Raw genomic sequence first — 461373 nt, forward strand, 5'->3', positions numbered from 1 at the left:
GGTTGCTGAGCAACCGGTTGAACCTGCAGCCCCGGCTGAAGAGCCGGCTGCCATCGAGAGCACTGAAGTAGCAGAAGAGGTTGTAACTGAGGTTGCAGCTGAAGAGACGGAAGTGTTTGTGGCGCAGGTCGCTTCAGTTGTTAGTGCTCCAGCGGCTGAGGCAACCGAGGTATCCAAGGTTGACCCCAATATTCAGGCCATGCAGACTCAGCTCGGAAGGCTGGCGGTCAAGACTCTCAGTAGCGCAAGTCAAACCCAGGCTTCCAGCCAGCAGATTGCTCCTTCGGGCACCCTGACCCTCACCAACGACAAGGGCCTCAGTGCGAATGTGGCCTATGACCTCGGCACCGAGGCGGGCATTCAGTTCACCTGGTTCTCGATAACCGTCAGAGGGAACACCTTCGCCGCTGTGCCCAAGGTAGATTTCGCCGAGAAAAAGGTTGATGAGTCCGGCATTACGACCCTTTCATACATCTCTACTGACCTGCTGATTGGTGACACCGAAGGCAAGTTCGGCTACCTGGCAATCGAAGACTCCCAGGTCTCAAGGTCCGGAGTTCAGATTGTCATAAAGGTTGACCCGCAGGGAAACCTGATTTCCTCATCTCTTAACCTCACCCCACGCAGCTAAAAACCCTCCAAATCTTTTTTGGTGAATCTCGGACAATTGCGTAATGTCCGGACAACAAGTCCGTTAGCTTTGTCTAGAGGGTGCGTAATCTCCTGCTTGGTTGGTGGTTGCTCGCTCTCAAACCAGGCGCTCCATATGGGTTCCTGGAAACCAAGAAAGAAAGAGAACGAATGTTCAAGAACTCGACTCGTAGGGGTCTAGCTATTGGTGCAGGTCTCTCGTTGGTCCTGTCCGGTGTAGTTTCTGCACCAGCACAGGCAGCTGGCGAAGTTGTCCTAGCTCCCCTAGCCGGTACTTCCACCACGACGTTCGTGACCGAGAAGTTCGATCTGCTCGCTAGCCTCGCTCCTGGACAGGTAGCTGGAAACATTGCCCAGCTTAAGTACAAGATCGAGAAGGCAAGCGGATCTGCAGTTAGCTACTCAGCTACCGCAACCACTTCTGCAGTAACCGCAGTTGGCTCCGCAAATGCAATCGCATCTGCCACCACCAGCTTCGTTGTTGCTCCGGCCGCGACTTCCGCAACCGTGCCAAACAAGCTATCCATTGCAATTGTTGGCGCAAATTCCGTTTCTGCATCAGTTGACGTAAAGGTTTCTGCCTTCATCGACTCAAACAGCAACGACTCCCTAGACTCTGGCGAATTCGTAGCAGAGCGCACCGTTTCCTTCAAGAAGTACTCTGACGTCACCTCAACCGTGGCTGTAACTCAGGGTGCAGAGGGCGACACCGCCGTCAAGGCAACCGCGACTCTGACCGACATCAACACCGACCAGCTAACCGGTTCTGACATCACCGTCAAGTTCACCGTTAGCGGATCTGACCTAGCTACCGCAGTTGCTGCTTCGAGCGGAGTATTTACTTCGACCGACAGCCTGTCATTGGCCAAGGACGCAACCGTTTCGGCAGCTGTTAGCTACCGCTCGGTGAAGATCGGTGCTTCTTCAGCAACCATGACCGTTACCAACAAGAGCGTTCTACGCGTCACCACCTCTGGTGTTGTCGGAGACAACTTGAAGGCAAACGGCTCTGACGCTGTTATTGCTCGTCTAAACAGCGCATTTGCTGTCAAGGCAATCGTTTCCTCTTCAGCTTCTGGTGCAGTTGCAGTGGCCGGTGCTGCGGTATCTGTTCAGGTATCGACCAGCGCGACCCTGACCAGCACCAAGAGCCTGACCGTCAACGGAACCACCTACACCACAAACGCCAGCTTGCCAACTCTTTCGTTGACTTCCGACGCTAACGGTGAGGCACTGGTCAACGTAACCCCAGCTGGTTTCGTAACCTCCGAGACTGTCACCTTCATTGTGAAGAGCCAGAACAACACCACCAACAACCTCGTTGCTTCGTTCGCGACTCCAACCTGGACCGTATCTTCGACCGATCACGGCTACCTAAAGGCAGCACCTGGTGCAGCTGTAACCGTGAACTACCAGGTCAAGGACCAGTGGGGCGCGCTAACCACCAACGCTTACCGCGTTGTTGCTAGCTACGACGGAACCACCAAGTACACCAACCTGTCCGGTGGCAAGGCAGCAGTGAGCTTCACTGCTACCACCTCGAACAACGTGTCTTCAAACGTAACCAACGGTTCGATTCAGTCTCAGGACAGCAGCACGCTGAACTGGTCTGACGTAGCTGGTGTAACCACCGCTTCGGCAATCGCTCTGTTGGCTACCAGCACCGCTGACGCATTCGACGTTTCTCCTGCTGCAACTGCAAGCGCAACCATTTCGCGTGCAATCACCAGCGGTGTGAAGCTAGACAACGCAGTTGAGCTAACTGGTTCTGTAAACAACGCCGGTGCAACCGTTACCGTAACCGGAACCGGTGTTGAGTTCTCAAAGACTGGCGACACTGCAACTTCGGTTGGTTCGATCACCCTGAACACTGACGCAAGCGGACACTTTACTGTAAGTGCATACGTAAAGACCGTCGGTGCAAAGACCGTGACCTACACCGTTGGAACCGCAACCAAGACCACCGTAATCACCCCGGCTGCTGCTGCTGGAACCGCAGGTAAGACCCTGACTGTTACCGCAGACGACCGTGTTGACTCAGGTGTAACCCTGATTGCAACCATCAAGCTAGTTGACGAGTACGGCAACCCAGTTGCTGCAGACAACGCTGGCACCGAGGACTTCTCAGTAACCGCAACCGGGCTTGGCTTTGCTGTAGCAGCAATGCCAACCAAGCTAAACAGCAACGGTGAGGCAACTGTCGCAGTTCTACTCGGATCAGCTGACGCTGGCTCGGTTGTATTCACTGCAACTTACGACGCAGATGGCACTGGAACCGCTAAGGCAGCAGTAACCGCAACCAAGACCGTAACGGTCGGAGCTGCAGAGGTTAACGCTGTAATCGGTTCATTCCAGGGCCGTTGGGCAGTTCGCGTTGAGAACGCCAAGGGTCAGGTTGTAAGCGTCAAGGTCGGTGGCAAGTGGTACCGCTACACCGCGTTGAACAACAACTACGTGTTCTCTCGCAAGAGCAAGGTCGGCGCTTCCGTATTGGTCCGTGTCTGGGTCAACGGTGAGCTGCAGAACGAGCAGACCACAACCATCAAGTAATTACAGTTACTAAACCCAGTGCCCCTTGGATTGCCAAGGGGCACTGCACTTTAAATGGCAGCTTTTAGGATTAGCCCGAGGTGAATGGCGCGCTTAGCTGCTTCCGCTCTGCCGTGAACTCCGAGAGCTCGGAAGATCTTCACGGTTTCCTGGCGAATAGTTGACTCAGAGAGAATCATCTCCTGAGCGATCTGGGCGTTGGTCTTGCCATCTGCCAAGCCTTGAAGGATCAGCATCTGCCTCGATGTGAGAGTCTCAGGAGACGCCTGCTCAAAACCTCCGGATTGCGTTGAGAAGCTTCCGCTCGACTTGGCAAGGCCTAGAGAGTCAAGCCAGAGCGCTGTGATCTTCGAAAGGGTCTTGAGCGCCAGGGTCGAAACCTTTCCAAAGGGAGGCTCGCTGGCTGAAGGGTTTGAGACCACGGCCATTAGGCCGACGGGCTCTTGGCCTTTCAACAGCGGAATCGCCAAAACCTTGACTTCAGAGCCATCTGGCTCGTGGTGTGAAACATGGTTGGTTTCACCATTTCTTACTGTCTCGCTGAACGGGTGCTCGTCCCAAACTGAGAGGTTTCCAAACTGGACGGTTTTTCCGTAGCTTCCAACCAGGCCGAAACGAGCCTGGTTGTCGATGGCTAGCAGTTGTGCCCCAACCGTCTGGTTTCCCGAGAGCTTTGAGTGCACAAGCTTTTTACACATTTCGGATGCCGAAACAGATGCGGTCACCAGGTCGGTGTAGTTCTCTACTAGATCAAATTCATATTCAGTGGGCAAGGCTCCTCCAGCCGCTGGGGGGGGGTCGTAATGGCCATGTAAGAACTGTTGCACGGACAAAATGACAAGGCGAGAGCGGGTGAGTCCCCCATTTCGGTGTTGTCCAGACAACAAATAGACAAGTCCAGTTTGAGGTACTGAGCCCTTAGTAACGACTCCAACCCCCCTCTGGTTACCTAACACTGTAAGGGTGGGGTATCTCCTGCTTGGTTGGTGGTAACGCGCTCTTACAACCCTTCTAGACCCATGTTTATTAGGGAAACCAAGAAAGAAAGAGAACTAATGTTCAAGACCGATTCTCGTAAGGGAATTGCCGCTGCAGCTGCAGCAGTCCTAGCCTTCGCAGGCTTGACTGTTTCTGCTCCTGCACAGGCGGCTGTAGGCCTGAATGTAGAGCCGAACAAGGGCTCCACCTATGCGGTGCCAGTTAACGACCGCATGGACATCAGGGTTTACACCGATGGCATCTCCCAGGACCTAATTTCAAACCTGAAGTTCAAGGTCACCACTGATGGTTCAATCACCTTGAAGTACAACACTGCAACTGCCAGCCCAGCTGGCAACACCAACGCGACCGCACTGTCTGCTGGAACCACCAGCAACGTGATTTCCTCGGTCACCAAGTCTGCCGGTGTCGCCACCGTGCTGTCCTTGGCTGTCGATGGTGCAACCTACACCTCTGCTTCTGAGACAGTAACTGTTGTTGCTTGGCTTGACGCTGATGGTGACGGCGAGGTGGATGACACCTATGCGTCCTCAGCAATCTCTGTGAACTTCGTAGACGGTGACAACATCACCTGGACCACTGAGTTCGCAACTCCTGCCCTAGGTGCAACCAGCATCGATGCATTCGTTTCATCAAACGACATCAACATGCAGGCTCTGAATGGAACCATTCACTTCACCTTCAAGGAAGTTGCAACTCGATCTGACGCAGTTACCGCCTCCTACAACACCACAGCAGCCAAGTTCAAGGCAACTGCGACTTCTGCTTCGTGGGGAGTGAATGCAACTTCGTTCTCGTCCTCCGGTTCGGTTTCTGCTACCGCGAAGTACAGCTACGCAGCCTCTGCAAGCTACACGTCTGTGGTTGATTCCGCTCTGACCAACATCGGTTCTGAAATCGTTCGCCAGACTGGTGCAACTTCCGTTGCACTGATCAACGGCGTAAGCGCATCTGCAACCACCACCAACACCAAGGTATCTGGCAGCCGAATCACTGTTTCGCCAACTGCAACCACTTTGAAGTTGACCGCAGCAGCACTTACGGATTCAGGTGCCGTTGGAGTCAAGGATCAGACCATGACATTCAAGGTGACCGAAGTTGGTGCAGCCGGAATGGACGCAGGTAGCGTCTTGACCGTTGGTTCCACCAGCATCAAGTTCCCAAACACTGGAAAGATCGAGGACGGTTCCTTCACCGCTACGACTGACGCGGACGGTATCGCTACCATCGAAATCAGCCTTGCAGGAATCAAGAAGGACACTTCGTTCACCGTTGCTGCTTCCACCCCTGGTGTTGCAGCAGTAACCACCACTGTTACCTTCAAGGAAGCAGAAGCTGCATCCGTCAAGCTAACCAACGTTGCAATTGCGACTGGCGTTACCCCGGTAATCGTCGTTGCCAAGAGCACCGCCGTTGACCTGACCTTTGCAGTTCTGGACACTTACGGTGCCCTAATCTCTGGATCGGGCTACGCTGTGCGTGTTGACCAGGGTGCAATCACCGTTTCCAACGGAGTATCCGCTGGAAAGGCAACTGTTACCTTCCCAGGCTACTCGACAGCTGCCACCTACAACTTGACTGCTAATGTCACCAAAGATGGCGCCCTGGTGAGCGGCCTAACCGCTGAGAACATTACCCTGAAGGTGTCGTCCGCTGGAGTACCTGCAGCTGTTTCGCAGACCTCGACTGGTCTTGGAACTTCAGACGCAGCTACCCTGTCCCTGACCACCAAGGATTGGAAGAACGCTGACACTCGCCTAGGTGAGTCAGCTGCATCCTCTCTTGACGGGGGCAAGTTGCTGACCGGTATCGTGACTGACGCAAGTGGAAACGCTGTTGCCGGTGCAACCGTGACCCTTACTGGTTCTGACCTGTTCTTCAACGTTGCTGGTTTGGTTTACACCACTGGCACCGCGACTGTAGTAACTGACGCTGCTGGATCATACTCAGCTACCGTCTACGCTCAGAAGACCGGCAAGAAGACCGTAACCATCGCATCTGGTGCAGCTACCAAGGCTGTTGACCTGTACTACGTTGCTGCTGCAACCTCGTCGGGTACCGTCTTGGCAGTAACCACTAACGCTACCGGTGACATTGCAGCCCCAGGCACCACCATCCGCGCAACTGTGAAGCTAACTGACAAGTTCGGCAACCCAGTTGCAGCAGATGACGCCAACGGTGAGGCATTCTCCGTGACCGTAACCGGCCCTGGATTTGTCAGCGCCATTCCAACCAAGCTGAGCAAGACCGGTGAGGCTACCCTTAACGTATTGCTTGGTTCGAAGGATGAGGGCAGCGTTGTATTCACTGCTTCCTACGATGGCGATGGAGATGGAACTGCCAAGGCCGCAATCACTTCCACCAAGACCATCGTGGTCCAGGAAGTTACCGTGGAGGCCAACGCAGTCATCGGTTCCTTCCAGGGCCGTTGGGCAGTCCGTGTTGAGAACGCCAAGGGATCAACCGTTACTGTCAAGGTCGGTGGCAAGTGGTACAAGTACGTCTCACTGAACGACAACTACACCTTCTCTCGCAAGAGCAAGGTCGGCGCAACTGTGCCGGTCAAGGTGTGGGTTGACGGTCAGCTGCAGAACGACCAGACCCTAACCATCAAGTAATTGAACTAACCGAAACCGGGTGGGAGCAATCCCACCCGGTTTCCATTTAATGTTTTTCGTTGCCTTGTAGGCTTGAACCAGTTTCCAAAGGACATCGATTTGAAAAAAGCACTGATTATTGGAATTACCGGCCAAGACGGCTCTTACCTCGCCGAGCTATTGCTGGATAAGGGCTACGAGGTTCACGGTCTGATCCGCCGTGCGTCGACATTTAACACCTCTCGTATAAATCACCTTTATCAGGATCGCCATGACGGTTCTCCTCGATTGCTCCTGCACTACGGTGATCTATCTGATGGCTCAAGATTGGTGTCCTTGATTGCTGAACTACAGCCAGATGAGATCTACAACCTTGGCGCTCAGTCTCACGTGAGAGTCTCCTTTGATGAGCCGGAGTACACGGGTGACATCACCGGAGTCGGAACCACGCGAGTTCTTGAGGCTGTGAGGCTGGTTTCACCCCAGAGTCGTTTCTACCAGGCTTCGTCCTCTGAGATGTTTGGCGCTACTCCTCCGCCTCAGAACGAAGAGACGCCTTTTTACCCACGCTCTCCTTATGGTGCGGCGAAGGTTTACTCATACTGGATGACCAAGAACTACAGAGAGGCCTACGGACTCTTTGCTGTGAATGGCATTCTGTTTAATCACGAGTCACCTCGCCGTGGTGAGACATTTGTTACTCGAAAGATCACTAGGGCCGCGGCAAAGATTAAGGCTGGTCTGCAGAGCAAGCTCTACCTTGGAAATCTTGATGCTGTTCGAGACTGGGGTTACACCCCCGAATACGTTGAAGGAATGTGGCGAATGCTGCAGCACGATAAGCCAATGGACTACGTGCTGGCAACTGGTCATGCCGCCACCATCAGGGACTTCCTTGACTACACCTTTGAGCACATTGGATTGAGCTGGCAGGACTACGTGGATTTTGATTCCCGTTACCTTCGCCCAACCGAGGTTGACGCTCTAATTGGAGATGCTTCCTTGGCTGAACGAGAACTTGGATGGAAAGCTCAGACTCTAACTCCAGATTTGGCAAAGATCATGGTTGAGGCAGATGTCGAGGCTCTCAGCCATGAGGGCTCTCACTGGATTGATAAGCCTAAGTTTCTCTGATGCCACAGTTTGCTCTTGACCGCTCGGCAACCTTTTATGTTGCTGGCCACAACGGCATGGTTGGCTCGGCAATCAAACGTCACCTTGAAGCCTCAGGATTCACCTCAGTCATTGGTGAGAGCTCAAGAGATTTAGACCTCACTGACCGATTAGCAACTTTTGAGTACTTTGCTGAGCACAAGCCAGAGTATGTGGTTTTGGCTGCCGCCAAGGTTGGTGGGATTCTGGCGAACAACACCTACCCTGCAGACTTTTTGAGTGTGAACCTGCAAATTCAAGTGAATGTTATGGACGCTGCCCAGCAGCATGGTGTTGAGCGACTTTTGTTCATGGGATCAAGTTGCATCTACCCAAAGTTTGCTCCGCAGCCCATTCCCGAAGATGCTCTGCTCACTGGTCACCTCGAGAGCACAAACGACGCTTATGCGATTGCCAAGATTGCTGGAATCACCCAGGTTCAATCGGTCCGCCGCCAGCATGGCAGAGCTTGGATCTCTGCCATGCCATCAAACCTTTACGGACCGGGCGATAACTACTCGGAGCAGGGCTCTCACGTTCTTCCGGCGCTAATACGCAGATACGAGCAGGCTCGGCTTAGCGGTGCTCCAACTGTGACGAACTGGGGCAGCGGAACACCGCTGCGAGAGTTTTTGTATGTTGATGACCTTGCAGAGGCTGCGTTGTTTCTTCTGGAGAATTACGACGACGCCAGCCATGTGAATGTTGGCTCTGGCGAAGACCTGAGCATCAAAGAATTGGCCGAAATGGTAGCCGAGCTCATTGGCTACGAGGGCGAGACTCTTTGGGACACCGCTAAGCCGGATGGAACCCCCAGAAAGCTTCTCGATGTCTCCCTCATTGAGTCAATGGGCTGGAAGGCAAAGACCTCACTGCGTGAGGGAATCGCAAGATCTATCGCCGATTACCGCAGTCGGTTCTAGTCTGCTAGGCCGTAGAGGCGATCGCCTGCGTCTCCTAAGCCTGGAACGATGTAGCCAACCTCATTTAGCTTCTCGTCGAGGGCACCCAGAACGATTTTTACCTCTCGTCCCTGCCACTTGCTGGCTAGGTGCTCTTCAACCGCTCTAACGCCCTCTGGGGCCCCCAGCAGGCATACGCAGGTGACGCTCGATGCTCCGCGGTCAAAGATGTAGTCGATTGAGTCAATCAGTGTTCCACCCGTGGCGAGCATCGGATCAATAATGAACACCTGTCGGTTATCCAGCTGATCTGGAAGTCGATTCGCATAGGTGTAGGGCTGCAGGGTTTCTTCGTTGCGCTTGATCCCCAAGAACCCAACCTCGGCGGTTGGGAGCAGCTTTGTCATGCCCTCAAGCATTCCAAGCCCAGCTCTGAGCACGGGGACAATTAGCGGCCTGGGCTTGGAGAGCTTGAGGCCTTTGGTTGTGGTGAGCGGAGTTTGAACTTCAACGCTCTCTACCCTCACGTCTCTGGTCGCCTCGTAAGCCAGCAGGGTGACGAGTTCCTCAACCAGCAATCTAAAGATTGGAGATGGGGTTGCCATGTCTCGTAGGATGCTGATTTTGTGGGAGATCAGTGGGTGGTTGGCTATTAGAAGCTGCATGCCGATACTCTGCCAGCTTTTTACCTAAATCTAAAGTTGACCAACTTGCCTGCCAGCCAGGTGGCTAGGATTACCCACGGTTCCCAGATTGGCCAGAGCAGCTTCATTGCTGGTCCATAGTGCTTACGCCTGACTTTGCTTGCCTCGGTGACGCTGGTCATGCGTTTTCTCACGGAGAGGGAAGTTGGATGCCAACGGAACTGGGCGAGCACCTGGTTGGTGAAAATGATTGGCCCCACGTTGGAGAGCTTTAAGAACAAATCAAAATCAAATGCCAGATTGAACTCATCACTGAGCCCACCGGATTCCAGATAGGCGCTGGATCTCATGATTGATCCCGGTTGCGGAATCAGCTGGGGTCCAAAACTTAGAATCTTGGCGGCCCAGGGGCCGCTGGCATTGGTGAACATTTTTTTGCCTTGAGCATCTATGTAGTCGCAGCCTCCGTAAACCATTGCTGCCGTTGGGTTTTGCTCTAGAGCCGCAATTGCCGCGTGAACGCTTCCTGGGGTGAGCAGATCGTCATCACCGAGCCAGGCGACAAAGTCGCAACCGACCAGGGCCTGAAGCAAAAGTTTGTGAAGTTTTGATGCCAGACCACCGTTTGGGTCTTCTGCCACCAGATCAACACCCGCTGGCAGGACTGCCCTAACCTGCTCGAGTTTTGACTGGGGGCAACCAATCAATACTTTGATTTCGTGGCTGGTTTGCTGAGAGATTATGGAATCTATAGCGAGTGGCAAATACTCCGGCCTGGTGTAGGCGGTGGGGATGACAAAGGCTATTTTGCTCACTGGTCGATGGTATCCCAGAAGAACTAAACCTTAGGATTCATGAGTGGACCTAGAGAAATACATGCACCTTGCCCTAGAGCAGGCTTCCCTAGCGGGCAGCGAAGTGCCGGTTGGTGCCGTGCTGGTTAGCAGTGCCGGTGAGGTGCTTGCTGTTGGCCATAACCTCAGGGAGCAAAAGTCAGACCCAACCTCTCATGCCGAGATTGAGGTCATTCGGGCTGCTGCCGCTGCTGGCGGAGATTGGAGGCTCGAGGAAACCACACTGTTTGTGACGTTGGAGCCCTGCGTCATGTGTGCGGGGGCGATTGTTGCAGCCAGGATTCCGAGGGTGGTTTTTGGGGCGTGGGACGAGCGGGTTGGGGCTGCTGGCTCAATCTACGATGTGCTGCGAGATTCCAGGCTGGGAAAGCCCCTCGAGGTTATCCCCGGCGTCTTGGAGGAGCAGTGCTCCAGGGTGCTAAAAGAGTTCTTTGAGGCTAAACGCTGAGGTTTGCTAAGCTTTCCCCCGGTGACGTGTCCGAGCGGCCGAAGGTGCAACTCTCGAAAAGTTGTGTGGGTGAAAGTCCACCGTGGGTTCAAATCCCACCGTCACCGCCATCAGATTTGGAGAAAGCAAGCTGCTTTCTCCATTGGTGTTTAAGGATTGCAATTGGCAGAACTAGACCTCACCGAGGATCTTGTAGCACTCGAATCGGTGCTCACCTCGGTCTTGGCTGTGTCTAAGCCCAACGAGCTTGCGGCTGAGATTGATGCCCTGGAGGCTGAGGCAGCGGATCCCAACATTTGGAATGACCAGGAGAAAGCCCAACGCGTTACCAGTGCGCTGTCTCGGCTCAAGGCTAAGCGTCAAAAGCTAGACGGTGCGGTTTCAAGGCTTGATGATCTAAAGGTTTTGCTGGAGCTGGCCAATGCTGAAAATGACATTGAGGCTAAGGCTGAAGTTAGACATGAACTGCGCCTGCTGACACAGGCCATTGATTCGCTTGAGGTTGAGACGCTGTTGAACGGTGAGTATGACTCGCGCGGGGCGATTGTCACCATTCGCTCTGGTGCCGGGGGAGACGACGCCACTGACTTTGCAGAGATGCTGATGCGGATGTATCTGCGCTACTGCGAAAAGCAGTCCATGAAAACCACTGTTCTTGATATTTCTTATGCCGAGGGGGCTGGGATCAAGAGCGCAACCTTTGAGGTGGATGCGGCATTTGCCTTCGGCTCACTCTCTGTCGAGTCCGGCACTCACCGCCTAGTTCGCATGAGTCCGTTTAATTCTGCAGGGAAGCGACAAACCTCTTTTGCTGCCGTGGAAGTTGTTCCGCTTATTGAAACCACCGATGTGATCGATATCCCTGAGGGGGATATCCGAATTGATGTCTTTAGGTCCTCAGGGCCTGGAGGTCAGTCCGTGAACACCACTGACTCAGCGGTTCGCATCACTCACCTCCCAACCGGAATCGTGGTCTCCTGCCAAAACGAGAAGAGCCAGCTACAGAACAAGGAATCCGCTCTCAGAGTGCTGCAGTCGAGATTGCTTGCCGTCAAGAAGGCTGAAGAAGATGCCAAGAAGAAAGAGCTGGCTGGAGACGTTAAGGCCAGCTGGGGCGAGCAGATGCGCTCCTACGTTCTCGCTCCCTACCAAATGGTCAAAGACCTCAGAACCGAATACGAAGTAAATAACCCGGATGCGGTTTTTGATGGTGATCTGGATGGTTTCATTTCAGCGGGGCTGAAGTGGCGGGCGGGCATCGGCCGCTAGGCCGTGGCAACCGAGCAATAGCTTTAGCGCCGTTTAGTCTTTTCAAAGCATGATTCGCCTAGAGAACGTAACCAAGACCTATAAGGGTGCTGACGCACCTGCCCTGGGTGGGGTTTCGCTTGACATCCAGCGCGGGGAGTTTGTGTTCCTGGTTGGAACCTCGGGGAGCGGGAAGTCCTCCCTGCTGCGCCTAATGATTCGTGAGGAGCGCGTTGACTCCGGTGAGGTGTTAGTTCTCGGGGAGAACCTCAATCGGCTATCAAGCAGCAAGGTGGCTCACTTCCGCCGAAAGCTCGGAGTGGTGTTTCAGGATTTTAGGCTGCTGCCAAATAAGAGCGTCTACCAAAACGTGGCATTTGCCCTGAAGGTAATTGGCAAGCCAAGGGCGTTTATTGAGACCGCGGTTCCAGATGTTCTAGAGCTGGTTGGCCTGGCCCAAAAAGCGGACCGGCTGCCAAGTGCGCTCTCCGGTGGAGAGCAGCAGCGAGTGGCGATAGCCAGGGCGCTGGTGAATCGCCCAGATGTGCTTTTGGCTGATGAGCCAACTGGAAACCTGGACCCTGCAACCAGCAACGAAATTATGAACCTTTTGGAGCGGATTAACCTCTCCGGCACCACTGTAGTGATGGCAACTCACGACCGTGGGATTGTGGACCGCATGCAAAAGCGAGTGATTGAGATCAGAGCTGGGCAGATTGTCCGAGATGCTCAAACCGCTTCCTATCGAGAGATTCCCTCTGATGCGATTGATTTGATTCAAGACCGCCCATTTGGTTTTGGCGGTGAAGCGTGAAGCTAGGTTTCATACTCTCCGAGATGTGGGCGGGGATTCGCTCTAATCTCTCGATGATCATTTCGATCATTTTGGTTTCCTTTGTTTCATTGACTTTCTTGGCCGTGACTTTGTTGCTGCAGCTACAGATCACCCAGATGAAGACCTACTGGTATGACCGCGCTCAGGTCGCGGTCTACCTGTGCAGTGATTTCTCTCCTGAGGAGGCCTGCCCGGCAGGTGGTGTAACCGAAACCCAAAAGATTGCAATCAAGCAGCAGCTGCAGTCCGATGTCCTAAGCCCCTACATCGAAGAGTTTTACTTTGAGTCAAAGGACGATGCTTACACCAAGTTCATAGAGCAGTTTGCTGACTCCCAGGCGGCGCAGTACATAACCGCAGAGCAGCTCAATGAGGCCTACTGGGTTAATCTCAAAGACCCAACCCAATCTGAGCTAATCGTTGAGAGTTTTTCGGGTTTAGATGGCGTTGAGGAAATCAAGGATCAGCGCAGCTACCTCGATGAGATTTTTAGTTTCCTCAATGCCGGAAGCCTCCTTGCCGGAGGAGTAGCGGCCGTGATGTTGCTCAGTGCAACACTGCTGATTGCAACCACCATCCGGCTCAGCGCGCACTCCAGAAGGCGTGAGATTTCCATCATGCGCCTGGTTGGTGCATCAAAGTTTTCGATTCAGCTGCCGTTTGTGCTGGAGGGACTCTTGGCTGCGGTTATGGGCGGTGCTTTGGCATCCGCTGTCACGGTTGCCATCACCCACTACTTTGTGACCGGCTTCTTGGCTCAGCAGCTGGCGTTCACCAGCTTCTTTACTGTGGCGGATGCCCTTATGATTACTCCCTACCTGATTGGCGTTGGATCAGCCCTGGCAATTCTTTCCTCGGCCCTTTCCATCCACCGCTACCTCAGGACCTAACAGGGGAAAAACATGCCAAGGGAGCGTGGGCAAAAACTAGTTGCCCAGAACCGCAAGGCCCGACACGACTACCACATTGAGGACGTGTATGAGGCCGGCCTTGTGCTAACCGGAACCGAGGTTAAGTCCCTGAGGGCTGGCAGGGCTTCGCTGATTGATGGCTTCGCCTCAATCGAGCGCGGCGAGATCTGGTTGGAAAACGTTCACATTCCAGAGTTCTTTGAGGGGTCCTGGACCAATCACTTCACTCGCAGAAAACGCAAACTTCTACTCAACCGCCAGGAGATCTACAAGCTAGCCGGCAAGGTAAAGGAATCGGGCTACACCCTGATTCCGCTGAGTCTCTACTTCAAAGACGGCTATGCCAAGGTTGAGATTGCCCTGGCTAAGGGTAAAAAGGATTACGACAAGCGTCAGACTCTCAAGGAGAAAGACGCAAAGCGCGAGATGAATACCGCCATCAGGGCTCAGAAGACCAGAAACTTTTAGGTCACAAAAAAGTAAAGTCTTTGGAAAAAATTAAGTTGCAGACCATAATTCGCACCCCTTAGGATTGAGGTTTGCATCCCTAACCCATGCCGAACCTCATATTGTGGTTGTTTGGCGCGTAGCAAATGGTGGCACGTAAGTGTTAGGAACGCGAATTTCCCGCCTACATCACAATTCCCTAGGGGTTATTACTTTGGCTGCTGCGAAAAACGCTAAAAAGTCCACTTCCAACTCGCGCTCTGCACTGCGTCCAACCTTTGCAAAGCACCCAGACCCAATCGAGATCCCAGATCTACTCTCGCTTCAGACCGAGAGCTTTGACTGGTTGGTCGGCGCACCTGCGTGGCGAGCAATCGCTGGCGATGATGCCCGCACCGGTCTGGACGAGGTGTTTGAGGAGATCAGCCCCATTGAGGACAGCTCGAACGCTGCCCAGGATGCAAAGATGGGCTTGTCCTTCTCGGAGCCAATGCTGTTTGACCCGCCTTACACCCCTGATGAGTGCAAGGAGAAGGGTAAGAGCTACACCCAGCCGCTCTACATCAAGGCTGAGTTCACCAACTACCTAACCGGTGAGATCAAGAGCCAGACGGTCTTCATGGGTGACTTCCCGGTAATGACCGGCAAGGGAACCTTCATCATCAACGGCACCGAGCGTGTGGTTGTATCCCAGCTGGTTCGCTCCCCAGGTGTTTACTTCTCGGTGTCCACCAACACCACCGGTAACCTCGACGTCCGCAACAACAAGGCTCAGATCATTCCAAGCCGCGGCTCCTACCTGGAGTTCTTGACCGAGTGGGTCAAGGACGAGCGCAAGCCAGCGGCTCGCTTCGGCCAGCCAATTCTGCAGGTTCAGGTTGACCGCAAAACCAAGGTCTCGGCAACCATCTTCCTGAAGGCCCTCGGTATGACCAAGGACGAGATTCGCGCTGAGTTTGCGGACCTGAAGGCCTCGGTTGACGCCAACCCGCTGAACCTGCGTTTTGACGAGGACATCATTGAGCGCACCCTGGAGTATGACGAGTCCAAGGTCTTCGCATCCCCAATTTTGAGCAAGGAAGACGCGCTTCGCGAGGTCTACCGCAAGGTCCGCGGCGAGACCGCGGGTGCCGAGGTTGCTGAGGCTTGGTTGCGCTCCACATACTTCGAGCACAAGCGCTACAACCTTGCTCGCGTGGGTCGCCACAAGCTAAACCGCAAGCTAAACATTGAGCAGGGTGCTGACATCACCACCCTGACCCTGGCTGACATTGTGGCAACCCTGAAGTACCTGTTGCTGTTCGACATCACCTTGGCAAACGGCGTTCAGGCCACCGCGCAGAACGTTGAGTTCACCACCAAGATGAACGGCAAGAAGGTTAGCCTCGTTGTTCGTCCTGACGACATTGACGACTTCTCCAACCGCCGCATTCGCAGCGTCGGTGAGCTGATTCAGAACCAGGTTCGCATCGGTCTTAGCCGTATGGAGCGTGTGGTTCGTGAGCGCATGTCAACCCAGGACATTGAGGCAATAACCCCTCAGACCCTGATCAACCTGCGCCCAGTGGTTTCTGCAATCAAGGAGTTCTTCGGAGCCAGCCAGCTGTCGCAGTTCATGGACCAGAACAACCCACTGGCCGGCCTCGCTCACAAGCGTCGTCTTTCGGCACTGGGACCTGGTGGTATCGCTCGTGAGCGTGCCCAGATGGAGGTTCGTGACGTTCACCCTTCCCACTACGGTCGCATGTGTCCGGTGGAGACCCCAGAAGGTCCAAACATCGGTCTTATCGGTTCGCTAACCGCATTCAGCCGCATCAACACCTTTGGTTTCATTGAGACCCCTTACCGCATTGTCAAAAATGGCAAGGTCACCTCAAAGATCGAGTACCTGGATGCAGCCAGCGAAGACGGCAAGGTCATCGCAGCCGCTGAGACTCCGGTTACTGAAGATGGAACCCTGATTGGCCCTCGTGCATTTGCTCGCTTCCGCGGCGACATGACTGAGGTTGCCGCTGAGGATGTGGACTACCTAGACGTATCCCCTCGCCAGCTGGCTTCGGTTTCCACCTCGCTGATTCCGTTCCTTGAGCACGACGACTCTTCTCGTGCGCTGATGGGTGCAAACATGCAGCGTCAGGCAGTTCCACTGCTGCGCGCCGAGAGCCCATTTGTTGGAACCGGTATGGAGCGCATCGCTGCGATTGACTCGGGAGCCGTTGTGGTTGCCGATGCAGCCGGTGTGGTTGAGGAAATCGATGCAGACAACATCACCGTGATGAACGACGATGGTTCTCGCTCGAGCTACCTGCTGCGCAAGTTTGACCGCTCGAACCAGGGCACCGCAATCAACCAGCGCGCAATCGTGAGCGTTGGAGACCGAATTGAGGTTGGCACCGTGCTGGCCGATGGTCCTTCCACCGAGAACGGTGAACTGGCGCTCGGTAAGAACTTGCTCGTGGCATTCATGCCTTGGGAGGGTTACAACTTCGAAGACGCAATCATCCTGAGCCAGGAGATTGTGAAGCACGACGTGCTTTCCTCAATCCACATTGAGGAGTACGAGGTTGATGCTCGCGACACCAAGCTGGGACCAGAGGAAATTACTGCTGACCTGCCAAACATCTCAGTCGAGGCGCTGGCCCAGCTGGATGAGAACGGCATCATCCGCATTGGTGCCGAGGTTCGTCCGGGAGACATTCTGGTTGGAAAGGTAACCCCTAAGGGTGAGACTGAGCTTTCCGCTGAAGAGCGCCTACTGCGCGCTATCTTCAACGAGAAGAGCCGCGAGGTTCGCGACACCAGCTTGAAGGTTCCTCACGGCGAGCAGGGCACCATCATTGGCGTCAAGGTATTTGACGCCGAGCAGGGTGACGAGCTGGGTGCTGGCGTTAACAAGCGCGTTGTGGTTTACATCGCTCAGAAGCGCAAGATCACCGAGGGTGACAAGCTTGCTGGCCGCCACGGAAACAAGGGTGTTATCGCCAAGATTCTGCCAGTTGAGGACATGCCGTTCATGGAGGATGGAACTCCGGTTGACATCGTTCTGAACCCGCTGGGTATTCCTGGCCGCATGAACTTCGGACAGGTTCTGGAGTCTCACCTCGGTTGGGCTTGCCGCCAGGGTTGGGATGTCAAGGGCGTTGCCAAGTGGGCAGACAACATGGCCAAGGAGCTCTACTCGGCTGAGGCTGGCACCAAGGTTGCCACCCCGGTATTCGATGGTGCGACCAAGAACCAGGTTGCTGGGATTTTGGACCACACCCTGGTTGGCGAAAATGGCAAGCGCCTCATCGACTCCAGCGGTAAGGCACGTCTGTTCGATGGCCGCTCCGGTGAGCCATTCCCAGAGCCAATCGCTGTCGGTGTGAAGTACATGCTGAAGCTCCACCACTTGGTTGACGACAAGATTCACGCTCGTTCGACCGGTCCTTACTCCATGATTACTCAGCAGCCACTTGGTGGTAAGGCTCAGTTCGGTGGCCAGCGCTTTGGTGAGATGGAAGTTTGGGCACTGCAGGCCTACGGTGCTGCGCACACCCTCCAGGAGCTATTGACCATCAAGTCCGATGACATCGCAGGTCGCGTTCGCACCTACGAAGCCATCGTCAAGGGTGACAACATTCAGGCCCCCGGTATCCCAGAGTCCTTCCGCGTTCTAGCCAAGGAAATGCAGTCCCTCGGCCTAAACGTTGAGGTGCTGGACGGTGAGGGTCGAGTCGTGGTTCTCAAGGACGAAGAGTTCGAGACCGATCGCGCCGCCGAGGAGTTGGGCATCAACCTATCTCGCAACGAGAACCTCGCTGCCGAGACCGACTTCAACACCTACCAGTAACCCGATAAAGAATCTGAATAAGGAAAAACTAACGAAATGTCAGTAAGAGTAGAAAACTTCAGTGCCCTTCGGGTTGGTCTTGCAACTTCCGAGGACATCCGCTCCTGGTCCTCAGGCGAGGTAAAGAAGCCTGAGACCATCAACTACAGAACCCTAAAGCCCGAGAAGGACGGACTGTTCTGCGAGAAGATCTTTGGTCCCACCAAGGACTGGGAGTGCTCGTGCGGTAAGTACAAGCGCGTCCGCTTTAAGGGAATCGTCTGTGAGCGCTGTGGCGTTGAGGTAACCAAGTCCTCGGTTCGCCGTGAGCGCATGGGCCACATCGAGCTTGCCGCTCCAGTGACCCACATCTGGTACTTCAAGGGTGTTCCTTCTCGCCTGGGCTACCTGCTCAACATGGCGCCAAAGGACCTCGAGAAGATCATTTACTTCGCCGCTTACCGCGTCATGGACATTGACCACGAGCTCAAGGACGGCGAGTACGACTTAGTTCGCGAGGAGTACGTCTCCCGCATTCGCTCGCTGGTTGACGCTCGCGACGAGGAGTTCGAGGCTGCTGCAGGTGCAGAGCTAGCTGAACTTCGTGAGCTTGGCCTTGAGCTTCAGGTCTCCAACAAGTTCTGGGAGACCCCGCGCTGGGTTGAGAAGCAGTTTGCTAAGACCGTTGAGCAGCTGATCATGGCTGAGGAGAAGGATGCCGACGCATTCTGGTCCGCTCGCGCGCTAGCCCAGGAGACTGATGAGGAGCAGGACGACGCAGTTGTCCGCACCGCGGATGAGACCAAGAAGATCAAGAAGCTCATGGCGGACTTCAAGAAGAAGACCGACAAGATCGTTCGCGAGTACGCTCGTCTGGAGCGCCCATCCAACCTCCACAAGGAGCAGTTGGCATGGCGCATGTTCTTGAACGCTTCGGTTGGCCAGCTTTTGCCAAACGACGTTGTCTTTGACCACTTCGACTACTACTTCTCTGACTACATCATCACCGAGATCGGTGCTGAGGCAGTGCTGCAGGTATTGGCCGCGTTCGATCTCGAGGGTGCTGCTGCAGAGCTGCGCGCCGAGATCGCAACCACCAAGGGCTCAAAGCAGACTCAGGCCATCAAGCGTCTTAAGGTAGTGAACAGCTTCCTGTCCTCCGGGACCCCGCCAACCTCAATGGTGCTCTCGGTGCTGCCGGTGCTACCTCCTGAGATTCGCCCGATGGTTCAGCTGGACGGTGGCCGCTTTGCGACCTCTGACCTAAACGACCTCTACCGCCGCGTGATCAACCGCAACAACCGCCTAAAGCGCTTTGTTGACCTCGGAGCGGTACCAAAGACCATTTTGAACAACGAGAAGCGCATGCTTCAGGAGGCTGTGGACGCACTGTTTGACAACGGTCGCCGCGGTCGTGCCGTTACCGGAACCGGTAACCGTGCACTGAAGTCACTCTCTGACCTACTCAAGGGTAAGCAGGGTCGTTTCCGTCAGAACCTTCTGGGTAAGCGCGTTGACTACTCGGGTCGTTCGGTAATCGTGGTTGGTCCTCAGCTGAAGCTGCACCAGTGTGGTCTTCCAAAGCTGATGGCTCTTGAGCTCTTCAAGCCGTTTGTGATGAAGCGTTTGGTGGACCTGGGTCTAGCCCAGAACATCAAGAGCGCAAAGCGCATGGTTGAGCGTTCACGCCCACAGGTTTGGGGTGTCCTCGAAGAGGTCATCCGCGAGCGTCCAGTGCTACTGAACCGTGCACCAACCCTGCACCGCCTAGGTATTCAGGCCTTTGAGCCGGTACTGGTTGAGGGTAAGGCAATTCAGCTGCACCCGCTGGTCTGTACCGCGTTCAACGCTGACTTCGATGGTGACCAGATGGCTGTCCACCTGCCGCTTTCGGTTGAGGCTCAGGCTGAGGCCCGCATCTTGATGCTCGCTTCGAACAACATTCTGAAGCCTTCGGATGGTCGCCCAGTTGCCACCCCAACCCAGGACATGATCATCGGTCTGTTCCACCTGACCGCAGAAGTTCCTGGCGGCAAGGGTGAGGGTTCGGCTTTCACCTCGATGGCTGAGGCTCAGATGGCGTTTGACCTGCACCACCTAGACCTAGGTGCCAAGGTTCGCATTCGCCTGGAGGGTGAGTTGAAGGAGACTACCTTCGGTCGCGCTCTATTCAACGAGACCCTGCCAGAGGCTTACCCATACGTTGAGATGCAGGTCGGCAAGAAGCAGCTCGGTCAGATCGTTTCCGATCTGGTTGAGATGTTCAGCCGCACCGAGGTAGCTCAGGCACTGGACAAGCTGAAGGATGCAGGTTTCTACTGGGCAACCCGCTCAGGTGTTTCCATGTCCATCTCCGATGCAAACTTCGACCCCAAGGGCGAGTTTGACAAGGAGCGCGCAACCCGCATTCTCAAGGCTGAGAAGGCTCACACCAAGATTCAGGAAGCCTTCGACAATGGTTTGAAGTCTGACCTGGAGCGTCGTGACGAGCTGGGTGCGCTGTGGTTCAAGGAGACCAACGAAATTCAGAAGCTGCTACAGGAATCGATCCCACACGACAACGCCATCTACAAGATGGTTACCTCGGGTGCTCGCGGTAACTGGCTGCAGATTCGTTCCATCATGGGTATGCGTGGACCGGTTGCCACCTCCTCCGGTGACTTCGCTCCGATGCCTGTGAAGGGTAACTACCTGCTGGGCCTAACCCCGCACGAGTACTTCATCAACGCCACCGGTGCCCGTAAGGGTAACGCTGACACCGCCATGAAGACTGCGGCCGCTGGTTACCTAACTCGCCGTCTGGTTGACGTGGCTCAGGATGTCATCATCCAGATCGATGACTGTGGCACCAGCCGCGGTCTAGAGAAGGACCTGCTGGACGACGACCAGGTAGAGCTATCGATCGTGGGCCGCACCAACCTCGCTGACGTCAAGGTTGGCAAGGACGTGCTGGTCAAGGCCGGCGAGAACATCGACCACGCCACCGTGCGCAGACTGAAGGAAGCTGGCGTTGAGACCATCAACGTTCGTTCCGTTCTGACCTGTGAGGCTGAGGCTGGCATCTGTGCTCAGTGCTACGGCGTATCGCTTGCTACCAACCAGAAGGTAACCGTCGGTGAGGCCATCGGTATCATCGCCGCACAGTCGATCGGTGAGCCTGGAACTCAGCTGACCATGCGTACCTTCCACACCGGTGGTGCCGCATCCGAGGCTAAGAAGCAGACCATTTTGAAGTCCATCGGTGGTCAGAAGGTTCGTGTTGAGCGTCTGATCTCCTATGACATCACCCAGGGTCTAAACGGTGTTACCGACCTGCTTGAGGCCCGCGTTGGTTGGCGTCAAGCTGGCAAGGTTGCAGTTATGGCCTTCTGGAACGGAAAGGTCGACATCATCGAGAAGGTCTCCGCCACCGGCGCAAAGAGCTTCGATGTCTACGTCCGCCCACAGGGTGAGGCTGCGGAGAAGGAAGCTGAGTCTTTGGCTCTGCAGTACAGCTTCTCCCGCACCGCTTCCAAGACCTTCAAGAAGCTAAGCCCATACCTCCCAATCACCACCGTCACCAACATCGGTGACCTGGTTGTCGAGAAGGGTCAGGTCGTTGAGGCCGGAGACTACATCGTGGATGGAACCCCAATTCCTCACGAGGTGCTGATGATCAAGGGTGCTCGTGAAGCAGCAGCCGAGATCATTCGCGGTGTCCAGGCGATCTACGGCTCCCAGGGTGTTCCGCTGCACGACAAGCACCTCGAGGTGATTGTTCGTCAGATGCTGAACAAGGTAACCGTCATCGACTCCGGCGACACCGAAATGCTGCCGGGTGAGATCATCGACCGCCAGCGCTTCGCAGTTCAGAACCGTGCAGCTGTTGCTCAGGGCCTAAAGCCTGCGTCAGCTCGTCAAGAGGTGATGGGTATGACCCGTGCATCGCTTGCTGCTCAGTCTTGGCTGTCTGCCGCTTCGTTCCAGGAGACCACCCGAGTTCTAACTCAGGCCGCTCTGGACCGCCGCGAAGACCGCCTGGTTGGACTGAAGGAGAACGTCATCATCGGAAAGCTAATCCCAGCCGGAACCGGTCTGCTAGCTCACCGCGACTTCGAGGTGGACGGCACCGAAGAGGCCAAGGCAGAGCGCTACCCGAACCGTATCTGGTCGGATGCATCGTTCGATGACGCTGACCTGAGCTCTCAAGAGCTGTCGATGTCAATCGCAGATCCGTTCTCAATCGACGAGAACTAACGCTTCAAAAAAGGGGAACGCCTACCGGTTACGGTAGGCGTTTTTCTTTGCTAATTTTGGGTTGAAATTCATACGGGGGTAGTGATGAAGCGTTTTATTTCCATGGCACTGGCAGCACTTTTGCTCGCTGGCTTTCAGAGTCAGGGAGCAACGGCGGCAACTGTGACCAAGGTCCAGTTTGTGGCGGGGTTTTCGGGAACCAACGTAAAACTTAGTTCTAGCCAAGCAGCACTAATCAAAAAAGCTTGGAGCAAATATCCGCTGGCCGAAACCGTTCATTGCTTGGCCCTGGTTCAAAAGTCCAAGGACACTGTGTACGCCAGGGCTCGAGCAAAAAGCGCCTGCGACTATCTCAAAAAATTGGATGGCGATCTGAGAACGTTCGTCATTACCGCAGACACCAATTTAGCCAAGGACTCAGGTCAGATAGAACTGCAGTTCCGCTGGTCGACCACTACTGCTAATCAACCGGCCGTGAAAATGGTTGAGACCGAAGCCATTACTTTCAAAATCAACCCGAACTACCAGGTTGGAAAACCCTGCGGAGGCGGCTTTGGCTGGCAGGTGCTGGGCAATGATGCCCAGGGCAAGCCGGCTTACTTGAAGTGTGCGATGAAATCGGGGGGTAGCGGTCTGTTCCAATTGGACAGCTCAATGCCAAAAATCGACCCGGTTACTCGCAAACCCCTGGTACCGGAAACTGTGCCAACCAAATCCCTTTTTGGCTACTCGCCAAATCTTTACATCGTCCCCAAGGTGGTCACCACCGCTCCCAAAACAACTTTGTCCGCAGGTTCCTTCACGGACTACTCAAAGTGCAAGGTGGCCGCAGGTGACGATGGTTCGCTCGACAAAGGATTTGGTTTTCCATTGCCAGAGCTTCGTGCGGACCTAAAACCCAACTTCAAGATTCTTGTGATTCCGGTTCAATTCACCGACCACTTGACCAAAAACAAACCCGCCGATGACATGGGTGACGTGGTTTCGGCGCTCACAAACTTCTACACTCGCGCCTCCAGCGTTCCGGTTAGTTTTGACTGGACCATCCCGGACTCCTATTACCAAATGGGTAAGTCGATTGACTCCTTCAAGCTTGGGATTGAGTTCGACAAAACTTTCAACACCGACTTTTGGACCAACTACCGTAAGTACCTGCAGGCGGCCATTGATTTGGTCGATAAGGACTACGACTTTTCAAAATACGATGCTGTGATCATTGAAGAGCCAAGGACCGTCACGGATGCGGAACACGGAATGTTTATTCCGCATGCCCCGGGCAAAGCAGGCGAAAGTGACGGACTCTACTCGGATGAAGGTCAAATTCTCAATCTGTTAGTCACTGGCAATGATGAGAGTCGAGATGTTCCAAACTGGCTGCACGAATTTGGCCACCTTTTCGGACTACCTGACAGAAACTGGCAGGTTGGCTCCAAGAATGGGTTTGATCTTATGTGGGGTTGGTATGGCTCGCCCGAACTTGCAGCTTGGAACCGTTGGCTGCTGGGCGTGCTGAAGGATTCACAGGTTGATTGCAAGACTGATCAAGAATCATCGATTCACCTAGTTCAACCGGTTGCGTGGGTTGGTGATTACAAAAAGGCTGTGGTCATACCGGTTTCAGATCACGAGGTCATCGTTGTGGAATCAAGGCGTCGCCAGGGCTATGACGCCCTGTTCGGTAAGGAGTCGGAGGGCGCTTACGCCTACCGAATTGACACTTCGGCCAAGATCTATTCACCCGACACGAAAAAACCAGTAGACGTTTTGGCCCCCAAGCGAAGCAAGCCGATTATGGACTGGGCGTTGGACGCAGCGCTTGACCCAGGTGAGTCCGTGTCCTCAGATGGATGGAAGATTGAGGTCCTTGAGTCCGGGGCCTTTGGCGATGTCATTAAGGTGTCCAAAGTCAACTAAAAACTATTTGACCACCCGTCACTAATGAATGTATGCTTGGCGAGGTTCGTGTGAAGACGCGAATTAGGCCCAGAACCTCTTGTCGCTGAGGCGGGGTCAAAAATCTTCGGAAACTGTGCAGATTCCTGCGCGCCGAAGGAAGCCTAAATAAGGAGAAATAGTGCCAACAATTCAGCAGTTGGTTCGCAAGGGTAGGAGCCCGAAGGTCACTAAGACCAAGGCACCTGCACTGAAGGCAAACCCACAGCAGCGTGGCGTGTGTACCCGCGTGTACACCACCACCCCTAAGAAGCCAAACTCTGCGCTTCGTAAGGTAGCTCGTGTGAAGTTGTCCAACGGTGTGGAAGTAACCGCCTACATCCCGGGCGAGGGCCACAACCTGCAGGAGCACTCGATGGTGCTTGTCCGCGGTGGCCGTGTTAAGGACCTACCAGGTGTTCGCTACAAGATCGTTCGTGGCGCACTAGACACCCAGGCAGTAAAGAACCGTAAGCAGGCTCGCAGCCAATACGGTGCAAAGAAGGGTAAGTAATTAGATGCCACGTAAAGGCCCAGTCGCTAAGCGTCCAGTCGTATCCGACCCGGTTTACGGCTCACCAGTAGTTTCCCAGCTGGTCAACAAGATCTTGCTTCACGGCAAGAAGAGCTTGGCTGAAGCAATCGTTTACGGTGCCCTAGAGGGCACCAACCGCAAGAACGGTGACGACCCAGTGGTAACCCTCAAGAAGGCACTGGACAACATTCGTCCAACCGTTGAGGTTCGCTCCCGTCGCGTTGGTGGTTCCACCTACCAGGTTCCAGTTGAGGTTAAGAGCCACCGTGCCAACACCTTGGCTATGCGCTGGTTGGTCAGCTACGCCAAGAACCGTCGCGAGAAGACCATGACCGAGCGTCTAATGAACGAGATCCTCGATGCATCCAACGGCCTAGGTGCTGCTGTGAAGCGTCGTGAGGACACTCACAAGATGGCAGAGTCCAACAAGGCCTTCGCACACTACCGCTGGTAATCCAGCAAGCATCCGCCAGAGCTGTTTACCCAGCGTTTCACTGGCGGATGTATTCATTAACCAGATAAACAAACTCAAACTTCGGAGGACACCGTGGCACAAGACGTGCTCACCGACCTGAACAAGGTTCGCAACATCGGCATCATGGCGCACATTGACGCCGGTAAGACCACCACCACTGAGCGAATCCTGTTCTACACCGGTATCACTCACAAGATCGGTGAGGTGCACGACGGTGCCGCCACCATGGACTGGATGGAGCAGGAGCAGGAGCGCGGTATCACCATTACTTCGGCTGCTACCACCTGTTTCTGGAACAAGAACCAGATCAACATTATTGACACCCCAGGTCACGTGGACTTCACCGTTGAGGTTGAGCGTTCACTTCGCGTGCTGGACGGTGCCGTTGCAGTATTCGATGGCAAGGAAGGTGTTGAGCCTCAGTCTGAGACCGTTTGGCGCCAGGCCGACAAGTACGACGTTCCTCGCATCTGCTTTGTCAACAAGATGGACAAGATGGGTGCAGATTTCTACTTCACCGTCAAGACCATTGTTGAGCGCCTAGGTGCAAAGCCTCTGGTTATTCAGCTTCCAATCGGTGCCGAGAGCGACTTCCAGGGTGTTATCGACCTGGTCGAGATGAAGGCTCTAACCTGGCGCGGAGACGTCGAGATGGGTGCCAAGTACGAGGTTGAGGAGATCCCTGCGGACCTCAAGGCCAAGGCTGACGAGTACCGTGCCCAGCTGATCGAGGCCGTAGCTGACACCAGCGAAGAGCTGATGGAGAAGTACTTTGCCGGCGAGGAGCTAACCGTCGCCGAGATCAAAGCTGGTATCCGCCACCTAACCGTCAACTCCCTGATGTACCCAATTCTCTGTGGCTCTGCTTTCAAGAACAAGGGTGTTCAGCCGATGCTTGACGCGGTTATCGACTACCTACCTTCGCCGCTGGATGTTCCTGCCACCGAGGGTGGAGACCCTCGCGACGAGGAGAAGCGCCTAATCCGCAAGCCTGACACCAAGGAGCCTTTTGCTGCTCTGGCGTTCAAGGTTATGACCCACCCATTCTTTGGTCGCCTGACCTACATCCGCGTGTACTCCGGTCACGCTGAGTCCGGCACCCAGGTTATTAACTCCACCAAGGGCCGCAAGGAGCGCATCGGAAAGCTATTCCAGATGCACGCCAACAAGGAAAACCCAGTGGACTCGGTAACCGCAGGTCACATCTACGCTGCCATCGGTTTGAAGGACACCACCACCGGTGACACCCTGTGTGACCCGGACAACCAGATTGTCCTGGAGACCATGACCTTCCCAGAGCCAGTTATCTCGGTTGCTATTGAGCCAAAGACCAAGGGTGACCAGGAGAAGCTAGGCCTTGCAATCCAGAAGTTGGCCGAAGAGGACCCAACCTTCCGCGTTGAGCACGACCACGAGACCGGCCAGACCGTTATCTCCGGAATGGGTGAGCTTCACCTAGACATTCTGGTTGACCGTATGCGCCGTGAGTTCAAGGTTGAGGCGAACGTAGGTAAGCCTCAGGTTGCCTACCGCGAGACCATTCGTCGCGTTGTCGACAAGCACGACTACACCCACAAGAAGCAGACCGGTGGTTCTGGTCAGTTCGCCAAGGTCCAGATCAAGCTGGAGCCTATGGAGGTTGAGGGTGACAAGACCTACGAGTTCGTAGACGCCGTTACCGGTGGTCGCGTTCCTCGCGAGTACATTCCTTCGGTTGATGCCGGTATGCGTGACGCCATGCAGTCCGGTGTGCTAGCCGGCTACCCAGTTGTTGGTGTCAAGGCGACTCTGCTCGATGGTGCTTACCACGATGTTGACTCGTCTGAAATGGCATTCAAGCTTGCAGGTTCGATGGTCTTCAAGGAGGCCGCTCGTCTTGCCAACCCAGTTCTGCTCGAGCCGTTGATGGCGGTTGAGGTGCGTACCCCTGAGGAATACATGGGTGACGTTATCGGTGACCTAAACTCCAGGCGCGGGCAGATCCAGTCCATGGACGACGCCAGTGGCGTGAAGGTTGTCCGTGCACTGGTTCCACTATCCGAGATGTTCGGTTACGTTGGTGACCTTCGTTCCAAGACCTCTGGACGCGCTGTGTACTCGATGACTTTCGAGACCTACGCCGAGGTTCCAAGGAACGTCGCTGACGAGATCGTTCAGAAGGCAAAGGGCGAGTAGTCAAGCTACTGGTCTTTTGACTAAGATAGAAAGTCTGTAAACCCCAAATCAGAGTCGGCCACCTGGTCGATGATTTACTACGGATCCATCAGGAGGACCCACAATGGCTAAGGCGAAATTCGAGCGCACCAAGCCGCACGTCAACATCGGAACCATTGGTCACGTCGACCACGGTAAGACCACTCTGACTGCGGCAATCACCAAGGTACTTCACGACAAGTACCCAACCCTGAACGCTTCTTACGCGTTCGACCAGATTGACAACTCCCCAGAGGAGAAGCAGCGCGGTATCACCATCAACATCTCCCACGTTGAGTACCAGACCGAGAAGCGCCACTACGCACACGTAGACGCTCCAGGCCACGCTGACTACATCAAGAACATGATCACCGGTGCTGCACAGATGGATGGTGCCATCCTCGTAGTAGCAGCAACCGACGGCCCAATGCCTCAGACCAAGGAGCACGTGCTTCTTGCTCGCCAGGTTGGTGTTCCTTACATCGTTGTCGCACTGAACAAGTCCGACATGGTTGATGACGAGGAGATCCTAGAGCTCGTTGAGGTTGAGGTCCGCGACCTGCTAAACCAGTACGAGTTCCCAGGCGACGACGCTCCTGTAGTGCGCGTTTCCGGTCTAAAGGCTCTTGAGGGCGACGCCAAGTGGGGCGAGTCTGTACTAGCTCTAATGGACGCTGTTGACGCAAACGTTCCAGAGCCAGTTCGCGACACCGACAAGCCATTCCTAATGCCTGTTGAGGACGTTTTCACCATCACTGGTCGTGGAACCGTTATCACCGGCAAGATCGAGCGTGGCCAGATCAAGGTGAACGAAGAAGTTGAGATCGTTGGTATCCGCGACAAGCAGAAGACCACCGTTACCGGAATCGAAATGTTCCGCAAGCTACTCGACTACGCAGAGGCCGGAGAGAACGTAGGTCTACTTCTCCGCGGTACCAAGCGTGAAGAGGTTGAGCGCGGTCAGGTTGTTGTAAAGCCTGGTTCGGTTACCCCTCACACCAACTTTGACGCCAACGTCTACATCCTTTCCAAGGATGAGGGTGGCCGTCACAACCCGTTCTACGCAAACTACCGCCCACAGTTCTACATCCGTACCACTGACGTAACTGGTGTTATCACCCTGCCAGCCGGTACCGAGATGGTTATGCCTGGTGACACCACCAACATGACCGTTGAGCTAATCCAGCCGATTGCGCTGGAAGAGGGACAGCGTTTCGCTATCCGTGAGGGTGGCCGCACCGTAGGTGCCGGTACCGTCACCAAGATCAACAAGTAATTCTGTAAGGAATCAGTCAAAACCCCCTCGGGAAACCGAGGGGGTTTTGCTTTGCCAAATCATTCAAAATTCGGTCGGATTTAACTTGCACTTCACCTTTGGCTTGTGGCAGGATTGTGGGGTTCACGAGCATTCGTGCCATTTGGCATGAACCACTGCAGGCAGTGTGCACAGGAAACTGGGCCGGCCGCAGCTAAGGACCAAAAAACTTATCTGAGATCTTTCTCCGGTAACTCGCGAGTTCATTTCTTGCGACACGCCCGAGTCAAGGTGTCGGATCGAGCCCTAGAAATAGGGCGTTGACAGAAGAACAGTGCATCAGCATCACGGCGGTCAGTAGAGTTCGCATCCGCGGACGGACCTGACCCAAAACCTGTGTGTCCGAAAGGTCACCTAAAACGGAAGCGAGTCATTATGGCGGCTAACAAGATCCGCATTCGACTGAAGTCGTATGATCACGAGATCATCGACTCGTCGGCGAGCAAAATCGTCGACACGGTCACCCGCGCCGGTGCAAAGGTAGTTGGCCCAGTTCCACTGCCCACCGAGAAGAACGTTGTGACGGTCATCCGCTCGCCACACAAGTACAAGGACAGCCGCGAGCACTTTGAGATGCGCACCCACAAGCGCCTCATTGACATCATCGACCCGACTCCAAAGGCCGTTGATTCGCTGATGCGCCTGGACCTACCAGCAGACGTCAACATCGAGATCAAGCTCTAAGGATTTAGAAATGACTGCAGAGACTAAGACCGTAAAGGGTTTGCTGGGCACCAAGCTCGGCATGACTCAGGGCTGGGATGAGAACAACAAGCTTGTTCCCATCACCGTCGTTGAGGCTGGCGAGAACATCGTTACCCAAATCAAGAATTTAGAGGCCGATGGCTATGAGGCAATTCAGATTGCCTACGGCGCCATTGACCCACGCAAGGCTGACAAGCCAACCACCGGCCACTTCGCTAAGGCCGGAGCCACCCCTCGCCGCTTCCTAGCAGAGATCCGCACCGCTGACACCAACTCATACGCAGTTGGTCAGGCACTGGGCGTTGACATCTTCGAGGTCGGCACCAAGGTCGACGTCGTCGGAACCTCAAAGGGTAAGGGCTTCGCCGGTGTCATGAAGCGCCACGGCTTCGCCGGTATCCACTCCTCGCACGGTGCTCACAAGAACCACCGTAAGCCTGGATCCGTTGGTGCCGGTACCACCCCAGCCAAGGTCATCAAGGGTAAGAAGATGCCTGGCCGCATGGGATCTGACCGAGTCACCACCATGAACCTAACCCTGCACGGCGTAGACCTCGAGCGAGGCCTATTGCTGATCAAGGGTGCCGTCCCAGGTCCTAAGGGCCAGCTGGTGTTTGTTCGCAACGCCGTGAAGGAGAGCAAGTAATGCCTACCGTTGACGTTATTGACGTGAAGGGCAAGAAGTCCGGATCCGTTGAGCTGCCAGAGGCACTGTTCGACGTCCAGACCAATGTCCCGCTAATCCACCAGGTAGTGGTTGCCCAGCTGGCAGCTGCTCGCCAGGGAACCCAGTCCGCGCTTCGCCGCGGCGAGGTTTCCGGTTCGGGTAAGAAGCCTTTCAAGCAGAAGGGTACCGGCCGCGCCCGTCAGGGTTCGGTTCGTATGCCTCAGCACCGCGGTGGTGGCGTGATCCACGCACCAAAGCCTCGCGACTACTCGCAGCGCACCCCAAAGAAGATGATTGTGGCTGCTCTGCGCGGTGCACTTTCTGACCGCGCTCGTAACGGCCGCGTCTTCATCATTGACCAGTTTGCTCTGGGAGAGCAGCCATCAACCAAGGCAGCAGCAGCTTTCTTGGCTCAGGTTGCAACCAGCAAGAACATCCTGGTCGTGCTGGACCGCTCAGACGAGCTGTCTTACAAGTCGCTACGCAACCTGCAGACCGTCCACGTCCTAGCTGTTGACCAGCTGAACGCTTACGACGTGCTGCACGCCGACGACATCGTTTTCACCGCCAGCGCCATGACTCAGTACGTCGAGGCCGCTACCCGCACTGAGGAGGTCAGCGCATGAGTGCCATCAACAAAGACCCACGCGATGTAATCATCAAGCCAATCATCTCGGAGAAGAGCTACACGCTCATCGACGAGGGTAAGTACACCTTCGAGGTGGACCCTCGCTCGAACAAGACCGAGATCAAGCAGGCTGTTGAGCAGATCTTCAATGTGAAGGTTGACACCATCAACACCCTGAACCGCCAAGGCAAGACCCGCCGCACCCGCTTCGGACTAGGTAAGCGCAAGGACACCAAGCGTGCCATTGTGACCCTGAAGTCGGGCTCCATCGACATCTTTACCTACATCGGTTAAGGGAGAGACAAATGGCAATCCGTAAATACAAGCCAACGACTCCGGGCCGCCGCGGTTCATCTGTTGCAGACTTTGCAGAGATCACCCGCTCGACCCCTGAGAAGTCACTGCTGAAGCCACTGCCTAAGACCGGTGGCCGCAACGCAGCTGGTCGCATCACCACCCGCCACATCGGTGGTGGCCACAAGCGCCAGTACCGCGTGATCGATTTCCGTCGCAATGACAAGGATGGTGTACCAGCCAAGGTTGCGCACATCGAGTACGACCCAAACCGTACCGCTCGCATCGCGCTGATTCACTACATCGACGGCACCAAGCGCTACATCATCGCTCCTAACAAGCTAAAGCAGGGCGATGCAATTGAGCAGGGACCAAACGCCGACATCAAGCCGGGTAACAACCTGCCGCTGCGCAACATTCCAGTCGGTACCGTGATCCACGCTATCGAGCTAAAGCCAGGCGGTGGTGCCAAGATGGCCCGTTCCGCAGGTGCATCGGTTCGCTTGGTTGCCAAGGATGGCCCAAACGCACAGCTTCGTCTGCCTTCCGGTGAAATCCGCAACGTAGACGCAAACTGCCGCGCCACCATCGGTGAGGTTGGAAATGCTGAGCAGTCCAACATCAACTGGGGTAAGGCTGGCCGCATGCGCTGGAAGGGCGTTCGCCCAACCGTTCGTGGTGTCGTTATGAACCCGGTTGACCACCCACACGGTGGTGGTGAGGGTAAGACCTCCGGTGGTCGTCACCCAGTTACCCCTTGGGGTCAGAAGGAAGGCCGCACTCGTAAGCCAAACCTTCCATCCGACAAGCAAATCGTTCGTCGTCGTTACGTCGGCAAGAAGTAGGAGAACTCTAGATGCCACGCAGTTTGAAGAAGGGCCCCTTCGTCGACGAGCACCTGATGAAGAAGGTGCGCGTACAGAACGAGGCCAACACCAAGAACGTGATCAAGACCTGGTCTCGCCGCTCGATGATCGTCCCAGCCATGCTGGGTCACACCATCGCCGTGCACGACGGTCGCAAGCACATTCCAGTTTTCGTCACCGAGACCATGGTTGGTCACAAGCTTGGCGAATTCGCACCCACCCGCACCTTCCGTGGTCACGTGAAGGACGACAAGAAGGGTCGCCGCGGCTAAGCCGGGGCGCCTAGAGAGAAGGAACAGAACGATGGAAGCTATCGCCAAGGTGCGTAACATCCGCGTGACTCCGCAGAAGGCTCGCCGTGTCGTCAACTTGATCCGCGGCAAGCAGGCCACCGAGGCCCTGGGAATCTTGAAGTTTGCCCCACAGGCAGCATCCGAGCCGATTTACAAGCTCGTTGCCTCTGCGGTTGCCAACGCCAAGGTCAAGGGTGAGAACGTCGGAGCCATTGTGGACGAGGACGACCTAGTTATTTCTGCCGCTTTTGTGGACGAGGGTGTGACGCTGAAGCGTTTCCGCCCACGTGCTCAGGGACGCGCATTCCGTATCAACAAGCGCACCAGCCACATCACTGTGGTTGTTGCAACTCCTGACGAGCTCAAGAAGGCAGGCAAGTAATGGGTCAGAAAGTCAATCCCTACGGCTTCCGCCTAGGAATCACCACCGACCACCGTTCCCGCTGGTTCACTGACAGCGCGAAGAAGGGTCAGCGCTACGCAGACTACGTAGTTGAGGACACCAAGATTCGTGCATTCCTGCAGGAGAAGCTGGACCGCGCAGGTATCTCTCGCATTGAGCTGGAGCGCACCCGTGACCGTGTTCGCATCGACATCTTCGCTGCACGCCCAGGTCTAGTTATCGGTCGCCGCGGCGCCGAGGCTGAGACCTTGCGTTCAGACCTTGAGAAGCTAACCGGCAAGCAGGTTCTGCTGAACATCCTCGAGGTGAAGAACCCAGAGTCCGACGCCCAGCTGGTAGCCCAGGGAATCGCCGAGCAGCTTGCTGCCCGCGTTGCTTTCCGTCGCGCCATGCGCAAGGGAATCCAGGGAGCGCTTCGCAGCGGTTCCAAGGGAATCCGTGTGCAGTGCTCGGGTCGTCTCGGTGGCGCTGAAATGTCGCGCAGCGAGTTCTACCGCGAAGGCCGTGTGCCACTGCACACCCTGCGCTCGAACATTGACTACGGCTTCTACGAGGCCAAGACCACCTTCGGCCGCATCGGTGTAAAGGTTTGGATCTACAAGGGTGACCTGACCGCTAAGGAGCTTGCAGCAGTGCAGGCAACCCAGCGCGGTCCTCGCCCAGCTGGCGCTGGCCGTCGCGGCCCACGCCCTGACGCTGCACCAGTAGCAGCAGGAAGTGAAGGCTAAGAATGCTAGTTCCTCGCAGAGTAAAGCACCGTAAGCAGCACAGCCCAAAGCGTGCTGGTCACGCAACCGGTGGCACCAAGGTCTCCTTCGGTGAGTACGGTATCCAGGCACTAACCCCTGCTTACCTGACCAACCGTCAGATCGAAGCTGCCCGTATTGCAATGACTCGTCACATCAAGCGTGGTGGAAAGGTTTGGATCAACGTGTTCCCAGACCGCTCCCTCACCAAGAAGCCGGCCGAAACTCGCATGGGTTCCGGTAAGGGTTCACCGGAGTGGTGGGTAGTAAACGTCAAGCCTGGCCGAGTTCTATTTGAGCTTTCAGGCGTATCAGAGACCATCGCCCGTGAGGCCATGACTCGTGCGATCCACAAGCTCCCGCTGAAGGCTCGCATTATCAAGCGTGAAGAAGGTGACGCATAATGATCGGATCCAAGAACCTCACCCCTGAGGACCTAGACAAGATCGAGGACTCGCTACTAGTTGAGGAGCTGCGCAAGGCAAAGGAAGAGCTGTTCAACCTGCGCTTCCAGTCTGCAACCGGTCAGCTAGACAACCACGGTCGCCTAAAGGCCGTGAAGCGTGACATCGCTCGTATTTACACCGTGCTGCGCGAGCGCGAGCTCGGCATTCGTGCCGTGCCAGTGGCCGCAGCCCCGAAGACCACCAAGAAGGCAGCGGCTGAGAAGCCTGCTGAGGAGGCATAAAGATGGCTGAAGAAAAGAAGACTGCAGCTAAGGCCGCCCCAAAGGCTGCCGCAAAGACCGCGGCACCAAAGGCTGCAAAGCCAAAGGTTGCCAAGGAAGTTGTCGCTGAAGAGCGCGGTTACCGCAAGTCACGTCGTGGCTACGTGGTCTCAGACAAGATGGACAAGACCATCGTTGTCATGGTTGAGGACCGCAAGAAGCACCCGCTCTACGGCAAGGTTATGCGCCTATCTAAGAAGATCAAGGCTCACGACGAGAACAACACCGCAGGTATCGGCGACCTCGTGCTAATCAGCGAGACCCGCCCACTATCGGCCACCAAGAACTGGCGCCTAGTCGAGATCCTCGAGAAGGCCAAGTAACAAACCCCTAGGGCTAACGGTCGGAAATCGTTAGCCAAACAACAAGGAGAAAAAAGTGCTTCAGCAGGAATCCAGACTCAAGGTTGCCGATAACACCGGCGCCAAAGAGTTGCTGACCATTCGCGTGTTGGGCGGATCGCTCCGTCGCTACGCAGGTCTAGGTGACATCATCGTTGCCACAGTCAAGGACGCAATCCCAGGCGGAAACGTCAAGAAGGGTGATGTCGTCAAGGCGGTCGTCGTTCGCACCGTGAAGGAGACCCGTCGTCCAGATGGTTCCTACATCAAGTTCGACGAGAACGCAGCTGTCATCATCAAGAACGATGGCGAGCCACGCGGAACTCGTATTTTCGGGCCCATCGGCCGTGAGCTTCGCGAGAAGAAGTTCATGAAGATCATCTCGCTAGCACCGGAGGTCATTTAATCATGGCGAAAATCAAGAAGGGTGACCTGGTACAGGTCATCACCGGCAAGAAGCAGGACCGCGGCGGAGACCGCGGCAAGCAGGGTCACGTGCTATCTGTTCTAGTTGAGCAGAACCGCGTAATCGTCGAGGGTGTAAACGTTGTCACCCGCCACCTCAAGGCTGGCCAGACTGACCGCGGCAGCAAGACCGGTGGCATTGTCACCCAGGAAGCTCCAATTCACATTTCAAATGTTGCTCTGGTAGACCCAAGCACCAAGAAGCCAACCAAGGTTGGATTCAAGGTTGAGAAGGCCAAGGATGGCTCGGTCACCAAGACTCGCGTAGCTCGCAAGAGCGGGAAGGACATCTAATGGCAACCGCAACTAAGAAGGCTGCTGCCGAGGTCAAGGCCCTTCCTCGCCTCAAGGCTCAGTACCGCAAGGACGTTGTTCCAGTGCTTCAGGCAGAGTTCAACTTCGCCAACCCAATGCAGGTTCCAGGTCTCACCAAGATCGTTGTGAACATGGGTGTCGGAGCTGCAGCCAAGGAAGGCAAGCTGATCGAGGGTGCAATCCGCGATCTAACCGCCATCACCGGCCAGAAGCCGATGGTTAACGTCGCCAAGAAGTCCATCGCTCAGTTCAAGCTGCGCGAGGGTCAGCCAATTGGTGCCCACGTAACCCTGCGTGGCGACAGAATGTGGGAGTTCCTAGACCGCCTGCTCAACCTGTCACTGCCACGTATCCGTGACTTCCGCGGACTATCGCCAAAGCAGTTCGATGGCCGCGGCAACTACACCTTTGGTCTCTCAGAGCAGTCCATGTTCCACGAGATTGACCAGGACAAGATCGACAATGTCCGCGGAATGGACATCACAGTCGTAACCACCGCCCAGACCGATGATGAGGGTCGTGCGCTTTTGAAGGCGCTCGGCTTCCCGTTCAAGGCATAAACCCCCCAATTGAGAAAGGTCCCTGAGCTTGTAAAGCGCTGGGAAACCACCTCGAGAAAGAAGATAAATAAATGACAATGACAGACCCGGTAGCAGATTTTCTGACCCGGCTGCGCAACGCTAACAACGCTCACCACGAGTCGTTGAGCCTGCCTTACTCCAAGCTAAAGGGCAACATCGCTCAGATCCTGAAGTCCGAGGGTTACATCGAGGACTTCAAGGTTGAGGACGCCACGGTCGGCAAGACCCTGACGGTTGACCTGAAGTTCGGCCCAAACCGTGAGTCCAGCATCGCTGGCATCAAGCGTGTCTCCAAGCCAGGTCTTCGCGTTTACGCCAAGTCCACCGAGCTGCCAAAGGTCCTCGGCGGCCTGGGCATCGCCATCCTGTCCACCTCATCCGGTCTGCTAACCGACCGTCAGGCTGCCAAGAAGGGAGTAGGCGGAGAAGTCATCGCCTACGTCTGGTAATCACGCATGTCACGTATTGGAAAGATGCCAATCCCGCTGCCAGCGGGTGTAACCGTTGCAATCAACGGTCAGGATGTTTTGGTCAAGGGACCTAAGGGCGAACTTTCGCTCACCGTCTCCGAGCCAATCAAGGTAACCCTTGATGAGAACACCGTGATCGTTTCCCGTCCAGATGACGAGGCCAAGTCCAAGTCTCTGCACGGTCTAACCAGAACTTTGATCGCCAACAATGTCCACGGTGTTTCCACCGGATTCCGCAAGGCTCTAGACATCGTTGGAACCGGTTACCGCGCTGCCTCCAAGGGCGAGAACATTGAGCTCGCACTCGGCTTCAGCCACCCGGTAGTTGTCACCCCACCAGCAGGAATCACCCTGAGCGTTGAGGGAAACAACAAGATTGTTGTCACCGGAACCAGCAAGCAAGCCGTCGGCGAGGTTGCTGCAAACATTCGCAAGTTGCGCAAGCCAGAGCCTTACAAGGGCAAGGGTGTGCGCTACGAGGGCGAGAAGGTTCGTCGCAAGGCCGGAAAGAGTGGTAAGTAATCATGGCTACTAAGTCAAAATCAGCTGCTCGTGACAAGCGTCACGGCCGCCTACGCAAGAAGATTGAGGGCACTGCAGCTCGTCCTCGTTTGGTTGTTACCCGTTCGGCACGTCACGTGTTCGTTCAGGTAGTGGACGACGCCAAGGGTCACACCCTTGCCTCGGCCTCAACCATGGAGGTTGAGCTTCGCAAGGCCGACGGCACCAAGACCGACAAGGCAGCAGTGGTTGGCAAGCTAATCGCTGCCCGCGCCAAAGAGGCCGGTGTCACCGAAGTTGTATTCGACCGTGGCGGTAACCGCTATGCAGGCCGCGTTGCAGCAATTGCAAACGCAGCTCGCGAGGAAGGACTGGCACTGTGAGCGACGAGAAGAAGGAACTGGAAGTGGCAGAAGCTACCGTGGCAGCAGATGCCACAACCGTTGACCCTAACGAGCGCGAGCAGCGTCGTGGATCGCGTGAGCGCGGCCCTCGCACTGAGCGTCGTGACCGTGAGGAGACCAAGAGCCCATTCCTGGAGCGCGTTGTAACCATCAACCGTGTTGCCAAGGTAGTCAAGGGTGGTCGTCGCTTTGCCTTCACCGCACTTGTTGTGGTTGGCGATGGCGAAGGCTTAGTTGGTGTCGGTTACGGCAAGGCCAAGGAAGTTCCAGCTGCGATTGCCAAGGGCGTTGAGGACGCGAAGAAGAACTTCTTCCGCATCCCACGCTCCGGCTCGACCATCCCGCACCCAGTTCAGGGTGAGGCTGCTGCCGGTGTGGTTCTACTGCGCCCAGCTGCTGAGGGAACCGGTGTTATCGCCGGTGGTCCAGTTCGCGCCGTGCTGGAATGCGCTGGAGTGCACGATGTGCTTTCCAAGTCGCTCGGCTCCTCGAACACCCTAAACATTGTTCACGCCACCGTGGCAGCACTGCGTCAGCTCGAAGAGCCAAACGCTGTTGCAGCTCGCCGTGGCAAGGCCCTGGTAGAGGTAGCTCCGGCTCGCCTACTCCCAGCCAAGACTGAAAAGGCAGGTGCCTAATGGCCGCTCGTCTAAAGGTTACCCAGGTAAAAAGTTCCAACGGTGGCAAGCAGAACCAGCGCGATTCACTTCGCACCCTGGGCCTGAAGCGCATCGGTGACATCGTCGTGAAGGAAGACAACAAGTCTGTTCGCGGCCTGGTGATGACCGTTGCCCACCTAGTAAAGGTTGAGGAGATCGACTAATGGCTGAAGAAACCAAGCCAGCTGCAAAGCCTGCAGCAAAGACTGCGGCTGCAAAGCCAGCCGCCGCTAAGGCTGCCCCAAAGGCCGCTGCTGCAAAGACTGCCGCTCCTAAGGCCGCTGCCAAGCCAGCTGCTGAGAAAGCTGCTGCTAAGCCAGCCGCCGAGAAGGCAGCTCCTAAGGCCGCTGCCAAGCCTGCTGCGAAGAAGACCGAGGAGAAGGCTGAGAAGAGCCAGATTCTGAAGCTTCACCACCTTCGCCCTGCCAAGGGTGCCAAGAAGGAGAAGACTCGTAAGGGTCTTGGTGAGGGTTCCAAGGGTAAGACCGCAGGTCGTGGAACCAAGGGTACCGGTGCTCGCACCACCACCCGCCTGGGCTTTGAGGGTGGTGGCGTTAACCTCGTCATGCGCACCCCGAAGCTGCGTGGTTTCAAGAACCCATTCCGCGTTGAGTACCAGGTGGTAAACCTGGAGAAGCTAAACGACCTCTACCCAAAGGGTGGTCAGGTTACCGTAGACGACCTAGTCGCCAAGGGTGCAGTCCGCAAGGGCGAGCCAGTCAAGGTGCTGGGAAACGGCGAGGTCTCGGTTAAGCTTGAGGTCACTGTTGACAAGGTTTCCGCGTCAGCAAAGACCAAGATTGAAGCTGCCGGCGGCAGCATCAACGCCTAAGAAGATTCACTAGGAGAGGTTCACCATGTTCCAGGCTATTGCACGCGCTTTCCGCACTCCGGATTTGCGCAACAAACTTGCATTCACCCTGGGCATGGTGGCCATCTTCCGTCTCGGATCCTTCATCCCCTCCCCAAACGTTGACTACTCCAACGTTCAACAGTGTCTGGCTCAGAGCCAGTCCACCTCAGGTTTGTACGAGCTGGTTAACCTGTTCTCCGGTGGCGCGCTGCTCCAGCTTTCGATTTTTGCGCTGGGCATCATGCCCTACATCACGGCTTCGATCATCACTCAGCTGTTGCGCGTTGTGATTCCTCGCTTTGAGACCCTTTACAAAGAGGGACCTCAGGGGCAGGCGAAACTTACTCAGTACACCCGTTACCTAACCATCGCCCTGGGCTTGCTGCAGGCCACCACCCTGATTGCCGTGGCACGTCAGGGAGCGCTCTTCGGAGCTGACTGCACCCTGCCGATCCTGGTGAACACCGATCCGTTGTCCATCACCCTGATGGTGATGACAATGACTGCGGGAACCGGTCTAATCATGTGGATCGGTGAGCTCATCACCGAGCGCGGGGTTGGTAATGGAATGTCGCTTTTGATCTTCACCTCGATTGCATCGACCTTCCCTGCTTCGCTGCTTCAGATTCTTCAGACCCGCACCATCGAGATCTTCGTGATCGTCATGGCGGTCGGATTCGTTGTTGTTGGACTTGTTGTTCTGGTTGAGCAGTCGCAGCGCCGCATTCCGGTTCAGTACGCCAAGCGCATGGTAGGTCGCAAGGCCTACGGTGGGCAGTCAACCTACATTCCGGTCAAGGTCAACACCGCAGGTGTTATCCCGGTTATCTTTGCCTCATCCATGCTGTACTTGCCGGCTTTGCTTGCTCAGTTCAGCCAGCCAGACCCAACCACCGGTCAGGTAGCACCATGGGTGACTTTCATCTCTACTTACCTAACTTCAGGTTCGAACCCGCTTTACATGGCGGTCTACTTCGCTCTGATTGTTGGTTTCACCTACTTCTACGTTGCAATCACCCTCAACCCTGAGGAGATCAGCGACAACATGAAGAAGTACGGCGGATTCATTCCGGGTATTCGTGCCGGAAGACCAACCACCGAGTATCTCGAGTACGTGATTAGCCGCATCACCTTCCCTGGCGCAATCTACCTGGGTCTGATCGCTCTAGTTCCACTGGTTGCCTTCACCGCAATTGGAACCAACCAGAACTTCCCGTTTGGTGGAACTTCGATTCTGATCATCGTTGGTGTTGGTCTTGAGACCGTGAAGCAGATCAACGCTCAGATGCAGCAGCGCAACTACGAGGGTCTTCTGAAGTGAGCCGGCTCCTACTGATCGGCCCTCCGGGCGCCGGTAAGGGGACCCAGGCTGCCCTGCTTTCTCAACACCTTGGCATTCCAGCCATCTCCACCGGAGACATCTTCCGCTACAACGTAAAGAACCAAACTCCTCTTGGGGTTGAGGCCAAAGGCTTCATGGACCGCGGTGAGTACGTGCCAGATTCACTAACCAATGCTTTGGTTCGCGACCGGCTCTCCCACGAGGACGCCAAGGCAGGATTCCTGCTGGATGGTTATCCGAGAACCATCGATCAGGTGAACGAGCTTGACTCGATCCTGGCCGATGGCGGTAAGCGCCTGGATGTCGTGGTTCAGCTCACTGCCGATTATGAGGAGCTTGCTCGCCGCTTGGCTGGTAGGGCGCAAATCGAGGGCAGGGCCGATGACACCCCTGAGGTAATCCGCCGCCGACTCGATGTCTACGACGAGCAAACAGCTCCGCTAATCGACGTCTACGCGGCCCGCGGTCTCGTTGCGATGGTGGATGGCTTGGGAGAGATCTCCGAGGTAACCGCCAGAATCATCGAGGTGCTCGAGGCTCGCGGCTTGACTGCCGATGCGTAAAAAATTCGAGCTAAAAACCGAAGACCAAATCCGCAAGATGCGGGTCGCAGGTCTTTTGACGGCTAAGGCCCTGGAAAATGTTCGAGCGGCGATTGTCCCGGGAGTAACGACTCTGGAACTGGATCAAATCGCCGAGCAAACCATTCGCGATGGGGGTGGAAGGCCCAACTTCCAGCTCGTTCCCGGTTACTATCACACGATTTGCGCCAGCATCAATTCCGAAGTGGTGCACGGCATCCCCTCCAATAAAACCCTGCAGCCGGGAGACCTAATCTCGATTGACTGCGGTGCTGAGGTGGATGGTTGGAATGGCGACAGCGCCTTTTCCATGGTCGTCCCCGGTGGCGATGCTGAGCTTGCCGCCAGACGCCAACTTCAGTCTGATGTTTGCGAAGGGTCGCTCTGGGCTGGAATTGCTGCCCTAGCGAAGGCCAAGCGCCTGAACGAGGTTGGTGTGGCGATCGAGGACTACATCGCCGAACGAGGCAGCTGGGGTATTTTGGAGCAGTATGTCGGTCACGGCATCGGTAGATCCATGCACGAGGACCCGGCGGTCTTCAACTACCGAGTTCGCGATGCGGGGCCAAAGGTTGAACCCGGATTGTGCCTGGCAATTGAACCGATGATTACCTCCGGCAAGCAGAACACTTCGGTTGCTGAGGATGACTGGACCGTGGTTACCCGAGATGGGGGAGACGGAGCTCACTGGGAGCACTCCGTGGCGGTTCACTCAAAAGGCATTTGGGTGCTGACTGCACCTGATGGTGGAGTGTCCGGACTGGCTCGGTTCGGTGTTACCCCAATATCTTTGGACTAGGCACTAGCATTCGCCTGGTTTTACCCCTAGGATTGTTCCTCGGCGTTTCTAACGTGAAATCCTCTGAATCTCTGTGAAGTTTTCGCGTGTTTGTGACGCTACAAAAAGTAGTGAATAAGTGAGTGCATGGCCAACAAAGACGGCGTAATCGAGATCGAAGGTTCGGTCGTTGAGGCGCTCCCTAACGCAATGTTTAGGGTAGAGCTGACCAACGGACACCTAGTCCTAGCCCACATCTCGGGAAAGATGCGTCAGCACTACATCCGTATCCTCCCCGAGGACCGCGTGATTGTAGAGCTTTCCACCTACGACCTGACCCGCGGCCGAATCATCTACCGCTACAAGTAGAAAGTAAGAGCATGAAGGTTAACCCGAGCGTTAAGAAGATCTGCGACAAGTGCAAGGTGATTCGTCGTCACGGCAACGTGATGGTTATCTGCGAGAACCCTCGCCACAAGCAGCGCCAGGGCTAATTGCCCTAAACCACAACTAAATACCAAGGCAACATCGAGCGCAAGCTAACCCCCGGAAAGAAGGCCGGGGCCCGATCCGCCAGATCGAGATGATGATGCTGAAGACCTTCTTTCAAACAGGAGAAATTCCAAATGGCACGTATTGCTGGAGTAGATATCCCTCGCGACAAGCGCGTGGTTATCTCCCTTACCTACATCTACGGCATTGGCCGTACTCGCTCGAGCGAGATTCTAAAGACCACCAAGATTGACGAGAGCGTTCGCGTCAAGGACCTTACCGACGACCAGTTGGTTGCCCTCCGCGACGAGATCGAGAAGAACTACAAGGTTGAGGGTGACCTGCGCCGCGATGTCGCCGCAGACATCCGTCGCAAAGTTGAAATCGGTTCATACGAGGGTCTGCGCCACCGCAAGGGACTTCCAGTCCGCGGCCAGCGCACCAAGACCAACGCCCGCACTCGCAAGGGTCCGAAGCGCACCGTGGCCGGCAAGAAGAAGGCAACCCGCTAGTAGCGGCTAAGGATCTAGGAGATAGAAAATGGCAGCACCTAAGGCATCCGCAGCGGCTCGCAAACCACGCCGCAAGGATAAGAAGAACGTTCCAGCAGGTCAGGCTCACATCCGCTCGACCTTCAACAACACCATCATCACCATCACCGACCCGACCGGAGCAGTTATCTCCTGGTCGTCCTCCGGTGACGTTGGTTTCAAGGGTTCGCGTAAGTCGACCCCGTTCGCCGCACAGATGGCAGCTGAGGCTGCAGCTCGCAAGGCACAGGAGCACGGCCTAAAGAAGGTTGATGTTTTTGTTAAGGGCCCAGGTTCTGGTCGTGAGACTGCAATCCGCTCGCTGCAGGCAGCAGGTCTTGAGGTTGGCTCAATCTCCGACGTGACCCCACAGGCTCACAACGGATGCCGCCCTCCAAAGCGTCGCCGTGTCTAACCTGCGCTAAAGCGCCCAACCAAAACTAAAGATTCAAAGCATTCAGCTCACCCTCTGAGTGTAAAGACGAGTATCAAATAGCGGGTACTCAGATGAAAGGAACCAAATAGTGCTAATTGCACAGCGCCCAACCCTGCACGAAGAAGTTCTAGGTCCTAACCGTTCACGTTTCATCCTGGATCCACTGGAGCCAGGCTTCGGCTACACCCTCGGTAACTCACTGCGCCGCACCCTGCTCTCGAGCATTCCGGGTGCCGCGGTTACCAACATCCGCATCCAGGGCGTTAGCCACGAGTTCTCCACCATTCCAGGTGTCAAGGAAGACGTCGTAGAGGTCATCCTGAACATCAAGAACCTGGTGGTCTCCTCCGAGCACGACGCCCCTGTGGTTGCTCACCTGTCCAAGAGCGCGGCTGGCCCAGTCACCGCTGCCGACATTCAGGTTCCTGCTGGCGTTGAGGTTCACAACCCAGAGCTAGTGCTAGCAACTTTGAACGCCAAGGGCAAGCTAGAGGTTGAGTTCATCATTGAGCGCGGCCGTGGCTACGTCCAGGCATCCCAGAACCGCAACCCAGACGCTGAGGCCGGCGTCATTCCGGTTGACTCGATCTACAGCCCTGTGCTCAAGGTTTCTTACCGTGTTGAGGCAACTCGTGCCGGTGAGTTCACCAACTTCGACAAGCTAATTGTTGATGTTGAGACCAAGCCTTCGGTTGCTCCTCGCGATGCCGTTGCATCCGCAGGTTCCACCCTGGTTGAGCTGTTTGGTTTGGCCAAGGAGCTAAACGCAGAGGCAGAGGGTATTGAGATCGGACCAGCTCCGGTTGAGGTTGCTGCATCCAACGAGCTCTCCACACCGATTGAGGACCTGGACCTGACCGTTCGTTCCTACAACTGCCTAAAGCGCGAGGGCATCAACACCGTCTCTGAGCTAATTGCTCTTTCCGAGGACCAGTTGATGAACATCCGCAACTTCGGTTCCAAGTCCGTTGACGAGGTCCGCGAGAAGCTTGCTTCGCTCGGCCTTCGCTTCAAGGACGCCGTCCCAGGATTCGACAGCGCTTACTTCGGTGGCGGATTCGACGACGACCAGATCTAACGCTTAGAAAACTCACAAGGAGAAAGAAATGCCAACCCCAACAAAGGGCCCACGCCTCGGAGGCGGACCAGCGCACGAGCGTCTGATGCTAAACAACATGGCGACCTCGCTGTTCAAGCACAAGCGCATTGTCACCACCGAGACCAAGGCTAAGCGCCTGCGTCCAGTTGCTGAGCGCCTAGTGACCTTCGCCAAGCGCGGAGACCTAGCAGCCCGTCGTCGCGTCATGACCCAGATCCTGGACAAGGGCGTCGTTCACGAGCTTTTCACTGAGATTGCACCTCTGGTTGCAGAGCGTCAGGGCGGCTACACCCGCATCACCAAGCTCGGCTTCCGCAAGGGTGACAACGCTCCGATGGCAGTCATTGAGCTAGTGCTCGAGGCAGTCAACGCCAAGCCCAAGTCCAACAAGGTCAAGGTCACCAACAACATCGCCACCTCCGCTGCTGCAGTTGCAGTTGAGGAAGTTGTCGAGGAAGTTGTAGCCGAAGAGGTAGTTGAGACTGCCGCTGAGGAGACCACCGAGGTTGTTGCAGAGGAAACCGCAGAGGTTGCAGCTGAGGCTGTGGCCGAAGAGGCTCCTGCTGCTGAGGCCGAAGAGGCACCTGCCGCCGAAGAGCCTAAGGCTGAATAAGGAAAAGATTATGAGTGAACCCGCTGGTGTTGCCGGCGGGTTTTCTCGTTTCCGGATCGACCTCGCCTATGACGGCACTGACTTCGCCGGATGGGCCAAACAACCTGGTTTGAGGACCGTTCAGGGGGAATTACTCAGCGCTCTGGAGCAGATATTTGGGCCAGACGACTCTGACTTCGGAATGCGAGTGGCGGGGAGAACCGATGCCGGCGTCCACGCCGATCACCAGGTTTGCCACGTTGATCTGAGCCCAGCGCAGCTTTCGAGGCTCGGGCGCTCGAGTTTCAGTGCCAAAAGACTAAATGGCCTTTTGGCGGAAGACGTTCGGGTGCTGGGGGTAGCAGTTGCTCCAGCTGGTTTTGATGCCAGGTTTTCCGCTACCGGCCGGAGTTACCGATATCAAATTGCCGATGACAAGGTTGCCCCAGACCCTAAATTGTCGCGGTATGTGCTCATGCAGCAGGGTGAACTGAATCTCGTAGATATGAATAAGGCGGCCAAACTGCTGATTGGCCTTAGGGACTTCGGGGCATTTTGTCGCCCTCGAGAGGGTGCAACCACGATTCGGGAGCTTAGGAAGCTCGAGCTTGCAAGAGATAAAGATGAGGTGATCAGCGTCTTTTTGGAAGCTGATGCTTTTTGCCACAACATGGTGAGAGCTTTGGTTGGCGGGCTGATTGCGGTTGGTCTAGGGAAGCTCACCCCTGATGAGCTTTTAGAGATTCAACTTCAGGCCAAACGCGTTTCGAAATTCAAGGTGGTTGATCCCAGGGGCTTGAGTTTGAGTGGGATTAGTTACCCCAGCGATGACAAATTGTCCCTGCAAGCGGAAAAAGCGCGAAATAAGCGCGATGCGGGGGAAATTTCTGTTTGACCAATGGGTAAACAATCCCCTAAACTTGCACCTTGGTTCGGCATGGCCGAAAGGGTTTGAAACCGCAACTTTCCAGCGGAATCACACAAAAGAAACTACGAGGTAATTTAGCGTGCGTACTTATTCGCCTAAGGCTAGTGAGCTGTCCCACGAGTGGTTCGTCATCGACGCCACCGACGTGGTGTTGGGTCGTCTCGCCACTCACGCAGCAGCTCTGCTGCGCGGCAAGCACAAGCCAACCTTCACCGCTCACATGGACAACGGTGACTTCGTCATCATCATCAATGCTGACAAGGTTGCACTAACCGGTTCCAAGCTGGCTCAGAAGAAGGCCTACCGCCACTCCGGTTACCCAGGTGGTCTAACCGCCACCACCTACTCCGAGCTTCTGGAGAAGAACCCAGAGCGCGCGGTCGAGAAGGCCATTCGCGGCATGCTGCCAAAGAACACCCTCGGCGACCAGCAGCTTGGAAAGCTAAAGGTTTACAAGGGCGCTGCCCACCCACACGCTGCCCAGCAGCCAAAGCCGTTCGTAATTGACCAGATTGCCCAGTAAGGAAAACAAGTTGGCTGAGAACACAGAGCTAGTAGCAGAGGCAACTGAGACCTCCTACACCACCGAGAGCGCCCCTGCAAAGCCAGTGCGCTCACGCGGCAACCTAACCCAGAACGGTGCCGGAACCGGCCGCCGCAAGGAGGCCGTCGCTCGCGTCCGCCTGCTGCCTGGAACTGGAAAGATCACCGTCAACGACCGTGCTTTTGAGGACTACTTCCCAAACAAGCTGCACCAGCAGCTCATCACCGACCCATTCACCGTTTTGGAGCTGCAGGGCGCATACGACGTCATCGCACGCATCGACGGTGGTGGAATCGCTGGTCAGGCTGGAGCGCTTCGTCTCGGTATCTCTCGCGCACTGAACGAGATCGACACCGACAACAACCGCGCAACCTTGAAGAAGGCTGGCTTCCTGAGCCGTGACTCCCGAGTCATCGAGCGTAAGAAGGCTGGTCTGAAGAAGGCCCGCAAGGCTTCTCAGTTCTCCAAGCGCTAAAGATACGCTTGCGCCATGGGCAGGCTTTTCGGCACTGATGGCGTTCGTGGCATAGCGAACAAAGACATAACCGCAGCATTTGCGCTAGAACTAGCGCAGGCTGCGGCTTTTGTCTTAGGGGAGGATGCCCGGAAACGCGGAGATCGCCCCAGGGCTGTCATTGCTCACGATCCCAGAATCTCTTCAGATTTTATTTCTGCTGCAATTTCCGCCGGCCTTGCTTCCTCGGGCGTTGATGTTTTTGATGCGGGTGTGGTGCCGACCCCGGCCGCGGCCTACCTAACCGCTGACCTCGATGCCGATTTCGGCGTAATGATCTCAGCGAGCCACAACTCAGCTCCAGACAACGGCATCAAGTTTTTTGCCCGCGGCGGCCACAAATTGCAAGATTCAGTCGAGGACCTGATCGAGCAGGCAATTGGCCAGGCACTCAGTCCAATTGGTTCCGAGGTTGGTCGGGTGACGCGTTTTGCGGATGCCGAAGACCGCTATCTGGTTCACCTGCTCGGTACTCTGCCGAATCGACTGGATGGCCTAAAGGTGGTTATTGACTGCGCGAATGGTGCAGCGAGCGCTATTTCCCCGCAGATTTTTGCCGACGCCGGCGCGAAGGTGATTGTGATCGGCAATGACCCGGATGGCAACAACATCAACTCCGGTTGTGGCTCAACCCATCTATCAGCCCTTCAGGCGGCCGTTCTAACTAACAAGGCTGATCTTGGTATCGCTCACGATGGCGATGCTGATCGCTGCCTTGCCGTCGACCACACCGGCGCGATTGTCGATGGCGACCACATTATGACCATCCTGGCCCTGAGCCTAAGGGAATCAGGCCGGCTAGCCAGGGAAACTTTGGTCACCACGGTAATGAGCAACCTCGGGCTAAAGGTCGCGATGCGAGGTGCGGGGATCAACATTATTGAGACTGCCGTTGGCGACCGCTACGTGCTCGAGGCTATGCGCGAGGGTGGCTACTCACTCGGGGGCGAGCAGTCCGGTCACATCATCTTTGCGCAGTACGCCACCACCGGCGACGGAGTTCTCACCGGACTTCACCTGGCTGCCAAGGTGGCCAGCTCTGGTCAGACGCTCAGGGAGCTAGCGGCGGTAATGCCGAACTATCCCCAGGTACTAATCAACGTCCCAGGTGTTGATAAGTCGCGAGTGAAGCTAGACCCAGAGCTCAACGATCTGGTGGCCCAGGCCGAAGCAGAGCTTGGTGATTCTGGTCGAGTGCTGCTTCGAGCATCAGGGACTGAGGCTTTGGTTCGAGTAATGGTCGAGGCTAGCGACCTCGGCACCGCCCAGTCCTGGGCGGAGCGCATTTCGGTTGCCGTTGAGCGCCGGCTGGGGCTTTAGGTGCGAACCTTTCAGCTTCGGCGCTACGACATTGCCGAAGGAAAAATGCCCGAGTTCACAGCCTGGCTGGACCAAACATTGATTCCGGTTCGAAAGCAATTTGGTTTTCAAATTGAATTTCGGCTGATTGAAACCAAGGCCAATCGATTCATCTGGTGTGTGAGTTTGCCCGGTGACGAGGCTGAGTTTCTGAAAGTTCAGGATGCCTATGCCGCATCGGCGGAACGCGCGGCAGCATTCGAGAGTTTTCCCGAGTGCATTGAAAGCAGTGAAATCGGTTTTGTTGAGGCGCTAGATCTTTCGAAGTAGCACTCGCTCAACACGGTGCTCGTCGCCCTTGCGCATCACCAGAGTTGCTCTAGAGCGAGTCGGCTCAATGTTTTCCCTGAGGTTGGGCAGATTGATGTCGCGCCAAAAGCCCTGGGCTCTATCAACAGCCTGCTCCTGGTTGAGCTCATTGGTTAGGCGGTGGAAATAGGACCTGGGGTTGGTGAATGCACTGGTCCAGAGCTGCATAAACCGAGATAGATACCACTTCTCGATGTTTTTAGGTTCGGCATCGATGTAAATGGTGAAGTCAAAGAAGTCACTCAGTGCCAGCTCTTGGCCAATCGAAGGTGGTTGCAGGACATTCAGGCCCTCAAGAATTAGAACATCCGGGGTGGTGACCTCAGCAAACTCCCCGGGAACAATGTCGTAGGAGAGGTGTGAATAAACCGGAGCTTTGACACCGGACAGACCGGACTTAATGTCACTGACAAACTTCAAAAGCTTTTTGCGGTCGTAACTCTCGGGGAATCCCTTGCGATCTAAAATCCCGCGTCTTTCCAGTTCAGCGTTCGGATACAAAAAGCCATCGGTGGTCACCAGCTCGACCCTTGGAGTTCCGGCCCAGCGCGACATGAGTTCCTTGAGAAGTCTTGCAACAGTGGATTTGCCCACTGCCACCGATCCGGCGATCCCGATTATGAAAGGGGTTCGGTCGGATTTTTGATTGAGGAATTCTGACGAGGTCCGATGCAAGTCCTGGGTCTGGGTCGCGTAGAGGGAAAGCAGGTGTGAGACCGGGAGGTAAACCTCGGAGACCTCTTTTAGATCTAGAAAATCACCCAGTGAGCGAAGGTTGTTCAGCTCTGCCTCAGTGAGTGGAAGCTGGGTGTTTTTGCCAAGCTCTGCCCAGTCATCACGTTCAATGGCAAGGTATGGAGATAGCTCTCCAAGGCCCTGTGCTCCGCTCATAACTGGCTATTCTGCCGTAGATTAGTGGCCATGTGTGGAATCGTCGGATATGTAGGTCCGGGGTCAACACTCGATGTGCTACTCGGTGGTCTAAAGCGCCTTGAGTATCGAGGCTATGACTCCGCTGGTATTTCAGTAATCGACCCCGAAGCCGGCCTTCAAACCAGAAAGCGCGCCGGCAAACTCAACGTGCTGGTAGAGGATTTATCCGCTAGCCCTATCAAGGACGCCCACATCGGAATTGGCCACACCCGCTGGGCCACCCACGGGGCTCCAACCGATGGCAATGCCCACCCTCACCTCGGAGGCGCCCATCAAAAACTATCGCTGATTCACAACGGCATCATCGAGAATTTCTCAGAGCTCAAGGCTGAGCTACTGGCTCAGGGGACGAAATTCTCCTCTCAGACCGACAGCGAGGTTGCTGCACATCTGGTGGCCAGAGAGTTCGAAGAGACCGGGGACCTAACGGCAGCATTTAGGCGCGTGGTAAACCGCCTACACGGAGCCTTCACGCTGCTTTGCATCCACGAGGACCAACCAGATTTGATTCTTGCCGCTAGGCGCAACTCTCCGCTCGTTATCGGCTTGGGCGATGGCGAGAACTTTTTGGGCAGTGACGTTGCGGCGTTTGTAGAACATACCAAGCGTGCGGTTTCTGTGGGGCAGGACCAAATTGTTGAGCTTCGTCGAGACTCGGTTTTGGTGACTGACTTCGCAGGTCACCCGGTGGAATTTGAAGAGTTCACCGTGGACTGGGATGCCTCGAGCGCTTCAAAGGGTGGCTGGCCATCCTTCATGGCCAAGGAAATAGCCGATCAGCCTCAGGCCGTGGGAGACACCCTGATGGGCCGCATTGACTCCGAGGGTAACGTTCGACTCAGTGAGTTTGAGGGGCTTGACCAATTGGCGGATGTCACCAGAATCATCATTACTGCCTGCGGAACCGCGGCCTATGCGGGCGAGGTTGCTAAGTACGCAATTGAGAAGTGGGCCAAACTTCCCGTTTCGGTAGAACTAGCTCACGAACTTCGTTACCGCGACCCGGTGCTAGATAGCAACACTTTGGTGATAGCCATTAGCCAGTCTGGTGAAACCATGGACACCCTGATGGCCACAAGGTATGCCAAAGAGCGCGGCTCAAAAGTTCTCAGCATTTGCAACACCCAGGGCGCCACCCTGGCAAGAGAGTCAGACGCCACCATCTACACCCATGCCGGTCCCGAGGTGGCGGTGGCTTCCACCAAGGCCTTCACCGCTCAAATCACAGCGGGGCTGCTGGTCGCGCTTGCGCTAGCATCGCTTCGCCAGTCGCTTCCCAAATCCGAACTAAACGAACTTGGGCTTGAGCTTTTGAAACTCCCACGCCAGGTCAAGCAAGTTCTGGAATCGCTACCGCGCATGCGTGAACTTGGGCGCGAGTACTCCCAGGCCAAATCTGTGCTGTTTTTAGGGCGCAATGTGGGATACCCGATCGCAATGGAGGGCGCGCTTAAGCTCAAGGAGCTCGCCTACATCCATGCCGAGGGCTTTGCTGCCGGTGAGCTAAAGCACGGGCCGATTGCTTTGATTGAGAGCGGCCAGCCCGTGATTGTCATTGTGCCCTCACCTAAAGGCCCAGACTCCCTGCACCCCAAGGTCGTCTCCAATATCCAGGAGATTAAGGCTCGCGGTGCAAAGGTCATCGCAATTGCGGTTGAGGGCGACCAGGAAGTCTCGCAGTATGCCGACGAGGTGTTTTACACCCCAGACGCCCACCCCTTCACGGTTGCGGTCTTGGCGGTCATTCCGCTGCAAACATTTGCGCTTGAGCTGGCGAGTGCGAAGGGGCTGGATGTTGATCAGCCTAGAAATCTGGCCAAGAGCGTTACGGTCGAGTAGTTGATTCTCGGAGTCGGAACCGACCTGTGCTCAATCGCTCGCCTCAGTGAATCACTGGAGCGAACCCCCAACCTCGCTCAGCGTCTTTTTCACCCTTCAGAACTTGGGCTCCCGGTGAATTCTTTGGCCGCAAGGTTTGCAGCCAAGGAGGCATTGGCAAAGGCATTGGGAAACCCACGGCTGATGCAGTGGGTGGAAATTGAAATCGTCAAGGACGAGTTGGGCAAACCTGGTTTTGTGCTGCACGGGCAAACCGCCAAGAACCTGGAGTCAGTGGGTGTGCAGCGGATTCACCTCTCGCTCTCACACGAGCAAGAACTTGCGTCGGCTTTCGTAGTGGTGGAGGCTAGCTAGATGCGCGAAATCCAAGTTGACCTGGGTCGAATTCAAACTAATTACAGAACCCTGAAGCAGTTGGCCCAACCGGCAAAGGTGATGGCTGTGGTCAAGGCAAATGCCTATGGTCACGGCATGCACGTGGTTGCCCAGGCTCTAGAGGAAATTGGCGTTGACGCACTCGGCGTTGCCGATTTAAACGAAGCCATCGAGTTGCGATCGGCGGGGATCAAAACTCGCATTATGTGCTGGCTGTTGCAGCCAAGTGACGACTTCCAACTCGCTAAAGACTTGGAGATTGAACTTGGGGTATCAAGTTTTGAAGTTTTGACAAAAGTCCTCGAGGTTGGTGTCCATCACCTTCACGTCAAAGTTGACACCGGTCTGGGGAGAAATGGTTTTGTTCAGGCAGATTGGGAGCGACTGTTTTCGGCGCTCGCTGGAAAAAGCATCAGCCTGTTTTCTCACCTTGCCAACACCTCGGAAGAGGCGGACCTGAAGCAGCAGGCTGAGTTTGAGGCTGCCCTGGAGGTTGCCAGTGTGCACGGGGTAGAGGTCACTGAACGCCACTTGGCCGCCACCGCTGGAACCCTGAGCTACCCGGCAATGCGCTACGAGATGGTGCGAGTGGGAATTGGGGTGTACGGGCTAAATCCTGACGAACGCGAATTTGCAACCTTTGGGCTTAGACCTGCGATGCGAGTTGTGGCCAGGGTGGCAAACTTCAAGCGAGTCGAGGCAGGGCAGGGTGTTTCCTACGGCTATCGATATGTGACGCAGCGACCAACCAACCTGATTCTGGTCCCCTTTGGCTATGCCGAGGGCATGCCACGGATAGCCCAGGGGGCCAAGGTGCTGGTGGCTGGCAAGTCATTTGAAATTAGTGGCCGGATAGCTATGGATCAGTTTGTGGTCGACGTCGGAGACCTTGAAGTTTCTATCGGCGACGAGGTAGTGATTTTTGGTGATACAGAAAATGGCGAACCTACAGCGGAGGAATTAGGTGCAAGTTACGGCAGCATCAACTACGAAGTGGTCACCAGGATTGGTGGCAGGGCTCAGCGGGTTTACAAGAAGTAATGCAAATTCAAATAACTGATCCAGAACACATGCATCGCCTAGGTGTTGAGCTTGCCGGCCGGTTGCAAGCCGGGGACCTGGTGTTGCTCAATGGTCCGCTCGGGGCGGGAAAAACCACCCTGACGCGCGGAATCGGAGAGGGCCTGGGTGCTTTGGGGACAGTGCAATCCCCAACGTTTGTTTTGGCAAGAACGCATCGAACCGCAAAGGGCCCAAAGCTGGTTCACGTTGATGCCTACCGCCTAGGTTCCGCACTGGAGCTGGATGACTTGGACATTGATTTTGAGCGCTCAATAGTTGTGGTTGAGTGGGCAAGGGATTACGTCGATGGCATTGCCGATAGCTGGCTGAGCGTGAACATAGACAGAAGTGCTTCAGATGAGCAGCGCCTAGTTGAGGTTACTGGTCACGGGGAACGCTGGAGAGGTGTGCAGCTTGCTTTTGGCGATTGACACCTCAGCCGGTACCTCGGCAGCTGTTTATGAGGGTGGAGCACTAAAGTCATTTGTGCTCTTCGAGGATCCCTTTGGCCATGCCGAAAACATTGGTCTCGCGATCGCTCAGGCTCTAGACCAGGCTGGAATATCACCGGGGGAACTCACGTCAGTTGCCATCGGCCGCGGACCTGCCCCCTACACCGGACTGCGGGTGGGCATGGCCGCTGGAACCTCTCTAGCAGAGGCATTGAACCTTCCCCTGCACGGAGTCATCACCTTGGATGCTGTTGCATTTGCGTCGGGGCTTGAGCGATGCGTCGTGGTGGCGGATGCCAAGCGCAAAGAATTCTTTGTCGCCGCCTACGAGCGCGGAGAGCGAGTTTTTGGACCCGAGGTTGTGGGGCCTGAAGGTCTAACTAGGTTCTCCGATTACCAGGAGATTACTCAGGTTTGCGATGCGCAAATGATTGGACGATTCGCCGCAGATGCCATCGCTAGAGGTGAAAAGCTGGATGAAATTTCTGCTCTTTACTTGAGATCCCCCGATGTCGCACCCTCTCCGGGAAAGAAGGTGAGCGGTGGAAATTAGAGAAATTGACGAGTCTGCGCTCGCTCAGGTGATGGACCTTGAGCACAAACTCTTCCCCACGGATGCGTGGTCAGGGGCCAGCATGGCTGCCGAGCTCAGATCTTCAAACACCTACTACCTTGGTCTTTTTGATGTTGGCTTAGTTGGCTACGCCGGCCTCAGCTCAATTCCGGGGTCATTCAGCTCTGACATTCAGACCATCGGTGTTGAAAAGGCTTATCGAGGCCAGGGGCTAGGGCGCAAACTGGCCGAGTCGCTAATCGCCAAAGCTAAGTCCCTGGGCAGTGAGCAGGTCATGCTTGAGGTGAGGGCCGACAACCCTGCAGCAATAAAGCTCTATGAATCTCTTGGTTTTGAACACATCGATACGCGAAAGCGCTACTACCAACCCGATGATATTGATGCCTTGATCATGCGCCTTGAGATTCACCAGCCGGTGGTGCTAGGCATCGAATCCACCTGTGATGAGACCGGCGTTGGCATAGTCAGGGGCAATCGCCTGCTGGCTAACGCCCTGCACAGCTCCATGGATGAGCACTCAAAATACGGGGGAGTTGTTCCGGAGGTTGCGGCGCGTGCTCACCTCGAGGCCATTGGCCCGACGCTTTCCAAAGCCCTGAGTGAAGCGGGTTTGACCATGCAGGATATTGACGCTGTGGCGGTTGCCAATGGTCCCGGCCTAGCGGGAGCGCTCATGGTTGGGATTGGTGCAGCCAAGGGCCTGGCGATTGCCAACCGCAAACCGATTTACGCGGTGAACCACCTGGTGGCACACGTTGGTGCGGATGTGCTCGAGCGGGGATCGGTTCAGCTGCCAACCATCGCGCTGCTGGTCTCCGGTGGTCACACCTCCCTGGTGCTGGCCAGAGACTTGCTTGGAGACGCCGAGCTACTTGGTGAAACCATTGATGATGCCGCCGGTGAAGCCTTTGACAAGGTTGCCAGGGTGCTTGGTTTGCCCTATCCCGGTGGCCCACAAATCGACCAGCTTGCCAAAGACGGTGACCCAAAAGCTATTCGCTTTCCTCGAGGCCTATCGCTTCCCAAAGACCTGGAAAAACATCGCTACGACTTTTCGTTCAGCGGCTTAAAAACTGCGGTAGCCCGTCACGTTGAAAAGCAAGAAGCCGAGGGAGTTGAATATTCAAAGCCGGATGTGGCGGCAAGTTTCCGCGAGGCAGTCGTTGATGTCCTTCTCACCAAGGCGCTAAATGCCTGCCGCGATTATGGGATCCCTAGGTTGTTGCTCGGTGGTGGCGTGGTGGCGAATGCCCGGTTGCGTGAGGAGGCTAAGCGCCGATGCGATGCCGAAGGCATCGAGCTGAGAATCCCGCGATTTGCCCTCTGCACAGATAACGGTGCGATGATTGCGGCGCTGGGAGCTCAGCTGGTGATGGCGGGTAGGCAGCCAAGTTCCCTGGGATTCGGCGCTGAATCCACCCTCGATATTCGAGAAGTTCAGACTCCCTAGTAACTCCCAGCTTTCATCCAGCAGACTCCGAGCCTTATCTGCCAGATTACTTCTCGCCCCCGAAATAAAGGATTCAAATGGCAGACAAGAAAGTGGAGCCCACTGAGGGTTCCGAGGAAAACACCCCGGCAGAGGAAGCTCCATCGACCTCAACCACCGTCGCACCGAAGGCCAAGTTCGACTGGTCTTCCCTGAACACTCTCGCGGTCGTCTCTCTGGCTAGCGCCATCAGCGGTTTTGCCGCTTTGGTTGCGGTGATCACCGGACACATTTCGCTGGCGCAAATCAAGCGCACCGGTGAGAACGGTAAGGCCATGGCGGTCACCGGCCTGGTCTTGGGCTACGTCAACATTGCGCTTTGGATTATTTTTGGAGTCTTTGGTGTTATTGCTCAGGCACTGATGTTTTCAGGGGGAATGGGACTCCAGCCCATGGGACCTGAATTCATGGAATTCCATCGCGGGTTCGACGGCATGCACATGTGGCAGGACCGTTAGGTCACTTCGCTAGGAGAGCCACCTAGCGAATTGGCTCAGCAAGCAGTGCTTTGCGGGCGCCGCTTACTCTGGTGAGAATCAGGGTGGCGGCGCCCTCACCTTTTAACTTCAACTTTGGCCGCAGCTCTTCGGGCGTTACGTCTACGCCCCGCTTCTTGATTTCCAATATGCCGATGTTTCTTGCCGCAAGTTCCTTTCGAATTTCACGCTCATCGAGCGGCAACACTTTGATGACCCGATAGGTCTTTAGCCAAGGGCTTCGGAACTCGGAGCTTGAGCTGAGGTATGCGATCGAGTCGCTGATGGCACTCAGGGAGTGCTTGAGTGCAAATTCCCCCATCAAGCCGGAGCGAATTAGGCTTGAGTCGGGTTCGTGAATGAATTCACCAAGTTCACCAACTGGGGCCTGTACCAATCCGGAACCGCTGAACTCATGCCTTTGTCCAGCTCTCAGCATGGTCGCCACCCGCTGACCTTCAGTGCGAAGCGCATCAAACCATAAAACCAATTCGACAAGGTCACCGGCATGTGAAACCCACTGGGCTTGGGCGTCCAAAGGGATGAGCTCCAGGGGAAATGCCGGTCCAAGTTTTATGCCTTTTGGCTTTTCGAGTGCAAAGGCCCAGTTGAGGTTTGGGCTGAAGTCCTCGGGTTTTAGGGTGATGTGACGTTCAGATTTGCGGTCCAGATTCCTTCGAGCCGGATCGAGCCACAGGCCATCAAAATCTTCAAGACCTAGTTCCTCTGCACTTTGGTTGAGCACCGTGGCATCGGAAAACATAGCAAGGTTAAATGCCAGCAGAGCTGCGGTTTGTGGGTCTTGCTCGACAGCCGTTACGGTCAGCCCCAGTGCGCTCATGGCCAAGGAGTCGGCACCTATTCCAGCCCCCAGGTCAGCAATTTTGGTCAGCCCCGCGGACTTGAAGCGCTCGGCATGCAAGGCGGCAACCTCAAGCCGAGTTGCCTGCTCAAGGGCGGCCTCGGTAAAAAGCAGCTGAGCGGCAAAGTCACCGAATTTAGCTTTCGCTCTCGACCGCAATCTTGCTTGCGTCACCACCTCGGTCACCAGCAGAGCATCATGACCTTGCTTTCTAAGGCTTGAAATCACTGAGAGCAGGTCCGTCTTCGAGTCGATTTCCCCGACCTGCGCCAGCAGGCGAATTGCCTCGGGGGTAAGGATCGGATGCATGCCCCAAGGCTATCGCGCCACTAACTAGCACTCGCCTTGACTGAGTGCTAATTTCGTTCTAAAGTTCTATTAGCACTCGAACACCGAGTTTGCTAATTCAAATCAATCTTGAGACTAAGAAGAGGTCAAAGTGTCGGTTTCCATCAAGCCACTCGAAGATCGCATTGTTGTTCGCCCAATTGAGGCTGAGCAGGTTACTGCATCCGGTCTGGTCATTCCAGACACCGCTAAGGAAAAGCCACAGGAGGCTGAGGTAGTTGCAGTTGGTCCTGGTCGCTTCAGCGACGAGGGTGACCGTATTCCTGTCGACGTAAAGGTCGGCGACCGCGTCATCTTCTCGAAGTACGGCGGCACTGAGCTGAAGTACGACGGCAAGGAGTACCTGGTGCTTTCTGCTCGCGACGTACTGGCAATCATCGAGCGCTAAACAATTCCTAAGGAAGACCCCGGGCTGGTGCCCGGGGTCTTTTGCTTTGGCCTAGGCTTTAGGCGTGAAGTCAGGTTCGAGTCAATCGGTCGGATTGTTAATGGGCCTGGGTGCCTACCTGATTTGGGGCGCTTTTCCGCTGATCATCAACCAAACGAAATTCGCCAACCCCTTTGAGGTCGTTACCTGGCGAGTAGTTTTTGGTTTCCTGTTTGCCGCCGTTTTGATAACTGCGCTGCGCCGCTGGGGTTCAATCGGCGCTCTTCTAAAAAGCCCAAAGAAATTGGGTTGGCTATTTGTCGCCAGCGTATTCATCTTCATCAACTGGGAGGTTTACGTCGTTGCGGTAGCCACCGAAAACACCATTGAAACCTCACTGGGGTATTTCATAAACCCGCTGATCACAATTCTGTTTGCAGTGCTATTTCTCAAAGAGCGGTTGCGCCCGGCGCAGTGGGTGGCGCTCACTCTTGGCTTAGTGGCGGTTCTGGTGTTGAGCTTTGACTACGGGCGACTGCCCTGGATCGCATTGGTGCTGGCTTTGAGCTTTGCTATCTACTCGTTGGCTAAAAATAAGGTGGGCGGGAAGATCAACGCCCTGGAGTCCTTCACTTTAGAATCCATGCTGATCATTCCGATTGCTATCGGTCAGTTCCTTGTTGTGGCGAGTCTGACGCCCATCATGCTCACAAGCTCCCCCCTGCACACCGCGGTCCTGATTGGCTTTGGCATCCTGACGGCAGTCCCACTCATTCTGTTTGGCGCTGCAGCCTCGCGCATTCCGCTCTCAACAATCGGCTTCATTCAGTACATGACGCCAATCCTGCAGTTTTTGACAGCTATCTTCATACTGCAAGAACCAATGCCCACGGTCCGCTGGATCGGATTCAGCATCGTTTGGCTTTCACTGATTGTGCTGACCGTTGACATGCTGAATGCCAGAAGAAGAGCGCATGTTGCCAGCGCTCAGAGTTGAAATCTAATTGTTACGCACCGCTAACAAAGGCCCGTTTTTGACCATTTGGCCAGATAGGTCCTCAATTTTCAACGAATTCAGAAGCTAAAAGCCCCTCAAATCTTCGAAAACATCATTCTTTCTCCTCACCCGCTGGTGATTGCGGAACTGAAAAGCTCGTTTTTCCGCTTGAAATCGCTAAACTTTTGGAAGCAATGCGGGCACCGACGCACGCATTCGCCATCTAATTGCTATTTCAAGGAGCAAGAATGACTGAAAACAAGAAGTCACGCTTTGCCGTCAAGTCGATCGCTGCTATGGGTGCACTTGCACTCGGTGCAGCAGTTCTGACTGGCTGCAGCGCTGCAACCACCGCTGGCGGTTGTGAGCTCGGTCCAGAGCAGGACGGAGACCTAGTTCTAAAGCTAGGAACCGCCCTACCTCTAACCGGTAACCTCGCATTCCTCGGCCCACCAGAAGAGGCCGGTGTAGCTCTAGCTATCGCCGACGTCAACTCCGCCGCAAAGGGCATCACCATCGAGGCCACCCTGGGTGACTCCGGTGACACCGACAACAAGGCTTACGACACTGAGATCCCACGTCTACTTGGCGCTGGCGTTGAGGCTGTTGTAGGTGCCGCATCGTCCGGTACCTCACTGCAGTTCATCGACCGCCTGGTTGCAGAGTGTGTAATCCAGTTCTCCCCAGCTAACACCTCAGCTGCCTTCACCACCTACGAGGACAAGGGTCTGTACTTCCGTACCGCTCCATCAGACGTCCTACAGGGTGAGGTTCTAGGTAACCTGATCGCAGAAGACGGACACCAGAAGATCTCGATGATCGTTCTGAACGACTCCTACGGAACTGGTCTAGCTGAGTTCGTTACCAAGGCCTTCGAGGCTGCTGGTGGCGAGGTTCTAGCTGCACCTACCTACAACACCGGTGACACCAACTTCTCAAGCCAGATTGCCGAAGCTTTGGCTCCTGGACCAGACGCTGTTGTACTGATCACCTTCGACGAGGCTAAGACCATCGTTCCTGAGATCACCGCTCAGTTCCCTGGCGACAAGCTGTACTTCGTTGACGGAAACCTGACTGACTACTCGGCAGACTTCCCAGCTGGCACCCTAGAGGGCGCTAAGGGAACCTACCCAGGTGTCAACGAGTCCAAGATTGGTGACTTCATCACTCGCATGGACGAGAACTGGCAGGCACAGGGCAACGCAGCACTTGAGCTAAACGCTTACGGTCCTGAGTCCTACGACGCAGTTGTACTTCTAGCTCTTGCAGCTCTTGAGGCACGCAGCACCGAGGGTGCCAACATGTCTGCAAAGCTTCAGGAAGTTTCCGGTGGATCCGGCAGCGGCCAGAAGTGCACCACTTTCGCCGAGTGTGCTGACATCATCAACGCTGGTGGAACCGCCGACTACGACGGCCCATCGGGCAACGTTACCTTCAACGAGGTTGGAGACCCAACCGACGGTAACATCCTGATTCAGCAGTTCGACGGAAACAACGTTCCTTCCACCATCCGTGGATAGTAACTAGTTCCAACAAGAATCCCCCGGCCATTGGCCGGGGGATTCTTCTTTAATCCTTATCGTTTCCGGTTCAACCAATCGATGACGGCGCCCACAAAAACACAAAACGCCATAGCAAGGGCGAGATTGCCAAACAGCAGGCCGAATGGAATTCCAACTCCGGCACCAATGGCGATGTAGGTCCCAGCGGGTGCTTTCTTAGGCACCCAGGGTTCCGAGATACAAACCAATGACCTGTGGGTCATTCAGTAGCTCTCTACCGGTTCCGGTGACCGCATCTTTACCCTGGTCTAGGACGTAACCACGGTCTGAAATCTGAAGGCAGCGGCGAGCATTCTGCTCAACCATGATGCAGGTCACACCGGCCTTGTTGATTTCAGAAACCCTTAGGAAAGCCTCATCCTGACGAACAGGTGACAGACCTGCGGATGGCTCATCCAACAGCAAGACCGCTGGATCCATCATTAGGGCACGACCCATGGCAACCATCTGTCGCTCACCGCCGGATAGAGATCCTGCGCGCTGCTTCAGACGCTTTCCTAGCTCCTCAAAGATGGACACCACGAAGTCCAGGCGCTCACTGTATTTGGCTGGCTGCTGGAAGATGCCCATCTGGAGGTTTTCCTCGATGGTTAGCGAAGGGAAAACGTTGTTGGTCTGTGGAATGAAGCCCACACCCTTGGAAACCAATTGGTTTGGCTTTAGTCCCGTGATGTCGTCACCGTTCAGGGTGATTGAACCCTCCCTGACCTTTACCAGTCCGAAGATTGACTTGAGCAGGGTGGACTTTCCAGCACCGTTGGGTCCAATGATTCCGATTAGCTCACCTTTGTCGGCGTAAAGATTGGCGCCATTGAGGATGTTTACCCCGGGAAGGTATCCGGCGACCAGGTCTTTGATTTCAACTACGCGGGTCATTTACTTATCCTCTTCGCTAATCACCTGGATGCGGCCGGTCACAACGCCCAGGTCAGTGTCCTGGTGGGCGCCGAGGTAGGCGTCAATCACGGCCTGCTCGCGCATTACGGTGTCGGGGGCGCCCTCGGCCACCACCTTGCCTTCAGCCATAACCACAACCCAGTCGGCGATGTGGCGCACCATGTGCATGTCGTGCTCCACAAACAGTACGGTCATTCCATCGTTCTTCAGGTTGAGCACGTGCTCGAGAAGCGACTGGGTGAGGGCCGGGTTGACTCCAGCCATTGGCTCATCGAGCATTACCAGCGTTGGATCGGTCATTAGGGCGCGAGCCATCTCCAAGAGCTTGCGCTGTCCGCCGGATAGCGAACCTGCGAAGTCGTCCTTCTTGGCATCGAGCTTGAAGCGCTTGAGCAGCTCCATTGCCTTGGCCTCAAATTCCTGGTCCTGCTTCTTCCAGCGGGATGGGATTAGGGCGTTGATCAGCTTCTCACCGGCCTGGTTCTTGGCACCGAGTTTCATGTTTTCAAGCACGGTCAATAGGCTCAACGCCTTGGTCAGCTGGAAGGTGCGGACCTGACCCATTTGAGCAACCTTGAACGACGGCACGCCAGCGAGCTGGTTTCCTAGGAACGACCAGGTTCCGGTGTCAGGAGTGTCAAAGCCGGTTAGCAGGTTGAACAGCGTGGTCTTGCCTGCACCATTTGGGCCAATCAGAGCAGTAATCGCACCGCGCGGAATCTCTAGGTGCTCAACATCAACCGCGGTCAGACCACCGAAGGTCTTCTTGACATTGTCGATTACCAGAATCGGATCGTTCTTCTTGCAGCCAGGCTTTGCGTCACCAACGTGGAGGTTGGTGGATTTCTGGGGGGTTGGGTTAGCGGACAAAGGTCATCTCCCTCTTGTCTCCGAAAATACCTTGCGGACGATAAATCACCAGGAGCATCAATCCGATTCCAACCAGCACATATCGCAGGGTTGCGGCCTGAATTCCAGAGACCGGAAGGATCCCTGAGGTGGCTAGTGCTGGCAGCACGTTGGTTAGGAAGGCCTGGAGCACCCAGAAGATCACCGAACCGACAATCGGCCCGAAGATTGTGGCAGCGCCACCTAGAAGCAAGGCAGTCCACAGGAAGAAAGTCAGTGAGGTCACGTAGACACCGGGTGAGACGTTGGTGCTGGTCGCTAGCACAATTCCGCCGAGAGCTCCGAAGACACCACCGATGATTAGGGCCTGCATCTTGTAAGCAAAGACGTTCTTTCCAAGTGCGCGAACCGCGTCTTCATCTTCACGAATACCCTTGATTACTCGTCCCCAAGGTGAACGCATCAGTGACCACAGCAGCAGAGCTGCAAAGGCCAAAACAATCAAACCAAAAGTCAGAGTCCAAAGGGTTTCGGAGTTGTAGGTCCATGGGCCGATGCCGTAGGTGCCGGACGGGAACGGGTTGGCCGCAGAGAAGCCACCCTTGTTGTTGTAGCCAAATAGACCATCAGCCGAACCGGTAACCGGCTCAAAAGCAGTGGTTAGGAACAGCAGGCGAAGGATCTCCGCGGCTGCGATTGTCACAATAGCAAGGTAGTCGCCGCGCAACCTCAGGGTTGGAATACCCATGATTAGAGCGAAGACAACCGATGCTGCAACTCCGGCGATCATGCCAGCCCACCAGGGCAGTCCAAAGGTCAACACGGATATGGCGTACCCGTAGGCACCGACCGCCATGAATCCGGCAATACCGAAGTTCAGCAGGCCAGCGAAACCGAAGTGCATGGCGAGCCCAAGGGCTGCCAGAGCAAAGGCCAGCGTGGTTGGCGTTAGCAAACCAGCCAGGGTGTTGTTCAGAATTGATCCCCAATCCATTTTTGCTCCTCCTAACCAATCCGTTGTTTCTTGCCCAAGATGCCCTGAGGCCTGAAGAGCAGAATTCCAATGAGAACTACCAGTGCACCCACGTACTTGAGGTCGGCTGGGATCAAGAGCGAGCTGGTCTCGACCAGGATGCCCACCACAAGAGAACCAAGCAGGGCGCCGAATGCAGTTCCGAGACCGCCCAAGGTAACCGCGGCAAAGATAAGTAGCAGAATCTGAGCACCCATGTCCCACTTGATTCCGGGGCGGAAGTAGGCCCACAGCACTCCAGCCAAACCGGCCAGTGCACCCGAGATGATCCAAACGGTCTGGATAACCTTGTCTACGTCAATTCCTGATGCTGCGGCTAAGTCTGGGTTGTCGGAAATGGCGCGAGTTGCCTTTCCGGTCTTGGTCTTTAGTAGCCACCATGCGAAGCCACCGATTACGACAATCGAGATTCCCATCGAAACCAGGTCGGTAACCGAAAGGGCAACCGAACCAAATAGTGGTACCAGGGTCGAGTCTGCGCCCGGAAGCTGCTCGGTTCCACCGCCAACGAAGTATTGGAACAGGTAGCGGACGGTTAGCGAGAGGCCGATTGAAACGATCATCAGCTGCACGAGTGCGAGACCCTTCTTACGAAGTGGTTTCCACAATCCAGCATCCAGCGCCCAACCGAGGCCACCTGAGAGAAGAACCGCAGCTGGAATGGCCAGCCAAATCGGCAGTTGGAGGCCGGTTCCCAGAACTAGGGCCATGATGGCACCGAAGGTCACCATCTCGGAGTGTGCAAAGTTTGAAAGACCTGTGGTTCCAAAGACTAAGGACAGACCAACGGCCGCAAGTCCAAGCATCAAACCGAAGTTGATGCCGTAAATCAGGCGAGCGACAACCTGGTCGAACATGGAAACAGTGACGCGAGTTCCCTCACCGATAAAGAAGTTTTGCACCACAGTGGTGCCCTTGCCGAGCACCTTTTCCTGCGTTGCGCCACCCTCGGTTACAGCAATTCCCTCCGGGAGAGTGGTCTGGTCCAGGGTGATCTTGTAGGCATCACCTTCGGTTCCAGGAACTCCGATAAACCACTTGCCGTCAGCACCGGTTACGGTTTCAGCGCTGTATCCGCCGCCGTCAACGGTGATGCGAATGCCAGAAAGCGGTTCGCCGTCAAGTTTTACGTTTCCCGTAATCCCGCGCTCGTACTCTTCTCCAACGCTGTCCGCCAGAGCTGCGGTTCCCGCGCTCATGCCGACTAATAGCAAAGAAATAAGTAATAGCAACGAGCCAAGCAACCGCTTAGGGTTGCGAGCAGAGAGGAAATGCACGTGTCCTCCAAATCGTTTGAGCTACCTTGCTCGAAGCGCACCGAGTTGGCGCGCACCCGAAAACATTACCAAAGTTCACCTTTTGGTAATACTCGAATGTAAACGATTGTTATCCCAATTCGAAAGCGCTTGCGGAATTCGCTTTAGACGCCAGATTCCAGCTTGGGTAGGATGGTGAGACGAATCCACCCGCAAGCCGAAGGATTATCAATTGGAGCTTCACGACCCTTTCTCCCTCGTCGGTCTCACCTATGACGATGTGCTCCTGCTCCCCGGCCAATCCGATGTGGTCCCTTCCGGGGTAAACACCAAGACCCAGGTTTCCAGAAACATCTCTATTTCAGTCCCGCTGATCTCCTCCGCCATGGACACCGTGACAGAGGCCAGAATGGCAATTGCCATGGCTCGCCAGGGTGGTTTGGGGATTTTGCACCGCAACCTCTCTATTGACGAGCAGGCCAACCAGGTTGATTTGGTCAAGCGCAGTGAGGCCGGGATGGTTTCTCACCCGGTCACAACAACCCCCTACGCCACCATCCAGGAGGTCGATGACCTCTGCGGCAAGTATCGAGTCTCGGGCCTTCCGGTGGTAGACGAGGACGGCAAGCTGGTCGGTATCGTAACCAACCGCGACATGCGATTCGTTTTAGAGGTGCAGCGCACCACGACTCTGGTTAAAGATGTGATGACACCTATGCCACTGATTGTTGGAAAGGTCGGCATCAACCCTGACGAGGCCATGGCCATGCTGGCCCAGCACCGCATCGAGAAGCTTCCTCTGGTTGATGACAACGGCAAGCTTCGGGGACTTATAACCGTAAAAGATTTTGACAAGAGCGAGAAGTATCCGAATGCATCCAAGGACGGCGCTGGCCGACTGTTGGTTGGAGCCGCCATTGGCGTGGGCCCAGATGCTTGGGAGCGTGCCATGGCGCTGGTGGAGACCGGCGTTGACATGCTGATAGTGGACACCGCCCACGGTCACAACACGGCAGTTCTAGACATGATTCGAAAGCTCAAAGCCGAACCATTTGCCAAAATGACCGACATCGTCGGCGGAAACATTGCCACTCGCGAGGGAGCCCAGGCGCTTGTTGATGCCGGAGCTGACGGAGTCAAGGTGGGCGTGGGTCCGGGCTCGATTTGCACGACCCGCGTGGTGGCCGGAGTCGGTGTTCCTCAAGTCACCGCCGTGCACATGGCTGCGCAGGCAGCCAGGGCTGCCGGGGTGCCAGTGATCGCTGATGGCGGACTGCAGTATTCAGGAGATATTCCAAAGGCGTTGGTTGCCGGGGCAAACTCCGTGATGCTCGGATCGCTTTTGGCCGGAACCGATGAGGCTCCAGGAGACATCACCTTTGTTGGCGGAAAGCAATACAAGACTTACCGCGGAATGGGTTCGCTCGGTGCCATGCAGTCGCGAGGCCAGGCGCGTTCCTACTCAAAGGACCGCTATTTCCAAGACGATGTTTTGCGCGAGGACAAGCTGGTCCCCGAGGGCATCGAAGGTCGAGTGCCCTACCGCGGCTCCGTTGCATCGGTTGTGCACCAGTTGGTCGGAGGCCTCAGGGCATCCATGGGATACGTGGGAGCCGGCACCATCGAGGAGCTGCAGGCCAAGGGCAAGTTTGTTCGAATTACCGCCGCTGGGCTGAGGGAGTCTCACCCGCACGATGTTCAGATGACCATCGAAGCACCTAACTACGGCACTCGCTAGGAGGCCAGCATGACTGAAATCGAAATCGGCCGGGGCAAGCGCGCCCGCCAGTCCTACGCGTTTGACGACATCGCGGTGGTTCCAACTCGACGCACCCGCGACCCCGAGGATGTCTCAACCGCCTGGGCCATTGACGCCTACAAATTTGAGCTGCCAATAGTTGCCGCCCCCATGGACTCCGCTATGAGCCCGGCCACCGCAATCGCGATTGGAAAACTTGGCGGCCTGGGAGTCTTGGACCTTGAGGGACTATGGACCAGGTATGAGGATCCAACCCAGCAGCTGGAGGAGATTGCCAGCGCCAAGGCCGAGGATGCGACGTCGGTGTTACAGCGGGTTTACGCTAAGCCGATTCAACCTGAGCTCATCACCGCTCGCCTGGCCGAGATTCGAGCCGCCGGAGTGACGGTTGCCGGAGCGCTTTCCCCGCAGCGCACCCAGGAGTTTTCCTCGGTGGTGTTAAAGGCGGGCGTCGAATTGTTTGTGATTCGCGGAAACACAGTCTCCGCGGAGCACGTTTCACAGAATCAAGAACCGCTGAACCTCAAGGACTTCATCTACAAGTTAGATGTGCCGGTCATGGTTGGTGGGGCGGCCAGCTACAAGGCAGCACTGCACCTGATGCGCACCGGTGCAGCCGGCGTCCTGGTTGGCTTTGGCGGCGGCGCGGCATCCTCAACTCGCAAGGTGCTGGGCATTCACGCCCCGATGGCGACAGCGGTTGCTGATGTTGCAGCAGCAAGGCGTGACTACATGGATGAGTCCGGCGGGCGCTATGTGCACGTAATCGCCGACGGCGGTCTTGGAACCTCTGGGGATATCGTCAAGGCAATCGCCTGCGGTGCCGATGCCGTAATGCTGGGCACAGTCCTTGCCAGGGCTGCCGAGGCTCCCGGTCGCGGTTGGCACTGGGGTCAGGAAGCAGTTAGCCAAAAACTTCCCCGGGGAAACCGGGTTTGGGTTGGCTCTCACGCTCCGCTTGAGAACATTTTGCTCGGGCCAGCGGACAATGCGGAGGGCACCAGCAACCTGATCGGTGCGCTCAAGCGATCCATGGCAACCACCGGGTATTCCGACGTCAAGGAATTCCAGCGAGTTGACGTGGTAGTCAACCCCTACGAGTAAATGCCAAGACCTAACTTTTGGGCAGTTGCTCGAAGGCCAAAGTGGATAGGTGGCCTCGCGCTGGCGATGTTGGTGGCTATCACCTTCTCGCTGTTGATGCAGTGGCAACTCAGCCGAACCTTCAACACCGTTGGCGTTTCGATTGAGCAATCTCAGCCGGTCCCCATCGACCAACTGCTGACCCCAAACCAGGTGATTCAGTCGGCGGTTTTTGACCGCAGGGTCAGCTTCCAGGCAAGACTCGATCCGTCAAACGCTCATGTGGTTTCGGATCGTTTGCAGCTGACAGAGACCGGTGAGAGTGTTCGGGGTTACTGGCTGATCAGCAACTCAGAGGTCAACGGTGCATGGCTTACCTTGGCCCTGGGTTTCACCAGGGACCTCGCAATTGCTCAGGCGGCGCTCGCAAAACTGAAACCCGTAGAGTTTGAGGCCGTTGGTTTTGTTGAACCAACTGAGGCGGTGAAAGAGGCCACCCCTGAAGCCTTGGGCTCGGTGGCGCTTTCTCAACTGATAAATCTTTACTCCGCTGAGCCGATTGACGCATTTCCGGCTTATGTGATCTTGGAGTCGGGCTTGGATACCGGACTTGAACCCATCACCATTGGCATTCGTCAGCAACAGGTTGAGATCAACTGGCTAACCGCCTTCTATGCCATTGAGTGGGCATTTTTTGCTCTGGCTGCCTTCTACCTTTGGTGGCGTTTGGTGATGGACCAGGTGCAGCGCGAGCGCGAAGCCGAGTAAATGGCGCCCGGGCCTTTGCGGACTGGGGAAAGTTGTTATTCTCATACCTGTAATTAGGGAGGTCCCCATGTCAACCATTTCCGCAACCGTCGTGATTCAGGACCCAATCGGCCTGCACGCCCGTCCAGCCGGCCAAATTGTCAAATTGGTCAAAGAATCGGGCCTCACGATTCGCATGGGTAAAGCAGGAGAAGAGTTGGTACTGGCTAACTCCCCGCTGCGCATGATGGCGTTGAAGGCTAAGACCGGCGAGGAAATGCTGGTGGAAATCGACACCGAAGACGAGGCCCTGGCGCAGTCCCTGATTTCCCAGATTCAAGACTTCCTCAAGGGATAGCGGTGGAGGTACTTTCTGGTCTCGGTGTTGGTCTAAATGCAGTTCGCGCCGAAGTCTTTCGCGTAAAGCCTCAGGCTGCACTGCCAGCGGCAGCCAAGCATGCTGGCGACGCAGCGGCAGAGAAGCTCACGCTGCGAAACGCCATTAGTGCAGTCTCGGCTCACCTCGCCGAGCTATCGGAAAAAGCAGGCGAAACCAGCGCTGAGATTTTTGAGGCACTCACCATGCTGCTAGAGGACGAAGACCTTTTTGACACCGCCGCCGCGGAGATTGAAGCTGGCTGGAATGCCGGCACGGCATTCATCGCAGCCGTAGATTCCCTAGAGGAAATTTTTGCTGGCGATGACGCATTCATGGAGCGCTTGGTTGACCTCAAGGACCTTGCAAAGCGGGTTGCCGCCCACATCGCAGGCGTATCCCTAGGGCTTGATCTGCCCTCAAGCGGAAGATTTGTAATTGTGGGTGAGGACTTCTCACCGGCAGACACCGCCCAATTCACCGATGCGGTGGTCGGGGTAATCACCATCAAGGGTGGACCCACCTCCCACACCGCGATCATTTGTCGCTCCAAGTCGATTCCCGCGGTTGTGTCCTGCGCGCAAGCCGAGGGCCTGCTGGACGGTATGGAAGTTTTGGTTGACCCGGTTGGGGACCGAGTTGTGGTTGGCGGCGATGACACCATGATCACGAAGGCAATCAGTTTTGTCGCTAAGAGCCTTGACCCGATCATTCCGGTCAGGGCCAATATCGGCTCTCTGGAGGATTCCATTCAGGCAGCCACTACCGCAGCCAATGGCGTTGGATTGTTCCGCACCGAACTTCTCTACCTTTCGGAGAACACAGTTCCCTCGAGGCAAAAGCAGACCAAGGCCTACACCGAGATTTTGAGCGCGGCCCCCGAAGGTCCAATTGTGGTGCGAACAATTGATGCCGGAAGCGATAAGCCAGTGCCCTTCCTGCACATGCCTCACGAGGAAAACCCTGCCCTGGGTATTCGCGGCTATCGGCTAATTACCGACCACAGAGATTTCCTAGTTGACCAATTGGTATCTCTCGAGGCTGCCCGAGTCGCATCCGGCAGAGAGGTCTGGGTCATGGCACCCATGATCGCAACCGCCCAGGAGGCCCTCGACTTTGCTGAGCTCGCCAGATCCTCCGGCAGCTACAAGGTCGGAATCATGGTCGAAACCCCCTCAATCGCTATGGCATTGGGTGACCTCTCGGGCAAGCTCGACTTCATCTCGGTCGGCACTAATGATCTTTCGCAGTACCTATTTGCAGCGGACCGAATGAATGCTGGCCTCGGGGCGCTATTGAATCCATGGCAGCCCGCGTTGATTCGCATGCTGGCGAAGATCGCTCAGGACTCTGAGGCAGCTGGAGTCTCATCCGGGGTTTGCGGTGAATCGGCTTCTGATCCAGCGTTCGCGGTTGTCCTCGCGGGACTGGGGTTCAAGTCCGTTTCGGCTTCAAGGTCTCAGGTTGGGGCGGTGCGCTCAGCGCTATCGTCGGTGACATTGGAGCAGGCTCAGCAGGTTGCCAAGGTGGCACTTTCATCTAACAATGCGGAGAACTGCAAGGCAGCGGTTCTAGATGCACTAGCCAAAATAGCCCAGGAGTAAAACTTGACCGGTCCCGCAAAAAGCCAAATAACCGCTGCCAGCAAGGCTGTGAAACTGTTCTCAGTTTCCAGCTACATAACCGGTATCTTCCTGCTGCTTTTGATGATTACCTGGGGCATTCGGAGACTGCCGTTTTTGGGGTATGAGCTCTGGGCAATGGGGCCGGGCGGCTTCATCACTTTCGAGCAGTATGGCCTCGAGGGTGAGGGTCTGCCGGAGGTTGGTTTTAGCCTGACTACGGCGATTTTGGTTGTGCACGGCTGGCTTTACGTGCTCTACCTGTTTGCGGATTTTCGGGTTTGGACTCTGATGCGCTGGTCGTTCTTCAGATTCCTGTTCATCGCCCTCGGTGGAGTGGTTCCGCTACTGAGTTTCTACACCGAGGCCCGCTACGCCAAGATGGCGAAAGCCGAAATCGCGCAAGCTCAGGAGAGGGCATGAAGCCGGTACTGGTTGTTGACTTTGGGGCGCAATACGCCCAGCTGATTGCTAGGCGTGTTCGCGAGGCAAACGTCTACTCCGAGATTGTTCACCACAACATCACGGCAGCTGAGGTTCAGGCTAAAAACCCGGCCGCAATCATCCTCTCGGGTGGTCCGTCCAGCGTTTACGAAACCGGATCGCCGCAGCTTGATCCGGAGCTGCTGGAGCTGGGAATTCCAGTGCTGGGTATTTGCTACGGTTTTCAGGTTTTGGCTCAGACCCTGGGTGGAAGGGTTGACCGCACCGGGAAGCGTGAGTACGGGGCCACCGAACTCAAGCTGAATGACTCAGGTGTGCTGCTTGCCGACCAGCCTTCGCTGCAGGTCTGCTGGATGAGCCACGGTGATCAGGTGATGGAAGCCCCCGAGGGGTTCAAAGTTTTGGCCTCCACGGATACCACGCCGGTAGCGGCTTTTGAATCGCAGGAAAAGCGAATCTACGGAGTGCAGTGGCACCCCGAGGTAAAGCACTCCCAGCAGGGCCAGCGGGTATTGGAGAACTTCCTTTACCGCGGAGCCGGCATTGAACCAACCTGGAATTCTGGCAACGTGATTGCCGAGCAGGTGGAGAAGATTCGGGCTCAGGTTGGCGATGCTCGAGTGATTTGCGGGCTGTCCGGAGGAGTTGACTCTGCGGTGGCTGCCGCACTGGTTCACCGTGCCGTGGGTGATCAACTCACTGCGGTGTTTGTGGATCACGGGCTGTTGCGCCAGGGTGAGCGCGAGCAGGTAGAGCGCGACTATGTGGCGGCAACCGGCATCCGGCTGACTACGGTGGACGCCGAGGAAAAATTCCTGACCGCACTGGCAGGAGTATCGGACCCGGAGACCAAGCGAAAGATTATCGGTCGTGAGTTCATCAGGACCTTCGAGCAGGCCGAGCGTGAGTTGGTGGCTGAGGCTCAGGCTGACAACCGACCAATCAAATTCTTGGTTCAGGGCACCCTTTACCCGGATGTTGTGGAGTCTGGCGGTGGTGTGACAGCCGGCATCAAATCTCACCACAACGTTGGCGGACTACCTGAGGACCTGCAGTTCGAGCTAGTCGAACCACTGCGGACACTGTTCAAGGACGAGGTTAGGGCCATTGGGGCGGAGCTTGGCCTGCCTCACGAAATCGTTCAGCGTCAGCCTTTTCCAGGTCCGGGTCTCGGGATTCGCATCGTCGGCGAGGTAACTAAAGAGCGCCTGGAGCTGCTGCGAGCGGCAGATGCAATCGTGAGGGAAGAGCTCAGCGCAGCCGGACAGGATGCCGAAATTTGGCAGTGCCCAGTGGTGCTGCTGGCAGATGTTCGATCGGTTGGAGTTCAAGGAGATGGCCGCAGTTACGGCCACCCTATTGTGCTCAGGCCGGTTTCTTCCGAGGACGCGATGACCGCTGACTGGTCAAGGCTTCCCTACGATCTGCTGGCTCGCATTTCTAACCGAATCACCAACGAGGTTTCAGATGTCAACCGAGTGGTCTTGGACATCACCTCCAAGCCACCGGGAACCATCGAGTGGGAGTAGCAGTTTTTGGGCACCGCGGTGCCTGCGGATATCTTCCGGAAAACACCATGCCCTCATTTGAGCTTGCGTTTGAACTAGGTTCGGACGCTATCGAATTCGATGTCGTTATGACCCGTGACGGTTACCCGGTGATCCTGCACGATGCAGATTTGACCAAAACCACAAATGTTCTTGAGCATCCGGATCTCCCGACTCAGGTTGCCGAGATCACCCTGGCGGACCTTGGCAACTTGAGGGTTGTCGAGCGATACCCACAGTCTCGGACCCAGTCCCACCTTCACAGCGGAAAGTACCAAATCCCCACTCTGCAGGAGGTGGTGAACAATCCAGCCTTCGACGGCAAGCACCTGATTATTGAGCTGAAATACGGGGCCGATTTCCTAGCTCGGGGTTTGGATCTAATTGCCGCAGTTCAAAAAGTGCTCACTGAATCCAACTGGCAACAGCGAGGCTTGAAGCTAACCATCGAGTGTTTTGAATTTGGCATCCTGAGAAAAGCCAAGGCTGTAATTGGAGCGGGCATCGACTACGTCTTTCTCTCCGCCCCGGACATGCTGCCAGAGGGCAGGACCCAGCTCGATGATGACCTGCTCGAGGAAATTGCGCAGGAGTTTGACGGCGTCTCGGTTGCCCTAGAAATGGTTTCTCAAAATGAACTGGTGCGCAGGGCAAAAGATTTGGGATTGACCCTCTACTGCTACACCGCTCGGGTGGAAACTGCCCAGGGCGAAGTTGCAACCTGGTTTGAAAAGCTTGCTCGCAGCGGAGTGGACGGCATCTTTGCCGACCAGCCCGATGTGCTTCGCAAAACTGTCGCGACGCTGGCCTAAGCTACCTCAGATGCAGCTCGACCTTTTCCAGGACAACAATCCAGACGCACTGGTGGCCAACCTCAACCCCCAGCAGCGTCAGGCTGTCGAATACCGAGGAAAAGCGCTGCTAATAGTCGCCGGTGCGGGTTCTGGCAAAACCAGAGTCCTGACTCACCGAATCGCACATTTTCTGGCGGCCAAAGAGCTCTGGCCCTCGCAGATTCTCGCCATCACCTTCACCAACAAGGCCGCCAGTGAGATGCGCGACCGCGTTGAATCTCTGATTGGCGCATCAAGCGAAGGCATGTGGATCAAAACCTTTCACTCCGCCTGCTTGCAAATTCTTCGCCGCGAGGCGGACCGGTTGGGTTACGACTCAAACTTCACCGTCTACGACACCTCTGATTCCAGAGCGCTTCTGAAGCGATTGCTGCGCGAGGCCGGTGCCGAAGATGCCGACATCAAGCCGCAGCAGGCTGCCGCAATCATCTCGAATGCCAAAAATGAACTAAAAGATGCAGAGGACTTTGCCCGAAATGCGGACCGCTCCAACCCCAAAGAGCGCATTGTCGCGGAGGTATTTCAAGGTTATGAGCGCGAACTGAAGCGCAATAACGCCTTTGACTTTGACGACCTGATTTCCGAGACCGTTCACCTGCTGCGCGCTCACCCTGAGGTTCGTGGTCGATATCAAAAGCGCTTTCGGCACATTTTGGTCGACGAGTATCAAGACACCAACCACGCTCAATACGCCCTGATTCGCGAATTGACCCGACCGATGCCTGACGAATACGCCATCTTCGATGACCGCACCGGTGAGCAGATACCCCCAGCCGAGCTGACCGTGGTGGGTGATTCTGACCAGTCGATTTATGCTTTCCGCGGCGCTGACATTCGCAACATCACCGAGTTTGAACGAGATTTCCCAGGGGCTCAAACCATCCTGCTGGAGCAGAACTATCGCTCGACCCAGAACATTCTTTCCGGGGCCAACGCGGTGATTTCGCAAAACCCCTATCGCAAGGCAAAGAACCTCTGGACCGATGCTGGAAGCGGAGAGCTCATCTCGGTCTTCACCGGTTATGACGAGCGCAATGAAGCGGCTTATGTGGTTGATCAAATCAAGCAGCTTCACACCCAGGGCACCAATTACCGGGATATGGCAGTGCTCTATCGCACCAACGCACTCACCCCATCATTGGAAGCCGAACTAAAAACCCAGCGCATCCCATACGCCGTGATCGGTGGCCTCAAGTTCTTTGAGCGCAAGGAAATCAAAGATGCGCTCGCTTACCTCTCGATCATTTCCAATGCCCGAAATGATGAGGCCGCCAGACGTGTGCTAAACATTCCTGCCCGCGGCGTTGGGGAAAAGACTGAGCTGAAAATTGCCCAGTTTGCCAGGGAGAATGACCTGCCGTTTCGAATGGCACTGGCTCGAGTCGGAGAGCTTGGGTTGGGACCAAAGCTGACCGCAACCATTGAAGAGTTTGCCCAGATGCTCAGTGAACTTGAGGCGCTGAGCGCAGCCGAGGGTCCGGCCGAAGTTCTGAAGTTACTGCTGACGCGCAGCGGCTACCGGGCTTCCCTGGAAGGCTCCAGAGATCCGCAGGACGAGGCTCGAATTGAGAACCTCGATGCGCTTCTGGGTCAGCTTTACCAGTGGCAGGCGGTCAACCCGGAGGGCACGCTCTCAGACTACTTAGCAGAGGTAACCCTGGCGGCTGCAGCTGATGAGATTGAGGATGAATCCGGCACGATTTCGCTCATGACCCTGCACACCGCCAAGGGGTTGGAGTATCACACCGTTTTCCTAATTGGTCTTGAGCAGGGAACCCTTCCGCACATCAGGTCCTTTGATGAACCGGGCGGACTGCAGGAGGAGCGCAGGCTGATGTATGTGGGCATGACCCGCGCCAAGCAGAAGCTCTACATAACCAACGCTCTTCAGCGCACGCTGTTTGGAAACACCTCGTCGTTTGTTCCATCGAGTTTCCTAAACGATATTCCGCAGGAGCTCTGCGAGCAGGTGGGCCAGGAGCGACGAGCGCTTAGGGAATCCAACTATCAAGCCCCGAGGACCAGCTGGCAGGGTGCGCTCAACACGGTTGCAGCGGTTAGGGACAACAAGGATCTAACCCTCGAGGTCGGCGATCGAGTGCAGCACGACACTTTTGGTACTGGAAAGGTAATTGCCGTCTCCGGTACTCCGCCCAAGCAAACTGCTGAAGTGCGCTTCGAATCTGGTCCCACCAAGCGACTGTTGGTAAAAATGGCACCAATTGTCAAGCTCTAGGCAAGGTTTAGCCCTTTCAAATCACTAGACTTTAGGGGTTGTCCGCCTCAATCTAGAAACGGAAAAAACTCCCCGTGGATCTATTTGAATATCAAGCGCGCGACCTGTTCGAGTCATACGGAGTCCCCGTTCTCGCCGGTCAAATCGCAGACACCCCAGAAGAAGCAGAAGCTGCTGCCAGAGCTATTGGTGGAACAGTTGTTGTCAAAGCCCAGGTGAAGACCGGTGGCCGAGGCAAAGCTGGTGGAGTGAAGGTTGCCCACACTCCAGAGGAGGCCCGCGAGAAGGCTGAAGCCATCCTCGGACTAGACATCAAGGGGCACGTCGTGAAGCGCGTCATGGTTGCGCAGGGCGCCCAGATTGACCGCGAATTTTACTTCTCCGTTTTGCTTGATCGCTCTAACCGCACCTTCCTATCGCTCTGCAGCGTTGAGGGTGGAATGGAGATTGAGCAGCTGGCAGTTGAGCGCCCAGAAGCACTCGCCAAGGTTCCAGTTTCTGCTGTTTCCGGCATCGACAAGGCAAAAGCTCTCGAGATTGCCAAGGCAGCAAACTTCCCTCAGGAGCTCCTTGACGAGGTCGCCGATGTTTTCGTGAAGCTCTACGAGGTCTTTAAGAAGGAAGACGCGACACTGGTTGAGGTCAACCCGCTGGTGCTGACTAAAGAGGGCAAGATCGTTGCCCTTGACGGCAAGGTTTCTCTGGATGACAACGCTGAGTTCCGCCACGAGCGCGAGGCAATGGAGCGCGATCAGCTGGACCCTCTAGAGGCCAAGGCCAAAGAAATGGACCTGAACTACGTGAAGCTTGACGGCGAGGTCGGAATCATCGGAAACGGTGCCGGACTTGTTATGAGCACTTTGGACGTTGTTGCCTATGCGGGTGAGCGTCACGGCAAGGTCAAGCCGGCAAACTTCCTGGACATCGGTGGCGGTGCATCAGCAGAGGTTATGGCAGCGGGTCTGGACGTAATCCTGAACGACCCTCAGGTTCGCAGCGTATTTGTGAACGTCTTCGGTGGAATTACCGCCTGCGACGCAGTTGCAAACGGAATCGTTGGGGCGCTGAACACCCTTGGATCCCGTGCCACCAAGCCACTTGTGGTTCGACTGGATGGAAACAATGTTGAAGAGGGTCGCCGCATCCTCTCTGAGTTCAACCACCCGCTGGTTTCGCTAGCGGAGACCATGGATGGCGGAGCCGATAAGGCCGCCGAGTTGGCAAATAAGTAAGGGCGAGACCAATGGCAATTTACCTAGACAAAAATTCAAAAATCATCGTCCAGGGCATGACCGGTGCCGAAGGCATGAAGCACACCACCCGCATGCTCACCGGAGGCTCCAACATCGTTGGTGGAGTTAACCCTCGCAAAGCTGGAGAGTCGGTTGAGGTAGCTGGTAAGTCACTTCCAGTTTTCGGAACCGTCAAGGAGGCTATGGCCGCCACCGGAGCGAATGTGTCAGTCATCTTTGTGCCACCGGCCTTTGCAAAAGCTGCAATCATCGAGGCCATTGACGCTGAGATTGAGCTTGCGGTAGCGATCACCGAGGGCATTCCGGTGCACGACTCCGCCGAGGCTTGGGCATACAACGTTGAGAAGGGCAAGAAGACCAGACTCATCGGTCCAAACTGCCCGGGCATCATCTCCCCTGAGCAGTCCAACGCCGGAATCACCCCGTGGAACATCTCTGGAAAGGGACCCATCGGACTGGTTTCAAAGTCTGGAACCCTGACCTACCAGATGATGTTTGAGTTGCGCGACATCGGTTTCTCAACCGCAATCGGTATCGGCGGAGACCCTGTAATCGGCACCACCCACATCGATGCCTTAGAGGCATTCCAAAATGACCCAGAAACCAAGGCAATTGTTTTGATTGGTGAGATCGGTGGCGACTCTGAGGAAAAGGCTGCCCACTACATTTCCCAGCACGTTACTAAGCCAGTTGTCGCCTATGTTGCCGGTTTCACCGCTCCTGAGGGTAAGACCATGGGTCACGCCGGAGCAATCGTTTCGGGATCTGCTGGAACTGCCCAGGCAAAGAAGGAAGCATTTGAAGCTGTGGGCGTGAAGGTCGGCAAGACTCCTTCCGAGACCGCCGCACTGATGCGCGATATCATCTCCAAGCTGTAGCAGTTGAACCGGGGGCTTAGCTTTGCGATAGCAGCGCTGCAAGCGCTGATTATCGCCGCTACGACCATTGGCCTGGCAATTGCGCCGCTCACGCTGGCCTGGTTTATCGAGGGCAACGGAAGTGTTGACTGGATTGTTGCATTCGCTGTTGCCAGCTTCTCCTTTTTGCTGGCCTGTGGTGTCCCGCTGCAGTTTGCCGCTGGGGAATTGGTTGGGGTTGAGTTTCCCGCGTTCACGCTCAGTGCGTTACCGCTGGGGCTAACCCTGTTGATGGGTCTACTCATAATTCGGGTTGGTCACCGCCTGTCCGCGGCCTCAACGCTCTGGCCGGCTTGGTTGGGGGGCGGTTTGGCATTTGGCGGAATCGGACTTGGAGTCTCCATGCTGGCCAAGAACGATGCCGTCACCGTCGGGGAGTGGGCACCGCTAGTTGCCCCAGCGCTATTTTTTGCAGGTCTACTTTTTATATCCTCGGTGTGGGGGGAGCGCTTTGAGCTCTTTGAAGGTGCAAATCATCCCGAGGCGAAGGAGCGCATCTGGGTGCGCAGCCAGGTAAAAGCCTTGCACTCCAAACTGCACTGGAGCATCGCCACCGTGCTCTCTCCAGCGGCCCGCGTGGGGTTGGCGGTGATTGCCGCCATGTTGACCGTGGGTGCCGCAACCATCGCGCTTGCCCTTGGATTTGGTTGGATTCAGGTGGTTGCGCTCTACGAATCGCTGCACGTAAGCATTTTGGGTGGAGTGATGCTCACTCTCGCCCAGCTGGCACTTCTGCCAAACCTGATCATCTATTCGATGAGCTGGATTGCAGGTCCTGGATTCTCGATTGGCATTGGATCTTCTGTCACCGCACTGGGGACTCAGCTCGGGCCGGTTCCAGCGCTTCCAATGTTCGTGGCAATACCAACCTCGGGTCTTGACAGGGGCATTCTCTTCGTTCTGATTCCTGTTCTTGTGGCGTTTGTCGGGACAATTCTGGTTCGTAGGTTTACGGACGAAATGCGGTGGGAGTATGCAACAAGGTTCTCCGCGGCGTTGGCTTTTGCCCTCACGGCAGCAACCATCAGCGCGCTGGTTGGATTTGCACTGGCACTGATTGCATCGGGAAGCTTTGGTCCCGGGAGGCTGGCGGAGGTCGGAATCAACGCTCCAATTTTGGCGCTAGCGCTGTTTTTAGAGGTTTCCCTGGCGAGTTTCCTGGCGGGACTGATTACCATCAAGCCTTACACCGATGCTGAACAGCGACGAAAGTAGACTTTGGCAATGCTCTCTCTGGTGGTTTTGGTTTCTGGCTCCGGCTCCAATCTAAAGGCCTTGCTGGACGCTTGCGATAACCCGCTATTTCCCGCCAAAGTCCTAGCTGTTGGCTCTGATAAGCCCGCCGAGGGCCTCGCTCACGCCGAGCAGTTCGGGGTTCCAACATTTGTGGTTGAGCCGGGAAAATTCCAGTCCAAAGAGCACTGGGCTGAGGTCTTGCTCTCCAATGTCTTGTTTCACAAACCAGACCTGGTTGTGCTAGCTGGCTTTATGAGGGTGCTGCCCGAGAAATTTGTCTCCGCCCTGAGTCCAAAAATCATTAACCTTCACCCCTCTCTCTTGCCTGAATTCCCAGGAGCACATGCGGTGCGGGATGCGTTGGCTGCAGGTGCAACCCAAACCGGCAGCACAATTCACATAGTTGATGGGGGTGTAGACACTGGACCCGTGATATCGCAGCGCACCCTGCATGTCACCCCCGGGATTACCGAGGCTGAGCTGCACGAGCAGATCAAAGAGATTGAGAGAGAGCACCTGGTATCCATCGTGCGGGAAATTGCCGAGGGCAAATTAGAGCTAGAGAGGTTTGGTCGCTGATGGCTTCCGGAAGATCCGCTAACGAATACTCCCACCGCGACACCGTTGTGGTTCGCAGGGCCCTGATTTCGGTTTCCGATAAGACTGGGCTGCTGGAGCTTGCCGGTGCACTTGCCGCGCTTGGAGTGCAGATGGTTTCGACCGGTTCGACTGCGGCTCAAATTGCGCAGGCGGGCTTTCCCGTGACAGAAGTTTCTTCGGTAACCCAGTTTCCAGAATCTTTAGATGGCAGGGTCAAGACCCTTCACCCAAAAATCCATGGCGGAATCCTGGCAGATTTGAGATTGCAGGATCACCGCAGTGAGCTTGCCGAGCTGGGCATAGAGCCATTCGAGTTGGTAGTGGTGAACCTTTACCCGTTTGTGGCTACGGTTGCTGCGGGGGCCAGGGGAGATGCTGCCGTAGAGCAGATTGATATCGGGGGCCCCGCGATGGTCCGCGCCGCTGCCAAGAATCACGCCAACGTTGCAATTGTGGTGAACCCGGCTCACTACGACAGGGTGGTTCAAGCCCTGCAGGCTGGCGGTACATCACTGGAAATGCGTCGTGAACTTGCCCAGGCCGCCTTTACCCACACCGCGCAGTACGACAGCGCTGTGGCCAGTTGGATGGCAAACGAATTCTCGGGCGGGGAGCAATTGGAAGGGCGAGCTCAGAATCTTCCGGTTGATCTGGAGCTTCACTTCAAGATGGCAAATGTGCTGCGCTATGGCGAGAATTCACACCAGGCGGCAGCTCTATACCGATCCACTGCCGCGGTTCCGGGCGTGGCTCAAGCCAAGCTCTTGAGTGGCAAGGAAATGTCCTACAACAACTATGTGGATGTGGATGCCGCGCTCAGAGCAGCCTTCGACTTCAACGACCCCGCCGTTGCAATCATCAAGCACGCCAATCCCTGCGGAGTAGCAGTGGGCAATCAGGTTAGCTCTGATGCGATTGCCGATGCCTACAATAAAGCCCACCTCACCGATCCCGTTTCGGCGTTCGGTGGAGTTATTGCCGCTAACCGCAAGGTCACCAAGGCCATGGCGGCGGCGGTCGCGAATGTCTTCACCGAGGTAATCGCAGCCCCGGGTTTTGATATTGAGGCACTTGCGATTTTGAGCCAGAAGAAAAACCTGAGAATTCTCGAGCTCTCCGGTGGGTATCAGCGCCCAGCCCAGGAGATTCGGCAGGTCTCCGGTGGATTGCTGGTTCAGGAGTCTGACGGTTTTGAGAACCTAAACCCAAAGAGCTGGCAGCTGGTAACCGGAGCTCCAGCCTCTGCAACGCAGCTGGCTGATTTGGAATTTGCCTGGAGGGCAGTCAGAGCTGTGAAATCAAATGCAATTTTGCTGGCTAAGGATTTGGCTGCGGTTGGAATTGGCATGGGTCAGGTAAATCGTTTGGATTCCTGCCACCTTGCAGTAAACCGCGCCGGAGAGCGGGTTGCTGGAAGCGTCGCAGCCTCGGATGCATTTTTCCCGTTTGCCGACGGCTTGAAAGTCTTGATTGATGCCGGCGTAAACGCAGTGGTTCAACCCGGCGGTAGCGTCCGCGATGAAGAGGTGATTGCTGCCGCCTCAGAGGCAGGCATCACCATGTACTTCACCGCGGAGCGCCACTTCTACCACTAGGCGGTTGCTACCTCGCGCAGCTTTCCGGTTGCGACGTCGAATACGAAACCGCGGACCGAATCCTTGTGAGGGATAAAGGGACTGTTCTTGATTCTTGCAACCGACTGGCGCACGTCAGCGTCCAGGTCACTGAAAGCCTCTGCGGCCCAAGCTGGCTTCACGCCAACCTCCTCGTGGATGGATTGCTTAAAGGCATCATCCGTGAAGGTCAACATGCCGCAGTCGGTGTGGTGAATCAGGATGATCTCCTTGGTTCCCAGTAGCCGCTGTGAGATTGCGAGTGATCGAATCTCATCTTCGGTCACCACACCACCGGCGTTACGGATTACGTGAGACTCGCCCTCCTGGATGCCAAGGGCTGCGTAGACATTGATGCGGGCATCCATGCAGGCCAGAACCGCGATGTGCTTTGCGGGCGGAAGAGGGAGCGGGCCCTGAAAAGTCTGAGCGTAGATTTCGTTGTTTTTTAGAAATTCATCAGTTACTGACATGGTTCTCCTTTGTTGGGTTCTGAGAACCTAACTCCCAAACCTGAACAATCAGTCGAATGTGAATTTTTGTTACTGATAGTCTGAAGGGCTGCCTTGGGGGCGGCGAAAGTGAAGCATGACAGAGCAAAAAAATACGATCCAGACCCTGTGGCGGCTGGTTCCGTTCGCTAAAAAAGCACTACCCAGAATTTTCTTAGGCATGGGTGCCGCCATCGCCGCTCACATGTTTGCCCTGAGCATTCCGCAGTATTTGCAGAACCTGGTCAACTCTTTGGTCGCCGGCGGCGTTGATGCGCTGCTGCCTGCGGTTGGCCTGATTCTTTTGCTCGGCGTCGCAGAAGCGACCTTTGTGCTGCTTCGCAGGTGGCTGGTGCTAACTCCGGGAACCCACGTTGAGGCATACATGCGCAACACTTTGTTTGCAAAACTTCAAGATCTGCCGGTGGCTTTCCATGATCGTTGGCCCTCTGGTCAGCTGCTGAGTAGAGCGGTGTCTGATCTTCACCTGATTCGCCGCTGGCTGAGTTTCGGATTGGTTTTATTTGTGGCAAACCTGCTGACCCTGGTGGTTGGTTTGGTTGTGCTATTCAGTTTCAACTTCTGGCTCGGTTTGATCTACCTGGCAATTTCGCTGCCGATTTTGATCATTGGCTTCGCATTTGAGAAAAGCTATGGCGAGGTTGCGCGGTTATCGCAGGATCAGTCGGGCGATTTGGCAACCCGAGTCGAGCAGGCGGTCCACGGCGTCAGGGTTCTGAAGGCTTTTGGTCGCGCGGGGCATGCCGCGAGACAGTTCTCGGAGCAGGCTCACGAGCTGCGGGGCACCGAACTTCGGAAGGCCAGAGCGGTAGCAAATATTTGGCTTTGGCTAATTTTGCTGCCAGAAATCGCTCTCGGCCTAGCTCTATTGGCCGGAGTGGTTTTGGTATCGCAGGGAGAAATTACCGTGGGGACCCTGGTGGCATTCGTCGCAACCGCGATGGTATTGCGCTGGCCCACCGAGTCTCTCGGTTTCTTGCTGGGCATGACTCTCGAGGCTAAGACTGCGGTTACCCGATTCTTCGAAGTGATTGACGAGCCGGCACTCATTAGCGACCCGGAGAATCCGAAAACCATCACGGATCCAAAGGGTGAGCTGGAATTTAGAAACGTTTCCTTCGCTTACCCGGATGCTCCCAAGGACCAGCCACCGCTGATTTCAGGCCTTTCCCTAAAGCTTGCCCCCGGTGAATCAGTTGCACTGATTGGGTTGACTGGATGCGGAAAATCCACCCTCACCGCAGTCACCACCAGACTCTACGAAGTTGACTCCGGTGCGGTATTGATTGACGGGGTAGACATCAGGGACCTGACCCGCGCGGAACTAAGAACCCACATCGCGATGGCGTTTGAAGACGCGACTTTGTTTTCCTCCTCGGTGAGGGATAACGTGCTGCTTGGAAATGCCCTCGGCTCAGAACAGGACCTCACTCAGGCATTGGAAATCGCCCAGGCCCAGTTTGTTTACGATCTGCCCGAGGGTCTGGACACCAAGATTGGTGAGGAGGGACTCTCACTCTCCGGCGGTCAGCGCCAGCGTCTCGCTCTGGCCAGAGCGGTTGCAGCTAAACCCAAGATTCTGGTGCTGGATGATCCGCTATCCGCGCTGGACGTTGACACCGAGGCCATGGTCGAGGATGCCCTGCGGCATGTGCTGACCACAACAACAGCCCTGATTGTTGCCCACCGTCCCTCGACCGTGATGCTGGCGGACAAGGTTGCACTGATGCAGGACGGAAAAATCGTCGCCTACGACACCCACCAGAATCTGCTTCGAGATTCCGAACACTATCGATTTGTAATCAGCTCGCTGGATGCCGCCGAGAAGGCCAGGGAGGTGAACCTGTGAGTCTGCACGGAACTAACGACGAAGAGAGAACCGACCTAAATAAAGAGGAGTCCCGATACGTTCGGGCTCGCTCCAGAAGACTGCTGGGCTCCCTGCTGCTGCCATTGCGGGCGAGGATATTGTGGGCGGTGGCACTGGTTGTTGTCTCGACCGCACTGCGCGTTTCGGGCCCCGCGCTCATTGCCTTTGGAATTGACTCGGCCCTGCCCAAAGCCCTGGTTGGGGATTATTCAACCCTTGGGCTGACAGTTTTTGTCTACCTCAGTGCAGCTATCCTGACCGCACTGCTCACCTACTACTTCCTGATGGTTACCGCGAGGGTTTCCCAGGCCATGCTGTTTGACCTGCGCAATCGAATGTTTGTGCACACCCAGAAGCTCTCCGTTGAGTTTCACGAGCGCTACACCGCAGGCCGAGTGATTGCTCGGCAGACCTCGGACCTGGAGTCAATAGGGGAGCTGCTCTCCGGTGGTTTGAGTGAACTGGTGGTCGGTGGAATGTTTATGCTCTTCACCGCTGGAGCGCTGCTGCTGATCGATCCGCAGAGCTTCCTGATTCTTTTGATTGCCCTGATTCCTCTTGGGATTTTGACGCGCTGGTTCCAGGTGAAGACCAACCGCGGTTACCGCGCTCAGCGAGTGGCGTCCTCGCGGTTGATTCAGTTCTTCGTCGAGAGCATGACCGGTATTCGCGCCGTTAAGGCTTTCCGCAAGGAGAAACCAAACGAGCAGCACTTTGGTGGTCTAGTTGAGGACTATCGGGGCTACAACGCCAAGCTGATCCAACTCTTCGGAATCTATGACCCCGGGCTGATTTTCATCGGCAACGTCACTGTGGCGGCAGTTTTGCTCTTCGGCGGGTTCCGTGTGCTGGAGGGATCCTTGGGCATTGGAGTACTTACGGCTGCAATTTTGTATGCCAGGAGATTCTTTGATCCGATGGAAGAAATTGCCATCTTCTACAACTCCTACCAGTCGGCGGCTTCAGCCCTGGAGAAGATTTCCGGGGTATTGGAGGAGGAGCCTTCAGTTCCAGATACCAGGAATCCGGTCACGCTCAAGAGCGCAGAGGGTCGGGTCAGCTTCGAGGGTGTTGAATTCAAGTACTCAACCGGCGGCACGGTGCTTCAGAAGTTTGATCTGGAGATTCCGGCCGGTCAAACCATCGCTCTTGTTGGCACGACCGGTGCTGGAAAATCCACCCTCGCCAAACTCATTTCACGTTTTTATGATCCGACTGAGGGAGTGGTCCGTCTTGATGGTCACGATCTGCAGGAGATTTCCAACCACGACCTGCGTCGCGAAGTCGTCATGGTCACCCAAGAGGCCTACCTCTTCTCTGGATCGGTAGCCGAAAACATTCAACTTGGAAAGCCCGATGCAACCGAGACTGAGGTCATAGCCGCAGCCAAGGCTGTCGGAGCCCACGAGTTCATCATGCGATTGCCAGACGGGTACCAAACCGATGTAAACAAGCGCGGTGGCAGAGTTTCCGCTGGGCAGCGCCAATTGATCTCGTTTGCCAGGGCATTTCTCGCGAATCCAGCCGTGCTGATTCTCGATGAGGCAACCTCCTCGCTAGATATCCCATCGGAGCGGCTGGTGCAGCAGGGCCTGAAGACTCTGCTCAAGGGTCGAACCGCGGTGATTATCGCCCACCGTCTTTCAACAGTCTCAATTGCCAGTCGCGTGCTGGTCATGGAGCACGGCAAGGTGATTGAGGACGGAACCCCTGATCAGCTTTCCAAGTCAGGTGGAAAGTTTGCCGCCCTCTACAAGGCTTGGCGAGATTCGCTGGTTTAGCAGCTGGGCTATTTGACCATCAGGGCCAAGGCAGTTTTTGGCTGCAGGGTCAATGTCAGCTTTCCGTCGGTGATCCGGTGGCTTGAACCGCTAATCAAATCCTCATACTCGCCGTCTGGGAGGGTGGTATTTACACTCACTTCGCTTTGGGTATCGGAGTAGAAGTTTGCGATGAAGTAACCTCGCCCCGCCCTGGCAAATCCGTAGACGCCCTCGGAGTAAAACTCTTCGGCAACTGGAGACCCAGAGACGCCATCGCGGAATTTGATCATGTTCAGGATTGCGGGTTGTCGGTGCTGACAGAGCCAATCACCGTCCTGAACATCGCTCGATTGAGCCGCATCAAATTCAGTGCAGCTAGCTGGTTTGGTTGGTCCGGCATCAAAGTCAGAGAAGGCGTAGGAGGAGAACAGCATCGGTTGGCCAAAGTCATCCGCCAGCATGAAAGCGGTGGCGAGGGAAAAATCGGCTGCCTGCGCGTAGTTCAAAGTTTCACCATTGCGCTCGGTATCGTGGTTTGAAACAAAGGCGATAGCTTGCGAGCTTGGATCAAGCTCCAGGATGCGAGTTGCAAAATCCGCCGGGGGCATTTCGAATGAAATGTAAGAGGAAAGATTTCGAGCGTAGCTAAATTCGAAGACGTTGCCCGAGTCTAGGTATTGCGATGGTTGAATTGGCTCTGAAGCACCTTTGATTACCTCGTGAAGGAATCTTGTCTCCTCAGGTAGTTGGTCTTTGATGGCCTTGAGATCGGCGGCCACCATGTGTTTGGCGGCGTCAATTCGGAAACCCACAACGCCCAGGGAGAGTAGGTCCTGCAGGTAGGCAACGATTCTCTGCTGCACCTGAGGTCTTGATTGATCAAGATCGCTAAGGCCCAAGAGCTCGCAGGTCTGGACCTGCTCGGCATTCTGATAGTCCGCAATCTGTCCATCAACAGTCAGCTGGCAGTCGTGAAAATCTGTCCGCGAGTAGAGCCCCGGGTATTCGTACTTGGAGAATTCAGTTCCCGCAAAACTAACCCCGGAATCACGACCGGTCATGTGGTTGATCACCGCATCCGCAATAATTTCAACGCCATTTTCCTTGCAGGTTTGCACCATGCTCGCAAACTCATCCCTGGTCCCAAGGCGGGATTCAAGCTGATAGCTAACGGGTTGGTAAACCGTCCACCACTGAGCTCCCGCAACATGCTCCTGAGGTGGGGAAGTCAGCACCCAATCGATTCCGCTCTCGCCAAGGAATTCGCATTCACGCTCGATGGCGTCCCAGCCCCACATAAACAGCTGGACTCCAACCTGATCTTCAAACCGGTCGGATTCGGTTTCAGTGGCTGGGCTGGCGCAGCCACCAAGCAGCAGGGCCAGTGCTGTGAGGGCCGCAGTTGGTTTGAGGGCAAATCGCATGAGGGCAATGCTAACCGATAGGCTATCCGAGGCTATTTAGCGCAAAATTCAGGAGAAAAATGAGCAAGATCAAGGTGGTTGGCAAGGTCGTCGAGCTAGACGGCGACGAGATGACTCGCATCATCTGGCAGGACATCAAGGACAACCTAATCCTTCCCTTTTTAGACGTTGACCTGGAGTACTACGACCTTTCTGTTGAAAACCGTGACGCCACCGATGACCAGGTGACTGTTGATGCAGCCCACGCAATTCGCAAGCACGGCGTCGGCGTGAAGTGCGCAACCATCACCCCAGATGAGGCCCGCGTTGAAGAATTTGGTCTGAAGAAGATGTGGAAGAGCCCAAACGGCACCATCCGTAACATCTTGGACGGTGTAGTTTTCCGCGAGCCAATCATCATCTCTAATGTGCCGAGACTGGTGCCGGGCTGGACCAAGCCGATCATCATCGGTCGTCACGCTCACGGAGACCAGTACAAGGCAACTGACTTTAAGGTTCCCGGCAAGGGAACCGTGACCATCACCTGGACCCCAGCCGATGGTGGAGAGCCACAGACGATGACGGTTGCTGAGTATCCAGAAAACGGCGGTGTCGCAATGGGTATGTACAACTTCATGGATTCGATCCGTGACTTTGCCAGAGCGTCCTTTAACTACGGACTGATGCGTAACTACCCGGTCTACCTTTCCACCAAGAACACCATCCTTAAGGCCTACGACGGCTCTTTCAAGGATGCGTTCCAGGAGGTATTCGACGCCGAGTACGCTGACAAATTCAAGGCAGCCGGCATCACCTACGAGCACCGTCTGATTGACGACATGGTCGCAGCTTCTTTGAAGTGGGAGGGCGGTTACGTCTGGGCTTGCAAGAACTACGACGGTGACGTGCAGTCCGACACAGTTGCCCAGGGCTTTGGTTCGCTGGGGCTAATGACCTCGGTGCTAACTACCCCGGACGGCAAGACCGCATTGGCAGAGGCAGCTCACGGAACCGTTACCCGTCACTACCGTCAGTGGCAAAAGGGTGAGAAGACCTCCACCAACCCAATCGCTTCGATTTTTGCTTGGACCAGGGGACTCATGCACCGCGCCAAGCTCGATGGCACCCCTGAAGTCCAGCACTTCGCAGAGGTGCTGGAGGACGTAATCATCAAGACTGTTGAGGCTGGCCACATGACCAAGGACCTGGCTGCCCTAGTGGGCAAGGAGCAGTCCTGGCAGACCACCGAGGAGTTCATGGCCACCCTGGCCCAGAACCTGAGGGCTCGCCTCGCTTAGTAACTAAGGCCTTTACCGGCCTGTGGATAACTCCCTGCAAGAAATTGCAGGGAGTTTTACTTTTGCCGGCATGATCAAAAAAGTTCTCACTTTGGCATCGGCAGCTCTGCTGGCCGGTGCAACTGTTTTTCCTCTTTCGGCCGGTGCCACTGAAACCTGCATCGGTGCCGAATGCACCGTGGAGTTTGCCTACTCTGGGGCACCAGAGCTCTGGAGCGTTCCAGCCGGGGCCACCAATATTCGCTTTGAAGTATTTGGAGCCTCGGGTGGCAGAGGTGGTGGTGGCGGCTCGGTCACTGGAAAAATCATCAGCTACTCACCCACCCTGACCATTGTGGTTGGCGGCGCAGGCGAGGTCCGCAGCGGAGCACCGGGCGGCTACAACGGTGGTGGCAATGCCGGTGGTAACCGAGGCAATGAGGGTTCCGGTGGAGGTGCGAGCGACATCCGAATCGCTTCGACGCTTGAATCCCGCATTGTTGTCGCCGGTGGCGGCGGCGGAGGTGGCGGTTATTCCGGTGCGGCCGGAGCCGCAGGTGGCGGGCTATCCGCTGACTCCGGAGGATCTGGGCAGGGTGGCGGAGGTGCCGGTGGCACGCAAACTTCTGGCGGATCGGCTGGAAGTTCAAATGGTGGTAGCCCGGGTTCCGCTGGTGTCTTCGGAGCAGGCGGTGGCGGCGGTTCGAGCTGGAATGCCGGTGGCGGTGGCGGCGGTGGCGGATGGTATGGCGGCGGTGGCGGTGGTCCCGATGACGATGACTGCTGCTCCGACGGTGGCGGTGGAGGAGGTGGCTCCAGCTATACCTCTGCAACTTTTACTTCGAATGTGACCCACGCCAAGGGCGTGCAATCGGGTCACGGTCGCGTGATTCTGCGCTACACCCTGGTTCCTTCGGTGCAGAGTTTTGCAATTGCACAGGTTGACGGTCAGAAACTTTCAGGTTCTATTACCTTCTCTCAGGTGCCAACCGGATTGGAGCTTGCAGACTTCACACCATCCGGCACCTGTCAGTTGGAGAACCTGAGCGTGATCGGACTAGCCGCTGGATTTGACCTTGTGGGATGCGAACCTGGCCCGGGTCAGGTGAGTTTGGCCGCCGGGGCTATAGGTGACTTGGTTACTGGACCCATAGAAGCCGCAGTGGCGAGTTTCGACTTCGATTCAACTGGCCCAGAGGCTAACTGGGTCACCTTGCCGATGACCACCACCCAATCCGAGCTGGTTGTCGAGATCAACCTTGGCGATAGCGTTTCTACGCTCAGCTCTCAGAGTTTCGCGGTGGTTGGCTGCTCTGCTCTGGAGTATGTATCCTCATCACCCGCGGTATCGGTTTCCGGCTGTCTTGGGTCTGTTGAGGTGGCTCTACTGCCCTTAACTCTGCAAGACAGCTGGGGGAACCTCACACCGACTTCACCCCTAACTTTTAGTTTTGTGGTTGATCAGTCGGGACCGGTGGCGCTGTTCTCACCGGTTGAGATTTCAGGCAATGGGCCTTTCACCTACTCCACCACCCTGAGATTCTCTGAGCCGATTAGTTTTTCAATTGAGGCCGTTTCCTTTACCTCGAGTGCAGTTTGCGAAACCACGGTTAGCCCAACCATTTCAGCCTGGGTCCTACAGGCAAACTGTGGTTTTGGTGATGGTAGCTGGAGTGTTCCCGCTCTGAGCGCGGAGGATCTCATGGGGAATCTTGGGCCCCTGGAAAGCACCAGGGTGAGCTTTAGTAACCTCGAGCCCATTGCGCCGCCTCCAGTTGTTGAGGTAATTGCTCCAGCTCCGGTTTCTGTTCCAGAACCCGTATCGGAACCTGTGGTTCCGGTTCAGCCTGCACCGGAAATCCCTCAGCCGCAGTCAGTAGCTCCAGTACCCGTGGTTAGTGAAGGTGATGAGGTCACTGAATCTGAAGTTGTGAGCGAGCCCACTGAAAGTCCGGAGACAGCAATTTCACCGGAGCTGGAAGCCGAACTGATTGAGGAAATTATCCAAATAGTTTCGGTTCCAAAATTGCCATCGGGCTCGCTAGCCGAAGCTGCCCCAGCAAAACGCCAAGAGCAGCAGCCAGAGCCAGAAAATGTGCCTGAATCAGATTCGGTTGTTGATGCAGGCGTTGCGACGGAGGTTTCCGAACCACAGCCCACTGAAATTGAAACGGATCTCCCGGTTCAAACCGTCGCTGGCCCAGCCATTGAACAAAACTCTCAGCCGGAGTTTCCCTGGGTTTGGATCTTTGGGATCGGAGTAGCGGGGCTGCTCGGGTTGGGCCTATGGCGCTTTAGCGGAAAATGATGGTTCTTTGACCATCCAGCAGGACGCGGTGTTCGGCAAACCACTTGACCGCTTGGGTTAGGGTTTTCGACTCCGCGTCCTGTCCGATTTCCACCAGCAGCTGCTTGGAATCGGAGTGTTCCACTCGGGTGACGTTCTGCTCAATGATTGGACCCTCATCAAGGTCCTCAGTGACGAAGTGGGCGGTTGCACCGATCAGCTTCACGCCTCTGGCGTGGGCCTGAGCGTAGGGGTTGGCGCCCTTGAAGCCGGGGAGGAAGCTGTGGTGAATGTTTATGATTCGCCCCGCATAGTCACTGCAGAACTGCGGAGAAAGAATCTGCATGTAGCGGGCCAGCACGATCAACTCAATGTTTTCCTTTTCGATGACCTGACGCAGGTGCCTCTCAAACTGAGCCTTGTCAACCCCGGAATCAATTTTTATGTGCTCGAAGTTGATGCCGTAAAACTCGGCCATTGAAGCCAGGTCAGGGTGGTTTCCAACCACGAGCGGAATCTCAATCGGCAGTAGGCCGGAGCGCTGCCTGAACAGTAGGTCATTGAGCGTGTGGCCGGCTTTGGAAACCAGGACCAGGGTTTTCATTTTTCTACCTACGTGATCCAAAACGTAGGTCATGTTGAACCGAGCGGCAATTTCCTCAAACTGCTTCCCGAAGGCTTCCTTGGTTATGTTGGCCTCAATCTGCAGTCGCATGAAAAAGCGGCCGGTGTCTAAAGAGGTGTACTGCTGGCTCTCGGTGATGTTTCCACCAATTTCGACCACAGCCCCGGAGATGGCGTGCACGATGCCCTTTTGGTCAGGACATACGAACGTGAGGACCCAGTGTTCTTTTGAGGCAGACATCCCTCAATCCTATTGACGCGCAGCGGCCAAATAGCCCCGGAGGGCTGGTAAACTCAGGCCATGTCCACTCAGTCAAGTTCTTTCAGCGCCCCGCTTTCCGAGGTCGATCCTGAAATTGCAGCCGTGCTGCAGCAGGAGCTAGACCGTCAGCGCCACACCCTAGAGATGATCGCCAGTGAGAACTTTGTCTCGCGTGGAATCCTTGAGGCTCAGGGTTCGGTGCTCACCAACAAGTATGCCGAGGGCTATCCCGGCAAGCGCTACTACGGCGGTTGCGAAGCCGTGGACATCGCAGAAGACTTGGCAAGAGACCGAGCCAAAGAGCTTTTCGGAGCTGAGCACGCCAACGTGCAGCCTCACTCTGGAGCAACCGCGAACGCCGCAGTGATGATGGCATTGGCAAACCCAGGCGATCGTATCTTGGGACTATCTCTTGCCCACGGTGGCCACCTGACCCACGGGATGAAGCTGAACTTCTCGGGCAAAATGTATGAGGCGCACGCCTACGAACTAAACCCAGAGACCTTCCTGATTGACATGGAGACAGTTCGCGCCAGAGCCCTAGAGGTTAGACCAGCGGTTCTTATTGCCGGTTGGTCCGCCTACTCTCGCCACCTAGACTTTGCAGCTTTCCGCGCGATTGCGGATGAGGTTGGTGCGAAACTCTGGGTTGACATGGCGCACTTCGCCGGGTTGGTTGCGGCCGGTTTGCACCCGAGCCCAGTTCCTTACGCCGATGTGGTTTCCACCACCGTTCACAAGACCCTGGGTGGACCGCGCTCGGGATTGATTTTGTGCAAGAGCGAGTACGCCAAGAAGATTGACTCTGCGGTTTTCCCAGGTCAGCAGGGTGGCCCTCTGATGCACGTGATTGCCGCCAAGGCAGTTGCCTTCAAGGCAGCCATGCAGCCTGAATTCATTGATCGCCAGCAGCGCACCATCGAGGGCGCAAGAATTATCGCGGAGCGTCTGGGACAGCCAGACGTGGTTGGGGCCGGCGTCTCAGTGCTAACCGGTGGAACCGATGTTCACTTGGTCCTAGTTGACCTTCGTAACTCTGAGATTGATGGCCAGACCGCGGAGAACCTGCTTCACGAGGCTGGCGTCACCGTCAATAAGAACGCGGTTCCAAACGACCCAAGGCCACCAATGGTGACCTCCGGTATCCGCATCGGAACCTCGGCCCTGGCAACTCGCGGCTTTACCGCCAAGGAGTTCAATGAGGTGGCAGACATCATTGCCCACGCCCTGATTCCCGGCTCGGATCTGGCTGCTCTGAGGGCCCGCGTCCACAACCTAACCGACAGCATTCCGCTTTACTCAAACCTCGAGAACTGGTAATTCTTTGGTCGCAATCGTGCTCGATGGCCTGGCTACCGCCAAGGCCATCAAGTCCGAGCTCAAGGTTGCAGTCGAGGACCTTCGAGCTAGGGGCATTGTTCCTGGGCTAGGCACGCTTCTAGTCGGAGATGATCCAGGCTCCCACTCCTATGTCGGGGGAAAACACCGGGACTGCGCCGAGGTTGGCATCAACTCCATCCGAATTGACCTTCCTGTCAGTGCATCGGTGAACGATGTTCGAGCCGCAATAGCCGAGCTAAATGCTGCGAAAAAAGTCACTGGTTACATCGTTCAGTTGCCGCTGCCTTCCGGCATGGATGCAAACTCGATGCTCGAGCTTATTGATCCAGCCAAGGACGCCGATGGGCTCCACCCCACCAACCTTGGCAAGCTGGTGATGAATGTGTCGGGGGAGATGAAGTCCCCGCTGCCCTGCACCCCCAGCGGAATCGTTGAGCTCTTAGAGCGCTACCAGGTTCCAACCCGGAGCGCTGAGGTTGCAATCATTGGTCGAGGTCTCACGGTCGGCAGGCCGCTGAGCCTACTGATGACCCGAAAGGGTATTGACTCAACGGTCACCATTTTGCACAGTGCTTCAAAAAACCTCTCGGAGGCAGTCAAGCGGGCCGACATTGTGGTGGCTGCCATCGGCTCCCCCCACTTCGTAAAACCAGAATGGATTAAGCCCGGGGCAGCAGTGTTGGACGTAGGGATAACTAGAACCGATGCTGGGCTGGTAGGGGACGTCGATCCGCAGGTCTCTCAAGTCGCAGGTTTTCTCTCGCCGAATCCAGGCGGTGTTGGACCCATGACCCGGGCCATGCTGCTAAAAAACGTTGTATTAGCCGCTCAGAACTGAGAGCGAATCGCCCACAGATCTGGAAAAACCGGATTGAACAGAGTGGAAGCAAGATAACCAGCCCCGGAAGAGCCACCTGACCCCATCTTTCTTCCGATGGTTCGCTCCACCATCTTGACGTGGCGATAGCGCCACTCCTGAAGGCCCTCATCCAGGTCCACCAGCGATTCACCAACCATTGAAGCCTCAGGATCGGTTCTGTGAAGTTTCACGAGCACGCTCTGCACATCAGGGTTTGGTTCCCAGGTGAACTTCACATCGCGCTCCAGCGCGCTCTTGGGCATAGGTGACCTGGTGTTGAAGTAGGCCAGGGCTGAATCCCACAGGGATGGCCGGCTCATTGCCCGCTCAACCCTTTCGCGAGCCTCAGAGCCTGGCTGCAGGTGATCTGCCATTCCCATGCCGGTATTTTTATCGGCATTTTCTCCGGCCTGATCCCGTCTTCCCAGCACTGCCTCAAGCTCGCGAAACTGAGCCGATTGAAAGCCGGAGGCACTCGAGAGCCTTGAGCGAAATGAGTTGAACTGCAGCGGGGTCATGGTCTCTAAAATGTCAAGCTGCGAGACGCAGGTCTTCATGATGGTTCTGACTCTCCCCAGTAGCGCGAGCGAGCGGTGGGTGTTTCCTGCCTCGAGTGCAACTTGGGTGGCGGAGAGTTCGTGCAGAATCTGTTTGAACCAGAGCTCATAAACCTGGTGGATTGTGATGAACAGCAGTTCATCGTGCTCAGGGCCATCACTCAGCGGTTGCTGCAGTGCTAAAAGCTCCGAAACCTTCAGGTATGAGGTGTAGCTGACGTGCTTATCGTGACTCATGTGACGCGGTTTCCATCTAGCTCAACCGACTTGTAGTCACCGGAGGCAACTAGATCTCTAAGTCTTGCGAATCCGTCGTAGACCTCGGTGTAGCTGGTGGCTAGCGGTGAGATAGCTAGCCTGACAGCAGAAGGTTCTCGGTAGTCGGGAATAACGTTCTTGAGTTTTCTCAGTGCCAGGGCAATTTGTTTGGCATCCGGGTGGATGACGATGATGTGACCACCGCGTTTTTTGGCATTGCGCGGAGTTCCAAGGGTGAAGCCCAACGGGGCCAACCAAGCATCGAAGAGTTCGATCATTAGCTCAGTGCCCTGAGCGGCTTTCGCCTCAATGTTCTGGATGCCGGCCTGTTCAATCATCTGAAAGGCGGTCTCGACCCCGCGGATACCGATGATGGATGGGCTGGCGATTTGGAATCCGCGGATGCCCTTGGCCTTTTCATAAAACGGACCCATGGCAAACTGCTGCTCATTTGAGAACCAGCCTTGAATCGGAATCTGCAACTGGTGCTGCAACTGCTCTCGAACAAAGAGCCAAGCCGGGGACCCCGGCCCGGAATTACCGTATTTATAGGTGCAGCCAATCGCGAGATCAACACCGTTCTTGTCGAATTCCAGATCAATGGCTCCAGCTGCATGGGAGCAGTCCCAAATCACCAACGCACCGTGCTTGCGCGCAACCTCAGTTATGCCCTTGATATCAGGTCTAGATCCGGAGCGATACTGGATGGCTTGCAGGGTAACGAAGGCGACATCCGCACTGAGGTGTTTCTCAAGTTCTTCAGGGGAGATCAGCTCGTGGTCGTGGTCAACCTCCACCGAACCGGGACCACCCATCCCGTCGTTGTTCAGAGTTACCAGATTCAGGCCAAACTGCTCGGCAATTCCAGCCAGGATGTAGCGATCGGTTGGGAAGTTGGCAGAGTCGATAATTACCGTTTTGCGATCTGGCCGAGCCCTAACAACCGCAACGCAGAGCTGATAAAAATTCACACTTGTTGTGTCACAAACCAGGGTCTGACCGGGCTGGGTTCCCAGCACGCTTCTAGCCAGCAGGTCACCGGCGGGTTGAGCCTGGTCAATCCAGTGGCTCCAGCCATCCACCAGTTCCGAACCCCACTCCTGCGTCAAAAAGGCATTGATTGCTTCGATGGTTTTTTTGGGTAGGCGACCCAGCGAATTGCCATCCAGATAGCACAGGTCGGGATCCGTAATGACGAATTGTTCTTTATATTTAGCCAGCGGGTCGGCAGCATCTAACGCTTCTGCAAAGCTTCTTTGCGTTGCCGAGGGCTGGGGGTTAGCCAGACTCATGGCTTCACTCTAGCGGCTAAACCAGCAGCTGATGCTTTGCTAATTCAGCGTAGAGCGGGGTGCTTCTAATTAGTTCGGAGTGGGTTCCACTGCCAACCACGTGGCCGCTTTCCAGAACGATAATTTGATCGCTGTCCACCACCGTTGACAGCCGGTGAGCAATCACAATCAGGGTTCGGTTTTTGGCAACCGCATCAATGGCCTCACGCATCCGCTGCTCATTCGGGCCATCGAGCGCGCTGGTTGATTCATCGAGCAGCAGGATCGGCGGTGCCGCAAGCAGGGCTCTTGCAATCGCCAGTCTTTGCCGCTCACCACCGGAAAGCATGATGCCGTTTTCCCCCACCTCGGCATCAAGTCCCTTGGCGTCTCGATTGAGAACATCGCTGAGGTTGACCATAGCCAATACCTCCACGAGCTGTTCCTGGGTGGCACTTGAGCGTCCGAGCAAAAGGTTCTCGCGAATGGATCCGGCCAGCACTGGAGCATCCTGCTCTACGTAGCCAATTTGACCGCGAAGGCTAGTTAGAGAAATTTCACTGACCGGCTGGCCATCGAGCTTGATCTGCCCGGAAGTTGGTTCGTAGAACCTTTCGATCAGGGAGAAAATTGTCGATTTACCCGCTCCGGAGGGTCCAACGATCGCCACTCGGCTGCCGCGCTCAATGGCGAAGGAAACACCGTTCAGGATTGGTTTTAGCTCTTCGCCTGGCTCTGGCTCATAGCCGAATTCAACACCTTCGAATTCCAAGGCTGTTTGGTTTTTCGGTTGAGGCTCACCCCTTCCAGGGTTTTCCTCGTCCAGCACCATAATCTCTTGTATTCGAGCCAAAGCACCTAGGGCCCCCATCACAGAGGTGTAGGCACCAAAGGCTCCGATTAGCGGCCCGATCATAAAGAACAGCAGAATCACGAAAGTCACCAGGTTTGCGATGGTGGTTTCCCCGGTGGCAACGCGGAGCCCACCCAGTCCGAGAACAATGATGAACGCTGCGTTGAAGGCAACCTGGGCAATTGGAGCAACAATCGCACTGAGCTTGGCAATCTTTACACCCTGGTCGAATGCGGCGGTCGCATCCTTTTCAATGGCACCGGTCTCGCGCTCCTCTGCCCGGCTGGCACGAATTGTTCTAATGGCCCCGAGAGCGCGCTCTACGGCGGCGCTCATTGCTCCAACCTTCTGCTGGCTCTTGGTGGTGGCGCTTCGGATTTGCCTTCCGGTGACAGCAATGGCGGTCACAGCAATGAACACCACTAGCAGAGTTGACCCCAGTAGTACCGGATCGATGAATGCCATCACAATGATCGCGCCAAAGAATTGCAGCAGTCCACCAACTGCATCCACCAGGCCCTGAGTGAGAACAGCCTTCAGCAGAGTGGAATCCGCTCCCACCCTCGAGACCAAGTCACCGATGCGCCTTCGGTCATACTCTTTGATGGGTAGCCGCAATAGCTTGGCAACTAATTTTCTGCGAGTGGTGAGCACCACACCCTCACCGGTTCGGTAGAGCAGGTAGTACTGAAAACCATTGATAAGCGCTGCCGAGACGAGCAAAACCACAATTCCGATTGCCAAACCGGTGAAGTCCGCTCCGTCTTCAACTGCAGAAATTACCTGACCCATAAGAAGCGGTTGGCCAAGCGCCAGCACCGAGGTGATGATTGAGAGGATTACCGCAAAAACCAGCGCCTTTTTGTGCTCGGCCAGATAGGGAAACAAGTCCTTCAGGGAGGCCCGGGGTCCTTTGTATTCTCTCGAGCGGGGGTTTTCACTCGGATCTCTGTAGTCACTCACGCGCAGCCTCAATTTCCATCATCGGATCACCAAAAATTGCCTCGTTGAGCAGGTAGTTCAACTCTGGAAGTGCTAGAGCCTGGGTGTAGGCGGTGTTGTTGATGAACCTTCCATAATCTAAACCCTCAATCACTCCCATTACTTTCGGATTCAAAACTCTCAGGAACATCAGGGTCGTATTTTTGGTCCTAGGGAAACTCTTGAGCACATTCCCGCAACCAAAGCCGAAAACTCTGATTGCCAAATCGGCATCCTCGGGATTGGTTTTCTCCACCAGGTGCTGATCTCTCACGTGAATCAGTCCGCGGTTTTCTGCTCGGCGCTCCCAGACTTGAAAGCAGCTTCTGAGTTCGTTGCTAGACCCAATCGGCTCACCAGTGTCCGATTGGTAGTTGACCTGAACATCGAGGTCGGATTTCAAATGAAAGTTTTGGTGGAGGCGATTCAGCACCGACCACTTTCGCCACGAGCGCGGGACCAAAAAGGCGATGTGAGAGCTCATGGTCGCGGCGTGATTGAAAAATGGCACGCTGAGTGCGTTGTTTCGCCCAAATGGTGGATTGGACACAGTTACAAACTCACGGCTACCAGGATGGAATTCCAGGAAGTTACCCTGCCTAACGAGCGGGTGCTTGGGATAAAGATCCACTGATTCAATGTCTTTGACTCCCAAGCCCTGCAGGGCATTGATGAAGGAGCCGTTTCCCCCGGCTGGTTCCAAAAAACTGCGATCGGTTCCAACCTGCTGAATCAGAACTTCGGTGAGCTCTCGGGCAAGCTCGGGAGGTGTGTAGTACTGCTCGGTTCCGGTGACCCTGCGATTCCCAAGCTTCTGCACCGGTTCAAGATATCAGTTATCAGTAATGAAACGTTTTGCAGTTTCGTTACGTAATGATTGCGGGGGCATTGATACCCTGAAGGGCTGCCCTAATTGGGGCATGAGACGGAGCACCATTGGCTATTCAGAATGAGCGCGAGGCTGTAATCCGCGCTCGCGGTCTAACTAAAAAATACAAAGATTTTGTTGCCGTCAACGGCATCGACTTTGAGGTCTACCGCGGGGAGTCCTTCGGACTGCTGGGACCTAACGGAGCGGGTAAATCCACCACGATGAAAATGATTACCTCGGTCTCGCAGCGAACCGGGGGAGAGCTCAGCATCTTAGGCAAAGAGCCAAACACTCACGGTCCTGAGATTCGTGCCCACCTGGGAGTGGTTCCCCAGAAGGATATGCTCGACCGCGAACTCAGGGTCTGGGAAAACCTGCTCACCTACGGACGCTACTTTGGTTTATCCAGGAAGTGGCTCAAGTCCAAGGTTGACGAATTATTGGAATTTGCTCAGCTAACTGAAAAGCGCAATGAGAAGGCAGACGACCTCTCCGGAGGCATGCAGCGCCGATTAGCCATTGCTAGGGGGCTGGTGAACGAGCCGGAGATTTTGCTGCTGGATGAACCAACCACCGGGTTGGACCCGCAGGCCCGCCACATCCTCTGGGACAGGCTATTTAGACTCAAGGAACAGGGCGTGACCCTGGTCATCACCACCCACTACATGGATGAGGCCGAGCAGCTCTGCGATCGCCTAATCGTGATGGACAAGGGCCAAATCATGGCCGAGGGGACCCCTGCTCAACTGATCAAGGACTACTCCTCCAAAGAGGTTGTGGAGCTGCGCTTTGGAACCGATAAAAACGAAGGTGTGGCCGAGCAGCTAAAGGGCAAGGGTGACCGCCTGGAGCTGCTGCCGGATCGAATTTTGATTTACACCGAGCAGGGCGAGAAGCTGCTCGGAGAGATTATCGAATCGGGTCTGCACCCAATCACCTCGCTGGTCAGAAGGTCTTCGCTTGAGGATGTCTTCCTGAGGCTAACCGGTAGGACGCTGGTCGACTGATGACTTTGGAATTCAAGCCTGGAAAGGCGGTGGACCCCAAGCGCGCGGTTCGTTGGGGTGCTCTTAGGGTTGCCGAGTACCGGTTCTACTCAATGTTCAAGTGGATCGGCTCGGTAATTGCCTACGGTTTGGGTAACCCAATCCTCTACCTGCTATCGGTTGGGCTTGGAATTGGAGCACTGGTTGATGCCAGTGCCGGTGGAAACACTTTGGGTGTGAGCTACATCCAGTTTGTTGCCCCTGCCCTGCTGGCTTCAGCTGCAATTCAGGGAGTGATGGACGAGGTGACCTTCCCGACCATGGACGGCTTTGTCTGGGACAAGCTTTTCTTTGCCATCAATGCCACCAGCGTCTCCGCGAGGCAGATCGCGGACGGAGTGATGATCGTTGCGCTCGGTCGAGGGCTTCTAACAGCCGTGATGTATTTGGGAATTCTGCTGGCTTTCGGAGCAATTCCGCTGAGTTCAGTGGTGCCGCTGCTTCTTTCTGCAATGCTGGCCGGCTGGGGCTGGGCAGCGGTAATGCTGGCGATTACCGCTCGACTCGAGCGCGATGAGGGCTACTTTGCCCTTATCAGCCGATTCGTAATTGCACCTATGTTTTTGTTCTCGGGAACCTTCTACCCGCTGGAGCAAATGCCAATTTACCTGCAGCCGATCGGCTGGGTTTCCCCGCTCTGGCACGCCACGCAGATTGGCAGAAACCTGTCCTACGGTCTTGAAATTGGCGAGGGCATGATATTCCTGCACCTCGGCTACCTGGCTCTATTGGGAGTTATTGGGATGGCTTTTGTCTATCCCAAGTTCAAGGAGAGGCTGGCTAGATGATTACCCAGACAATCCTCACCCAGGCGGTCGCGATCGCTGAGAAGCGAGCTCAACGCCCAGGGGCCGCAATTTACGCGGGCCGAGCTGCGGTTTTGATCGAGCGAGGTTTCTACGCGGCTAAGAGTTCAAACTGGTTGGTCATCCTCTCGGGCTTTGTTGAGCCGGTGCTGTACCTGCTGGCATTTGGCTTTGGCATCGGGCAGCTGATTGGAGACATTGAAGATGGCAGCGGAAACCCTGTCAGTTACGCCGCGTATATCGCCCCGGCACTTCTGGCCACCAGCGCCATGAACGGGGCAATCTACGACTCAACCTGGAATGTTTTCTTCAAGATGCACTTCGGCAAGGTCTACCAGGTGATGCTTTCAAGTTCACTTGGCCCGATGGACATTGCGCTGGGTGAGATTGCCTGGGCGCTGATGCGCGGCGCTGCCTACTCAATCGGCTTCATGGCTATCGTGGCGCCGCTGGGACTTGTGACAAACGCCTGGGGTCTGCTGGCGATACCGGCCGCAACCCTGATTGCATTTGGATTCGCTTCCCTGGGGATGGCAATCACCTCATACATGCGTAACTTCCAGCAAATGAACTGGGTCAACTTTGTTTTGCTGCCGATGTTTTTATTTTCCGGAACTTTCTTTCCGGTAAGCGTTTATCCCGAGTGGATTCAGGTCATCGTAAAAGCTCTGCCGCTCTGGCAGGGCGTGGATTTGGTGCGATCACTGATGCTGGGCATTGTGGACCTGAGCGTGCTGTGGCACATTCTCTACTTCATGGTGATGATTGGGTTGGGGCTAGCCTTCACCACTCACCGGCTGCGCGCACTGTTTATGCGCTGATTACCAGAACACTGCCAAAACGACGTTCACGATGGTCAACAGACCGATGATGCCGAACACCCTTGGAGCTACGGCGTCTTTTTTCTTGAAACGCAAAACCAAAACCAGAATGACCGTCAGCACGATCGACTTGACTGCAACCTTGATGTTGTCTAGTTCGCCTGCCCACTCCATGGCCGCCATCCACTCTCTCACTCCGACCAGGAGCAATCCGGTGATGAGCATCGTCCAGGCACCGTGAACCATGGCTGGCACGATCTTGGCGGTTCCCTTGCCCATGGCCTTCATTTGAGTCAAAAAGCCACCGAGTAGCGAAGCTAGACCTATGAAGTGAAGAACCACCAGGGAGTTTCTAAGAATTTCTGCTGTGAGTTGCATTGCGCCTCCTATGCCTGAAGCCTATCGGCCAGAAAACCAGGAAGCTGGGATTGAGCTGAGCGCTAGATTTTGGGCAGGACCATGGACAGGGCGGCTTGTACAGCTTCCTTACCCTTGTCCTCTTTGGAGCCACTGAGCCCGGCCCTGGCAAGCGCTTCAGCCTCGTTGTTAACCGTCAGCAGCCCAAATCCGATTGGGACTGAGGTGTCGAGTTGAACTCTGGTTAGGCCGTCCGTCGCAGCTGAGCAAACGTAGTCGAAGTGAGGGGTTTCACCCTGAATCACAACGCCCAGGGCAATCACAGCATCCGCAGAAGCTGCGGCTCGCTGGGCAGCAAGTGGAAGCTCAAATGCTCCTGGGACGCGAAGCAGCGAAAAGTCTTGGCAACCACTTGCTTCAAGCTCTCGCAATGCTCCCGCGATGAGGCCATCCATGATTTGGGTGTGCCAACTCGTGGCAATTACAACAACTTTTTTACCCTTGCCGTCGGAGCGCAGCTCCGGGGCTCCTAAACCACTCACCCCTACAGGTTAGCGGGAATCTGGTGTCCCATGCGCTCGCGCTTTGCCTGCAGGTAGCCCAGGTTCTCCTTGGCTAGGCCTACGACCAGCGGAACGGTTTCGGTGACTGGGATACCAGCATCGATTAGGTACTTGCTCTTGGCAGGGTTGTTGGTCATCAGTCGAACGCTGGTGATCCCCAGGTCCTTCAGGATCGCAACGGCTGCACCGTACTCGCGGGCCTCAGAGGGCAGACCCAGTGCCAAGTTGGCATCTACGGTGTCGTAACCCTTTTCCTGTAGCGCGTAAGCCTTGAGCTTGTTCAAAAGTCCAATTCCGCGACCCTCTTGGCCACGAAGATAAATAACCACGCCGCCGGCTGGGTTCTTGGCAACCTCGTCCATCGCAGCCTCTAGCTGTGGACCACATTCGCACTTCAGCGAACCGAAGGCTTCTCCGGTTATGCACTCGGAGTGCAGGCGGACCATTACCTCGGCACCGGTTGGGTTGCCAGAGATTAGAGCCACGTGGTCTGCAGTGGTCTCTACGTCGTAGTATCCGCGAAGGCGGAAGTCTCCGTGAGTGGTCGGGACGTTTGCCTCGGCCTCAAACCTGATTCTGTTTGCCGGGGCAGGGGTTTGTCCCTGTCGCTTGCCCAGATGATCTTTTAAGTGCGCGATGGTAGTCATAGGTAGTTCAAACCTCTTAGCGGTTGCTAATAATTCCCCAAACCGCATCATTGTTCCATCGTCGTTCACCATCTCGGCCATCATGGCGACCGGCTGAAGGCCGGCAAGCTTCATCAGGTCAACCGCAGCTTCGGTGTGACCGGGGCGCTCGAGCACCCCGCCATCCCTTGCCCGAAGCGGAACTACGTGCCCTGGGCGAAGCAGAGACTTGGGTTCGGAAGCTGGATCAGCTAGCACTCGGGCGGTCAAAGCGCGCTCCGATGCACTAATTCCAGTGGACTCTCTATTCGCTGCGTCAACCGTGACCGTGTAGGCAGTTTGGTGCGGATCGGTGCTGTTTACCCACATCAGAGGTAGATCGAGAGCGTTTGCCCGCTCATTGCTCATTGGGGCGCAAATGTAGCCGGAGGTGTAGCGAATCATCCAGGCCAGCCACTCGGTAGTGGCAAACTCAGCTGCGATGATGGCATCGCCCTCGTTCTCGCGATCTTCGGCATCCGAAACCAGCACCGGTTTACCGGCGCGGAGGGCTGCTAAGACCTCTTCAATGGTGGAAAGTTCGCTCATTTAGCCTGCATAAGCCTTTCGATGTGCTTGGCAAGGACATCTGCCTCGACGTTTACCTTGTCGCCGGGCTTCTTGTAGCCGAGGGTGGTGACCTCGAGGGTCTCTGGGATCAGCGACAGGGCGATGTGGTCCTCGCCCACCTCGTTGACTGTCAGCGAGATGCCATCGATGGTGATTGAGCCCTTCATCACCACGTATTTCATGAGGTCCTGCGGAATGCTGACCTTGACCCAGTCCCAGTTATCACTCTTCTCGCGAGAGAGAAATTCGCCGACACCGTCAACATGTCCCTGGACAATGTGACCTCCAAAGCGGGTGTCGTGATTCATGGCCCGCTCGAGGTTAATGACATCACCCACCTGCACTTCGCTCAGGCTGGAACGCCTCAGGGTTTCCAGCATCACGTCTGCGGTGAAGGAGGTGCCATCAATTTCAATGGCGGTGAGGCAGGTCCCAGAGCAGCTGATGGAATCGCCCCGCTTTAGGTCCGATAGCACCTTTGAGCAGGAGATGGTGAGCCTGATGGCGTCCTGCTGCTGCTCGATGCCGCTTACTTTTCCAAGTTCTTCGATGATTCCGGTGAACATTACTTTCTCCTTGCTCTAATGAATAAATCTGTGCCCAGCTGGGCGGTCTCTAAAATCTCCAGGCGGTGACCCTGGGAAATGTTTTCCACTCCGATGTCGGTCAGTGAAGTGCGCGGCCCACCAAGAAGCACCGGTGCCAGATAGATCTGGTACTCATCCACCAGACCAGCTTCCTCGAAGGCACTTGCCAGGTTGGGACCACCCTCTACCAGCAGATGCTTCACTCCGCGTGCCCAAAGCTCGGAAAGTGCTGCCTGCAAATCCCTAGTTCTCAGTTGAACAGAGTCCCCACCCTGAAGCACCCGGGCTGAAGCCGGGATGTCAGAGTTCCCGATCACAACTCGCAGGGGCTGGTTCGAGTAGTACTCGTTAGGAGACTTACGGGCTAAAAGCTCTGGATCATCTGCCAAGACGGTGGCGGTGCCGACCGCAATCGCATCGCATTGACTGCGCTGCAGATGGGTGTGGGCTCGGGACTCTTCCCCTGAAATCCACTTGCTACTGCCGTCGCTCGCAGCATTTCTGCCATCTAGAGAGCTTGCCCACTTCAGCGTGACGAAGGGACTGCGGCGGCGATTAGCAGTCAACCAAACTCGGCTTTGGAAATCGGCCTCAGTTTCAAGGACCGAGGAAATTACTTCGACTCCGGCATCCCTCAGAGTTTGGGCTCCGTTGGAAGAAGCGTCACCCGGGTCGCTTGAGGCATATACAACTCTCGAAATTCCAGCTGCGATCAGCGCCTGCGCGCAGGGACCGGTCTTGCCAGTGTGATTGCAGGGCTCCAGCGTCACAACTGCCGTTAGCCCTTTGGGAAGCGTTTCAAATTTTGCACTGAGATTTTTCAGGGCCATCACTTCGGCGTGGTCGGTACCCGAACCAAGGTGCCAGCCCTCGGCAACAATCTCACCTGAATCGTTCAGGATTACGGCCCCAACCTGCGGGTTCACGCCAGCAGCCGGGCCTCTGAGAGCAAGCTCGAGCGCGCGCTTCATCGCGCTCTCGTAATCAGTGTGATTCATGCTTGCCCTTCCGCGTGCCAACACAGCACGCCGGGGGCGCGAAAAGAAGGGACGCCAAGGCATCCCCGGTTCTTCTCCCATCCGGACTTTAACCGTCGGTATCGGAATTTCACCGATTCAACCGCCTGAGGTCACTTAGCTGGCTGCCAAGCTCCCAGTCGGGTCGCGGACTTTAACCGCCGGCTCAGATTTTCACTGACCCCGAAGAACTGTGTTACTAAGAACAATACTCTCCGGGGCTGGGAAATTCCCCTTGGATTATGGTCGAACGAATCCCAAACGGTCATAGACGTCTGAGAGGGTCCGCTCGGCAATCTCGTTGGCCTTTGCAGCGCCGCTTGCAAGCAGGCGATCCAGTTCAGCGGGATCGCCGAGAAGTTCTTGAGCACGATTGCGAATTGGATCAAGTGCCGACACAACTGCATCCGCTACCGCCGTCTTGAGTGCGCCATACCCCTGGCCCTGCAGTGAAGCGGTGAAGGAGTCGATGCTCTCGCCAGTGATAGCGCTGTAGATACCAATCAGGTTAGAAACACCAGGCTTGGCATCGCGGTCGAAGCGAATCTCACCATCGGTGTCGGTGACAGCGCTCTTAATCTTTTTAGCGATCACGCTTGGCTCATCCATCAGGTTCACTAGACCCTTGGGGTCGGCAGCGGACTTGGACATTTTGGCCGTTGGTTCCTGCAGGTCATAGATCTTCGCGGTCTCCCTGAGGATGTGAGCCTCGGGGATCTCGAAGGTTTGACCGAATCTGGAGTTGAAGCGAGTCGCCAGGTCTCTGGTGAGCTCAAGGTGCTGGCGCTGATCCTCTCCAACAGGGACGGCTTTTGGCTGATAAAGCAAAATATCTGCGGCCTGCAAGATCGGGTAGGTAAAAAGCCCGACGGAGGAGTTGTCCGCCCCACCCTTTTGGCTCTTGTCCTTGAATTGAGTCATTCGCGACGCTTCACCAAAACCCGTGATGCAGTTCAGCACCCAGGCCAATTGGGCGTGGGCGGGGACATGGGACTGGACAAACAGCGCCGATTTTTCCGGATCAATCCCTGCGGCAATGTATTGAGCCGCGGTTCTTCTGGTGTTCTCCCTCAGCTGCGCAGGTTCCTGGGGGACAGTAATGGCGTGGAGGTCGACGATGACGTAGTAGGCGTTGAAGTCTTCCTGCATCTTCACCCACTGGGTTAGCGCCCCCAGGTAGTTTCCAAGGTGCAGGCTTGAGGCGCTCGGCTGCATTCCAGAGAGCAGATTGGGTTTGGACATCATTTCCTAAAGTTGAAAGTCAACCGTTACGGGGGCATGATCGCTCCAGCGAGCGTCATAGCTCTCGGCCCGATCAATCCGATAATTCTGCCCTAGCTGGGCAAGCTTTGGCGAGGCTAGTTGGTAATCGATTCTCCAACCGGCATCCGTGTCAAACGCCTGACCCCTGAAAGACCACCAGGTGTAGGGGCCGGGGGTTTCAGGGTGCGCACTGCGACCAAGGTCCACCCAGCCCTGGGCTGCGAAGTTATCAAAATAGGCGCGTTCCTGAGGCAAGAACCCGGCGTTTTTGAGGTTACCCTTCCAGTTCTTGATGTCTAGTTCGGTGTGGCCAACGTTCAAATCACCGACAATCAGAGCGAGCTCACGATTCTCAATCAACCACGCCATCCGCTCCTGCATAGCTTCCAAAAACTTGTATTTTTCAACCTGCTTGGGGGTTTCAACCTCGCCCGAGTGAACGTAAACGCTCACCACCGTAAGGAGCCCGGCAGCAGTTTCAAAGTCGGCCTCGAGCCAGCGACCGGCTGAGTCAAATTCTTCTGGTCCTAACTCGGTGCGGGTTTCTATCGCCTCAAACTTAGAGAGGATCGCTACGCCAGCTCGCCCCTTGGCGGTTGCCTCGTGGTTGTAGATGTGCCAGGCGGGCGCTACAGATAAAGGCCCATCGACCGCTAGCGCATCAAGCTCAGATCGCGGAGCACGCACTTCCTGCAGGCAAAGAATGTCGGGTTTTGCCTGACTGAGCCATGCCCCCATGCCGTTTTTTGCGGCAGCCCTGACACCGTTCACGTTTACCGTGGTGATGGTTTTCATCAGAGGGTGATCCAGATTTCCTCACCGCGGATCTCAACGGGGATTCTCCCGAGCGCAGTTTTGGCCGGCCCGGCTAGCACCATTCCAGATTCAGAGTCAAACCGGGCGCCGTGACAACCGCAGACAATTTCCGTCTCCTCAACCCCGTTTACGATGCAGCCGGAGTGAGTGCAGGTGGCACTGAAAGCCTTGAAGTTACCTTCGGTTGGCTGAGTCACCAAAACCGTGAGCATCTCATCCACCGGGAACTTGGTTCCCGAGCCAACCGGGACCTCATTGACCATCGCCAGCATGATTGCGCCGGAGGTGGCGGCCTGAGTCTCAGAGGCGACCGGAGTGGCGGTTTCCTCGGCCGCTGCGCAGCCTGCCAGGACCACGGTGCTGGCAGCTATTCCCCCGAGAGCCGCACGGCGAGTTAGGCTCATGGCTTTCCGCGCAGGATGGCCTGCTTGACCTCTGCGATGGCCTTCGTTACCTCAATACCTCTGGGGCAAGCCTCGGTGCAGTTGAAGGTGGTGCGGCAGCGCCAGACACCCTCTTTGTCGTTCAGGATGTCGATGCGAACCTGGGCGGCCTCATCACGTGAGTCAAAAATGAAGCGGTGAGCATTCACAATGGCGGCCGGGCCAAAGTACTGGCCATCAGTCCAGAAAACTGGGCAGCTGGTGGTGCAGGCCGCACAGAGAATGCACTTGGTGGTGTCGTCGTAGCGGGCGCGGTCCTCAGGGGACTGCAGGCGCTCCTTCTCGGGCTTGTCCGAGGCAATTAGGAATGGGTTGACATCCTTATAGGCCTGGTAGAAGGGGTTCATGTCCACGATCAAGTCTTTTTCAACCGGAAGGCCCTTGATTGGCTCAACGTAGATCGGCTGAGAGATGTCTAGATCCTTGATCAAGGTCTTGCAGGCTAGTCGGTTGCGACCGTTGATGCGCATGGCGTCCGATCCGCAGACGCCGTGGGCACAGGAGCGGCGGAAGGTTAGGGAACCGTCCTGCTCCCACTTGATCTTGTGCAGGGCGTCCAGCACGCGGTCGGTGCCGAACATCTCGACGTCGTAGTCCACCCACTTCGGCTCGGAGTCAGTCTCCGGGTCAAATCGGCGAATCATCAGGGTTACCTGGAAAGAGGCAACCTCAGCTATCTTCTGCTCTGCCATTAGTACTTACGCTCCATTGGCTGGTAGTTGGTGATAACCACAGGCTTCCAGCCCAACTTAATGTTGGTGCCGGTTGCCTTGTCGGTGTTTTCGGTCTTGTAGGCCATGGAGTGAACCATGAATTTCTGGTCGTCACGAGTTGGGAAGTCCTCGCGCAGGTGAGCTCCGCGAGACTCGCGGCGCTCGCGACAGGTGATTACCGTGACCTCTGCAAGATCCAGCAGGAATCCAAGCTCAATGGCCTCCAGGAGGTCGGTGTTGAAGCGCTTGCCCTGGTCCTGGATTGAGATGTTCTCGTAGCGCTTGCGCAGCTCCTGAATCTTGTCGAAGGCTTCGTTCAAGGTCTCCTCGGTGCGGAAAACCTGGGCGTTTTTGTCCATGGTTTCCTGCAGCTCCTTGCGCAGCTGGGCCACCTTCTCTTTACCCTTTGCCTTGCGAACCTTCTCCAGCATTGCCAGCACTTCGTCGGCAGCGTTCTCTGGAACCGGAACCTGCTTGGCGGTCTTCGCGTACTCCACCGCGTAGCGGCCGGCACGCTTACCGAAGACGTTAATGTCCAGCAGTGAGTTGGTTCCTAGTCGGTTGGCGCCGTGAACCGAGACACAGGCGCACTCGCCGGCGGCGTATAGCCCTGGGACCACGGTGTCGTTGTCGCTGAGCACCTCTGCCTTGATGTTGGTTGGGATACCACCCATGGCGTAGTGAGCGGTTGGGAAAACCGGAACCGGTTCGGTGTAAGGCTCAACACCCAGGTAGGTTCTGGCAAACTCGGTGATGTCGGGGAGCTTTGCGTCAATTACGGCGGGCTCCAGGTGAGTCAGGTCAAGGAATACATAGTCCTTGTTGGGTCCGCCACCGCGACCCTCCCGGACCTCATTAGCCATCGCTCTGGCAACCATGTCACGCGGAGCTAGGTCTTTGATGGTCGGGGCATAGCGCTCCATGAAACGCTCACCGGAGGCATTGCGCAAAATGCCACCCTCGCCTCGGGCTGCTTCGGAGAGCAAAATTCCCAGTCCGGCAAGACCGGTCGGGTGGAACTGGTAGAACTCCATGTCCTCCAAAGGAAGGCCCTTGCGGAAGATGATTCCAACGCCGTCGCCGGTCAAGGTGTGAGCGTTGGAGGTGGTTTTGTAGATCTTTCCGAATCCACCGGTTGCAAACACGATGCTCTTGGCCGCGAACACGTGAATGTCTCCGGTCGCTAGCTCGTAGGCGACAACCGCCGAAGGCTTGCCGTCGTTCATGGCCAGGTCAAGAACGTAAAACTCGTTGTAGAACTCGATGCCCAGCTTCACGCAGTTTTGGTAGAGGGTCTGCAGGATCATGTGACCGGTGCGGTCTGCCGCGTAGCAGGAACGGCGAACCGGCGCCTTCCCGTGATCGCGAGTGTGACCACCGAAACGGCGCTGGTCGATCTTGCCGTCCGGGGTGCGGTTGAACGGCAATCCCATGTTCTCCAGGTCGATAACCGCCTGGACCGATTCCTTGGCCAGAATTTCTGCGGCGTCCTGGTCAACCAGGTAGTCGCCACCCTTGACGGTGTCGAAAGTGTGCCACTCCCAGCTGTCTTCCTCAACGTTGGCAAGAGCAGCAGCCATACCACCCTGGGCGGCTCCGGTGTGAGAGCGGGTTGGGAAAAGTTTTGAAACCACAGCCACCTTGGCGTGTGGGCCAGCCTCAATCGCGGCGCGCATACCGGCTCCGCCAGCACCCACGATAACTACGTCGTAAGAGTGATAGGTCACGTTGTCGTTGGCCATGATTTCCTAACTAGTTTGCTGGGCAGAACGAAGGCAACAGCTCTGCAGCTGCACCAGCGGGGCAAGGGTCGAAGGTGAAGATCACCAGGGTTCCTAGAACAATCAGAAGGGCACAAACAATCCACAGGGTGTAGTTCAATCCCACGCGGACCCTCTCCTTCTCGGTGTAGTCGTTGACGATGGTGCGCATTCCGTTGGTTCCGTGAATCATGGCTAGCCACAGCATGGCCATATCCCAAACCTGCCAGAACGGATCTGCCCACTTTCCAGCTACGAATGCGAAGTCGATTGCCTTGATGCCATCACCCAAAACCAGGTTGACAATCAGGTGGGTAAAAATAAGGACGACCAGCAGCGGTCCGGAGACACGCATAAAGAGCCAGCCGTACTTCTCCCAGTTGGCAGCCTTGCGGCTTCTGGGCTGAACTGGAGTCTCGATAACTACCACTTAGTGACCTCCGAACACTCGAGCTAGGTGCAGGGGCGCAAAGCCAGCTACTGCGATAACGGTGATCGCCATTACTGCCCAGAACATTAGGTTTTGGTACTTGGTTCCCTTGGACCAGAAGTCCACGGCGATTACTCGTAGGCCATTTAGACCGTGGAAGAGGATGCCTCCGACCAGGCCAAGCTCTGCGAGTCCAATGATCGGCGTCTTGTAGGACTCGATGACCACGTTGTAGGCCTCGGGGCTAACCCTGACCAGGGCGGTGTCCAACACGTGGACCAGAAGGAAAAAGAAAATTGCGACACCGGTGATGCGGTGCAAAACCCAGGACCACATGCCCACCTTGCCGCGGTACAGGGTTCCTGCTGGCCGAGTTGCCAAGCTAGCCTCCATGGATAGTTTCGGGATAGCTAAAGTCTAACCAACTTGACCCCGCGCACTTCCCCAAAAACCAGATAAACATCTAGGGTTTGAAGGGTGAAATCTGAAATTTCCGCTCTGGAGCGCTTTTACGCTGTTATCCCTGCCGGAGGCGTGGGCTCCAGGCTTTGGCCTCTTTCAAGAGCGAGCGCCCCAAAGTTTTTGCACGATCTGACCGGCAGTGGTCAGACTCTGCTCCAGGACACCTGGGATCGGTTGCAGCCGATCTCCGCAGGTCGAACCATGGTTGTGACGGGAAACGTTCACGCCCATGCCGTGGAGCAGCAGCTTCCCGAACTCGATGATGCCAACATCATTCTCGAACCCTCACCCCGGGATTCCACGGCAGCGATTGCTTTGGCGGCAGCGGTCTTGATGCGCCGGGAGCCCGAGGTAATCATCGGATCCTTTGCGGCCGACCACGTGATATTGGACACCGACCAGTTCTTGGCCACCGTCAAAGAGGCTGTCTCGGTGGCGGCATCCGGAAAAATCGTCACCATTGGACTTCGACCAACCGAACCTTCGGTCGGATTCGGCTACATCCAAAAGGGTGATCCGCTGGATTACCCAAACGCCTGCGAAGTCTTGAAGTTTGTCGAGAAGCCAAACATCAAATTGGCCAGGCAATACGTCGAGTCCGGAGACTATTTCTGGAATGCCGGAATGTTCATAGCCCCGGCCAAGCTGCTGCTTGAGGTGTTGCAAAGAACCGAACCCGAGCTACACGCTGCAATCGACAAAATTGCGCAGGCTTGGGACACGCCAAGCCGGGAGGCAGTCCTCAAAGCCAACTGGCCAAAACTCAAGCGCATTGCAATTGACTACTCAATTGCCGAACCTGCTGCCGAGCAGGGACTGGTTGCAGTTGTCCCGGCCGAGTTTGAGTGGCACGACGTTGGAGACTTTGCATCAATCGCCGAACTTCAATCCCAGGGACGCAAGGGAAACCTTGCAGTGCTGGGTTCTGCCAGAGTGCTCTCCGATTCATCCTCTGGCATTTTGATCTCAGATACCGACCGACTTGTTGCGTTGATTGGCCTCGAGGATGTAATCGTGGTTGATACTCCAGACGCCCTTCTCATCACGACCAAAGAGCATGCTCAAAAAGTAAAGTCACTCGTCGATGTCTTGAAACAGAGCGGTCACTCAGAGCTTTTATAACAGTTGTTTCAAACCCGTAAATCTTGGCGTTTACCTCGCGTTTGCGCGCAAATAGCGGAGTAGAGTGATGGGCGAACCGGTGCCTGAGAGCACCAAATTCCAAATCAGGAGGAAACCTTGAAACTAAAGAATGCATCAGCCGCATTCGCCCTGCTAGGCGCCTCGGCTCTAGTGCTATCTGGTTGCGCCGCTGCACCAGAGGCAGAGCCAACCGCGACCGAGTCTGAGACCGCAACCGAGGAAGCAGCGCCAAGCGTTGACTACCTAGCCTGTGCAGTTTCCGACGAGGGTAGCTGGAACGACAAGTCATTCAACGAGTCTGTTTACGACGGTCTGCTAAAGGCCGAGGCAGAGCTCGGTGTTCAGATTGCCGAAGCAGAGTCCAACTCTGCCGAGGACTTCGCACCAAACCTTCAGGCCATGGTTGACCAGGCCTGTGACATCACCTTCGCAGTTGGCTTCAACTTGGTTGCCGATGTCAACGCTGCAGCGGCAGCTAACCCAGAGACCCAGTTCGTAACCATTGACGGTTGGAGCGAGGGTAACGCCAACCTAAAGCCAGTTGGTTACGCAATGAACCAGTCCAGCTACCTTGCTGGCTACCTGGCAGCTGCCTACTCCACCACCAAGGTCGTTGGTACCTACGGTGGAATGCAGATCGACGCAGTTACTGACTTCATGAACGGCTTCTACTACGGAGCTATGGCATGGGGTGCAGAGAACGGCGCCGAGGTCAAGGTTGTAGGTTGGGACCCAGCCGCAGCCACCGGTCAGTTCATCGGTGACTTCACTCCAAACTCCGGAACCTCCAAGTCGATTGCTGCAGCCCTGATCAACGACGGCGCTGACGTGATCTTCCCAGTTGGTGGAGACCAGTTCGGTGCAGTTTCTCAGGCAATCGAGGAAGCTGGCATCGCCGGTGTCATGATCGGTGTTGACAAGGACGTAGCCCTAACCTCCCCAGAGTACGCACCATACGTGCTGACCTCTGCTGAGAAGCGCATGACCAACGCTGTTTACGACATCGTGGCTGAGCTCTCCGCTGGTGGCGAGTTCTCAGGCGACGCATACCTCGGCACCTTGGCAAACGGTGGAACCGGACTATCTCCGTTCTACGAGTTCGACTCCAAGATTGATGACGCAACCAAGGCACGTCTAGCAGAGCTAGAGGCCGGCATCATCGCGGGTGAGATCGACCCACTGAGCTAGTCTGAAAAAATAGTTGGGGGCCGCAGAGGAATCTGCGGCCCTTACTATTTGGCAGAATAGAACCTGGCACGAAGGAGTGCGTAGATTGAAATTAGAACTTCGAGGCATCACCAAACGCTTCGGCCAGTTGGTTGCCAATGACCATATTGACTTGACCGTCAACCCCGGTGAGATTCACGCGCTGCTGGGAGAGAACGGTGCGGGTAAGTCGACCCTGATGAACGTGCTCTACGGCCTTTACACCGCAGACGAGGGTCAGATTCTGCTGGATGACAAGGTTCAAAAATTCTCCGGTCCCGGCGATGCGATGGCCGCGGGCATCGGCATGGTCCACCAGCACTTCATGCTCATTCCCGTCTTCACGGTTGCCGAGAATGTCGCCCTTGGAAATGAGCCGACCTCGGCTCTGGGAACTCTAAATCTTGCAAAGGCCCGCGCTCGGGTCATCGAAATCTCCGACCGATTCGGATTCAACGTAGATCCCGATGCCCTGGTTGAAGATCTGCCGGTCGGTGTTCAGCAGCGAGTTGAAATCATTAAGGCGCTTTCAAGAGACGCCAAAGTTTTAGTCCTCGACGAGCCAACTGCAGTGCTTACTCCGCAGGAGACCGATGAGCTCATGGCGATTATGCGCCAGCTGGCAAAGAGCGGAACCTCGATTGTTTTTATCACCCACAAGCTTCGTGAAGTAAAGGAAGTTGCCGACCGCATTACCGTTATCCGGTTAGGAAAAGTTGTCGGAAGTGCTTCTCCCGAGGATTCCACCTCAGAGCTGGCCTCAATGATGGTTGGGCGCGAAGTCGACCTAACCGTTTCGAAGAAATCGGCCGAACCAGGGGCCGAAGTCATTCGACTGGAAAACATCAATGTCCTCGACGATCGCAACCAGCGAGCTGTCAGGGGAGTGAGCCTCAAGGTTCACGCCGGGGAAATTCTGGCCATTGCCGGAGTGCAGGGCAACGGTCAAACCGAACTGGCCGAGGCACTGCTTGGGCTCAGGCCGGTAATGCGCGGCATGGGCGCTATCGCAATCAAGGATCAGTACCTCAAGGCCCAGCCAAGCGTCCGCGAGGTGCTTGAAATGGGTGTCGGTTTCATCCCTGAGGACCGCAAGAAGGACGGACTGGTTTCGGAGTTTTCGGTCGCTGAAAACCTAATGCTGGATGCCTCCTACAAGTCCGAATTCACCAAGGGCCTCAGTATCAATTTCTCCGCTCGCAAGCGAATTGCGAAGGATCTGATCTCCCGTTTTGACGTCCGCACCCCCTCGGCTGAGGCTCTGGCGGGAAAGCTCTCCGGAGGAAATCAGCAAAAGGTCGTGGTCGCTAGGGAGCTTTACAGGAATGTTGATCTGCTGATTGCCTCGCAGCCCACCCGAGGGGTGGATGTGGGTTCGATTGAGTTCATCCACGAGCAAATAGTCGCTGAGCGCGATGCCGGCAAGGCTGTGATTCTAATTTCCACCGAGCTGGATGAAGTTTTGGCATTGGCTGACCGAATTGCTGTGATGTATCGAGGGGAAATAGTTGGAATTGTTCCCCCCACCACCTCTAGGGAGCAGCTGGGCAAGATGATGGCTGGAGTAAGCGCATGAGTAACAACTCTCAAAACGAAGAACGACTCTCCCAGGCCGTGAAAGAAATCTTGGCCGGTGGTTTTACCAGGACTCTGCTCTCGGTGATTCTCGGATTCCTGGTGGGCGCCCTATTCATGATCGGTTCCAATAAGGAGTTCCTCGAGGGGCTGGGCTATTTCTTCTCTCGCCCCACAGACTCGCTTGGAGCGGCCTGGACCGTGGTCAGCGAGGGTTATGGCGCGCTGTTCCGTGGCGCAATTTTCAACGCTGAGGCCGAAACCTTTGAAAAGGCAATTCGTCCGCTAACTGAGACGCTGCGCCTGGGCGCACCACTGGTTGCCGCAGGACTGGGAATCGGCCTGACATTCAGGGTTGGCCTATTCAACATCGGCGGCACCGGCCAGTTGATTTTTGGCATGATTTTTGCCACCTGGGTCGCCACTCGCATTGAACTTCCCTTTGTCATTCACACCCTGGTGGCGCTAGTAGCTGGAATCTTGGGAGCTGCCCTGCTGGGAGCCCTGGTCGGCTTCCTAAAGGCCCGAACCGGAGCCCACGAGGTCATCCTGACCATCATGCTCAACTACATCGCGCTGTATTTCTTCACCTTCTTGATGAGGGACCCAGCCCTACTGCAGGAGGAGAGGGCAACCGGAAACCCCAAGGCTGATCCAGCTGCTGAAACGGCTCAGTTCCCAGCACTATTTGGGGATCAGTTCTCGCTGCACTGGGGCCTGATAATTTCCTTGGCCGCGGTGATCCTCTACTGGTGGTTGATGGAGCGTTCCACGATTGGCTACCGCTTGAGAATGGTGGGATACAACCCGGATGCCGCTAAAACCGCAGGTATCAATGTCAATCGCACCTACGTTCTAGCCATGGGTCTTTCGGCTGCATTCGTCGGCGTTGCAGCCGCGAACCAAGCCCTTGGCTCGGCCATCGGTGTCACCCCATCGACCCACGCAAACATTGGTTTTGACGCCATAACCGTGGCGCTTCTCGGTGGTAGTTCAGCACCTGGAATTCTGCTCGCCGGCATGCTTTTCGGGGCCTTCAAGGCCGGGGCACCAGCAATGCAGGTGATTGGAATCTCGCCAGAGGTTTTGGGAATCGTGCAGGGGGCGATCGTGCTGTTCATTGCCGCTCCTCCGCTGATTCGGGCAATCTTTGGGCTGCCAAAACCTCAAAATACCAACGCGCTCGGGGCGATCCGAGATCGAATCTTTGCCAAGGGAGGTGCCAAGTGATGCTCAAGGCTCTCGAGGGTATTTCTAAGGACGAGCGAGTCGGCTTCAAGGCCCCCGGCATCATGGGGGCGCTTGGTCTTCTAGTCCTTTACTTCTTCGGCATCGCAGGTCGCGAGGGTGAGGCGAGTTTCGAACTCTCGCGCAAGCAGGATTTAGTGCAAATCCCAGCGCTCCCAATCGAATCGGCAACCCTGGGTTTGATCTCTGGCATTTTGATGCTGCTGATCGCTGGATTTGCTCTGTATCGCTCAGCTCAAAATCAGCCCACACCGCTTTGGATATCAACCAGCTTCGGCTTCATTGGAGTTGTGGCGCTGCTGGGTTGGCTGGCAGCTGGCAACACCGTTCCTGTGGTGTTCATTGCCGGCACAGCCCTGGTCTTGGCTGTTCCAATCATGCTGGGCGCCATGGCCGGTGTGATGAGTGAGCGCAGTGGAATCACCAACATCGCCATTGAGGGCCAGCTGCTGACAGGAGCCTTCATGGCCGCCGTGGTGACCTCGCTGACAGACAGCTTTACCCTGGGTATCTTGTCGGCAATGTTTACCGCAGCGCTGATGAGCATGGTGCTGGCGGTCTTTGCCATCAAGTTCCTAGCTCAGCAAATCATCGTCGGTGTTGTTCTGAACGTTCTGGTGATCGGTATCACCAACTTCCTGTATCAGCAGTGGTTGACCGAAGACGGGGAGAACGTTAACTTCCCTGGCACCCTCGATATCGTCAAGATTCCGCTGCTGAGCGATATTCCGGTGCTCGGCCCCGTGTTTTTCGAGAACCGCATCACGGTATTCGTGGCCCTGCTGATTGTCCCTGCCCTTTGGTTCGTGCTCTTCAAGACCAGGCTCGGGCTGCGAGCCAGAGCGGTCGGCGAACACCCGTTGGCTGCTGACACCGTAGGTATCAATGTGTCGCGCACTCGGTTCTGGTGGGTCACCATTGGCGGCGCCATCGCTGGCTTTGGCGGTGCGGCCCTCACGGTCGGAAACGCCGGTGCATTCGGGCGAGAGATGTCTGGAGGCTTTGGATTCATTGCTTTGGCAGTGGTTATCCTGGGTCGCTGGCACCCCATCTCGGCCGCTCTTGCGGCGCTGCTGTTTGGCTTCTCAATCATCCTCAGGGTTTGGGCCAACCAGGTCAGTCCTGGTATTCCAACCGACTTCATCACCATGGTTCCCTACATCGTCACCATCATCGCGGTGGTCGGTTTTGTTGGTCAATCCAGACCTCCAAAATCCCTCGCCATTCCTTACGTGAAGGGGTAGCCGGTGGAAATCGACTGGGTTGCACTTAAGGCTGAGGCCATTGCTGCTATGCAGCGGGCCTACGCCCCGTACTCCAATTTTCCGGTTGGGGCGGCTGCCCTTACCGACTCGGGTCAGATAATTTCTGGTTGCAATGTCGAGAACGCCTCCTATGGTGTGGGGCTTTGTGCCGAGTGCTCGCTGGTGAGTGAGCTGTTCCGAACCGGCGGCGGAAAACTAGTCGCATTTTCCTGCGTTGACGGTGACGGAAACACCCTGATGCCCTGCGGACGCTGCCGACAGTTGCTCTACGAACACCGTGCGCCGGGCATGCTGCTTGAAACCGTTTCAGGCATCAAGAGCATGGATCAGGTTTTGCCGGACGCTTTTGGTCCCGAACATTTGGAGAAGTAATTGAGTTTTTCAGCCGTTGAGCTAATCATCAAAAAACGCGAGCGGGGGGAGCTCAGCACAGCTGAAATTGATTGGCTGGTTGCCAACTACACCTCCGGCCGCGTCGCGGATGAGCAGATGTCCGCTATGGCGATGGCGATTTTGCTCAACGGGATGAACCGTCGGGAAATCAAAGACCTAACGCTGGCAATGATTGCCTCCGGTGAACGATTGAGCTTCGATGGCCTAGCGGCCCCTACTGCCGACAAGCACTCAACCGGTGGCGTTGGGGACAAGATCACTTTGCCCCTGGCTCCGCTTGTTGCCTCTTACGGGGTTGCGGTTCCGCAGCTTTCCGGCAGGGGCCTGGGTCACACCGGTGGAACGCTGGACAAGCTGGAGTCAATCCCGGGCTGGCAGGCTTCGCTCTCCAACACCGAGCTCTATTCGCAGCTCGCAGAGATTGGGGCGGTGATTTGCGCCGCCGGTTCAGGTTTGGCACCGGCAGATCGCAAGCTCTATTCGCTCAGGGATGTCACGGGAACCGTTGAGGCGATACCGCTGATCGCATCGTCAATCATGAGCAAGAAGATTGCCGAGGGAACCTCGGCGCTGGTTCTGGATGTCAAGGTGGGTTCGGGAGCCTTCATGAAGACCCTCGACCGCGCCCAGGAGTTGGCGCAAACTCTGGTCCAGCTCGGGCAGGACGCCGGTGTAAAAACCTCAGCGCTACTAACAGATATGTCAACTCCACTGGGACTAAAGATCGGCAATGCTCTCGAAGTTAAAGAGTCCATTGAGGTCCTAACCGGAGGAGGACCTTCGGATGTTGTTGAGCTGACCGTTGAATTGGCGAGAGAAATGCTCCACCACGTTGGCATGAGCGATGTTGACCCGAGGGAAAACCTATCTAACGGTAAGGCCTATGAGGTCTGGCGCAAAATGATTGCGGCCCAGGGCGGGGACCCGGATGCTGAACTTCCAAAGGCAAAGCACTGGCACCAGCTGACGGCTGAAGAGTCCGGCTACATCTCTAGGCTCGATGCTCTCGAGCTCGGCGTTGCCTCTTGGAGACTTGGCGCTGGAAGAGAGCGCAAGGAAGACGCGGTTCAGTTTGGGGCGGGAATCGAGCTTCATGCTCAACTTGGCCAGTGGGTCGAAGCCGGTGCTCCGCTCATGACGCTATTCACCGACACCGAGGAAAAGTTTGAGAGAGCGCAGGCTTTAGCGCAGGGTGCCGTTTCGATTTCAGCATCCCACGCCCCGGAACGTAAGCTCATCCTCGGAAAGATCAGTTAGGAACCCCTTGGACATCAAATCCCTTCCAAAGATTTCTTTGCACGACCACCTCGACGGTGGATTGCGCCCGCAGACGATCATCGAGCTCGCCGCAGAGGTTGGTCACACTCTGCCCAGCACCGACCCCATTGAACTTGGTGCCTGGTTTGCCGAGTCTGCAAATTCTGGATCGCTGGTTCGCTACCTGGAAACCTTTGATCACACCGTTGCGGTGATGCAGACTCGGAAGGGTTTGGAGCGAGTGGCCTACGAGGCCGTATTGGACCTAGCCGAGGAAAACGTGATTTACGCCGAACTTCGCTGGGCCCCAGAGCAGCACCTGGCAGGTGGCCTGAGTCTAGATGAGACCGTTGAGGCGGTTCAGGATGGTCTAGAGCGAGGCATGCAGGATGTTGAGGCCAGGGGCGGTTTCATCAGAACCGGCCAACTGGTAACTGCGATGCGTCATGCCGATCGCGGCATGGAGATAGCCGAGCTGGCAGTGCGCCAGAGAAACAATGGAGTCGTTGGGTTTGACATCGCCGGGGCTGAAAAGGGCTTCATGCCCTCAAGGCACAAGGCGGCCTTCGACTTCCTAGCCGAGGAGCTTTTCCCCTGTACTGTTCACGCCGGAGAGGCCGACGGAGTCGAATCTATCCGCGATGCCATTGTTTCGGGACGCGCACTGCGACTGGGACACGGAGTCCGTTTGGTTGAAGACATTATGTTCTCGCGGACCGAGGGCGACACCGACTTGGTGGTGCTTGGTCCGGTTGCGCAGTGGGTTCACGATCGCGGCATCGCCCTGGAGGTCTCGCCATCTTCGAACCTTCAAACCGGCGCGTTTGAGATGCTCGGTGACACCATGGCGGACCACCCATTTGACATTCTTTATGACCTGGGATTCAAGGTGACGGTGAACACCGACAATCGCCTGATGAGCGCAACCAACCTCACCAAAGAGCTTGAGATTCTCGTTGAGACCTTCGGCTACACCCTTGAGGACCTCGAGCAGTTCCAGCTCAATGCTGCTGAGGCTGCATTCCAGGGACTTCCTGAGCGCGAGGAGCTCATGGACATGATTGAGATCGGTTTCGAAAGCCAGCGCTAGTGCTTGCAGAGGCCTTTGGTCCAAACTCAATTTCGGTTCAGGCTGATGCCCTGAGCTGGGAGCAGGCAATTGCTCAAACCATTCATTTGCTCGAGCAAGCCGGCCAGGTCAAGGCGTCCTATCTGGATGAGGTCCTGGAAGCTAACGCCAAGCATGGCCCCTACTTTGTAATTGCGCCCCACATCGCCATCGCTCACGCGGCCCCATCTTCATCCGTGATTGCCACGGGATTTTCACTACTAAAACTGCAGAGTGGCACTCAATCGGGTTCAGCGAACGATCCGGTTAGGTTACTCTTTGGCTTTTGCGCTAAGGACCCTTCCTCCCACCTCGAGCTGCTGTCAGAATTTGCGGCCGTAATGAGTAGGGGTGAAATGGTGAATCTTTTGTTAAATGCCAGTAATTCTGTTGAACTTCGGAAGCTATTACTGGACTGAGTTGGTTATATAGCGACGTGAAGATTTATGCGGTGTGCGGTGCGGGTATCGGCACCTCGGTATTACTTAAGTCCAATGTCGATCGCGTTCTGCAATCTCTGGGCATTGAGGCTGAGGTTCAGGCGGTCTCTGTCTCGGCCGCGATGGCCGACGATTCACCCGCTCAGCTGGTTTTCATCACCCCGGAACTGCAATCCCAGATCAATGGAATTCGCTCTGAGGTAGTGGTCATAAATAACATTTTTGATCTAGCCGAACTCTCCGAGAAACTCACTAAATCCCTCGGCTAGGCTTGCCAGATGGCAAATCCTGGTGAAACCGAGAGAACAAAACTCAATCGTCTGAGCTACAAGGCCTCGCACTCTACCGAGGACCTCTACTCAATCCTGGATGCCAATTTGGTGGCTCACGTCGGCATCATTTTTGAGGGGCGCCCCCTGGTTATCCCCATGGCATACGGCCGAGTAGCGAACACCCTCTATCTCCACGGCTCGTCTGGTTCGCGTCTAATGCGCGCCCTGGAGCAAGAACCCGCGGTCTGCGTTTCAATCACTGAACTCAGAGCCCTGAAAGTTGCTCGCAGCACCTTCAACTCCGGAATGCACTACCGCTCGGTTGTGATTTTCGGAGAGGCAAGGCTGGTGTCTGACGATGAGAAGGATCAGGCTCTAAATGCCCTAAGCGATGCCATGATTCCGGGCCGAGTCTCCGAGGTGAGGCAAAGCAAGAAAAAGGAACTCGCAGCGACCATCATCGTCGCCGTGCAACTAGATGAGACCTCGGTGAAGATTTCCGTCAATGAGGTTGATGACGATGAAGACGATTTAAACCAGGGAGTTTGGGCCGGGATCGTTCCGCTGAAACAGGGCTGGGATCAAGCGATTCCTGCGGATGACGAGGCTGCTGGCCTTCCAGTCCCCGCAAGTGTTCAGCGTCTTATTGGTGGCTAGCCAGCAACTCACTGGCCCAAACTTTTAGGTTTCCTAACAGCGCTTCGGCTGACTTGGCACTGTCGGCGGTGGCCTGCAGGTAACACTTGAGCTTTGGTTCGGTTCCCGATGGGCGGATGATGACCCTTATTTGATCTGACTCTAAAATCACGCCGTTGGTTGGCGGGAACCTGTTTCCGGATTCCAAGTCCTCAAAACCAATCTCAGCTCCCAAGACTTTCACCGGCGGGTTCGCTCTTACGCCGGCCATGATTGTCGAAATCACACTTAGATCAGAGACTCGAATTGATACCTGCCCGGTGGCGAGGTGACCGTAGCGCTCGGCCAGTTCTGCCAGAAGGTCCTTCAGGTTGCGCCCCTGTTGCTTCAGCTCAGCTGCGAGCTCGGCAATTATCAGGGCCGCCGAGATGCCGTCCTTATCCGGGGTGTGGCTGGGGTCAACGCAGTAACCCAGGGCTTCTTCATAGCCGTAGCTGAGGTTTGGGACCTTTGAGATCCACTTAAAGCCGGTGAGGGTTTGGCGGTATTCCACCCCGTAGTGCTTGGCCAGTGGCGCAAGGCTCGCGGATACGATCGAGTTCGCAACGGTGCCCTTTTTGCCCGAAGAAACAGTTGCCTCGGCTAGCAATAAGCCAACCTGGTCACCGGTGAGCATTTGATAACCCGAATCAGTCCTTATGCCAACAGCCAGTCGGTCTGCATCTGGGTCGTTGGCGATGATGATGTCGCTCTGGAGTTTTTTTGCAAGCTCAAAACTCAAGTCCATCGCGCCGGGTTCCTCAGGGTTGGGAAACTTTACGGTTGGAAAAGAGCCGTCTGGCGTCTGCTGTTCAGGAACTGAATCGATGTGGAATCCAACCCGAGCGAAGAGTTTTGCGACAACGTCATAGCCAACCCCGTGCAGCGCGGTGTAGGTGATGCCCAGCTCGCCTCTGCCCGGACGCTGATGCATCACCAATTCTGCGGCCCTGGAAATGTAGCCATCCACTTCCGACTGGCCAAGAATTTGGTAGTCGCTGGATTTTGGAATTGCGGCGAAGGTGGTCTCCAGCGCAATCTTTTCAATCAGCGCTGCTATTTCGCCATCCTGCGGACTAATGAGCTGAGAGCAGCCGTTAGGTCCACCGAGGTAAACCTTGTAGCCGTTATCGCGCGGAGGATTGTGGCTCGCCGTCACCACAATGGTTGCGCTTGCGGACAGGCGCTTCCCCGTGAATGCGGCTACCGGAGTGGGGACCGCGAGGGAGAAAAGTTTTGCCTTGATTCCTGCGGCTTGAAAGATTTCCGCGGTATCCCGAGCAAAGATGTCTGAGTTCACCCTCGCGTCATAACCAATTACCGCCGAAAGCTTTCCCTCGGAGTCCAGGTAGGTGTCACCGCTGTTTTTTAGAAACTGGGCTATCGCCAAAGCAGCTTGAGCAACCACCACTCGGTTCATGCGATTCGGCCCGGCACCGAGTTCCCCACGCAGTCCGGCTGTGCCGAATTCCAAACGGCCTGCAAATCTTGACTCGAGTTCAGCCGTGTTACCAAGCCCAATCAGCTCGGAGAGTTCAGACCTAGTTTGAGGATCCGGATCCTGGTCCAACCAGGCTTGTGCGTTTGAAATCAAGTTCATTAGATTTTTGAGACGATTTGAGCAACTAGTGCGCTAATCCTTGATTCGGCATTCTTACCAGCCTCAATAACCTCAGCGTGAGAAAGCGGTGTGGTTTGGATTCCAGCTGCGAGGTTGGTGATCAGAGACAGCCCGAGGATTTCCATGCCAGCCTCTCTTGCGGCAATAGCCTCCAACGCAGTTGACATGCCCACAATGTGCCCTCCGATGGCCTTGGCCATCTGGACCTCGGCTGGCGTCTCGTAGTGCGGGCCGCGAAATTGCACGTAAACCCCTTCATCCAGGGTGGGGTCGACCTCGCGTGCCAAATCCCTCAGTCGCTTTGAGTAAAGGTCGGTGAGGTCTACGAAGTTGGCGCCTTCCAGAGGGCTGGAGGCGGTCAAATTGATGTGGTCTGAGATCAGAACTGCCGCACCACCCTGCCATTGAGGTTTGATGCCACCTGCACCATTGGTCAGAATCATTGTCTTGGCTCCGGCGGCGGCTGCGGTTCGCACGGAATGCACAACTGCCCTGACCCCGTGGTTTTCGTAAAAGTGGGTTCTGGCCCCAATCACCAGGGCGAATTTACCATTTGGTAGCCGAATTGACCGAATCGTCCCGACGTGGCCAACCACCGCTGGTTTGGAGAAGCCGATGATCTCACTGCCCGGGATTTCGCTAACGGTTTCGCCAATCAGGTCTGCGGCCTTCGCCCAGCCCGAGCCAAGCGTCAGTGCGATGTCGTGGGTTTGAATTCCGGATTTCTCACGAATTTGATCGGCGGCTTTAGCGGCGATTTCGAAGGGATTGCTGCCCTCTGCGTTGAGTGGATGAACCATAAACTTCAGTCTAACTAACCATTTCTAGAGCATTGTTAGGCGAGAATAAAGCAGTGAACAATTCCTTGTCTGACCTGCACCGCATTGTGATTATCGGTGGTGGCCCCGGTGGTTACGAAGCAGCAAGAGCTGGTCGACAACTCGGGGCAGAGGTCATTCTCATCGAGGATGCCGGCATCGGCGGTAACGCGGTATTGACGGATGTGGTTCCCTCCAAAACTTTGATTGCTACCGCGGAAGCGGCCCAGCAGGTCTCTCTCGCGCAAACCCTCGGAGTAAATTTTTCAATTGCGGGCAAGGCAGTTCGGCCGCGGGTCGAGATCGACATGAAGGCCGTCAACAAGCGCCTGATGGCGCTGGCGAAATCACAGTCTGATGACATGCTCACCACTTTGAAGAAAGAGGGTGTTCGCATAATTTCTGGTCGAGGCCGGCTAGATGGCAACCACCACGTAATTGTTGAACCTACCCTCGGCGGGGAGTCAGAGCGCATCGAAGCTAAAACCATCATCGTTGCGGTAGGGGCTCACCCTCGTGAGGTTCCAAACTCCAGGCCAGACGGGGAGCGGATTCTCACCTGGAAACAGCTTTACAACCTGCAAGAGCTCCCCGAGCACATGATTGTGGTTGGCTCCGGTGTCACCGGAGCTGAGTTTGCCTCTGCCTATCTTCAGCTTGGCAGCGAGGTCACGCTTATCTCCAGCCGCGACAAGGTTTTGCCCGGAAGCGACATGGACGCTGCGGAACTTATTGAGGATGTATTTCGTCGCCGCGGAATGAACATCATGAATAAGTCCAGGGCTGCCAAGGTGGAAAACACCGGCAGCTCAGTTCGAGTAACCCTGGAAGACGGCAAAGTTATTGAGGGCAGCCACTGCCTCATGGCAGTCGGTGCGATACCCAACACTGAGGGTCTCGGGCTAGAGGAGGCGGGTATCAGGCTCACCGAATCCGGTCACGTGATCGCTAACAAGGTGGCCAGAACCTCAAGAGCCAACGTGTATGCCGTGGGAGATTGCTCGACGGCGATGCCGTTGGCATCGGTGAGCGCAATGCAGGGCCGAACTGCTGTTTACCACACCATGGGAGATGTTGCGGCTCCAACCCGAATGCGCAATGTGGCATCCAACATTTTCACCGCCCCAGAAATCGCCTCGGTAGGTTGGTCACAGGCCGAGATCGAGCAGGGCTTGGTGCGCGGAGAAATTGAAAAGGTCATGCTGGACACCAATCCCCGGGCCAAGATGCAGGGCATTCGCGAAGGTTTCATCAAGCTGTTTGCTTCGATTGGTTCAGGAACCGTGATCGGTGGAGTTGTTGTCGCCCCTAGGGCCTCGGATTTGATATTCCCGATTGCAGTTGCGATTGAAAACCGCCTGACGGTTGATCAGTTGGCGCGAACCTACACGGTTTACCCGTCCATCTCAGGCTCAATTGCAGAGGCAGCCTCTGCCCTGCACCAGCCAATCGACTAGTCGACGATATCTAAAATCCGAGTGCCTGCGGAAATCGTGGTGCCAACCGCAACCCCAATGGAGCTAACGGTTCCCGAGCGGTGAGCAGTTAGCGGCTGCTCCATCTTCATTGCCTCAAGAACCACGACTAGTTCGCCGGCCTCAACGTGAGAACCTTCGGCAACCGCCAGCTTCACAACCGTGGACTGCATCGGTGCCATCAGGCTGTTGCCCTTGGCTCCGGTGTGAGAAGAGGACCCGGAGGACTTTGCTCGCTTGGGTGCGTGGCCTGCTGCAGAGCCGATCTCTCCCACTAGCAATCGCTTAGGAACGCTGACGCTCAGGCGCTTTCCGGCAACCTCAACCACAACTTCTCGGCGGGCTTCTGGTTCTGGAAGGCCTTCGGCCTGCCCAGACCAAGGCTCAAAATTGTTTTCCCATTCGGTTTCAATCCAGCGGGTGTAGACACCAAACTTGCCATCCTGGGCTGTGAAAGCCTTGTGGCTAACGATTTCTCGGTGGAACGGAAGAACTGTGGGGAGGCCGTGAACCTGCATTTCCTCGAGCGCTCTGCGAGAGCGAGCCAGGGCCTCTTCCCTGGTGGCGCCGGTGACAATCAGTTTTGCAACCATGGAGTCAAAGTTTCCGCTGATCACATCTCCAGAAACCACTCCGGAGTCCACTCTCACACCAGGACCAGAGGGGGCTATGAACTGGTGGATTGGCCCGGGAGCCGGTAGGAAATTTCGACCTGGGTCCTCGCCGTTGATTCTGAACTCAAAACTGTGACCGCGCACCTCAGGGTCCGGGTAATCAAGCACCCCACCCTCGGCGATGCGGAACTGCTCGCGCACCAAATCCAAGCCGGTGACCTCTTCAGAGACTGGGTGCTCAACCTGGAGCCTGGTGTTGACCTCGAGGAATGAGATGGTTCCGTCTTGGGCAACTAGAAATTCGCAGGTTCCAGCCCCCTGGTAGCCAACGGCCTTCAGGATTGCCTTCGAGGATTCGTAGAGCCGATTTACCTGGTCGGCCGAAAGAAATGGCGCTGGCGCTTCCTCGACCAGCTTTTGGTGCCTTCGCTGAAGCGAGCAGTCTCGCGTGGAGACCACGACGACATTGCCGTGCTGGTCTGCGAGGCACTGAGTTTCAACGTGCCTGGGTTTGTCCAGGTACTTCTCAATGAAGCACTCACCCCGGCCAAAGGCGGCAATTGCCTCACGGGTTGCCGATTCAAACAGCTCAGCAATTTCAGATGCCTCGCGCACAATTTTGATTCCTCGGCCCCCACCGCCGTAGGCGGCCTTGATAGCAACCGGCAATCCGTATTCGGCCACGAAGTCTTCGACTTCCTTCACACTCTCGACCGGGTTTATGGTTCCCGGAGCCAGCGGTGCACCGACGGATTCGGCTACCTTGCGAGCGGAAACTTTGTCACCCAGCTGCTCGATGGATGCGGGGCTCGGTCCGATCCAAATCAGACCCGCATCAAGTACTGCCTGGGCGAAGCTCGCGTTCTCAGAGAGAAATCCGTAGCCGGGGTGAACTGCATTAGAACCGGAGCGCTTCGCTACGGCAATAAGTTTTTCGATGACCAGGTAGCTCTCTGCAGCGGTCGCGCCGCCAAGCGCATAAGCCTCATCCGCCAACTTCACGTGCAGCGCATTGCGGTCGCCCTCGGCATAGACGGCAATGGTCAAGATGCCCGCATCCCTAGCGGCTCTTATGATTCTCACTGCGATTTCGCCGCGGTTGGCAATTAGAAGTTTCTTGATGCGGCGATCGGTCATAATCCAAAAGCTTATTGCCCAGCCAGTTCAGCCTTTTGGAAGAAAACGACAAAAAAATTGCTGTTTCGTTTCGGTTATCTCCACAACGAAAGGTAATCGTGGCCCAGTTCAGTCACTAGTTCTCGAAGCGCCACCAATGAGAGGCCAACCACGGTGTGGTAATCACCTTCGATGCGCTCGATGAAGGCCCCACCCAAACCATCAATCGTGAAAGCCCCTGCGACCTTTAGTGGCTCACCGGTGGCGACGTAGCGATCAATTTGCTGGTCAGTCAGGTTGGCAAAAAATACCTTCGTGGCGGTAACTCTGCCAACGCCCTGGCCAGTCTGGCTATCGTGGAGCCAGTGACCCGAGTAAAGCTCTCCCCACTGCCCGCGCATCTGTCTCCAACGCGCTGCCGCAACCTCGGGTTCATGCGGCTTACCCAGGATTTCGCCGCCAAAAAACAGCGCCGAGTCACAACCCAACACCAACGAATCTGAGGCAACCGCCTCAGCCTTAGCCCTTGCCAAAAGCAGGGTTAGCTCCTGTGGAGTCTGAGGGTTTAGTTTTGCGACCAGTTCCTCTTCGTCTACTCCTGGAGAGGCAACATCGAAGGCCAAGCCTGCGTTGGTTAGCAACACATTTCGGGCTGGTGAGGTGGAGGCAAGAAGCAGTTTGGTCACAATTCATAGGTTAGCTGTGAAACACTTTGCAGGTGAAACTGCGCGTAAGAGTTGAAAAAGTTGCCCACGGTGGCGTATTTGTTGCCCGTCACGAGGGTCGAGTCATATTTGTCTCCGGCGCAATCGACGGTGAATTAGTTGATGTCGAGGTTTCGGAAGATTCCGGAAAGTTCCTCAGGGCCGACGTGGTCGAAGTTCTAGAAGAATCTGAGCACCGCCAAAAACACTTCTGGCCAGCTGCAATTGCCGGAGCCGGCGGAGCAGAGTTTGGTCACATCAAACTTTCTCACCAGCGCACTCTCAAGTCTCAGGTGCTGAGTGAGGCGCTGCAGCGCATGGCTGGCATCGAAGCTGAGGTTGAGGTGCAGAGCTGCCCCTCTGATTTAGACGGCGATGGGCTGCACTACAGAACCCGCGTGCAGCTAAATGTGGATCAGTCTGGAACGGCAGGTCCGTTCAAGCCCAGAACTAACCAGGCAGTCTTTACCAAAACCCTGCCGCTCGCGGTTCAGGAAATTGAAGAGCTCGGTTTGCAGCTCAAGAACTTCAACGGGGTCAAGCGAATTTCTATCGCCTCCAGTTCGACCGGTGACCTGCAGTGGATGGTCGACGACAAGGTAAACGGATCCGAGCGCTTGGTTGAGCGGGTCGGTGGCAGAACTTTCAGGCTCAGCTCTGGAGCTTTCTGGCAGGTACATAAGGATGCCGCCGGATTACTGACAGCCGCAGTTGCAAAGGCCTGCGGTGAGCTTGGGTTTGACCCAACTCGTCCGAACCTGGACCTTTACGCCGGTGCCGGACTGTTCAGCGCAACACTCAGCAACAGCTACCCGGGAGCTCAGTTCACGGCGGTTGAAAACAGCAAGCAGGCGGTGAGCGACGGCAGCAAGTCGGCAAGAGACCTCACCAACTTGAAGTTTGTGAAGTCAGATGTGCTGCAGTACCTGAGGCATCTCGATACCAAACCCGGCCACTTTGACACCGTTGTTCTTGATCCACCGCGCTCGGGAGCGGCCAACAAGGTGATTGAGCAGGTCGTCAAGCTCGGCGCTCGCAATCTGATCTATGTGGCATGCGATCCGGTTGCCCTTGCCAGAGATTTGAAGAACCTGGTGGAGGCCGGTTACCAACTAAGGGGACTGGAATCCTTCGATATCTTCCCTCACACCCACCACTTTGAGGCTGTGGCGGCGCTGAGTCTTGGCTAACCTAAAACCATGGATAAAGTCCGAGTAGCAATAGTTGACGACCACGAGGCAGTTCGCCTTGGTTTCGCGGGAACCTGTGAGCAGTTTGACTTTGATCTGGTTGGCTCGGCGCCAACGGTAGAAGAGCTACTGATTCAGATCGAGGGCAAAGACTGCGAGGTTGTGGTCACCGATCTCTCCTTGGCCGATGGTTCTCTGGTCCAAGAAAATGTTGAGCGCCTGATTGCAGCAAACACCGCCGTGTTGATCTTCTCAATTGCTGACAAACCCTCTCTAATGCGTTCGGCAGTCAAAGCTGGGGCGACTGCGATTGTGCCAAAGTCTCAACCGATGGCTGATCTAGCAGAGGCAATCCGCCTGGCATCCCAAGGCATCATCATCAACAACTCTGAAACAAGCGCTTTGATTGACGCCGATAAGTTCTTCAAAGACGCCAATCTCTCCACCCGGGAGCGAGAGGTGCTGTCGCTCTACGCCTCCGGAATGAGCCTTAAACAGGTGGCATACCAGCTTCAGATTAAGCAGTCCAGCGCCAAAGAGCACATTGACAGGGTTCGCGTAAAGTACGCCAAGTTGGGTCGTGAAGCGGCAACCAAAGTTGATTTGTTCAAGCGCGCAATCGAAGATGGAATTCTCTCCGGAGAGCTGCTGTAGGTGAGCGACCTCGATCTCTCGGGGGCCGCTTCCGGGCGCCTGGAGCGCTCATTCTCTAAAATTTATGCTGGTGTGCTACTCGCCACCAGCTCTGAACTAATAGCCAACGCGATTTTTCAGTCGCAATATCTCAACAGCTGGTCCTGGTTTTTGGTCGGCCTAGTTTTAGTCCCAATAGTCGCGATGAACATCTGGGCCTGGACCAAGGACGAGTTGGTCTGGTGGCCTTATCTGCACGGTGCCAGTGTGTTGATCGCCATGCTGATGTGGCCCTGGGTTGTGGTTGACGGCGATGCTCTTCCCGCGGAGTACCAACCTTGGATCTGGTGGGGTGTGGGCATGGCCGTGATCTCCGTGGGAGTAACGGCCCCGCGCTGGCTTGGCGTTGGATTCTTGGTTCTAGTGCCGGTGGCGTGGTTCCTGCTAGACACCAGCTATTTTGGAGGCACCTCGGATCCGCTGGTGTCGATTCAAGACTCGGTTTACGTTTTCCTTTTAGGCGGCAGTGTTTCGGGCCTGATCCTGATGTCGCGCCAAGCTGCCAAGCGAGCCGATCAGGCCAACTCGCTAGCGCTCGCCTCGGCGATCGAACAAGCTCAGATTGATGCCGTGGAGCGCGAACGCCAAAGAATTGACGCGTTGGTGCACGACCGAGTTCTAAACACCCTGGTTCTCTCGGCCAATGCGCAAACCAAGGCTGAGTTTTTGGGCGTGACCCACATGGCCTCGGAAGCCATCGCATCCCTCGAGCAAGCGGCCCAAGAGCCACCGGAGAGATCGCAGGTAACCCTGCTGGGTTTGTATCGTGCGCTTCGTAAGGCCGCGGTTCGGCTGATTCCCAATATCGAAGTTATTACGGAAACCGGTGGTCTGATTGAACTCCCGAGCGATGTCGCCCAAGCCATTACTGAGGCCACAATTCAGGCCCTTGATAACGCTGCTCGCCATTCAAAAGCGAACAGGGTCACGCTTCGGCTCTCCTCGACCCCTGAGCACGATTTGGAAATTGAGATTGCCGATGACGGTATTGGGTTCAGAGTTGATCGAATTGCCCGAGATCGAATTGGAATCCGCACTTCTATTACCGCGAGACTTCAACTTGTTCGAGCCCAAGCGTCCATAATCTCTCAACCCGGAGCGGGAACCAGAATTCTGATCAGGTGGTCCCGATGATAAGGCTGCCTAGATTCGCACTAACGGCCTTTGCCCTGGCTTTTGGGCTTTATCACGCTGTCTTGGGCTGGCTGAACTACTTCAACTATGACCGTCCCCTATACGCCGTGCTGGCGATTGCCATCTACCTGGCGGCCCTGTCGTGGACTTTGCTGGATCGCCCCGGACTTCGGCTGAAAAGTGGCCTCGCCTACCTGAATTTCTCCGTTGCTCTGATTGTGCCGCTGCTTATGGCCAGCGCGATCGAGGCTCAGTACTTCTCAGGTTATGCAACCTGGCACGTGGCTGGAATTGCAACTCTGATGGCGATAACCGCGGTGCGACAGCACCGAATACTGGCCTGGATTTCTGTGAGCATCGCAGTTATCGAGGTGCTGGTTTGGGGTGGACTGGACATTCTTTTCAACTCTGGAGTAATTGGTGCCGTGATGCTGGTGGCGGCCGCCAGCGCAGCGGCAGAGGTTTTGTCCTCCAGTGAGCGCGCAGGCAACGAATTCAGGGTTCAAGAACTTGAGAACCGGGCCGCAACCGCCGCCATGACGGCCGCTCGGCGGGAGCGCCAGGGCAGAGTCGCGATGGCCCTGCAGGCAGCCCTGCCTCAGCTGCAGCTAATCGTCGCTAGGCGCGGAAAACTAACACTTTCCCAGCGAACCGAATCAGTCCTGATTGAGGGAAACCTCAGGGACCAAATTCGCGGCCGGATGCTGGTTAGCCCAACGCTCTCCCAAGAGATTCGAGCGGCCAGGGCAAGAGGAATTGAGGTCCAGCTCCTCGATGACGGTGGCCTCAACGGTCTATCCGAGGGAAAGCGAATAGATTTGCTCAACCAGGTAGCCCTACACCTGAAAACCGTCAAGGGGGGCAAGGTCGTCATTCGGGCCGTAGAGGGAGAAAAGTGGCGCATTACAGTTGCGGCTTTGAGAAAAGAATCCGAGAGCCCCGACCTGTTCGTTCGGCTGTAGGCCAGAAATGACGATGGGCGGAAGTTATTCCGCCCAGTCATCCCCAGTAAGTTCCCTACCCCTTGTGTAGTTTTGGAACCTAGTCCAAGTAAAGCAACGTTGTCTGCGGAACTGAAGCCCCTTAACACCAACGTTATATAGCTTTTTGGGGGACAGCTTGTCCTCAGCGAAGCGGGCTTGACCAGTTTCCTGAAAGCCCAGCTCTGAGCATGTCCTGGTTCTTGTGCCAGGAGGACCTTGGCTTACCCAGGGCGATGCGGCCAAGTTTTCTGGACTCTCGAATTGAAGCTGCCACCACAGCAAGCGCGGCCGCTTGCTCCAGTTCATCAGCTGGGCTGACCGCGAGAAGTTCCAAAATTTCGTCGTAGGAGTACTGCTTCATCAGAGTGGGATGTTTCCGTGTTTCTTGGGAGGCAGATTGGCACGCTTGGTTTTCAGAGCACGCAGTGATCTGATCACAGCGGTTCTGGTTGCTGCCGGCTCGATGATTCCGTCTAGCTCACCGCGCTCTGCTGCAAGGAAGGGGCTGGCCACGTTGTAGGTGTACTCCTTGGCAAGCTGATCCCTGACTTTTGCTATGTCTAGGCCCTGAGCCTCGGCCTCGCGAATCTTGTCGCGGAACAGAATATTTACTGCTCCCTGACCACCCATCACGGCAATCTCAGCGGTTGGCCAGGCTAGGTTGATGTCAGCTCCGAGCTGTTTTGAACCCATAACGATGTACGCGCCGCCGTAGGCCTTGCGGGTGATCACGGTTACGAGCGGCACCGTTGCCTCGGCGTAGGCGTAAAGCAATTTGGCGCCGCGACGAATTACACCGGCCCACTCCTGGTCAGTTCCCGGAAGGTATCCGGGCACGTCAACCAGAGTCAAGATTGGGATGGAGAATGCATCGCAGAACCTGACAAAGCGAGCGGCTTTTTCACCCGCGTCAATGTTCAGGGTTCCCGCCATCTGCTGCGGCTGGTTAGCCACGATTCCAACACTCGAACCGTCAATTCGAGCGAAACCAATGATGATGTTTGGAGCAAAAAGCGGCTGAACCTCGAGGAATTCACCCTCGTCAACCAGGGCCTCGATAATGCCGTGCATGTCGTAGGGCTGGTTTGGGGAGTCGGGAATCACGGTGTTGAGCTTGAGATCCGCCTCGGTGATTTCCAGTTCGGACTCAGACTGGTAGGTAACGCTCTCTGAGAGGTTGTTTTCTGGCAGGTAGCCGACCAGCGACTTGACGTAGTCAATGGCATCAGCCTCATCATCTGCGAGGTAATGTGCAACTCCGGAGGTTTCGTTGTGGGTTCTGGCCCCACCGAGGTCTTCCATGCCGACATCTTCTCCGGTTACGGTTTTGATGACATCAGGCCCAGTGACAAACATGTTTGACGTCTTATCCACCATGATCACGAAATCGGTGAGTGCTGGGGAGTAGACCGCGCCTCCGGCGGCTGGACCCATGATTATGGAGATTTGCGGGATTACTCCCGAAGCCATGGTGTTCAGCCTAAAAATCTCACCGTATTTTCCAAGGGCGATGACACCCTCCTGGATTCTGGCTCCACCCGAATCCAGCATTCCAATCAGTGGGACACCGGTCTTGATGGCAAGTTCCATAATCTTGATTATTTTGTTGCCAGCGGTCTCACCGAGTGAGCCACCGAAAATGGTGAAGTCTTGGGAGTAAACGGCGACCTGTCTACCGTGGATGGTTCCAATACCCGTCACAACCGAGTCGCCATAGGGGCGCTTGGCGTCCATGCCAAAAGAGCTGGAACGGTGACGAACGTACTCGTCAACCTCTACAAACGAACCTGGATCCAGCAGCATCTCGATTCGCTCACGTGCGGTGTTCTTGCCCTTGGCGTGCTGCTTCTCTTTTGCGGTTGCACTCGATTGGGTAACAGCCTCGTGATAGCGATTGCGGAGGTCTGCCAATTTGCCGGCGGTTGTGGACAGGTCAAGCGGTTCGGACAATGCGGGCTCCTTAGGTGCTTCCTAACTTTATTGCCCAAGAGTCTGGATTTCTTGAATAGAAACTACAAGTAAAACCAGAATTCATCGTTGAAAGCTACAAACTCTGGCCGTGCGATACGGTTTTGGCATGGAGCTTAGGCAGTCGTTAGCAATCCTCCCCGATTTGGTTTTTCTGGACTCGGTGGATTCCACCAATCTCGAACTCGGGCGGAGAAATTCGATCTCGGCGCTGCCGAGTCTCAGCGTCCTAACCTCGGCACTGCAGAGCGCGGGTCAGGGCAGGCTCGGTCGCACCTGGGTCTCAGAGCCAGAAACCTCACTGTCAGTTTCACTCTTGCTGCGCTCCGAACACCGTGAGCACCTAGCCTGGGCCACCCTAATGGCCGCCGCCGCGGTGCGGCAGATTGTTGCAGCCCAAACGCAACGGTCGGCAAAGGTAAAGTGGCCAAACGATGTGCTGGTTGATGGAAGAAAAATCTCAGGGATTCTGGCCCAGTTGCAGTCCGATGGCTCCTTGATTTTGGGCGTGGGTATAAATTTGGCAACCCAGGTAGGTGCCCCTGACACCGCTACGTCTTTGGGGGAGCTGGGTGGACCGAAGGATTTTGACTCGGTTCTCAGTCATTTTCTGAGCGCATTTTTGCCGCGCTGGGGCCTGTTTGAGGCCAATCCACTTGCCACGGTTGCAAAAACCAGGGAGGAGATTAAGCAGCACTCCGCAACTTTGGGTCTCCAGGTTCGAGCCGAGCTCCCCTCGGGGGAGCAGGTAATTGGTCTTGCTAAAGACATCGATGATCGCGGTCAACTTGTGCTCTCAACCCCGGAGGAAATTGCCCTGTCTGCCGCCGATGTTTGGCATCTGAGAAACTAGTGCAGAGAGAAAGCGGGTTGCGGTGCCGATAGTTGGTGTAATTGGGGGCGGGCAACTGGCCCGCATGATGCAACCGGCTGCAATAAATCTGGGCCTTGAACTTAGAGTCTTTGCCGAATCAGAAAACTCTTCGGCGGCGCTGAGCGCCACCAGCATCGGTGACTACAACGACTATGAACAGCTGCGAGCCTTTGCGGTTGACTGCGATGCCATCACCTTTGACCACGAGCACGTTCCAACCCACCTGTTGAGTGAGCTCGAGCAAGACGGCATAGCCGTCAGACCAGGACCCAAAGCCCTGATTCACGCCCAGAACAAGCTGGTGATGCGCAGAAAACTTGCCGAACTCGGGTTACCGCAACCGGCTTGGGCGGCTGCTAAAAGTGCTGAAGACGTTGAGGCATTTATCGCTCAGCACGGACCAAAAATCATCGTAAAGACTCCCATCGGTGGCTATGACGGCAAAGGTGTTCGGGTAGTTTCCGATGCCGCCCAAGTGGCGGATTGGCTCGGGAAAATTGATAGCTTCGGCGGTGAGTTGCTACTGGAGCAGAAGGTTGATTTTTCACGAGAACTAGCTCAGCTATCGGCTAGGAGGCCAAGTGGTGAATTCAAAACCTTTCCGTTAGCTCAAACCATTCAGGAAAATTCAGTGTGCTCCGAGGTCATTGCCCCGGCACCCCAAGCAGACTTTGCAGCTGCGAAGGAAATCGCCAGGGCGATTGCCGAAAGCCTTGAGGTGGTTGGCGTGATGGCAGTCGAGCTCTTTGAAACTCCCGAGGGCAAGCTGCTGGTCAACGAGCTTGCGATGCGCCCGCACAACTCGGGGCACTTCTCGATGGACGGCTGCAAAACTTCGCAGTTCGAGCAGCATTTGAGGGCGGTATTGGATCTTCCCCTCGGCGATACTTCGCTCAATTTCGATTTCGCCGTGATGATTAACCTGCTGGGTGTGGACGAGAAAAACGACTTTCTCGCGCATTACCCAAGCGCCATGGCTTCTTTTCCCCAGGTGAAGTTCCACCTCTATCAAAAGGCTCCTCGAGGTGGTCGCAAGATGGGTCACCTAAACCTGACCGGTTCTAACCTGGACGAGCTTTTAGTCGCGGGTCGGAACTGCAGGGCAATCCTCTACAACCAGTAGATTTAGCTTCAGGGAGGTCCAAATGGCTCAGGTTGCAATCGTGATGGGTTCAGATTCAGACTGGCGCGTGCTGTCTGATGCATCAGATGTCCTAAAGGCCTTTGAGGTGGACCACGAGGTTGAGGTGCTCAGCGCCCACCGCACGCCCGAAAAAATGATTGCCTGGTCCAAGGCCGCTGCCTCTCGGGGCGTGAAGGTAATCATTGCGGGAGCTGGCGGTGCTGCTCATCTACCCGGCATGGTCGCTTCGGTGACCTCGCTTCCGGTGATTGGTGTGCCGGTTTCACTATCAAAACTCGATGGTATGGATTCCCTGCTTTCGATCGTCCAGATGCCTGCTGGCGTTCCGGTGGCAACAGTTTCGATTGACGGAGCCAAGAACGCAGCCTTGCTAGCGCTGAGAATCCTGGGCAGTTCCAATCCGGAGATTCAGGCCCGCATGGATAGCTATCGGGTGGAGCTGGAAAGCTCCGTTGAGGCCAAGAACCAGAAACTCAAAAGCAGCCTCTAACCCCTGCTAATCCTCAAAACCAGCCTGTCACTCAGCTGATTTTGAGATTCCCAACTTAGGGTTGGGGGTGGTCGGAGGTGAATTGTGCCCAGATTTGTATCGGTTTTTGCGCTATCCCTAGCCACCCTTACCCTTGGCGGCTGCAGCGTCTTTTACCCAAACTGGGGTGCCACCGCACTACCGGAACCCACCGAGACCATCTCGATTTCAGAGAGCGCCACCGCTGAACCCACTGAAGAACAAACTTCAGAACCGGAACCGACCCAGAGCGAAGAACCGACTCCAACCGAAACCCCAACGGTTTCCCGCGTAGAAACCAAAGTCGAAATCATCATGGCGGTGCCCGAGCCCGACTACGGCGTGCTGACGGTTATCGCCCAGTTGCCAAAGCTCAGCGAGTCCGGCGGTAAGTGCATTTTCAAGTTCATCGGCGGCGACGTTGAAAAATCACTCGAGGTTAAGGCCGAGCCATCTTCCGATTACACCCAGTGCTTCCCGATTGAATTTCCATTGAGCGAACTTCCCAAGGGAAACGGGGTGGTCACCGTTAGCTATGAGTCAGAGGGTCACTTTGGAACCTCTTCTCCGGTTTCAGTGGTGATTGGCTAATGCGACGCCTACTCAGCCTGATGTTAGCTACCGCATTGTCGGCAGTGGGATTGGTCGCGCAACCACTCAGCGTTCAACCTGCCGAGGCTGCCCCTCCGGGGAGTGCGTTTGACCCCGGATTGATCATCTCCGACAGCGTGTTTTTTGATTTTGGCTCAATGACCCTGCCGCAAATTCAAGCGGTGCTCGATTCAAAAGTGGCTGAGTGTCGAGCAACGGACCCGGCGATTGATTGCCTAAAGAACTACAAAACCGCCATCCCGGAAACCCCAGCCACAGTGGGAAATGAGGTTGGCCCATGCAAGGCTATCGCCGCAAAGTCCTCAGCCACCGCCGCCGAAATTATTTATGAGATTGCCAACGCCTGCGGCATAAACCCCAAGGTCTTAATTGTCACGCTCCAAAAAGAGCAGGGGTTGGTTAGTTCAACCAAGCCCACCGAGTACATGTATCGAGCGGCCATGGGTTTTGGTTGCCCGGACAGCGATCCCGGAATTTGCGGCAAGGTTTACACGGGTCTTTTCAATCAGGTTTACCGTGCTGCAAAGCAGTTCCGCTGGTATGGCAACCCAGCCGGTTCTTTCACCTACTGGAAGCCAGGTCGCACCGTTGCGATGCGCTACAACCCCAAGTCTTCCTGTGGCACCAAGAGTTTTGAACTCAAGAGTCAGGCGACTGCAAACCTCTACTATTACACCCCCTACACCCCGAACAGCGCAGCGCTGAATAACCTCTACGGCACCGGAGACAGCTGCTCGGCCTACGGAAATAGAAACTTCTGGCGCTTCTACCACGACTGGTTTGGATCGCCGATCGGTGGCGGTTACCTGCTCAAGGCCGCTGGAACCGAAACCTTCCTGATCGTCGACAGCAAGAAGTACCGGGTCACCAACCCGGCCATCCTTGCCTCGGTCCGACCCCTTGGCCCGCTTGGAGAAATCAGTCAGGCCTACCTTGACAGCTTTACCACCAGCGGTGATCTTTCTCAGCTTGTGAAGCACAGCTCTAACGGTTCGCTGTACCTGCTGGTTGACGGAGTCAAATACCTGGTCCCGGATTGCACCGTGGCGCAGCAGTTTGGCCAGAGCTGCGATCTCGCGACCGTTCTGACCGATTCTCAACTTGGGGTGTTTGTCGATGGCGGAACACTCTCACGCCTGGTGCAGAACACCGATGGGGTGAGGTACTGGATTGAAGGAGCCACCAAGCGCGCTGTGGTTGATGATTTGGCACTGCTATCGGTTGGCGCCGAGTCTTTGCCGGTCAGCAAACTGGCGGTCGACCAAATCACCAATTTGAATGCAGGAACAGCTTTGGCGTCAGAGCTAACTCTGTTTGGAATCTCTAACTCAGCAGATGTTGCACTGGCGTCCGGAGGGAAAACCTACCGTTTCAGCGCGTCACTTAATTCTGCAATTGGGCTAAGCAAATGGTTCAAGAAGTCACCGGTAACCATTGCGGAGTCCGCCATCGCGGGAACCCTGGACCCCGTGACTATTCGAGGCCTGGTCCAGGCCTCCAACGGTGCGGGGTATGCACTGACCCCGGAGGGCAAATTACCGCTGAGTGATCCGGCAAGCTGGTCCGATGAGGTTGCCAGTCTCCCTCAAGCTGTTCTAGACGCGATCCCAAACGTCGAGGGTCAGCTCGCTAGCCCCGCCGTGGTCACCAGCAAGGGAAACAAGCTCTCCTACTTCGTTCAAGGTGGTGAGCGCAGGATCATTACGTCTGCGGCCATGGCAGAGCGTTTCTTGAGTCTGATCGATCAGCCCAAGACCATCACGCTGCCGCAGTCCGCCATCAACCAGGTGCCCAGTGTTGGCAACGGATATGCCCCTGGAGCGCTAGTCAAGGCCAATGGCCTCTCAACCATTTACCTGGTTGATGACCTAAACCGAAAGGTAAAACTTGCCTCAGCCGATCAGGCGGCAAATGTTTCGGATTCAAAGATCTTCAGTTTTGACAAAGCCGAGCTGGCGAAACTGGAAACTCGAACCGGATTTACCTCTGCCAAGGTTCAGTGTGGCGGGGGAGACTACCTAATTGACAAGGGAATCCTGTATCCCATCACCGCTGAAGCAGCGCTGGAATATCCTGGCAAGTCTTTTGCTCTAGCCACCTCTACCTGCGCAGCCATGAAGGTCGCCTCAAAGCCGGTCGGTCAATTTGTTCGTGATGCCAAAGGCGTTATCTATTTGGTTGCTGATGGAAAGCGTTCCCGGGTCACCTCCTGGGCTCACTTCGCAACGCTAAAGGGTGAAGGCCCAGGCTACATCCAGGCCAGCAACTACTTTGTCTCTAAAATTCCACTCGCCGGCAAGGCTCCAGCCACTGTCCAGCTGGCTGATTTTGATAACCCACCAACCGGGGGTTTTGACGACTTTACCTTCATCGGTCAGGTTCCTGAGATTGTGGTGCCAACCCCAACCCCAACCCCAACACCAAAGCCAACGGTAACGCCAGCACCGACCCCGACTGCCTCGCCTTCACTGCCGACCACCTACACGGTCAAGTCCGGTGACACCCTGAATGCCATCGCGAAGAAGTTTGGGATATCAGCAACCCTGCTGCAGAGCTTCAATAAGATCTCGGATCCTCGTCTTCTCAAGGTTGGCCAGGTATTGAAGATTCCTTCGGCTACTTCGGCGAGTGCAACTGTTTCACCGACGCCAACTCCCACACCCACACCGACTCCAACCCCCTCGCCAACCCCTGCCCCGACGGCGAGCGTGAAAACCTACACGGTTCAATCCGGTGACACGTTGTGGGGTATCGCGCGAAAGTTTGGTGTCAGTTCAACTGCATTGGCGGAGCTCAATGGCATAAACAACGCCAACTACATTCGAGTTGGCCAGGTCCTGAAGATCCCTAGCTAGCGTCCCAAGCAGACTGAACAATTTCCTCGAGTCCAAATTTGGTTGTGAATCCCAGAGTCTGCTCGATGCGCGTGACGTTAGCCACCAGCCTTGGCGGGTCTCCCGCGCGACGGCCCTGAACATCCCATGCAAAGTTTTCCCCGCTGGCCTTCCGGAGAGCTTGCAGAACCTCAAACACGGAGGCTCCATTTCCGGTCCCGACATTGAAGGTGTCAAAGGGACGCTGCTCTTGGTCTAGGTAGGCGACGGCGCGAATGTGTGCCTCGGCTAGATCCGCTACGTGGACATAGTCTCGTATGCAGCTGCCGTCTGGAGTTTCGTAATCAGCACCAAACACTTTGGGTGCCTCAGAGTTCTTCAAAGCCCTTATGGCAATTGGAATCAAGTTCAGTGCTGCAGTGTCATTTAGCTCTTTGGTTGCGGTGCCGGCAACGTTGAAGTAGCGCAGGTTGACACCCTTGAGTCCCCAGACCTGGGCATTTTTGACCATCCACTCTCCGATGAGTTTGGTCTGACCGTAGGGGTTAATCGGTTTTGGAGACTCGTCTTCGGAAACACTCTCCACATCCGGCATACCGTAGGTTGCGGCAGAGGATGAGAAAACCAAAGACTTCAAGTTAGTTGCCCGCATGGCGAGTAACAAATTTCCAAGGCCGCCGAGATTATCCAGGAAGTAGCCCTCTGGCTGCTGCACCGATTCCCCCACCTGCTTGCGGGCTGCAAGGTGGATTACGGCATCAAAATTTTCACTCTTCATCAGGCTTATCAGCTCGCCCTGCGCCCCTGGAGAGGCCAGATCAAGTTCAATCAGCGGGCAGTTGATCCGATTGGAGACCCCGGTTGACAGGTTATCGATGGCTACTGTGCTGTGGCCGGCTGCTTGCGCTGCCCTGATGACGTGAGAGCCGATGTAGCCTGCGCCGCCCGTAACCAAAAGTTTCATGTGTTAAGGCTACCTTGAAGGTTTATTAACAATTTGACTCAGCGGTAAAAACTCGGACTTGACACGGGCATAATTACAACGCTGTAATTACAGCAATGAGTTTCACAAGATAAGGGGTCCAAGGCATGGAACAACGCAGTCAGGTGCCTGCCAACTGGTTCGTAGATGTGCTCAAGCTGGGGGTAGCTGGAGCTTATTCAGAAGGTGAGTCGGACCCCCTAGCTTGGCAAGAGGATGCACTTTGCTCCCAGACCGACCCCGAGGCATTTTTCCCTGAAAAGGGTGGCTCCACCCGAGACGCCAAGCGAATTTGCGCTCAGTGCACCGTGAAGAGTGAGTGCCTGGAGTACGCGCTCAAGAACGATGAGCGCTTTGGGATTTGGGGTGGCCTGAGCGAGCGCGAGCGTCGCCGTCTGCGCAGGCGCGCTTAGTCCACCGTGGCCTCGCTCTCAGTAGCGGCCATCGTCGTTTCCCACGGCAAAGCCGAGTATCTAGCTCAATCGCTTGAGGCTCTTGCTGTTCAAACCCACCCACTCGAGCAGGTGGTCGTTGTCGAAACCGCAGCCGATGCCGAATGCCTCGAGCTGGCTAGTTCATTTGGATTTTCTGCCATTTCTCCCGGTGATTTACGTTTGGGAGAGGCAATCAACTCCGGCATCGCTAGTTTGAGAAGCACGCCGGGTTGGATTTGGATCATTCATGACGACGCAATTGCCGAACCCGACGCCCTCACCAATTTGGCCAGAGCCGCTGAGGTCTCGCCCTCCGTTGCGCTGATTGGACCAAAGCTTCTCGAACTTGATAATCCGATTCAAATCCAACAGATGGGGCTAACCGCCACAAAGACCGGAAAGCCATTTCTGCTGGTCCAAAAGGAATACGACCAGGGTCAGCATGATCGCGCTGGTGACACCCTGTCTGTTTCAACCGCTGGGATGTTGGTTTCGCTCGGGGTGTGGCAACAACTCGGAGGGCTGGATGATGACAGTCCGGTGCTGGCTCAAGACCTGGAGCTCGGTCTACGAGCAAGGGCTGCTGGGTATCGGGTTATCGTTGAGGCAACAGCGAGAGTCAAACACGCGGGACTAAGTCTTAGGGGAAAACGCCCCAGGAGGTGGCTTGGTGGCTCTGTCCAGCAGGCGCTCTCCAAGGCTCACATCCACACCGCTTTACTGCTGCTTCCCACTTGGCTATTGGCTCCCCTGATCCTGTTTATGCCGGCTCTGGTTGTGGCCTCGGCTCCCGTGCACATCTTGAGAAAGCAACCCGGTCGCATTCTTGGGCAGCTGTTGGGGTGGCTCTGGACTTGGGGCACTTTGCCTGCTCGTCTTCAGGCCAGATCTCGCTTCAAAAAAGACGGCGATACCAAATCACTGCGGAGCCTGATGGCCACCCCCAAGCAGATTCGCTCTAGAAGGCGAGCGAGCCTGGAGTTTGAATCCCCGGAAGCCAATGAATCTTTGCCAGGGCTATTCAGAAGCGGTGCAATCTGGTGGGCATTGGTCCCGCTGCTGCTCTCCTACAGATTCTTTCCCTCCGGCACACTCGTGTCCGGTGGGTACCCTGCAATGGGTCAGGACCTAGCCTCGGTCTATGACGCAGTCTCGCTTTCCAAATTACCCGCTCTGGACGGGCTGGAGTTCCCTTCTGACCCAGCGGCATGGTTCGCACTTTTCATGGCTGCGCTGTCTCCCGCGAATCCGTCATTGGGTTTCGCCTGGGCTGTTTTCCTAGCCTTGCCGATTGCTTTTCTTGGCGCTTGGCAATTCGGAAAACTGTTCATCGCTAAGCCCTGGGTAATCTCACTGATTGCCCTTGGTTACTCGCTAAGCCCGCAGCTCTTAGCACTTCAGCAGCAGTTCCTTTACCTTGAGCTTCTCGCTTCGGCGATAGTGCCTTGGGTGCTTTATTTTCAGGCTCAGGTGGCCACATCGTTTTCTGCCGCTCGAGCTTGGCGCTGGCTTGGGTTGGCGGGACTTTCGGCTGCTGTGCTCTACACCCTGTCTCCTGTGAGTTTTGGTTTTGCGGTCCTAACCTCACTGCTCTTCGGCCTTGCGCACCCCAGGCGCTTGGGTATTTTGATTTGGATGGCTCTACCTGGGCTTGCCCTTGGTTGGCCATGGGCATTGCACGCAGTTGAGGTTGGAGACCTAAGCCTGTTAGCTGAGTCATCAGTCTTTAGCTCAGGTGGGGCCAGCGATGTTTTGACCGACGCGATTGTGCTGGGACTGCTGCTGATCCCAGCAGCTTTGTCTTGGATAAAGGCCCCCATCCGAAAGGCTTTGCCCCTCTGGGTAGCGATTTTGGCGGCACTGGCAATTGGGCTGATTCCAATGGCTCAAGTGACTGAGCTATCAATGATTCTTTCGCTTCTGCCACTTCTGGTCTTGGCTGGAATGGCGCTTTCAGCGATTGGTAGCAGAGCAGCTGGCGCCATCGCAGGCAGCATTTTGGCCGTGGGGGTCGGATCCAGCGCGGTTCTATTCTCGATTTCGAATCCTGCCAGCGTTGAATTTTCGGCAGAGCGTTTGCTGCCAGCTTTGGTAACAGCTGCAAGTAATCAAGACCCGAACATTCGTACCCTGGTGATTGACTCCTCAGACGGGTTGAGTGCGGCTTACGTGTGGGGAGCGGGCGAGACTTTTGAGCGCAGTTCGCTCTTGGCAAGAAATCACCAGGGCTCCACCCAGTTTCGGCAACGAATTGCCGACGCAACGGCCAATTTGGTAGCCGGCAACCAAAGTGGCTTTGAGAACGCCTTGAGCGGCCTTCGAATCGATTTTGTTTTACTGCAGGGTGAGCAACCAGAGCTAAAGGTCGCAATCGATTCAATTAGCTCCTTGCAGCCAGCAGGAGAATCAAATTTCGGGTCGCTGTGGAAGGTTGAAAATTCTTTCCAGGGCGATACCCCTAGCATCGAAACTTACGAACATAAGAATCTGCAATTGGCAACTCTCGCTGTCTTTGCGCTCCTAGCCGTTCCAACTCCGGCTGCGATCAGGGGATCTCGTAGGGTCAGAAAGGCGAAGAAATGAGCCTCTCCCTAAGGATTACAGCATTGGTGATTTCAGCTGCATCCGCGGTTGCCCTGGGTTATCTCAACTATCAAAATCCTGCGCTGGAGAGGCAATTGCAGGGCGAAGTGATTTTGAGTGCCAGCACTACACCACTGCCTCTTGCTGTTTACTGCCCTGGGCCGCTTGCGGAGCTCGGGGGTAAAGATGGCACTGAGCTAGGGAATCTTGCGCTAATTGGCAAAGCAAAAGTTTGGGGCGCAGGCGCCCAGTTCCCCGAGGCGGTGCCAGTAGAGATTGAACTGGGCCTTCCTCTAAATCTAAGCTCCACGGACCAAACGACTTTGGCCCTGAGTGTTTTGCAGACCCAATCCGTAACTAGGCCGAGGATGACTGGCCTTAGTTCCGCCTATTGCAGTCAGCCTCAGACCAGCGGTTACTTTGCCAACGGCATGGCCTCGCTCGGTCGAGAGTCAATTCTTCACCTGGCAAATCCTGGCAGCTCCGAAGTGCAAATAACCCTGTCGATATTCCTTCCATCCGAGACTAGGTCGCAGATTGTCACTTTGGCACCGGGCGAGGACTCACAAATTTCTTTGGCGGCGCTAGCGGATGCGGAACCCAATTTTGGTCTGGGCTTCCTGACCAACGGACCGGGCATTTCGGCTTACTTGCAGAACCGGACGTCCAGCGGCCTAAATGCCACCGGAGTCGAGTTGGTAGCCCCCACCGCTGTTGCCTCCAGCCTTTTCATACCGGGCTTTAGGGTGTTTGAAAACCAATTTGAGAAACCTCAGCTTTCAGTTCTCAATCCCGGCTCAGAAGATGCCACCGCTCGGGTTATTTTTCACGGAGTTGGCAACAGCTCGGATGTCCTTGAACTGCAACTGCCTGCTGGTCAGTTGACCAATTTGGAATTAGACCTTGTTGCGGGCGAATACTTCGTCGAGTTGAGCGCCGATGCCGAAATTGCCGCCTCGATATGGTCTCAACTTTTGGCCCAGCGCTTGGACTTCGCCTGGCTCAACCCGATGAGTGAATTTACTGATGCCATTCTTCTTGCAGTGCCGGAGCTAGAGACCGATTTGATTCTTGCAAACACAAATCTTGATCCGATAAACCTTTCGGTTTTGAATTCCGGGCAGTATCAAAGCGTGACGGTGCCTGCACTGTCCAACGCTCGAGTTTCTGTATTGCCCGGTGAGGTTCTAATCCAGGGCGAGGGGGCATTTTCGGCGACTCTGCAACTGGTTTCTGACCGGGGCTTTACTGTGTTGGCGCCAGCAGAAAACCTTAACCTGGGTTCAAATTTGGAGATTGCAGTTCGCTAGTGCGGGTGGAGCAGGTCCCAGGGGTCCTTATCAATTAGGTGAGCTGCTGCAGAGAACACCGCGTGTTCAATGTGCATGCGTGGATCTGGAAGGCGCTGCTTGCCAAATCTTTCAATAGGAATTCGGTAGAGCGTGATGGTCATGGAGGCTTTCTTGGCGCTCCAGCGCTTCACCGGTTCACCCTCGATAATCGCGGGCACGTCCTGGATCTGCCAGTTGAGTTTTTCAAAATCCTGCGGATAGGTTTCCCTCAGGTACTCGCAGGTGTCAGAAACCACGCTTTCGAAAAAGCCCTGTCGAGCTAGGCCGTGGTGAAACAGCTTGCTGGGGATGGGCCTTCGAAGGCCACGACCGTGGCGGTCGCGATGTGCTGCTGAGAAGGAACCCATGTGGTCATTGTATTCTTGGCAGGCTAAAGCAAACTCAGGGGCTGGATTCAGTGATCAAATTTGAAGATTTCGTCAAGAGCTACGACGTCCGTGGACTCGTCGGAAGCCAGCTAACTCCCGAGGTGATTCGAGCTTTTGGGGCCGCCTTTTGCGATGTGCTTGAGCTCGAGGGCAAAGAATTTGTAATTGGCCACGACATGCGGGAAAGCTCAGAGAGTTTCGCCGAGGCCTTTGCCGAGGGAGCAGGCCTTCGCGGTGCCAACGCCCTGATGATGGGCCTGTGCTCCACGGACATGACCTACTTTGCATCGGGCAAGCTAGACGTTGCCTCAGTGATGTTCACTGCGAGTCACAACCCTGCCAGCTACAACGGCATGAAGTTTTCGCGAGCTGGAGCAAAGGGCATTGGTCTTGATTCCGGACTGGCCCAAATTAGAGATGCGGCCAAGGAGTATTTCGCCGATGGCATTCAAGCGGTTGAAAACCGTGGCTTCTCGAAGGCACTTAACCTGACCGTGGAGTATGTCAGCTACCTGAGATCCCTGGTTGACCTAAGCCAGACCAGACGGTTGAAAATTGTGGTCGATGCTGCCAATGGCATGGGCGGATTTACCGTTCCCTTGGTGCTGCAGGATGCTGCGGGACTTGAGGCGCTAAACCTGGCGATCGTTCCGCTCTATTTTGAACTTGACGGAAGTTTTCCAAACCATGAGGCCAATCCGCTTCAGGTCGAAAACCTCAGAGACCTCCAGCAGGCGGTTGTTCAGCACGGTGCGGACTTGGGGCTGGCTTTTGACGGAGATGCCGATCGCTGCTTTGCGGTAGATGAAAAAGGTGGGCTGGTCAGCCCATCCGCACTCTCTGCCATTGTTTCGGTCCGTGAGATCGACCGGGTGAGGGCGCTAGGGGAAACCGACATAACGGTGCTTCACAACCTGCTCACCTCGAGAGTCGTTGAGGAGCGCATCGCGGCCGCTGGGGCGAAGCCGGTTCGGACCAAGGTTGGACACTCCCTGATCAAAGAGCAGATGGCAGCAACCGGTGCGGTTTTTGGCGGAGAGCACTCTGCCCACTATTACTTCCGCGACTTCTGGGGTGCCGACAACGGCATGCTGGCGGCGCTTCACCTGATCAGTGAACTAGGCGCATTCGACGGAGCCATGAGTGAGCTTTCCGCCGCTTTCACGCCCTATTTTTCCTCCGGGGAGATCAACTCAACCGTCTCGGATGTTCCCGCTGCGCTGGAGCGCCTTCGCAGAGCGTTCCCTGAGTGCAGCATCGAGGAATACGACGGGCTGACTTTTAGTTCGACTACTGAAGATTCTTGGTTCTGGTTCAATGTCCGCTCGTCAAACACTGAACCATTGCTTAGACTTAACGCAGAATCCAACCACGAGGCCTTGATGGTTGAGATTCGGGATAAAGCAATCCAAATAATTCGAAACTGATAGGTTTCGCGAACGAAAGGCCTCGATCGATGTCTCAAACTCTGACTCAAATTGACTTTAAAGTTGCCGATTTGGCACTGGCTGAATCTGGCCGTCACCAGATTCGCCTGGCCGAGGCTGAGATGCCCGGCCTGATGGCACTTCGCGAGGAATTCGGTCCTCGACAGCCTCTCAAGGGCGCTCGCATCGCCGGCTCACTCCACATGACCGTTCAGACCGCGGTTCTGATTGAGACGCTGCGCGCGCTGGGAGCTTCGGTCCGCTGGGCAAGCTGCAACATCTACTCGACCCAGGACGAGGCAGCCGCGGCCGTTGTGGTTGGTTCGGGAACTGCCGAGAACCCACAGGGCACTCCAGTCTTTGCTTGGAAGGGCGAGACTCTGGAGGAGTATTGGTGGTGCACCGAGAAGATTTTTGACTTTTCTTCCGAAGGGTTCGACGGCCCAAATCTGATTTTGGATGACGGCGGCGATGCCACCATGCTGGTCCACAAGGGCGTCGAGTTTGAGGCGGCAGGCTCTGTTCCTCCGGCTGGGGCCGATGACTCCGAGGAGTACCGCATTGTGCTGGAGACCCTGCGCGAGTCCCTGAAGCGCGACTCGAGCTACTTCACCCGCGTTGCCCCTGAGATCAAGGGCGTCTCCGAGGAAACCACCACAGGAGTGCACCGCCTCTACGACTTTGCAAAAACCGGGAAGCTGCTGTTCCCAGCCATCAACGTAAACGATGCGGTTACCAAGTCGAAGTTCGACAACAAGTACGGAATCCGCCACTCGCTTCCAGATGGCCTGAACCGAGCCACCGACGTCCTAATGGGCGGAAAGGTCTGCTTCGTTGCCGGCTACGGTGATGTTGGTAAGGGTTGCGCCGAGGCGCTTCGCGGTCAGGGCGCTCGCGTCATTGTCTCCGAGATTGACCCAATTTGTGCACTTCAGGCTGCGATGGATGGCTTCCAGGTAACCACCCTGGAGTCTGTAATCTCTGAGATCGACATCTTCGTGACCTCAACCGGCAACGAGAACATCATTCGCCCCGAGCACGTGCTTCAGATGAAGAACCTCGCGATTCTGGCCAACGTTGGTCACTTCGACAACGAGATCGACATGGCTGGCATCGCTCGCATCGAAGGCATCGAGAAGATCGAGATCAAGCCTCAGGTTCACGAGTGGCGCCTGCCAAACGGCCGAGCCGTGCTGATCCTGTCTGAAGGTCGCCTGATGAACCTCGGTAACGCGACTGGTCACCCATCCTTTGTAATGTCAACCTCCTTCTCCAACCAGGTGCTCGCACAGATCGAGCTGTTCACGAACGTGGAGCACTACCCGCTGGGAGTTCACATCATGCCCAAGGAGCTTGACGAGAAGGTGGCGCTGCTACACCTTGACGCACTCGGGGTAAAGCTGACTAAACTCTCAGAGCGTCAGGCACGCTACATTGGAGTGCAGGTAGAAGGCCCATACAAGGTCGATCACTACCGATACTAGGGAGAGGATCCGCAGTGTCACACAAGATTCTTGTTGTAGATGACGATGATGCACTGCGGGAGATGGTTGGGCTGGTGCTCTCAGGCGCCGGATACGACCCGGTCTTTGCCGCCGATGGCCTGAGTGCCGTAGAGGTCTTCAAGTCCTCTGAGCCCGAGTTGGTTTTGCTTGACATCATGCTTCCTGGGCAATCCGGCATTGAAGTTTGCCGGCAGATTCGCGCCTTGAGCGGCGTCCCGATCATTATGTTGACCGCCAAGAGCGACACCGAAGATGTTGTGGTTGGGCTTGAGGCCGGAGCGGATGATTACGTGGTCAAGCCGCACAATGGTGCCGAACTGGTCGCTCGCGTGAAAGCCAGGCTGCGCCCATTGGGTGGGGACGGTGGAATCATCTCCGTTGGATCGCTCACCATGGATCCCAGGACCTTCGAGGTAAAGCGGGCTGACACGGCACTCTCCCTGACCCCGCTGGAATTCAAGCTGCTGCACACTCTCGCCTCCAAGCCCAACCAGGTTTTCTCCAGGGAGATGCTTCTGGAGCAGGTTTGGGGATATCAGTACAAGGCAGACACTCGACTGGTGAACGTTCACGTCCAGAGACTTCGCTCGAAGGTTGAAGAAGATCCGGAGAACCCAAAGATTGTTATGACAGTCCGCGGTCACGGTTACCGGGCGGGTTCTGACTCTCTGTGATTAACCTGCTGCGGCGGTCGGTGACGGCTAGGACCGTATTTGCCACCGTTTCACTAAGTGCCATTTCTTTGGCGGCCCTCGGCGGCTTCCTGTCGTTTTCCCTCGCCAATAACTTCTACCAAAACCGCTTGGCTCAGGTGCTGAGCGAGACAGAACGTGCGGTCGGTTCAGTTCAGGGCACTATCGCAGCCGCCTCACTCACTGACGAGACAGCGCTTCAGACTCTCATCAACTCGGTAGTTCCATCATTGGAAATTTCCGGAGGTTCGGGATCTCGCCAAGTTGCACTGCTTCGAAGCCCAGGCCAGCCTCAGCTGCAGCTTTTCCAGTCACCAATTTCTGCGGATTTAGATCTGGCAACCATCCCCTCAGAACTTCGCGAGGCCGTGAGGGAATCGAGTGGAATCCTGACCTATACCCCGGTTTCGCTGGTTAGAGACAGTCAAGTGGTGCCGGGTATCACAGTTGGTGCCCCGCTGACCCTGCCGCTAGCTGGATCCTTTGAGCTTTACCTGGTCTTCGACCTAGCTCCCGAGCAGCAGGCGCTAATGACGGTTCAAAATGCCCTGGCATTGGGAGGGGTAATCCTGTTGCTGGCAATTTCCCTGGTGAGCTACTTCGTCACCAGGACCGTCGTTAAGCCTGTGGAGCAGGCCGCCTCTGCCGCGGAGGCGCTTGCCGAGGGCAAGCTGGATGTTCGCCTCGGTGAAAAGGGCAGTGACGTTATTGCCGTGCTGGCCAGGTCCTTCAACAAGATGGCCAATAACCTGCAGCAGCAGATTCAGCAGTTGGACTCGCTGTCCCGAATGCAGCGCCGCTTTGTCTCTGACGTCTCGCATGAGCTTCGAACCCCGATGACCACCATCAAACTGGCCGGCGAGGTTATCTTTGGAAACCGAGAAAAGCTTGACCCTGCCCTCTCGCGCTCCGCGGAGCTGATGCAGAACCAGATTGAGAGATTTGAGCGGTTACTGGCGGACCTGCTGGAAATCTCTCGCTATGACGCCGGTGCGGTAACCCCTGACATGGAGCTGCAAGATCTCAATGCCGTGGTTGGAGCTGCCATTGCAAGCATCGAGCCTCTGGCCAATAGCAAGCAGACAGAGATTGTCGTCAAGCTTCCCGGAAAACCGGTGCAGGCTGAGTTTGATGCCAAACGGATTGAGCGGTTGCTGCGCAATTTGCTCTCGAATGCTGTGGAACACGGCGAGGGCAAACCAATCGTGGTTGAAGTTGGGGAGAACAATCAGGCGGTCGCGGTTTGCGTCTCCGACCGGGGAGTCGGAATGACCAAGCAGCAATTGGAACGAATCTTTGATCGGTTCTGGCGAGCCGATCCTGCCCGCCAGCGCAGCGTGGGGGGAACGGGGCTCGGACTTGCAATTAGCAAGGAAGACGCCATTCTCCATCGCGGCTGGCTTCAGGTTTGGTCCAAACCCCAGCGCGGTTCATCATTTAGGCTCACGCTTCCCCGCCGAACCGACTCGGTGATTGCCAATTCCCCACTGCCACTACCACCAAGAACCATGGAGCTGTGATGAAAAAACTCCTCGCAGTCACACTCTTACTTTTTCTCACCGGCTGCGCGTCTCTTCCGACTCGGATTGACATCAAGAGCGGCCCAGAGCTGGTTGAGTCAGACCAGGTTGATTTGAGCTACTACACTCCGGCAGGGCCAATCGCCGGTGACTCAGCCCAGGGAATCGTCTCTGGCTTTCTAGCCGCCGGCACGGGGCCGCAAAACGATTACGCGGTGGCTCGCGAATTTCTGACCGACTCATTCGCGCAGCGCTGGAGTCCGGACTCTGGCGTAATAGTTCGTACCGGAGCTCCAGTTTTTGAGTCCGCAGGGAACACGCTGCAAATTGTAGAGATTGGTATCGCCGCTCGAATCGATGAACACGGGCGATACAACGATTCGGAGCTGGGAGAAAAAACCTCTCTTCGTTTCCAGTTGGTTCTGGAAGGGGGAGAGTGGCGCATCGCGTCAGCCCCAAACCTCACGGTGGTAACTCCGCCGGTTTTTGCCGTTGTATTCAACGCCTTCCCGATCTACTTTTTGGATGCCTCGAGGTCCCAGCTGGTGCCAGACCTGCGCTGGTTCCCCACCCGAGCATCAACCGGAACCAGGCTGGTGAACGCGCTTTTGGCAGGGCCCTCGAAGTGGCTCGGAGAGGCTGTCACCACGGCGGTTCCCCCTGCAACCCGGTTGACCATCGAGGCTGTAAACGTGCAGCAGGGAATTGCGCTGGTGGACTTTGACGGCACCGCCCTTGAAGCGGATCCACTCGAGAGGCGATTGATGCTCTCTCAGCTCAGGGCAACACTTCTGCAGCTCTCCGGAGTTTCCGATGTGGCAGTTTCGATTAACAACTCAGCCCAGGAGATTATCCCCGCAGATCTGCAGAGCACGAATCCCGGAGGTTTGGTTTACTTCGAATCTGAAAATGGCATTTTCCAGGTCAACGGAACCTCCAGCACCCCGCTGAGCGGCACCACAAACTTGCTTGCAAGCGAGGGGGCATATGACTTTGCGGTTGAGGAGGGTGGCGAGTCAGTTGCCATCGCGACGGACCAGGGTGTTTATCTCAGCCAAACTACCGGGCTCTCCAATCGCTCGGTATTGATTTCAGATCAAACCGACCTAGCATCCCTATTTTTTGACAGCTGGGGATACCTGTGGCTGGTTCCAGCTGCTGCGAATAAAGCCATTGAGGTAATCGGGCCTGATCGCTCTGTTCGGCAATTTGAAGATGGCGCAACCGATCAAAGAATCAGCTACAGCTTGAGCCCAGAGGGAATTCGACTAGCCACTTTGATTACCGGTGACGCCGGTCCGGAGGTGAGCGTCCATGGCCTTCTGCGCGACAGCAGAGGTTGGCCCGTGAGCACTCTGGGCTCCCTGAGGGTCCGCAACGTTCTCGGGGAAGCAATAGACGTAACTTGGCAGCAAAACTCCACGCTTCGGGTTTTGGAGCGCACCACTTCGGGCCTAACCGCAGTGAGCGACTACCCGGTCACGGGACCTCGCTCACAGCTGTCTATGCCTCCAACGGCAGGAACCACCTTGGCAACTGGACCCTCCGGTCTATCCACCTATCTGCTCTCTGAGGTGGGTGAAATCTGGGTCCTAAATGGCAGTGCGTGGCGGAGGTTGGGAACCAATGCCACCGCGCTTTCCACGGACGGCTAACGGCTTAGTTATCCCCAGGTTGCAGCTTTCAGAGTCGACTGATTGTCAGTCGATGAAATGCTCTCGCGATGCAAAAACTTCTGAATTGGCTATTTCCAACCCAATGCGTGGCTTGCGGCCAGGGGAGAGACCCAGTTTGCTCAGGGTGTAAACCGGTCTTTGCACCAAGTCATTTTGTTCGCGGAGAGCAGCAGCTAACTGCCCTGACGGAATTTGAGGGAAGTTTCAAAAACCTACTTGAGGGCTACAAGGACAAAAATCTGGTTTCCCTCAAGCCGCCGCTCGTTGAGCTCTTAAGACTGCAACTTGCACGGGCTGAGACACCAAGGTTTGACTTGGTGATGGTGCCACCGAGAAACTCCAAAAACTATCGCAAACGCGGGTTTGACCCTGCCCTTGAGATCGCAAGGGGAGGTTGTGGTCGCAACATCGTCAGGTCGTTTCGGGCAACCAGAAAACTGCAGGATCAGCGGACTTTGAGTGCCAGGCGGCGAATCGAGAATGTTGCTATGTCGTTTTATGCCGGGGACCTCAGTGGACGACGGGTGCTGCTGTTTGACGACGTTTGTACGACCGGTGCAACCATGCTGGAGATGGCAAGGGCATCCCGAGCTTCCGGTGCTCAGGTGGCAGCAAGCTGGGTGTTGGCTCAAAGAATTTAGAAAATGCTGCGCACTCGTCGGTGAATCGGCGTATCGTGAATTCGTAAGCAGCGTTGCTTTACACAGGAGGTAAAAATGGAACTAAAAATTACAGCCAAAAACCTCAATGTCTCGGATCGATTTCGAGATTATGTCTCTGAAAAAGCCGGCAAGGTTGAGCATTACTCCCACCGCCCGCAGGAGCTAAACATCAAGGTGACCCGTCATGATCACTCCAAGCATGCCGGTGTTGAGGACCAGGTAGAGATTACGGTTTACGAGCCGGGCCACGTGGTTCGTGCAGAGGCCAGGGCCAGTGACAAATTTGCCGCTTTTGATATCGCATTTGGGAAGCTGGTTGAGCGTTTGAGGCGCTACGCCGACAAGCACAAGGTGCACCGCGGAGGCGGCCACAAAAACCCCTCGGCCCAGGAGTTGGCTGCTACGGATTTTGCGTCCCTGGACATCAGGCCAGCCGACCATGACCTAATCACTGGAGCAAACCTTGAGGCAGAAGCTCAGGAGTCAGTTGACTACGGCCTATCTCCGGTGGTGATCAAATCCAAGGAATTTGCTAAGACTCCTATGACCAAGGACGAAGCCATTGGTCACATGGAATTGGTTGGTCACGATTTCTATCTATTTCACGATTCAGAATCGGATAAACCGGCGGTGGTTTACCGCCGAAAGGGATGGAGCTACGGGGTCATCTCACTCGTCTAGCCTTTAGGTTCGGCAGCTAGAATGGCTCCCGAACCCAAGGAGTTTCTATTGGCATCGTTGATTGACAAACTGCTTCGCGCCGGTGAGGGCAAGCTACTAAAAAAGCTGCACGCCATTGCCGATCAGGTAAATGCCCTCGAGCCGGAATTCCAGTCTCTCAGCGATGCTGAGCTGCACGACGAAACCAAGGCGCTGCGCCTTCGTTACGCCGAGGGTGAATCGCTGGATGATCTTCTTCCCGAGGCCTTTGCCGCGGTCCGCGAAGCTTCGGTTCGAACCCTGGGAATGCGCCACTTTGATGTGCAGCTGATGGGTGGAGCAGCGCTGCACCTGGGCAATATTTCCGAGATGAAGACCGGTGAGGGTAAGACTCTGGTTGCCACCCTTGCCGCCTACCTCAACGCCATCCCGGGACGAGGCGTCCACGTTGTCACAGTCAATGACTTCCTTGCCGGTTACCAGTCTGAACTTATGGGACGAATCTTCCGTGCCCTGGGCATGACCACAGGCTGCATCCTGGGTGGTCAGGACCCAGCGGTCCGCCGTGAGATGTACAACTGCGACATCACGTACGGAACCAACAACGAGTTTGGCTTTGACTACCTCAGGGACAACATGGCTTTGAATCGAGCCGATTTGGTTCAGCGCGGCCATTTTTTCGCGATCGTGGATGAGGTTGACTCAATCCTGATTGATGAGGCGAGAACCCCGCTCATCATCTCTGGTCCCGCTGCCGCAGACGTTAATCGCTGGTTTGGCGTTTTTGCCAAATTGGCTCAGAACCTGCAGGTTGACGTGGACTATGAGGTCGATGAGAAAAAGCGCACCGTCGGTGTTATGGAGTCCGGAATCGACAAGGTCGAGGACTACCTGGGCATTTCAAATCTGTACGAGACCGCAAATACGCCTCTGATCTCTTTCTTGAACAACTCGATCCGAGCCAAGGAGCTGTTCCGCAAGGACCGCGACTACGTAGTGGTAAACGGTGAAGTTCAGATTGTTGACGAGCACACCGGTCGCTTGCTCCCGGGCCGCCGTTACAACGAGGGAATGCACCAGGCAATTGAAGCCAAAGAGGGTGTGGCGATCAAGGCTGAGAACCAGACCTTGGCGACCGTAACCCTGCAGAACTACTTCCGCCTCTACGAGAAGCTTTCGGGAATGACCGGAACCGCAGAGACCGAAGCGGCCGAATTCATGTCCACCTACCGACTGGGTGTGGTTCCAATTCCCACCAACAAGCCAATGGTTCGTATCGACCAGGCAGACCTGATTTACAAAAACGAAGAGGTCAAGTTCCACATGGTGGTGCAAGACATCGCCGCCCGTCACGCCACCGGACAGCCGGTTCTGGTTGGAACCACCAGCGTTGAGAAGAGCGAATACCTCTCCAAGCTTTTGGCCAAGGCAGGCATTCGTCACGAGGTCTTGAACGCCAAAAACAACGCTCGCGAAGCAGTGATTGTCGCTCAGGCAGGACGATTTGGTGCGGTAACCGTGGCAACCAACATGGCTGGTCGTGGTACGGACATCATGCTCGGTGGTAACGCCGAATTCCTAGCCGTTCAGGAGATGGGCAAGCTTGGGCTGAGCCCGGAGGAGCAGCCCGAGGAGTACGAGGCAGCCTGGGATGAAGTTTTCGCCAAAGTCAAAGCCGAAGTCGCGGTAGAAGGGGAAAAGGTGCTGGCCGTTGGCGGTTTGTATGTGCTTGGCACTGAGCGTCACGAGTCCAGGCGAATCGACAACCAGTTGCGTGGTCGCTCCGGTCGCCAGGGTGACCCGGGTGAATCGCGCTTCTACCTCTCGCTCACTGATGACTTGATGAGGCTTTTCAACTCGCAAGCGGCTGCAGCGCTGATGAACCGCTCATCGGTTCCAGATGATTCAGCTATCGAATCCAAGTTGGTTTCCAGGGCAATTGCATCGGCCCAGGGTCAGGTTGAGGGTCGTAACGCCGAAATTCGCAAGAACATTCTGAAGTATGACGATGTCATGAACCGTCAGCGCGAGGCTATTTACACCGACCGCCGTCACATCCTGCAGGGTGAGGATATCTCCGGTACCTTCCACGCTTTCTTGGAGGAGACAGTCAAAGACACAGTGGCCAATAATCTTCCGGAGGGCAGCAGCCAGGACTGGGATTTGGAGTCGCTGTGGACGCAGTTGAAGACGATCTACCCAATTGGAATTGAGATTTCCGAAGTGCTGGAGGCAGTCGGTTCTCGAGCCAAGCTGACTCGAAACTGGCTCATCGAGGAAATTCTCTCCGACGCAAAGATCGCTTACCGCAAGCGGACCGAAGAGGTGGGCGAAGAGGTCATGCGTGAGTTGGAGCGCCGCGTGATGCTTTCGGTCATCGACCGCAAGTGGCGCGATCACCTCTACGAGATGGACTATCTCAAAGAGGGCATTGGCCTAAGGGCAATGGCCCAACGTGACCCACTGGTCGAATACCAGCGCGAGGGCTACGGCATGTTCACCGACATGATGGTCGGAATCCGAGAAGAGGCAGTCCAGTTCCTGTTCAACATTGAGTTGAAGCAGGCTGAGCCTCAGGTGGTTGAGGCTCAGCCGCAGCAGCTCACCTACTCGGCCCCAACCGAGCAGGGTGAAGTTGACGTTCACAGGGAAGACTCCGTACCCAAGCAGAACAAGCCCAACAAGGGTGGTCAGGGAAGCGCGTTTTTCAAGAACTAAATCAACACCAGCTCGGTAATGCGAAGTCGATCGTGAATCATCTCGCCCCGAAGTGAGACCGCCTTGGTTGACCCCGAGACTCTGAATAGCACTACGCCTTCGTAGCCTTCGGGATCGCTCAGGAATGTCCTTGACTTGCGCAGCGTGATGTCGGGTCTTGGCCCGGAGCCGCTCAGGGCCCGCTGGCGTGCCTCCTGCTTTGCCTTCTGACAAACCTCGTAGTAAATCTTGTCGGATAGCCATCTCGCCAGCTGCTCTGGTCGGCGCAGGCCAACCAAAATTTCAATGTAGGCCTGAGAGATTTCCGCGAACAGTTTGATCAGCTCAGGATTTTGAACATGTTTGTCTTGGCCCATGGTTTCCTCCTCGTTAGTGCCTTTGGGTTGCTTGAAGTCTCTCCGTAGCGTGGGGCCTGTGGGAAGCCCTTCTTTTGGGGCTGTGGATAACTTCTCAAAATCTGTAAAATTTGGGATAGGGCAACCTCTAAGACCTGTGGATAACCTCAAGCGAAGATCCTGGATTCTTGGCATCTTTCTTCTTCGGAGGTTCAGATGGCAAAAGTATTTAGGCGGGCAGTGCCGCGCTGGTTTCTGCTGACGCTGTTTTTTGGGGTTGGGCTAGTTGGGGTTGGTTACGTCGCCCTGAATCGGCCACTGCCAAGTTATCTAATCGCAAGCTCAAACCTCTCGGCAGGTCAAACTGTTCTAATCTCTGATTTTGAAACGGCCGCACTGGAGCTGGGGGAGGCATCCAAAGCCTACGTGACTCTTGAAAACTTTGAGCCGGGCATGCAGTTGATTGACCCAATACCTGCGGGCGAGCTACTTCCAAAATCCCGACTGACCCCGCAACTCGATCCAAATCTGACAACACTTCGAGTTACACCATCGCTGCCGGTTTCGTTAGCTGTAGTTCCAGGTTCTTACGTCGGAGTCTGGCAGTCCTTTGAAATTGAGGGAGAAATCACGACCTTGCAGCTCGTGGAGCGAGCAAAGGTCACCCAGGTGATTGCACCAGATGGCCTGTTCGCCAACGACACCGCTGAGGTTGAGCTGCTGTTGGATGTTGATTCCGCAACTTTGCTTATGGATGCCATTACTGCCGAGTACGAAATTTACCTGTTGAGGCGGCCATGATCAGCAGGACCGAGGCACCGGAAATTGTTCTGCCTACCTTTGGTCAACCAGTATCAGGTAGGTCAGCTTTTGTGGTTGGGGTCTGGGGATCAGCAGGTTCGGGCAAGACTACGGTGGCATGCAACCTGGCTTTTGAATTGGCTGAACTAGGGACTTCGGTGCTGCTTGTCGATGCCGATGGTCGAAGACCTAGCATCGCTGCGCTGATGAACCTGGTCGAGAGTGGTCCGGGAATCACGGCGGTTACCCGGCTTGGACGACAGGGCAGGCTGGACGAATCCGAATTACGTCGGCTCTGCACAGAAATCCGCTTCGAAAACCACACACTTGACGTTCTTACGGGCTTGAATATCCCAAACCGCTGGCCAGAGTTGGATAAGCCAGGCCTTGAGGCATTGCTCAAGGTGGCGGGAGAAGTTCATGATTTTGTGATTGTTGACCTCAATGATGAGTTAGAGAGCGGATTGATTTCCTCTCGAGCGGAAGGCGAGCGGAATCTCGCCACTAATTTCTTTACAGAGACCGCGGATGTTGTGCTTGGCGTGTTTGCAGCGGACCCAGTGGGGATCAATCGCTTTTTATTTGAGGCTCGTGATGTTGGTTTTGATTACTGGCCGATTGCCAATCGGGTGACACCAACCACAATTGGAAAGCATCCGGAGCGTCAAATTCGAGAGAGTATGGCAAAGCTCGGGAGAATCACGCCGCGAGCTATGCTCCCAGATGATTCAGTTTCCGCCCATTGGTCCCTACTCAATGGCAAGCCGCTGAGATTTATGAGCAAGTCATCCAAGCTAGCTGCAGCGCTGAAACTGCTGGCGCTCGACCTTTTTGACAGCCGGGCCGCAACGCTAAACTCTGGCATGTGAGTGATAAGCCAGCCCTTAGCGAGTGGCTCAGGACGTTGGTGTCCGAGTGGCAGCTGATAGCTGACCTAGCGTTCGGAGATCTGGTGCTTTGGGTGCCCGTCAAAAACTCCTTCCAAGCGGCAGGTCACGCCAGACCGGCGGCTGCGGCCACACTCTTCTACCGCGATATTGCGGGTTCTCCTTCTCGTTTCGATTGGGAGAGCGCAATCTCAGAGGCATTCAACTCTGGACTTCCTTTCATCCCGGAGGGAACCTCACAGTACGAGGGAATTAACACCAGGTTTGCCGCCTACCCGGTGTTTTCTCCAAACCGAAATTCGGATGATTTGCCGCTGGCTGTTATTACGCGCCACACCAACCTTGGAGAATCTCGAGTCCCAAACCGAATCCAGCTGAACTACCTGGCGGTGGCGAACCAGCTCTTGGACATGGTCTCCGCCGGAGAGTTTCCTATTGCTGAGGGGGGCACCTCAACCAAGCGCGGAGCACCGCGCGCCCACGATGGCTTCGTCAGACTCGATCAGAGCGGTCGAGTGGTCTTTGCCAACCCCAACGCTCTCTCACTTTTCAACCGTGCGGGTGTGGATGGTGAACTTGAGGGCAGATTATTTGCCGAGACCGTGAGTGCACTCGGGGCAAACAACTCGCCGCTTGATGAGGGCTTGCCGCTGGTGCTAACCGGCAAGGGCTCCTGGCGAACGGACATGGAGTTTTCCAGGCTCACCATTGCGGTGCGCTCGATTCCGATTCGTGAGGGTGGCAAACGAACCGGCGCGATTGTGCTGTGTCGCGATGTTTCAGAACTGCGTTTCCGCGAGCGTGAGCTGATCACCAAAGACATGACAATCCGAGAGATTCACCACCGAGTCAAGAACAATCTGCAAACCGTGGCATCCCTGCTTCGAATTCAATCCAGACAGTCCGACTCGGTGGAGGTGAAGGAATCACTTGCTCAGGCAATGCGCCGAGTCAGCGCAATCGCTGTGGTGCACGATGTCCTTTCGGAGGGAATTGACCAGAAAACTTCGTTTGATCAAATCTTCAAGAGGATTTTGCTGCTGGTTCCAGAGATTGCCGGATATCACACCACCGTCAAGACTGAATTTGTTGGAAGCTTCGGAGATCTCTCCGCTGAGAGAGCGACCCCGCTGGCGCTAGTGCTAACAGAGGTTGTCGCTAATGCCGTGGAGCACGGCCTGTCAGATAGAAGTGGAACCATCACGGTGGAAGCCAACCGAGAGGGCAAACACCTCGGCATCACGGTGTTCGATGATGGCGTGGGTCTACCCGAAGGAAAAGTTGGTTCAGGCCTGGGCACTCAGATTATTACCACCCTGGTTGAATCCGAGCTCCGCGGCAAAATCCTTTGGACCTCGCCAATTCGCGGGGGTACCAAGGTGAGTATTGACCTTACGGTCTAGTTGATTGTGGCCAGCAATTCTGCCGCAGCAGCCTTAGGTTCTAGTCCGGCAGGGAAAGCTGGCGCGGTTCCAAATAGCGGCCTCGAAGCCAAGCCGGTTTCGGTGTGGCCGAGTACGGAGCTGACTACCTGAACTCCATCGCGGCGCCACTCTCTGGTTACGGCGGTCAAGAAGCCGTGCAGAGCGGCCTTTGATGAGCTGTAGTGAGACATGTTTGGCAGCGGAGTTTGCGCCACGATGCCTGTAACACTGAGCACGAAGGCTTGTTCGCGTCCTGCGAGATTGTCTTTCAGAAGGTTGAGAAGCCTCACCTGTCCCAGGTAGTTGATGCGGTTCATTCGCTCAACCTGGTCATGGCTAGCCTCGGTAGCTGGTCCAAATCCCACTACACCTGCGCTGAGGATCACTCCATCCAGCGGCACCTCGGCATTGAGGTAGTTCGCCAACGTGGTAATTGACTCGTCACTGGTTAGATCGAGCAGTAGTTTCAGGTTTGCGGAGGCAGGAATCCTTTGGGCCGATTCTGCACTGGTTGCCGTGCCGTAGAGGTTTGCCCCAGCTTGGCTGAGCGCTTCGACGAAGTTAGCTCCGAGCACGCCGGAGGCTCCAACAACGAGAATGTTTTTACCTGAAAAGTCCATGCTCCTCTCAACCCTTACCCCGCAGACTGTATTTCTTCGAAACACAGTCAATTTAGTCAGTGGGCAAAAGTAAACTTTCGGTAATCCCCAGGAAAGAGACCCCTTGAAAAAAATTGCAATCACGGCCATCGGCCTACTCCTGCTTGCCGGCTGCAGTTCTGAAGGGACAGTTTCAGCTCCAGCTGCCTGTGAAGGCGTGGAGGTCAAGGTCAACTTCGGAATCCTCAACCAGGATCCGATTAGCAACTGTGTTGAGGTGACCGAATCTGAGATTCTCGCTAGCGACGCACTTGCTGCTTCGGGTATTGAGCTAGAGGGAACCCTCACCTATCCGGACGCAATTGTCTGCCGCGTAAACGGCTTGCCAAGCGCCACTGAGCCAATCGAGGTTGAGGGTCAGGAGCCCCACCTGGAGTCATGCGCTGACATGCCTCCGGCTTTTGCCTACTGGGCACTCTGGGTTGTGAACGATTCTGAAATCGGCTGGGAATACGCCATGGAGGGTGCCAGCACGCTCAAACTGAAACCTGGTCAGTCCATTGGCCTGGCGTTTGCAAGCGGTGAAGAAGCTCCGACCCCCGACAACTAGCGTGGAATATCGGGCGAGGCAAATTCGAATGGCCAGCTTGCTGGCCATCGCGTTTGTTTTCACTCGCCTGGCTTACGCTGTGGTTTTTGGGGGAGCTGGCGGAAGCACCACGCTGGTAAATCTGCCTCAATTTAGACTTCCTGCACCCTTCTCACACATCCAAATCTTCGGCCCGATAGCGCTCGAAGGACTTTATGCCAATCTGCTCTCGGCACTGCCCTTTGCGCTGGCAATTATTGGTTTTGGAGTGTTGGCAAGTTTCCTTCGCCCGGCTAGCTTTTTGTCACTGGCCAATCGCTCGGGGTTTCTAAAAAACCTACTTTCGGCCATTGCTCTTGGCTGGGCCCAGCTGCCGAGTCTTGCCTCCGCTCTGCGCCGGATTGAGTTTGCAAGAAGGCTTCGTGGTGAGAAGCGCCACCGCATGCTCGTTCCGATTCTTGAAACGACGGTTGCCCGTGCTCTGGGCATGGCTACGCGCCTCGCAAGACCCTCAGGAGCTGTTACAGCAGAAGGTCTAAAGGTAAGTGACTTTAGGTCATCACGCCTTGGCAGCGACCCAATCAGCTTTTCGCTTGCTTCCGGAGAGATTATGGTCATTGAGGGCCCAACCGGATCGGGAAAATCCAGCTTGCTGCTCGCCCTGAGCCAAACCGCTGGAGAGATGGGTATGGACTTCTCCGGGGAAATTATTACTCCTGGGCGCCCCAGTTTGGTTCAGCAGCAGCCAAGAGATTCGATCTGGGGTCCAAGGGTCGAGGACGAAGTTTCTCATCCGAGCTTTTCGGCACTGAAGGGAAAAACCCGTTTCTCAGTTGAGAGTCTGAGCGAGGGTGAAGCGGTCCTACTTGCAATTGAAGTCGCTTTTAGGCAGGATCCAAAACTGTTGCTGTTGGATGAGCCAATGGCGGCTCTAGACGAAATTTCTCGCCGCGAGCTAATTGAAAAACTTGCGCATTACCAATCAAACGGCGGCACGGTGGTGGTCGCCGAACACCGCCCAGAGCTTTACAACTCTCTAGCACCTAGGCGACTGACCTTGGGGTTGCAGCCGCCAAAGCCCGCATTCGATTTCAAACCTATGGTTGTGGGGCATGACCTGGTGCTTGACTACCTGCGGCAAAGAATTGAGGCAGGGGAAAATCTTCTGCTTGAAAAAGTTGAGATTCAGGTTCATCAGTCCGAGCTAATTGCTATTGAGGGCCCAAACGGTTCGGGCAAAACCACTCTGCTCAAAACCATCGCATCGAGTGCCAAAGCCCGGGAGATTGCCATGGTGCCCGAGCTGGCGTCAGATTTTTTTGTGACTACCAGCCTCGAGGACGAGCTAACTCGAGCTGATCGGTTAGCCAAGGTGCCCGCTGGATTCACAAAAGACACGATGGCCTCGATAATTCCGGTATTACCTACGAATCTATCGACCCACCCAAGAGATCTCTCGGCCGGAACCCAACTGGCCCTGGCTATCGCGATGCAGCTGAGCTACAAGCCCAAGGTTTTGCTGCTTGATGAGCCGGTCAAGGGCTTTGACCCCGTAGCCAGGGAGTTGATCTCACACACGCTCAAGTGCGTTCAGGAAACGGGTTGCGCCATTTTGCTTGCCACCCACGATAAGGATTTCATAGCGGGTCTCAACGCCACCAGGCTAGAGATTTCTAATCGAACACTGTCTCCGGTGCAGGAGGTGCTGTCTTGAAGGCTTATCTAGAGCGTTCGCTGCTGGCTGGCATTTTTGCAATTGGACTGGTGGGTTTCGCCTGGCCTCTATGGATTCCAGCTACCGCCAACACAGACCTGAGCGGCTGGATGGCTTTGGCTCTTATGCCGCTGATTTTAATCGCGGCCTTATCCTTGAACCAGGGGCCCATAGCGGGTCCTCGAAAATTGGCAATGCTGGCCGTTCTTTCGGCGCTGGCTGCCGCTACCCGGATTGCAACATCCGGCGTTGGTGGATTCGAGCTGATTTTTGCGATTGTCATTCTGGGAGCCGCTGCTCTTGGGGCTAGGTTCGGCTTTCTCCTTGGAGCAAGCTCGGTGCTGCTCAGCTCACTATTTTTTGGCGGCATTGGACCGTGGACAGCATTTCAGATGTTTGCTGTGGGCTGGGTGGGATTCGGCGCAGGGGCAGTTGGTGCTCAGCTAGCACTTCGTAAACCTCTGGTTTTGGCTGCTTACGGCTTCTTTGCCTCTTATGTTTTTGGCTTGATCATGAACCTGTGGTTCTGGCCCTTTGCGGTTGGCCCCACCACCTCAATCAGCTATCAGCCAGATGCTGGGCTGTCTCAAAACCTGGTCAGCTTCCTCACCTATACGCTGCTGAGTTCAACCCTCACCTGGGACACCCTTCGGGCAATCAGCACCGCGGCGGTTATTTTGCTGGTGGGCAAGCCGGTGCTGCTGACCCTGAATCGCTATCGCCTCTAGACCGAGAAGTACTTCGCCTCTGGGTGATGGAACACAAAGGCATCGGTTGACTGCTCCGGGTGCAGCTGCAATTCCTCACTGAGCTCAACGCCCAGTCGCTCGGGCTTAAGAAGCTCAACGACCTTCCTGCGGTCTTCCATTTCTGGGCAAGCCGGGTAGCCGAGTGAGAACCTGGCTCCGCGATATTTGAGGTCGAAGTAGTCGCCTATCTCTGACGGATCCTCGCTGCCAAAGCCAAGCTCGGCTCGAATTCTGGAATGCCAGAATTCGGCCAGTGCCTCGGTCAGCTGCATCGCAAGACCATTCAGCTCCATGTATTCGCGGTAGGCATTTTTCGCGAACAGTTCGGCAGTGAACTTGTCGACGTTTGCTCCAACGGTGACCAACTGAATTGGCAGCACATCGATTTCGCCGGACTCTTTGCTGCGAACGAAATCGGCTAGGCAGAGGTGCCGGTCCCTGCGCTGCCTGGGGAAATCAAACCGCAGTCGCTCGGTTCCGATTTCGCCGGATCCGCCATCGGGCGCTAGAAGTCCTGGACGTCCCAGGATTCCGGTTGGATCGTCGGCATGGTTCAACACGACAACTTGATTTCCCTCGGAGTAAACGGGGAAGTATCCATAGGCAACGGATGCGTCAAAGACGCCCTCGGCCAAAATCTTGTCCAACCAGTAGCGAAGCCTGGGGCGACCCTCGGTTTCAACAAGTTCTTGGTAGCTCGCACCATCTTCTGCCCTGGAGGGTTTCAGGCCCCACTGACCCATGAAGGTGGCCCGCTCATCCAACAGGGCGGCATAGTCGTTGAGCTTAATTCCCTTGACCAGTCGAGTCCCCCAGAAGGGAGGGTTCGGCAGCTCGTTATTTAGTGAGACATCGCTGCGAGCTGGAAGATTCTCCGGCTCTGTAAGGGTGAGGGTGGACTTAGCGTGGATGCGCTTTTTCAGTGCAGGAAGCCCTACAGATTCAGGATCCGCACCGCGGGCTATCTGAACCAGCGGCTCCATTAGAGCAAGTCCCTCAAAAGCATCTTTGGCATAGCGAACAACGCCATCAAATTGACCGGCGAGGTCATCCTCCACAAACGACCTGGTTAGCGCAGCACCACCCAAGATCACCGGCCAGCGTTTTCCCAGACCTCGGCTGGTTAGCTCCTGAAGGTTTTCCTTCATCACCAAGGTCGACTTTACGAGCAGTCCACTCATGCCAATCACGTCGGCATTGTGAGCCTCGGCAGCCGCGATGATTTCATTCATCGGCTGCTTGATTCCGATGTTGATTACGTTGTAGCCGTTGTTAGTCAGGATGATATCAACCAGGTTTTTTCCAATGTCGTGGACATCACCGCGCACGGTAGCCAGCACAATCGTGCCCTTGCCACCCTCATCGGTTTTCTCCATGAATGGCTCCAGAAGCGCGACGGCGCTCTTCATAACCTCGGCCGATTGCAGCACGAATGGGAGCTGCATTTCACCCTTGCCAAAGCGCTCGCCCACTACCTTCATGCCTTCAAGCAGGAAGTCGTTGATGATCGAAAGCGGAGCGAAACCATCGTTTCTTGCAAGCTCGAGGTCTGCCTCCAGACCCTTGAGTTCTCCGTCGATGATGCGTCGCTGAAGTCGTTCTGTCACTGGCAGTGCCGCTAGCTCAGCTGCCCTGGCATCCTTCAGACCTGCAGAGCTCGCACCATCGAATAGCTCCAGCATTGCCTGGAGCGGGTCGTAGGTGATGTTGCCGGTCTCGTCATAGGCGCGGCGGTCATAGATCAGATCCAGCGCTACCTTCTTCTGGTCCTCGGGAATGGAGGCCAGCGGAACAATCTTGGCCGCGTCAATAATTCCGGTGTCCAGGCCAGCCTGGGTGGCCTCGTGAAGAAATACGGAGTTCAAAACCTGACGCGAAACGGGGTTGAGTCCAAAGGAGACGTTTGAAACACCAAGTGTGGTGTGGACTCCCGGGTACTTGCGATTCACCTCGGCAATCGCCTCGATGGTCTCGATGGCGTCGCGACGAGTTTCCTCTTGGCCGGTTGCGATTGGAAAAGTTAGGCAGTCAACGATGATGTCTTCCACTCTCATGTCCCAGTCCTGCATCAAGGTGTCGATCAACCTTGAGGCGATGCGCACTTTGTCATGCTTAGTTCTCGCCTGACCCTGCTCATCAATCGTCAAGGCCACCACGGCTGCGCCGTGCTCCTTGACCAGTGGCATGGTGCGTCTGAATCGAGAACCCTCGTGGTAGCCATCCTCGAAGTTCACCGAGTTAATCACCGGGCGACCGCCGATGAGTTCAAGACCGGCCTGCATCACCTCGGGTTCAGTGGAGTCAATTACGAGCGGAAGGGTCGAGCTCGTGGTGAAGCGAGAGACTATCTCGGTGATGTCTCTGACACCATCCCTTCCTACATAGTCAACACACACGTCGAGTAGGTGAGCGCCATCGCGGACCTGTTTCTTGGCAATCTCTACGCAGTCATCCCAGCGCTCCTCCAGCATGGCATCTCGGAAAGCCTTCGATCCATTGGCATTGGTGCGCTCACCGATTGCGAGGTAGGTGTTGTCTTGCTTGAGAGGGACGTGCTGGTAGAGCGATGAAACTCCAGGCTCAATTTCAAGTTTTCGATTTGGAACCTTGGTGCCGGCAAGGCGGTCAACCACCGCCTTCAGGTGAGCGGGGGTTGTTCCGCAGCAGCCACCAACCATGGCCAGGCCAAATTCCTTCACGAACTGCTCGTGGGCTGTGGCTAGCTCGGTAGGGGTCAGTGGGTAAAACGCCCCGTCGCCCGAGAGAATCGGCAGACCAGCATTTGGCATCACCATGACTGGAACTTGGGAGTGCTGGCTCAGCTGGCGAAGATGCTCACTCATTTCGGCTGGACCGGTGGCGCAGTTCAACCCGATCATGTCGATGCCCAGCGGCTCCAGGGCCGTTAGTGCAGCACCAATTTCACTGCCCAGCAGCATGGTGCCTGTGGTTTCAACCGTAACCTCAACAAAAATGGGGAGCCTGATCCCAGTGTCCACGATCGCCTGGCGACAAGCGTTGATGGCCGCCTTGGTCTGCAGCAGGTCCTGACTGGTCTCCACCATAAAGGCATCCGAGCCACCCTCAATTAGGCCTTTGGCCTGCAGGGCGAAGGTGTCCTTGAGGTGAGCGTAAGTGGTGTGACCCAAAGAGGGAAGTTTGGTGCCCGGACCCATGGATCCAAGTACCCACCTGGTCTTGCCGTCTCGCGCAGAAAACTTTTCGGCGCTTTCTCTCGCAAGAGCTGCACCAGCTCGAGCTAGCTCCTCAATGCGATCATCAATTCCGTAGTCCGAAAGGTTTGACCAGTTCGCCCCGAAGGTGTTGGTTTCAACGCAGTCCACGCCGGTTTCAAAGTAGGCATCGTGAACCGAGGTGACAATGTCTGGGCGGGTGACATTCAGAATCTCGTTGCAGCCCTCGTGGCCAAGGAAGTCATCCAACGTCGGCTTTTGGTCCTGCAGCATGGTTCCCATGGCGCCATCGGCGATTACAACGCGCTGGCTGAGCGCGTCCATCAGTTCTGCCGCCCTGGGCGTCAGCGGCACTTTTCTAGCTTCATGCAGGTGCAAGGATGCTCCGTGTTTTTATGGGGTGCTTGAAGCGCAGGCCTGCGCAATACCGTCAAGGATACCTGCTGGACACCAGCTGTTGGGGCTGGGGCGTTAGATTAGGAAACATGCAGTTGATAGGAATCTGGGCTTTGGTTGCGGCCACGCTGGGTCCGATTCAAAACGTGCTGGGCTGGTCAATTTCAGGGGCCCTAGTTCCGGGTTATGACCCGATCGCAAAGACCATCAGTGATTTAGCCGCCAACGATTCGCCGGTGCAGTGGCTGCAGTCAAGCTTCTTTTTGTTTGGCGCCCTGCTCACCTTCATCGGGGCTTGGAACGCCAAGGCACTCGCTGTTCCAGGTCGCATAGCGCTGGGACTAGCTGGAATCGCAGCCATCGGTTACACGGTGTTTGCAACGCCGTCGCAGGCCGGTTACTCAGATCTACATCGACTTTTTGCAACCTTCGCTTTTGTCTTGTTTTCCGCCTGGCCACTTTTGGCGATGCGTTTCGACAAGCGTTACCACTGGAGCCTGAGGCCTATCGGCGCAATCTCGGCAACCGTGGTGCTGGGCCTAACCACGCTTTGGTTCCTGCTCACCTGGCTCGAGCCTGGCCAACCAATAGTTGGGCTTTCGGAGAGAGTCATTGCAGTGATGCAGGTCCTCTGGCTGTCATTTGTAATCTGGTCTCAGTTTCTGCACCAGCGTAAATTTCAGCGGGCTTTGTAACAATTGGGCATTTAGACTTTTTTCGTGCCTTCCTAATGCACACTTTCACCAGAACCCCCGCACATTTACCTAGGAGACAAATTGTCTAAATTCTCATTCAAGGCTGCCTCTGCAGCCATTTTCACTGCCGCAAGCCTTACCTTGGGTCTTGCTGGTTGCGCTCCAGCAGCCACCACAGAAGCGGAAACATCCGCTGCCGAAAACACCGAAGCTGTTGTTGAGGTGCTTCCAACCCTTACCGAGGGCAAACTAACCATCGGAACCGGCCTCCCAGCCTACGAGCCCTGGGTTGTTGGAGATGCTCCAGAGTCCGGTGAGGGCTTTGAGGCGGCAGTTGCATACGCAGTTGCCGAGCAGCTCGGTTTTGCTCCAGAGGATGTCATCTGGGTCCGCACAACCTTTGATGAGGCGATTGCTCCGGGAGCAAAGACTTTTGACTTCAACCTTCAGCAGTACTCGATTACCGAGGAGCGCAAGGCCGCAATCGACTTCTCCAGCCCCTACTACTACACCGCACAGACCGTAATCACGGTAGCGGGTAGTGCTGCAGCTGAGGCAAAGAGCCTGGCAGACCTCCAGGGCTTGCTCATCGGTGCCGCCACTGGAACCACGAGCTTCAAGTCCATTGAAGAGATCATCAAGCCAACCGCCGGTGCTCAGGCCTTCAACTCGAATGATGATGCAAAGGCTGCTCTGGCAAACGGTCAGGTCGATGCCATTGTTGTGGACCTACCTACCGCTTTCTACCTGACCGCAGTCGAACTAGACGGCGGAATCATCCTGGGTCAACTTGAGGGAGCTGAGGCCGGAGACAGCTTCGGTCTGGTTCTAGACAAGGATTCACCACTGACCGAGGCGGTTTCCGCAGCCGTCGACGCCCTGCGTGAAAACGGCAAGCTTGCTGAGTTGGAGGCCACCTGGCTTGCCGACTACGCGGGTGCCCCGGTACTGAAGTAGTAAAAAGTTGAGTTAAATAGGTGGGGCGGCAACGCCCCACCTATTTCATTTGGATGATTATGGCCCTATCAGAGCAAGAGATCTCGCCCGCAGAACAAGCCCGGCGCGAGTTTCGCCAGCAGCGGCGCAAGCGCTCGATTTGGATTTCGCTGGCTAGCACCCTGGCATTTGCCGCGCTGGTTTGGTTTGGATTACTTGCCACACCGGGTTGGCAGAGAGTCGAGGAATCGTTCTTCAACTGGGAGGTTGCGGTTGCCAGCTTCCCGAGGGTGATTGACGGACTGCTACTGAATCTCCGAGTCCTATTGGTAGCGGCCGTGCTGGTGCTGATCTTTGGATTGATGCTTGCGGTTTTTAGAACCCTGAAGGCTCCTGTGTTTTTCCCGCTCAGAGTTCTCTCAAAGGGCTACGTCGATTTGTTCCGAGGACTTCCCCTGATCATCGTGCTGTACCTGGTCGGGTTTGGGATACCGGGTTTGCGTCTGGAATTTTTGGGGAGGATCCCCGCTGAAGTCTTGGGTATTGCAGCCCTCACAATCACCTACAGCGCCTACGTCTCAGAAGTTTTCCGAGCAGGAATCGAATCGGTTCACCCTTCACAGCGACTGGCGGCACGTTCCCTCGGGCTGAGCTACTCGCAGTCGATGCGCCTGGTGGTGCTTCCGCAGGCGGTTCGCAAGGTTGTTCCCCCGCTAATGAATGACCTGGTTGCTCTGCAAAAGGATGTCGGCCTAATCTCTGTCTTAGGCGCGATTGACGCCGTTCGAGGGGCACAGATTGAGGTCGCGAAGTTTGCCAATTTCACCCCGTACGTGGTTGCTGGGTTGTTGTTCGTTTTGCTTGCCATCCCAACCATTCGATTGGCAGATCGAATTTCAGCGAAGTTTGCCGCCCGCGAACAGCAGGGAGTGGCACTGTGATCGATTGGGATAAGCCAAGACTTAGGGTCATCGGTCTAAAAAAGCACTACACCGATCGTAAGGTGCTCAATGGTATCGACCTGGATGTTTACCCGGGACAAATTGTTGCCTTGATTGGCTCCTCTGGTTCCGGTAAATCAACGCTGCTGCGCTGCGTGAATCAAGTCGAGGAACTTACTGACGGACAGATTTTTCTGGACGGCGAGGAAGTTTCGGCACCGGGCGTTGATCAGGATCGAATTCGCGCTCAGATTGGGCTTGTGTTCCAGTCCTTCAACCTTTTTGGACACCTGAGTATTTTGGACAACATCACGCTCGCCCTCAGGCACGTAAAGAAAATGGACAGGGCATCGGCTGAGGAAATTGCGCTGGGTTGGTTGAAGCGCATTGGGCTCGGAGATCGCGGAGATTCCTACCCAGACAAGATTTCAGGTGGCCAGCAACAGCGCGCTGCCATCGTCAGGGCAGTGGCTATGGAGCCAAAGGTATTGCTACTGGATGAGGTCACCAGTGCGCTGGACCCAGAGTTGGTCGGTGAGGTACTGGATCTGATCAGAGAGCTCAAGTCAGGTGGAACCACCATTTTGATGGCCACCCATGAGTTGTCTTTTGCCAAAGAGGTTGCCGACTGGGTCATATTCTTGGAACACGGTGAAATCTACGAGCAGGGGGAAGCGGCAGAGTTTTTTGCCAACCCTAAGCTTCCAAGAACCATTGAGTTTCTCTCAAGGATGCAGCGCTACTGAGAGCTAGAGGTAGAAATCTAGCCTCGACCTGAGCAGCTTCTCAAAAGACTCCACGCTGCCATCAATGGCTTTTAGCTCGACGTAATCCAGCAGCATGGAAATTCCACCATCGTCATAGCGCAGCAACACGCAGGGCTCTCTACCGGACGAAGCCTTGAGTTCCTCGGCATTGCGCTCGTTCATGTGGACGAGCTTGAAGGTGATGCCAAGCTCGGCCTTTAGCCGCTTCTCCAAATCTTTGAACTTGGCCTTTTTCATTACTGGTGAGTGGGTCACATCGCACAGGCTGCAGCTTCGCACACCGACCAGGTGGCCAAAGAAATAGGAAAGCTCCCCAACCACACCGCCGTTGGCTTTGTAGACACCAATTAGGGTCACCTGCTTTTCACTCATGCTCAGAGGAACTAACGCAGCATCAAATTGCTTCCCGAAGATTCTGCAGAGCATTCGCAGGGTCGCTGGATAGGGTTCATAGGTGATCGAATTTGCCGTCTCAGTAATCAACCAAATCGGCCTGCTGGGCGCAGCGTTGGTGATCGCACTCGAGGTGGTGGTTCCCCCGATTCCAAGTGAGGCGATCCTGCTGCTCACCGGCTTTAATGTTGCAACCGGAACCTTTGGTTACCTAGAGGCCATAATCGCAACATCTCTAGGATCGCTCCTTGGTGCCAGCCTGCTGTATTGGTTGGGTCGGGCCTTTACCGAGGAGCGACTGGAGCAACTGACTGCGAAGTATGGAAAGTTCGTTGGGCTACCGGTCAGAGATCTCAAGCGCACTCTGGATTGGTTTGAGCGCTTCGGGGGACCGCTTGTGCTCTTTGGAAGAATGTTTCCAATCATTCGCTCACTGGTCAGCATTCCGGCTGGGCTCGTAAAGCTCAGCCTCGCTAAGTTCTACCTCTTCAGCACCATCGGCATCCTGGCCTGGAACACCTTGTGGATCACAATCGGCATGAACCTTGGTGAAAACTGGGAGCAGGGTGAGGAGTTTGCCCAGCTACTCGAGTACCTTGTCTACGGCTTTATCGCAATCGTCCTTGCGTATTTGGCTTCCAACCTAATTCGGCAATTCAGAAGGCGCGACTAGATTCCCTGAGCTCAAAATAGCTGACCGTCACGGTCTCGTTTTTGAATTCCTCGACCCAACTTCTCTCCGGCACTTCCTGGAAGCCCAATGCCCTGAGTAACCGAATCGATGAGAGGTTTCTTTCGTCTGGAGTCGCAAAAACTAGCTCGGCTTTAGCCTCGTCAAATAGATATTCCAGAAGTCTGGTGGCAGCCTCTTTGGCGTAACCATTTCCCTGGTGCTCAGCTGCCAGTGTGAATCCGATCTCAAACACCCCGCCCTCAACTAGGTGCAGGGCTAAGTCTCCGATGTGTTCATGGGTTTCTCGAAGCTCAATCGCCAGTTGCAGCCAGTCACCAAGAGCGGGAAACAAGACACCAGTCTGGGAGTCAATTAGGTCAAGGGCCTGCTCATCCGAATAGCTTGGCTCCCAGCTTTGATACCTGGCAACCAGCGGATCTTGTCGATAGCGAACGAAGCTGGCCAAATGTTTACGAGCTAGGGGAGTAATCTCCAGACGCTCAGTGACAAGCGGAAAAACCATGGTTGAAGTGTATTTGGGGCGCCCAAAGAAAAAACCACCCGTAGGGGTGGTTTCTCGGTAGGCCCCGTGGGGATCGAACCCACGACCCACGGATTAAAAGTCCGTTGCTCTAACCAACTGAGCTAGAGGCCCTAACGAGGATGAAGTCTAACAGCTAGCTAAGGATGTCTTTGGTGCTAAATCTGCCGTAAGCGAGAGAACCAAAGACGGCTACATAGCCGAGCTGGAGAATCAAGTTAGAGCCCATTGAGCTCAGCTCCATCGGCTGCCGAAGGATATCGGCAAAATCCAGCCAGTAGTGGGTGAATAGCCACTCGTGCAGCCAGGACAACTGAGGTAGGTTGTCCAGGATTTGGCTCACTCCACTGGCGACCAACACTCCGGTCATTGCTCCCACCGGAATCGTGGTGAGGGTGGAGATAAATAGGCCCAGCGCCAGCATGCCCATCATCGAGATGGTGGTGTAGAGGGCAACCAGCGCCATGCGCCCCAGCGCCTCTGGAATCTGGATCACGTCGCCACTGAGCAGAGTAACCGGACCTACCGGAAACAAGATGGCTCCGATAATCGCACCGGCAATCATCAGGGTGAGGGTTCCAACCACGGTAAAAGCCAGGGTCCCCAGGTACTTGACCACCAGCAACCTAAAGCGTCCAACCGGAGCAATCAGCAGGTACCTGAGGGTTCCAAGTCCTGCCTCACCGGCGATAGTGTCGCCTGCCACCACTGAAATGGTTAGCGGAAGAAACAGCGGCATTGCCATCAGCATCGCGGTGAAGCCGGTGAACAAACCGTTCTGAGTGACTCGATCTAGAAATGGCGGACCCTCGCCAGGAGCCAACCGCTCCGCGGTTAGTGCCACCGCAATGGCAAGCAGAATGGGAATGAGAGCTATGGCAGCCAACATGGCCCAAGTCCGGCGACGAGTGAACATCACCTTGAGCTCAGAGAGCATCAGGGAGGAGCCCAACTTAGCGAACAACTTCAAACCCCTCACCGGTTAGATCAACAAAATACTCTTCGAGGCTCGGGCGCTCGAGTCTGATTTCCGTGATGGCATGCCCAGCTCCAACCAATTCAGAATTCAAGGCCGCAACATCAAAGTCTCCGGAGACTTCGCAGACAAAGCTTTCACCCGTTCTTGCCTTCGGATTCAATCCGCGCTCTCGCAAGGCCTGCTCAATGCCGCTTCCGGCAATCACCAAGCGCGTCTCACCTTTGGCTCGGAGCTCTTCAAGGGAACCCTGGGCAACAATGTTGCCAGCGGTCATGACGGCGAGGTGAGAGCAGAGCTGCTCTATCTCACTGAGCAGGTGGCTGGAGAGGAAAATGGTGATGCCCTCGGCTGCCAGGGAGCGGATGAGGTTGCGAACCTCCCTGGTTCCCTGGGGGTCCAGACCATTGGTTGGCTCATCCAAAATCAATAGGTCTCGGGGCTTGAGCAGGGCGTTGGCAAGACCAAGGCGCTGCTTCATGCCGAGCGAATAGGCGTGAACCTTTTTTGAGGCCGCGTTGGACAGCCCGACCCGCTCCAGTGCGGCGTCGACTCGGCGCTCGCGGGTTGCTGGGTCACTGTTTCGATCGGCGGCATCCATCCGCAGCAAGTTGTTGCGGCCAGACATGTATGGGTAGAAGGCAGGTCCCTCAACCAATGCGCCGACTCTGGGCAGTGCAGCGTCAAGCTCTTTGGGGATGGTCTTTCCCAGCAGTTGAATCTCGCCGGAGGTTGCCTCGGCTAAACCCAACAGCATTCGGATTGTGGTGGTTTTACCCGAGCCGTTTGGACCCAGGAATCCAAATATGGAGCCGCGCTGTACCTCGAGAGAAATGCCACCAACTGCTTTTTGAGATCCAAAAACCTTGGTGAGGTTTTCGGTCCTAATTGCCCAGTCGGTCAATTAGCGAGCTGCAACTTCGAGCAGGTACTCGACCTTGACGCTGCCTGCGTAGACCTCACCGGAGTCGGTTAGCAGAATGTTCATAACCGGGGTGGAGAAGACTCTGCCTCCCTCAACCTCGGTCATCAAGTCGGCAAACAGCTCGTTCTCAAGCATTTCTAGCGGAAGGTCAGCTGGCAGCTCTGGAAGGTAGGCGACACTGTCCCAGCCCTCACCCAAAAGTTCCGGCTTTGCAACATCGGCGTACTTGGCTTCGAGCTCAGCCTTTTTGGCTTCGATCTCTGCCTCGGTTGGCTTGGTCGCCTCAAGTTCAGTCTTTAGCTCTTCCAGCTCTGCTGGGAGCTCAAGCTGCTGAACGGTTGTTCCGGCTGGCGGGGTGAAATTGAACAGCGAAGCATCGGGAGTCTCAAAACTGATGGACTCAAATCCAATTGAAATTGCTGGCTCTTCCTGCTCGATCGAGTAGACCTTGACATCTAATGCCATGCCGGTCTCGGAATCCACAGAAACTACCACTGAGTCGATTAGGGACTGCTCGGACTTGGGCTCGGCGATCAGCTGGTAGGCGGTCCTGCCGGCCAGCATGTGATCCTTGCCGACCGAAATGGTTGATGTCTTCTGGGCCTCAGCGAGCAGGTAGTCGGCAACCGCCTCTGGGTTAGCAAGATCGAGCTGAAGTTCGGCTGAGAGCTCATCGAGCTTTAGCTCAGCCTCAGCTTTGGCTTGGTCGAGCTCGGCTTCGGTCGGAAGCTCAAATTCTCCAGTGGTTGCGGTGGCGTTCTTAGCATCGTAAATCCAGAACTGGTTGCCGCTGACAATCAGGTCGCGCTCGCTCATCGGGTCCAGTACCTGAACTCGCATCCCAGCCTCAGAGGCATACAGGCGCATCTTGTGGGTTCCGGCGATCAGCTCAACGGCTTGGGTTACCAGGTTGGACTCCAGCACCTGGGGAACAAAGTCCTCCATGCCCTCGGGCATCTTGTCTGCCATTTCCTGAGCCATGTCTTCGGAGACCATTGAGCTCATTTCGAGCGCAGGGAGCCCCAAGTCAGTGGTCTTCACCACGGTTCCGGAGAACCCGGTAATCGGCTCTTCCATCAGAAGCATCACCTGCTGCGGCGTCAAATCCGGCAGGTCAACCGCATTCGCCTGCAGCGGGACCGCAATCACAGTTGCTGCAATGACAGCTGGAGTGATTACTGCTGGCAACCAACGCTTGGAAATTTTCAACTTGGACCCCTTCAGGATTACTTCTGTGAACCTAGGTTAGGAAACTGGGAAAACCCTTATAAAAGTCCCGTTTACCTAATTTTTAGACTACATCCAATAAACAAAGCCTGAAAAGTTTTTATTCCTGCCCTCTAGAGCTTTCCAGGGTTCTGTGGATCACGGTCGTCTAACCCCCAGGGCTGACCGTAATCATCGCGCAGCAGATCCAGGAACGGCTTGGCGTCAAACTCCTCCGGTCCCATGACTCCGGTTCCCGACCAAGTGCCGCTTGCCAGCAGCTCAAGGGAAATCACAGGAACCAGGGCGGTCTGCCAGACCACGGCCTGGGAGCCGTAGTGCTCGTTGGTCCATTCTGTGTCGGCAACGTGGTAGAGGTAGGTCGCTCTCGGACTCCCGTCTGTGCCAGTGCCGGTAACCAGGGTTCCCGCGCAAGTCTTTCCCGTCATGCGGGATGCGAGTGAAGCTGGATCGGGCAGCACGGCCGCGACCACATCTCGCGGAGCCACGCTAACTCGGCCAGCTTGTGAGCGAACCGAAACGGGTTCGATTCGATCCAGCCCCAGGGCGTGCAGGGTTTGCAGCACATTGATGAACTCAGTTCCCAGTCCGTATTTAAAACTGACTCGGTTGGCCTTCATGGTGCGGGGGAGCATGTTTACTTCCTCGTGCTCCACATTTACGCATTCAACCGCTCCGATGCCTTCTGGAAACTCAAAGACCTCAGGCTCACTGAAGGGCGGAGTGGTGAACCATCCGCGATCTTTTTCCCAGATCAGTGGCGGGTTTAGGCACTCCTCGATAACTGTCCAGATCGAAAAAGAAGGTGCAAAAATTTCTTCGCCAGCATCATTTTTCACAACCAAATTGCCACCGTCCAGGATTTTGATCTCATCAATTTCCTGGAACAGGTGGTCAGCGGCATAGCGGGCAAAAATGTTTGAGATTCCCGGCTCTGCACCGGTTCCGATCAGAGCCAACAGGTTCTTGGTAGCAAATTCGGAGCTTCTGTCGTACTGCCAGTCACCAAGCTTTTCCGCAGGCGTGTTGAAGGGATCGGTGGGGTGAGTGTGGCTGAGGCTCATTGCCATGTCCAGGTAGTTTGCACCGCCGTCCAAAGCGCCTTGGAACACGCTCTGCACAAACTTTGGCTCGACCGCGTTCATGACGTGAGTGATTTTGTGCTCGGCAACCAGGGCCGCAACATTTTGCGAATTTGAGGCGTCGATTGAGGTCGCTATGAAGCGGTGAGCGACATCCCTCCGGTTGTCGGTGACCCAGTCAACACTGCGCTGAGCGCGAGCAGGGTCGTAGTCGGCCACCACGATGAGTTCATAGAAATTACGGTTTGCAGCAATCTTGACAATGGAATCGCCAACACCGCCCGCTCCAACGAGCAAGATACGCATGGATTTTCACAACCAAACATGACCGATTTATAAGTGGGCCCAGTCCTTGCCCTCATTCAACGTAGGCGCAAGCCTCTCTGGCGTCACTGCTAGTAACTGCGCCTTCACGAATGAACTACCCCTCCAGTATGGCACCGGTGAGCGAATTTTTCTGGCTAGTCCAGCTGTCGAATTGGGATGACCAGCGGAGTTTTACCGACCGGATCCTCGAGAACACGGGCCAGGATGTGGAAGGCGCTCGCGAGGTTAGTCGGAGTGATGACCTCGGCAGCGATTCCCTGGGCGAGAATCTTGCCGTCATTCAAAATCACTATTTGATCGGCAAACCGAGCCGCCAAATTTAGGTCGTGGATGACTGTGACTATGGTCATGCCCCGCTCGCGCTTGAGTGAGGACAGCAGGTTGATCACCTGAAGCTGGTGGCTGTAATCCAGCGAGTTAGTTGGTTCGTCGAGTAACAGGACTTCTGGGTTTTTTACCAGCGCAGCGGCAATTAGCGCTACCTGCTTGGAACCGGTTGAAAGTTCACCAATCTTTTTGTCTCGAAGTCGAGTCAGGCCGGTGCGCTCAATGATTTCATCGACTTCTTTGCCGAGCCTTGGAGAAACCCGAGAGATCTGCTGGGAAACCATGGCACTGCGGGCAATCAGCTCAAAGACGCTCTCGTTTCCCCTGGCTGCGGGCATTGCTCCGAGCAGTCCGATCTTGGCATCCAGGGTAGCTCTGGAGAGCGAGGATATTGAGACCCCATCGAGCAGCACTGCGCCGCGGGTGCTCTTGATTTTGCGGGCCAGCGCCTTGAGCAGAGAGCTTTTACCTGCGCCGTTTGGGCCAATGACCGCGGTGATAGAACCACCGCGAATGGTCAAATCTAAATTTTCGATGACCTGGTCAGCGGCGTAGCCTGCGCTCAGCGATTGCGCTGCCAGCTTGCTTTCAGGGTCGAACATGACTCCAGCTTAGTTTTAGCTGAAGCTGGCAGTGATCTCGACGGCCTTGAGCCAGCGCCGATAATCCTCAGATCGGTCCAGCTCCGGGGTGAAGCGTCTCTCAGTCTCATTGAGAGCGCGCAACTGACCAAGATCCTCAAAGATGCCAGCACCAAGTCCAGCCAGCAGGGCCGCCCCAAAACCAGTCGACTCCAGGACTCGGGCCCGGACCACATCGTGTCCCGAGCAATCGGCCTGTAGCTGCATCAGAAGGTCATTAGCCGCAGCCCCGCCGTCTACTCGCATGGCGGCAATCGGCTCACCCAAATCCTGCTGCATGGCGCCCAGCACGGCATTCACCTGGAAGGCGATGGCCTCCAAGGTAGCGAAGGCGATGTTGGAACTTGAAGTCCCTCGGGTGATGCCAAGCAATGATCCTCGAATGTCGGCATTCCAAAACGGTGCCCCCAGACCGGTGAGGCTCGGAACAAAGACCACCGAGTCGCTAGAGCCAGACCTGCGGGCCAACTGCTCCACGTCTGAGGATCGCTCGATGATCCCTAGGCCATCCCTGAGCCACTGCACGGCTGCGCCCGCCACGAAAACGCTGCCCTCTGATGCGTAGGTAATCGCTCCGGAGGGAGCCTGCCAGGCAACGGTTGCTAGCAGTCCGTGGCTGGAGCGAACGATCTCTTCTCCGGTGTTAGTCAGAATGAATGCACCGGTGCCGTAGGTGGCTTTACTCTCACCCTTTTCAAAAGCAGACTGTCCGAACAGTGCTGCCTGCTGATCACCTGCGATTCCGGAAATCGGCAGGCTCAAGCCCAGAAAATGTTCGGGGTCAGTTTTCGCCAGTTCCCCCCAACTCGAGGTGATTCTCGGGAGAGCGTGCAGGGGAATGCCAAATGCCTCTAGCAGCTCCGAATCCCAGTTTGCTGTCTCCAAATTCATCAACTGGGTTCTGGAGGCATTTGAGCAATCCGTGATGTGGAAGGCTCCGCCGCTAAGGCGCGCAACCAGGTAGCTGTCAACGGTTCCCAGTTTTAGCTTGCCGGACTCAACTTCTCTCCAGATCTGAGGCAAATTGCGCTTCCACCACAAAAATTTGCTTGAGGTGAAATAAGGGTCGAGATTGAGTCCGGTTCTGGCGCGAATCCAATCATCGGTGTTGAGCTGCTGCAACTCTTTCGTGAGGTCTGAGGTTCGACGATCCTGCCAAACGATTGCGTTGGTTGGACTGGCAAGGGTAACCCCATCCCACATCACCGCGGTTTCGCGCTGATTGGTGATACCCAGGGCGGTTGGAGCCTCATCCGAGAGATCCAGAGCTCTGGAGCAGGCCGCAAGGACCGCCTGCCAAATTTGCTCTGGGTCATGTTCGACCCAGCCGGGTTTCGGAAAGTGCTGTTCGAATTCCTGGTAGCCGCGAGAGAGGATTTGGCCACGGTTGGAAACCACCAGAGCTGTAACGCCGGTCGTGCCGGCATCGATCGCCAAAATCGACAAGGTCTCCTCCTTGAAACCAAAGCAGCACAAAATGCGCAGCTAATAACTTATGCTTTCACTGTGATGTTACAAAAACAAACAAAATCACACAATTTCGAGCAAAACGATTTCGATGTCGCGATCGTAGGTGCTGGCATAAACGGTGCGGTGGCGGCTGCCGCTGCACAGGCGGCAGGCCTGCGCGTCCTGATTATTGACCGCGGCGACTTTGCAAACTTCACCTCCCAAGAGTCCAGCAACCTGGTGTGGGGCGGCATCAAATATCTGCAGACCTATGAGTTCGCGCTGGTGGCAAAACTTTGCCAGGCACGAAACCGGTTGATTAGGGCCTACCCAAATCAGATTCAGGAAATTGGATTCTTGGCATCGCTGGGGCCTAACGCTCCATTCGGAAGACTGCTGGGAATCTTTGGCACCTGGTTCTACTGGTTCATCGGAACCGCAGGGACCACCATCCCTGCGAGTTATTCCGCGAAGCGGGCCAAATCCATGGAGCCCGCCCTAAAAAGCGGCCTCAAAGCAGTCGAATACTTTGATGCCTATCTGCCAGACAACGATTCAAGGTTTGTCTACGGCTTTATCAAGCGAGCAAAAAAGCTAGGCGCTACCGCGCTGAATTACACAGAGCTGGTTGGGGCGAGCCATGAAAGCGGGCGCTGGAGTCTCGAACTTAGCTCTGCCGAGGGAAAGCGGACAGTCTCCGCCAGCGCCGTAATCAACGCGGCGGGGCCGTTTGCCCAAGACGTATCTCAGCTGCTGGAGAGCCCCACTCGCGCCAGATTGGTGTTTTCCAAGGGGGTCCACTTCACAATCAATCGCAGACTCACCAGCCAAAATCGTGTGCTGGCCCTCTGGGATGAGCAGAAGCGTTTGTTCTATGTGCTTCCTATGGGGGATCGATCCATTATTGGCACTACCGACACTCGAGTTGATAACCCCCGCACCGAGCCCAACGACCAAGATATCGATTTTGTTCTCAAGCAGGTAAATGACCAGCTGGGGCTGGAACAGCCGATCACAAGGCAGGAGATTATTGCCTCGCGAAGCGGAGTTAGACCCCTGGTGATTGACGGCAAGCAGTCGCAAAACCAAGACTGGCACCAGCTCTCGCGCAAGCACGTGATTGAGGCCAACCCGGCCAAGGCATCAATCACCATTCTGGGCGGAAAACTCACCGACTGTCTAAATGTCGGCGCAGAGGTCATAGCTGAACTTCGAGGACTAGGTCTGCAAGCCAAACTTCCAAGGAAGTGGTTTGGGGAGGGCTCCCAGGCCAGAAGGACTGAGCTGGATCAAATACTTGAGCGGCAGGGAGTTGACGCAGTTGTTCGGACCCGGTTGGTCGAGGGGATGTGGCGCCGGCACGGCGAACGAGCTTTTGAATTTGCAACCGATGAGCCGGTTGAGGTCTTTGAGGGTCTGGGAATCAGCTTTGGTGAGCTTCGGTATGTGGCGAAGACCGAAGATGTGCTAACCCGCGAGGACTTGCTTCGCCGCCGACTACCGATTGCAATGTCTAGAAGCGCTGCAGAAATTGCCGAAAACTCAAAGTTGCAGAGTGCTTTAGTGGATATGGGGCTCTAGTTCCAGAGGGTTTTTCTTGCTTGGCCACTCAACAATCAGCATCGCAGCGAGCATGAGTGCCCCGCCGACCGTGACGGCTACCGTTATTGGTTCTTGACCGGCTGCGATGGCAATAATGGCGGTGAAGGCAACCTCGCTGGTCATGATTAGTGCCGCCCTGGAGGCGTCCATAAGGGTTTGGGCCCAGGTCTGAATCCAGAAAGCTGCCGCGGTTGAAAGCACTGCGGTGAAAATGATCGCCACCCTGACGTCATCCGATGGTGGCCACTGGATGCCATCACCAATCGCAAATCCCCAGCAAATAACCGCAACCGCTGAAATCTGCACCATCGCGAAGCGATAGGCATTTCTTCCGTGGCCATATTTCCCAAGCAGCAGAATGTGGAGCCCGTAGAGCACTGCCCCCAAAACCAACCAGAGCTGGCCGATCTGAAACTCAAGACTTTCGGCAGCACCGGAAAATACCGCCAATCCAACGAGTGAAATAGCTGCACCGATTGCGAGCTTCCCTGAGACCTTGGCTCGGTAAAAAATCCAAGCCATCAACGGTGTGAAGATTACGTAGAGGCCGGTCAGGAATCCACTTGTGGCGGCAGTGGTTAGCTCCAAACCAATGGTTTGGGTGATGTAACCAAAGGCCAATACCACGCCAATTGAAAGACCAATTTTTAGATCCCCGCGTTCAAAATTGGCGGAAGTTTTTGGTCTTAGTAAAAACATCGCGAGAGCCGCGAGCGTGAAGCGCATGGCGAGAAAGTCCATGTAGGGCTGCTTCTCAATGGCGTCCTTCATCAAAACAAACGCTGCACCCCAGGTGAAGCAGACCCCGAGCAGAGCAATCAGGGCCAAGCGCGTTTTTGACATTGTCAAAGACTAATGCTCGGCTTCCTCGCTCACCTCTTGCTCTAGGCCACAACGCTCAACTCCGACAACTCGGAACTTTCCGCTGATAGAAAGGCGAAGCACTAAAAATTCTGCCGGGGCTAGGGTTGCACCCTGGGCTATCTGCTCTCTGAGCTCTTTGGGCGCGGACAAGATAAAGGGCCTCAGCGCGCTGGGCAGTGCTGGGCGGTGGGTGCAGATTAGGCCGGATCGACTGGTTCCAATCAGATCCATCACCACGTCCAGGGTGCGAGCGGGCTTGCGCTGATTAGAAAACTCGGTCAGCTGATGCCGCTCAATCAGGGTGCGCTTTGCACTCTGCGCGTAGGGGGCGATGGTGTCGTGACAGCGTCGCCAGGGAGAGGTGATCACGCGCTTAGGACCGTAGGCGGCAATCAAGGGGATCAGTCGCTGGGCTTGCTGGAGTCCCTCGGGAAGCAGTGGACGCTTTGCCTCTTGACCCGCCCAATCGCCCCTGGGGGTTGCCTTGGCATGGCGCAGAATTATCAGCGCTCTTGTCTCGAGCTCCTTTTTCTTGTGCAGGGCAATAACGTCTGCCATCAGCTTTTGGTCGTGCTCGTAGCTCAGCAGTGTCAGCGCCTGCTTGGCCTCAATCCACTCCACCTTGGCAATTTCTTGATTCGGCGTGAATTTTTGCTTGTTCAGTGCTTTGTCGGTAACTCGAGATGCCCAGTAGTGGACCTCTTTGTCCTGCCCATTGCCAACCTGGTAATTAATCACTCCAAGCTTGCGACCGAGCCGAACCCTAAATCCTGCTTCCTCTTCGACCTCGCGAACTGCGGTCTGCGGCAAGAACTCACCCGGATCGAGCTTTCCCTTGGGGAAGCCCCAGTCTTGATACTTTTCTCGGTGCACGAGGGCGACAATCAGTTTGCCTTCGTGCTCTCGCCAGCAAACAACTCCGGCGGCGTAAATGGTCACTATCGAAGGCGCTTTCTGGCTAGGGTCTTTTCCATCAGGACATCCTGCATGTCCAAAAGTTTTTCCCCAACAACGTTGTGCGTCTCGCGCGACCAACCCCCGTTTGCCTTCAGTTCCCAAACCGCAACCGATTCGCTCATACCCAAATCAAAAATCTCGTGCAGCTGTCGAATCTGATCGGTTTGCGCAATCTTGACAAGCGCCTCGACTCTGCGGTCTAGGTTGCGGTGCATCATGTCGGCGCTTCCGATGAAGACATCCGGATCGCCTGCGTTATCAAAGGCAAAAATTCGGCTGTGTTCCAGGTAGCGGCCCAGCACCGAGTGAACTCGGATGTGGTCTGATAGCCCAGGAACCCCAGGTCTGAGAGCACACATTCCGCGCACCAGAATTTCCACGCTGACGCCGGCCATTGAGGCCCGGTAAAGCTCGTCGATGATCTGCTCGTCAACCAAGGAGTTCATCTTGAAGCGAATTCGTGCGGATTTCCCTGCCTGGTGGTTGGCAATTTCGCGGCGGATGCGCTCGGTTAGCCCATCTCTGACGCCATTTGGAGAGACCAGCAGGCTTCGGTAATCCGGCGCTGCAGTGTGACCGGAGAGCTGGTTGAACAGCTTGGTCAGGTCTTCTCCAACGTTGGTCCTTGAAGTTAGTAGACCAAAGTCCTCGTAGAACCTGGCGGTCTTCGGGTTGTAGTTTCCGGTGCCGATGTGGCAGTAGCGCCTTAGGTTAGAGCCCTCCTGGCGAATTACCAGGGAGAGCTTGCAGTGGGTCTTCAGACCCACGATTCCGTAAACCACGTGAACGCCAGCGGCTTCGAGCTTGCGAGCCCAGCCGATGTTGTTCTGCTCATCGAAACGAGCCTTGATCTCGACCAGTGCCAGCACCTGCTTGCCGGCCTCGGCGGCGTCGATCAGAGCATCGACAATTGGTGAGTCACCGCTGGTGCGGTAGAGGGTCTGCTTGATGGCAAGAACCTGAGGGTCAGCAGCGGCCTGCTCCAAAAATGCCTGAACACTGGTGGCAAATGATTCGTAGGGGTGGTGAACCAAAACCTCCCGCTCCCGCAGCGAAGCAAAGATATCGGCTGCCTCGTCTGGGTCAGATTCCAGATAGCGGTTGGTGGTCTTTGGGTGAGCCTCGTAGTGAAGTTCGGGGATAGGCAGGAATGCAAATGCACTCATGCTCTTTAGATCCAGCGGCTCTGGCAGGTGGTAAACGTCAGATGGCTCGATGTCAAGTTCGCGCTGTAGCAGGCTCAGGACCTGAGGATCGATGTCCTGCGCGACTTCCAGGCGCACAGGGGGACCAAAGCGGCGGCGCAGCAGCTCCTTCTCAAGCTGAATGAGTAGGTTTTCGCCCTCATCTTCATCCACCTCGAGATCCTCATTGCGGGTGACGCGGAAGGTGTGGTGCTGAAGTACTTCCATTCCGGGGAACAGTTCGGTCAGGTGCTGTCCCATAACGTCCTCGAGAGGAACAAAGCGAGACTCGCTGCCTGAAACCTTCACGTATCTGGGCAAAAGTGGCGGGACCTTGACTCTGGCGAAGTGCTCCGCCTTGGAGTTTGGGTTTCTCAGCACGACGGCCAGGTTTAGTGAAAGCCCCGAGATGTAGGGGAATGGGTGGGCAGGGTCAACCGCCAAGGGGGTGAGAACTGGGAACACCTGCGATATGAAGTAATCCCGAAGGCCATTTTTCTCCGCGTCGCTCAGCGATGCCCAGTGTTCTATCTGAATGCCGTGTGCGGCCAGTGCGGGACCAAGGGTCTGGGTGTAGAGATTGGCATGTCTTTTTTGCAGCTCAAGGGTTCGCTCAGAGATTTGGGAGAGCACTTCCTGGGGGCTAAGTCCAGATGCTGACATCACGGCGATACCGGTTGCGATTCTGCGCTTCAAAGAAGCAACCCGAACCATGAAAAACTCATCCAGGTTTGACGCAAAGATGCTCAGGTAGTTGATCCGCTCAAGCAGGGGTACTGACTCATCCTCAGCAAGATCCAGAACCCGCTTGTTGAAGTCCAGCCAGCTCAATTCACGATCGAGAAAGCGATCAGCAGGCAGATCTGGCTGGCTCTCCGGCAAGAAAATTGCTGTGGTCTCTTCTGACATGGGTCCTATCTTTTCACCTCAGGGTTAGCAAGAGGTTAACTATTCGCTTGCGTTGCCCTGGGGATCCAGTCGATATCCGACGTTCCTTACGGTGCCGATCAGCGATTCGTGCTCACCAAGCTTGGCTCGCAACCGCCTGACGTGAACGTCAACGGTTCTGGTTCCGCCGAAGTAGTCATAACCCCAAACCTCGCTCAACAGCTGCTCGCGGCTGAAAACCCGGTTTGGATTGTCGTTGAGGTGACGAAGCAGCTCGAATTCCTTGAATGTGAGGTCCAGGGTGCGGCCATTGATTTTTGCCGTGAAGCTGCTTTCATCGATACTCAAACCAGTGTCAACGCCGCCGCTTTGCTGTTGCCTTTGAGCCGACAGCGCCAGGCGAATTCGGGTGTCGACTTCGCCGATGCTGGCACCCTCGAGCAGAAAATCCGTAAGACCCCAGTCTTGGTTAATGGCGGCTAGCGAGCCTTCCCCGATTACCAGCACCAAAGGGGTCTGCCAGCCCGCAGCCTCAAGAATCTTGGCCACCGACTTGGCTCCAGAGAGCTGGTGGCGGCAATCCAAGAAAGTTAGATCGTGCCTGGGGGCAGCGGCAAGCTTTGCAGGATCAAAATCCACCCGGGAGATTTGGTGCCCTAAAAAGTCCAGAGCTGGAAGTGGGTTGTCTTCAGCGGGCGTTATGAGCAAAATTCCTGCCATCTACCCGCCCTTCGCTTTGCAAAATGATACCGAGCTTTTGCTTTGGGGTGGATAGAGTTCTAGGCGTGACTAAGCAGTGGGGCCAGATCGTAGCAATCTGGATTGGGGTTTTGATTTCAGGTATTGCCACCCTGGCTTTAGCCCCTGAAGGTGCCCGCTACCTGCTGTTCTCATCTATCGCAGCTGCTGCCATTGCGCTGGTGAGCATTGAGCACCTGCTTTCCTCCTCGGCCAAGGACACCGTGCGTCAGCAGGTTTATGTTTCTGCGGGAGCTTTTGCAATCTTGGCAACCCTCACGTTGATCTCCCTTCTGGGTTAGGATTTAGCCATGCTGCTCGCCATCGAAATCTTCTTCACCTCTCTGCTGGTGCTCACCTCAATCGCTATCGCCGGAGTATCCGCCCTGGTGCTTTTCAAGCTATTCAAGGGGCAGCGCTAGTTTGTTTGTCATCCCCGATGACCTTCCAATTGAGCTAACCCCGTTCACCTTCCTGATTGGTGCTTGGCGGGGCAGTGGCATCATTAGCTACTCCTCGAGCGAGTCGGATCCGACTGGAATCGAATTCACCCAGCGTTTGAGCTTCATGCCGGTTGGGTCGAGACTGGAATTTGTTTCCAATACCTTCGATGCCGCGGGAGCCCCGCTGGTTCAAGAACGCGGATTCTGGTCACTCGCTAGACCCGCTAGCCAGAGTGATGCTGGTCCTGGATTACTTCCCGGCTCCGGCGTCCCACTGCTGAGCGTTCGGGAGGACCTGGAGCTGTGGAGAAATTCTGCGGGCGGATTCGATATTGAGGCCCTGATCATTCAACCCTCGAATATCGCCGAGCTTTACTTCGGTCAAATCAAAGGTGCTCGAATTGACATTGCAACCGATGCGGTCTTGCGGTCACCCAATGCCAAGGACTACTCGGCCGGTCAGCGAATTTTTGGCCTTGTCGAAGGAGCTCTACTTTGGGCCTGGGACATGGCTGCCATGGGAAACCCCCTAAAGTCACACGCCTCTGCCAGACTGACCCGCGATGAGTAGTCACTTTGGTAACCCGCTAAACGAGCAGCGCCTCCTTCTTGAGGGCAAGGCCTATGTGGAGCGCCAGGATGAAGTTGTACTCGAGCTAACAGGTCCGACAACACTGGCCTGGCTGCACTCAATGACCTCGCAAAACCTGATCAACCTCAAGCCCGGCGACTCCGCCGAATCCCTTGTGCTCAGTCCAACCGGCCACATCGAACATCAGCTCAAGGTCATTGCAACTGACGTCGGAGCCCTCGTGATAACCGCCGCAGCGCACTCCGAGGCGCTAGTGAGTTGGCTATCGAGCATGCGCTTCAGGCACAAGATCGAGATCAAGGTGCTGGATAAGCGCGTATTTGGCTGCTTCAAAGAACTTGATGGCCGCTGCTGGATCGATCGCTTTGGTTTCGATCCAGTGGGCAGCGTTAGGTATGCGGCTGAGGCCAAACTTTTTGGCTACCGCGAGTATGTTTTGGATGCGGCACCCACTGACCTTCAGCCGGCAGGCATGCTTGCATATGAGGCGTTGCGAATAGCGGCCGGCAGGCCAGAGATTTCTGACATTGATGAGCGAACCCTGCCCCACGAGCTTGACTGGCTGGCCACTGGGGTTCACCTCTCCAAGGGCTGCTACCGAGGTCAGGAAACCGTCTCCAAAGTTCACAATCTCGGACACCCTCCCAGAAGGCTAATTCAGCTCAATCTTGAGGTGGGGGACACCCTGGCCGCCAAAGGCGAGAGCGTCTACCACCGAGATCGCGAGGTTGGAAAGATTCTTGCCGGCGGCCTGCATTTCGAGGACGGTTCGATTGCCCTAGCTTTGGTTAGCCGCGTGACGCCATTTGGTGACCTCACTGTGGCAAATCTCTCTGCAAGCCAAACCGTAGTGGTGCCTCCGGATGCTGGTAAGGTAGCCAACCTTCCAAGACCAAGCGCGTTTAAGCTCAGCGGCAAAAAATGAAGGCTGACTCTAGAGTGGTAATTCACAGAGTGGTGGATTCGCTCTGGCAAGTCATGCTGATCACGCTGGCCTCCATCACTTCCTACTCAATTGCTTTTCTAGGTTTTGGTCACCCGGTTCCCTTACTTGCAGTAACGGTTGCAATTTCATCGCTCGGCTTTGCCAGAGATACCAGGCCGGGCCGGGTAGCAACAACCGCTCTGGCCATGATTATCGGCGTTGCGCTGAGTGAAGTCTTTTTACTCACTCTGGGGCCTGGTGTTTGGCAGCTCGGGGTCCTTATTTCGCTGGCGCTTTTGATCGCCAGGGTGATTTCCCCAAATCCGGCCTTCGCAATCACCGTTGCCATCCAGGCGGTTTTGGTGCAGCTTCTCACGGCGCCAACCGGAGGTGTGTTTGCCCGGGTGATTGACGGCATAATTGGCGCCTTGGTGGCGCTACTGGTTACTGCACTCGCCCCAAGAAACCCGATCCGTTTGATCCGTAGGGACTCCAGAGCGCTCTTTGTGGTTTTCAAGAACACTTTGGCCCAGCTGCGGACGGTTCTGATTTCGGGAGACGGTCAGGCTGCGGACGATGCCCTAGCTCAAATCCGTCAAACCCAGCCACTGATCGACAACTGGAAAAGCTCTCTGGAGAGCGCCCAGGCAATTAGTCGGGTTTCCCCTTTTTACCGCTGGGCGCATAAACAGATGCGAGATCAGAAAATCCTGCTGCGAGGCATGGATCTGGCCACTCGAAACCTGAGGGTTGTTACCCGAAGAATTGATTTCCTGATGGAGGATAAGCGCTCGCGAAGAGAGTTAGCCGAACTGGTCACGCGGTTTATCGCAGCGGTGGATTTGCTGGAGCAGAGTATCGATGACTTTTCGATTCGTGCCAAGGCTCAGAAGTACCTAAAAAAACTGATTCGCGAATTGGATCCCAATTTTCCTGGATTGGAGTTGACGCTCGGTGACAAGGTCGTGCTGATGCAATTGCGCCCCATGGCGGTTGACCTCGCAATGGCAGCCGGTATGCCGGGCGAAGTCGCTCGGGGCTTGCTTCCAAAGGTTGACTAAACTTTCCTCTCATGACCTACAACCTCATCTTGCTGCGCCACGGCAACAGCGTCTGGAATCAAAAGAACCTCTTCACCGGATGGGTGGATGTTGACCTCAGCGACCTGGGTCGCCAAGAGGCCAAGCGGGCGGGAGAGCTGCTAGGACAGTCTGGACTGAAGCCCGACCTGCTCTACACCTCGGTTTTGAAGCGAGCTATCAACACCGCTCACATCGCGCTGGACCAAATCGATCGAAACTGGATTCCAACTGAGCGCACCTGGCGGCTCAATGAGCGCCACTACGGCGCGCTCCAGGGTCTAGACAAAGCAGAAACCCTCGAGAAGTATGGGGCAGAACAATTTCAAATTTGGCGTCGCAGCTATGACGTTCCACCACCACCAATTGCCGATGACAACGAATTCTCACAGGCTCATGATGAGCGCTACGCGGGCCTCGGCGCAGATCTCCCAAAGACGGAGTGCCTGAAAGATGTGCTGGTTCGTATGCTGCCCTACTGGGAGCAGAACATTTCGAAGCAGCTGGTTTCTGGTAAGACCATTCTGATTACTGCCCACGGTAACTCGCTGCGTGCTCTGGTTAAGCACCTCGATGGTGTCAGTGACGATGCGATAGCTGAGCTGAACATTCCAACTGGAATTCCGCTTCACTACAAGCTGGATGAAAACCTGAAGCCGCTGGTTGCCGGTGGGGAATACCTAGACCCTGAGGCTGCAGCTGCCGGAGCTGCCGCGGTAGCGAACCAGGGAAAGAAATAGACCTAGTTGTCAGTCCATTCGCCGGTCTGCAGGAAGCTGACCTTCGAGGAGATGTCAACCACGTGGTCCGCAAAGCGCTCAAAGTAGCGTGAGGCCAGCGTCACATCAACGGTGAACATCGCATTTTCTTTCCAGTCTGGAGCTAGCACAACCTCGAATACTCTGCGGTGCAGGCGGTCAACGGCCTCATCCTGAGCCTGGATTTCGCGGGCTAGATCCAGATCGGTGTTTGCCAGCAGCTTGGCCGCCTTGGCAACCAGTTCAAGGTCTAGTCGAGCCATGTCTTCAAAAGTCTTGCGAAGTGACTCTGGGATGGCACTTCCTGGGTAGCGGTAGCGAGCAATGGCCGCGATGTGGGAGGCGAGCGAACCCATGCGCTCCAGCGATGCCGACATTCTCAGGGCAGAAACCAATATTCTCAGGTCTCGTGCGACTGGGCTCTCGGTGGAGAGCACGCGAATCACGAGTTCATCCAAGTCCAGCGCGCGAGACTCATTTGCCTCAGCCAGCGCCAGTGCTTCGTCAGCGAGGGTCACATCTGAATTCAAAAAGGCACGAGATGCCTTGTCCATGATGGTCCCGGCAGTTTCTGCGAGAGTGATGAGCCTAATCTGAACCTCAGAAAGCTCCTGCTGGAAAATGTTTCTCATGGCCCCTCCAAATCGTTGACGTGGTCGAGAGCCTTCCAGCGGAAGAAGAATTAAAAGTTAACTTGTTGCTAACCCAACTCAAACACCGCAAGCAGTTTCTCGCTTGCTCTCTAGTCTAGAGTCGGAACAGATTAGTTAACCTGGTAAACATTGCCCAGTGCGAGAAAAGAGGTGCCGAGTGGGATTTATTGCAGCCCGCCGCGTTGCCAAAGAGGTTGAGTCTGAGTTCCAAGCTTTTCAAACTGTTGCCTCTCAGGTCGTGGACGTAATTGCAACCGCAGGGGTTGTGCTAGACCAGTTCAATAACGTGGTGCGAGCATCTCCCGGTGCCGTTCAATTTGGGCTTGTGCAAAACCGCCGCTTGATTCACGCGGCCCTTGTGAAACTCGTCGACCGCGCTCGCATTTCCTCTGGTGCGGTGAAAGAGGATGTTGTCTTGGAGACCGGACTGCGCCGAGACCAGGTCTGGGTCGATGCCAGAGCTGCAAGGTTCGGCGAAAACTACGTGATGCTGATCGTTGAAGACCGCACCGAGTCAAAAAAACTCGAGGACACCAGGCGAGACTTTGTGGCGAATGTTTCCCATGAGCTCAAAACCCCAATTGGAGCAATCGGACTGCTGGCCGAGGCAATTGTGGGAGCTGCGGATGACCCTCAGATGGTTCAGAAGTTTGCCGGTTCCATGCAGAAGGAATCCCAGCGCCTTGCAAACCTAGTGCAGGAGCTGATCCAGCTCTCTAAGGTCCAGGGTGCAAAACTCGGCGAGAACACTGTCAGTATTGACCTAGCCGCCGCCATCACCGATGCCGTGGAGCGCAACCACCTGCTGGCTGAGCAGCGCAACATCAAGGTGGTTTCAGCAGCCGAACCTGGCGTCAAAATTCGCGGGGACTACGAGATGCTGACCACCGCAATCCGAAACCTCATCGAAAACGCCATCGTCTACTCCAATCCTGGTTCACAGGTTGGAGTCGGGCTTCGTGAGGTTGAGGGCATAGCTGAAATTGCTATCACCGACTCCGGTATTGGAATCCCTGAAAGCGAGCAGGAGCGCATCTTTGAGCGCTTCTACCGGGTTGACCCCTCTCGCTCGAGGGAAACCGGTGGCACCGGGCTAGGACTTTCCATCGTCAAGCACACCGCGCTGAACCATGGCGGCGAGGTCAGATTGTTTTCCAAGGTGGGGATAGGCTCCACCTTTACGTTCCGAGTACCAATTGAAAATCAGGAGAGCTAAATGACCCGAGTATTGGTAGTTGAAGACGAAATCAACCTGAGAGAGCCGCTGGTATATCTGCTTCAGCGTGAGGGCTATGACGTCATTGAAGCGGAAGACGGCAATGCCGCTCTGGAGCTGTTCCAGAGCATGGGTGCCGATCTGGTGCTCCTGGACCTGATGTTGCCTGGGCTTTCGGGAAATGAAGTTTGCCGCGCCATCCGTGCCGAGAGCTCGGTTCCGGTAATCATGGTGACAGCCAAAGATACGGAAATCGACAAGGTTGTTGGACTTGAAATTGGTGCGGACGACTACGTGACCAAGCCCTACTCAACTCGAGAGCTCTTAGCCCGCATGAAGGCGGTTTTGCGTCGCGGAGCGGAGCCTCAGGTGGCTGAGTTTGGTGTCCTGAAGGCAGGACCGGTAGTAATGGACATCGAACGTCACGTGGTTACCGTCAACGGGGAAAAGGTTCAAATGCCTCTGAAGGAGTTTGAGCTCCTGGAGCTACTGATGGAAAACGTGAACCGAGTGCTTACGCGTGGTCAGATCATCGATCGCGTGTGGGGTTCAAACTACTTTGGTGACACCAAGACCCTGGATGTTCACGTGAAGCGCATTCGCTCCAAGATTGAGGAAGACCCTGCTCGTCCACGCCACCTGCTGACGGTTCGCGGCTTGGGTTATAAGTTCGAGGTTTAGCCCAGCGATTCCGCGTATTCGCGGTACTCGGCGAGAGCACCATCAACCACCGGAACCAAGATTTCCATTGGGTCTTGCCCCGCGTTTACGTAGACGCTGTGCATCTGGCCCGGAACTAGATCGAGCTGGAAGGCAAGCGGCTCGGTGCCGTTGTAGCCCATGTCAAATTTGCTCTCAGCGCTCACTGGGAATTCAACCCTTAGCTCTTCGCCACTGGAATCCTTGGTGGTCAAAGTTGCCAGCACATCGTTCTTGCTGGAATTCACGAATGAGCCAATCAAAACTGCCTTGCCTGAGGTTCCCTGAATCAGGATCAGGTTTCGCACCTTAAGGTCTTGGATGTCCAATTGAACGCCGTCACTTGGGGCATAGGGCTCTAGTGAGGTGACCTCTCGCGATAGCGAGCACCCGGTGAGCGCCAAAGCCGACAGGGCAATCAAGGATACGGAGGTAATTTTCTTGAGGTTCACGAGTGCTCTCCAAACGACTAAGCGAGCGCAAGTCTAGCCTAGGAAAACCCCTGTTTCTGTGGTAAACTTAGGGTTTTGGAGTCGAAAGAAGCGCATGAAATTTGAAGTTGGCGAAACTGTCGTCTATCCCCACCACGGCGCTGCTGAGATCATCGAGGTTTCTGAAAAGACCATCCGCGGAGCCACCCAGACTTATTTGAAGCTCAGAGTTGCCCAGGGCGACCTAATCATTCAGGTTCCAGCCGCCAACGTTGAGATGGTTGGCGTTAGAGACGTAATTGACAAAAAGGGCGTGCAGCAGGTTTTTGATGTACTGCGAGCCGAGTTTGTGGAAGAGCCCACCAACTGGTCCAGACGCTACAAGGCCAACCTAGAAAAGCTTGCCTCCGGAGACGTAGTGAAGGTTTCTGAGGTGGTTCGCGACCTTTGGCGCCGCGATCAGGATCGCGGCTTGAGTGCGGGTGAAAAGCGCATGCTCGCTAAGGCTCGCCAGATTTTGATTTCGGAGCTCGCGCTAGCCCGCAAGGTTGATGAGGTAAAGGCCTCGGCCGAACTCGACAAGGTATTGGCCTCCTAAAAAATGAGCGTTGCGGTGGTTTTAGTTGCCGCCGGTAACGGCGAGCGTTTGGGCCTGGGGCTTCCCAAAGCCCTGGTGCAAATTGACGGCAAAACCATCCTCGAGCATTCCCTAGAAGCTGTTTCTAGTTTTCAGCCCAATCAGCTGGTGGTCGTTGCCCACGAAGACCGAGTTCCGGAATTCCAGGAGCTGGTTCAAAACTCCTACGCTGGGAAATTTAGCGTTGTCCCCGGCGGCAGCTCTCGCCAGGGTTCGGTGGCCAACGGTCTTCAGTTGGTTGACTCCGCGCTGGTACTGGTTCACGACGCTGCTCGCTGCTTTACTCCTGCAGAGGTTTTTCACGCGGTGCAAGCGGGTTTGGAAACCTCTCCCTGCGTAATTCCCGCGCTGGCGGTCACCGACACAATCAAGCGGGTATCCGGGGATCAGGTGCTGGGCACAGAGGACCGAGACCAGCTAAGAGCTGCGCAAACTCCGCAGGGCTTCCACACCAACCTGCTAAAAGCGGCAATCGCTCAGAGCACTGAGGTTTTCACCGATGAGGCTGCACTGATGCAAAGTGCCGGACACTCCGTGAGCTTTGTGACGGGCTCCCCGCTGAGCAAGAAAATCACAACGATTGCCGATCTTGGAGAGCGCACCACCAACCAGCGCACCGGTATCGGTTCGGACGCCCACAAGTTTTCTGGGGATGGCACTCTGGTGCTTGGGTGCCTGAGCTGGGAGGGGCTTCCAAAGCTCGAGGGCCATTCAGACGGCGACTCCATCGCGCACGCGATGGTCGATGCCATGCTCTCGGCCGCGGGCCTTGGTGATATCGGAACGAACTTTGGTGTTGATCGCCCAGAGTATTCCGGTGCCAGCGGAGAGGTATTCCTTAGCGCCACCCTGGATCTAATCTCAGCCTCCGGCTACGAACTCGTAAACATCGCAGTTCAGGTGGTAGCGGACAGACCAAAGATTGGACCTCGGCGTCTTGAGCTTGAGCAAAGGCTATCGCGCATCGTAGGAGCCCCGGTTTCAATTGGTGCGACCACCACGGATGGCCTTGGTTTTCTCAGCGACTCTCGCGGCGTGGCTGCGGTTGCAACCGCGCTGCTTAGGGCGCGTGGCTAGGCTTTGACCATGAAACTTTTTGATACCCGCACCCAGGCACTGGTTGAATTTCAGCCAATTCGGCCCGGGCAGGTTGGTATCTACGTTTGCGGCCCAACAGTCCAATCTGCTCCGCACATTGGACACCTTCGGTCCGCTCTGGTTTACGACCTGATGGCCAGTTGGCTCACTCACCTTGGAAACCACGTCACCCTGGTTCGCAACGTAACTGACATTGACGACAAGGTTCTAGAAAAGGCCAAGGAGCAAAACAAAGAGTGGTTTGCGCTGGCCTACGAAAACGAGCTGGGTTTTTCCGCTGATTTTGCAAGGCTTGGAATCAATCCTCCGAGCGTTGAGCCCAGGGCCACCGGCCACATCACCCAGATGCTCGAACTGATCGATCTTCTTATCCAGCGCGGCCACGCCTATCAGGCGCTGGATGGTTCGGCGAATGTCTACTTCGATACGGCCAGCTGGCCCCAGTACGGGGAACTAACGAACCAGGATCCAGCGGACATGGAAGGGGCAGAGGTAGCCGCCGATAAGAAGCGTGCGCAAGATTTTGCCCTTTGGAAAGCCGCCAAAGACTCTGAGCCAATCTCGGCAAGTTGGAATTCAAAGTATGGACGGGGCAGACCCGGCTGGCACATCGAGTGCTCTGCCATGGCGAGCTACTACCTGGGTGAGCAGTTTGACATCCACGGTGGCGGGTTAGATCTGAGATTCCCGCACCACGAAAATGAACTCGCTCAATCACAGGCGGCCGGTCACCACTTCGCCAACCACTGGGTCCACAACTCGCTGGTGACCGTTGCGGGACAGAAGATGAGCAAGTCCCTGGGCAACTCAGTTTTCTCAGGGGACCTGTTTGCTTTGGCAAGCCCCCAGGTGGTGCGCTACTACCTGCTCTCCGCGCACTACCGCTCAGTGCTCGACTATCAGCCCAGCGTCCTGCAGGAGGCCGATGCAGCTCTTGGGAGAATTCTGGGCTTTGTTTCAAGAGCCGCTCGAGAACTCGCGCCAACGCAATTTGCTCAGGTCTCAGAACAAATTGAGCTTGATTCAGAATTCGCTGCTGCGATGAATGATGACCTAAACGTTCCTGCCGCACTTGCAGTCCTGCACGAGCTGGTGCGCTCAGGCAATGCCGACCTGGATGAAAATCGAATTCGTGAAGCCAGCTCCAAGCGCGATCAGGCGCTAAAGATGCTGGAGATATTGGGCCTATCACCCAAGCAGTGGGGAAGCGAAGTGTCAGATGAGCACCGAGCCCTCGATGCACTTATTCAAAAACTTATCGAGCAGCGCAACCTGGCCCGCGAGAGCAAAGACTGGGCCAGCGCCGATCGAATTAGGGACCAACTATCCCAGAGCGGCATTGAGCTCTCGGATTCACAAAATCAAACACACTGGAGTCTGAGCTAATGGCAAAACTGGGAAGGCCCGGCGCGGCCAAAGGTAAAAAGGGTGCAACCAAGGGTACCGGCGGCCACGGCCGCCAGGCTCTAGAGGGCAAGGGCCCAACTCCCAAGGCTGAGGACCGCCCCTACCACAAGGCATTCAAGGCCAAGCAGGCGGCTGCCAAGGGTGTAAAGCCTGCCGCAAGTGCCAGGACATCCAAGAAGGGCGAGTTCGTCTCAGGACGCTCAGGGATGGGCGCCAGGGCAATTTCTGGTGAGGTGCTCTCCGGCAGAAACTCTGTTGCCGAGGCGCTCAAGGCCAAGATTCCCGCAACCGCTCTGTTCATCGCCCAGCGCATCGAAATGGACGACCGAGTCAAGGAATCAATCGCCATCGCCAACGGCCGTGGCATTCCTCTCTCTGAGGTCACCCGCGCTGAAATCGACCGAATGACCGGTGGCGACAGCGTGCACCAGGGCATTGCCCTTCAGGTTCCCCCTTACAACTACAAGCACCCAACCGAACTGCTCGATAGAGCACTTTCGACCGGAGAGCTACCGCTGCTTGTTGCCCTTGACGGCATTACCGATCCGAGGAATCTGGGTGCAATTATCCGATCGATTGCGGCCTTCGGCGGTCACGGTGTGGTCTTGCCTCAGCGCAGAAGCGTTGGCGTTACGGCAGCTGCTTGGAAGACCAGCGCCGGAGCGGCAGCCCGAATCCCGGTGGCTCTAGCCTCAAACCTGAACCAGACCATCAAGGAATATAAGCAGCGCGGAGTTTTTGTGGTTGGGCTGGATGGTGATGGAGATGTTTCGCTGCCGAACTTCACCCTTGCTGACAAGCCCCTGTTGGTCATTGTTGGATCTGAAGGTAAGGGACTTTCTCGCCTGGTTACTGAGAACTGCGACCAAATAATTTCGATTCCGATTTCAAAGGCCACTGAGTCTCTGAATGCTGGCATCGCAGCATCGGTTGCGCTCTACCAGATTTCGAGCCAACGCTCCTAAACCCTGTCTCTCCAGTCCGAAGAATCGTCGTCGTCTTCGACCACGATTAGCCCGGAGGGGACAGCCTCAGCCAACGTGATGCTCTCGGTGGTGGTGGCGATCAGCGCCTCCTCGTCGCGACGCTTGGAGAGAATCTCGGCGACGTAGGAGCGAACAGCATCTATCAGCGGGACGTCGCTACCTTTTTTCTCAGACATGTACCAGCGGTGCTCCAGCACCTCGTGGAAAATCTCTGCGGGCTCAAGACGTCCGGTGAACTCAGCAGGAATGGCTCCAACTACCGGCTCATAAACTTCACTGAGCCACTGGTGAGCGAGCACTTCCTCATCAATGCCTGGGCGCTGATTCGCAAGGCGGTACTCGTCAATGTCGTTCAGCAGTCGCCTTGCCTGGTTCTCCTCGACGTCCAACCCGGTCAACAGCAGCAGTCTTCTGGCGTGGTGTCCGGCATCGACCACCTTGGGCTGAATCTTTACGGTGTGTAGATCCTGATCCTGGCTCATGCTGAGCTCTTCAATGTCAAAGCCGAGCTCGTTCAGTCGCTGCACCCTCCTGGAGATTCTCCAGCGTTCGGAATCCGCAAATGTTTCAATAGCGGTCAGCTCTTTCCAGAGCTCATGATATTTATCCACGATGCGCTGGCTAATTTCTCTCGGGTCCAGTTCGCTCGCGGCTTTTCCTGAGGCAACCAGATCCATCAGCTCACCCGCGATATTCACCCTGGCAATTTCAAGGTCATTCTCGCGCTGTCCATTGGAGAGTCTTGAATCGTAGAGCTGGCCAGTTTCGGCATCCACCAGATAGGCGGCAAATTTTCCGGCATCGCGCCTAAATAGCGTGTTGGAGAGCGAAACATCCCCCCAGAAAAAACCCACCAGGTGGAGGCGAACCAGCAGTAGCGCCAGGGCATCCACCAAACGCTTAGCGGTCTGCTCCCTAAGTCCCTGCGACCACATCGCTCGATAGGGAAGCGAGAACTTGAGGTGGCGGGTGATTAGAACGGCAGGAAGCTCCTCACCATTTTCATCGGCACGGTTGTTGATGATTGCAAACGGTTCAACGCAGGGGATTGAAAGCTTCTCCAGGCGGCGCAGCATTTCATACTCGCGCTTGGCTAGATCAAAAAGCGTCTCTTTGATGGCTATGACGTGATCGCCGAGGTGCGCAAAGCGCACTGTGTGACGGGAGAGCCCCTTGGGCAGCGAAGCGATGTTCTCCTTCGGCCAATTCTCCAATGGCAAATGCCACGGCAGATCCAGCAGTGCTGGTTCTGCCGTGGCAGCCGTGATGTTCAGTTGCGAGGGCATGAGGCCTTAGTTCAGGCGCTCGCCGCTCTCTGCGTCGAAGACGTGAACCGATGCGGCATCTGCCTGCAGGTGGATCTTGTCTCCGGCGCGTGGGTGGTCAATTGGGTCAACGCGAACTACCACGTTGTGCTCAGTGCCGTCTAGCGCGGCGCGTCCGTATAGGTAGCCGTCTGAACCGAGCTCTTCCACTACGTCTACGTCAACCTCTAGGCCGTGAGCGGCTGGGCTTAGCTTCTCTGGGCGAATACCCACAGTTACTCGGTTTGAAGATGCTTTGGCCAGAATCTCGCGTGAGATTGGAAGCACGGCGTCACCGAACTGCACACCACCGTCAATGATTGGTAGCTGAACCAGGTTCATCGCTGGGGAGCCGATGAAGCCGGCCACGAAGACGTTTGCTGGGCGATCGTAGAGGTTACGAGGGGTGTCCACCTGCTGCAGCAGACCGTCCTTCAAAACTGCTACGCGGTCACCCATGGTCATAGCTTCAACCTGGTCGTGGGTCACGTAAACGGTGGTTACCCCTAGGCGACGCTGGAGCGAAGCAATCTGGGTGCGGGTCTGAACACGGAGCTTGGCATCGAGGTTGGAAAGCGGCTCATCCATCAGGAACACCTGAGGCTTGCGAACAATTGCGCGGCCCATGGCGACGCGCTGGCGCTGACCACCGGAGAGTGCCTTTGGCTTGCGGTTGAGGTAAGGCTCGAGGTCCAGCAGCTTGGCTGCCTCAAGAACGCGCTCGGCGCGCTCTTCCTTCGAAACGCCGGCAATCTTCAGGGCAAAGCCCATGTTCTCTGCAACGGTCATGTGTGGGTAGAGAGCGTAGTTCTGGAACACCATTGCGATGTCGCGATCCTTTGGAGGAACATCTGTAACCTCGCGGTCTCCAATGAAAATGCCACCCTCGTTTACTTCTTCAAGACCTGCGAGCATGCGCAGGGAGGTGGACTTTCCGCAACCCGAGGGGCCAACCAGGACCAGGAACTCGCCATCCTGAATTTCCAGATTCAGCTTGTCTACAGCTGGCTTGGTTCCGCCGGGGTAAAGGCGGGTTGCATTACGAAATGACACTGATGCCATGATTTTCTCCTTCACCGGCAGGTACGTGCCGGACGATCCGTTGTGAGGGTGAACGCTCTGGTTTGGGCGAACTTTATAAGTATGGCACCTGGGTTACAATTGCCGAGCTTCGTAATCAAGCTGATACCGAAACTAGGCAGGAAAAATGACCTCTCCAAACAAGCCAACCCGTTCCGAGCAGCGCGATGCTGCTAGAGCTAAGGCCAAGGCCCTTCGCGAGGAGAACCAGAAGAAGGCCAAGCGCTCAAAGCTGATCCTTCAGGTTTCGGTTGTGCTAGTCGCGCTAGGAATTGTCGGCGGAGTCGCCGCATTGATTGCGATTGAGAATGCCAACCAGGTGGCGGCCCCGGTGGTTGACGAAGTTCCTGCCAACCTCACCGCAATGGGTGGCGTAAAGATGGGCATTGGCCTGCAAGCCTTCACCGATGAGAAGACTCCAACCGCTGAGGCGGGTGCCGAGGAAATTCCTGCTATCACCGTTTACGTCGACTACCAGTGCCCAATCTGCCAGGCTTTTGACCTACCAAACTCCGCTCAGGTTCGCTCCTGGGTTGACACCGGAGCGGCAACTCTTGAAATTCGCCCGATCTCGTTCCTCGATCGCGCCTCGCTCAATGAGTACTCCTCAAGGGCTGCGAACGCAGCCATGTGTGTTGCAAACTTTGAACCTGACAGCTACTTCGACCTGCACGAAATTTTGATGATCAACCAGCCTCAGGAGGGCACCGAGGGTCCAGATGACGACGCACTGTTCAAGGCTGCCGATGAGGCAGGTGCTGGAACCGAAGAGGTGAAGGGCTGCATCCAGGCCAAGAGCTTCGGTGACTACATCGAACAGCACACTCAGAAGGTCCTCAGTGAGCCACAGGAGGGGATCTCCGTGACGGGCACCCCGACCATCTTGGTCAACGGAGTCCAGTACACCTGGGCAACCGGAGAAGAGCTGGTCTCAGCTGAGCGCTTTGCTCAGTTTGTCCAGTCCGCAATGGCTGAGTAGTTAGGGTTTTGGGCTGATAATCGAAAGACTCAGCCCGGTCTCAATCTCAGTCTGATTTCCAAGGTTGTCTGCGAGCTTGGCCACCCAGTCGCATTCGAGCGGTTGCGTTCCTTTGGGAAGCCGTCCAATTCCCTCGAATTGAACTTCGGTTTTGGTGCCATCCCAGCGGCCCAGCCAATCGGGTGAACTGCTGATCTTGCCAAAGCCAACCTTGTATTTATTTGCACCTGAGGTCACTAGCACTAGCACGAACTCATCACCGGTTTTTGAGGTGCAGTAAAACTCGGCTTTTGAAACACTTCTTGCATCGGTGATCTTGCCGGAGTACTCAAATGTTTCCAAGCCAGCTGCTGGGTCCAGGATTTCGGTGGAAACCACGAAACTCTCGAGGGCTGGTGCCGTGCGATCGGTGGCGTAAATCAGGTAGCCGATGTAAACAACCAGGAACAGCGAGGAGTAGGTGAGAAATGTCCGAAACCATTGCCTTTGAAATAACCGCACGTTTCTAGGCTAATGCAGTTGATTCGGTAGGCTTTACGCGAAACAAATGCCGACCTGGCGCAATTGGTAGCGCACCGCACTTGTAATGCGGGGGTTACGGGTTCGAGTCCCGTGGTCGGCTCTGGGGGATACCTAACTCAAAGGAAATCCATGGAAATCAATTGGCTGTCGGTGGTCATTGCAGCGATTGCTGGCGGAATGATCGGAGCCATTTGGTTTGGCCCCAAAACCTTCTTCCCGATCTGGTGGAAGCTGATGGGCAAGACCCCCGGGGACAACCCGGGCACTGAGTCCATGGGAATGGTTTTTGGTTTGACCTTTGCTGGTGCCTTTGTGCAGGCATTGGTTATGGCCGTAGCCGTATCGCTTGCCGAGACTGCGACCGGTGGTCTTGATTGGTATGAGGGCCTCGCATTTGGTGCACTACTGGGCGTTGGTTTCTCAGCGGCAACCTCAATCGGTCACAAGCTCTTTGGCGGTTTTGGCCTGAAGGTTTGGATTCTCGAGGTTGGTCAAGACATCGTGTCACTAGCAGCGATGGGTGCCATCATCGCGAGTTTTATCTAGTCTTTGCTTGGCTCTGCCAACTGAACAATCAGGATGATCCAGCCCACGATCGGTAGCAGCAGCCACCACAGGCTGTGAGGGGAACGCCGCACATCCCGCAGCCTTCTGATGGTTGAGGTTAGCCAGGGGAGCAGCGTGACAATGCTGAAAACTCTCGCAACATCGTCAGAAATAACGCTAAGTGCGGCCTGGGCGATGAACAGTGCCAGGATGAAGTACCAGTAGTCCGCGCGAGTAGTTCTGCCGGCAAAACTTGCATAGTTTCTGAAGGCTAGTTTTGTTGCTTCCCATAGTTCCATGCCGCCACTCTAGCGCTCAAAAATGAGCCATACTTGGAGGGTGTCAGCAACGAGGCTAGAACGCGATTTGCTTGGTGAGCGAGAAATTCCAAGCTCCGCCTACTGGGGTATTCACACCCTCAGGGCGATAGAAAACTTCAACATCTCCGGGGTGCCTATTGGGCACTACCGCTCCCTAATCCGAGGGCTTGGGTTTATCAAAGAGGCCTCCGCCAAGGCCAACCTCCAACTCGGTGTTATCACCCAGGATCTTGCGACCCCAATCGCTGCGGCCTCAATAGAGGTTCGAGACGGACTCTGGGATGCCGAATTCACGGTGGATGCCATTCAGGGTGGTGCCGGAACCTCAACCAACATGAATGCCAACGAGGTGATTGCCAACCGAGCCCTGGAGATAGCGGGCTTTCAAAAGGGTGAGTACGACCAAATCCACCCGCTGAACCACGTCAATGCATCGCAGTCGACCAATGACGTCTACCCAACCGCCATCAAGGTTTCGCTAATCATTGAAATTCTCGCTCTGCTGGAGGCCGTTACTCAGCTCAGAACCGCGCTGGCAAAAAAGTCCAGCGAATTTTCCGATGTTGTGAAAATGGGTAGGACCCAGCTGCAGGATGCGGTCCCAATGACCCTGGGGCAGGAGTTTGCCGCCTTTGACCTGACCCTGGGTGAAGACCAGTCCAGGCTGAGGGAAATCATTCCACTACTTAGCGAACTCAACCTGGGCGGCACGGCCATTGGAACTCGGCTGAATACCCCCGACGGTTATGCCGAACTCGTTGTCAAGATACTGAGTGAGTTGTGTGAGCACCCGTTCAGCCTCGCCGAAAACCTCATTGAGGCGACCAGCGACACTGGAGTCTTTGTCTCAACCTCAAGTGTGCTCAAGCGCCTAGCGATCAAGCTCTCCAAAATCTCCAATGACCTCAGGCTGCTATCTTCTGGCCCAAGGGCAGGATTTGGGGAAATTAATCTTCCGGCTCGTCAGGCTGGCTCTTCGATCATGCCCGGCAAAGTAAATCCGGTAATACCTGAGGCCGTCAACCAAGTGGCATTCCAGGTAATCGGAAACGATCTCACCGTGACCATGGCATCAGAGGCGGGACAGCTGCAGCTAAATGCCTTTGAACCCATCATCGCTCGATCCCTGATGATGAACCTGGTCTATCTGAGGCGGGCTTGCCGGATGCTGGCGGATTTCTGTATTGACGGCATTACCGCCAACCGCGAGTTCCTGAGATCAGAGGTGGAGAACTCCATCGGCCTGGTGACCGCGCTGGCTCCAACCCTGGGCTATGAGGCAGCCGCATCGATTGCTAAATACGCTCAATCCCACAACTGCAGCGTTCGGGAAGCCGGGCTTGCGCTGGGACTTTTGACCAACGAGAGCTTTGACGAGCTCTTGGGTGATATCCGAGGGCTAACCGGTAGTTAGTTTCTCGGACGAAGCTCTGAAACCATTGGGCAGGCAAAGGGGTTGCTGTTTCCAGAGAGCCCAACCTGGTTTAGGTGCTTCATGATGACTCGGTAGCTGGAAATCAGGTTCATTTCAACCAGCGTAATGTCATGCTCCTTACAATACTGAGCAACAATCTCGTGGGCCCGGCGCAGGTAGGGGCGTGCCATGGAGGGGAACAGGTGGTGCTCGACCTGGTAGTTCAGACCTCCCATGAGGTTATCTTTGAGCCAGCTGCCTCGAATATTTCTGGAGGTCAGCACCTGGCGCTCAAAAAAGTCAATCTTGGAGTCTTTGGCAATCAGTGGCATGCCCTTGTGGTTGGGCGCAAAGGCCGCACCCATGAAAAACCCAAAAGTCAGCATCATCACAAACCAGAGGGCAATGGCCCAGAGCCAGCCAAAAATGAGTCCCATGGCGATGTAGGGCAATACCTGGCGAACCACCATTAGGGAGAACTCTAAAATTCGAGTCTTCAAGGGGCGCTCAGTCCTACCCAGGGCGAGCATGGAATCCAGCAGTAGGTCAAAGCCGGTGAAGAACAAAAGCAGGGGAAATAGGTAGCCCTGGCGGTCAGAGAACCAGCGCTCAACGCCCTTTTTGGCAAGCTTTGATTCGGTCGTGAAGCTCAACACGCGAATAGCGATATCTGGATCTTCGCCAATCTGGTTTGGACGCTGGTGGTGCTTGTTGTGTTTGCGCAACCAAAATCCATAGCTCAAACCTGCGAATAGGTTCGCTAGCACCAGCCCCAGGGCGTCGTTGGCACGGTTGCTTCTAAACACCTGGCGATGAGCTGCCTCGTGAGCTATGAATCCATACTGAGCGCTGGTGATTCCAAGCAGGGCTGCAAGTCCAAACGCAAGCAAAATCCACCACTGGCTCTGGTCCAGGGCAAATCCGGTAAGGATCGCGAGGCTCCAAAACCCCGCAGCGACAATTGAAAGCACCACAAGGCGAATGATGTAGAAGGAAGGGCGCTTTGCCAGAAGACCTTCGGCCTTAACCAGGGTCAATACATCGTGAAAACGGGTGGTTGCCCTGGAGCTCAAGGTGGCGGTCATTTCCAAAGTCTAAGCAACGAATTTGGTATTTACGGTCAGAGAGGAAAAGTATTTAGCTCAAGCTGGAAATAACGATCGTGAGAAGGGGTGCAGCAATCAGCGAGGGAAGCAAATCGGCAACCGAGACCATCCTCAGCTGAAGCACTCTCAAACCTGTTCCCAGCAGCAAAATACCGCCGGTTGCCGTTATCGATGCAACTGCAGCGCTGGATAAAACCTCACCCACGTTCATGGCCAACACAGTGAGGAGTCCCTGCCATAAGCCAACTGGTATTGCGGAGAAAGCAACTCCAGGGCCCATGGTCGCTGCAAAAGCCACCGAAGTAAAACCGTCGAGGGTCGATTTCAAACCCAGAATGTCGATGCCGTTTCCCAGGCCATCCTGCAGCGCACCTAGAACCGCCATCGGACCGATAGTGAAGAGCAGCGAGGCGTTGACGAATCCCTGAATAAAGGCGTCTCGATCTCCCTTGGACTTGGTTTTGCTCTGCAGCCAAGATCCGAATCCCTCAAGACGCTGCTCGATTTTTAGCAGCGATCCAGTGATGCCGCCGATGAGCAGAGAGGCTAGAACGACCAAAATCGTCGGGAAGATTCCGGTGGCAGCCTTGAAATCTTCGTTTGAGAGATCTGCCAAGTTCATCGCGCCGATTACCAAGACGACAAGGCCCATGGCATCGGTGAGGGTTCTGGACATTTTCTCTGGAAGCCGGTTACCAAGCAGCATTCCGACGAAACTGCCGATCAGAATGGCAAGGACGTTGATTATGGTTCCCACCGAGCTAGGCCCCCAGCGAGGTTAGAAGTTCGAACACCAGAAAAGCTGGCCACACCAGAGACTTCAGCACACCCAAGGCGCCAGTCCAAAAGTCTGTGGCGGTTGAGATGTAGTAAATCGCTGCGCCGATGAAGCCCAAACCGTAAAGGGATCCGGACTCCGGAGTGATTTTAGCCATGCGAAAACACTACTGGGCTGGCTTGAAGGTGATGCTCACAGAGTTAATGCAGTAGCGGTTTCCGGTTGGAGTTTGGGGTGCGTCTTCAAATACGTGACCAAGGTGACCACCGCACTTTGAGCAGCGCACCTCGGTTCTGAGCATGCCGTGTGATCGATCTTCGATGTACTCAATTGCTTCATTGCCCTGCGGTTCATAAAAAGAAGGCCAGCCGCAGTGCGAATCAAACTTGGTATCCGACTCAAATAAAAAGGCGTCGCAGCCGCGGCAGTGGTAGCTGCCGGAGCGTTTTTCGTCCAGCAGTTCTCCGGTGTAAGCCCGCTCTGTGCCTGCCATCCTAAGCACGTGGTACTCAAACTCTGAGAGCTCCTGGCGCCACTGCTCATCGGTTTTATAGACTTCGTACATCAATTCCTCCAGGAAAAATAAGCTTTATAACCCTTTAGTAACACATTTACCAGTTATTGCAATTCCCTTGTTTAATCCCCGGTCTTGCGTAAGGTTTATCTAGTCGGATGGAACTTTGCGTTGAAACCCGATGCATTCGCGGACCTCGCGGATGTTTACAAAGCATCAGGAGCAACAATGGCACAAGGAACCGTAAAGTGGTTCAACTCTGAAAAGGGTTTTGGTTTCATCACACAGGACGGCGGTCCAGACGTATTCGTACACTTCTCCGCAATCCAGACTGATGGTTACCGCGAATTGAAGGAAAACCAGCGAGTCGAGTTCGACGTCAAGACTGGAGACAAGGGCCCTCAGGCCGAGAACGTCTCCGTCCTCTAATAGAACAGACCTAAGTCAGGCCGATGTGCATTGCACATCGGCCTTTCGCTTGCACTCTGGGGTGGAGAGTGCTAAAAATGTATTAGCACTCAACAACCTCGAGTGCTAATCCAAACTCTTTAGATGCAAACGGGAGAAACCCAAATGGCAAAAATTATTCACTTTGATGAAGAGGCACGTCGCGGACTAGAGCGCGGTCTCAACATTTTGGCTGACACCGTAAAGGTGACCCTAGGTCCACGCGGACGCAACGTCGTGCTGGAGAAGAAGTGGGGCGCCCCAACCATCACCAACGATGGTGTGTCGATCGCCAAGGAAATTGAGCTGAGCGACCCATTCGAGAAGATTGGTGCAGAGCTCGTCAAGGAAGTTGCAAAGAAGACTGACGATGTTGCCGGTGACGGCACCACCACTGCGACCGTATTGGCTCAGGCCCTGGTCAAGGAGGGCCTACGGAACGTAGCCGCTGGAGCAGACCCAATTTCGCTGAAGCGCGGAATCGACAAGGCTTCTGCTGCGGTTACCGAGGCTCTTTTGAAGATGGCAGTCCCAGTTGAGACCAAGGAACAGATCGCTGCTACTGCCTCAATCTCTGCCGGAGACTCAGTCATCGGTGAGATCATCGCCGAGGCCATCGACAAGGTCGGCAAGGAAGGTGTTGTAACCGTTGAGGAGTCCAACACCTTTGGAATTCAGCTTGAGCTGACCGAGGGTATGCGCTTTGACAAGGGTTACGTCTCCGCTTACATGGTCACCGACCCAGAGCGCCAGGAGGCAATCCTCGAGGACGCCTACATTCTGATCGCCAACAGCAAGATTGCAAACATGAAGGACCTGCTGCCGATCGTTGACAAGGTTATGCAGGCCGGGAAGCCGCTGCTGATCATTGCCGAGGACATCGAGGGTGAAGCCCTTGCAACCTTGGTTGTAAACAAGATCCGCGGAATCTTCAAGTCGGTTGCCGTAAAGGCCCCAGGCTTTGGTGACCGCCGCAAGGCCATGCTGCAGGACATCGCAATCCTCACCGGTGGTCAGGTAATTGCCGAGGAAGTTGGCCTAAAGCTAGAGAACACCGACCTCGCAATGCTGGGACGCGCTCGTAAGGTGGTAATCACCAAGGACGAGACCACCATCGTTGAGGGTGCGGGAGACGCCGACCAGATCAAGGGCCGCGTTGAGCAGATTCGCCGCGAGATCGGAAACACCGACAGCGACTACGACCGCGAGAAGCTGCAGGAGCGCCTGGCAAAGCTGGCCGGTGGCGTTGCAGTTATCAAGGCTGGTGCCGCAACTGAGGTTGAGCTCAAGGAGCGCAAGCACCGCATTGAGGACGCAGTCCGCAATGCCAAGGCTGCGGTCGAGGAGGGCATTGTCGCCGGTGGTGGTGTTGCACTGCTGCAGGCTGGCAAGGTTGCGTTCAACGACCTGAACCTAGTTGGCGACGAGGCTACCGGTGCGAAGATTGTGGCTGTTGCCATCTCTGCTCCGCTGAAGCAGATTGCTATCAACGCAGGTCTAGAGCCAGGTGTGGTTGCCGAAAAGGTTTCCAACCTGCCAGACGGTCACGGTCTAAACGCTGCAACCGGTGAGTACGTGAACATGCTGCAGGCCGGCATCAACGACCCAGTGAAGGTAACCCGCTCTGCCCTGCAGAACGCGGCCTCCATCGCAGGTCTGTTCCTAACCACCGAGGCGGTTGTCGCCGAGCGCCCAGAGCCAGCTGCTGCTCCAGCCGCTGACGCAGGCGCAGGAATGGACTTCTAAAGATTCAAAACAAAGAGCCGGGGTGGAAATCCACCCCGGCTCTTTGTTTTAACCTTTTCAGCTACCTGGCCATTGGCAGTTCAACGCTGAAAGTTGCTCCGCCCCCAGGAGTGGCTTCCACCCAGATCCTGCCCTTGTGGGCGTTTACGATGCTGCGGGCAATAGCCAAGCCAAGCCCAGAGCCTCCAGTTTCGCGATTGCGCGAGTTATCGGCTCGGTAGAAGCGATCAAATACTTTTTCCTGCAGGGCTTCAGGAATGCCCTCACCGTGGTCAACCACGTTCACCTGCACTTTGTCTTCGGCCTTGAGAAGTTCAATAGAGACCTCCGAGCCCTCGGGGGCGAACCTCGAAGCGTTAGCCACCAGGTTGGTCAGCACTTGCTTGATGCGATTGCCATCCATCTCAAATGGCTCAATAGGAGCTTGGCACATCACTTTGAATTCCACCGCGGGGTTAGCAACCCGGGCATCCTTGGCCACCTGCTCTGCAAGGTCAGCAAGGTCATGCTTTTCAAGGTTGAGCTGCTGGAGTTCATCCATCCGCGTCAGGGTCAACAAGCTCTCCACTAGACCAGACATTCGAATCGCTTCGGATTCAATTCGATCCATGGCCTCAGCAATGTCTTTTGGCTTTTTGATCGCACCCATCCGGTAAAGCTCTGCGTAGCCACGTACCGTCACAAGCGGGGTGCGCAGCTCATGGCTGGCATCTGAGACAAAGCGACGCATTTGCTCCAGGGTTTTGTCTTTGCCGCGCACGGCTCCCTCAACCGAATCCAACATGCTGTTCAATGCTCGGTTCAGCCTGCCAATTTCAGTCTTGCCGTGGCGAGCCACCAGACGCGAGGAAAAGTCTCCGGATTTGATGGACTTGGCGGTTCGCTCAACCTCGCGAAGCGGTCTCAGGGCCGAGGTGATGGTTAGCCAAATACTCAATCCGGAGAGAACCAAAAGGAAAACTCCGAAGCGGCCGCCAATGCTGCCGTACTCGGTGATGATTTGACGGTTTGTGCTGGTTGGTAGAGCTACCACCACTGAGCCATTTGCCCTGGTAAGCGGCAGTGCCACCAGACGCCACTCGCCTCTTGGTCCGGGTTCTTGCGTGACATCAACATCAAACGGCACACCCTCGGTTTCGAGCACTACATCTAGGGTGAAATTTTGGAAATTAGGCAGCGTGCGATCGTTGCCGGCGGAGGAGACCAGACCGATGAACTGCTCGCCATCGGCATTCAAGATTGCAATGTAGTAGTCGGACGGAAGCGCAGGCAGGGTCAAATCTCCATTGGCCACGCGGCGTTGAACCTGAAGTGGGTTCTCTCCCGCCAGGGTCGACGCGGTTGCAATCAGCAGCGTGTCAGTATTGCGCTGCAGGTAGGTGCTTAGAAGAGCTACCGTTCCGGCACTTGAGACGCTTAGTAGCAAACCAATCAGGCCCACTGACAATGTAGTGAGCTTGGCGCGGAGCGATATGCGCTCCCAAACCTGGAGAAACTTGCCTGGCAATTACTAGCCCTTGGGACCTTTGAGCATGTAGCCAACTCCGCGCTTGGTGACAATCAGCGGCTCTGTGCTCAGCGGGTCCAGCTTCTTGCGAAGGTAGGAAACGTAGGACTCCACAATTCCCATCTCGCCGTTGAAGTCGTACTCCCAGACGTGGTCCAAAATCTGAGCCTTGGTCAGCACCCGGTTTGGATTGGTTGCCAGGTAGCGCAGCAACTGGTACTCGGTGGGTGAAAGATCTACTATCTGACCGGCAACGGTGACCTCGTGGGCATCTTCGTTCATTTCTAGCTCACCGACCCGAATCACTGATCCGGCCTCACCGTCCTTGCCGGTGCGGCGCATGATGGCGTTGATGCGAGCCATGATTTCATCCAGGCTGAAGGGTTTGGTGACGTAATCATCGCCGCCAACGGTCAATCCGGTGACCTTGTCCTCGGTGTCATCCCTGGCGGTTAGAAAAAGAATAGGAGTCTCGATGCCCATAGAGCGGATCTTTTTGGTCACCCCAAAGCCCGAGATGTCTGGCAGCATCACATCGAGAAGCACGATATCGGGCTGAGTCTCAATGATCTTGTTGATGGCATCTGTGCCATTGGGGGAGGAGAGCACCTGGTGCCCTGCAAACCTAAGGCTTGCCGAAAGCAGATCGCGAATGTTTGGTTCGTCGTCAACAACTAGAACTTTTAGGCTTTCCATGACCTAATTTTGCGCTCTTTATCTGGAAGATTCCTGAGAATCGCCTGAAGTCTAAATCTCGTCGGAGTCCAAGATCTCGTAGGAGTAGCCTTGCTCGGCCAAAAAGCGCTGGCGGTTCTGAGCGAAATCTTGCTCGGCGGTGTCTCGTGACACCAGCGTGTAGAAAGCTGCGGAGCGGCCGTCGGCTTTGGGGCGCAGAAGGCGACCCAGGCGCTGCGCCTCCTCCTGGCGAGAACCGAAGGCCCCGGAGATTTGAATGGCAACTGAGGCCTCGGGCAGGTCAACCGAGAAGTTGGCAACCTTTGAAACCACCAGGGCGGTTAGCTCACCCCTTCTAAACTGCGCAAACAATCGCTCTCGCTCGGCAACATCCGTCTCGCCGGTGAGCTTAGGGATGTTCAGTGCGGCGGAAACCTCTTCGATTTGATCTAGGTACTGACCAATAATCAGAGTTGGCTCGCCAGCGTGTTTTTTGAGCAGCGCCTTGATGATTGGCATTTTGGCTGCGGCGGTGGCAGCGATTCGGAAACGCTGGTCCTGATCGGAAATCGCGTACTGCATTCTGGTTTCTTCCGGAAGCTCAACCCTGATTTCGTAGCAGGCGGCTGGCGCGATGTAACCCTGGGCTTCAATTTCCTTCCAGGGGGCGTCAAAGCGCTTGGGTCCGATCAGCGAGAACACATCGGACTCCCTGCCATCCTCGCGAACCAAGGTCGCGGTTAGTCCCAAACGCCTGCGAGCCTGAAGGTCGGCGGTCATTTTGAAAATGGGCGCTGGAAGCAGGTGGACTTCGTCGTAGACGATCAGGCCCCAGTCTCTGGCGTTTAGCAGAGCGAGGTGGGCAAACTCACCTTTTCGCTTTGTGGTGAGAATTTGGTAGGTGGCGATTGTCACGGGAGCTAGCTCCTTGGTGGAGCCGGAGTATTCTCCAATGTCCTCGGCCTTCAGAGAGGTTCGGGAAATCAGTTCATCGCGCCACTGCCTTGCCGAAACGGTGTTGGTCACCAAGATCAGGGTGTTGGTTTTGATTTGCGCCATGGTGGCTGCGCCAACCAAGGTCTTGCCGGCACCGCAGGGCAGCACTACGACGCCAGAACCGCCAGCTTCGAACTTCTCCACTGCCTCCCGCTGATAGCCGCGCAGCGACCAGCCTGACTGGTCAAGGGAGATTTCAAATGGGGTGCCCGGTGTGAACCCGGCGTTGTCCTCGGCAGGCCAGCCTAGTTTTAGTAGCTCCTGCTTGAGTTGCCCGCGCGCCCAATCCTTAACCCGGTATCCCTTTTCAACCGGTGCCTCCAAAAGCTCAGAAATCTTTTTGTGGCTGGAAACCTCCGCTATCACGGCGGCGTCTTCGGAGCGCAGCACTAGGCCGCCCTCGTCTCGGTCGATGGTGAGTCGACCGTAGCGCGCGATAGTGCTGTGAATTTCCCGCTCCACACCCTCTGGCACCGGGTACTTGCTGTAGCGCTTGAGCGAATCAACTATGAAATTGGCGTCGTGCCCAGCAGCTCTGGCGTTCCAGAGACCGAGCCTGGTGATCCGATACGTGTGAATGTGCTCCGGAGCACGCTCTAGTTCGGCAAATATGGCCAGCTCGTGCCTTGCCTGCTGTGCCAATTCATGGTCAGTTTCCAGCAGCACAGTGCGATCAGATTGAACGATCAGTGGCCCCAAAGACATCGTTCTAGCCTAACTCAGCCAAACCGCCTTGATTCTTGACAGCGGCAGAGTTCGCTCGGCCTCTTTCTCAACATCCCGCCCGCGGAATCTGCCACCGGCTATCCCAAGTGGTGTCATTTGAAATTCGAGCTCGCCCTCGGGCATGTCAACTCGAAGGCCAACCTTTAGTTTGTTCTTCAGGGCAAACTGCAATTGGCGAAGCTGGTCTTCAGCGTCCGGCTCTCTCGCCTCCTGCGTCATGAGTGATTTGGCTAGCGCCAGGTTGAGGTCAGGATTAGAAGCAATTTCAATCTGCTGGCGAACCCGAGGTGAAATAATTTGCCCTTCTCCATCAACCATCACAACCGGGTATCCGGCATCGCGGAGATTGAAGTAAATCAACTCAGGTGCGAGGCGAGAGACCAGTCCATCGGCAGATCTCTTTAGCATGAGTGAATTCAAGGTGGCTTCATTTGAAATTTGAGTGAGCACGATTGGGTCCTTGGCCTCCAGGAGCGCACCGGTCTCGAACTCGCTGACCCTCAACTCGCCAAACTTTCGCTGCACCTCCCCGATCAGGTAGTGCATCGGCTGCGGCAGCTTGCTGGAGCTCAAATGCTCGAGCAAATCGCTTATTGCCCCTGCGCTCAGGCCGGTCTCCATGGCGTGCAGCACCGAGTTCATAGAGAGCCTGAATCGGCAGGCTAGTCCCAGGTCTTCAGATTGCGCCACTAGATCCAGCTGACGGTGAACCTGGGTGTTCACCGGTCCAGGCGCCACAATACTCAAATCCCCCTGGAGAATTACCCTGGTGGCAGGGGCCGGGTACTGCAGCTTCACCTGAACTGCAGCATTGGCCAGGTCGGCGCTCGCTGCCGCCATGAGGGGCGTCATTTCAAGGTTGGACGTTAAACCAAGCAGGTGTGAGAAGCGAAGAAAATTTAGTTTTCCAATATCAAGTAGCGGATAGGTCTGCGACAGCAAAGCACCTAGGTGACCTTGGGAATTTTCCAACTTCGGCAGATCCCAGATTGCGGTTGCTAACACCAACCAGCGCTCGGCTGGATCCTGCTCAAGCCAGGTCATCCCGGCTTCGCTGGCGACATATCGATCTCCGAAGCTCGTGACAAGGCCGGCTAGCTGGGCGAGCTGGAAAATCAGCTGAAGTCTTGGAACCTCAAGTTTGAGGGTTTGGGCAATTCCTTTGGTGTCGGCCGCTCTGAGGCCCTGGCGCATGACCTCCAGGTAGTGACGTTCGCAGGCAAACAGTAATTCGGTCAGTGCCAGCTGAGTCTCATAGTTGGTTAGCTCAGCGCAGCTCAAATCGAGCTTGAGAGCCTTTTGGGTAATTGGCTGCAGTTCTTGGGCCAGGGCAGTCGCAGCCTCATAGGAGTGCTCCTCGGTCCCCAAAAATCTCTCACTGAGGTAATGGTTTGAGGCCCCACTTCGAAGCAGGTTCAGGCTCTCTGAGTCGAGGGTTCGAATCCTGGTTTCTAGTTGACTTTTAGAGAGTAAAGCCCTAGCCAAGTCGAATAGGTCACCTAGGCTCTGGGCTGAGGAAACCCCTTGGAGCACCTGGGCCAGAGAGGCCTCATCAAGTTTCCTGAGGCGGGCGGCTAGATCAATGAGATCAGACAATTAGCTCCGATTTTCTTTGCCCTTGCGCACAATCGAACTAATTAGCATTCCAATAATCAGCAGAAACCCAATTGGAAAACCAACCAGGGGAAGTTGGGCGAGGAAGGCAGGCATATTTGAGACACCCAGCACCGAGAGGATCAGGGTGAGGGCCATTGAGACAACTGAGGCAGCTGTGACACCAATGGCCATGTAAGCGAGCGTCACCTCAATTTGGGAGCGGTTCTGATTTTCAGCCATCCGATAACTCTAACCTTTCGGATACACTTGTGCCCGCACAACGAAAGTGGGAAGTATGCCAACCGGCAAAGTTAAATTCTTCGATGACGACAAGGGCTTCGGGTTCATTCAGGGCGATGACGGCACCGAGGTCTTTTTGCACATTTCTGCACTTCCTGCGGGAACCTCAACCATCAAGCCCGGCAGCCGTGTCGAATACGGCATCGTCGATGGCCGCAAGGGCGCTCAAGCGCTATCGGTTCGAGTCATTGAGGTGCCTACCCTGGTCTCGGTAAACCGCAAGCCAGCCGAAGACCTGGCCATTATTACCGAAGATTTGATTCGCCTGCTCGACCAAATTGGCGGCAACCTAAAGCGCGGAAAGTATCCCGAGAGCGCTCACTCCAAGAAGGTAGCGCAGCTGTTGCGCAGGGTTGCCGATGAGCTTGAAGGTTAGCCCTCAGGAGCTTGCCCTCGCTGCTCTTTTAGAAACTACGGACTCTGCCCTGGTTGGTGAGCTGGTCTCAGAGCAGGAGACTGAAAAGAACGTCATCGAGGTCAGGTTTGAGGCAAAGCTCCCCGCCTACCCACACTGGCACTGGTGTGTGACTCTGACTCAAATCGACAAGCGCAAACCTCTACAGGTGGCTGAGATAAATCTTCTGGCCTCCGAGAATGCGCTGCTCGCGCCCAAGTGGGTGCCTTGGGCAGAGCGGCTCGCAGAGTTTCGCAAGCAGCTTCGTGCCGAAGGAAAAGCGAGTTCTGATGCCGAGGCCGATGCCCTTATAGAGGGAATGCGATCAGCTTTTTCTGACCATGATCCAGCCGATTCCACCGAGGAGAACACCGGTCACGGCAGTGTGAAGCCACCACTGAAGACCCGAGTCCGCCAGCGTCGGGTAAAGCGGAATCAAGACGAGCAAAACGATTCCCCAGAGCAAAGTTCCGACCAGGACAGCTAGCTTCGCATTGACCTTCATGGGCTGAGGCTCAGGTTTGCGCTCGGAGAATCTAACAAACAGTTTGGCCATCAGCGCTGCTCCAGAATGTAGTCGATTGATGCGATGAGTCTTTCCACCTCGGCCGGCTCGGTGGCTACGAAGGTCGCCACCCGAATTTGGTTTCTGCCGAGCTTTCGATAAGGCTCAACATCTACCACCCCGTTTGCGCGCAGAGTTGATGTGATGTAGCTGGCATCCACGCTTTCGTCAAAGTCAATGGTGACAACAACCTGCGAGCGGTGATCCGGGTTTGCCACAAAAGCGTAGGCGGATTCGGTCCGCTCTGCCCACTGGTAAAGCAAGTTTGAACTCTGCTTAGTTCTTGCATCCGCCCACTTCAGGCCGCCATTTTTATTGATCCATTGAATCTGGTCGTTGAGCAGGAACAGGGTTGCGATGGCTGGGGTGTTGAGAGTTTGGTTCAGCCTGGAGTTATCCAGTGCGGTTTTGACACTTAGGAACTCTGGGATGTAGCGGTCAGAGGCAGCAATCGACTCGACTCGTTCGATTGCTGCTGGCGAAAGCAGCGCTAACCATAGACCGCCATCGGATGCAAAGTTCTTCTGCGGAGCGAAGTAGTAAACGTCAGTCTCGGAGAGCTCAAAATCAATGCCGCCGGCGGCGCTGGTGGCATCGGTGAACATTAGTCCCGAGCTCGCTGCGCGCTTGACCGCGGTGACTACACCAGTGGATGTCTCGTTGTGCGGGTAGACATAGGAGTCAATGTCAGCTGATGGTTCAAATTCGCCTCTGGAGCCGGCAGGCGCATTTACAACTACTGGTTTTTCCAGCCACGGGTTGGTGAGTGCAGATGCAAATTTTGATCCAAATTCACCGTGCACCAAAGCCTGGGCCTTTTTCTCCACCATGCTAAACGCTGCAGCATCCCAGAATGCCGTGGAGCCACCGTTTCCCAGCACCACCTCGTAGCCTTGCGGAGCCCTGAACAAATCCAAGAGGCCCTGTCGAATCTCGCCCACTAGGTTTTTCACTGGTGCTTGGCGGTGGCTGGTACCCAGCAGAGAGGCGCCCTGACCTAGGAAATTTGACAGCTGCTCCACCCTGGTCCTCGAGGGACCGCAGCCGAATCGACCATCTTTGGGTAGCAGTTCACCAGGGATCTTTATCTCAGCCATGGCACAAGTTTAGCTTTGGCATGCGGTTATTCTTGCTGTGTCCAGAGGGGGCTCATGACCGATTTGATCGACACCACCGAGATGTACCTCAAAGCCATCTTTGAGCTGGAGGAGGAGGGCATCACTCCGATGCGTGCCCGCATCGCTGAGCGCCTGGATCACTCCGGCCCCACGGTCTCCCAAACTGTTGCCCGGATGGAGCGAGACGGCCTTCTAAGGGTTGGGCTGGACCGCCAACTCGAATTCACCGATGAGGGAAGACTCACAGCCACCGAGGTCATGCGGAAGCACCGCCTTGCCGAAAGGTTACTGCTAGAGGTAATTGGCCTGGAGTGGGAACTGGTTCACGAGGAAGCCTGCCGCTGGGAGCACGTCATGAGCGAGGCGGTAGAGCGAAAGTTGCTGACACTGCTCTCTGACCCAACAGTTTCTCCCTACGGAATGCCAGTTCCAGGATTAGAGCTATTAGGAACTCAACCACCCGAGCAAATTCCGTGCCACCCGGTTTCCTCGCTGTCCGCCGGCAATTACACCTTGGCTCGCATCGGGGAGCCGATTCAAGTTGATCAGGAGTTCTTGTTGCAGCTTCGAGATTTGGGTCTGGTGCCCGGGGTCCGCATCGAAGTGTCCCTGCAAGCTGGAAGCTGGTTGGTTACCGCCCAGGGTAAAGCTGAGGGAATGCTGTTAGATGAGGTAATAGCGTCTCATTTGTTCGCGTGTGAGTAACCCGGGGTTATACTTCTACGACGTCAACATCCAATGAACATCTCGGAGGACCTCAGTTTGACCCTATTAACGCCGCTGCATCACGCTACTCGCAAAGAGATGCGCCAGAAGCAGCTTGTCGCCAAGAAAGTGGAGCACCACAGGCTCAGGACTTCCCTGACCATGGTTGCCGCCACTGGTTTGCTGGCGACCAGTGCGTTGCCCTCCTATGGATTTGATCCCGAGACCACTGCCATGTCTGGGCTTGCCAGAGACAACACCATGGTTGAAATTTCAGCTCCGTCGCAAGGACTTTCGGTGGCCGCGGTTCGCGCCGTGGAATTCTCCCGCGGGGATTACCAGCCTGCAGAGGCATCAGAGTTTGAAGTCAGATCATCCTCCCGCCGCTACGACGGACCAACGGCTGCCGATTACGTGCTGGACCCTAGGTTTACCAACGTCACCAGTGGAAACATCATGAAGGCATCTGCCGAGCTGGTGGGCACTCCCTACGTCTACGGTGGCGAGACCCCGGCGGGATTTGACTGCTCTGGATACGTCATGTTTGTTTACTCGCAGTTTGGAATGGATCTTCCACACAGCGTTTACCAGCAGGCAAAGCTTGGCGAGAAAATTTCTCTGGATGAAGCAATCCCCGGAGACATCGTGGTCTTCAACGACTACAGCCACAATGGCATTTACGCGGGGAACGGCAACTTCTACCACGCTCCTCAGCCGGGTGACCGAGTCAAGTTGGCACCCATTTTCACTGACCGCTACCACATCATTCGGCTAGCGGATATCGACAACTGATTCGATACCAAAACTTCACTTTTTCGTTCTGCGTTTCTTCCGCAATTTTCACCGCTCAGTCGTACTCTGTTGACCAAGAGTTGGCTTTGGATACTCAAGGGGAGGTGCACTATGCCGGTAAACATGCAAGCCAAGCACGGTAACTGGGTCCATTTGCACCAGCACCCCTGCATATCCGCATCGGATACTTTGCGCGTCGCGTTTTGCGGCGCGTTTTTTGTTTCCGGGGGTCAAGTCGAAAGCCCGCGGGCCGCGCGGGGAATTTCGATTAGAGGAGTAACACCTTGCGCACACTAGTCCTAAACGCCGGTTATGAACCGCTGGCCGTGGTTTCTTTCAAGCGAGCACTGATACTTGTGCTCAACCAAAAGGCCACCGTGCTCGCCGGAGCCCAGGCGAAGACCGTTCACTCGGCAACCAAGGAGTTTGAGTTACCGGCTGTGATCTTGCTGCAGCGCTACGTGCGCATTCCAGGCGCCCGCAAAATTCCAGTCTCCCGCAGGGGAGTGCTTCGTCGCGATAATTTCCGCTGCGGTTACTGCCTAAAAAGCGCCAACACCATCGACCACATTCTTCCCAAGTCCAGAGGCGGCAAAGACACCTGGGAAAATCTGGTGGCGTGCTGTCTGAGGTGTAACAATGCCAAGAGCGACAAGACGCCGGCCGAAATGGGCTGGGAGCTCAAGTTCACCCCCCAAATGCCCTCAGGTGTGATCTGGACCGTTCGGGGTGCCGAGAAAGAAGAGCCGCAGTGGCAGGAGTTTCTCGGTATGCAGCGTCAAGCCGCCTAGTTGGCCGCTGCCCTGGAGTTGATCTGCTGAGCCAGGCTTTTGGGGTCTGAACTACCTAAAATCAGTCTCTCAAAGCGATGGGTTTTCAACTCGACAATCACGGGAATGTGCCCCTTTAGCCACCAGACAAACTGCCGGCGGGAGCGCTTATAAAAGGTTCCGGTTGCGATCGATCCCGGCCAGCCGGTGCCAGGTGCCCTGATTCCAAGCTCTCCCGGGACCGCGCCAAAGTCTTCAGTTGCACCGCGAACGCTCTCCCAAGGGATACTCAAGTCTCCGGTCAGTGCAGCTAGTTTCTCGAGTGGCTTGAATCTAATCACCAGGTGGGTGTTTGTGAATTCATAGCTTGGCATGGGTTTCCTCCAGGTTTTTCAGTAGCTGCATTCCGAATGTTTTTGCTGCGTCCAAGGTGCTGTCATTGAAAGTCTTTTCAATTGCTTCAACGCAAAGATTTCTAATGTCTCGATCTTCGCCGGCTAGATCTCTGATGGCGACAATCATCAGGTTGAGTGAAAGATCTCTTTGCTCCCAACCTTCGTTTAGCGCGCTGGCTAGCACAATCTTGAATAGCCCGAGCTTTGAGCCAAAGGCCTGATAAAGGCTTCCGCGCTGCAAGTTGGTGGACAGCAGCAAATCATCAATGCTGGTTCCGTGGAAGCCGAGTTTTGCAAAGGTTTGGCCTGCAAGGGCAATCACATCACCCTCGTTGAATTTCCTCGGTCTGGCCATGGAAAAGATTCTAGGGGTTATTGACTGATTAGTCAATAATGTGGTGGCCTCGATAGGAATCGAACCTACGACACACGGTTTAGGAAACCGTTGCTCTATCCACTGAGCTACGAAGCCAAGATGTGAGTAATAGGTTACCGCCTAGAGAGCGCGGCTGCTGTCCGCCATTGGCAAACATACTGATTCCTTCCCCGCCCGAGAGCCGTCAGCTGATTCAGGGCGGTGGCTCTTAGGATTTGCGCGTGGAGGCACTCGATATTTCCGCTCTCAGGGAGCAGCTGGCTGGCATTGGTGGCAGCAACCCGCTAACCAACTTCGAACTCTCCAGCTTTGGGCAGGTTGATCTAGCTCGATCGCACCCGGGCGGACTGGCACAGCTTGTTACCTCCCGCAGCACAACGCTTTCCAACCTGGTGCGGGACGGTGTTGCTCAGGCTAGGGCCCACAGCGCCGTGCGCCGCATTAGAAACAACGCTCAGCGAATCGAAGCGGGTTTTGCAATCGCCTCCTGTTTTATTGCAGCGGGCATGGTGGAAAATCGCACCGCTAATCAAAAGCTGCCAATTTTGCTGTGGCCCACCCACATCATTCCCAAGGGTGACGATTATGAGATTCGGATAGATGCGCAGCCCAGGCTGAATCCAGCTCTGTTGCAGCTGTTAGTTTCCGCTCGAAGCGATTTTAGGCCTCAGGACCTAATGGCGGTTTCGGTGGGCCAAGGGGACCTGGTTCCGATCTCTGCGCTCTCGCTGGTGAGCGAGGTGCTGCACGGAACTGATGTTGAGATAGAAAAACTTTTGGTTCTGGGCAACTTTGTGCCTGACCTGTTGAGCACATTCCAAAGTGCTCCATTGGATCCCCCAGCACTTCCAGGTCCAAATCAGCAGCTGGCCTCGGTTGAACTATCGACGATTGTGCCGGTGGAAAATGCCGATCACTCTCAACTTGAGGTAATACAAAAAGCGCTATCCGGAGCAAGTTTCTTAGTTGAAACTTTGCCCGGAACCGGTTACCTGCAGACCGTCGTGAATCTCCTGTCAAATCTCTCCCTCCAGGGAAAGCGTGCCCTGTTAGTTGCGCCTAGAGCGCAGACTCTGGATGAAGTTGCCGAGCGACTTTCGCAGTCTGGCCTTGGTGGACTTGCTATCAGAGAGGCCGACACCTGGTCTGACCTGGTTGCAGCGATTTCAAGAAACGAAAAGGCAATCGAGTCCAGCACCGCTCAGGCAAGAAGCGAAAAAGCAAAGGCCGAGCGGGCCATTGAAGATTACTTTGGTGTGATCGGCAACGAAGACGCGGAGCTGGGTATCACCCTGGTCGATTGCCTGCGCGAACTCGCTGCGCTGGAAGTGCTGCCCAACGCCCCCAAGAATTCGGCGCGAATTCGTCAGGACCTGCTGCCCGGTCTGGTCGACCGCGTCGGTGAGTTGGTGGAGCGAGCCCACGAGGCAAAGGTATTCGCCTATGGCCCGACTGATACCCCGTGGTATCGCGCACGATTCAACAGCTCGGAGGAGAATTCGAGAGTTCTGGAGCAGGTCCGGTCAATTGCCGGAGAGCCGTTTCGAACCCTGAGCTATCAAATCAATCGCTATTTAGCGGACCAGAAACTCGTTGCCTGCAGCACCGTCGAGGACTGGGCGACGCAACTGCGACTTCTAATTGGAATTCGGGAAACCCTTGACCGATTCCTGCCGAGCATCTACGACCGCTCACTAGCTCAGCTCATCACGGCCACCGCCCCGCGAGCTGAGCGCAAAGAGTTATCGGGCGCGCAGCGCAGGAGGTTTAGGAAGCTCGCAAAGGAGTATGTCCGCCCAGGTAGCTCAGTCCCAAACTTGCATGCCGCTCTTGAGCTTGCCGAACAGCAGCGCCTGCTTTGGTTGGAGCTAAATCAAACTCAGGCACCACCTCAGGTTCCACTTGGCCTCAACGATGTCCAGGAGAAATACGAGCGACTCCACTCGCTCCTCGAACTACTTCAGCGCCACCTGGACCCCGATCCGGATAAGCCACTTTTGACCAAGGTTCCTTTTGATCAGCTCGGGGCAATGCTGGAAGAGTTGGCAACTAAGACGGAGATCCTTGACCACCTGCTAGAGAGAGGTCCGATCCAATCTGAGCTAGCTCAAGCAGGACTTTCGGATTTTGCTCATGAGATGTGCAAAATCAAACCTGAGCTTCCCGCCCTGCACTCCGAACTTTTATTGTGCTGGTGGCAATCGGCTCTTGAGGCCCTGGTCAACCGCAACCCGCGAATTTTAGAGTTCTCGGCATCAAACATCGCCGAGCTCGAGCAGGACTTTGATGCTGCTGCCTCGCAACTGCTGGCCGCTGGTCTGGCTTCAACCAAATGGTCATTGGCAACCGCCTGGAAATCCGGCATTGTGAAGTTTCCGGCTCAGGCTGACCGACTGAGAAACATGCTCAGGCAGCGTGATGTGAGCCTTAGGTCAGCAGCTAACGAGGCTGCTGGGCTCTGGGAGCTAATCGCTCCCAACCTCTTGATTAGCCCCTATCGAATCTCAGAGGTTGCTAACCGCGAGAAATTTGACGTATTGATGGTGCTCGATGCCGCCTCCACCGGGGTGGCTGAGCTAGCCCCGAGCCTTTACCGCGCTCAGCAGGTGATTGCTTTTGGAGACTCTGCAGTTGCAGCACCTGAGAGCTTTGAGACGGTAGCTCGGGCGAGTGTTACCGGCGTCGAGAGCGCGAGGGAATCATTTTTTGATCTCATGGAGCGCAACTATCCAAAACTCTCACTGCGCAGAAATTACCGAACCGAAGGTCAGGTACTGGGCCGCTATCTAAACGAAAACTTCTACCGGGGGCAGCTAATTCTTGATCCTGCGGCTGGACAACTTTTTGGCTCCCACAACTTCGAACAGATTGAAATTATTGACGGTGCCTTTGCCAGCAGCACAATTGAGGGCGCCACAGAGTCTTTGGATGCTGAAGTTGCAAAGGTCACCGAACTGGTCCTCAATCACGCTCGCTGGACCCCGCAGCAATCGCTGTGCGTGGTCACGGCCTCCCACGCGCATGCTGATCGGGTTGCCCAGGCTGTTGAGCGTGAGGTGGCATCACAGCCCCAGCTGGCTGAATTTTTTGACGCACATGGCCGCGAAAAATTCGATGTTCGTCCCATGAGTCAGCACACCCACCGCCTAGCGGACCGAGTCATCTTTTCCGTGGGCTTTGGAAGAACTCCAGAAGGGCGCATATCCGGGACATTAGGGGATTTCAACTCTGCTAACGCTTCACGGTGGATGGTAAACACAATAGTTTCCGCGAGAAAGCGCCTCACCCTGGTCTCGTGCTACAACTTTGAGGACTTCGCCGCCGGCAAGCTTCCGGAAAACCAGAAGTGGCTCAAAGACCTCATAGCTCCAAGCTTCCTAAGTGATCTAAAGACCGGTGAACCAGATCCACTCCTGAGTGACTTGGCGCTTCGCCTTACCAAACTCGGATTCAATGTCGCATTGAATTTCGGTGGCCGCATCGGATTGGCAGTTTCCCTGGGCGATAAGGCTGCGGTAATCGATCCAGACTGGGCCCTACTGGGCGAGAACTGGGATGAGAGGCTGAGACTTCGCCCTGGCTTGTTGAGGGCGATGGGGTGGCAGTACATCCGGGTTCACGCACTCGAAATCTTTGCCCAACCTCAAGAAGTGGCAAACCGAATCGCCAAGTCCATGGGTGTGGACCTGGAGCGAAAGGCGCAACCGTTATTTGAGGACAAGGCGTTTGAAGACACCTCTAGAGCATGGGGCGACCCGGATGATTCAAATGATGATCGACTCAGGGACGAAAGACCCCCGCACTGGGGCTAGTCGCTTGAAGTGCTTGGAGCGGCAGAGTCGGTTTTGTAAAAACCTGAGCCTTTGAAAGTGACTCCGAGATTGCCAAACTGCTTGCGCAGCGAACCCTGGCAAATGGGGCAAATTTCCAATGCGGCATCGCTGAACGACTGCTGAGCATCAAAGCTGTGCTGGCAGTCCTTGCAGACGTAAGAGTAGGTTGGCAATTTTTCCTCCGGGATAAATTTTAACCGAAGGCGCTTGCCTTGAAGTGGTGGATTGCTGTTGGCGTAATCGCCCCGGTGACTTTTCGGTCGTGGGGCTCCGAGGGGAGCTGATCGTAAATTTCAGAATCGAAAACCACTGCGTAGAGAGGAATGCCCGCAATTGCCCGCAGCGCGCGATCGTAGAAGCCCTTCCCCTTACCGAGCCTGACGCCGGCTTTGTCGACCGCGAGTGCCGGTAGCAGGATCAGATCAGCCTCGCCCAGTAGCGCAGCCTCAGAGGTGGGCTCCAGGAGCCCAAAACTACCGGGTGTCAGCGGCCCCTGCGCAAATTCCAAATCTTCGCCAGAAACCCTCGGAAGTAAAAGTCGTTTGCCCAAGCTCTCTACCCAGGAGTTGAAATCTGAGGTGTCGGGCTCTTTTGGGTCCGATACGTAGCTGGCTATCGTTTGGGCATTGAGTTCCAGGGCTAGCCGCACCAGGTTGGAGGTGAGTCCCTGAGAGGACTGGGGGCGCTGCGCTTGAATTTGGCGGCGAAGCCCCTGCTTGCCCGAAGAAGTTTCCATAGCGGTAATCTTGCCAGCGTGAAACCTAATCGGGTACCAACCTACGGCGATGTATCAATCAAAGCGGTTGGAAGGCTCGATGCCCCGAGGTTGCAATACCTGCTGGAAACCGATCGGGCCTGGCTTGAACCGTGGGAGGCCACCCTTCCGGGATTGCGCCAAGGTGTCGATGCCCGTTGGTTAGTTAGTGCTCTGAAAACCCAAATGCGTCAGGGCAGTGGAATTGGTTTCACCATCCGCTACAAAAACGTCGTGGTCGGGCAGCTAAATGTTGCAAACATAATTCACGGCTCGGTTTCCTCGGCGACAATCGGCTACTGGATCGCTAGCAACTTTGCCGGCAAGGGAATCACGACAGTGGCGGTTGCGCTCGCGATTGACTACTTGTTTGATGATGCTGGATTACACAGAGTTGAAATTGACATTCGACCTGAGAACAAGGCGAGTCTTCGGGTGGTTGAAAAATTAGGAATTCGCAACGAAGGCCTTAAGGAGCGCTTCATTTACATCGATGGAGCTTGGCGTGATCATCTGATTTTTGGAATCACTTCGGAGGAGCGAAGCGGCTCCATGTTGGACCGACTGAGGTAACACGCCCTGCCAATCACGGGTTTTATTCACGCGTGGCATATCTTGTGAATTATGGAAAATCCAATCGGGCTTGGCGGCATAACACTGCTGGTAGCTGCCGTGGTCTGGTTGGCAATTTTTGTTCCAGGGTTCTCAAAGCGAAGTGAAATTCGCGCCACCAACAACCTGGTCCGCAAGGACGCGAAACAACACAGAGTTTCTGCTCAAATGACAGCGGATGAGCAGCTGACCAGACTTATTAATACACAGCGCGGCTTCTCCGTCCTCTTTGCACTGTTTTTTCTCGGCGCTTTAGCCGCGGGCATCGCCTCGGTTACCGATGGCGGCTGGCTCATGGCAGCCGGAGCTGCGATAGTCATGAGCGCTCTCGCACTCTTCGTCTCTCGTGCTGCTGGTCGCCGAGCGACCGAGCTTGCAAGGTCAAAACACGCAGCTAGGAACCAGGCTCGCGCTCAGGCTTTTGTTAGACGTCCGGCTCCAGTTTCTAGGGAGTGGGAGCCAAATCCCATTCCGGCTCCGCTGAACCAGTTGCGCCAGGGTGAACTAAACGACAACCTCGCGGAAGTGGTTGAAATCAAGCGTGATCAAAAAGTTTGGGCTGCTAAAGATTTGGACGCAATACTCGCTAGACGTCGCGCTATTTAGTTTCTGCCGTAGGCTAATGGGGTCGAAACCACCCCACAAAAAACGGAGCAAAAACCATGGGCCTGTTGGACTCAATCAAAAACTTATTCAAGACCACCACAACCGCTGCAGCCAAAGAGGCTGCTGAATTAGCCGAGGATGCATCAAAGGCTGCAAAGACTGTCGCCGCCGAGGCATCGAAAGCCGCGAAGGTAGTTGCAGAAGACGCCACCAAGGCAGCTTCTAAGGCCGCTACCGATGCGCTAGCCGGTGTTGAGAAGGCTGCAAAGTCTGTCGCCAAGACCGCCTCAACCGCCAAGAAGGCAACCGCCTCAGCAGCGAAGAAGCCCGCTGCCAAGAAGCCAGCCGCGAAGGCCGCCCCTAAGACTGCCGCTAAGCCAGCGGCAAAGCCTGCAGCAAAGACCGCAGCTAAGCCAGCCGCAAAGCCAGCGGCAAAGCCGGCAGCAAAGACCGCAGCTAAGCCAGCCGCAAAGCCAGCGGCAAAGACCGCAGCTAAGCCTGCTGCAAAGGCCGCTCCGAAGGCTGCTGCAAAGCCAGCTGCAAAGGCCGCTCCGAAGAGTGCAGCAAAGCCTGCTGCGAAGAAGCCTGCTAAGTAATTAGCTGATTACGTATCCCACCGATTGAACCAGGGTCGGGTGTTTGAATTCAAACCCCGATTCCTGCAATCGGTGGGATGTCATTTTCTGCGAGCAGAGTAGAAGTTCATCTGCTGCGATTCCAATTAGAAGTCGCATGGCGAAGGCGGGCACTTTCAAAAACGTCGGCCTGTGAAGTTGGCGACCAAGCTCGCGAATTATCTGCTCGCATGTGGCAGGCTCAGGTGCGGTCAGGTTGTAGGGACCAGAGGCAGATTCAGTTTCGATCAGGTGCTTGATCGCTCGTACCTCATCTTCCAGCGAGATCCAAGCCCACCACTGCTTGCCTGAACCTAAGGCCCCACCAATTCCCAGCTTGATAAGCGGAAGCAGCTTGCCCAGCGCTCCGAGCTTTTTGCTCATAACCATCGTGGTTCGGACCAAGACCACTCGGCAGCTGGCCTTCTCGGCTTCCTGCTCCCAACGATGAGCCAGGTCGGCAAGAAAACCATCGCCCTTGGGAGATGTTTCGTCCAGCCACTTGTCGCCCTGATCGCCATAGACGCCTGAGGCCGACCCTGAAATGAGGACTTTTGGAGGGTTCTTTGCTCCATTGATTGCATCAACCAAAAGCTTGGTTGAGTTGATTCTGGAGTCGATTAGCTCCGTCATGTAGCGCCGAGTCCAGGGGATTTTTCCGGTTGTTGCTCCGGCTAGGTTCACAACCGCGTCAATCCCCTCAATCGCAGCGGGATCAAACTTTGAGGCCATCGGGTCCCAAAAGATCTGATCCGGACCGTTCACGGGGTGTCGAACCAGGTGAATTGCGGTGTGGCCTTCGCTTCTGAGCTGCCTTGAGAGTTCAGAACCGATAAGTCCGTTCGCTCCAGAAATAAGAACCTTCATGACCAACCTTTGAACTTGTAATCATTACCTACAATTGTCTGAACATGATTATTCCGCTGGGTCGGATAGCGAACGGGAAAAATGCAAGTAGAGCTCTGGGTCTGGATCACAACAATCGCAGTTTTGGTCGCAATCCTGCTGGCTGATTTTATTGTTCAGCTGAAGAGGCCACACGAGCCCAGTTTCAAAGAGTCCGGCATCCAGGTGAGCATTTACATCACGCTGGCCCTGCTCTTCACGTTCTTGGTCGGTGGTGTCTGGGGTCCGCAGTATGCGGCTGAGTACATCGCCGGCTGGGTTACCGAATACAGCCTCTCGGTGGACAACATCTTTGTATTCCTAATCATCTTCACTCAGTTCGCGGTGCCAAAGCAGCTTCGCTCTCAGGTGCTGCTGATCGGAATCGCAATTGCACTTGCCCTGAGATTCGTCTTCATTGTCCTCGGTGCCGCATTTATTGAGCGCTTCAGCTGGGCCTTCTATGTCTTCGGTGCTTTCTTGATCTTCACTGCCGTGAAGCTTGTGATTGAAACCTTCCATGAGGGTGAGGAGGATCGCAACGAGTCTGGCGGAATCACTAAGCTCATCTCCAAGCTAATCCCAACCACACCCGATTACCACGACAATCGCTACCGAGTGAAGCTCGATGGCAAGTGGGTTTACACGCCGCTGCTACTGGTGATGATTTCGATTGGCTTCACCGACCTGCTGTTTGCGCTGGACTCAATCCCGGCGGTCTATGGACTAACCAATGAGCCCTACATCGTTTTCGTAGCCAACGCCTTCGCGCTGCTGGGACTTCGCCAGCTCTACTTCCTGCTCGGCGGTTTGATGGAGCGACTGAAGTACCTGTCGGTGGGCTTGAGCATCATTTTGGCCTGGATTGGTCTGAAGCTGGTTATCCATGCCCTGCACAAAAACGAGCTGCCATTTATCAATGGCGGGCAGCACGTTGAGATCATCCCTGAGATCTCAACTGAGCTTTCGCTGGCAGTCATTTTGATCACCCTTGCCATCACGACCATCTGGTCGCTGGCAGTGACAAGAGACGATGGCAAGAAAACTAAGAAGGCTGCTCACTAGTTCTGATCACCAGAACGGCTGCCACAATGGTGAAAAAGCCAAACACCACAGAAACCAGCAGAGCGGCGAATGGTCCAACCGAGTCGATAGCAACCCCTGCTAAAGCACTGCCGGCTGAGAATCCAACCAACTGACCGGTTGTGGTCCACCCGTAGGCTTCAACAGTTTCGCTACCCGAGGTTCCCGTTGCGATCATCAGGGAGAGTAGTCCAAGGGTTGGTGCAACTCCCAGACCGGCAAAGAACAAGCTGAAGCCGACCCAAATGGGGTCGGCGGGTGCGAACAGAATCGCGCTGTAGCCGACCAGACTGATAATCAAAAACACGACCAGGGCCCACTTGCCCTTGACTCTCGGGGCGATGAATAGGCCGCCAAAAATAGAACCCAGCGAGAACAGCGCGAACATAACACCGGCTAACGCCTTATCGAAAAGCGCGACTGCTCCAACCTCGACTCCAGCGAAGGAACCCACAAAGAGCAGCCCCAGCACCGTGACGGCCAGTACCTTGCCGTTGCGCAGGGCCTTGCCAAGCTTTGAATTAGTTCTTGGAATCTTCGCTCTTCCAACCGCTCCGTTGGCTAAAAACCAAGCGGTTCCCGCAAGCTGGATCACACCAACCGTAATGAGCATCGCCACGTTTCCAAAACTTGCTGCCACCAAAGTCGCAACAAGTGGACCCAGTACCCAGATGATTTCCTGTGCGGTGGCATCCAGCGAATAAAGCGCCGGCATGAGCTGCTTCGGTGTTACCTGGGGGTAGATGGATCTGGCAGCCGGTTGAATTGGCGGGGAAAACAGCCCCACCAAAAAGGCAATGAAGACCAGCAAGACCGGCACCGGAGGCACCAGTGCCAGGGCGATTAGAGATGACACCGTCACCAGGGTGCTCAGACCGATAACTCTTCTGATGCCAAAAACCGCCATGTATCGAGCGAGCAGTGGACCGGAAATACTTGCGCCAATCGTTTCAGCACCGAGTGCGATTCCGGCAATCGCGTAGCTGCCGGTAACGGCTTGGATGTGAATGACGAACGCCAGTGAGAGCATGCCAAAGGGGAAACGGGCAAACAGCTGAGAGATCAGCACCCCGATAGCCTCGGGCGCAGCCCTAAGGCTTCTGATACCTACTGCCAACTAACACCTAAATCCAAAACGGGAACCACATCTGTATTCGCCACCACCAGTAGGGGACGGGGATTCCCATCCACAGTGTGGCGAAAAAGAGCGCTAGTCCCAACGCTACCAGCACAAAGATTGCTATTGCCCGCTCGCGCTGAGGCCGCCGGAACTGAGTAATTCCTACCCGCCAGAATCGATGCAGCGCATAAACCAGGGCCAGCACCAGAAACGGTGAGATAACCACCGCATAGAACTGGAAAGTGGTTCTACCGAGGTAGGCCAACCATGGTGCCCAGCCTGCCAAAAAGCCAACCGCAATCATCCCGGCACCAAGCTCGAAGCGCCTGAGAAAGTGCAGCATCAACCAGAACACAGCCAGCACGCCGCCCCACCAGATAAGTGGGTTGGGCATGGCAGTAATTGCAATTGAGCAACTGTCCAAGACTCCGCAGGGCTCACCCTCAAAGCTCTCGTAATAAAAGGCAGTGGGCCTTCCGGAGATTAACCACTGCAGGGCGTTGGCCTGGTAAGGGTGTTCGGAATTCAGGCCGGTGTGGAAAGAGTAGGCGTTCTGGTGGTAGGCCCAGAGTGCGCTGAGCCAATCGGGTTCGGCGCTCCTGCCCCAGCCGCCCTCGCTCAGAATCCACCCGCTCCAACTGGCCACATAGGTGGCAAGACCAGCAGCGATCATGGTTACGGCATTCACACTGGCTTGGGCAAATGCTGGCCACACTTTGACACCAAGTCTCTGGCGCTGGCCTAAGTCGGCGACAAAGCTCCAGAGGCCAAAGGCTGCCAAAAAGTAAATTCCTGACCACTTGACCCCGGATGCCAGCCCCAGTGAAATCGCGCTGAGCAGTAACCAGGGCCTCGGGGCTATTAGCCAACCGCGGGCTCCCAGGGCTAGTTGGGTCACTCGGTGCTGCCAGCTTTGCTGATCTCGTACAAAAAAGTAAAAGGCCATAAGGACGAAGAAGGCCAACATGCCATCAAGGATTGCTGTTCTGGAGAGCACCACGGCGTGACCCTCGATGGCCAGGAACAAACCGGCCATCAGGGCGAAGACTCGGTTTCCAATTAACCGATTGGCGACTGCAATTAAAAGCGGAATGGCCAAGGTTCCAAGCAGTGCCGTAGAGAAGCGCCAGCCAAAACTATCGGTCACCCCAAAGAGCTGAATGCCAAACCAAATCAGCCACTTGCCAACCGGGGGGTGCACCACGTACGAACCCTCATCTAAAAAGACATCTGGCTGACCGGCCTCAAAGCTCAGGTTGGCATCATCCGGCCACTGCTTCTCGTGGCCGAACTGCCCCAGGGTGTAGGCATCTTTGACGTAGTAGGTCTCGTCAAACACCAAAGTGCTGGGAGTTGCCAGATCGATAAACCTGAACAGGGCACCGAGTGCGGTTATCAATAGCGATGCGAGCCAGTAAAAGTTTTTGTGTGAGGATGCTCGGTTCACCCACTGAACAAGCCCGCTAATCACCCTTAGATGCTAGTTTGCATAGCGTGTTGATTCTTGCTGCAACTCCCATCGGTAATCTTTCTGACGCTTCACTGCGACTTCGCCAAACCCTGGAGCAGGCCGAGCACATCGCAGCCGAAGACACCAGAACTCTGAAGCAGTTAGCCTCAGCGCTGGGCATCAAACTGCACGCCAGGCTTTACAGCCTTCACGAGCATTCTGACCAGAACCGGACCGATCAGCTCACCGCGCTCGCCCAAGCTCATGATCTGGTTGTGGTGAGTGATGCTGGTATGCCGACCATCTCAGATCCGGGTTACCAACTGGTTCGCGACTGTGCTGCACTGGACATCGAAATAGTTGTCATTCCAGGCCCATCGGCTGTGATATCGGCGCTCGCGGTCTCGGGTTTGCCAACTGATCGGTTTAGCTTCGAGGGCTTTTTGCCCCGCAAGCAGGGGGAGCGCTTGAAGGCATTCCAGGAACTGGCTCAGGAATCTCGGACCATGGTGTTCTTTGAGGCACCTCACCGCATTTTGGATTCACTCGAGGATGCCGCCAGTGTTTTTGGTGAGGGCAGGCCGGCAACAGTATCCCGTGAGCTCACCAAGAAATTTGAGCACACCGAGCGCGGGACATTGGCAGACCTAATCAGCTGGGCTAAGACCGAACCCAAGGGAGAGATGGTTTTGGTAATTGCGGGAGCGGGACCAAAGACCTACTCCCTGGCAGATCTGGGGGCCCAGGCTCTCGAGCTGCAGGCCGAGGGCATGGGTTTGAGCAAGGCCTGCGCTCAACTAGCTAGCGCCACCGGGGTGTCAAAGAGTGCAATCTACGCTGAGGCTTTGGCCCGCAAAGCCTAAGATATCAAGGGTGTCGAAGTCCTTTTATGTAACCACCCCCATCTTCTATGTCAACGATGCGCCTCACATTGGCCACGCCTACACCGAGGTGGCCTCCGATGTGCTGACCCGTTGGCACAGAGCAAGGGGAGAGACTTCGTTTTTGCTCACCGGAACCGATGAGCACGGTGAGAAGGTGCTGCGCACGGCCCTGGGAAACAACTCAGACCCAAAGAGCTGGACTGACAAGTTGGTCAACGAGTCCTGGTTGCCGCTTCTTGAAACGATTGACATCGACAACCAAGACTTCATCAGAACCACTGAGCCGCGTCACGAAAAGGCAGTCCAGCAATTTCTGCAAAAGCTTTATGACACCGGGTTTATCTACCAGGGTTCGTTCCAGGGTAACTACTGCGTTGGCTGTGAGGAATACAAAAACGAGTCTGACCTGATTGCCGGAACTGGTGATTTTGCTGGCGTTCCGGTCTGCGCCATCCACTCAAAGCCGGTCGAGCAGCTGAACGAAACCAACTACTTCTTCAAGCTCAGTGAGTTCCAGCAGCGTCTACTGGACCACTACGAGCAGAACCCAACCTTCATTCAACCTGAGTCAGCCAAAAACGAAGTGGTTTCATTTGTTCGCTCCGGCTTGAGTGACTTGTCAATTTCTCGTTCGAAGGAGCGGTTTGACTGGGGGATTGACATCCCTTGGGATGATTCTCACATCACCTATGTCTGGTTCGATGCGCTCTTGAACTACATAACGGCAATCGGTTACGGCTCAGACGAGCAGAAGCTAGCCTCGCTCTGGCCAGCGGATGTCCAGGTTGTTGGTAAAGACATCCTTCGCTTCCACGCTGTGATTTGGCCAGCGATGCTGATGGCCGCAGGACTTCCTCCTGCCAAGCAGGTCTTCGGTCACGGCTGGCTCTTGGTCGGTGGCGAAAAGATGTCGAAGTCAAAGCTCACCGGAATCGCACCGAATCAAATTACCGACATCTTCGGATCCGATGCCTTCCGCTACTACTTCATGAAGGCAATCGGATTCGGCTCTGACGGATCTTTCAGCTGGGAGGACCTCAGCGCCCGTTACAACGCAGAGCTGGCAAACGGGTTCGGCAATTTGGCCTCGCGTTCGATTGCCATGATCAATAAGTACTTTGACGGTTTCGTTCCGTCTCCGGGTGAGTACTCAGAGAGTGACCTTCGGGTTCAGGGAGTTGCCGCAGCTGCGATTACAGAGTCAAACGCTGCGCTAGATCGGGTTGCGATTCACGAAGCCATAGCCAAGGTCTGGACCCTGGTGGATGAGCTCAACGGCTACATCACCGAGCAAGCGCCTTGGGTTTTAGCAAAGGAGGAGGCTAACCGCGAGCGCCTTGCCACCGTGCTCTACACCTGCGCCGAGGGCCTGAGGCTCTTGGCCATCTTGCTCTCACCAGTTATGCCAAAAGCAACTCAAAAGCTCTGGGCTGCCATCGGATTGGACCTTGGTCCACTCAGTGAACAGCGGATTCAGGATGGCAGCTGGGGACTGCTGCCAAGTGGCACCAAGCTCGCAGAATTAGACGTGCTGTTCCCTCGCGTCGAGGAACAATGAGCGAACCGATTCGCACCCGTAAGTCTTATGACGGCGTAGCTGGCCGGCCGGCAAACTACCCGGAGCTACCTCAGCCACTCGAGGTTGGAACCTACGACAATCACACCCACCTAGAGATTGCCGATGGGGATCAACCCATGAGTGTTGCCGATCACATGGAGGCCATGCGGGCAGTCAACATGCTGGGGGCAGTGCAGGTTGGGGTAACACTCGAGAGCTCAATCTGGTCCGCAGAAGTTGCGAGCAAAGAGCCCATGTTGCTGGCAGCCGTTGCGCTACATCCGAATGAGGCACCGCTGTATTCGACTAGGGCCGAGCTTGATGAAGCCATTGCCGGGATAGCTCAGTTGGCAAAAGGCCCAAGGGTAAGGGCGATTGGTGAAACTGGCCTAGATTTCTTCCGCACGCAAGGCGATGAGCAACTTGAGGCTCAGCTTTACTCCTTTGAGCAGCACATTCAAATTGCCAAGGAAAACGACATCGCACTGATGATTCACGATCGCGAGGCCCACTCCGAGGTGGTTGCAACCCTGAGGCGGCTGGGGGCTCCAGAGCGAACAGTGTTTCACTGTTACTCGGGTGATGTTGAGCTGGCTCAGATGTGCCAGGAGAACGGTTGGTATCTGTCGTTTGCCGGCAACATCACCTTCAAAAAGAATCAACACCTCAGAGACTCGTTATTGGCAGTGTCGCCTGAGCTTCTCATGATTGAAACCGATGCTCCGTTTCTAACTCCGGAACCGATGCGGGGTCGACCCAATGCCCCGTATTTGGTCCCTCACACCCTGCGATTTATCGCTGAATTGCTCGGTTGGGATGAGGTCCGCACGGCGGAGCAATTGAATCAGAACACTGAGCGGGTTTACGGCCTCTGGTCGGAAGGTCTCTGAAGATGCTTGGAGCCGCTGAAATTAGGCAGCTTGCCGAAAAGCTGGATATCCGTCCGACTAAAAAACTGGGTCAGAACTTCGTTATTGACCCAAACACCATTCATCGAATTGTTGCAGCGGCCAACCTTGTCAGCGATGACCTGGTGGTTGAGATTGGGCCCGGACTTGGTTCGCTAACTCTGGGTATTTTGGCGGCGGTTCCAAGGGTCATTGCAGTTGAGATCGATGAGCGGTTGGCAAATGAGCTTCCGGAGACAATAAAAAGACATGCCCCCGAAGCGAAGCTCGATTTGGTGCTGGCTGATGCCCTGAGGGTCACCGAATTGCCTGGTGAGCCAACCGGACTGGTTGCCAACCTCCCCTACAACATCTCTGTCCCGGTGCTGCTTCATTTCCTCGAGCAGTTTCACTCCATAAACAAGGGTCTAGTGATGGTCCAGGCTGAGGTTGCCCATCGCCTCGCGGCCGCCCCGGGCAGCAAGGAGTATGGCGTCCCTTCGCTCAAGATGGCCTGGTATGGACCGGCTCGACTGGCGGGGAATATAGGCAGAAACATTTTCTGGCCGGTTCCGGGAGTCGACAGCGCTCTGGTGTTTTTTGAGAGAACTGCCCAACGCGACCAGTCTCTAAAGGCGCAGACCTTTGAGGCAATCGACCAGGCATTCCTGCAGCGGCGTAAAACGCTACGCCAGGCGCTATCGGGTTGGGCGGGTTCGCCCGCGGCGGCTGAGCAAATTTTGATTTCAGCCGGTGTCGACCCGCAGGCCCGCGGGGAAGCGCTGAACATCGAGCAGTTCATTGCGATTGCGAGTAGCAAGTGACCAGCGCCACGGCTCAGGGGAAAATAAACCTTTACTTCCAGGTCGGTCCAAGGCTAGAAAACGGTTACCACGAGGTGCTTTCGCTCTACCAGGCGGTTGCGCTTACCGAGACCGTCACCGTGACACCCAGCTCGAGCTGGAGTGTCAACACAACCTCGGATCTTCTGGACACCTCGGGCGCCCCAACCGATCAGAGCAACCTTGTGGTCAGGGCAGCTCTAGCGCTGGCCCAGCAGGCAGGAATCAAAAATCCGCAGCCGATGCACTTTGAGGTTGAGAAGCAAATTCCTGTGGCTGGCGGAATGGCGGGAGGATCGGCTGATGCGGCAGCTTCCCTAGTTGCCATCAACGAGGCGTGGTGTCTTGGCACAGATTTCCCTCAGCTGATGGCCGTCGCGGCTAGCTTGGGGGCTGACGTCCCCTTTGCGCTGATGGGTGGGACCGCCATTGGAACCGGCACCGGTGTAAAGCTCAGCAAGCAGCCTGACCTTGATCCACTTCACCTGGTCCTCTTGCTAAACCCCAAACCGCTCTCCACCGCGGCGGTGTTTGAAAGATTTGACGCCCTAGGGCTTGGGGAAAAAATCAATGAGGACCTTTCATTAGCTGAGTTGGTTTCTCAACTGGGTCACAATTCCCTTAGCCCAGCTGCATTTTCGCTGATGCCTGAGCTAAAAGAGCTGGCTGAAAAAGACTTTGGTTTTGGGAAAGCCTGGCTTTCCGGATCCGGACCAACCCTCTGGTACCGCTGCGAAACTCAGAGCGATGCTGAGAAAGCGGCAGATGAACTGAGGGCGCTTGGCCACAGTGCAATTTCGACCTCAACGTCAAATATGGGCAGCAGGTTGGTTTAGTGGCACACCTTCTTGGAGCAGAGCAGATTGAGCTTGAGTTCCCAACCAAACAGGTCTTTGACTCGGTCACGGTTGGGGTGAACGAAGGCGATCGCATCGGCATCGTTGGTCGCAACGGCGATGGCAAGTCCACTCTGCTCAAGATCCTCTCTAAGCAACTGGCCCCAGATGCTGGCCGCGTTACCTGGCGTGGTTCATTGAGCGTTGGTTACCTAACCCAAGTGGACAAGATTGCCAATCATCTTTCTGTGGGGCAAGCGGTGGTTGGTGAGGGGCCTGAGTATCAGTGGGCGTCAGACCCAAAGATCCGAGATGTCCTCACTGGGCTGCTGTCCGATGTTGACTGGGAGCAGCAGGTCGGATCACTCTCCGGAGGTCAGCGCCGAAGGGTTGCGCTAGCGGCCCTTTTGGCCTCCGACCACGAGGTCATCATGCTTGACGAGCCAACCAACCACTTGGACGTGGACGGCGTGAATTGGTTGGCAAATCACCTGCAAAACCGCTGGAGCAAATCTGCCGGCGGGCTTTTGGTGGTTACTCACGACCGCTGGTTCCTGGATGCGGTGTGCAATCTCACCTGGGAGGTCTACGGGGGCAAAATTGAACCGTTTGAGGGTGGATATGCCGCATACGTCCAGCAGCGTGCGGAGCGAGACCGCCAATCTCAAGTAATTGAAGCCCGTAGGCAAAACCTGCTTCGCAAGGAGTTGGCCTGGCTCGGTCGAGGTGCTCCTGCCAGGACTGCGAAACCAAAGTTTCGCATCGATGCGGCATTGAATCTGATTGCGAATGAACCACCACCTCGGGATACCCTCGAACTCACCAAGCTTGCGACCACACGCCTGGGCAAAGACGTGGTTGACATTGAAGATGTCAGCTACGCGACCCCGGACGGCAACAAAATTCTCAGCAATATCACCTGGCGGCTGGGCCCAGGCGATCGGGTCGGAATAGTCGGTGCCAATGGAGCAGGTAAAACAACTTTGCTGGGGTTGTTGACCGGAAGATTGCAGCCCACCCAAGGTCGCATCAAAGTTGGCAAGACCGTGAAGTTTGCCACCCTGAGTCAAGATATCCGCGAGCTGGATGAGTTCGCTGACGAGCGAATTTTCTCCATGATCAAGCGGGAAAAAACCAGCTTTACGGTCGGTAAGAAGGAGATCGGAACCGGCCAGTTGGTCGAGCAGCTGGGGTTTGATTCACCCCAGCTCCAAACTCCAATTGGCGAGCTCTCAGGGGGCCAAAGGCGAAGGTTTCAGCTGCTAAGACTTTTGTTCACGGAGCCAAACGTTCTGATTCTTGATGAGCCGACCAATGACCTGGACACCGATATGCTCACCGCCATGGAGGATCTGCTCGACACTTGGCCGGGGACTCTGATTGTGGTGAGCCACGACCGCTACCTGCTCGAGCGAGTTACAGACCAGCAGTACGCTCTGCTCGGCGATGGAAAACTCAGGCACCTGACTCGTGGTGTTGATCAATACATTGAGCTTCGCAAGGCTCAGACCAGAGAACCTGAGATATCAAAACCTGCCGTGCAAACCTCGAGTATTTCGGGAGCTGAGCGGCGAAACCTCGAGAAGGAATCGGGCAGGCTCGAAAGAGCCATCGCCAAGGGAACTTCGGAGCTGACGCAGTTGAACGAGGCCATAGCAACTGCCGATCAGGCCGATTACCAATTACTGGGGGAGTTGGCACTGAGGCAGCAGCAGCTCACGCAGCAGATTGCAGAATTTGAAACACAGTGGCTAGAGACTTTGGAGAAACTGCAGTCCTAGTCAAAGTATCTGGCAGACTTGTCGCCGAGGTAAAAGCCTCGTTCCGCTCTGGTGTAACGGCAGCACGGCGCCCTTTGGAGGCGTCCGGTCTAGGTTCGAATCCTAGGGGCGGAGCCACCAAATTATTGGGAGGGTCATGCGTCAGCTGGCAGTTGTAGTGCTCGCAGCCGGAGAAGGCACGCGCATGAAAAGCTCAACCCCCAAGGTGCTGCACGAGATGGCTGGGCTGCCGCTGATTGGCCATGTTTTAGCCACCGCTCACTCACTACGGGCAGATCACGTGGTTGCCGTTCTGAGGCATGAGCTCGAGAGAATTGAGCAGTACGTCAGCAGCTTCTACCCCAGCACTCTGATTGCCGCCCAGGATGAGGTTCCCGGAACCGGTAGAGCCACCGAGGCAGCCCTTTCGGTTTTGCCTGCGGATTTTGCCGGCGATGTGGTTGTGCTCTCCGGTGATGTTCCGCTGTTGGATGTGCAGAGTATTGAGCAACTTCTGGAAATACACCGTGAGAATCAAAATTCTGGAACGCTGATCTCGGCGATGCTTGAAGACCCAACCGGTTACGGCAGGATCGTTCGCTCTCGAGAGAGCTTTGTCGGGATCGTGGAGCAGAAGGACGCCTCCGAGGCGGAACTTAGGATCCAAGAGGTGAACGCCGGGGTTTACATCTTTGACCACGCTCACCTGCGGAATGCTCTGGAGAGGGTCACCACAGAGAATGCCCAGCGGGAGAAATACCTCACGGACGTAGCCGCCCTAATGCTCGAGCAGGGTCAGCAGGTCAGTGCTCACCCGATCAACGACAACTGGTTGGTGGCTGGAGTGAACGACAGGCACCAGCTTCAAAATGTTGCCAGCGAACTGAATTCCAGAATTATCAGAGCGTGGCAACTAGCCGGTGTGACCGTCGTTGAGCCGCAGAGCACCTGGATTGACGTCACCGTGCAGCTGGCAAGAGATGTCACCATTCTTCCCAGCACGAGGCTAAAGGGCTTCACCTCGGTTGGGGCGGGCTCTGTGATTGGTCCCGATACCGATCTGACCGATGTCCGCGTTGGGTCTGGGGTAACCATCTCGAGAACCCAAGGATCTGCTTCAGAAATTGAAGACGGTGCGAGCGTTGGACCTTTTGCTTACCTCAGGCCCGGCACCTCACTGGGAGCCGACGGCAAGATCGGAACCTTCGTGGAGACCAAGAATGCGAAAATCGCCGCTGGTGCGAAGGTTCCTCATCTTTCCTATGTCGGAGATGCCGAAATCGGTGAGGGTAGCAACATTGGTGCGGGGACCATTTTTGCCAACTACGACGGGGTAAATAAGAACCGAACCGTAATCGGCAAGCAGGCGAGAACCGGCAGCGGAAACGTATTTGTTGCTCCAATCACCATTGGAGACGGTGCCTACACGGCAGCGGGTTCCACAATCCGGCGAGACGTCGAGCCTGGAGCGTTAGCATTGTCCGTAACACCTCAAAAGAATCTCGCGGGCTGGGTTCTGGACAAGCGTCCAGGATCGAAATCAGCGGAAGCAGCACAAAGGAGCAGCGATGCCAGTTGAAAAGTCAGCAAGCAAACAGCTAGTCATCGCCTCCGGAAGAGCGCATCAGCCACTCGCTCAAGAAGTTGCCGAGATCCTAAACACCGAACTGGTTCCGGTCACGGCCTATGACTTTGCCAACGGCGAGACCTTTGTCCGCTACGAACGAAGTGTTCGCGGTGTGGATGCCTTCATCATTCAGGCTCACCCAGCTCCAATCAACCACTGGCTCATGGAGCAGCTTTTGATGGTTGATGCGATGAAGCGCGCGAGCGCAAAGCGGATCACAGTTGTTGCCCCATTTTTTCCATACGCTCGCCAGGACAAGAAGCACAAGGGTCGCGAGCCGATCTCGGCTCGCTTGGTTACGGATCTTTTCAAAGCTGCTGGCGCCACCAGAATCATGTCGGTAGACCTGCACACCCCTCAAATTCAAGGCTTCTTTGACGGTCCGGTAGATCACCTCTGGGCACTTCCGCTTTTGGCAGACCACATTGCCGAGACCTTTGGAACCGACAACCTAACGGTCGTCTCTCCAGATTCAGGTCGAGTTCGAGTAGCAGATATCTGGGCTGACCGGCTGGGAACACCACTGGCAATCGTTCACAAGCGCCGCGATCCAGACCGCCCAAACCAGGTTCAGGTCAATGAGATTGTTGGCGAGGTATCCGGCCGCGACTGCATTTTGGTTGACGACATGATTGACACCGGCGGCACCATCTTGGCTGCTGCCAAAGCCCTGAAGGCAAATGGTGCCAAGCGTGTGATTGTTGCCGCGACCCATGGCGTTTTCTCCCACCCGGCAGTCGAGCGACTGAGTGATCCGGTTATTGACTCGGTTGTGGTTACCAATACCCTGCCGATCACCCCGGACAAGGAATTTGCAACTCTGACCGTGCTCTCAATCGCCCCGCTGATCGCCAAGGCTATCGCCGCAGTGTTCTACGACGATTCGGTTAACTCGCTGTTTCCTGGCCACGCCTAATCTAAGGGTGTGAGTAAAAAACTCTCCACCAGCTCGGCCGTCTATATCGGCCTTGCCTCAATGCTTGGCGCTGGAGTGTTTGTGGTCTTTGGACCGGCGGCTAGTTTTGCAGGTTCACTGCTTCCACTAGCGGTATTGATTGCTGGATTTGTTGCCTACCTAAACGCGGGTTCAATCGCTCAGTTGGCGGCCGTGGTGCCTAGATCCGGGGGTGCCTACTCCTATGCCCGCCACTACATTTCCCCAGCAGTTGGCTTTGCCGCCGGAGCCGCTTTTCTGATTGGAAAATTAGGTTCTGTGGCTGCAATTGCCCTCACCTTCGCCACATACCTTGCTCCCGGATTCGAGGTGGTGGTTGCTGTGCTGGGCATAATCGCCATGACTCTAATCAACATCATGGGCATCAATCGAACCGCCCTGGGGGCGAAAATCCTGGCCAGCACAACAATCGGGTTCTTGGTCCTCGTGATGTTCACGTCGCTTTTTGCCTGGTCGGTTTTCATGCCGCCGGCTCCCGGTGACGGCTTTGGGGTGCTAACTGCAGCTTCACTGTTTTTCTTTGCCTTCGCGGGCTATGCCCGAGTGGCGACACTTGGTGGAGAGGTTGAGGACCCAACCAGAAACATTCCCCGGGCAATCGCCATTTCCCTCGGAATTGTTCTGGCGATTTACCTGCTGCTATCGGTGATGCTGGTTAAGAGGCTTGGAACCGAACTGGCTTTTACACTTACTCCTCTGGCTGATATTTCTCCGCTTCCGGGCCCATTTGCCTCGGTGTTTGCAGCTGTCGCAGCGCTCGGGTCACTGCTGGCATTGATTGCTGGAATGAGCAGGACCGCAGCCACTATGGCTCAGGACGGCGAGCTGCCAGCCTTATTTGCCAGGCTCAACTCAAAGGGCACGCCATATCTTGCGGAGTGGGCAATAGCCCTGGCAGCCTCCGCGCTGGTGCTGACTGAGAGCGTCGCATTCGTAATCGGTTTTAGCTCTTTTGCGGTTCTCACCTACTACGCAATTGCCAACTGGGCTGGCTATGTTCAACCGCGCGGCGAGACCAAGCGTCCGAAGTTTTTGAACCTTCTGGGGCTTGCACTCTGCTTGATTCTGTTGATCTCAGTTCCGCTGAGCGCACTGCTTGCCGGATCTTGCGTGCTTGCCCTGGTGCTGGCGTTGCGCTGGGGCTTGGCAAAGCTTGGCCGAACCAGCTAGGCTCTTCCTACAACAGCGGCGAGGGACCAAAGGTCCGTAATCGACGGGGTGCCTTTTCCTCGCTGCGAGAATCATTTGAGGAAAAGATGTCTGAAATCAAAATCGTCGCCACCGAGCGCAACAGCTTTGGCAAGGGCGCGGCCCGCAAGCTCCGCGCAGCAGGCCACACCCCAGCCGTAATCTACGGCCACGGAAATGCCACCCGCCACATCACCGTCCCAGCTCACGAGATGGCTCTAGCACTTCGCCACAAGAACGCCCTTCTCGAGCTGACTCTGAACGGCAAGGCCGAGTTGGTTCTAGTGAAGAGCGCCGCCAAGGACCCAGTCACCCAGATCATCGAGCACATCGACCTGGTTGAGGTAGTCAAGGGTGAGCAGGTTCACGTTGAGGTTCCAGTTCACATCGTTGGCGAGCCTATGGGCGGAACTGTGGTTGACCTGGAGCACAAGACTGTGAAGCTTGAGGCCGAGGCAACTCACATTCCGGACTTCGTAGAGCTGCACATTTCCAAGGATGCAGCTGCCGGTCACCACTACGTTGCCAAGGACATCACCCTGCCAAAGGGTGTCACCATGGACCTCGCAGCCGACGAGCTAGTAGCCTCGGTTGTAGAGACCAAGGCAGGTGCAGCGGGTGAAGATGCTACTGAAGCTGGCGCAGCCGCAAAGTAACAATTCTTGGTTGGTGGTTGGGCTCGGTAACCCCGGGCCCAGCTATCAGTCAAATCGCCACAACGTCGGCCAGCAGGTCCTGGATGTTTTGGCCAGCCGAATCGGCGTAAATTTCAAAAGCCATAAAACCATCGCGCTCTGCGCTGAGGGTAGGTTGAGCCCCGGGGCTCCCAAGGTAATCCTTGCCAAATCCACGGGATACATGAATCTCTCTGGCGCTCCAGTGAGCGCTCTGATGAAGTACTACTCCGTACCAATCGAACGTGTGATTGTGGTTCACGATGAGCTCGACATTCCATTTGGCGATATCCGTACCAAGCTCTCCGGCGGTCACGCCGGTCACAACGGGCTCAGGGACATCATCTCAAAGTGCTCGGCTGAATTTCACAGGATTCGCTTTGGAATCGGCCGGCCACCGGGTCGCCAAGAAGTAGCGGATTTTGTGTTGGAAGATTTTGGCTCATCAGAGCGCAAGGAGCTTCCGGTGCTGCTGGAGCTTGCGGCGGACCAGGTTGAGAACCTTGTCGCCTAGAATCTACGAGTGACCCTCCACCCACTTGTTTCAGAGGTGGGTCAGCCGCACCCAAAATCGCTAGCCGCTGCCTTTTTTGCCCCGGTTGAGGCCCACGGCATCATCCTGAATAAGTGGCTCAGTGACTCACGTGAACCTCTTGCGGTAATAACTGCTTCATCTCGCCAATCCAATGAAATTGCGGCCATCACCGCAGAGCTAAACCCCGGAATCGAAGTGGTGGAATTTCCATCTTGGGAAACCCTGCCGCACGAGCGCCTGAGCCCTTCCGCTGAGACTGTTGGAAGAAGGTTGCGTGCCCTGCACCGAATCTTGGAATTAGGCAAAACCTCTCAGCCCTACCTGATTTTGATGTCCATCAGAGCCGCACTGCAGCCGGTGGTTGGCGGGCTTGAGGATCACCCGCCCTTCAATCTGATTCGAGGCAAGGACTATCTGCTCCCGGAGCTGGGACTAAAACTGATCGAGCTTGGCTACCTGCGGGTGGACATGGTTGTCAAGCGCGGAGAGTTTGCGATTCGTGGCGGCATTCTCGATGTTTTCCCAACCACAAGTGAACATGCCCTTCGGTTAGAATTCTTCGGGGATGAGCTCGAAGACATTAGAGAGTTCTCGGTGGCGGACCAAAGGTCCATCGCCTCTCAGGTTGATGCCATCGAAATCTACGCCGCCAAAGAGCTGCTGATTACCCCAGCGGTTGCTGCAAAGGCGCGAGAAATGGCGAGTGAATTTCCCAATCTCACCCAGATGCTGGAGAAAATTTCCAACGGCATTGTGGTTGAAGGCATGGAATCCCTGGCCCCGGTTTTAGCCAGCAAACTTGGCCCAATCACCGACTACCTCTCGGAAAAAGTGACGGTGGTTCTTCAGGATCCGGCAAAGATTCAGGCACGGGCAGAGAACCTAATCCAAACCAACCAGGAGTTTTTGCACGCCGCTTGGGATGCGGCCATAACCGGATCGCAGGCCCCAATCGATCTCAGCGGTGGCAACTTCTACGATTTTGATACTTTCAAATCTTTGGCTGCAAAAAAACGCTCGCTTGCGGAGCTGTCAACGCTTCAGAGCGAGGGCGCCATAGATCTTGGCTTTAAAGAGGCACCCAAGTTCTCTGCCGAGCAGTCGGTGACGGATTGGTTGGCGGATCTAAAAACTCAGCAGTATCGAATTCTGATCACCGCACTGGGTCATGGAACCGCTGAGCGCATCGTTGAGGTGTTGGAAAAAGCCGATCTGCCGGCAATCTTGACCCAGTCCCTGGGAAAGCTTTCACCCGATCACATCACAGTTGCCGTTGGAGCCCTGCAGCACGGCTTTGCCCACCAGGCAAGCAAGCTGCTCACCCTCACCGAAAGTGAATTCTTTGGAATCGCCTCCACCTACGTGGCCCCGGGTGAGAGAAAGCTCGCTAGGCGAAGGGGTCAGCAGGTCGACCCGCTGAGTTTGAAGCAGGGCGATTACGTGGTGCATGAGATTCACGGCATCGGCAGGTTCAAGGAGTTGATTCAGCGCACCACCACGCTTGGAAATCGCAAAAACTCCAGAGAGTACCTGCTGATTGAATACGCTCCGCCAAAGCGCGGCTACCCAGCCGACACGCTATTCGTGCCCACCGATCAACTTGATCTGCTGACTAAGTATGTGGGCGGGGAAGCTCCTGTGCTATCCAAAATGGGCGGGACCGACTGGGCCCGGGTCAAGGGAAATGCCCGCAAGGCAGTGCGCAAAATCGCCATCGATCTCGTCAAGCTCTACTCGGCCCGCATGAAAAGCCAGGGATATGCCTTCGGACCCGACACCCCCTGGCAGCATGAGCTGGAAGAGGCATTCGCCTTCCAGGAAACCCCGGATCAGCTCACCACCATCGATGAGGTCAAGCGGGATATGGAGAAGCCGATTCCAATGGACCGGCTTTTGGCGGGAGACGTTGGTTACGGAAAGACTGAGGTTGCCGTCCGGGCCGCTTTCAAGGCGATTCAAGATGGCAAGCAGGTAGCCATGCTGGTGCCAACCACCTTGCTGGTCAGGCAACACCTGGATACCTTCCTGGCAAGATTCAGCGGATTCCCCATCACCGCAAAGCCAATCTCCCGCTTTCAATCCGATAAAGAGATCAAAGAGACTCTGCGAGGTTTGGAAAATGGCGGGGTTGACATGGTGATCGGAACCCATCGCCTGCTTGGTCAATCGGTGAAGTTCAAGGACCTCGGGCTAGTGATCATTGATGAGGAGCAGCGCTTTGGTGTTGAGCACAAGGAGAAGCTCAAGGATCTAAAACACAATGTCGATGTGCTTGCCATGAGTGCCACGCCGATTCCTAGGACCCTGGAGATGGCGGTGACTGGAATCCGAGAGATGTCTACCCTTGCAACCCCACCGGAGGAGCGCCATCCGATTCTGACCTACATCGGCGGCTACAGCGAGCAGCAGGTGGCGGCAGCCATTCGGCGAGAACTTATTCGAGAGGGCCAGGTCTTCTTCGTCCACAACCGAGTTGCAACCATCGACAAGGTGGCGGCGGACATTGCAAAGCTGGTTCCCGAGGCCAGGATTGCAGTTGCTCACGGTCAAATGGCTGAACATCAGCTTGAGCAGGTGGTGGTCGATTTCTGGGAGCGAAAATTCGATGTGCTGGTTTCGACCACGATCATTGAAACCGGAATCGATATTCCAAATGCCAACACGTTGATTGTTGACCGCGCCGAGGCCTTCGGTTTGAGTCAGCTGCATCAGATTCGCGGCCGCGTGGGCCGATCCCGAGAGCGCGCCTACGCTTACTTCTTCTACGACCCGAGCAAAACTCTGAGTGAGACTGCTCACGATCGCCTGGCCACCATCGCCACCAACAATGAACTGGGCAGCGGTATGCAGGTGGCGATGAAGGACCTCGAGATTCGCGGTGCGGGAAATCTGCTCGGGGGAGAGCAGTCCGGACACATCGCTGGTGTTGGCTTTGATCTCTACCTCAGAATGATTGGTGAGGCGGTCTCGGAGTTCAAGGGCGAGGAAATCTCTTCCCCGGCCGAGCTCAAGCTCGAGCTGCCGCTGGATGCTCGCATCCCTCCCGAGTACGTAGATTCCGAAAGACTGCGTCTTGAGGCCTATCACAAGCTCTCCTCCGAGAGCTCGGCGAAGAGCGATCGAGGCCGACTGGATGCAATTTTGTCTGAGCTGGAAGATCGCTACGGCAAGGCTCCGCAACCGGTGAAGACCCTGATTGAGGTGACTCACCTGAGGCAGCAGGCAAATCGCCTTGGCCTCAAGGACGTCAACCTGCTGGGGCTGCAGGCCAAATTTGCTCCGGTTGAAATTGAAGATTCCGAATTGGTGGCGCTCAGCCACAAGATCCCAGGTCTTCGCTACCTCAAGACCTCAAAACTTTTAACGCTGCCATCGCCTAGTTCGAGTGTTGGCGAGAGCCTGAGCGACCAAGAGCTGATTGACTGGATGTGGAAGATTTTTCAGATCGTTTTTGCCAAAGGGGAGAAGTGAAAAAGCTCGAGAGCCTAATCGCTACAGCGCATCAACTCAGAGCCCCGGGCGGTTGTCCCTGGGATGCGGAGCAGACTCACCGCTCCCTGGTTCAGTACTTGCTTGAGGAGACCTATGAGCTGATTGATGCGATCGAGTCTGGAAATCGTGACGAGGTTCTCGAGGAACTTGGCGATGTGCTGTACCAGGTTATTTTTCACTCTGATTTAGCCAGCACCGGAACCCTGGGCGAGCCCTTTGATCTGGAAGATGTTGCCCAGTACATGGAGCACAAAATGCGCTCGCGCCATCCCCATGTTTTTGGCTCGGCGGAGGAACTTGAGCAGTTCCGAGCTCAGACCGGGGAAGACGTCGTGCAGAACTGGGAGAGCTTCAAAAAAAAGGAAAAGCCCGAGCGCACCTCGGTGCTCGACGGTATCCCGCAGGCTATGCCAGCTCTTGCCCTGGCCAGCAAAGTGATGGGCAAGGCCGAGAAAATTGGACTTCTGGAGAAGGCCGACTCACCTTCAATCCCCATGGACAGCGAAGCTGATCTGGGCAAGCTTCTGCTCGCGATCGTTGCAAGTGCCCGAGCTGCCGGCTTAGACCCCGAGCGGGCGCTGCGCGAGGCGACCAAGGAGCTTCAGGTTGAAATCCGGGCTGCAGAAATTGATGCCGACCTAGACGCCGGAGTCGTTGGAATTGCAGATTAGATCGCTGTTTCAAACCCCAAAGATTTTTGACCGCATCGCCAGGGCCAAGGGCCCACTGGCGTTTATCGATGAGAGTTTCAGGGCGCCAAGCCAAGACCATGACTCTTTTTACATTGTCGCTGCCGCGGTAATAGACAAGGCCATTGTGCTGGAGGTTCGCAAAGAGCTTCGGCGCAGGGTCCGACACGGAACCTGGCACACCACCGAGGCTGGTCGTTCGCAAGTCGGCCAGCAAAAGATTCGAGAGCTCTCTGCCTACCTGGCGACTGTGGTGAAACCGGTAGTGGTTGTGGTTGATCAGCTGCAAAAATCCGACCGTTCTGCCGAGGCTGGAAGGGCCAAGGCCTTGCGTGCACTGCTGGTTGAACTTGCGACAGAACACGTCTACCTGACCGGGACTGTGGTGTATGAAAAGCGCATTCCGGGTTACATGCAAGCCCATGACGATCTAATCATTGGGCAGATTCGCCGCGAAAAAGGTGCGGCCTCGAGTTTGAATGTGATTGGGCTGTCCACCAAATCAGAACCGCTGCTTTGGATTCCAGACATCATCGCATGGGCGTTTAGGCAGCAGTACCTCAAAGACGGCGGCGGCTATTTTTCAGAACTGGCAAAGATCGCCAAAGTTATCCACATTTAGTTGGGCTGCGAGAAGATCACTTCAAAATCGTTGAAGCTTTGATCGAGCACCTCAGAGGGGGACCTGGGGTCATTAGAGGTTGCCCACCAGGTCAAAACGGCCATGGAAGCGGCAATCAGAGCCGACGAAATCATTTTTGGGCGCACCCCCTTTTCACCATCAACCCGGGCAATTGCTTTTTCGAGAACCAGCCTGGCCTCCTCCAGTTGGCCCTGACCCCAGCCATAGACCTCAGGGGAGCTTGCCACCAATTTCAGGCGCAGGCGCACGGTTTCCAGGGGTTGGTCCAAAACCTGCATTGCGGCGATCCAGGAGTTGTGAAGCTGCTTAACAATGGAGTCCGAACTTTTCTTCTTTAGCTGTTTCTCCAGCTCCTCGGTGAACTCATGCATGCCACCCCAAATGACTGCGGCCTTGGAGGGAAAAATCCGGAATAGGTTGGATCTAGAGATGCCAGCCTCAATAGCGACGTCATCCATGGTTACTCTGTCAATCCCGCGCTCGTCGAATAACCTCAGGGCAGTCAGACCAACCGCAGCGGGGTCCGTGGTGACCGGGCGACCTCTTCGACGCTTTTCGTATGTTGCAACCATTGCAGTGAAGATTAGCAATCCAGCGGTCAAACCCAAAGACATTGCGCAGCAGTATGCCAAACTTGTTCAGTGTCCAGCCAGGTAAATGCCCCGAGGGGAATGCGTGATTTTCTTCCGCAGGAGAAACTCAAGCGCGAGCAGCTAATCAGCAAGGTGGTCCAGGGTTACCTGGCAAGGGGCTTCCAACAGATTGAGACACCTATCCTTGAGGATTTGGGCCGGTTGACTTCCGGGCAGGGCGGCGACAATGAAAAGCTGGTTTTCAAGGTTCAAAAGCGCGGCGAAGAGTTTGAGCAGGCCCTGCAGGCAGGCGACGAGCTGGCAGATTTAGGTTTGCGCTTTGATCTCACTGTCCCGCTCACCCGCTACTACGCCTCCAACCACGCAAAACTCCCAAGAGTCTTCAAGGCAATTCAAACCGGGCCGGTATTTAGGGCCGAGCGCCCGCAGAAGGGTCGCTACCGCCAATTCATTCAGTGCGATATCGACATCATTGGCGACGCCAGCATTCTGGCTGAGCTTGAGCTCTTGTCAGCATCGCTGGATGCGCTGCAGAGCATCGGGATTCCAGATGCGACCATCCGGGTGAATCACCGAGAGCTACTGAGGGAAAACATTGCTGCCTTAGGTGTAGCAGAATCCGATGCCCTTTCCGCCATGATCACCATCGACAAGCTGGACAAGGTCGGAAGCGTCGGCGTTGCAAAAGAGCTCGGTGACAAATTTGGTGCCGAAGTTGCTGATAGGGCCACCGCTTGGCTGAGCACCCTGTCAGAAGCCGAGGTTCCCGAGCAGTTGAAAGCGCTCTGGCAGGGCCTAGGCGCAAAGAGCGCAAGACTTAGATTCGATCCGACCCTGGTTCGAGGCATGGGCTACTACACGGGAACGATATTTGAAATTGAACACCCGGGCTCTTCATCGTCAATTGGTGGCGGTGGCCGATACGACGGCATGGTGGGGAAGTGGCTTGGAACCGATGTTCCGGCCGTTGGAATTTCCCTCGGTATCGAGCGGATTGTTGACCTGGTTCAGCTGGAGGAATCGGGCTTAGAGGCTGTGGTGCTCGTTATGGATGCCGGCTCAGAGTCCACTGCTCTTGAGATCCAGCAGCAGTTGATTGCTCAGGGGATGAGGGTTCGAATTGAGCTCAGGCCTAAAAACCTCAAGGCGCTTCTGGAGCAGCTTGGGCACAACGGCTTCAACTCTTTCGCTATTGTTGGCCAAGGCGTCACTCAGGCTGGCGAGCTTGAATTCAAGCCGCTGGGCTAATTTTTAGTAGAATCTGCTGCGAACACAGCGTCGTTTTCAGCTTTCATTTCAATCCCATTTTTGCCTCGTGGCAACCCTAAGGAGAACCCTTGTCCATCATCACCGCTGTAGGCGCTCGCGAAATTCTTGACTCTCGCGGCAACCCAACCGTAGAGGTTGAAGTACTTCTTTCTGACGACAGCTTTGGTCGCGCCGCAGTTCCCTCGGGAGCATCAACCGGTGCTTTTGAGGCACACGAATCCCGCGATGGCGACAAGTCCCGCTACCTGGGCAAGGGTGTCCTCAACGCTGTGGATGCAGTTATTGACACCATCGACGAGGCCCTGGTGGACTTCGATTCCACTGACCAGCGATTGGTTGACGCAGCTCTAATCGCAATCGACGGTACCGACAACAAGAGCAAGCTTGGAGCCAATGCAATTCTTGGTGTTTCGCTCGCAAACGCTCGCGCCGCTGCTGAGTCTTGCTCGCTACCGCTATACCGCTACCTCGGTGGCTCAAACGCCTACGTGCTGCCCGTACCGCTGATGAACATTATCAATGGTGGCGCTCACGCAGACACCGGAGTGGACATTCAAGAATTCATGATTGTTCCCCATGGTGCAGAGACTTTTTCAGAGGCGCTTCGCTGGGGTGTCGAGGTTTACCACTCGCTCAAGAAGCTGCTCAGCGAGCAGGGCTTGGCAACCGGCCTCGGAGACGAGGGTGGGTTTGCCCCTGATCTACCAAACAACGCTGCAGCCCTAGAGCTGATTGCTCAGGCAATTGGCAACGCCGGCTACAAGCTCGGAACCGAAATCGCTCTGGCTCTCGATGTTGCATCAACCGAGTTCTTTGACGAGAAGACCGGAATGTATTCCTTCGAGGGAACTCAGCGCAGCTCGGACGAAATGATCGCCTACTACGCAGATCTACTCGCTCGTTTCCCACTGGTCTCCATTGAAGACCCACTGGCTGAGGATGACTGGGCCGGCTGGACCAAGATCACCGCTGAACTGGGCAGCAAGGTTCAGCTGGTTGGAGACGACCTGTATGTCACCAACCCAACCAGATTGCAAAAGGGAATCGACCTGGCTGCTGGAAACGCCATCCTTGTCAAGGTCAACCAGATTGGTACTTTGACCGAGACTATGGATGCGGTTTCACTGGCGCAGCGCCACGGCATGAAGGCAATCATCTCTCACCGCTCCGGCGAGACTGAAGACACCTTCATCGCAGACCTTGCAGTCGCCACTAACGCCGGTCAGATTAAGACCGGTGCTCCAGCCCGCTCAGAGCGCGTTGCCAAGTACAACCAGCTGCTTCGCATCGAGGAGGAACTCGCCGATGCTGCCGTGTATGCCGGCCGCAGCGCGTTCCCCCGCTACCAGGGCTAGGTAATTCATAAAGGGATGCTCGGGTGAGGCAATCAGCCTCCCCGGGCATTCCCACTTAAACTTCTAGAACCATGGCTAAATCACTAAAACCCAGAGACGCGAAAGTTCCGGTGGCGCTCTCGCAGGGAAAGATGCTCATGCGCATGGTGAAGCTAAACAGCGTCTCCGTAAGCCTGATTTTGGTGATCGTGGTCGGCACGTTTTTGATTTCCACCGATGTCCAGACCTATTTGAATCAGCGGCGCCAGATTGCTGAGATGGAACTTAGCATCCAGCAGGCCGAGCAAGCCGTTGAAGATATGCAGGCTGAGCGGGATCGCTGGCAGGACCCGGTCTACATTCGCTCTCAGGCCAGAGACCGGCTCTACTACGTTTTGCCCGGTGAGGTTTCCTACCTGGTGATGGAATCGGATTCCTTGGATTTCTCGGACACCTCTAAGACCGTTGGCGCCCTGCTGGCCCAAAAGCGCAATGCCGATGAAATTTCCCTTGAGGTTGCAGCCGCAAATGAGAACTGGGTTGATTCAATTTTGGAGTCGGTGCTCAGGTCTGCGCTGGATAAGCCAGAGGGGGAGTAGTGGCTGAATCAAGCGTGAGCCCTGAGGACATACAAGAGGTAACTCGCCAGCTGGGAAGACCTGCCAGGGACATTTTGGCAATCGCCGCCAGATGCGTTTGCGGTCGACCGCTCGTCGTAAAGACCAAGCCCAGGTTGGAAAATGGCACGCCATTCCCAACCCTGTACTACCTAACTCAACCGGCTGCTACCGCGGCAGTTTCCACCTTGGAAGCCGCCGGCTACATGGTCGAATTGCAGCAGCTACTGGCCGAAGATGAAGAAGTTTCGCAGCAGTATCAACTTGCCCACGAGCAATACCTGGCTGAGCGCGAGGCAATTGAGCAGGTCGAGGAGATCATCGGCTTCTCCGCAGGTGGGATGCCTAGCAGGGTGAAGTGCCTGCACGCTCTGGTTGGTCACTCACTTGCGAAGGGCCCCGGGGTAAACCCAATGGGCGATCGTGCACTTTTGGCCCTCACCTGGTCCCCTCAGGTTTGTTCATGCGTTTAGCCCTGAGCCTTGCGCTCCTAATGGGGTCTTTGACACCGGACCAACTTTGGTGGCTGGAGGATTTCCGCGAGGTGCCGCAGCAGGGTCAAGGTGTTGTGGTGGCTGTTATTGATACCGGCATAGACGCTAGTCACCCAGATCTAGCGGGTGTGGTAGTTGGTGGCACGGACCTCTCTGGCCTTGGAACACCGCGCGGTACCTCCGGGGTTGGGCCCTCAGCCTTTCACGGGACCATGGTTGCATCACTGATTGCAGGTCAGGGCAGCGAGGCGTCTGGCGTTCTTGGAGCTGCTCCCGGAGTTGAATTACTCTCGGTGTCGATCGGTCTTGGGGTTCCCGGAGCTGACACTGACGATCAAATTGCCAAGGGGGTTATCTGGGCGGTGGACAACGGGGCAGACATCATTAACCTCTCGCTAACCAGGAACTCACCGGTCTGGCCCAGGTCTTGGGATGAAGCATTCAGCTACGCGTTTGAAAACGGTGTGGTCGTCGTTGCCGCCGCCGGTAACCGGGCGGATGGTTCTGGGCGGCCATCGGCCCCCGCCACGATTCCGGGGGTGGTTTCGGTCGGAGGTGTGAACCGAAATCTTGAGCCGGCCGAGGCATCGGTGGAGGGCCTGAACATTGCGGTGGTTGCTCCCGCCGAAGGCTTACTCGGCTCCTATCCATCAGAGACTTACCGAACCTGGGATGGCTCTTCGGCCGCAGCCCCCTTGGTCTCTGGCCTGCTGGCTCGAATGTTAGAAAAAGACCCCGCTGCGACCGCGAATGACCTAATTGCGAGGCTCATTTCGAGCGCTAAGGACTTAGGTGACCCAGGTGTTGATGCCGCCTATGGTTTTGGCCTAATCCAACCGGCCTTGGCCATCGATTCAACTGTCACATCAGAAGCAAATCCACTCGGGGAGCTAGCAAACTGGATTGAGCTCTATCGGCCAAGCGCAACCGAGGACAGTTCGGAGCTTGTGCTACCCGCCACCCCAAAACCTCAGGCTAGCAATGCTGAAGCTTTGTCAGCATCGGCCAGTTTGGTTCCCCAAAGTTCTTTGTCGGCACGGGCAAATGGTGAGCTAAATCCGATACTCTATTGGCTGTTAGTACCCCTTGCACCGTTGCTCTGGTTTGCTTTGCGCAGAGGGCGCAAGGTGGCTGGAGCCCTTGATAAGACAAAAGGTAAGCCGCAACATGACCGTAGCGACAACTAAGGCAGTAACTCCACCCGAGGTAGCAAAAGAGATTCTGACTCCGAAGTCTCCAGAGCGAATCCTTATCATCGGCGGGGGATACGCCGGTTTTTACACCGCTTGGAAGCTCGAGAAGCTACTGAAGCGCGGTGAGGCAGAAGTCACTCTGGTTGACCCGCTGCCGTACATGACTTATCAGCCGTTCCTCCCCGAGGTTGCAGCCGGATCAATCGAGCCTCGTCACGTAGTGGTTTCCCACCGCCAGCACCTGAAGAAGACCAACCTGATTTCCGGCAAGCTGACCAAGGTGAACCACAAGACCAAGAAGGCAAACATTGCAATCGAGGGTGGTAAGCCAATCACCCTGGAGTACGACCAGATCGTTATGACCGCGGGTGCCGTTACAAGAACTTTCCCAATCAAGGGAATTGCTGAAAATGCCATCGGCATGAAGACCGTTGAGGAAGCGGTCGAAGTTAGAAACCGCATGGTTGGAAACTTCGAGAGAGCCGCTGCACTGCCAGCCGGTTCAAAGTTGCGCCAGCGCCTTCTCACCTTCGTTGTGGTAGGAGGTGGTTTTGCAGGTATTGAGACCTTTGCAGAACTCCGCAGTGCTGCAACTCACCTGCTTCGCTACTACCCGCAAATTGATTTCGATGAGATCCAGTTCCACCTGATCGAAGCCATGGGTCGAATCATGCCCGAGGTCTCTTTGGAGACCAGCCTCTGGGTTATCGATAACCTCGCCTCCAGGGCTGCCACCATCCACCTGAACACTCAGCTGGAATCTGCCGAAGGTGGCCTAATCAAGCTTTCCTCCGGTGAAAGCTTTGAGTCAGATTTGATCATCTGGACCGCCGGCGTCGCAGCGGCTCCGGTGGCAAAGAACTGCACTTTCCCGCTAGATACCAGAATGCGCATCACGGCCAATGCCAAGCTTCAGATTGTTGAGGGCGAAAAGGCTATTCCAGGCTCTTGGACCGCTGGCGATGTGTCTGCCGTGCCAGACCTATCCGGCGGTGGCGTGGGAGGTTACTGCGTTCCAAACGCTCAGCACGCGGTGCGTCAAGCCAAACTGCTAGCCAAGAACATTGTGGCAACCATCCGCGGTGAAGAGCCAAAGCAGTACCTGCACAAGAACCTCGGTGCGGTTGCTGGCCTGGGTATCGGCTACGGCGCTTTCCAGTCCGGCAAAATCGCATTCACTGGTTTCATCGCCTGGGTCATGCACCGCGGCTACCACGGTTTGGCCATGCCTACCTGGGAGCGAAAGATTCGCGTGGTATCCGGTTGGCTGTGGAACACCCTGCTTGGCCGCGACCTGGTCTCGCTTGAGCTGGTGCGCAACCCACGATTATTCTTCTCAACCTGGGCAGCCCGTCCAGGTAAGTAGAGCACTTACCTAAAGCGGAAGGCCCGGGAAACCGGGCCTTTTGCTTTGCCCCAATAGCCCAATGGCAGAGGCAGACGACTTAAAATCGTCACAGTGTCGGTTCGAGTCCGACTTGGGGCACAGCCTTTACTTTGCACAATCCCAGCATTCTCCGAGCAAACGGTCATAAAGTTATTGAGTTCTAACTAGGAGATTTTGTGGACATTACGCTGTGGATCATTCTCGGACTAGTCGCGGTTGCAGGAATTTGGCTATGGGCCACCTACAACGCCCTGGTTGCTCTCAAGGTTCGAGTTGACGAGGCTTGGAGCGACATCACGATTCAGCTCAAGCGCCGAGCCGACCTGATCCCAAACCTGATTGAAACCGTTCGTGGCTACGCCACTCACGAGCGCGAGGTTTTTGAAAATGTCACCAAGGCACGTGCTGCGACGGTCTCCCCTGAGGCCCTCACCCACCCAGCCCAGGCGGCTGCCGCAGAAGGAATGCTGCAGGGCGCTCTGAAGAGTTTGTTTGCTGTTTCCGAGGCTTACCCCCAGCTGGTTGCTTCGACCAATTTCCTTGAGTTGCAGCGAGAACTAACCGACACCGAAGACAAGATCATGGCCTCGCGCCGGTTCTTCAATGGCGGGGTTCGAGAGCTAAACACAAAGATTCAGCAGTTCCCAACCAACCTTTTTGCCAAGGCCCTGGGCTTTTTGGAGCGCGAGTTCTTCGAAGTTGAGAACCCAGCCGCTATCCAGGAGCCACCTCAGGTCAAGTTCTAGGGGAACAGTTTGTACTCGGCAATCGCCGCTAATAAGCGCAACACCATACTGATCGTCGGGGGTTTCGTTCTCCTGCTCGGCGGGCTCGCCTACTGGTGGGGAATGGCTTCGGGTAATGGGTCAAGTGCTTTTTGGATAATCGCCTTTGTGTTTGGTTATGCGTTGTTTCAGTACTTCGCCGCCAGCTCGCTGGCCATCGCGATGAGCGGCGCGTATCCGATCCAGAAATCTGACAACCCAAGACTTTGGCGAATCGTTGAGAACTTGAGCATCTCGCAGGGGATGCCGATGCCCAAGGTCTACGTGATTAACGATCCGGCACCCAATGCATTTGCCACCGGTCGCGACCCCAAGCACGCCGTGGTGGCCGCAACCACGGGCCTGATGGACATCATGAACGACAGTGAGCTCGAGGGCGTCATGGCTCATGAGCTCGGTCACGTGAAGAATTACGACATCCGGGTCTCGACGATCGTGTTTGGTTTGGTTTCCGCCGTGGGGATTCTGGCCGACATGGCAATTCGCATGGCCTGGTTCTCCGGCGCATCCAGAAATCGAGATGCTGGCCAGCTTCAGCCGGTCCTGATCGCCGTTGGAATCGTGGGTTGGATCATCGCTGCGTTGATCGGCCCACTGGTTTCCGCAGCGGTTTCTAGGCAGCGCGAATACCTTGCCGATGCCACCGGTGCTCAAATCACCCGGTATCCGGATGGCTTAGCCTCGGCGCTAAAGAAGCTTGGCGAATACGGCAGGCCCATGCGCAGAGCCTCATCCTCGATGGCTCACATGTATATCAGCGACCCGATTAAGCCTGGTTTGGTTGAGCGACTGTTCTCAACTCACCCTCCAATTCCCAAGCGAATTGAGCGCTTGAGCCAGATTGGTTCCAGTTTCTAATCGCTAGACTTTCTCTCACCTTGAGATTGAAGGTTTATAAATGGCCCAGGCTAAGTATCCGACTCTAAATGAGTTCTACCAGGCGTTAGAAAATGTCCGCCCGGTGGCCATTAAGACTCCAGTGCTCAGAAGCGACTGGCTTAGCGATCACACCGGCCAGGAGATCTGGTTTAAGTGCGAGAACCTGCAGCGCACCGGTGCCTACAAAATCCGAGGTGCCTACAATCTGATGAGCCAGCTCACCGACGAGGAAAAAAAGCGCGGTGTCGTCGCTGCCTCGGCGGGAAATCATGCTCAGGGTGTTGCCCTGGCGGCCCGAGAGCTCGGCATCAAAGCGACTATTTTTATGCCGGTTGGGGCCTCACTGCCTAAGTATCAGGCCACCTTGGGTTTTGGAGCAAACGTGGTTTTGACGGGTGCGATATTTGACGAGACCCTGCTGGCCGCAAAGGAATTCACCGCATCCACCGGAGCGGTCTTCATTCCGCCCTTTGACCACATGGACATCATTCGAGGTCAGGGCACCGTTGCACTTGAGATCATGGAGCAGTTGCCCGAGGTGGACAACATTGTGGTCTGCTTGGGCGGTGGCGGATTGACCGCCGGCGTGGTGGCTGCAGCCAAGCTCAAAGCCAAGGAGCTTGGCCGCAAGGTCAAGGTTTACGCAGTCCAGGCTGAAATGGCGGCCAGTTGGCCTGGTTCACTCAAGGCTGGTAAGCCCACCGAGACCAAGATTCAGCCCACGATTGCGGATGGCATCGCCGTGGCAAAGCCTGGCAAAATCCCGTTCGACATTGTCTCTGAGCTGGTGGACAAGGTTGTCACGGTTACAGAGGATGAGATTGCCAAGGCAATGCTCTCTGTTATGGAGCGCTCCAAGCTTGTGGTTGAGGCCGGTGGAGCAGTGGGTGCTGCCGCAGTGTTATCGGGCAAGCTAAAACTAAAGGGCACCACGGCAATCGTTCTTTCCGGTGGCAACATCGACCCATTGCTTCTGCAGCGGGTGATCCGTCACGGCCTCGCAGCCTCTGACCGCTACACCAACATTTCCGTGATGCTCCCAGATCGTCCGGGGCAGCTGGTGAAGACCGCGGAGGCGGTAGCGGCCGCTCAGGCAAACGTTGTTGAGGTACTGCACACTCGACACGGAAACGGCCTGCAGATTTCCGAGGTTGAGCTAAATCTCAGCGTTGAAACCAGAGGTAAAGAGCACCGCAACGAGGTTATGAAGTCGCTGAAGGCAGCTGGGCTGAGCCCAAGATTGCACGAAGACTAAAACTCAAAGTTTGAAACGGCCAGGATCTCGACTGAGATTTCCTTGCCGTTTGGTGCGTTAAAACTCACCACATCCCCAACCTTGGTGCCCATGACCACCTTGCCGATGGGGGAGTCTGGGCTGTAGACATCGAGGTCACCATCTTCGATCTGCTCCTCGAACTTGGTTCCCTCAAAGATTTCGTGGGAACCCAGGAAGAATTCGGCCGGCCTACCATTTAGCTTGCAGCTGACCATCAAACCCTGCTTAACGACGCCATCGCTGGCATCGGCACTGCCGATTTCGGCAGTTGCCAGCATTTCCTCGAGGCGATTGATGCGCGCCTCGATCTTGCCCTGCTCCTCTTTTGCTGCGTGGTAACCGCCGTTTTCTTTCAGGTCGCCCTCTTCTCTGGCGTCCTGGATACGCTTTGCGATTTCATGGCGCTCAACGGTGATCAGGCGCTCGAGTTCATCCTTCAGGCGGTCAAAGGCTGCTTGAGTTAGCAAAAGTGATTCGGTCATGGTTCTTACTTCTTCGGGCTAATGAAAAAGCTCGCAGAAGCGAGCTATGCGAAAAATCTTACTTCAGCACGCACTCATCCACCAAAGCGGTGGTGGCGAGTGAAAAGGTGTTTATGGAAACCTCAAGCCTTACCTTTTCGGTCTCTTGCGGGCCAATTTCAACGCTTCTGAATCCAACCTGGGCAAACTGTTCACTCAGGGCTTCGACCTTGCAGATTACGGTCTGGTCCTTTGGCTTTGAAACTTCGAATTCAACCTTTGCACTTTTGGCATCAACGACCGTGAAGCTGATGTCTTGGAAGGTAATGGGCGAGTAGTTTGCTATCGCAGCCCAGAGCGCGCCAAGGGTCATGAGCGCCACCCCGAAGACACCGAGGGCTGTTCGGGTGCGCTTTGGGAGGCCTTCGCGCTTGCCGTAGCGCTCTCGCAGGAGCTTTTCTTGATCGGTCACAGGACAAGGTTAGGTCAGGTGAGGGATACTTGTTACATGAATCTCCTGATGCTGCTGCTAACCGAGGCAACCACAACCCCAACTCCAGTTCCGGACGACACTTACAACTCGCCTGGAACGATCGGATTTTTGGCCACCTTTGGTATCACCGCAATTGCAGTTGGGCTGTTCTTTGACATGAACCGCAGGGTCCGCAGGACCCGCTACCGCACCGAGATCAGGCAGAAGCTGGCCGCTGAGGAGCTGGCGAACCTAGAGGTCGCAAAGCCCGAGCGCCCAGCACCGCCAGCTAAACCGAGCCGAGCGAACCCGGAATCGGATCCAAACCAGTAATCAGGGCGGCAGCCCAGTGGCAGAAGAATGCTGCCACTGTTAGCGCGTGAAAAATCTCATGGAATCCAAAGTGCTTTGGGATTGGATTCGGACGCTTGAGGCCGTAAATCACGGCGCCCACCGAGTAGCACAGGCCACCAACTATGACAAGGGTCATGACCACCCAGTTGGCCTCAAAGAAGTCTTGGATGTAGAAAACCGCAGCCCAGCCAAGCGCTAGGTAAATCGGAACGTAAAGCCAGCGCGGAGCTCCAATCCAAAAAACCCGGAATCCGACTCCAAACATTGCTATCGCCCAAACCGCCGCCAAAAGCAGTCCGCCCTTTTCGGCCGGCAGAGCCGATAGCGAGAGCGGGGTGTAGGTTCCTGCGATCAGCAGGAAGATGTTTGCGTGATCAATGCGCTTGAGAAGTTTCTTGATGCTCGGGCGCCAGCGGAACCGGTGATAAAGAGCAGAGTTTCCAAATAGCAAAACCGAGCTCGCGAAGTAAATCGCTGCTCCAGTCTTTGCAACCCAACCCTCGGAAAAGATCACTAGGAGTACACCTGCTGCCACCACAAAAGGCAGCACGCCGGTGTGGATCCAGCCTCGCCAGCTCGGACGCTCCTCGTCTTGGTGCGGCGATCCTTTGAGTTCAGAGAGCGGAACGTGCAATGGATCGGGTTGGCTGGTCATGAGAAAACCCTACGACAGGAAAGTTGCAATAACCTTTACGGGTGCGAAACGTGCTGTATCGCTTCTATGAGAAGAAGCTGGAGTCGGGCCTTGCGGGCCTAGAGCTCCCCAAGCACATTGGCGTCATGGTTGATGGAAATCGCCGCTGGGCATCTTTGCAGGGGCTAGGCAAGGCCGGCCATGGGCACGCAGCCGGAGCGAAGAAGATTGTTGAGTTTTTGGGCTGGTGCTCCGACCTTGACATCAAGCACGTGACTCTCTACCTGCTCTCGACCGACAACCTTAAGGGGAGAGACCAGGAAGAACTTGCGGACCTAATCGAAATTATCGTCACTCTGGCTGAGCAGCTGCAGCAAAAGGGTAGATGGAGATTGCAGCTAGTTGGTGATATCGATGCTTTGCCAGAGCAATCCGCCAGCAGGTTGCGCGAGGTTCAAGCCAGCACGGCCAACAACTCTGGCACGCACGTAAATCTGGCTATCGCTTACGGTGGCCGCAAGGAGATTGCTGATGCGATGCGCTCGATCGTTAAAAAGCATGCGGAGCAGGGGGCGAGCATTGAGCAGCTTGCAGAAGTTCTAACCCCTGAACTGATCACCGAGCACCTCTATACCGGAGGCCAGCCCGACCCGGACCTGCTAATCAGAACCTCGGGGGAGCAGCGCCTGAGTGGCTTTTTGCTTTGGCAGTCCGCGAACAGTGAGTTTTATTTTGCCGAGGCACTTTGGCCTGATTTCAGACGGGTAGATTTCCTAAGAGCACTGCGAGATTTCCAGCGTCGAAATCGCAGATTTGGAAGCTAAGTAAACAGTTCGGTAAAGCTCAGATTAATGGGCGTGTCATAGTTCAAAAAGCCAAAACCCCGGGCGTAGATTCGCATCAAGTTCCATAGAAGGAGAGCTGATGCCAGCTAGCTCAAACCCCAGGTCAAAAACTTCAATTTCCAAGAGTGGTTCTCCTGAGGCGGTGAGCGGCAAAGCCAGCAAATCCTCCAAGTCAACCGACGTTCGCACCTTCGTACTTGACACCTCGGTTCTTCTTTCAGATCCAAGGGCGCTGTTCAGATTTGCCGAGCACGAGGTCGTGTTGCCGATTGTGGTTATCAATGAGCTAGAAAAAAAGCGCAACGATCTGGAAATTGGATTTTTTGCTCGCAAGGCTCTGCGGTTTTTGGACGACCTCAGGCAGAAGCACGAGAGGCTGGATTTCCCGGTTGAGGTCGGAGATGGGGGAACCCTCCGGGTTGAGCTAAACCACATCGATCAGAGCGTCCTACCATCTGGATTTCAGCTCGGGGACAACGACTCCAGAATCTTGGCGGTGGCGGCAAACCTAAGCGCTGAGGGCTTTGATGTGACGATCGTTTCCAAGGACCTTCCAATGCGCGTCAAGGCCTCCTCAATTGGCTTGCGCGCCGAGGAATACCTGCACGAACTTGCCACCGATGAGTGGAACGGCCTTGCTGATCTGGCGCTCTCCGGTGATGAAATGGCTGACCTTTATGACCAAGAAGAAATTCTTCACGCCGACGCCAAGGCGCTACCTGTGAACACAGGCCTAATCATCCACTCGGAGCGGGGCAGTGCCCTGGGTAGGGTGACCGAGGCCAAGACAGTAAAACTGATCAGGGGAGATCGCGAAGTCTTCGGCCTTCACGGCCGATCAGCTGAACAGCGCCTAGCCATTGATGCCCTACTGGATCCTGAGATTGGAATTGTCTCCCTGGGCGGTAGGGCAGGAACCGGTAAGAGCGCTCTAGCCCTCTGCGCAGGTTTGGAAGCAGTCCTAGAGCGACGCCAGCACAAAAAGATTATGGTTTTCCGCCCGCTCTACGCGGTTGGCGGTCAGGAACTTGGCTTCTTGCCTGGCTCCGAAGCGGAAAAGATGAACCCTTGGGCTCAGGCAGTGTTTGACACCCTGGGTGCCCTGGTGTCCAAGGAAGTGATCGATGAGGTTATGAACCGCGGCATTCTCGAGGTTTTGCCGCTCACCCACATCCGTGGTCGCTCGCTGCATGACACCTTTGTCATCGTGGATGAGGCACAGTCGCTTGAGCGCAACGTTCTACTGACCATGCTCTCGAGAATTGGCCAGAAGTCCCGCGTTGTCCTTACTCACGATGTTGCCCAGCGCGACAACCTTAGGGTTGGACGCCACGATGGAATCGCATCGGTTGTTGAAACCCTGAAGGGACAGCCACTGTTTAGCCACACCACTCTCACTCGCTCCGAGCGAAGTGAGATTGCGGCGTTAGTCACTCAACTCCTTGAGTAGCTGGGGATAACTCAGAGCGGTCTTTTTTTACTAGAGCTAACTTGGCTCGGTGGAAGATTTTATAGTTCTAGTTCCCTTGGCACTGTTTGCGCTATTTGCTCTCTCACTGATGCTCACTGATTTTCGCGAGCACAGGCTTCCAAATCGCATGACGCTGCCCTTGATTGCCGTCACGTTTGCCTGCTTATTTCTCCACTTAGCAAGCACTGGGAAAGTTCAGCCCTATGTCAACTCGATAGTTGCAGGGCTCCTGACCTTCGGGCTTGGATATCTGCTCGTAAAGTATTTTGACCTTGGCATGGGAGATGTGAAGTTGTTGACTTCGCTGAATGCTCTGCTGGCCTGGCATTCGCCCTGGCTAATCCTTTACTCCTTGGCAATTGGTTTTGTCGGAGCCTCAGTATGGGCAATTGTGGTCTGGATAAAAACTAGAAACCCCAGGGCGAGGATCGCCTTGGGGCCCTATTTGATTGTCGGTTTTGCGGCTGTGATAGCCCAGCCGACCACCGAGTTGATTACTGCGGTGGTCTAGTCATAGGAAGGACATCGAGTGCCTTCTCCAACTGCTCCATGCTCAGTTTCTCGTCGTCCACATAACCAAGGGCGATGGTCGCCTCCTTGACGGTTAGGCCGTTGGCAACGGAATGCTTGGCAATCTTTGCTGCAGCCTCGTAACCAATGAACTTGTTTAACGGGGTCACAATCGAGGGACTTGATTCGGCCAGCGCTCTTGCTCGCTCCACGTTTACCTCGAGGCCAGTAACGGTCTTGTCAGCCAGGACTCGCATTGAGTTGGCGAGCAAACGAATTGACTCTAGTAGCGCGTTGCCCATAACGGGAATGGCGACATTGAGCTCAAAACTTCCGGATGCCCCGGCCCAGGTCACAGTGGCATCGTTGCCAATAACTCGAGCGCAGACCATGAGGACGGCCTCTGGAACCACAGGGTTGACCTTTCCAGGCATGATCGAGCTGCCGGGTTGCAGGTCTGGAATGTTCAGTTCAGCCAGACCGGTGTTTGGTCCCGAACCCATCCAGCGGAGGTCGTTGTTAATCTTGGTGAGGCTGACGGCCAGAACCTTTAGAGCACCGGAGGCTTCAACCAATCCATCTCTTGCCCCCTGAGCTTCGAAGTGGTCCCGAGCTTCGGTGATCGGAAGGCCGGTGTCGCTCGCGAGTAGCGCAATGACCTCCTGTGGGAAGCCTTTCGGGGTGTTAATTCCAGTCCCAGTTGCTGTTCCGCCCTGAGGGACTTCTGCCACCCTTGGCAGAGCTGCTAGAACGCGCTCAATGCCGTAGCGGATTTGTGCGGCATAGCCGGCGAATTCCTGCCCAAAGGTCACTGGGGTGGCATCCATTAGGTGGGTGCGGCCAGGCTTGACATATTCCTTCCAGGCCATCGCCTTCTCTTCAAGAGACTTGGCTAGGTAGTCAAGGGCTGGAAGCAGGTCGTTTACCAGGGCGTTTGTGACTGCCACGTGGACCGAGGTTGGAAAGACGTCGTTGGACGACTGGGAGGCGTTTACGTGGTCATTCGGGTGAACCTCACGACCTAGTTTCTGGGTGGCGAGAGTGGCGAGCACCTCGTTCATGTTCATGTTTGAGCTGGTGCCGCTTCCGGTCTGGTAGACGTCAACCGGGAAGTGATCCAGGTGGGAGCCGGCGATTACCTCGTTGGCACTGGCCACGATTGCATCTGAAATATCCTGGGCCAAAATGCCCAGTTTGGTGTTGGCTTGAGCGGCCGCCTTCTTGATTCGAGCCAGGGCAATGATGTGCTCGCGCTCTAGGCCCGCACCGCTGATTGGAAAGTTCTCCACCGCACGCTGGGTTTGAGCCCGGTAAAGAGCGTTCACGGGGACCTTCACTTCACCCATGGTGTCGTGTTCGATGCGGTATTCCATTTTTTCCTTCTCTGGCTGTTTAGATTTCGCCGTGTGAGACCACCATGTGGACCTCACCGAGCTCAAGTTTGTAGTTGGCACCAACCACTGCAAGTCTGCCAGTTTTGACCGCATCGGAAATCACCTTTGAGCGCTCCATGAGCTCCTCGATTGTGTCGGCGACATGGCGCTGAGTTATGTCGTCGATGCTGGTGTCTCCAGCTCCGTGGCTGCGCAGAACCGTTGGCATGATTCGGTTTACCAGGTTGTGAATGAACTCTCCCTCAACCTGCAATTTGCCATCGGCTGCATCCATGGTGGCGCGCACCGCACCGCACTCGTCGTGACCGAGGACCAGAATCAGCGGAACCTTCAAAACCTCAACGGCAAATTCCAGCGAGCCGAGAATGGTCTCGGCGATCACCTGACCGGCATTTCGAACCACGAATAGGTCGCCCAGTCCAACGTCAAAAATCATCTCGGCAGCAAGCCTTGAGTCTGAGCAGCCGAAAAGGGCTGCGAAAGGTGTCTGCCGGTTGGCAATTGCCTTGCGGACATCTGCGTCTTGCCTGGGGTGGGCGGGGGTTCCGTGCACAAAGTTTTGGTTGCCGTCGATCAGGGCTTTCCATGCTTCGCGGGCGTTCTGCGGGCGTGGCATTCAGTCTCCTTGGTTGAGGGTTGCGCTGATTTCCTGCGCGATTAGCCGGAATTGAGCTTCATCGGCCGTTCCATAGATTACAACGGAGCTCGCTCCGAAGTTGTGAACCAGGGCGTACTCTTTTGTGCCTTTGGGGGTTTGCGGGTTCAGTGTTGGCCAGATCTCCCAGCTGCGGCCTGCAATCTCCAACGTGCCGTCTTGCCAGTTGCCCTGAAGTTGATTAGCGAGCCAGGATGGGTTTGATTCAAAGGCCTGCGTCATACCGATGTACTGGTTATCGGCTGTCACAAAACCGACGTACCAGGTCTGCACCCCGAGGCTCTCTTCGAGTCTTGCAGCATTGGACCACCAGTCCTGCGGCACCTCTGGTGCCAGGGCGGACTGGCCTGAGCTTTCAGAGGCGCTGAGTGCGATGGTTTGGTAATCAACCGGCTGGATTCGATTTGAGTCGTCTCTTGGAACCACCAGCACAATCGCAATGGTGAGCGCCAAGGTCACGAGCATCGAGTAGATCAGGTTGCGAATCGTCTGCTTTGCTCTGTGTTTCGCAGCTGAATCGCTCAATTGGCTTCCTTAGTTGCGTCATCGAGCTTTTTGCGGGCACCACTGAGCCACTGCTCGCAGTGCTTAGAAAGTGCCTCGCCGCGCTCCCAGAGAGCCATTGAGGCCTCGAGAGAAAGGCTCTGCTGCTCGAGCTCAGCAACTACCTTCTGGAGCTCGTCACGCGCCTGCTCGTAACTGAGTTTCTCAATGTCTTTCATTACAGCTCCTTAACCTTGGTTGCCTGGGCAGAAATTTCTTGATTGCTGGTCTTCACCACAAACTCTTGGCCGGCGGCTAACGTCGCCACCCGATTTCCCGCTGGATCTGTGAGCACCGCATAGCCGCGCTCCAGCGTGAGCTGCGGGGAGAGTGAACGCGCACGAGCCTTTAGCTGCGACACCTCAAGTGATCCGCTCTGCAGCCTAAAGTCAAAAATTTCTCGCACGCGTCGCTTGAGCTGAACCACGAGCTCTTGTTGAGCATCGATGAACCCAAAAGGGCTTGCAAGAACCGGCCTCGAGCGGATCGCACTGACTAGTTGCCACTGGGCATCAAGGAGATTAGCCATTCGCATTCTCAGCCTGGATTTCGCAATGCTGAGTCCTCTGAGTTCTTCTACGACATCCGGCACCACTCGCTTGGCGGCGTCCGTCGGAGTTGAAGCTCGCAGGTCGCTGACCAGATCAAGCAGCGGTTGATCATTTTCGTGCCCAATTGCCGAAACCAGGGGCTTGGAGAGATTTGCTGCCGCTCTAACCAGGCGCTCGTCGCTGAATGGGAGCAGGTCTTGGAAACTGCCGCCGCCGCGAGCCACGATGATGACATCCACTTCCGGGTTCGCATCCAATTCCCCCAGGGCAAAGAGAATCTCGTTGACCGCCTTGTCGCCTTGAACATGTGTGTGGTGGATTTCAAACTGAACTGCGGGCCAGCGAAGTTTGGCGTTCTGCAGAATGTCTTTCTCAGCGTCTGAATTTGCCCCTGTAATCAGACCGATTCGGTTGGGGAGAAACGGCAGTGGTTTTTTTCGGGCGGAATCGGCAAGACCCTCGGCGATCAGCTGCTGCTTGAGCCGCTCAAGTCTTTCGAGAAGTTCTCCTAGACCAACCTTGTGCATTTTCAGAACTCGCATGGTCAATTTGCCGTTTTTGGGCCAGAAGGCAGGTTGGAGTAGTGCGACTACGCGGTCACCTTGGCTAAGACCAATTTCTATCTCCGCACCAGAGTTCATGAAGGCGTGAACTTCAACCGACATCTCCACATCGAGGTCCCGAATCGAAGCAAATACACCGGCGGGCTTCTCCGAGTAGGCCTGAAGTTCCCCCTCCACCCAAACTTTTCCAAGTTTCTCAATCCAGTCCTTAATCGACCGGGAGAGCTGAGATACCTGCCAGGGGGAATTCTCACTCGATACTTTGGATTGGGAATCAGTGGCCGAATCAAGTTCCAATCCGGCCTCCTTGGCTGGGTTCGTAGAATTGAAGGGTGACTGCAATCAACAATACCGACCTCACTGACACCTTTACCTCGAAGAAGGTGCTGCTGGCAGCCCCCAGGGGCTACTGCGCAGGTGTAGACCGCGCCGTGATTGCCGTCGAAAAGGCTCTTGACCACTACGGTGCACCGGTTTACGTCAGAAAGCAAATCGTTCACAACAAGCACGTGGTGGCATCCTTGGAAAAGCGCGGCGCCATTTTTGTTGAAGAGGTGGATGAGGCTCCTGAGGGCTGCATCATGGTCTTTTCCGCCCACGGCGTCTCCCCGGCTGTTGTTGAGGCGGCTCAAGCTAGAAATCAGCAGACGATTGACGCCACCTGCCCGCTGGTGACCAAGGTGCACCGCGAAGTTCAGCGCTTTGACAAAGAGGGTTACGACATTCTGCTGGTTGGCCACGAAGGTCACGAAGAGGTCGAGGGTACCGCCGGCGAGGCCCCGCACGCCGTCCAACTCATTGATGGTGAAAAGGACATCGCCAAGGCAAAAATCAAAGACCCGAGCAAGGTCATCTGGCTGAGCCAGACCACCCTCTCTGTTGACGAAACTATGGAAACAGTCATCAAACTTCGCGAGAAGTTCCCAACGTTGCAGAATCCTCCGAGCGACGACATTTGTTACGCGACTCAGAACCGCCAGGTTGCAATCAAAAAGGTCGGAGCGGAAAGCGATCTAGTGATTGTGGTGGGATCAGCCAATTCATCTAACACAGTCCGGCTGGTTGAGGTTGCCCTAGAGGCTGGAGCGAAGGCTGCCTATCGAGTAGATGACTATCACGAGATCGACGACGCCTGGTTTGAGGGTGTAAAAACCGTCGGCGTCTCGTCTGGAGCTAGCGTTCCGGAGGATCTGGTTTCAGATGTGCTGGACTACCTAGCCACCAAAGACTTCGGTGATGTTCGCACCGTGACAACTGCGGAAGAGGATGTTCAGTTCTCACTTCCCAAAGAGCTTCGCAAAGACCTCAAGGCCGCAGGCCAGGATGTCAGCAACAAAATTGGACGCTGACTCTTTAGCTAATTACCAAAGCTCTTCTCGCTGACCAGTTCACCGGTTCTTGAATAGGTTCGCCAGATCCCGACCTGACGACCGCGGTCAAACTCTCCAGATCGCATCAGCGAGCCATCTAGCCTGAAGAATTCCCAGGGTCCGTGCATTTCACCCTCGAGGTATTCACCTCGGAAACGAGGAAGCCCGTTCTTATAGAACGGGCTTAGCTCTTTGTGGTTATCTACCACTTCGACTTTCCAGCAGAACCAAGCTGGTTCGCTGCCTCAACGACGCGGGCTGACATTCCAGCCTCGGCAAGCTTTCCCCACGCCCTTGGGTCATAGGCCTTCTTGTTTCCGACTTCGCCATCAACCTTCAAAACTCCGTCGTAGTTTCGGAACATGTGGTCCGCGATCGGTCTGGTGAAGGCGTACTGCAAGTCCGTGTCGATGTTCATCTTTATCACGCCGTAACGAACCGCGTCCGCAATTTCCTGCTCGGTCGATCCAGAACCGCCGTGGAAGACCAGGTCAAAAGGAGCGGCCTTGCCGTATTTTGCCCCGACTTCATCCTGAATCTGCTTGAGCAGTTCTGGGCGCAGTTTGACGTTTCCTGGCTTGTAGACACCGTGAACGTTTCCGAAGGTCAGCGCAGCCATGTAGCGGCCGTTTTCACCCAGACCCAGGGCCTCAACGGTTTGGGTTGCGTCTGCCACGGTGGTGTAGAGATGCTCGTCGATCGCACCTTCGACGCCGTCTTCTTCGCCACCAACAGCTCCAACTTCAATCTCCAGGATGGAACCGATGTTCTTGGTTCGGGTCAAAAACTCTCTGGCGATTTCTAGGTTTTGTGCCAGTGGAACCTCAGAGCCATCCCACATGTGGGAGTTGAAGTAGGCCTCGCCGCCGTTCTTGACGCTCTCTTCGGAGAGCGCAATCAACGGCTTTACAAAGGTGTCGAGCTGCTCGAGATTGCAGTGGTCGGTGTGAAGCGCAACTTTGATGTCGAAGTTTTTGGCAACCTCGCGAGCGAAGGCCACGAACCCCAATGCTCCAGAGACTCGGTTCTTTACGGTCGGTCCCGACCAGTAGTCGGCACCACCTGTGGTTACCTGCAAAATCCCATCTGAGCCAGCGGCCTGAAGCCCTGCGAGAGCAGCATTCAGAGTCTGTGAGCTCGAGACGTTAATGGCTGGGTAGGCGAACCCGCCCTTCTTGGCGCGGTCAAGCATCTCTGTGTATTCTGCACTGTTTACAACACCCATGATTGCCTCCTTTAGGCCTTTGCCGGCTCGCCCAGCAGGCGGGAACGGTCTGGAATTAGTTCTACGTGTGCCTCAACTAGATTCTCAATTGAATGAAGGCCACTGGTGGGTTGTTGAACCTTCGCCGCACCCCACTGAACAGCGGCGGCAATACCCTCAGCGACATCAAAACCAACACCGAAATCATCCGCTTCAGCCGGGTGAGCGGTCACTGCAGATAGGAAGCCGGCGATGGTTGAGTCTCCTGCGCCCACGGTGTTGATCACCTTCACGGGTGCGGTGTACGCGTGGATAGCGTGGGTCTTGGTGATTGCAACGATTCCATCTACGCCAAGGGAAGCCATAACGCAGTCCACCCCCCAATCATTGAGCTGGCGAGCAGCATCAATCACATCGCCAATGGTCTCAAGGTCTCGACCGACGCATTCGGCTAGCTCGTGGGCATTTGGCTTCATGACGGTTGCCTTGCCCTGCTGCGCCCAGTAGCGCAGTGCGGGTCCCGAAGTGTCCAGCACGACCTTCACGCCCAACTGCTTCATCTTGTCAAAAAGCGGGTGCAGGTCAATTACCTCGCCGGTCTCAACGATTTCAGGGTGTGCGCCGGCCACGACCAGCCACTGCGCATCGTTGTCCTGCACTGTCTTGACGGTCAGTTCCACGACGGCGTCCCAGTCCTTCTGCTTCAGCGGCCTGGGGTGCTCGTTAATTTTGGTGGTTGGTCCGTCATATTCGACCACGGTGGTGGAGACCCTGAGGGTGCCCTCTACCCAAAGCGGGGTGAGAAAGCCAGAGCCGGTGCGCTCGAGAACTCCGGGGTCTGCGTTTCCGATGGGGACAATGCCGGGGGCTGGAATTTTAGCCAGGTGGAGGCCGCGAGAGACGTTAATGCCTTTACCGGCGAGCTCCTCACCCACCCGCTCAGCACGGTTAACTCCGCCCTCAACCAGGTTCTTTACGAAGTAGGTTCTATCAAGGGTTGGAGCAGGGGTGAGTGTAACGATTGGCGATTTTGAGCCAGCCATCGGGGACTCCTAGATGTGAGAAATAAGTACTTAGCACTCACACCGTTGTAGGCGCCGAACCCACTATAGCCATAATTGACGCCTTGGCTATTACCCTTCGAGCTCCTTGGACGTAATTGTTATCGCAGCATCTGAGATCTCTTTGGGGCTATCAATGCGTTCGATTCCAAGTTCGTTCTCGTCTAAATCGTTGAGCTTTCTCGCGGTAACCAGCATTCGAGTCTCCAGCGATGAAACAAAGGCGTTGTAATCCTTGACGCTGGTGTTTAGCGAGCGACCAAGTTTGTCCGCGAGTTGCGCAATCTTTCCGACTCTGTCGTAAAGCTCTTTGCCCAGTTTGATCATGTTGCGAAGTTGTGACTCATCGGCATTTTGACGCCAGATGTAGTTGATGGTTTTCAGGACCGAGAACAGTGATACGGGCGAGGCCAGCGCCACATTTTTCCTGAAGGCATATTCCATTAGCGTGGCGTCTGCCTCCAGAGCCGCCGAGAGCAGTGATTCGCTTGGAACAAAGCAGATGACAAAATCTGGACTTGCCGAAAGGCCGGTCCAATACGCCTTGGTTCCAAGCGCATCGATGTGAGAGCGGACCGCCTTGACGTGCTCGTCGATTAGTCGCTTTCTACGCTCAAGTTCCTCACCGGTGGCCAGCTCCGAGATCGCACTGGCCTCCTGGTAGGAGTTGAATGGTACTTTGCTGTCAATCGCCAAGGACTTGCCGCCGGGAAGGTTTATCACCATGTCGGCTCGGCCAGAGCCGGCCTCGGTGGAGATTGTGGCTTGCTCTGAAAAATCGGCATGCTTTATCAGCCCAGCCAGCTCCACTAGCTTTCTGAGCTGAGCCTCTCCCCAGACGCCACGCAGGGAGTTAGAACTGAGCGCTTGAGCCAACTGCTGAGTTTGCTTGCGCAGCGATTCATCGGTCTGTATCGCCGAGCGCAGCTGCTCGGAAATTGAGGTGAACTGTTCGGTTCGCTCCTTTTCTAGCCGAGCTACGCTTTCGCGCATCAGGTCCAGCTGCTCCTTGACCGGCGCGAGCTGAACTAAAACTTTGTTTTCTTGCTCGGCCTGCTGACGCTGCTGGTCAAGGGCCTGCTCCGAGCGGCTAAGTTGCGATCTCAGCTCCACCTCGGTGGCCTCCAGGGCTGCCAGGCGGATGGCTAGATTGCCATCCTGCAGCGGCTGTTTTGATTTCCCGAGTCGAAATCCAACCACGGCGCCGATTACGGCGCCGATTATCAGAGTATTTAGAGCGAGCCAGATTGCAGTTTCCATGTTGGAAGTATTGCAGTGGCCTCAGACAAATAACTGATTCAAACGCCCCTTGGTAGCGCCGAGCAGTTCATCCAGGGAATCTGCGTCGTGACGGCCCGCCATATGAAGCACAATCCGTGCGCAGGCATCTGCATCCGCAAGGGCATCGTGGTGATTGAACTCTTCGTGACCGACTGCATAGGCAACCGCGTTTAGACGGTAGCTTTCGAGGTTGTAGGTTTTGCGTGCCATCTGAAGTGAGCAGGCGTAGTTCAGGTTTGGCAGGTCGAAGCTCACCGCATCGGCTGCAGCTTTCAGAACCCCCATGTCAAAACTTGCGTTGTGGGCGATCAGAGTCAGGCCCTCGGTAAAAAGCAATAGTTCAGGAAGAACCTCCTCCCAATTTGGAGCATCAACCACATCTTCAGGTCTGATGCCGTGGACTCGGATGTTTCCGTCGTGAAACCAATTGTGCGGAAAGGGCGGTTGAAAAAGCATTGAGAGTGACTCATGAATTTCTCCGTCCACCACCCTCACCAGGCCAACTGCGCAGGGGGAAGCCGGTGATCCGTTTGCGGTCTCGAAGTCGATTGCGGTGAAAGACAGGGGCACTCGCCAATTATGAACCAATAAACTTTGTCAGTGGCTCTAACTATCGGAATCGTGGGACTGCCTAACGTAGGCAAGTCGACCCTCTTCAATGCACTTACCAAAAACAACGTGCTGGCGGCTAACTACCCCTTTGCCACGATCGAGCCAAACATTGGAGTTGTGAACCTCCCAGATCCGCGACTGGTTCGCCTCGCGGAAATCTTTGGATCAGAGCGCCTGCTTCCCGCTCCGGTTTCCTTTGTCGACATCGCCGGAATTGTCCGAGGCGCTTCGGTCGGCGAGGGCCTGGGTAATCAGTTTTTGGCAAACATACGTGAAGCCGATGCAATCGCTCAGGTGGTTCGCGGCTTCAGCGACTCTGACGTCATTCACGTTGACGGCAAGGTGGATGCCAAGAGCGACATTGAGACCATCAACACCGAGCTGATTCTCGCGGACCTTCAAACCCTGGAGAAGTCTCGGGCAAGAATCGAAAAAGAGGTCAAGGGCAAGAAGGTTGACCCTGAAGTTCTAGCGGTGGTCGATGAGGCCATCAAGGTACTAAATGACGGCACTCCGCTATCGCTGAGCAAGGTGGACTTCACCCACATCAAGGACCTCGGCCTGCTGACGGCCAAGCCGATTCTGTTCGTGTTCAACGTTGACGAGGGAGTGCTTGGAGATCCTGCCAAACGTGCTGAGCTGGCGGCGCTAGTGGCCCCGGCGAAGGCCGTTTTCTTGGATGCCAAGGTCGAATCTGAGCTAATTGACCTGAGCGTCGAGGAGGTCAACGAGCTGCTGCAGTCACTTGGTCAAGAGCAGTCGGGCCTTGACCAGTTGGCTCATGTTGGCTTTGAAACCCTGGGGCTGCAGACCTACCTGACCGCAGGGCCCAAGGAGGCTAGGGCCTGGACCATCCGCAAGGGCTGGAAAGCACCGGCTGCCGCTGGTGTAATTCACACCGACTTTGAGCGAGGATTCATCAAGGCTGAGATTGTGTCTTTTGCAGACCTAGATGCCGCAGGATCCATGGCCGAGGCTAAGGCCCAGGGCAAGGTCCGCATGGAGGGCAAGGAATACATCATGCAGGATGGCGATGTGGTCGAGTTTAGGTTCAACGTCTAGCCATGTCTGAGCACGGTGGCTTTGACGTCCCTCCCATGATCAATGCGGGGGCGGAGAATTCACAGCTTCCCGCCAAATGGTATGCCCGCTGGTACGTCTGGGCACTGCCTGCCCTGGTACTACTCGGGGCACTTTTTATCGGTTCTGGAGTCTAAGGAGAAAAAGATGGCAGCAGACAAGCTAATTTCATCGGGTGGCCCATGGGAATCCGTTATTGGTTATTCCCGGGCTACCGTTGCCGGCCCCTACGTTCACGTCTCTGGCAGCACAGCAACCATCGATGGAGAGCTGCAGCACGAGGGCGATGCCTATGGCCAGACCAAGGTGGCCTACCAGGTGATTGAGAAGGCTTTGGCTCAAGCCGGCCACACCCTGGCCGATGTGGTGCGGGTGAGGATCTATCTGGCAAAAGCCCAGGACATGGACGCGGCTGGCAAAGCCAACGGTGAGCTATTTTCTGAGATTCGCCCGGCAGCGACCATGCTCGCTGGAATTCAGTTCATCAACCCAAAGATGCTGGTTGAAATTGAGGTCGACTCCTACAAGCCATGAGCGCCAGCGACGTCGACCGTTATTTGAGCGGGGCTGCCCAGCCTCACGCTCAAACCCTGACTCGACTCAGAACCGAGCTGTTGAAGCTGATTCCAGGGGGAGAGGAGTGCATCTCCTACCAAATGCCCTGCATCAAACTCAGCGGCAAGGCGGTTGCCGGCTATGCAGCCTTCAAGAATCACCTCGGCTACTTCCCCCACTCGGGAAATGTAATTCCCAAGCTGAAAAACGAGTTGGCGGGGCGCAAGCAGACCACCGGTGGATTTCAATTTGGCGTTACCGAAGATTTACCCGTGGAGCTTTTGGAAAAACTTGTGGCGATCAGGATTCAAGAGCTCCGGGAGCGTTATCCGGACCTTAGGTTTGATGTAACTAAGTGAATTTTTGGGTTAACGGCTGATTAACGAGCCAGGCTTTCTTAGGATTCCCTAGTGAGTCTTGCAGCAAAAATGTACATCCCGGGGGACATTCAGGTTCCTTGCGTCAACCTACCCACCGACATCGATCTCCAAGACATTCACCCCTGGGCAGCATCGGTTGAAACCGCCCGCCAAATGGTTCAAGACGGAAAATCCCCAGCCCTTTTTTACTTCGTGGAAAATAGCGCTCAGCTCGCTCGAAACGCCGAGGAACTGTTGAGCCTTTGGGAGAGCAAGGTCAATTTCTGGCTCTTCTACCCAAAAGCCCCACACCTTGGCACAGACCTATCTCGCGATAAAACTTGGCAGCAGCTGGGCAAGTTAGGACCCAAGGGAACCCGCCAGGTTGGCATCGATGATCGCTGGAGCTGCCTCTATTACAAAAACAGCGGCAAGTAGTTAGATTACGTAGAACTCATCGCCAATTAGATTTAGCAGCCTGGCATTGAAACCAACCGCAACGGTTCCGGCCGGCATGTTTTTCGTGACAACGGCATTTGCCCCAACCGCGCAGTCGTTGCCAATCACAATGTTTCCGATCAGCTTTGAACCGGCCCCCAGCGTCACTCGGTCACCGACTGTTGGGTGGCGCTTGACCGGGTCAAGAGTCTTGCCCCCCAGGGTCACTCCGTGATACATCAGGACATCATCGCCAATGATCGCGGTCTCTCCGATTACTACCCCGACACCGTGGTCGATAACGAACCTTCTGCCGATTACAGCACCGGGGTGGATTTCGATTGAGGTCCAGAACTTGGCCCAGTTGGAGAGCATTCTGCTGAGGATGCGAAACTTCCACTTCCAGAGCACATGAGCAACCCGGTAAATCCAAATGGCGTGCAGGCCGGGAGAGGTTAGGAAAAGCTCAAGTGCGGAGTTGGTGGCCGGATCGCGCTGCAGGCCAACCTTGATGTCTTCGATGATTCTCACTGCTTAGCTTGAAATTCTTCTTGGATGTCGCGGTACAAAGTGGAGGAAACGTAACGCTCTCCGAAGGAGGGGATGATAACAACGATGTTCTTGCCTGCGAATTCTGGGCGGTGAGCAACCTCGCGAGCGGCCCAGATGGCCGCTCCGGAGGAGATGCCAGCCAGAATGCCGTCTTCGGCCGAGGCCCTGCGAGCAAACTCAAATGCCGAGGCGTTTGGAGCGCTCAGCACCTCGTTGTAAACCGAGGTGTCCAAAATTGAAGGAATGAAGTTTGGGCCGATTCCGGCAAGTGGGTGTCCGGCAGCCTGACCGCCGGTCAGTAGCGGAGACGCCTCGGGCTGCACAGCAAAAACCTTGATGTCGGGGTTTAGTTCCCGAAGCCTGCGACCAGTTCCAGTAATGGTTCCGCCGGTGCCAGAGCCGGCAACCAAAGCGTCAACATTGCCGTCTAGATCGCGCCAAATTTCCTCGGCGGTGGTCTCACGGTGAATCTTTGGCCCTGCCGGATTATCAAACTGGCGAACCAGCACCGCGCCTGGGATTTCCTTACCCAGCGCCTCAGCGCGGGCAACCGAGCCGGTCATTCCCTCGGTCGGTGGGGTAAGAATTAGCTCAGCGCCGTAAGCGCGGATCAAGATTTTTCGCTCGAGAGACATCGACTCCGGCATGACGATGATGGTGCGGTAGCCTCTGGCAGCTCCAACCATGGCTAGACCAACTCCAGTGTTGCCACTGGTTGCCTCAATAATGGTGCCACCGGGTTTTAGCTCCCCGGAAGCCTCAGCCGCATCAACCATGGCAATGGCAAGTCTGTCCTTGACGCTGGAGGAGGGATTGTAGAACTCGAGTTTGGCAAAAACGTTTGCCGCCGCGCCATCTAGCACTTTGTTCAATCGCACCAGCGGTGTATTTCCAAAGGCCTCAGTGATGTTGTTATAGACGCGCATGTACTCTCCAGAATCCCTAAAACTACTGAAGTGTAACCCGATTGAATTCTGAATGTTCCCGCTGTTACTTTCGGTTACGCACAGCTTCAAGGATTCTTTCAGCTCGGCAGGTTAGCGTTGGCGACACTATGAAATTTTTGAAACTCGTTTCCATTTCACTGCCGCTGGTTCTGCTGACAGGCTGCAGCACCGGAGATCTGGTCTCAGCTGCTGCCGATGCGGCGGCTTGTAGGGCAGCCGAATCAACAATTGCCGCTGCAGCCCAAGCCTATGAGCAGGGGCTCATTGACTCTGGAATTCTCGACCAACTAAACGCCTTGATCGGAGATTCGGTTCAGGGGGTGCTCTCCTCTGGCCTGGCCCAGGATCTGGGAGATTTGCTGGTTGCCCTGGGTGAAACTGACTCAGCACAAAGTTCAAAAGACAAAGTGGCCCAGTTGTCAGCATCGATCGCAACGCGCTGTGAAGCGGTTGGAGTTACCTTCTCCAACTAGCTGGTTTTGCCTGCTATCTTCAGGGCATGAGCCCAGAATTCCAGCCTGAACTTCACCCGGATCGCAACCTCGCCATGGAGCTGGTGCGAGCAACCGAAGCCGCCGCCATCAGGGCTTTTCCATTTATCGGCAAGGGCGACAAAAATGCCTCGGACGGGGCAGCCGTCGATGCCATGCGAGCCTTTTTAGGAACAGTGAACTTTGAGGGTTTAGTCGTCATTGGTGAGGGTGAAAAAGACGAGGCACCGATGCTCTTCAACGGTGAGGTGGTTGGAAATGGCAACGGACCAAAAGTAGATATTGCGGTTGACCCAATCGACGGCACCTCGCTCACCGCCGCCGGAAGGCTAAACGCAATTTCCGTGATCGCTGCGGCTGACCGCGGCTCCATGCTCGATGCCTCTTCGGTCTTCAAAATGGACAAGTTTGTGACCGGAGCTCCCGGGGTCGGGGTTTGCGATATTCGAATGTCCATTCGGGAAAATCTCATCGAGTATTCAAAGAGTGCCGGCAAACCGGTGGATGAAATTCTGGTTGCCATTTTGGATCGCGAATACAACCAGGATGCGATTGACCAGGTCAGAAGCGCCGGAGCAGCAACTCGCCTGCTGCGAGACGGGGATGTTGCAGGCGGCATTCAGGCTGCTCGCGCGGACTCTCGAATCGACATGTGCATCGGAGTTGGAGGTTCACCCGAGGGAATTGTTACCGCCTGCGGCGTTAAGGCGCTCGGTGGACATATTCAGGGCATCCTGGCACCTCGCGAGGACTTCGAGCGAGAGCGCGGCACCGCGGCTGGACTCAAATTCAACTACGTCTACGAGATGAACGAAATGGTTGCCTCGGATAACACTTTCTTTGTTGCTACCGGCGTCACCGACGGCCCACTTGTTGCGGGAGTGCGAAAGCGTGGCGAGATCATCTACACCGAATCAATCGTGATTCGCGGTTTGAGCGGCACCGTTAGGAAAGTATTCGCCGAATATCAAGCCTCGCGCTGGATCTAGCGGACCAGCTCGTCGTCAATAATTTTGCCCCTGCCGATTTGCAGGGCGACAAAAATTGAAATCAAGCAGAAGATCAACATCAGCCAGATGGCTGCTTCCCAGCCGCCCGTTAGCTCGCGCAGGATGCCGATTGTGAAGACCGCAATCGTTGCGGTGCTGTAGCTTGCGCCCTGCCCAAATGCACTAACAGCTAACACGGTTGAGCGCTCCCGGGATCTGAGATTAAACATGGTCAGTGCCAGCGGGAACATGGTTGGTCCAAACCCAAGCGCTATCACCCAGAACCAGGTCAGACCCTGATCGCCAAAAAGCAGTCCTAGGGTTCCGGTAAGACCTGCAACCAGCGAGAACCACACAATCCACTGCTGCGAGGCCGGGTAACGATTCGCGAGCAGTGGAACAATAAGGGAGCTAGGCAGACCCATCAGGGCAAACAGGCTCAGCAGTGCTCCCGAGGCAATCACGCTCTGGTTGCTGTGTTCGGAGAGTAAGAGCGGCAACCAGGCGAATGACACGTAGCCAAAGACCGAGGTGACCGCCTGCATGCCCGCGATCGCCAGCGCCGTGGGGGAGCGCCAAATCGCTTTTTGACTGCTATCGGATTCGGGCTTCACCTCAGGTCTGGAATTGCCCAGCAGGAAACCAAGTGGCAGCAGGGTCAGCGAAGCCAAAATCGCCCACTGCCCTAGCGAGAACCGCCAGCTCGAAATTTCGGCAACTGGCACAGCAAAAAACGAACCCATGGTCGCGGAAATCGCGGTGAGTGTGATGTAAAAACTAGAAATGATTCCAACCTGGGTTGGAAAGTACTTGCGAACCAAAACTGGAAGCAGCACGTTGCCGATGCCCATTCCCAAAAGACTCAAGAGGCTGCCGGCAAATAAAGCCGTCGCATCCCAGGCGAATGCCCGAATCAGATGCCCGAGGATAATCATGACAACGGTAACCAGCAGGGTCTTTTCAACCCCGAGTTTCCTCGCTGGGCGATAGCTCAGGGAGCTGGCGAGAGCGAATGCCAGCGGCGCTGCGATACCCATGAGGCCAATTGTCACGATCGGCAGCGAGATGTTCTGCTGGATGTAACTAACCACCGGGCTAATGGAACTAACCGCCGTCCGCAGGTTGATGGCCAAGAGCGCTACCGCTGCCAGCGCCCACCAGCGTTTGGCGGTGGTGATCATGCGAGGGCTTTTTGAAAACTTGCGTGAGTGAGCGAATTGGTTGCCAGGACTGATGAACTTTGCTCGCTGAGTTCTCCGGCCAAATCGGTAAGCCGGCCGCCAGCCTCCTCGACAATTGGGACAAGGGCTGCGATGTCGTAAATCTTGAGATCGTGCTCTGCCACCATCTCCAAGCTGCCCTCGGCAAGCAGCATGTAGCTGTAGAAATCGCCGTAGGCGCGGGTGCGCCAGACCTTGCGACTGAGCTCAATCAGCTGAGGCAATTTGCCACTTAGATCCCAAAGCTGGAGGTTGTTGTAAGAGATTGAGCAGTGCTCCAGATCTGCGATGGCAGAGGTTTGCAGGATGCGAACTGAACCGTCGATGTCCTTGGTGAAAGCACCGTTTCCCCGCATCGCCCACCAGCGTCTACCCATCGCCGGTGCCGAAACTACCGATGCGATTATTACCCCGTTGACTCGAAGCGCTATCAGGGTTGCCCAGATCGGAACCCCGCGCAGGTAGTTAGCGGTTCCGTCAATTGGATCGATAATCCAGTTCCTGGATCCGTCACCGGTGTTCTCAAACTCTTCTCCGATGATTGAGTCATCCGGACGATAGCTTGCCAATACCTCGCGAAGCTTTTGCTCAACAGCGCGATCCGCGTCTGTGACCGGAGACCTATCCGGTTTTGATTCGACATGTAGGTCCAGTGCTCTAAATCTGCTGAGGGAAATCTCATCCGCCACATCGGCCAGCTTCAGGGCCAGATCCAAATCGCTAATCATCAGACCTAATCTACCGAGCTGATGGCCCCTACAAGCCTGCGGAAGGAGTCAAGTCGCTGGGCGGAGAGCTCGCCGCGCTGCAGCTGGGCATCCAATTCGCAGTCCGGAGCGCTCTCGAGGTGAGAGCAGTCCCTGGGGCAACTCTTAGCTCCCTCTGCCAAATCAGCAAACCCCTTCAGGATTCCCTGCGAGTTGATGCCCGCCAAACCAAAGGTCCGAACTCCCGGGGTGTCGATGATCCAACCCCCGGCAGCCGGAATGGCTTTTGCCGAGCTCGAGGTGTGCTTGCCCTTCCCGGTCACCTCGTTAACGCTTCCGGTGGCGCGCTCGTAATTTGGTGCGAGCAGGTTGATGAGTGAGGTTTTGCCTACGCCCGAGTGGCCAACAAATACTGATTTATGACCCTCTAGCCAAGTAATCAACTGCTCCAGCTTTGGATTTTCGCTGGAGTGCTTAAAAATCCTCAGGTCAAAACCCTCAAAAGCCTTTAGAAAATCTCCCGGGTCTGCCAAGTCGCACTTGGTCATCACCAAAATTGGCTTAAGGCCTGCGTTGAAGGCAGCCACCAGGTATCTATCCACCAGCCTTGGCCTTGGCTCAGGGTTGGCAGCGGCCATCACAATCACGAGCTGATCGGCATTAGCGACAATGGTCTGGTCTGCGCTGTCAGATTCGTCTGAGCTTCTAGTCAGCTCTGAGCTGCGCGGTTCAATTTTCACAATGCGAGCCAGGGTGCCCTTTTCGGCGGTAACCACCCCGTCAAGCCTTACCTGATCGCAGGTGACGCAGCCCTGGCGGCGAAGCTCTTTGGCGAGGGTGGCAGTAACGGTTTGCCCGTTTTCCATCAGTACCTGGTAGCGAGCCAGGTGAACCTCGGTGACCATCCCCAGCGGAGCGTCATCAAAATTAGGTCGGCGTTTGGTTCTGGGTTTAGAACCCTTGGGGTTTGGTCTAATCCGGACATCATCCTCGTCCAGATCGAAGGAGTTATTTGGCTCGTAAAGCCAGCTCACTTGCTCTCCAGCATCTTTTCCCAGAGCGTTACAAACTCAGGCATGGTTTTAGCCGTGGTGGCAATGTTCTCCACCTGAACCCCGGGGATCTTCAGTCCGATAATCGCTCCCGCAGTTGCCATGCGGTGATCCTCGTAGCTAAGCCACTGGCCCCCGTGAAGCTCTGCGGGCTCAATTGCAAGCCCGTCCGCTAACTCAGTTACTGAACCGCCTAGGCGGTTTATCTCAGTGCTCAGTGCCGTCAGGCGGTCGGTTTCGTGACCTCGGAGGTGAGCGATCCCGGTGATCCTCGAGGGGGAATCTCCTAGAGCAGCCAAGGCGGCGATGACTGGCGCCAACTCCCCACCGATAGATAGGTCAATGTCGATTCCACGGATTATCCCTGAACCCTCAACAACCAAGGCCCCAGAGCTGTTTTGAACCCTGGCGCCCATCATGGGCAGGATTCGCTCGAATTCAGCCCCCACCTGAGTGGTTTCAGATGGCCAGTTCGGAATGGCCACCCGGCCACCTGCCACCATGGCCGCAGCCAAAAATGGTCCGGCGTTTGAAAGATCGGGTTCTATGACTTTGGTGCCGCCGGAGACTGCCCCAGGCTCCACCCGCCAGCTGCGCTCGCTTAGGGCGAAGGCCCTAACGCCTCGCTGCCTAAGGGCTTCCAAAGTCATTTCAATGTGTGGGAGTGAAGGTAGCTCTTGCCCACTGTGAGTGAGGGTTAGCCCGGATTCAAACTTGGCGGCAACCAGCAGCAGGCCCGAGACAAACTGTGAGGAGGCTGAGGCGTCAATTTCCAAATCGCCACCGGCTACTGACCCGCTGGCGTGGACGGTAAACGGAAGGCCCATCGTCTCACTGCTCACCTCAATGCCGAGGGCGCGGAGCGACTCAATTGTGGTGTGCATCGGCCGACGCCTGGCTCCGGCATCGCCATCAAAAAAGATGTCACCTTTTGCCAACCCACTCAGCGGTGGAACAAAGCGCATAACGGTTCCAGCAAGCCCGCAGTCAATGGTCGCCGGCCCGCTGAGTTCCACCGGGGTCACCAGCAAATTTTCGCCCTGCCATTCAAAACCGATACCGAGCGAGCGCAGCGCCTGGATCATTAGTTCTGAGTCCCTAGAGCGAAGCGGAGCAACCAGCAGGGTCGGTTCGCTAGCAATCGCACTTAGTACAAGTTCGCGATTGGTTAGAGATTTTGACCCTGGTAGGTTCACGACGGCGTCTAGCGCTTGCGCCACAGGCGCTGGCCAAAACGGGTGTGAGGAAGTCATTAGCCTCAAAGATACCCAAAGATAATTTAAAAGGGTGCGACTGCAGAAACAATGTGGCTACACTCAGAACTGATGCCTGACAAAAAATCAGAGAAGCTCATCTCTTTTGAGCGCGAAGCGTTACCCCTAATGCCTCAGCTTTACGGCGCAGCGTTGCGTTGGACCAGAAACCCCTCCGATGCCGAAGATTTAGTGCAGGAAACTTTTGCCAAAGCTTTTGCGGCCTGGGGAAAATTTGAACAGGGCACCAACCTAAAAGCCTGGCTGTTCCGAATCATGACCAACACCCACATCAACCTCTACAACAAGCGTGCCAAGGATCAAGCCAAGACTGCGCTTGATGACCTAGAGGATTGGCAAATTGGCATGGGGGAGTCAGTGACCTCCACCAGCACCCGCAGTGCGGAGTCGGTCGCCATCGATAATGTGCCGTCAACGGTAATTCGCGACGCTCTGGATCAGATTCCGCAGGAGTTTCGCATGGTCGTCTACTATGCCGTAGTTGAAGGTCTTCCCTACGCAGAAATTGCCGAAGTTATGGACACCCCGGTGGGCACCGTAATGTCGCGATTACATCGCGGGAAGAAAATGCTGAAAACATTGTTATCTGATTACGCTATCCAGGAAGGATACCGAGTCGATAAGGAGGAAAAGTGAAGCCAGTTGATTGCGAAGAAGTAAAGCGCAGCGTTCACGAGTACCTACACGCCGAGATCCAAACCGAAGAGAATGAAGCAATTACCGCCCACCTGGCTAATTGCGACTCTTGTGAAGAGCACTACGACATTGAGATTGTTTTCAACCAGGTAATTCAGCGTTCTTGCGATGAGGCCCCTGCTGCCGAGCTTGCTCAGCGAGTCATGGAGCGCCTAAAGGAAATCCAAGACCACAACTAACCCTGGGTTTCGGTAAGTCCTAACCACTCAAACCATCCTCGGTTTAGAACCAGCCAAGCAACCAATCCGTAACCAACCTGACCGGGCAATCCCCTCGGGTGAGCGGCGGTCTCCTGCTGCCAGCCCTCGTGTTCACGAAGCGGCTTGAAGCAGTCGACGTATTGAATCTGACGGCGTCTTACAACGTCCTCAAAGCCATTGGAGAGGTGCTCAATCTCAAAGTCAAGCTGGGCATCTCCGGTTGGGGTTGGCCCAACAACAAATACCTTTACGCCCTCCCGCAGCGCATCATCCAGCAGCGATGCCAGGTTTAGACGAGAGCGAGAGATTGTGACTCCGGCCTTCACGTCGGCAGCACCCAGCGCCAAAACGAGGTAGTTTTCGGTCTCGGGGGTGAAGCGAATCATGGCCTCCCGGCGCCAACGCTCCAGCAGGCTGGATGTGGTTTCACCGACCATGGCCAGCGGGAAAAATGCCACGTCCTCGCCCTGCGGAAGCCGGGCCTGGACTCGGCCCAACCAACCTAATCCTTTGGGGTCGCCAGACGCGGTGAGGAGTTCGTCACCGAGAATTACCACCCTGAGCGATCGCATCAGCCCTGAAATGCTCGCTGGATCAAGTCCGCTTGCTCAGCTGCGTGACGCTTAGCCGAACCGGATGCTGGCGATGCGGACGCCGGCCTTGCAACGGGGGTGAAGTTGATGCCGTATTTCGGCATGAACAGACCCATGTAGGTCCAGGGCCCCTGGTTCAGTGGCTCATCCTGAACCCAGCGCAGCTGGGCGTTCGGGAACTGAGAAATGGCTGCCTTCATCTCTTCAACCGGAGTTGGGTAGAGCTGCTCGACCCGGACGATGGCAGTTGTGCCATCGCCGCGCTTTTGGCTCTCGGCCAACAGATCCCAGTAGATCTTGCCCGAGCAGAACAGCACCTTCTGAACCTTATTCGGGTCAAGGTTCTGCTCGTCGTTGATCAGCGGCCTAAAGCTTCCGGTGGTGAAGTCCTCAACCGCAGAGGAGGCTGCCTTTAGGCGGAGCATCGACTTAGGTGCGAACACCACCAGTGGGCGCTTGGGTGTGGAGAATGCCTGCCTGCGCAGCAGGTGGAAGTGGGAGGCTGGCGTGGAGGGCTGAGCAACGGTCATGTTGTTCTCAGCACACAGCTGCAGGAACCGTTCGATTCTCGCAGAGGAGTGGTCCGGGCCCTGGCCTTCGTAGCCGTGAGGCAGCAGCAGGACAACCGAGGAGAACTGGTTCCACTTCTGCTCGGCAGAGGAAATAAACTCGTCCAAAATGGTCTGAGCGCCGTTTACGAAGTCACCGAACTGAGCTTCCCAGAGGGTTAGCGAATCTGGCAGCTCAACTGAGTAGCCGTACTCAAAGCCCAAGGCTGCATACTCGCTCAAAAGTGAGTTGTAGACCCTGAACTGGGCCTGCTGCTCGCTAATGAACTGCAGCGGCATCCACTCCTGGCCGGTGAGTCGATCGTGGAAGCTTGCGTGACGCTGCACGAATGTGCCTCGTCTAGCGTCCTGTCCGGCAAGGCGAACGTTTACGCCCTCAACCAATAGTGACCCGAAGGCAAGCAGCTCGCCAAAGCCCCAGTCGATGCCACCCTCACGGCTCATTTCAACGCGCTTTTGAAGGAGTTGAGCGAGCTTGGGGTGAACATTGAAGCCCTCTGGCTGGTTGGCGTGAGCATTTCCGATTGCCTCAACCAGTTCCCTGGCAATTGCGGTTGGGCGGGCAACCTGCTGCTTCTCGCTAGCTGTGGTACCGATGCCAACTGGGCGCTCTGGCAGAGCGACTGGCTGGCTCATGGCCTCGTGAACATCAATGAACGCCTTTTCCAGGTTGGCCTGGAAGGCTGCGTTAGCAGCGTCAAATTCTTCCTGGCTGATGTCTCCGCGACCCACCAGGTTCTCCAGGTACAGGGTGCGGACACTGCGCTTGTGCTCAATCAGGTTGTACATCAGCGGCTGAGTCATCGAAGGGTCATCGCCCTCGTTGTGACCGCGTCTGCGGTAGCAGACGATGTCGATGACTACGTCCTTCTTGAATTCCTGACGGTACTCGAAGGCCAGTCGGGAGACTCTCACTACCGCCTCAGGGTCATCGCCGTTGACGTGGAAGATCGGTGCCTGAATCGCCTTGGCCACATCGGTTGAGTAAACCGAAGTTCTGGAGTCCTTGGGCAGGGTGGTAAAGCCCACCTGGTTGTTCACCACGATGTGGACGGTTCCGCCAACGTTGTAGCCCTCTAGGCCACTCATCTGCATGGTTTCTGGAACCACGCCCTGACCGATGAACGCGGCATCGCCGTGGATCAGGATCGGCAGTACCGGGAAGTTCTCTGGGTTTCCGAGTCGGTCCTGCTTGGCCCGGACAATCCCCTCGAGAACCGGGTTTACCGCCTCGAGGTGTGAAGGGTTAGCAGCCAGGGAAACCTTAACGGTTGAGCCATCGGTGCAGGTGAAGACCCCTTCGGTTCCAAGGTGATACTTCACGTCTCCCGAACCCTGAACACTCTTGGTGTCGGTGGACCCTTCAAATTCCCGGAATACCTGGCCGTAGGTCTTACCGGCAACGTTGGTTAGTACGTTCAGGCGACCGCGGTGGGCCATGGCGATGGCAACCTCATCCATGCCAGCATGAGCTGCATTCTGCAGAATCTCATCGAGCGATGGAATCAGTGACTCGCCACCTTCGAGGGAGAAGCGCTTCTGCCCAACAAACTTGGTCTGCAGGAAGGTCTCAAAAGCCTCCGCCTCGTTCAGCTTGTTCAGAATTCTGAACTGCTCTTCCTTGGTGGGCTTTTGGTAGGGGCGCTCAAGTTTTTCCTGGAACCACTCGCGCTCGGCTGGGTTCTGGATGTGCATGTACTCCACACCCACGGTGCGGCAGTAGCTATCCCTGAGGATTCCAAGCATGTTGCGGAACTTGGCCTTGGTGCGACCGCCGAAGCCACCGGTCTTAAAGGTTCGGTCTAGATCCCAAAGGCTTAGACCGTAGGAGCGAATATCCAGGTCTGGGTGCCAGCGCTGCTGGTACTCCAGTGGGTCCACATCTGCAATCAGGTGACCGCGAACGCGGAAGGCGTTGATGTACTCCTGAATTCGGGTGTTCTTGCCACTTTGGTCCGAGAGGTCCCAGTGGAAATCGTTGACCCAAACCACTGGGGAGTAGGGAATCCTCATGTCCGCAAAGATCTTGTCGTAGAAACCGCGCTCACCAAGCAGTAGCTCGTTGATGATCTTCAAGAACTCGCCGCTTCCGGCACCCTGAATCACGCGGTGGTCGTAGGTGGAGGTGAGGGTGAGAATCTTGCCAATGCCCTGCTCGGCAAGCATTTCCTCGGCCATGCCCTGGAACTGCGCTGGGTAATCCAGCGCACCGACACCGACGATGCAGCCCTGACCTCGGGTCAGCCTTGGAACCGAGTGAACTGTTCCGATGCCGCCTGGGTTGGTTAGCGAAATTGTGGTGCCGGCAAAATCCTCGGCGGTCAGCTTATTGTCTCTAGCCTTTCTAACCAGGGTCTCGTAGGCGGAGACAAACTCTGCGAAGTTCAGCTTCTGGGCGCGCTTGATGTTTGGAACAAGCAGCGCCCGGGTGCCGTCAGGCTTTGGAATGTCAATCGCTAGTCCGAAATTGATGTTGGCTGGAGTAACAGCTGCGGGCTTGCCGTCGACCTCGTCGTAAAAAACATTTTGGCTGGGGAACTCTTTGAGGGCCTGCACCACCGCATAGCCAATCAGGTGGGTGAAAGAAACTTTTCCACCTCTGGTGCGTTTGAGGTGAGAGTTAATAACGATGCGGTTATCAATCAGCAACTTGGCTGGCACTTGTCGCACGCTGGTAGCGGTGGGGATAGAGAGTGACGCGTCCATGTTTGACGCAAGAGTCTTGGCCATGCCTCGGAGAATGTTGACCTCGGGCTGCTCCTCATCCTCGGCACCAACTACCGGCATTGAACCTGTGGCAGCTGGCAAGTCAGCGGGAACCGGAGCGTTTGAAGGCGCTAGGGAGGAAGTCTTGGCGACCGGAATGGTAATTGCCTCGGTGACCGGGGCCGGTGCGGAGGCGTCAAAACTCTGCACCACGGTGGAGTCGGTGTTGATGATTTTTAGTGAGCCGGTCGTTGGTTCGCCGGAGTCGAAAACCGGGGCTGGCACAACCTGGGGCTGCTGAGTAAGCGCATAGCGCTCGAGGATTGGCCACCAAGATTTGTCAACTGCGTCGGGGTTGGTGAGCCACTGCCCATACATCTCGGCAACGAGCCACTCGTTAGCGCCAAAATCCGATTCGGAATTGTGATTGTCGACTGACGACAAGGGTGCCCCTTTGAACTATTCCAACAAACCAAATCTAAGTCTAGCCATCTCGCTGGCTATAGTTGGAGATGAAATGGAGCCAGATAAACGCAACTGGCAGCAGGGGAACTAATGTCCGATTACCTGCTGCTACTTTTTGGCGTTCTGCTCACCATTGGAACCGGCCTTTTTGTCGCGAGTGAATTTTCCCTGATCAATGTCGAGCGCATCGAGCTCGAGGCGATGCGTGAGAATGGCCAAAAGGGCCTGGATCTTCCAATCGCGGCGGTTGCCAAGACCTCAACCCACCTCTCAGCTGCCCAGCTGGGAATCACCCTCACCACGCTGCTTACAGGTTTTGTGGCAGAGCCATCCCTCTCCAGGCTGCTGACTCCCTGGCTGAGCGAGATTGGCGTTTCTCAAGATTTGATTTCTGGATTCAGCATCGCCCTGGCGATGACAATCGCAACCCTGGTGTCATTCCTGATTGGCGAGCTGGTTCCCAAGAACATGGCACTGAGCTCCCCGGTAAAAGTACTGAAGCTCGTGGTTGGGTTCCAGGTTGCCTTCAGTTGGCTGTTCAAGCCGCTGATCTGGTTCCTAAATCAAAATGGAAACTGGCTGGTGCGCCGCTTTGGAATTGAGCCAAAGGAAGAGCTCTCCTCCGCACGCTCGCCCCAGGAACTTGCAGCTTTGGTGCGCCGCAGTGCCCACCTCGGATCACTGGAGCAAGACACCGCCCAGTTACTGGAAAAGACCATTTCGCTCTCTTCGCTTTTAGCCAATGACATCATGACCCCAAGGCCAAAGATGCACTCCCTGGAGCGATCTCAGACCGCGGCAGATCTCATTGACCTGGCTCGCAGCACCGGTCACTCGCGCTTCCCGGTGGAGGGTGAGGATGAGGATGACATCGTTGGAGTGGTTCACCTCAAGCGAGCGATATCAGTTCCGATTGAGCGCCGAGCACTCGTGCCAATTTCCGCCCTGATGGTTGAACCGGTCAGGGTTCCAGAGACCATGCCACTTGATGCGCTGATTTTGCAGCTGCGCGGTAAAGGACTGCAGTTTGGCGTGGTGATCGACGAATACGGCGGCACAGCCGGCATCGTGACCCTCGAGGATGCCATCGAAGAACTGGTCGGTGAACTGGATGATGAGCACGACAAGGCTCGATCCCAGGTCGTTAGTTTTTCCGACGGTTCGCTGACTTTCTCGGGAATGCTGCGACCCGCGGAGCTGCGAGAGCACGGGCTTGCGGTTGCTGAAGACGAAGACTACGACACCATCTCGGGCTTCCTCATGAGCGAGCTAGAGAAGATTCCCGAGGTTGGAGACTCAGTCGCCATAACCGCCGGCACGCTAAGCGTGATCCGGATGGATGGCAGGCGAGTGGACCGAGTGAAATTTGTTCCGCTGGAGGCTAATGATGTCCAGTGATTTGATGGGGCTGGTCTGGCTCGTAGTGCTGCTGATCTCTAACGCATTTTTCGTTGGGGCGGAATTTGCCGTGATATCAGCAAGGCGAGCCCAGATTGAACCCAAGGCAGAAGCTGGAAATACAGCAGCCAAGATCACCCTGCGGGGAATGGAGCGGGTCTCGCTGATGCTGGCAACCGCCCAGCTGGGAATTACCGTGTCTTCACTTTTGATCCTGTTGATTGCAGAGCCCTCGATACACCACCTGCTCGAGGTTCCGCTTCATGCCATTGGGCTCTCCGATGACCTGGTATCCGTGGTCTCTTTCAGCACTGCCCTAATACTGGTCACCTACCTCCACGTTGTGCTGGGCGAAATGCTCCCCAAGAACATTGCAATCGCTATTCCGGACAAGTCGGCTCTGGCGCTGACGCCAATTCTCTTTGCAATCGCAACCCTAGTTAGCCCGCTGGTGAAGAGCCTTAACGCCGTCTCTAACCTGATCCTCAGAGCCTTTGGCTTTACCCCGAGGGATGAGGCAGACAACGCCTACACCCTCGAGGAAGTGGAAGGGATCGTAAACGAGAGCGCGAAGCTCGGAACCTTGGAGGATGATTCCGGAACCATCCTGAAGGCCTTTGAGTTCACCGAGAAGACCGTTGCCGATGTTGCAGTCCCTATATCTCAGCTGGTGAGCTTGGGAATCACCGCAACCCCAGCAGAGCTTCAGCAAGCAGTTAGCGATCACGGCTTCTCGCGCTACCCGGTGATAAATGGCTCCAGTGAAATCATTGGCTACTGGCACATCAAGGACGCGCTCGCCAAGAGCGAGGCAGAGCTTGACCGAAGCCTGCCACCAAAGCGCCTCAGGCCAATGATTTCAATCCCGCAAACCGCTGAGCTCGAAGACGCACTCGCTCAGATGCGACGCTCCGGCGCCCATATCGCAAGAAGTTTTTCGGCAAGCGGAGAAATCGTCGGCTGCCTGTTCCTGGAGGACATCATCGAGGAACTGGTTGGAGAGATTGAAGACGCGACCAGGCGCTAAGAGCTAAGCCCCATCAACTCAACCGCCTGGTTGAAATCTGGAACCTTGGCTTTGAGCTCGGCAAAGGTTCCTTCGGCAACCACTTCGCCCTCTTTGAGATAGACAATCTTGTCGCTGTTTAAGACAGTCGAGAGTCGGTGGGCAATCAGCACGATGGTTAGCTCCCCGCGAAGCGAATCCAGCATCTGAGCAATCTTGGATTCGGTCTCTGCATCCAGAGCACTGGTTGCCTCGTCCAGGAAAAGAATCTTTGGTTTACGGTAGAGGGCTCTAGCTAGGCCTAGGCGCTGAATTTCTCCACCGGATAACTGACCGGCATCGGGCTGAATTTCCAAATCCAAACCTGCCTCGGCGTTCACAAAATGCCCAAGACCCGCGCTCTGCAGGCAGCTAGCTGCCCAGTCCCTGTCAGTTTGATCATCCGGAACCAGTGAAACATTTTGAGACAGCGAACCGGTAACCAGGTGGGGGCGCTGCGGCACGAGCCCGACGATTCCAGGCTGAGCCTCAATCAGGTGTATTGGGTGATTGCCGGAGAGTAGTACTTCGCCAGATTGAGCTTCTCGGAACCCAAGTGCTAAATCAAAGATTGTGGTTTTACCAGCACCGGATGGCCCAACCAGAGCAGTCTTTTGACCCGGTTCAGCCCTAAAGCTAACCCCGCGAACCACCTGTGCATCGGGTCCGTAGGAGAAGTGAACGGCTTTGAACTCTAGGGAGATTGGACCGTCTGCGATTGATGATTCGAGTGAAGCCCTTGATTCAGCCGACTCTTTTTTGAGGAGAATCTCATAGGCCTCTTGACCGATAGCGGCACCATTCAGCATTTGGTTCCAGGCTGCTTGCAGCGGCAAAAGCGAGGCAACCAAACGCAAACCACCGGCCATGAACACACCTATGGTGACTGCCTGGGATGGGATGTCGCTAAATATGACTACCCCGCCCAAGAAAGCAAAAATTCCAAGGATCAGGGAGGTCTCCACCACGTAGCGGGGGAGGCCATAGAGGACAAAGAGAACCGCTGAGCCGTCAGCAGCTTGCGATCTTGCTTTGGCAAATTTCTCGAGCCAAGCTTCTGAAACTCCCGCTAGCTGAGACTCTCGCTTTATGCCGAAGAGGTCCTTTGTGGTGCGCAGAGAAACTTCGTACCCCGCTTGCTGACGAGTTGAATTTGACCGAATCTTCCTGGATGACAGACGGTTCAAGAGCGCAAGAACAATCCCTAAAAATACAAAAAGTGAGACAGAAGCCAGTGGATTGATAAAAAGAAATGCACCAACAATCGCTACTGCCAGAGCTGACTCTGAAATCAGAAGGTATCGAGCCTTTAGAAAATCTCCAAGTGACTCACTAGCTCGCACAACCTTGTTTTGAAAGGCGCTGAGTGAATCTTGCTCGTTCGAGGCATCGTGCTTGAAGAAGTGGTCCGCCATCTGCCTCGAAAACTTTGATTCGACTCTGGCAACTCGCTTTGCTGAGACAAGGCTTAGCCACACGGAAAGCAGGGATTTGCTGACAAAAACAACCACCACCGCGAACGCGACCAAAATGGCTTCGCGCTCTGTGATTTTCAACGTGCCGATGATGGGAAGTGAGAGCACAGACTGCGCGCCTCCTGAGGTGAAACCTCCAAAAACCGTTGCCAAGAGCGCTACTCCAGCCAGCCCAACGAGGTCCAGCAGGTTTGCCCCGATACGAGCAAATGCCAACAGCATCAAAGCCAGACGATCGGCCTTTGGCACAACCGCTTTGATGGTGAAAAAGTTCAGCTTGGACATTCAGCTCCTAAACGCCAGTAGTTTAGTTTGCCCAGTGTGCTTTAGGCAGTTGGCCACTTTCCCCGCTCATACTGGATTGGCCAATCAATACCTTCGCCTAGCTCGTGAGCCGCTCGCAATCCCAGGAACGGATCTCTTAGGAATTCGCGGCCAACTAGAACCACGTCAACCTCTCCGGATTCCAGGATGGCCTCGGCCTGTGCTGCGTTGGTGATTTGCCCAACCGCACCGACCGATGAACCCGAGCGTTCGTGGACAGTCTGGGCCAGGGGAACCTGGTAGCCGGGGCCAGATGGAATCTTGACCCCGGTGATTAGCCCTCCGGAGGAGATGTCAAATAAATCTGCCCCCAGCTCAGCGGCCCAGCGGGCAACCTGACTGGTTTGCTCAGGGTCCCAACCGCCCTCCACGTAGTCGGTTGCGCTGAAGCGAACCAAAAGAGGAACCCCGCTGCCGATTGCGCTTCTGACCTCGTCAACGATGTCCAGCAGGAACCTGGCTCTATTCTCGAGGCTTCCGCCGTATTGGTCAGATCGTTTATTGCTGATGGGGCTTAGGAACTGGTGGAGGAGGTAGCCGTGAGCGGCGTGAATCTCCAATGCATCGAACCCGGCCTCTACGGCCCGCAGAGCTGCCTCTTTGAAATCCGTTACCAACCCTGGAATCTCATCGGTCTCCAGCATTCTCGGTGCCAGGTAACCCGGGAAGGCCTCAGCGGTTGAGGAGTAGGTTTGCCAACCGCCTTCACTCGGAGAAATAGACCCGGAACCAGATTGCATGCGGTGGGTGGAAGCCTTGCGACCAGCATGTGCAAGCTGAATTGCCGTTGCGCTGCCCTGCTGGTGAATGAAGTCATTAACCCTGCGCCAAGCCTCAACCTGCTCGTGGTTCCAAAGACCAGGGCACCAGGGAGTGATCCGACCCTCTGGGTTTACCCCCGAAGCCTCAGCCATGACTAAACCTGCACCACCAAGTGCTCGAGCTCCCAGGTGAACCAGGTGGAAATCCCCAACCACGCCATCTTGGTTTTCGCAGGAGTACATGCACATCGGCGAGACCCAGAGTCGGTTTTTTACCTCTAGGTTGCGAATCTTGATGGGTGTAAAGAGTTTGCTCATTTTTCCAATTTCTGCAGTTTTGAATAGCTCAAGACAATAAAGATTCCCAGCACCGCACCCCAACCAATGGCGATGTTTAGTTCAAGTGAGTTGGTGAGTAGCCCGATGATTGATGGACCGGCTAGACCACCGATGTAGGTGATGCCAACCACCTGCGCCATGTTCCTACCCGAGTGACTGGCCTCACCAATCTCACCGGCTTCTGCAAATAGCTGCGGAACGACCCCCGAGATTCCAAGACCGAGCAGGAACCAGAACACCAGGGAAATTTCGTAGCTTGGGGCAATGGCCTGCAGGCCAATAGCCACGGCACTGGCCAGTGAGCCCCAGCGAATAATGAAGCCCCTGCCCTTGGCCTCAACGATGCGGTCAATAAAAATACGACCCAAAATCATGCCGATGTTGAAGGCAGCTAGTCCCCAGGCAGCCAGAGACACCGAGGCGTTTTGAATATCAATCAAATAAAGAGCCGACCAGTCCTGGGCAACGCCCTCAACAATGGCACCGCTGGCCGACATCAGGCCGGCCAAAATTACGAAGGCCAGCACTCGCCGATTGGCTTTACTCGCTGCCTTGTTGGCCTGCTTGTTATCACGGCTGGCCACCGGCTCATTTGGCAGCAGCCAGCTGGCGATGAAAAACCCGATCACACTGAGTAAGAGTCCATAGACCGGCAGGGTTTGGCTCTGGGTGAATCCCGCACCGATTGTTGCGTATCCAAGGGCAGCACCGAGCAAACCTCCCACCGACCAAAACAGGTGAAAGAAAGTAAAGATTGCCCTGTGGTTTGCCTTTTCAACCTGCAGAGCCGCCGCGTTCATCGGAACATCTATGCCCGCAAGCCCAAAGCCGATCCCGACAATGGCAAGCCCGAGGGTGATTGGGTTACCCGCGAATGCCGGCCCTAGCAGCGACAGCCCAACAATCACACCACCCAGTCTCGTAGTGGTTTTCGCCCCGATGTGATCAATTAGCCAGCCGCCAAGCTGCATCGCGGCATAGCCGCCAACACCTGAGAGCATCAGCAAAAATCCCAATGTCGAGTAGTCAATACCGACGGTTTTTTGAATCAGGGGGATATGAACGGCCCAGAGTGCAAGGGCAGAGCCACCGGAGAGGAAAAAGAATGAAACTGCAATTTTGGCGCGCAATAAACTCACGAGAGCAAGCCTAGGCCTGCAGTAGGCCCCCAAGGCGCAGGCCAACCTCTTCGATCTCAATCAAAAAGCCATCGTGCCCAAACTCACTCTGAATCACCTGAAGCTCTCCGCCGTAGAGCTCTCCAGAGATGTGCTTGGCGATAAGTTCTTGGCCGGCCAGTGGGAACAGTCGGTCCGAGTCGATGCCCAAAACCAGTGTTGGGCAACTGATGCGACCAAGAGCTTTTTCCAGTGATTCCCGGCCCCTGGCAACATCGTGTGAGTTCATTGCGCTAACCAGCGTTATGTAGCTGTTGGCATCAAAGCGCCGAACGAATTTGTTGCCGTGAAAATCCAGGTAGCTCTCAACGGCATACTTTCCGTTTTCGGAAATTGGGCTGACCTGTGATTGCCAGCTGCGACCAAAGCGCTCGTTAAGCTCCTCGGGAGAGCGGTAGTTCAAAAGCGCCATACGCCTAGCCAGTGCCAGGCCGCGGTGCGGTCCGAATCCGGGCTTGGCGTTGTAGTAATCGCCACCTGCAAAATTACTGTCGGAGCGGATGGCTTCGAGCTGAACCGTGTTCAGGGCAATCTGGTCTGCGGTCGAAAATGGCGGGGCAGCCAGGATTGCAAGCCGGTTTGTTACTTCAGGGTTCTCAATGACCATTTCCAGGGCGTGCATGCCGGCCATTGATCCGCCCACAATTGCATACCACTTATCAATTTGCAGTTGCCGGGCCAGTTCGTTGAAGGCGTTGGCCTGGTCTCGAATGGTGAGTTGTGGAAAGTTGGCTCCGTACTCATTACCTCGAGGATTCAGTGAGCTTGGCCCGGTTGACCCCTGACAGCCTCCAAGGACATTGGGGGTCAGCACAAAATACTTATCGGTATCAATGGCAAGGCCCGGGCCAATCAGCCCGTTCCACCAACCCGAGGTCGGGTGCGCCTTGCTTGAATTACCAACCGTGTGGCTGTCACCGGTGAGGGCGTGTAGCACCAATACGGCATTGGATTTTGATTCGTTTAGCTCCCCCCAGCTCTCATAGGCCAGCCTGGCTGAGTGCAGGGTCTTTCCCGATTCCAGCTCGAGAGAGAATGCATCGGTGAACTTTCTATCTCCTAGCGGGTCTCCGACCAGCCACGCTCCGGTGGCAGGAGGTCTTCCAACCAGCTGACGACGCTGCTCCTCGGAAATGAATTCCGAGGGAGCAGAGTCTTCAGAGATCTGAAAATCCATTTATTTTGCCTGGGCAAAACCCTTCTGCAGGTCGGCGATCAGGTCCTCGTAGGTCTCAAGACCAACCGAGAGGCGAACCAAGCCCGGGGTAACGCCCGTGGTGGCGAGGTCTTTTTCGCTCAGCTGGGAGTGGGTGGTGGAGGCAGGGTGAATCACGAGTGAGCGAACGTCTCCGATGTTGGCAACGTGGCTGAATAGCTCAAGGCCATCTACGAACTTGATTCCGGAATCCACACCGCCCACGATCTCGAACGAGACAATTGCGCCGGCACCCTTGGGTGAGTAGCGCTTCTGAGCCTCGTGGTAGGGGGAGCTGGCGAGTCCTGCGTAATTCACGCTGATGACCTGCGGGTGCTGCTCGAGCCACGTGGCAATCTTGCTGGCGTTTTCAACGTGGCGCTCCATGCGAAGGCTCAGGGTTTCAATGCCCTGAATCAACGAGAACGCAGTGTCTGGAGAGACTGCAGCTCCAATGTCTCGCAGCAGCTGAACGCGAGCCTTGATGATGTAAGCGATGCCGTCACCCAGGGCCTGGGTGTAGACCACGCCGTGGTAGCTCGGGTCCGGCTGAGTTAGGCCTGGGAACTTATCGGACTTGGACCACTCGAACTTGCCGCCGTCGACGATCGCACCTGCGACCACGGTGCCGTGGCCGCCGAGGAACTTGGTGGCCGAGTGCACGACGATGTCTGCACCGTGCTCAAGTGGCTTGATCAGGTATGGGGTGGCAACCGTGTTGTCCACAATCAGCGGCACACCGCTGGCGTGAGCGATGTCGGCAACCTTGCGGATGTCCAGAATAGAAACCTTTGGGTTTCCGATGGTCTCGGCAAAAAACAGCTTGGTGTTTGGCCTAACTGCAGCCTGCCATTCGGCAGCGTCATCCTGGTTCTCCACGAAGGTGGTTTCAATACCCAGCTTGGCAAGGGTGTATTTGAAGAGGTTGTAGGTTCCGCCGTAGAGGGTGGAGGAGGAGACAATGTGGTCGCCGGCCTGGGCGATGTTCAAGATGGCAAAGGTCTCGGCTGCTTGGCCCGAGGACAGCAGCAGCGCAGCTGTGCCGCCCTCAAGGGCTGCGATGCGCTTCTCAGCGACATCCTGGGTTGGGTTCATGATTCTGGTGTAGATGTTGCCGAACTCAGCAAGACCAAAGAGGTTGCGAGCGTGCTCGGCTGAGTTGAAGGTGTAGGCGGTGGTCTTGTAGATCGGAACAGCGCGGGCATTGGTGGCTGGGTCGGGGGTGGCGCCCGCGTGAATCTGGACGGTCTCAAAACCCCACTTGGTTGCATCTGACATGGTTGAACCCTTCAAAAGTTGTTTGGTGAGAAAACTATGGATGCTAACGCAGCACCCTGCAAGCTTTGGCGTAACTGAAGGTAACTTTACCCTAGGTGGTCAAAGGCCAAGGCGGCCAGCAGGCTAGAGCACAGCGGCAAAACTGAATCGTCAAACCTTGCCTTTGAGCTGTGATTGGTGGGCGCGGTTTGGTAGTCGATCTCTGGCGGGCAAGCCCCCACAAACACAAAGGCCCCAGGAACCTCGGCAACAATCGAGGCAAAGTCCTCGCCGCCGGCGATCGGGACCTGCATGGTTTGGTAACCGGGACCAACGAGCTCCTGCGAGATTCGCTCCACTCGAGCGATAGCACCCGGGTCGTTCATCAGCACCTTGGTGGGGACTGAGAACTCCACGGTCGCAGTGAGTCCATAGCTCTTTGCAATCGAGTGAATCATTTCTGGCACGAGCGTGTGCAGCAAATCGGTGTTTCTCTGGCTAAAGGTTCTAACCGTGGCTCCGAAACTTGCTGAATCCGGAATCACGTTGGTGGTCGCTTGATCACCAGCGCTAATCCAGCCGACGTTCAAAATCACCGGGTCAAACTGATCGAAGCGTTTATTGAGCATTACCTGAAGGGCGGAGATGGCCTCAACCATCGGGGTGATTGGGTCTTTAGAGAGCCAGGGCATTGAACCGTGGCCACCGGAGCCTTGGAAACTAACCAGCAGGTCTCCGGCGCTCGCCATCATGGCACCGGCCTTTGAGGCAATTGCTCCAATCGGTAGCGAGGTAAAAACATGCAGTCCGTAGGCGGCAATCGGGCGCTCGCCACTGAGATCTAAAAAGCCCTCCTCGATCATGACGTCTGCGCCGTGGTGCCCCTCTTCACCGGGTTGGAACCAGATCAAGACGTTGCCCTTGAGCTCAGCCTTGTGGGTGGCAAGCAGGTGAGCGGCGCCAATGCCAGCTGCCATGTGAAGATCGTGACCGCAGGCGTGCATGAAACCGTTGGTTGAAGAAAACGGCTCACCGGTTTCCTCGGTGACACTCAGCGCATCCATGTCGGCGCGCAGCAAAACCGTGGGCCCGGGGTTTTCCCCGCGAATCAAAAGTGCGATCGAGCTCAGGCTTTTACCCAGAAAAATCTCCCCCAAGCCTTCAATTGAACTTAGGATTCGAGCCTGGGTTTGTGGGAGATTGAGAGCAAACTCAGGTATCTGGTGGAGCTCTCGTCGGATTTCCGAGAGAAGAGCTGCGTAGCTCTTTGCCTCAGTTAGTAACTCGACCGGACTTGGCATCTTTGCTCCCTAAATCAACTTCCACCATCTTCCCACTTCTACTATTGAAAAATGTTCGAAGATCAGCTCCACCCCGACTGGGTCCGGCTGCTATCCGACCAACTCCCACTGCTGAGGGAAATTTCTCAGGCAGTTTTGCAAGATCCACTCTCGATTCCAGCTCAAGAGAATGTGATGCGGGTGTTTGCTCTTCCCCCAAAGAGCTACCGGGTGCTGATTGTTGGGCAGGACCCATATCCAAACCCCGAGCATGCCATGGGGTTGAGCTTCGCGGTTCCCAATCAAACGCCGGTGTTACCGCCGAGTTTGAAAAACATACTTCGAGAGCTCGCAGATGACCTAGGTCCCGAATTTGTTTCCGATGGGGACATCACCGCTTGGTCGCAGCGCGGGGTCATGCTTCTCAATCGTCACCTCACCACCCGGAGCCATCAGTCGGGTGCGCACTTTGATTTGGGGTGGGATCTGTTCACAGATGCGGTGGTGGAGCGCTTACAAGAAGAATCAGCGGGAAAGCTGGTGGCTATTTTGTGGGGGGATAAGGCCCAACAGTTAGCTCCCAAGCTTTCGGGTTCAGTCGTAATCGCATCGCCTCACCCTTCACCGCTCTCTGCCTACCGCGGCTTCTTTGGGTCAAAACCGTTTTCTCGCTGTAACAAAGCACTTCTAGAGTTGGGGTTGAACGAGATTGATTGGAGCGCTTAGGTGGTGGATTCCGAAACTCGTTGGCGCCTGGTGCGAAGGCTCAGGCAACGCGGCCCAGAGGCTGAAAAACCCCTTGAGATCAGAAGCGCCACCGTGGAAGACCTCCCCGCCATCCGAGACATCTACAACTACTTCATCAGAAACACCGTCGTCACCTTTGACGACAAGCCTTTGGATTTGGACTACTGGAAGCAAAAACACGAGCTGCTGGGCAAATTTGAATTGCCCTTTATCGTTATGGTCAGAGGCGACATAGAAGTCATCGGCTTTGCCTTCGTGGCTCCCTGGCGGCAACGCTCCGGCTATCTCAAGATAGTTGAGAACTCGATTTACCTATCGGCAGCGGCCACTGGCAAGAAGCTCGGCACCCGACTGCTAGCAGACTTGATCTCTCGCTGCCGAGCTGTTGGGGTGCGGGAGATTATCGCGGTGATCGCCGACCGCGGTGCGGATGCCTCGATGGCCCTGCACAAAAAGCTGGGCTTTGTGGAGCAGGGACATCTAGCAAAGGTTGGGGTGAGGTTTGGTAAACCAATCGGCAGCTACCTGCTCGCACTCAACCTGTCGCGCTAGCGAATTTGAGCGACTCGAACATCCCGCACGCTCTCATTGAGTGAGGCCAGTGCAGTCTTTGGTAGCTGAGAATCTGTGATTACGACATCCGCCTGCTCGAAACTTGCAAATGAGCTAAATCCGCGCATCCCCCACTTGGTGTGGTCGGCCAGCACAACAAAGCGTTGGCTGCGCTTGATGACCTCTCGGTTAGTTTCGGATTCAACGAGGTTTGGCGATGAGAACCCAAATTCACTGTCCATGCCGTGGGTGCCCATAAACACAAGATCCAGGTTGAATCTGGAGAACACCTCGGAGGTGATGTTCCCAACCAGCGAGTCGGTAGGGGTCCTCACTCCGCCGGTTAGCACCACGGTCTGGTCACCCCTGGGGCTCTGAGCAAACAGGTCTGAAATTGGCACCGAGTTGGTAACTATGGTCAGGTTTGGAAGATCCTTGAGCAATTTAGCCAGCGCGTAGACGGAGCTTCCGCCCATCAGCGCCACGGCCATGCCGGGCCTAACAAGTTCAAAGGCCAACTTGGCGATGGCGTCTTTGGCACCCTGCTCCTTTTTGGAGGTGGAGTCAAAGGAGGGCTCCAGGGTAGAGGAGAGTGAGTTTGAGGTTACGCCGCCGTGGACCTTGTCCACCATGCCCTGGTTCGCCAATGTCTCGACATCGCGGCGAATGGTCACCTCGGAAACTCCGAGCTTCTCCGCCAGGTCGGTTATGCGAATGGCACCGGCGAGCGAAACCTCTTCGAGGATTCTCGCCTTGCGCTGAGCTGCTAGCACGAGACCACCTTTCCAGTCCCATTACGATACCCAGAATTTACGAATATGTCCGAATTCTTGCTAACACCTTGATTACTTTTGTCGTTTTTTCTTCGAATAAGTTCGATTGGGTCCTAGCATTGACGCAAATCATGCACCTCGAAACCCATAGATTGGTTTCAAGCCTGAGATTTAGGATGCGAATTGGTCAGTGAAAACTTTGTTCACCTAAGACAATCCGGTGTCTCGCTGCTCATTGACCTCTCCCAGGGTCCAGCCGAGATTATTCACTGGGGTTTGGACCTGGGTCCCATCTCCGCCATTGAAGACTTCACCAGGTCGGCCATGGAGCCGGTCGCTCACGCTGAGCTTGATATGCCGATGTATAACGGGATATGGCGAGAGAACTCACGGGGCAACATTGGTTTGCCGGCGCTGCAGGGTCATCGCTCCGGTTCAGACTTCTCCGCACACTTCGTTGTGACGCAAGTGCTTTCCTCCGAAACCTCGGCGACGATTATTGCCGAGGATCAGATTGCTGGATTGCGCCTAGAGAACCGCTACGAGTTTTTAGGCTCTGGAGTTCTTTCCGTAACCCAGGTTCTAACAAATTTGGGAACTTCGGAGTTCACACTCAATGAGTTGAGCACCTTTATGCCGCTTCCCGATCGGGTCTCAGAGTCTGTGGATTTCACCGGTCGCTGGGTAAATGAGCGGCAGCTGCAGCGCAGAGATATTCAGTCTGGCGTATTCTCGCGTGAGCACCGTGAGGGGCGCTCGAGCCACGACTACACGATCATGCAGTATGCGCTGACCAGGGGTGCCTCCTATCAAACCGGCGAGGTTTGGGGGTTGGGTTTGATGTTCTCTGGAAATTCCAGACACTTGATTGAGCGCCAGCAATCGGGGAGAACCTTTATGGCGGCAGCGGAGCTGCTGCTTCCGGGAGAGGTGATCCTTGCCCCGGGTGAGAGCTACAGTGCACCTGCGGTGGCTGCGGTTTACTCACCTAGCGGATTCGATGGGGCCACAAATTCCGTGTACTCTTGGCTGCGCTCCAGGCCGAATCACCCAACCAACATTCGCCCCAGGCCACTGACCCTGAACGTTTGGGAAGCGGTCTACTTCGATCACTCACTAGAAAAGCTCTCCGAGCTTGCCGAGACCGCCAAATCCATCGGGGTGGAGCGCTTCGTGCTCGATGATGGCTGGTTCGGCTCGCGCCGCGATGACCTGAGGGGCCTAGGAGACTGGCATGTCTCTGCGGAGGTTTGGCCCGATGGCCTTGGACCACTCATCAAGAAGGTCAAAGAGTGCGGGATGGAATTTGGTCTTTGGTTTGAGGGCGAGATGGTCAATCCAGACTCAGACCTTTACCGTCAGCACCCAGACTGGATCTTGAAAGTTGCAAACCGCGTTCCGCCGGAGGGCAGGCACGAACACGTGCTAGATCTAACCAACCCCGATGCCTATAGCTACGTGCTGGAGGCAGTGAGCAAGGTGCTCGCCGAGAACGAGATCTCCTACATCAAGTGGGATCACAACCGTTTTCTTTTGGAGCCGGCAAGCAGCGGTAAAGCTGCGGTCCGGGCTCAGACCCAGGCCATCTATCGACTCTTTGATGAGCTAAAAACTCGGCACCAGGGACTTGAAATTGAATCTTGCGCCTCAGGCGGTGGGCGCATAGACCTTGGCATGGCCATGCACGCCGATCGGTTCTGGACCTCAGACTGCAACGATGCCTCAGATCGCCAGCGCATCCAGCGCTACACCCAGTTTGCTATTCCACCAGAGCTGCTCGGAACCCACATTGGGCCAACTAAGGCTCACACCACCCTCAGGGTTCACGAGCTCTCCTTCCGGGCGGTGACGGCGCTATTTGGGCACGCCGGTTTGGAGTGGGATATTACGCAGTGCACGCCAGCCGAGCTTGATCAACTGAGGCAATGGGCAAGCTACTACAAGCAAAACCGCGACCTTTTGCACTCTGGAGATGTTGTTCGAGTGGATCGTGCGGACGAAACCAGCTTTGTCCACGGCGTTGTATCCAAGGACAGATCCCGAGCAATCTTCGCCTACGTCGCCCTTGGCACCCAAGGGGCCTCAAGACCTAATTCGATTAGCCTTGCCGGCCTGGATGCCGACAGGAATTACCGCGTTCAAGCGGTGTTCCCGGCAGGTGAACCAAAGTATCTGCAGCGCGCCCAGGTTGGTTGGCTCGATGGGGTTGTGCTCAGCGGAGCGGCACTTTGCGCGATGGGCCTGAGGGCTCCAATTTTGTTCCCCGATAATGCGTTCCTAATAGAGATAGAGGCAATCTGATGCTCAACCTAAACACCCTGCACTTTGGAGGCGACTACAACCCCGAGCAGTGGGACAAAGAGGTCTGGAAAGAAGACATCGAGCTGATGCAGAGGGCATCGGTCAACCTGGTATCGCTGGGAATCTTCTCCTGGGCAAAGCTCGAACCATCTGATGGCAACTATGACTTCGACTGGCTCGATGAGGTCGTTGAACTACTGCACCAGGGCGGCATCTCAATTGACATGGCTACCGCCACCGCCTCACCACCGGCCTGGTTGACATTGGCTCACCCGGAGGTGCTGCCGGTGAACTTTGATGGAGTTCGGCTCTCCCACGGCGGTCGCCAGCAGTACTGCGCGGCAAGCGAGGCCTACCGAACCAAGGCTGCAGCGCTGGTTGAGCAAATTGCCAAGCGCTATGCAAAGCACCCCGCCGTTAAGATGTGGCACGTGAACAACGAGTACGGTTGCCACGCTCCCTATTGCTACTGCGAAAACTCCCGCAAAGCTTTTGTCAGCTGGTTGCAAATGCGCTACGCGAGCCTAGATGAGTTGAACACCGCCTGGGGCACCGACTTCTGGTCGCAGCGCTACTACAACTGGGAAGAGATTGTGGTGCCAAAGCGCACTCCCGATGGCACTCACCCAAACCCGGGTCAGCAGCTTGACTTCAAGCGATTCTCCTCCGATGTCACGCTCGAGCTTTTCAAAATGGAGCGCGACATCATCAAGAAATACGACTCGGTGAACCCGGTCACCACCAACTTCATGTCCATGAAATTCACCTATGCGATGGACTACTTCGCCTGGGCCAAAGAGGTGGATTTTGTTTCAACCGACCACTACCTCGCACAGCACGATCCGCTGAACCACATCGACCTCGCGCAGCAGGCTGACCTAACCCGAGGCTTTGCAGGCGGCAAGCAGTGGCTACTGATGGAGCACAGCTCCTCGGCAGTCAACTGGCAGCCGCGCAACTACGCCAAGACCCCGGGTCAAGAAAAGCGCAACGCCCTGAGCTTTGTCGCCAGGGGCTCACAGGGAGCGCTGTATTTCCAGTGGCGCCAGGGGCAAGCTGGTTCGGAGCGCTTCCACTCGGCACTGGTTCCCCATGCCGGTGAAGACACCAGGGTGTTCCGCGAGGTTTCCGAGCTCGGGGCCATTCTGAAGTCAATGCCTGAGCTTTCGCAGTATCCAACCAACCGAGCTGAAGTTGCAATGGTCTATGACTATGAGCAGTTCTGGGTCATGATGCAGGCCAACATGCCAACCGAGGACCTGAGCTACCCAAACACCGTTGCGCAGTGGTATCGAGCCATGTGGGAATTGGGCATTCAGGTTGATTTCGTTCAAGCCAGTGCCTCCAAGGAGGAGCTCAGCCAATACAAGTTGGTTTTGATGCCCATGGTCCACATGCTTTCGGAGCAGGAGGAGGAAAACTTCATCTCCTACGCGCAGCAGGGCGGCAACCTTGTGGTCGGCTACTTCTCCAACATCAGTAGCCGAACCGGAAGGGTGAAACTCGGCGGCTACGGCGGCAAGTTGGTAAAGGACGTCATCGGCGTTTACGTGGAGGAGTTTTACCCGCTTCGCCCCGAGCAGGAACTTGAGCTTTCCAATGGCCTCAAGGCCAGGATGTGGTCGGAGTTATCGAGGGCAAACGGCGCCGAGGTGCTGGCAAGTTTTGCCGGCTCGGATGTCGACGGCTCGGTTGCTATCGCCAAGCGAAAGCTTGGATCCTCAACCGCCTGGTATCAGGGGACCGAGCTAACCGAGAAATCCCAAAAGAAGTTCTTTGCCGAGATTGTCAAGAAGCTGGAGATTCACTCCGAGGGAGGCGAGGGGACAGAGGTCATCCACCGCGGCCCATTCCGCTTCGAGATCAATCACCTAAAGAACAAGGTCAAAGTCTCGAGAAGCTAAACCGGATTTCGCTTTCTAGATCGATTGGCAAAAGCCTCTAGCTCCTCGAGAACTTCGGTGGCAAGCCACACCCTAGAGCGAGCGTTGCTGTTGAGGCGAGTCAGCACGCCAGAGTTTTCCAGCTGAACCAGGCCATTGATTGCAGTTGGCTCTGAGACGCCAAACAGGTTCACAATCAGTTTTGCATTGAGCACCGGGTGGCTTGGGAGTATTCGAATAATTTTCATCGCCACGGCGTCTGACCTGAGACTTAGTTCGTTTGTCCATCGTTCCTGAAGATCAGCCAGTCGGTTGCTCAGGGTCTGTGAGTTTGCAAGAGCCGACCAGGTCGCCTCAATAAAGGCACTGATAATCGGGGATCCATTGCCACCTTGAAATTCACTTAGAGCTCTAAAGTAACCCGGCAAATCACTCAGCAGTCCGGCTGAGACAGGCACTGTGGTGCTTTGGGTTAGGCCATTAGCCTTGAGCATCGCCTGCACCAAGGCGCGCCCTGTGCGGCCGTTTCCGTCTTCAAAAGGGTGGATCGTCTCAAATTGGGCGTGGGCAATTGCAATTTGAGCAAGTGCTGGCAAATCGGTTCGCCCTATAAATCTCAAAAGGTCTTCCATCAGGGAGTAAACCCTGGAAGCCTGCGGAGGCACAAAGTTTGCGACGTGCGGGGCAAACCCTCCAATCCAAACCTGTCGCTGACGGTACCCTCCGGTTTGCTCCGGGCTTGAGCGTTCCAAGAGGACACGTTGCATCTCGATAATTTCGGTGTGACCCAGAGAACTCGAGAGTTTCACCGCGGTCTCCATGGCTTCGACATTCTGCTGGACTAACTGGGCATTAACGGATCGCCCTTTCCCCAGCAGTTCAAGTCCGAGTTGCTTTACCGAAACAGTGATGTTCTCAACTTCTGAGCTTGCCGCGCTCTCTGTACGAAGCAAAACGGCAGCCATCGGAACGGAAAAATTTCCCACTCCTGCATCAAATCGACTCAGCGCATTGCTCACATCCTCGAGGGCGACCACGAGGGCAGGGGGCAGTCGAATTGGAAGTTCAGAGATTGGCTGGGGGAGGGCAGCTAGGTATGGACCGCGGGAGGCTAGTTTGCGCCTGCGGGAGACCGGGTACGAATCGGGCTGATCCCAGGAAACGGTTTCGAACTCAATTCTCGGAACCGAAACTTCGGTAATTTGCTCCATTACTTAAGTATAAGTACTTAAACTTAAGTATAGAAGTATTTTAGGAAAGCAAAAAATCCTCCGGGAAACCGGAGGATTTTCTTTTTGTGCGGGTGAAGGGACTTGAACCCCCACGCCTCTCGGCGCCAGAACCTAAATCTGGTGCGTCTGCCAATTTCGCCACACCCGCATGGAACTCGCAAAAGCTTAGCGGTTTTTTGCCCTGTGGAAAACTTCAAGCAGGAATCTGAAGCTTTTACGACACTTGCCCGCATGGAGCAGATTCAGCGAGTCGTGCAGCGGGCCAGAGACCTGATTGTGAGTGAAAACTTTGCGCTTTCGGGAGCAGTATCCAAGGCATTGGATCTAGAGGCGGAGAGTGCTCTCGGTCCAATCGCGGAGGCCGAACTTGAGGGCTTAGCAATGAGAGAGCTGACTGGACTTGGTGCGCTGCAGCCTTTTCTAGATGATCCGCAAATTGAAGAAATTTGGATCAATCGGCCAAACCAGATTCACTACTACTCAGATAACCACCACGTGGTTGAGCTGCCACTTTCCGCTGCCGAAATTCGCAACCTGACGATGCGGATGCTTGCCCACTCGGGTAGAAGGGTTGATCGGCTCACCCCTTACGTCGATGCCACCCTGAGGGATGGTTCCAGGCTTCACGTGGTGATTCCAGAAATCACCAAGCACCACTGGTCGATAAACATTCGTAAATTCCGGTACGGCAGAATCACCCTGGAAAAGCTGCACGACTTTGATGCGGTGACCTCCGAGCAACTTGCCAAGCTCAAATCTGCAATGCAGCAGCGCAGGAGCATTCTGATTGCTGGGGCCACTCAGGCGGGCAAGACCACTCTGATGAGTGCCCTGCTCGCAGAGCTCTCGCCAGACGAGCGCCTTGTTAGCTGCGAGGACACCTTTGAGTTGATGCTCGAGCACGAAGACTGGGTGGCCATGCAGGTTAGGCCTCAGTCTGCTGAGGGCACCAGAGAGATTGGGCTTAGGGAGCTCGTCAAGCAGTCGCTTCGAATGCGGCCCTCGAGGCTCGTTATCGGAGAGGTTCGGGGACCTGAGGCCTTGGACATGCTGGTGGCGCTGAATTCCGGAATACCCGGAATCTGCACCCTGCATGCAAATTCGGCAAGGCAGGGGCTGCAGAAGCTACTAACCCTGCCGCTGTTGGCCGGCGAGAACATCACCGAGAGCTTTCTGCGCCCGACTATTTTGGGAGCTTTTGATCTTGTGGTGTTCTGCCGTCGCGATGAATCCGGCGTTCGCAGGGTCGAGGAGATTCTGGAGGTGAGCGATGAAGTTTTACAGCGAACTCCTTGAGCGAGCTGGCCTTACCTCAAGAACCAAAGAGGTTGCCCTGTTGCTTTTCTCCATTCCGGCAATTGCAGCACTTCTGGTTTTTGCTGCGGTGGGGGTTTTGGGTTTATCGCTCTGTATTGCAGCGCTGGTGTTAGCGGCCGGGATTGAGGTGCTGCGGCTTCTAGGAGAGCGCAGGCTGAGCGCCATGGAGGCAAACTGGCCCGCGGTGTTTGACATTGTTCAAAGCGGTGTTGCATCGGGGCTGAGATTTTCCGAGCAGCTCGAATACCTTGCGGAATCTGCCCCCATCTCTCACCGCCAAGGCTTTAGGGCAGCCTTTGATGCCCTGGAGCGTGGTCACGCTGATGTCGAGGTGTTGGAGGAGCTAAAGAAATACTTTGCCTCCCGGCACGGAGATTTGCTTGCGCTACTGATGCAGCTTGAGCGTGAGCTCGGGGGAGTGGGAATGGAGAAAACTCTTTCCGATGCCACCTCCAACGTTCGGCGTGAAATTGGTGAACTGGGTCAACTGCTTGCTAAGCAGGGCTGGGTTTCACTAAGTGCCAAGCTCGCCCTTTTGGCACCGTGGCTCGTGGCACTGGTTCTGGTTCAGCTGCCGCAAAACCGAGAGGCCTTTGCCACCCCGCTGGGGGCACTGGTGCTCGTCTTAGGTTTGGCACTGAGTCTCTTTGCCTACGCCCTGGTGAATCAGCTGGGTCAGCTAACACTTCCAAAGCGGGTGCTAAATGGCGCTGGCTGATCGACTTGCTCCGCTTCACACCAGCAAGGCCTTTGATCTTGGTCTTGCCGATGCAATACGGAGCGCGGTTCGGAGGAAGCCAAAGCGGCTTACTCAAGCCCAGCTTCAGTTCCCCTATCTGGTCCAAGCCATGAGCTTGCTCCTTGCCAACGGGTTGCCGATTTCGGTGGCGATTGCCTGGCTGTCCCCCAGGCTCTCTGGTTACTGGGGGGAACAGTTTCGAATTTTGGTTGCCAAGTTAGAGCTGGGCGCTGACCTTGAAAAAGAACTCTGGGAGCTTGCCGAGCGAACCAAATTTGCCGCCGCCCAAGAGTTTGCTCAAAAGCTCTCACTGGCCATCACTCGAGGGGTGCCGGTGGCCACTCAGCTAGACCAGCTGGCCCATTCGCTGCAACTGGAACTCATTCGAAACCTCACAAAAAAGGCTGGCAGCAACGAGACCAAAATGCTGATTCCGACCGTGTTTTTGATTCTTCCGGTGACCGTGGTGTTTGCGATCTTTCCCTCCCTGCTGGTTCTGCAGGCCAACTACTAAAAGAAAGGAAAAACATGAAACAGCAATTAGTCAGCGACCGCGGAGATGTTCCGGGTTGGGTGCTGATAACCCTTATGACCGCAGGTCTGGTTGTGGTGATTTGGGCTTTTGCCGCCCCAGCACTGCAGGGTGTCTTCGATCAGGCTATGGACCGAGTGGTGTCATTTTGAGTGAGCGGGGGAGTGCCGTGGTGAGTGCCGTGATAGGAATCACCATGGCAACCTTCATCACCCTCAGCACCCTGAGTCTCGGCCTGAGCGCGATAAACACCCTCCAAATCAGAGACGCTGCCATCCAGGCTTCACAGCGTTCCGCTCTGGCAGAGAACAACTCTCAGCACCGCTACCTCATGGAGCTGTTGGAGCAGCGACTCCCACAGCTTGCCGAGTATCGGGTTGAACAACTTGGGGAGTCGGGCTTCAGGGTGGTGACCAGCCTCCCAGGTCTTGGCATGCTGCCAGGCTTTAGCCAGGTTGAGGTTGTTGCGGTGGCGACCAATGAGCTGCTCTGAAAAAGGGTCAACACCGCTGGAGCTTGTCATCACGCTGACGCTGCTACTTTTACCAATTGCACCGCTTAGTCAGCTCTATTTGCAGCTCAGCGAGCAGCTGGCCGCCGAGTCAATTGCAAGAAATTCCCTTAGGGCAGCGGTGCTAGCCGATCCTGAGAACCCTGAACGGCAGTTAGAGGAGAAGATTTCTCAGCTTGCCAATGCCTGGCAGGTTACCGTTGCGAACTATGAGCTCAGTTGTCTGAGGCAGTGTGAGTTTCTAACCCTCAGCGTTGTGGTGGGCGGGGCAACCGGAATGCAGACCGCAGGGCGCTATGTCAAACCATAGGGAAGCTGCCGAACTAGGTTCCCTTTCAATTCTACTTGCAGGTTATTTAGCTTTGGCGGTTGCGCTGGTGTTGGGGTTGGGGACCACTGGCCTATCGCTTATTGCCCAGCACCGCGTTCAAGGCGTGGCGGATGCTGCGGTGCTTTTTGCGCACGACTTCTCGGTTCGCAAGGGCATTCCAAATTCGCACCGATTAGAGCAGGGAGCAGCGCAATTCCTCTCGGTAGCGCCGGCTGCCCGGCGTCTAGAGGTAACTGCTGTAAGAACTTTTGTTAGTTCAGGGACATCAAACCTTGAGCTGTGTGCTCGCTACCGAGATCCCTTTTTGTTGTTTTCCCCGGGAGTGATTTGCGCCAGCGCCAAGGCCAAGAGCTTTTTAGTCCCCTAGGTGCTTATCCGGAGCGTGCAGCGGTAGGTAACGCCAAAACAAAAATGCTCCGTAGAAATTGATCAACCCGGTGATTGCCAGCGCAGCTGGCAATCCCAGTAGCGCGGTTATGCCAGAAATCGCAGCTGGGGCTGCCACCACGCCACCTGAGGTGAGCATGCGGAAGGCGGCTAGAAACTCACTTCTTGAACCCTCGGGGGCCATATCTGCCCCCAGCACCATGTTGATTCCGGCGCTCGCTGCATTGGCAAGGGCGGTGGCGGAGGCCAAAACCCAAAAGCTTGTGAGATCAGTGACCAGGAAGGCGAAGAGGTAAGAAACTCCAAGCGCTATCAGCGTTGGCACCGAAGACCAGAACTTCCCCCAGCGATCCATGATCAAACCGGAAGCGTAGAAAAGGGCAAAGTCAATTAGGCCCGTAAAACCAAATATGAACGATGAGGTGGCCGCATCAATCCCAAGCTGAATAGCAAGTAGTGGAAGGCCAATCATTCGAATGGTTCGACCCGCAGAGATGATCATGGAGGCAACACCAAGGGTAAGGAGCTTGCTCCTTTCCCTTACCGCGACCTCCCAGATGTTGCCGTTTTGACCTGAGGGGCTGGAGGAGAGCTTCTTGGCTGGAACCGCGAGCACTGAAACACCACCCAGTAGGCAAAGCGCTGCTGCAACCAGGTAGGCAGATTCAATGCCGAAGTTTGCAATAAAAACAGATCCCAACACCGGACCTAGCGCTGCACCACCGCGGAAGGAGCCACCGAGCAAAGACATTGACTTTGCTCGGTGGTCCTGAGGGACCAGGTCCGCTAAGAGCGAGTGACGACTCAGGCCAAAAAGCGAGAACATTGCTCCAAAACCAACTGCTGCAATTAACAGCGCCACGTAACCGAGGTTCAGGAACCCAAGAACACCAAAGCCCGCCGCCACAACCGAAGCCAGCAGCATGCTGGCTCGCTCACCAATTCGATTCACAATCAATGAGGCTGGAGCCTCGAAGAGCAAGGTGCCCAGCATGGCCGCGGTTATCACCGCTCCCGCGGAGGCTAGGTCAAAGCCGTATTCGGTGGCGCTCACTGGAAGAACTGGAAATAGGGCACTCAGAGCCGCTTCAAAAAGCAGTGAGGGAAGGTAGATCGGCAGAATCAAATTGCGCTTGCGAAATTCTTTATCGCTCAACTGGGCCGCTTTTCTCGGTTGCCAATCAGCGCCGCCCCAACTATCAGCACCGCGCTCATCAGGAGCTCAATTGAGGGCTCAATGCCCGAAACCAAAACCAGCAGTGTTGTGGAAAGCAGGGGAGTGAGGAATGAGAGCAGCCCGATGCGCTGAGGGTTGCCGTGCTTGATCGCATAGTCCCAAAGATAAAAAGCTCCACCCAAAGGCCCAAACCCCAAAACCAATAGCAGCAGCCACTGCTGCGATGTGGGTGAAACGGCGGGCTCAAATATGAGGTGAGCAATCAGGGCCAAGACCCCTGAGACCAGGGCAAAACCGCCAACCGCAGCGGTCTCAAAGTGAGGTAGCCGTTTCGTCATAAGTGAGTAGGTGGCCCAGATGATTGCTGCAATCAGCGCGTATAGGTAACCAATTTCAAGATCGGTGGTGAGGTTGCCCGCAGAGCTAATAGCTAACGCCGCTCCGGCAAAACCAACCAGCGCGGCAATCACGTGTTTGAGCCTCAGCGAGGTGCCGGGGATAAACACCGGAGCCAGCACCACTATCAATAGCGGCCAGCTGTAGTTCACCAGGTTCGCCTGAACACTGGGAGCGTTTTGAAGGGCTGCAAAGAGTGCGGCGTGGAATCCAAACAGGCCATAGATCCCAACCGCAAAGGTCTTTGCTGGAACCAAAAGCCTTGAGACATTTCCCTTGATCATCACTAGGGAAATAAGGGAGCCTGCCAAAAGACCAACACCGGTTATGAAAAAGGGCGGCAGGTTTGCAAGTAGCTCGCCAAGGCTTGCCAAGGTCGCCCACAGCAAAATTGCACCCAGGGCAGCCAAGTCACTTCTCACCCCCTAAATCTACCGTTGGCCGCCAAAACAAAGCGTTGTCTCAAACAGCTTGAGTATTTGGATAAAACAAACAAAAAAAGACAAATCTGTTACAAAAAAGAAACGAGAATTTTTTATAAGACTCAATCCCACCTTTAGAGTTGACTAAGTCCATTGCGGGACGCCCGTTTCCGCGTGAGACTCCAACTACAAGGAGAAACATGAAGAAATTCCGCGGAATCTCTCTGGTTGCCGGTGTAGCTGCTCTTGGTCTAACCCTTTCGGGTTGCGCCGCTCCAGAGGAGCTAACCCCGACCGAAACCACCGAGGCTGCTGCCGAAGAGACCACGGCACCGCTAATCACGGTTGCCTGGAACGACATCGCAAGCGACTTCAACACCTCAAGCGCTGCTGGAAACAACGTATCCAACTCGATTCCTGCCTACCTTTCTGGTTCGGGATTCAACTACTACGACAACTCTCCAGCCCTTGTGAAGAACACAGAATTTGGTACCTACGAGCTAGTCTCCGAGGACCCAATGACCGTCACCTACACCATCAACGACGCAGTCGTCTGGTCTGACGGCACCCCAATTGACGGCGCAGACATGCTGCTGTCTTGGGCCGCAATGTTCGGTTACGGCAAGGACGCTGAGGGCAACTACCTGTTCCAGCACGCTGCTCCTCGCGAGGACCTAGCCTCCAAGCTGCCAACCGTTGACGGCAAGACTTTGAGCTTCGAGTACGACATCCCTTACGTTGACTGGGAGCTCCAGTTCGGTATCGGTGTCTCGGCTCACGGTACCGTCATGATGGCCTACCCAGAGATCACCGACCCAGCAGAGGCAAAGGCCAAGCTGATCGAGGCGATCCAGGGCAACGACCTAGAGTGGCTGAAGGCTGTAGCTGATGTCTGGAACACCGGTTACCAGCACACTGACACCCCTGAGAACCCACTGGTTACCCTCTCCTCCGGACCATACATGGTCGAGGAGCTAGTAGCTGACCAGTACATCACCATGGTTCAGAACCCGCTTTACACCTGGGGTCCAAAGCCTAAGTACGAGCGCATCACCATCCGCGAGATCGCAGACTCAACCGCCGCTATCCAGGCTGTTGAGAACGGTGAGGTTCAGATTGCTTCCGGTCAGCCAACCGCTGACGTGCTAGCACTGGTCCAGGCTCTTACCAACGCTTCCTACGAGACCGGTGACGAGGCTGCCTACGAGCACATCGACCTAACCACCAACAACGGCGGTCCTTTCGACCCAGCCTCATACGGTGGCGACGCTGAGAAGGCACGCAAGGTTCGCCAGGCATTCCTACTCTCGATCCCTCGTGAGCAGATTCTTGAGAACCTGATCAAGCCACTGAACGCAAACGCATCGCTGCGTAACTCGATCCTGCTGATCCCTGGATCACCAAACTACGAGGCAATGGTTGCTGAGTCAGGTGTAGCCGATTACCTCGGAACTGACGCTGAGAACCTTGAGAAGGCAAAGGCCCTGCTTGCAGAGGCTGGCGTCTCCGGCACCATCGACGTTGAGTTCTGGTACCCAGAGGGCAACGTTCGTCGTGGCCAGCAGTTCGAGCTAATCGCAGCTAACGCAGCGCTAGCCGGCTTCAACCTGATCGACGAGTCAGAGCCAGACTGGATGTTCACCGACCCATCGGTTAACCCAACTAACCCTCACGACGCAGTTATCTTCGCGTGGGCAGCAACCTCACTAGCAGTTACCGGTAACGACCAGCAGTACGGAACCGGAAAGCCATCTAACTTCTCCGGCTACTCAAACGCCAAGGTTGATGCACTGCTAGAGGAGCTAAACAGCACCCTTGACCCTGCTCGCCAGTTCGAGATTCAGCTGGCAGTTGAGCAGGAGATGTGGAAAGACGCATACTCCATCACCATCTTCCAGTTCCCAGGTCTTGCCTGGTGGGAGACTGCGGTTGATGGCGTGAGCCTAAACCCACTAGTTCCTTACTACTTCTGGAACTTCTGGGACTGGACCCCAACTGCGGGCTAATCCAGCGTAAACACTGTGCGGGGGTCATCGCCTTAGGGCGGTGACCCCCAATCACAGCAAAAGAATAGGCACACATGTTTAGCTTCATCCTTCGGCGCCTGGCGGCCACTCTGGCCGTGCTTTTTGTGGCGTCATTTGTGGTTTATCAACTAACCGCAATCTCAGGCGATCCGCTCCAAGAGCTGCGCACCTCCACCGACCAGGAGGCACTCGCCAAAATCAAGTACCTCACCGAGGTGCTCCAGCTGGAGACCCCTCCGGTCATTCGCTACTTCTACTGGCTCGCTGGAGCCGCCGGTTGCCTGGTTGGTCAGTGCAACCTGGGAATCTCTATCGCCAAGGGCGAGCAGCAGGTCATCGACCTGCTGGGAACCGCCATGGGTTCAACCCTCCAGCTGATCACCCTGGCAACAATTCTTTCCATTCTGGTTGGTGTCACCATCGGAATGACGACTGCCCTGAGGCAGTACTCGGGCTATGACTACTCGGTCACCTTCTTTGCTTTTGTTTTTTACTCGCTGCCAATCTTCTGGGTTGCCGTTTTGCTCAAGGAGTTTGGCGCTATCAGGTTCAACCGCTTCCTGGGTGATCCGGTACTTTCACCCACCACGCTGATAGTCATTGCCCTCGTATTGGGGGCCATAGTAACCGGCATCGTTGGCGGTGGTCTTGCCACCAGGATCAGAACCTTCTTGCTATCGGCTGCGTTTACCGGAGGGTTACTAACCTTTCTAAACATCACCCAGTGGTTGAAGTATCCCTCCATTGGCCTGGTCGGAGTATTCCTACTAACCGCCATGGTTGCCGGAGTGGTGCTTTTACTCTCCACCGGTTTTGGCCAGCGCCGGGCGGTATTGATTGTCGGTTCAATGGCTTTGATCGCTGCTGCGATGTGGATGCCATTCCAGTACCTTTTCTTCTATGTCCAGGGTTTCTCTGGAATCCTGCTGGCAATTCTGATAATGGCGGCCATTGGTGTCGGTCTCGGCCTAGTTTTCGGTGGGGATTCCAAGCGCGAGATCGCCAGGGCTGCCGGTATTACCGGAGCCTTGGGTGGCTTGGTGCTGGTAATTGATGAGGCGCTGCAGTACTGGAGCACCTACCTGTCTTTGATTCCACAAAAGAGTGGCTTCATCTCCACCATTGGAGCTATCACCCCAACCATCAAACGTGAAGACAACATGTGGCTGACCCTGCTGGATGGCTACGCTCACCTGATCCTGCCAACCGCTGCGCTCATGATCGTTTCGGTTGCCGGCTACACGCGCTATGCGCGTGCGAGCCTGCTTGAGGTTTTGAACCAGGACTACATCCGCACCGCAAGAGCCAAGGGTCTCACGGAGCGTGTGGTTATTGTTCGTCACGCCTTCAGAAACGCGATGATCCCAATTGCCACCATCATCGCCTTTGACATCTCAGGGCTAATTGGCGGTGCAATTATTACCGAGCGAGTCTTTGCATGGGAGGGCATGGGAGCGCTGTTCAACGCCGGACTTCACGCGGTTGATGTCAATCTGGTGATGGGCTTTTTCCTGGTCACCGGTTTGTTTGCCGTGGTTGGAAACCTGATTGCCGACCTGCTCTACTCCGCCCTAGACCCAAGAATCCGGGTGAGCTAATTGGCTAAGAAGAAACACTCACAAGAAACCATGCTGAACAAAGAAATCACCATCGAGCAGCGCGAGACCGAAGGCCTCTCGCTTGGCACGATTGTTCGCCGCAGGTTCCTCGCTCACAAGGCAGCAGTAGCTTCACTAATCGTTTTGGGTTTGATTACCCTCTTGGCCTTCACCTCGGTTGGCATTGTGATTGGCGGCTCGGGCAAGCTGGTGGTTGACCCTGCCACCAACCAGCTCATTGTTGATGGCCTTCGAATTCCAGGTTGGTGGCAGTTCAACTGGTACCAGAACTACCCCATTGTGAATGCCGGTGGAACGCCAACCCTCACGGTTTGGCCCTTTGACCCAGGTCTTCACCCATTTGGGCAGGACACCCTGGGTAAAGACATCTTCGCCAGGGTTATGCGAGGCATTCAGCAGTCGTTGACGGTAATCCTGCTGGTTGGAGTTATTGCCACGGTCTTGGGTGTTGTAGTTGGTTCCATCGCAGGGTTCCTGCGTGGACGCATTGACAGCCTGCTGATGAGATTCACCGACGTAATCATCATCATCCCAACCCTGGTGTTGGGTGCTGTTCTTGGCCGCACTTTTGGTGGCAATGCCATCTCCCTTGGACTGCTCTTGGGCTTCATTGCCTGGACCGGTCTTGCTCGTTTGGTTAGAGCCGAGTTCCTCTCGCTTCGCGAGCGAGAGTTTGTAGATGCTGCTCGGGTTGCAGGTGCCACAAACTTCCGAATCATTTTCCGCCACATCCTGCCAAACTCAATTGGTGTGATCGTGGTAAACGCGACGCTTTTGATGTCGGCTGCCATTTTGATCGAGACCTCTCTGAGCTACTTGGGCTTTGGAATCACAGCTCCAGACATCTCACTGGGTCAGATCATCAGCGAATACAACGAGGCTTTTAAGACCAGACCCTGGCTGTTCTGGTATCCGGGTCTTTTCATCGTTGTAATTGCGCTGGCCATCAACTTTATTGGTGATGGCCTGCGAGATGCCTTTGATCCTCGTCAGCGCCGCTTGCCAAGGCAAGAGGGCGCCATCAAGGACCTCAAGGCCATCATTGCCTCCCGCTACGCCAAGAAGCAGGGGAAGTAATTGCTAGAGAACAAAGGCGCTAGCCACCACGAGCGCTGTAAGGCCAATCAGTTTGCGGAAATGCCAGGTGCTAGAGACGCTAGCGGCTCCAGGGTTTTCTCGGCGCTGCTCCCAGATTCTTCGGATGTGCGCTGCTGCAGCGCCAGAGTCGCTGGTGACCAGATCACCCGGTCTAACGGTTCCAGCAAGGTAGGTGGATTCCGGAAGGTGTTGACCTTGGTCCCTGGAGGCAAAGATGGCGCTGTGGCGACCCGGAGCAGGAGCACCCCAAGCGGTGTACTTTTTGCCAAGGGCTTGAATGCTGAGGGCGTATTTGGTGTCCACCACCTCAATGGCACCCCAGGAGATGTAGTGGGTTCGAACCACATTCACAATCCTCACGCCACCCTCATCAACCTCAACCCTTGGGTAGAAGTAGAGAATTGCAACCACAAAGACCACCAGGGCAACCGGTGGAACACTCACCGCAAAGCTCCAGAAGCCCTCAGCAGCCCAAATGCCGGCCAAAACGGCCAGCAACACCAGCGCGGTGACAACCGCGCTTACTTGGGCGAATTTAGATCTGAATACCTGCACCCGACCACCCTACAGCTTGGAGTTTTTGCCTAATGGAAACCCAAAACCCAATTATTCAGGCCCAGGAACTCAATGTTGACTTCTGGGTGGATGGCCAGTGGGTCATGGCGGCAAGCGGAGTTAACTTTGAGGTCAGGCCCGGTCAGGTTCTAGCCATTGTTGGAGAGTCTGGTTCCGGTAAGTCAACCTCAGCCATGAGCCTTCTGGGCTTACTGCCGGTAAACGGTCGCTCAAGTGGCTCAGTAAAGCTCAAGGGCGAGGAGCTCATTGGAGCCACTAAGAAGCGTCTACGTGAGATCCGAGGCAATGACATTGCGGTGATCTTCCAGGAGCCAATGACTGCTCTCAACCCCGTCTACACCATTGGTTTCCAGATCGTTGAGGCACTCCAGGTTCACTTCAACACCATGACCAAGGCGCAGGCTAAAAAGCGCGCCTTGGAGCTACTCAAGATGGTTGAGCTTCCAGACCCAGAAAAAGCCTTCAACTCCTACCCTCACCAGCTCTCAGGCGGTCAGCGTCAAAGGGCCATGATCGCTCAGTCAATCTCCTGCGATCCAATGCTCCTAATTGCCGACGAGCCCACCACAGCCCTTGACGTCACGGTCCAGGCTGAAATCCTTGAGCTGATGCGCAACCTCAACCAGAGATTGCAATCCGCAATCATCCTGATCACCCATGACATGGGTGTGGTCGCTGAACTCAGCGACCACATGATTGTCATGAAGGACGGTGTGGTTGTTGAAACCGGCACCACCTACGACACCTTCAAAAATCCAAAGCATCAATACACCAGAGACCTACTCGCTGCAGTTCCTCACCTAGGCAAGGTTCAAGTCTCAGAACCTAAGCCAAGGCCACAGGGCATCAAGCCAACCCTGATCTTGGAAAACGTAAACATCGAGTATCCAAAGCGCGGGAAGGTCCCAGCATTCCTAGCCGTCAAAGACGCAAGCCTAGAGATTTACCCCGGTGAGGTCTTGGGTCTGGTGGGGGAGTCTGGCTCAGGCAAAACCACAATTGGCCGAGCAGTTGTTGGTTTGGTTCCAATCAAATCTGGAGCACTTGAGATCTCTGGCATGTCCATGGTTGGTGTTTCAAAGGAAGACCTCATGGCCGCTAGGCGCAACATTGGAATTGTCTTCCAGGATCCAGGAAGCTCTCTCAACCCACGTTGGCCCATCGGTCAGTCGATTGCAGAACCACTCCTGCTGGCAGGCTGGGCACAAGACCAGAGAACTAATCGAGTTTCAGAACTTCTAGACCTAGTAGAACTCCCAAAAACCTATAGAAACCGTTATCCCCATGAGCTCTCTGGTGGCCAGCGTCAGCGCGTTGGCATTGCAAGGGCACTGGCCCTCAGCCCAAAGCTACTCGTTGCTGACGAACCAACCAGTGCACTGGATGTTTCTGTCCAGGCAAGAGTGCTGGAGCTTTTGCAGCAGATCCAAAAAGAGCAGCAGTTTGCCACCCTATTTGTTTCTCACGACCTTGCGGTAATTGACCTGCTGAGCGACCGAATTGCCGTCATGCAGCACGGAGTTATTGTTGAGCAGGGCTCAAAGGAGCAAATTCTAAGAAACCCTCAAGAGGATTACACCAAGAAGTTGATTGCGGCGGTGCCGGTGCCTGACCCAGAGGTAAGGCGGGCCGCTGAAAAAACCTTAGACTAGGCAAATCTTGCCTGAGTCTAACTATCGGTTCTAGATTTCAATCACATTGACTAGTGCTCAACGCGACTGTCTAAAGTAATAAGCGCTGGTAAGAAAGTCTTCACGGGGACGTTTTTTAATCTCGAAAGGCAATCCTCATTGTGAAACTAGAAAAACATTTGATCAGGGTTTACCGAGATTGGCAAAGGTTAGCAAAGTTGGTCGAGTACCTCTTTCGTGACCGGATCACCGGCGTAAAAGGCTACTGGAGCATTTTTTCCGATAATTTTTTTCAGAAATTTTGGAGCAACTCCATATCCCGGCCTAATTGACCTGACATGATCGCGGGATAACATTTCTCCCCTTTTAACATCTTTTACGAAGTACAGGGAGCGACGAAAACGGATATTATCTCTTTCGCTTGGTTGAATGGCAAAGTTATCGAATCCTAGTGATTCCCATACACGATCGGCAGACTCTCGGAGTGATTTAAGGCCACTTGGGTCCATTGAGAACGAGTCATCAGGACCTCCGGAAGTTGTATCCCAGGTGAAGTGCTTTTCGATAATCGTCGCACCTAGCGAAATAGCTGCTAAAGCCACATCATTACCTACCGTATGGTCAGATAAGCCAATTTGGGAGTCAAAAATCGAACGCAACTTCTCGATCGTATTAAGTTTGTACTCCGAAGCAGGCGCGGGATATGAGGACAAACAATGAAGCAGCGCAACATCCTCAGCCCCTGACTCCATCGCTACATCGTACGCTTCGGTTATTTCCTCAAGGCTAGCCAGGCCAGTCGAGATAATCAGAGGCTTCCCAGTTGATGCAGCGATACGAATTAGTTCCAAGTCGACAATTTCAAACGATGCGATTTTGTATGCAGGAGCATTTAGCCTCTCAAGCAATTCAACGGCACTCGCGTCGAAGGGACTACTGAAAATGGTTATGCCAATTTCAGAAGCGGCGTCAAAAAGTTCCTGGTGCCATTCCCAGGGGGTGTGGGCTTGCTGGTACAAGTCGTAAAGTGTGCGTCCGTCCCAAATCCCTCCATTAATTTGGAAGTCCGATTTTGCAGATTGAATAGTGAGGGTATCAGCCGTGTATGTCTGGAGTTTGACAGCGCTCGCTCCGTTGCGCTTTGCAGCGGCAATAAGATCTAAGGCTCGCGATAAAGATCCATTGTGATTTGCGGAAATCTCAGCAATCAAATAAGGGGGCTTATTTACTCCAATTTCCCTGCCATCAATTCTCATATCTTTATTCCATCCCTTCAATCGTAACTTTAAATTTTCTCCCGTAGAGATAAAAATAGTTTGGATATCTCTGACTGTCGGCTGCTCTAATTTTTCCCCACTGTTCGGAAATAGAAACCCCAGGGTCTAACTCGCTGTTTCTCGGAGTTCTGCGATTGTAATAAGTAGGACTACCAATTTGAGGCGCACTTGAAGAAATTGGCAAGGAGCCAGTTAGTAGCCGCTCTAACAGTTTCACCTGATTCTCGATAAGCGCAACTCTGAAATCGCAGTAGATTCCACTCAGAGGCACTTGAAATCGCTGGGTGTCAATAATGTCTCCAGAGTCAATTTCGTCCGCCATTTTCAGTAGCGTCAGTGTGAAATCGGTCTCCATATTTTCAAGCATCCAATTTGCTGGGCTCCAGCCTCGCCCAACCGGTAAAGGACTGGCGTGAATTACTGCCGCTAGTCGAAATTTTGAAGTCACCCTAGAAGGGACTTTTTTCGGAAAAGAAAGCGCAATTAGAACATCTCCGCCGGTCAAAGAGTCAAACTCCTGGGCTATTTCAAGACTCAGTGCGGGGAAGAGTTGAGATATTCGAGCAACTATCTCCAAATAATCCGGGTTGTCTAATCCCACAAGAAAAGTAACTCGTGCAGGAGTCAAACTATTAGAGTCTCTCAATTTGATTCATCACCCTCCCGGCGCCTAGTCCATCAACAGCTGTTTTACCAGCCTGTGACATTTGAGCCCTTATTTCTGGATCGCCTAACTGTTCCAGTGCACCTGCTAGCAGATCTGACTCAGTCGTCCACCTTGTATCAAGCGTGATTGCCGCCCCTGCCTGCTGCAGTATTTTTGCAATCCCACGTTGATTGTCAGATAGTACGACAGTAACGGAGGGGATTCCAACATAAGCTCTTTCATAAGCACTTAGACCCCCACCCCCAATGGCGAAATCAGCACTTAACATGACCCTTTTCATAGGCACCGTGGCTCGCTTACCCCCCCCCTCGCTGCGGCAAACTCGCTTAAGATTGGAGTCGGGTATACCCTCTACAACTGTCCACCCAAAATTATTTAATGACTCAAGTTGACTGAAAATTATGTTGAGGAGTTTTCTTTTGTTTGACAAACCAAAATTTACATAACCCAGTAAGTCATGGGGGTTGTCAGAAATCAATCTGCGGGCTTTTTTTATTGTTTTTAAGTCGGAGCGGATCATCGCCGCTTGCGGACCAACGATGGAGAAGCTGCAACGCTCACTTGGGATGTTTGCTATTTCGAAGTTTTCGGAGTTGCTCAAGCCAGAATTCACAATGACGTCTGCTAAGTTTTCGAAACCACCCCCATCTTCAAAATGAACTTGAGGTAAGCCCAGTTCGTCTCGCATTTGGGTAAATGGTTCGAGAAGTTCATAGTTGTCAATGACTAAAATCCCATTTCTAATCTTTTGTGAAATACTCTGGATCGCTATTAGGTGCTCCGCAAGCGACCGATGATCTGAGACTGCGAAATACTCAATTCCTCGCCCCCTTAGGAGTGTCATTTCATGTGCTCTCATGTGTCCGATGAGGGAAACTTCCCATCCTCGCCTAAGCGCTTCATCTGCAAGAACCAATTGCCGAGACAGGTGCCCACCACCAATTTGGGAATTAGATGACGCGATAATAATCAAATCCCGACCAGTCATTTTGTCTTGTCTAGGTTCCGGATTTAGTGGACTCAATGACTTGTGCAATTAACTTCGAGACATGCTTGACTTTCCAAAATGACAACGATTGATGACAAGGAAGCGAAATGGCCGTATGGGCATAATCCTCGGCATTCTTCAATTCATTGCGGTTAGGGTCGAAGTGGTAAGGCTGAAGGTGGATAGGGAAATAGTGAAGATTCGTTCCGAAGCCCGCTGCTGCTAAGGCTGATTGCAAGGTTTGTCGCACGTGTCTTGGAACCTTTATGATGGCCAGATGAGCAGCACTCTCGTTCGATGCTCCCATTTTTTGAAATGACACTTCTTGGACCTCCGAAAGCAAGCTTTTGTAAAGTCGGAGGATGTCTAACCGTCTTCGATTGACTCGGTCGAGTTTTTTGAGCTGCGAACTCCCTAACGCGCACTGGAAGTCGGTAATTCGATAGTTGAAACCCAATCCCTGCTGTTCATAGTGCCAAGGAGTCCTTGAGCGCTCTTCAACAACAAAGGCTGCCTCATCTCTTGTTATTCCATGGCTTCGAAGGCTCCGCATAGTTTCGGCGAGCTGACCATCATTTGTCAGGGCCATGCCACCTTCGCCCGTTGTCAGATTCTTGATGGCATGAAAGCTAAAAACGGTGATGTCGCTAAATCTCCCGTTACCAATGGCACTCCCCATGTACTTGCTCCCAAGCGCATGGGACGCATCTTCTATTATCTTGAAACCGAATTCCTTCGATAGAAGGTGAATCTCGCCCAACGCGGCTGGTTCACCCGCCAGGTGAACCACAACAACGAGCTTGGGCAATCGGCCCAATGTTTTCGCATGTTCGAGTTTTTCACGCAGACTGCGAGGACATATGTTCCAAGTTTCAGGATCAATGTCGACAAAGTCCACGGTCGCACCAACATACCTGCCGCAATTTGCGCTGGCGACGAAAGATATTGACGTCGTCCACATCTCGTCGCCAGCTTTGAGACCAAGTGCCAAACAGGCGAGGTGAAGCGCTGAGGTCGCACTGTTCACCGCGATGGCATGTGCCGCCCCAACTAAGTCGCAGACCTGACTTTCAAATTTTTCAACTGCAGGGCCTTGTGTCAGGTAAGGCTTTCCCAGGGCCCTAAATACTCGACACCTGTCAATGAATGAAATGTGTTGGCGACTGTAGGGAATCAATATTTTCCTATAGATGCCTTGTTGGCCTCAAGCCACTGCTGCAGTTGATCGATAGTCATCCAAGAGGGATTGTTATCGCTGGAATAGTTAAAGCCGATCTCGACCTTTTTCCAAGATTCATTCACGTCCACTTCATGACCCAAGTCGATGCTTGGGAAAATTCGATAGTGGTCACCACAGTCCACGGTGGTGACTGAATCTTCGGCACTGATCATTTGTTCGTGGAGTTTTTCTCCCGGTCTCATGCCGACAACTTTTCTTTTGAGATCCGGTCTTACAGCTTCAGCAATCTCAAGGATGTTCATGCTGGGGATTTTCTGAACGAAGATCTCCCCTCCCTGGGCCTCTTGCAACGCCTTCCATACAAGTTTCACTCCTTGGTCCAGACTAATCATGAAACGCGTCATTCGTTCGTCAGTGATGGGGAGGACGGATCCGTCAGGGAGCGAGAGGAAGAAAGGTATCACTGACCCTCGTGAACCCATTACGTTGCCATACCTGACCACCGAGAAGCGAGTATTTTTCTTGCCAGCGTAGCTATTTGCGGCGATAAACAATTTGTCTGATGTCATCTTTGTTGCCCCATAAAGGTTGACAGGACTGCTCGCCTTGTCCGTGCTGAGTGCAACCACTCTCTCAACACCTCTGTCCAGAGCAGCATCAATTACGTTCATTGCCCCTAGAACATTAGTCTTGACTGCTTCAAATGGATTGTATTCTGCGGTGGGGACGATTTTTGTCGCGGCAGCATGCACGACCACATCGACTCCTTCAAAAGCGCGATAAAGTCTTTCTTTGTCTCTGACATCTCCGATGAAAAACCTCAGTCGATTTTCATCTTTATAGTGTTGCGCCATAGACCACTGTTTCATCTCATCGCGCGAGAGAACAATAATCTTTTCTGGGTTTTGGTTTCGAAGAGTGAGTGGAACAAACTTACTTCCAAAACTTCCAGTTCCCCCGGTAAGTAGAACAGTCTTTCCATCCAGATTCCAGCTACTCTTCACTTACTTCCCAACGTGATTTCTGCATTTGAATTCAGCCATTTCCCAATCCTCAGGGACGTCGAGGTCAAATGATAACCAATCTGGCAGCACGAAACCTCTCGGTGAGGAGAGGAGGGGTGATGTTGTTTCTAACCAACCGGCCCTCCGACCTCCATATAGTTTACCGGCGTCGAAATACATCGCTTCCAAATCCTGAGTTCGTCTGAGGGCATTCTCTATTTCTCGAAAATTCAACCTTCCACTACTGCTCATCCTGAGTGCACGCTGCACGGGAAGCCCAGCTTTCATAACGCTTACCGAAAATCCAAAATCCTCGCTCTCGGTGAATTTCACGAATTCTCGGACCACGACGGAGTTGATCGGCGAGGTCGGGTAGATTTTATAAATCCAAGGGTTACTTGCGCTTGAGAAAGTTTTTGCAATTACGTGCTGCATCACCTCCGTAGTGTTGGTAAAGTCATCGGCCAAATTTGGGTCGCGGGTTAGGACTGTTGCCCCAAGGTCCCGAGATAGGTTTGCTATTGTTTTGTCATCCGTGCTGACAAAAATGTCGGTAAAAAGCCCGGAAATTTTAAGGGCCTCAATCGGCCAAGTGATCATCGGTTTACCCAAAAAATCTTTGTGATTCTTTTTGGGAATTCTTTTGCTTCCACCTCTTGCCGGGATGACTGCGTATCTTTGATCCAAGTTCCCACCCCACTCAAGTCTGAAAATAAGAATACACTGACAGACAGTTTGCATTTTTGAAAAGACCTGAGAGAAGCAGATCGCATGAGTAGCGTTCAAGAGATTTTGTTTTTGAACAGTGCCGCGGGGATTTGGGCCCACAGCGCTTCCGACTCTCTTCTTTTGAATCGACTTTCTCATTCAGGTGCGAAAATCAGCACCGTCTCTTGCGACGGGGTATTCGAGGGCTTGTGCGCCGTCAGGATGAGCCGAAATAGAACTCTGCGAGAGGTTCAGCATGCAAGTGGGTTGGATTGCAAGGATTGTAAATTTACGTCAAAACTTACATCACTCGCGGCAAGGGTACCGGCCCATTCTAAACATTGGCTAGGGGATTTTATCACTGCTTTGTCCCGACACGAGGCAAAATCCTTCCTCTCGAAGTGGCAATCTATGGACTCCCCTCCAAGCTTGGAATTCGGTGGAGTTAACGTTCCTCAGGTTGCGGCTTATGAAGTTGCCCTGAAGTACAAAAGTTGGGAAGCGGCTACAACTGGCGAAGGACTAGCTGACTACATGGCCGCCATACATGACACCGCACTCATGGTGCTGGCAGCGCACGAGTTTTTTAGGACACACAGTCGATTTTCCACACTTCTAATTCGGTCACCACATTATTCAACTAATAGGGCCTTTGCTCTTGTGGCAAAAAATCGCGGAATCAGGGTTGTTTTTTTGGATGGGAGCCCCAATATTTCCGAGGACTATACCCACCTGATGATTTGGGACTGGGGGTTGTACTCGAGCAGCAATCCAGCCATCAGTTACTTTGATCCTTCCGTCCAGGAAGAGATTGGAACATCCGAATGTGCAAGAATTGATTCACACCTTCAGGCTCTGCAAGCGGGCAAATCCCATAAGGTCTATTCTGAGCCGAAAGCCACAGTGAATTCAACGGCCGGTAGTTTAGCGATAGACGTAAATAAGCCTTCGGCACTTTTGGCGCTGAGTAGCACTGATGAAATCACGACATCTCTAAAGACAAACAGTCACCCGAGAGTGAAGTATCCCGGCACTGTTTTTCAAGATCAATTTGAGTGGGTGCAGGAAACGGTGGCCTGGTTTAGAGACAGGCCAAACTATCAAATGGTGATTCGCGTGCACCCTCGTGAATTTCCAAACAAGCGCGAAGCACTAACTTCACCAGCTGGCATCCGCTGGGAACAGGAGCTCGCCAAACTCCCCCCAAATGTTTTGCTGAACCACCCAAAGGATGGTTTGTCGATCTACGACATCTTCGAGGAAGTTAATGTTGTTGTAACTGGCTGGTCTTCGGCCGGTCTCGAAGCGGCGATCCAGGGGATTCCCTTGATTACTTACGACAGCGATTTGCCTGGCTATCCAAGCGCTATCGGGTTATCGGGTAAATCAAAGTCGGAGTACTTCGAAAACCTGGAGAAGGCCTTGGAAGGTCAAGTGAGTAAACCATTCAAGAAAAATGCCATGCAATGGATGAACCTGTGGATGAACATGGGAACTTCGAGAGTCGGTGGCAGATTCTTGGCGGCCAAGCGAAATTTATTACCTCGCTGGATAACGCTTTCTCTGGAAGGACTGGACCGCTATCTGTATTTCATTTACAGACCGCTAGATCTACTTCGGGGAATCCTGATTGAGCCAACAGACCGCAGGTATGAGAAAGTCATCTTGGAAGGCAAGAAGGACTTGTATCAGTGACTGTGCAGAAGATCGACTCTAAATCTGAAAATGGCGGGACTCAGCCATTGAGGGTTGTTTCCATTACAGACTCTGGCTATGCATCAAGATGTGCTGTGATGCTTGAATCCTCAGGGGTGGGAGACTTAACCACTGTTTTGTCCTTAGATGAAGGGGTCCACAGACTTCTCCAAGCATTTCCCAAATTGCAAGTGACAGATTGGAATGAGTTCCTTAGGGCCAACCCGGCGGTCGCTCGAAGCATCAAGGGAAGGTCCAGAGCAGAGTCGATATTTAGCGTCGGACCAAGTTTCCTTCTCTCCCAGGTGGACCAAGTCGATCCTGAGGGGTGGCTCGTTTATGCAGATGCGGACCTATTTTTCTTTAGCAGCATGGTGGAATACCTAAACTCTCACCCCAGATCAAATGTTGTCATCAGCCCGCATCGGCACCATGCGTGGAATGTGGGCAGACTTGCAAAGTATGGTAAGTACAATGTCGGACTTGTCGCTTTTAGAAATAACTCCGAAGGAATAAAAGCACTGAAATTCTGGGCGAAAAGTTGCCTTGAATGGTGCAAAGACAAGCCTGAGAATGGAAAGTACGCAGACCAAAAGTACCTTGAGAGCTTTGCGAAAATCTCTCAAGGGGTTTTTGAAGACTATTCAAGAGGTGTCAACTTGGCGCCATGGAATTCTTGGTTTACCAGAGTTTCTCGCAATGTGAAAGGCGAGCTTTATGCAGGAGATAAGCCGCTTGTCTACTTTCACGCCCAGGGATTAAGGCGCACTAGACGCAGCTGGGTATTGGGGCATTTGAATTACTTCGCTTTAGCAAATTATTCAATTAGGAGATTCATTTACACTCCTTATGTGCGTCAACTTGAGGGCTGGAATTCCCGTTTCGGACTTGGAGGCAATGCTTCGTCGAGGTCGCCATTAGGTGCAGCACGCCAGATTTTGGCCACCCTAAACTTATATTTGAGTCTTTTATTGCGTCAGACGATCGCTTCAGAGAATATGCCCAAAGAGAGTCGGATATGATCCCACTAAACGATCTCAAGCGATCAATCGCAAGCCATGAAGGTCTGATTATTGGCGAACTTCTGTCCGGTGTGGCAACATCCGGCTCCTACATTCTTGGAGAGCAAGTCGCTTCATTCGAAAAAGAATTTGCTGATTTTCTTGGAGTTGGTTACGTATCTGCGGTTGCCTCTGGAACGGACGCCTTGGTGATTGCCCTCAGGTCATTGGGCGTTGTTTCAGAAACAAAAGTCGCTCTCACTCCTAATGCTGGGGGTTATTCGACAACTGCTCTTCTCGAAATTGGTGCCAGGCCTGTATTTGTTGATTGCGACCAAATGGGGCGTATGGACCCAGAGAAATTATCTTTGGCGCTGCTGCAAGATCCGGAAATTGAGTGCGTTATCGCCACACACCTCTATGGTCTGAATTCACACATCGAGGAAGTCACTTCGATTTGCAAACTTCAAGGCGTGAAGCTTCTGGAAGACTGCGCACAGGCGGCCGGTGCAAAAATAAACGGAAAAGTGCTCGGGTCTTTTGGGGACGTGGCCACTTTCAGTTTTTATCCCACAAAAAACCTTGGGGCGATCGGCGATGCAGGTGCTGTCGCAACCGGCTCACGAGAATTAGCGTCCACGCATTCCAAGCTGAGGCAGTACGGGTGGTCCACCAGATACGAAGTTGAATTACCTTATGGTAGAAATTCACGCATGGATGAGATGCAAGCTGCAGTATTGCGGCATCGATTGGGATTTTTAGATGCTCTCAACAAACGCAGGAGAACAATTTGGGGAGTCTATTCCTCTGCGCTGTCCGGATCAGAAATTGGAATTGTTGGTGCTGAGTCCGAGGAATTTGTTGCTCACCTTGCTGTCTTGGTAGTTCCAGAAACATCAAGAGATAGGGCGCGGGTATTTTTGGAAAACAGTGGAGTAAGCACTTCCATTCACTACCCGGTCGTGGACTATAAACAGCTTGGGTGGGCCGGGGTTCTAGCCGGTAAATGTCCAGTGGCCGAATCCCTCGCGAGCAGAATCATTACGATTCCGCTCTTCCCCGAGCTTGCTGACGAAGAGGTTGAACACGTGGCGCGCTGCCTCACCGAGTTAAGGTTTGAGGTATCGACCATTGTTTGAACTGGTTGCTCCAAAAGTTAGCAAGGACATCCGTGGAGATTTGCATGCCATCGAGTTCCCAGCAGTCCTACCATTTGACCCTAAGCGCATTTTTTGGGTAAGAGAAGTTCCGCAAGGAGAGACACGTGGCTTTCACGCCCACAAGACCGGACAGCAAGTTTTATTTTGCCTGAGTGGGTCAATCGAACTGGTCCTCAGGGATTCCACAGGTACTCAAACCATCCTTTTGAGTGATCAAGGCCCAGGGGTGTGGATGAAAGAAATGACCTGGGGTGAACAGAAGTTCCTTACCGCAGGTGCAATCCTGTTAGTCGTTGCTTCAAACACTTACGATGAAAGTGACTACATTAGGGATCTTGAGGAGTTTAGGGAACTATCCAATTAAGGATCTAAGGTACACACCGTAGTCAGACTTGCTGTATTTTTCCGCTAGTTTTATCAACTGTTCTGAGTCAATTAAACCTAACCGAAAAGCGATTTCCTCAGGCGCTGAAATTTTAAAACCCTGACGCTGTTCGACCACTCGAACAAATTCCGATGCCATAGACATCGAATCGAAGGTCCCCGTGTCAAGCCAAGCAGTCCCTCTCGGGAGGACTCGGGCCTCCAGGAGGCCATCATGGAGGTAGGAATTTAATACATCAACTATCTCCAGCTCTCCCCTATCGGACGGTTTGAGCAACTTGGCCCTCTCGGCAGCAGTTCCGTCGAGGAAGTACAGGCCGGTAATCGCTAAGTTACTTTTCGGTGCTGGGGGTTTTTCTGCCAAGGATTTAACTGATCCATCGCTTCGAAGTTCAATTACTCCATAACGCTCCGGATCGGTGACCGACTGGACCAGAATCGTCGCGCCTTCCTTTTTGGAGTAAGTCTCAAGAGTCTCGCCGACACCTGCCCCGTAAAAAATGTTGTCACCTAGGATCAGCGCGGTTGGTTCTCCGTCGGCAAAATCAGCCGAGAGTAAAAGTCCCTCGGCGATGCCTCTGGGCTCATCTTGAATTTTGTATAAGAGCTCGATGCCCAAATCCGAGCCATCACCCAGCAAATCTCTGAATGAACTAACGTCTCTAGGCGAAGTAATTATCATGATCTGACGCGCACCGGCAAGAATCAGTGTGCTGAGAGGGTAGTAAACCATCGGCTTGTTGTAAACGGGAAGCAGCTGTTTTGAGACCGCAATCGTTAGCGGGTGAAGGCGTGTGCCACTGCCTCCTGCAAGAATAATTCCGCGCATCTTGCTAGCCTATCCAAGGAAGGGTGCGACGTTGAGAGTTTTAGTAACTGGTGGTGCTGGATTCATAGGTTCAAACTTTGTCTCCCGCAGCATCTCTCAATTTCCGAATCTGAGCATTATCGTCCTTGACTCACTTACCTATGCCGGCAAACTCGCCAATTTAGAAGCTCACCTGGGTGAAATTGAATTTGTGCATGGAGACATTCGAGACAGTGCGCTTCTCGATCAATTAGTTTCCAGGGTTGATCTGGTTGTACACTTTGCCGCAGAGTCTCATAATGACAACTCGTTAAATGGCCCTCGAGTGTTCTACGAGACCAATGTATTAGGGACGTTGAATCTAGCCTCAGCCTGTGTCAAGTACGGCGTAAGGCTTCACCATGTTTCAACCGACGAGGTTTTTGGCGATTTGCCCCTCGACTCCGAATTGGAATTTGACGTCGAGACCCCTTACAACCCTTCAAGCCCATACTCGGCAAGTAAAGCGGCAAGCGACCAACTTGTCCGTGCCTGGGTTCGATCATTCGGCCTTACTGCAACGATTTCAAACTGTTCCAACAATTACGGCAAACATCAACATTGGGAAAAGCTAATTCCTGCGACCGTTTTGCGCATCTACCGTGGTGAGCGTCCGAAAGTTTATGGTGACGGGAAAAACGTTCGTGATTGGATCCACGTGGACGATCATACGGATGGCATATGGGCAGTAATCAATAAAGGGGAAGTAGGTTCAACCTATCTATTGGGAGCGAGGGACCGGAAGGACAATTTGAGCTTGGTTACAGGGTTGCTTGCCGCAGCGAAGAGAAATCCAAGCGAGATAGAGTTTGTCGAAGATCGAGCCGGACACGATAAAAAGTATGCCATCAATCCAGAATCGGCTTGGCGGCTAGGATGGCGCCCAAATCATTCTGACATTGAGGTTCAACTGCCTGAACTTTATGATTTCTATTCGTCTCGAGCCCGGGCGGAATTTGGCGAGTGAAGATATTTTTATATCCGTTACTGCGGCTTTACAGAAGTTTTGTATTCAGGCTAACCAGAGGTGTGGCTGATAAATACGACGATCAGGGGCTGGCGACGTCTATTGTCGAGGGCGACCTAAGGCTTTGGAAGAGCTGGCATGAAAGTCTCTGCCCTTTCGTCGAGAGGGTATTCGAAGATTTCTCATTGGGTGGAACCGCATCACCACTAACGGTTTTGGATTTTGGCGGCGGTGGTGGCAGGCATGGTTTTGCAGTTACACGCAGTGGACGTGCACAGTGGTTTGTAGTTGAAACACCTGCATTGGCGACTGCTGCCTCCAGAACTCTGAGCGAGACCGGAATTGAGTTTTTCTCCAGCATCCAGCAAGTGAAAAATCAGGCGAACCAAGTTGATTTGGTGCACGTGTCAAGTTCGCTTCAATACACCAGCAACCCCAGCGAAGTTCTAAGGGAGTTAGTTGGATTAAATCCAAAGTTTTTAGTGTTTGAAAAATTGGTACTAACGCAAAAATCATCCCAGATTAAAATGTTTCAATATTCTTTGCTGGGTGACAACATACCGCAGCCATCAAAGGACTTTAAACTTTGGATAAGCGCGGTGCGATACCCACTGATCGCAATCCCTAAGTCCAAGTTCCTTGAGATTCTAGGCAGAGATTACGAGGTGGTGGCTCATACCCTGGAGCCGGTCCAGTCTCACCTACCAATGTTTAAGGGTCTTGGTCAACACACTTTCCTGGTGAAGCGACGGGTCAATGAGCGATGATTAGTCCAAGTTCTTCGCTTGTCGAAAATAAGGTCCCGGTTGCGATTGTCATCTTCAGGCGCCCCGAGCTCACGAAGAGGGTCCTAGCTGCGCTATCCCTTACCAAACCGGAAAGACTCTTTGTTATTGCAGATGGCCCACGACCGGGGAGGCCCGATGACATAGAAGCGGTTTCAGCTGCAAGGGCGCTTTTCGAAGACCTGGACTGGAAGTGTGAAGTTACCAAAATTTATTCGGCTACGAACCTCGGACTAAGAGCCAGAGTTATTTCTGGGTTGGACGAGGTGTTCCGACAGGTGGATTCGGCAATTATCCTGGAAGACGACTGTCTCCCTTCCTCAAGTTTCTTTAAATTTGCATCTGAGCTGATTGACCGCTACAAGGACGAGCCAACCGTAGCCTTGGTAAGCGCCAATAACTTTGCACCTAAGAAAAGTCGAGAAAATACTTACTACTTCTCGACTCACGCAAACATTTGGGGTTGGGCCACCTGGAGGCGGACCTGGCTTGATTTCAGGAAGTCAAAACCAGTTTCGGATTTGACGGAGCGCGAAATTAACCAGATTCTGGATTTAGTCGGGGGTAAGCGCCAAAGGTCTGCTTTTGCAAAGCTTCTGAGGCTCTATAGTTCTTTAGATTCTTGGGCGGTTCAATTCGCAACTTTCATCTATCTAAACAGGTTACTTTCCGCTGTGCCTTCGCAAAACCTGGTCACCAACGTCGGTTTTGGCGCCGCCTCGACCCACACGAAGTTTGAATCTTGGGCGGATGAAATTCCACTTGGTGAGATGAAATTTCCCTTGACCCACCCAGCTAGCCTAGAACCCGACTCTCGAGAGATGCAGCGGGAATCAATACATAAAACTCTTCGCTGGATAACCTTCCCGATAGCACATCCGATTGAAGCTGCCTCAAGAATTTACAGGTACCTACGGGTTAGAGCTTAGCTTTGACTTGCACGCTTTCGAGCCGACGTCTGACGAGCCCTAACGTTTGGATCCAGTTCAACCTTGCGGATACGGATTGCCTCCGGCGTAACCTCAACACACTCATCCTCGCGAGCGAACTCCAAGCACTCCTCGAGAGACAGCTTCTTTGGTGGGGTTAGGCCAACAAAGTTGTCTGCAGAGGCAGCTCGCATGTTGGTGAGCTGCTTCTCCTTGGTGATGTTGACTTCCATGTCATCCGCACGTGAGTTCTCTCCAACAACCATGCCGCCATAGACCTCGGAGGTTGGCTCAACGAAGAACATGCCTCGCTCTTGCAGGGCGATCATGGCAAACGGAGTTGCTACACCGGCGCGGTCAGCAACCATAGAGCCGTTTTGACGGGTTTGGATATCTCCAGCCCAGGGCTCGTAACCAGCTGCTAGAGCGTTGGCAATACCTGCACCCTTGGTGGTGGTTAGGAACTCGGTTCGGAAACCGATGAGACCTCTCGATGGGACGCGGAATTCAATGCGAACCCAACCGGTGCCATTGTTGATCATGTTGGTCATGCGGCCCTTGCGAGCTGCTAGCAGCTGGGTTACTGGACCCAAGAACTCATCTGGGGTGTCAATCGTGAGATCTTCAACAGGTTCGTGAACCTTGCCGTCAACCTTCTTGGTGACTACCTGAGGCTTACCAACGGTTAGCTCGTAACCTTCGCGGCGCATCTGCTCCACCAGGATGGCAAGAGCAAGCTCACCTCGACCCTGGACCTCCCAAGCGTCAGGACGCTCGGTGGGAAGGACTTTGATTGAGACGTTACCAATTAGTTCTCGGTCTAGGCGGTCCTTTACTAGACGTGCGGTGACCTTGGCGCCCTTGACACGACCTGCCATTGGAGAGGTGTTGATTCCGATGGTCATGGAGATTGCTGGGTCATCGACCTTGATTAGGGGAAGCGGGCGAACATCATTGAGGTCGCAGAGAGACTCACCAATGGTGATGTCCTCAATACCTGCTACTGCAACGATGTCTCCGGGCCCAGCCTTTTCGATTGGGTAGCGGTCTAGAGCCTTGGTTCCAAGAAGCTCGGTGATTTTGACTGTCTGGGTGGTGCCATCCTGGCGAACCCAGGCAACCTGCTGACCCTTTTTGATCTCACCGTTGTAGATGCGAAGAAGTGCCAAGCGGCCAAGGAATGGGGAAGCGTCAAGGTTGGTGACGTGAGCCTGCAGCGGGATGTTCTCGTCATAGCTTGGGGCCGGAATGAATTTGATAATGGCTTCAAATAGCGGCTCAAGGTTCTCGGTGTCTGGCAACGAGCCATCAGCTGGCTTGTTGAGCGAGGCGCGACCAGCGCGACCTGAAGCGTAAATCACTGGTAGGTCCAAGATGGCGTCAACATCTAAATCTGGGACAGTGTCGTGAAGATCAGAGGCAAGACCTAGGAGGAGGTCGTGGCTCTCTTCGACAACCTCGTCGATCCGAGCATCTGGGCGGTCGGTCTTGTTGACTAGAAGAATCACTGGAAGCTGGGCCTCGAGTGCCTTGCGCAGCACGAAGCGAGTCTGTGGGAGTGGTCCCTCAGAGGCGTCAACCAATAGAACGACACCGTCGACCATAGAAAGACCGCGCTCAACCTCGCCACCGAAGTCGGCGTGACCCGGGGTGTCAATTACGTTGATGACGATTTCCTGCCCGTTGGCTGCAGGACCCGAGTAGGTGATGGCAGTGTTCTTGGCGAGAATGGTAATACCCTTTTCCCGCTCTAGGTCGCCGGAGTCCATGACGCGCTCGTCCACGGCAGCGTGGGAGGAGAATGCGCCAGTCTGCTTGAGCATGGCATCAACCAGCGTGGTCTTGCCGTGGTCTACGTGAGCAACAATGGCAACGTTTCTTAGGTGGTCGTTCTTTTTCATGGGGGATTTGGGCCTTCCGGGCAACTTTCTAATTCTAGTCGGGCAGGGTTACCGGCTTGGGTAGTCTTTATTACCTAGTTTGAAAGGGGTGAAGGCGCTTGTATTTGAAGAGCATCACCCTGAAAGGCTTTAAGTCCTTCGCGCAGCCAACCACTCTCAACCTCGAACCAGGTATTACCTGCGTGGTTGGCCCAAATGGTTCTGGTAAGTCAAATGTTGTTGATGCCCTCGCCTGGGTCATGGGAGAGCAGGGTCCAAAGACCCTACGCGGCGGCAAGATGGAAGATGTCATCTTTGCGGGAACTGCGACCAAGGGGCCATTAGGTCGAGCAGAGGTTCAGCTAACGATTGATAACTCAGATGGTGCTCTACCAATTGAGTATGCAGAGGTAACAATCTCTCGAGTGCTATTCCGCAATGGAGCAAGTGAATACGCCATAAATGGCGAATCCTGCAGATTGCTGGACGTCCAGGAACTCCTGAGTGATTCCGGCCTTGGCCGAGAAATGCACGTAATAGTTGGCCAGGGTCAGCTAGATACCGTTTTGCGTGCAACGCCGATTGAAAGACGTGCCTTTATTGAAGAGGCTGCAGGAATTCTCAAATACCGCAGGCGTAAGGAAAAGACTGAGCGCAAGTTAGAGGCCATGCAGGTGAATCTCACCAGGCTCAATGACCTAACGGCAGAACTCAGGCGAAACCTAAAGCCCCTTGGCCGCCAGGCCGAGGTGGCCAGGCAGGCCAAGGAGATTGGCGCCATTGCAAGGCTTGCCAAGTCCCGGCTTTTGAAGTTTCAAATTGTGGCGATCCGTGAGCAGCTTGAGAAAGCGGCAAAAAGCGAGAATGAACGTAAAGCTGATTCCTCGGTGGTTCAGGATCAGCTCAACTCCGCCAGGGCTGGAATACAAGAACTTGAATCTCAGCTGGTCTCGACCGAGCTAGACGCCCTCAGGCAAAAACTTTTTGCTTTTGAGTCCCTAGAGTCAAAACTTCGATCACTTCAAAATCTTGCCCAGCAGAAAATCTCCTTTTTGGGGCAACAAGAGTTTTCTTCTCGTGAAATTGAGGTTGCTGACCTGAGTGCTCAGTTGGCCTCTGCCGTTCAGGACCTAGAGTCACTCGAGGGAGAGATCGAGACTTCGGCAAATGATTTGCGCGAGCTAGAAGCATCAAGGCTTGCAGCCGTTGCGGCGCTCGCTGATTTCGAATCTGCTGAGCTCAAGCAACGCGCAGAAGTTGAGAGCAAGGCTCTTGAGCGCAGCAAGCTCGAGAATCAAATCTCGGTGCTTCAGAGCAAGGCCGAGGGGTTCGACTCTCAGGCTGAGGCACTAAAGCTAGTCATCGCTTCGCTCTCCGAGCAGATAGCCAAACTAACTGCCGAGCAGCTGGCGCTAACACCAGAGTCTGAATCACTCTCTGACGAGGGACTTAGGGTCGAATACGAACGTTCTCAAGAGAATCAAAGTAAAGCGCGCGCCACCTTAGATGCCGCCAAAGATGCCCTGCATGCCGCTGAGCGTGAGAGAGATGCCATTGCAGCGAAGCATGCAGCCCTTGGGCTCACGCTTGAGCAAAATGATGGATCCATTGAGGTCCGAAATGCGGGGTTGACCGGAATCAAGGGACTTCTTGCCGAGAGTGTCTCCATTCAGAGCGGTTATGAGGTGGCGATTGCCGTTGCCCTAGGGACCATTGCCGATGCGGTCGTTGCTGGTTCTCGTTCTCAAGCCTTGGCTGCAATCAAGTTCCTCAAAGGTGAAGGGCTTGGCCGGGCTGAGTTTCTAGTTGTTGACGGGCCGGTCATTAGGGCTGAAAAGGTAACTAAATCGGGCCTAACACTTGCCTCATCGGTGGTTTCAGCACCAAAACAGGTACTGGATGTCCTTGAGGGAATTTTTATTGCTGAAGACCTCAGTGCTGCGGAAGCTGCCCTTGAAGGCGGATTCGAGGGCAAGGCAATTATCACTTTGGATGGTGACTGGGTCTCACGATCACTCATTCGAGGTGGAGGCACTAAGCAACCGTCCAAACTTGAGCTGGCGGCAGAGCGCGAAAGTGCTAGTCGGAGACTAAGCGAGCTAGCCGAGGAAATTACTGAGCTGGCTCAGGAGCTAGAAGCCAGCAGGCAAGCTTTGGATGCTTCAGAGCAGGCAAGCCGAGAGTCTCTAAGCAAGCTGCAACAGTACGACGCTGAACTTGCGGCCAAGGCGGAGAGAGTTGGAAGGCTAATCGCTCAGCTCGAGAGCGCCAAGGAAGATAAGACCCGCCAGGAGTCAGAGCTTGATCGCCTTGCAGAAGCGTCTCAGGCCGCTCGCCTCGAAATAGCCGACCTGGAGAGAGCCCTGGAGGCGCTTCCCCAAGTTTCGGTCTTGACTTCAAACCCTGATGCTCGAGCAGGCCTGGTAGAAGCTCTAGAAAAGGCTCGTCAAGCTGAACTTGAGGTGAGAATTCAAGTCGGTGCCGTTTCTGAGCGCCGGAGTGCGGCGAGCAAGAATGTTGCAGTCCTCAAAGGCAGGCTCGCCGAAGCAACAGCCGCCCAAGAAAGAGATCGTCAGGCAACCGAGGCAAAGCTATCTCAGCTGCGAAGAGCCGAAAGTGCTTTGCAGGCGATTCCTGCAGCTTTAGAGGTGGCAACGGAGTCCGCAACTCAGATTCGCAGTGAGGTTCGGGAGCTTGAAGCTCAGAGAATTCAGCGGACCCAGCGGCTCTCGACCCTTCGGTCGCAGGCCGCTGAGCTTGAAGTCAAGCTAGCTGAGCTCAACAAGTCCGTGCACGAGGTTGAGATGCGCAACCACGAGTTGAGGTTGAACCTTGCCAACCTCACCGAACGGGTTGCATCAGAGCTCTATGTCGACGTTGAGGTGATGCTTTCAGAGACTGAGCTTGGTGATGAAAACCGGGAGCAGCTAGAGAAAGACCTTCGCGTTGCTGAACAAAAACTAAGCCAGCTCGGAGCCTTCAACCCACTGGCTCTTGAAGAGTTTGCAGCGCTTGAGGAGCGGCACAAATACCTTGCTGAGCAGCTCGAGGACCTTTCCAAAGCAAGAACAGACCTTATTGGAATCATCAAGGACCTTGATCTGAAGATGCAGGGAATCTTCGCGAGTGCATTCGAGGACACCAGAAGAGAATTCGAGAAGGTGTTCCCAATTCTGTTTCCTGGTGGAGCAGGTTCCATTTCTCTAACTGAACCAGAAGATCTTCTCGCCACTGGCATCGAGGTTTCGGTTCGACCAGTTGGCAAGCGCATTGAGCGGATGTCACTGCTCTCTGGCGGCGAGCGATCGCTTGCCGCAGTGGCACTGCTGATTGCGATATTCAAGGCGAGACCGAGCCCCTTCTATGTGCTGGATGAGGTTGAGGCCGCCCTGGACGATGCAAACCTTGGCAGATTGCTAGAAGTGATTGAATCTTTACGTAAGAGCTCTCAGTTGATTGTGGTTACCCACCAGAAGCGGACCATGGAAATTGCTGATGCTCTGTATGGTGTTTCCATGAGGCAAGACGGCATGAGTGCAGTGGTTGGCCAAAAACTTGAGCGAGCTAACGCCTGATGTTCAAATTTCTCAAAAGGCTAAGAGGCGAAGAGCCTGCTCAATCTCCTTCCAGCAATATCGAGCCAACGACCTCAGTTGTAAATGCAGAGCCCCTGGTAGTCGAGGTCGAGAGCGTTGAGCTTCCTAAACGAACCCTCGGGGAGGGGATTCGGTCCCTTTTTGGTGCCCCGGTGGACCGAGAAGACCTCGAAGATATTTTGATCCGGGCTGACTTTGGCGTTGAGGCTTCGGTTGAGATCAGCGAGGAGCTAAAACGTGAGGCCAATCGGCAGGGAGCCAGTTCTGATGCTGAGCTTCGATTGCTGCTGAAGGACTTGCTAGCAAAGAAACTGACCCGGAGTGACTCGGCGCTTAACCTTGCAAGTGGCTCGCTGCCTTATGTGATTCTCGTAGTTGGAGTCAACGGAGCTGGAAAAACTACAACCATTGGAAAGCTTTCCAAGTGGCTGCGCGATGGTGACTGGAGCGTTGTTCTAGGTGCTGCCGACACATTCCGTGCTGCAGCAGTTGAACAGCTTGGCACGTGGGCAGATAGATCAGGTTCAACCCTTGTGAGGCCAGAGCGAGAAGGTCAAGACCCAGCTTCAGTTGCCTACCAGACAGTAGAAGTTGCACTCAGCCAAAATGCAGACATTGCCATCATTGATACCGCCGGCAGACTCCAGAATAAAAAAGACCTAATGGATGAGCTTGGCAAGATTCGCCGAGCTGTTGAGAAGCAGGCTCAAATTGCAGAGGTGCTGCTTGTAATTGATTCAACCATGGGGCAAAACGCGATGGCCCAAGCCAAGGCGTTTACCGAGGTTGCTGAGGTGACGGGCATTGTGATGACCAAACTTGACGGCACGGCCAAGGGCGGAATTCTTTACTCGCTGCAGAGCGCGTTGGATCTTCCCGTGAAATTGGTTGGGGTTGGCGAGGGAATTAATGACTTTGCCTTTTTCTCCCCGGAGGAATTTGCCAAGGGTCTAGTTGCCTACAAGTCCTAAATGAAAGCCAATTTGCTTTCTTTGAACTCTAAAATCTTCTAGGGGCTCAACTGCCTCGTTTAAGAAAGGCGGGAACCGGTGAAAATTCACGTTGTCATTCCCGCTTACAAAGTTGAAAATCACATTCTTGACCTGATCCCACGTATTGGTCCTGAAGTAGAGAAAATCTGGGTGATTGATGATGCTTGCCCAAATAAGTCAGGCGAGCTAGTCAAGAAGAAGGCCAAGGATTCTCGTGTCCAGGTCCTGTTCAACTCAGAGAATCAGGGAGTTGGGGGAGCTGTCACCACTGGTTACAAAGCAGCTCTTGCTGAAGGCGCCGAGGTTGTTGTCAAGCTTGACGGCGATGGACAAATGTTCCCCGAGGACATTCCAGCCCTGGTGAAGCCAATCTTGGTTGGTGAGGCTGATTACGCAAAAGGCAACCGTTTCGACAGCCTCGACGACCTCTACCAGATGCCAAGAATTCGCATTTTTGGCAACGCAGTTTTATCTTTTTGGTCCAAGCTCTCCTCCGGTTACTGGTCAGTTACTGATCCAACCAATGGCTTCACTGCAATCCACAGAGCGGTGCTCGAAAAAATTGAGCTGGAAAAACTTTCCAAGCGTTTTTTCTTTGAATCAGACATGTTGTTCCGCCTCAACATCTCAGGAGCTGTGGTGGAGGACGTTGCTCTCCCAGCGCGTTACGGCAATGAGAAAAGCAATCTAAAAATCGGCAAGGTGTTGCTCGAGTTTCCTGTCAAGCACATCAAAAACCAACTCAAGCGGGTCTTCTACCGCTACTACCTCCGCGAGTGGTCAATAGCCAGCTTTGAGCTGCCTCTCGGTATTTTCCTGTCAGGGTTTGGAGCTTGGTTTGGACTCTCAAGCTTTTTGGCTGCAGCTGCAGCTGGCCGGGTAACAACTGCGGGCCAGGCCACGATTGCATCCCTTGCAATCATCTTGGGAGTCCAGCTGCTGCTCTCTTTTCTCTCATATGACATTCAGTCTGAACCCAAGATTCCAAAGCAAAGAAGGTACGCGTGAAGCAAATCAAGTCTCGTCTGGGGTCAAGGTGGCAGCTAAAGCTCGGAAGCTTATTTGCTGTTCTGGTAGGAACCTCAGTTTGGGTTTTCAACCAAGTCAAAGACATCAACCCTGCAATTTTGCAGGATGAGTGGATCTACCTAGTTACCGCAAGGCTCACCTCACCTTGGGATCAAAATCCACCATTTGACTTTGGCAACTATCTCTTCAATTTTGTTTACAGCTCTACCAACCTTTGTGGAGAAGCCTTTTACACTTGTGCCAAGGTTCTAAACCTTGCTTTCATTCAGGGCTTCGCCCTGACGCTTTTTGTTATTGCCCTGCGATTCATTCCTTTCTGGGGAGCCCTCGCTTTTTATGGCACCGTAGCGCTCAGCCCAACCGTGGTTTACAGCTCAATGTTTTTGCCGGAGTCAATGTTCTTCTTCTTCATCGGACTCACGCTGCTTGCCATTCTGAGGACTGCAGATCACCCGTCTTGGCAAAACTGGGCTTGGGTTGGTGTCCCATTAGGACTTACCGCCCTAGTCAAGCCACACGCCCTCATGGCAGCCATGGCCATCGGTATTTACCTTCTGATTTCAACCATTGAGGAAAAGCCTTACCTCAAGAATGCCGCGCTCAATGCTGGGGCACTTCTGGGCTCATTCTTGCTGGTGAGGGTTGGTCTTGGTTTTGCTCTCGCTGGACCAAAGGCCCTCAACGTCTTTGGTGCCTATGGCGCCACTGGTGCAGTTGGTGAGTTTGTTGGGGGAGTGGCTTCGGGGACCGCAACCTCTGAGGCTTCGAGTTTGGTAGGTGCTGGACCCGTTGCTGGAGCGGTGGGACTGTTCCCCACTCAGATTTGGACTCATTCACTTGTTGTGTCGGCGCTACTGGGGGTTGCTATTGTTGCAATAGTCCTTGCCGCAATCAACTCTTTCCGGACAGAGGTCGTTAGGCCAGTTCACCGACTGGCTGTGCTGATGTTGATTTGGCTCATCTTCATGGTGATTGCCATTGTGCTTTTCACGGGCTGGATCACAGGTGGTGGAGATGATCACATCACTCGAGTTCTTGAGCGCTACTACGACTACCTGTTCCCCATGGTCACTCTGGCAGGTTTGGCGGTTCTGGCTGACAAGCAGATTCTCAGTGAAACGAAGAGCTGGTTGCGTTGGATTGTTATTTTCCCGGTCTTTTTGCTTATTTCAATCGCTTTCACCGGCTACTTCAGCACCCTGACCATTCAGATTGCTGATGCACCAAACCTGGCAGGCCTGGTCGTTGACAAGCTGACAATTGATTCGATTGCTAACTTGAGCTTCCTGACGCTCTTGGTTTTAGCCTTCTTCCCCAAGTTCACGATTTGGGCTGCAGCCGCATTAATCCCAGTGACCATGATTGGCACCGGTTACCAGATCCAGGATCAGTACCAGGGCTTCAGACTTGAAGACTCAGCAGCTGACAAGGCTGGCCACCTGGCAGCGGAAGAACTCACTCGCGAGCAAAAGGATCAAACCTTGATCCTTGCTGAATCAAGGTTTGATGGCCGCGTGGCATCGTTCTGGATGGAACACAACACCGACCTTGAGATCCTCAACACCGGCTCGGTTTATCCGGTTGACATGGTTGCGGCTGACATTGAATACGTTCTGGCAATCGGCAACCTGACCATGGAAAAGGGTGAGGTCATCTCAAGCGGTGAAGGTTTCACTCTCTATAAGATTCAGCGCTAGGCAGTGCGGAACAACCAAACCCCGTTTGGTTGTTTAGAATCTAAGAAGTTTTAGGAGCTTTCAATGACTTACGTAATCGCCCTTCCCTGTGTTGATGTCAAAGACAAGGCATGTATTGACGAGTGCCCGGTTGACTGCATTTATGAGGGTGACCGCATGCTTTACATCCACCCGGATGAGTGTGTGGACTGCGGAGCCTGCGAACCTGTTTGCCCAGTAGAAGCTATTTACTACGAAGACGACCTCCCAGGTGAGTGGAGTGAGTACTACAAGGCCAACGTTGACTTCTTTGCCGAGATTGGTTCTCCGGGAGGGGCCGCCAAGGTTGGTCCAATTCCCGGCGACCACGCTCTAGTTGCAGCACTTCCCCCTCAGGGCGAATAGTGTTCGACCGACTGCCGGAGTATCCCTGGCAGAAACTAAAGCCATTTCGTGAGAAGGCTTCACTTTTTCCAGATGGAGTCATTGATCTATCAATCGGCAACCCGATTGATCCGACCCCTGAGGTAATCCAAAAAGCTTTAGATTCCGCATCCAATTCTCCGGGTTACCCAACTACCTGGGGTGATGTTCAGGCTAGGCAGGCAGTCTGTGACTGGTATTCCAGGCGCAGAAGAACTCCAGGGCTTGTTCCCGACCAGGTGCTACTAACCATCGGTTCAAAAGAATTCATTTCTTGGTTGCCAATCATGCTTGGAGTTGGACCAGGCGATGTTGTGGTTCAACCGCGCCTTGCCTACACCGCCTATGAGGTCGGTGCCGCTTTCGCAGGGGCAGATATTTTTGTCGGGGATGAACCCAGTGAGTGGCCTGCAAATACAAAACTGATTTGGCTCAATAGCCCCGGTAACCCAAATGGTTCAGTTCACTCGGTCGAGTTCCTCAAGCGCGCTCTAGAGCGCGCTAGGGAACTGGGCGCAGTGATTGTGAACGATGAGTGCTATGCGGAGATGGGCTGGGATGAGCCATGGGATAGCTACATTCCTTGCATGATTGACCCTGAGGTCGCCGGGGGTGACCTAACCAATGTTCTTTCTATTTACTCACTAAGCAAGCAGTCAAACCTTGCTGGTTACCGGGCGGCCTTCGCTGCCGGCGACGAAAAGCTGATTCGAGGCCTTGTGAACCTGCGCATGCACTCAGGGATGATGGTTCCCATGCCGGTTCAGAAGGCCATGATTGCGGCTCTGGGAGACGACGTTCACGTTACTGAGCAAAAGGCCATCTACCGCAAAAGGCGAGAGATTCTTTTGCCCGCATTGTTGGCATATGGTTTTGAAGTGCAAGACTCTGAGGCAGGGCTTTATCTCTGGGTTACGAACGGTAAAAACTGTTGGGAAACAATTGCTGAACTGGCGGAAATTGGCATTGTTGCGGTTCCTGGTGAGTTCTATGGAGATGCTGGGAAAAACTTTGTCCGCTTCTCAATAACTGCAACCGATGGGGAGATTGCAGAGGCTGCAAAGCGCCTTCAAAATGCTCTAGGCTAGGCGAAAAGCCAACCCTCACAAAGGAGCTAGCGTTTTGACTTCTAACGAGAAGGTATCCCTTCGATACGGAGCCATTGAGACAGAACTCTCAGTAATTGAATCAACTGAGGGTCCCGGCGGAATCGACATTTCTAAGCTCATTGCAACCACCGGACTCAGCTCCTACGATCAGGGTTTTGTAAATACCTCCTCAACCAAAAGCGCAATCACTTTTATTGACGGCGACCAGGGAATCCTTCGCCACCGCGGCTACCCCATTGAGGAGCTTGCAGCACAGAAAACCTACCTAGATGTGGTTTACCTGCTGGTTTACGGCGAGCTCCCGAACTCCTCGGAACTTGAGGCTTTTGACGCAAAACTCCGTCAGCACTCAATGGTTCACCCAAACATGGTGAAGTTCTTTGAGACCTTTGAGCCTTCTGCCCATCCCATGGCAATTCTTTCCTCCGCAGTCTCGGTGCTGTCCACGTTCTACAACGACTCAACGGACCCCAGAGACCCAGAGCAGATTGAGCTCTCAACGATCAGGCTCTTGGCCAAGCTGCCGGTTCTAACTGCCTACACCTACAAGTCTCTGGTTGGCGAGTCCCTGGTGAACCCCGACAGCAATCTCTCGCTGGTGGAAAACTTCCTGAGCATGACCTTTGGCCACCTGGGTCAGGACTATGCCGCTAACCCAGTCTTGACTAAGGCCTTGGACACACTCCTGCTACTACACGCAGACCACGAGCAGAACTGCTCGACGTCAACCGTCAGGTTGGTTGGCTCTTCTCAGGCAAACCTCTTTGCTTCAATTTCCTCGGGCATCAACGCACTTTCTGGCCCGCTTCACGGCGGTGCCAACGAGGCAGTTTTGGACATGCTCAACTTCATTCACGAGTCCGGTGACTCGGTTCAGAAATACGTTGAGCGGGTCAAAAACAAGGAAGACGGCATTCGCCTAATGGGCTTTGGCCACCGCGTCTACAAGTCTTTTGACCCAAGGGCCAAGATCGTCAAGGCTCATGCTGATGAGGTTCTGAGGGAACTTGGAGTCTCAGATCCGCTGCTTGACATTGCTAAGGAGCTTGAGGCTGCAGCTTTGGCTGATTCTTACTTTGTAGAGCGCAAGCTGTATCCGAACGTTGATTTCTACACCGGAGTGATCTACAAGGCGATGGGTTTCCCAGCCAGGATGTTTACCCCGCTATTCGCAGTCGGCAGACTTCCAGGTTGGATTGCTCACTGGCGTGAGCAGAATGCTGACTCAACCACCAGAATCGGTAGACCTCAGCAGGTTTACACTGGCCCAGCTAAGCGCTCAATCTAGTTTTTGTTTAGGAAGTAAACGGCGGTATCGCCGTAGGTTTTCTTCTCAGAGATTTCAAAGCCATCAAAGACTTTTACAGCTTCCCTTGCCGACCGCTCGAGGATTACTAGGGCGCCTTCGTTGAGATGTGGAGATAGGTTCCTCAGTGTTTCTGCGATCTGGTTAAACTCGTATGGCGGATCAATAAAAACCAGGTCAAATGCCTGGGTGTTGGAACTTAGAAATTTACCTGCCTCTGCGTTGATTGCAGAGAGTTGAGCATCGAGCTTTTGAGCAGCTAAAGATTTTTTGACCAGCTCTAGGTTTTGAGTGAGCAGATTGAAGGCTGTTCGGTCTTTCTCGACCAATACTGCTTTCTTTGCTCCTCTTGAGATGGCTTCAATTCCAAGAGCTCCGGTTCCGGCGAATAGATCTAGAACCACAGCGTCTTCAATTGCCCCCAAGGAATCAAGCTTTCCGAAAAGGCTCTCTTTGACCCGGTCGGATGTAGGTCGGGTGGCCTTGGCTGCAGCCTTTAGCTGCAGGGAGCCAAGGGCTCCGGCGATGATTCTGGTCACCCGAGTGAGCCTAGTGAAAAAAGACTGAGTTGCTTGTCATGATTGGGGGATGCTAAACGACTCCAGAAAGCTCGGTGCGCTCCTAGGGGAGCGCACCGCGAAAGCCTTTCTGAAGCACTTTGGCATTGAAACTGTTGAAGAACTGCTAGCTCACTTCCCCAGGCGCTATTCAAAGCGGGGTGAGCTAACGCAAATCTCCTCACTTCCAATTGGCGAAATGGTGACTGTGGTGGGGGAGGTGCTTAGCACCTCCAACCGAAGACTCAAGGGCAGAAGCGGGTCGCTTCTTGAGGTGGTTATAACTGATGGCACCAAACAGCTAACGTTGGCTTTTTTCAATCAAGCCTGGAGGCAGAAGGATCTACATCAGGGAGCCAGGGGTTTGTTTAGTGGTCGCATTGGAATCTTTTCTAACAAGCTGCAGCTTGCCCACCCTGACTACGAGCTATTTGAGACCGAGCTAACCGGTGAAGAAGCTAAAGCCTGGGCAGATCTCCCAATTCCCATCTACCCGGCAGCCGGTTCGCTATCGACCTGGAAGATCCAAAAAGCAATCGACATCGTCCTGACCGCAACCCCGTCGGTCGATGGCATCCTGCCCGAGAGTTTGCTTGCTAGCGAGGGATTGATAAGTCTTGATGAGGCAATTCGCCTGGTGCACCAGCCAAAGCAGGATGTTCATTGGCAGCAGGCTAGAGACTCCCTTCGTTTCCACGAAGCCATGTTCCTGCAGCTTCAGCTGGCAAAGCTTCGCCAGGCAAGAACCAACCAGGTTGCAACATCTCGAAGTTCCGGTGAGCTTTTGGGCATTTTCGACAAGAGCTTGCCCTTCTCCCTGACCTCCGGTCAGGAAGAAGTAGGAGAGCATATTGCCAAGGACCTAGCATCGGGTTCCCCGATGCACCGGCTTTTGCAGGGTGAGGTGGGTTCTGGAAAGACTCTGGTTGCCCTGCGAGCGATTTTGTCGGTTGCGGAATCCGGTGGTCAGTCGGCGCTTTTGGCGCCAACTGAAGTGCTGGCTAGCCAGCACTATGAATCGATTCGCAGAGCTCTAGGACCTGAGCTTTCGGAGCGTCTTGGGGTGAGGCTATTGACTGGCCAGCTTGCCACAGCCGACCGTAAGCGGGCACTGCTGGACATGGCAAGCGGCAAGTGCCTGCTGGCGATAGGAACTCACGCGCTGATCTCGGAGAAGGTTCAGTTTTATGACCTTGCTTTTGTGATTGTGGATGAGCAGCATCGCTTCGGGGTTGGGCAGCGGGAGCTGCTTCGCCTGAAGGGTAAAACCTCACCTCATGTTCTAACAATGACCGCAACCCCAATCCCAAGAACCATGGCTATCACCGTGTTTGGTGACCTTGAGATTTCCACCCTGACTGAGCTGCCCGCCGGCAGGCAACCGATCTCCAGCCACGTTGTGGAGGTTTCTAAGCCGGCTTTAGTGTCTCGGGTGTGGCAGAGGGTGGCTGAGGAGGTTGCTGCTGGCAGACAAGCGTTTGTGGTTTGTCCAAGGATTGAGGGCGACACCCAGGAAGAACAAGAGTTCGAGGGCGAGGAGCTAGAACTCGAACAGTCGGTAGCCCCAGCAGCTGCAGTTGACGTTGCTGAGGCACTGAAGTTGAATCCAGCGCTGGCTGGGCTCTCCATTGGGCTTTTACATGGTCGCCAGGCAAACGAGGAAAAAGCTTCGGTAATGGCGGCATTTGCGGCTGGTGAGATTCAAGTTTTGGTTAGCACCACGGTCATTGAGGTTGGTGTCAATGTGCCCAACGCCACCGCCATGGTGATTTTGGATGCCGATCGATTCGGCATCTCTCAGCTGCACCAGCTCCGAGGCCGGGTTGGTAGAGGTTCACATTCTGGTGTCTGCCTCATGGTCACTGCCAGCGAACCGGGTTCGCTGGCAATGCAGCGCCTTGAGGCGGTTGCCAGCACTACAGATGGCTTCAAACTCAGCGAGCTAGACCTTGAACTTCGTGGAGAGGGAGATGTTCTGGGTGATGTGCAATCGGGAGGCAGATCGCAGCTGAAGCTACTGCGAGTGATTCGCGATGCGGATTTGATTGCCAGGGCGAAAGTCTTTGCAGAGGATTTGATTGCTTCAGGTTTGCCCGCGCCGCTGCAGCTGGCTTTAGAGAAAGCAGATGCGCAGGCGCTCAAGCGAAGCTAACCTTGTGCGAGTGAAAACAGTTGCCATCTACCCGGGATCATTTGATCCAGTGACCTTGGGTCACCTGTCGGTTCTCAAAAGAGCCGCTGGGTTGTTTTCAGAGGTGGTTGTTGTCGTAGTTCACAACCCAAGCAAAGATCCACTTTTTTCGATTGCTGAGCGAGTTGCACTATTTGAAGCCGCAGCCAAAGATTTGGGTGCCAATATTCGTTTTTCTGGTCTCGCTGAGGGTCTATTGGTTGACCATGCTAAAAGCCTCGGTGCAACGGCGATCATCAAGGGCTTCAGGACAACAGCTGACATTGAGTATGAGTTGCCGATGGCCCAGGTGAATAGAGATTTGTCTGCGATTGAGACGGTGTTTGTTCCTGCTGAGCCGGGCTACGGTTATGTCTCCTCGTCGCTGGTGAAAGAAGTGGTTCGTTTGGGCGGAGATGCCTCCGGTTACGTGAGCGAGTCGGTTTTGACTGCACTTAGGGAGAGATTGAGCCAATGAGTTTTCTAGTTTCAGTGCATGAGCTGATGAAGCGCCCCGGTCACATGAAGGAGCTTGAGCTTGAGTTCGAGCTTGCAGAGGCAATTGGAACTGAAGTTGTGGCGATCCCAGCCGGTGAAGAGGTTGAAATCTCAGTGCGGCTGGAATCGGTTCACGAGGGCATTTTGGCAACCGGAGAGATCTTTAGCGTTGCTCACAGCTCCTGCTCGCGCTGCCTGGACGAGATGAAACTGAAGATTGAGGTGGATTTTCAGGAGCTTTTCGCCTATTCTGTCTCTTCGGATGACGAGCTGGTCGTTAGTGGCGAGCACATTGACTTAGAACAGGTCGTCATTGATTCGGTGGTTCTGAATCTCCCCTTCCAGCCCGTATGCAGCGAAGATTGCCTTGGCTTGTGTGCGGAATGTGGCTTGAAGTTGAATGAAGACCCTGGTCACCAGCACGAAACCGCGGTAGATCCGAGGTTCTCTGCACTCAAAGATTTACTAAGTAGGGAAGAGTAGCCATGCCAGTACCAAAGCGCCGCAAGTCACGTGCCAACACTCACGCACGTCGTTCGCAGTGGAAGGCCGAGCCAGTAACCCTGGTCAAGACCATTGAGAACGGTAAGACCGTTTACAGCCTGCCTCACCGTGCAAAGGTTGTCACCGACTCCGTGGGCACCGAGCTCTACATGGAGTACAAGGGCCGCAAGGTAGCAGACGCCTAAAGATGTCGCTTAGCGAGCTGCAATCGCGGCTCGGGACCAGCATCAACCCCGAGCTCCTAGAGCTTGCACTGACCCATTCCTCCTATGCCTATGAAAAAGGCGGAGAAGACAACGAACGGCTCGAGTTTCTCGGGGATTCCATCCTCGGTTACTTGGTAGCCGTTCGCGTCTTTAACGAGCATTCCGACCTTGCCGAGGGCGAGCTCACAAAGCTCAAAAACGGAGTGGTATCGGCAGCTGCATTGGCAACTGCCGCCAACCGAATTGAGCTTGGTCAGCACCTGCGCCTCGGCAAGGGCGAAGAGCAAACTAATGGCCGCAGCAAAGTAAATCTTCTAGCCGACGCCTTTGAGGCGCTACTGGGTGCCGCCTACCTAAGCGGCGGTATTGAAGCCGCTCTGGCAATTGTTCAAAAACACATCTATCCGCTACTTGATGACCCGGATGCGGTCCGAGAAGCCTCTGATCCCAAGACCTCGCTGATTGAAAAGCTTCAGAAGCTAAAGCGGGAAGCTCCAAGGTATGAGGTTGAGGGCGTGGGTCCAGAGCATGAGCGCATCTACACCGCAACCTGTTTCTCTGGCTCCCAGGAGCTTTCTAAGGGCTCTGGAACCACAAAGCGCAGTGCTGAGACTCAGGCGGCAATAAACGCCCTCAGAGCGCTGTTGGAGTCATAGTGCCAGAGCTTCCAGAAGTCGAGACCGTTCGCAGCGGTCTCGCCCAGCACCTGGTGGGTGCAGTGGTCACCTCCATCGAGGTATTTGACGCCAGGTCTCTGAAAAAAAATGTTTCGGGAGCCCAAGGTTTTCTGGATGAGCTGACCGGATCAACACTTCAAGCGGTGGTTCGACGAGGTAAATTTTTGTGGCTTCCAATATCAGGTTCCAGGGCCATGGTTGGACACCTAGGCATGAGCGGTCAGATTTTGGTTCGAACCCCGGGCTTTGAATCAGATCCGCAAACCAGAGTGGTAATTCATGTCGTTTCAGCATCTGGTGATGAGTTGGAAATTCGGTTTGTGGATCAGCGGTTATTCGGCGGGCTTGCAATTGACGATTTGGTTGAAACAACTGATGGCAAGCCCGGGGGTTATTCTCCGGAGGCCGCCAGCGGTGCAATGATTCCGGCAACCGTTTCCCACATCGCCAGAGACCTGCTGGATCCTGATTTTGATGCCGGCGATGTGGCAAGCCGGATGGTGAAGAAGAACTCTGGCATCAAGCGGGTGCTGCTTGATCAAAATCTCCTTAGCGGCATCGGCAACATCTATGCGGATGAGTCGCTATGGCTGGCAAAACTTCACTACGACAGGCTCGCGTCCTCAATCTCTAAAAAGAAGCACCTTGAGCTGATCGAAATTGCCAAAGCGGTTTTGGTGAAGGCGGTTGCCCAGGGTGGAACCTCATTTGATGAGCAATACAAAAACGTCAATGGGGAGAGTGGTTATTTCTCTCAGTCGCTAAACGCCTACGGAATGACCGGGTTGCCCTGTAATCGCTGTGGAACCCCAATAAAGCGCGAGGCTTGGGCTAATCGCGGTTCTCACTTCTGTCCGAGGTGTCAGAAGCGCTGAGTTTTGTGAGCCTTGGAAACATAGCCACCAGTAGCGCAAGCGAAATAGAGCCGTAAGCCCAAACGTAACCAAGGGTGCTAGCGGGAATTAGCGAGTCTTGAATTCCCTCTGAGCCCAGCAGGTAAACGGCCACCGAGAGGGCTAGGGCAAAGCCCCAAGATTTTGTTTTTGGGTTTCTGGTTAGGACTCCTAGCCAAAAGACCAGGACCAGGCTTAGAGCCAGGCCCAGAGGAAGGTTTAGCAGCTGGGTTTGGTGCAGCACGGTTCCCACCAGGGCCGTCAAAACTCCCAGGGCTATGCCTGAAAGGACCAAGGGGAGCTGTCTCACCGGATAAGACTATTTGGTTCTGGGGCTAGGCTTTATCTCACCATCCAAGGAGTAATAAGTTGTTCGGAAACCTATCTGACAGGCTTTCAGATACCTTCAAGTCGCTGCGCGGCAAAGGCAAGCTTTCAGCTGCAGATATCGATGAGACCCTCAGGGACATCCGCAGAGCGCTGCTCGAGGCCGACGTTGCCCTTGAGGTAGTTAAGACATTCACCGGCAAAGTCCGCGAGCGCGCTCTGGGTGATGAGGTTTCTAAGGCACTTAACCCCGCTCAGCAGGTGGTGCAGATTGTCAACGACGAGCTAAAGGCAATTCTCGGTGGTGAGGCTCGCAAGCTCGCCTTCGCGAAGAACCCGCCGACCGTGATCATGCTGGCAGGTTTGCAGGGTTCAGGTAAAACAACTTTGGCTGGAAAGTTAGCCAAGTGGCTCAAAGAGCAAAACCACACGCCTTTGTTGGTTGCCGCTGACCTACAGCGCCCCAATGCCGTTACTCAGCTGCAGGTGCTGGGTGAAAAGGTTGGGGTCCCGGTGTTTGCGCCGGAGGCGGGCAATGGCACCGGTGACCCGGTAAAGGTTTCGAGGGACGCTATCGATTTCGCGAAGAAGTCGCAGTACTCAGTGGTGATTGTTGATACCGCTGGCCGCCTGGGTGTTGACCAGGAGATGATGCAGCAGGCCAGCGATATCCGCGATGCGGTGTCACCTGATGAAATCTTGTTTGTGGTGGACTCCATGCTCGGCCAAGATGCGGTGAACGTTGCCAAGGCCTTCCACGATGGCGTTGGGGTTTCGGGAGTGGTGCTCACCAAGCTAGATGGTGATTCCAGGGGTGGTGCTGCGCTCTCGGTTGCCACGGTTACCGGTGCTCCAATTCTGTTTAGCTCCACCGGTGAGGGGCTTGATGCCTTTGAGCCTTTCTACCCGGACCGCATGGCCTCTCGCATCCTGGACATGGGAGACATCCTCAGCCTTATCGAGCAGGCGCAAAAGAACTTTGATGAGGAGGAGTCCAAGCGCCTAGCTGAAAAGCTAGCCACCGAGCAGTTCACGCTGCAGGACTTCCTGGAGCAAATGCAGCAGCTCAAGAGGATGGGCAGCATGAAGAATCTGCTCGGCATGCTGCCGGGTATCGCGCAGGCCAAAAGGCAGCTTGAAGAGTTTGACGAGCGGGAGATCACCCGCACCGAGGCCATCATCTACTCGATGACTCCGCTAGAGCGAAACCAGCCCAAGGTCCTAAATGGCTCTCGCCGCATGAGAATTGCCAAAGGCTCTGGAACCTCGGTCACCGAGGTGAACCAGCTGATTCAGCGATTTGAGCAGGCCTCCAAGGTCATGAAGACCATGGCCAGAGGGGGAGTGCCAAATATCCCAGGGACCAATCCTGTGCTGTCCGGTGGCACCGTGGGCGGTGGGTTCATGGGCGGCAAGAAAAAGATCGACAAAAAGAAAAAGGGATCCAAGAGTGGAAACCCAGCCAAGCGCGCTGCCGAGAATGCCGGCTTGAGCTTTGGTTCCGAGAAATCTTCCGGATCTGGCAGCGCATTTGGGCTCCATTAGGTAGACTCGGGCCAGTTCAAAAGGAGGGGAAATTTTGAATTTTGTCAGGTGGGCGCTTTCCACCACTAAAAAGCTGTTTCCGTTGGTTTTTTTGGCCCGACTCATGTCTAGGGCTGCAAGAAAAGTTAGTTTTTTGGTTCATTGGTTTCAGTTCAATGTCGAATGGGGAACCGACAATCCGGAGTTTTTTGACCACCAGCTTGACCTCCACTATCAATGGACGAGGACCGGAAATTCGCTGCCTATGGAGCGTGGCGTTCATTCGTCCATGGCGTTGGTGGGTGGAGGCAACACTCTAGACCTCGCCTGTGGGGATGGATTTTTCACTAATTACTTTTACGCCTTGCGCTCAAAATCCGTCGTAGGGGTCGACTTTGACCCAGTGGCAATTCGTCAGGCGAAAAAGAATGTCATTCTCTCGAATGTAAATTTCATTTTGGGGGACATCAGGAAAGACATCCCCGATGGGCCGTTTGACAACATTGTCTGGGACGCCGCGATAGAGCACTTCACTGAAACTGAAATCAAGGCCCTAGTTGCAAGAATCAAAGAGGTTATGGCCCCCGAGGGAATCCTCAGCGGTTACACGGTGACCGAAGCTGAACATGGACATAAGCATCTTCACCAACACGAATACGAGTTTCACGACAAGGAGGACCTCCTTCGGTTCTTCGAACCGCACTTCAGAAATGTCCATGTTTACGAGACCGTTTTCCCCAATCGAACAAATCTTTATTTCTACGCCACGGATGGGAAGCTACCGCTCAGATCGGACAGGCATCTGATTCTGGAGAGATAGCCCATAGAGCCCGAGTAGAGAAAATTCAACATTTCTGGCAGACTAACCGAGTTCGAAAAGTCTTGACCCTCTATCCAGACGAAATCGAAACCCCTTGAGACCTGACGAGTGTGCCCCCACGCTCACGGCAGAATCTCGCCAAAGACACCTATTCACAGGAGCATTGTGGCTGTAAAGATCCGCCTAAAGCGCATTGGCAAGACGCGCACCCCGCACTACCGCATCGTAGTTGCAGACTCTCGCACTCACCGCGACGGTCGCGTAATCGAAGAAATTGGTCGTTACGTTCCAGGAAACGACCCATCCATCATTGAGGTCAACTCTGAGCGCGCTCAGTACTGGCTGTCGGTTGGCGCTCAGCCAACCGAGCAGGCTGCAGTGCTGCTAAAGCTGACCGGAGACATGGCAAACGCCAAGGGCGAGAAGAAGAACACCGTTCTTCCTCAGAAGTCCAAGGACGCTTACGTCGTTGACACCGCCAAGAAGTCGGTTGTCGTTCCAAAGCTTGAGAAGAAGGCTGAGCCAGTTGCCGAAGAGGCACCTGCAGCCGAAGCTGTTTCCGAAGAGGCTCCAGCCGCTGAGGTCGTTGAGACCGCAGTCGAGGAGACTCCAGTAGTCGAGGCTGCAGCCGAGGAAACTCCAGCTGAGCCAGCCGCTGAGGCCGTTGCCGAGGAAGCCCCAGCTGCTGATGAGGCCGCAGAGGCTCCAGCCGCTGAGGCAGAAGAGCCAAAGGCAGAGTAAGTAAATGTTGCAAGCGTCCCTCCAGCATATTGTTCGCGCCATCGTGGATAACCCCGATGACGCAACCGTTGCTGCCCGCAACGGCGGCAAGGGAGATCTGCTGGAGGTGCGCGTGCACCCAGACGACCTAGGTCGTGTTATCGGCAAGAACGGCCGCACCGCCACTGCCTTGAGAACTGTTGTCAACGCCCTTGCGGATGGCAAGCGCGTCCGAGTTGACGTGGTGGACACAGATTTCTAACAGCACCAAGCTCCGAGTAGGCAGGCTGCTCAAAGCGCACGGCCTCAAAGGTGCTATCAAACTTGAGCTTTATACCGATTCCCCAAACGAGCGCTTCAAAACTGGCGCAGTCCTAGAACTTCAGGTTCCTGAGGAATCTCCCTGGTTTGGGAAAACCGTTACGGTTTCGGATTTGAAGTGGTTCAACAATTCCCCGGTTGTCTTCCTGGAGGGTGTAACGGATCGCACTGCGGCCGAGAGCCTAATCAAGGCCATTTTGCTGGTTGAGCATGAACTCGATCAGTCTCCACCAGAGCCAGATGCCTGGTATGACCACCAGCTGGTTGGCCTGAAGGTATTCCGCGACGGTTCAGAAATCGGATTCGTTATTCGGGTTGACCACATGCCGGCCCAGGATCTGCTGGCTATCAAATATGGCGAGCTGGAAGTGCTACTGCCATTTGTGAAGGGTTTTGTTCCAAAGGTTGACACCGAAGCTGGTTTGATTGAGATCACACCACCCGGAGGCCTTTTTGAGCAGATCGAGGAAGCTGATGCGAATTGATGCAATTTCCATCTTCCCCGATTACTTCAATGTTTTAGAGCTTTCACTGCTTGGTAAAGCTAAGCAGTCCGGCTTGATTGAGTTTCAAGCCCACGACCTGAGGTCTTGGACCACCGACAAGCACAAAACGGTGGATGATTCGCCTTATGGCGGAGGTGCCGGCATGGTGATGAAGCCTGAGCCTTGGGGCTTGGCGTTTGACGATGTGCTAACTCCGAAGAGCACGGTAATTTTTACTACTCCGGCCGGAATTCCCTTTACCCAAAAGCTTGCTCAGGAGCTTTCAACCAGGGAGCACCTGGTGTTTGCCTGCGGTAGATACGAGGGCATAGACCAGCGCGTGGTTGAGAATGCTCGGTCAGAGGTTGAGGTGCTAGAGATCTCGATTGGTGATTACGTTCTCAATGGGGGAGAGGTTGCGGCTTTGGCCATGTTAGAGGCCATCACCAGGCTCATGCCGGGTTTTATGGGCAATGCCGAGTCGATTGTTGAGGAGTCTCACTCCGATGGGCTGCTCGAGTATCCGAGCTACACCAAGCCGCAATCCTGGCGAGGTCTAGAGGTTCCCGAAGTATTGCTCTCTGGTCACCATGCCGAGATTGAGAAGTGGCGCAGGGCGCAGTCCGTTGAGCGGACCAGGCAGAATCGGCCCGATCTGATCGACTAAAGCTTGCAATGGGCTGGGGAATGTGCCAAACTTTCCCCCTGTGTCCGGCCGTCTCTGCCGCAGGGGAGCAAAGGACATAAATTTCAAACCACTACTCGTTTTGACCTGCGCGCAAAAGGAAAGAGCAAAAAATGCACATTCTCGACGTAGTCGATGCCAAAAACCTAAAGACCGACATTCCTGACTTCCGCGCTGGAGACAATGTCAAGGTTCACGTAAACATCATTGAAGGTAACCGCAGCCGTATTCAGGTTTTCCAGGGTGTTGTCATCCGCAAGTCCGGTCACGGAATCCGCGAGACCTTCACCGTTCGCAAGGTTTCCTTCCAGGTTGGCGTAGAGCGTACCTTCCCAGTGCACAGCCCAGTAATCGACAAGATTGAGCTAGTCACCAAGGGTGATGTTCGTCGCGCCAAGCTTTACTACCTGCGCGAGCTTCGCGGCAAGGCTGCCAAGATCCGCGAAAAGCGCGACAACGTCTAAGTAAACTTTTCCTATGCAGGAATCCGGGGAACTTAGACCCCGCAACGCCACGACCATCTCTTCAATTAGGCGCTTTATCAAAAACGCCAAGAAGAACTGGTTCGTGGCGTTTTTATTTGACTTTGTAATCATCGTCGGTACCGCGCTGGTTCTCTCGGTTGCGATCAAGGCCTTTTTGATTCGCTCTTTCTTCATCCCATCGGGATCCATGATGGACACCCTGCAGATTAACGACCGAATCATAGTGAACGTGATGGCTCCCGAGCTGATGCCGCTTGAGCATGGTGACGTTGTGGTCTTCAGGGATCCCGGTGGCTGGCTGGGCGCTGTCCCAACCGAAGACAAAACCAGCTGGCAGGAGTTCACTGACTTTGTGCTGGGAACCTTTGGCATCACCGCTCCTGACTCAGCTGAGCACCTGGTGAAGCGAGTAATTGGTTTGCCTGGCGACACAATCGAGTGTTGCGATGCCGAAGGCAGGCTGCTGGTCAACGGTGTTCCAATCGATGAGGTTTACGTTCGCCCCGGTTCAATCCCCTCGGAGATTGAGTTCAAGGTCACTGTTCCAGAGGGTTCCTACTGGGTGATGGGAGACAACCGGCAGAATTCAACCGACTCCCGCTACCACCAGGATCTGCCCTCCGGTGGTTTTGTGAATCAAGAATTTGTGGTTGGCAGAGCGATCTTGGTCTCTTGGCCGGTTGAGAACTGGATATTCCTGGAGAACTTCTCAGAAGTCTTCAATGACGTCCCCAAGCCTTAGCGTCGAACTCGCCCTGCTGGAGCGCTTCGAAACCGTTATCGGTGTTGACGAGGTGGGCAGGGGAGCGCTAGCTGGTCCGGTGGCGGTCGGCGCTGCAGCATTCAGCCGGCAAACAGAAACCGCTTTCCCATCAGGTCTAAAAGACAGCAAGTTGCTATCGGAAGTGAAGCGTGAGGCTATAGCCCCACTGGTTCAAAGTTGGCTCCCGCACAACGTTGGCTACAGCTCGGTTGAACTCATCGAGGCTGCCGGAATCACAAAGGCTCTGGAGAAAGCAGCGGTTGCTGCCATTACTCCGCTGATTTCCGGCAGCACGGTCGTGCTGCTGGATGGTTCTCACAACTGGTTAGCACTCAGTGGTCTTGAGGTTGAGTACGTGGTTAGGGTCAAGGCCGACCGAGACTGCGCCGTGGTGTCTGCCGCGGCCCTTGTGGCCAAGGTGCAGCGCGATCAACTGATGCGTGAGCTCCACGAACTGGAACCATATTTTGGATTTGCTGGCAATAAGGGCTATTCGTCTGAGCAGCACATCGCAGCGCTGCGGGAATATGGTCCGAGCAATCACCACCGTAAAAGTTGGCTGGCAAAAATCCTCTCGGATGAGAATGCTCTTTTTTGAGGTTTAGACTTCCAACATGGACGAGAACGAATTCGAGGACTACGACCGCGATGCCGAGCTAGCGCTCTATCGCGAATATCGAGATGTCGTAAAGATGTTCCGATTCGTCATCGAAACCGAGCGCCGCTTCTACCTGGCCAATGAGGTTGAGCTAAAGCGAGTAGACACCGCAACAGATTTTTACTTCGAACTGAACATGCAGGACGTCTGGGTCTGGGACATTTACCGCACCGACCGTTTCGTGAAGCAGGTCAGGGTGATGACCTTCAAGGATGTCAACGTCGAGGAAATCGGTAACCGAGAGCTCGAGATTCCAAAGGAATTTGCTGTCGGCGAGTAGCCGGTAGTTATCCACAGATTTTCTCAAGCTGGCATTTGTTGCCTTTTATAAATCCATGCTTTTGGCATGCAGCTAACTTTTGAACAAGAACAGGTAATCGCCTACTCCGCTCTGAGCGAGCCCGGGGATGCCCTGGCTCAACTTATCTTTCAGCTTCGCGGTCCAGCAGCCATTGAGGAATACCGCAGGGGCCTTGCCAAATCGCTCTGGATTGAGCAGATCGCAGAACTTGCCCCGGAATACCTGCAGAGCGTCCCAGCCCTACTGGAGCGCTTTTCGCTGAGGCTTCCAAAGATCCACGTTCCAACCTTGGTCGAGCGGGCGATTCGCTGGAATGCATCCCCGGTATTTCCTCCGGCCATGCCGCAAACCTGGTCTAGGTTTCAGGACCTGGGGCTGCACCGCCCCTACCTGCTCTGGATTGCCGGTAACCCGGAGATCCTGGAGCAAGATGGCAACGCAGTGGTTGGAACTAGGACACCTTCAGCCAGAGGAATTGCCAGAGCCCGTGCTCTGGTTCGTCAGCTTGGTGCGCCGGTAATCTCCGGCGGTGCCAGTGGCATTGATGCCTGCGCTCACCGAGCCGCAATTGATTTTTCCCTTCCTACCGTTGCTTTCATGGCCGGCGGTATTGATCGCGCCTACCCGCAGGAAAATTGGCCGCTGTTTCACGACATCGTCAGGGCCGGAGGCGCGCTGGTCTCGGAGTTGGTTCCATTCACCGCCCCGACTAGGTTTCGGTTTCTCGCTCGTAATCGGTTGATCGCGGCCAGTGCCACCGCCACCTTTGTGGTGGAGGCTGGCTACCGCAGTGGCTCTAAGAACACCGCGAATCACGCAAAGAATTTAGGCCGCGAGGTCTACGCAATCCCTACCGGATGGTCGGAAAAAACGGCTCAGGGGTGCAACGTCATGATCCGCGAGGGTCTTGCCCAGCCCTGGCACCTAGGCAGGCGCATTGAAGTTGAACCGACCTACCCGCAAAAAAGAGTGCTGGATGCAGTTCGGGAAGGGGCGAACTCGGCTGCCGAGATTGCCGCTGAGTCCGGGCTGTCAATAACCGAAGTCAAAGCTGAAATCAGAGCCTTAGAGCTCAATGGAATTTCTGTCTTTGGTGCGGGGAAGTCTTTGGGCGAGCGACTATCTGCCTAGCTAGCCTTCATGAGGTTGGCATCAGATGGATTTAGGCTGAGCAGGTGGAAGAGCTAACTGTTGCTGCCGAGCGATTCATGCGCTCTCTGCAGGCTCGCGGCACTTCGCCTAACACCCAAAAGGCCTACCATTCTGACCTCAGAGACTTCTTAGGGTTCCTCTCTGATCGCAAACTGTCACTTGACCTCAACGCTTGCAGAGAGTGGTTATTTGTCTTGTCTGACAATGGTGCAACTAAAAGCACCATGGCTAGAAAAGCATCTGCTCTGCGGGCTTTCACCGCATACCTGACAGAACAGGGGGCCCTGGAAACTGATCCCGGTTTGCGACTTCGCTCTCCAAAGTTGGAGCGAAATCTTCCGAAGGTGGCCAGCGAGCTGAGTGTTGGTGAGGTTTTGGAGAGGTTAGAGAATCTTGCAAGCACTGATGACCCCTCTGCGATCAGAGACTGGTTGGTGTTTGAGCTGCTTTACGCAACCGGGATGCGAGTCAGTGAGCTTGCGGGGCTGAATCTTGCCGATTTTGATTTCTCTAGAAGGCTGGTTCTGGTGACCGGCAAGGGAGACAAGCAGCGGATGCTGCCCTACGGGCAAAAGGCGCAGGATGCTTTGGAGCGCTGGCTACAGCTTGGGCGTAAGAAGTTTTGGATACCGAAAGCGGGGGACGCCCTGCTGGTTTCTTCGCGGGGTTCTCGAGTTGGGGTCAGGCAGCTCTACTCTGTGGTTGCAGAACAGCTTGCCAGCACCTCAACAGGGCAAGCCGGGCCTCACACGCTTCGGCACTCGGCGGCCACCCACCTGCTTGATCACGGGATGGATTTGAGAGCGGTGCAGGAAATTCTCGGGCACGCCTCCCTTGGAACCACGCAGATTTACACTCACGTTTCCGTGGAGCGGCTAAAGAAGTCTTTTGAGCAGGCTCACCCCAGGGCCTAGGCGCTCAGGCTACTAGGGCTGAGCGTTCCGTAAAAGTACATCGGTGACAAATAGCCGAATTTGGTGCGGGCTGAGAAATGCACACAGCTCTCGCAGTGGTATTGGTAGTCAGCCTCAGGGGCGCAGTGCCAAGCAAATTCCTGCCCTGCTCTGATTGGATCCCCAACTTCCAAGTCGGTGCAGGCTGGCTCAAAACTGAGTTTTTTGCCCTCGGATTCGATGGTTACCACCATGCGATCGACTACCAGGTCGGCAAATGCAATCCGTCCTGCTACCGGGGACTTGAGAGTCTGATTGGGTGCAATTTTGATGTCAATTCCGCGGTGTCCAGCGGCATACTGCGTTGCCGGGCCTGAGTAATGTTCTTGGATTTGGTCTGTGAAGAGGGGGATCGGTTCTGCCCAGACCGCGGGTTCATTGGAAGTTGGTTGCTGGGCAATGAATGCAAGAACTAAAAGTGTCAGAAATTTGATCATTGGCAGAGGGTTGCAGAACTTGAATTTCCGCATAACAGCGCGGAAAAAGTAGTGGATAACCAATCAGCTAGCTGTTATGCTCATAGCCGTTCCAAAGTCATTTGGAACTAATTCGCGTGTTCCACACAAACTCCGACACCTCGGTCCCAACTTGTTGCGGTCGTGTCGGTGGGAATGCCAGGGGTTCAACCATCCGGTTGGGCCAGAAACTGAGGGGCGTGCTCGCACGTCCAAAAGGAGTGCCTCATGGCAACTGTAACTATGCGTCAGCTTCTCGACGCCGGTGTTCACTTCGGTCACCAGACCAGAAGGTGGAACCCAAAGATGAAGCGTTTTATCCTCACCGACCGCTCGGGCATCTACATCATCGACCTGCAGAAGTCTGCAGAGCACATTGACAAGGCCTACAACTTCGTTCGCGACCTAGTCGCCAACGGCGGTTCAATCATGTTTGTTGGAACCAAGAAGCAGGCCCAGGAAGTTGTTGCCGTTGAGGCAAAGCGCGTTGGCCAGCCATTTATCAACGAGCGCTGGCTCGGTGGTCTGTTGACTAACTTCGGCACCGTAAACAAGCGTATTCAGCGCCTAAAAGAACTTGAGACCATGGACTTCGCGGATGCGTCGAAGACCGGTCTAACCAAGAAGGAACTTTTGATCCTTCGCCGCGAGAAGGAGAAGCTAGAGAAGACTCTCGGCGGTATCCGTAACATCGCAAAAACTCCAAGTGCCATCTGGGTAGTTGACACCAACAAGGAGCACCTAGCCGTTACCGAGGCCAAGAAGCTTGGCATTCCAGTAATCGCAATCCTTGACACCAACTGCGACCCAGATGACGTCACCATCGGTATTCCAGGAAACGACGACGCGATCCGCTCCATCGAGCTGCTGACCCGCGTTATCGCAGATGCTGCCGCTGACGGCATGATCGCTCGCCACAACCAGGGCGGCGAAGAGGCAGAGCCACTAGCTGAGTGGGAGCGCGAGCTTCTCGAGGCTGGCGAGGCAAAGGCAGCTGAGGCTGCAGTTGCCGTTGAGGCCGAAGTTGTAGCTGAGGTAGCGGTTGCTGCCGAGGCCGAGGAAACCCCAGCAGAGAAGGATGCATAAGCATGGCTAACTACACCGCAGCAGACGTAAAGGCACTTCGCGAGAAGTCCGGCGCCGGCATGATGGACTGCAAGTCCGCGCTGGATGAGGCAAATGGCGACATCGAGAAGGCTTTCGAGCTGCTCCGCCTGAAGGGCCTCAAGGGAGTTTCAAAGCGCGAGGGTCGCACCACCAGCAACGGTTTGGTTGTAGCACGCGTTGCAGGCGGCAAGGGCACTCTGATTGAGCTTGCCTGCGAGACTGACTTTGTAGCCAAGGCTGAGGGCTTCGTTGCCCTTGCTGAGGCCGTGGCAGATGCGGTTGTTGCAGCCGGTGCTACCGATGTTGAGTCTGCACTTGCAGCTCCTCACGGCAGCTCCACCGTGGCAGATGCAATCACCGACCAGGCTGCCATCATTGGCGAGAAGGTTGAGCTTCGCCGCATCGCAGTTGTTTCGGCATCTGGCGTTGACGCTTACCTGCACCGCACCAGCCGCGACCTACCACCACAGGTTGGTGTCTTGGTTGCGTTTGAGGGTGCTGACGCTGCGACTGCACACGATGTTGCAGTTCACATCGCCGCATTCAGCCCAACCTACCTAACCCGCGATGAGGTTCCAGCTGAGATCGTTGCCAAGGAGCGCGAAATCGCTGAGGCAACCGCTCGCGACGAGGGTAAGCCTGAGGCAGCCCTGCCAAAGATCATTGAGGGTCGCGTAAACGGTTTCTTCAAGGAGACCTGCCTGGTTGACCAGGACTTTGCAAAGGACAACAAGTTGTCCGTTGCAAAGGTGCTCGAGAACGCCGGCATTCAGGTGACAGCCTTCGTGAGATTCCGCGTAGGCGCCTAAGCAGCAAATTCATCCCAATGGCTCGGTCGAAAGACCGGGCCATTGGCTTTTTTCAGCCCTAGTATTGTCTGGATGCGGAATCTCCGCAGGTTTGCTGGAGGTGAATCTCGTGGATAAAAAGCGCAGAGTTCTGCTGAAGCTCTCGGGAGAGGCCTTTGGCGGCGGAGCCCTCGGGGTGAACCCAGACATCGTCTCCGGCATTGCAAAAGACATCGCTAAGGCTGCCCAAGAGGTTGAGATTGCAATCGTTGTTGGAGGTGGCAACTTCTTCCGCGGAGCAGAGCTTTCCAACCGCGGCATGGACCGCGGTCGTGCCGACTACATGGGCATGTTGGGCACCGTCATGAACGCCCTTGCCCTGCAGGACTTCATTGAGCAGGCGGGTGCCGATGTCCGCGTGCAAACTGCAATTTCTATGGCTCAGGTAGCAGAGCCCTACCTTCCACTGCGCGCGATCCGCCACATGGAAAAGGGCCGCATCGTTATTTTTGGTGCCGGTGCTGGTTTGCCCTACTTCTCAACCGACACGGTTGCCGCTCAGCGAGCCCTTGAGATTTCTGCTGATGAGGTTTTGGTGGCGAAGAACGGCGTGGACGGGGTTTACACCGCAGATCCGAAGAAAGACCCAAGCGCCAAAAAGCTCACTGACTTGAGCTACCAGGATGCACTTGTTCAGGGCTTGAAGGTTGTGGATGCCACTGCGTTCTCACTCTGCATGGATAACAAGATGCCGATGCGGGTGTTTGGCATGGAGCAGATCTCTGAGGCCCTGATTGGGGTTCCAGTCGGAACCCTGGTGCGGGCATAGGTTTTAGGTAAGGAAAGAAAATGATCGACGAAATCTTGGCGGAAGCCAGAGAAAAAATGGACAAAGCGGTGGATGCCACCAAAGAGGACTTTGCTTCGGTGCGAACCGGCAGGGCAAACCCAGCGATGTTTCAAAAGGTCATGGTGGACTACTACGGCACCCCGACTCCACTGGGCCAGCTCGGTGGCATTCAGAACCCCGAGGCTCGTTCAATCCTGATCAACCCTTACGACAAGAGTGCGCTCAGTGCCATTGAGAAGGCGCTGCAGCAGATGCCAAACCTGGGTGCACAGCCAAACAACGACGGCAATGTAATCCGCATTAACCTCCCAGAGCTGACCGAAGAGCGTCGCCGCGAATACGTGAAGCTAACCAGGGACAAGGCCGAGCACGGCCGGGTTTCGGTAAGAAACATTCGCCGCAGCGCAAAGGAAGACCTTGAGGCCCTCAAGAAGGACGGCGGTGCCGGCGAAGATGAGGTCGAGCGCGCTGAAAAAGAGCTCGAGGCCATCACCAAGGCTCACGTTGACAAGATTGACGAAGCCCTAAAGAACAAAGAAGCAGAGCTGCTAGAGGTTTAGTTGGAAAGCGCTAAAACCAAAACCCTCGGGCCACGATTGGCCGTGGGCTTTGGCTTGGGCGGAATATTCCTTCTCTCGCTAATCAGCCCCTACACGGTGGTTGGTTTGGTCTCGGTAGCGGCGGCTGCCGCTGGGTTTGAACTATCCACTGCACTTCGCTCCGCCGGTTGGCACGTGCCCAGGATCCCGGTAGCGATTGCGGGTCTGGCGGTGCCCTGGATGGCCTTCCTCTATGGGCCAACTTGGCAGTGGCTAACCGTGTTTGCGGCCATTGTGCTGATGGTGGCATGGCGAACTGTTTATCTAATTTGGAATCGCAAGCAGCAACCGCTCAAGAACACGCTCAGGGATTTTGGGGCGAGCGCCTGGGCGGTCTTCTACGTGCCGCTACTGATGTCCTTCGCCGCTCTACTGGTGACCCAAGAAAATGGCATCGCCTTCGTCTTTGGGCTTACCCTCACGGTGGTTTCCATCGACACCTTCGGCTACCTGGTGGGAAGGTTCTTCGGGAAAACCAAACTTTCTCCAGCAATCAGTCCTAAGAAGACCTGGGAGGGGCTTTTTGCCTCGATTGCCGGGGGTATTTTTGGCGGAATAGTTACAGCCCTGGTAACCGGAAATTCAATTTGGTTTGGTCTAATTTGGGGGTCGGCGATTTTAGTTAGCTCGGTGATGGGTGACCTATCAGAGTCACTGATCAAGCGAGATCTCGAGGTCAAGGACATGGGGGATCTACTACCTGGACACGGAGGTGTTATGGATCGCTTGGATTCCCTGCTGCCATCACTGTTTGTTGGCTACCTACTTTCTCACGTAGTGTTTTAGCTCATGAGCTTCCCGCTGACTTCGGCCAAGCTGCAGGGGTATGACCCCGGGCAAGTGGACGCTCTCATGTCTCGAGTTGGAAGCCAGCTGGCAAATCCAGAGCGCAGACTAGTTACCGCACCCATGCTTGCGGTTGCAAGGTTTGATTTGGTTTTGGGCGGCTATCAGATCCCTGCGGTGGATCAGGAGCTGGCAAGACTTGCTGATGATCTTGAAATAGCTGAGATTTCTAGGCTCTTGGCCAGGTATGGCAAGGCCAGAGTGTCTTCAGACCTAGCGGCAAACCTCAGGACTATCAAGCAAGTTTTGGAGCAGGAACCAAAGAAGCGTTTCGATATCGTCAGGGACGGCTACGAGCAAAAACTTGTCGGTGCCATGTTGAAACGGGTAATCGTGAAGCGCAGTTCGCTAACAGCCCCCAAGAGTTTTGAACTTCGAACCAGTTCGCTCGGGCGCTCTGGATCGGGCTTTGAAAGAAGCCAGGTTGATGAATTTTTAGCGCTTGTGGTTACGGCTCTGCACCAGCAGGAAATCCTTAGCTAATTGCTCAATCGCCGTGTGGCGTTTAGGCTTATAGGCCGTTACTGAGGAGAACTTTGGGTAGACATGGTGTTTCGCGCCGTAAACGGCCGAGTTCCTTGCCTGCGCTGGGCTTTTTCTTTGTTGCCTCTTTGGTAATGGTTTCTGCCGTTGATCCCTATTCCGGGACCATGGCTTCGGCGGCAACCGTTCAGGTTGTTGAGAGTGTCGACCAGGAGTACCAGCAGCTTGAGATTGTCGCCGTCGAGGGCGAGGGCTTTGCCCGTGGCTCCTTTGAGGTTGTCACCGGAGCAGGAATCGCGAAACTCTTCGTCAACGGCGCTCCATACCCGACCCCGGGCTCAGCCAAAGAGATTGCCCTCAAGCTGGTCTATGCCAAGGACTGGGACTACAACCAGTACTCCTGTCTGGTGAAGCTCTGGGAGCGCGAGAGCAACTGGCGCTGGAATGCCCTGAATTCCTCCTCCGGCGCCTACGGCATCCCGCAGTCGTTGCCCGGATCAAAGATGGCCAGTGCTGGAGCTGACTGGAGAACCAACCCAGAGACTCAGATTAAGTGGGGGATTGGTTACATCTCCGGACGCTACGGCAGCCCCTGTGGTGCTTTGGCTCACTCAAACGAGCACAACTGGTACTGATGCAAAAAGATAGGCGCCGGCGCGGTAGGCAACATCGGCAGCAGCGCGATCTAGACATCACCCGCCTTCGGATGTCACTGCCAAGCGTGGTGCAAAAGCGCGGCGTTGAATTTCAAGTTCAGCAATCCACCGGTGCCAATGCCGAAGAGGGTAAGAGTTGGATCTGTCCGGTTTGCTCCATCGACATTGAACCGGGTGTTGTGCACACTGTCGCCTGGGATCTGCACCGCGGAGTAAACACCAGAAGGCACTTTCACAACCACTGCTTCAAGATCTTTGACGGGGAGCTGTTCTAGTGGAGGAAATTCGGGCAGCCACCATTCTTCCTGCCATTCGTGAGGACATCACCTTCACCACCTCGGACGGTGAGGTTTTGGTTGGGGAGCTTGCACTTCCAAATAGCGCCCAGCCAAAGGCAACCCTGATCACGCTGCACCCACTGCCTACCCACGGCGGCTTCATGGACTCTCACATCCTCAGAAAAGCCTCCAATCGGCTTCCAGCGCTGGCTGAAATTGCGGTTCTAAGGTTCAACACGCGCGGCACGTCTTCCCCGCGAGGGACCTCAACCGGCGCCTTTGACGGCGGAGTTGCCGAGCGATTTGACGTTGCGGCAGCGATTTCCTTTGCTCAGAGCCGCGGCCTTGAAAATCTTTGGCTTGTGGGGTGGAGCTTTGGCACCGAACTTGCAATCAAGTACGGACCAGATCACCAAATTTCAGGGGCGATTTTGCTTTCACCGCCGCTTCACCGGGCAAACGATCAAGATCTGATGCGCTGGGTGGAGTTTGGTAAACCGCTGGTTGCCTTGGTTCCAGGTGATGATGACTACCTAAAGCCTGATGAGGCAGCTAAACGATTCTCAATCGTGCCGCAGGCGAAGGTTCTCGGATTTGAGGGAGAAAAGCACCTCTGGGTTGGAGAGCGAGCAACCAGATTGGTGCTGAACCAAATCGTGCAGACCGTGTTGCCCGGTTCGGCAGAGCTTCCGGAGAGCTACTAGCGCTTTTCCTGCCTGGGCATCCAAACCTCGCGAACAATCAACAGCACTGAGGCCGCCACCGGAATGGCGATTAGCGCTCCGAGCACACCCATGAGGGTTCCACCAACCAAGGCGGCAATCACAACCAGCGATGCTGGAACCGAGACAGCCTGCTTCATCACCCTCGGGCTAATCAGGTAGGCCTCAACCTGCAGGTAGATCAGGTAGAAGATTCCCACCACCAGGGCGGTGTCGGTTCCTGCGGTAAGCGAGATGGCGGTCACAAGGACAGCTGCCGATAGAGGTCCGACCAGTGGAATTAGTGCCAGCAGGAAAGCAATTGAAGCCAGCAGCAACTCAAACGGAGCATCAACTGAAGTCAGGAAGGTGTAGACCACGACCGCGTGAATCAGTGCAATTGTGGTTTGACCTGCGACCCAACGTCCCACCGAGTAGGCAATCTGGTCGGTAAGCGCTCTGAATTTTTCCCGCTTGGAGTTTGCCACGAGTTTGCTCAGGTAGTCCTTCATGGACTCAAGAGCAGACATGAAGTAGATCGTGAGAATTACCACGATTATGAAACCCAGAATTCCGCTCAGGAGACCAAGGCCAACCTCAAGAACGCCTCCAACTAGGCCGGGCCAGTTGGCAGCATTTGAAAGAAACTCAACAGCTCCACCGGTGGCATTTGTGATGCCACCGCCAAGCTGGGCATCCCAGTTGGCAATCAGCTCATTGGTCACGAGGTTGGTTGCTATCGACGGAATGCTGGCAACCAGTTTTGAAGCCTCGGTAACCACGGCAGGGATAATCAGGGAGAGAACAAAGGCCACCGCACCCAAAAAGCCCAGCACGACTATAGAAACTGCTGCAATTCGGGGCAGCTTGGCCCGCATCAACCCCCGCACCAGTGGGTCAAGACCCAAGGCAATAAACAGGGCGATAGCAACATAGGTGATGATGGTGGCGATTTGACCGATGGCGGTGCCCAGCAGCACCGCAACCATGACTCCCAGGCCACCGGTCAGACCGACGCCAAAGCCGCCCACCAGCCTAGTTTTTTGCTCCATCAACATCCCTATCTAAAAGACCTTCGGTTACCAAGCTACGCAGGTTTTGCAAATAAAGCTCCACCGCTGCCGCCTGATTTTGCAAAATCACCAATTTTTCCTCCGCGGAAGCTTTTAGTGCTTTGGCGCGCTCCCCGGCAGATCCCACCAGCTCGCGGGATTCAATCTCTGCAGCCAGAACCAAGGCATCGGCCTTGTCCCGGGCTTCCTGAATGATCCGGCGCTGGGTCATTGAGGCTTCCAGCTCCAGAGTTTCGATTTCAAATCGCAGGTTTGCTGCGGTTTGGGTGAGCTCTTGCAAATCTGAAGTCGCGCTAGCCAGATACTGCTCGGTGGCCGCTACGGCCTGCTGGTGTTTGGTCAGGTATTGCTCCTCCGCCTCTGCCCTGCGCTCTGCAATGACAGCTTCAAGCTGACTGACCTGCTTATCGGTGAGCAGCTCGGCACCCGTCAGGGTTTCGGCGAGCAGCAGATTTTCTTTGGCAGCATATTTTGAAACTAGGTCTGCTTCGGTCTTTGCGATCTCACGCTTTGCCAAAGTCCTGATGGCAGCCACCTCGGTTGCCACCGAACCCCGGATTCGAGCGGCCTCCTTCTCGGCACGTTTTATTATCTCGGCAGCCTCAGTCTCTGCCTTAGCTCGAATTTGACCCGCTTCGATTTCGGCGGTGGAGATTTTGCGCTGTGCACGACGCTTGCCATCGGCAACCACTGAGCCGTAGTTGGCTTGAGCACTCTCTAGAATTTCCTGCGCCTCGGTTTTGGCCTCGCCAGTCAGCTTCGCCGAGAGGGATTTGGCATCAATTTCTAACTCCGCAGCAATTTGCTGGGCTGAGCTGAGGATGTTTGCCGCTTTGGCCCCCAGAGCTGCAAAATTTGGGTTTTTGGCAGCTGCCAGCGCTGATTCGGACTCAGCTAGCTGCGCTCTGGTGTTTTTGAGTTGGTTCTGCAGGTCAGAGGAGAGCTCATTGAGCCTTGCGAGCTCAAGGTTGAGCTGACGTAGTTGCTGCTCCACCGCGGCTGGTTCGTATCCCTTGCGAACCAGCTCAAAGCGATCGAATGATTGAGCCAACTAGGTAGTCCTTAGCTGCCAAAGGTAAACTTGCACGGCTAGCAAAGTCTAATGGAGTCCTCTTGGTGCGTTTTTGGCTTGCCCTGACCACATTTGTGGTGGGTTTGGTGCTCAGCGCAGTCGGATTGGTCAACCAGTTAGAGAACAGACCGCTAGACATCATCCTCGCCCAAACCGAGCTTGAGACTCCAACCACCTACGTTGTGATCCCAAACAAAATTCTCACCTCCTACCCCGGCAAGGTATCCGTGACCGCTAACAACGACGGCCCAGTCTTTTTGGCTGCCGGAAGAGAGTCGGACATCATCGGCTGGATTGGCGACTCCCAATACGTTGAGGTCCGCATGTCGGTAAACAGCGCCCAGGAAGAGGTCATCCTCGGCGAGGTGGAGCGCGGTGGTGGGGGAGAGCTGGCAGATCCAAACGGCAGTGACCTCTGGCGGCTTCAGGTGGCCGAGAAGTTCCAGGGCAAGATTTCAGTGCCGGATGGCAATGAGTCGGCCGTGCTGATAGCGGCCAGCGGTATAGACCTTGCCCCAAGAAAGATTTCAATCACCTGGGACCTGCCAAACGAAGCCGCACCGGTTGCGCCCATCACTCTTGTTGGTTTGGCGCTGATGGCGCTTGGAGCCGCCTTGAGCCTTTGGGCGTTCCTGGTGCTGTTCCGAAAATCTCGAATCACCAGAAATTGGAAAGGTCCGAGGCCAAAGCGTCGCAGGCCTAAGGCATCCAAAGTCGTTTCTCAGGCCGGATCTGGACCCGTTAGTCCCAGAAGAGCGGCCCGCGGCCTGAAGTTTGCCGCCCTGCTAGCAGCGCCGCTGCTGTTGTCCAGCTGCACACCCGAATACGAAAACCCTATTCTTAGCCCGAGCCCGCTTCCGGCTCAAGATATCCTTACCCCGGTCATGACCACCGACCAACTGGGCCGCATCCTCTCTGAAATCACATCGGTTGTGGACAAGGCAGATGCTGAGTTTGACCGTGAAAGTATCGAGACCAGAGTTAGTGGACCAGCCCTTGCGGCTAGGCGCGCGGAATACAACATCGCCCGCAGGCAGGAGGAGCCAGTTCCACCAGCTCCGATACTCGCGGAACCGGTTCAGCTCTTCCTACCCTCGGCAACCGACACCTGGCCCAGAACCGTCATGGTGGTGACTGGAAACGAGTCGCTACGCATGCTGGTGCTGCGTCAGGAGACAGCCCGAGACCAGTACCGGCTCTACCAATACATGGACCTCCTGCCTGGAGTGCAGTTCCCTGAGGTGGCGGCTGAATCGGTTGGTGCAAACCTGGTCAAGCCAGACAGCAAGTTCCTCTTGCTGCCACCTGAGGATTTGGCAACGGCAGTCGGTAGCCTGCTGAACGAGGGACCGAACTCCAGCTGGAGCATCTTGGTGGATGGTGAAAACCAATACATTTCGGACGTGGCATCGGTTCAGCAGGGCCTATCCCAGACTCTCAGTAACGCCAATTTGACCTTCGACCACAAGCTTTCGAACGATGAGCTGGTTTTGATGGCAACGGCCGATGGCGGGGCTCTGGTGGCGCTCTACATGATCGACACCTACACCATCATCCCCAAGGAACCGGGGGACGCTGTGGCGATCGAGGGCGAAGAGGCAATTCTGCTGGGCACCGGGGGCAGCGCGACAGGTATCGAGACTCGCTACGGAGCCATGCTGCTTTTCCACATCCCCGCTGCCGGCTCTGAAGCGCGAGTAACTCTGCTCGGTGCCACCCAGCAGCTTCTCACCTCAGTATCTTTGGGAGCACGATGACTAATTTTGGCGGAGCGTTCGACCTTTCCAGTCTGAACAATAAGAAGACTGCTGCCGCTGTGGGCAACCAGGTATCAGGCTGGCTAGTGCCAGCTGACGAGCAGGTCTTGCGCAAGTATCTGGCGCTCTCTGAGAGCGTTCCAGTACTGATGCTGATAGTTGATGGATCAGAGTCATCTAACGCCGTCAGCGCCCTGGTGGAATCCATCATTGCCGAGGCTCAGGGCCGCTTTGCCGGCATCAGCGTTGACCTTAACACCTCTCCGCAATTGGCCGCTGCAATTGGCATCAATCAGGCCCCGGCCATGGCCGCGATTCTCTCGGGCCAGCCGGCGCCGCTGTTCAAGGGCAACATCAGCCAGGACCAACTGGTCCAGATCTTGGGACAGGTTTTGCAGTTGGCGACCCAGAATAAAATCACCGGCTCGGTAACCCTTTCCGATCAGGCCGCAGAGCCTGTGAAAAAACTGACTCCCGAGCACCAGGCGGCCATCGATGCAGTCGACAGGGGAGACCTGTCCTCGGCCCTTGCGCAGTTTGAAAAGCTAGCCGTTGAGTACCCAAACGATTTGGAAATTAAGGCCGGCCTCTCCCAGGTTCGGTTGCTGAAGCGCCTCGGAGACGGGCAGACCGGACCGCTGGCAGATCTTTTCACCGGTGCCGACCAGGCGCTGATTTCAGGTGCTCCGAGCGAGGCCTTTGAGATTTTGCTAGCGCGATTTGCGGTCGATTTTGACAACCGGGACGCGATCCGACAGCGACTGATTGAGCTGTTCACCGTGACCGGTGACTCTCACGAGGCGGTATTGGCTGCTAGGCGCAAGCTCGCGTCACTGATGTTCTAGGAGAGCTTCAGCCAGATGGCACCGAGCGGAGGGATCGATATCTCCGCTGAGAAGGGCCTGCCGTGGGCGGAGATGTCTACAGCCTGCACCCCGCCGGAGTTTCCCACCCCGCTACCGGCGTAAGTCTCGGCATCGCTGTTCAGAATCTCTTTCCAGTAACCTGCCGCCGGCAGCCCCAAGCGGAAGTTGTGATAGGGGTGACCTGCAAAGTTCACCACCACGGCAATCTGGTTTCCGTTTGAATCAAACCTCAGGAAGCTCAACAGGTTGTTGTCGGCATCGCCTCCGTCAATCCACTGAAATCCGCGGTGATCGTGATCGAGTTCGTAAAGCGCAGGATTCTCCAGGTAGAGGCGGTTCAGGTCGGCAACTAGCTGCTGCATACCGCGGTGAGGGTGGTGGTCAAGCAGCCACCAGTCCAAATCCCTGGATTCGCTCCACTCAGAGGGTTGGGCAAACTCCTGGCCCATGAACAGCAGCTTCTTTCCCGGGTGAGACCACATGAAACTGAGGTAGGCGCGCATGTTGGCAAGTTTTTGCCAGTGATCGCCAGGCATCTTCGCCAGTAGCGACCCCTTGCCATGGACTACCTCGTCATGGCTAATCGGCAGCACAAACTTCTCGTCGTAGGCATAGAGCATGGAAAAGGTAATTTCGCCGTGGTGATACTTTCGGTATGCGGGGTCGCGCTGAATGTACTCCAGGGAATCGTGCATCCAGCCCATATTCCACTTGAATCCAAACCCGAGGCCGCCCTGATCGGTTGGCGCTGAAACACCTGGGAATGCGGTGGACTCCTCGGCGATCATCATGATGCCCGGGTTTCTGCGGTAGGCGGTGGCATTGGTTTCCTGCAAGAACCTGATGGCGTCCAGGTTTTCGCGGCCGCCATAAATGTTTGGTAGCCACTGTCCTTCCTGGCGGCTGTAATCCAAATAAAGCATGGATGCAACCGCATCCACCCTCAGGCCGTCAACGTGAAACTCCTCAAACCAGTAGTTGGCGTTTGCAACTAAAAAGTTTCTGACCTCGGTTCGACCAAAGTTGAAAACGTGGGTACCCCAATCCGGGTGATCACCGCGTCTGGGGTCGGCATCCTCGTAGAGCGCCTCGCCGTCATAGCGAGCTAGCGCCCAATCGTCCTTTGGAAAGTGAGCGGGAACCCAGTCCATGATCACTCCGATGCCGGCTGCGTGAAGCTGGTCAATCAGAAAGCGCAGGTCATCTGGCGAGCCAAACCTAGAGGTTGGCGCGTAGTAGCCGGTGACCTGGTAGCCCCAGGAGCCTCCAAACGGGTGCTCTGCCAGCGGCATGAACTCAACGTGGGTGAAACCCAGGAACTTGACGTGCCCAATTAGTTCTGGCGCCAGGTCACGATAATTCTTAGCCCCGCGCCAGGAACCCAGGTGCAGCTCATAGATGCTCATCGGAGCCTTGAGGGCATCGCGCTTGGCACGAGCGGAAATCCAACTCTCGTCCTGCCACTTATAGCTGGATGCCTCCACCACCGATGAGGTTGCCGGTGGGATTTCGGTTCGGCGGGCAAGCGGGTCGATCTTGGTTATCCAGTGACCGGCTTTGGTGAGGATCTGAAACTTATAGAGATCGCCGGGCTGCACGCCTGGAATAAACAGCTCCCAAACCCCGCTGCCACCCATCGAGCGCATCGCATAGCAGGTGCCATCCCAGTGGTTGAAGCTTCCCACTACCCGAACCGCCTGAGCATTCGGGGCCCATAGTTTGAAGCTAACCCCTGAGGTGTCGGAGATTGAGTCTGACTGCACAACGTGGTGGGCACCAAGTGCCTGCCAAAGCTGCTCGTGCCGACCCTCTGCAATCAGGTGAAGATCCAAATCGCCAATCTTGGGTAGGTAGCGGTAGGGGTCATCAGATTCCCAGGCCGGAGCATTTTCATACTCGGCCACAATGCGATAGTCACCAGGCTGCTTTCCCGTACCGCGGTATTCCCAGACCCCACCGTAGATGTGTTCGAGGGAGTAGCTATCGTTTTTGCCTTTGATGGTCACAGCCTTGGCAAAGGGCCTAAGGGCTCTAACCACCCAGTCCTTGCCTGATAGGTGGATTCCAAGGATTGAGTGGGGGGAGTGGTGCCTACCCTCAGCGATTAGTTGGAGCTCGTGTGCCTCGGGATTCATGCTTCAACTTTCAAAATGTGTGCGGGCTCAGTGAAGGAATCCAGCCGAACGTAGTTGTGCTCGCCCCACTGGTATTTGGCACCGGTTATCAGATCAGTGACCTGGAACTTTGAACCGACTCCCAGAGCTTCGAGCTTGAGGTGGATATTGGTTTCCCTCACTGAGTGCGGGTCGGTGTTTACAACAACCAGGATGGTGTTTGGTTTGCCGCCGTTGTGCCCGGCGGCAAGGTGCTTGGAGTAAACCAGGATCTCCGAGTCATCGCTGTAATGCATTGTGAGGTTGCGCAGCTGGCCAATGGCCGGGTTCTCCCTGCGGATTTGGTTCAGCAGCGCAATGCGGGGAATTAGGGTCTCGCCAGACTTGCTGGCTTTAGCCCAGTCCCTGACCTTGATCTCAAATTTCTCACTGTCGATGTTTTCTTCGGCGCCGGGTCTGGCTACCGACTCATAGAGCTCGAAACCGGCATACATGCCCCAGATCGAGCCTGCTGTCGCTGCGATAGTGGCGCGGATCTTGAAGGCAGGCTTGCCGCCAAACTGCAGGTAGGGGGTGAGGATGTCTGGGGTATTCACCCAAAGTGCGGGCCTGAAGAAATCGGCCGTTTCGTGAGCTAACTCGTTGAGGTACTCCACCAGCTCATCTTTTTTGTTGCGCCAGGAGAAATAGCAGTAGGACTGCTGGAACCCGGCCTTGCCAAGGCCGTGCATCATCGCCGGCCGGGTGAAGGCCTCCGCCAGGAAAATGACCTCGGGGTTTTTAGAGTTGACCTCAGCAATCAGGCGCTGCCAAAAATCCAGCGGCTTGGTGTGTGGGTTGTCCACCCGGAATATCTTCACGCCGAGGTCAATCCACTTTTGCACCACCTTGAGCACCTCGCTGAAAATGCCCTCGGGGTCCTGGTCGAAGTTGATCGGGTAGATGTCCTGGTATTTCTTGGGTGGGTTCTCGGCATAGGCGATTGAGCCATCTGCGCGCTGGGTGAACCAGTTGGGGTGCTCTTTGACCCAGGGGTGATCTGGCGACGCTTGCAGTGCCAGATCCATGGCTATTTCAATGCCCAGCTTGTTTGCTGCCTTGACAAAGGCCTTGAAGTCTTTTTCATCTCCCAGGTCCGGGTGGATTGAATCGTGTCCACCAGTGGTATTGCCGATTGCCCAGGGGGAGCCGGGGTCGCTCTCGGTGGCAGTCAGGGTGTTGTTGGGACCTTTGCGGTGAGCGGTGCCGATCGGATGGATCGGGGGCAGGTAGAGCACCTCAAAGCCCATGTCCTTCACCCGGGTAAGACTCTTAGATGCAGTCTTGAAGTTGCCAGAGGTTATGGTTCCGTCGGCACTGCGAGTGGCACCCTCGGAGCGCGGGAAGAATTCATACCAGGCGCCAGAGCCCGCAAGGGTTCGCTCGCAGATAACCTCTCGCTCGTCGCTTAGGGTCTCGAGCGCGCGCACCGGATTGGCCTCTGCCAGCTCGCTCAAACCATCGGCCAAGGCGGCTTCAAGGCGCTGCTGCGGAGTCTGGTCCTTGGCGGTTAGCAATTTGGCAAATTCATTCAGGGCGGAAGCCGCTTTGGGCTTAGCCCCGCTGGCAAGTTTGGTGAGCAGTCGCTCACCCTCGAGCATCATCAGCTCCTGGTCTATGCCAGCAGCCAGCTTCACCTCGGTGTTGTGTAGCCAGGTGTGGTATTCGTCATCCCAGGCGCTCACCTGGTAGCGGTAGCTGCCGAGCTGATCTAGCTTCAGAGAAACCACCCACTCGTCCATGCCGGGGCGTCCAGGGTTCATTCTCAGCCGGGTGGTTTTTGAGGATGGGTCGGTTAGCAAAAGCTCGACCGCGATGGCATCATGCCCCTCGCGAAATGATGTGGCACCAAAGGTGATTACCTCGCCGAGAAATGCCTTGGCAGGGAAAGCGCCGAAGTCAACCTCGGGCCAGGTTTTGGTGATTGGAATCCGACCGATGCGCTTTGGAAATGTGCCCATGGTGACAATTTAGTGAGTTTAGGCAGCCAGGGCGGGAGAACAGGCCAAAAGGTTACCTAACTAAAAACAACTGCAGGCTGGTTTCAACCATGCGCAACTTGGATCCGGCTTTCATGACAACGCTTCTCTTGGGGGGAAGTTCCAGTGCACTGTCCCAGAGCAGCTCGTATTCGGTTATGCCTTTGGGGTTAGCCAGCGTCACGTTCTTCACGGCTTCGGTGCCGTTGATAACAAGCATGACACCTTGCTTTGAGCCGTCATTCATCAGGTGGTAGGTGAGGCGCTGCAGGGTGCGGCGCTCAGGATTGTGCCAGTCATCAACGCTCATTTGATCGCCTCGGACCGAGAACCACAGCATTTGGTCTTGTTCCGGGGTCGGTTCCGCAAGGGTTGGGAAGGTTCTGGGCCTGAGGGCTGGAAGGTTTTTTCTCAGAGCGATTAGGTGGCTGACAGTTTTTTCAAAATCCAGCTGATGGGTATCCGGGCTGAAGTTCTGCCAGGTAATTACGTTGTCCTGGCAGTAGGCATTGTTGTTGCCGCCTTGGGTCTTCAGCCGCTCGTCACCCGCGGTAATCATGGGGATTCCTGCGGAGAGCAGCAGGGTTCCGATTAGGTTCCTGGCGGCCTTGCGGCGAGCGTAACTAATGGATGGATTTGCACTTGGCCCCTCAGCACCGTGGTTGAACGAGAGGTTATTGTTGGCACCGTCTCGATTACCTTCGCCGTTGGCTGAGTTGTGCTTGACGTTGTGTGAGACCAGGTCCCAGAGAGTGAAACCGTCGTGAGCGGTTATGAAGTTGATGGAAGCGGTTGGACCATTGCCATCGCTCATCAAATCCTGCGATCCGGCAATTCTGCCGGCCAGCTCCCGTACTCCGTTGGAGTGATTGCCACTGGATCGAGCATTGGCTATGTCCTGCAGCCAAAACCTTCTCACGCTGTCGCGGTATCGGTCGTTCCACTCCGGGAAGCCGGCCGGGAAGTTGCCGGTCTGCCAGCCGCCCATACCGACATCCCACGGTTCAACGATCAGCTTTGCCGAGGAAATGATGGGGTCCTGCTTCATGGCCGAGAAAAGCGGGTGCTGCGGGTTGTAGTGATTCGATTCGTCTCGGGCCAGGGTTGCGGCGAGGTCGAAGCGGAAGCCATCAATTTGCAGCTCCTGGGTCCAGTAGCGCAGCGAATCCAGGGTGAGGCGCTGAACCATTGGGTTACCAAAGTTCAGTGAGTTCCCGCAGCCGGTGGTGTCGTGGTAGTTGCCGTGATCGTCCTGGCGGTAGTAGCTGGAGTTATCTAGGCCGCGATAGGAGTAGGTAAGTCCCTTGGAGCCGCCCTCGGCGGTGTGGTTGTAAACCACATCCATGATCACTTCGATCCCGGCTCGGTGCAGCTCGCGGATAGCGGTCTTTAGCTCTCGCAGCATGGCCTCTGGCCCTTGTGCCCTGGTTGCCTCTGCTGCATAGCGCAGGTGTGGGGTGAAGAAGTTGATGGTGTTGTAGCCCCAGTAGTTGATTAGGCCCAGGTTCACTAGCCGCGGCTCTGAGATAAAAGCCTGAATTGGGAGCAGCTCCAACGCGGTAATGCCCAGATTCACCAGGTACTCAATGGTCGCCGGATGACCAAGGGCTGCGTAGGACCCCCGGATCTCCTCGGGGATGGCTGGATTGATGCGGCTAAGTCCTCGGACATGAGCTTCGTAAATCACAGACTCGGAAAGAGATACCCCTGGCTTTGCAACGCTCTGCCAGTCAAAGTCGCGCTCAATCGCCACGCAGTGGTAGTCCCTGGGGCTCTCCCTAACCAGACCCCTGGCATAGGGGTCCAGCAGGTTGCGCTCGGGTTGGAAGGCATGTCTTGGGCCTTCGGGACCCGAAGCCCTGAGTGCGTATTTGATGCCTCTGGTTAGTCGGTCATCGCTGGCGGACCAGATGCCACCCTCAGTTCTCTCAAGTTCAATGATGTGGCTAGAGACCTCAGAGTCCTCAGGGTCCAAAATGTGCAGATTAACGGATTCTGCGGTTTCTGACCAAACTGAAAATACCCCGCCACCATCGAGCAGGGTTAGGCCCAGCGGGGCAAGCAGTTGTTCAGTTGATGAGTCAGCCATAGCAATCAATAACTCACCCTAGCAATCAAACATTTCGCCCCGGTGAATTAGGCTTTAGGCATGTCGGTCTACCTGGACCATGCCGCAACCACACCGGTTCGACCTGAGTCGCTAAACGCTTACCTAGAGGCCCAGTCGCACTTTGGCAACCCTTCATCTGTTCACGCTCAGGGCAGGCAGACCAGAGAGATTCTGGAGCAGGCCAGAGAGGTTTTGGCTGAGGCTGTTGGGTGTCACCGCTCCGAGGTGATTTTCACTTCAGGCGGTACGGAGTCGGACAACCAACTGATTAAAGGTTTGTACTGGTCAAGGCAAGATCGCCCCAGGAAGTACATACTTTCTGCACTCACAGAGCACCACGCACTCCTGGATCCAATTCACTGGTTAGAGAAGCATGAGGGGGCGCAGCCAGTTTGGCTGACTGTGGATAAAACCGGCCAGCCGGATTTTGCTCAGTTTCAGCAGCTGATTGAAGAACTGGGCGATGAGATTGCCCTGGTGTCGCTGATGTGGGTGAACAATGAGACCGGAGCGCTGATTGACCTACAAAAGTTTTCGGCGCTCGCGGGCCAGCGCAACATCCCGGTTCACAGTGATGCAGTCGCCACCTTTGGGCACTTACCCTTCAAATTCTCCGAAACGGGACTGACCGCGATGAGCATCTCCGGTCACAAGCTTGGGGCTCCGATAGGCATTGGAGCGAGCATTATTGCCCGCTCCGCCAAGCCGGTATCGCTCATTCACGGAGGTGGACAGGAGCGGGGACTTAGGTCTGGAACCATGAACTACCCACTTGCCATGGCTTTCGCTCAGGCTGCCTCGGCGGCGGTATCCGATCAGGTTGAACGTGAGCACAGACTAGGCGCGATGCGCGATCGCCTAGAGCGAGAGCTGTTGAAAACAATTCCTGCGGTATCCAAGACCATCTCCGGACCCAGGATTGAACACACCGCTAGCTTTTTGTTTCCAGGCGCCCAAAGCGATTCACTGCTGTTTTTACTCGATCAAAAGGGACTATGCGTCTCAGCTGGAAGTGCATGCCAGGCTGGTGTGCTGGGAGCCTCTCACGTGCTATTAGCTATGGGTTACAGCGAAGCCGAGGCTTCCAGCGTGCTGCGCATTTCGCTCGGGCACAGCACCACCGAGGCCGATGTTGATACTTTCCTCGGCGTAATTGAAGAGGTTTATTCCACAGCGCTTCGCGCTGGGCTGAACCGCTAGAGCGGTTTGCAATTTAGACTTCTACGGTGCGTGTCTTAGCAGCTATGAGTGGTGGAGTTGACTCCGCCGTAGCAGCTGCGCGCGCGGTTGAAATGGGACACGAGGTGGTTGGAGTCCACCTCGCGCTCTCGCGCATGCCTGGCACCTTGAGAACCGGTTCCCGCGGCTGCTGCACCATTGAGGACTCAATGGATGCCCAGCGCGCGGCCAAGAAGCTTGGCATTGACTACTACGTTTGGGATTTCTCCGAACGGTTCAAGCTGGATGTGGTTGATGATTTCGTGGCGGAGTACCAGGCCGGTCGCACTCCAAACCCGTGCATGCGCTGCAATGAGCGAATTAAGTTTGCAGCCCTTCTGGAAAAGGGTTTGGCCTTGGGATTTGATGCCGTCTGCACCGGCCACTACGCATCGATTCTTGAAGACGACCACGGCAATTTAGAACTTCACCGCTCACTTGCCATGGCCAAGGACCAGAGCTACGTGCTAGGGGTGTTGACCCAGGAACAGCTAAAGCACTCAATGTTTCCGCTCGGGGCCACCGCTTCTAAGGATTTGGTTCGCAAAGAAGCCGCGGAGCGCGGCCTTGCGGTTGCCAATAAGCCTGACTCCTACGACATCTGCTTTATCCCCGAGGGTGACACCAGAGAGTGGCTCAGAGACTTCATCCCCTCTGATCCAGGAAAGATCGTTGACACCGAGGGAAATACCTTGGGTGAACACGATGGTCACGTTGGTTTCACCATCGGGCAGCGCAAAGGCCTGCGTATCGGTAGGCCGGCAGCCGATGGTAAACCAAGGTATGTTCTCGAGATTCGACCCAAGACGAATGAGGTTGTGGTTGGACCTGAAGCTGCCCTGCAGATTGGTCAGCTCGGCGGAGCAAGATATTCGTGGTGCGGGAAGGCTCCTGAAAATCCTGAGATTCCCTTTGATTGTGAAGTTCAGGTTAGAGCCCACGGCGAGTCGATCCCAGCTCGCGCCTACGTCACTGAGTCAGAACTCGTGATTGATCTGCTGGAGCCGCTCTACGGCGTTGCTCCGGGCCAAACCGCGGTGCTGTATTTGGGAACCAGGGTGCTGGGTCAAACCACCATAGATCGGACCAAGAGCGCGGAGCCGCTCAATGTCTAGCTCTATCGAGCGCCTGCAGGAGCTCAAAGAACTAATCTCCAAATATCGAATCGCTTACTACGAGCAGGATGAGACTCTGGTCTCCGATGCGGAGTATGACGCGCTCGAGAGAGAGCTAAAAGCCCTGGAAGCTCAGCATCCGGAGCTCGCCCAGGCCAGCCCGACTCAGGCGGTTGGCTCGGCAGCATCCGCTGTATTTTCCCCGGTGAAGCACCTGGAGCAAATGCTCAGCCTGGATAACGCCTTCGACGAGCAGGAGTTTATGGCCTGGGCACTTCGAGTTGGCGGTGGACCGTTTCTCTGCGAACCAAAGATTGATGGTTTAGCCCTTTCACTCACCTATGAGAATGGCGTGCTAACCAAGGCTGCCACCAGGGGAGACGGTGAGGTCGGTGAAGATGTCACAGCAAACGTGCTCACCATAAAAACCATTCCTCACCGGCTTGCTGGCAAGGGTCACCCCAAGGCAATAGAAATTCGCGGCGAGGTTTTTCTGGGAAAAGAAGACTTTGATGAGCTGAATGCTTCCATAGTTTCGGAGGGTGGCAAGCCATTTGCCAACCCGAGAAACTGCGCCTCGGGATCCCTGCGGCAGAAAGATCCGTCGGTCAGTGCCGCAAGGCCTCTGAGGATGCTGGTGCACGGCTTTGGCTCCTGGCCGGGAGAGATTGCCAATCAAAGTGAGGTTTATCAACTGCTGAGCGATTGGGGGTTGCCCACCACCAGAGAGTTCGAAGTGGTTGAGGATGCAGCGGCCGCCTACCGATTCATTTCTCAGCTCCAGCAGCGCCGCGGTGAAATTGAACACGAGATTGACGGTGTGGTTATTAAGGTAGACGCGCTCGAACGGCAGAGAGAGCTCGGAAAAACCTCTAGAGCACCGCGCTGGGCAATTGCCTACAAGTATCCGCCTGAGCAGGTGAACACAAAACTTATCGATATCAAGGTTTCAATTGGCAGGACTGGGCGCGCCACCCCGTTTGCGGTCTTGGCGCCCGTTTTGGTGGCAGGGTCGGAAGTTGAGTTCGCCACCCTTCACAATCAAGAGCAGGTGAAGGCCAAGGGGATTTTGATTGGCGACACCGTGGTGCTGCGCAAGGCAGGCGATGTCATTCCGGAGATATTGGGTCCGGTTGCAACCCTTCGCACCGGAGTCGAAACCGAGTTCGTCATGCCAACTCAATGCCCAGAGTGTGGCAGCACGCTGGCGCCGGCATCCGAGGGTGATGTCGATCTGCGCTGCCCAAATTCCAGGTCTTGCCCGGCCCAGCTGCGCGAGCGCATCGCCTACATCGGCTCTCGATCTGCGCTCGACATCGAAGCCTTGGGTTACGTGTCGGCTACCGCTCTGACGCAGCCGATTGAGCCAGCCATCCCACCGGTCACCTCAGAGGCGGACCTGTTTGATTTGACCCTCGAAAAGCTATTGCCAATTCGCTCCTACGTGCTGGACCCTGACACAGGTCTTCCAAAGCACGATGCCAATGGCGAACCAAAGACCGTTAGTTTTTTTGCAAAGCGAGATGGGTCCCCAGCTGAAGCTGCCATCAAGCTGCTGGATAACTTGGAGCAGGCAAAATCCAAGCCGCTCTGGCGAATCTTGGTCTCACTTTCGATTCGCCACGTCGGACCGGTGGCTGCGCGGGCACTGGCGGACCACTTCGGGTCGGCAGCTGGAATTTTTAACGCTTCCGCGCAGGAGCTGGCAGAAGTCGAGGGTGTTGGACCGACTCTCGCGCAGTCGATCATCGACTGGCATACAGAGGACTGGCACAGGCAAATCTTGCAGCGCTGGGAAGCTGCCGGGGTGCTGCTGGCAATACCAGGCCATGAAGGACCTGGCTCGGTTTCAAAGGACGGAATCTTCTCTGGGCTCTCGATAGTGATAACCGGCTCAATGGTCTCGCTCAACAGGGAGCAGGCTGAGGCTCGGGTGATTGAACTTGGCGGTAAGGCGGCTTCTTCGGTATCAAAGAAGACATCTTTTGTGGTGGCCGGGCCAGGTGCTGGATCCAAGCTTGCCAAGGCCACGGAGCTGGGCATCGAGGTAATTGATGAAGCTCAGTTCTTGGCAAGGGCCGGGCTTGATTCAAACTAAACTTGTCGCATTGCCAAATTCTTGAATTGAGCCAATGCATGTCTGAAATAACTCCCGACCTGGTGCGCCATCTGGCATCACTCGCCAGGATTCTGGTGACCGAAGAAGAGGTCCAAACCCTAGCCGGAGAGCTAGGTGTGATTGTGGAAGCGGTAGCAACCGTGAATCAGGCCGTGCAGGGAGACATTCCTGCCACCAGCCACCCGATTCCAATGGCGAACGTGTTCCGTGAGGACGTGGTTGAAGAATCACTGACCCAGGCACAAGCTCTTTCCTCGGCCCCAGACAGCGCCGAAGGCCGCTTCCGCGTGGCTGCAATTTTGGACGAGGAGTAAACAATGTCTGATCTTGTATTTCTACCTGCTAGTGAACTGGCTGCAAAGATTGCCTCGAAAGAGATCTCCTCTGTTGAGCTAACTAAAGCCTTCTACGACCGCTCCGAAGAGCTGAACCCAAAGACCAACTCCTACATCACCCTGAATCGCGAAAACGCGATGGCAGCTGCCAAGTTGTCGGACGAAGCCCTAAGCAAGGGTGAGGTGCTCTCTCCGCTCCACGGTGTTCCAATTGCGGTGAAGGACAACCTCACCACCACCGATGCTCAGACAACCTCTGGCTCCAACATCTTGCGCGGCTGGGTTCCGCAGTATGACGCGACGGTGGTTAGCAAGCTCCGTAAAGCGGGCCTTCCAATCCTGGGTAAGACCAACCTGGACGAATTTGCCATGGGGTCCTCGACCGAATACTCGGCATTTGGTCCATCTCGAAACCCATGGGATCTCTCCAGAATCCCAGGTGGTTCAGGTGGTGGCTCAAGCTCAGCTGTCTCAGGTCACCTGGCTCCGATCGCAATTGGTAGTGACACCGGAGGTTCTATTCGGTACCCGGCTGCCGTGACCGGCTCGGTGGGTGCCAAGCCAACCTACGGTGCGGTTTCACGCTACGGCCTAGTAGCTCTAGCCTCCTCGCTAGACCAGATTGGTCCGGTGGCTAACAACGTTTTGGATACCGCGCTACTGCACGATGTGATTGCCGGCTATGACGCTCACGACTCCACCTCGCTACCACACTCACTGGGTTCGATGGCTGAGGCGGTCAAAAACGCAGACGTCAAGGGTCTGCGCGTCGGTGTGGTGAAGCAACTAAACAGCGACGCGTTCCAGCCCGGCGTGAAGGAGCTTTTCGATGACACAATCGCAAAGCTTGTTGCCCAGGGCGTTGAGGTTATAGAGGTTGATTGCCCAAGCTTTGAGTATGCAATTGCTGCCTACTACCTGATTCTGCCGGCCGAGGCCTCCTCGAACCTGGCAAAGTTCGATTCCGTGCGCTTTGGATTGCGAGTAACCCCGGAGGGTAACCCGACCATCGAGCGCGTGATGGCAGCTACCCGCGAGGCTGGTTTTGGCCCTGAGGTAAAGCGAAGAATCATCCTTGGAACCTACGCCCTCTCTTCCGGTTACTACGATGCCTACTACGGTTCCGCTCAGAAGGTCAGAACTCTGATTCAGCGCGACCTAGCGGCTGCCTTCTCAAAGGTTGATGTGCTGCTCACCCCAACCGCGCCAACCACCGCATTCAAGATCGGTGAAAAGGTAAACGACCCGCTCGCGATGTATCTAAACGACATCGCAACCATTCCCGCCAACCTGGCGGGAATCCCAGGAATGTCCGTCCCCAACGGTTTGGCCAAGGAGGATGGCTTGCCATCCGGTGTCCAGATCTTGGCTCCCGCCATGCAGGATGCCCAGATGTACCGAGTGGGAGCGATCATTGAAAAGCTTTACCTTGAGCAGTGGGGTGCCCCGCTACTTGCCAAGGCCCCGAAGTTGGAGGTGCTCTAATGGCTAAAGATCAGTTGATGCCCTATGAGAAGGCGCTCGAGCAATTTGAAGTCGTAATCGGTCTTGAGGTTCACGTTGAACTGAACACCAAGACCAAAATGTTCTGCGGCTGCGCCAACGTTTTCGGCAGCGAACCAAACACCAACGTCTGTCCCATCTGCATTGGTCTACCAGGATCTCTTCCCGCAGTGAACAAAAAGGCGGTCGAGTCCTCAATCGCCATCGGTCTGGCGCTTGGCTGTGAAATTGCACCCACCGGTCGCTTTGCTCGCAAGAACTACTTCTACCCAGACCTGGCCAAGAACTTCCAGACCTCGCAGTATGACGAGCCGATTGCATTTGAGGGAAAGCTCAGCGTGGAATTGGATTCCGGTGAGGTTTTTGAGGTTTTGATTGAGCGCGCCCACATGGAGGAAGACGCCGGAAAGCTAACCCACGTCGGTGGCTCAACCGGCAGGATCCAGGGTGCCGAGTACTCGCTGGTTGACTACAACCGCGGGGGAGTCCCGCTGGTCGAGATCGTAACCAAACCGATTTACGGCGCCAAGGACAAGGCTCCCGAACTTGCCGCTGCCTATGTGCGCGCCATTCGGGACATCGTAAAGTCCATGAACGTATCCGATGCTCGCATGGAGCGCGGCAACGTCAGGTGCGATGCCAACGTTTCACTTCGCCCGCACGGCCAGCAAAAACTGGGTACCCGCACCGAGACCAAAAACGTCAACTCACTTCGCTCGGTTGAAAACGCAGTTCGCTACGAAATTCAGCGACAAGCGCACATCTTGGCTTCCGGTGGCACGATCACCCAGGAGACCAGGCACTGGCACGAGGACCGCGGCTATACCTCTGCCGGCAGGCCAAAGTCAGACGCAGATGATTACCGCTACTTCCCAGAGCCTGATTTGGTTCCAGTTGAGCCATCCAAGGAGTGGATTGAAGCCATTCGCGCTACCCTTCCAGAAAACCCTGCGCTGCGTCGCAAGCGTTTGGCGGAAGCCTGGGGCTTCAGTGACTTGGAGTTCCGCGATGTTGTGAACTCTGACCTGCTAGATCAGGTTGAGGCGACCATCTCGGCCGGAGCTTCGCCGCTAGCCGCGCGCAAGTGGTGGACCGGTGAGCTCGCCAGGGTGGCAAACTCCCAAGAGGTTGCGGTTCAGGAGCTAAGCATCACCCCCGAGCAGGTTGCCAAGATTCAGAAGCTGATTGACGGCGGAGAACTCACCGACCGCATGGCGAGAGACGTGGTTGCCGGTGTGCTAGCCGGAGAGGGTGAGCCTGAAGAGGTCGTTGCAGCTCGCGGCCTCAAGGTGGTATCCGATGACGGTGCGCTAATTGCAGCCATTGACGAAGCTCTTGCCAAGCAGCCCGATGTGCTCGAGAAGATTCGCGAGGGTAAGGTTCAGGCAGCCGGTGCAGTGATTGGTGCTGTGATGCAGGCCATGCGCGGCCAAGTGGATGCCGCGAGGGTTCGAGAGTTGATTTTAGAAAGAGCCAAATAAGTGAAAAGCCCAGGATTTCCTGGGCTTTTTCTTTTGGGGTGAGTAACGGGACTTGAACCCGCGGCCCCCTGGACCACAACCAGGTGCTCTACCAGCTGAGCTATACCCACCATGTCTGGCGAACCAGAACGCGTTAGATTCTATCAGCGCCCAGGGAATTAGCTATACCCTTTGCAGTCTCCGAATCCGGTCCCGGCTCGGGAACCAAGATGGCTTTGCGGTAGTAGCGAAGCTCTTGAATGGACTCGAGGATATCGGCCAGGGCTCGGTGATTGCCGGATTTTTTGGGGAGCTGAAAATAGACCCTCGGATACCAACGTCGAGTCAGCTCTTTGATTGAGCTGACGTCGATGTTGCGGTAGTGCAGGTGCTTATCGACAAGCGGCATCTGACGGTTTAGAAACATGCGGTCAGTTCCGATCGAGTTGCCGGCCAGGGGAGCGCTGCGCTCCTCGGGAACAAACTGCTTCAAATACTCAAGCACCTGTTCCTGGGCCTGAGTGATTGAAATACCGTTTGGGATTTCGGCAAGCAAGCCGGAGTCGGTGTGCATTTGAGTCACAAACTCACCCATGTTGGCCATGGCAGCATCACTTGGCTTGATTACCAATTGCAACCCGGAATCAACCGGATTCAAATCGCCATCGGTTACCACAACGCCAACCTCGCAGATTTCATCAACGGCGATGTCGAGTCCAGTCATCTCGCAGTCGACCCAGACAATGTGATCCGACATGTTTTAGTCTCCTGCGTGACGAGAGTTCTTGGCGGCCTTCTTCTGAGCCTTGAGCTCAGCCTTCTCGGCCTTGCGCCTTGCCTTCTCATCCTGCTTGCTGCTGGTCACCACAGGGTTCTCCTGAGTCAAAAACTCAAGGGACTCCTCGGGTTTGATAGCCGCAATCGGTGAGGTGTCGGTGCTGGTCTCCTGCCACTTCATGGTGGCCTCGGAATCTAGCTCAACATCATCTTGGGATAGCGACCAGGACATTGCGGGAGCCTCCTGAGAGACGGCCGGGGTGAAGCTCTGCTCAATCGCGGTCGCTAGAGCTTCTTCGCTCACCTCAACTGATTCCGGCTTCGCCTCAGCGGCAGCTGGGGCTGCCATAACAGGCGCAGGCGCGACTGGCTCAGGGGTCTTGACTTGCTTTGGCTCGTTACCGGCTGTCTTTGCGGCCTTCTTCTCGGCTTTTGCCTTGGCTCGCTGGGCCTTGCGCTCGAGACGAATCTTCTTGCGCTCCTTGCGGCCCTCAATCAACCAGTAGAGGGTTGGAACGAGCACCAGGGTCAAGATGGTCGAGGAGAACAATCCACCGATCACGACAATTGCCAGTGGCTGAGAGATAAAGCCGGACTCGCCGGTTAGACCCATCGCCATTGGGGTGAGCGCAAAGATGGTTGCGAGTGCAGTCATCAGAATTGGGCGCAGTCGCTGGCGGGCACCAGACATGAGCGAATCCTGAACTGAACGACCGTCTCTGCGGTATTGGTTGACCAGGTCAATTAATACGATTGCGTTAGTCACCACAATTCCAACCAGCATCAACATACCGATCAGGGCTGGAACGCCCAGCGGGGTGTCGGTGATAAGCAGTAGTCCAAGTGCTCCGGTGGCGGCAAATGGAATCGAAATCAGCAGGATTAGCGGCTGGATCAAGGAGCCGAAGGTCGCAACCATAACCACGTAAACGATGGCAACAGCAGCAAGCAGTGCTAGTCCCAGCTGCTCAAAGCTCTCTGCCTGGTCAGCTGCGGCACCGCCGATGCTGGCTGTTACACCGGCTGGGAGTTCAACACCATCCAACTTCTCGGTGACCGCTACGGTGATGGCACCCAGGTCGTCACCCTCTGGGGCTAGCGAAACCTTGGCGGTTCGGTTGCCGCGCTCGGAGGTGATGGATGTGGGCTTTAGAACCTCTTCAACACTCGCAAGTGAGCTCAGTTTCACCAGTCCGGTGGCTGAAGGGATGTTTAGATCCTTGATGTCCGAGATGGTCTCCGGAACATCGGCGCCAGCAACGTAGACGCTGACGTCGTTTCCTTCAATGCTTACGGTGCCGAGCGGGCTCGGGCGCAGCTGGGCAGCCACGATTCCAGTGACAGCAGTCTCGGTGAGACCAATCGCAGCAGCCTTCTCACGGTCCACGACAATTTCTAGGACTCGCTCATCCGCATCCAGCGTGCTGGTCACAGCGCTGATGTTGGAAACCGACTCCATTTCCTTGGAGATAAGGTCGACAGCTTCCTGGAGTAGCTCGTTGTCAGAGGACTCAACTGCGATGTCGATGGTCTCGGAAGAACCAAAGCCACCACCACCGGAGCTAATGGTCAAATCGGCATCAGCTGGGACCTCAAGCTCGAGAACCTCGGCCTTCAACGCCTCAACGTCGGCCTCTTCAGCGACTGCAACCGTGATTGCGATTCCGGAAGCTGCCGCACCAAAGGCAACACGACCATCCGCCGCTGAGCCAACGGTGGTCTGGACAACTTCCACGCCCTCGAGCTCAAGGATTTGGTCTTCGAGGCCCTTGGCAGCCTCATCCTGCTCTTCCAAACTGGTTGAAGCTGGCATCTCAAGTCGCGCAATGAACTGAGTTGATCCAGCCCCGTCGATGAAGTTGGTCTTTAGCTGCGGCACAAGTGAGAAGGTGTAGCCGAGGATCAGCACGGATGCGAACAGGGTTAACCAGGGGTGCTTGCGGGATCCATTCAGTAGTGGCAGGTAACCGCGCTGCAAGAAGGAGCGCTTTTCGCGCTCTTCTTCCTCGTGACGCTGCTTCTTCTCAAAGCGCTTAGGGTCGGCTTCCTGAGCTGCCCTAAGGCGCTTCGGCATTCTCAGGAACCAGTAGGCCAGAACGGGAACGATTGTGAGGGAAACCAGTAGCGAGGCCAATAGGGCGATGGCCACTGTGAAGGCGAATGGCCTGAAGAGCTCACCGATTAGCCCGCCGACCAGTGCAATCGGGAGGAACACCGCAACTGTGGTGATGGTGGAGGCGGTAATGGCTCCGGAAACCTCTTTCACGGCCTTGAGAACCGCTTTCTTGCGAGTCTCGCCGTAGCTGAGGTGACGGTTGATGTTTTCAATAACCACGATGGAGTCGTCTACCACGCGCCCAATTGCAATGGTCAGTGCGCCCAGGGTCAGGATGTTGAGCGAGTAGTCCGCGGTCTGCAAACCGATGAACGTGATCAGCACCGAGGTTGGGATCGAGATTGCGGTAATCAGGGTGGACTTCACCGAGAACAAAAAGATCAGAATTACGATTACGGCGAAGGTCAGACCGAGCAGTCCCTCGGTGGTCAGGTCCTTGATTGACTTCTCGATAAATGGTGCCTGGTCCAACGTGGTGACAATGGTGACTTCGCCTCCCAGTTCCTCCTCCAGCTCTGGCAGCAGCTCAGCTACTCCACTTGAGACTGCCACGGTGTTGGCATCTGGCTTCTTGGTGATTGATACCGCCAGGGATTCTTTCCCGTTGGTTCGGGCGATGGAGGTAACCGGAGCATCCTTGTAAACCACATCCGCAACGTCTGCAATCGTTAGAGCAGCGCCGGTGGTGGGGGAAATCAGGGGAAGATCTTCAATGGCTGCGACGGTGTCAACCGGCGAGCCCATCTGGATAGAGATTGACCCATCAGAGTCAGTCAGGGTTCCAACTGGAAGCACGAGGCCGTTTGCCGACAGAGCGGTTGCGATATCGCGCTGGCTCAAACCGTTTTGGGCGAGTCTCAACTGGTTCAAAGTCAGGTTGATCTGCTTGGTGCTGGAACCGGCCACGGCGATGTCACGAATTCCGTCAACCTTCTGGAAAATGCTCGGGGCGGCCTGCTCCAACTTCTTGCCGATGGCCTCGTTGTCGCCGTCGTTGGCGGAAACGGCAAGCACGATGATCGGAACCGAGTCGAAGGAACCGGAAATTACCTGCGGGTTGGTGTCTGCCGGTAGCGAGTCTGAAACCGCGCTCACCGCATTGTTCAATCTTTCGGTGGCCTCTGCTGCAGTGGTTCCGTACTCAAAAGAGATACGAATCACAGATAGCCCGGTGGTCGAGGTAACGGTGGTTGACTCGAGGTTTTCCAGTCCCAAAACCGCATTCTCAATAGGTACCGAGACCTGCTGGTCAACAACCTCGGGAGAGGCACCCGGGTAGCTGGTCACAATGGCAGCGGATGGGATCTCGATTGAGGGGATCAGCTCCTGCTTGAGGCTTCCCAGGGAGAGGAATCCGAAGGCTGCGACAATCACGGTGAGCAGGGCAACAACCGCACGATTGGCAAGGGAGAGTTTGGAGAGCAGGAACAAGGTGACCTCTATTGTTTGGGACTGAGTGTTACAACCAGCCAACCGAAAAGAATACTCCCCTGAACTTTTCCAGTGTTGGCTGAGTAAAAGCTGTAGGAAGTCAGAAGATCAGCTTGGAGATGAACCTGACTGGGTTACCGAATCTGTGCGCGGTTATTGTGACGGCTTGCTCTTTGAAGTAGGGGAGCAGTTCAACCAGGCCAGCTTCGGTTGGCTCCTGATCATAAAGCGCAACCTCACAGTTGGCCAGTGGGTGCCCTAGGGTGACCTCACCAATATCGCCAACAACCCTAAAGCGCCCGGTCGACCTAGCAACTCGTTCGAGCCAGCTCTGATCATTCTCCGTGCGAAGTTTCAGACCGAGCTTTCTCAGCGGTTTTTCCAGGCGTGCTGGGAACTCAAAGGCACTCACGGTCCCGGATCCCAGCACAGCCAGCGAAATCAGGGAGCGCCAGCTGGCGTAGTCGGAGGCATTCGAGTTGATCCTCAACTCACAATCAGAGCGCAGGTAGCGGAAGATGTTTAGTTCCGATTGCAAACCCGATACGTCACTGGTCTTAGAGAAGTAGTCTCGCTCGGCAACCAAATCACTTTGAACTCCGCGATGCAGCGACTCGAGCTCATCATCGCTGAGCCCCGACGAGGCTGCCAGGGTGAGAATCTGAAGCAGCTGCTTGCTCTTGATTTCAACCTCTGCCTTGGCTGCCCTCGAGGTAAAACTGGTAAGGGTCATCAGGTAGTTGGGGCCGCCGGCCTTGGCGGTGGGCCCAATTGCACTTCGCTTCCAGCCACCAAAGGGTTGGCGCTGAACGATAGCGCCGGTGATGCCGCGATTGACGTAGAGGTTTCCAGCCTGGACCCTCGCCAGCCAATCGTTTATCTCAACTGCGTCTAGGGAGTGCAGTCCCGCGGTGAGTCCGTAGTCAACTGCGTTTTGAAGTGCGATTGCATCGGAGAGATTGCGAGCTGTCATGATCGCAAGGTGAGGGCCGAAGAACTCAACCGTGTGACTGGGTGATCCTGGAAGAACACCCTCACGAATCGCGGGTGACCACAGTTTTCCAGAGTCATCCAAAGATTTCGATTCCAGCAGCCACTTTTCGCCTCGCTCCAAGGTAGTTAGAGCAGAGAGCAATTTGCCTTGCGGCTGCTCGATAACTGGACCAACCTGCGCCATCGGGTCACTCGGTTGAGCGATGTGTAGCGATTGCACGGCATCAACCAATTGGCGCCGGAAACGCTTCGACTTTGCAACCGAGCCAACCAAAATCGCTACCGAGGCAGCAGAGCACTTCTGTCCCGCGTGACCAAAGGCTGAGTAGGCCAAGTCCTTGGCTGCCAGGTCCAGATCGGCATTTGGGGTAATAATCATTGAGTTCTTGCCACTGGTTTCCGCAAACAACTTGAGGCTTGGGTTAATCTCGCGGAAAAGCTTGGCAGTTTCAAACCCTCCAGTCAGAATCAGCTGCGATACGTCGGGGTGACCGATCAACTGAGATCCAAGTTGGTCTTCATGAAGCTGGATGGAGACTAGAACGTCTTCCGGCAGTTCCTGGTTCATCAGCTGAGCAAGGTAGGCGCCACATCTCGCAGCTTGACCAGCAGGTTTGAACACCACTGCACTGCCTGCGGCCAGAGCAGCAAGAGCCGAGCCAGCTGGAATGGCGATAGGGAAATTCCAAGGCGGAGTGACCACAGTGACGTTTCTTGGCTTGGCCACGGCACCGTCAATTTCCTCCAGCTTTAGGGCAGCCTCTGCGTAGTAGTGAGCAAAGTCGATTGCTTCAGAAACTTCGGTGTCGGCCTGGTCGAAGGTCTTGCCGGTCTCGCTCATCGCAACCTCGATTAGGCTCCCGCGATTGCGCTCTAGAACCACTCCCACCTGGTGAAGCTTGTGACTGCGCTGGGCAGCTGAGAGGCTGGCCCAGGTTTTTCCAGAGTTTCTGGCGTCTGAAATTCTTCGATTTAGTTTCTCGGAAGAATCTATAAAGACCCGCTCGACCTCAGCCTTACCCAGGACGGAAGTTTGGGAGCGAGAGATGATCCCGTAGGCCCATTCGCGGTTTCTAGCAAGGGCCGGGTCGGTGTCCGCGGCGTTCTCAAAACCATTGGCCGGAACCACCGCTGAGTCAAAATTGCGATCCTGAAGTCGGTTGGGAATTGGCACTTCCGAACCCATGAGCTCGATGGACTTCTCGAACCTTTGCCGCTCAATGTCGAAGGACGCTGGGTCGGAGAGCTGGAAAGCATTTGAAAGGAAGTTCTCCGAGCTCGCACCCTCTTCGAGCCTCCTAATTAGGTAGGCGATTGCGACATCGAATTCTTGCGGGTGCACCACCGGGGTGTAGAGCACAAGCGAGCTGTAGGTCCTACGAACCACCTCAGCTTGGTTGGGAGCCATCCCCAGCAGCATCTCAACATCCAGGCCGTTCTTTACCCCGCGAACCTCTGCCAAATTATGGGCAAAGGCCAGGTCAAAGAGATTGTGGCCGGCGACACCGATCTTGACATTTGCAATTCGCTCCGGGGTGAGTGCATAGTTGATGACTCGCTTGTAGTTTGCGTCAGCCTCGGCCTTAGAACCCACGGTAGCCAGTGGCCAGCCATGCATCTCTGCGTCAACCTGCTCCATGGGCAGGTTGGCACCCTTCACAATTCTGACCTTGATTGCAGCTCCACCCATAAGGGTTCGACTTGAGGCCCACTGCTGGAGATCGATCATTGCCCTTAGAGCGTCCGGCAGATATGCCTGCAGGACAATGCCAGCTTCGAGGTTCTTGAATTGCGGCTTTGAAAGTAGTCCCTTGAAAACGGCAACAGTGAGGTCTAGGTCGTGGTACTCCTCCATGTCCAAGTTAATGAACTTCTTGGCACCATCACGCATGGCGAGCTCATAGAGCGGGGTCAGTCTCTCAATGACAGCAATTACGTTTTCGTTGAACGCCCACTTGGAGTGTGGGGCTGTCGTAGCCGAGACCTTTAGGGATATGTAGTCGACGTCCTTGCGAGCGAGCAGCTCCGCAGATTTATTCAGTCTTCGCTTGGCTTCGAGGTCTCCCAGCACCGCTTCGCCCAGGAGGTTGATGTTGAGTTTTGCTCCACTGGCTCGGATTCTTCGAAGCGCAGGTCCCAGCTTCCCCATTGAGGCATCAATCACCAGGTGGCTAACCATTCCTCGCAGCACCTTCCGGGCTATTGGGACAACAATGAAAGGAAACGCGGGGGCTAAGTTGGCACCGATTGCAATGAGTGCCCGCAGCGGTGCCGGAAGAAATTTAGGGGTTAGCGAGCGCAGCTGATAAAGATTCTTTGCGGCGACGCTCTTGTCCTCTGGTCGAATAACGCCGTCCACAAAGCCAACAGCAAACTCGAGACCATTCGGATCCTGCAGCAGGCCTGCTAGGCGCTGGGATGCTTTCGGGGTGGGCAGCTTTGCGGCCTCGGAGACCCAGGTGCGCGCCAGATCCACGCTGCTTTGAACCAATTCGGCTTTGTGGTCAATCGAAGGAATGGAAACAGAACTAAGAGACAAAACTTCCCCTTCATTTCGGCGACTCCGCCAGGCTGATTCCTTCAATCCTAGGCAATATCCTGGACTCTGCCTCGGGGCCGAAAGCCCGTTTCTAGAAGAATCTTTGGCTTGGCCACCAGATCGGTTTCAGCCGCGCTAAATTTATGCTGGTCGCGAGCTGAGACGAGACAGCTCTGAACTCACAGTTAGGGGCCTTGGCCTAATCTGGCTGGGTTTTCAATTCAGAAATTTTCAAGTTTGCCCTGATCTCGACCCCGTTGCCTTTGGCGTTTTCAATCGTGTATCTGTTTTCGGTTACGGCTGCAAGCAGCATGGTTCCGAGCCCGACTCTGGAACTCCTGAGACCCACCCCATCATCTGAGATTCTCAGGGTCAATACGTCTTCTCTGGTATCGATTTTGATTTGCATTTGAGTTGCCGACCCATGCCTTACTGAGTTTGTGATCGCCTCACTAACAAGATCTGAGACGCCTTTGATTCGATCAAGGGAAATGCGCTCTGCCTCCGGTGAAATTTCCAATTCGATGTCGAGAAACCCCTCCCAGTCGGCAACTAGTTTTTTTATTGCCGTTCCAAGTTGGGCCACCGAATCGGCTTTTCTGTCAGTAAAACTGGAGAGCAGGGTCCTTAGTTTTTCAGACTCCTTCCTGACGTCAAAGTTGATTTCACTTGAGCGCTGTGAGGAAAGTATGGAGTTCAAAAGTTTGTTTTGGATTTCGCTGTGCAGCAGCTGAGCAAATTCTCGACTCCTCAGGCGCAGGATGAATTTCTCAACATCGGTGGCAACAGACTTAGCCTCCGAAGGAGAGAGTTTGAGTTCTCGAAGCTGTTTTCGTTTTTCACCGAATGTGTGGATTAGGTTCAGGATAAAGCCGCTTTGCAGAAGGTGAATCAAAAAAATTATCACTTCGATGGATACGCTGGAACCCGGAATCGGCCCCAGAGCAGTGTTGGTGATGCTCACACCGAAAAGCACCGCAATTGTAATTGATGAAAAAAACCCTAGTCGTGAGGCCACATTTAGAGTTTTTTCCAAAAGTCGACTCAGAACCAACGTTCCCGTTATAACCACTGAAAATAGGAGCACCCTGGTGAAGGCCTCGGTTGTGCCAAGCATGGCCGCGTGTCCTCCGTAGGTTCCTACGAAGAGCCACGCACCAAGAAGCAGTGGGCGTTGAATTGTGGAGCCGGTGGCCTGGGAGAGAAGCTCACGCCAAGAAAGAGTCGGAACTGTGTTGTCCTGTTCCCGCCAAATTTTGTGACTCAGCGGCCGAATCTCATCGCGAATTATGACGTCTAGCTCTTCTCTAAATAGTTTTTCTGCGTCCTTAGGGGAGGCCTCCGCCATTGCCTCGACTTCTCGCAACCTGTTTGAGGTTTTTGCGATGATTAGGCTCAGTTCGCTCGCTAGCTTGCTTTCGACGAGATTTTCTGTGCTCATTTGCTCTAGGGCTCTTTTGGCAACCAGAAGTTCCCGTTGCCGCAAAAATTGGGAAGCCTGGTAGGTCATTACGGCGACCATGGGTATGAGAAAAAGCCCCAGCAGTCCTGTGCTTAGCCATCGCGAGCCGACGGCAACCCACAGGTCTTTTTCAACATCCAGAACGAAACAAAAAATCGCCGTGGTCAACCCCTTAAGAGCCCCCAGCAAAAAGGACAGCGGCAGGACAATCCACATGGGCCAAATTGCCTCCTGATGGCGATTTCTAAATCCTTGGTTGATCGCAAAAACCGCAATGAAGCAAACGGCGATCGAGGCCAAATTTGCGAAAATTAGCTCCGGCCATTTGTCCCTAATAGTCTGAAATCCAGTTACCGAGTCGTCCTGCCTGAATGCGATTGAAAGAACCGAAGTCAATATGACGAATGGGACTGCCGGGAGAAGTGAGATTGGTTTGAGAAGGTCAGGACCGCCAATCTGATTCGCGAGCGCTGTGAAGTTGAATCGCACCTAGCCCTCCTTGGCCAACGATTCAAAATACGCTTTCACTATTTGAACTCTCAGGTTCGTTGACGGCGCTCTGGCTATACCCATGGTTCTGGCAAGCCGCGAAATCGATAGCTCGACGCTTTTTTCAGTAACGAAGCGCTTACGTGCAATTTCAGAATTTGATAAACCTTCGGCAAGCAAGCGCAGAGTTTCGAGTTGCGAGTCAGTGAGGCGCCCAAGCGCATTTAGCCCCTTGGCCTTGACTTCTGCTTTTGCTTTGGATTCCGCACTGAGTCTTGATTTTCTGACCGCATCAGCCAGCGATCGGGAGTCAGAGATTGTTCGTTTATGGAGGTAAATTGTGCCAGCCGGCGCTGCTGGGAGGTTAGCTCTGAGGATTCGAGGGTCTTCATAGCTACTTAGAATTACGATCCCGACATTGGAGTCGAGTCTCCTGAGTGCTCCCGCAAGATCCAGTCCAGTGGGTCCGTGACCCAGGTGGAGGTCGATGACGCACGCCCACGGAGTTTTCTTCTTGCAGTGCCCTAGCGCTTGAGTCGCGGCAGGAAATGACCCAACTACGGAGAATCCATGTCCCCCCAGGGAGTCGGCGACCATAACGCGAGTGAAGTCGTCATCCTCAACCACGACGATTTCCTCAAACATGAAGCCAGTCTCATGCAAGATCAACATTTTAGCTAGTTGAGGGCTACCCCTAAGAAATCTTGATGGGTTAGCCCATCAAGGGAGATTTCAGTCTTTCAATTGGGTTTGATTCGGGCGACTGCGATGAGACATTTAGGTTATGAACGCAACAAAGCTAATGACTCGCACCGTCGCAATTTCGCTAATTTTCTCCGCTACGGCTGCGCCTTCTGTCGCCGAGCCCATCTCCGGAGGGCCCGAGCCGTCGGTCAGCCTCAGCGTGACAGCAACAGTTGATGGAGACGGTGAACTTTGCACGGGTTACGGCTTCATCGAGCTGAGTGCAGCCACCCTGAACGCGCAGTTGGAGAGGGTCATTCCCGGGATTGAGCCCAGCCCCTGGGAGCTTTTGGCAGGCTCCAGCGATCCTGAGGTAATTGCGGACTATCAGGATTACGCCCTTACCGAGAATGAAGAGCGTCCAGTGTTCTACCTTCTTCCAGATGATCCAGGTTCACTCGCAGTCTTGGACGAGGCCCGGAATAGGAACGACCTAAACCTTCCAATAGATGACTTTGACAACGCTGACACTAATGGTGACGGATTACTGAATTCACTCGATGTTTCGGAATTGAGACTCACGAGACAGGTCTTTTCCACGGCGGAATTTGACGTCACATTTGATGCGAACAACTGTCCATCGAGTGAGGAATACGGTCTAGTTTCAGCAAGTCGAGATGCTGTGGAGGTCCTAGATTCTGGGACCACAGAGGAGGGACTTTGGACTTCAATCGAACAAACGGATGACTCTCTGGGTGCAGTGGTTGCTGGGACCGCAACCCAAAGCTATGTTGCGAAATCCTATCTTTTGACCACCGCCAGTTTCATCGACGAGGATGTAACTCCATTCCTGCTCTATGGCCCGGACCCGTATTACCTATTTGCGACTGGTTTGGGAGATCTCTTGTTCCCCTCGGGTCCCAGGCGCGTAGCTCCGGAGGCTGGAGATTACTCGGAGTCTGATCTGAGTCAGAATCTTTTTAATTCGATGTTGAAAACAGGTACGCAGGGCACTGTTGGAATGACTGCCATCATCGCAACCGCTGGAGAAATTGGCGAGGATGATGTCTTGAGGACTTCCTATGACTTCGAACTCAGCAAACTTGGAGAGGGAAATGACCTCCAAGACCTGATGGGTTATCTATTTTTCGATGGTCTGTGATCATCCCCGTTCATGGTCGGTCTAAATCTGAGGCGTAAAAAACTTCTCTCGGCAACGATTGCTTTATTCACTTCCATGTCAGCGGGAGCTGCGGCTTATCCAGGCGACGTATCCCTTTCACCGGAGGTTGGTTCAAGCGCTGGTCTGCAGGTCACAGCGACAATCGATGGAGATGAGCGGGACTGTGTTGGCATCTCAACCATAATGATTTCCGAGACCTCCCTGACCGCCCAGGAGGTCTCGCGCCAAATTCCGCTTGATAATCCCTCTCCCTGGATAACCCTGGGGTATCTCGCTGGCATGGAACCGGTTAACCTTCGGGATTTTTTTATTACTAACTACGAAGGTGTCGAGCCGAGGGCAATCCGACCGTTTACCGAACTCAACGGTGAGCTTTTCGTCACCCCGGAGTATGAGGACATCTGGGCCAATCCAAATTATCCAACAGGCATTGATCCCTACAACCTGCTGTCCCACTTTGATCGAGCCGATACCGATGATGATGGCAAACTCACAGCCTCGGATGTATCCCCGCTTGAAATACTCCGCAGGACCTACACCACCTCTAGCACCGACTTAATTTATGACGCATCGAGTTGCGAAGGTAGCGACCAGCTTGCTCTATTGGAGGCTTCTAGATTGCCGCTTGAGGCAATCCCTTCGGAAGAGATTGGAAGTGAATCCGCGACATGGGTAAACGTGGAAGAGGATGATGAGCTTGATGTGGCTCTATTTCCAGGGCAGATAGCCGGTTATTCCTTCCTAGCCACGTCTATAGGGCCCTTTGGAGAGCAACAGTTGCCTCTTTGTAACGAATTCGGGCCGGAGTGCGCACCACAGTGGGCCGTAGATCTTCTGTATCGAGACGCGAAACTTGTTAGAGGGTCGAGTCCGGAGGAATACCCTTACTTCGAGTGGATATCCCTTGATGAATCGGGAGTGGTCCCAGTGCAAGTGTCCTTTGAACTTTTTGGCTCTGGGGTGGATTTCGAACTACGCACCATGTACTGGTTTCAATTGAGCCTTATGCCCGAGGGTATGGATCTAATGGCCGTTCTGAACTATTTGGAATAGGACGGATCAATTGAGATTCTTGGTCAATCTGATTATCGTCGGGACAGTGATTATTGGGAGTTCAGTTGCAACTCCATCCCTTGCGGAAGAGACTGCAGAATCCTCGACCGTAGCCAGGCTTGCCGTAGAGAATCTTCCAGCAGAGTTCATCCTAGGTGACCCGTCCAACCCTGAAAACCTGCTAGAGGTCAAGGTTGTTTTGGAATCGAAAGTGGCCGGCGAGCTTCGTGTGGAGTTTGTGGACTTCATCGATCGAAACCCCCTGAACACTCTGCCTGGGGGTCTGCTTCCTTTTTCGCTGGCTAACGCACTCACCATAGAACCCTTCGAGACTAGACATGACCCCGATTCCAAGTCCAATGTCCGAACTATCCGCGTACTAGCCAAAGACCCCAATGAAGTAGATCCCAGGATTTACTTCGGAGGATTGCGAGTGAGTTTTATTCCTGACCCTTCTAAAGCGACCATAAAGTCCAATAAGGCATCGCTCGTCAACCCGCTCACTGCCGTGCCCTTTGGAGTGATGGATTACCTAGAGGATGAACAGGCGCTCCCAGTTCAAATCACCAAACATGAGATCCAGCCCTTGGTGCGGTCGAGCTTTATCGACGAGGTAATTCCTGACATTCCAGGCATAGTGAACTTTGGGCCCGTTCGTTCTGTGCTCACCCTCGCAAGCTTTGGCACTGTCCCAGTCTTTTCCTCCGTCGACTGGGAATTCCAGCACGCGGGGGAAACATTGGCGAGGTCTGAAGTTGCCAAGCGAATGTTTCTGCCAAGCCGCTCAAGTGAAGTTGAAGCTCTGTCAGTGCTGAGAAACCCAGTGTCTGGCACAGATTTAAACCTTCTACCCGCGTTTGGTTTTGTGGACATTCATGCTTCGGTGGCGTCAAGTCTGGGAGGCAGTGAGTTCCCGCTTGAAAAATCCTCCTCAAGAATGCTCATAATTCAATGGAAGGAACCCGCCGCCTTTTTTGCCGGCATTCTGTTTTTGATGTTTTTATTGCTCAAAGTTCGTTCAAGATTCAAGCGAGAGAAGCCAGCTGCCTAGCGGTATTCTGTACAGGTCCGAATTGCCCTCGTAGCTCAGTGGATAGAGCAAGAGCCTTCTAATCTCTTGGTCGCAGGTTCGATTCCTGCCGAGGGCGCAAGTAAATCGATGGGGATTTTATGAATGCTCAGGACCTAATAGCTCGAACCAACGAGTTCCTTACCGCTTATCAAAACAAGGACCTTGCGGCCATATCCGAGATGGTTAGCGAGGACGTTTTGCTGCGCGACTGGAACCTTGAGGTGAGAGGAAAGGGCGCTTTGCTCTTCGAGTTCGACAAAAATTTCAGATCCTCGAACACAATCAAGATTGAAGTCAAAAACCACTACCTTTCCGACCTGGCCGTGATGGCCGAGCTTCAGATAGTGGTTGATGAACAGATCGTTTTGGCTGTGGTGGACAGACTAAGTTTTGACAGGTCCGGCCTTGTCAGCGAAATTGTCTCTTACAAAGGCCTCTAGCTAACGAGAGCGTTGCCGATTGCGGTTTTGGTTCGCTGGCTTGCCAGAACTTCCAGAACCACTTTGAGTTGGTCGACCTGATTTAGCTGGCTGATTCCCTCCCTGCTTCAATGCGCGCTTTCGCTGAGCATTGCGCCCGGTTGAGGTTCCACCACCCTGGGGTTTTGGAGTTTCTACGACAGGTTTGACGTATGGGGCAACTTCGCCAATGAGCGCGACAACCTCTTCGGATTTTGCTGTAACCCGAGTTGGGGTCAGGTTGATTTTCGCCATTCGCAGCAGGTCGGCAACATCCTTGCGCTGCTCGGGGAGTGTGATTGTGACAACATCACCTTCGGCGCCCGCTCTGGCGGTCCTGCCGGAGCGGTGAAGGTAAGCCTTGTGCTCGGCCGGTGGGTCAACATGAACGACCAGGTCAACCGAATCAACGTGGACACCTCTGGCTGCAACATCGGTTGCCACCAGCACCCTCACCTTTCCCTCGCTAAATGCCGCAAGGTTGCGATCTCTAGCTGGCTGCGAGAGGTTTCCGTGCAGATCGACCGCTGGGATTCCCGCCTGAGTGAGGGTCTTGGTGAGTTTCTTGGCGTGGTGCTTGGTTCTCATGAACAAAATGCGCCTTCCAGTCCCGGAAGCCAGGGCGTGAATCAACTGCTTCTTGGACTCGGCATCAGCCGCCTCAAAAACGTGGTGGGTCATTTGGGCAACCGGCGAATTTGCCTCATCTACTGAGTGCATCACCTGGTTAGAAAGGAACTTATCCACGAGCTTGTTGACGCCGTTATCCAAAGTGGCTGAGAACAGTAGACGCTGGCCATCTTTTGGGGTCGCGTTCAGGATTCTGGTGACCCCCGGAAGGAATCCCAGGTCTGCCATGTGATCGGCCTCATCCAGCACGGTAATTTCAATGGCGTCCAGCTTCAAAAAGCCCTGCGACATGAGGTCTTCAACTCGGCCTGGCGTTGCCACGATGATTTCGACGCCAGCCTTGAGAGCTTGAACCTGACGGTGTTGGGACACCCCACCGAAAATGGTGGTGACCCTTAGGTTCATCGTCTCGGCAATCGGCTGCAGGGTTTGAGTGATCTGGGTGGCAAGCTCTCTGGTTGGCGCCAATACCAAGCCCCTTGGTTTGCGCTCTGAATTCGATCGCTTATTTGCAAGCCTTGCGACCATCGGGATGCTGAAGGCGAGAGTCTTGCCGGATCCGGTTTTACCGCGGCCAAGAACGTCTCTACCGGCGAGAGTGTCGGGGAGGGTGTCAACTTGAATGGGGAAGGGGGAGTCGATTCCCTGGTCGCTTAGCACCTTGGCAATCGCCTCGGGCACGCCAAGCTCTAGAAATGATTTTTGAGACATAAGTTTGTTTTGCTTTCGTTCGATGCTCTGGCACCGATTTGTTATCGAGGTATTTAGCTCGAGATGGCGAAGGCATCAGGCGATGCATTCGTTCGCCGAAGGAAAAGTTTGTCCACTTGAGAGTGAAGAAGCGTTCTACGACGCAACGGGCCAGTTTTCAACCCGTTGGTCGAAGCCTAGCCCATCTCCAGAGTTGAGGCCAGAATTTAGTCACTCAATGCGTTATTGCTTCGTAAAGCATGTATAGGCCAAGCAGCGTCAGTGCAACGCCGCCAGCACCCCTGAAGTTTGCAAGGCGATTTGCAGAACTTGAGAGCCAATCCCTCGCCTGCCCTGCCGCAATGGCATATACCGAGTCGGATGCAATGCCAATCGCGCTGAAAATTACGCCTAAAAACAACATCTGCCAGACCGGTGACCCCAGCTCCGGGTTAACAAAAAGCGGCAGTGAACCTAGGAAAAACACAAAAGTTTTGGCATTTGAGATGCCAACCACGATCGATTGCCTGAAAACTGACCCAGCGCTCTGATCCTGATTTTTAGCCTCAAGGTCAAAGTTTTTTCGGTCTAAGAATGCCTTTAGGCCCAGGTAGGTGATCATTCCAGCACCAAAGAGTCGGATGCCGAAGAAAAGCAGCTCCGACTGGGCAATCAGGGCTCCTAGCCCAACGGCGATAACGACAATTTGCAGGCCAACGCCGAGCGCATTACCCAACACGCTCAAAACAGCAGCCCTAGTGCCAAGGATTAGGGCTCGACCAATGGTGTAAAGCACACTCGGTCCTGGAACCAAAATGATTACCAGGGCTAACAGGGTAAAACCCACAATGTTTGACGCGGACGGCACGCTGTCAAGTTACCACCGCAAAGGTTAGGCTTAGCTCACTCAGGGGGAAATTTGAAGATCAACAAAACCAGTATCGCCTGGGCGGCGATAGCGCTCTGGCTTGGGACCGTTGGCGGTGCTGCAGTTGGTTACTCAACTGGTTTTTACGACGCCTCTTGCCAAATTCGAGCCCAAGATTGCCCCACCCCGCAGTCTTCTCCAGCTGCCGCCCAAGAGACGCAGTCACCAGACACCACTTCATCCGAGAGCGTTCAAGTTTCCGCCTCTGACTCGGTGAGTGAGCCGCTGGTCGTCGCAGGACCGCAAGGCTCAGCGGGAGCTCGAGGTGCCACTGGAGCAACAGGTCCAGCCGGGCCCATGGGTCCGATGGGCCCAATGGGGCCTCAAGGCCCCCAGGGTGAGCAGGGACCCCAAGGTGAAACTGGCCCTCAGGGCGAGCAAGGCATTCAGGGTTTGCAGGGGATTCAAGGGATTCAAGGATTAGCGGGTTATGACGGTGCAACCGGACCAATGGGACCAGTTGGCCCCCAGGGACCCTCGGGGGTTGTGCTCGCTCAGGCACCGGCAACCTACGATCCGAACTCCAAGAGCATTGGAGTGGATCAATCAGCATTCACCTTCTTGGAAAGATTGGGGTATTTGCAATTTGATACCTCTTCGCAAGCCACAGCTGAAATTGGCCGGCTGAAATGGAACGCTGCGGATGGGACTCTTGACCTGAGTCTTGGAGGCGGACAGGTAACCCTTCAGATTGGCCAAGAATTAGTTATGCCTGTGAAAAACATTTCGGGTACGACTCTGCTCAATGGTCGTGCGGTTCGAATAACGGGGGCGGACGCTGGTTTGATGACGGTGGATTATGCAGATGCCTCTGATCCAGCCAAAACCACAGCCGTGATTGGTGTCTTGACACAGGACATTTCTGATGGAGCCACAGGGTTTGTTACCTCGAATGGATTGGTCCGCGGCCTGGACACTTCCTTCGGAACTGCTGGGGACCCGGTTTACGTGGACGGAGGCGGTGCTCTAACCAGCACTAGACCCATGACCGGGGCAATCATGGTTATTGGATACGTTGTTTCCAGTGACGCAGCTGCCGGCTCAATTTTTGTTGAAACCTCCACAACATTTGCTGCAGGGGCGGGATTGCCCTGCACCGCCGGTCCTAATTACTCTCCCGGCACCTACAAGTGGGAAGAGGACGGCAGCAGTGACTACTACCTTTCCTGTGACATCACCCCCTAGGAGAAAACCATGAGCGAACTGTCTAAGCACGGAAAACCAAACCTGAGAAGCTCATTCATTGCTTTCTCGGTCTTCCTGGCAGCCTTCTACTGGCTGGTGGTTGCAAGCTACCCGAGCTTTTTTATCTTCAACCCAGCCGATGACTCCTGGGGCATTCGTCAGGCGGCACTGTGGCTCTCACTGATTGGCTGGACGGTTATTGCCACTGTCCCGGCTGCTGCCCTGCTGCTTTATGCAGTGGGGAAAATCAAGGCCCTACGAGCACTTCCGTATGCTGCGCTGATTTGGCCCATAAGCGTTGTGATAAACCAAATTCTGCTCTACGTCCGAGACGGAGTTTGGTATTTCGATTACCTAATCAACCATCCGATATTTATTGCTTCGGACATCCTGCTGCCTGCCCTGCTCATGTTCCTCTGGTGGGAGCTAAGGGAGCAGCACGGCCGCCACGATGCTAGAGAGCCGCAGCCAGAGCAATCTCAACCATAGAGCTAAAACCGGTCTCTCGTTCCTGGGCGCTAGTCACACCACTGCCGTCCATCAAGTCGGATACCGTGAGGATCGAGAGGGCCTTTCTGCCAAATCGAGCGGCTAGCGTGAATAGCTGGCTAGTCTCCATTTCCAAAGCGAGAATGCCTAGCTTTTTCCACTGCTCTAAAGAGTCCGTGCCGTCATAGAACAAATCACCAGAGGCGACGGTTCCAACGTGGAAGTCAATGCCCATGGTTCTGGCGTGATTTACCGCCTTTTCAAGCAGCTCGTAGTTTGCCGCCGGGGCAAAATCCAGGCCGTTGGTAGCGCGGCGGTTGATGTTTGAGTCCGTTGAGGCAGCCATGGCAATTACAACGTCACGGAGCTTGGTCGGCGGCAAGCCACCGGAGGTTCCAATTCGAATCGCCTTTTGAACACCGTAGTCATTGAAGAGTTCATGGGCGTAAATACCAATCGAGGGCGCTCCCATGCCGGTTCCCTGAACCGAAACCCGGTGGCCTTGATACATTCCGGTGAAACCAAACATGTTTCTAACCGATGAGTAGAGCGTGGCATCTTCGAGAAAAGTTTCTGCCACCCATTTAGCTCGAAGAGGATCCCCCGGCAGGAGAACAATCTCAGCTATCTCACCTTGTTTTGCAGCAATGTGTGTGCTCATGCGGAAAGTTTAGAGACCTTACCGTGGTGCCAGAGTAAAAACCAAAGAATGACCAGTGCAACCAAGGCACTGGCCGATGTGGCGCCGAGTGACAGAGCTCCAAATCGAATCAAAAGGAACCCAAAGAACACTGGTGCAAAACTCAGGAATATGTCATTTGCCGCCATGATGTAGCCCTGTCGCTCCCCGTAATTCTTTGACCCGAAAAGATAAAGCGGTAGAACTCCAGCTGCAACCGTGAGAAAGCCAGACCCCATGCCATGAAGCACTGCGAAGCTGAAGTAGCCGGCAACATCAAATAGCAAAAGCGAGAGCACACCAATCGGATGCAGCACCAGAGCAAAAAATGTCACCAACTGCGGGGTGAAAAGTGATGGCAGCAAAACCTGCAGTAAACGAGCGAAAACCTGTCCCGGTCCAAGTAGGGTGGCGGCGAGTAAGGCGGTTGAAGCTGGAGCTCCTGCGGATTCAATGACCTGGGGCAAATGCGCGCCAAGCGCTATTTGAACAAAACCTCCGCTGACGAAAAGCAGTGCGGTGAGGATGACCAGTGAGGCAGGTATTGAACCCATTGGCAAATCCTGACCATCGCGTTCAGCCCTTCTGGCCTTTCGATCCAATCGTTTTCCACCGGGCAGTGTCAGATGCAGTGGAAGAGCAATCAAGACGTGGATGATGGCCCAGAACAATATCGCCTCGCGCCAGGAATATGTCTGTTCAATAGCCGAGGTGATCGGCCACCCAATGGTGCTGGCAAACCCTGCAATTAGGGTAATTCCAGCAATGGTTTGCCTGGAGTTGTCCCCGAGAATTTCAACCGTTGAGGCAAAGGCAGCGTCGTAGAGGCCTGCGGCCATGGCAATCCCAGTGACCACCCATGCGGCGGCAAAGCTAATCTGGTCGGTCGCCAGCGACATCAGCGCTAACCCGACCGCAAATAACACCGAAGCAGCCGGTAGGACCAATCTCCCGCCAAATCGATCAATTTGCTTGCCCAGTACTGGACCCAAAAAACCGCCGATAATCGAGGCGATGGCAACAAAGGTGAAGTAGCTTTCAAACTCAAAACCAAGATCTTGCGAAATAGGTCGAGCCAGAATCGCCGACAGATAGTAGGAGGACGCGTAGCCAATGGTTTGGGTAATCCCAAGTTGGCCGATTAGCCGGAGGGATGTTTTGCGCACTGCTAAAAGCTACCGACCCAAGCCCAGGATGCTGCCTTCAAACCTCCGCCATTCATCCGAAATTTATCCAGCCGTAAGAAAGTAAAACTAGGGTTTGGTTCATGATTGACAACTCCCACCCAATTACCAAACTTGCAAACCTTCGTGACCTCGGAGGCGTTTCATCTGACTATGGGGACCTGAGAAGCGGATTGCTATATCGCTCCGACGATGTTGCCAACATTGACCAGGCGCAGCTTGCGGAACTACTCGACTTGGGTTTGGGAATGGTGATAGATTTCCGCTCCAAGGCCGAGGCTGAGGCAGTTGGTCGAGGTCCGCTAGCCGCAGAGGCCGTTGACTATCTCCATCTGCCGGTTCTCGACTTCATCGGGGAGGACCACAATGTTGGTCAAGAGGATCTCATGCAGGAGTTCACCAATGAGATGCTGGGCACCTGGTACTCCGAGGTCCTTCACAAGGCCGCCCCCATGATCTCCGAGGGCATTGCTGCAGTGGCTGAGCACTCCGGCCCGGTTCTATTTCACTGCGCCATTGGGAAAGATCGAACCGGCATTTTCGCCTCTTCCATCTACTCTCTCCTTGGGGTGTCGGAAAGTGACATCGTGAGAGATTTTTCTAAGACCGATGACAATTTGCCAAAAATCTTGGCTCGACTCGCTCACTCCCAACCGTTCTGGACTGAGGGGACGATGCGAGCCACCGGAGCTCTTATGCGCGCTCAGCCAGAGGCTATGCAAACCATGTTGAGATTGGTCCAGGAGCGCAGCGGCTCAGTTGCCGAGGTCTTGCTAGCAAATGGTGTCAGTGAATCAACCAGGCAAAAGCTGGTGGCTAAGCTGCACTAATCGAGCAGGTCGGCAATTGCGTAGGTAGCGTCTTTGACCACCACATCGGCCCCCGCCCCAAGCAGCGTTTCCTCGTCGTGAGCACCGCTTAGCACGCCGATCTTTAGCCCAGCGCCAAAGCGAATACCTGACTCAATGTCGGATGCCGTATCTCCCAAAATCGCAACCTCTTTGGGGTTGCTAATTCCGAGCTGCCGACTCACGTATTCGAGCATTGCGGGGGAGGGTCGACCAGCCTTTGTCTCCGAAGGTGTGGCTGTTGCATCGATCAGATCGCTCCAACCTAGATTCTCAATCATCTGATCGAGGGTCTCTCGGTTGAACCCGGTGTTGAGAGCAATTTTGATGCCGTTTTCTCTCAGCGAGCGGAACATTTGCTCGATGCCATCGAAGGCCTTGGCCTCGCTCAGCCGAGTTAGGTAGTAGGTCTGAAAAGCCCCCGCGGCTTTTTCCGCAAGCTCTCGGGACCCAAGCAGGTGCTCAAAGACCTCTATCTTGGCCTGACCCATTGTTACCTTGGCGTAGTGCGAGAATTCCTCGCTCTTCTCAGACCACAGTTCAGGAACCACCTCGTTGAAGGCCTGCTCGAAAGCCGCGATTACCACACCGTCGTCGGAGACGATTGTTCCAGCCACATCAAAAACCACGAGTTTATACATTGAACATCTCCTTCATTGATGTCTCTGCAATCGCTGGAGACAGGGTGTTGCCTCGACCACCGGGTCCGGTGACGAGCATGATTTTCTGGGTTACTTTCTTGCGGACGCAGATCAGGTCTGCGGTGTTTTGGCTGTAGATGCCCTGCCAACGCGTCGTTATGTTTGGGCGAGTTCCCAAGATTGACTCCGCCTCATCCAGCAGGAGGTCGTAGCAGTCCTCCCGCATCTCGTGGGGGAAAGGCTCCTCATAAACGTGAGTGTCGCCCATGGTGAGGGTTCCATCAACCCGCTGCTGCAGTAGCAACTGCATGACCATTTCCTGAACAAGTGGCCTAACCGGCTCTAGCTCGTCAATTGGTTCCCCGCGATAGCCGGGGTAAAAGCGAAGCGAGTCAAAGTTTGCAATTGAAGTGGTGAGTGTGACACCGGGGTTTTCAAGCCTTGCCATCTGAAGGAATACTCGCCTCAGGGGCTCAGAATCTAGGTGTTCTCCAAACAGCGATGAGTGGTCGGCACCTGGAACGACGAACGCAATGTCACCCGACACCTTTTTGCCGCCGCGGATTGCTAACCGAACACCATCAGAAGTTTCGTCCACAGACACCACGTCGTGACCGGGGAGGTATTCGAATCTTGGGTTTTCGTGCATGATGCTGCGGATCTCACCAAGCACACGATCGGGTTCGACCACGGCATCCTGCGAACAGTAGAGCCCACCGGTGACGCGCTCTCCCCGGATTCCAGGGTTCATTTCCATTACCTGTTTGCGATCCAGCGCCTTCCAGCCACGGTCTGAGGCGTCAGGGTACTGGGCAACCTTTTCGATGACAGCCAGGTGATTATCGCTGGTGGCGACCAGGATAGAGCCGCTCGGTCTAAACGTGAGTTCAGAGTGCTGCTGAGCCAGCTCTCCCCAAAGCTCTCGGGCCCTGAGTGCAACCTTAAGCTCATCGCCCGCGGCCCTACCTCCGACCGCGATCATGCCAAAGTTTCGCACCGAGGCACTGAGCGGTTTTGGATCGCGCTCGACAAGAGTTACTTCATGCCCGGCCTTAAGTGCGAAGTATGCGTGCATGGTTCCGAAGATTCCAGCACCTACTACGAGGACCTTTGCCATTTTTTCTCCTAGATCACTTGCTTGCGAACATAGCCCGCGAGGATTTCTATCAGGTAAACCACTATGAATATCGCGAGGATAATTGCGCCCGTCGTGTCAAAACGAAGCACCTTCATGGAGTTGAAGAGCAGGAAGCCAATTCCACCACCACCCACGATTCCAAGAATTGCAGAGCTGCGAATATTGATGTCGAAGGTGTAGAGCAGCTGTCCTATTAGAGAGGGCATCACCTGCGGAATCACAGAGACAAATAGCTCTTGAAGCCTGGAGGCACCGGTGGCTGAAACAGCTTCTCGTGGTAGCTCACTGATCTCTTCAATCGAGTCGGCGATGAGTTTGGCGAGGAATCCTGCAGTTCCGATTGAAAGCGCAAAGATTCCCGCAACAGGGCCTAGTCCGGTTGCCGCCACGAAGACAATGGCAAGGATCAACTCTGGGATACCGCGAATGACAACCAAAACCACACGTGTGATGCTGTAAACAAACTTATTCACCGTCACGTTGGCCGCAGCGAGGAATCCAAGCGGAATCGACAAAAGAGAGCCAAGGACCGTCGAGACCGCCGCGATAGCCAGGGTCTCGGTCATGCCCTGAACAATTTGTGGCCACGCAGAGACAAAATCAGGCGGAAACATTCGAAGCGTGAAGGCGAAGATTCCTCCGAAGCTTCCGAGCAATTCCAAGAAGTCGACTTGAACCGCAATGAAGCCGGCAATTATCAACCCGATAAAGAAGTAGCCGTAGCCAGTTGAAATAACTCTGCGCCTCGTCCAAGGAGGCAGGATTTTTGGGTTGGTCTTCTTGGGCTCAGCGATTTGGGTTTTATTGCCGCCGCTGGATTCCTGGCGAAGCAGAACTGATCGAACGGCGGCAGCAAGTAGCTCCATGGCAAGAATGAAGACGAAAATTATGGCCACCACTCCGAGGGCCTCCGAGTAATCCAGTCGACCAAGTCGTTCTTTGAGCAGAAGACCAACACCACCTGCGCCCACCAGACCCAAAACCGTTGAGGATCGAAGGTTGATGTCCAGCCGGAACAGCGCAACTGAGATAAAGGCCGGAATTATCTGGGGAACGATGGTGGTAATGATTGATTGGAACTTAGTTGCACCAACCGAGTCCACCGCCTCGCGTGGCGCGGGGTCTGCCTGCTCAATGGCGTCCGCCAATAGCTTGCCGACCATTCCAATGGAGTGGAAAGCTAGGGCGAGGATTCCCGGGAGCACCCCGATGCCCAGTGCTCGGACAAAGATCAGGGCGAATACCAGATCTGGCACGGCGCGGGTGAAAACAATGATTCCTCTGGCCACCGCGTAGACAGCTGGGTGCGGAGTGGTGTTTCTTGCAGCCATAAAAGCCAGTGGAACACTTAGAACCAGAGCTATGAATGTGCCTAGAACTGCAATCCAAAAGGTCTCTAGGGTTAGCTCGAGCGCCCGCTCCCAGTCTGCAAAAGACGGCGGGAGCATGTAATCAACCAGGTTGTTGATGTCATCAAGACCTGCGAACACCGAAACCAGGTCCATGTCTACAAAAATCCAGCCCCATATGGCAACTAAGAGGAACCCAGACACGGTACTTCTGGTAACTAGGGTGGGCTTGTTGAGTTTGGGAGTTAGTTTCTGAGTCCCGCCTCTAACTAGGTTCATTAGCCGAGTTTCCCCATCTTGAACAGCGACTCTTTTGCTAACTCTTGGGCGTTTGTGCCCTCGGGAGCAACCCGCTGATAAACCTCCATGACCTTCTTGGTTCCTAGCTTCTTTGGCTCGTCGTCAAGTACGACTTCACCGTCGCGCAAGCCTACGATCCGGTCAGCCCATCCCATCGCCAACTCCACCTGGTGCAGGGTGACGACGACGGTTAGTTTTTCCTCTTTTGCAATTTTCAGCATTATGTCCATAACCTGGGCGCTGGACTCCGGGTCCAATGACGCAACCGGCTCGTCTGCCAGCATCAGCGATGGCTTCTGCATCAGGGTTCTAGCAATTGCTACTCGCTGCATCTGTCCACCCGAAAGAGTGTCTGCTCTCTGAAAGGCGTAGTCGGCTAGCCCTACGCGTTCGAGATTCTCTAGCGCCTGCTTGCGCAACGCGAGGTTGTAGCTGCCGACACCGAATCTTGGCCCGCGCAGCGAGCCCAGTGCGCCTGATAGAACATTCTCAATTGCGGTGAGGCGACCAACTAGACCAAATTGTTGGAATATAAAGCCGACCTGGCGACGTAGCTCACGAAGTTCTTTTTTCTTGGCGTGATTGACCGGCACACCCAGTACATTGATTTCACCCTCGGTAGGAGCGGCAAGGCCATTTAGATGGCGCAATAGGGTTGATTTGCCGGAGCCAGAGAGGCCAATGAGTGCCATCATCTGGCCCTTGGGGACCTCTAGCGAAACATTTTTTAGAGCCACCGTTCCAGTAGCGAAGACCTTGGTGACATTTTTTACTTCAATGACCGATTTAGACAATTTGGTTGGCCTTTCTGTGGGAAAACCGGGGAGCCTGAATGGCTCCCCGGTTTCTCTCAACGGGGTGGGAAATTACTCACACTTGTCAGAGCCGGTGACCTCGCAAACCTTGCGAACTCCGTCGTAGAAGGAGTCGTCCTTCTCAACGTATCCCCAGACCTTCTCGTCGGTTAGACCACAGTCGTCAACGCTGGTGCAGATGCCGGAAGCTACAAGAGCGTCCACGTTGGCTTCCTGAAGGATTACTCGCTTAATCTCAGCCTTTAGGCTCTCAGGAAGAGATCCCAGCATTGCAAGAGGAGAACCTGCAATAACTTCGGACTTCCATACGGTCTTGATCTCGCCCTCGGCGATGTCGCCAGACTCGATTAGGTTCTTGTCAACCATGGCGTCGAATGCAAAACCAACCTCGCAGTCGCCGTTCTTGACAGCAAGAACAGAGGCGTCGTGGCCACCTGCGAATACGGGAGTGATGCCAGTCTCTAGGTCAATTCCGGCCGAGAGTAGACCCTCAGATGGGTAGAGGTAGCCAGAGGTTGAGGCTGGGTCAACGAAGCAGACTACCTTGCCAGCAAAGTCCTCGAGGGAGTTAACCGCGTCGTTGGTTGCCAGGGCAATTCCGTAGGACTGGTAGCCAGGCTCGATGTCTGGGCCGTCGGTCATAACACCGGCAACCTCGAGTCCTGCACCGCGAACACCGGCTAGGACGTAGGAGAAAGGTCCGTACTGAGCCATGTGAACGTTGCCTGCAACCTGGCCTTCGATGATGCCTGCGTAGTCGGTAGCCTGGAAGAACTCGACCTCGATGCCGAGCTCGGCCTCTAGAACATCAAGAATCTTCTGGTAGCTCTCAACTAGAGAGGACGACTCCTCTGAGGGAACTGCTCCGAAGACTAGCTTCTCTGGCCAGTCAGCGCGCTCGTCGGTGGTTGCCTCGGCAGCTGCGCTGGTGGTTTCCTCGGTGGTAGTCGCCGCTGGAGCGCAGCCAGCTAGGCCTAGTGCCATGAATGCCGATGCGGCAATGGCAGAGATTTTGGTAGCGGTTGAAATCATTGTGGTTTCTCTCCGTATTTATGGCGGGCCCTTCCCGCACGGAGCGAAACTAACTTTGAAATTTGACCCTTAGGGCAATCGCTGATGAATGCCGGGTCAACACTTGAGCCACCTTTGGTTCACTTAGCAACCTTTTGTTTTTGTTGCGTTAGTAAAGTTTGGGTCTTGTTCAGGTCAGCTCAAATTGGCCACCCTCGATCTGTCCCTGCTTGCGGTAGAGATCGAGTTTTTGGCGGGTGTCTTGGATGTCTAGATTTCTCATGGTCAGCTGTCCGATGCGGTCCGCCGGTCCAAAAGCAGCATCTTCGGTGCGCTCCATGGATAGCTTCTCAGGGTGATAGCTGAAGTTCTCACCCTCGGTGGACACGATTGTGTAGTCATCGCCACGACGCAGCCTCAAAGTCACTGAACCGTTGATCGCGCTTGCCACCCACTTGGTGAGCGACTCCCTGAGCATCAGGGTTTGCGGGTCCAACCAGCGACCTTCGTAGAGCAGGCGACCCATGCGCCTTCCCTCCTGGTGGTAATTGGCGATGGTGTCCTCGTTGTGGATTGCGCTCATGAGGCGCTCGTAGGCGATGTGAATCAAAGCCATTCCGGGAGCCTCGTAAATGCCTCGGCTCTTGGCCTCGATGATCCGGTTTTCGATCTGGTCACTCATGCCCAGTCCGTGACGACCGCCGATTGCGTTCGCCGCCATCATGATGTCGGCCGCGCTGCTCATCGCTTCATCGTTGATGGCCACAGGGCGACCCTGATTGAAGGTGATTTTTACATCTTCGGTTTCAATCTCAACGCTCGGGTCCCAGAACTTGACGCCCATGATGGGCTGAACAATCTCATAGGAGGTGTTCAGGTACTCAAGACTCTTTGCCTCGTGGGTGGCGCCGAGCATGTTGGCGTCGGTTGAGTAGGCCTTTTCCGTGGATGCTCGGTAGGGGAGGTTACGATCCTGCAGCCACTCACTCATTTCCTGGCGACCACCGAGTTCAGACACAAAGTCTTGATCGAGCCAGGGCTTATAAATCTTGAGGTTGGGGTTTGCCAGCAACCCGTAGCGGTAGAAGCGCTCAATGTCATTGCCCTTGTAGGTTGAGCCATCTCCCCAAATCTCAACGCCATCCTCGCGCATCGCACGAACCAAAAGGGTTCCTGTGACAACTCTTCCCAGCGGGGTGGTGTTGAAGTAAACCTTGCCGCCGGTGCGGATGTGGAAGGCGCCGCAGGCAATTGCGGCGAGCCCCTCTTCGGCTAGTGATTCGCGGCAATCTACGAGCCGCCCAGCCTCGGCACCGTACTCAGTGGCCCTGGCTGGGATTGAGTCGATGTCCTCCTCGTCGTACTGCCCGAGATTGGCGGTGTAGGCGAAGGGGATTGCACCCTTCTCGCGCATCCATGCCACCGCAACGGAGGTGTCGAGACCACCGGAGAATGCGATACCGACCTTTTGACCAACTGGGAGAGAAGCTAGAACCTTAGACACGTGCCCAAGCGTAACGAAAAACTAGGGTTTATGCCCGTGCCATGGCGCTGCGCAAGGTGTCTAGCCCCAATCCGCCGAGATTCAAAGCGGTTTTGTGGAATTCCTTGATGTCAAAATTTGCTCCCTTGCGAGCGGCATAGTCATCGCGAATCTGCTCCCAGATGCGCTGACCAACCTTGTAGCTAGGGGCCTGGCCTGGCCAACCGAAGTACCGGGTGACTTCAAACCGGACAAACTCAGGACTCATGTTGACGTTCTGGCTCATAAATTCAAGCGCGTAGTCAAAGTCCCAAACCCCGGTACCCTCAAGGTTTTGCTTGCCGAGGTGTACCCCGATATCAAGCACAACTCGAGCTGCTCTCATCCGCTGGCCATCTAGCATCCCTAGGCGGTCAGCCGGATTGGATAAAAAGCCGAGTTCATCCATCAGGCGCTCGGCATAGAGCGCCCAGCCTTCGCCGTGACCGGATGACCAAGAGGAAAGCCGGCGCCAGGCATTGAGGGTTTCTCTGATGTAAGTAGCCTGACCAATCTGCAGGTGATGACCGGGAACACCTTCGTGGTAAACGGTGGTGGTCTCTCTCCAGGTGTCGAATTCCTCTACACCGGCCGGCACTGACCACCACATCCGGCCCGGACGAGAGAAGTCATCCGAGGGGCCGGTGTAGTAGATACCGCCGTGTTGAGTAGGGGCGATCATGCACTCCAAACGCTTGATTGGCTCCGCTATCTCAAAATGGGTTCCGGATAGTTTCTCAATCGCCTCATCGCTGAGTTTCTGCATCCACTTTTGCAGCGCCTGGGTTCCGTGCAGCTTGGTGCTGGGATCGCTCTCGAGGTGCTTTACCGCTTCCGCAACACTTGCGCCCGGGAGAATTTCATTGGCAACCTCGGTCTGTTCTGCGATAACTCGAGCAAGCTCCTGCTTGCCCCACTCGTAGGTTTCATCCAGATCAACGGTTGCCCCGAGAAAGCGCCGGCTCAGAATCTGGTAGCGCTCGCGTCCAATTGCGTCAGGTGAGCTGCTTCTGGGGAGTAGGCCCTTGAGGTATTCACCGAATTCCGCGTAGCCGGCGGTCGCGGCCTCTGCGGCACGCTCTAAATCTTGCATCAGCGACTCAGGAAGTTCACCCTGTTCCGCCTTCGCGCCTTTTGCAAAGGTGCGAAAGAACCCTGTTGCGGCAGTAATCTGCTCGACCTGCTCAATGGCTTCGGCAATTTGCCGCGGGGCGGGAGCGTCGTTGCGCTTGGCCCCCTCCTCTAGGCTCCTGGCGTAACCAGCGAGCGATTGACCAACCTTATTCATCCTTGAGGCAAGGTTTTCCCAATCCTCCAAGGTTGCAGTGGGGGAGATGTCAAAGAGATCCCTCACGCCCTGGGCGGGCGAGGCAATGTTGTTTAGGTTTCGAAACGCCAGGCCTGATTCGTAGGATTCAATTTCTCCGCGCAGTGAGAACAACATCGCCTCTTTGGTTACCAAATCGATGTCATCGGCCGGAGTCAGGCTTTCGAGCTTGGCAATTACTGACTTGATGTCCTGCTTTTCCTTGGCTAGGGCCTCGGGGGAGTAGTCGTCCATATCCCCCTCGCCTCCGGGGTAACCGATTGAGGTGGCGAAGGAGGGGTAGGTGGCAGCCTGGTCGCTCACCCACTGATTAGCTAGCTGGTCGATCTGAGTTTCTGCGCGCTTCATTGCGAGGTCCTTTCAACCTCTCAATGCTTTCACACATTAGTTATCGCGCAGCACCTTGAAGGTTAGAAGGCTAGGGTCCGAAACAAAGGCAATTCGAATGCCGGAGTCCCGGGCCTCAAGCAGGGCGGTCATTGCAGACTCAGTGATGCGCTCGCCAGGGCTCAAAACTGGGACTCCTGGGGGATACGGACAGATCAGCTCCGCACTCACCCTTCCAATTGCATCCGATCCGGAGACCACTTCGTAGGGTGCAAAAAAAGCATCCCTGGGGGTAATTACAACCTCTGGCTCGATCGAGAAAGCCGCGGCAATCTTGACGGGCCTGGGTTCCCCACGGTGCTTCTGAACCAACTCAATGATTCTTTTGACCAGGTTTGCAATCCGATCTGGAGTGTCGGCCATGGTGATCATCGGGATGATTACATCTCGGTTAGCCATCTCCAGGTCGATGTTGGCGGATAGCAGCTCAGCCTCAACCAAATTTCCATCGGCCCCAGTTTGATTCAAGAGAATCACCAGCTTTAGCGGGTCGATGAATTGCCCGTCAATTACTCCAATTCCAGCTTCGCGCAGCGCTTGGCGGCCCTTAGCTGTGGCCTCAATTACCGGACCAATCAACTCCGCTCCGTGGCGCTGCATCAGCGCTCGAGCCGCGTCAATCGAGGCAAGGATTCGTCCTGACATTGAGGTAGTTTGGGTGGAGTCAAAGGCCTTGTTGAGCCTTGGAAGATCGACGTAATCACCCTTGGCGAGCACAAATGAGGCCTGCGAGTAACTCGGCAGGGTTTTGTGAGCCGAGGTAACCACAATGTCAGCACCCTCATCCAGTGGGTTTTTTGGCAGGTCCGGGTGAAAGCCAAAGTGAGCCGCCCAGGCTGCATCAACCACCAGTGGAATTCCGTATTGGTGGCAAACGCTCGAGAGCCTTGGAATGTTGGACATGGTGCCGACGTAACTCGGTTCACCAATTAGTACCGCTTTGGCATCTGGGTGCTGCTCGAGCGTTTCGCGCAGTCTGGAGGAGGGTAGATACTCAGGCAGTCCAGTTTGCAGGTTGATTTCGGGTCTAACCCAAATTGGAACCACGCCGGCGTAAACCATTCCTACCAGCACAGATTTGTGCAGGGTCCTGGAGACAATCACCTTGTCTCCGGGGCCAGCCACAGCCATCACCGAGGCGTGATTGGTGCCGGTTGAGCCATTGACTCCGAATCGACATAGATCGGCCCCCCACAATTTCGCTGCAAGTGCCTCGGCTTCAAGAATCAACGAGGGACTGATTCGATTCGGGTGGTTTCCTGGAAGCACCGGTATGTCGCCCTCAACAACGGGCCCGGTTAGGTCAATCCGGCCCTTGTGTCCAGGGATTTGAAACGGAAATCTTTCGGAGGTGATGTCTCTGATCCAGGCATCTAGCAGGGGTGCGGAGTTGCGAAGACCCATGGGGTCATTGGGATCAAGAAGGGTGGCTGCGCCAAAAGCGTGCTCGGACAATCATCTCGCTTTCAAAAATGGACGGAAGCGAAAACAATACAGAAGATTTCCCTTGGTTGGGAAAAGTTTTTCTAAATTCTTAGCGTGCTTTCCAGGCCTGCGGGGCAAAGCGCTTGAGCACGTAACCCTCCAGGAGTCCGACCAGGTTGTAGAGCAGGATGGAAACCAATGTGATTACCACCACATAGGCCCAAACCTCGTTGGTCTTTGCTCTGCCCACGGCCGAAATAATCCCGTAGCCAATTCCCTGTCCGGTCGCCAACCACTCGACCAGCAGTGCCCCGGTGATAGCCCCGGGGACTGAAATCTTGACCGCTGCAAAGAATGACGGAAGCGAAGATGGGAACGCCACAAACCGAAGCGCAGCAAGTTTGTTGGCCCCATAAACCGTGGCAACGTCAATCATGGAACTCGATGCGCTCCTGAGTCCGAAGACGATGTTTACCAGGGCTGGGAACAGCACCACAATAGCGCCCATCACCGCCACGGTCGCCTGTTCGCGGCCGAAAATCAAAATAAGAATCGGCGCCATGGCGATCAGCGGAACACTGCGTAGCAACATGGCAATCGGCATCAGGGCCTGCTCCAAAGACTTTGACATGGTGAACAGCACCGAAACCAAAGTTGCAAAGAACAAGCCAAATCCAAAACCGATTGATGCATCAACCATGGTTTGCGACAGCGCCGTCACGACAAGCTGTTGGTTTTCCAGCGCATCCTCGTCGAGCCACAGCCAATCAAAAACCTCAAGCGGACCCTTGCCGATGTATGGCGTGACACCGAAAGCCCAAAGTCCAAGCATCCACAGCACCAACACAACCGAAAGCGATATCCCGGTATTTACCAGGGAGTCGCTTACCACCTTGGCGGTCTGCTTTGCCGCGTCTCGCTTTACCTTTTTGCGGACTGCAATTAGCGAGCGATCTTCGGCATCTTCCAACTTGAAATTCATCGGGCACTCACCTTGGCCCAGGGCGTGAGGACTTTTCCCATGAAACCAAACAGCGCGTAACCTGCACCCGCAATTAATCCGGAAACCAGTGCAACTCCCCAAACCCTTGCTATCTCAAGACTCTGCTGGGCATTGACCATGGCCGGTCCGAACCCAAGGTCAGGACCGCCAACGTATTCACCGAGAATCGCGCCTAGAAATGCAGCGGGAGCAGCAATTTTGAAAGCCGCAAAAATTGAGGGAAGGGCCGATAGCAGCTGGACCTTTACTAGGCGCTGCCAGGCACCTCCGCCGAAGGCGCTGACTACATCCAGCATGCGGCGATCAGTTTGCTTTACTCCGGTAAGTGCGCCAACCATGGTTGTGAAAAAGACTGATAGGGCAGCCAAGACAATTGCGGCACCGGCTGGCTCGCCACTACCCGGGGCTCCAACCACAAGTCGCACAATCGGACCAATCGCCACAATTGGTATGCAGTAGGTGATTACCGCAATCTGAGTGGTTAGGTTTTCAAGCTTGGGGACTATGAGTGCAATTGCTGCAAATGCCAGAGCTAAGAGGTTTCCATAGGCAAACCCAAGACTTGCCTCCAGCAGGGTAACCCCGGCGTTCCTGGCGTAAAACTCAAAGCCATCAAGCCACAGCTGCTGAACAACTTCCAACGGTGTTGGAATCGCGCCCCCTGAGCCATCTGGGCGACGGCCGACACTTGCAAAGACAGTCTCGGCGAGCAGCCACCAGATTCCAACTGTTGTGCTGACCCCAACGGTCGCAGTCAACCAGGCGGGTAAGCGCCTGGAATCAGTTGAGATCAGCAGCTCACTCATCTTGTAATGCTGCGCCGCCGGAACCAAATAGTAGATCGGAGGCTCGATCGTGGAGGGCGTGGAACTCCGGGGTTCGCATCATCTCGGGGGTTCTTGGCCGAGGCAAGTCAACATCGATGATTTCCTTGATCCGGCCTGGCCTTGGGCTCATGACCGCAACCTGGTCGCTGAGGAAAATCGCCTCAGAAATTCCGTGGGTAACCATCAGGGTCGTCGCGGGCTTCTCGGTCCAGATTCTCAAAAGTTCCAGGTTCAGCCGCTGCCGGGTCATGTCATCCAGTGCGCCAAAAGGTTCATCGAGCAACAGCACCGAGGGCTGGACAACCAGTGCCCTAGCAATCGAGACGCGCTGGCGCATTCCACCCGATAGCTGGGCAGGCTTGGCATCCTCAAAACCCTGCAGCCCAACCAGTTTGATCAAATCGGCGATCAGTTCCTCATCCGGTTTCACTCTAGCTAGCTCAAACGGCAGGCGAATGTTTTGGGTCACCGAGCGCCAGGGCATGAGGGCTGAATCCTGAAAAGCGATGCCGAGTCGGTGGTCCCGCCTCAGCTCGCTGGGAGCCATCCCATCAACTGTGACGGTTCCGGAGGTCGGGGTTTCAAGACCTGCGAGGATTCTCAAAATTGTGGATTTACCGCAGCCGGAGGGCCCCAGCAGAGAAAGGAAGCTCCCTTTATCTGAGTGCAGGGTGGTGTCCTGAAGCGCGGTTACGGATTGATTGCCAAGTTTGAAAACCTTGGAAAGCCCTGAAATGGTAATGCCACTGCCCAGAACCGTTAGGTCCTGGGCAGTGGCGTTAGTTGAACTCATGTGGAGAGATTACTCCAGAAGCTCTGGGTGTTCGGCGTAAACCTCAGCGAGCAGGCTCATGTCGAACAGCTGCTCAGCGGTGATTGTGTAGCCAGCCGCTGCCAAAGTGTCGATGTTCTGCTGCTGCAGGGCCTCAGAGATGGTCAGGAGGCCATTTGCCTTAGTCTCCTCAGTCACAACCAAAAGCTCATTTTGCGCCGATGACTGCTGCTTTTCCTTGGCAATGTCTAGACCTAGGTCCTTGCCGTAAACCTCAGCTGCCAGGCGGGCTCCCTCGTCTGGGTTTGCAATGGCATCTTTCCAGCCGCGGATTGTCGCCAACAGGAAGGCCTTGAGGGCCCCGCGGTTGTTGTCAATCGAGTCCTGAGTTACCACGAACGCCTCAGCTACGAAAGGTAGGCCATTGTCTGCAAATAGCAGGTTGGTGACCTCAAAACCCTGGTTTGCAACGGTGATGGACTCGTTGGTCACGTATGCCAGGAATCCGTCAACCTCACCGTTTACCAGTGGGGCTGGGTCGTACTCAACCGGAACCTTAGTAACCTGCGACGCGTCAATTCCGTTTGCTGCTAGTAGGGCGTCAAACAGAGTCTCGTTGCCACCGGCCTGAACGCCAATCTTCCTACCGATCAAATCCTGAGCGGTCTGAATGTTGGCGCCGTCCTTGAGCGAGAGGATGGTGAACGGGTTCTTCTGGTAGGTCGCACCAATAATCTTCAGCGGGGCTTCCTCCTCGAGGATGACCGGGGTCACCGCAACTGCGTCAGATAGACCTACCAGTGCGTCACCCGAGAGTACGACCGCAGTGGTTGCGGTTGGACCAGCGATGAAATTAACGGAGGAGAAGCCGGCTTCGGTGTAGTAACCGTTGCTGTCGGCAAAGTACTCTCCGGCAAACTCGGCGTTCTTGATCCAGGAGAACTGAACATCAAGGGCGCCGAAGTCAGAAGACTCCTCAGCTGCTGGGGCACAACCGGTCAGCGCCAGGCTGGCGGCAGCTGCGGTTGCGATCAGGGCTGCGAAACGCACCTTAGTTTTAGATAAAGCCATTGTCTTGATTTGCCTCTCGGGTAGGGGAAATTTGTCGAAGAACATCCGACCACAACATTGTTTCCCTGTTATTAAACCAGTAAAAATTCAAAAAGCCGGTTGCTGCTGCGTAATGCAGTGAATTCCTCCGCCACGAGCGAAAAGTTCGCGGGCATCCAGCAGCACAATTTCTCTGCCCGGGTAGATCTCACGCATCAGGGCCTTGGTCTCTTTGTCCCTGGGGTCATCAAAGCCACAGAGCAATACTGCGTTGTTCAACACGTAGTGGTTGATGTAGCTGTAGTCCACGTAATCCAACTCATCACGCAGTGTCTCAGGGGCTGATATCGACACGACCTCGACGCCAGCTCGAATCAGTGTCTCCCGGACCTCGGCCGAAACTAGGTAGTCAGGATGGTTTGGGTTTTTTTGATCGTGGTAGAGAACTCGACCATCTGGTGCAAAACAAGCCACGATGTCAACGTGTCCCTGAGTGCCAAATTCCTCGTAGTCACGAGTGAGACCGCGCTTTAGCCAGAGGGTTTCGGTAGTCCCGAGCTTCTGATGCATTTCCTGCTCTACTGACTCTTTGGTTGCCTTCGGGTTTCTGCCCTTTCCGAGTTGAACGGTCTCAGTCACCAGTAGCTGACCGCGATCGTTGACATGGAAGCCGCCACCCTCGTTTACCAGCGATGAGTCGATGACCTCTACTCCGACCAGCTTGGCAATCTCAGTCGCTAGCTGGGCATCGAGGTCAAAATTGGCCCAACCCTGATTACCCCAGCCGTTGAACACCCAAGTGACTGCGGCGAGCTGATCGCCGTTTCTTACAAAGGTTGGTCCGGTGTCTCGAATCCAGGCGTCGTTAATCGGAATCGGAACAACGTCAATCTGGCTGGAGATGTATTTTTTGGCGAGCTTTTCATCCGAGGGATTGACCACAACCGAAACGGGCTCAAATTCGCTGGCCGCGTTGGCAACCGCAGACCAGGTTTTCCTGGCAGCCTCATGCTCAGCCTCGGTATCGCCAAGGGTGTAGCCGGCACTTGGGAAAGCGACCCAGGTTCTGGCATGCTTTTCCCACTCCGGAGGCATCCTCAGTGTCATGGCATTAGCCCCGGAATTCCGCCCTGAACGCCCTTTCCGTCACTCCCGCGCTCATTGACGCGAGTGGCGGTTAGAGAGCCGTAAGTGTCAGGTCTTCTAGTTCCAAAAAATGGAAACAGCTCAAGCCAGTCGCGGCGCTGATCCAAATCCAGCTCAGCGACCAAAACTTCATCGCCCTCGCGCTCAGCTCGAGCCAAAATGCGTCCGTATGGGTCGACGATGAATGAGCTGCCGTAGAAGTTGATCAGCCCCTCATTGCCCCAGCGATTGGGCACCGCGATAAACAGCCCGTTGGCGATTGCGTGACCAATAATGTTCTGGCGCCAGAGCGGTTCGGTGTCAAATTCGGGGTGATCAGGCTCACTGCCGATGGCGGTTGGGTAGCAGAGGATGTCTGCACCGGCCAGCCCATAGGCTCTTGCCACCTCCGGGAACCACTCGTCCCAGCAGGTTGGGAGGCCAACCTTGGGTTCTCCATCCAGTGCTAATTCGTAGACGGGATAGGGGTTGTGATTTGGCCCCTCCTGGAAGTACTTATCTTCGAAATACCCCTGGGTTACCGGGATGTGAAGCTTGGGGGTTTTCCCCACGAGCTTTCCCTGAGGGTCAATGATGATTGCGGTATTCAGGCCGCGGCCGTCGCTAAATCCAGTCGCCTCATAAAGAGATGCATGGATGAATATTCCAAGTTCACTGGCCAATCTAGAGACGAACTGGAAGGTGTCGCCCCCCAATAGCGGCTCGGCACTTTCGCTGGGGATGCCGGTTGGGCAAACATCCGCGGGGTAGCGAGAGAGAGTTAGCTCCGGAAGGAACACCACCTGGGCACCATTTTCATGCGCGGTACGGATTCCGTGTTCGATCACCGAGCGGTGGGCAAGCTCATCTTCTTGCCAGCGGAACTGGACCAGGCCAATGGTTACGGTGGCGCGCTCCGGCGCGCGAGTTCTTGAGAGTGAGGGTGGTGATTTCACGACGGTTAGCTTCACGATTACTCCATGGAATCGAGGATTGTGACCAGATCTTCGAATTTGGTCAGTGGATTGACAATGGCAAATCTGGTGTTGGGCTTGCCCTGGTGGGAAGAGGGGACCACGAAGGCGAACTGATCGGCCAGCAGCTTCTCCGACCAGCTTTCATAGTCCGCTAGCTCCCAACCGATTCGTTCGAAAACCACCACAGAAAGCTGAGGCTTGCGCACCAGTCGAAGGTAGGGGCGCTGCTCAATCACCTCCGCAATTTTGAAAGCGAGGTCCACATTGGCCTTTACCGCTTGGCGGTAAAGCGCAGCGCCGTGAGCGGCCATTGAGAACCAAAGCGGAAGACCGCGAACTCTTCTGGTGAGGTTGAAGCCGTAATCCGAGGGGTTGAACTCACCCGAGTGATTGAGCACCTCGAGGTACTCACCGTGCTGAGTGTGTGCTAGCCGCGCATACTCTGGCTCTCGATAAACCAGAGCGCAGGCATCAAACGGGGCAAACAGCCACTTGTGGGGGTCGACTATGAACGAATCGGCATGCTCAATTCCCGTGTAGAGCTGTTTCAATTCCGGCACCAAAATACCCGCTAGCCCATAGGCCCCATCCACGTGGAACCACAGCTGATGCTCCTGAGCTAGTTTTGCAATTGCCTCCAGGTCGTCCAAGATCCCAAAGTTCGTGGTTCCAGCGGTGCCGACAATTGCAAACGGGGTTAGGCCCTGGCTCTTGGCTTCTTGGATTGCAGCTTCAGCACCAGCGTGAGTGAGTGAGCCGGAGTCTTCGGCCTGAGCCAGAACAATTTCGCAATCCATGACCTTGGCAACAGCCTTGATAGAGGAGTGTGCCTCGCTGCTGGCGATAATCGCCCAGGGCTGTTTGCCCAATTTTGCCTTGGCCTTCTCCCTTGCGGTGACCATGGCGCTGAGATTACCAAGGGTGCCACCCTGCACAAACAAGCCTCCCGAGCTTTCTGGCAGCCCGCACTCCCTGGCAAGAAACTCCAAAACCTGGTTTTCAGCAAAAACTGCCCCGGCACCCTCTTTCCAGCTCCCACCGTAGATCGAGCTGGCCGACACCACCAGATCAAACATGGTTGCCAGTTCTGTGGGTGCGGTCGGGATGAAAGAGAGGTAGTTGGGGTGGTCAGTGGAGATGGTTGCTGGAGCCAAGACATCCTCAAAAAGCTTCAGCGCAGCTTCGCCCCCGAGGCCGGATTCTGTGATGGTTTGGCCGGCTAGCTGGTCTAACTCCGCCTTAGTTTTGGGTCCATCAAGTGGGGGATCAACATCTATTCGGTCTGAGGCGTAGTGAAAAATCGCATTGCGGACCTTTGGGTTTCTACCCGACTGGTGCATCTGTTCGGTCACGCATCTCCTTCGACAACGCTCTACTCTAGCTACCCGAGCGGACCCTTGTGAAAGTGGTCGAAGACGATGTTGGTTCTGGTGTTTGCGACCGAGGCGTTGTTCGAAAGCTCTTCAAGCACAAACTCCCTGACTTCATCGGAATTCCGCACTGCTAGGTGGACGATAAAGTCCTCGGCCCCGCCGAGAAAGAACAGCTGGATAACCTGGGGGTGAGCGCGCATCTTTTGGGCAAAGTCGTTCAGATTCGCTCTGGCTCCAGCTCTCAGAGTCACGGAAATCAGGGCCTGCAGAGAAAGTCCAAGGGCGGCCGGCTCAATTTCAGCGGTAAAGCGAGCAATCACTCCGTTGGAAACCAAATTCCGGACTCGGCCCAAGCAGGTCGATGGTGCAATGTCCAGCTGCTGCGCCAGCTCAGCATTTGTGGTGCGACCATTTCGGGCCAATATCCGAAGCAGCTCAAGATCAAGCTCATCTAAAGCTGGAAACGACTGAATTTTCTTCGCTTCTACCAATTGAAACCCCGATCTATTCGAATTATTAGCAAAAAATAATGTCTTTAGGAAAATTATCTTCTACGCAAGGTAGATAGGCGTGAAGATTTAGCCAGAATTGTTGGAAATCATCAAAGGAGTCTGAATGCTGATCGGCGTCCCAAAGGAAATCAAGAACAACGAAAACCGAGTTGCGATGACCCCAGCTGGAGTGCACGAACTCGTCTCTCGCGGCCACAGTGTTCTGGTGGAAAAGTCAGCCGGAGTCGGTTCCGGATTTGCCGATGATGATTATGAGGCGGCCGGAGCCAACCTTGCGGCCTCTAATTCGGAGGTCTGGTCTAGAGCCGAAATGATCGTCAAGGTCAAGGAGCCGATTGAGGCCGAGTATCCGTTGATGCGCGAGGGTCAGATCTTATTCACCTACCTGCACCTGGCGGCCTCTAGGCCCTGCACCGATGCGATTTTGGCATCCAAGACCACGGCTATTGCCTACGAGACCGTGCAGTTGCCAAATCGCCAGTTGCCACTTTTGCAGCCGATGAGCGAGGTAGCCGGAAGGCTTTCGGCTCAGATTGGCGCCTACCAGCTGATGAAAAACAACGGTGGCGTCGGAGTCTTGATGGGCGGCGTGCCGGGCACTCCAAGGGCAAAGGTGGTAGTTATCGGCGGCGGTGTGGCAGGTGCGGAAGCTGCACTTGTTGCTAACGGCATGGGTGCTGATGTGACGATTATCGACCTCTCGCTGCCAAGGCTCAGAGAGCTTGATGCAAGCTTCAATTCGAAGGTTCAGACCCGGGTGTCCACTGCCTATGAGATTTCTTACCAACTCAAGGATGCAGATTTAGTGATCGGCTCTGTTTTGATTCCGGGGGAGCGGGCGCCAAAACTCGTAACAGACGCGATGGTAAAAAACATGAAGCCAGGCTCAGTACTGGTTGACATTGCTATCGACCAGGGCGGCTGCTTTGAGCACTCCCGTCCAACCACGCACGACAACCCCACCTACCAGGTCCACCAGAGCACCTACTACTGCGTTGCCAACATGCCCGGTGCAGTTCCTGCCACCTCAACCAGAGCGCTCACAAACGCGACCCTGCCCTACGTGATTGCCCTTGCTAACAAAGGGTGGAAACGTGCGCTCAGTGAGGACAAGGCGCTGGCACTGGGCCTAAACGCTCACGAGGGTATTATTACCAACTCTGCAGTCGCCCAGGCTTTCCCCGAGCTGCCAGCGGCAAGCATCGAGGAAGTCCTCGACTAAGGCTTTTTGCGGCCGCGCCACCAGAGGAAAATCACAATCGAGATGGTCAGGCCGATCAGTAGCGCCAAGGCCACATTTCGCTCCTGGGCTATCGCATCGCATGATGTCCAGCCAGCCTGCTGAGCTGAGGGTGTGCAGGTGGTGGGGTCAAAAAAGCCAATGCCCCAGGCCAAAATCCCCACGGCTGTGACCGTGGCGAGCATTGCCAGGGAGTTGTTTCTCAAGGAACTTGCTTAGCCCTGCTGCTTGGCAATTTCGGCACGGACTTCGTCCATGTTCAGCTCTTTAACCTTGCCGATGAGATCCTCCAGCGCAGGCGCTGGAAGAGCTCCAGCCTGGTTGAAAAGCAAGATTCCGTCGCGGAAAATCATCAGGGTTGGAATCGAACTTATTCCGGCTTGGCCCGAGAGTTGCTGCTGAGCCTCTGTGTCAACTTTTCCGAAGCGAATCTCTGCGTGCTGCTCGGAAGCGTTTTCAAAAATCGGTCCAAACATACGACAGGGGCCGCACCACTCGGCCCAAAAATCTACGAAGGTGATGCCTTCTTGGTTGATGGTGGCCTCGAAGTTCTCGAGGGTAAGTTCCATTGTTGCCATGTTGCTACTCAACTACTTTCACTGCCGATTGCTTCCGCGCGGTTTGCGCGATCAAAATTCCAATCACCACCACGATACCGCCGAGCGCCTGGGTCAGGGTAATCAGTTCGCCAAGCCATGCCAGGGCGAACCCGAAGGCGAGTACGGTCTCGCTCGTTGCAATAATCCCAACGATCGTGGCGCTGAGGTGTCGCAGGGCTAGGTAGCTAAATGCCATTGGAAGGAAAGAGCCCATCACTCCGAGCCAGCTCAATGCAAGCCAGAGAGGAACTTCAATCCCGCTTAGGTTTCCGCTCAGATCAAGGGGTGAGCCAAGGGCGTCAAATCTGAAGTTTGAAAGATCACTGAGTGGGAGGAAGAACAGGCTGGCAAATAGCATTCCGTAGGCCATCACCACATTGGTGGGAAGTACCCGTTGGATTCGCTCTCCCGTGATGAAGTAAATCGTCAAGGAGGCTGCTGCCCCCAGGGCAAGCAGGATACCGATTCCATCGAGCTGGCTGTCCCAAATCTGAGCCACGACTGCCAGGCCGCCCAGCACCATAACGGCACCCAGCCAGATAACCCTGGAAACTTTTTCTTTGAATAGCAGCATCGCAACGATCGGCACCCAAAGCACGGCTGTGTACTCAATCAGCAGTGCGATACCCACCGGCAGCCTTACGAGCGAGGAAGAGTAGGTCCACTGCAGCATTCCGACTCCGACTACCCCCAGCACCAGGAGTCTGGGCAGCAATCGAGGGGAGATTTTCAGCGCCTGGCGATTGGCAATCAGTGCCCAGATCAGCGCGAGCGAGAACGAAAACAGTGAGCGAATGAACACCACTTGTTCGGCCGAAATACCGGATTGGATGATCACTTTGGTGGTCGATGCGTTTAGCCCAAACAGGACAGCTGCAATAAGTGCAAAGATCACGCCGAGCGTGGGGTGCTTTTGAGACAATTGGACTTCTTTCCGATTGGTCACCTAATTTGGAATCCCAATCGCCAAATCAAAGTTTAGGTTCTACATGACTACTTTTGTTCTAGCCGGTGGCTGCTTTTGGTGCCTCGATTCCGCGTACACCCAATTTCGAGGAGTTTCAGACGTCACCTGTGGTTACACAGCTGGTGAGTTGGAAAACCCCAGCTACCAAATAGTTTGCGACGGAGACACCGGTCACGCTGAGGTGGTTTCGATCACGTTCGACGAGAGTGTTATTTCAACCGGGGACATCCTCGACATCTTTTTTACCCTTCACGACCCCACTCAACTGAACCGTCAGGGCAATGACATCGGCACCCAGTACCGGTCAGGCATGTATTACAGCTCTGAGGACCAGCGCGAGGCTTTCGAATCCGCGGTTAGCCGGGCCAAGGAAATTTGGGGTCAGGGTATCGTCACTGAGATTGAGCCACTAGGGACATTTTGGACGGCCGAGGAGTATCACCAGGACTTTTTTGCGAAGAATCCGAATCAGGGGTACTGCGTGGCAGTGGTTGCCCCCAAGGTAAATAAGGTCAGGGCAAAGTTCTCACAGCTACTCAAGTAGCCGAGTTATCCACAGATTTCTAAAATCGGCAGCTAGGTCGACTAGGAATCTGAAAGCTATTGCTTACTCAACGGAAGGAGTAAGCAACATGGCAGATCAAATTTCAGTAACTGGCTTGGTGGGTACCGAGCCAAAATTCAGCACCACTCAAAACGGGCTAGATGTTTTGAGTTTCCGATTGGCATCCACCCATCGCAAATTTCACCGGGAAACCGGCAACTGGATCGAAAGCGATGTGAACTGGTACACAGTGGTTTGCTACCGCGGCCTCGCCCGCCACGCAGCAGAGTCCATTGGTAAGGGTGAGCGGGTGCTGGTCCACGGAAACCTAAAGGTTCGCGACTGGGACAACGGTGAGCGCTCAGGGACTTCAGTCGAGATCGATGCCTCCAGCATCGGCCACGACCTATTGTTCGGAACCAGCGAATTCACTCGGCGCTCGCATTCAATTCAGAGCGCTGAGGACGAGGAATCGGAGCAGGAGTTGGAGCCTGAGCTCCAGCCCGCCTAAGAAGACCTGACCCCGGTTATCCCCCCAAGCTCCCCGGGGTCAGCGAACCCTCTTTGTCTTGTGCATTGGCCGTGTGGCCCTGGCGATAAACTATCCCGAGCATGAGGCAAAGAGGGTTTTTGCCTTCAATCACGAGGACTTCAAATGGCTGAATTTATCTATCAAATGATCAAGGCGCGCAAGGCCCACGGTGACAAAGTCATCCTGGACGATGTGACCTTGGCCTTTTATCCGGGAGCCAAGATTGGCGTCGTGGGACCCAACGGTGCGGGTAAGTCCTCGGTGCTGAAGATTATGGCCGGCATGGACATCCCATCCAACGGTGAGGCACGTCTGAGCCCCGGCTACAGCGTCGGAATTCTGATGCAGGAGCCTCCGCTAAACGAAGAGAAAACCGTTTTGGGCAACGTTGAGGAGGCGGTTGCAGAGCTCAAGGGCAAGCTCGAGCGCTTCAACCAAATTTCCGCTGAACTGGCCAACCCTGATGCCGACTACGATACTCTGCTAGCCGAAATGGGCACCCTCCAGGAGGAGATTGACGCTGCTGATGGTTGGGACCTCGACAACCAACTGGAACAGGCCATGGACGCACTGCGTTGCCCTCCGGGAGATGAGCCGGTAACCCACCTTTCCGGTGGTGAGCGTCGACGAGTGGCACTGTGCAAGCTGCTACTTCAAAAACCAGATCTACTGCTGCTGGATGAGCCAACCAACCACTTGGACGCAGAGAGTGTTCTGTGGCTTGAGCAGCACCTTGCAAAGTATCCCGGTGCGGTATTGGCGGTAACCCACGACCGTTACTTCTTGGACAACGTCGCACAGTGGATTTTGGAACTAGACCGCGGACGTGCCTACCCCTACGAGGGCAACTATTCGACTTACCTTGAGAAGAAGGCTGAGCGCCTAGAGGTTCAGGGTAAAAAGGACGCCAAGCTTGCCAAGCGCCTGCAGGACGAGCTGGCTTGGGTTCGTTCTACTCCTAAAGCTAAGCAGACCAAGTCAAAGGCACGCCTGGCTCGCTACGAGGAGATGGCTGCCGAGGCTGACAAGACGAGAAAGCTGGACTTTGAAGAGATTCAGATTCCACCAGGACCACGTCTTGGAAACGTAGTGATTGAGGCTAAGAACATTTCGAAGGGTTTTGATGATCGCAAGCTCTTCTCGAATCTGTCCTTTTCTCTTCCGAGAAACGGAATCGTTGGAATCATCGGTCCTAACGGTGTTGGAAAGTCAACCCTGTTTAAGTGCATCACCGGTCTCCACGCTCTAGATTCGGGTGAACTCAAGATTGGTGAGACTGTCTCCATCAGCTACGTCGACCAGTCTCGAGAGGGAATTGACCCAAACAAGTCGCTATGGGAAGTTGTTTCCGGCGGCTTGGACTACATGCAGGTCGGACAGGTAGAAATGCCCTCGCGGGCCTACGTCGCTGCCTTTGGTTTTAAGGGTGCCGACCAGCAGAAAAAGGCTGGAGTGCTCTCGGGGGGTGAGCGGAATCGTTTGAACCTTGCTCTCACATTGAAGCAGGGTGGCAACCTCTTGCTGCTTGACGAGCCAACCAACGACTTGGACGTTGAAACCCTAGCCTCGTTGGAGAACGCCCTGCTGGAGTTCCCTGGCTGCGCGGTGGTTATCACCCACGATCGCTGGTTCCTAGACCGCGTCGCTACTCACATTTTGGCCTACGAGGGAACGGATGAGAATCCAGACCAGTGGTACTGGTTTGAGGGTAACTTCGACGCTTACGAGGAAAACAAAATTTCTCGCCTCGGAGTCGATGCGGCCAAACCACATCGCTCGACTTACCGCCGTTTGACTCGCGATTAGGAAAATTCAGGAATTCTGAGCATTCCCTCTTGCGCCACTGAGGCAATCAACTGTCCGCTGCGGTCAAAGATCTTTCCCAGGGCAAGGCCTCTCGAGTGCTGCGAGCTTGGGGATTCTTGAACGTAAAGCATCCAGTCATCAACTCGGGCGCTGCGGTGAAACCACATCGCGTGGTCCAGGCTCGCTGAGCTAAGTCCCTTGTGGGCCCAGCTCAGGCCGTGCCTTCTTAGGATTGATTCCAGAATGCTGTAGTCACTTGCGTAGGCAAGGGCTGCGGTTTGAATTCTTGAGTCTTCGGGCAGTGGGCTGAGTGCTTTGAACCAGATCATCTGACTGGCCACGTGCTCTTTCGCAGGCTGGAGGTATATCGGTTGAGAAACGTGCCTTAGATCAAAGGGGCGAGCTTTTGCCCAGTAGTTGGTTATTGGGTGGTCAAAGGTCGAGAGCAGATCTGCCGCACTTGGAAGACCCTCAGGGTCTGGAACGCCTTCTGGAAAATTCGCCTGGTGGGCCAATCCGGGATCAGGGTCTTGGAAAGAGGCGATCATTGAGAAAATCGGTTTGTCATCCTGCAGAGCATGGACTCTTCTAGCGCTAAAACTTCTTCCATCGCGGAGGATTTCTACCGAAAATCTAATTGGCTTGGTGATGTCTCCAGGCCTAAGGAAATAACTGTGGAGGCTGTGAACCTCGCGTCCAATTTCTACTGTTCGCATGGCCGCCGTAAGCGATTGAGCGAGTACCTGGCCCCCAAATACCCTGCCGTGAGGCATCCACTGCGTTCTACCCTGGAACTCCGTCTCGGAAATTACCTCGAGATTCAGGACATCCACCAAATCGGCTACCGGGTCCTGCGGGATGTTGGAATCTGTCATTTTTCCCTCTGTTCGTTAGCTAGTTTAGAGAGGCCATGAACCAAGCCATAGTTTTCAAAGATCAACAAGACCTTGCGGATCTATCCGAATTTCTTCAGAGGGCCAAGCGCCTGGATGAGCGCGGTGCGGTCAAACTCAGGTGCTTTGGAGATGTGCTTGCAGCCTACGTTTCGCCGATCTACTCGGGTTCTCTGATCGCTGAGGGTCCAACGGTTCTGGGATTACGGACCATGCAACTTGCTAAGTCGCTGGAGCTGGATTCAACTTTTGAAATTTCTAGCCTTTTGGAGCGAATGTCTTCTCCAGCGGCCATGCTCACGGCGTCCGTCTCTATACCACCAGCCGCCATCAGAGTTGCCTGGTCTGGAATCACGCCACCCCGGCAGGGCTGGGAGCATTCAGGGGAGATTGCTCAGGAGCTGGTGAGCCAGTGGGCCAAAGACGGTATCGCTGAGGTTGCCAGTGCACTTCCGGAGAGCGTTGGCAGTGCTATTGCGGCTCGGGTAAGGCTGCAAATTTGGGGAAAGTCAGTAGGCCTGGAATACAACCTTCCCGCCGCAACTGCTTTTGCAATGGCTGGCCTAGGGTTTTTGGAAAAAGGTGTTCCAGTTCAGGTTTTCCGCACGGCAGGTTGGGTCCGCTTGAGTAGCAAATATGGACATGTGCTCTCCAAAGAGAGTTTTCGAATTAGCTAGTCGTCAAAGGTGTTGAGCATGGCAGCAGCTGCTCGCTGCAGGTAATCCCAAAGTTCCGCCTCGAAGAGGGCGGGCAGTTCAAGTCGGTCTAGTGCAGCTCTCATGTGCGCGAGCCAAGCATCTCGTGCAGCGGGGTTGATTTTGAATTCGTAGTGGCGCATTCTCAGGCGTGGATGCCCGCGCTCCTGCTGGTAGGTGTCTGGCCCGCCCCAGTACTGCTCCAGGAACAGCTTCAGGCGCCGTTGAGCGGGCCCAAGATCCTCCTCCGGATACATCGGTTTGAGAAGCGGGTCATTTGCAACGCCCTCATAAAAATATTGCGTTAGTCGGTCAAAGACTTGTTCGCCGCCGACAGCGCGGTAGAAGTTATTTTCCACGCTGCGAGGCGTTTCCAACCTTGAGGATTTCTCCGTTTCTGAGGTACCAGAGGGTGCCTTCGGCATCGCGCACCTGAGTCACTCGGAGCCCCACTGCTTCAATCTTTCCCGTGACTCCGTCGAGGTTGACCTGGTCTCCAACGCCAAACTGATCTTCAAAGACAATAAAGATTCCAGAAATTACGTCCTTGACCAGGGTTTGACCTCCGAATCCCAGAGCTGCTCCCAGAATCGTTGTGACCGCAATCAGTGCTCCGGTGTCCACTCCCAGCTCACTTAGGACCATGACAATGGTGGTTATCGCGATTGCCCAGGTCGCGGTGTTATTGGTTATCGATGCGATGGTCGCGGATCTCGAGAGGAGCCTCTCGGATGCCTGGGCGGAACCGTTCTGACTTTGCGCCTTCAGCCTTCCCATGAGCCTGGAGGCAACAATTTTCAGGGCGATTCTGAGTCCAATTGCGGCAACCAGAATTACCAGAATCCGAAGCGCGAGCTGTAGTGAATCGGGGATGGCTCCAAGTTCCACGGTTATCTATCTGCCCTCTGGGCCACGAGGGCTCGTTCCACGCCCGCCAGGTTCTCCACCAGGATGCGACGCAGGGCCGGCCTAGATGAGACCTCTTCGGTCTCAATCAAAGCCTTGGTGGCTGCTGCAAGCTCCGCGCTAGCGAGCTGCACTGGGTAGAGGTTGATGAGCAGGTACTCTGCGATCTTGTAGCTGAAGCGAGTCCAGATATCGAGCGCAGTTTGGTGGTACTCATCCAAATACTGCCCCAGCAGGCTAAGGTCATTGACTCTGCCAAAGGCCAGTGAGGCTGAGTTGACCAGGGTGTTTGAGTACTGTTCGGTTCCAACCAGCAGATCCCAGGTGGCGCGCTTGTTTTCTGGGGTTGGAATGGCGGCCCTTGCAGCTGCGGCAAATTTCTGGCCGTTAGCAGTGTTGTCGCGCTCTAGTTCCTCGGCAATCTCGCTCTCGCCAAAAACTCCGTTGATGGTAAGGCCGGATACCAATTCCCAGCGGACGTCCTGATCGACGGTGAAGCCCGCAAGGGTCTTGGAGCCATTGAGTAGCGAGCGCATCCAATCCTGGTGAGCCTTGGTCCTCGCAAATTGCGGGACGAACTTCACAAATTGCAGCTGCGAATCTGAACCAGCAGGGGCAGTTTCGGCCAGAGAAATCAGGCCAGATGCAATCTTCTCTAGGCTCTCACTTCGGGTGTGCTGAGCCACGTAGAGGTTGCCCGTGGTAACCAGCTGCCTCAGTAGCGTGAGGATTGTGGTGGATTCGGTCTCAGGGCCAATGTGGTTCAGGACTAGATCGATGAAGTCGCGGGCTGGAGCCTCTCCGTCTCGAGTTGCATCCCAGGCTGCGGTCCAAACCAAAGTTCTAGCTAAAGAGTCTTCGATGCTCGAAAGGTTCCCTAGGGCGACCAAGCGGCTTGGCTCATCGAGCCTCACCTTCGCATAGGCGAGGTCCTGGTCATTCAGAAGCACAAAATCTGGGCGCTTGGTTCCGTTCAGCACTGCAATTTCAGTGAGCGGACCATCGATGTCAACCTCCACAGCGTGCTCTCGAACTAGCTTTCCCTCAGCTAGGTTGAAATAGCCGATTCCCATGCGGTGCGGGCGAATGGTTGGGTGCTCAGCGATGGCTGTTTGCTCTACTTTGAAAGAGGTAACCAAGCCTGAGGAGTCTGTCTCAATTATTGGCTTGAGGGTGTTCACTCCCGCCGTCTCCAGCCAAAGCTTCGACCAGCTGGAAAGGTCCCTGCCGGATTCACGCTCAAGCTCCACAAGGAGATCCTTGAGTTCGGTGTTTTGCCACTGGTGCTTCTTGAAATAGCTGGCTACTCCGCGCAGGAATGGCTCTTGACCCACCCAGGCAACCAACTGCTTCAGTACCGATGCTCCCTTGGCGTAGGTAATGCCGTCGAAGTTGACCTGCACATCCTCGAGGTCGTTTATCTGAGCGACGATTGGGTGGGTGGATGGTAGCTGATCCTGGCGGTACGCCCAGTTCTTTTCCAGGGACGCGAAAGTGGTCCACGCCTGGTCCCACTCGGTAGCATCGGCGGTTGCCAGGGTCGAGGCGTACTCCGCGAAGGACTCATTTAGCCAAAGATCGTTCCACCAGCGCATGGTTACTAAATCGCCAAACCACATGTGAGCCAATTCATGAAGGATGGTGACTACCCGACGTTCCTTGGTTGCGTCTGTCACTGCAGAGCGGAAGAGGTAAGACTCGGTGAAGGTCACTGCACCGGCATTTTCCATGGCTCCAGCGTTGAAGTCAGGAACCCAGAGCTGGTCGTACTTTTCAAACGGGTAGGGGAAATCAAAGGCTTTTTCAAAGTAAGCGAATCCCTGCTTGGTCTTTTCAAAGATGTAGTCAGGATCCATAAATTCAGCCAGCGAGGAGCGGCAGAAAACCCCAAGGGGAATCACCTTGCCGCTTAATGAAACCAACGAATCGTTCCACTGACTGTAAGGACCGGCAATCAACGCGGTGATGTAGCTTGAAATTCTCGGTGTTGGAGCAAAATCCCAGCGAGCGAGGGTGTCGGAAACTGTGCTGGGTTCTGGGGTGGGAGAGTTGGAAATAACCTTCCAGCCCTTGGGTGCCGTGACGCTGAATTCGAATACGGCCTTCAGGTCAGGCTGCTCGAAAACGGGAAACATCCTCCTGGAATCCGGCACCTCAAACTGGGTGTAGAGGTAAACCTCTCCATCGACCGGGTCAACGAACTTGTGCAGCCCCTCACCGGTATTTGAGTAGATGCCAACGGCTTTGATTCTCAGACGGTTGCTGGTTTGAAGATTTGGAAGGCTGATGCGGACGCCGTCGGAAAGTGCGTTGTCCAAGACTTCGCCGTTTAGCTCGATCAGGCTGACCTGGTGGGTAATGGCATCAATAAAGGTGCTCGAGCCGGCTTTTGCGTCAAATTCAATTGTGGTGTCGCTCGAAAAGTATTTCGAATCTTCGGAGACATCCAGGTGCACCTGGTACCGGTGAACGTTGAGAATCTCAGCCCTCTGCTGGGCTTCTAAGCGAGTGAGGTTTTCTCCTGGCATCTTTGCTCCTGTAAACAGTTCGTTTCCGATAAGCCTAGATGCTTTGGAGACCGCGATAATTGAGCATGTTCCAAATCCTCAGCGCAGCTGCAGCCGACCCGGCCGACTCCATTTTGCTGGCCGAAATTGGTGGAGCGCTTCTGGTTTTGGGGATCGTCGCATTTATTGCCAATCGTCTGAAATTTTCTGTCGTTCCGCTCTACCTGCTCGTTGGATTGGCAATTGGCGAGGGCGGCCTGGTTCCGCTCGGTGTAAGCGAAGATTTCTTGGATACCGGAGCTCAAATTGGCGCAATCATGCTCCTTTTGCTGCTTGGTCTGGAATACAGCGCATATGACCTAGCTAAGGCATTTCAGGAGCGCAAGAGTGCAGGTTTGATTGACTTTCTAGCAAACTCAACGCCGGGTTTTATTCTCGGGCTACTGCTCGGTTGGGGAGTTGGGGGAGCGCTGGCGCTCGCCGGCATCACTTACGTTTCCTCCTCTGGTATTGCGGCCCAGCTGATCAAGGAGATGGGTTGGCGAAAATCTGAAGTCGCCAAACGCGCCATCGGTGTGCTGGTTTTTGAGGATTTAGCCCTGGCTCCCTATCTACCCTTTCTCACCTCGGTGGTTTTGGGGGTATCGGTCATCAGTGGCCTAATTTCAGTTTCTCTGGCCCTTGCAATCACGGGCCTGGTGATCTTGATTAGCTTCAAGGGCACGAGCAAGTTAGTGAAAATCCTGGATCCAAACGAACCTGGTGGACTGCTGCTCACCGTGTTTGGAGCCGCACTGCTGGCCGCTGGATTGGCAGACCTGGTGGGCTTTTCGGGTGTGGTGGCCGCCTTCCTAATTGGACTTTTGCTAACCGGTGAAGTTGCGGAAACCGCCCGTGCCAGACTCAGCCCCATTAGGGATATTTTTTCCGCAATTTTCTTTTTGTTTTTTGGCATCACCACTGACCCGGCGGATCTTCCTGCCGTTTTGCCGCTCGCGCTACTGCTCGCTGCCCTTGGAATAGCAGGTAAGTACCTGGTGGGTTGGTGGGTCACTCGGGACCTGACCGACAAGCTCAGTGCCTGGCGCGCCACCGGCTTCCTGATTGCGCGCGGTGAATTCTCCATGGTGATTGCCGCTCTGGCTGCGCCGATTGTCATCGGTGTTGAACTTCAGGCATTGACCTTGGCCTACGTGATAATCACGGCTTTTGTGGCCTCAGCAGTGCTGCGATTTACCCGAAGCAGTTTGGATCGGCGATGAAGAAAACGCTCTGGACTCTGCCGCTGGCCGCAGTAGTGCTTTACAACCTTTGGGTTCTATGGCTTGAATCTGAAAATCTCTTGCCCGATCCGCTTGCCACCCACTGGGGTATCGGTGGGGTTGCAGATGGATTTTCGGATGTTGCTGGTCACCTTATCTGGGCAAACATTGCGCTACTGATTGTCAGCGGACTATTTGCCTGGGTATTGGTTCAGCCCAAAATTCACCAGAGCGTGAGGAAATTGCTGGTGGCTATTATCGGCTACTTCACCATTTTTATCTTTGGCCTAATGATCGCGGTGGTGTGGATCCAAATCGGCTTGAGTGACGCCTCGCAGGTGAGATTCGGGGCCGAGGTCATCTGGTTCCTGCTGCCCGTATTCGCTCTGATTCCGCTGATGCTGAGCATGCCCAAGGTTGTGATTGGAGGGGATTTTCAGGTCAGGTTGTGGGGGATAACTTTTCTGAGGCTTTCGTTCGCGGAAATTACATCCGTATCCGAGCGTCTCATTAGGCCAGCAGAATTCGGCGGCTGGGGCCTTCGAATGGGGAGAGATTCGGTTGCCTTCATACCCTCCAAGGGACCAGCTCTCGAGATTTTGACCGCTTCGGGGCAGGTAATCTTGGTGAGGTCCAATCAGGTCGACAACTTGATTGCAGCGGTAAGAGCGAGGATTTAGGACTGTCGATGCGGATTCACATAGCAACCGACCATGCAGGCATGGAACTTAGCGCTTTTTTAGTCGCCGAACTCGGAACGATGGGGCATGAACTGGTCGATCACGGCCCCAAGGTCTATGACGCCCTGGACGACTACCCTGGTTTTTGCATAGCTGCAGCCCAGGCTGTAGTCAGCGATCAGCAGCAGGGGGTCGAGGCGCTTGGGATTGTCCTGGGCGGATCAGGCAATGGTGAGCAGATTGCCGCCAATAAAGTCGCAGGCATCCGGGCTGCGCTGATTTGGAACCCTGAAACCGCAGCACTTGCCAGGGATCACAACGACGCTAATGTCTGCGCTCTTGGAGCCCGTCAGCACTCCCAGCAGGAGGTCCTCGAGCTGGTAAAAATCTTCATCGGAGCCAAGTTTTCCAAGGATGAGCGCCACGTCAGAAGAATTGGAAAAATAGCCAGCTTTGAGGCGACCGGAGAGGTCATCTACTAACTCCATGCCTGAGGGTCATACCGTCCATCGGACGGCCAATCACTTTAGAAAAACTTTTGCCGCCCAGACGGTCGAGGTCACATCCCCGCAGGGTAGGTTTACCGATGCCGCGGTGATTTCTGGCACCAAACTTTTGAAGACGCGGGCCATCGGCAAACAGCTGTTTCTGCATTTCGAGCCGGCGGTGTTGAGGATCCACCTCGGCATTTACGGGAAGTGGCAATTCAGTCAATTTGAGGAGCTCCCCGAGCCAAGGGGGTTGGTTAGAGCCAGATTTATAGCTGGAAACCACCTTGCGGATTTGCGAGGCCCAACCGCATGCGAACTTTTGGATTCAGAACAGCTGAAGTTGATTCAAGCCAAACTGGGCCCGGATCCGCTGGATCCGATGGCCGATGCGGAGAAATTTATCGCCAAGGTTTCTCGGTCCAGGGTCACCATTGGGCAGCTGCTGATGGATCAGTCGGTGATTTCCGGAATTGGCAACGTTTACCGAGCTGAGCTGTTATTCCGGGCTGGCATCAACCCCCACACTCCGGGTAGTTCACTCACCCGAGAGCAGGTTCTAGGGCTCTGGCTTGATGCGGTGGCGCTTATGCCGCTGGGGGTAAAGACCGGTTTGATGCTGACCCGCGAGGGCCATCTCAAAGCTAAAACAAAAAAGGCAGATCGCTACTACGTCTACAAGCGTGAAGGCTTGCCCTGCAGGGAGTGCGAAGTGAACATCGCGATTGAGCTGATGGCTACCAGAAAGCTTTACCACTGCCCCAGCTGCCAAAAGTAAGCATTGGAGCGAGTGACGGGAATCGAACCCGCGTAATCAGTTTGGAAGACTGAGGCTCTACCATTGAGCTACACTCGCGAACTGCGTTGGACGCGGAGCCATTCTATGGGGTAGAGTGTGCTGGTTTGCAACTCGAGAGTTGCAAAAGCCTCCGGGATGTAGCGCAATTTGGTAGCGCACCTGTTTTGGGTACAGGGGGTTGCAGGTTCAAATCCTGTCATCCCGACCAGTAGTAGATCCGAACCGTTTCAATCCATGGAGATAAGTTGAAGACCAACGTCGAGCGCCTGAACCCTACCCGCGTGAAGCTCACCATCACTGTTGACCAGGCAGGCTTCAAGCCAGCTTTGGACAAGGCCTACCAAACTGTTTCCGAGCAGGTCAGCATTCCGGGCTTCCGCAAGGGCAAAGTGCCGGCACCGGTGCTTGACCAGCGCGTCGGTAGGGACACCATCATCGCCCAGGCCATCAACGATGGTCTGGATGACTTCTACCGCGAGGCCCTCAAGGCAGAGAACCTCCGCCCGCTGGGAACCCCTCAGGCAGACATCAAGAGCGCCCCAAGCGCCAAAGAGCTAGCGACCGAACTGGTGGTCGAACTTGAGGTCGAGGTTCGCCCGGAGTTCAAGCTTCCTGAGTATGCCGGACTGAAAGTCAAGGTTGACGAAGTCAAGGTTGCCAAGATGGATGTTGAGACCGAACTGGACGCTCTGCGCGCTCGCTTTGGAACCCTGAAGACCGTTGAGCGGGCTGCCAAGAACGGTGATTTCACCACGATTGACCTCTCGGCTCAAATCGGCGGCAAGAACATTGACACCGCAACGGACATCTCCTACGAAATTGGCTCCGGACAGCTGCTAGATGGCATTGACGAGGCGCTAATCACTCTTACCGCCGGTGAGACCACCACCTTCCGCTCCAAGCTGGTCGGTGGCGACCAGGCTGGCGAAGAGGCTGAAGTAACGGTTACCTTGACTGCCGTAAAGGAGCGCGAGCTTCCCAAAGCTGACGACGAGTTTGCCCAGCTAGCGAGTGAGTTTGACACCCTGGCAGATTTGAAGAAGGACCTCGAGTCCAAAATTGAGAAGTCTTTGGTGCGCAAGCAGATCCTTCAGGCTCGCGATCTAATCGTTGACCAGCTGGTCGAGAAGGCCAAGATTCCAGTTTCTGAAGAGGCCGTCAAGCGCGAGGTTGACAACCACTTGGAGAACGAGGGTAAGGCAATGGACGACCCGCACCGCGTTGAGGTGCAGGAGGAGACCGAGAAGAACTTCCGTGTCCAGCTGCTGCTCGATGCAGTCGTTGAGGCCGAGGGGATCAAGGTTGAGGACCAGGAGCTCATTGAGTACCTCGCCTTCCAGTCTCGTAACTACGGCATGGACCCGAACGAGTTCATCAAGCAGGTTGCCAATGCCGGTCAGGTCCCAGCCTTCGTAGATGAGCTATCGCGCCGCAAGGCAGTTGATGTTTTGGTCGAGAAGGCCGAGATTGTTGACGCCAAGGGAAACAAGGTTTCTGCTTCGGCCTAACGCCATAGGCGAACAACACAGCCAAATCCAGTTTGTCTAGCTATCTTTGACTCTTAGCTAGCTAAGGAGTTTTTATGGCCATGCCACAAGCCGCCCCAAATGGAGTTTTCGAGAGACTGCTCAAAGACCGCATCGTTTGGCTGGGCAGTGAGGTTCGCGACGAGAACGCCAACGAAATCTGCGCCAAAATCCTGCTGCTGGCAGCTGAGGACGCCGAGAAGGACATTTTCCTCTACATCAACTCTCCCGGTGGTTCAATCACCGCGGGTATGGCCATCTACGACACTATGCAGTACGTGCCAAATGACATTGTCACGGTGGGAATTGGAATGTGTGCCTCAATGGGTCAGTTCCTGCTGTCATCGGGCTCAAAGGGCAAGCGCTACGCCACTCCAAACACCAGAGTGTTGCTACACCAGCCGCACGGTGGTTTTGGTGGCACCGCCTCCGACATCCAGACTCAGGCTGAGCTGATCATGTCCATGAAGCGCCAGCTTGCCAGCATCACCGCAACCCAGACCGGTAAGACCGTGGAGCAGATCATGGCGGACGGCGATCGCGATCGTTGGTTCACCGCTCAGGAGGCCCTGGAGTACGGCTTCATTGATCAAATTCAAGAATTCGCTAACCGCTCCACCGGTGTTGGAAAGGCCTAAACATGAGCTACCTAGAAACTTCCAGCGGTCGCGTGGCGATGCCCCAGGCCCGCTACATTTTGCCCGAATTCGAAGAGCGCACCTCTTACGGCTTCAAGCGTCACAACCCCTACACCAAGCTGTTTGAGGACCGCATTGTCTTCTTGGGTGTTCAGGTGGATGACGCTTCTGCCGATGACATCATGGCTCAGCTTTTGGTTCTGGAATCTCAGGATCCAGATCGCGACATCACGATGTACATCAACTCTCCGGGTGGTTCTTTTACCGCTTTGACGGCAATCTACGACACCATGCAGTACATCAAGCCACAAATCCAGACCGTCTGTCTTGGGCAGGCAGCCTCAGCTGCCGCAGTGCTTTTGGCTGCCGGTGCGAAGGGTAAGCGACTAGCCCTACCCAACGCCAGGGTCCTAATTCACCAGCCGGCCACCGGCGGCGGTGGGTCTGGCCAGGCCTCAGATATCGAAATTCAGGCTCGCGAGATCATGCGCATGCGAGAGTGGCTCGAGGAGACCCTTGCCAAGCACTCAGGGCAGGATCTAGCCAAGGTCAACAAGGATATCGACCGAGACAAGATTTTGACCGCTCAGGAAGCTCTCGAGTACGGCCTGATTGACCAGGTGCTGACCAGCCGTAAGGGCTAATTCCACTCGGTCTGCCTGCGGGCAAATGTCGGAAACCCGATATAGGGTTTTGCTATGACATTGAGTGAGACCAGTGAACTGCTGAAATGCACGTTCTGCGGAAAGAGCCAGCGGCAGGTAAAGAAACTTATTGCCGGCCCCGCCTCGGTCTACATCTGCGATGAATGCGTCGAGCTTTGCAACGAAATCATTGAGGAGGAGCTCGGCACAGCTACCGCTGCAAGCACTGAGTCCCTAGATCTCCCAAACCCTCGTGAAATCAAGTCCTTCCTGGACGAATACGTCATTGGACAGGACTCGGCAAAGAAATCCCTCGCCGTTGCTGTCTACAACCACTACAAGCGAATTCGTGCCGCCGGAACCCTAACCAAGGGTGGCAAGCCGCACGACGACATTGAGATTGCCAAATCGAACATTTTGATGATCGGTCCAACCGGCTGCGGCAAAACCTATCTAGCCCAGACCCTTGCAAAGCGGCTGAATGTTCCATTTGCGGTAGCGGATGCCACTGCGCTCACTGAGGCCGGTTACGTGGGTGAGGATGTGGAAAACATTCTTTTGAAGCTTCTTCAGGCGGCAGACTACGATCCGAAAAAGGCTGAGACCGGAATTGTCTACATCGATGAAATCGACAAGATCTCCCGCAAGGCTGAGAACCCTTCGATTACCCGCGATGTCTCTGGCGAGGGTGTGCAGCAAGCACTGCTGAAGATTCTCGAGGGCACAGTGGCTTCGGTTCCACCGCAGGGTGGGCGCAAGCACCCGCAGCAAGAGTTCATTCAGATTGACACCACAAATGTGTTGTTTATCGTGGCCGGAGCCTTCGCCGGTCTAGAAACCATTGTGGGGGAGAGAACCGGCAAAAAGGGCATTGGGTTCGGATCACCATTGAAGGAAAAGGCTGACGCCCAGGACGTCTATCGTCAGGTGCAACCGGAGGACTTGCGAAAGTTTGGCCTTATTCCTGAATTCATCGGTCGTCTGCCCGTGATAGCCACCGTGGATCAGCTAGATAGAGACGCCCTGATCTCAATACTCACCGAGCCTAAAAACGCCCTCATCAAGCAGTACCAGCGGATGTTTGAGATTGACGGCTTCGAGCTGGATTTCGAGCCGGCAGCGGTTGAGCTAATTGCAGACTTGGCAGTTGAGCGAGAGACCGGAGCCAGAGGGCTGCGAGCGATTCTCGAGGAAACCCTGGGTCCAATAATGTTTGAACTGCCAGGCTCAACGGAGCAGGGCAGGGTGGTTATCAGCAGGGAAACGGTTGAGTCAAAACTTCTTCCCGAAGTTCTTCCGCTGCCGCAGCGCTTGAAAGACAAAACCGCCTAAGGAGTCACAATCAAGGCTCGATCCGAGGCCCTCAGGCCCTTTATTGCCGGAACAGTGGCTTCCACCACGGGTTCAGTAGCAACGTTCTCAATTGCTATTGCTGGCCTTTCCGCTATGGGAGCTAGCTCCACCCAAATCGCCACCTCGCTGGCCGTCATGCTGGTCGGTTACGGTGTGATGTCGATTCTGCTTAGCGTTTGGTTGAAGATGCCGGTGAGTGTGGTGTGGACCACTCCGGGAGCGGCTTTTCTCGCCTCCAGCGGTGCACTGGGATTGAGTTTTGAGGTTGCAGTCGGAGCCTTTTTCGTTTCAAGTCTGCTGATTGTTCTCACCGGACTCTGGCCCGCACTGGGGCGCTTAGTAGGAAAAATCCCGCCGCAAATATCGGCAGCGATGCTAGCGGGGGTCATCTTCCCCTTCGTGGTCGCGACAGTAAATTCGGCAGTTGTGTTCCCGGCTCTTATCCCCCCGGTTGTCTTCAGCTGGTTGCTTCTGAATCGATTTTTACCGCTGTGGGCATCACCGCTTGCCATCGGTCTGGGTTTTGCCCTGATTGCCGCGTCCCCGGAGGCAAGCGATGTATCTCAGGCGAGCTTCTGGCCAGAACTTGGATTGGTAACACCGGTGTTTGAGGTTGGTGCCATCCTTGCCATTGGCATTCCGCTCTTTTTGATCACAATGGCCTCGCAAAATCTGCCAGGCCTAGCCATCATGTCCTCACTCGGCTACCAGTTACCTGCCGGCAAGGTTTTCGCCTCAACCGGAAGCGCGTCAGCAATTACCGCCTTCTTTGGTGGTTTCGGTTTGAACCTCGCCGCTATCACCGCTGCGCTAAATGCGGACGAAAGCGCCGCAAAGGACCCTGCTAGAAGGTGGATTGCTTCGAGCTGGGGCGGCGTGGTTTACATTCTGTTCGCAGTGTTCGCTGCTCCGTTTGCCGCGTTTGTCTTAGCTGTCCCTAGGGAGCTACTACTTGCGCTGGCAGGAATTGCGCTGATCAACACATTCGCCAACGCTCTCAAAACGGCAGTGGTCGATGACTCGATGCGTCTTCCCGGGGTAATCACCTTCGTCATTGGCGCAGCGGGTGTGACAATTTATGGCATCGGTGGTGCCTTCTGGGCTCTTGCAGCAGGAGTTTTGGTCTGGTTGCTCTATAAGCGCTAGTTGAGGCCTCGGCGGACCAACAGTGGAGTGATCTCTGGTTTTCGGCCAAGCAGTTGCTCAACCAACTCCATCGAGTCGGTTTCACCACCCCTTGTTAACAGTGCCTCGGCGAATCTTTTGCCGTTTTGCCTGCTCAATCCGCCATTTTCTTTGAACCAGTTGACGCTCTCAGCATCCAGGATTTCAGACCAGATGTAGCCGTAGTAGCCGGCTGCGTAGCCGCCGGCGAAGATGTGAGCGAAGTAGTTTGTGCGATAGCGGGTTGGCACAGGTGCAAATTCCAGACCGTAATCGGCAATTGCCTCCCTCTCGAACTGGGCCAGATCCTGCGGTATCTGATTGGTTTCGTGTAGTGCGAGATCAAGGATTGCAGCCTGTAGGTAATGAGTGGTTTCGAAACCCTGATTGAAACTCCCAGCCGCCTGTAGTTTTTCAATCCACTCAAGCGCAAGCTTCTCGCCGGTTTTGTGATGCACGGCATAGTTTTGCAATACCTCAGGCCACAGCATCCACATCTCATTTACTTGAGAGGGGAACTCTACGAAGTCCCTTTCAACGTTGGTTCCTGAGAACCTCGGGTACTTCACGCTAGAGAGCAGGCCGTGCAGGGTGTGACCAAACTCGTGGAAGAGCGTGTTGACCTCATCCAGAGTCATGAGGGCATCATTACCCGCTGCGGGCTTGGGGATGTTCATGTTGTTTACCACGATTGGCAGCTTGTTCAGAAGCTGCGACTGGTCAACCAGGTTGTTCATCCATGCACCACCACGCTTTGAAGGGCGAGCATAAGGGTCGAAAATGTAAAGGCCGCAACGACTTTGATCTTCGAAGTCAACCTGGTAGACCCGAGCATCCGGGTGGTAAGCGATGAGATCCGGACGATGGGTAAAGCTCAGGCCATAGAGCTTGTTGGCCGCAAAAAATACCCCGTTTTCCAGCACACGCCATAGCTCAAAATATGGTTTCAAGACGGTGGTGTCGATGTCGAAACGTTGAGTTCTGAGTTGCTCGGTGTAGCGATCCCAGTCCCAGGCGGCGATGTCGCTCTCGCCAGTCTCAGCCTTGCGAAGCTCTGATAAGTCCTTGGCCTCCTGTTGAGCATTTGACTTTGCGACGGGGGCAATCTTTCTCAAGACCTCGTGAACTCGTCCTGGATTTTTGGCTGTCTGCTGGGAGAGCGTGTACTGCGCGTAGTTGTCGTAGCCGAACAGCGCTGCCTTCTCATTGCGGAGGGTCAGCATTTGAATGACCAGGTCTGAGGTGTCATTTGAATTTCCCCTAGAGCCTCGGCTCAGGGTTCGCTCGAGGATCTCTTGGCGCAGTTCGCGGTCCTGAAGGGAAGCCAGCAATGGATGGCCAGAGTAATTCAGAAGGGGAATAACGTAACCTTCCAGCCCTCTTTCTTTGGCGGCTTCCGCAAGGGACTGAATCTCCTCGGTGCTTAGGCCCTGGAGTCGGCTGTCGTCACTCAGCTGCACTGCAAGGTCGTTGGAATCCGCGAGCAGTCGTTTGTCGAATTCTGCCTCTAGGCCGCTGAGCGTCTCGTTGATCTCCGCAACTCGGCCGCGAGCAGCCTCATCTAGGGCCGCTCCGGCAAATTTGAAATCCTCGAGGTATTTCTCAAGCAGCCTTGATTCAACCGCAGCTAAATTTTCCGCTTCGGGCTCAAGCTTGGTGAGCCTTGCAAAAAGCCGCGGGTTCAAGCGAATGCTGTCCATGTGAGCGGCAAGGCGAGGGCCAATTTCCGCCTCCAGTTTCTGCAACTCCTCGTTGGTGTCGCTAGAGGACTTGTTATAGAAGACCATGAGCATGGTGCTGAGCAGCTGACCTGATCGCTCCATTGCCACCACGGTGTTTTCGAAGCTGACCTCTTCCTGATACAGAATCTGGTCAATTTCTCTCAGGTGCTCGGAAACGGCATGCTCAAAAGCCGGGAGGTAATGCTCATCGCGCAGCTTTGCAAAGTCTGGTAGTTCGTTTTCCAGCGGAGATGCACTCAACAGCGGATTCGTCACTGCAACTCTTCAGGCTTGAATTCGAATGATTCGATTCTGAGTGTTTCAGATTCCCGCAGCTCAAGCTCAGAGATCTTGCCCACAGCCTTGAGGTCCTCAGCGAGAGCCTGGAGCGTGGCAGGTCCGGCCAAGACGACTCTGTCGAGCTCTGCCTTCATAGAAACCTTGGCATCGGATTTGGTTTTGCGAATCATGACCAGGGTCTCAGACGCCAGCTTCATTAGGGTTGCGTCTTGGAATCCAACCTCGTCCCTGGAGGGCCATGGCGATAGGTGGACGCTTCCTTCTTGCCACCAGCTCCATACCTCTTCGGCTGCGAACGGGATGAACGGAGCGAACAGTCTCACCAAGATGGAGAGAGCTTCGCGCAGCGCGATCACCGCAGAGCCAACGGCCTGCGGGGTTTGATCTCCACTTGCATAGGCACGTTCCTTGACTAGCTCGAGGTAATCGTCGGTAAAGGTCCAGAAGAAGGTTTCGGTGGTTTCAAGCGCCTTGGTGTGATCGTAGTTTTCAAACGCCTGTGTTGCCACCTGAACAACTTCGGCCAGGGCTGCCAGCATGGCCTGGTCCACTGGTTCTGAAACCTCAGTGATCCCCTCTGGTAGTTCAAAACTCAGGGCGAAGCGGCCGGCATTCAGTAGCTTGTTGGCGAGGCGACGGCCAATCTTCATCTGTCCCTCGTCGAAGGCTGCGTCAGTTCCCAGCCTCGCGCTGGCGGCCCAGTAACGAACCGCATCGGAGCCGTGGGTTTCCAAAAGTTCATTGGGAACCACGACGTTGCCCTTGGACTTAGACATTTTCTTTCGGTCCGGATCGAGAATCCAACCCGAAATTGCGGCGTTCTTCCAGGGTAAGACTCCGTGCTCAAGCTCGCTTCTCAACAGCGTTGAGAACAGCCAGGTTCTAATGATGTCTTGACCCTGCGGCCTCAGATCAAACGGGAAGACTCGGTCGAACTTCTCTTGGTCGAATAGCCAACCGCCGGCCAGCTGGGGGGTCAGCGACGAAGTCGCCCAAGTGTCCATGATGTCCACTTCGCCTACGAATCCATTTGGCTTACCGCGCTGCTCCTCAGTGAATCCAGCTGGAACATCACTGCTTGGGTCAACCGGCAGCTGTTCTAGGGTCGGAGCGATTCGGTTGTCAAACTTAGGGTTGCCGTCTGAATCAAGCTCATACCAAACCGGAATCGGGACACCAAAGAATCGCTGCCTAGAGATCAACCAGTCTCCATTTAGGCCGTTAATCCAGTCCTCCAGGCGAACTCGCATGAACGATGGGTGGAATTGCAGCTCTCGACCATTTTCGATTAGCGATTTTGAAAGCTTTTCGTCCTTGCCGCCATTTGTGATGTACCACTGGCGAGTGGAGACGATTTCCAATGGCTTATCACCCTTTTCAAAGAACTTCACCGGGTGCTGGATCGGCTTGGCATCCCCGATCATTTCACCGGAAGCCTTGAGGGCTTCGACTAGAAGTTCTTTGGCGGTGAACACAGTCTTGCCCGCTAGCTCCTGGTAGAGGCTGGGGTTTTTGCTGTTGGCAATCACATCGGGAGCCTCAGAGATGATACGGCCGTCAAACCCAATAATGGCCCGGTTAGGGAGATTGAGCTCACGCCACCAGATCACGTCCGTGACGTCACCGAAGGTGCAGATCATCGCGATTCCAGAACCCTTGTCCTTCTGGGCCAGGTGGTGGGCAAGAATCGGGACCTCAACTCCAAACAGCGGGGTCTTGGCAGTTTTCCCAAAAAGTGGTTGGTAGCGCTCATCGTCAGGGTGGGCTACCAGGGCCACACAGGCTGGAATCAGTTCTGGTCTGGTGGTTTCAATAAAGATGGGGCCTTCTGGGCCCTCGAAAACAATTCGGTGGTAAGCACCGGGCATCTCACGGTCTTCAAGTTCTGCTTGAGCGACCGCGGTGCGGAATGTCACGTCCCAGAGCGTAGGTGCCATGGATTGGTATGCCTCACCGCGGGCAAGGTTATTCAAAAATGCGGCCTGGGAAACTTTCTGGGCCTGGTTGGAAATAGTTCGGTAGCTCTGGGCCCAGTCAACCGACAGTCCCAGGTTGCGCCATAGGTTCTCGAATGCCTTTTCGTCTTCCTCGGTTAGCTTTTCGCAAAGCTTAATGAAGTTAGCCCTGGAAATTGGGAGCTGGTCGGCAGCCTTGGAGCTCTTGTTGTCCCCGCCCTCATAGGGAGGGGTGAAGTCTTTGACGTAGGGAAGGGTTGGATCGCAGCGGACTCCGTAGTAGTTCTGAACGCGGCGCTCGGTAGGCAGGCCATTGTCGTCCCAGCCCATCGGGTAAAAGACGTCTTTGCCGCGCATTCTCTGAAAACGTGCAACAACATCGGTGTGGGTGTAGCTGAAAACGTGACCGACGTGCAGTGAACCGGAGGCCGTTGGTGGGGGAGTGTCGATAGAAAAAACATTGGCTTTTGGCGCTTCAGCATCGAAGGCGTAGACCTTGGAGGCCTCCCAGCTCGGGACCCATTTCTGCTCCAGGCCATCAACGGTGGCCTTGTCTGGGATCGTGGCTGGCCTAAGCGGCTGGGGTTTGTTTGCGTTCACGTGAATAGTCTCCGAGTTCCAAGGCTCTAGATTAACATTGTTAAGTTCGTGAAGCTCCCCGAAAGCCGTGATGTATCCAAAGCATTCAGACCGCCCTGAGGGCCCCGTCGCCTCGCCATCTTTCCCAAAACTTGAGGAAGAGGTGCTTGCCTATTGGGCGAAGGATGATACTTTCCAAGCTTCCATTGACCAGCGAGCAGCAGCGGATGCTCCAGAATTCGTTTTTTACGACGGCCCCCCTTTTGCTAACGGCTTGCCGCACTATGGACACCTGCTAACCGGCTACACCAAAGACCTGGTTCCCCGCTACCAAACCATGCGCGGCAATCGCGTGGAGCGTCGTTTCGGCTGGGACACACACGGACTCCCTGCCGAGGTTGAGGCCGAACGTCTTCTGGGCATTTCCGGTAGACCCGAGATTGAACGCTTCGGAGTGGCCAAGTTCAATGAGTTTTGTAAGACATCGGTTCTGAAATACACCCAGGACTGGCGCAGCTACGTGACTCGTCAGGCGCGGTGGGTTGATTTTGACAACGACTACAAGACGCTAGACACCAACTACACCGAAAGTGTCCTCTGGGCCTTCAAGGAACTCCACAACAAGGGTCTGATTTACGAGGGCTTCAAAGTTCTGGCTTACTGCTGGAGATGTGAAACACCGCTGTCCAATCACGAGCTGCGCATGGACGATGAGGTCTATAAAAACCGCCAGGATCAGTCCGTGAGCGTCACCTTCCCAATCACAGCGCCAGGCCACGAACTCGATGGGGTGAACCTGGTTGCATGGACCACAACGCCCTGGACGCTACCGACTAACTTTGCCCTGGCTGTCGGCCCAGAAATTGAGTACGCAGTTGTCTCAGATGCAGCGGGTGAGAAGCGCTACCTGATGGCGAGCAAGCTAATTGGGGGTTACGCCAAGGAGCTTGGCTACCAGAGCGCTGAGGAGCTCACTGCTCAGATTTCGAGTCGTTACCTCGGCAAGGACCTTGGGGGTCTTCGTTACGAACGAATTTTTGATTTTTACGCGAACCCAGAACTGTTTGATGTCCAAAATGCCTGGCAAGTTTTGGTCGCTGACTACGTTGCGGATTCCGATGGAACTGGAATTGTTCACCAGGCACCTGCGTATGGTGAAGACGACCAGAACGTTTGCCAGGCCGCTGGCATCCCGACTTATGTTTCCATCAACGAGCGGGGTCAATTCAACTCGGTCGTGGGGCCTTATGAGGGCCAGCATGTTTTTGACGCCAATAAGCCCATCACGCAAGACCTAAAGGCCATGGGTCGCCTGCTGCGTCAGGCATCCTACGAGCACAGCTACCCGCACTGCTATCGCTGCAAAAACCCTCTGATCTACAAGGCGGTTTCCTCCTGGTTCGTGCAGACCACGAAGCTCCGTGATCGCATGTTGGAGCTGAATCAGCAGATCAACTGGGTACCGGAGCACACTAAAAATGGCAGCTTTGGCAAGTGGCTAGAAAATGTGCGGGACTGGGCGATTTCCAGAAACCGTTTCTGGGGTGCTCCGATTCCGGTATGGAAGTCCGACGACCCGAACTACCCGAGAATCGATGTTTACGGTTCGATGGAAGAGCTGGAGCGCGACTTCGGCGTTAGGCCGAGTGACTTCCACCGTCCGGTGATTGATGAGCTGGTCAGACCAAACCCAGATGACCCAACCGGAAGATCGATGATGCGCCGCGTGCCTGAGGTTTTGGACTGCTGGTTCGAGTCCGGGTCGATGCCATTCGCCCAGGTGCACTATCCCTTTGAAAACCAGGATTGGTTTGACTCCCACTTCCCTGGGGATTTCATCGTGGAGTACGTGGGACAAACCAGAGGTTGGTTCTACACCCTGCACGTTTTAGCAACGGCGCTTTTTGATCGCCCAGCATTCAAAAACGCCATCAGCCACGGCATCGTGCTTGGTAACGACGGCCAGAAAATGTCCAAGTCACTGCGCAACTACCCAGACGTCAATGAGGTTTTCAATCGCGACGGCTCGGATGCCATGCGCTGGTTCCTGATGTCGAGTCCTATCTTGCGCGGTGGCAACCTGTCTGTCACCGAGCAAGGTATTCGCGAGGGGGTGCGTCAGGCGCTACTGCCGCTGTGGAACAGCTACTACTTCTTTGGCCTCTACGCCAACGCCGCTGGCTACGAGGCCAGCCCTTCGGTTGGGTCCCAGCAGCTGTTGGATCGTTACATTCTCGCGAAGACCAGGCAGTTGATTTCAGACGTCCAGGCGGATCTGGATCTATTTGACAGCTATCAGGCCTCGGCGAAGGTGAGAGATTTTGCAGAGGTCCTCACGAACTGGTACGTGAGGCGCTCCAGGGATCGCTTCTGGGAGGGTGACCGCGATGCGTTTGACACCCTCTACACAGTTCTGGAGGCGGTTTTCCGCGTGGTGGCTCCTCTGCTTCCGCTTATTTCCGAGGAGATGTGGCGCGGTCTGACCGGAAGTCGTTCGGTTCACCTCGAAAGCTGGCCGGATTTCAGAGAGTTCCCGCAGGACGATCAATTGGTTGCCGACATGGATGCAATTAGAGAGGCGGCATCGGTGTCGCTAGCCTTGCGAAAGCAAGCTGGCCTTAGAGTCCGTTTGCCGCTCAGTGAGCTAACCATCGCAACGCCAAATTCAAAGACTCTCGGTCAGTACAGCGACCTAATTGCCGAGGAATTGAACGTAAAGCAAGTTTCTGTTGTCACGGCAAGCGAGGAAGTTGCAGCGCAATTTGGGCTGAGCAAGTCGCTAACCGTAAACGCCAGAGCTCTTGGTCCTCGGGTGGGCAGTGAAGTTCAGCGAATCATCAGGGAGGCGAAAGCCGGCAACTGGAGCCAAAAGGGCGAAGCGATTGTTGTTGATGGAACAGAGCTATTCGAGGGTGAATTTGAACTCAACCTGGTGGCATCGAACAGCTCCGCAGAAAGTGCGGTTGGTGTTACTTCGCAGGGCTTTGTGCTGCTAAATCTCGGGTTGACCTCAGAACTTTTGGCAGAGGGGTTGGCCCGCGATGCGATTCGTCACATTCAGCAGGCTCGCAAGGATGCCGGTCTGGATGTTTCGGACCGAATCGCGCTAAAACTAACGGCAGACACCGAGTCGGTTGATGCTCTTGAGGCGCATCGAAACTTTATTGCTAGCGAGACCTTGGCCACCGAGTTTGAAATCCTTCCCGGTGAGGTGATCACGGACCTAACCGTGGGAGATTCCGGCAAGATTCAGATTGAACTTTCCAAAAAGTGAGCAGCGAACTAGATCACATTCTGGCGGAGCTCTACGCTCGCCAGCCAGAACAGCATGTCCGGCCCCGGCTTGAGCCGACCAAGCGCTTGGTTGAACTCATGGGGGATCCGCAGCGCAACTATGGAATCATCCACATCACAGGCACTAATGGAAAGACTTCGACCGCACGGATCATTGAGCGCATTCTTCGCGAGCACGGGTTGCGAACTGGACGCCTCACATCACCGCACCTGGTCTCCTTCAACGAGCGAATTGCCCTGGACGGTGAGCCGGTTTCAGACGAGTTTTTAGTTGATACTTACCGCGATAACAAGCCTCTGATGGAGTTTGTCGATCGAGAACTGAGCGAGCAGGGCGAGGTCCCACTTACATTCTTTGAGGCTTTTACCGCACTGGCGTTCCAGCTGTTTTCCGATGCCCCAATTGATGTCCTGGTGCTCGAGGTCGGCATGGGTGGGGAATGGGATGCTACCAATGTCGCAGATGCGGATGTGGCGGTCTTCACCTCAATCGACCTGGACCACCAGAAATCTCTCGGCTCGACGGTTGAGGAAATTGCTACAACCAAGGCTGGGATCATAAAACCCAACTCGCTGGTGGTTTCCTCAAGTCAATATCCCGGCGTCACCGAGGTTCTCAAATCTAGGGCTCCAGAGCTAAAACTTTCTGGGGCGGATTTTGGCGTCAGTGAGATATCCGCAGATGGCTTTGGCACGAGATTCTCCGTTCAAGGATTAGCCAACGAGTATCCACTTATTTGGATGCCGATAATCGGGCATCACCAAGCCCAGAACGCCGCGACGGCTATCGCTGCGGTTGAGCTGTTCCTAGGCGAGGGAAATCGCCCAATCGCCGATGAGGTTTTACGCGCTGCCATGGCCGATGCGGTCAGCCCAGGGCGTCTTCAGGTGGTCAGCAAGGACCCCCTGATCGTTCTTGACGGAGCTCACAACCCAGCAGGTGTCAGAAGTCTTAACCAGGCGATTGAGCAGCACTTTGGCTCCCCGGTCAGACTTGGCTTGGTTGCCATGCTCTCCGATAAGGACCTCTCGGGTTCGGTTGCCGAATTGGCAAAAACTTTTGACCGAGTAGTTTGCACGAGCCCTCGGTCGCCACGGGGCCTTCCGGCCGGTGAACTTGCGTCTTACTTTGAAGAGTACGGGGTCGAGGTGATCGCGCAAGAGAGTGATCCGGCTGCCGCATTCAATTTGGCGTCTAGGCTTGCCAGCGAGGATAAGGCTGCACTTTTTGTTACGGGTTCGCTCTACCTCATTGGAGATGTACTGGCGGAAATCCAGTCGCAGAGGGAGATTGACGATGAAGAGTAGATCTTCTAAGCGGACTTTGGCGTCCATCGTGCTGGGCTTTGAATCATTTGCCGCATTCTTTGCAACACTTTCCGCCTTTGGGTTGCGGGTGGCCGACGTTGAGGTGGTTTGGGCCATCGGCCTAACTGTTTCGATTCTTATGATTCTGACCCCAGGTCTGCTCCGCTTTGAGTGGGGATACCTGGTGGGCTGGGCGCTGCAGATAGCGATGCTAATCTCGGGTTTTTGGCTGTGGGGAATGTTTTTTGTCGGCGCGATCCTGACCGGACTTTGGATTTGGGCGCTGGTAGCCGGTGAGACAATCGACCGGGCGAGGCAGAAATACTTTGAGCAGCAGAACACTCAAGAGAACGAACAGGAGCAGTAATGTCCGAATCAACCTTGGTTCTAATCAAGCCTGATGGAGTTCGCCGAAACCTCATCGGAGAGATAATCCGTCGCTGTGAGGCGAAGGGCTATGTCGTTGCTGAGCTCAAGAAAATTACTCCTACTCGCGAGCTACTGGCCGCTCACTATGCCGAGCACGAGGGCAAGGTTTTTTACGAGCCGCTAATGGAATTCATGCTCTCGGGCGATGTGGTTGCAATCAGGCTCACCGGTCACCGTGTGATCGAGGGATTCAGATCAATCGCTGGAGCAACCGACCCAACCGTTGCCGCGGCTGGAACTATTCGTGGCGACCTGAGTCGAGACTGGGGCACCAAGGTCGTGCAAAACCTGGTTCACGGTTCGGATTCAGTGGAATCTGCGCAGCGCGAGCTAGCTCTCTGGTTCTAAAAGAGCGTGGGCCAAAAGTCCCAGAAGTGCACCAGAATAAGGCCAACCAGCACCAGGTAGTTCAATAGTGCAAGTACCCAGCTCCACTCGTACATGGCTTGACCGGCCGACATAAATCGAGTGGTTAGGTAGCCCTCTTTGAGGTTGTGGGAAAGAGACACCCAAAACAGCGGAATCGTGGCCGTCCACGCCACCATGCAGTAAAGGCAAAGCGATCCGATGTCGTAAACGCTCTGTAGGAAGAGCCAGTGAACAAAAACCATGGCGAGAGTCACGCCGCCGAGGAACAAATTCCAGAACCACGGCTTAAATTGCGCCCCAGCCAGAATGGCAAAGCCAACTACCACCGGTGCGAAAAATGCCGCGATTCCAATTAGCGGGTTTGGGAAACCGAAGAGGGCGGCCTGTTCGCTCAGCATGACCGATTTGCAGCTGATAAACGGGCTAATGTCACAGGCCGTTGCGGCCTCGGGGTTCGCTGCCACGTGAATTCGCTCGAGGGTCAGCCCGAAACTGGCAATCCAGCCCAGGATGCCTGTAAAAATCAGCGTAATTGGAAATACCACAGACGCATTATCCCATTTCATGCTCAAAGCTGTCATACTGGTAGCAGATGCGGACACACTCGCATCAAAGGTTTGGTTGAACATTAAGGTTCGACACTTATAGGTTTCGACCCCGGTTGCGGCTAGGGTCACGAGAGCAGCTCCAGATGTGTGTGTTGTGGAGCCTAAGGTTAGAAATTGCCAAAGAAAAAAGAAGAGCCAGCCAAACCACTGGCAACCCAGCTGATTTTCCAAGCTCCGGATCTGCCCACACCTAAGGTAAACCCGCGCAGCGGCAAGCTTGCCGTTGAAGAGGAAAAGCCCCCGGTTGAACCTAAGGCCAAGCCAGTCAGGCAGCAGAAGGAACGTCCTGCCAAGCAGGAAAAAACCGGCGCTGAAGAGGAAAAGGAAAAGGACACCGGATCAACTCGGGTTGACGCCAAACGTCAGCGCAGACGTGATTCGCGAGATTCCTCCAGGCGTCGAAGCTCTGTTACAGAGTCGGAGTTTTTGGCCAGGCGCGAATCGGTTGACCGCACCATGGTGGTTCGAGAAAAAGACGATCGAATTCAAATTGGTGTGCTGGAAGACGGCATGCTGGTTGAGCACTACGTCGCTGAAAGCCAGGGCGGGTCACTAATCGGCAATGTCTACCTTGGTAAGGTCCAAAATGTTTTGCCCTCCATGGAAGCGGCCTTCGTTGACATCGGCAGGGGTCGCAACGCCGTGCTTTACTCGGGCGAGGTGGACTGGGAGGCCGCCGAGACTGGTAATCAGCCCAGGCGCATTGAACTCGCGCTCAAGTCTGGCGATCAGGTTTTGGTGCAGGTAACCAAGGATCCCGTTGGTCAAAAGGGTGCTCGACTCACCTCCCAGGTTTCGCTGCCCGGACGCTTTTTGGTCTACGTACCGGGTGGAAATATGTCCGGAATCTCCAGAAAGCTTCCCGAGGGTGAGCGTCAGCGTCTAAAGCAGATCCTCAAGAACACCCTTCCAGAGGATGCTGGTGTAATTGTCCGCACGGCTGCCGAGGGAGCCAGCGAAGAGCAGCTGATTCACGATGTTGAGCGGTTGCAGGCCCAGTGGGAGAGCATCAGCGCGAAGGTTGAAAAAGGTAAGGCTCCGATGCTTTTGCACTCCGAGCCGGACCTTTTGGTGAAGATTATTCGCGATGTGTTCAACGAGGACTTCCAAAAGCTCGTGGTGTCGGGTGATTCCGCCCTGGAAACCATCCGCGAGTACCTCGAGTCAGTAGCCCCAGATTTGGTTGAGCGGCTATCACCCTTTGCCTCATCCGAAGACATTTTTGACTTCTACCGAATTGGCGATCAGATTGTGAAGGCGCTCGATCGCAAGGTTTACCTACCCTCCGGCGGCTCCCTCGTGATTGATCGGACTGAGGCGATGACCGTGGTTGATGTCAACACCGGAAAGTTCATTGGCTCGGGTGGAAATCTTGAGGAGACTGTCACCAAGAACAATCTCGAGGCAGCAGAAGAACTGGTGAGACAGCTCCGCTTGCGCGACATTGGCGGCATTGTGGTGGTCGACTTCATCGACATGATTCAGGAATCAAACCAGGAGATGGTCCGACGTCGCTTGCTGGAGTGTCTATCTCGCGATCGAACCAAGAACCAGGTTGGCGAAATCACCTCGCTCGGCTTGGTTCAGATGACTCGTAAGAAAATCGGCGTGGGGTTATTGGAAACCTTCTCTGAGGTCTGTGACTGCTGCGCTGGACGAGGTGTTCTTATTCACAACGAACCTAGGTTCCGGATGCCAGAGCAGCAGCCTAAGCAGGGGAAGAATCGCAACAAGAAGGACAAACCTGAGGTAGTCAAAAAGGTTGTCACCCCGGAGCAAGCTGATGCATTCAAGAATGTGGTCAACAAAATTGCCCAGGCAGCACACCCAGAGGACGCGGAAGTAAAAGAGCCAGAGGGTAAGACGGAAATTCTGAACGCCGTGTTGGATTCCTTGCCGGAGCCGCAGCCAAAGGCTAAGCCAAGGCGCCGCCGGGCCAGTTCCTCCGGAGTAGTCTCACCCAGCGAATCCGCTGAGGAAAATAGCTAGGAATGTGGTTGACCCCGCCCCAGATTCTTACTAGACTAGGGCGCTGTTGCCCGCGGTAATCCGATGCGGCAGAAACAAATTCCTCGATAGATAGGTTTGAAGTGGTCTACGCAGTTGTACGCGCTGGCGGTCGCCAGGAGAAGGTTCAGGTTGGAACCATCGTTACCATGAACCGCATTGCTGCTACCAGCGGCACCATTGAGCTTCCAGCTTTGCTGCTGGTTGACGGCGAGAAGGTAACCACTGACTCCAAGGCACTAGCCAAGGTAAAGGTCATTGCCGAGGTTCTCGACCAGACTCGCGGTCCAAAAATCATCATTCAGAAGTACAAGAACAAGACCGGTTACAAGAAGCGTCAGGGCCACCGCCAGGACCTAACCCGTGTCCAGGTCACCGAGATCAAGTAGGTAGGTAGAAATGGCATCCAAAAAGGGAGTTAGCTCCACCCGCAACGGTCGCGACTCGAACGCACAGCGCCTTGGCGTCAAGCGCCACGACGGCCAGGTAGTCAACGCCGGTGAAATCTTGGTCCGCCAGCGCGGAACCCACTTCCACCCGGGAGTAAACGTTGGTCGCGGCAAGGACGACACCTTGTTTGCGCTCGCCGCAGGCTCCGTTGAGTTTGGCGCAAAGGCTGGACGCCGCGTCGTAAACGTAGTCACCCAGTAACAAGTTTTTCTGAGGAGGCGGGCCTTAGGGTCCGCCTTTTTCTGTATTAGGAGATGTCAATGATTACTTTCGTGGATCAGGTGACTCTTCACTTGCGCGCCGGAGACGGCGGCGATGGCTGCACCTCCGTAAAGCGCGAGAAGTTTAAACCGCTTGCGGGTCCCGATGGTGCTGACGGCGGCGATGGTGGTTCAATCACTCTGGTGACGGACCCCAACGTCACCACCCTGCTGGACTATCACCACCGACCCCACCGAACCGCAACCTCAGGTGGTTCTGGAGCCGGTGACTTCCGCAACGGTGCCCGTGGTGAAGATCTGATCCTTCCCGTCCCGGTTGGCACAGTAGTCAAGGACGCCGAAGGCAAGATTCTGGCTGACCTGGCAGAGCCAGGAATGGAATTGCTGGTAGCAGAGGGCGGCTCGGGTGGGCTTGGTAACGCAGCGCTGGCATCGAGGAAAAGAATTGCCCCTGCATTCCACCTGCTCGGAGTCCCCGGCTGGGCCGGAGACATCACTCTGGAGCTCAAGACCGTTGCAGATGTCGCGCTGGTTGGTTTCCCATCGGCTGGCAAGTCCTCTCTGATTGCAGCCATGAGCGCTGCCCGTCCAAAGATCGCGGATTACCCTTTCACGACGCTCCACCCGAACCTGGGAGTGGTTCAAGCCGGCGATATGCGATACACCATCGCCGACGTCCCCGGACTAATTGAAGGGGCCAGCAAGGGTAAGGGGTTGGGGCTCGAGTTTCTGCGGCACGTTGAGCGCTGCAGCGCTCTGCTGCACGTGATTGACTGTGGCACCTTGGAGCCGGGTCGAGACCCGATCAGTGACCTTGAGGTCATTCTTGCCGAGCTTGAGGCTTATCAGGTTCCAGCTGGTCAAACACCACTAATTGAGCGACCCCAATTGGTCGCTTTGAACAAGATTGATCTCCCCGATGCCAAGGAGTTGGCGGAGTTTGTGAAGGCGGACTTTGAAGCCCGTGGCTATCCGGTGTTCCTTATCTCGTCAGCTACACAAGTTGGGTTGCGCGAATTGAATTTTGCTCTTGGACAGCTGGTGACCGAGGAGCGCAAGCACCAGGTGGTCCAGGCCTCAAAGCGCATTTCTTTGCTTCCGGCTAAGAAGGACGACGGCAAATTTGAGATTCGCAACGAGAGTATCGGTGGGGAGGATGTCTTCCGTATTGTCGGCTCCAAGCCAGAGCGCTGGGTTGCTCAGACTGACTTCAACAACGCCGATGCCGTCAGCTATCTATCCGAGCGATTAGCGAAGCTTGGTGTCGATGACCTGCTCTATAAAAAGGGTGCTAAGCGAGGTTCGACGGTAATTATCGGTGCGGGCAACGGCGTTGTTTTCGACTGGGACCCACTCGTGTCCTCAATGGCCGAGGCCATTGACGATGAGCGCAGAACAAACCAGCAGCGCCGCCAAGAGTATTACGACATGATGGACCAGCGTGCTGCGGGTCGCGCCGAGCGAAGCGCGGTTCGGGAGTCCAGTGTATTTACCGAGGAGGAAGAAAGTGAAAACCTCTGAGCGATTGGCTGGCGCAAGGCGCGTAGTAATTAAGGTTGGCTCCAGCTCAATCACCGGTTCCAACGAAGCGAACTTAGATCGGATAGTGGACCTCAGCTGGAGGCTGAGCCGAGCTGGCAAACAGGTAATTTTGGTATCGAGTGGGGCTATTGCGACCGCATCGCCTTTGATTGGACTTACCGCTAAGTCTGAGGACCTCGCCACATCACAAGCATTGGCAAGCATTGGCCAAGCCAAACTCATGGGGCGCTACGAGCGATCTCTCGCCCGCTACAACTGGCTGCCAGGGCAGATTTTGCTGACGGTCGACAATTTGGATCAAGAAGCCACCTCCATAAATGCCTCTAGGGCGCTCGAGCGTCTATTGGAAATTGGCGTGCTGCCAATCATTAACGAGAACGACTCTGTGGCCACTCAGGAAATTCGATTCGGTGACAACGATCAGCTGGCAGCAAGAGTTGCCGCTTTGGCCCAGGCCGATGTTTTGGTGCTACTAAGCGATGTTGATGCTCTGTATACAGCTCCTCCCAGTGAGCCCGGAGCTATGCCCATCGAGGTTGTGCCTTACGGCGATGAGCTTTCTCATATTTCGGTGTCCGGAACTTCGACCGGTTATGGCACCGGGGGAGCTCTAACCAAGCTCGCCGCCGCTCGCATGGCCACCGATCAGGGGGTCGGGGTTGTCCTCACCAGCACTGCAAATGTTGACCGGATAGACACTGACTCCTGCCGGCACACCTGGTTTGAACCTGCTGCGGCTAAGTAGGATTTGAAAATGAGCATTCAAAAACTCTTTGAGGCATCCAAGGCCGCCAGCAAGGTGGTGGGGTTAGCCAACACAAATCTAAAAAATGCCGCCCTGGAGGCCATGGCTCAGCAGCTGGAAGCTAACGTTGAGCAAATCATTGCTCAGAATCTGTTGGATCTCGAAAATGGTCAACGCAATGGACTGGCAATTGGTCTGCAGGATCGCCTCAGACTGGACCAAAAGCGAATTCTTGGCTTGGCTTCTGCGATCCGGGAGATTATCGCCCTGCCAGATCCCGTGGGCGATTCGGTTGCCGGCATGACTCTGGATAACGGTCTCAAGCTTCAGCAGGTCAGAGTTCCGTTTGGTGTGGTGGGAGTTATTTACGAAGCTCGTCCAAATGTCACCGTTGACATCGCTGCCCTTGCCGTAAAAAGCGGTAACGCAGCTATTTTGCGCGGTGGCAGCGCCGCAGAGAATTCGAATCGAATCCTAGTTTCGCTTCTGCAGGCTGGGCTTGAGAGTGTTGGTCTTCCAGTTGCTGCGGTTCAAACTGTTGACGAGTTTGGTAGGGCAGGTGCCGTTGAGATGATGCAAGCTCGCGGTTTTATTGACGTTTTAATCCCAAGGGGCTCTGCATCATTAATTCAGACCGTGGTTACCGAATCCAAGGTTCCGGTAATTGAGACAGGTGATGGCGTGGTCCACATGTTCATTGACCAAAGTGCTGATCTTCAAAAGGCACTTCCCATGGTCGTGAACTCTAAGGTTCAGCGACCCTCGGTTTGTAATTCGCTTGAGACCCTGCTTGTCCACGAAGACCTCGCCGAAGAGTTTTTGCCTAAGGTTGCAGCTGCGCTGAGGGAAAACTCAGTGGTTATTCATGGCTGCGAAAAGACTGCAGAAATCATTGACTGTGTTCAGGCAACCGATGAGGACTGGGCAAAGGAGTACCTTGCCCTTGAGATTTCAATTCGAGTTGTTGCAAACGTTGACCAGGCTCTTGAACACATTGCACGCTACTCAACCAAGCACACCGAATCCATCGTGACCGAAAACCTGGCTAATGCAGAGCGCTTCCTGCAGGAGGTTGACGCGGCTGTGGTCATGGTGAATTCATCCACCAGGTTCACAGACGGTGGCGAATTTGGATTCGGTGCCGAGGTTGGAATTTCAACCCAAAAACTACACGCCCGCGGACCTATGGGGCTCAAAGAACTAACCAGCACCAAGTGGTTGGTTCGCGGTAATGGCCAGGTCCGCAGCTAAACTACCTGATGAGCAAAAGGAGATAACTTGCTTTCAATTCTTGCCAGTGAAGCGGCTCACGTCGAGCTGCCAATCCCTGCCTTCTTTTTTGGCGTTATCGCCATGGGCGTTTTCCTAACCCTCGCCGGCATCACCTGGTCTTACCGCAACGTGGCAAATCGTCACAGCCACAAGACCGGCTCTTCCAAGGCGCAGCACTAAATATCGCTATGACCAATCAGCGGCCACGCGTTGGTGTGATGGGTGGAACCTTTGACCCAATCCACAACGGTCACTTGGTCGCAGCCAGTGAGGTAGCGGACGCGTTTTCCCTGGATGAAGTTATTTTCGTTCCGACCGGTGAGCCCTGGCATAAAAATCCCGTTACCTCGGCCGAGCACAGGTACCTGATGACCGTTGTTGCCACAGCTGCGAATCCCAGGTTCACGGTCTCGAGGGTTGACATTGATAGACCCGGAACGACCTACACCATCGACACCTTGACTCAAATTGCTCGCGAGCGGCCCGATGCCGACCTGTTCTTTATTTCTGGAGCCGACGCTATCGCTCAGATTTTGGCCTGGAAAGATATTGACAAGCTCTGGGGCTTGGCGACATTTATTGGTGTTACCAGGCCGGGTCACAATCTCGTTCTTCCAGACGTCAGCGAAGCCAAAATGTCACTCCTCGAGGTTCCTGCGTTGGCAATTTCCTCAACAAACGTCCGCGATCGCGTGATGTCGGCTAAACCTGTTTGGTATTTGGTTCCAGACGGAGTGGTGCAATACATCGCAAAACACAAGCTTTATCGAGGTTCTGATGACTGAACTTCTAACCAGGCGGCAACTTAGAGAGCTTGAGCGAAGCGGAAAGCTCCCAGAGGTATCGGTTGCAAGTGACCCGAATCCGGTTATGGAGTCGCCAATCTCAAATGCGCCTGAGGTCGAATCCCCAAAGCAGGTTCTAACGCGTCGTGAGCTCAGAGAGCTGGAGCGAAGCGGAACACTCCCGGCTGCTGTGGCACCAGTAGCCCTGCCAGTTACATTGCCAGATGTTGAGGTTGAGGACATCGAGGCGGCATCCGAAGAGCTGGAAAAGGTTGTCACCGCTCCTAGCTTCTTGGAGCTTGACCTACCGCCTGCGGATTTCACCGGAAGCAACTTGCTTGCGGAGCCGAGCACCCAGTCAATAGTCCTGGAAGTTTCTCCGGAGGCTATTGCACTTCCGATTGAAACCGGAGAAATCGCAGTTACTGGATCTATTGCCGTCCTAACTGAGCCGAGTACTGGTTCTATCACTGCTGGTTTGGATGGCCTTGAATTGGACAATGCTGACCGTCAAGATTCTGTCACCGGGGTTATATCAATCGTGGAACCCATTTCTGCCCTTGATGTCATCAACGGCCGAATGAGCGTCGGCGTTGTGCCTAAGTCGGTGTTGCGCAAAGGCTGGTGGCGTCCATGGGCCATTGGCTTGGCTTCAATAATCATGGCGGTGGCGGCCATTCTCGCCACGGTAACAATTCTCAATGCGATCGGGGCCTAGTTTGCCAGCCAGTAATTTCACCAAAGAGGTTCTGAACCTCGCTGCCGCTGCGGCCCAGGACAAGCTTGGTGAGAACCTGGTTGCGCTGGATGTTACAGAGCCCTTTGCGCTGGCTGAAATATTTCTGATTGTCACCGCCAAGAACGAGCGCCAAGCCCAAGCTATCTCTGACAATGTCGAAGATGAACTGTTGAAGTCGGGTCACAAAGCCCGCTTTCGCGAAGGTAGAGAAACTGGCCGTTGGATTTTGCTCGACTTTGGTGACCTAGTGGTTCACGTCATGCACGAGCAGGAACGTGACTACTACTCGCTTGAGCGACTTTGGCGAGACTGCCCAGTTGTGCCATTAGCCCAATAGTTGTGTAAGCTATCAGGGTTCAAGGGCCTGTGGCGCAGCTGGTAGCGCACCTGCATGGCATGCAGGGGGTCAGGGGTTCAAGTCCCCTCAGGTCCACAAACGTTTAGCCCGCCTCGGCGGGCTTTTCTATTTCCACGGTCTTTATGCGCGCGCTGGCACCGGTCACTATTCGCACTGATTCGCGTGGAACATCAAAATAGCCAGCCAGGATCCTGACTAAAGCTTCATTGGCCTTGCCATCGACCGGCTTTTCCCTCAGGAAGACATCGAGGTATTCGGCGCCCGGTACCACACGATCCCCGGACTTGGAGCCGGGCTTTACTCGCACTTTTAGACGCATGAGAGAACTGTAGGGAATAAGTTTTTGTCTAGTGCCCTTTACTTAAGGGATTGGAGTTCTAATGAGCGTTAACCCACACGGGATTCACCACGTCACTGCCATCGCGCGTGACCCTCAGCAAAATGTTGATTTTTACACCAAAGTGCTGGGACTGCGGCTCGTCAAGCAGACGGTGAACTTTGATGCCCCGCACATCTGGCACCTTTACTACGGTGACGAAAAGGGTTCACCAGCGTCAATTCTGACCTTTTTTCCGTGGCCCGGTGTGTCCAAGGGGCGCGAGGGTGCAGGCCTCACCACCGCAACCGCCTTTTCTGTTCCAGAAGCCTCACTCGGCTTCTGGTCAAATCACCTTGCGAAGCTTGATATCGAGCTCATTAGCGGCCAGACCTCGAATGGGGAACCGAGCTTAGAGCTGAGGGATTTCGATGGCATGAGACTTCAGCTGGTAGGCACCTCGGGCGATGAGCGTTCGGGTTGGGATGGGGTTGGAAACATTGCGGCTGAGCATGCGGTGAAGGGCCTTCACTCCGTCGAGCTGACGGAAACGCATATTGACCCAACTGCCCAGATGTTAGAGGGGATGCTCGGGATGAGCTTCAGTGGGGAAACCTCCGGAAGAAGTTCTTTCGCAATGGCCAAGGGGGAGTCCGGAGCGCAGGTTGAGGTTGTTGGGGGTGCCGGTGACCGCGGTCTTCAGGCTGGCGGAACGGTTCACCACGTAGCGTTCCGAGCACCGGACCTACAGACCATGGACTTTTGGCGTCTAGAACTTTTGGAAAAAGGAGTTCCTGTTACCCAGGTTATGGATCGACAGTATTTCAAGAGCATTTACTTTCGCGAGCCGGGAGGCGTTCTTTTCGAAATCGCCACAGACGACCCCGGGTTTGATATCGACGAGCCGCTCTTAGAGCTGGGTAGGAAATTGAAGTTGCCGCCTTGGCTCGAGCCATCCAGAGAGCAAATTCAGGCTGCACTTCCAGCGATTAGGGTTTAGAAATGGGAAATCGAGATATCTCAAGGCCGCACGTTTTTCAAGCCGGCAGCAACTCAAGAGTTTTGCTTTTGCTTCACGGCACCGGCGCTGACGAATATGATCTGCTGCAGCTCGGCAGAGCGCTAGATCCGGAGGCCAACCTGCTTTCTCCAAGGGGTATGTATTTGGAGAACGGCATGAATCGTTTCTACGAGCGATATTCGGATGGAACCTTCAATGAGGAATCAATTGATTTGGCCGTTGAGGAACTGGCTGAATTTATCGAGGTGGCTATCGATCACTATGGTTTGCGTGAGATGCCAATGACGGCGGTCGGCTTCAGCAATGGAGCTAACACCGCGGCGGCGCTGATGGTCAAAAGACCTGAGTTGTTGGCTCAAGCTGTCCTATTTGGTTCCACAAAGCCCTACCGAGAGGTTCAGGCCGTGAATCTAGGCGGTAAAAGAATTTGGTTGGCCAACGGTGATGTCGATCCCTACGCTCCAGTTTCGGTGAGTGAGCGCTGGGTTTCTGAACTAAGTGGATTTGGGGCGTCGGTGAGTTGGCTGCGCCACCCCGGCGGACACTCGGTTTCTCCCGCTCACATTCAGGAAATTTCCAGAGATCTCGCCTAGTATCAAGCGCAGTTCAACTCGAAAGGACTCAAGTGGCTATTTCGCACAACCCGATTTTCAATCAGGCAATGCAGACCGGTGCAACCGTTTCAAGGCTTGACCAGGAACAGGTTGACCAGGAGTTTGGTCGTCTGACCCAGACCCCAATGACCATTGAGGGAACCGCCGCCAAGGTGCTGGGCATGTTTGTCGCAGTTCTGCTAGGAGCAGGCGCAACTTGGTTTTTGAACCTGGGCTCTTTGGCGTTGCCAGCAATGTTTGTTGGCCTCGGGCTTGGCCTGTGGGCAACTTTTGGAAAGACCGTGCGACCAGGGGTGATGATTGCCTATGCGCTTGCTCAGGGCTTATTCATCGGCGGTATCAGCATGATGTTTGAGGCCATGTACCCAGGCATCGCGCAGACTGCTGTTCTGGGAACTCTCGCCACCGCTGGTGCAATGTTCGCCGCATACCGTTTTGGCTGGGTGAAGGTAGATGCTCGTTTTACCAGGATCATGATGTTTAGCCTGATTGGCTACTCGGTATTTGCTCTGGTAAACCTCGGATTCGCAATGTTCGCCGGCAGCAGCGTCTACTCCTCACCTTTTGGCTGGTTGATTGCACTGGTTGGTGTTGGGCTGGCGGCTTTCACGCTGAACCTTGACTTTGAGGCGATTCGCGAGGGTGTCGCAAACCGCATGCCTCAGGAGATGGAGTGGCGAGCTGCTTTTGGTCTGACCGCTTCGCTGATCTGGCTCTACGTCGAGATTCTGCGACTGTTGGCCATCTTCAACTCCAACGACTAACTCGCTTTTGATTGCCACTGGGACCACAGCGTTCTAAGGTCCCAGGCATTTTCAGCAAGGATTGAGACCCCTCGCACTCCGGTGCGGCGGGTCTTTCCTGCTATTAGCAGGAGTTTGTTGTGGAACAGCTGTTGTGCGCAGCGCCGCTGAGCCTCATCAAAAAACGTCGCATCTGCACATCCGGTCCCGTCATCTAGGGTGATAAAAACCACTCGCTTTCCACTGCGCATCGGCGGTGATTGAGTTGCAACCCTCACCCCAGCAACCAAAACCTCGGTTCCGCCACGAAGTGATAGCAGCTCTGAAGCTCTGGTCACTCCCATCTCATCGAGCATCTGCTGAAACTGCTCTATCTGGTGGCCGGATATGTCCATGTTGGTGATTGCTATCTCCTGCGCAATCTGCTCTCCTCGGCTGGGGCTGGGATTTCCAATCTCAAGCCGCTGTTCCGCATTGAAATCAAAACGCATTTGATTTTCATCGTGCCTTGGTGCCGCCTTGGCGCACAGCTGCCTGACTCGGACCATTAGGTCACCGCGTCCGCTCTCTGAGCTCTCGGTTATTTTTGCCAGGGCATCAAGCGCCCCAATCAGCGCTAAACGCTGTAGAGATCTTCTCGAGGGCCTGGCTCTGAGGTAAAAATCGCTCAGGTCCCTAAATGGCTGATGCTGCTTGATTCTGCTGATTTCTGGACCTGATAGCCCTGCGATATCAAGCAGTGCCATTCGAATCCCAAGGCCACCTCGAACCTTTTCAACCAGGTACTCATCGGTTGATTTATTGACGTCGATAGGGAGCAGCTTCACTCCGATCCGTCTGGCTTCGGCAAGCAAAAGTCTCCTGGGATACATCCCCGGATCGTGGGTTAGCAGCCCGGCGATGAACTCGGTGGGGAAGTGGGTTTTTAGCCACGCGGTCTGATAGGTCGGCAATGCAAAAGCAGCCCCGTGAGCCTTGCAAAAACCAAAGGACCCAAAGCCCTCGATTATGGACCAAACCCGATCGATCACGGATTTGTCGTAACCTCGAGCTGAGGCGGATTGCCGAAAGTAGTTTTCAATCAGTTTTGATTTTTGATCCTTGCTCAGCTTTCTGCGCATCTCGTCTGCCCTGGCTAGGGTGCAGCCGGTCATGGTCTGCATGATGCGCATCAGCTGCTCGTGGAAGACCACCACCCCGTAGCTCTCCTCGAGAATCGGCTTTAGGTCCGGGTGGATGTAGTCGGGTTGAATGAAACCGTGCCTGCCCTCGAGGTAGGGGGCAATCATGTTGCCTTTCATGGGCCCGGGTCTAAACAGTGATATCTGCAGGGTGAGGTCATTGAATCTAGTCGGCTGGTGCTTTCCGGTGAGCTCTCGTTGCCCCGGGCTCTCAATTTGAAACATCCCCAGGGTGTTTGTAGTTCTTATGGTCTTGAAGGTTTCTGGGTCGTCCCTGGTAATCGAATCTAGTTCCAGCTGCTTCCCGCTAACTCTGGCTATTTCCCTGACGGTATAGGCCATGGCGGATTGCATGCGAACCCCGAGAACATCAAGTTTTAGAAAACCCATCGGGTCCATGTCGTCTTTATCAAATTGGCTCATCGGCAGCCCCACTCCACTGGGTTCGGTGGGAGTTAGGTTCAATAGCTCACGATTACCCAGGATTACCCCGCAGGGGTGCATGGAAATGTGCCTCGGCAACTTATCCAGTCGCTGGGTGATATCAACCAGCAGGTTTAGTTTTCGATCCTGCTCGGCAGCTTTTGCAAACTCTGCCAGCTCGGGCTTTTTCTCCATGGCATCTCGGAAGCTGCGAGCTGAGAATCGCCATATGTTTTTGGCAATCTCATCAATCTGGTCTTCCTCAAGGCCCAGGGCTAAGCCGGAATCCCTGACGGCACCTCGGCCTCGATAGGTGGACTGCATTGACAGCAGCGTTACGCGGTCACCTCCGTAGCGCCTAAAGATTGCTCGGTAGATGTCGTGCCTACGGGCTGACTCAACATCTATGTCTATATCCGGCAGCGTGGAGCGTTCGGTTGACAGGAATCTTTCAAACAGCAAACCCTCACTGATTGGATCAACACTGCTGATTCCCAGCAGGTAATTCAGTAGCGATCCCGCCCCCGAACCCCTGGCTGCGATCCGAATTTTCATGTCTCGGATCATTTGGGCGACATCTGCCACGGTTAGGAAGTAGGTGGCGAACCCCAGCTGATTTACGGCGATTAGCTCTTTGCTCAGCCGATGCTGGACCGTTGCCAATTCACTGGCCTTAGCTCCAGGGTAACGCCAAGAGATCGCTGCATGACTTTTTTGCCAAAGCTCCTCAAATGGATTTCCGGTAATGCCCAGTGCGCTCTGCTCCGGAGTCTTTGGTCTGCCCCAGCCGCAGTCTTCAGCTGGGTCTAGCCGACACTCGTCGGTGATCCGTTCCGTTGTTGCTAGAAGCGACATCGATCTTTTGGGGTCCTCGGTAATCTCAAGGGCAAGCTCAGCCATCACACTTGGGGGTTTGAGCCAGGCTTGGGCATTTGGTTGCGGGGCAAAGAGCCCAAGTGGCTCAAGGTGCCTGGCGGAATCTAAAACATCGGCGGTGACAGCATCGTCGGGTTCCAGATATCTGACCGCATTGCTGATTACCGCCGGGATGCGATGAGCGTCAGCGAGGTTCAGCATTGCCCGAGAGTGCTCCACCGAGAGTAGGGTTCCAGGTTCAGTCAGGTGAGTGGCAACCTCGATAATCAGTTGGCCTTTTAGAACCTGGCTGATTTGACCCAAAACCCTTGCTGCATCAACCGGTTGATCCAGCGCAAGCTCGGCAAGCCGGCTTTGCGGGCCGACTAAAACCACGCAGTTTGTGCTGAGCTCCGCTAGTTTTTCAAGTGAAATCTGAATCTTTTTTTGCTTGCCGCGGTTTTGTTGAGCTAGAGAAACGATCCGGCAAAGCCCAGCCCAACCAAGCCCTTTATTACCGCCTTTGGCAAGGATCGTGAAGCGGCCCTGATCTGAAACCTCCAGGCTCACCCCAACCAGTGGTGAAATGCCAAGTTTGATGCAGGCGCCCAGGTGCTTTACGGCTCCGTAGAGGCCGTCTCGGTCGGTCACCGCAACACCGTCGTAGCCCAGTGCCTTGGCAGCGACTGCAAGCTGCTCAGGGCGATTTACTCCGTAGTGAGCAGAGAAGGCGGATGAAACGTTTAGGTGACTAAAGCCCATCAGCTGTTTATTTGATTGATGATCCAGCTGTCCTGGGGGAGTTCGTGCCTTAGCTCGAAGAAGATTCTGGAGGTTTCGCTTGCCGCCCACAAGCGCCACATCTCCACTTCCATCAAGCCCTGCCCAACGCCCTTCGGGGCAGACTGCGCCTGAAGCCACCAGAGTTTTCTGGAGTACCAGCGCACCGGCCTGGACGCAACCGTGTAGTCCTGATTTTGGTAGCGAAACCGCACTGGAGCGCCGTCAAAATCCAGCATTACCGCACTCAGTTCTTCAAGCTTCATTCCCCAACACCTCTCATTATTCGAACAAATGTTCGAATAATAAAAGTGTATGCGGGGCTACGACATTTTCAAAATGAAGCCCTAGATTCTGGCGATTAACTCTTCAGAATTGTTATAAACCGAACCAACTGCGCTCGAAACCGGGTGAAACTCCAGCTGGGCTGCTACCAAAGCGGACTCCTCGCTCAGGGCAGCTAGCACCTCTGGCGTGGTTGGGTAATCCGGGGCTAACCAGGCGGAGAGATTTTCTTCCGATAGCAGC

Annotated in this window: 458 protein-coding genes, 12 tRNA genes and 1 riboswitch (2 of these 471 running past the window's edge); of the genes, 302 read left to right on the plus strand and 168 right to left on the minus strand. The window is 55.1% G+C overall.

Annotated features, from left to right (window positions below; all coding sequences use genetic code 11):
• Positions 1-631: the 3' end of an RNA polymerase sigma factor gene (locus tag HRU87_RS00630; protein ID WP_173493051.1), read on the plus strand. Its footprint begins 824 nt before the window's first position; the window shows 631 of its 1455 coding nt (coding positions 825-1455); its start codon lies off the left edge, out of view; the stop codon is at positions 629-631.
• Positions 632-801: 170 nt separating this feature from the next.
• Positions 802-3201 (plus strand): beta strand repeat-containing protein, encoded by a 2400-nt coding sequence (locus HRU87_RS00635; RefSeq protein WP_173493052.1) that lies wholly within the window; start codon positions 802-804, stop codon positions 3199-3201.
• A 50-nt stretch (positions 3202-3251) separates the two neighbouring features.
• Here the strand turns inward: HRU87_RS00635 and HRU87_RS00640 are convergent, their stop codons facing one another.
• Entirely contained in the window at positions 3252-3974 is a 723-nt protein-coding gene (locus HRU87_RS00640; protein WP_173493053.1) for a response regulator transcription factor, read from the minus strand.
• A gap of 282 nt (positions 3975-4256) precedes the next feature.
• On the opposite strand from HRU87_RS00640, the gene HRU87_RS00645 reads away from it, so the two are divergent.
• From HRU87_RS00645 to HRU87_RS00655, 3 genes are all read left to right on the plus strand, one after another.
• Positions 4257-6818, plus strand: a complete 2562-nt coding sequence (locus HRU87_RS00645) for a beta strand repeat-containing protein (RefSeq protein WP_173493054.1) — start codon at positions 4257-4259, stop codon at positions 6816-6818.
• A 72-nt stretch (positions 6819-6890) separates the two neighbouring features.
• Positions 6891-7931: a GDP-mannose 4,6-dehydratase gene (gene gmd, locus HRU87_RS00650; RefSeq protein ID WP_246247284.1), complete on the plus strand. Its 1041-nt coding sequence runs from the start codon at positions 6891-6893 to the stop codon at positions 7929-7931.
• On the plus strand, positions 7931-8872 hold the full coding sequence (locus HRU87_RS00655) for a GDP-L-fucose synthase family protein (RefSeq protein ID WP_173493055.1): 942 nt from the start codon (positions 7931-7933) through the stop codon (positions 8870-8872). The genes gmd and HRU87_RS00655 overlap by 1 nt, the downstream gene beginning before the upstream one ends.
• On the opposite strand, the gene upp is transcribed toward HRU87_RS00655, so the two are convergent.
• Both upp and HRU87_RS00665 read right to left on the minus strand, forming a co-directional pair.
• The gene (gene upp / locus HRU87_RS00660; protein WP_173493056.1) at positions 8869-9516 is read right to left on the minus strand and encodes a uracil phosphoribosyltransferase; all 648 of its coding nucleotides are present in this window, start codon (positions 9514-9516) and stop codon (positions 8869-8871) included. The genes HRU87_RS00655 and upp overlap by 4 nt on opposite strands.
• A gap of 20 nt (positions 9517-9536) precedes the next feature.
• Complete coding sequence (locus tag HRU87_RS00665; RefSeq protein WP_173493057.1) at positions 9537-10310, minus strand: glycosyltransferase; 774 nt, start codon at positions 10308-10310, stop codon at positions 9537-9539.
• A 43-nt stretch (positions 10311-10353) separates the two neighbouring features.
• Here HRU87_RS00665 and HRU87_RS00670 point away from each other — a divergent pair, with 43 nt between their 5' ends.
• From HRU87_RS00670 to HRU87_RS00900, 47 genes are all read left to right on the plus strand, one after another.
• Complete coding sequence (locus tag HRU87_RS00670) at positions 10354-10797, plus strand: nucleoside deaminase (RefSeq protein WP_246247287.1); 444 nt, start codon at positions 10354-10356, stop codon at positions 10795-10797.
• A 20-nt stretch (positions 10798-10817) separates the two neighbouring features.
• Positions 10818-10907, plus strand: a tRNA-Ser gene (locus HRU87_RS00675).
• A 52-nt stretch (positions 10908-10959) separates the two neighbouring features.
• Positions 10960-12066, plus strand: a complete 1107-nt coding sequence (gene prfB, locus HRU87_RS00680) for a peptide chain release factor 2 (protein ID WP_173493058.1) — start codon at positions 10960-10962, stop codon at positions 12064-12066.
• 49 nt (positions 12067-12115) lie between these two features.
• Positions 12116-12859 carry a cell division ATP-binding protein FtsE gene (gene ftsE, locus HRU87_RS00685; RefSeq protein ID WP_173493059.1) on the plus strand — a complete coding sequence of 248 codons (744 nt, stop codon included), beginning with the start codon at positions 12116-12118 and terminating at the stop codon, positions 12857-12859.
• Complete coding sequence (gene ftsX / locus HRU87_RS00690) at positions 12856-13770, plus strand: permease-like cell division protein FtsX (protein ID WP_173493060.1); 915 nt, start codon at positions 12856-12858, stop codon at positions 13768-13770. Before ftsE ends, ftsX begins: the two co-directional genes overlap by 4 nt.
• A gap of 12 nt (positions 13771-13782) precedes the next feature.
• The gene (smpB, locus tag HRU87_RS00695; RefSeq protein ID WP_173493061.1) at positions 13783-14259 is read left to right on the plus strand and encodes an SsrA-binding protein SmpB; all 477 of its coding nucleotides are present in this window, start codon (positions 13783-13785) and stop codon (positions 14257-14259) included.
• Between the two features lie 193 nt (positions 14260-14452).
• Positions 14453-18070 carry a DNA-directed RNA polymerase subunit beta gene (rpoB, locus tag HRU87_RS00700; RefSeq protein ID WP_173493062.1) on the plus strand — a complete coding sequence of 1206 codons (3618 nt, stop codon included), beginning with the start codon at positions 14453-14455 and terminating at the stop codon, positions 18068-18070.
• A gap of 36 nt (positions 18071-18106) precedes the next feature.
• The gene (gene rpoC / locus HRU87_RS00705) at positions 18107-22285 is read left to right on the plus strand and encodes a DNA-directed RNA polymerase subunit beta' (protein ID WP_173493063.1); all 4179 of its coding nucleotides are present in this window, start codon (positions 18107-18109) and stop codon (positions 22283-22285) included.
• A gap of 84 nt (positions 22286-22369) precedes the next feature.
• Entirely contained in the window at positions 22370-24199 is a 1830-nt protein-coding gene (locus HRU87_RS00710; RefSeq protein ID WP_173493064.1) for a metallopeptidase domain-containing protein, read from the plus strand.
• A 160-nt stretch (positions 24200-24359) separates the two neighbouring features.
• Entirely contained in the window at positions 24360-24731 is a 372-nt protein-coding gene (gene rpsL / locus HRU87_RS00715) for a 30S ribosomal protein S12 (protein ID WP_173493065.1), read from the plus strand.
• Between the two features lie 4 nt (positions 24732-24735).
• A complete protein-coding gene (gene rpsG, locus HRU87_RS00720; protein WP_173493066.1) occupies positions 24736-25206 on the plus strand; it encodes a 30S ribosomal protein S7 in 471 nt (156 codons plus the stop codon).
• Positions 25207-25299: 93 nt separating this feature from the next.
• A complete protein-coding gene (fusA, locus tag HRU87_RS00725; RefSeq protein WP_173493067.1) occupies positions 25300-27402 on the plus strand; it encodes an elongation factor G in 2103 nt (700 codons plus the stop codon).
• Between the two features lie 103 nt (positions 27403-27505).
• On the plus strand, positions 27506-28696 hold the full coding sequence (gene tuf / locus HRU87_RS00730; protein WP_173493068.1) for an elongation factor Tu: 1191 nt from the start codon (positions 27506-27508) through the stop codon (positions 28694-28696).
• Positions 28697-29110: 414 nt separating this feature from the next.
• Entirely contained in the window at positions 29111-29419 is a 309-nt protein-coding gene (rpsJ, locus tag HRU87_RS00735; RefSeq protein ID WP_173493069.1) for a 30S ribosomal protein S10, read from the plus strand.
• Positions 29420-29429: 10 nt separating this feature from the next.
• Positions 29430-30086 (plus strand): 50S ribosomal protein L3, encoded by a 657-nt coding sequence (gene rplC / locus HRU87_RS00740; protein ID WP_173493070.1) that lies wholly within the window; start codon positions 29430-29432, stop codon positions 30084-30086.
• A complete protein-coding gene (gene rplD, locus HRU87_RS00745) occupies positions 30086-30733 on the plus strand; it encodes a 50S ribosomal protein L4 (RefSeq protein WP_173493071.1) in 648 nt (215 codons plus the stop codon). The genes rplC and rplD overlap by 1 nt, the downstream gene beginning before the upstream one ends.
• Positions 30730-31029 carry a 50S ribosomal protein L23 gene (gene rplW, locus HRU87_RS00750; protein ID WP_173493072.1) on the plus strand — a complete coding sequence of 100 codons (300 nt, stop codon included), beginning with the start codon at positions 30730-30732 and terminating at the stop codon, positions 31027-31029. Before rplD ends, rplW begins: the two co-directional genes overlap by 4 nt.
• 11 nt (positions 31030-31040) lie before the next feature.
• A complete protein-coding gene (gene rplB / locus HRU87_RS00755; protein ID WP_173493073.1) occupies positions 31041-31874 on the plus strand; it encodes a 50S ribosomal protein L2 in 834 nt (277 codons plus the stop codon).
• An 11-nt stretch (positions 31875-31885) separates the two neighbouring features.
• Positions 31886-32167, plus strand: a complete 282-nt coding sequence (gene rpsS, locus HRU87_RS00760) for a 30S ribosomal protein S19 (protein ID WP_173493074.1) — start codon at positions 31886-31888, stop codon at positions 32165-32167.
• A 31-nt stretch (positions 32168-32198) separates the two neighbouring features.
• Positions 32199-32570 (plus strand): 50S ribosomal protein L22, encoded by a 372-nt coding sequence (gene rplV / locus HRU87_RS00765; RefSeq protein ID WP_173493075.1) that lies wholly within the window; start codon positions 32199-32201, stop codon positions 32568-32570.
• A complete protein-coding gene (gene rpsC, locus HRU87_RS00770; RefSeq protein ID WP_173493076.1) occupies positions 32570-33319 on the plus strand; it encodes a 30S ribosomal protein S3 in 750 nt (249 codons plus the stop codon). The genes rplV and rpsC overlap by 1 nt, the downstream gene beginning before the upstream one ends.
• Positions 33320-33321: 2 nt before the next feature.
• On the plus strand, positions 33322-33741 hold the full coding sequence (rplP, locus tag HRU87_RS00775; protein WP_173493077.1) for a 50S ribosomal protein L16: 420 nt from the start codon (positions 33322-33324) through the stop codon (positions 33739-33741).
• Entirely contained in the window at positions 33738-34025 is a 288-nt protein-coding gene (gene rpmC / locus HRU87_RS00780; protein WP_173494206.1) for a 50S ribosomal protein L29, read from the plus strand. The genes rplP and rpmC overlap by 4 nt, the downstream gene beginning before the upstream one ends.
• Before the next feature lie 2 nt (positions 34026-34027).
• Positions 34028-34387 carry a 30S ribosomal protein S17 gene (rpsQ, locus tag HRU87_RS07175; RefSeq protein ID WP_173493078.1) on the plus strand — a complete coding sequence of 120 codons (360 nt, stop codon included), beginning with the start codon at positions 34028-34030 and terminating at the stop codon, positions 34385-34387.
• A gap of 55 nt (positions 34388-34442) precedes the next feature.
• Positions 34443-34811, plus strand: coding sequence for a 50S ribosomal protein L14 (gene rplN / locus HRU87_RS00790; protein ID WP_173493079.1), 369 nt, complete (start codon positions 34443-34445; stop codon positions 34809-34811).
• A 2-nt stretch (positions 34812-34813) separates the two neighbouring features.
• The gene (gene rplX / locus HRU87_RS00795; protein WP_173493080.1) at positions 34814-35164 is read left to right on the plus strand and encodes a 50S ribosomal protein L24; all 351 of its coding nucleotides are present in this window, start codon (positions 34814-34816) and stop codon (positions 35162-35164) included.
• Positions 35164-35745 carry a 50S ribosomal protein L5 gene (gene rplE / locus HRU87_RS00800; RefSeq protein ID WP_173493081.1) on the plus strand — a complete coding sequence of 194 codons (582 nt, stop codon included), beginning with the start codon at positions 35164-35166 and terminating at the stop codon, positions 35743-35745. Before rplX ends, rplE begins: the two co-directional genes overlap by 1 nt.
• Positions 35746-35816: 71 nt before the next feature.
• Positions 35817-36215 (plus strand): 30S ribosomal protein S8, encoded by a 399-nt coding sequence (rpsH, locus tag HRU87_RS00805; protein WP_173493082.1) that lies wholly within the window; start codon positions 35817-35819, stop codon positions 36213-36215.
• Positions 36216-36221: 6 nt separating this feature from the next.
• Positions 36222-36758, plus strand: a complete 537-nt coding sequence (gene rplF / locus HRU87_RS00810; protein WP_173493083.1) for a 50S ribosomal protein L6 — start codon at positions 36222-36224, stop codon at positions 36756-36758.
• 2 nt (positions 36759-36760) lie between these two features.
• A complete protein-coding gene (gene rplR / locus HRU87_RS00815; protein ID WP_173493084.1) occupies positions 36761-37120 on the plus strand; it encodes a 50S ribosomal protein L18 in 360 nt (119 codons plus the stop codon).
• Complete coding sequence (gene rpsE / locus HRU87_RS00820) at positions 37117-37779, plus strand: 30S ribosomal protein S5 (RefSeq protein WP_173493085.1); 663 nt, start codon at positions 37117-37119, stop codon at positions 37777-37779. The genes rplR and rpsE overlap by 4 nt, the downstream gene beginning before the upstream one ends.
• Positions 37779-37964, plus strand: a complete 186-nt coding sequence (gene rpmD, locus HRU87_RS00825; RefSeq protein WP_173493086.1) for a 50S ribosomal protein L30 — start codon at positions 37779-37781, stop codon at positions 37962-37964. The genes rpsE and rpmD overlap by 1 nt, the downstream gene beginning before the upstream one ends.
• Complete coding sequence (gene rplO, locus HRU87_RS07110; RefSeq protein WP_213086399.1) at positions 37964-38632, plus strand: 50S ribosomal protein L15; 669 nt, start codon at positions 37964-37966, stop codon at positions 38630-38632. The genes rpmD and rplO overlap by 1 nt, the downstream gene beginning before the upstream one ends.
• Before the next feature lie 25 nt (positions 38633-38657).
• Positions 38658-39974: a preprotein translocase subunit SecY gene (gene secY, locus HRU87_RS00835; protein ID WP_173493087.1), complete on the plus strand. Its 1317-nt coding sequence runs from the start codon at positions 38658-38660 to the stop codon at positions 39972-39974.
• Entirely contained in the window at positions 39971-40558 is a 588-nt protein-coding gene (locus tag HRU87_RS00840) for an adenylate kinase (RefSeq protein WP_173493088.1), read from the plus strand. Before secY ends, HRU87_RS00840 begins: the two co-directional genes overlap by 4 nt.
• Entirely contained in the window at positions 40551-41375 is an 825-nt protein-coding gene (gene map / locus HRU87_RS00845; protein WP_173493089.1) for a type I methionyl aminopeptidase, read from the plus strand. The genes HRU87_RS00840 and map overlap by 8 nt, the downstream gene beginning before the upstream one ends.
• 126 nt (positions 41376-41501) lie before the next feature.
• The gene (infA, locus tag HRU87_RS00850; RefSeq protein ID WP_091850165.1) at positions 41502-41723 is read left to right on the plus strand and encodes a translation initiation factor IF-1; all 222 of its coding nucleotides are present in this window, start codon (positions 41502-41504) and stop codon (positions 41721-41723) included.
• An 11-nt stretch (positions 41724-41734) separates the two neighbouring features.
• Positions 41735-41848 carry a 50S ribosomal protein L36 gene (gene rpmJ, locus HRU87_RS00855; protein ID WP_007540807.1) on the plus strand — a complete coding sequence of 38 codons (114 nt, stop codon included), beginning with the start codon at positions 41735-41737 and terminating at the stop codon, positions 41846-41848.
• 132 nt (positions 41849-41980) lie between these two features.
• Positions 41981-42358 carry a 30S ribosomal protein S13 gene (gene rpsM / locus HRU87_RS00860; protein ID WP_173493090.1) on the plus strand — a complete coding sequence of 126 codons (378 nt, stop codon included), beginning with the start codon at positions 41981-41983 and terminating at the stop codon, positions 42356-42358.
• Between the two features lie 28 nt (positions 42359-42386).
• Positions 42387-42791 carry a 30S ribosomal protein S11 gene (gene rpsK / locus HRU87_RS00865; RefSeq protein ID WP_173493091.1) on the plus strand — a complete coding sequence of 135 codons (405 nt, stop codon included), beginning with the start codon at positions 42387-42389 and terminating at the stop codon, positions 42789-42791.
• Between the two features lie 109 nt (positions 42792-42900).
• The gene (locus HRU87_RS00870; RefSeq protein ID WP_173493092.1) at positions 42901-43890 is read left to right on the plus strand and encodes a DNA-directed RNA polymerase subunit alpha; all 990 of its coding nucleotides are present in this window, start codon (positions 42901-42903) and stop codon (positions 43888-43890) included.
• A gap of 28 nt (positions 43891-43918) precedes the next feature.
• Complete coding sequence (gene rplQ / locus HRU87_RS00875) at positions 43919-44524, plus strand: 50S ribosomal protein L17 (protein ID WP_173493093.1); 606 nt, start codon at positions 43919-43921, stop codon at positions 44522-44524.
• Between the two features lie 10 nt (positions 44525-44534).
• Positions 44535-45398, plus strand: coding sequence for a tRNA pseudouridine(38-40) synthase TruA (truA, locus tag HRU87_RS00880; RefSeq protein WP_173493094.1), 864 nt, complete (start codon positions 44535-44537; stop codon positions 45396-45398).
• 112 nt (positions 45399-45510) lie between these two features.
• Entirely contained in the window at positions 45511-45954 is a 444-nt protein-coding gene (rplM, locus tag HRU87_RS00885; protein WP_173493095.1) for a 50S ribosomal protein L13, read from the plus strand.
• Positions 45955-45964: 10 nt separating this feature from the next.
• Positions 45965-46450, plus strand: coding sequence for a 30S ribosomal protein S9 (rpsI, locus tag HRU87_RS00890; protein ID WP_173493096.1), 486 nt, complete (start codon positions 45965-45967; stop codon positions 46448-46450).
• Between the two features lie 15 nt (positions 46451-46465).
• Positions 46466-47809: a phosphoglucosamine mutase gene (gene glmM, locus HRU87_RS00895; protein ID WP_173493097.1), complete on the plus strand. Its 1344-nt coding sequence runs from the start codon at positions 46466-46468 to the stop codon at positions 47807-47809.
• The gene (locus HRU87_RS00900; RefSeq protein WP_173493098.1) at positions 47810-48118 is read left to right on the plus strand and encodes a hypothetical protein; all 309 of its coding nucleotides are present in this window, start codon (positions 47810-47812) and stop codon (positions 48116-48118) included.
• Here the strand turns inward: HRU87_RS00900 and coaA are convergent.
• Positions 48101-49048: a type I pantothenate kinase gene (gene coaA, locus HRU87_RS00905; RefSeq protein WP_173493099.1), complete on the minus strand. Its 948-nt coding sequence runs from the start codon at positions 49046-49048 to the stop codon at positions 48101-48103. The two genes, HRU87_RS00900 and coaA, sit on opposite strands and share 18 nt — an antisense overlap.
• Positions 49049-49078: 30 nt before the next feature.
• Between coaA and glmS the strand changes: the two genes are divergently transcribed.
• From glmS to HRU87_RS00940, 7 genes are all read left to right on the plus strand, one after another.
• A complete protein-coding gene (gene glmS, locus HRU87_RS00910) occupies positions 49079-50929 on the plus strand; it encodes a glutamine--fructose-6-phosphate transaminase (isomerizing) (protein WP_173493100.1) in 1851 nt (616 codons plus the stop codon).
• Complete coding sequence (locus HRU87_RS00915) at positions 50930-51283, plus strand: holo-ACP synthase (protein ID WP_173493101.1); 354 nt, start codon at positions 50930-50932, stop codon at positions 51281-51283.
• Positions 51284-52345: an alanine racemase gene (gene alr, locus HRU87_RS00920; protein WP_173493102.1), complete on the plus strand. Its 1062-nt coding sequence runs from the start codon at positions 51284-51286 to the stop codon at positions 52343-52345. It abuts the gene before it with no gap.
• Entirely contained in the window at positions 52345-52797 is a 453-nt protein-coding gene (tsaE, locus tag HRU87_RS00925) for a tRNA (adenosine(37)-N6)-threonylcarbamoyltransferase complex ATPase subunit type 1 TsaE (protein WP_173493103.1), read from the plus strand. The genes alr and tsaE overlap by 1 nt, the downstream gene beginning before the upstream one ends.
• Positions 52781-53371 (plus strand): tRNA (adenosine(37)-N6)-threonylcarbamoyltransferase complex dimerization subunit type 1 TsaB, encoded by a 591-nt coding sequence (tsaB, locus tag HRU87_RS00930; RefSeq protein ID WP_173493104.1) that lies wholly within the window; start codon positions 52781-52783, stop codon positions 53369-53371. Before tsaE ends, tsaB begins: the two co-directional genes overlap by 17 nt.
• The gene (gene tsaD, locus HRU87_RS00935; RefSeq protein ID WP_246247290.1) at positions 53361-54842 is read left to right on the plus strand and encodes a tRNA (adenosine(37)-N6)-threonylcarbamoyltransferase complex transferase subunit TsaD; all 1482 of its coding nucleotides are present in this window, start codon (positions 53361-53363) and stop codon (positions 54840-54842) included. The genes tsaB and tsaD overlap by 11 nt, the downstream gene beginning before the upstream one ends.
• Positions 54843-54919: 77 nt before the next feature.
• A complete protein-coding gene (locus HRU87_RS00940) occupies positions 54920-55339 on the plus strand; it encodes a DUF4190 domain-containing protein (RefSeq protein ID WP_173493105.1) in 420 nt (139 codons plus the stop codon).
• Between the two features lie 22 nt (positions 55340-55361).
• Here HRU87_RS00940 and HRU87_RS00945 read toward each other — a convergent pair whose 3' ends face one another.
• Positions 55362-56528 (minus strand): class I SAM-dependent methyltransferase, encoded by a 1167-nt coding sequence (locus tag HRU87_RS00945; RefSeq protein ID WP_173493106.1) that lies wholly within the window; start codon positions 56526-56528, stop codon positions 55362-55364.
• Between the two features lie 130 nt (positions 56529-56658).
• On the opposite strand from HRU87_RS00945, the gene groES reads away from it, so the two are divergent.
• The 3 genes from groES (at position 56659) to HRU87_RS00960 (ending at position 59451) form a co-directional block, all read left to right on the plus strand.
• Positions 56659-56955, plus strand: a complete 297-nt coding sequence (gene groES, locus HRU87_RS00950; RefSeq protein ID WP_173493107.1) for a co-chaperone GroES — start codon at positions 56659-56661, stop codon at positions 56953-56955.
• Between the two features lie 64 nt (positions 56956-57019).
• Positions 57020-57931, plus strand: coding sequence for an EamA family transporter RarD (gene rarD, locus HRU87_RS00955; protein ID WP_246247292.1), 912 nt, complete (start codon positions 57020-57022; stop codon positions 57929-57931).
• A gap of 248 nt (positions 57932-58179) precedes the next feature.
• Complete coding sequence (locus tag HRU87_RS00960; RefSeq protein WP_173493108.1) at positions 58180-59451, plus strand: ABC transporter substrate-binding protein; 1272 nt, start codon at positions 58180-58182, stop codon at positions 59449-59451.
• A gap of 56 nt (positions 59452-59507) precedes the next feature.
• Here the strand turns inward: HRU87_RS00960 and HRU87_RS00965 are convergent, their stop codons facing one another.
• The 5 genes from HRU87_RS00965 to HRU87_RS00985 are packed head-to-tail and all read right to left on the minus strand — an operon-like array spanning position 59508 to position 63471.
• Entirely contained in the window at positions 59508-59657 is a 150-nt protein-coding gene (locus HRU87_RS00965; protein ID WP_173492933.1) for a hypothetical protein, read from the minus strand.
• On the minus strand, positions 59650-60369 hold the full coding sequence (locus tag HRU87_RS00970) for an ABC transporter ATP-binding protein (protein WP_173493109.1): 720 nt from the start codon (positions 60367-60369) through the stop codon (positions 59650-59652). The genes HRU87_RS00965 and HRU87_RS00970 overlap by 8 nt, the downstream gene beginning before the upstream one ends.
• A complete protein-coding gene (locus tag HRU87_RS00975) occupies positions 60370-61260 on the minus strand; it encodes an ABC transporter ATP-binding protein (protein WP_173493110.1) in 891 nt (296 codons plus the stop codon). It lies immediately after the preceding gene.
• Positions 61250-62233, minus strand: coding sequence for a branched-chain amino acid ABC transporter permease (locus HRU87_RS00980; protein WP_173493111.1), 984 nt, complete (start codon positions 62231-62233; stop codon positions 61250-61252). Before HRU87_RS00980 ends, HRU87_RS00975 begins: the two co-directional genes overlap by 11 nt.
• 11 nt (positions 62234-62244) lie before the next feature.
• Entirely contained in the window at positions 62245-63471 is a 1227-nt protein-coding gene (locus HRU87_RS00985) for a branched-chain amino acid ABC transporter permease (protein WP_173494210.1), read from the minus strand.
• A 289-nt stretch (positions 63472-63760) separates the two neighbouring features.
• Here HRU87_RS00985 and guaB point away from each other — a divergent pair, with 289 nt between their 5' ends.
• From guaB to purH, 14 genes are all read left to right on the plus strand, one after another.
• Positions 63761-65266, plus strand: a complete 1506-nt coding sequence (gene guaB, locus HRU87_RS00990; protein WP_173493112.1) for an IMP dehydrogenase — start codon at positions 63761-63763, stop codon at positions 65264-65266.
• Positions 65267-65275: 9 nt separating this feature from the next.
• The gene (locus HRU87_RS00995; RefSeq protein ID WP_173493113.1) at positions 65276-66391 is read left to right on the plus strand and encodes a GuaB3 family IMP dehydrogenase-related protein; all 1116 of its coding nucleotides are present in this window, start codon (positions 65276-65278) and stop codon (positions 66389-66391) included.
• Positions 66392-67138, plus strand: coding sequence for an SURF1 family cytochrome oxidase biogenesis protein (locus HRU87_RS01000; protein WP_173493114.1), 747 nt, complete (start codon positions 66392-66394; stop codon positions 67136-67138).
• 67 nt (positions 67139-67205) lie between these two features.
• A complete protein-coding gene (locus HRU87_RS01005) occupies positions 67206-67475 on the plus strand; it encodes an HPr family phosphocarrier protein (protein WP_173493115.1) in 270 nt (89 codons plus the stop codon).
• Between the two features lie 2 nt (positions 67476-67477).
• Complete coding sequence (locus HRU87_RS01010; RefSeq protein ID WP_173493116.1) at positions 67478-69097, plus strand: putative PEP-binding protein; 1620 nt, start codon at positions 67478-67480, stop codon at positions 69095-69097.
• A gap of 3 nt (positions 69098-69100) precedes the next feature.
• Positions 69101-69538, plus strand: coding sequence for a DUF3817 domain-containing protein (locus tag HRU87_RS01015; protein ID WP_173493117.1), 438 nt, complete (start codon positions 69101-69103; stop codon positions 69536-69538).
• A complete protein-coding gene (gene guaA, locus HRU87_RS01020; RefSeq protein WP_173493118.1) occupies positions 69535-71088 on the plus strand; it encodes a glutamine-hydrolyzing GMP synthase in 1554 nt (517 codons plus the stop codon). The genes HRU87_RS01015 and guaA overlap by 4 nt, the downstream gene beginning before the upstream one ends.
• The gene (locus tag HRU87_RS01025) at positions 71079-71918 is read left to right on the plus strand and encodes a glycerophosphodiester phosphodiesterase (protein WP_173493119.1); all 840 of its coding nucleotides are present in this window, start codon (positions 71079-71081) and stop codon (positions 71916-71918) included. The genes guaA and HRU87_RS01025 overlap by 10 nt, the downstream gene beginning before the upstream one ends.
• Before the next feature lie 10 nt (positions 71919-71928).
• Complete coding sequence (locus HRU87_RS01030) at positions 71929-74196, plus strand: ATP-dependent helicase (protein WP_173493120.1); 2268 nt, start codon at positions 71929-71931, stop codon at positions 74194-74196.
• Positions 74197-74270: 74 nt separating this feature from the next.
• Positions 74271-75428: an ADP-forming succinate--CoA ligase subunit beta gene (gene sucC, locus HRU87_RS01035; RefSeq protein ID WP_173493121.1), complete on the plus strand. Its 1158-nt coding sequence runs from the start codon at positions 74271-74273 to the stop codon at positions 75426-75428.
• Positions 75429-75439: 11 nt separating this feature from the next.
• Positions 75440-76327 (plus strand): succinate--CoA ligase subunit alpha, encoded by an 888-nt coding sequence (sucD, locus tag HRU87_RS01040; protein WP_173493122.1) that lies wholly within the window; start codon positions 75440-75442, stop codon positions 76325-76327.
• Positions 76328-76330: 3 nt separating this feature from the next.
• Positions 76331-77581, plus strand: a complete 1251-nt coding sequence (locus HRU87_RS01045; protein ID WP_173493123.1) for a cell division protein PerM — start codon at positions 76331-76333, stop codon at positions 77579-77581.
• A gap of 9 nt (positions 77582-77590) precedes the next feature.
• Entirely contained in the window at positions 77591-78181 is a 591-nt protein-coding gene (gene purN / locus HRU87_RS01050) for a phosphoribosylglycinamide formyltransferase (protein ID WP_173493124.1), read from the plus strand.
• Positions 78181-79797: a bifunctional phosphoribosylaminoimidazolecarboxamide formyltransferase/IMP cyclohydrolase gene (gene purH / locus HRU87_RS01055; RefSeq protein ID WP_173493125.1), complete on the plus strand. Its 1617-nt coding sequence runs from the start codon at positions 78181-78183 to the stop codon at positions 79795-79797. The genes purN and purH overlap by 1 nt, the downstream gene beginning before the upstream one ends.
• Here purH and HRU87_RS01060 read toward each other — a convergent pair.
• Positions 79794-80288, minus strand: coding sequence for a beta-class carbonic anhydrase (locus tag HRU87_RS01060; protein WP_173493126.1), 495 nt, complete (start codon positions 80286-80288; stop codon positions 79794-79796). The two genes, purH and HRU87_RS01060, sit on opposite strands and share 4 nt — an antisense overlap.
• Positions 80289-80403: 115 nt before the next feature.
• On the opposite strand from HRU87_RS01060, the gene HRU87_RS01065 reads away from it, so the two are divergent.
• Together HRU87_RS01065 and HRU87_RS01070 are read left to right on the plus strand one after the other, a co-directional pair.
• On the plus strand, positions 80404-82176 hold the full coding sequence (locus HRU87_RS01065; RefSeq protein ID WP_173493127.1) for an ABC transporter ATP-binding protein: 1773 nt from the start codon (positions 80404-80406) through the stop codon (positions 82174-82176).
• Positions 82173-83978 carry an ABC transporter ATP-binding protein gene (locus HRU87_RS01070; protein ID WP_173493128.1) on the plus strand — a complete coding sequence of 602 codons (1806 nt, stop codon included), beginning with the start codon at positions 82173-82175 and terminating at the stop codon, positions 83976-83978. The genes HRU87_RS01065 and HRU87_RS01070 overlap by 4 nt, the downstream gene beginning before the upstream one ends.
• An 8-nt stretch (positions 83979-83986) precedes the next feature.
• Here the strand turns inward: HRU87_RS01070 and HRU87_RS01075 are convergent, their stop codons facing one another.
• Positions 83987-85384 (minus strand): alpha-amylase, encoded by a 1398-nt coding sequence (locus tag HRU87_RS01075; RefSeq protein ID WP_173493129.1) that lies wholly within the window; start codon positions 85382-85384, stop codon positions 83987-83989.
• A 59-nt stretch (positions 85385-85443) separates the two neighbouring features.
• Between HRU87_RS01075 and HRU87_RS01080 the strand changes: the two genes are divergently transcribed.
• Together HRU87_RS01080 and HRU87_RS01085 are read left to right on the plus strand one after the other, a co-directional pair.
• The gene (locus HRU87_RS01080) at positions 85444-86661 is read left to right on the plus strand and encodes an NADP-dependent isocitrate dehydrogenase (RefSeq protein WP_173493130.1); all 1218 of its coding nucleotides are present in this window, start codon (positions 85444-85446) and stop codon (positions 86659-86661) included.
• Positions 86662-86731: 70 nt separating this feature from the next.
• Positions 86732-88948 carry a glycine-rich protein gene (locus HRU87_RS01085; RefSeq protein ID WP_173493131.1) on the plus strand — a complete coding sequence of 739 codons (2217 nt, stop codon included), beginning with the start codon at positions 86732-86734 and terminating at the stop codon, positions 88946-88948.
• Here the strand turns inward: HRU87_RS01085 and purU are convergent.
• The gene (gene purU / locus HRU87_RS01090) at positions 88935-89792 is read right to left on the minus strand and encodes a formyltetrahydrofolate deformylase (protein WP_173493132.1); all 858 of its coding nucleotides are present in this window, start codon (positions 89790-89792) and stop codon (positions 88935-88937) included. The two genes, HRU87_RS01085 and purU, sit on opposite strands and share 14 nt — an antisense overlap.
• 60 nt (positions 89793-89852) lie before the next feature.
• Between purU and glyA the strand changes: the two genes are divergently transcribed.
• Both glyA and HRU87_RS01100 read left to right on the plus strand, forming a co-directional pair.
• Complete coding sequence (gene glyA, locus HRU87_RS01095; RefSeq protein ID WP_173493133.1) at positions 89853-91133, plus strand: serine hydroxymethyltransferase; 1281 nt, start codon at positions 89853-89855, stop codon at positions 91131-91133.
• Positions 91134-91137: 4 nt separating this feature from the next.
• Positions 91138-91992 carry a bifunctional methylenetetrahydrofolate dehydrogenase/methenyltetrahydrofolate cyclohydrolase gene (locus HRU87_RS01100; RefSeq protein ID WP_173493134.1) on the plus strand — a complete coding sequence of 285 codons (855 nt, stop codon included), beginning with the start codon at positions 91138-91140 and terminating at the stop codon, positions 91990-91992.
• Here HRU87_RS01100 and HRU87_RS01105 read toward each other — a convergent pair.
• From HRU87_RS01105 to HRU87_RS01120, 4 genes are read right to left on the minus strand one after another with little or no spacing between them, the layout of a single operon-like run.
• Positions 91983-92807: a tryptophan 2,3-dioxygenase gene (locus tag HRU87_RS01105; RefSeq protein WP_173493135.1), complete on the minus strand. Its 825-nt coding sequence runs from the start codon at positions 92805-92807 to the stop codon at positions 91983-91985. The two genes, HRU87_RS01100 and HRU87_RS01105, sit on opposite strands and share 10 nt — an antisense overlap.
• Positions 92804-94120, minus strand: a complete 1317-nt coding sequence (locus tag HRU87_RS01110; RefSeq protein WP_173493136.1) for a kynureninase — start codon at positions 94118-94120, stop codon at positions 92804-92806. Before HRU87_RS01110 ends, HRU87_RS01105 begins: the two co-directional genes overlap by 4 nt.
• Before the next feature lie 16 nt (positions 94121-94136).
• Positions 94137-95915, minus strand: a complete 1779-nt coding sequence (locus HRU87_RS01115; RefSeq protein ID WP_173493137.1) for an ABC transporter ATP-binding protein — start codon at positions 95913-95915, stop codon at positions 94137-94139.
• Positions 95908-96753 (minus strand): hypothetical protein, encoded by an 846-nt coding sequence (locus HRU87_RS01120; RefSeq protein WP_173493138.1) that lies wholly within the window; start codon positions 96751-96753, stop codon positions 95908-95910. Before HRU87_RS01120 ends, HRU87_RS01115 begins: the two co-directional genes overlap by 8 nt.
• Before the next feature lie 116 nt (positions 96754-96869).
• Between HRU87_RS01120 and HRU87_RS01125 the strand changes: the two genes are divergently transcribed.
• Genes HRU87_RS01125 through HRU87_RS01135 form a run of 3 tightly spaced genes read left to right on the plus strand, consistent with a single transcriptional unit; the run spans position 96870 to position 99477 of the window.
• Positions 96870-97811, plus strand: a complete 942-nt coding sequence (locus tag HRU87_RS01125; protein WP_173493139.1) for an ABC transporter ATP-binding protein — start codon at positions 96870-96872, stop codon at positions 97809-97811.
• The gene (locus tag HRU87_RS01130; RefSeq protein WP_173493140.1) at positions 97811-98638 is read left to right on the plus strand and encodes an ABC transporter permease; all 828 of its coding nucleotides are present in this window, start codon (positions 97811-97813) and stop codon (positions 98636-98638) included. The genes HRU87_RS01125 and HRU87_RS01130 overlap by 1 nt, the downstream gene beginning before the upstream one ends.
• Positions 98635-99477, plus strand: coding sequence for an ABC transporter permease (locus HRU87_RS01135; protein WP_173493141.1), 843 nt, complete (start codon positions 98635-98637; stop codon positions 99475-99477). The genes HRU87_RS01130 and HRU87_RS01135 overlap by 4 nt, the downstream gene beginning before the upstream one ends.
• Here the strand turns inward: HRU87_RS01135 and HRU87_RS01140 are convergent, their stop codons facing one another.
• The 12 genes from HRU87_RS01140 to sdhC all read right to left on the minus strand — a co-directional run bounded on the left by HRU87_RS01140 (position 99478) and on the right by sdhC (position 109053).
• Entirely contained in the window at positions 99478-99855 is a 378-nt protein-coding gene (locus tag HRU87_RS01140; RefSeq protein WP_173493142.1) for a hypothetical protein, read from the minus strand.
• Between the two features lie 62 nt (positions 99856-99917).
• Complete coding sequence (gene ribH, locus HRU87_RS01145; protein ID WP_173493143.1) at positions 99918-100376, minus strand: 6,7-dimethyl-8-ribityllumazine synthase; 459 nt, start codon at positions 100374-100376, stop codon at positions 99918-99920.
• Positions 100377-100378: 2 nt separating this feature from the next.
• Entirely contained in the window at positions 100379-101611 is a 1233-nt protein-coding gene (gene ribB / locus HRU87_RS01150; protein ID WP_173493144.1) for a 3,4-dihydroxy-2-butanone-4-phosphate synthase, read from the minus strand.
• Positions 101608-102198 carry a riboflavin synthase gene (locus HRU87_RS01155; RefSeq protein ID WP_173493145.1) on the minus strand — a complete coding sequence of 197 codons (591 nt, stop codon included), beginning with the start codon at positions 102196-102198 and terminating at the stop codon, positions 101608-101610. The genes ribB and HRU87_RS01155 overlap by 4 nt, the downstream gene beginning before the upstream one ends.
• Entirely contained in the window at positions 102198-103217 is a 1020-nt protein-coding gene (gene ribD, locus HRU87_RS01160; protein WP_246247295.1) for a bifunctional diaminohydroxyphosphoribosylaminopyrimidine deaminase/5-amino-6-(5-phosphoribosylamino)uracil reductase RibD, read from the minus strand. Before ribD ends, HRU87_RS01155 begins: the two co-directional genes overlap by 1 nt.
• Before the next feature lie 65 nt (positions 103218-103282).
• A riboswitch (FMN riboswitch) is annotated at positions 103283-103430 on the minus strand.
• A gap of 45 nt (positions 103431-103475) precedes the next feature.
• A complete protein-coding gene (gene trpS / locus HRU87_RS01165) occupies positions 103476-104477 on the minus strand; it encodes a tryptophan--tRNA ligase (protein ID WP_173494212.1) in 1002 nt (333 codons plus the stop codon).
• Between the two features lie 6 nt (positions 104478-104483).
• Positions 104484-105293, minus strand: coding sequence for an exodeoxyribonuclease III (locus HRU87_RS01170; protein ID WP_173493146.1), 810 nt, complete (start codon positions 105291-105293; stop codon positions 104484-104486).
• Positions 105293-105718, minus strand: a complete 426-nt coding sequence (locus HRU87_RS01175) for a Rieske (2Fe-2S) protein (protein ID WP_173493147.1) — start codon at positions 105716-105718, stop codon at positions 105293-105295. The genes HRU87_RS01170 and HRU87_RS01175 overlap by 1 nt, the downstream gene beginning before the upstream one ends.
• On the minus strand, positions 105715-106449 hold the full coding sequence (locus HRU87_RS01180) for a succinate dehydrogenase iron-sulfur subunit (protein ID WP_173493148.1): 735 nt from the start codon (positions 106447-106449) through the stop codon (positions 105715-105717). Before HRU87_RS01180 ends, HRU87_RS01175 begins: the two co-directional genes overlap by 4 nt.
• Entirely contained in the window at positions 106449-108212 is a 1764-nt protein-coding gene (sdhA, locus tag HRU87_RS01185) for a succinate dehydrogenase flavoprotein subunit (RefSeq protein ID WP_173493149.1), read from the minus strand. Before sdhA ends, HRU87_RS01180 begins: the two co-directional genes overlap by 1 nt.
• A gap of 10 nt (positions 108213-108222) precedes the next feature.
• Complete coding sequence (locus tag HRU87_RS01190; protein WP_173493150.1) at positions 108223-108660, minus strand: succinate dehydrogenase hydrophobic membrane anchor subunit; 438 nt, start codon at positions 108658-108660, stop codon at positions 108223-108225.
• Positions 108661-109053, minus strand: a complete 393-nt coding sequence (gene sdhC / locus HRU87_RS01195) for a succinate dehydrogenase, cytochrome b556 subunit (RefSeq protein WP_173493151.1) — start codon at positions 109051-109053, stop codon at positions 108661-108663.
• Between the two features lie 84 nt (positions 109054-109137).
• Here sdhC and HRU87_RS01200 point away from each other — a divergent pair, with 84 nt between their 5' ends.
• From HRU87_RS01200 to HRU87_RS01250, 11 genes are all read left to right on the plus strand, one after another.
• Positions 109138-110244 (plus strand): mannose-1-phosphate guanylyltransferase, encoded by a 1107-nt coding sequence (locus HRU87_RS01200; protein WP_173493152.1) that lies wholly within the window; start codon positions 109138-109140, stop codon positions 110242-110244.
• A gap of 117 nt (positions 110245-110361) precedes the next feature.
• Positions 110362-111453: a BMP family lipoprotein gene (locus tag HRU87_RS01205; protein WP_173493153.1), complete on the plus strand. Its 1092-nt coding sequence runs from the start codon at positions 110362-110364 to the stop codon at positions 111451-111453.
• Between the two features lie 85 nt (positions 111454-111538).
• Complete coding sequence (locus HRU87_RS01210; protein ID WP_173493154.1) at positions 111539-113047, plus strand: ABC transporter ATP-binding protein; 1509 nt, start codon at positions 111539-111541, stop codon at positions 113045-113047.
• Positions 113044-114276: an ABC transporter permease gene (locus HRU87_RS01215; RefSeq protein ID WP_173493155.1), complete on the plus strand. Its 1233-nt coding sequence runs from the start codon at positions 113044-113046 to the stop codon at positions 114274-114276. The genes HRU87_RS01210 and HRU87_RS01215 overlap by 4 nt, the downstream gene beginning before the upstream one ends.
• Positions 114276-115538 carry an ABC transporter permease gene (locus HRU87_RS01220; RefSeq protein WP_173494214.1) on the plus strand — a complete coding sequence of 421 codons (1263 nt, stop codon included), beginning with the start codon at positions 114276-114278 and terminating at the stop codon, positions 115536-115538. Before HRU87_RS01215 ends, HRU87_RS01220 begins: the two co-directional genes overlap by 1 nt.
• Before the next feature lie 3 nt (positions 115539-115541).
• The gene (locus tag HRU87_RS01225) at positions 115542-115931 is read left to right on the plus strand and encodes a cytidine deaminase (RefSeq protein WP_281359130.1); all 390 of its coding nucleotides are present in this window, start codon (positions 115542-115544) and stop codon (positions 115929-115931) included.
• The gene (locus HRU87_RS01230; RefSeq protein ID WP_173493156.1) at positions 115932-117209 is read left to right on the plus strand and encodes a thymidine phosphorylase; all 1278 of its coding nucleotides are present in this window, start codon (positions 115932-115934) and stop codon (positions 117207-117209) included. It begins immediately after the preceding gene.
• Positions 117210-117216: 7 nt separating this feature from the next.
• Entirely contained in the window at positions 117217-118299 is a 1083-nt protein-coding gene (locus HRU87_RS01235; protein ID WP_173493157.1) for an adenosine deaminase, read from the plus strand.
• Positions 118299-118736 (plus strand): PTS sugar transporter subunit IIA, encoded by a 438-nt coding sequence (locus HRU87_RS01240; RefSeq protein ID WP_173493158.1) that lies wholly within the window; start codon positions 118299-118301, stop codon positions 118734-118736. The genes HRU87_RS01235 and HRU87_RS01240 overlap by 1 nt, the downstream gene beginning before the upstream one ends.
• A gap of 17 nt (positions 118737-118753) precedes the next feature.
• On the plus strand, positions 118754-119026 hold the full coding sequence (locus tag HRU87_RS01245) for a PTS sugar transporter subunit IIB (protein WP_173493159.1): 273 nt from the start codon (positions 118754-118756) through the stop codon (positions 119024-119026).
• A gap of 9 nt (positions 119027-119035) precedes the next feature.
• On the plus strand, positions 119036-119686 hold the full coding sequence (locus HRU87_RS01250) for a pyridoxamine 5'-phosphate oxidase family protein (RefSeq protein WP_173493160.1): 651 nt from the start codon (positions 119036-119038) through the stop codon (positions 119684-119686).
• On the opposite strand, the gene HRU87_RS01255 is transcribed toward HRU87_RS01250, so the two are convergent.
• The gene (locus HRU87_RS01255; protein ID WP_173493161.1) at positions 119673-121304 is read right to left on the minus strand and encodes a phospho-sugar mutase; all 1632 of its coding nucleotides are present in this window, start codon (positions 121302-121304) and stop codon (positions 119673-119675) included. The genes HRU87_RS01250 and HRU87_RS01255 overlap by 14 nt on opposite strands.
• Positions 121304-122125 carry a purine-nucleoside phosphorylase gene (locus HRU87_RS01260; protein ID WP_173493162.1) on the minus strand — a complete coding sequence of 274 codons (822 nt, stop codon included), beginning with the start codon at positions 122123-122125 and terminating at the stop codon, positions 121304-121306. The genes HRU87_RS01255 and HRU87_RS01260 overlap by 1 nt, the downstream gene beginning before the upstream one ends.
• A 53-nt stretch (positions 122126-122178) precedes the next feature.
• On the opposite strand from HRU87_RS01260, the gene HRU87_RS01265 reads away from it, so the two are divergent.
• Positions 122179-123600 (plus strand): NAD(P)H-quinone dehydrogenase, encoded by a 1422-nt coding sequence (locus HRU87_RS01265; protein WP_173493163.1) that lies wholly within the window; start codon positions 122179-122181, stop codon positions 123598-123600.
• Here the strand turns inward: HRU87_RS01265 and HRU87_RS01270 are convergent.
• Both HRU87_RS01270 and HRU87_RS01275 read right to left on the minus strand, forming a co-directional pair.
• A complete protein-coding gene (locus tag HRU87_RS01270) occupies positions 123597-125369 on the minus strand; it encodes an acetyl/propionyl/methylcrotonyl-CoA carboxylase subunit alpha (RefSeq protein WP_173493164.1) in 1773 nt (590 codons plus the stop codon). The two genes, HRU87_RS01265 and HRU87_RS01270, sit on opposite strands and share 4 nt — an antisense overlap.
• Positions 125370-125443: 74 nt before the next feature.
• Positions 125444-126034 (minus strand): Maf family protein, encoded by a 591-nt coding sequence (locus HRU87_RS01275; protein ID WP_173493165.1) that lies wholly within the window; start codon positions 126032-126034, stop codon positions 125444-125446.
• Between the two features lie 32 nt (positions 126035-126066).
• Here HRU87_RS01275 and HRU87_RS01280 point away from each other — a divergent pair, with 32 nt between their 5' ends.
• From HRU87_RS01280 to HRU87_RS01295, 4 genes are read left to right on the plus strand one after another with little or no spacing between them, the layout of a single operon-like run.
• The gene (locus tag HRU87_RS01280; RefSeq protein ID WP_173493166.1) at positions 126067-127242 is read left to right on the plus strand and encodes a class I SAM-dependent RNA methyltransferase; all 1176 of its coding nucleotides are present in this window, start codon (positions 126067-126069) and stop codon (positions 127240-127242) included.
• Between the two features lie 9 nt (positions 127243-127251).
• On the plus strand, positions 127252-127896 hold the full coding sequence (locus HRU87_RS01285; RefSeq protein ID WP_173493167.1) for a response regulator transcription factor: 645 nt from the start codon (positions 127252-127254) through the stop codon (positions 127894-127896).
• Positions 127897-129069 (plus strand): sensor histidine kinase, encoded by a 1173-nt coding sequence (locus HRU87_RS01290; RefSeq protein ID WP_173493168.1) that lies wholly within the window; start codon positions 127897-127899, stop codon positions 129067-129069.
• Positions 129066-130031, plus strand: coding sequence for a hypothetical protein (locus tag HRU87_RS01295; protein WP_173493169.1), 966 nt, complete (start codon positions 129066-129068; stop codon positions 130029-130031). The genes HRU87_RS01290 and HRU87_RS01295 overlap by 4 nt, the downstream gene beginning before the upstream one ends.
• Positions 130032-130194: 163 nt before the next feature.
• Here HRU87_RS01295 and HRU87_RS01300 read toward each other — a convergent pair whose 3' ends face one another.
• Positions 130195-130413 carry a hypothetical protein gene (locus HRU87_RS01300; RefSeq protein WP_173493170.1) on the minus strand — a complete coding sequence of 73 codons (219 nt, stop codon included), beginning with the start codon at positions 130411-130413 and terminating at the stop codon, positions 130195-130197.
• The gene (locus HRU87_RS01305) at positions 130413-132002 is read right to left on the minus strand and encodes an acyl-CoA carboxylase subunit beta (protein ID WP_173493171.1); all 1590 of its coding nucleotides are present in this window, start codon (positions 132000-132002) and stop codon (positions 130413-130415) included. The genes HRU87_RS01300 and HRU87_RS01305 overlap by 1 nt, the downstream gene beginning before the upstream one ends.
• 109 nt (positions 132003-132111) lie before the next feature.
• On the opposite strand from HRU87_RS01305, the gene HRU87_RS01310 reads away from it, so the two are divergent.
• The 5 genes from HRU87_RS01310 to HRU87_RS07180 all read left to right on the plus strand — a co-directional run bounded on the left by HRU87_RS01310 (position 132112) and on the right by HRU87_RS07180 (position 138013).
• The gene (locus HRU87_RS01310) at positions 132112-132873 is read left to right on the plus strand and encodes a biotin--[acetyl-CoA-carboxylase] ligase (RefSeq protein WP_173493172.1); all 762 of its coding nucleotides are present in this window, start codon (positions 132112-132114) and stop codon (positions 132871-132873) included.
• A gap of 22 nt (positions 132874-132895) precedes the next feature.
• Entirely contained in the window at positions 132896-134017 is a 1122-nt protein-coding gene (locus HRU87_RS01315; protein ID WP_173493173.1) for a 5-(carboxyamino)imidazole ribonucleotide synthase, read from the plus strand.
• A gap of 22 nt (positions 134018-134039) precedes the next feature.
• Complete coding sequence (purE, locus tag HRU87_RS01320) at positions 134040-134528, plus strand: 5-(carboxyamino)imidazole ribonucleotide mutase (RefSeq protein WP_246247302.1); 489 nt, start codon at positions 134040-134042, stop codon at positions 134526-134528.
• Between the two features lie 84 nt (positions 134529-134612).
• Entirely contained in the window at positions 134613-135137 is a 525-nt protein-coding gene (locus HRU87_RS01325; RefSeq protein ID WP_173493174.1) for a hypothetical protein, read from the plus strand.
• Positions 135137-138013, plus strand: coding sequence for a LysM peptidoglycan-binding domain-containing protein (locus HRU87_RS07180; RefSeq protein ID WP_173493175.1), 2877 nt, complete (start codon positions 135137-135139; stop codon positions 138011-138013). Before HRU87_RS01325 ends, HRU87_RS07180 begins: the two co-directional genes overlap by 1 nt.
• Here the strand turns inward: HRU87_RS07180 and galE are convergent.
• Positions 138006-138956 (minus strand): UDP-glucose 4-epimerase GalE, encoded by a 951-nt coding sequence (galE, locus tag HRU87_RS01335; protein ID WP_173493176.1) that lies wholly within the window; start codon positions 138954-138956, stop codon positions 138006-138008. The genes HRU87_RS07180 and galE overlap by 8 nt on opposite strands.
• 125 nt (positions 138957-139081) lie before the next feature.
• Between galE and HRU87_RS01340 the strand changes: the two genes are divergently transcribed.
• Genes HRU87_RS01340 through HRU87_RS01350 form a run of 3 tightly spaced genes read left to right on the plus strand, consistent with a single transcriptional unit; the run spans position 139082 to position 143301 of the window.
• Entirely contained in the window at positions 139082-139387 is a 306-nt protein-coding gene (locus HRU87_RS01340; protein WP_173493177.1) for a WhiB family transcriptional regulator, read from the plus strand.
• A 6-nt stretch (positions 139388-139393) separates the two neighbouring features.
• The gene (locus HRU87_RS01345; RefSeq protein ID WP_173493178.1) at positions 139394-141991 is read left to right on the plus strand and encodes a glycosyltransferase family 2 protein; all 2598 of its coding nucleotides are present in this window, start codon (positions 139394-139396) and stop codon (positions 141989-141991) included.
• The gene (locus HRU87_RS01350; protein WP_173493179.1) at positions 141988-143301 is read left to right on the plus strand and encodes a DUF5719 family protein; all 1314 of its coding nucleotides are present in this window, start codon (positions 141988-141990) and stop codon (positions 143299-143301) included. The genes HRU87_RS01345 and HRU87_RS01350 overlap by 4 nt, the downstream gene beginning before the upstream one ends.
• Here the strand turns inward: HRU87_RS01350 and HRU87_RS01355 are convergent.
• Positions 143298-143690, minus strand: coding sequence for a hypothetical protein (locus HRU87_RS01355; RefSeq protein WP_173493180.1), 393 nt, complete (start codon positions 143688-143690; stop codon positions 143298-143300). The genes HRU87_RS01350 and HRU87_RS01355 overlap by 4 nt on opposite strands.
• A gap of 50 nt (positions 143691-143740) precedes the next feature.
• Between HRU87_RS01355 and HRU87_RS01360 the strand changes: the two genes are divergently transcribed.
• The 8 genes from HRU87_RS01360 (at position 143741) to secA (ending at position 154571) form a co-directional block, all read left to right on the plus strand.
• Entirely contained in the window at positions 143741-145138 is a 1398-nt protein-coding gene (locus HRU87_RS01360) for a phosphomannomutase/phosphoglucomutase (RefSeq protein WP_246247305.1), read from the plus strand.
• Positions 145139-145167: 29 nt separating this feature from the next.
• The gene (gene ahcY / locus HRU87_RS01365; RefSeq protein ID WP_173493181.1) at positions 145168-146622 is read left to right on the plus strand and encodes an adenosylhomocysteinase; all 1455 of its coding nucleotides are present in this window, start codon (positions 145168-145170) and stop codon (positions 146620-146622) included.
• 14 nt (positions 146623-146636) lie between these two features.
• Positions 146637-147317, plus strand: coding sequence for an MtrAB system response regulator MtrA (gene mtrA / locus HRU87_RS01370; protein WP_173493182.1), 681 nt, complete (start codon positions 146637-146639; stop codon positions 147315-147317).
• A gap of 20 nt (positions 147318-147337) precedes the next feature.
• Positions 147338-148855 (plus strand): MtrAB system histidine kinase MtrB, encoded by a 1518-nt coding sequence (gene mtrB / locus HRU87_RS01375; RefSeq protein ID WP_173493183.1) that lies wholly within the window; start codon positions 147338-147340, stop codon positions 148853-148855.
• On the plus strand, positions 148855-150510 hold the full coding sequence (locus HRU87_RS01380) for an LpqB family beta-propeller domain-containing protein (protein WP_173493184.1): 1656 nt from the start codon (positions 148855-148857) through the stop codon (positions 150508-150510). Before mtrB ends, HRU87_RS01380 begins: the two co-directional genes overlap by 1 nt.
• 68 nt (positions 150511-150578) lie before the next feature.
• Positions 150579-151172 carry a ComF family protein gene (locus HRU87_RS01385; protein WP_173493185.1) on the plus strand — a complete coding sequence of 198 codons (594 nt, stop codon included), beginning with the start codon at positions 150579-150581 and terminating at the stop codon, positions 151170-151172.
• Positions 151173-151247: 75 nt separating this feature from the next.
• Positions 151248-151874 (plus strand): ribosome hibernation-promoting factor, HPF/YfiA family, encoded by a 627-nt coding sequence (gene hpf / locus HRU87_RS01390; protein WP_173493186.1) that lies wholly within the window; start codon positions 151248-151250, stop codon positions 151872-151874.
• Between the two features lie 48 nt (positions 151875-151922).
• Positions 151923-154571 carry a preprotein translocase subunit SecA gene (gene secA / locus HRU87_RS01395; RefSeq protein WP_173493187.1) on the plus strand — a complete coding sequence of 883 codons (2649 nt, stop codon included), beginning with the start codon at positions 151923-151925 and terminating at the stop codon, positions 154569-154571.
• Here secA and HRU87_RS01400 read toward each other — a convergent pair.
• On the minus strand, positions 154568-154927 hold the full coding sequence (locus tag HRU87_RS01400; RefSeq protein ID WP_173493188.1) for an Rv3235 family protein: 360 nt from the start codon (positions 154925-154927) through the stop codon (positions 154568-154570). The genes secA and HRU87_RS01400 overlap by 4 nt on opposite strands.
• A gap of 195 nt (positions 154928-155122) precedes the next feature.
• Here HRU87_RS01400 and HRU87_RS01405 point away from each other — a divergent pair, with 195 nt between their 5' ends.
• Genes HRU87_RS01405 through HRU87_RS01415 form a run of 3 tightly spaced genes read left to right on the plus strand, consistent with a single transcriptional unit; the run spans position 155123 to position 157997 of the window.
• Positions 155123-155707, plus strand: coding sequence for a hypothetical protein (locus HRU87_RS01405; protein ID WP_173493189.1), 585 nt, complete (start codon positions 155123-155125; stop codon positions 155705-155707).
• The gene (locus HRU87_RS01410) at positions 155704-156576 is read left to right on the plus strand and encodes a CpaE/TadZ family protein (protein ID WP_173493190.1); all 873 of its coding nucleotides are present in this window, start codon (positions 155704-155706) and stop codon (positions 156574-156576) included. The genes HRU87_RS01405 and HRU87_RS01410 overlap by 4 nt, the downstream gene beginning before the upstream one ends.
• Entirely contained in the window at positions 156573-157997 is a 1425-nt protein-coding gene (locus tag HRU87_RS01415) for a sensor histidine kinase (protein ID WP_173493191.1), read from the plus strand. The genes HRU87_RS01410 and HRU87_RS01415 overlap by 4 nt, the downstream gene beginning before the upstream one ends.
• Here HRU87_RS01415 and HRU87_RS01420 read toward each other — a convergent pair.
• Positions 157994-158638 carry an SDR family NAD(P)-dependent oxidoreductase gene (locus HRU87_RS01420; RefSeq protein WP_173493192.1) on the minus strand — a complete coding sequence of 215 codons (645 nt, stop codon included), beginning with the start codon at positions 158636-158638 and terminating at the stop codon, positions 157994-157996. The two genes, HRU87_RS01415 and HRU87_RS01420, sit on opposite strands and share 4 nt — an antisense overlap.
• A 103-nt stretch (positions 158639-158741) precedes the next feature.
• Between HRU87_RS01420 and HRU87_RS01425 the strand changes: the two genes are divergently transcribed.
• The 3 genes from HRU87_RS01425 to HRU87_RS01435 are packed head-to-tail and all read left to right on the plus strand — an operon-like array spanning position 158742 to position 161648.
• Positions 158742-159227, plus strand: a complete 486-nt coding sequence (locus HRU87_RS01425; RefSeq protein ID WP_173493193.1) for a hypothetical protein — start codon at positions 158742-158744, stop codon at positions 159225-159227.
• Positions 159228-159255: 28 nt separating this feature from the next.
• Positions 159256-160920 (plus strand): ATP-binding cassette domain-containing protein, encoded by a 1665-nt coding sequence (locus HRU87_RS01430; protein WP_173493194.1) that lies wholly within the window; start codon positions 159256-159258, stop codon positions 160918-160920.
• Positions 160917-161648, plus strand: coding sequence for an ECF transporter S component (locus HRU87_RS01435; protein ID WP_173493195.1), 732 nt, complete (start codon positions 160917-160919; stop codon positions 161646-161648). Before HRU87_RS01430 ends, HRU87_RS01435 begins: the two co-directional genes overlap by 4 nt.
• On the opposite strand, the gene metH is transcribed toward HRU87_RS01435, so the two are convergent.
• Positions 161645-165187: a methionine synthase gene (metH, locus tag HRU87_RS01440; protein WP_173494217.1), complete on the minus strand. Its 3543-nt coding sequence runs from the start codon at positions 165185-165187 to the stop codon at positions 161645-161647. The genes HRU87_RS01435 and metH overlap by 4 nt on opposite strands.
• A 161-nt stretch (positions 165188-165348) precedes the next feature.
• Here metH and HRU87_RS01445 point away from each other — a divergent pair, with 161 nt between their 5' ends.
• From HRU87_RS01445 to HRU87_RS01460, 4 genes are all read left to right on the plus strand, one after another.
• Positions 165349-165954, plus strand: coding sequence for a DUF998 domain-containing protein (locus HRU87_RS01445; protein ID WP_173493196.1), 606 nt, complete (start codon positions 165349-165351; stop codon positions 165952-165954).
• Between the two features lie 81 nt (positions 165955-166035).
• Positions 166036-166911 carry an ABC transporter substrate-binding protein gene (locus HRU87_RS01450; protein WP_246247306.1) on the plus strand — a complete coding sequence of 292 codons (876 nt, stop codon included), beginning with the start codon at positions 166036-166038 and terminating at the stop codon, positions 166909-166911.
• 59 nt (positions 166912-166970) lie between these two features.
• The gene (locus tag HRU87_RS01455) at positions 166971-167831 is read left to right on the plus strand and encodes an amino acid ABC transporter permease (protein WP_246247309.1); all 861 of its coding nucleotides are present in this window, start codon (positions 166971-166973) and stop codon (positions 167829-167831) included.
• Positions 167828-168577: an amino acid ABC transporter ATP-binding protein gene (locus tag HRU87_RS01460; RefSeq protein ID WP_173493198.1), complete on the plus strand. Its 750-nt coding sequence runs from the start codon at positions 167828-167830 to the stop codon at positions 168575-168577. The genes HRU87_RS01455 and HRU87_RS01460 overlap by 4 nt, the downstream gene beginning before the upstream one ends.
• 3 nt (positions 168578-168580) lie before the next feature.
• Here the strand turns inward: HRU87_RS01460 and HRU87_RS01465 are convergent, their stop codons facing one another.
• Complete coding sequence (locus HRU87_RS01465; protein ID WP_173493199.1) at positions 168581-168970, minus strand: hypothetical protein; 390 nt, start codon at positions 168968-168970, stop codon at positions 168581-168583.
• An 82-nt stretch (positions 168971-169052) separates the two neighbouring features.
• Here HRU87_RS01465 and HRU87_RS01470 point away from each other — a divergent pair, with 82 nt between their 5' ends.
• Positions 169053-169664 (plus strand): DedA family protein, encoded by a 612-nt coding sequence (locus tag HRU87_RS01470; protein ID WP_173493200.1) that lies wholly within the window; start codon positions 169053-169055, stop codon positions 169662-169664.
• On the opposite strand, the gene HRU87_RS01475 is transcribed toward HRU87_RS01470, so the two are convergent.
• The 8 genes from HRU87_RS01475 to HRU87_RS01510 all read right to left on the minus strand — a co-directional run bounded on the left by HRU87_RS01475 (position 169648) and on the right by HRU87_RS01510 (position 177156).
• Positions 169648-170187: a GNAT family N-acetyltransferase gene (locus tag HRU87_RS01475; RefSeq protein WP_173493201.1), complete on the minus strand. Its 540-nt coding sequence runs from the start codon at positions 170185-170187 to the stop codon at positions 169648-169650. The genes HRU87_RS01470 and HRU87_RS01475 overlap by 17 nt on opposite strands.
• A gap of 58 nt (positions 170188-170245) precedes the next feature.
• Positions 170246-170319 (minus strand) — tRNA-Lys (locus tag HRU87_RS01480).
• A gap of 22 nt (positions 170320-170341) precedes the next feature.
• On the minus strand, positions 170342-171142 hold the full coding sequence (locus HRU87_RS01485; RefSeq protein WP_173494219.1) for an ABC transporter permease: 801 nt from the start codon (positions 171140-171142) through the stop codon (positions 170342-170344).
• A 16-nt stretch (positions 171143-171158) separates the two neighbouring features.
• Positions 171159-172085, minus strand: a complete 927-nt coding sequence (locus HRU87_RS01490; RefSeq protein WP_173493202.1) for an ABC transporter ATP-binding protein — start codon at positions 172083-172085, stop codon at positions 171159-171161.
• Complete coding sequence (locus HRU87_RS01495) at positions 172086-173315, minus strand: LolA family protein (RefSeq protein WP_173493203.1); 1230 nt, start codon at positions 173313-173315, stop codon at positions 172086-172088. It abuts the gene before it with no gap.
• Positions 173316-173446: 131 nt separating this feature from the next.
• The gene (locus HRU87_RS01500) at positions 173447-174721 is read right to left on the minus strand and encodes a saccharopine dehydrogenase family protein (RefSeq protein WP_173493204.1); all 1275 of its coding nucleotides are present in this window, start codon (positions 174719-174721) and stop codon (positions 173447-173449) included.
• 155 nt (positions 174722-174876) lie between these two features.
• Positions 174877-175671, minus strand: a complete 795-nt coding sequence (locus tag HRU87_RS01505; RefSeq protein ID WP_173493205.1) for an ABC transporter ATP-binding protein — start codon at positions 175669-175671, stop codon at positions 174877-174879.
• A gap of 15 nt (positions 175672-175686) precedes the next feature.
• On the minus strand, positions 175687-177156 hold the full coding sequence (locus HRU87_RS01510; protein WP_173493206.1) for an FGGY family carbohydrate kinase: 1470 nt from the start codon (positions 177154-177156) through the stop codon (positions 175687-175689).
• 63 nt (positions 177157-177219) lie between these two features.
• Here HRU87_RS01510 and HRU87_RS01515 point away from each other — a divergent pair, with 63 nt between their 5' ends.
• On the plus strand, positions 177220-178740 hold the full coding sequence (locus HRU87_RS01515) for a glycerol-3-phosphate dehydrogenase/oxidase (RefSeq protein ID WP_173493207.1): 1521 nt from the start codon (positions 177220-177222) through the stop codon (positions 178738-178740).
• On the opposite strand, the gene HRU87_RS01520 is transcribed toward HRU87_RS01515, so the two are convergent.
• The 4 genes from HRU87_RS01520 to HRU87_RS01535 are packed head-to-tail and all read right to left on the minus strand — an operon-like array spanning position 178720 to position 183374.
• Positions 178720-179604, minus strand: a complete 885-nt coding sequence (locus HRU87_RS01520) for a DMT family transporter (RefSeq protein ID WP_173493208.1) — start codon at positions 179602-179604, stop codon at positions 178720-178722. The genes HRU87_RS01515 and HRU87_RS01520 overlap by 21 nt on opposite strands.
• Before the next feature lie 9 nt (positions 179605-179613).
• The gene (locus HRU87_RS01525) at positions 179614-180564 is read right to left on the minus strand and encodes an NUDIX hydrolase (protein ID WP_173493209.1); all 951 of its coding nucleotides are present in this window, start codon (positions 180562-180564) and stop codon (positions 179614-179616) included.
• Positions 180564-182675 carry an RNA degradosome polyphosphate kinase gene (locus HRU87_RS01530; RefSeq protein ID WP_173493210.1) on the minus strand — a complete coding sequence of 704 codons (2112 nt, stop codon included), beginning with the start codon at positions 182673-182675 and terminating at the stop codon, positions 180564-180566. Before HRU87_RS01530 ends, HRU87_RS01525 begins: the two co-directional genes overlap by 1 nt.
• Positions 182676-182714: 39 nt before the next feature.
• On the minus strand, positions 182715-183374 hold the full coding sequence (locus tag HRU87_RS01535) for a winged helix-turn-helix transcriptional regulator (protein ID WP_173493211.1): 660 nt from the start codon (positions 183372-183374) through the stop codon (positions 182715-182717).
• Between the two features lie 65 nt (positions 183375-183439).
• On the opposite strand from HRU87_RS01535, the gene HRU87_RS01540 reads away from it, so the two are divergent.
• The 5 genes from HRU87_RS01540 to HRU87_RS01560 all read left to right on the plus strand — a co-directional run bounded on the left by HRU87_RS01540 (position 183440) and on the right by HRU87_RS01560 (position 187171).
• Complete coding sequence (locus HRU87_RS01540) at positions 183440-183694, plus strand: hypothetical protein (RefSeq protein WP_173493212.1); 255 nt, start codon at positions 183440-183442, stop codon at positions 183692-183694.
• Positions 183695-183815: 121 nt separating this feature from the next.
• Complete coding sequence (locus HRU87_RS01545) at positions 183816-184406, plus strand: nitrobindin family protein (protein ID WP_173493213.1); 591 nt, start codon at positions 183816-183818, stop codon at positions 184404-184406.
• A complete protein-coding gene (gene ygfZ / locus HRU87_RS01550; RefSeq protein ID WP_173493214.1) occupies positions 184399-185352 on the plus strand; it encodes a CAF17-like 4Fe-4S cluster assembly/insertion protein YgfZ in 954 nt (317 codons plus the stop codon). The genes HRU87_RS01545 and ygfZ overlap by 8 nt, the downstream gene beginning before the upstream one ends.
• A complete protein-coding gene (locus HRU87_RS01555; protein ID WP_173493215.1) occupies positions 185349-186413 on the plus strand; it encodes an FUSC family protein in 1065 nt (354 codons plus the stop codon). Before ygfZ ends, HRU87_RS01555 begins: the two co-directional genes overlap by 4 nt.
• A gap of 11 nt (positions 186414-186424) precedes the next feature.
• Entirely contained in the window at positions 186425-187171 is a 747-nt protein-coding gene (locus HRU87_RS01560; RefSeq protein WP_173493216.1) for a phosphoglyceromutase, read from the plus strand.
• A gap of 2 nt (positions 187172-187173) precedes the next feature.
• On the opposite strand, the gene phoU is transcribed toward HRU87_RS01560, so the two are convergent.
• Entirely contained in the window at positions 187174-187821 is a 648-nt protein-coding gene (gene phoU / locus HRU87_RS01565) for a phosphate signaling complex protein PhoU (protein ID WP_173493217.1), read from the minus strand.
• Between the two features lie 157 nt (positions 187822-187978).
• On the opposite strand from phoU, the gene HRU87_RS01570 reads away from it, so the two are divergent.
• Positions 187979-189058, plus strand: a complete 1080-nt coding sequence (locus tag HRU87_RS01570; protein ID WP_246247310.1) for a sensor histidine kinase — start codon at positions 187979-187981, stop codon at positions 189056-189058.
• On the plus strand, positions 189059-189739 hold the full coding sequence (locus HRU87_RS01575) for a response regulator transcription factor (RefSeq protein WP_173493218.1): 681 nt from the start codon (positions 189059-189061) through the stop codon (positions 189737-189739).
• Here HRU87_RS01575 and HRU87_RS01580 read toward each other — a convergent pair.
• Positions 189736-190209, minus strand: a complete 474-nt coding sequence (locus HRU87_RS01580) for a hypothetical protein (RefSeq protein WP_173493219.1) — start codon at positions 190207-190209, stop codon at positions 189736-189738. The two genes, HRU87_RS01575 and HRU87_RS01580, sit on opposite strands and share 4 nt — an antisense overlap.
• 94 nt (positions 190210-190303) lie before the next feature.
• Here HRU87_RS01580 and HRU87_RS01585 point away from each other — a divergent pair, with 94 nt between their 5' ends.
• Genes HRU87_RS01585 through rlmB form a run of 4 tightly spaced genes read left to right on the plus strand, consistent with a single transcriptional unit; the run spans position 190304 to position 194295 of the window.
• Positions 190304-190786: a CarD family transcriptional regulator gene (locus HRU87_RS01585; RefSeq protein WP_173493220.1), complete on the plus strand. Its 483-nt coding sequence runs from the start codon at positions 190304-190306 to the stop codon at positions 190784-190786.
• Positions 190787-190789: 3 nt separating this feature from the next.
• Positions 190790-191902 carry a 2-C-methyl-D-erythritol 4-phosphate cytidylyltransferase gene (gene ispD, locus HRU87_RS01590; protein ID WP_173493221.1) on the plus strand — a complete coding sequence of 371 codons (1113 nt, stop codon included), beginning with the start codon at positions 190790-190792 and terminating at the stop codon, positions 191900-191902.
• A 3-nt stretch (positions 191903-191905) separates the two neighbouring features.
• Positions 191906-193309 carry a cysteine--tRNA ligase gene (gene cysS / locus HRU87_RS01595; protein ID WP_173493222.1) on the plus strand — a complete coding sequence of 468 codons (1404 nt, stop codon included), beginning with the start codon at positions 191906-191908 and terminating at the stop codon, positions 193307-193309.
• A complete protein-coding gene (gene rlmB, locus HRU87_RS01600) occupies positions 193309-194295 on the plus strand; it encodes a 23S rRNA (guanosine(2251)-2'-O)-methyltransferase RlmB (protein WP_173493223.1) in 987 nt (328 codons plus the stop codon). The genes cysS and rlmB overlap by 1 nt, the downstream gene beginning before the upstream one ends.
• Here rlmB and HRU87_RS01605 read toward each other — a convergent pair.
• Together HRU87_RS01605 and HRU87_RS01610 are read right to left on the minus strand one after the other, a co-directional pair.
• On the minus strand, positions 194292-195602 hold the full coding sequence (locus HRU87_RS01605) for a DUF4032 domain-containing protein (protein WP_173493224.1): 1311 nt from the start codon (positions 195600-195602) through the stop codon (positions 194292-194294). The genes rlmB and HRU87_RS01605 overlap by 4 nt on opposite strands.
• A gap of 6 nt (positions 195603-195608) precedes the next feature.
• Complete coding sequence (locus tag HRU87_RS01610) at positions 195609-196682, minus strand: ABC transporter ATP-binding protein (protein WP_173493225.1); 1074 nt, start codon at positions 196680-196682, stop codon at positions 195609-195611.
• A gap of 145 nt (positions 196683-196827) precedes the next feature.
• On the opposite strand from HRU87_RS01610, the gene HRU87_RS01615 reads away from it, so the two are divergent.
• Entirely contained in the window at positions 196828-197679 is an 852-nt protein-coding gene (locus tag HRU87_RS01615) for a DsbA family protein (protein ID WP_173493226.1), read from the plus strand.
• Here HRU87_RS01615 and HRU87_RS01620 read toward each other — a convergent pair whose 3' ends face one another.
• Positions 197680-198180 (minus strand): hypothetical protein, encoded by a 501-nt coding sequence (locus HRU87_RS01620; protein WP_173493227.1) that lies wholly within the window; start codon positions 198178-198180, stop codon positions 197680-197682.
• Positions 198181-198228: 48 nt separating this feature from the next.
• Here HRU87_RS01620 and HRU87_RS01625 point away from each other — a divergent pair.
• Positions 198229-198301 (plus strand) — tRNA-Thr (locus HRU87_RS01625).
• A gap of 29 nt (positions 198302-198330) precedes the next feature.
• Entirely contained in the window at positions 198331-198747 is a 417-nt protein-coding gene (locus tag HRU87_RS01630; RefSeq protein WP_173493228.1) for a DUF1761 domain-containing protein, read from the plus strand.
• On the opposite strand, the gene HRU87_RS01635 is transcribed toward HRU87_RS01630, so the two are convergent.
• Positions 198744-199046: a DUF805 domain-containing protein gene (locus tag HRU87_RS01635; RefSeq protein WP_173493229.1), complete on the minus strand. Its 303-nt coding sequence runs from the start codon at positions 199044-199046 to the stop codon at positions 198744-198746. The two genes, HRU87_RS01630 and HRU87_RS01635, sit on opposite strands and share 4 nt — an antisense overlap.
• A gap of 40 nt (positions 199047-199086) precedes the next feature.
• Between HRU87_RS01635 and HRU87_RS01640 the strand changes: the two genes are divergently transcribed.
• Complete coding sequence (locus tag HRU87_RS01640; RefSeq protein WP_246247313.1) at positions 199087-200481, plus strand: aspartate ammonia-lyase; 1395 nt, start codon at positions 199087-199089, stop codon at positions 200479-200481.
• Here the strand turns inward: HRU87_RS01640 and HRU87_RS01645 are convergent.
• The 4 genes from HRU87_RS01645 to msrB are packed head-to-tail and all read right to left on the minus strand — an operon-like array spanning position 200478 to position 202933.
• Positions 200478-201566: a fatty acid desaturase family protein gene (locus tag HRU87_RS01645; protein ID WP_173493231.1), complete on the minus strand. Its 1089-nt coding sequence runs from the start codon at positions 201564-201566 to the stop codon at positions 200478-200480. The two genes, HRU87_RS01640 and HRU87_RS01645, sit on opposite strands and share 4 nt — an antisense overlap.
• A 52-nt stretch (positions 201567-201618) precedes the next feature.
• Entirely contained in the window at positions 201619-202344 is a 726-nt protein-coding gene (locus HRU87_RS01650; RefSeq protein WP_173493232.1) for a DUF554 domain-containing protein, read from the minus strand.
• Positions 202345-202348: 4 nt separating this feature from the next.
• Positions 202349-202522 (minus strand): hypothetical protein, encoded by a 174-nt coding sequence (locus tag HRU87_RS01655; RefSeq protein ID WP_173493233.1) that lies wholly within the window; start codon positions 202520-202522, stop codon positions 202349-202351.
• Between the two features lie 9 nt (positions 202523-202531).
• The gene (gene msrB / locus HRU87_RS01660) at positions 202532-202933 is read right to left on the minus strand and encodes a peptide-methionine (R)-S-oxide reductase MsrB (RefSeq protein WP_173493234.1); all 402 of its coding nucleotides are present in this window, start codon (positions 202931-202933) and stop codon (positions 202532-202534) included.
• Between the two features lie 174 nt (positions 202934-203107).
• Here msrB and HRU87_RS01665 point away from each other — a divergent pair, with 174 nt between their 5' ends.
• Together HRU87_RS01665 and groL are read left to right on the plus strand one after the other, a co-directional pair.
• Complete coding sequence (locus tag HRU87_RS01665) at positions 203108-203308, plus strand: cold-shock protein (protein ID WP_173493235.1); 201 nt, start codon at positions 203108-203110, stop codon at positions 203306-203308.
• 144 nt (positions 203309-203452) lie between these two features.
• The gene (gene groL / locus HRU87_RS01670) at positions 203453-205072 is read left to right on the plus strand and encodes a chaperonin GroEL (protein ID WP_173494221.1); all 1620 of its coding nucleotides are present in this window, start codon (positions 203453-203455) and stop codon (positions 205070-205072) included.
• A gap of 61 nt (positions 205073-205133) precedes the next feature.
• On the opposite strand, the gene HRU87_RS01675 is transcribed toward groL, so the two are convergent.
• Genes HRU87_RS01675 through HRU87_RS01695 form a run of 5 tightly spaced genes read right to left on the minus strand, consistent with a single transcriptional unit; the run spans position 205134 to position 210812 of the window.
• Entirely contained in the window at positions 205134-206579 is a 1446-nt protein-coding gene (locus HRU87_RS01675; protein WP_173493236.1) for a sensor histidine kinase, read from the minus strand.
• Between the two features lie 3 nt (positions 206580-206582).
• Positions 206583-207275: a response regulator transcription factor gene (locus HRU87_RS01680; protein ID WP_173493237.1), complete on the minus strand. Its 693-nt coding sequence runs from the start codon at positions 207273-207275 to the stop codon at positions 206583-206585.
• A gap of 51 nt (positions 207276-207326) precedes the next feature.
• Positions 207327-208955, minus strand: a complete 1629-nt coding sequence (locus HRU87_RS01685) for a DNA repair helicase XPB (protein ID WP_173493238.1) — start codon at positions 208953-208955, stop codon at positions 207327-207329.
• 9 nt (positions 208956-208964) lie between these two features.
• On the minus strand, positions 208965-210572 hold the full coding sequence (locus tag HRU87_RS01690; RefSeq protein ID WP_173493239.1) for a helicase-associated domain-containing protein: 1608 nt from the start codon (positions 210570-210572) through the stop codon (positions 208965-208967).
• Positions 210573-210812: a hypothetical protein gene (locus HRU87_RS01695; RefSeq protein ID WP_173493240.1), complete on the minus strand. Its 240-nt coding sequence runs from the start codon at positions 210810-210812 to the stop codon at positions 210573-210575. It lies immediately after the preceding gene.
• 55 nt (positions 210813-210867) lie between these two features.
• On the opposite strand from HRU87_RS01695, the gene HRU87_RS01700 reads away from it, so the two are divergent.
• Together HRU87_RS01700 and HRU87_RS01705 are read left to right on the plus strand one after the other, a co-directional pair.
• Entirely contained in the window at positions 210868-211248 is a 381-nt protein-coding gene (locus tag HRU87_RS01700) for a cold shock domain-containing protein (protein WP_173493241.1), read from the plus strand.
• On the plus strand, positions 211232-211753 hold the full coding sequence (locus tag HRU87_RS01705) for a DUF3027 domain-containing protein (RefSeq protein ID WP_173493242.1): 522 nt from the start codon (positions 211232-211234) through the stop codon (positions 211751-211753). The genes HRU87_RS01700 and HRU87_RS01705 overlap by 17 nt, the downstream gene beginning before the upstream one ends.
• A gap of 68 nt (positions 211754-211821) precedes the next feature.
• On the opposite strand, the gene serC is transcribed toward HRU87_RS01705, so the two are convergent.
• Complete coding sequence (gene serC, locus HRU87_RS01710) at positions 211822-212928, minus strand: phosphoserine transaminase (protein ID WP_173493243.1); 1107 nt, start codon at positions 212926-212928, stop codon at positions 211822-211824.
• Between the two features lie 54 nt (positions 212929-212982).
• Between serC and HRU87_RS01715 the strand changes: the two genes are divergently transcribed.
• The 3 genes from HRU87_RS01715 (at position 212983) to HRU87_RS01725 (ending at position 215237) form a co-directional block, all read left to right on the plus strand.
• Positions 212983-213654 carry a metal-dependent transcriptional regulator gene (locus tag HRU87_RS01715; RefSeq protein ID WP_173493244.1) on the plus strand — a complete coding sequence of 224 codons (672 nt, stop codon included), beginning with the start codon at positions 212983-212985 and terminating at the stop codon, positions 213652-213654.
• Positions 213655-213711: 57 nt separating this feature from the next.
• Positions 213712-214446 (plus strand): C40 family peptidase, encoded by a 735-nt coding sequence (locus tag HRU87_RS01720; RefSeq protein WP_213086400.1) that lies wholly within the window; start codon positions 213712-213714, stop codon positions 214444-214446.
• A 284-nt stretch (positions 214447-214730) separates the two neighbouring features.
• Positions 214731-215237, plus strand: a complete 507-nt coding sequence (locus tag HRU87_RS01725) for an HNH endonuclease (protein WP_173493246.1) — start codon at positions 214731-214733, stop codon at positions 215235-215237.
• Here the strand turns inward: HRU87_RS01725 and HRU87_RS01730 are convergent.
• From HRU87_RS01730 to HRU87_RS01740, 3 genes are all read right to left on the minus strand, one after another.
• Complete coding sequence (locus HRU87_RS01730; RefSeq protein ID WP_173493247.1) at positions 215234-215590, minus strand: hypothetical protein; 357 nt, start codon at positions 215588-215590, stop codon at positions 215234-215236. The two genes, HRU87_RS01725 and HRU87_RS01730, sit on opposite strands and share 4 nt — an antisense overlap.
• Positions 215577-215966, minus strand: coding sequence for a TetR/AcrR family transcriptional regulator (locus HRU87_RS01735; RefSeq protein ID WP_173493248.1), 390 nt, complete (start codon positions 215964-215966; stop codon positions 215577-215579). The genes HRU87_RS01730 and HRU87_RS01735 overlap by 14 nt, the downstream gene beginning before the upstream one ends.
• A 41-nt stretch (positions 215967-216007) precedes the next feature.
• Positions 216008-216083, minus strand: a tRNA-Arg gene (locus tag HRU87_RS01740).
• A 125-nt stretch (positions 216084-216208) separates the two neighbouring features.
• On the opposite strand from HRU87_RS01740, the gene HRU87_RS01745 reads away from it, so the two are divergent.
• The gene (locus tag HRU87_RS01745; RefSeq protein ID WP_173492934.1) at positions 216209-219799 is read left to right on the plus strand and encodes a DEAD/DEAH box helicase family protein; all 3591 of its coding nucleotides are present in this window, start codon (positions 216209-216211) and stop codon (positions 219797-219799) included.
• On the opposite strand, the gene HRU87_RS01750 is transcribed toward HRU87_RS01745, so the two are convergent.
• Both HRU87_RS01750 and HRU87_RS01755 read right to left on the minus strand, forming a co-directional pair.
• Complete coding sequence (locus tag HRU87_RS01750) at positions 219796-219993, minus strand: FmdB family zinc ribbon protein (protein ID WP_173493249.1); 198 nt, start codon at positions 219991-219993, stop codon at positions 219796-219798. The genes HRU87_RS01745 and HRU87_RS01750 overlap by 4 nt on opposite strands.
• 20 nt (positions 219994-220013) lie before the next feature.
• Positions 220014-220556, minus strand: a complete 543-nt coding sequence (locus HRU87_RS01755; RefSeq protein ID WP_173493250.1) for a 5-formyltetrahydrofolate cyclo-ligase — start codon at positions 220554-220556, stop codon at positions 220014-220016.
• An 18-nt stretch (positions 220557-220574) separates the two neighbouring features.
• Here HRU87_RS01755 and HRU87_RS01760 point away from each other — a divergent pair, with 18 nt between their 5' ends.
• The 3 genes from HRU87_RS01760 to HRU87_RS01770 are packed head-to-tail and all read left to right on the plus strand — an operon-like array spanning position 220575 to position 222388.
• On the plus strand, positions 220575-221147 hold the full coding sequence (locus HRU87_RS01760; RefSeq protein WP_173493251.1) for a GNAT family N-acetyltransferase: 573 nt from the start codon (positions 220575-220577) through the stop codon (positions 221145-221147).
• Between the two features lie 51 nt (positions 221148-221198).
• Entirely contained in the window at positions 221199-221792 is a 594-nt protein-coding gene (locus tag HRU87_RS01765) for a hypothetical protein (protein ID WP_173493252.1), read from the plus strand.
• Positions 221793-221848: 56 nt separating this feature from the next.
• The gene (locus HRU87_RS01770; RefSeq protein ID WP_173493253.1) at positions 221849-222388 is read left to right on the plus strand and encodes a hypothetical protein; all 540 of its coding nucleotides are present in this window, start codon (positions 221849-221851) and stop codon (positions 222386-222388) included.
• Here the strand turns inward: HRU87_RS01770 and HRU87_RS01775 are convergent, their stop codons facing one another.
• Positions 222389-223273: a TIGR01777 family oxidoreductase gene (locus HRU87_RS01775; RefSeq protein WP_173493254.1), complete on the minus strand. Its 885-nt coding sequence runs from the start codon at positions 223271-223273 to the stop codon at positions 222389-222391.
• A gap of 81 nt (positions 223274-223354) precedes the next feature.
• Between HRU87_RS01775 and HRU87_RS01780 the strand changes: the two genes are divergently transcribed.
• Positions 223355-224356 (plus strand): TerC family protein, encoded by a 1002-nt coding sequence (locus tag HRU87_RS01780; protein ID WP_173493255.1) that lies wholly within the window; start codon positions 223355-223357, stop codon positions 224354-224356.
• Here HRU87_RS01780 and HRU87_RS01785 read toward each other — a convergent pair.
• Positions 224337-225491 carry an MFS transporter gene (locus tag HRU87_RS01785; protein ID WP_173493256.1) on the minus strand — a complete coding sequence of 385 codons (1155 nt, stop codon included), beginning with the start codon at positions 225489-225491 and terminating at the stop codon, positions 224337-224339. The two genes, HRU87_RS01780 and HRU87_RS01785, sit on opposite strands and share 20 nt — an antisense overlap.
• A 7-nt stretch (positions 225492-225498) precedes the next feature.
• A complete protein-coding gene (locus tag HRU87_RS01790) occupies positions 225499-226965 on the minus strand; it encodes a dolichyl-phosphate-mannose--protein mannosyltransferase (protein WP_173493257.1) in 1467 nt (488 codons plus the stop codon).
• Positions 226966-226988: 23 nt separating this feature from the next.
• Here HRU87_RS01790 and rsmI point away from each other — a divergent pair, with 23 nt between their 5' ends.
• From rsmI to HRU87_RS01865, 15 genes are all read left to right on the plus strand, one after another.
• Positions 226989-227807 carry a 16S rRNA (cytidine(1402)-2'-O)-methyltransferase gene (rsmI, locus tag HRU87_RS01795; protein WP_173493258.1) on the plus strand — a complete coding sequence of 273 codons (819 nt, stop codon included), beginning with the start codon at positions 226989-226991 and terminating at the stop codon, positions 227805-227807.
• Between the two features lie 10 nt (positions 227808-227817).
• The gene (gene metG / locus HRU87_RS01800) at positions 227818-229386 is read left to right on the plus strand and encodes a methionine--tRNA ligase (RefSeq protein WP_173493259.1); all 1569 of its coding nucleotides are present in this window, start codon (positions 227818-227820) and stop codon (positions 229384-229386) included.
• A complete protein-coding gene (locus HRU87_RS01805; RefSeq protein WP_173493260.1) occupies positions 229383-230276 on the plus strand; it encodes a TatD family hydrolase in 894 nt (297 codons plus the stop codon). The genes metG and HRU87_RS01805 overlap by 4 nt, the downstream gene beginning before the upstream one ends.
• Positions 230277-230278: 2 nt before the next feature.
• On the plus strand, positions 230279-231097 hold the full coding sequence (gene rsmA / locus HRU87_RS01810) for a 16S rRNA (adenine(1518)-N(6)/adenine(1519)-N(6))-dimethyltransferase RsmA (RefSeq protein WP_173493261.1): 819 nt from the start codon (positions 230279-230281) through the stop codon (positions 231095-231097).
• Positions 231094-231951 carry a 4-(cytidine 5'-diphospho)-2-C-methyl-D-erythritol kinase gene (ispE, locus tag HRU87_RS01815; protein ID WP_173493262.1) on the plus strand — a complete coding sequence of 286 codons (858 nt, stop codon included), beginning with the start codon at positions 231094-231096 and terminating at the stop codon, positions 231949-231951. The genes rsmA and ispE overlap by 4 nt, the downstream gene beginning before the upstream one ends.
• Positions 231951-233732 (plus strand): ABC-F family ATP-binding cassette domain-containing protein, encoded by a 1782-nt coding sequence (locus tag HRU87_RS01820; RefSeq protein ID WP_173493263.1) that lies wholly within the window; start codon positions 231951-231953, stop codon positions 233730-233732. Before ispE ends, HRU87_RS01820 begins: the two co-directional genes overlap by 1 nt.
• A gap of 42 nt (positions 233733-233774) precedes the next feature.
• Positions 233775-233849, plus strand: a tRNA-Gln gene (locus tag HRU87_RS01825).
• Between the two features lie 19 nt (positions 233850-233868).
• Complete coding sequence (glmU, locus tag HRU87_RS01830) at positions 233869-235290, plus strand: bifunctional UDP-N-acetylglucosamine diphosphorylase/glucosamine-1-phosphate N-acetyltransferase GlmU (RefSeq protein ID WP_173493264.1); 1422 nt, start codon at positions 233869-233871, stop codon at positions 235288-235290.
• On the plus strand, positions 235280-236254 hold the full coding sequence (locus tag HRU87_RS01835; protein WP_173493265.1) for a ribose-phosphate diphosphokinase: 975 nt from the start codon (positions 235280-235282) through the stop codon (positions 236252-236254). Before glmU ends, HRU87_RS01835 begins: the two co-directional genes overlap by 11 nt.
• A gap of 9 nt (positions 236255-236263) precedes the next feature.
• Positions 236264-237463 carry an APC family permease gene (locus HRU87_RS01840; RefSeq protein ID WP_173493266.1) on the plus strand — a complete coding sequence of 400 codons (1200 nt, stop codon included), beginning with the start codon at positions 236264-236266 and terminating at the stop codon, positions 237461-237463.
• 86 nt (positions 237464-237549) lie between these two features.
• The gene (locus tag HRU87_RS01845; RefSeq protein ID WP_173493267.1) at positions 237550-238137 is read left to right on the plus strand and encodes a 50S ribosomal protein L25/general stress protein Ctc; all 588 of its coding nucleotides are present in this window, start codon (positions 237550-237552) and stop codon (positions 238135-238137) included.
• On the plus strand, positions 238106-238669 hold the full coding sequence (gene pth, locus HRU87_RS01850) for an aminoacyl-tRNA hydrolase (RefSeq protein WP_173494222.1): 564 nt from the start codon (positions 238106-238108) through the stop codon (positions 238667-238669). The genes HRU87_RS01845 and pth overlap by 32 nt, the downstream gene beginning before the upstream one ends.
• Positions 238670-238678: 9 nt before the next feature.
• Complete coding sequence (gene mfd, locus HRU87_RS01855; protein ID WP_173493268.1) at positions 238679-242161, plus strand: transcription-repair coupling factor; 3483 nt, start codon at positions 238679-238681, stop codon at positions 242159-242161.
• On the plus strand, positions 242158-242853 hold the full coding sequence (locus HRU87_RS01860) for a nucleoside triphosphate pyrophosphohydrolase (protein WP_173493269.1): 696 nt from the start codon (positions 242158-242160) through the stop codon (positions 242851-242853). The genes mfd and HRU87_RS01860 overlap by 4 nt, the downstream gene beginning before the upstream one ends.
• Positions 242837-243493: a hypothetical protein gene (locus HRU87_RS01865; protein ID WP_173493270.1), complete on the plus strand. Its 657-nt coding sequence runs from the start codon at positions 242837-242839 to the stop codon at positions 243491-243493. Before HRU87_RS01860 ends, HRU87_RS01865 begins: the two co-directional genes overlap by 17 nt.
• Here HRU87_RS01865 and HRU87_RS01870 read toward each other — a convergent pair.
• Positions 243490-244128: a TetR/AcrR family transcriptional regulator gene (locus HRU87_RS01870; protein WP_246247315.1), complete on the minus strand. Its 639-nt coding sequence runs from the start codon at positions 244126-244128 to the stop codon at positions 243490-243492. The two genes, HRU87_RS01865 and HRU87_RS01870, sit on opposite strands and share 4 nt — an antisense overlap.
• A 27-nt stretch (positions 244129-244155) precedes the next feature.
• Between HRU87_RS01870 and hisS the strand changes: the two genes are divergently transcribed.
• The 10 genes from hisS to ilvA all read left to right on the plus strand — a co-directional run bounded on the left by hisS (position 244156) and on the right by ilvA (position 253320).
• Entirely contained in the window at positions 244156-245355 is a 1200-nt protein-coding gene (gene hisS / locus HRU87_RS01875) for a histidine--tRNA ligase (RefSeq protein WP_173493271.1), read from the plus strand.
• An 89-nt stretch (positions 245356-245444) separates the two neighbouring features.
• The gene (gene eno / locus HRU87_RS01880) at positions 245445-246731 is read left to right on the plus strand and encodes a phosphopyruvate hydratase (RefSeq protein WP_173493272.1); all 1287 of its coding nucleotides are present in this window, start codon (positions 245445-245447) and stop codon (positions 246729-246731) included.
• Positions 246732-246802: 71 nt separating this feature from the next.
• Complete coding sequence (locus HRU87_RS01885) at positions 246803-247309, plus strand: FtsB family cell division protein (protein ID WP_173493273.1); 507 nt, start codon at positions 246803-246805, stop codon at positions 247307-247309.
• Complete coding sequence (locus tag HRU87_RS01890) at positions 247309-247800, plus strand: DUF501 domain-containing protein (RefSeq protein WP_246247318.1); 492 nt, start codon at positions 247309-247311, stop codon at positions 247798-247800. The genes HRU87_RS01885 and HRU87_RS01890 overlap by 1 nt, the downstream gene beginning before the upstream one ends.
• Complete coding sequence (locus HRU87_RS01895; protein ID WP_173493274.1) at positions 247791-249008, plus strand: S8 family peptidase; 1218 nt, start codon at positions 247791-247793, stop codon at positions 249006-249008. The genes HRU87_RS01890 and HRU87_RS01895 overlap by 10 nt, the downstream gene beginning before the upstream one ends.
• Entirely contained in the window at positions 248989-250380 is a 1392-nt protein-coding gene (locus tag HRU87_RS01900) for an NAD(P)/FAD-dependent oxidoreductase (protein ID WP_173493275.1), read from the plus strand. Before HRU87_RS01895 ends, HRU87_RS01900 begins: the two co-directional genes overlap by 20 nt.
• A 47-nt stretch (positions 250381-250427) precedes the next feature.
• Positions 250428-250500 (plus strand) — tRNA-Leu (locus HRU87_RS01905).
• Between the two features lie 83 nt (positions 250501-250583).
• On the plus strand, positions 250584-251147 hold the full coding sequence (locus tag HRU87_RS01910) for a LemA family protein (protein WP_425483685.1): 564 nt from the start codon (positions 250584-250586) through the stop codon (positions 251145-251147).
• Between the two features lie 9 nt (positions 251148-251156).
• A complete protein-coding gene (locus HRU87_RS01915) occupies positions 251157-252044 on the plus strand; it encodes a M48 family metallopeptidase (RefSeq protein ID WP_173493277.1) in 888 nt (295 codons plus the stop codon).
• Positions 252045-252084: 40 nt separating this feature from the next.
• Positions 252085-253320: a threonine ammonia-lyase gene (gene ilvA / locus HRU87_RS01920; protein WP_173493278.1), complete on the plus strand. Its 1236-nt coding sequence runs from the start codon at positions 252085-252087 to the stop codon at positions 253318-253320.
• Here the strand turns inward: ilvA and greA are convergent.
• Positions 253317-253823: a transcription elongation factor GreA gene (greA, locus tag HRU87_RS01925; RefSeq protein WP_173493279.1), complete on the minus strand. Its 507-nt coding sequence runs from the start codon at positions 253821-253823 to the stop codon at positions 253317-253319. The genes ilvA and greA overlap by 4 nt on opposite strands.
• A gap of 58 nt (positions 253824-253881) precedes the next feature.
• On the minus strand, positions 253882-254274 hold the full coding sequence (locus HRU87_RS01930; RefSeq protein WP_173493280.1) for a DUF4307 domain-containing protein: 393 nt from the start codon (positions 254272-254274) through the stop codon (positions 253882-253884).
• Positions 254275-254310: 36 nt separating this feature from the next.
• Between HRU87_RS01930 and HRU87_RS01935 the strand changes: the two genes are divergently transcribed.
• Complete coding sequence (locus HRU87_RS01935; RefSeq protein WP_173493281.1) at positions 254311-254607, plus strand: hypothetical protein; 297 nt, start codon at positions 254311-254313, stop codon at positions 254605-254607.
• On the opposite strand, the gene trhA is transcribed toward HRU87_RS01935, so the two are convergent.
• Entirely contained in the window at positions 254564-255283 is a 720-nt protein-coding gene (gene trhA, locus HRU87_RS01940) for a PAQR family membrane homeostasis protein TrhA (RefSeq protein ID WP_173493282.1), read from the minus strand. The genes HRU87_RS01935 and trhA overlap by 44 nt on opposite strands.
• 41 nt (positions 255284-255324) lie before the next feature.
• On the opposite strand from trhA, the gene HRU87_RS01945 reads away from it, so the two are divergent.
• The 3 genes from HRU87_RS01945 to HRU87_RS01955 all read left to right on the plus strand — a co-directional run bounded on the left by HRU87_RS01945 (position 255325) and on the right by HRU87_RS01955 (position 258089).
• Positions 255325-256086, plus strand: a complete 762-nt coding sequence (locus tag HRU87_RS01945) for an isoprenyl transferase (protein WP_173493283.1) — start codon at positions 255325-255327, stop codon at positions 256084-256086.
• A 100-nt stretch (positions 256087-256186) separates the two neighbouring features.
• Complete coding sequence (gene phoH2 / locus HRU87_RS01950; protein WP_173493284.1) at positions 256187-257557, plus strand: RNA 5'-3' helicase PhoH2; 1371 nt, start codon at positions 256187-256189, stop codon at positions 257555-257557.
• A 49-nt stretch (positions 257558-257606) separates the two neighbouring features.
• A complete protein-coding gene (locus HRU87_RS01955) occupies positions 257607-258089 on the plus strand; it encodes a prepilin peptidase (protein WP_173493285.1) in 483 nt (160 codons plus the stop codon).
• On the opposite strand, the gene HRU87_RS01960 is transcribed toward HRU87_RS01955, so the two are convergent.
• The 5 genes from HRU87_RS01960 to xseA are packed head-to-tail and all read right to left on the minus strand — an operon-like array spanning position 258073 to position 262091.
• Positions 258073-259461: a class II fumarate hydratase gene (locus HRU87_RS01960; protein WP_173493286.1), complete on the minus strand. Its 1389-nt coding sequence runs from the start codon at positions 259459-259461 to the stop codon at positions 258073-258075. The genes HRU87_RS01955 and HRU87_RS01960 overlap by 17 nt on opposite strands.
• Positions 259462-259480: 19 nt before the next feature.
• Entirely contained in the window at positions 259481-260098 is a 618-nt protein-coding gene (locus HRU87_RS01965; RefSeq protein ID WP_173493287.1) for a carbonic anhydrase, read from the minus strand.
• Positions 260099-260662, minus strand: a complete 564-nt coding sequence (locus HRU87_RS01970) for a DUF4245 domain-containing protein (protein WP_173493288.1) — start codon at positions 260660-260662, stop codon at positions 260099-260101.
• On the minus strand, positions 260659-260859 hold the full coding sequence (locus HRU87_RS01975; protein ID WP_173493289.1) for an exodeoxyribonuclease VII small subunit: 201 nt from the start codon (positions 260857-260859) through the stop codon (positions 260659-260661). Before HRU87_RS01975 ends, HRU87_RS01970 begins: the two co-directional genes overlap by 4 nt.
• A complete protein-coding gene (gene xseA, locus HRU87_RS01980) occupies positions 260859-262091 on the minus strand; it encodes an exodeoxyribonuclease VII large subunit (RefSeq protein ID WP_173493290.1) in 1233 nt (410 codons plus the stop codon). Before xseA ends, HRU87_RS01975 begins: the two co-directional genes overlap by 1 nt.
• Before the next feature lie 35 nt (positions 262092-262126).
• On the opposite strand from xseA, the gene HRU87_RS01985 reads away from it, so the two are divergent.
• The gene (locus HRU87_RS01985) at positions 262127-263143 is read left to right on the plus strand and encodes a 4-hydroxy-3-methylbut-2-enyl diphosphate reductase (RefSeq protein ID WP_173493291.1); all 1017 of its coding nucleotides are present in this window, start codon (positions 262127-262129) and stop codon (positions 263141-263143) included.
• 8 nt (positions 263144-263151) lie between these two features.
• On the opposite strand, the gene HRU87_RS01990 is transcribed toward HRU87_RS01985, so the two are convergent.
• The 5 genes from HRU87_RS01990 to HRU87_RS02010 form a co-directional block, all read right to left on the minus strand.
• Complete coding sequence (locus tag HRU87_RS01990) at positions 263152-263373, minus strand: toxin-antitoxin system YwqK family antitoxin (protein ID WP_173493292.1); 222 nt, start codon at positions 263371-263373, stop codon at positions 263152-263154.
• The gene (fbaA, locus tag HRU87_RS01995) at positions 263367-264389 is read right to left on the minus strand and encodes a class II fructose-bisphosphate aldolase (protein WP_173493293.1); all 1023 of its coding nucleotides are present in this window, start codon (positions 264387-264389) and stop codon (positions 263367-263369) included. Before fbaA ends, HRU87_RS01990 begins: the two co-directional genes overlap by 7 nt.
• A gap of 11 nt (positions 264390-264400) precedes the next feature.
• On the minus strand, positions 264401-265411 hold the full coding sequence (locus HRU87_RS02000; protein WP_173493294.1) for a 1-phosphofructokinase family hexose kinase: 1011 nt from the start codon (positions 265409-265411) through the stop codon (positions 264401-264403).
• Between the two features lie 90 nt (positions 265412-265501).
• Positions 265502-266689, minus strand: a complete 1188-nt coding sequence (locus tag HRU87_RS02005; RefSeq protein ID WP_173493295.1) for a DNA recombination protein RmuC — start codon at positions 266687-266689, stop codon at positions 265502-265504.
• Between the two features lie 21 nt (positions 266690-266710).
• Entirely contained in the window at positions 266711-267280 is a 570-nt protein-coding gene (locus HRU87_RS02010; RefSeq protein WP_173493296.1) for an exonuclease domain-containing protein, read from the minus strand.
• A 30-nt stretch (positions 267281-267310) separates the two neighbouring features.
• Between HRU87_RS02010 and ychF the strand changes: the two genes are divergently transcribed.
• The 5 genes from ychF to HRU87_RS02035 are packed head-to-tail and all read left to right on the plus strand — an operon-like array spanning position 267311 to position 269754.
• Positions 267311-268384 (plus strand): redox-regulated ATPase YchF, encoded by a 1074-nt coding sequence (gene ychF / locus HRU87_RS02015; RefSeq protein WP_173493297.1) that lies wholly within the window; start codon positions 267311-267313, stop codon positions 268382-268384.
• A 2-nt stretch (positions 268385-268386) separates the two neighbouring features.
• A complete protein-coding gene (locus tag HRU87_RS02020; protein ID WP_173493298.1) occupies positions 268387-268539 on the plus strand; it encodes a hypothetical protein in 153 nt (50 codons plus the stop codon).
• 10 nt (positions 268540-268549) lie between these two features.
• Positions 268550-268936, plus strand: coding sequence for a RidA family protein (locus HRU87_RS02025; RefSeq protein ID WP_173493299.1), 387 nt, complete (start codon positions 268550-268552; stop codon positions 268934-268936).
• The gene (locus tag HRU87_RS02030; RefSeq protein ID WP_173493300.1) at positions 268933-269316 is read left to right on the plus strand and encodes an iron chaperone; all 384 of its coding nucleotides are present in this window, start codon (positions 268933-268935) and stop codon (positions 269314-269316) included. Before HRU87_RS02025 ends, HRU87_RS02030 begins: the two co-directional genes overlap by 4 nt.
• Positions 269317-269367: 51 nt before the next feature.
• Complete coding sequence (locus HRU87_RS02035; RefSeq protein WP_173493301.1) at positions 269368-269754, plus strand: hypothetical protein; 387 nt, start codon at positions 269368-269370, stop codon at positions 269752-269754.
• Here HRU87_RS02035 and cysE read toward each other — a convergent pair whose 3' ends face one another.
• Positions 269755-270285 (minus strand): serine O-acetyltransferase, encoded by a 531-nt coding sequence (cysE, locus tag HRU87_RS02040; RefSeq protein ID WP_173493302.1) that lies wholly within the window; start codon positions 270283-270285, stop codon positions 269755-269757.
• On the minus strand, positions 270282-271232 hold the full coding sequence (gene cysK, locus HRU87_RS02045) for a cysteine synthase A (protein WP_173493303.1): 951 nt from the start codon (positions 271230-271232) through the stop codon (positions 270282-270284). The genes cysE and cysK overlap by 4 nt, the downstream gene beginning before the upstream one ends.
• Before the next feature lie 128 nt (positions 271233-271360).
• Between cysK and HRU87_RS02050 the strand changes: the two genes are divergently transcribed.
• Both HRU87_RS02050 and glpX read left to right on the plus strand, forming a co-directional pair.
• Positions 271361-271726 carry a hypothetical protein gene (locus HRU87_RS02050; protein WP_173493304.1) on the plus strand — a complete coding sequence of 122 codons (366 nt, stop codon included), beginning with the start codon at positions 271361-271363 and terminating at the stop codon, positions 271724-271726.
• A 26-nt stretch (positions 271727-271752) separates the two neighbouring features.
• A complete protein-coding gene (gene glpX, locus HRU87_RS02055) occupies positions 271753-272733 on the plus strand; it encodes a class II fructose-bisphosphatase (protein ID WP_173493305.1) in 981 nt (326 codons plus the stop codon).
• Here glpX and HRU87_RS02060 read toward each other — a convergent pair.
• From HRU87_RS02060 to aroA, 4 genes are read right to left on the minus strand one after another with little or no spacing between them, the layout of a single operon-like run.
• A complete protein-coding gene (locus HRU87_RS02060; RefSeq protein ID WP_173493306.1) occupies positions 272730-273914 on the minus strand; it encodes an MFS transporter in 1185 nt (394 codons plus the stop codon). The two genes, glpX and HRU87_RS02060, sit on opposite strands and share 4 nt — an antisense overlap.
• Positions 273911-274681 (minus strand): inositol monophosphatase family protein, encoded by a 771-nt coding sequence (locus HRU87_RS02065; protein ID WP_173493307.1) that lies wholly within the window; start codon positions 274679-274681, stop codon positions 273911-273913. The genes HRU87_RS02060 and HRU87_RS02065 overlap by 4 nt, the downstream gene beginning before the upstream one ends.
• A 5-nt stretch (positions 274682-274686) precedes the next feature.
• Entirely contained in the window at positions 274687-275694 is a 1008-nt protein-coding gene (gene rsgA, locus HRU87_RS02070) for a ribosome small subunit-dependent GTPase A (protein ID WP_173493308.1), read from the minus strand.
• Positions 275691-276965: a 3-phosphoshikimate 1-carboxyvinyltransferase gene (gene aroA, locus HRU87_RS02075; RefSeq protein WP_173493309.1), complete on the minus strand. Its 1275-nt coding sequence runs from the start codon at positions 276963-276965 to the stop codon at positions 275691-275693. The genes rsgA and aroA overlap by 4 nt, the downstream gene beginning before the upstream one ends.
• A 72-nt stretch (positions 276966-277037) precedes the next feature.
• On the opposite strand from aroA, the gene HRU87_RS02080 reads away from it, so the two are divergent.
• Together HRU87_RS02080 and HRU87_RS02085 are read left to right on the plus strand one after the other, a co-directional pair.
• A complete protein-coding gene (locus HRU87_RS02080; protein ID WP_173493310.1) occupies positions 277038-277622 on the plus strand; it encodes a sigma-70 family RNA polymerase sigma factor in 585 nt (194 codons plus the stop codon).
• A complete protein-coding gene (locus HRU87_RS02085; protein ID WP_173493311.1) occupies positions 277619-277861 on the plus strand; it encodes a zf-HC2 domain-containing protein in 243 nt (80 codons plus the stop codon). Before HRU87_RS02080 ends, HRU87_RS02085 begins: the two co-directional genes overlap by 4 nt.
• On the opposite strand, the gene HRU87_RS02090 is transcribed toward HRU87_RS02085, so the two are convergent.
• Positions 277858-278454: a GDSL-type esterase/lipase family protein gene (locus HRU87_RS02090; RefSeq protein WP_173493312.1), complete on the minus strand. Its 597-nt coding sequence runs from the start codon at positions 278452-278454 to the stop codon at positions 277858-277860. The two genes, HRU87_RS02085 and HRU87_RS02090, sit on opposite strands and share 4 nt — an antisense overlap.
• Complete coding sequence (locus HRU87_RS02095; protein WP_173493313.1) at positions 278454-282194, minus strand: multifunctional oxoglutarate decarboxylase/oxoglutarate dehydrogenase thiamine pyrophosphate-binding subunit/dihydrolipoyllysine-residue succinyltransferase subunit; 3741 nt, start codon at positions 282192-282194, stop codon at positions 278454-278456. Before HRU87_RS02095 ends, HRU87_RS02090 begins: the two co-directional genes overlap by 1 nt.
• A gap of 111 nt (positions 282195-282305) precedes the next feature.
• Here HRU87_RS02095 and HRU87_RS02100 point away from each other — a divergent pair, with 111 nt between their 5' ends.
• Positions 282306-283613 carry a hemolysin family protein gene (locus HRU87_RS02100; RefSeq protein ID WP_173493314.1) on the plus strand — a complete coding sequence of 436 codons (1308 nt, stop codon included), beginning with the start codon at positions 282306-282308 and terminating at the stop codon, positions 283611-283613.
• The gene (locus HRU87_RS02105; protein ID WP_173494225.1) at positions 283603-284640 is read left to right on the plus strand and encodes a hemolysin family protein; all 1038 of its coding nucleotides are present in this window, start codon (positions 283603-283605) and stop codon (positions 284638-284640) included. The genes HRU87_RS02100 and HRU87_RS02105 overlap by 11 nt, the downstream gene beginning before the upstream one ends.
• Here the strand turns inward: HRU87_RS02105 and HRU87_RS02110 are convergent.
• From HRU87_RS02110 to HRU87_RS02135, 6 genes are all read right to left on the minus strand, one after another.
• On the minus strand, positions 284637-286418 hold the full coding sequence (locus tag HRU87_RS02110; protein ID WP_173493315.1) for an ABC transporter ATP-binding protein: 1782 nt from the start codon (positions 286416-286418) through the stop codon (positions 284637-284639). The two genes, HRU87_RS02105 and HRU87_RS02110, sit on opposite strands and share 4 nt — an antisense overlap.
• A 41-nt stretch (positions 286419-286459) precedes the next feature.
• On the minus strand, positions 286460-287536 hold the full coding sequence (locus HRU87_RS02115) for an NADH:flavin oxidoreductase/NADH oxidase (RefSeq protein WP_173493316.1): 1077 nt from the start codon (positions 287534-287536) through the stop codon (positions 286460-286462).
• Complete coding sequence (locus HRU87_RS02120; protein ID WP_173493317.1) at positions 287533-288696, minus strand: MFS transporter; 1164 nt, start codon at positions 288694-288696, stop codon at positions 287533-287535. The genes HRU87_RS02115 and HRU87_RS02120 overlap by 4 nt, the downstream gene beginning before the upstream one ends.
• A gap of 10 nt (positions 288697-288706) precedes the next feature.
• Positions 288707-289912, minus strand: coding sequence for a homoserine O-acetyltransferase MetX (gene metX, locus HRU87_RS02125; protein WP_173493318.1), 1206 nt, complete (start codon positions 289910-289912; stop codon positions 288707-288709).
• Positions 289913-291208 (minus strand): bifunctional o-acetylhomoserine/o-acetylserine sulfhydrylase, encoded by a 1296-nt coding sequence (locus tag HRU87_RS02130; protein ID WP_173493319.1) that lies wholly within the window; start codon positions 291206-291208, stop codon positions 289913-289915.
• 86 nt (positions 291209-291294) lie between these two features.
• Complete coding sequence (locus HRU87_RS02135; RefSeq protein WP_173493320.1) at positions 291295-292488, minus strand: M20 metallopeptidase family protein; 1194 nt, start codon at positions 292486-292488, stop codon at positions 291295-291297.
• A gap of 51 nt (positions 292489-292539) precedes the next feature.
• On the opposite strand from HRU87_RS02135, the gene HRU87_RS02140 reads away from it, so the two are divergent.
• Positions 292540-293193, plus strand: coding sequence for a uracil-DNA glycosylase (locus HRU87_RS02140; RefSeq protein WP_173493321.1), 654 nt, complete (start codon positions 292540-292542; stop codon positions 293191-293193).
• Positions 293194-293766: a GNAT family N-acetyltransferase gene (locus HRU87_RS02145; protein WP_173493322.1), complete on the plus strand. Its 573-nt coding sequence runs from the start codon at positions 293194-293196 to the stop codon at positions 293764-293766.
• On the opposite strand, the gene HRU87_RS02150 is transcribed toward HRU87_RS02145, so the two are convergent.
• Positions 293763-294539 carry a DeoR/GlpR family DNA-binding transcription regulator gene (locus HRU87_RS02150; RefSeq protein ID WP_173493323.1) on the minus strand — a complete coding sequence of 259 codons (777 nt, stop codon included), beginning with the start codon at positions 294537-294539 and terminating at the stop codon, positions 293763-293765. The two genes, HRU87_RS02145 and HRU87_RS02150, sit on opposite strands and share 4 nt — an antisense overlap.
• A gap of 183 nt (positions 294540-294722) precedes the next feature.
• Between HRU87_RS02150 and HRU87_RS02155 the strand changes: the two genes are divergently transcribed.
• Both HRU87_RS02155 and HRU87_RS02160 read left to right on the plus strand, forming a co-directional pair.
• Positions 294723-296840, plus strand: coding sequence for an alpha-galactosidase (locus HRU87_RS02155; RefSeq protein ID WP_173493324.1), 2118 nt, complete (start codon positions 294723-294725; stop codon positions 296838-296840).
• Positions 296840-298744 carry a beta-galactosidase gene (locus tag HRU87_RS02160; RefSeq protein WP_173493325.1) on the plus strand — a complete coding sequence of 635 codons (1905 nt, stop codon included), beginning with the start codon at positions 296840-296842 and terminating at the stop codon, positions 298742-298744. Before HRU87_RS02155 ends, HRU87_RS02160 begins: the two co-directional genes overlap by 1 nt.
• Here the strand turns inward: HRU87_RS02160 and HRU87_RS02165 are convergent.
• A complete protein-coding gene (locus HRU87_RS02165) occupies positions 298741-299934 on the minus strand; it encodes a Fic family protein (protein ID WP_173493326.1) in 1194 nt (397 codons plus the stop codon). The two genes, HRU87_RS02160 and HRU87_RS02165, sit on opposite strands and share 4 nt — an antisense overlap.
• 87 nt (positions 299935-300021) lie before the next feature.
• A tRNA-Leu gene (locus HRU87_RS02170) sits at positions 300022-300103 on the minus strand.
• A gap of 83 nt (positions 300104-300186) precedes the next feature.
• On the opposite strand from HRU87_RS02170, the gene HRU87_RS02175 reads away from it, so the two are divergent.
• From HRU87_RS02175 to HRU87_RS02205, 7 genes are read left to right on the plus strand one after another with little or no spacing between them, the layout of a single operon-like run.
• Positions 300187-301251, plus strand: a complete 1065-nt coding sequence (locus tag HRU87_RS02175) for a TadA family conjugal transfer-associated ATPase (RefSeq protein WP_173493327.1) — start codon at positions 300187-300189, stop codon at positions 301249-301251.
• A complete protein-coding gene (locus HRU87_RS02180) occupies positions 301226-301990 on the plus strand; it encodes a type II secretion system F family protein (protein ID WP_173493328.1) in 765 nt (254 codons plus the stop codon). Before HRU87_RS02175 ends, HRU87_RS02180 begins: the two co-directional genes overlap by 26 nt.
• The gene (locus tag HRU87_RS02185; protein WP_173493329.1) at positions 301977-302525 is read left to right on the plus strand and encodes a type II secretion system F family protein; all 549 of its coding nucleotides are present in this window, start codon (positions 301977-301979) and stop codon (positions 302523-302525) included. The genes HRU87_RS02180 and HRU87_RS02185 overlap by 14 nt, the downstream gene beginning before the upstream one ends.
• A 14-nt stretch (positions 302526-302539) precedes the next feature.
• Positions 302540-302695, plus strand: a complete 156-nt coding sequence (locus tag HRU87_RS02190; protein WP_173493330.1) for a hypothetical protein — start codon at positions 302540-302542, stop codon at positions 302693-302695.
• 44 nt (positions 302696-302739) lie between these two features.
• Complete coding sequence (locus tag HRU87_RS02195; protein ID WP_173493331.1) at positions 302740-303036, plus strand: hypothetical protein; 297 nt, start codon at positions 302740-302742, stop codon at positions 303034-303036.
• Positions 303023-303364 carry a hypothetical protein gene (locus HRU87_RS02200; RefSeq protein WP_173493332.1) on the plus strand — a complete coding sequence of 114 codons (342 nt, stop codon included), beginning with the start codon at positions 303023-303025 and terminating at the stop codon, positions 303362-303364. The genes HRU87_RS02195 and HRU87_RS02200 overlap by 14 nt, the downstream gene beginning before the upstream one ends.
• Before the next feature lie 52 nt (positions 303365-303416).
• Positions 303417-303752: a hypothetical protein gene (locus HRU87_RS02205; protein ID WP_173493333.1), complete on the plus strand. Its 336-nt coding sequence runs from the start codon at positions 303417-303419 to the stop codon at positions 303750-303752.
• Here the strand turns inward: HRU87_RS02205 and HRU87_RS02210 are convergent.
• Both HRU87_RS02210 and HRU87_RS02215 read right to left on the minus strand, forming a co-directional pair.
• Entirely contained in the window at positions 303741-304928 is a 1188-nt protein-coding gene (locus HRU87_RS02210; protein WP_173493334.1) for an MFS transporter, read from the minus strand. The two genes, HRU87_RS02205 and HRU87_RS02210, sit on opposite strands and share 12 nt — an antisense overlap.
• A complete protein-coding gene (locus tag HRU87_RS02215; RefSeq protein ID WP_173493335.1) occupies positions 304925-305767 on the minus strand; it encodes a DMT family transporter in 843 nt (280 codons plus the stop codon). The genes HRU87_RS02210 and HRU87_RS02215 overlap by 4 nt, the downstream gene beginning before the upstream one ends.
• A 200-nt stretch (positions 305768-305967) precedes the next feature.
• On the opposite strand from HRU87_RS02215, the gene HRU87_RS02220 reads away from it, so the two are divergent.
• The 3 genes from HRU87_RS02220 to HRU87_RS02230 all read left to right on the plus strand — a co-directional run bounded on the left by HRU87_RS02220 (position 305968) and on the right by HRU87_RS02230 (position 310490).
• Positions 305968-307773, plus strand: coding sequence for an ABC transporter family substrate-binding protein (locus HRU87_RS02220; RefSeq protein WP_173493336.1), 1806 nt, complete (start codon positions 305968-305970; stop codon positions 307771-307773).
• A gap of 74 nt (positions 307774-307847) precedes the next feature.
• Positions 307848-309392, plus strand: a complete 1545-nt coding sequence (locus HRU87_RS02225; RefSeq protein WP_246247321.1) for an ABC transporter permease — start codon at positions 307848-307850, stop codon at positions 309390-309392.
• Positions 309393-309422: 30 nt separating this feature from the next.
• Positions 309423-310490 carry an ABC transporter permease gene (locus HRU87_RS02230; protein ID WP_173493337.1) on the plus strand — a complete coding sequence of 356 codons (1068 nt, stop codon included), beginning with the start codon at positions 309423-309425 and terminating at the stop codon, positions 310488-310490.
• A 3-nt stretch (positions 310491-310493) separates the two neighbouring features.
• On the opposite strand, the gene HRU87_RS02235 is transcribed toward HRU87_RS02230, so the two are convergent.
• Positions 310494-311066: a PH domain-containing protein gene (locus HRU87_RS02235; RefSeq protein WP_173493338.1), complete on the minus strand. Its 573-nt coding sequence runs from the start codon at positions 311064-311066 to the stop codon at positions 310494-310496.
• Positions 311067-311098: 32 nt separating this feature from the next.
• Here HRU87_RS02235 and HRU87_RS02240 point away from each other — a divergent pair, with 32 nt between their 5' ends.
• Positions 311099-312739, plus strand: a complete 1641-nt coding sequence (locus HRU87_RS02240) for an ABC transporter ATP-binding protein (RefSeq protein ID WP_173493339.1) — start codon at positions 311099-311101, stop codon at positions 312737-312739.
• A 188-nt stretch (positions 312740-312927) separates the two neighbouring features.
• Here the strand turns inward: HRU87_RS02240 and pseI are convergent, their stop codons facing one another.
• The 6 genes from pseI to HRU87_RS02270 are packed head-to-tail and all read right to left on the minus strand — an operon-like array spanning position 312928 to position 318521.
• Complete coding sequence (gene pseI, locus HRU87_RS02245; RefSeq protein ID WP_213086401.1) at positions 312928-313995, minus strand: pseudaminic acid synthase; 1068 nt, start codon at positions 313993-313995, stop codon at positions 312928-312930.
• Positions 313979-314623: a hypothetical protein gene (locus HRU87_RS02250; protein ID WP_173493340.1), complete on the minus strand. Its 645-nt coding sequence runs from the start codon at positions 314621-314623 to the stop codon at positions 313979-313981. The genes pseI and HRU87_RS02250 overlap by 17 nt, the downstream gene beginning before the upstream one ends.
• A 4-nt stretch (positions 314624-314627) precedes the next feature.
• On the minus strand, positions 314628-315650 hold the full coding sequence (locus tag HRU87_RS02255) for a hypothetical protein (protein ID WP_173493341.1): 1023 nt from the start codon (positions 315648-315650) through the stop codon (positions 314628-314630).
• A 10-nt stretch (positions 315651-315660) separates the two neighbouring features.
• The gene (gene pseC / locus HRU87_RS02260; protein WP_173493342.1) at positions 315661-316827 is read right to left on the minus strand and encodes a UDP-4-amino-4,6-dideoxy-N-acetyl-beta-L-altrosamine transaminase; all 1167 of its coding nucleotides are present in this window, start codon (positions 316825-316827) and stop codon (positions 315661-315663) included.
• Positions 316824-317834, minus strand: a complete 1011-nt coding sequence (gene pseB, locus HRU87_RS02265; RefSeq protein ID WP_246247323.1) for a UDP-N-acetylglucosamine 4,6-dehydratase (inverting) — start codon at positions 317832-317834, stop codon at positions 316824-316826. The genes pseC and pseB overlap by 4 nt, the downstream gene beginning before the upstream one ends.
• Positions 317835-318521, minus strand: a complete 687-nt coding sequence (locus HRU87_RS02270; RefSeq protein ID WP_173493343.1) for a cytidylyltransferase domain-containing protein — start codon at positions 318519-318521, stop codon at positions 317835-317837. It lies immediately after the preceding gene.
• 111 nt (positions 318522-318632) lie between these two features.
• On the opposite strand from HRU87_RS02270, the gene HRU87_RS02275 reads away from it, so the two are divergent.
• Genes HRU87_RS02275 through HRU87_RS02290 form a run of 4 tightly spaced genes read left to right on the plus strand, consistent with a single transcriptional unit; the run spans position 318633 to position 322762 of the window.
• Positions 318633-320237, plus strand: a complete 1605-nt coding sequence (locus HRU87_RS02275) for a hypothetical protein (RefSeq protein WP_173493344.1) — start codon at positions 318633-318635, stop codon at positions 320235-320237.
• The gene (locus HRU87_RS02280) at positions 320234-321259 is read left to right on the plus strand and encodes a hypothetical protein (protein WP_173493345.1); all 1026 of its coding nucleotides are present in this window, start codon (positions 320234-320236) and stop codon (positions 321257-321259) included. The genes HRU87_RS02275 and HRU87_RS02280 overlap by 4 nt, the downstream gene beginning before the upstream one ends.
• Positions 321256-322377 (plus strand): DegT/DnrJ/EryC1/StrS family aminotransferase, encoded by a 1122-nt coding sequence (locus HRU87_RS02285; RefSeq protein WP_173493346.1) that lies wholly within the window; start codon positions 321256-321258, stop codon positions 322375-322377. The genes HRU87_RS02280 and HRU87_RS02285 overlap by 4 nt, the downstream gene beginning before the upstream one ends.
• Positions 322370-322762: a sugar 3,4-ketoisomerase gene (locus HRU87_RS02290; RefSeq protein ID WP_173493347.1), complete on the plus strand. Its 393-nt coding sequence runs from the start codon at positions 322370-322372 to the stop codon at positions 322760-322762. Before HRU87_RS02285 ends, HRU87_RS02290 begins: the two co-directional genes overlap by 8 nt.
• Here HRU87_RS02290 and rfbA read toward each other — a convergent pair.
• Complete coding sequence (rfbA, locus tag HRU87_RS02295) at positions 322751-323611, minus strand: glucose-1-phosphate thymidylyltransferase RfbA (protein ID WP_173493348.1); 861 nt, start codon at positions 323609-323611, stop codon at positions 322751-322753. The genes HRU87_RS02290 and rfbA overlap by 12 nt on opposite strands.
• 31 nt (positions 323612-323642) lie before the next feature.
• Between rfbA and rfbB the strand changes: the two genes are divergently transcribed.
• The 3 genes from rfbB to HRU87_RS02310 all read left to right on the plus strand — a co-directional run bounded on the left by rfbB (position 323643) and on the right by HRU87_RS02310 (position 326310).
• The gene (rfbB, locus tag HRU87_RS02300; RefSeq protein ID WP_173493349.1) at positions 323643-324596 is read left to right on the plus strand and encodes a dTDP-glucose 4,6-dehydratase; all 954 of its coding nucleotides are present in this window, start codon (positions 323643-323645) and stop codon (positions 324594-324596) included.
• A gap of 62 nt (positions 324597-324658) precedes the next feature.
• Complete coding sequence (locus tag HRU87_RS02305; protein ID WP_173493350.1) at positions 324659-325363, plus strand: class I SAM-dependent methyltransferase; 705 nt, start codon at positions 324659-324661, stop codon at positions 325361-325363.
• Positions 325360-326310 (plus strand): glycosyltransferase family 2 protein, encoded by a 951-nt coding sequence (locus tag HRU87_RS02310; RefSeq protein ID WP_173493351.1) that lies wholly within the window; start codon positions 325360-325362, stop codon positions 326308-326310. The genes HRU87_RS02305 and HRU87_RS02310 overlap by 4 nt, the downstream gene beginning before the upstream one ends.
• Here HRU87_RS02310 and typA read toward each other — a convergent pair.
• A complete protein-coding gene (typA, locus tag HRU87_RS02315) occupies positions 326307-328211 on the minus strand; it encodes a translational GTPase TypA (protein WP_173493352.1) in 1905 nt (634 codons plus the stop codon). The two genes, HRU87_RS02310 and typA, sit on opposite strands and share 4 nt — an antisense overlap.
• Positions 328212-328309: 98 nt before the next feature.
• Here typA and smc point away from each other — a divergent pair, with 98 nt between their 5' ends.
• The 7 genes from smc (at position 328310) to HRU87_RS02350 (ending at position 338303) form a co-directional block, all read left to right on the plus strand.
• Positions 328310-331765: a chromosome segregation protein SMC gene (gene smc / locus HRU87_RS02320; RefSeq protein WP_173493353.1), complete on the plus strand. Its 3456-nt coding sequence runs from the start codon at positions 328310-328312 to the stop codon at positions 331763-331765.
• Positions 331765-332757: a signal recognition particle-docking protein FtsY gene (ftsY, locus tag HRU87_RS02325; protein WP_173493354.1), complete on the plus strand. Its 993-nt coding sequence runs from the start codon at positions 331765-331767 to the stop codon at positions 332755-332757. Before smc ends, ftsY begins: the two co-directional genes overlap by 1 nt.
• Positions 332758-332835: 78 nt before the next feature.
• On the plus strand, positions 332836-333786 hold the full coding sequence (locus HRU87_RS02330) for a glycosyltransferase family 2 protein (RefSeq protein WP_173493355.1): 951 nt from the start codon (positions 332836-332838) through the stop codon (positions 333784-333786).
• Complete coding sequence (locus HRU87_RS02335) at positions 333783-335504, plus strand: glycosyltransferase family 39 protein (RefSeq protein ID WP_173493356.1); 1722 nt, start codon at positions 333783-333785, stop codon at positions 335502-335504. The genes HRU87_RS02330 and HRU87_RS02335 overlap by 4 nt, the downstream gene beginning before the upstream one ends.
• Before the next feature lie 63 nt (positions 335505-335567).
• Positions 335568-335888 (plus strand): ferredoxin, encoded by a 321-nt coding sequence (fdxA, locus tag HRU87_RS02340; RefSeq protein WP_173493357.1) that lies wholly within the window; start codon positions 335568-335570, stop codon positions 335886-335888.
• Positions 335885-336994, plus strand: coding sequence for a succinyldiaminopimelate transaminase (gene dapC, locus HRU87_RS02345; RefSeq protein WP_173494229.1), 1110 nt, complete (start codon positions 335885-335887; stop codon positions 336992-336994). Before fdxA ends, dapC begins: the two co-directional genes overlap by 4 nt.
• Positions 336995-337028: 34 nt before the next feature.
• On the plus strand, positions 337029-338303 hold the full coding sequence (locus HRU87_RS02350; protein WP_173493358.1) for a citrate synthase: 1275 nt from the start codon (positions 337029-337031) through the stop codon (positions 338301-338303).
• Here the strand turns inward: HRU87_RS02350 and rsmD are convergent.
• The gene (gene rsmD, locus HRU87_RS02355; protein ID WP_173493359.1) at positions 338300-338860 is read right to left on the minus strand and encodes a 16S rRNA (guanine(966)-N(2))-methyltransferase RsmD; all 561 of its coding nucleotides are present in this window, start codon (positions 338858-338860) and stop codon (positions 338300-338302) included. The two genes, HRU87_RS02350 and rsmD, sit on opposite strands and share 4 nt — an antisense overlap.
• 49 nt (positions 338861-338909) lie before the next feature.
• On the opposite strand from rsmD, the gene HRU87_RS02360 reads away from it, so the two are divergent.
• Genes HRU87_RS02360 through mutM form a run of 6 tightly spaced genes read left to right on the plus strand, consistent with a single transcriptional unit; the run spans position 338910 to position 343808 of the window.
• The gene (locus HRU87_RS02360; RefSeq protein ID WP_173493360.1) at positions 338910-341030 is read left to right on the plus strand and encodes an ATP-dependent DNA helicase RecG; all 2121 of its coding nucleotides are present in this window, start codon (positions 338910-338912) and stop codon (positions 341028-341030) included.
• Between the two features lie 10 nt (positions 341031-341040).
• On the plus strand, positions 341041-341526 hold the full coding sequence (gene coaD, locus HRU87_RS02365) for a pantetheine-phosphate adenylyltransferase (RefSeq protein WP_173493361.1): 486 nt from the start codon (positions 341041-341043) through the stop codon (positions 341524-341526).
• Entirely contained in the window at positions 341523-342029 is a 507-nt protein-coding gene (locus tag HRU87_RS02370) for a YceD family protein (RefSeq protein WP_173493362.1), read from the plus strand. The genes coaD and HRU87_RS02370 overlap by 4 nt, the downstream gene beginning before the upstream one ends.
• A 2-nt stretch (positions 342030-342031) precedes the next feature.
• Complete coding sequence (gene rpmF, locus HRU87_RS02375) at positions 342032-342235, plus strand: 50S ribosomal protein L32 (protein WP_173493363.1); 204 nt, start codon at positions 342032-342034, stop codon at positions 342233-342235.
• 2 nt (positions 342236-342237) lie between these two features.
• Complete coding sequence (rnc, locus tag HRU87_RS02380) at positions 342238-342912, plus strand: ribonuclease III (RefSeq protein WP_173493364.1); 675 nt, start codon at positions 342238-342240, stop codon at positions 342910-342912.
• Positions 342912-343808, plus strand: a complete 897-nt coding sequence (gene mutM, locus HRU87_RS02385) for a bifunctional DNA-formamidopyrimidine glycosylase/DNA-(apurinic or apyrimidinic site) lyase (RefSeq protein WP_173493365.1) — start codon at positions 342912-342914, stop codon at positions 343806-343808. Before rnc ends, mutM begins: the two co-directional genes overlap by 1 nt.
• Here mutM and HRU87_RS02390 read toward each other — a convergent pair.
• Positions 343765-344136: a hypothetical protein gene (locus tag HRU87_RS02390; protein ID WP_173493366.1), complete on the minus strand. Its 372-nt coding sequence runs from the start codon at positions 344134-344136 to the stop codon at positions 343765-343767. The two genes, mutM and HRU87_RS02390, sit on opposite strands and share 44 nt — an antisense overlap.
• 59 nt (positions 344137-344195) lie before the next feature.
• On the opposite strand from HRU87_RS02390, the gene ffh reads away from it, so the two are divergent.
• The 12 genes from ffh to HRU87_RS02450 all read left to right on the plus strand — a co-directional run bounded on the left by ffh (position 344196) and on the right by HRU87_RS02450 (position 352981).
• Positions 344196-345698 carry a signal recognition particle protein gene (ffh, locus tag HRU87_RS02395; RefSeq protein ID WP_173493367.1) on the plus strand — a complete coding sequence of 501 codons (1503 nt, stop codon included), beginning with the start codon at positions 344196-344198 and terminating at the stop codon, positions 345696-345698.
• A gap of 103 nt (positions 345699-345801) precedes the next feature.
• Positions 345802-346497, plus strand: coding sequence for a class I SAM-dependent methyltransferase (locus HRU87_RS02400; protein ID WP_213086402.1), 696 nt, complete (start codon positions 345802-345804; stop codon positions 346495-346497).
• 165 nt (positions 346498-346662) lie between these two features.
• Positions 346663-347238, plus strand: coding sequence for a 30S ribosomal protein S16 (rpsP, locus tag HRU87_RS02405; protein WP_173493369.1), 576 nt, complete (start codon positions 346663-346665; stop codon positions 347236-347238).
• 4 nt (positions 347239-347242) lie between these two features.
• Complete coding sequence (locus tag HRU87_RS02410; RefSeq protein ID WP_173493370.1) at positions 347243-347479, plus strand: RNA-binding protein; 237 nt, start codon at positions 347243-347245, stop codon at positions 347477-347479.
• Positions 347454-348023 carry a ribosome maturation factor RimM gene (gene rimM / locus HRU87_RS02415; RefSeq protein WP_425483683.1) on the plus strand — a complete coding sequence of 190 codons (570 nt, stop codon included), beginning with the start codon at positions 347454-347456 and terminating at the stop codon, positions 348021-348023. Before HRU87_RS02410 ends, rimM begins: the two co-directional genes overlap by 26 nt.
• Positions 348013-348690 carry a tRNA (guanosine(37)-N1)-methyltransferase TrmD gene (gene trmD / locus HRU87_RS02420; protein WP_173493372.1) on the plus strand — a complete coding sequence of 226 codons (678 nt, stop codon included), beginning with the start codon at positions 348013-348015 and terminating at the stop codon, positions 348688-348690. The genes rimM and trmD overlap by 11 nt, the downstream gene beginning before the upstream one ends.
• A gap of 131 nt (positions 348691-348821) precedes the next feature.
• Positions 348822-349172 (plus strand): 50S ribosomal protein L19, encoded by a 351-nt coding sequence (rplS, locus tag HRU87_RS02425; protein WP_173493373.1) that lies wholly within the window; start codon positions 348822-348824, stop codon positions 349170-349172.
• A 13-nt stretch (positions 349173-349185) separates the two neighbouring features.
• Positions 349186-349935, plus strand: coding sequence for a signal peptidase I (gene lepB / locus HRU87_RS02430; protein WP_173493374.1), 750 nt, complete (start codon positions 349186-349188; stop codon positions 349933-349935).
• Positions 349916-350554 (plus strand): ribonuclease HII, encoded by a 639-nt coding sequence (locus HRU87_RS02435; RefSeq protein ID WP_173493375.1) that lies wholly within the window; start codon positions 349916-349918, stop codon positions 350552-350554. The genes lepB and HRU87_RS02435 overlap by 20 nt, the downstream gene beginning before the upstream one ends.
• A 16-nt stretch (positions 350555-350570) precedes the next feature.
• Complete coding sequence (locus HRU87_RS02440; RefSeq protein ID WP_173493376.1) at positions 350571-350894, plus strand: DUF2469 family protein; 324 nt, start codon at positions 350571-350573, stop codon at positions 350892-350894.
• Between the two features lie 66 nt (positions 350895-350960).
• Entirely contained in the window at positions 350961-352046 is a 1086-nt protein-coding gene (locus HRU87_RS02445; protein ID WP_173493377.1) for a DNA-processing protein DprA, read from the plus strand.
• A 44-nt stretch (positions 352047-352090) separates the two neighbouring features.
• Positions 352091-352981, plus strand: coding sequence for a tyrosine recombinase XerC (locus tag HRU87_RS02450; RefSeq protein WP_281359131.1), 891 nt, complete (start codon positions 352091-352093; stop codon positions 352979-352981).
• Here the strand turns inward: HRU87_RS02450 and HRU87_RS02455 are convergent.
• Positions 352978-353457, minus strand: coding sequence for a hypothetical protein (locus HRU87_RS02455; protein WP_173493378.1), 480 nt, complete (start codon positions 353455-353457; stop codon positions 352978-352980). The two genes, HRU87_RS02450 and HRU87_RS02455, sit on opposite strands and share 4 nt — an antisense overlap.
• 246 nt (positions 353458-353703) lie before the next feature.
• On the opposite strand from HRU87_RS02455, the gene rpsB reads away from it, so the two are divergent.
• From rpsB to HRU87_RS02500, 9 genes are all read left to right on the plus strand, one after another.
• Positions 353704-354561, plus strand: coding sequence for a 30S ribosomal protein S2 (gene rpsB / locus HRU87_RS02460; protein WP_173493379.1), 858 nt, complete (start codon positions 353704-353706; stop codon positions 354559-354561).
• A gap of 2 nt (positions 354562-354563) precedes the next feature.
• Complete coding sequence (gene tsf / locus HRU87_RS02465; protein ID WP_173493380.1) at positions 354564-355391, plus strand: translation elongation factor Ts; 828 nt, start codon at positions 354564-354566, stop codon at positions 355389-355391.
• 100 nt (positions 355392-355491) lie between these two features.
• Positions 355492-356199, plus strand: a complete 708-nt coding sequence (gene pyrH / locus HRU87_RS02470; protein ID WP_173493381.1) for a UMP kinase — start codon at positions 355492-355494, stop codon at positions 356197-356199.
• Between the two features lie 20 nt (positions 356200-356219).
• The gene (gene frr / locus HRU87_RS02475; protein WP_173493382.1) at positions 356220-356780 is read left to right on the plus strand and encodes a ribosome recycling factor; all 561 of its coding nucleotides are present in this window, start codon (positions 356220-356222) and stop codon (positions 356778-356780) included.
• Positions 356781-357605 carry a phosphatidate cytidylyltransferase gene (locus tag HRU87_RS02480; protein WP_173493383.1) on the plus strand — a complete coding sequence of 275 codons (825 nt, stop codon included), beginning with the start codon at positions 356781-356783 and terminating at the stop codon, positions 357603-357605.
• Positions 357606-357608: 3 nt separating this feature from the next.
• Positions 357609-358148, plus strand: a complete 540-nt coding sequence (locus tag HRU87_RS02485; RefSeq protein ID WP_173493384.1) for a hypothetical protein — start codon at positions 357609-357611, stop codon at positions 358146-358148.
• A gap of 134 nt (positions 358149-358282) precedes the next feature.
• Positions 358283-358783, plus strand: coding sequence for an aggregation-promoting factor C-terminal-like domain-containing protein (locus HRU87_RS07205; RefSeq protein WP_343035109.1), 501 nt, complete (start codon positions 358283-358285; stop codon positions 358781-358783).
• A complete protein-coding gene (locus HRU87_RS02495) occupies positions 358783-359079 on the plus strand; it encodes a hypothetical protein (RefSeq protein ID WP_173493385.1) in 297 nt (98 codons plus the stop codon). The genes HRU87_RS07205 and HRU87_RS02495 overlap by 1 nt, the downstream gene beginning before the upstream one ends.
• Complete coding sequence (locus HRU87_RS02500) at positions 359079-359786, plus strand: alpha/beta hydrolase (protein WP_173493386.1); 708 nt, start codon at positions 359079-359081, stop codon at positions 359784-359786. Before HRU87_RS02495 ends, HRU87_RS02500 begins: the two co-directional genes overlap by 1 nt.
• Here the strand turns inward: HRU87_RS02500 and HRU87_RS02505 are convergent.
• Both HRU87_RS02505 and HRU87_RS02510 read right to left on the minus strand, forming a co-directional pair.
• Positions 359783-360835, minus strand: a complete 1053-nt coding sequence (locus HRU87_RS02505; RefSeq protein WP_173493387.1) for an AI-2E family transporter — start codon at positions 360833-360835, stop codon at positions 359783-359785. The two genes, HRU87_RS02500 and HRU87_RS02505, sit on opposite strands and share 4 nt — an antisense overlap.
• Positions 360819-361907, minus strand: a complete 1089-nt coding sequence (locus tag HRU87_RS02510; RefSeq protein ID WP_173493388.1) for a coiled-coil domain-containing protein — start codon at positions 361905-361907, stop codon at positions 360819-360821. Before HRU87_RS02510 ends, HRU87_RS02505 begins: the two co-directional genes overlap by 17 nt.
• 65 nt (positions 361908-361972) lie before the next feature.
• On the opposite strand from HRU87_RS02510, the gene HRU87_RS02515 reads away from it, so the two are divergent.
• Together HRU87_RS02515 and HRU87_RS02520 are read left to right on the plus strand one after the other, a co-directional pair.
• Complete coding sequence (locus HRU87_RS02515; protein WP_484463052.1) at positions 361973-363685, plus strand: DUF8094 domain-containing protein; 1713 nt, start codon at positions 361973-361975, stop codon at positions 363683-363685.
• Positions 363682-364530, plus strand: coding sequence for a tetratricopeptide repeat protein (locus HRU87_RS02520; RefSeq protein ID WP_173493390.1), 849 nt, complete (start codon positions 363682-363684; stop codon positions 364528-364530). The genes HRU87_RS02515 and HRU87_RS02520 overlap by 4 nt, the downstream gene beginning before the upstream one ends.
• On the opposite strand, the gene glgB is transcribed toward HRU87_RS02520, so the two are convergent.
• The 3 genes from glgB to glgX are packed head-to-tail and all read right to left on the minus strand — an operon-like array spanning position 364527 to position 370772.
• Positions 364527-366686: a 1,4-alpha-glucan branching protein GlgB gene (glgB, locus tag HRU87_RS02525; protein WP_173493391.1), complete on the minus strand. Its 2160-nt coding sequence runs from the start codon at positions 366684-366686 to the stop codon at positions 364527-364529. The two genes, HRU87_RS02520 and glgB, sit on opposite strands and share 4 nt — an antisense overlap.
• Complete coding sequence (locus HRU87_RS02530; protein ID WP_173493392.1) at positions 366683-368665, minus strand: alpha-1,4-glucan--maltose-1-phosphate maltosyltransferase; 1983 nt, start codon at positions 368663-368665, stop codon at positions 366683-366685. The genes glgB and HRU87_RS02530 overlap by 4 nt, the downstream gene beginning before the upstream one ends.
• Before the next feature lie 52 nt (positions 368666-368717).
• A complete protein-coding gene (gene glgX, locus HRU87_RS02535) occupies positions 368718-370772 on the minus strand; it encodes a glycogen debranching protein GlgX (protein WP_173493393.1) in 2055 nt (684 codons plus the stop codon).
• 60 nt (positions 370773-370832) lie between these two features.
• Between glgX and HRU87_RS02540 the strand changes: the two genes are divergently transcribed.
• The 6 genes from HRU87_RS02540 to gatB are packed head-to-tail and all read left to right on the plus strand — an operon-like array spanning position 370833 to position 378564.
• Positions 370833-371993, plus strand: coding sequence for a cysteine desulfurase family protein (locus HRU87_RS02540; RefSeq protein ID WP_173493394.1), 1161 nt, complete (start codon positions 370833-370835; stop codon positions 371991-371993).
• Between the two features lie 26 nt (positions 371994-372019).
• On the plus strand, positions 372020-373126 hold the full coding sequence (gene mnmA, locus HRU87_RS02545; protein ID WP_213086403.1) for a tRNA 2-thiouridine(34) synthase MnmA: 1107 nt from the start codon (positions 372020-372022) through the stop codon (positions 373124-373126).
• A complete protein-coding gene (ligA, locus tag HRU87_RS02550) occupies positions 373119-375224 on the plus strand; it encodes an NAD-dependent DNA ligase LigA (protein ID WP_173493395.1) in 2106 nt (701 codons plus the stop codon). Before mnmA ends, ligA begins: the two co-directional genes overlap by 8 nt.
• A gap of 38 nt (positions 375225-375262) precedes the next feature.
• Positions 375263-375559 carry an Asp-tRNA(Asn)/Glu-tRNA(Gln) amidotransferase subunit GatC gene (gene gatC / locus HRU87_RS02555; protein ID WP_173493396.1) on the plus strand — a complete coding sequence of 99 codons (297 nt, stop codon included), beginning with the start codon at positions 375263-375265 and terminating at the stop codon, positions 375557-375559.
• Positions 375560-375562: 3 nt separating this feature from the next.
• Positions 375563-377065 (plus strand): Asp-tRNA(Asn)/Glu-tRNA(Gln) amidotransferase subunit GatA, encoded by a 1503-nt coding sequence (gene gatA / locus HRU87_RS02560; protein WP_173493397.1) that lies wholly within the window; start codon positions 375563-375565, stop codon positions 377063-377065.
• Positions 377065-378564, plus strand: a complete 1500-nt coding sequence (gene gatB, locus HRU87_RS02565) for an Asp-tRNA(Asn)/Glu-tRNA(Gln) amidotransferase subunit GatB (RefSeq protein WP_173493398.1) — start codon at positions 377065-377067, stop codon at positions 378562-378564. The genes gatA and gatB overlap by 1 nt, the downstream gene beginning before the upstream one ends.
• Before the next feature lie 34 nt (positions 378565-378598).
• Here the strand turns inward: gatB and HRU87_RS02570 are convergent.
• The 6 genes from HRU87_RS02570 to HRU87_RS02595 form a co-directional block, all read right to left on the minus strand.
• A tRNA-His gene (locus HRU87_RS02570) sits at positions 378599-378674 on the minus strand.
• A gap of 23 nt (positions 378675-378697) precedes the next feature.
• Positions 378698-379300 (minus strand): oligoribonuclease, encoded by a 603-nt coding sequence (orn, locus tag HRU87_RS02575; RefSeq protein WP_173493399.1) that lies wholly within the window; start codon positions 379298-379300, stop codon positions 378698-378700.
• A 3-nt stretch (positions 379301-379303) separates the two neighbouring features.
• Positions 379304-382867, minus strand: a complete 3564-nt coding sequence (locus HRU87_RS02580; RefSeq protein WP_173493400.1) for an efflux RND transporter permease subunit — start codon at positions 382865-382867, stop codon at positions 379304-379306.
• Between the two features lie 100 nt (positions 382868-382967).
• A complete protein-coding gene (locus HRU87_RS02585; RefSeq protein WP_246247328.1) occupies positions 382968-386399 on the minus strand; it encodes a bifunctional proline dehydrogenase/L-glutamate gamma-semialdehyde dehydrogenase in 3432 nt (1143 codons plus the stop codon).
• Positions 386400-386598: 199 nt separating this feature from the next.
• Positions 386599-388350, minus strand: coding sequence for an ATP-binding protein (locus HRU87_RS02590; RefSeq protein ID WP_173493402.1), 1752 nt, complete (start codon positions 388348-388350; stop codon positions 386599-386601).
• Positions 388351-389022: a response regulator gene (locus HRU87_RS02595; protein ID WP_173493403.1), complete on the minus strand. Its 672-nt coding sequence runs from the start codon at positions 389020-389022 to the stop codon at positions 388351-388353. It abuts the gene before it with no gap.
• 112 nt (positions 389023-389134) lie between these two features.
• Here HRU87_RS02595 and HRU87_RS02600 point away from each other — a divergent pair, with 112 nt between their 5' ends.
• From HRU87_RS02600 to HRU87_RS02620, 5 genes are all read left to right on the plus strand, one after another.
• Positions 389135-390196: a hypothetical protein gene (locus HRU87_RS02600; protein WP_173493404.1), complete on the plus strand. Its 1062-nt coding sequence runs from the start codon at positions 389135-389137 to the stop codon at positions 390194-390196.
• Positions 390197-390208: 12 nt separating this feature from the next.
• A complete protein-coding gene (locus HRU87_RS02605; RefSeq protein WP_173493405.1) occupies positions 390209-391270 on the plus strand; it encodes a hypothetical protein in 1062 nt (353 codons plus the stop codon).
• A 19-nt stretch (positions 391271-391289) separates the two neighbouring features.
• A complete protein-coding gene (locus HRU87_RS02610; protein WP_213086404.1) occupies positions 391290-392321 on the plus strand; it encodes a hypothetical protein in 1032 nt (343 codons plus the stop codon).
• Between the two features lie 24 nt (positions 392322-392345).
• Positions 392346-392418, plus strand: a tRNA-Arg gene (locus HRU87_RS02615).
• Positions 392419-392440: 22 nt separating this feature from the next.
• Positions 392441-392782 carry a nuclear transport factor 2 family protein gene (locus HRU87_RS02620; protein ID WP_173493407.1) on the plus strand — a complete coding sequence of 114 codons (342 nt, stop codon included), beginning with the start codon at positions 392441-392443 and terminating at the stop codon, positions 392780-392782.
• Here HRU87_RS02620 and HRU87_RS02625 read toward each other — a convergent pair whose 3' ends face one another.
• Entirely contained in the window at positions 392783-394141 is a 1359-nt protein-coding gene (locus tag HRU87_RS02625; protein ID WP_173493408.1) for a DEAD/DEAH box helicase, read from the minus strand.
• Between the two features lie 214 nt (positions 394142-394355).
• Positions 394356-394988: a LysE family translocator gene (locus tag HRU87_RS02630; RefSeq protein WP_173493409.1), complete on the minus strand. Its 633-nt coding sequence runs from the start codon at positions 394986-394988 to the stop codon at positions 394356-394358.
• Positions 394989-395039: 51 nt separating this feature from the next.
• Here HRU87_RS02630 and HRU87_RS07185 point away from each other — a divergent pair, with 51 nt between their 5' ends.
• A complete protein-coding gene (locus tag HRU87_RS07185; protein ID WP_173493410.1) occupies positions 395040-396233 on the plus strand; it encodes a collagen-like protein in 1194 nt (397 codons plus the stop codon).
• A gap of 9 nt (positions 396234-396242) precedes the next feature.
• A complete protein-coding gene (locus HRU87_RS02640; protein ID WP_173493411.1) occupies positions 396243-396722 on the plus strand; it encodes a hypothetical protein in 480 nt (159 codons plus the stop codon).
• Here the strand turns inward: HRU87_RS02640 and deoD are convergent.
• Together deoD and HRU87_RS02650 are read right to left on the minus strand one after the other, a co-directional pair.
• On the minus strand, positions 396688-397383 hold the full coding sequence (gene deoD / locus HRU87_RS02645; RefSeq protein WP_173493412.1) for a purine-nucleoside phosphorylase: 696 nt from the start codon (positions 397381-397383) through the stop codon (positions 396688-396690). The two genes, HRU87_RS02640 and deoD, sit on opposite strands and share 35 nt — an antisense overlap.
• Complete coding sequence (locus tag HRU87_RS02650; RefSeq protein ID WP_173493413.1) at positions 397380-398567, minus strand: MFS transporter; 1188 nt, start codon at positions 398565-398567, stop codon at positions 397380-397382. The genes deoD and HRU87_RS02650 overlap by 4 nt, the downstream gene beginning before the upstream one ends.
• A 101-nt stretch (positions 398568-398668) precedes the next feature.
• On the opposite strand from HRU87_RS02650, the gene HRU87_RS02655 reads away from it, so the two are divergent.
• A complete protein-coding gene (locus tag HRU87_RS02655; RefSeq protein WP_173493414.1) occupies positions 398669-399415 on the plus strand; it encodes a tyrosine-protein phosphatase in 747 nt (248 codons plus the stop codon).
• Here the strand turns inward: HRU87_RS02655 and HRU87_RS02660 are convergent.
• The 16 genes from HRU87_RS02660 to HRU87_RS02735 form a co-directional block, all read right to left on the minus strand.
• Positions 399412-400074 carry an HAD family hydrolase gene (locus tag HRU87_RS02660; protein WP_173493415.1) on the minus strand — a complete coding sequence of 221 codons (663 nt, stop codon included), beginning with the start codon at positions 400072-400074 and terminating at the stop codon, positions 399412-399414. The two genes, HRU87_RS02655 and HRU87_RS02660, sit on opposite strands and share 4 nt — an antisense overlap.
• Positions 400067-401191, minus strand: coding sequence for an FAD-dependent oxidoreductase (locus HRU87_RS02665; RefSeq protein WP_173493416.1), 1125 nt, complete (start codon positions 401189-401191; stop codon positions 400067-400069). Before HRU87_RS02665 ends, HRU87_RS02660 begins: the two co-directional genes overlap by 8 nt.
• A gap of 8 nt (positions 401192-401199) precedes the next feature.
• A complete protein-coding gene (gene phnE, locus HRU87_RS02670) occupies positions 401200-402840 on the minus strand; it encodes a phosphonate ABC transporter, permease protein PhnE (protein WP_173493417.1) in 1641 nt (546 codons plus the stop codon).
• Positions 402840-403655, minus strand: coding sequence for a phosphonate ABC transporter ATP-binding protein (gene phnC, locus HRU87_RS02675; RefSeq protein ID WP_173493418.1), 816 nt, complete (start codon positions 403653-403655; stop codon positions 402840-402842). Before phnC ends, phnE begins: the two co-directional genes overlap by 1 nt.
• Before the next feature lie 72 nt (positions 403656-403727).
• Positions 403728-404708, minus strand: coding sequence for a phosphate/phosphite/phosphonate ABC transporter substrate-binding protein (locus HRU87_RS02680; protein WP_173493419.1), 981 nt, complete (start codon positions 404706-404708; stop codon positions 403728-403730).
• A gap of 169 nt (positions 404709-404877) precedes the next feature.
• Positions 404878-406191 (minus strand): argininosuccinate synthase, encoded by a 1314-nt coding sequence (argG, locus tag HRU87_RS02685; RefSeq protein ID WP_173493420.1) that lies wholly within the window; start codon positions 406189-406191, stop codon positions 404878-404880.
• 28 nt (positions 406192-406219) lie between these two features.
• Positions 406220-407884 (minus strand): DUF885 domain-containing protein, encoded by a 1665-nt coding sequence (locus HRU87_RS02690; protein ID WP_173493421.1) that lies wholly within the window; start codon positions 407882-407884, stop codon positions 406220-406222.
• A gap of 36 nt (positions 407885-407920) precedes the next feature.
• Entirely contained in the window at positions 407921-409378 is a 1458-nt protein-coding gene (locus HRU87_RS02695) for an aminotransferase class I/II-fold pyridoxal phosphate-dependent enzyme (protein WP_213086405.1), read from the minus strand.
• A gap of 79 nt (positions 409379-409457) precedes the next feature.
• Positions 409458-410330: an ABC transporter permease gene (locus tag HRU87_RS02700; RefSeq protein WP_173493422.1), complete on the minus strand. Its 873-nt coding sequence runs from the start codon at positions 410328-410330 to the stop codon at positions 409458-409460.
• Positions 410327-411157: an ABC transporter permease gene (locus tag HRU87_RS02705; protein ID WP_173493423.1), complete on the minus strand. Its 831-nt coding sequence runs from the start codon at positions 411155-411157 to the stop codon at positions 410327-410329. Before HRU87_RS02705 ends, HRU87_RS02700 begins: the two co-directional genes overlap by 4 nt.
• A complete protein-coding gene (locus HRU87_RS02710) occupies positions 411150-411971 on the minus strand; it encodes an ABC transporter ATP-binding protein (RefSeq protein WP_173493424.1) in 822 nt (273 codons plus the stop codon). The genes HRU87_RS02705 and HRU87_RS02710 overlap by 8 nt, the downstream gene beginning before the upstream one ends.
• Positions 411972-411980: 9 nt before the next feature.
• Positions 411981-413021 (minus strand): ABC transporter substrate-binding protein, encoded by a 1041-nt coding sequence (locus tag HRU87_RS02715; protein ID WP_173493425.1) that lies wholly within the window; start codon positions 413019-413021, stop codon positions 411981-411983.
• Between the two features lie 87 nt (positions 413022-413108).
• Complete coding sequence (locus HRU87_RS02720) at positions 413109-414107, minus strand: agmatine deiminase family protein (protein WP_173493426.1); 999 nt, start codon at positions 414105-414107, stop codon at positions 413109-413111.
• Positions 414104-415096 (minus strand): nitrilase-related carbon-nitrogen hydrolase, encoded by a 993-nt coding sequence (locus tag HRU87_RS02725; RefSeq protein ID WP_343035111.1) that lies wholly within the window; start codon positions 415094-415096, stop codon positions 414104-414106. Before HRU87_RS02725 ends, HRU87_RS02720 begins: the two co-directional genes overlap by 4 nt.
• Positions 415097-415098: 2 nt before the next feature.
• Positions 415099-416454, minus strand: a complete 1356-nt coding sequence (locus HRU87_RS02730) for a pyridoxal phosphate-dependent decarboxylase family protein (RefSeq protein ID WP_246247331.1) — start codon at positions 416452-416454, stop codon at positions 415099-415101.
• 29 nt (positions 416455-416483) lie between these two features.
• Positions 416484-416966 carry an Lrp/AsnC family transcriptional regulator gene (locus HRU87_RS02735; RefSeq protein ID WP_173493427.1) on the minus strand — a complete coding sequence of 161 codons (483 nt, stop codon included), beginning with the start codon at positions 416964-416966 and terminating at the stop codon, positions 416484-416486.
• Between the two features lie 124 nt (positions 416967-417090).
• Here HRU87_RS02735 and ald point away from each other — a divergent pair, with 124 nt between their 5' ends.
• The gene (ald, locus tag HRU87_RS02740) at positions 417091-418209 is read left to right on the plus strand and encodes an alanine dehydrogenase (protein WP_173493428.1); all 1119 of its coding nucleotides are present in this window, start codon (positions 417091-417093) and stop codon (positions 418207-418209) included.
• On the opposite strand, the gene HRU87_RS02745 is transcribed toward ald, so the two are convergent.
• The 3 genes from HRU87_RS02745 to HRU87_RS02755 are packed head-to-tail and all read right to left on the minus strand — an operon-like array spanning position 418206 to position 419748.
• Positions 418206-418433, minus strand: a complete 228-nt coding sequence (locus tag HRU87_RS02745; RefSeq protein ID WP_173493429.1) for a hypothetical protein — start codon at positions 418431-418433, stop codon at positions 418206-418208. The two genes, ald and HRU87_RS02745, sit on opposite strands and share 4 nt — an antisense overlap.
• 9 nt (positions 418434-418442) lie before the next feature.
• Positions 418443-418805, minus strand: coding sequence for a thioredoxin (trxA, locus tag HRU87_RS02750; protein WP_173493430.1), 363 nt, complete (start codon positions 418803-418805; stop codon positions 418443-418445).
• A 4-nt stretch (positions 418806-418809) separates the two neighbouring features.
• Entirely contained in the window at positions 418810-419748 is a 939-nt protein-coding gene (locus HRU87_RS02755) for a DMT family transporter (RefSeq protein WP_173493431.1), read from the minus strand.
• A gap of 67 nt (positions 419749-419815) precedes the next feature.
• On the opposite strand from HRU87_RS02755, the gene msrA reads away from it, so the two are divergent.
• The 3 genes from msrA to ettA all read left to right on the plus strand — a co-directional run bounded on the left by msrA (position 419816) and on the right by ettA (position 422675).
• Positions 419816-420337 (plus strand): peptide-methionine (S)-S-oxide reductase MsrA, encoded by a 522-nt coding sequence (gene msrA / locus HRU87_RS02760; protein WP_173493432.1) that lies wholly within the window; start codon positions 419816-419818, stop codon positions 420335-420337.
• 88 nt (positions 420338-420425) lie between these two features.
• Positions 420426-420848, plus strand: coding sequence for a single-stranded DNA-binding protein (locus HRU87_RS02765; RefSeq protein ID WP_173493433.1), 423 nt, complete (start codon positions 420426-420428; stop codon positions 420846-420848).
• A 144-nt stretch (positions 420849-420992) separates the two neighbouring features.
• Positions 420993-422675: an energy-dependent translational throttle protein EttA gene (gene ettA / locus HRU87_RS02770; protein ID WP_173493434.1), complete on the plus strand. Its 1683-nt coding sequence runs from the start codon at positions 420993-420995 to the stop codon at positions 422673-422675.
• Here ettA and HRU87_RS02775 read toward each other — a convergent pair.
• Positions 422672-423550, minus strand: coding sequence for an acyl-CoA thioesterase (locus HRU87_RS02775; protein WP_173493435.1), 879 nt, complete (start codon positions 423548-423550; stop codon positions 422672-422674). The two genes, ettA and HRU87_RS02775, sit on opposite strands and share 4 nt — an antisense overlap.
• A 35-nt stretch (positions 423551-423585) precedes the next feature.
• Here HRU87_RS02775 and HRU87_RS02780 point away from each other — a divergent pair, with 35 nt between their 5' ends.
• Entirely contained in the window at positions 423586-424245 is a 660-nt protein-coding gene (locus tag HRU87_RS02780) for a DUF8185 domain-containing protein (protein WP_173493436.1), read from the plus strand.
• Here the strand turns inward: HRU87_RS02780 and HRU87_RS02785 are convergent.
• Genes HRU87_RS02785 through pepN form a run of 3 tightly spaced genes read right to left on the minus strand, consistent with a single transcriptional unit; the run spans position 424242 to position 427697 of the window.
• Complete coding sequence (locus tag HRU87_RS02785) at positions 424242-424622, minus strand: globin (RefSeq protein ID WP_173493437.1); 381 nt, start codon at positions 424620-424622, stop codon at positions 424242-424244. The two genes, HRU87_RS02780 and HRU87_RS02785, sit on opposite strands and share 4 nt — an antisense overlap.
• A complete protein-coding gene (locus HRU87_RS02790; protein WP_213086406.1) occupies positions 424612-425151 on the minus strand; it encodes a mechanosensitive ion channel family protein in 540 nt (179 codons plus the stop codon). The genes HRU87_RS02785 and HRU87_RS02790 overlap by 11 nt, the downstream gene beginning before the upstream one ends.
• Before the next feature lie 2 nt (positions 425152-425153).
• Positions 425154-427697 carry an aminopeptidase N gene (gene pepN / locus HRU87_RS02795; RefSeq protein WP_173493438.1) on the minus strand — a complete coding sequence of 848 codons (2544 nt, stop codon included), beginning with the start codon at positions 427695-427697 and terminating at the stop codon, positions 425154-425156.
• 65 nt (positions 427698-427762) lie between these two features.
• Here pepN and HRU87_RS02800 point away from each other — a divergent pair, with 65 nt between their 5' ends.
• The 4 genes from HRU87_RS02800 to HRU87_RS02815 are packed head-to-tail and all read left to right on the plus strand — an operon-like array spanning position 427763 to position 430884.
• On the plus strand, positions 427763-428938 hold the full coding sequence (locus tag HRU87_RS02800; protein ID WP_246247367.1) for a cation:proton antiporter: 1176 nt from the start codon (positions 427763-427765) through the stop codon (positions 428936-428938).
• Positions 428935-429618 carry an SdpI family protein gene (locus tag HRU87_RS02805; RefSeq protein WP_173493440.1) on the plus strand — a complete coding sequence of 228 codons (684 nt, stop codon included), beginning with the start codon at positions 428935-428937 and terminating at the stop codon, positions 429616-429618. The genes HRU87_RS02800 and HRU87_RS02805 overlap by 4 nt, the downstream gene beginning before the upstream one ends.
• Positions 429619-429626: 8 nt before the next feature.
• Positions 429627-430100 carry a ribose-5-phosphate isomerase gene (locus HRU87_RS02810; RefSeq protein WP_173493441.1) on the plus strand — a complete coding sequence of 158 codons (474 nt, stop codon included), beginning with the start codon at positions 429627-429629 and terminating at the stop codon, positions 430098-430100.
• A gap of 4 nt (positions 430101-430104) precedes the next feature.
• Positions 430105-430884, plus strand: coding sequence for an Fpg/Nei family DNA glycosylase (locus HRU87_RS02815; protein WP_173493442.1), 780 nt, complete (start codon positions 430105-430107; stop codon positions 430882-430884).
• A gap of 4 nt (positions 430885-430888) precedes the next feature.
• On the opposite strand, the gene HRU87_RS02820 is transcribed toward HRU87_RS02815, so the two are convergent.
• Positions 430889-430962 (minus strand) — tRNA-Gly (locus HRU87_RS02820).
• Positions 430963-431036: 74 nt separating this feature from the next.
• Here HRU87_RS02820 and HRU87_RS02825 point away from each other — a divergent pair.
• The 6 genes from HRU87_RS02825 (at position 431037) to HRU87_RS02850 (ending at position 436212) form a co-directional block, all read left to right on the plus strand.
• Positions 431037-431113 (plus strand) — tRNA-Pro (locus HRU87_RS02825).
• 37 nt (positions 431114-431150) lie between these two features.
• Positions 431151-432413 (plus strand): trigger factor, encoded by a 1263-nt coding sequence (gene tig / locus HRU87_RS02830; RefSeq protein WP_173493443.1) that lies wholly within the window; start codon positions 431151-431153, stop codon positions 432411-432413.
• Positions 432414-432487: 74 nt separating this feature from the next.
• Positions 432488-433069, plus strand: coding sequence for an ATP-dependent Clp protease proteolytic subunit (locus tag HRU87_RS02835; protein ID WP_173493444.1), 582 nt, complete (start codon positions 432488-432490; stop codon positions 433067-433069).
• Positions 433070-433071: 2 nt separating this feature from the next.
• Positions 433072-433713, plus strand: coding sequence for an ATP-dependent Clp protease proteolytic subunit (locus HRU87_RS02840; RefSeq protein WP_246247332.1), 642 nt, complete (start codon positions 433072-433074; stop codon positions 433711-433713).
• 54 nt (positions 433714-433767) lie between these two features.
• Entirely contained in the window at positions 433768-435045 is a 1278-nt protein-coding gene (clpX, locus tag HRU87_RS02845) for an ATP-dependent Clp protease ATP-binding subunit ClpX (protein ID WP_173493445.1), read from the plus strand.
• Between the two features lie 42 nt (positions 435046-435087).
• Positions 435088-436212 carry a benzoate/H(+) symporter BenE family transporter gene (locus HRU87_RS02850; RefSeq protein WP_281359134.1) on the plus strand — a complete coding sequence of 375 codons (1125 nt, stop codon included), beginning with the start codon at positions 435088-435090 and terminating at the stop codon, positions 436210-436212.
• On the opposite strand, the gene HRU87_RS02855 is transcribed toward HRU87_RS02850, so the two are convergent.
• Together HRU87_RS02855 and valS are read right to left on the minus strand one after the other, a co-directional pair.
• Positions 436209-438227 (minus strand): M3 family metallopeptidase, encoded by a 2019-nt coding sequence (locus HRU87_RS02855; protein ID WP_173493447.1) that lies wholly within the window; start codon positions 438225-438227, stop codon positions 436209-436211. The two genes, HRU87_RS02850 and HRU87_RS02855, sit on opposite strands and share 4 nt — an antisense overlap.
• Positions 438224-440806, minus strand: coding sequence for a valine--tRNA ligase (gene valS / locus HRU87_RS02860; protein WP_246247335.1), 2583 nt, complete (start codon positions 440804-440806; stop codon positions 438224-438226). The genes HRU87_RS02855 and valS overlap by 4 nt, the downstream gene beginning before the upstream one ends.
• Positions 440807-440876: 70 nt before the next feature.
• Here valS and ileS point away from each other — a divergent pair, with 70 nt between their 5' ends.
• The 4 genes from ileS to ndk are packed head-to-tail and all read left to right on the plus strand — an operon-like array spanning position 440877 to position 446164.
• Complete coding sequence (gene ileS, locus HRU87_RS02865; protein ID WP_173493448.1) at positions 440877-444059, plus strand: isoleucine--tRNA ligase; 3183 nt, start codon at positions 440877-440879, stop codon at positions 444057-444059.
• Positions 444056-445387: a bifunctional folylpolyglutamate synthase/dihydrofolate synthase gene (locus HRU87_RS02870; RefSeq protein ID WP_173493449.1), complete on the plus strand. Its 1332-nt coding sequence runs from the start codon at positions 444056-444058 to the stop codon at positions 445385-445387. Before ileS ends, HRU87_RS02870 begins: the two co-directional genes overlap by 4 nt.
• Positions 445377-445754: a DUF4233 domain-containing protein gene (locus HRU87_RS02875; RefSeq protein WP_173493450.1), complete on the plus strand. Its 378-nt coding sequence runs from the start codon at positions 445377-445379 to the stop codon at positions 445752-445754. Before HRU87_RS02870 ends, HRU87_RS02875 begins: the two co-directional genes overlap by 11 nt.
• The gene (ndk, locus tag HRU87_RS02880) at positions 445754-446164 is read left to right on the plus strand and encodes a nucleoside-diphosphate kinase (protein WP_173493451.1); all 411 of its coding nucleotides are present in this window, start codon (positions 445754-445756) and stop codon (positions 446162-446164) included. Before HRU87_RS02875 ends, ndk begins: the two co-directional genes overlap by 1 nt.
• On the opposite strand, the gene HRU87_RS02885 is transcribed toward ndk, so the two are convergent.
• Complete coding sequence (locus tag HRU87_RS02885; protein ID WP_246247338.1) at positions 446161-446751, minus strand: vitamin K epoxide reductase family protein; 591 nt, start codon at positions 446749-446751, stop codon at positions 446161-446163. The two genes, ndk and HRU87_RS02885, sit on opposite strands and share 4 nt — an antisense overlap.
• Before the next feature lie 156 nt (positions 446752-446907).
• Here HRU87_RS02885 and HRU87_RS02890 point away from each other — a divergent pair, with 156 nt between their 5' ends.
• The 11 genes from HRU87_RS02890 to HRU87_RS02940 all read left to right on the plus strand — a co-directional run bounded on the left by HRU87_RS02890 (position 446908) and on the right by HRU87_RS02940 (position 454987).
• Positions 446908-448782: an Rne/Rng family ribonuclease gene (locus tag HRU87_RS02890; RefSeq protein WP_173493452.1), complete on the plus strand. Its 1875-nt coding sequence runs from the start codon at positions 446908-446910 to the stop codon at positions 448780-448782.
• A gap of 101 nt (positions 448783-448883) precedes the next feature.
• A complete protein-coding gene (gene rplU / locus HRU87_RS02895; protein WP_173493453.1) occupies positions 448884-449189 on the plus strand; it encodes a 50S ribosomal protein L21 in 306 nt (101 codons plus the stop codon).
• 10 nt (positions 449190-449199) lie between these two features.
• On the plus strand, positions 449200-449451 hold the full coding sequence (gene rpmA / locus HRU87_RS02900) for a 50S ribosomal protein L27 (protein ID WP_173493454.1): 252 nt from the start codon (positions 449200-449202) through the stop codon (positions 449449-449451).
• A gap of 59 nt (positions 449452-449510) precedes the next feature.
• The gene (gene obgE, locus HRU87_RS02905) at positions 449511-450992 is read left to right on the plus strand and encodes a GTPase ObgE (protein ID WP_173493455.1); all 1482 of its coding nucleotides are present in this window, start codon (positions 449511-449513) and stop codon (positions 450990-450992) included.
• A complete protein-coding gene (gene proB / locus HRU87_RS02910) occupies positions 450979-451758 on the plus strand; it encodes a glutamate 5-kinase (RefSeq protein ID WP_173493456.1) in 780 nt (259 codons plus the stop codon). The genes obgE and proB overlap by 14 nt, the downstream gene beginning before the upstream one ends.
• A gap of 9 nt (positions 451759-451767) precedes the next feature.
• Positions 451768-453009: a glutamate-5-semialdehyde dehydrogenase gene (locus HRU87_RS02915; RefSeq protein WP_173493457.1), complete on the plus strand. Its 1242-nt coding sequence runs from the start codon at positions 451768-451770 to the stop codon at positions 453007-453009.
• 27 nt (positions 453010-453036) lie between these two features.
• The gene (locus HRU87_RS02920; RefSeq protein WP_173493458.1) at positions 453037-453210 is read left to right on the plus strand and encodes a hypothetical protein; all 174 of its coding nucleotides are present in this window, start codon (positions 453037-453039) and stop codon (positions 453208-453210) included.
• Between the two features lie 8 nt (positions 453211-453218).
• The gene (nadD, locus tag HRU87_RS02925) at positions 453219-453815 is read left to right on the plus strand and encodes a nicotinate-nucleotide adenylyltransferase (protein ID WP_425483684.1); all 597 of its coding nucleotides are present in this window, start codon (positions 453219-453221) and stop codon (positions 453813-453815) included.
• A complete protein-coding gene (locus HRU87_RS02930) occupies positions 453808-454533 on the plus strand; it encodes a hypothetical protein (protein WP_173493459.1) in 726 nt (241 codons plus the stop codon). The genes nadD and HRU87_RS02930 overlap by 8 nt, the downstream gene beginning before the upstream one ends.
• Positions 454517-454891 carry a ribosome silencing factor gene (gene rsfS / locus HRU87_RS02935; protein WP_246247340.1) on the plus strand — a complete coding sequence of 125 codons (375 nt, stop codon included), beginning with the start codon at positions 454517-454519 and terminating at the stop codon, positions 454889-454891. The genes HRU87_RS02930 and rsfS overlap by 17 nt, the downstream gene beginning before the upstream one ends.
• 23 nt (positions 454892-454914) lie before the next feature.
• Positions 454915-454987, plus strand: a tRNA-Ala gene (locus tag HRU87_RS02940).
• Between the two features lie 7 nt (positions 454988-454994).
• On the opposite strand, the gene HRU87_RS02945 is transcribed toward HRU87_RS02940, so the two are convergent.
• A complete protein-coding gene (locus HRU87_RS02945) occupies positions 454995-455231 on the minus strand; it encodes a DUF167 domain-containing protein (protein WP_173493460.1) in 237 nt (78 codons plus the stop codon).
• A 61-nt stretch (positions 455232-455292) separates the two neighbouring features.
• Between HRU87_RS02945 and HRU87_RS02950 the strand changes: the two genes are divergently transcribed.
• The 3 genes from HRU87_RS02950 to HRU87_RS02960 are packed head-to-tail and all read left to right on the plus strand — an operon-like array spanning position 455293 to position 457627.
• A complete protein-coding gene (locus HRU87_RS02950) occupies positions 455293-456228 on the plus strand; it encodes a ring-cleaving dioxygenase (RefSeq protein ID WP_173493461.1) in 936 nt (311 codons plus the stop codon).
• A 2-nt stretch (positions 456229-456230) separates the two neighbouring features.
• Entirely contained in the window at positions 456231-456842 is a 612-nt protein-coding gene (locus HRU87_RS02955) for an alpha/beta hydrolase (RefSeq protein WP_173493462.1), read from the plus strand.
• Between the two features lie 32 nt (positions 456843-456874).
• Positions 456875-457627, plus strand: a complete 753-nt coding sequence (locus HRU87_RS02960) for a Bax inhibitor-1/YccA family protein (protein ID WP_173493463.1) — start codon at positions 456875-456877, stop codon at positions 457625-457627.
• On the opposite strand, the gene HRU87_RS02965 is transcribed toward HRU87_RS02960, so the two are convergent.
• The 3 genes from HRU87_RS02965 to HRU87_RS02975 all read right to left on the minus strand — a co-directional run.
• Positions 457624-460827 (minus strand): DNA polymerase III subunit alpha, encoded by a 3204-nt coding sequence (locus HRU87_RS02965; protein WP_173493464.1) that lies wholly within the window; start codon positions 460825-460827, stop codon positions 457624-457626. The genes HRU87_RS02960 and HRU87_RS02965 overlap by 4 nt on opposite strands.
• A complete protein-coding gene (locus HRU87_RS02970; protein ID WP_173493465.1) occupies positions 460827-461111 on the minus strand; it encodes a hypothetical protein in 285 nt (94 codons plus the stop codon). Before HRU87_RS02970 ends, HRU87_RS02965 begins: the two co-directional genes overlap by 1 nt.
• 81 nt (positions 461112-461192) lie before the next feature.
• Positions 461193-461373 carry the 3' end of an SOS response-associated peptidase gene (locus tag HRU87_RS02975; protein WP_173493466.1) on the minus strand. It continues 521 nt past the right edge of the window, so only the last 181 of its 702 coding nucleotides appear in the window; its start codon lies off the right edge, out of view; the stop codon is at positions 461193-461195.

Source organism: Aquiluna borgnonia, assembly GCF_013283855.1.
Taxonomy (GTDB): domain Bacteria; phylum Actinomycetota; class Actinomycetes; order Actinomycetales; family Microbacteriaceae; genus Aquiluna; species Aquiluna borgnonia.

Bases quoted from the DNA above. Each gene is read 5' to 3' on its own strand.
- HRU87_RS02230 (WP_173493337.1), top strand. From the start codon at position 309,423: ATGCTGAACAAAGAAATCACCATCGAGCAGCGCGAGACCGAAGGCCTC.
- rpmD (WP_173493086.1), top strand. From the start codon at position 37,779: ATGGCCGCTCGTCTAAAGGTTACCCAGGTAAAAAGTTCCAACGGTGGC.
- HRU87_RS02200 (WP_173493332.1), top strand. From the start codon at position 303,023: ATGAGCTGCTCTGAAAAAGGGTCAACACCGCTGGAGCTTGTCATCACG.
- truA (WP_173493094.1), top strand. From the start codon at position 44,535: ATGAGTGAACCCGCTGGTGTTGCCGGCGGGTTTTCTCGTTTCCGGATC.
- map (WP_173493089.1), top strand. From the start codon at position 40,551: ATGCGTAAAAAATTCGAGCTAAAAACCGAAGACCAAATCCGCAAGATG.
- HRU87_RS02005 (WP_173493295.1), bottom strand. From the start codon at position 266,689: ATGGAAACTGCAATCTGGCTCGCTCTAAATACTCTGATAATCGGCGCC.
- HRU87_RS02255 (WP_173493341.1), bottom strand. From the start codon at position 315,650: ATGACTGGTCGGGATTTGATTATTATCGCGTCATCTAATTCCCAAATT.
- HRU87_RS01000 (WP_173493114.1), top strand. From the start codon at position 66,392: ATGCCAAGACCTAACTTTTGGGCAGTTGCTCGAAGGCCAAAGTGGATA.
- HRU87_RS00635 (WP_173493052.1), top strand. From the start codon at position 802: ATGTTCAAGAACTCGACTCGTAGGGGTCTAGCTATTGGTGCAGGTCTC.
- gatA (WP_173493397.1), top strand. From the start codon at position 375,563: ATGTCTGATCTTGTATTTCTACCTGCTAGTGAACTGGCTGCAAAGATT.
- HRU87_RS01085 (WP_173493131.1), top strand. From the start codon at position 86,732: ATGATCAAAAAAGTTCTCACTTTGGCATCGGCAGCTCTGCTGGCCGGT.
- ftsY (WP_173493354.1), top strand. From the start codon at position 331,765: ATGTTCAAATTTCTCAAAAGGCTAAGAGGCGAAGAGCCTGCTCAATCT.
- rlmB (WP_173493223.1), top strand. From the start codon at position 193,309: ATGGCAAAACTGGGAAGGCCCGGCGCGGCCAAAGGTAAAAAGGGTGCA.
- rpsB (WP_173493379.1), top strand. From the start codon at position 353,704: ATGGCAACTGTAACTATGCGTCAGCTTCTCGACGCCGGTGTTCACTTC.
- HRU87_RS02945 (WP_173493460.1), bottom strand. From the start codon at position 455,231: ATGCGTCTAAAAGTGCGAGTAAAGCCCGGCTCCAAGTCCGGGGATCGT.
- HRU87_RS01430 (WP_173493194.1), top strand. From the start codon at position 159,256: ATGGCCAGCTTGCTGGCCATCGCGTTTGTTTTCACTCGCCTGGCTTAC.
- HRU87_RS01350 (WP_173493179.1), top strand. From the start codon at position 141,988: ATGAGCCTCTCCCTAAGGATTACAGCATTGGTGATTTCAGCTGCATCC.
- galE (WP_173493176.1), bottom strand. From the start codon at position 138,956: ATGAAACTTTTGGTTACGGGCGGCGCAGGCTACATCGGCTCTCACGTC.
- HRU87_RS01170 (WP_173493146.1), bottom strand. From the start codon at position 105,293: ATGAAAACCATCACCACGGTAAACGTGAACGGTGTCAGGGCTGCCGCA.
- HRU87_RS02410 (WP_173493370.1), top strand. From the start codon at position 347,243: ATGTTGCAAGCGTCCCTCCAGCATATTGTTCGCGCCATCGTGGATAAC.
- glmM (WP_173493097.1), top strand. From the start codon at position 46,466: ATGGGCAGGCTTTTCGGCACTGATGGCGTTCGTGGCATAGCGAACAAA.
- rpsJ (WP_173493069.1), top strand. From the start codon at position 29,111: ATGGCGGCTAACAAGATCCGCATTCGACTGAAGTCGTATGATCACGAG.
- ispD (WP_173493221.1), top strand. From the start codon at position 190,790: ATGAGCGTTGCGGTGGTTTTAGTTGCCGCCGGTAACGGCGAGCGTTTG.
- rnc (WP_173493364.1), top strand. From the start codon at position 342,238: ATGTCGCTTAGCGAGCTGCAATCGCGGCTCGGGACCAGCATCAACCCC.
- purE (WP_246247302.1), top strand. From the start codon at position 134,040: ATGGCTCAGGTTGCAATCGTGATGGGTTCAGATTCAGACTGGCGCGTG.
- HRU87_RS02700 (WP_173493422.1), bottom strand. From the start codon at position 410,330: ATGAATTTCAAGTTGGAAGATGCCGAAGATCGCTCGCTAATTGCAGTC.
- rpsS (WP_173493074.1), top strand. From the start codon at position 31,886: ATGCCACGCAGTTTGAAGAAGGGCCCCTTCGTCGACGAGCACCTGATG.
- HRU87_RS02810 (WP_173493441.1), top strand. From the start codon at position 429,627: ATGCGGATTCACATAGCAACCGACCATGCAGGCATGGAACTTAGCGCT.
- rpsG (WP_173493066.1), top strand. From the start codon at position 24,736: ATGCCACGTAAAGGCCCAGTCGCTAAGCGTCCAGTCGTATCCGACCCG.
- HRU87_RS01530 (WP_173493210.1), bottom strand. From the start codon at position 182,675: ATGTCAGAAGAGACCACAGCAATTTTCTTGCCGGAGAGCCAGCCAGAT.
- HRU87_RS01755 (WP_173493250.1), bottom strand. From the start codon at position 220,556: ATGGAAACTTCTTCGGGCAAGCAGGGGCTTCGCCGCCAAATTCAAGCG.
- HRU87_RS01615 (WP_173493226.1), top strand. From the start codon at position 196,828: ATGACCTCTCCAAACAAGCCAACCCGTTCCGAGCAGCGCGATGCTGCT.
- HRU87_RS02595 (WP_173493403.1), bottom strand. From the start codon at position 389,022: ATGTTGATCTTGCATGAGACTGGCTTCATGTTTGAGGAAATCGTCGTG.
- HRU87_RS01155 (WP_173493145.1), bottom strand. From the start codon at position 102,198: ATGTTCACCGGAATCATCGAAGAACTTGGAAAAGTAAGCGGCATCGAG.
- HRU87_RS01560 (WP_173493216.1), top strand. From the start codon at position 186,425: ATGACCTACAACCTCATCTTGCTGCGCCACGGCAACAGCGTCTGGAAT.
- rplD (WP_173493071.1), top strand. From the start codon at position 30,086: ATGCCTACCGTTGACGTTATTGACGTGAAGGGCAAGAAGTCCGGATCC.
- HRU87_RS02180 (WP_173493328.1), top strand. From the start codon at position 301,226: ATGAAGTTTTACAGCGAACTCCTTGAGCGAGCTGGCCTTACCTCAAGA.
- HRU87_RS01665 (WP_173493235.1), top strand. From the start codon at position 203,108: ATGGCACAAGGAACCGTAAAGTGGTTCAACTCTGAAAAGGGTTTTGGT.
- rpmJ (WP_007540807.1), top strand. From the start codon at position 41,735: ATGAAGGTTAACCCGAGCGTTAAGAAGATCTGCGACAAGTGCAAGGTG.
- glmU (WP_173493264.1), top strand. From the start codon at position 233,869: ATGCGTCAGCTGGCAGTTGTAGTGCTCGCAGCCGGAGAAGGCACGCGC.
- HRU87_RS02065 (WP_173493307.1), bottom strand. From the start codon at position 274,681: ATGATTAGCGATTTGGATCTGGCCCTGAAGCTGGCCGATGTGGCGGAT.
- HRU87_RS01005 (WP_173493115.1), top strand. From the start codon at position 67,206: ATGTCAACCATTTCCGCAACCGTCGTGATTCAGGACCCAATCGGCCTG.
- rplW (WP_173493072.1), top strand. From the start codon at position 30,730: ATGAGTGCCATCAACAAAGACCCACGCGATGTAATCATCAAGCCAATC.
- HRU87_RS02240 (WP_173493339.1), top strand. From the start codon at position 311,099: ATGGAAACCCAAAACCCAATTATTCAGGCCCAGGAACTCAATGTTGAC.
- HRU87_RS02445 (WP_173493377.1), top strand. From the start codon at position 350,961: ATGCAGCTAACTTTTGAACAAGAACAGGTAATCGCCTACTCCGCTCTG.
- clpX (WP_173493445.1), top strand. From the start codon at position 433,768: ATGACATTGAGTGAGACCAGTGAACTGCTGAAATGCACGTTCTGCGGA.
- HRU87_RS01605 (WP_173493224.1), bottom strand. From the start codon at position 195,602: ATGCCCTCGCAACTGAACATCACGGCTGCCACGGCAGAACCAGCACTG.
- secY (WP_173493087.1), top strand. From the start codon at position 38,658: ATGTTCCAGGCTATTGCACGCGCTTTCCGCACTCCGGATTTGCGCAAC.
- HRU87_RS02965 (WP_173493464.1), bottom strand. From the start codon at position 460,827: ATGGGCTTTAGTCACCTAAACGTTTCATCCGCCTTCTCTGCTCACTAC.
- HRU87_RS01805 (WP_173493260.1), top strand. From the start codon at position 229,383: ATGAGCGAACCGATTCGCACCCGTAAGTCTTATGACGGCGTAGCTGGC.
- HRU87_RS00970 (WP_173493109.1), bottom strand. From the start codon at position 60,369: ATGACCCGCGTAGTTGAAATCAAAGACCTGGTCGCCGGATACCTTCCC.
- HRU87_RS00940 (WP_173493105.1), top strand. From the start codon at position 54,920: ATGGCAGACAAGAAAGTGGAGCCCACTGAGGGTTCCGAGGAAAACACC.
- nadD (WP_425483684.1), top strand. From the start codon at position 453,219: ATGACCAATCAGCGGCCACGCGTTGGTGTGATGGGTGGAACCTTTGAC.
- HRU87_RS02140 (WP_173493321.1), top strand. From the start codon at position 292,540: ATGTTCGAAGATCAGCTCCACCCCGACTGGGTCCGGCTGCTATCCGAC.
- HRU87_RS01775 (WP_173493254.1), bottom strand. From the start codon at position 223,273: ATGAAGGTTCTTATTTCTGGAGCGAACGGACTTATCGGTTCTGAACTC.
- lepB (WP_173493374.1), top strand. From the start codon at position 349,186: ATGCAGGAATCCGGGGAACTTAGACCCCGCAACGCCACGACCATCTCT.
- msrA (WP_173493432.1), top strand. From the start codon at position 419,816: ATGACTACTTTTGTTCTAGCCGGTGGCTGCTTTTGGTGCCTCGATTCC.
- HRU87_RS01270 (WP_173493164.1), bottom strand. From the start codon at position 125,369: ATGACCGATCGCCGCATCAAGAAACTTCTAATTGCCAACCGCGGCGAA.
- frr (WP_173493382.1), top strand. From the start codon at position 356,220: ATGATCGACGAAATCTTGGCGGAAGCCAGAGAAAAAATGGACAAAGCG.
- HRU87_RS01410 (WP_173493190.1), top strand. From the start codon at position 155,704: ATGATCAGCAGGACCGAGGCACCGGAAATTGTTCTGCCTACCTTTGGT.
- HRU87_RS01400 (WP_173493188.1), bottom strand. From the start codon at position 154,927: ATGGGCCAAGACAAACATGTTCAAAATCCTGAGCTGATCAAACTGTTC.
- alr (WP_173493102.1), top strand. From the start codon at position 51,284: ATGCGCGAAATCCAAGTTGACCTGGGTCGAATTCAAACTAATTACAGA.
- gatB (WP_173493398.1), top strand. From the start codon at position 377,065: ATGGCTAAAGATCAGTTGATGCCCTATGAGAAGGCGCTCGAGCAATTT.
- tsaE (WP_173493103.1), top strand. From the start codon at position 52,345: ATGCAAATTCAAATAACTGATCCAGAACACATGCATCGCCTAGGTGTT.
- HRU87_RS02540 (WP_173493394.1), top strand. From the start codon at position 370,833: ATGTCGGTCTACCTGGACCATGCCGCAACCACACCGGTTCGACCTGAG.
- HRU87_RS02530 (WP_173493392.1), bottom strand. From the start codon at position 368,665: ATGGGCACATTTCCAAAGCGCATCGGTCGGATTCCAATCACCAAAACC.
- rplX (WP_173493080.1), top strand. From the start codon at position 34,814: ATGGCGAAAATCAAGAAGGGTGACCTGGTACAGGTCATCACCGGCAAG.
- sucD (WP_173493122.1), top strand. From the start codon at position 75,440: ATGGCAATTTACCTAGACAAAAATTCAAAAATCATCGTCCAGGGCATG.
- rplB (WP_173493073.1), top strand. From the start codon at position 31,041: ATGGCAATCCGTAAATACAAGCCAACGACTCCGGGCCGCCGCGGTTCA.
- pth (WP_173494222.1), top strand. From the start codon at position 238,106: ATGCTACTGAAGCTGGCGCAGCCGCAAAGTAACAATTCTTGGTTGGTG.
- sdhC (WP_173493151.1), bottom strand. From the start codon at position 109,053: ATGGAGGCTAGCTTGGCAACTCGGCCAGCAGGAACCCTGTACCGCGGC.
- guaA (WP_173493118.1), top strand. From the start codon at position 69,535: ATGAAGCCGGTACTGGTTGTTGACTTTGGGGCGCAATACGCCCAGCTG.
- ribB (WP_173493144.1), bottom strand. From the start codon at position 101,611: ATGAGCGAACTTTCCACCATTGAAGAGGTCTTAGCAGCCCTCCGCGCC.
- rpmF (WP_173493363.1), top strand. From the start codon at position 342,032: ATGCCAGTACCAAAGCGCCGCAAGTCACGTGCCAACACTCACGCACGT.
- ygfZ (WP_173493214.1), top strand. From the start codon at position 184,399: ATGAGTAGTCACTTTGGTAACCCGCTAAACGAGCAGCGCCTCCTTCTT.
- HRU87_RS01255 (WP_173493161.1), bottom strand. From the start codon at position 121,304: ATGAACTTGATTTCAAACGCACAAGCCTGGTTGGACCAGGATCCGGAT.
- rpsK (WP_173493091.1), top strand. From the start codon at position 42,387: ATGGCAGCACCTAAGGCATCCGCAGCGGCTCGCAAACCACGCCGCAAG.
- HRU87_RS02400 (WP_213086402.1), top strand. From the start codon at position 345,802: ATGTCTAGGGCTGCAAGAAAAGTTAGTTTTTTGGTTCATTGGTTTCAG.
- rplQ (WP_173493093.1), top strand. From the start codon at position 43,919: ATGCCAACCCCAACAAAGGGCCCACGCCTCGGAGGCGGACCAGCGCAC.
- HRU87_RS01585 (WP_173493220.1), top strand. From the start codon at position 190,304: ATGAAATTTGAAGTTGGCGAAACTGTCGTCTATCCCCACCACGGCGCT.
- rplF (WP_173493083.1), top strand. From the start codon at position 36,222: ATGTCACGTATTGGAAAGATGCCAATCCCGCTGCCAGCGGGTGTAACC.
- ilvA (WP_173493278.1), top strand. From the start codon at position 252,085: ATGGCCCAGGCTAAGTATCCGACTCTAAATGAGTTCTACCAGGCGTTA.
- HRU87_RS02640 (WP_173493411.1), top strand. From the start codon at position 396,243: ATGAGCGAACTGTCTAAGCACGGAAAACCAAACCTGAGAAGCTCATTC.
- glyA (WP_173493133.1), top strand. From the start codon at position 89,853: ATGTCCACTCAGTCAAGTTCTTTCAGCGCCCCGCTTTCCGAGGTCGAT.
- HRU87_RS01845 (WP_173493267.1), top strand. From the start codon at position 237,550: ATGTCTGAAATCAAAATCGTCGCCACCGAGCGCAACAGCTTTGGCAAG.
- HRU87_RS02705 (WP_173493423.1), bottom strand. From the start codon at position 411,157: ATGAGTGAGCTGCTGATCTCAACTGATTCCAGGCGCTTACCCGCCTGG.
- HRU87_RS01465 (WP_173493199.1), bottom strand. From the start codon at position 168,970: ATGAGTGAAAAGCAGGTGACCCTAATTGGTGTCTACAAAGCCAACGGC.
- HRU87_RS02025 (WP_173493299.1), top strand. From the start codon at position 268,550: ATGGCAGCAGACAAGCTAATTTCATCGGGTGGCCCATGGGAATCCGTT.
- HRU87_RS02680 (WP_173493419.1), bottom strand. From the start codon at position 404,708: ATGATTTCAACCGCTACCAAAATCTCTGCCATTGCCGCATCGGCATTC.
- HRU87_RS00655 (WP_173493055.1), top strand. From the start codon at position 7,931: ATGCCACAGTTTGCTCTTGACCGCTCGGCAACCTTTTATGTTGCTGGC.
- HRU87_RS02360 (WP_173493360.1), top strand. From the start codon at position 338,910: ATGCTAAACGACTCCAGAAAGCTCGGTGCGCTCCTAGGGGAGCGCACC.
- rplE (WP_173493081.1), top strand. From the start codon at position 35,164: ATGGCAACCGCAACTAAGAAGGCTGCTGCCGAGGTCAAGGCCCTTCCT.
- tsf (WP_173493380.1), top strand. From the start codon at position 354,564: ATGGCTAACTACACCGCAGCAGACGTAAAGGCACTTCGCGAGAAGTCC.
- coaA (WP_173493099.1), bottom strand. From the start codon at position 49,048: ATGAGCGGAGCACAGGGCCTTGGAGAGCTATCTCCATACCTTGCCATT.
- HRU87_RS02885 (WP_246247338.1), bottom strand. From the start codon at position 446,751: ATGAAATGGGATAATGCGTCTGTGGTATTTCCAATTACGCTGATTTTT.
- HRU87_RS01060 (WP_173493126.1), bottom strand. From the start codon at position 80,288: ATGTCAGTAACTGATGAATTTCTAAAAAACAACGAAATCTACGCTCAG.
- HRU87_RS01630 (WP_173493228.1), top strand. From the start codon at position 198,331: ATGGAAATCAATTGGCTGTCGGTGGTCATTGCAGCGATTGCTGGCGGA.
- HRU87_RS02805 (WP_173493440.1), top strand. From the start codon at position 428,935: ATGAAGAAAACGCTCTGGACTCTGCCGCTGGCCGCAGTAGTGCTTTAC.
- rpsQ (WP_173493078.1), top strand. From the start codon at position 34,028: ATGGCTGAAGAAAAGAAGACTGCAGCTAAGGCCGCCCCAAAGGCTGCC.
- HRU87_RS02815 (WP_173493442.1), top strand. From the start codon at position 430,105: ATGCCTGAGGGTCATACCGTCCATCGGACGGCCAATCACTTTAGAAAA.
- HRU87_RS02655 (WP_173493414.1), top strand. From the start codon at position 398,669: ATGATTGACAACTCCCACCCAATTACCAAACTTGCAAACCTTCGTGAC.
- HRU87_RS02090 (WP_173493312.1), bottom strand. From the start codon at position 278,454: ATGCGATCGCTCAGGGTGGTAATTCTCGGTGACGAACTCCTCACCGCG.
- sdhA (WP_173493149.1), bottom strand. From the start codon at position 108,212: ATGGCCAACGACAACGTGACCTATCACTCTTACGACGTAGTTATCGTG.
- HRU87_RS02800 (WP_246247367.1), top strand. From the start codon at position 427,763: ATGTTCCAAATCCTCAGCGCAGCTGCAGCCGACCCGGCCGACTCCATT.
- HRU87_RS02485 (WP_173493384.1), top strand. From the start codon at position 357,609: ATGAGCTTCCCGCTGACTTCGGCCAAGCTGCAGGGGTATGACCCCGGG.
- HRU87_RS01765 (WP_173493252.1), top strand. From the start codon at position 221,199: ATGGAAAATCCAATCGGGCTTGGCGGCATAACACTGCTGGTAGCTGCC.
- HRU87_RS01295 (WP_173493169.1), top strand. From the start codon at position 129,066: ATGATAAGGCTGCCTAGATTCGCACTAACGGCCTTTGCCCTGGCTTTT.
- rpmA (WP_173493454.1), top strand. From the start codon at position 449,200: ATGGCATCCAAAAAGGGAGTTAGCTCCACCCGCAACGGTCGCGACTCG.
- HRU87_RS01475 (WP_173493201.1), bottom strand. From the start codon at position 170,187: ATGGTTTTTCCGCTTGTCACTGAGCGTCTGGAGATTACTCCCCTAGCT.
- HRU87_RS01420 (WP_173493192.1), bottom strand. From the start codon at position 158,638: ATGGACTTTTCAGGTAAAAACATTCTCGTTGTTGGAGCCTCCGGCGTG.
- HRU87_RS02440 (WP_173493376.1), top strand. From the start codon at position 350,571: ATGGACGAGAACGAATTCGAGGACTACGACCGCGATGCCGAGCTAGCG.
- HRU87_RS01220 (WP_173494214.1), top strand. From the start codon at position 114,276: ATGCTCAAGGCTCTCGAGGGTATTTCTAAGGACGAGCGAGTCGGCTTC.
- HRU87_RS02190 (WP_173493330.1), top strand. From the start codon at position 302,540: ATGAAACAGCAATTAGTCAGCGACCGCGGAGATGTTCCGGGTTGGGTG.
- HRU87_RS01715 (WP_173493244.1), top strand. From the start codon at position 212,983: ATGACCGATTTGATCGACACCACCGAGATGTACCTCAAAGCCATCTTT.
- rplS (WP_173493373.1), top strand. From the start codon at position 348,822: ATGCACATTCTCGACGTAGTCGATGCCAAAAACCTAAAGACCGACATT.
- HRU87_RS07205 (WP_343035109.1), top strand. From the start codon at position 358,283: ATGGTTTCTGCCGTTGATCCCTATTCCGGGACCATGGCTTCGGCGGCA.
- HRU87_RS02220 (WP_173493336.1), top strand. From the start codon at position 305,968: ATGAAGAAATTCCGCGGAATCTCTCTGGTTGCCGGTGTAGCTGCTCTT.
- cysK (WP_173493303.1), bottom strand. From the start codon at position 271,232: ATGCGCGTCTATAACAACATCACTGAGGCCTTTGGAAATACACCGCTG.
- upp (WP_173493056.1), bottom strand. From the start codon at position 9,516: ATGCAGCTTCTAATAGCCAACCACCCACTGATCTCCCACAAAATCAGC.
- orn (WP_173493399.1), bottom strand. From the start codon at position 379,300: ATGTCGGATCACATTGTCTGGGTCGACTGCGAGATGACTGGACTCGAC.
- glgX (WP_173493393.1), bottom strand. From the start codon at position 370,772: ATGGCTGACTCATCAACTGAACAACTGCTTGCCCCGCTGGGCCTAACC.
- HRU87_RS01870 (WP_246247315.1), bottom strand. From the start codon at position 244,128: ATGTCTTTGGGTTTGACCGCTGGATTGCTAATCTTCACTGCAATGGTT.
- ndk (WP_173493451.1), top strand. From the start codon at position 445,754: ATGTCCGAATCAACCTTGGTTCTAATCAAGCCTGATGGAGTTCGCCGA.
- HRU87_RS02105 (WP_173494225.1), top strand. From the start codon at position 283,603: ATGTCCAGTGATTTGATGGGGCTGGTCTGGCTCGTAGTGCTGCTGATC.
- HRU87_RS02115 (WP_173493316.1), bottom strand. From the start codon at position 287,536: ATGAGCAAACTCTTTACACCCATCAAGATTCGCAACCTAGAGGTAAAA.
- HRU87_RS01835 (WP_173493265.1), top strand. From the start codon at position 235,280: ATGCCAGTTGAAAAGTCAGCAAGCAAACAGCTAGTCATCGCCTCCGGA.
- HRU87_RS02520 (WP_173493390.1), top strand. From the start codon at position 363,682: ATGACTAATTTTGGCGGAGCGTTCGACCTTTCCAGTCTGAACAATAAG.
- hpf (WP_173493186.1), top strand. From the start codon at position 151,248: ATGGAACTAAAAATTACAGCCAAAAACCTCAATGTCTCGGATCGATTT.
- HRU87_RS01610 (WP_173493225.1), bottom strand. From the start codon at position 196,682: ATGGCATCAGTGTCATTTCGTAATGCAACCCGCCTTTACCCCGGCGGA.
- obgE (WP_173493455.1), top strand. From the start codon at position 449,511: ATGATTACTTTCGTGGATCAGGTGACTCTTCACTTGCGCGCCGGAGAC.
- HRU87_RS01300 (WP_173493170.1), bottom strand. From the start codon at position 130,413: ATGAAGCAGTACTCCTACGACGAAATTTTGGAACTTCTCGCGGTCAGC.
- purH (WP_173493125.1), top strand. From the start codon at position 78,181: ATGGCTTCCGGAAGATCCGCTAACGAATACTCCCACCGCGACACCGTT.
- HRU87_RS02720 (WP_173493426.1), bottom strand. From the start codon at position 414,107: ATGACACTGAGGATGCCTCCGGAGTGGGAAAAGCATGCCAGAACCTGG.
- HRU87_RS01445 (WP_173493196.1), top strand. From the start codon at position 165,349: ATGCAGTTGATAGGAATCTGGGCTTTGGTTGCGGCCACGCTGGGTCCG.
- HRU87_RS01500 (WP_173493204.1), bottom strand. From the start codon at position 174,721: ATGCGTATCTTGCTCGTTGGAGCGGGCGGTGTTGGCGATTCCATTGTC.
- HRU87_RS02455 (WP_173493378.1), bottom strand. From the start codon at position 353,457: ATGATCAAATTTCTGACACTTTTAGTTCTTGCATTCATTGCCCAGCAA.
- metH (WP_173494217.1), bottom strand. From the start codon at position 165,187: ATGGACGCGCTCAGCCAGCGCGTTGTAATCGCCGATGGCGCCATGGGA.
- HRU87_RS01895 (WP_173493274.1), top strand. From the start codon at position 247,791: ATGCGTTTAGCCCTGAGCCTTGCGCTCCTAATGGGGTCTTTGACACCG.
- smpB (WP_173493061.1), top strand. From the start codon at position 13,783: ATGCCAAGGGAGCGTGGGCAAAAACTAGTTGCCCAGAACCGCAAGGCC.
- purN (WP_173493124.1), top strand. From the start codon at position 77,591: ATGCTCTCTCTGGTGGTTTTGGTTTCTGGCTCCGGCTCCAATCTAAAG.
- HRU87_RS01130 (WP_173493140.1), top strand. From the start codon at position 97,811: ATGACTTTGGAATTCAAGCCTGGAAAGGCGGTGGACCCCAAGCGCGCG.
- glpX (WP_173493305.1), top strand. From the start codon at position 271,753: ATGAGCCCAGAATTCCAGCCTGAACTTCACCCGGATCGCAACCTCGCC.
- greA (WP_173493279.1), bottom strand. From the start codon at position 253,823: ATGACCGAATCACTTTTGCTAACTCAAGCAGCCTTTGACCGCCTGAAG.
- HRU87_RS01340 (WP_173493177.1), top strand. From the start codon at position 139,082: ATGGAACAACGCAGTCAGGTGCCTGCCAACTGGTTCGTAGATGTGCTC.
- HRU87_RS01555 (WP_173493215.1), top strand. From the start codon at position 185,349: ATGAAGGCTGACTCTAGAGTGGTAATTCACAGAGTGGTGGATTCGCTC.
- HRU87_RS00980 (WP_173493111.1), bottom strand. From the start codon at position 62,233: ATGGATTGGGGATCAATTCTGAACAACACCCTGGCTGGTTTGCTAACG.
- HRU87_RS01385 (WP_173493185.1), top strand. From the start codon at position 150,579: ATGCAAAAACTTCTGAATTGGCTATTTCCAACCCAATGCGTGGCTTGC.
- HRU87_RS02600 (WP_173493404.1), top strand. From the start codon at position 389,135: ATGAACGCAACAAAGCTAATGACTCGCACCGTCGCAATTTCGCTAATT.
- HRU87_RS01260 (WP_173493162.1), bottom strand. From the start codon at position 122,125: ATGGTTCATCCACTCAACGCAGAGGGCAGCAATCCCTTCGAAATCGCC.
- HRU87_RS02660 (WP_173493415.1), bottom strand. From the start codon at position 400,074: ATGTATAAACTCGTGGTTTTTGATGTGGCTGGAACAATCGTCTCCGAC.
- HRU87_RS01405 (WP_173493189.1), top strand. From the start codon at position 155,123: ATGGCAAAAGTATTTAGGCGGGCAGTGCCGCGCTGGTTTCTGCTGACG.
- HRU87_RS07180 (WP_173493175.1), top strand. From the start codon at position 135,137: ATGCGACGCCTACTCAGCCTGATGTTAGCTACCGCATTGTCGGCAGTG.
- HRU87_RS02665 (WP_173493416.1), bottom strand. From the start codon at position 401,191: ATGGCAAAGGTCCTCGTAGTAGGTGCTGGAATCTTCGGAACCATGCAC.
- HRU87_RS02835 (WP_173493444.1), top strand. From the start codon at position 432,488: ATGGCCATGCCACAAGCCGCCCCAAATGGAGTTTTCGAGAGACTGCTC.
- HRU87_RS01080 (WP_173493130.1), top strand. From the start codon at position 85,444: ATGAGCAAGATCAAGGTGGTTGGCAAGGTCGTCGAGCTAGACGGCGAC.
- rplC (WP_173493070.1), top strand. From the start codon at position 29,430: ATGACTGCAGAGACTAAGACCGTAAAGGGTTTGCTGGGCACCAAGCTC.
- HRU87_RS02715 (WP_173493425.1), bottom strand. From the start codon at position 413,021: ATGGCTTTATCTAAAACTAAGGTGCGTTTCGCAGCCCTGATCGCAACC.
- HRU87_RS02175 (WP_173493327.1), top strand. From the start codon at position 300,187: ATGGAGCAGATTCAGCGAGTCGTGCAGCGGGCCAGAGACCTGATTGTG.
- HRU87_RS02100 (WP_173493314.1), top strand. From the start codon at position 282,306: ATGTCCGATTACCTGCTGCTACTTTTTGGCGTTCTGCTCACCATTGGA.
- typA (WP_173493352.1), bottom strand. From the start codon at position 328,211: ATGAAAAAGAACGACCACCTAAGAAACGTTGCCATTGTTGCTCACGTA.
- fbaA (WP_173493293.1), bottom strand. From the start codon at position 264,389: ATGGGTGTTGTAAACAGTGCAGAATACACAGAGATGCTTGACCGCGCC.
- gatC (WP_173493396.1), top strand. From the start codon at position 375,263: ATGTCTGAAATAACTCCCGACCTGGTGCGCCATCTGGCATCACTCGCC.
- HRU87_RS02775 (WP_173493435.1), bottom strand. From the start codon at position 423,550: ATGACAGATTCCAACATCCCGCAGGACCCGGTAGCCGATTTGGTGGAT.
- ftsE (WP_173493059.1), top strand. From the start codon at position 12,116: ATGATTCGCCTAGAGAACGTAACCAAGACCTATAAGGGTGCTGACGCA.
- HRU87_RS01635 (WP_173493229.1), bottom strand. From the start codon at position 199,046: ATGGAACTATGGGAAGCAACAAAACTAGCCTTCAGAAACTATGCAAGT.
- pepN (WP_173493438.1), bottom strand. From the start codon at position 427,697: ATGCCAGGAGAAAACCTCACTCGCTTAGAAGCCCAGCAGAGGGCTGAG.
- HRU87_RS01455 (WP_246247309.1), top strand. From the start codon at position 166,971: ATGGCCCTATCAGAGCAAGAGATCTCGCCCGCAGAACAAGCCCGGCGC.
- HRU87_RS01380 (WP_173493184.1), top strand. From the start codon at position 148,855: ATGAAAAAACTCCTCGCAGTCACACTCTTACTTTTTCTCACCGGCTGC.
- HRU87_RS01180 (WP_173493148.1), bottom strand. From the start codon at position 106,449: ATGGCAGAGCAGAAGATAGCTGAGGTTGCCTCTTTCCAGGTAACCCTG.
- HRU87_RS00945 (WP_173493106.1), bottom strand. From the start codon at position 56,528: ATGCATCCGATCCTTACCCCCGAGGCAATTCGCCTGCTGGCGCAGGTC.
- ald (WP_173493428.1), top strand. From the start codon at position 417,091: ATGCTGATCGGCGTCCCAAAGGAAATCAAGAACAACGAAAACCGAGTT.
- rpsH (WP_173493082.1), top strand. From the start codon at position 35,817: ATGACAATGACAGACCCGGTAGCAGATTTTCTGACCCGGCTGCGCAAC.
- HRU87_RS01695 (WP_173493240.1), bottom strand. From the start codon at position 210,812: ATGGCTGAAAATCAGAACCGCTCCCAAATTGAGGTGACGCTCGCTTAC.
- rplP (WP_173493077.1), top strand. From the start codon at position 33,322: ATGCTAGTTCCTCGCAGAGTAAAGCACCGTAAGCAGCACAGCCCAAAG.
- HRU87_RS02765 (WP_173493433.1), top strand. From the start codon at position 420,426: ATGGCAGATCAAATTTCAGTAACTGGCTTGGTGGGTACCGAGCCAAAA.
- ahcY (WP_173493181.1), top strand. From the start codon at position 145,168: ATGTCTCAAACTCTGACTCAAATTGACTTTAAAGTTGCCGATTTGGCA.
- HRU87_RS02780 (WP_173493436.1), top strand. From the start codon at position 423,586: ATGAACCAAGCCATAGTTTTCAAAGATCAACAAGACCTTGCGGATCTA.
- HRU87_RS01965 (WP_173493287.1), bottom strand. From the start codon at position 260,098: ATGCCACGCCCGCAGAACGCCCGCGAAGCATGGAAAGCCCTGATCGAC.
- HRU87_RS02955 (WP_173493462.1), top strand. From the start codon at position 456,231: ATGGGAAATCGAGATATCTCAAGGCCGCACGTTTTTCAAGCCGGCAGC.
- rpsC (WP_173493076.1), top strand. From the start codon at position 32,570: ATGGGTCAGAAAGTCAATCCCTACGGCTTCCGCCTAGGAATCACCACC.
- ligA (WP_173493395.1), top strand. From the start codon at position 373,119: ATGTCTAGCTCTATCGAGCGCCTGCAGGAGCTCAAAGAACTAATCTCC.
- HRU87_RS02710 (WP_173493424.1), bottom strand. From the start codon at position 411,971: ATGAGTTCAACTAACGCCACTGCCCAGGACCTAACGGTTCTGGGCAGT.
- HRU87_RS01515 (WP_173493207.1), top strand. From the start codon at position 177,220: ATGTTACAAAAACAAACAAAATCACACAATTTCGAGCAAAACGATTTC.
- HRU87_RS02605 (WP_173493405.1), top strand. From the start codon at position 390,209: ATGGTCGGTCTAAATCTGAGGCGTAAAAAACTTCTCTCGGCAACGATT.
- HRU87_RS01645 (WP_173493231.1), bottom strand. From the start codon at position 201,566: ATGACCGCCACCTTGAGCTCCAGGGCAACCACCCGTTTTCACGATGTA.
- HRU87_RS01075 (WP_173493129.1), bottom strand. From the start codon at position 85,384: ATGCGATTTGCCCTCAAACCAACTGCGGCCCTCACAGCACTGGCCCTG.
- deoD (WP_173493412.1), bottom strand. From the start codon at position 397,383: ATGAGCACACACATTGCTGCAAAACAAGGTGAGATAGCTGAGATTGTT.
- HRU87_RS02950 (WP_173493461.1), top strand. From the start codon at position 455,293: ATGAGCGTTAACCCACACGGGATTCACCACGTCACTGCCATCGCGCGT.
- HRU87_RS02370 (WP_173493362.1), top strand. From the start codon at position 341,523: ATGAGTTTTCTAGTTTCAGTGCATGAGCTGATGAAGCGCCCCGGTCAC.
- HRU87_RS02505 (WP_173493387.1), bottom strand. From the start codon at position 360,835: ATGGAGCAAAAAACTAGGCTGGTGGGCGGCTTTGGCGTCGGTCTGACC.
- rfbA (WP_173493348.1), bottom strand. From the start codon at position 323,611: ATGCGCGGAATTATTCTTGCAGGAGGCAGTGGCACACGCCTTCACCCG.
- groL (WP_173494221.1), top strand. From the start codon at position 203,453: ATGGCAAAAATTATTCACTTTGATGAAGAGGCACGTCGCGGACTAGAG.
- HRU87_RS01900 (WP_173493275.1), top strand. From the start codon at position 248,989: ATGACCGTAGCGACAACTAAGGCAGTAACTCCACCCGAGGTAGCAAAA.
- HRU87_RS01885 (WP_173493273.1), top strand. From the start codon at position 246,803: ATGGCTAAATCACTAAAACCCAGAGACGCGAAAGTTCCGGTGGCGCTC.
- HRU87_RS01520 (WP_173493208.1), bottom strand. From the start codon at position 179,604: ATGTCAAAAACGCGCTTGGCCCTGATTGCTCTGCTCGGGGTCTGCTTC.
- HRU87_RS02195 (WP_173493331.1), top strand. From the start codon at position 302,740: ATGGCAACCTTCATCACCCTCAGCACCCTGAGTCTCGGCCTGAGCGCG.
- HRU87_RS02080 (WP_173493310.1), top strand. From the start codon at position 277,038: ATGCCTGACAAAAAATCAGAGAAGCTCATCTCTTTTGAGCGCGAAGCG.
- serC (WP_173493243.1), bottom strand. From the start codon at position 212,928: ATGGCTGAGATAAAGATCCCTGGTGAACTGCTACCCAAAGATGGTCGA.
- HRU87_RS01705 (WP_173493242.1), top strand. From the start codon at position 211,232: ATGAGCTTGAAGGTTAGCCCTCAGGAGCTTGCCCTCGCTGCTCTTTTA.
- HRU87_RS02435 (WP_173493375.1), top strand. From the start codon at position 349,916: ATGACGTCCCCAAGCCTTAGCGTCGAACTCGCCCTGCTGGAGCGCTTC.
- HRU87_RS02970 (WP_173493465.1), bottom strand. From the start codon at position 461,111: ATGAAGCTTGAAGAACTGAGTGCGGTAATGCTGGATTTTGACGGCGCT.
- rpoC (WP_173493063.1), top strand. From the start codon at position 18,107: ATGTCAGTAAGAGTAGAAAACTTCAGTGCCCTTCGGGTTGGTCTTGCA.
- HRU87_RS01215 (WP_173493155.1), top strand. From the start codon at position 113,044: ATGAGTAACAACTCTCAAAACGAAGAACGACTCTCCCAGGCCGTGAAA.
- HRU87_RS02495 (WP_173493385.1), top strand. From the start codon at position 358,783: ATGCAAAAAGATAGGCGCCGGCGCGGTAGGCAACATCGGCAGCAGCGC.
- phoH2 (WP_173493284.1), top strand. From the start codon at position 256,187: ATGCCAGCTAGCTCAAACCCCAGGTCAAAAACTTCAATTTCCAAGAGT.
- metX (WP_173493318.1), bottom strand. From the start codon at position 289,912: ATGGATTTTCAGATCTCTGAAGACTCTGCTCCCTCGGAATTCATTTCC.
- HRU87_RS02110 (WP_173493315.1), bottom strand. From the start codon at position 286,418: ATGTCCAAGCTGAACTTTTTCACCATCAAAGCGGTTGTGCCAAAGGCC.
- HRU87_RS02130 (WP_173493319.1), bottom strand. From the start codon at position 291,208: ATGTCAGATGCAACCAAGTGGGGTTTTGAGACCGTCCAGATTCACGCG.
- trmD (WP_173493372.1), top strand. From the start codon at position 348,013: ATGCGAATTGATGCAATTTCCATCTTCCCCGATTACTTCAATGTTTTA.
- HRU87_RS02225 (WP_246247321.1), top strand. From the start codon at position 307,848: ATGTTTAGCTTCATCCTTCGGCGCCTGGCGGCCACTCTGGCCGTGCTT.
- glgB (WP_173493391.1), bottom strand. From the start codon at position 366,686: ATGAATCCCGAGGCACACGAGCTCCAACTAATCGCTGAGGGTAGGCAC.
- glmS (WP_173493100.1), top strand. From the start codon at position 49,079: ATGTGTGGAATCGTCGGATATGTAGGTCCGGGGTCAACACTCGATGTG.
- HRU87_RS01680 (WP_173493237.1), bottom strand. From the start codon at position 207,275: ATGGAAAGCCTAAAAGTTCTAGTTGTTGACGACGAACCAAACATTCGC.
- trxA (WP_173493430.1), bottom strand. From the start codon at position 418,805: ATGGCAACAATGGAACTTACCCTCGAGAACTTCGAGGCCACCATCAAC.
- HRU87_RS00960 (WP_173493108.1), top strand. From the start codon at position 58,180: ATGACTGAAAACAAGAAGTCACGCTTTGCCGTCAAGTCGATCGCTGCT.
- HRU87_RS02060 (WP_173493306.1), bottom strand. From the start codon at position 273,914: ATGATCACCACCGCCAAACGCTGGTGGGCGCTGGCAGCGGTAGCGCTC.
- HRU87_RS01535 (WP_173493211.1), bottom strand. From the start codon at position 183,374: ATGGCAGGAATTTTGCTCATAACGCCCGCTGAAGACAACCCACTTCCA.
- ileS (WP_173493448.1), top strand. From the start codon at position 440,877: ATGTATCCAAAGCATTCAGACCGCCCTGAGGGCCCCGTCGCCTCGCCA.
- HRU87_RS02165 (WP_173493326.1), bottom strand. From the start codon at position 299,934: ATGGAGCAAATTACCGAAGTTTCGGTTCCGAGAATTGAGTTCGAAACC.
- HRU87_RS01655 (WP_173493233.1), bottom strand. From the start codon at position 202,522: ATGGCTAAAATCACTCCGGAGTCCGGATCCCTTTACGGTTTGGGCTTC.
- HRU87_RS01355 (WP_173493180.1), bottom strand. From the start codon at position 143,690: ATGGGTTCCTTCTCAGCAGCACATCGCGACCGCCACGGTCGTGGCCTT.
- HRU87_RS02915 (WP_173493457.1), top strand. From the start codon at position 451,768: ATGAGCATTCAAAAACTCTTTGAGGCATCCAAGGCCGCCAGCAAGGTG.
- HRU87_RS02310 (WP_173493351.1), top strand. From the start codon at position 325,360: ATGATTAGTCCAAGTTCTTCGCTTGTCGAAAATAAGGTCCCGGTTGCG.
- fdxA (WP_173493357.1), top strand. From the start codon at position 335,568: ATGACTTACGTAATCGCCCTTCCCTGTGTTGATGTCAAAGACAAGGCA.
- HRU87_RS02840 (WP_246247332.1), top strand. From the start codon at position 433,072: ATGAGCTACCTAGAAACTTCCAGCGGTCGCGTGGCGATGCCCCAGGCC.
- HRU87_RS00645 (WP_173493054.1), top strand. From the start codon at position 4,257: ATGTTCAAGACCGATTCTCGTAAGGGAATTGCCGCTGCAGCTGCAGCA.
- aroA (WP_173493309.1), bottom strand. From the start codon at position 276,965: ATGACTTCCTCACACCCGTTTTGGCCAGCGCCTGTGGCGCAAGCGCTA.
- HRU87_RS01250 (WP_173493160.1), top strand. From the start codon at position 119,036: ATGGCAAATCCTGGTGAAACCGAGAGAACAAAACTCAATCGTCTGAGC.
- ettA (WP_173493434.1), top strand. From the start codon at position 420,993: ATGGCTGAATTTATCTATCAAATGATCAAGGCGCGCAAGGCCCACGGT.
- purU (WP_173493132.1), bottom strand. From the start codon at position 89,792: ATGTCTGCCTCAAAAGAACACTGGGTCCTCACGTTCGTATGTCCTGAC.
- HRU87_RS02000 (WP_173493294.1), bottom strand. From the start codon at position 265,411: ATGGCTGGCTCAAAATCGCCAATCGTTACACTCACCCCTGCTCCAACC.
- HRU87_RS02050 (WP_173493304.1), top strand. From the start codon at position 271,361: ATGAAATTTTTGAAACTCGTTTCCATTTCACTGCCGCTGGTTCTGCTG.
- HRU87_RS01030 (WP_173493120.1), top strand. From the start codon at position 71,929: ATGCAGCTCGACCTTTTCCAGGACAACAATCCAGACGCACTGGTGGCC.
- trpS (WP_173494212.1), bottom strand. From the start codon at position 104,477: ATGTCCAAACCCAATCTGCTCTCTGGAATGCAGCCGAGCGCCTCAAGC.
- HRU87_RS01730 (WP_173493247.1), bottom strand. From the start codon at position 215,590: ATGCCAAGCTATGAATTCACAAACACCCACCTGGTGATTAGATTCAAG.
- infA (WP_091850165.1), top strand. From the start codon at position 41,502: ATGGCCAACAAAGACGGCGTAATCGAGATCGAAGGTTCGGTCGTTGAG.
- phoU (WP_173493217.1), bottom strand. From the start codon at position 187,821: ATGAGAAACATTTTCCAGCAGGAGCTTTCTGAGGTTCAGATTAGGCTC.
- HRU87_RS01780 (WP_173493255.1), top strand. From the start codon at position 223,355: ATGCAAGTAGAGCTCTGGGTCTGGATCACAACAATCGCAGTTTTGGTC.
- HRU87_RS01685 (WP_173493238.1), bottom strand. From the start codon at position 208,955: ATGTCTTTGGGGCCACTGATCGTTCAATCTGATCGCACTGTGCTGCTG.
- HRU87_RS02020 (WP_173493298.1), top strand. From the start codon at position 268,387: ATGTCTGAGCACGGTGGCTTTGACGTCCCTCCCATGATCAATGCGGGG.
- rplV (WP_173493075.1), top strand. From the start codon at position 32,199: ATGGAAGCTATCGCCAAGGTGCGTAACATCCGCGTGACTCCGCAGAAG.
- HRU87_RS01175 (WP_173493147.1), bottom strand. From the start codon at position 105,718: ATGAGCCTAACTCGCCGTGCGGCTCTCGGGGGAATAGCTGCCAGCACC.
- rsfS (WP_246247340.1), top strand. From the start codon at position 454,517: ATGCGATCGGGGCCTAGTTTGCCAGCCAGTAATTTCACCAAAGAGGTT.
- HRU87_RS02620 (WP_173493407.1), top strand. From the start codon at position 392,441: ATGAATGCTCAGGACCTAATAGCTCGAACCAACGAGTTCCTTACCGCT.
- HRU87_RS00710 (WP_173493064.1), top strand. From the start codon at position 22,370: ATGAAGCGTTTTATTTCCATGGCACTGGCAGCACTTTTGCTCGCTGGC.
- trhA (WP_173493282.1), bottom strand. From the start codon at position 255,283: ATGACCAGCCAACCCGATCCATTGCACGTTCCGCTCTCTGAACTCAAA.
- HRU87_RS02875 (WP_173493450.1), top strand. From the start codon at position 445,377: ATGAAGAGTAGATCTTCTAAGCGGACTTTGGCGTCCATCGTGCTGGGC.
- HRU87_RS02135 (WP_173493320.1), bottom strand. From the start codon at position 292,488: ATGCCAAGTCCGGTCGAGTTACTAACTGAGGCAAAGAGCTACGCAGCT.
- HRU87_RS01485 (WP_173494219.1), bottom strand. From the start codon at position 171,142: ATGCTCTCTGAGCTCAAGGTGATGTTCACTCGTCGCCGGACTTGGGCC.
- HRU87_RS01960 (WP_173493286.1), bottom strand. From the start codon at position 259,461: ATGGAATACCGCATCGAACACGACACCATGGGTGAAGTGAAGGTCCCC.
- HRU87_RS01105 (WP_173493135.1), bottom strand. From the start codon at position 92,807: ATGAGTCACGATAAGCACGTCAGCTACACCTCATACCTGAAGGTTTCG.
- rplR (WP_173493084.1), top strand. From the start codon at position 36,761: ATGGCTACTAAGTCAAAATCAGCTGCTCGTGACAAGCGTCACGGCCGC.
- HRU87_RS02160 (WP_173493325.1), top strand. From the start codon at position 296,840: ATGCTCAACCTAAACACCCTGCACTTTGGAGGCGACTACAACCCCGAG.
- HRU87_RS01135 (WP_173493141.1), top strand. From the start codon at position 98,635: ATGATTACCCAGACAATCCTCACCCAGGCGGTCGCGATCGCTGAGAAG.
- HRU87_RS01700 (WP_173493241.1), top strand. From the start codon at position 210,868: ATGCCAACCGGCAAAGTTAAATTCTTCGATGACGACAAGGGCTTCGGG.
- HRU87_RS01110 (WP_173493136.1), bottom strand. From the start codon at position 94,120: ATGAGTCTGGCTAACCCCCAGCCCTCGGCAACGCAAAGAAGCTTTGCA.
- HRU87_RS01770 (WP_173493253.1), top strand. From the start codon at position 221,849: ATGGGCCTGTTGGACTCAATCAAAAACTTATTCAAGACCACCACAACC.
- HRU87_RS01140 (WP_173493142.1), bottom strand. From the start codon at position 99,855: ATGCAACTCACAGCAGAAATTCTTAGAAACTCCCTGGTGGTTCTTCAC.
- HRU87_RS01285 (WP_173493167.1), top strand. From the start codon at position 127,252: ATGGATAAAGTCCGAGTAGCAATAGTTGACGACCACGAGGCAGTTCGC.
- ribD (WP_246247295.1), bottom strand. From the start codon at position 103,217: ATGAATCACACTGATTACGAGAGCGCGATGAAGCGCGCGCTCGAGCTT.
- HRU87_RS01505 (WP_173493205.1), bottom strand. From the start codon at position 175,671: ATGTTCGACCCTGAAAGCAAGCTGGCAGCGCAATCGCTGAGCGCAGGC.
- HRU87_RS02625 (WP_173493408.1), bottom strand. From the start codon at position 394,141: ATGTCTCAAAAATCATTTCTAGAGCTTGGCGTGCCCGAGGCGATTGCC.
- HRU87_RS01735 (WP_173493248.1), bottom strand. From the start codon at position 215,966: ATGGCCAGACCGAGGAAATTCAACGAGGGTGATGTGATTGCCCTTGCA.
- HRU87_RS01575 (WP_173493218.1), top strand. From the start codon at position 189,059: ATGACCCGAGTATTGGTAGTTGAAGACGAAATCAACCTGAGAGAGCCG.
- HRU87_RS00995 (WP_173493113.1), top strand. From the start codon at position 65,276: ATGACTGAAATCGAAATCGGCCGGGGCAAGCGCGCCCGCCAGTCCTAC.
- tuf (WP_173493068.1), top strand. From the start codon at position 27,506: ATGGCTAAGGCGAAATTCGAGCGCACCAAGCCGCACGTCAACATCGGA.
- rpsM (WP_173493090.1), top strand. From the start codon at position 41,981: ATGGCACGTATTGCTGGAGTAGATATCCCTCGCGACAAGCGCGTGGTT.
- HRU87_RS02690 (WP_173493421.1), bottom strand. From the start codon at position 407,884: ATGAAGCGCGCAGAAACTCAGATCGACCAGCTAGCTAATCAGTGGGTG.
- HRU87_RS02030 (WP_173493300.1), top strand. From the start codon at position 268,933: ATGAGCGCCAGCGACGTCGACCGTTATTTGAGCGGGGCTGCCCAGCCT.
- rplO (WP_213086399.1), top strand. From the start codon at position 37,964: ATGGCTGAAGAAACCAAGCCAGCTGCAAAGCCTGCAGCAAAGACTGCG.
- HRU87_RS02185 (WP_173493329.1), top strand. From the start codon at position 301,977: ATGGCGCTGGCTGATCGACTTGCTCCGCTTCACACCAGCAAGGCCTTT.
- HRU87_RS02285 (WP_173493346.1), top strand. From the start codon at position 321,256: ATGATCCCACTAAACGATCTCAAGCGATCAATCGCAAGCCATGAAGGT.
- HRU87_RS01975 (WP_173493289.1), bottom strand. From the start codon at position 260,859: ATGAAAGACATTGAGAAACTCAGTTACGAGCAGGCGCGTGACGAGCTC.
- HRU87_RS01935 (WP_173493281.1), top strand. From the start codon at position 254,311: ATGAATCTCCTGATGCTGCTGCTAACCGAGGCAACCACAACCCCAACT.
- phnE (WP_173493417.1), bottom strand. From the start codon at position 402,840: ATGAACCTAGTTAGAGGCGGGACTCAGAAACTAACTCCCAAACTCAAC.
- HRU87_RS00985 (WP_173494210.1), bottom strand. From the start codon at position 63,471: ATGAGCGCGGGAACCGCAGCTCTGGCGGACAGCGTTGGAGAAGAGTAC.
- HRU87_RS01065 (WP_173493127.1), top strand. From the start codon at position 80,404: ATGACAGAGCAAAAAAATACGATCCAGACCCTGTGGCGGCTGGTTCCG.
- HRU87_RS02930 (WP_173493459.1), top strand. From the start codon at position 453,808: ATGACTGAACTTCTAACCAGGCGGCAACTTAGAGAGCTTGAGCGAAGC.
- rsmA (WP_173493261.1), top strand. From the start codon at position 230,279: ATGCTTGGAGCCGCTGAAATTAGGCAGCTTGCCGAAAAGCTGGATATC.